Source organism: Pseudoduganella sp. jia 9 (assembly GCF_055502615.1).
Genome location: NZ_JBUPWE010000007.1, coordinates 1 through 356551, shown reverse-complemented (window position 1 = coordinate 356551; position 356551 = coordinate 1). Strand labels below are relative to the sequence as shown.

Sequence of the window (356551 nt, the reverse complement as noted above, 5' to 3'; positions counted from 1 at the left end):
TTTTTTCCGGCATGTCGATACAACAGGCAATGCGTCAGATGCCCGCGTCAGCGGGGCGGGAGGCCGTAGGTCAGGGTGAAGCCTTGGCTGCAACTTCCAGCGACGAAGCCTGTGGTCCGCGACATGTGTCAGGAAACGCAGGATCGGCGCTGCTGCAAGCAGCGCTGAGAAGGGAAAATCTGCTGCAGGCGTTCAAGCGTGTGCGTGCCAACAAGGGCGCAGCCGGGGTGGATGGTCGGGACATTGACGAAACCTCGCGCTATCTGGCCGTCGCCTGGCCGGAAATACGCGAACAACTGCTGGCAGGGACGTACCGGCCCCGCCCGGTACGAAGGGTGACGATCCCGAAGCCCGACGGTGGCGAGCGTGAGCTCGGCATCCCGACGGTGACGGATCGGCTGATCCAGCAAGCACTGCTCCAGGTGCTGCAACCGATTCTTGACCCCACTTTCAGCGAGCACAGCTACGGTTTTCGTCCCGGTCGGCGTGCGCAGGATGCGGTACTTGCCGCTCGGGCGTATGTCCAGTCGGGACGACGGATCGTAGTGGACGTGGACCTGTCGAAGTTCTTCGACCGGGTCAACCACGACATCCTGATCGACCGCCTACGGAAACGCATCAATGACGCTGGAGTAATCTGGCTGGTCCGCGCTTATCTGAACAGCGGCATCATGGACCATGGCGTGGTGCAGTCGCGGAACGAGGGGACGCCGCAAGGCGGGCCGCTGTCGCCGCTACTGGCCAACGTCCTGCTCGATGAAGTGGACAAGGAACTGGAACGTCGCGGCCATTGCTTTGCGCGCTATGCCGATGATGCGAACGTCTACGTGCGCAGCAAGCATGCTGGCGAGCGGGTGATGGCGTTGCTGCGCCGTCTCTATGACAAGTTGCACCTCGTGGTCAACGAAGGCAAGAGTGCGGTGGGTAGCGCCTTTGGTCGTAAATTCCTCGGTTACAGCCTCTGGGCTGATCGCAGTGGCGTCAAACTCAAGGTCGCGGATAAGCCGCTGGCAACATTCAAGCAGCGTATTCGGGAATTGACGTGGCGCTCTGGCGGCAAAAGCATGGCACAAGTCGTCGACAACCTGCGCCGCTACATGCTTGGCTGGAAAGGGTACTTCAAGCTGGCTCAAACGCCGAAGGTTTGGCGGAAACTCGATGAGTGGCTGCGCCACAGGCTGAGAGCGATCCAGCTCAAGCACTGGAAGCGTGGAAAAACCATGTATCGGGAATTGCGCAATCTAGGGGCGTCGGAAACGGTTGCGAAGCGGGTAGCCGCTAGCAGCCGATGCTGGTGGCGAAACGCTGATCGGTTGCTGAAAACAGTCCTCACGATCGCTTATTTCGACCGGCTTGGCGTACCACGCCTGTCCTGACCTCAACTACTCGAACCGCCCGGTGCGGACCCGCATGCCGGGTGGTGTGGCAGGGGCGCAGCTTACATTAGCTGCCCCCTATGCCGATTACCGGACCTGTCTGCGGAGCGACCTCTTCAAACGTCCCCGGACGCGCGCCAGCGCACAATCAGTTCAGATGCGGGCGAGGCATACTACGGCTTTCAACGTCTCACTTTCACATTCATGTCAAAGCATGCGCCGGAGTTCGATCATTTGCCACGCGATAGCGAGATGGTCGCGATGCTGCGTAGCAAGGACTGGTCGGCGACACCGCTCGGGCACCCGTCCACCTGGCCGGAGATGCTGCGTTTGCAGCTGAACATCTGCTTTGAATCGGCCTTTCCGATCGCCATCTGGTGGGGGCCCGATCTCATTCAGTTCTACAACGATGGCTATCGGCCGATCCTCGGTGCAACCAAGCACCCGCATGCATTCGGCACGCCGGCCAAGGACACGTGGCCCGACATCTGGCCGACGATCGGTCCCATGGTCGAACAGGTGGTGGAACAGGGAATCGCCGTCAAGGGAGAAGATATGCCGCTCATCCTCGAGCGCAATGGCTATCCCGAACTGTGCCACTTCACCTTTTCCTATAGTCCTATCCGTAACATCGAAGGCCGGATCGACGGCATGTTCACTGCCGCCGTCGAGACCAGCGAACGGGTACTTGCGGAGCGCCGGCAGGCCTTCCAGTTGCGTCTTGCGGATGCCCTGCGGGTGGTGAGCGATCCAGTCGAGATCGCCGAGCGGGCTGCGGTGATGCTGGGCGAACACGTCGAAGCGGGCCGTGCCGGGTACGGGATCGTGGATGCGCGCCTGCAGACGGTGAGCGTGGACGGCGGCTGGACCGACGGCTGCATGGGCAGCCTGTCCGGCGAAAGCCGTCCGCTCGACAGTTTCGGTCCCGCCATCATCGCCGAGCTGAGGGCAGGGCGAACCCTTCGGCTCGATGACATCGCTGCCGATCCACGATCGGCGCCTTACGCGCAAGGCTATGCCAGCATCGGTACGAAGAGCCTCATCGTCGTGCCACTGCTGAAGCATGACGAGTTGAAGGCAATCCTGTACCTGCATTGCGCGGAACAGCGGTGCTGGACTGCAGGCGATGTCGCGATCGCCGAGGACGTCGCCCACCGCACCTGGGATGCGATCGAGCGCGCCGATGCGGAACGCGAGCTGCGCTCAGAGCGGGCGCGTTTTCAAACCATCGTCGACACGATTCCTACCGGTCTCATCATGCTGGATGCGAGCGGTGCGATGGTGATGGAGAACGCCGAGTGGAGGCGTACCTGGGCCGGAAACGGCATCCTGGACCCGGGCGTGGATGATGCAGGCTACAAGGGTTTTCGACCGGACACGGGCGAGCGGATCTCCGCCGACGAGTGGCCGTGCACAATGTCGCTGAAGCAGGGCATCCAGACGCGGGACGTCATCCTCGACATCGAGCGCTTCGACGGCACACGCGGCACGATCGTGGTGTCGAGTTCGCCGATTCATGATGCGTCGGGAAGCATCACGGGCGCGGTCGCCGCCAATATGGATATTTCCGAACTGCGTGCCGCGCAAACGAAGCTGATCGAAGCAGACCGGCGAAAGGACGAGTTCCTGGCGATGCTGGCCCATGAACTGCGCAACCCGCTGGCGCCGATCCGCACTGCGGCGGAAATGCTCAGGATGGTGGCGCACGCGGACCCCATGGTCAGCAAGGCCAGTGTCGTGATCGCCCGCCAGACCAGTCACCTGACGGCGCTGATCAATGATCTCCTCGATGTATCGCGCGTCACCAGGGGGCTGGTGGAACTGGACAGGGAGATGGTCGAGCTGAACGCGGTCGTCGACAGCGCGGTGGAGCAATCGAAGCCGCTGCTCGATGCCAGGAGGCATACCCTGGCGGTCCAGGCCGGCGCGGCCCGCCCGCTGGTGATCGGCGACCGTAACCGGCTGGTCCAGGCTCTCGCCAACCTGCTGAACAACGCGGCCAAGTACACACCCGAGGGTGGCGATATCCGCATGTCGGTTCGGGCCGGCAACGGCAGGGTTGTTGTCGAGGTGGCGGACAGCGGGATCGGCATCGAACCGTCACTGCTGCCGCATATCTTCGAGCTCTTTACGCAGGCAGAGCGGACACCGGATCGCTCCCAGGGCGGCCTGGGCATCGGCCTGGCGCTCGTCAAGACCATCGTGAATCTGCATGGCGGCGAGGTTGCCGCGTACAGCGCGGGCTTCGCGCAGGGCAGCAAATTCACCGTTTCCCTGCCACTGGCCGCTGAGCGTGGATAGCTATAGTATCGTCACGCCTGAACGTCGGCCCAGGCGGCATGCCTGGGCCCCGGTCGATCAGTTCCAGCCGCCGGCATTCAGGCGGTAATCCAGCCGTGCAGGTTGAGCAATTTCGGCCTGCTTGCGCAGCGCGAGCATGGCGCGGGCCTGGGCTGCGGACAGCAGCGTGCGAACGGCGGCAGCGATGACTTGTTTCATGATGGACTCCCGGATAACGATTGCATGGGGGATCGCAACGCGACCCGATGCTACCGTTATATAGGCGGTCCACCCGGAATTCCAATTCTCAAATGCAATACCAGATATATCGATCGTGAATGCTAATCGAGCTGCCTCCCCAGCCAGCTGCGTATGCCGTCCAGCGAACGGAATTCCGTGACGGACCGGCAGGCGATATGCGGGTGGCGTGCCTGCAACATGCGCGACAGCGCGGCACCCGGACCCAGTTCCAGCGCGACGGTCGCGCCGGCTTCCTCGCAGGCGTCCATGCAGTCGTGCCAGCGGATCGGTTCGGCGATCTGGCGCGACAGGTCGCCCATCGCGCGTGCGGTGTCCCAGGCCGGTTCGGCGGAGATGCCGGACAGCACCGGGAAAGAGGGGGCAGTCCATTTCTGGCGAGCCAGCAATGCCGCGAACGGCGCGACGGCGCCGGCCAGCAGCGGCGTGTGCGACGCCACCTCCACCGGCAGCACGGTGGCCCGGCCGCCTGCCGCCACGGCAGCATCTGCCAACGCGTCCCGCTGCGCGGCGGGGCCGCCGGCGACCAGGGTGTCTTCGCCGGTGATGATGGCGCCATGGAAACCAAAGCGCTGCAGCAGGGCGGCGGCGCTGCCGTCGGGCATGGCGGAAAGTGCCACCATGGCCTGCGGCACGCCGTCCGCCACGCATGCATCCATCAGCATTGCCCGTTCGAGCGCCAGTTTCACGGTAGCGGTAGGCGCCAGCGCGCCCGCGACGGCGTGGGCCGACAGCTCGCCGATGCTGTAGCCGGCAACGAGCGCCGGCTGCGGCAGCGCATCGGTCAGCGCCGTCCACATGGCCAGCGTGGCGGCGACGATCGACGGCTGCGCGATGCGGTTGGCGAAAAGTGCCTTGCCGTCGACGGTCGCCTGCAGCGGTTCGGCCAGCAACGCGTCGCCGAACCATTCGTCGAGCAGGCCGCCCGCGCCCGGATCGCTGCGCGCCAGGTCGAACATGGCGGGATGCTGGGCACCCTGGCCGGGGCACAGCACGACTAACCGGGCCGCCATGTCAATCGTGCCCGCGGCGGGGCGGCCGCACGCCACCGGCTGCCTCGATCAGGCAGGCCGCCTGCACCAGGCAGACGGCACCGAGCAGGTCGGCCGCGCCGCCGGGCGACAGGCGCGCGGCAACGAAGCTGCGATGGCAGGCCAGTGCGCGCCCTTCCCAGTCCGGCGCGGCGGTGCCACCCCGGGCGACAAAGGCGCGTGCCTGGCGGCGCACCGCCAGTGCCCCTTCCGGACCGCCGCGATGGTAGACGTTGGTGTCGCTGACATGCGCCATCAGCGCAAACAGCGCATCGACCCGCGCGCACCGCGTGCCGCGGCCGGCCGCCAGCGTTTGCCGCAAGGCAGGCAGGCCGACGGCGAACACGGAAGGAAAACCGCGCGCGCCTTCCTCGCGGGCGCCGCTGGCTGCATAGCGCAGCAGTGCCGCCGTGCCATGCGAGGGCGTGGCCAGGTCGGCGCTGTGGGCGCCGAGGGCCGGCCCCCAGTGCCGCAGCAGCGCGCCCTGGATCGCCGCCGGCGCCAGCGCGGTGCCGTTTGCCCGGCAGCGCCCGATGGCGGCGCACAGCAGGCCGAGGCAGAAGATGGCGCCGCGGTGCGTGTTGATGCCGCCGGTGGCGCGCAGCATACGCGCCTCGGCCTCGATGCCCAGGCGTTTCAGTTCGTGGAAGGGCGCATCGGCCATGCCGGCTTCGGCGATGCGCAGGAAATAGCGGCGCAGCGCGAACAGGCTGCGCACGAAGGTGGCTGCCGTCATGTCGTCGTGGCTGCCGTTGTCGACCAGCGAGACCAGGCCGGGCTTCGGATACAGCGCCAGTTCCGCATACAGGCTGTGCACGGCCAGGCGCGCCACCCATTGGCAAAACGCGCGGTCCGCGGCAACGCCCGTGACTGGCGGCCTGCGGGCCGGAAGCAGCAGCGCCGGGTTCAGTTCAGGCATCGCGCATCCTCCAGCGTCGCCAGCAGATCTTCCGGTGCCGCCAGTGCCACTTGCTGCAGGCTTTTCGCCAGTACGCGCGTGCCGGGCATGGTATCGAGCACCATGCGCAGCTCCTTCCACGCCACTGCCCGTCCATCGGGAAACACCACTTCGCCATCGAGCGGCATCAGCGCCGCATGTCGGGCCAGCAGCGCCAGGCCGGCCGTCAGCTGTGCGCGGTCCGCAGGACGCAGCAGCAGGTCGATGTCGGAGGCCGGCGTCAGATAGCGCTGCCCCGTGATCGCGGCCAGCGCCACCGAGCCGTAGACTGCCAGCTCGAGTCCCGCGTCGCCGGCCTCGCGCGCCAGCGCCGCCAGCGCTGTACGCCAGTCGCCGGGCACCGCGTCGAGAGCAGCCGCGAGCGGCAGGGCAGGGGTGTGGCGGACGATATCGGCCACGCCGGCCCGGCTGCCGATGCGCAGCTTGCGGCCGTCGCCGGGCCGCGGGGGCAGGGCGAAGCCGATGGCCACTTCGCCGGCTTCCGCATCGCCCTCCGCGCGCCGCACCACGGCGGGCCAGCCGGCATCGCGCCAAACATCCAGCGCTGCTGTCAGCTCCTGCGCCGCGTCGGGCGCCACGCCGGCGCGCACCTGCCGCCAGCCCCGCTCCGTCAGCCACACAAGGTCATGCCGGGCGAACATGGCCACCCGTCCTGACTGCCTCGGCGACGGGCTGCGCCAGCAGGCGGCCGCCCCGTTCCAAGCCCAGCGCCATGCGGCCATCGGCCGGGTCGGTACCGGCCAGCGCCTCGACCAGCCGGTTGGCCAGGTCGTCCGTCCAGATGGCGTGCAGGCCTCCCATGCGCAGGTAGTTCTCCGGCCCGGGCGCGAACACGGGATTGTCCCGCGCCAGCTCGGTCAGCCGCTCTTCCGGCACCTTGGTGATGCGCGCCATTGCCGGCAGGCCCATCACGCGGATGGTGGCCTGCGGCAGGGCGTAGCAGGCGCTGGCGATCAGGCCGCTGGTGATGAAGCCGCCGGACAGGGCCTGGTCGTACACCAGGCCGATCACGGCATGGCCGCGGCGCCGCGCCAGGTCGACGCACTTGCCCAGGTGGGCCATGTAGCTGTTGATGCCCAACATTTCGTCGCGGTGGCGCAGGCGCTGGCCCTGCGTGTCGACCAGGATCAGGATCGGCCGGCCCGGATGCCGCTGCACCGTCTGCAGGATCGCCCGGGCCTGCGCCAGCGCGATCTCGATGCCGATCGGGACGTGCTCCGTGGTGCCGATCACGGCCACGGTCTGGCCGTCCACCTGGCCGGTGCCGGACAGGAAATTGTCGTGTTCGGCGATGTCGTGCGCGCCGGGGAACAGCTGGTTTGCCAGGGTCTGCCAGGTCATCGCTGTCCTCCCGCGCGGTGCGGTGCCGCCAGTTGCATGAAGGCGTCCGTGTCCAGCATCGGCACGCCGGCCGGATCGGGTACGCCGAGCTGCCGCCACACGTCGACCGGGTCGGCCAGGCCGGCGGTGTCGCGCAGGCGGCGCGCCAGCAGGTCCTGTTCTTCCAGCAGGCCTTCCAGGCTCAGGCTGGCGCTGCCGGCGCGGATCTCCGCGATGGCCTGCAGCGCGGCGGCGCGGAAGGCGGCGGTATCGTCCGGCACCAGCACCTGGCAGTCGCCCAGCAGGTAGCGGTGCTTGCCGCCGGTGGTGCGCCACACCAGCGCGCGGTCGCGCGAGTCGAATTCCTCGACGCCGCTGGCGGTCTCGATCACTTCGGGGCCGGACATCGCCAGCCGGCCTTCCTCCGACATGATCACCGTGTTGGCGCAGCGCGCCGAGATGCCCATGCCGCCGAAGCAGCCGTTGGCGCCGCCCACCAGTGCCACCACGGGAATGTTCGCGGCGCGCGCATCGAGCAAGGCGCGCATCACTTCCGACACCGCGATCAGCCCGGCATTGGCCTCGTGCAGGCGCACGCCGCCCGATTCGAGCAGCAGCAGCACCGCGTGGGCCTGCTCGTCGATGGCGCGGCGCAGCATGCCCACCAGCTTGGCGCCGTGCACCTCGCCGACCGAACCGCCCATGAAGCCGCCTTCCTGGGCCGCGCCGAACACCACGTGGCCGCCCAGCAGGCCGCGCCCGACCACGACGCCGTCGTCGAACGACACGGGGGCGTCGAGCTGCGCCAGGTGCGGGCTGACGATGCGCGCCGACGGCGGCAGGAATTCCTCGAAGCTGCCGGGATCGAACAGGGCGGGGATGCGCTGGCGCGCGGTCAGTTCCAGGTAGCTGCTCATGGCGTGCCTCCCGCCAGCGATTGCGCCGCCTGGTCCAGCCGCAGGCTGACCACGGCCGGCGTGGCGCCCATGTCGTTGATGCAGATGCGCGCGTCGGCCAGGCTCCAGCGTTCGTGGAAGTCCGTCATCACGGCCTGCCATGTCGCGCCGAAGCCGACGGCCGCCGTGCGCACCTCGATTTCGCAGGCGCCGGCCAGCGCCGCCGGCTCGATCAGCACTTCGAGATTGCCCGAGCCGACCACGCCGACCAGCTGTGCCGTGCCGGCCAGCGGGCGGGTGCCCTGCCCGAACCTGAATTGAAGGGTTTCCATGGATGTGTCCTTACCAGTTCCTGAAGCGTTTCGGCGGATCGTACAGCCCGCCCGACGCGCGCACCAGGTCTTTCATGTTCCTGGCCGCCAGCAGGTCGCGCGTTGCCAGGCGCTTGTCGATGCCCAGGTCTTCCGGGCGGCGGATGATGCCGCGGTCGCGCAGGTTCTCCACCATGCGCTTGTCGCGGCCCAGGCCCACTGGTGTGTAGCCGGCCACGCCGCGGATGGCCTGTTCGCGTTCCTCGTCGCCACGGCACAGCAGCAGGTTGGCGATGCCTTCCTCGGTCAGGATGTGCGTGACGTCGTCGCCGTAGATCATCACGGGCGGTATCGCCATGCCGGCCTGCTCGGCCAGCTGCCAGGCGTCGAGTCGTTCGACGAAGGCCGGGGCCATGTGCTCGCGGAAGGTCTCGACCATCTGCACCACCAGCTTCTGCCCGCGCGGGATCGTGTTGCGGCCGGCGCGGGCCTGTTCGCCCGCCTTCAGCCAGGCCGCGCTGGGATGGCGGCGTCCGCGCGCGTCGGCGCCCATGTTCGGCGCGCCGCCGAAACCGGCGATGCGGCCCTGCGTCGCCGTGGACGAGTTGCCCTGCAGGTCAATCTGCAGGGTGGAGCCGATGAACATGTCGCAGGCGTAATGGCCGGCGGCCTGCGAAAAGGCGCGATTGCTGCGCATCGAGCCGTCCGGCCCCGTGAAGAACACGTCGGGCCGGGCGCGGATATAGTCTTCCATGCCCAGTTCGGAGCCGAACGAATGCACCGATTCGACGAAGCCCGCCTCGATGGCCGGAATCAGCGCCGGGTGCGGGTTGAGTGCCCAGTGGCGGGCGATCCTGCCTTTCAGGCCCAGGCTGGCCGCATACGTCGGCAGCAGCAGCTCGATGGCGGCGGTGTCGAAGCCGATGCCGTGGTTCAGGCGCTCGACGTCGTATTCGGCATAGATGCCCTTGATGGCCATCATCGCCATCAGCACCTGGATTTCCGAAATCAGCGCCGGGTCGCGCGTAAAGAGCGGCTCGATGTAGTAGGGCGTGGGCGACTGCACCACGTAGCCGACCCAGTCCGCGGGAATGTCCACGCGCGGCAGCTTGTCGACGATGCGGTTGACCTGGGCGATCACGATGCCGCTCTTGAAGGCGGTGGCCTCGGCGATGGCCGGCGTGTCCTCGGTATTCGGCCCCGTGTACAGGTTGCCTTCGCGGTCGGCCATCTCGGCAGCCACCAGCGCCACGCGCGGGGTCAGGTCGACGAAGTAGCGCGCGAACAGCTCCAGGTAAGTGTGGATCGCACCGATATTGAGCTTGCCCGCCTGCGCCAGCCTGGCCAGGCGTGCAGCCTGCGGCCCCGAGAACGAGAAGTCCAGCCGCGCGCCGATACCCTTCTCGAACACGTCGAGATGCTCGGGCAGCGACAGCACCGACAGCAGCATGTGCAGGTTGTTGATGCGGCCCGGATCGAGCCTGGCCAGCGCCTTGCCGAGGAAATCGGCCTGCTTCTGGTTGTTCCCTTCCAGGCAGACCCGGTCGCCCGGTTCCAGCACCTGGTGCAGCAGCTCGGCGATATGCGATGCCGCGACGATCTTGCCGTCCAGCGCGTCGCCCAGGGCGGCGCGGGCGCGCGCCAGGCGGGCATCGCGGTTGCGTTGCTGGGAAGTCCAGCGGCCTTCAGGTGAATTCATGGATTATCCTAGAAAATGCGCTTGAGAATGTGGCGCTCACAGCACCACGAACAGCAGCCAGACCACGACCGGTGCGACCAGCGTGACGATACCGCCATAGATCATCAGCTGGCGCAGGAATACGTCGCGGTCGATGTGCTGGGCGCTGGCCAGCACCAGCGCGCCGTTGGTCGAGAACGGGCTGACATCGACGATGGTGGACGCCACCGCCATGGCGGCGATGAAGCCGATCGGATCGACGCCGGTGCCGGCCTGCAGGAACGGCACGGCCAGCGGGATCAGCGAGCCCAGCACGGCCGTCGACGACGCGAACGCCGACACAATGGCGCCGACGAACAGCAGCAGCAGCGCCACCACCAGCGGCGAGGTCAGGCTGGCGACGCTGTCGCCGACCCAGGTGATGGTGCCCATCTTCTGCATCACGCCGACATAGGTGCTGACGCCGACGATCAGCATGATCTCCGGCCACGACACCTGGCCGATGGCGCGTTTCTGCACCTGCGGCGACATCAGCGAGATCAGCAGGCCGATCGAGATGGCGACAAAGCCGATATCGAGCTTGTACAGCAGCGTCAGCACGGCCAGCGCGACCAGGCCGGCCACGGTGACCATCTGCTGGAAGGTCGCGCCTTCGTTCAGTGCCACGCCGGCGGCCGCGCCGGCACCCGTGCCGCCCGGCGTGCCGATGGCGCCGACGGCGGCGCTGGAGCGCTCCCGTGTCAGCCGTTCCCCGCTGGCCGCCTCGTTCTCGGCATCGCCGTAGATCTGCGGCCCCTGCGCCGCCACCGCGACGGTCGCGCCGAACGGCGCGATGGGGTCGCCGCGCCCGGCGGCCGTCTTTGGCACCTGCTGGCGCATCAGCTTCATGCCGCCGAACACGAAGAACAGCAGCAGCGAGACGGCGAAGTTGACGCCCAGGCTGACGAACGCGGTGGTCAGTTCCGAGATCGGCAGTCCGGCCTCGTTGACGACCTTGTTGGTGATGCCGCCGTAGATGCTGATCGGCGAGAAGCCGCCGCCCTGGGCGCCGTGGATCACCATCAGGCCCATCATCAGTGGATTGATGTGGTACTTGGCGGCAAAGCCCAGCGCGATCGGCGCAATGATGGCCACCGCCGCCGGACTGACGGCACCGACCGAGGTGAGCAGGGCCGTGACCGCGAACATCACCCAGGGAATGGCGGCGATGCGTCCGCCGACGGCGCGCACCGCCAGCCGCACCAGCCAGTCGATGGTGCCGTTGTTCTGGGCCTGGGCGAACAGGAACGTGATGCCGACGAGGGTCAGGAACAGTTCGGCCGGGAAGCCGGCCATGATGCCCTTGGCCTGCATGCCGGCGACCAGCGTACCGACAAGGAAGGCGCCGACAAAGGCGATGACGCCCATATTGATGGGCAGCGCGGTGGCGACGACGAACATCAGCGCCAGCACGCAAATGGCAATCAGGTGAGTGGACACGGCAGTGCTCCTGGGATTGCGGTACCGGCTGCGGCCGGACCGCGGGTGATACGTCTCCATGCATTCCCCGCCCGGACAGTGGCAGGGCGGACATGCTCTTTTTATATCGTGTAGTCCAAGGTAACGCGAAAAGGCGCCCGGATCAATTACTGCCGAAGGCCGACGTTTACTCTGAGCGGAAAGATCGGGTGGCACGTCGCGGTCGGGTCCGGCGGCATGCCGTGTAAAACGACAGCCGGCGGCAATGTGGCGGATTTTATTCTGCAATCATGTCAGAATACCCACATGGAAATCCCCCCTGCATTCGACTCCCTGTTCGCCGGCGAGGGCATCGTCCGCGCCCTGCTTCGCGCCCGCGACTGGCGCAGCTTCCCCTTCGGCCCCCCCGAAGCATGGCCCACGGAGATCCGCAGCACCATCGCCATGGTGCTCGACGCCGCCGCGCCGATCAGTTTCTACTGGGGGCCGGAGTGCCTGTACTTCTACAACGACGCCTATCTCCAGGTCCTCGGCGACAAGCATCCGGCCGCCCTGGCCAGTCCGTTCTGGGGCAGCTGGGAAGAACTGAGGGAGGGTTTTGCCCCCATCCTGGCCGAGGCGCTGGCCGGCAGGGCCTGCAACCTGAGCGACATACGGTTCACCGTGGTGCGCGATGGCGTGCCCGAGACGGCTTACTTCAGCTATGCGCTGTTTCCCGTCTTCGATACCGGGGGCAATGTCGCGGGCATCCTGAATCCGGCGGCCGACACGACCGCCACCGTGATCTCGAACCGCCGCCGCGAATTCCAGCTGCGGCTTGGCGACCTGCTTCGCGCGCTGAACGATCCCGCCGAAGTCGTCGCCGAAGCAAGCGCGCTGCTCGGCGAATACCTCGGGGTGGGGCGCGTGGCGTACGTGACGGTCGACGACGCAGGCGAGGCCGGCAGCGTCGGACGGGACTGGACCAACGGCAGCCTGCCATCGGTGGCCGGCATCACGGTAAACCTGGACGATTTCGGCGTCTTCGCGGCCGAGGGAGCGCGGGCGGGCCGGCCCCTGATCGTCGGCGATGCCGCGACCGACGTCCGTTGCGCACCTTACGCGCACGCCTACGCGACCCTCGGCGTACGCGCCGTGCTGGCGATACCGCTGCTGAAGAACGGCCGCCTGCGCGTCATCCTCAATGCCCACGACGCGGCGCCGCACCGCTGGACGAAGGCCCAGGTCGGCATGGCCGAGGACATGCTGGAGCGGACCTGGGCTGCGGTGGAGAGCATGTCCGCGCAGGCCGAGCTGCGCCGCGAGCGCGACCAGAGCGACTATATCTTCGACAACATGGCCGAAGGTTTTGCACTGCTCGACACCGAATGGCGCATCGTGCGGATGAATGCGGAAGGCCTGCGGCTGACGCACCAGACGACAGCCGGCGTCATCGGACGCAGCCACTGGGACCTGTGGCCGGACTTGCTGGGAACGCCGGTCGAAACGCTGTACCGGCAGGTCAGGGACGAACGCACATCGGGAACCATCGACATTCCCTATACGCTGCCGGGCGGCGACATCTGGATGGAAGTGCGTGCCTATCCCGCCCTCGAAGGCGGCCTGGCGCTGTTCTTTCGCGACGTTTCCGCACGCAAGAAGGCCGAGACACAGCTGCGCGAGGCGGACCGCCGCAAGGACGAGTTCCTGGCCATGTTGGCCCATGAGCTGCGCAACCCGCTGGCGCCCATCAGCGCCGCGGCCGACCTGCTGCAGCTGGGCGGTGTCGACGAGGCGCGGGTGCGGCAGACCAGCCAGATCATCGGCCGGCAGGTACGCCACATGACCAGCCTGGTGGACGACCTGCTCGATGTTTCGCGGGTCACGCGCGGCCTCGCCGAACTCGACATGCGGCGGCTGGACATGCACCGTATCGTCACCGACGCCATTGAACAGGTCACGCCGCTGATCCGCACGCGCAGCCACCACCTCGCGCTGGAACTCACACCGGCCGCGCCGCTGGTGATGGGCGACAGGAACCGGCTCGTGCAGGTGTTCGCCAACCTGCTCAACAATGCGGCCAAGTACACGCCCGAAGGCGGCCATATCGGCCTGCGCACCGAAGTGCGCCCCGGCCATGTGCTGTTCCACGTGAGCGACACCGGCATCGGCATGGCGCCCGAACTGGCGGCGCGGGCGTTCGACCTGTTCTCGCAGGCGGAGCGTTCGTCCGACCGCTCGCTGGGCGGTCTCGGGCTGGGGCTGGCGCTGGTGAAAAGCCTCGTGCACCTGCACGGCGGCACGGTCACCTGCGCCAGTCCCGGCCTGGGGCAGGGCAGCACGTTTACCGTCTGCCTGCCGCGCCTGGCCGCCCGGGAAGACGATGCCACCGGCGCGGCCCTGTCCGAGCCGCCCCGGCGCGACGGCAGCGGCCCGCTGCGCATCATGGTGGTCGACGATAACGTGGATGCGGCGTCGATCCTGGCACTGCTGCTGGAAACGGCGGGACACCAGGTGGTCGTGGAATACGACGCGCGCGACGCGCTCGCGCTGAGCGCCTCGGGAAGCTGGGACGCGTTCCTGCTCGATATCGGCCTGCCGGGCATGGACGGGAACGAGCTGGCGCAGCGCCTGCGCGCGCAAGCGGCGACCGCCGGCACGACCCTGGTAGCCGTCACCGGCTACGGCCAGGAGAGCGACCGCCTGCAGACGGCCGCCGCGGGTTTCGACCATCACCTCGTGAAGCCTGTCGATATCGATGAACTGTTCGCGATCCTGGCCCGGATCGGACAGCGCGGCGGATGAACGTCCACCCTCTGCAACATGCATTCACGACATGTTCCCCGGCGAACAAATAAAATTCTTTCACGTTGTGAATGGGCGTACACTGGAACGCAGCCATTACCGGCCACTGCGGGCAGCAAGCCCCGCAGCCGCCACCCCGCGGTCATGCCCGGCCCCGGCCCTGCTTCGAAGCCGCCCGCCGCTTTCCGCAATCGTCCGGTCCCGCCGTCATCGCCCGGCGGTTCTTTCATCCTATGGAGTACAGCATGCGTCGCAGTCATCTGGTGGATGGCGGGAGGGCGCCGTGAACAGGACCATGGCGGCATTGTTCGCCCTGGCAGCCGTGGTGGCGTGGTTCCTGTGGCCACAGAACGCCACGCCGGACCAGGCCTCGGCCGGCCGCACCGGGAATGTCGTCAAGGTCGCCGATACAGGGCGCCGATAAAGTCAGCTGAGGCAGGCCGCTGAGACAGGCCGCTGAGACAGGGAAGGGCTGCTGGCGGTCCGCCTGCCCGCGCCGCTCATGCGCATGCCGCCGGCCGCAGGAAAGCCGCTTCGAAAGCACCTGCTTCCAGTGCCTTGCCATAGTAATATCCCTGTCCCTGCGCGCAGCCTGCCAGGACCAGGAACCCCGCTTCCGGCGCGGTTTCGATGCCTTCCGCCACGGTGGGCAGTTGCAGGTTGCCGGCCAGCGCGATCACCGCGTGCAGCAAGGCCTGCCTGCGCGGTTCGGCATGGTCGATGCCGTGGACGAAGCTGCGGTCAACCTTCAGCACGTCGATCGGCAGCTCGGCAAGGTAGCCGAGGCTCGAATAGCCGGTGCCGAAATCGTCGATGGCAAGCGACAGGCCGAGATGCTTCAGGCGCCGCAGGATGCCGATCGAGCTGTCCATGTCCTGCATCAGCGTCGATTCCGTCAGTTCCAGCTGCAGGCAGGCCGGATCCAGCCGTGCCTCCGCGAGGTGCCGTTCGACGTGATCGGCGAAGCCGGCATGCCGCAGTTCCAGCGCCGAGACATTGATGGCGATCGCGCCGGAATCGAAGCCGCTGGCCTTCCATGCACCGGCCTGGCGAACCGCCTCGGCCAGCACCCACCTGCCCAGCGGCACGATCTGTCCGGATTCCTCGGCACTGCGGATGAACCGGTCCGGACTGACCCAGCCCCATTCGGGATGATGCCAGCGCAGCAGGGCCTCGCAGCCGCACAGGCCGCCATCGGCCAGGCGGATTTTCGGCTGGTAGAACAGTTCGAACTCGGCCGCGGCCAGCCCGGCTCGAACGCCGTCCTCCAGCTGCTTGCGCCGCACGGCCTTGGCCAGCATCTCCGGCACGAAGAAACGGTAGCCGTCGCGGCCCGCCATCTTTGCCCCATGCAGGGCGGTGTCGGCATGATGCATCAGCGCCTCGTCCGTGCTGCCGTCCTCGGGAAACATGGCAATCCCGATGCTGCAGCCGATGTGCGCGCTGGCCTCGTCGAGTTCGTAGGGCGGCGCGACCGCGGCAAGGATACGCTCGGCGGCGCGCGTGGCCTCCGCGCGGCCGGCGCCGGGAGCCATCAGCACCACGAACTCGTCGCCGCCCTGGCGGCTGACCAGGTCGTTGCTGCGGAAGCAGCCGCGCAGGCGCGCCGCGACGGCCACCAGCAATGCGTCCCCGGCGGCATGGCCCAGTGTGTCGTTGACCGACTTGAACCTGTCCAGGTCGAGGAACATGACCGCCAGCGGCACGGCACTGCCCTGGGCGTCGCACAGGATGCGTTTGAGGTGCCGCTGCGCCGCAAAGCGGTTCGGCAGGCCTGTCAGGAAATCGTGCCACGCCAGGTAGTCGACCTGGGCCTGCAGCTGGTGGGCATCCGTGATGTCGTGGAATACCATGACCGCGCCGCTGACCGCGCCGGCATCGTCGACGATCGGCGCGGTGGAGTCCTCGATGACGATTTCCGTACCGTCGCCGCGTACCAGGATCGCGCCCCTGGGCAGGCGCCTGATTTCCCCCGTGCGCAGCGTCTCCACCAGCGGATGGGCGATCGGCGCAAGCGAGCCCGCATCCAGCAGGCTCATCAGTTCAGTGATGTGCATGCCCAGCGCTCCCTGCCGGGGCAGCCGCATCAGCCGCAAGGCCGCGGCGTTCAGGTAGCGGACGTGGCCGGTGGTATCCGTGCTGATGACGGCGTCCGCGATGGCCTCGAGCATCGCGCCCCGCTCGCCGCTACCCATTGTGGCAAGCTGCATCCGGCGCGCCGCGATGACGATGCAGCGGAACATCTCGCACAAGAGGCGTGCCGGCGCATCATCCAGCACAATATGGGCAACGACGGGGGCAACGAGTGGAGCCACTACAGGGGCAACGACAGGAGCAACGACGGGCGCGGCAGCGGCGGCGGAATCGCCGGGAAGCCGGAGGTGCTCCAAGTCTGCCGAGTTCGCCTCGCACAGCAGGATCACCGGCGTCGCGCCGTAGTGCAGCGACATCGCTGTCGTCAGCGCGCCGTCGCCGCGGCTGCGCTGCCCCAGCAGGTTCAGGAGGATGAGGTCGGGGCCGGGCGGGCGTGCAACGCGCAGGGCGTCGGCAAGCGATGCCGCGTAGACGAAGGCCAGGCGGCCGCCCGGTCCATCTTCGCAGCCAAGCGGTGCGAGCTTCTCCCGGTCGCGCGGATCGGAAGTGACGACGAGAATCAGCATGTCCATCGAGCTTCCTTTCCACGGTGCGTGACACTTCACGCACCTGAGAGTACCTTAGCACATGCAAGCCGGCGCCGCCGTGGCCACGTACGGCAATCGTCCGCGCCCGGCGCCGCGATGGATCCGGTCATGATGGCCGGTGATTTCTCGCTAGCGCACGAGGCCAGCCTGGATAGTGCCGCTATCGACCGGAAGAGGCTACAGTGGCCGCATAGAAGGAGATGATGATGAAAGCAAAAACTGACCCGGCGGTTCCCTCGGTTCCATCGGTTCCAGCGGTGCCGGCGAAGCCGCATGCGGCACTGCCGGGCCGGCTGGCCGACGTGCTCGACGCCAGCTTTGCCGACGAGTCGGCCGATGTGGATTGCCTCGGCCGTCTGCAGGCCGATGCCGAGCGCTCGGCGCAGGTGGTCGACGACGGCATGAACGCCACCGAGGCCAGCGAAGAGCGGCACGCGGCGGCGGAAGCGAATGCGATGCGTTAGGGAAGCGGTTCCTGGTCCGGCAGGTAGGCGGCGATGGCGGGCACTGCCCGCTTCAGTTGCTGGCCCACCATCGCGCCGAACAGCGCCGCGCCTTTCGGTCCCAGGTGCGTCCAGTCGAACTTGCTCTTGACCTTCTTCCCGTCCGGGGAGGGCGGTGGCGCGGGCTCCTCGGCCAGCGTATCCGCCTCGGCCTGGCCCATCGCCTGCACGGCTGCCGCGCTGTCGGTATTCAGGTCGAGCACCGCGACGTTTTCCGCCGCGGCGGCCTTGCGCGTGGCCGCGGCCCACGGTGCCAGCGTGTCGCGCAGGTAGGCGCCCCTGAACGTGCGCCGCGTCAGCGGCGTCACCAGCACCGGCACGCCGCCCAGCGCCCGTACGTCGGCGGCGTAACGTGCCATGTTGGCCGGGAACTCGCCGACCAGGTCCGTCGCATGGCGCTTGCCCGGCTGGTCGTTATGGCCGAACTGCACCAGCACGTACTGGGCGGCGAATTTTCCACCATCGTTGCCGCCATCGCTGCCACCGCTCCCACCGCTGCTACCGCTGTTGCCACCGCCCCTGCCTCCATCCTGCAGCAGTTCCAGCACCTTGTCCCAGCGGCCCTCCGCGCGAAAACTCTTCGAGCTGCGCCCGTTCGCGCCCAGGTTCACGCAGGTGACTTCGGGCGTGAAGCGGGCGCACAGCGCGTCGCCATAGCCGTTCTTGCTGGCCACGGTGGAATCGCCGACCAGGATCACGCGGATCGGCGGCAGCGGCGCGGCCGCGGCGCCGGCCACGATCGCCAGCGCCGCCAGCGCAAATGCGGTGCGCAGCATCGTCACCCCGCCAGCTTGCGATTGACGACCTGGCCGCCGATCGTCACGTTCTTCAGCACGACATCCCTGGCGTTATGCAGGTACACCGGTTCCTTGCCGTTGCGCGGCGTACCGAAGTCGCAGTCGCTGATCGTCACGTTCGACACCGGCACGATGGGCGTGCCGGCCGGGCCGTTGAAGCTCGATGCTACCGGACCGAGGATCAGCACCGCCTGCCAGCACGAGAACGAACCGTCCGCCATCTTCGCGTTGCCGGCACGCAGCCTGGAGATGTGGATGTCCGACACCTGCGGCGGCCGGGTCCGCACGCCATCGTCGCCGGCGGCGTAGTTGCAGTCGATCGTGATGATGGCGCCGCTGCCCGTCGCCAGCCCCCTGAAGGCGTTGTTCGCATCCGGCGGCGCGGCCTTGCGGGCGCGCGCATCGACGCCGTTCGGCACGGTGACGTCGCGCACGTACAGGTGGCGCAGGAAGCCGCCGCGGTTCATGTTGGTTTTCAGGCGGATCGCACTGCGCAGCGGGTCGGTGGCCCAGTGCGCGTTGCGGAACTCGATGCGCTGCGCGTACACGTGCTCGATGCCGCCGGCCATCTCGCTGCCCAGCGTGACGCCGCCATGGCCGCTGTTCATCACGCAATCCTGGATCACCACGTTGCGCGTGGGGCCCAGCTGCGTATCGCGGTTCTTGCCCGACTTGATCGCGATGCAGTCGTCGCCCGTGTTGAAGGTGCTGTGCTCGACCAGCACGGTGTCGCAGGATTCCGGATCGAAGCCGTCGTTGTTCGGCCCGGTGCTTTCCATGTTCACCTTGCTGAAGCGCACGTTGCGGCAGTTCACCGGGTGGTGCAGCCAGAAAGGCGAGGCGATGACGTGATAGCCCTCCAGCAGCACATCCGAGCAGCCGATCAGTTCGATCATGCACGGGCGCAGGTAGTGGCCGATACCGAAGATGCGCTTCGCGACCGGCACGCCGGCCTCGGACAGCGCTGGCAGGTAGCGCGTGTCGCCGTTCCAGCGCGGGTGCGTGCCCTGGATCAGCGCGCGCTGTCCGGCCGGCAGGTCCGGCGCCACCGTCTCCAGCGGCAGGTTCAGCGGATTGACGCTGCCGGCATTGACTTTTCCTTCCTTGCGGTCGATCCAGTCCCACCACGGGCCGTCGCCGGCATCGACGTGCACGCCGGCCTGGCCATTGAGCACGCTGGTCCAGTCTTCGCCCGTCAGCGCGATATTGGACTGGTTGAAGGCGTACACCAGCGGACAGTAATTGAGTACGTCGTTGCCCTGCCAGCGCGACAGCACCAGCTTGCCGGCCTTGCCGCAATCGATGTCGCCGTACCGTGCATAGTCGGCCGGGTCGGCGCTGAAGTAGACCTGCGCATTGGCGGCCAGGTGCACGTGCACGTTCGAACGCAGCACGATCGGGCCCTTGCAGTACCAGCTGCCGGCCGGGATCAGTACGCGGCCACCGCCGGCCTTTGCGGCGGCGGCGATGGCGGCGGCGATGGCCGGGTAGCAGTCGGTCGCGCCCGGGGCGGGTGCCTTCACGTCCAGGATCTCGGTGCGCCAGACGGATTTCGCCGGTACCAGCGCGCAGCTCTTCGCGCCGAACGCGGTGATCGGGAAGTCTTCGTTGCGGAAGGCGAGGGGGCGCGAGCAGCGCTCGACGATGCCCTGTGCGCGCTGCCATGGATCGGCTGCAGCCGCCGCGCTGGCAGCAGCGGTGGCTGAAGCGGCCAGCGGCATGGCGCCTGTGGCCAGCAGCGCGCCAGCCGCGGAGGTGCCGCGCAGGAGGCGGCGGCGCGTGGTGTTCGGTGGATTGCTGCGAAATTCTGTCATCGGATCATCCAGTCAAGGCAGTTTGTTGAACCCTTCGGCTTTCACGACCCAGCTGCCGTCGGTCGGGAAGCCCGGCGTGGTGCGCGTCGCGCCATCCCAGCCGCCGGCCATCAGCGCCACCGCCGCCAGCAGCGAGCCGTTGCCGGGCAGGTAGACCGGCAGCCGCTTGTTCGGGTTGTGGCCGGCCTTCGTGTAGCCGTTGTTCGGCCCGTCCGACTTGAGCAGCACGCCCACCGCCAGTTCGGGCGCGTCGAGCCGGGCGGCCGTCATCGCGATCATCGGGTAATCCCAGCCCCAGATCTTGGTCTGCCAGTCCCAGCTGGCCAGTACCGCGTCGAGCGTGTTGCGCATGACCTTGTGGTCCACCCCATCGCCCGGCAACTGGCCCAGCGCCATCAGGAACGACGGGTGGTCGTGGCGGCTGTCGACATTGTCCCAGGTGTCCGGCGTGGATTCGATCGCCACGTACTTGCCGTCCTTCTGCGGCAGCTTCGACAGCTTCGTGCGGCGCTGCTCCCAGCCCGCGTCGCGGGGCATGCCGAGCCGTTCGCGCCACTGCTGGGCGATCTCCAGCCCGCGCGCCCAGTAGCTCAGCTCATAGGTCGGGTTCATGCTGGTGGCCTGGTCGTAGATCTCCTGCGCGATCCACATCGGCGGGCCGAGCACGTAGCGCTGGCCCTTGTCGTCCCAGTTGAGCATCGAGGCCATGCCGTCGGCCGTGTCGAACACCAGTTCGCGGTAGCGTTCCAGCGTTTCCTTCGTCGGGTTGGCGCGGTACAGCAGTTCGGCCAGGTGGATCGGGTGCGGCTGGTTCCAGATGATCAGCGGATTGCCGCCCGGGCTTTCGCGGCCGCCCGGTCCCGTCATCTTCATCCAGCGCGCGCCTTTCAGGCCGCGTTCCGCCGCCACGGCGCGGGCTACCGGCAAGGTGCGCTGGAACCACGTCAGCGTGCGCGCCGTGTATTCGGGCCGGCCCCACAGCGCGAAGTGCGCCGTGTGCCACCACACCATTTCCGTGTGGTGCTTGCCGTACCAGGTCGACGTCGTCAAGCCGCTTTCCGACGCCGGCATCTCGTCGCCCAGCTGGATCGCGGTGAGGTACTGCGACAGCACGACGCGCCGTTCCAGCTCGGCCGCGCGCGGATCGGTGCTGCCCTTGAAGTCGATGGCGGCGCCGCTGCGCCAGAAGCGGTCCCAGTGCGCGCTGCCGGCGGCGAACACGGTCGCCACATCCTGCGCCGGGGCGGTGCCGTCCCTGGCGAACGACACCGTCAGCTCCAGCGTCTCGCCCGATTGCGGGGCGATCTCGAACACGTGGGCAGACGGCTGCGTGATCGTCAGCGGCGCGCCGCTGGCCACCGTCATCGCATAGCGGGCAGCATCGCGCGTGTGCTCCACCACCAGCTTGCGGCCGCTGCGTTCCAGCACCTTCGACGTGTGCCCGTCCGGCTGCGACCAGTCGAGCGGTGGATTGTGATGGCCGCCCGGCTTGTAGCCGTAGGGCAGGGCGATGCGCACGGCCACGCGTTTATTGGCCAGCAGCGGCGAGCGGATGCGCAGCGCCAGCGTGTCGCTGTCCGGGCTGACGGCGCTGCTGACGCTGACCGGCTGGCCCAGCAACCGCACGCGGCTGTCCAGCCGGCCCTGCCACATGTCCAGCCGCTGGTCGACGTTCGTCACGTCGGCGGGGGCGAGGGCCCGCGCACCGGTGCCGGTCATGACAAAGCCGATCTGCGGCAGCGGGTGGATGTGCGGGTTCTCGCGCAGCCACTGGCCGGCCGGGGTCTTCGTGTTCATCGGGTAGCCCACGGTGCGGCCCCAGGCCGTGTACTCGCGGTTCACGTCGGACAATTTATAGCCGTTCGGATTGGCGTGCTCGTGCCACGACCAGCGAGCGCCCGTTTCGGTCGGCGTACCCTGGCTGTGGTAATGGTCGGGCAGCGTCTGCAGCCCGGTCACGTCGGCCGTGAAGGCAAACCGGCCGTTGCCCACGCTGAGCGGCGACATCGGATCGATGGCCGCCAGGTGCGGGTTGTGCCGCGCGACGACGGCCTGGCGGTCGATCGGCGCCGCGTGCGCGCCCGCCACGGCGGCCATGGCAGTCAGGCAGGCAAGGTAGTAGCGTTTCGTCATGCCGGTTCAACCTTCCTTTTTGACTGGATCGCGCACCACGAAGGTGCCCGCCGGCAGCCCGCTGACGCGGCTGTCCTTGCCCACTTCCACCGGCGCTTCGGCGGGCAGGGTCAGCTTCGTGCCGGTGAAGCGCCAGTCGCGCGCTTCGCGGATGTAGCCGCCGCTCTTCGCCTCGATGTCGATGCCGTCGAACACGAAGCGCTGCAGCGGCGCCTCGGCGATGCCGGCCACCTCGAACGCGCTCTTCGCGCCGGTGGCCTTGATGTTCCAGATCTTCACGTCGCGAAAGTGCGCCAGCCCCTTGTCCTTCGGCACCGGCGTGGCCATCACCTTCCAGTGCGGCGGCACGTTCTTCTCGCCAGGAGGAATGGCGGCGTAGCTGTAGTTCGGATTCCAGTTCATGTTGATGCGCATGACGATCGGCGTGCCCTTCATCGTGATGTCGTGCAGGCGCAGGTTCTCGCCGAAGCCGCCGCGCGTGTGGGCGGACTTGAACAGGATGCCGACCGGCGTGTTTTCGTCGAACGTCATGTTGTAGGCTTCGATGTTGCGGAAGCCGCCCGAGGTCTCGCTGCCGAACGTGATGCCGCCCTTCGAGGCGCGCACGATCACGTCGCGGATCACCACGTCCTCGGTCGGACGGTTGACGCGCAGGCCGTCGGCGTCGCGGCCGGCCTTCAGCACCACCGCGTCGTCGTTGACGGAGATGTCGGCATTCGCTACCAGCACCTTGCGCGACGAGTCGATGTCGATGCCGTCGGTCGACGGGCCCTTGCCGTCCTCGTTGTTGCGGATGGTCACGCCATCGACCGTCACGTCGGACGAGTAGCACACGTGCACCGTCCAGAAACCGGCGCGGCGCATCAGCAGCCCGCCGCCCACTCTCACGTCGGACGAATCGAATACCTGCACCAGGCGCGGCCGGCGCGCGTCGTAGTCCGAGGCCCAGCGCAGCCCGCGCGGCTGGTAATCCTTGCGCAGCGCCCAGTAGTAATCCCAGAACGGCTTGCCGTCGCCGTCGATGGTGCCTTCGCCGACGATGGCGGCCTTCTTCTGCCGGTAGATGTTGACCAGCGCCGCCGGCCATGTCATCTCGATGCCGGCGATCCGGGTCGGCATCATCGGGTAGTCGTCGATATTGCGGGAACCAAGCAGCGTTACGCCCTTGTCCAGCTTCAGCGTGACGCCGGTCTTCACGAAGACGGAGCCGGTGAGATAGGTTCCGGCCGGGAAGACCACCGTACCGGCTTCCTTCGCGGCCGCGTCGATGGTCTTCTGGATAGCGGCGGTGTTCATCGTCACGCCGTCGCCCTTGCCACCGTAGTCGCGCACGTTGAAGTCGGCCGCGAAGCCGCTGGCCGCGGCGAAGAAGAGGGAGGCGGCGAGAATGGTGAGTCGCATGGAGGTTCCTTGCTGTCCGTTTAGTAAAGTGGCGCCCTGCAGCGTAGTTCTTAATAAATAACGGACCTCAGTGTAGCGATGTTTTCCTGGTGCATGCTCGCAGCGCGTGCACTTGCTCACGAACGTGACCAATTCGCCTGAATGGAATGACGATCGCGCCCGCTCCGCTTTCCGGAAACATCGCAATTGAAACGTGTCTGAAAACGTTATCGCGCGCAAATACCGGGCTATAATTTATTGAATACCTTATCGAGACCACATGGCCCGTCCACCCCTCGTCTTCAAGCGCAGCACGAACGTGCTGCTCCAGCACATCGCCGACCACGTGGCGATCGGCGCACCGCTGCCGACCGAGCAGCACATGGCCGAACTGGTCGAGGGCAGCCGCACCGCGGTGCGCAGCGTGCTCGCGCACCTGCATGCACAGGGCCTGATCGGCGACCTGAAGGAGCGGCGCCTGTTGCGCAAGCCGAAGCGCAAGGATTATTTCGATATCGCCGAACTGCAGCCCGGCTCGGACCGCATCCGCGAAGTGCTGATGGAGCGCATCTACCGGCGCGACATGCCGCCCGGCGCGGAGTTTTCGGAAGCCGAGCTGGCACGCGCTTCCGGCACCGGCACGATCAGCGTGCGCGAATTCCTGATCGAGTTTTCCCGTTCCGGCCTGATCGAGAAGAAGCCGCGCGGCGGCTGGCGCCTGTGCGCGTTCGACCGCTCGTTCGCGATGGAACTGGCCGACGTGCGGCAGATGTTCGAGTTTGCCGCGATCGACCAGTTCGCGCAACTGGCGCCGGGCGATCCGGCCTTCGCGCAGCTGGACGACCTGGTCGTCCGGCACGAGCAGCTCGGTTCCGTGATGCCGGCCCGGCACAAGGATTTCCCCGCCCTCGACCGCGACTTCCACACCTTCCTCATCGGCCTGCTGCATAACCGTTTCGCCAAGAGCCTGTACGACGTGGTGTCGCTGGTGTTCCACTACCACTACCAGTGGGACAAGGACGAGGAACTGGCCCGCAACCAGTATGCGGTGCACGAGCACCTCGATATCCTGCAGGCGCTGGCGCGGCGCGACTTCTCGGGGGCGCGCGAGGCGATGCGTATCCACCTGAATTCCTCGCGCACCACGCTGCTGCAGGGCATACGGGCCAGGGAACAGAAGGCGCAGCCGGGCTAGGCGCGGCTAAAGTCGAGCTGGTATCAAAACAACACCGGGGAAACGGGACAGTCCCCCTGGGAGGGCGGTACGGCGATCCGGCAGTCCCCCGGTTTTTTACAACAGTTTTTAACGACAACGAGACAAGCCATCCATGACCGACATCGACCTGCGCCGCCGTACCCTCTGCATGCAACTTCTCGGCGGCATCGCCGGCGTCGCCCTCGGCGGCACCGCCTGGGCCCGGCCCTCGGTCGACGAAGCCGGCAAGGTGTTCCGGCTCGATGGCGCCGGCGTGACGTACGCCTTCGGTGTCAATCCCGATGGGCAGTTGCAGTCGCTGTACTGGGGCAGTGCGCTGGCGCCGGACGACAGGCTGGCGGCGCCGGTGCCGGTGCCGGAGAACTCCTCCAACGAAATGCCCGCGGTGCTCACGCCGTTCGAGTTCCCGGGCTTCGGCGGCGGGCTGACCGTGGAGCCGGCGCTGAAGGTGACGTTCCCCGACGGCGTGCGCGACCTGGTGCTGCGCTATGTCGACCACAAGGTGGATGGCGAGCGCCTGGTGATCCGGCTGAAGGACGTCGGCCGCGCGGTGCACGTCACGCTGACCTATGCGATGGATGCCGCGACCGGCATCCTGGCCCGCTCGGCGGTGGTGGAGAACCGCACGCCGGGCTGGATCCAGGTCGACCAGATGGCCGCGGCCAGCATCTGCCTGCCGTACGGCGACGACTACCGCATGTCCTACCTCACCGGACGCTGGGCAGGCGAATTCGCGTTGCAGGTGCGCCCGATCGTGCCTGGCTCGATCGTGATCGAGAGCCGCAAGGGCGTCACCTCGCACCAGGCCAATCCCTGGATCGCGATCAGCCGCGGCGCGACGGAAGAGGAATCCGGCCCCGTGTGGTTCGGCGCGCTGGGCTGGAGCGGCTCCTGGCGCATCCACGTCGACATGGATGCGCTGGGCGGCATCCGCACTACCGCGGGCTACAACCCTTTCGATTTCGCCTACCGTCTGAAACCGGGCGAAAGCCTGGCGTCGCCGGTCTACCATGCCGGTTTTTCCGATCAGGGCTTCGGCGGCGCATCGCGCGTGTTCCACCGTTACCAGCGCGAGAGAATCCTTCCGATCCCGCCCGGCGCATCGGCACCGCGCGTACGGCCAGTGCTCTACAACTCGTGGGAAGCCACGCTGTTCGCCGTCGACGAGGCGGGGCAGACGGCGCTGGCGGAAAAGGCGGCCAGCATCGGCGTGGAGCGCTTCGTGATGGACGATGGCTGGTTCGGCGCGCGCAGCAGCGACAAGGCGGGCCTGGGCGACTGGGTCGTCAACAGGAAGAAATTCCCCAATGGGCTGGCACCCCTCATCAAGCGCGTCAACGCGCTGGGCATGGAGTTCGGCCTGTGGGTGGAGCCGGAAATGGTCAATCCGGACAGCGACCTGTACCGCGCCCATCCGGATTGGGTGATCCACTTCCCGGGCCGGCCACGCTCGGAGGCGCGCACCCAGCTGGTGCTGAACCTGGCCCGCAAGGACGTCTACGACCACCTGCTGAAGATGCTGGACCGCCTGCTCGCCGACCACGATATCGCCTTCCTCAAGTGGGACCACAACCGCGCATGGTCGGAGCCCGGCTGGCCGGAAGTGGCGGCGGCCGACCAGCAGCGCCTGTACGTGGCCTACGTCGACAATCTGTATAAGCTGCTGGCCGAACTGCGCCGGCGCCATCCGAAGGTGGAGATCGAATCCTGCGCCAGCGGCGGCGGCCGCGTCGACCTGGGCATCATGGCGCTGACCGAGCAGGTGTGGACGTCCGATAACACCGACCCGTTCGACCGCCTGCTGATACAGGATGGCTTTACTCGCGCCTACACGCCGGCGATCATGATGGCCTGGGTGACCGATGCGCCGAACTTCGTCAACCGGCGCGTCACGTCGCTGGAATACCGCTTCCTGTCGGCCATGCAGGGCGGCCTGGGCATCGGCGCCAACCTGAATCACTGGAAGGACGCCGATTTCGCGACGGCGAAGCGACTGGTTGCGGAGTACAAGACTGTCCGCAAGACGGTCCAGCAGGGCAATCTGTACCGCCTCGTGTCGCCGCAGGGCGGTTCGAACCGCTCGGCCACGCTTTCCGTGGCGCAGGACGGCAGCCAGGCCGTGCTCTTCGCGTTCCTGCATTCGAGCGGCCTGCGCGAGGCCCAGCCGCGCATCCAGCTGCGCGGGCTCGATCCGAAGAAAGTGTATGCGTTGCGGGCGATCGCCGGCAGCGCGGCGCCGCACACGCCGCAGCGGGCCAGCGGCGCCTACTGGATGGGGCACGGCCTGCGCGTGGCGCTGCAGGGCGATTTCCAGGCGGCGGCGTTCGTGCTGGAGGCTTAGGACGCCTGCGCGCTCAGTCGAACAGCGTCAACTCGTCATAAGGCCTGGCGCGCAGCGATGCCAACCGCGATTCGAGGCTGCCGGCGTGGATCTCCAGCTTGTGGCCATCGGGATCGAGGAAGTACAACGAATCGCCTTCGCTCCCGTTTGCGCGTGATTCTCAATCGATTGATCGGCCGGCGGCAATCATGCCGGCTGTGAGCTGATAAAGTTCACGCAGTCCCAACGATGCTTCCCGCCTTCGCATGATAACAATCGCCGCCAGATCATTCGCCTTCGGCGTGTTCGCCGCCATCGCCTGCACCGCCGCCACTGCCCAGGACGACCGCGGCTACAAGGTGTATCAGTTCCCCGCCAACAAAATCCCCGTCATCGACGGCAAGGCCGACGACTGGCGCGATTTCCCCGATGCGTACGTCGTCGGCACCGGCGAGTTGCGCGACGATTCGGGCAAGGGCCGCAAGATCGATCCGAAAAGCCTCGACATCAAGGTCCGCGTGGCGTGGGTGGCGGGCCTGAACCGCCTGTACTTTCTCTACGAGGCCTGGGACGACCATTGGGACTTCGCCGATCCCGGCCTGCACAACGACACGTTCGAGATCGTCGTCGATGGCGATCTCTCGGGCGGGCCGCTGATCGACACCCTGCACCCGAACCAGTCGCTGCCCTGGCCGCAGCGCTATTTCGCGTATCACGGCGTGCATGCGCAGAACTATCACATCTTCACGCCGGCGGACGGCAAGGACTGGACGCTGCTGTGGGGGCCGCAGGCGTGGCTGAAGAAACTGCCGTACTCGAACATCGCGTATTCATACGATTTCAAGCCGGGCCAGCCCGGCAGGCTGACCGCCGAATTCTGGATCACGCCATTCGACTACGCCGGGGCGGACCCGGCCCGCGCCGTAGAATCGCAACTAACCGAAAACCGGAAGGTCGGGCTGACCTGGGCCGTGATCGACTATGACGGTGCCGATGAAGGCGCGCAGAAGGCGTTCTGGAATCTGTCGGAGCATCGCAAGATGTATGGCAACTCCAGCCTGGGCACCGTGTTCACGCTGATGCCCCTCGATGCAAGGTACCGCAAGCCGTTCGAGGCCCGCTGGTCGTTCGCCGTGACCGACATGGCGCGGCGCAGCGTGAGCTTCCGGGACGAGAGCGCGGGCCCTGTCACGCGGTGGCACTGGGATTTCGGCGATGGCGCCACGTCCGGCGAACAGCATCCGGTGCACCGCTACCGGGAGGCCGGCAAATATCTGGTGGTGCTGACGGTGGAGGGGCCGCAGGGGACCTCGAGGATGGCGAAGCTGTGGGACGTGGCGGTGGAGTGACATCGTGCGGGCACGCCCCGGAACGCTGCGGAACTTCCCGCTGCAGAGCTGGTCCAAGCATGGCATGTACGAGCCAACCTTCCCTGAAAGGACACACCGTGGATAGCGCCAATTACAGTGCCAGCGACAGTGCCAGCGACAGTGCCAGCGACAGTGCCACGCATTCGCCCGCCGCAGATCAACCCGAAGTCACGCCCCCGGCCAAGCCCGGAACCATGCACGGATTCAGGCTCCGGCCCAGGCCCATGTTCAAGCCCCGGCGAATTCCCAAGACCAGGCTGGCCTTCCAGCGCAAGTTGCGCGACTGCGGCGAAGCGGAACACCAGATGTGCAAGGCCATCGCCGCCCTCGGCACGCTGGCCGGCGTCGACGTCGGCATGGGGAGCGGCCCGGCGGATATGGACAAGCTGCTGGTCCTGGCCGCGCACCAGTGCAACTTCGACGATGCCGAATTCATGGATGGCCCATGCTGCTTCGACTTCGTGCGACATGTCGTCGACGCCGATATCCTCAAGCTGCAGGCCGATGCGGTGGCGCACGGGCTGGCCAGCTACATCCGCCGGCACGGCGACGACGCTTCGATCGCTGCCGCCGGCAGGCAGCTTGCCCTGATCGACGGCGCTTTCTCATGGTTGAGGAAATCGGTGGCGGGCAGGTGAGGCCGCGCGCCGCGCGGCGCGCGTCAGCCGCGCCGCGCGGCTTCGATCGTGGCGATATCGATCTTGCGCATTTCCATCATCGCCTGGAAGGCGCGCTGCGCCGCTGCCCGATCCGGATCGGTGAACGCCGCGATCAGCGCGCGCGGCGTGATCTGCCACGACAGTCCCCATTTATCCTTGCACCATCCGCACTGGCTCTCTTGGCCGCCGTTGCCGACAACCGCGTTCCACAGGCGGTCGGTTTCTTCCTGGTCGTCGGTGGCGATCTGGAAGGAGAATGCTTCGCTGTGCCTGAATTCCGGCCCGCCGTTGAGGCCGATGCAGGGGATGCCGGCCACCGTGAATTCGACGGTCAGCACGTCGCCTTCCTTGCCGGCAGGGTAGTCGCCCGGTGCCCGGTGCACCGCGCCCACCGCGCTGTCCGGGAAGGTCGCCGCATAGAACTGCGCGGCTTCCAGTGCCGTACCGTCGAACCAGAGACAGATGGTATTCTTTGCAACCATGGCGTTCCTCCAATTGTTTGGTGAGCGCCCAGCTTAGACCACGGCGGTTGCCGGGTCCACATCAATCGGGGCCAGGCGGTGGGAGAACGGCCTTAAAGGTGGTGTATTTCCAGGGGCGGCGTGTCCCAGTTGTCGTTCCTGCCGTCGAGGTAGGTGATGGGAGCATTGGCCAGCTCGTCGGCGGTCGCGTCGTCCAGGCACACGACATTCACGGCAACGAACTCGCCCCATCGCGGCGAACGGCCGTTGACGAAGGGCCGCACGCCGCAATGCCGGCAAAACAGGTGCTGGTCGCGCTTCGAAAGGAAGCGATATTCGGTGAGTTCCTCCGCGCCGGCGAGCAGCCTGAAGGAAGACGGTTGCACGATGGCCGGCCAGAAGCGCACCTTCGCGCAGATCGAACAGTTGCAGCGCAGCGTGCCCTGGGCCAGGTCGATGTCGGCCTCGAACCGGACCACGCCGCAATGGCAGCTGCCGTGGTAGGTCTTCATTGCCGGCACCGGTGCTTACCCTGCAGCCGGCGTTGCCGCGGCGCTTTTCTTCGCGAAGTGGTGCCTGAGCGGATCGGTGAACATCAGGTAGATGATGCAGGCGCACAGTGCGATTTCGACGATCGTCAGGTACCGCGCAGGTCCGGCAAGCGTGCTCCAGTCGGTGATCGGCGGGAGCCAGGCGATCATGCATACTGTGTAGAAGATGCGCGCCCAGTTACGGCCTTTCAGCAGCAGGAGGTTGATCCAGGCGGCGAATACGAACAGCAGCGCGGCGAATGCGACCACGATTTCCCACATCGGCGATTCCAGGCCGGAGACTTCCGGCGATGCCAGGACGTCGACGATGCTCAGCGCGAAGACTGCCCAGATCAAGAAGCGGAAGCGTGCGAAACTCGTCTCGAAGCGGGTCATATCGGTGTTCGTCATCTTGCGTCGTGATGGGCAGTGGAAATGCGGGGCAAAGGCGCCCGACCGCGCCGCACGCGTGTGCAAGGGGCGCGGTCAGGATTTCAGAGCATAGCAAATTGCATATATGCAAAATGCACACTTTGTCACGGCATGCGAATATTCCCCATCATGACGGCCTCGATGACCGTAAGCGACAAGACCCGTGCGCATACGGACGGGTCAGTGCCCGCACGGGCCGGCCCGCGGCCTAACGCGTGGTCATCGATCGCCAGGAACCGTTACAGTGTCGACTGTTACCTGTTGAGCGACCGGGAGTGACGTGAACGATATAACCGACATAACCGACAACCTCCAGCCGCGGCGCCTGCTGCTCGCCACGGACCTGACCGCGCGCTGCGACCGCGCGCTGGACCGCGCCAGGCAGCTGGCGCTCGAATGGCACGCCGAGCTCACCGTGCTGGTGGTGCAGCAGGGCCCCAGCACGCCCGAGGAAGTGTCGGCGTGGCTCGATGGCGGCAGTACCGGCCACGCGTTCGCGCCGGCCGCGCGCGCCGAACTGGCCGAGGAATTCGCCGGTACGGGCCTGGCACCGGCCCTGCAGGTGCTGGAAGGCGACGTGACCGACGGCATCCTCGACGCCGCGGCCACGTTCGCCGATGCGCTCGTCGTCATCGGCGCCTCGACGAACGCGCGCGTGCAGCAGCTCATCCTGGGGTCGACCGCGGCGCGCCTGGCGCAGGAGCTCGAACATCCGCTGCTGGTAGTGCGGCAGCGCAGCCGCGGCAGCTATGGCCGCATCCTGGTGGCGAACGATTTTTCGGAGGCTTCGCGCCGGGCGCTCGACACCGCCCTCAGGCTGTTTCCCGACCGCCCGGTCACGCTGCTGCACGTGCTGGAAGAGGGCGCGGAAGACCCCGCCGGCGCGCTGCGCGAAGCGGAAGCAGCATGCGAGCGCTTCCTGGAGGGCTGCGCGCTGGAGGGCGGGGTGCGGCAGCGCATCCGCGCGGTGGTGGGCCGCGGCCTGGTCACCGAAGCCATCGCCCGCCATGTCATCGAGGAGGCGGTAGGGCTGGTGGTGCTCGGCGTGCACCGGCAATCGGCCGTGGCGCGGGTGTTCATGGGCAGCACCAGCGAAGACCTGATGCAGCAGCTGCCATGCGATACGCTGCTGGTGCGCGCGCCGGAAGGCGGCGATGGCTGACCGTCCGGCGCCAGCGGGCAAACGCCGCCTACCCGGGAGCTGACGATGCTCCTGCTGCTGCTCCTGCTGCCGTTCGCCGCGGCCCTGGTCACCGCCTGCATGCCGGGCGGCTCGCGCGACCGCCCCGCCGCGGTGGCGGGTATCGCCAGCCTGGCCGCGCTGGTGCTTGCCGCCAGCCAGTTCGGCGCCATCGCCGACGGCGCCGTGCCGACGATGCGTTTCGCCTGGCTGCCCGCGTTCGGGCTCGAGATCGTCCTGCGCATGGATGGCCTGGCCTGGGTGTTCACCGTGCTGGTGCTGGGCATCGGCCTGCTGGTGCTGCTGTATGCGCGCTATTACCTGTCGCGGCGCGACCCGGCACACCGTTTCTATGCCTGCGTGATGGCCTTCATGGGCGCGATGCTGGGCGTGGTCCTGTCCGGCAACCTGATCCAGCTGGTGGTGTTCTGGGAACTGACGAGCGCCACCTCGTTCCTGCTGATCGGCTACTGGCAGGAGCGCAACGATGCGCGGCGCGGCGCGCGCATGGCCTTCACGGTCACCACCCTCGGCGGCCTGTGCCTGCTGGCCGGCGTACTGCTGCTCGGCCATATCGCCGGCAGCTATGACCTGGAAAAGGTATTGGCGGCGGGCGACACGATCCGCGCGCACGGGTGGTATGTGCCGGCGCTGGTGCTGGTCGCACTGGGCGCGCTGACGAAGAGCGCGCAGTTCCCCTTCCATTTCTGGCTGCCGCACGCCATGGCGGCACCGACGCCAGTGTCGAGCTACCTGCACTCGGCCACAATGGTCAAGGCCGGGATCTTCCTGCTGATCCGGCTGTGGCCCGCGCTGGCCGGAACCGAGGAGTGGATGTGGATCCTCGGCACCGCCGGCGTGTGCACGCTGCTGCTGGGTTCGTACTTTGCCATCTTCCAGTGGGACATGAAGGGCCTGCTGGCCTATTCCACCATCAGCCACCTCGGCCTGATCACCGTGCTGCTCAGCATCGGCACGCCGCTGTCGGTGGTTGCCGCCATCTTCCACACGATGAACCATGCGGTGTTCAAGGCCTCGCTGTTCATGGCGGTGGGCATTGTCGACCATGAAACCGGCACGCGCGACATGCGCCTGCTGCGCGGCCTGCGGCGGGCGATGCCGCATACCGCCGCGCTGGCGGTGGTGGCCAGCGCCGCCATGGCCGGGGTGCCGCTGATGAACGGCTTCCTGTCCAAGGAGATGTTCTTTGCCGAGACGATGATCGTGGGCGGCAGCGACAATTGGTGGATGTCATATGCCGCCGTGTTGATGGGATTGTTCAGCGTGGTGTATTCGCTGCGCTTCATCAGCGTGTTCTTCGGGCCGCTGGCGCACGGCCTGCCGTCCGAGCCGCACGAGCCGGCGCGCTGGATGCGCGCGCCGATCGAACTGCTGGTGCTGCTGTGCATCGCCGTCGGGGTGATGCCGGAGCGGGTGGTCGGCGACATCCTCGCGGTGGCGGCGCGCTCGGTGCTGGGGCCCACGGTGCCCGAATATGATCTCGCCATCTGGCATGGCGTCAACCTGCCGCTGCTGATGAGCTTTGTGGCATTGGGCGGCGGCGTGGCGGTCTACCTGCTGCTGCGCAAGCGCTTCGGGCTGGCCGAGCGTGACAGGGTGCCCGTGCTGCACCGCCTGAAGGGCGCGCAGTTCTATGAGAACGTGATGCTGGGGCTGTCGCAGGGCGCGGCGCGGCTGGTGGCCCTGGCCGGTACGCGCCGCCTGCAGCCCCAGTTGCGCGTGCTGATGGCTGCCTTCGTGGCCGCGCCGCTGCTGCTGGCCTGGCCCATCGATGACCTGCCGCTGCCTGCGCTCGGCACGGCCGATCCGCTGCTGGCACTGCTCTGGCTGATCGGTGCCGGCTGCGCGCTGGCCGCCGCCTGGCAGGCCAAGTATCACCGGCTGGCGGCGCTGGCGCTGGTGGGCGGCACCGGGATGGTGACCAGCGTGACGTTCCTGTGGCTGTCGGCGCCCGACCTGGCGCTGACCCAGCTGATGGTGGAGACCGTGACCACGGTGCTGATCCTGCTGGGCCTGCGCTGGCTGCCGCCGCGCCACCAGCCCGCGCACCTGACTGGCCGGGCCCCGCCGAAAACGCAGTTGCGGCGTGCGCGCGATGCCGCCATCGCGGTGGCCGGCGGCCTGGCGCTGGCCGCGGCCAGCTATGCGGTGCTGACCCGGCCGGGCGTGCCGAGCATCCGCGATTTCTTCGTGCTGCGCGCCTTGCCCGAGGGCGGCGGCGCCAATGTCGTCAACGTGCTGCTGGTCGATTTCCGCGGCTTCGACACGATGGGCGAGATCACCGTGCTGTCCGCGGTGGCGCTCACCGTGTATGCGCTGCTGCGCCGTTTCCGCCCGGCGCCGGAAAGCATCGCCATCCCGATGCAGCAGGCCAGCGACGTCGATCCGGCGATCGCCCAGCGGCCCGCGCAGCAGGCGCGCGACGGCTACCTGATGGTGCAGGCGGTCTACCTGCGGTTCCTGCTGCCGGTGATGGGCGTGATCGCCGTGTATTTCTTCATGCGCGGCCACAACCTGCCGGGCGGCGGCTTCGTGGCCGGCCTGATCTTCGCCACCACGCTGATCGTGCAATACATGGTGGCCGGCACCGACTGGGTGGAATCGAAGCTGCGGCTGCGGCCGCACCGCTGGATCGGCTGGGGCCTGGTGTGCGCCTGCGGTACCGGCATGGGCGCCTGGCTGTTCGGCTTCCCGTTCCTCACCAGCCATACCGCGCACGTGACGCTGCCGCTGCTGGGCGAGCTGCATGTACCATCGGCCTTCATGTTCGACCTGGGCGTGTTCCTCGTGGTGGTCGGCACCACGATGCTGATCCTGGTTGCGCTGGCCCACCAGTCGCTGCGCAGCCGACGCCCGCAGCCGGGGGTGGTGCGCAGCGCCGATATTGCCGCCGCGCCGGCCGCCATCCCGCCACCCAAGGAGATCCAGTAATGGAAACCGTACTCGCCCTCGGCATCGGCATCGTCTTCGGCGCGGGCATCTGGCTGGTGCTGCGGCCGCGCACCTTCCAGGTGCTGATCGGCCTGATGCTGATGTCATACGCCGTCAACCTGTTCATCTTCGCGATGGGGCGCCTGGCCGTCGACCGGCCGCCGCTGACGCCGGCCGGCAGCGCCGCCAGCGCGCTGCCCGATCCCGCGGCGCTGGCCGACCCGGTGCCGCAGGCGCTGGTGCTGACGGCGATCGTGATCGGCTTCGCCACCACGGCGCTGTACCTGGTGGTGATGATCGGCGCACGTGGCCTGGCCGGCACAGACCATGTCGACGGCGAGGAGCCTGGCGAATGAACCTGGCATGGACCCAGCACCTTGTCGTGTTGCCGATCGTGCTGCCGCTGCTGTGCGGCGCGGCGCTGGCACCGCTCACCCAGGGCTGGCACCGGCTGAAGTTCGCCGTCGCCTACGGCTGCGTGCTGGCGCTGCTGGCCAATGCGCTGGCACTGGCGGCGCTGGCCGACGGGAGCTGGCCAGGTGGCGGCTGGCCCGATGGCATCGGCGTCTACCTGGCCGCCAACTGGGCGGCGCCGTTCGGCATCTCGCTGGTGGCGGACCGGCTGTCCGCCGGCATGCTGGTGCTGACCGCGGTGCTGTCGCTGGCCGCGCTGCATTACGCGCAGCCGCGCTGGAGCCGCATCGGCGTGCATTTCCATTCGCTGTTCCAGTTCCTGCTGATGGGCATCAACGGTGCCTTCCTGACGCACGACCTGTTCAACCTGTTCGTGTTCTTCGAAGTGATGCTGGCCGCATCGTACGGGCTGGTGCTGCACGGGTACAACGTCGACCGGCTGCGCGCCAGCCTGCAGTACATCGCCGTCAACCTGGTCGCCGCGCTGTTCTTCCTGGTCGGCACGGCGCTGGTCTATGCCACGACCGGCACGCTGAACATGGCCGACATGGCCGGGCGCATCGCCGCGCTGCCGCCTGGGGAAGTCGGCCTGCTGCAGGCCGGCGCGGCGGTGCTGGCGCTGGCCTTCCTCGTCAAGGCGGCCATGTGGCCGATGGGCTTCTGGCTGCCTACCACGTATGCGGCGGCATCGCCGCCGGTGGCCGTGATGCTGGCGCTGATGACCAAGATCGGCGCCTACGTGATCCTGCGCATCTGGCTGCTCGCGTTCGGCGACGGCGCCGGCGCGGCGGCACGCTTCGGCTACGACGCGCTGCTGTGGGGCGGCATGGCGACGATCGTGTTCGGCGCGGCCGGCATGCTGGCCACCGACACGGCCGGGCGGCTGGCCGGGTATGCGGCGATCGTGTCGTCCGGCACGCTGCTGGCCGTGGTCGGCTACGGCCAGCCGTCGCTGGTCGCGGCCGGGATGTTCTACTTCATCGCGTCCACCATCGCCATCGCCGCCTTCGTGCTGCTGATCGAACTGGTCGACCGCATCCGCACGCCGGGCGCGGCCATGCTGGCACTGACGGCCGAAGCCTTCGCCGTCGAGGATACGCCCGCCGAGCCGAAGGGCAGGGGCGTGCCCGCGGCGATGGCCTTCCTGTCGCTGGCGTTCGCCGCCTGCGCGCTGACCATCGCCGGGCTGCCGCCACTGTCCGGCTTCGTCGCCAAGTTCGGCATGTTCCATGCGCTGATCAATCCCGGCGCGGCGGCGCCGGCGATCGGCGTTTCCGGCTGGACGCTGATGGCGCTGGTGTTCGTTTCCGGCCTGGCCGCCATCGTGTCGCTGATGCGCTTCGGCGTTCGCACGTTCTGGGCCACCGAAACGGCCGGGCCGCCCACTCTTCATGCGGCGGAGGTGGCGCCGGTGGCGGGCCTGCTGCTGGTATCGGTGCTGCTCACGGTGCAGGCGCAGCCCGTGTTCGATTACCTGGCGCGCGCCAGCGACGGCATCCACCAGCCCAGGCTGTACATCGACCGCGTACTGGGCACGCCGCCGGTACCTTCGCCGTCGGTTGCCCCGGCGCCTCCGCGTGCTCCCTCGCCTGCGACGGAGGGGCCATGAAGCGCTGGCTGCCGTATCCGGTCGTGTCGCTGGCGCTGTGGGCGCTGTGGCTGCTGCTCAACCAGGCGCTCGACCCGGCCAATGTGCTGTTCGGCGCGGTGCTCGGCATCACGGTGCCGCTGCTGACGCGGCGGCTGCTGCCGCTGGGCTACCCGCGGCTGCGCAAGCCGCTGGTGTTCGCGCAACTGATCGCGATGGCGACGGTGGAAATCGTCCGCTCGTGCTTCGGCGTGTGCCGCGTCATCCTGTTCAAGGACTACGCCAGCGTGAACTCGCAGTTCATCCGCGTGCCGCTGACGATGCGCGATCCCTACGGGCTGGCGATGCTGTCCTGCCTGATCAACATGACACCCGGCACCGTGTGGGTGGAAATCCTGCCGGAGCGGTACGAGCTGGCGCTGCACGTGTTCGACCTGAACGACGAGGCGTGGTGGGTCGACACGATCAGGACCCGCTACGAGCAGCCGCTGATGCTGATCTTTGAAACGGAGAAAGACGATGGAAACCCTGCTTGAACTGTCGATTGCCTATGCGGTGGTGTGCGTGCTGGTGGCGATGGGCTTGTGCGCCATCCGGCTGCTGATCGGCCCGGCCGCGCACGACCGTGTGCTGGCGCTCGACACGCTGTGGATGTGCGGCATGCTGCTGGCGATCGTGCTGGGCATCCGCTTCGGCACGCAGGTGTATTTCGAGGTGGCCATCCTGGTCGCGCTGGTGGGCTTCGTGTCGACCGTCGCGATGGCCAAGTTCCTGATGCGCGGGGAGATCATCGAATGAACGGCATCGAATACCTGCCCGGCTGGGCCGCGTTGCCGGTGGCGCTGCTGCTGGTGCTGGGCGCCACCATCATCCTGATCGGCGCGCTGGGCCTGCTGCGGCTGCGCACCTTCTACCAGCGCATGCACGGCCCGGCCATCACGGTCACGCTGGGCGCGGGCTGCCTGCTGCTGGCGTCGATGCTGTATTTCACGGTAGCGCAGTCGCGGCTGGTGATCCACGAGATCATCATCTCCGTGTTCATCCTGATGACGGCGCCCGTGGTGGCCATGACGGTCATGCGCGCCGCGGTCTACCGCGACCTGCGCGCGCGCAAGCGCGACTCGGGCGTGACGGCGGGGCAGGTGTACACCCTTCCCGACGGTGACACGGAAGGCCCGCCGGAGCCCCGCTAGCGCCCCCTGCCGCGCTGCCGCGGCGATGAGGCGTGGGCCCGGGTGCGGTGCGCTGGCGAGGCAACGTCCTACGCCAGCGCAGGCGTTCGGCGCTGCCATCCGGTACTGGTACACGGTAGAGTGTAAAAAAACATGCAGGAGACCCACCATCAACGACGGAGTCTTCAATGATTCAAATACAAACTCTATGTGAACAATGGACGCGCCTGGCGTTCCTGCCGTTGAACTTTCACGGTGCAACAAACGATGCAACGATTCAAGCTGATCCATCCGGTCAGCCACTCGCCGGGGCGGCGGCCGGCCTGCCGCCCGGGCCCCGCTTCCTCAGCAGGACCTTCGATTCTCCCCAGGGGTCGCTGGCTTACAAGCTCTACATTCCCGCCACCTTTACCGGCCACGAACCGGCCCTGGTCGTGATGCTGCACGGCTGCGGCCAGAGTGCCGACGATTTCGCCAACGGTACCGAGATGAACCGGCATGCCGAGGAAGCAGGCTGCCTGGTGATGTATCCCGAACAAACGCAGTTCGGCATGACGGGCGGCTGCTGGAACTGGTTCGACAAGGCACACCGGCAGCGCGACCACGGCGATGCCGCGCTGATCGCCGGGGCCACGCGTGAAGTCGCCGCGGAATACCTGGTGCCGGCTGGTAAAGTGTTCGTCGCCGGGCTGTCCGCCGGCGCGGCGATGGCCGTCGTGCTGGGGTGTACCTACCCCGACATCTATTCGGCGGTGGGCTGTCATTCCGGCTTGCCGCATGGCTGCGCCGCCGATACCGCCACCGCCTTGCAGGCGATGCGCAACGGCGCCACGATCGGGGATGCCGCCGCGCTCACGCAGGCGGCCGTGCCGGTGATCGTTTTCCATGGCGATAACGACCAGACCGTACACTTCGCCAATGGCCACACGGTCATCGAACATACGCTGAGCGCCCGCCCGGACAATGGGCCGGTTGCGGAGGTGGTGAAGGAAAGCGGCGTTGCCCGCGAGCGCGGCTACACCAGGGTGTTTCATCGCAGCGCCGACGGCGCCATCCTTGCCGAGCACTGGGTGATCCACGGGGCCGGCCACGCCTGGTCCGGCGGCAGCCTGCGCGGCAGCTATGCCGACGACAAGGGGCCGTCGGCCAGCGGGGAGATGCTGCGTTTCTTCCGCGACGTGCGGTACGCCGTGGCGGCCTGACCATCCGGTTGCCTCACGCGCCGCCGCTGTCGCGCTGTTCCGGCGCCGGCGCCGGCGTGGCGCACTGCACGGCGCGCTTGACGAACGGCCGGCAATCCACCGGAATGTCGATCGTGAAAGTGGTGCCGGTGTCCTCGGCACTGTCGACCGACACGCTGCCGCCGTGCGCCTCGGCCACGTCGCGCACGAAGGGCAGCCCGATGCCCCAGCCTACCGTGCCCGGACCGCCGTAGCGGAACAGGTAGCCGAAGATGCGTTCGCGCCGTTCCGCCGGAATGGCCGGCCCATGGTTGTGGACCGACAGCGACAGCCGGCCGCGGCCCGACGCGATGTCGATCCGCACCTCGCCGGCCGCGCCATATTTCACGGCGTTCGAGACGAGGTTTTCCAGCGCACGGCGCAGGGCCGGGGCGCACCAGTGGCCGGCGACGCTGTGGCCGGTGACCGTGAACGGGCCACCGCCATGCTCGCCGAACTGCCGGGCGACGTCCTGCGCCAGTTCGCACATGTCGAACGGCGACAGGACCAGCGGCGGCAGTTCCTCGCGCAACACCGTCAGCGCATCGAGCAGTTCACCCATCATTGATTCGAGCCGTGCGGCATGGCGCAGGATCTTGTCGGCGGAACGCTTCGCCACCTCGATGTCGTTGCTGTGCGCGATCAGCTGCGCCGCGGTGGCAATGACCGCCAGCGGGGCGCGCATGTCGTGCGACAGCGCGGCCGCCATGCGCCGGCGCAGCGCTTCGTGCGTGGCGGCGAACTCGCGCAGCGATTCGCAGGCGGCGATCTCGATGGACCGGCTGATCGCGGCCCAGACATCCGCCGTCCAGCGGATGCCGCGCGCCTGGGCCACTTCGCGGATGGCGTCGCGGAACAGCTGGTATTCGCGCAGCACCTCGTCGGGGCCGAAACAGGTCAGGCGTGCGCGCTCGCTGCCATGCGACATCGCCGCCGTGGTGTGCTGCGTGGCGGTCGCCCTGGCCAGGCCGGGGCTGATCGCCTCGGCCAGGTTGTCGTAGAGACTGGGCAGATTGTCCGTCAGTGCCGGGCCGAGCAGCTCGGCGGCGCCCTTGATGTTCGCCCGGACCGACGCTTCCCAGTGGTCGAACACGGCATCCCGGATCGACAGCAGTTCCATTGCCCCAGTGGACAAGCCATTGCCATTGCCTTCACCATCGACATCGCCATCGTCATCCCGGTCTGTAGCCAGATTCATCGCGCGCCCATGTTCGGCTGGTTGAGCCGTGATAGACCGGCGTTTTAGCCGGAAGGTTGGTAGCGAATATTAACCTGAAATCACCGCTGTGCGGCGCCCGGCCGCCGGCCGGCGGGGCCCGGTGTGGCGCCGGCGGGAAACTGCAGCGTGAAACGGGTGCGCGCCGCGTCCGCGTGCACCGCCGCCGTGCCGCCGTGCAGTGCCATGATCGCGCGCACGATCGAGAGGCCAAGGCCGGTCGACCCCTCGCCATGGCCGCGCGCCGCGTCGGCCCGGTAAAAACGCTCGAACAGGTGCGGCAGGTGTTCCGGCGCGATCGGCGTGCCGGTGTTTTCCACGCTCAGCACGGTCGATTCGCCGGCCGGTGCCGCCCGCAGCCAGACCGTGCTTCCGGGGGCGGCGTGCCGTACCGCGTTCGACAGCAGGTTGGCCAGCGCGCGCCGCAGCAGGGCGGGATCGGCCAGCACCATGCCGCCGCCGCCGCATTCCAGCCGCAGGCCGCGTTCCTCCGCCATGCCTTCGTAGAAGCCGGCCACCTTCGACAGTTCGTCCAGCGCCTGCAGCGGCCGGAGGTCGGGCGCCACGTCGTCCTGCTCCGCCCGGGCCAGGAACAGCATGCTTTCGATCATCCGCGCCAGCCGCTCCAGCTCTTCGATGTTCGATGCGATCAGGCCTTCGTATTCGGCGGCGCTGCGCGGGTGGGCCAGCATCACCTGGCTTTGCCCGAGCAGGTTGGCGACCGGGGTGCGGAATTCATGCGCGAGGTCGGCGGAAAAACCCGACAGCCGGGCATATCCTTCTTGCAGCCGCGCCAGCATGGCGTTCAGGGCGCCGACCAGGGGCCGCAGTTCGGAGGGGGCATCGCTGGCGTCGAGGCGCCGGTCCAGCGTACCGGGCCGCACCAGCGCCGCATGCTCGGCCACCACCCGCAGCGGGCGCAATCCGCGATGCAGCATCCATGCCGCGCACAGCGCCGCCGCCAGTGCGCTGATGGCCGCCGCGCCGGCGATGCGGTGGCGGTATTCGGCGAACAGGGCCGCGCGCCCGGCATAGGCGCGGGCGACGACGACCGTCACCGTGGCCGGGAGCGGGTCCGCGCCGCTGCCCAGCCGGGCGGTGCCGGCCACCACCCGGCCCGGGTCGCCGTGCCGGCTGGTCCAGCTGACGATCGCCGCGCGGTCCGGCGCTAGGGACGAGGAGGAGGCGGGCGGCACCGGATAGCGTTCGCCGCCGGCGTTGATGTCGGCCAGCACGGTACCGTCCGGCGCCAGGAAGCGCACCAGCGAATTCTCCTGGCCGCTCATGGTGTCGCGGAACAGGTCCGGCTGGGTGCTCAGCAGGCCCGCCGCGCCGGGACGGCCCAGCAGCAGCTGGACCTGCCGCAGCTTGCCCAGCAGCGCCATGTCGTCGCGGCGTTCGATTTCAGCCACGAACGACAGGTACAGCCAGGTGCCGAGCCCCGCTGCGGCGAGCGCGGCGACCAGCACGAACATGGCGCTCACGCGCCCCGCCAGCGAATCGCGCAGCCAGGCCGTCATGCGCAGCCACGCCGTCATGCGCCGGCCGCCGGTTCGACCTCGCAGACATAGCCCATGCCGCGCCGCGTATGGATCAGCTTTTCCGGGAACGGGTCGTCGATCTTGCGGCGCAGCCGCCGCACGGCCGCGTCGATCACGTTGGTGTCGCTGTCGAAGTTCATGTCCCAGACCTGCGAGGCGATCAGGGAGCGCGACAGCACCTGGCCCTCGCGCCGCGCCAGCAGGTGCAGCAGGGCGAATTCCTGGGCTGTCAGCACGACCGGCGTGCCGTCGCGCCGCACCCGGCGCCGGATCACGTCGATCTCCAGGCCGCCGATGCGGATCAGTTCTTCCTCCCGCACCGGGCCGCGCCGCAGCAGCGTGCGCAGGCGCGCCACCAGCTCGACGAAGGCAAACGGCTTGACCAGGTAGTCGTCGGCCCCCAGCTCCAGGCCGCGCACCCGGTCGTGTACTTCGTCGCGCGCGGTCAGGAACAGCACCGGGATCTGCTCGGTCGCCGGAGCGCCACGCAGCGCCGCGAGCACCTGCCAGCCGTCCATGCCGGGCAGCATCACGTCGAGCACCACCAGGTCGATGCCGCCTTCGCCGGCGATGGCCAGCCCGTCGCGCCCGTTGCGTGCGAGCCGCACGGCAAAGCCGGATTCGGCCAGGCCGCGCTGCAGGTAGTCGCCGGTCTTCGGCTCGTCTTCGATTACCAGGATGGTCATGGCGGTGGCGGGCAAAGCAGCCATTGTATGCCCGCGCCGGCCGGCGCTGGATGACGAAATTGTCATCTGGCGGTCACGCGGCCGTGGCCGGGCAGCCGCCACAATGACGCCTCGACTCGACCAAAAGGAATCCCACGGTGAAACCGATTGCCTCTCCGCATGCATTGCTTGCCCTGCTGGCCACGCTGGCCGCGCTGCCCGCCGCCGCCCAGGTGCGCCAGCAGACCGACCTGACGCTGGACACCGCCAACCGCCTGGTGGCTGGTGCCATCGATGCCTGCCGCCGCCAGGATCGCGCGATCGTGGCCACGGTGCTCGACCGCGGCGGCAACCTGCTGGCGCTGCAGCGCACCGAATCGGTCGGCCCGCACAATATCGAGGCGAGCCGGCGCAAGGCCTACACGGCGCTGTCGACCCGCAGCGCCACGCTGGACCTGGCCCGCGGCGCCGCCGCCAATCCTGACGCCCGCAACCTGGCCACGCTGCCCGAACTGCTGCTGCTCGGCGGCGGCGTGCCGGTCGCCGCGGCCGGGCAGGTGGTCGGCGCGCTCGGCGTTGCCGGCGGCGGCGGTGCCGCCAACGACCATGCCTGCGCGCTGGCGGCGATCCGCGCCGTACCGGGGCTCGACCAATCTCCCCAATGAACTTCAATCTTTACAAGGAAACCACCATGAATCCGATCAAGCATGCACTGCTTGCCTGCGCCCTTGCCGGCGCCACGACCTTCGCCGTGGCGGCGGCCAACCCGCTCAGCGTCCACGTGCTCGACCTGCAGAGCGGCCAGCCGACGGCCGGTGTCCGCGTCACGCTGGAGCAGCGCGCCGGAGAAGGATGGCGCGCGCTGGCCGCCGGCGTCACCAACGCGCAGGGCCGCATCGGCGCGCTGTATCCGGAAGACAAGCCGATGGCGGCCGGCGATTACCGCATCGTGTTTGAAACGGGCGAGCACTATGCGCGTCTGAAGCAGGACACCTTCTTCCCGCGCATCCCGGTGGAATTCCGCGTGACGGCGGCCGGCCAGCACTACCATGTGCCGTTGCTGCTGAGCCCTTTCGGTTATTCGACGTACCGCGGCAACTGAAGCGCCGCGCCGCCCGTGCGCCGGGCGATCCGAGGCTTTCCTATACTCGCCAGTTCCACGTGGATGCGTAACGAAATGTGAATGGAGCTGGCCGATGCTGAAATCGCCCTGGATGACATGGAGTATCGTGCTGGGGATCGCCCTGGGCGGCTTCTTCGACGGGATCCTGCTGCACCAGGTGCTGCAGTGGCATCATCTGCTGAGCCTGGTGCCCGGCATGGACGACCTGCGGCTGCAGGTCATGTGGGACGGCTATTTCCACGTGCTCATGTACGTGCTGGCGCTGGCCGGCCTGTGGGGGCTGTGGCGGGCCCGCCGCCGCGGCGTCCCGGCGCCTGGCAACACGGCGCTGGCGGGCGCCGTACTGCTGGGCTTCGGCGCCTGGAACCTGCTCGACATCGGGCTGGCGCACTGGCTGCTGCAGCTGCACCGCGTGCGGCTCGACACGCCCGATCCGCTGCTGTGGGACCTGCTGTGGCTGGCCGCGTTCGGGCTGGTGCCGATGGTGCTCGGGTTCCGGCTGCGCGGCCGGCCGTCCGGGCCCGGCAGCCCCACCGCGGCCCTGCTGGTGCTGGCGATCGGCACCGCGGTGGCCGGCGGCTGGGCCTTGCGCGAGCCGCCCGGGCAGCAATTCACGGCGGTCGTCTTCGCGCCGGGCACCACGCCGGCGCAGGTGTTCGACGCGCTCGATGCCAGCGATGCGCGCCTGGTCTGGACGGATCGCCCGATGGGCGTGGTGCTGGTGGCGGTGCCGAAGGAACGGCGCTGGCGCTTCTACCGGCACGGCGCGGTACTGGTCAGCGGCACCGGGCTGCCGGCGGGGTGCATCGGCTGGAGCAAGGTGTGACTGTCCCGGCGTTCAGGGCAGGCCCGGGCTCTGCCGTGCACCGGCCCACCTGGGCATCGTCACCGTAAACGTCGTGCCGTCGACCGCGTCGGAGCGCACGTCGATCCGTCCGCCATGCGCGTGGGCGATCTCGCGCGCGATGAACAGGCCGATGCCGAGGCTGGTGCGCTCGGTGTAGTCGGTGCCGGCGCTGGCGGCGATGCGTACCATTGGATCGAAGATGCTGGCGATCTTTTCGGGGGGGATCACCGGTCCCCGGTTGTTGACGACCACCGACACGCTGTCGCCGACGGTGATGCGGACATTGACCGGGCCGTCCGCGCTGCCGTGCTGCAGCGCATTTCCGATCAGGTTGGACAGCATCTGGGCAATGCGGCCGTCATCGAAGAAGGCATCGAGCGTACGCGGCTCGTTCAGTTCGATGTGCCGGTCCGGATGGCAGGTGCGCAACTCGTTGACCACCTGGCCGCAGACGGCCGCCAGGTCGCCATGCCTGGCGCGGATCGGGATTCCGGGACCCAGGTGCGTGCGCGTGAAGTCGATCAGGTCGCTGATCAGGCTGCTCATGCGCTTGGCGCTGTTGAACATGCGCGTGGCAACCAGCACATGCTTCGGCGGCATGTCGGCGGCCTGCATCAGGTAACTGGAGCCGGTGACGAGCGTGCCGAGCGGATTGCGCAAGTCATGGCCGAGGATGGCGAGGAACATGTTCTGCGATTGCTTGACCAGGCGTTCGTAACGGGCCACCGACTCGGCAAGGGCCTGGTCGACCGCCTCGTTGAAGCGGGTCATGTCGGCCATCGACGTGCCCTGGCAAGTATCCGTTTCCGCAGCCCACAGGGCCAGCACGCTGGCACGCAGCGCCCGGTACTCGGACACCAGCTGCACGACCGTATAGCCGGACAGCAGGCGCGCCTCGGCATGGACCTCGGCCGCCGTATCGCCATCGCCGCGCTTGCCCAGGCCGACGGCCTTCGCGGCGCTTTCCTCGTGCGACTGTTTCGTGTCGAGGTCGTCGGCAAACACGAGCAGCATCTGGCGCGCATGGTCGCGCAGGTCGATATCGCTCATGGTCAGCGCCGGCGGCTCGATGGTGCGGGCGAAATCTTCCCATGCCTGCAGGATCGATTCCATATTCCCGCGTATGAAACAGGCGAGCCGGGATTTTGTCATATTGGTGTTGCCTTGTTTTATTCCCGGCTCCGCAACAGCCGCATCGCTCGGGTTCCGATAATATCAGTTACCTGGCGATAAATATGGCGACCGTGCGAAAAAGGGGACGTCGAAAATAAATCCGAAATAATTAGGCTTTTCGCGGCATGTCCTGTATCTTTCGTCTGGCACTACATCAAGTCGTTGTTATTGTTGGTCTTTCTCTCCCGCCTTGCCATATGCCTCCGGGCCATCTGGCGGTCCTGTTTGATTTCCTCCGTTATCCCTCTTGGTCGACCGTGCACCCGGGCGTCTTGCCCATGCAATATTTAAAGGACTGAATAAATGACTACTCAAACCGGCACCGTAAAATGGTTCAACGATTCCAAGGGCTTCGGCTTCATTACGCCTGACGCAGGCGGCGGCGATCTGTTCGCCCATTTCCAGGATATTCAATCGGAAGGTTTCAAGAGCCTTTCCGAAAACCAGCGCGTGTCGTTCGAACGCTCGACCGGCCCTAAAGGCGAAAAAGCGGGCAATATCCGCGCGATCTGACCGGCCAGCATGCACGCCGGCGCGCACCACGCAGATAGCGTGGGCGCCGCCGCAGCGTGCACCACGCAAGACCGAAGCCCACCCGCAGCTTGCCTGCCGGTGGGCTTTTGCATGCACATCGCCGATTCACTGCATCGTCATGGCGGCGGTGGATTGCGCGGGCATCTGCATCAGCGCGTTCTTCATCTCCGCCGCTTCATGGGCAGGCGTGCGCCCGAAGAAGCGCTTGAATTCGCGGCTGAACTGCGAGCTGCTTTCGTAGCCCACGCGGTGGCAGGCCGTGGCCGCGGTCAGGCCGTCCTGCACCATCAGCAGCCGCGCCTTGTGCAGGCGCGTGGTCTTCAGGTACTGGATCGGCGTGGTCTGCGTGACCGCCTTGAAGTGCGCATGGAATGCCGCCACGCTCATGCCCGCCTCGCTGGCCAGCGTGCCGACATCGATCGGGCGGTCGTAGTTCGCATGGATGCGCCGCAGCGCCTTGCCGATCTTGCCGAAGTGGCTTTGCTGCGTCAGCGCGGCGTGGATGGCGCCGCCTTGCGGGCCGATCAGCGCCCGGTAGACCAGTTCGCGCACGATGGCCGGGCCGAGGATGGCGGTGTCGGTATCGGACTGCAGGGCCTCCAGCAGCCGCAGCAAGGTGTCGCTCATGGCATCGTCGAGCGGCGTCGACACGATGCCGACCGGCTGCGCGGCCCGTTGCCGGTGCTGTTGTTCCAGCGCCAGCACCAGTTCGGCCGCGACCTTCAGGTCGATCGGCACGGAGACCGCCAGCATCGGTTCCGCGGGACTGGCCTCCGTCTCGGATTCGAAGGGCAGCGGCACCGACAGCACCAGGTAATGGCTGGCATCGTAGACGTAGCCCTGGCCACCGGTGAAGCCGCGCTTGCGCCCCTGGCACACGATGACGATGCAGGGCTCGTACATCACCGGCGTGCGCGCAATGCTCTCGTTGGCACGCATGAATTTCAGGCCGGGCAGGGCCGTCAGGGTATAGCCTTCGTGCGGCGCCAGCCGCTCCAGCAGGCCGACGATACGGCGTTGGCGCGAGTCTTTTTCAGGTGGATTCACGGTGCATCCTGGGTCGAAGCGGGGATTGGAGAATCAGGCAACCGGCAAATATTAATGGATATTTCCCGGCCCGGTGCGAACGCCCATACTGCATCCATCGCAACCGACCACGGAGAACACCATGAACGCAGCAGAACGTAAAGTCGTCCTGATCACCGGTGCCAGCAGCGGCATCGGCGAAGCCACCGCCACCCACCTTGCCACGCGCGGCATGCACGTCATCCTCGGCGCGCGCCGCACCGAACGCCTCGAGGAACTGGCTGCCCGCATCACGGCCGAAGGCGGTTCGGCCGCGGTGCGCAGGCTTGACGTGACCAGCCTGGAAAGCATGCAGGGATTCGTCGATTTCGCGCTCGGCCTGCATGGCCGCGTGGACGTCATCGTCAACAATGCCGGCGTGATGCCGCTGTCGAAACTGGAGGCGCTCAAGATCGACGAGTGGAACCGCATGATCGACGTGAACGTGCGCGGCGTATTGCACGGCATTGCCGCCACGCTGCCGGTGATGCAGCGGCAGAAGAGCGGGCAGATCATCAACCTGGCATCGATCGGCGCCTATACCGTCAGCCCGACCGCCGCCGTGTACTGCGCCACCAAGTTCGCCGTCGCCGCGATCTCGGAAGGGCTGCGGCAGGAAGTGGGCGGCGACATCCGCGTCACCGTCGTCTCGCCCGGCGTGGTGGAGTCGGAACTGGCCGAATCGATCTCCGACCCGGGCGGCCGCGAGGAAATGCGCGGCTTCCGCAAGATCGCGATCAAGCCCGACGCAATCGCCCGTACGATCCACTTCGCGATCGAGCAGCCGGCCGACGTGGATGTCAGCGAGATCATCGTGCGGCCGACGGCCAGTCCGTACTGACGGAGCGGCACGGGGAAGGGCCGCCACGGAGCCGGCGGGGCGCGCTGAAGAGCAGCCTGCTATCCGCTACACTGCCGGTATCCGAGCCCACATGTGGATCCATCATGGCGAACCAGCAAGGCAATTCCCCGCAATTCCTGTCCGAAGCGAGCCGCGACGAGCAGGTGCCGGCCATCGCGGCGTCGATCGAACAGCGGCGCCACCAGATCTTCCCGGTGCTGACGGGGCACGAAATCAACCGGCTGCGCCGCTTCGGTACCGTGCGCACGTTCGACAACGGCGTGCGCATCCTGGAGGCGGGATTCACGCCGTTCGGCATGGTGCTGGTACTGGCCGGCCGCATGGCCGTGCACCGCTACGACGGGCTGGGCAACTCGGCCCTCGTCGTCGAACACGGCCCTGGCGAGTTCACGGCCGAGGTGTCGCAGCTGGCGGGCCGGCCGTCCCTCGTGAACGTGACGGCGGTCGGCCGCGTCGAAGCGCTGGTGATTCCCGCCGACCAGCTGCGCGCGCTGGTGATCGCCGAGGCCGAACTGGGCGAGCGCATCGTGCGGGCATTGATCCTGCGCCGCGTGAACCTGATCGATTCCGGTTCGGGCGGCCCGGTGCTGGTCGGCCCTGCGGGACACCCGAACGTGTTCCACCTGCAAAGCTTCCTGACGGCGAACGGCTATCCGCACACGCTGCTCGAACCGGGCGAGGACGATAACGCCAGGGCGCTGTGCGAGCATTACCGGCCCTCCGGAGACGACTGGCCGCTGGTGGTCTGCCCGGACGGCAGCGTGAAGACGAATCCATCCTTCGCCGACATGGGCCGCTGCCTGGGCATGCTGCCGGAGCTCCCGGCGGACAAGGTATGGGACGTGATCGTGGTCGGCGCCGGGCCCGCCGGGCTGGCGACCTCCGTGTATGCGGGCTCCGAGGGCCTGTCCGTGCTGGCGCTGGAGCAGCGCGCGTTCGGAGGCCAGGCCGCGGCCAGCGCGCGCATCGAGAACTACCTGGGCTTTCCCACCGGGATATCGGGCGGCGCGCTGGCCGGGCGTGCCTACGTGCAGGCAATGAAGTTCGGCGTCGAGGTGGCCATTCCGATGGCGGCGGCGCAGCTGGCCTGCGACGCGTCGCCGCTGGCGATCGAACTGGTCGACGGCCGGCGCGTGCTGGGCCGCACCGTCGTGCTCTCGTGCGGGGCCCGCTACAGGCGGCCATCGCTTGCCAACATCAAGCAGTTCGAAGGCCGCGGCATCTATTACTGGGCCTCGCGCATCGAAGCGAACCTGTGCGCCGGCGCCGAGGTGATCCTGGTCGGCGGCGGCAATTCGGCGGGTCAGGCGGCGGTGTTCCTGTCCGCCCATGCCGCGAAGGTCCACATGCTGGTGCGCGGCGACGGCCTGAAGGCCACCATGTCCACCTACCTGATCGAACGCATCCGCGCCACGCCGAATATCGTGCTGCATCCGCACACCGAGATCGTGGCGCTGGAAGGCGATGACGAAGGCTTGCATGCGGTGCGCTGGCGTAACCACCGCACGCTCGGCGAAAGCGAATGCAAGGTATGCCGGGTGTTCCTGTTCATCGGCGCCGAGCCGAATACGGACTGGCTGGGCGACTGCGGCGTGGAGGTCGATGCGCAGGGCTTCATCTGCACCGGCGACGCGGTCACGGCGCCTGCCGAAGGAGCGGCTGGAAACGCGCGGTTGTCGCTGGAGACCAGCGTACCCGGCGTGTTCGCGATCGGCGACGTGCGCGCCGGGTCGACCAAGCGGGTGGCTGCCGGGGTGGGCGAGGGCGCGCAGGTGGTGTCCCAGATCCATGCGTACCTGGCTGGCCTGCCGGCTGGCCGCTAGCGTACCGTCGGGCGTCGCGCCAGTTTGGCCAGGCAAACCCGGCATCGCCCACGGCGTTCGCGCCTTGCACTGCGCCTGCGCGCTACCCTGTTTCGGCGCGCGGTCTAGATCGATCTAAAATTATCCAGAACGGTCTAAAACGGTCGCGAATCAGCGATGTGCGCCGACCTTTAGACCGATATCGCCTTTTTCCGGCGGAGGGCGGACCGGATTGGACCGGCCGGCACGGGCATTCGAGATCGATCTAGACCGAGCCGTTTTTCCTTTAGACCGTTTTCGCGGCAGGTCGCTTGTCAGGTCAGCCGCTTGCCCGCCGCGCACGCCTGCATCAGCTGCTCCAGCCGCTTGCTGCGCGTCTCCTCCCGCTTCGCGTTCGTGATCCAGTGCAGGATGGTCTTGCGATAGCCGGGCGGCGCGGCCTGGAAGTAGTCCCACGCTGCCGCGTCCCGCTGGAAGCGTTCACGCTCGGCATCGGGCACTCAGGCACGTCGCTGCGCTCGTGCGCATAGATGCGTGTCAGGCCAGCTCATCGCCGGCAGCACCCATGGCCTGAGCGCGGCCGCCAGGATCCATTCGCGCCTGTTCTATGCGCACCTCGACATGGCGCCGGGATCGGTGGCCGAGATCCCGGGCGGCTACAAGGAACGCACAGTCAATGCCGCTCCTTGCCCGACGATACCCCGTGCAGCAGCCGAACGTCCGCTTCCGCTAGGGTGGAAGCGGAGCGGGAGCTCAGGTAACGCGCTTGAGCAGGCGTGCAAACTCGGTCTTCTCGACATTGCTCACGCCGTTCTCGTGAAAAAGCAGGATGTGCGGACCATGCTTGTGGTGCCGGTCGCGCGCCTCGGTGGACACCCATTCTTCCACGAACACGAAGTGACCCGGCGCGTCCTGGTCTTCGAACAGGTCGTAACGGATGTTGCCGTCTTCCTTGCGCGAGGGTGCGACCAGGCTGGCCAGGTCGCGGCGCAGTTCGTCCTCTTTGCCTTCTTTCGCCTTGAGCCCGACAACGATAAATAATTCGCTCATTCGCTTTTTCCCTTGATGTTCGATCACCGGCGGCCGCAAGCGCGGCCGCCATCGGGCATGCCCTTACTTCCTGGCCGCTTCGTGCATCGCCTTTTCGGCGTTGAAGCCGTCGTAATTCTCGAAGACGCCCATGAAACCCGGCACCGTCGCGGCGCGCGACCAGTCGCGCTGAAGCTCGCAGTACATCTGGACCCGGCTGATGAGTGTCACGCCGGCTTGCTCCATGCGGCGAAGCGCCGCCTCGTGCGCGGCAAGCGAGGTGCCTCCCACCGCATCGACCGGCACGTAGACCTCGTAGCCCTCCTGGATCGCGTCGAGCGCCGGGAAGGTCAGGCAGGCCTCGGTCCACAGCGCGGTCATGATCAGCTTGCGCCGGCCGAGCGCCTTGACCGCTTCCTTGAACTCGGTGTCCTCCCAGCTATTGATGGACGTACGGTCATAGGTCGGCAGGTGTCCAAGCACGCCCTGCAGCTCGGCGATCGGCGGCTTGTTGCGGCCGGTCGCGACATTGACGGTCGAGTGGATGATCGGGAGCTCGTAATTCAGGGCCGCCTTCGCGGTGCTCACGATGTTGAACACCAGTTCATCGCGTGGCATCGAGCGGATCGACGAGACCTGGACCGGCTGGTAATCGATGATGATCAGTGCCGCATTCTCGGGAGTCAGCAGATGATCGGTATGCGGATTGCGGATTTTTTCGGTGGTCATGATTCAACGTTCCTATACGGTGGTGGGATGAAGATCCGGGACAGGCTGGGCGAATACTGCATTGCCTGAACGGCTATTGTGCTGATCCTTACCACGTTGCGGTAGCGCCATCCGGCAGCAAGTTGCGTCGCGCGGCACGCAACGCCACCTGAAAACGCGGGCATCTCATCCGGCGTTCCCGGGAGCGCAACCCAGCTTGTCGTCTGCCGCTACTACCGTCAACGAACGGACGACAGCACAATCCTGGTTCCGGCAACACGCCGACGTGGCGCTACCCGGCAGATCTCAACGGAGAGCATATGAACCAGAACGGCAGGGTTGTTCTGAGGGACGGGGCTTCGGGACGCTTTGGCTTGCAAGTCGGGGAAGGCAGCTATCTGCTGGCCGAGCAACTGGATGCCCAGCCGATGGTGGTCGGCGGCACGCTATCCGGTCCGATGGATACGATCGGCATCGAAACGCTGACCGATACCGGCACCGGCATGGAGTACAGCGTCTTCATCCTGGCGTACGGCCTGTCGCGCGAAGCCGTGGAAGAGGAACTCCGTTAAGTGGCGCCTCGAATGGGCGCCCCCGCCGGGCGCAGGCAATCACCGCATAGCCGCCCCGTGCGCAGATGCCGAGCAGGCGGATCGCTTCCTCGTCGACAAAGGGCTGCGTTACAAGGAAGTCGACGGCGCAGTGGATGTCCTCGACACGCACGGCCGGATTTCGGCATCTCGCGGCAAACTGCCGCTATCGGGCGACGCGGAACGTTCTGCATGTCGGCCAATAAAAGACATGCAGGCCCTTCAAGTGGCCTGCGTCTTGTCGAAATACTCGATCAGCAGTTCGGTGAGGATGCGCACCTTCGGCGTTGTGCGCTGGCCGGGCGGACGCACTACGTAGGCGCCAGCCGGCGGCAGGGAGTGATTGGACAGGACCGGTACCAGTGACCCGGCATTCAGGTGTTCGCGAACCAGGTCCGTGGGAAGGCAAGCAATGCCCAGCCCGGCTAGCGTGGCAGCAAGGAGGGCGGTGCAGTTGTCAGCCTTGAAGCGCCCTTGCGGGCGCACTGCGACCCTGGTATCTCCATTCATGAGATACCACGCTTCCGTGCCCTGCATGAGGGCCTGATGGTGGTGGAGTTCTTCCAGTGTCTCCGGGGAACCGTGCTCGGCGATGTAGGCCGGGCTGGCCACAACCGTTCGATAGATCGGACCGACGCGTCGCGCGACCAGGGTTGAGTCTTGCAGGTAGCCGAGCCGAATCGCGCAATCGTAGCCTTCCCCGATGAGATCGACGACCTGATCATTGTATGAGGTATGGATGTTGAGCAGTGGATGTCGCCGCGCCATTTCAGCGATCACAGGTGCAAAATGCGTCGAGCCGAAGGACAGTGGTGCTGAGATACGCAGCCGTCCACGCAGCTCGCCCTCTGGATGCATAGCTTCTCGCGCAAGATCCATCTCTGCACAGGCCCGGGACGCATAGTGCATGAAGGTCAAGCCAGCTTCGGTCAGCGCAGCGCCACGCGAAGTGCGCGACAGTAGCTGCAGTCCCAACTCGTCTTCAAGACGGGCGAGACGGCGGCTAACGACCGATTTTGACAAGCTGAGCCGCGACGCCGCCGGCGAAATGCCGCCTGCGCCGGCAACCTCGACGAAGGTTTGCAGCACCTCGATATCCACTTTCATACTCCCGTTCCGTCCGCACCGCTGTGCCCGCTCGGATGAGGCAGGAGGGCAAGCTGCCCAAAGCGGCCGCTTTGCAGGTCGCTGAACGCCACCTGTATCTCCGCCTCGGTATTCATGACGAAAGGACCGTGGCCGGCAAGCGGCTCATCGATCGCCTCGCCGCTCAGGACCAGGATGCTGCAGTCCGTATTCGCTTCGATCCGCAGCATCGTACCGGTGTTGCCGGCCAGCGCCCACTGGGTCTTGCGGAGCACGTCGGTTTCGCCGAGCAGTGCGGTGCCGCGGATCATAACGAGCGAGGCCGTCCTTCCCGCCTTCAGAGGCAGGCTGACTGTCTTGCCTGCATCCAGGAGCAAGTCCCATACATCGATTTCCGTGAAGGTGCGTGCCGGTCCCTTGCGGCCGGCAAAATCGCCGGCGATGAGGCGCAGCCGGCCGGCTTCGAGGGGCAGGGGAAGGACGGGGATGTCCGCAGCGCGTATCGACTGGTAAGCGGGCGGCACCATCTTGTCGCGCCGCGGCAGGTTGACCCACAACTGCACCGCCTCCAGTATCCCTCCCGCGCGTGCGAATGCCTCGGAATGGAATTCCTCATGCAGGATGCCCGATCCGGCCGTCATCCATTGGACGTCGCCAGGACCGATCACGCCGCCCCCGCCGTTGGAATCGCGGTGCGCCAGTTCACCCTGGTAAACGATCGTGACGGTTTCGAAGCCCCGGTGCGGATGCTGGCCGACGCCGCGCGGCTGTGGCGATGGCGGAAACTCTGCCGGCCCCGCATGGTCGAGCAGCAGGAACGGGCTGATATGCCGCGCCATGTCGCGGTAGGAAAAAAGGGTGCGTACCGGGAAGCCGTTCCCGACCCAATGCGGACGCGGTGCGCTGAAGACGCCGACGATGGATTTCATTTGCTTCCCTCCTGGGTTGGAAATCCTATTAGTAAAGCCTGATGCGGATAGCATGCACAAATGGCATCAATGTCCCATATCGGGATTTATGACGGTATGAATAATTTTGTGAAGGCAATAAGGCTTCACGGCAACAGGCAAGGACCTGAGCATGCCGAAGTCAAAGCTGAGCCGACATATCAGGTCACGACGAGGAAGACAGAAAATTGGTCTGGAGCCAGAGGAACACTGGACAAAAGATGTTCGCCATCCTTTTCGTCATAGTGAAAAAGGCGACGTGATGTCGATCATGATCGGGCCGATTCATGTCGCGGGCGAAGGCCTGTCACTTGCCTTTCCCAACTTCGAATGCCGGGGCGCCCGGGTCGGTCTTCACGATCCAGCTGCCGCTTTGGCGGAATGACGCTGCGGACGCATAGGTGTCCTCCATGAACTGAAAATAATGAATCTTTCCGTTTTTTACTTTCGCAAGGATTGAGAATGGCGAACGGAACGATGTGCCGACGGCCACTGAACGGTACGTGAACGTCCCGAACACGGCAACGTTTTCACCGCTACCAAACATGTCGGTGACCTTGAAGTCTTCGATTTTCCAGTATTTGGCTACGCGGCTAAAGGTACTGCTGAATCCATCCGGGCCTTTCGACGTTCCCGCCCAAGGCTCGATCTTCTTCAGCTCTGGGTTGTCAAAGTTCAGCGAGACATAGGTTGCGTCGGAGGCGACCAGGCGCTTGGCCGCAGCGCCTACCTTGTCTGGTGCAGTGTTTTCGAGGAATTCCTTGACGACCGCGAGGGCTGTGCGCTCTTCCTGAGCAAGTGCAATAGATGGGGCGAACACGCCCGTGGCGCCAATTAGGATGCTACTGATCAAGCTCACAGGTGCCACGAATCCATGGCGAGCAGGGCTTGCGTCAGTAGTCATGATCAATGTATTCATTTTTCTCTTTCGTTACGAGTAAAAGTAGAGGGTAGTCTGGTCAAACCGGCTGCTTGTTCGACTCGTATGAACGTGTTTCCGTCAGCAATGCATCGGCCGGTTGTACATGCTCCGATAGCAACTGCCATGCCAGGGATATATGTGCTGCAATGCAGCATCACGTCTTCGATGAAAAATCCGCTTTCCGTGCGGAGAAATGCTGCATTGCAGCATTGATTTTGGGAAACCTGGTTTCATCAATTGATAAATTTTTTCGGTAGCGTATCCATAACGCTACGAAAAGATGCAATGTGTACGTAGAGGAGGTTCCGGGGAGTTGTTCGCGACTATGCCTGGTGTCTAGAAAGACTGATGCCGCCACTGCCTGGATCCGGCACGGTCCAGATGCATTACGGATAGCACAACGGCATTGCGTCAGCCGCTCCAAGGGCATCGCGTGCACCAGCTGTTCTACATGATCATGAAGGACGACCTTCAAGGCGAGCTGATCTAGGTTCTTACACGACAGGCGTTCCGCTTTTCGCAACACAGTGTGGTAATTGTCGGGGCTAGGAGTTCACATTCCAGGGCGTTACGATCCGCACTATAAGCATGACATTGACAGCGCATGCCTTGTGTAGTCCGACAACTGTAATATGGAGAGGTGGAATGATTGATCTGAAGGGAAAGCGTGCACTGGTGACCGGAGGTTCGCGCGGAATTGGCGCGGCGATCGCATTGGCACTGGCGGAAAACGGCGCCGACGTCGCGTTCACCTACCGCAATGCAGCCGGCAAAGCGCAAGGTATGGCCGCCTCCATCGAAGGGCTGGGCCGCCGGGCCATCGCGATCCAGGCCGACAGCGCCGACCCGGAAGCGATCGGGCGTTCGGTCGACCTGGCCGTCGATGCACTTGGCGGCCTCGATATCCTCGTCAACAGCGCAGCCGTCGGCCTCAACGGAATGATTGCCGACCTCGATATAGACGCTTACCAGGCGATGATGGATGTCAACGTGCGCGGGCCGCTCCTGTATGCCAAGGCGGTCATCCCGCACCTGGGCTCGGGGGGCCGCATTGTCTCGATCGGTTCGGGCCTGGGGGAGCGGGTGCCCTTTCCGGGCGTGACGGCGTATGCAATGTCCAAGGCGGCCTTGCTCTCGTTCACCCGCGGCCTGGCGCGTGAACTCGGCCCGCAGGGAATCACAGTGAATCTCGTGCAGCCCGGCTCCACCGACACCGATGCGAATCCGGCAGACGGCCCGGCTGCCGATTTCCAGCGCGGCATGACGGCCTTGGGGCGCTTCGGTGAGCCAAGGGAAGTCGCGAACGCGGTGGTGTTCCTGGCCAGCCCGGCTGCCAGCGTGATCACGGGGGCCATCCTTACCGCCGATGGTGGCGCGCTCGCCTGAGTGCAAAGGAAAGACGGACTTGGATATCGAAGAGCTTCAGTCTTTCGTCGAGGTCGCCGATGCAGGCGGCATCTCGTCCGCGGCGCATCGTCTGGGCGTGTCGAAATCCGTTGTCAGCCGCAGGCTGTCGAAGCTCGAAACCGAGCTCGGCGTCCAGCTGCTGGCGCGGACCACCCGGGGCGCCGCTCTTACGGAGGCCGGAACCGCGTTCCGGGAATACGCCGCCCGGATGCTGGCGGACTTCGATTCGGCGCGGGAGACCATCCTTCCCGCTGGCCCCTTGCGCGGCCGTTTCCGCGTCGCTGCACCCATTTTGTTCGGGCCGTCGCAAATCGGCCCTGTACTCGCGGACATGGCGCGCAGCCATCCGCTGCTGCGCATTCAGGCCAGCTACAGCGATCGCATCGTCGATCTCATCGGCGAAGGTTTCGATTGCGCAGTCCGGAGCGGCCATCTCCAGGATTCCAACCTGATGGCAAGACGTGTCGGTAGCATTCACGGCAAGCTGGTGGCAAGCCCCAGCTATATCGACGCCTTCGGCGCTCCCGAGACGCCGGACGAGCTGTCCCGTCACCGATCCCTCATGCAAGGGACAGAAAGCTGGCGCTTCCTGAACGGCGACCAGCCGATCGTGGCGCATCCGCAGGGAAGTTTCAAGGCCGATAACCCTGTCGCGCTGGTCGCGGCCGCAGTTGCGGGGCTTGGGCTGGCCTACCTTTCCGATTGCGTGATTGCCGAGCACCTGGCATCGGGCGCGCTGGTGCCGGTGATGGTTCGCTATCCTCCGCAACCGTCGGGTATCTACGTCGTCCGTCCACCGAGCCAGCATTCATCGCGCAAGGTCCGCGTCCTGACCGATATGCTGCTTGTGCGCTTCGGCAGCACGGCAGAAGATTAGGATCAAACCATGTGCTTATTTGCAGGGTTGAGAAGTTGGCAGTGAAATCGCTTTCCGATGCAATTGTCAAAACGGAGTTATGAAAGTTGAATATTGAAATTGCCCGACCAAGCGTTATCCAGACTCCCCCTTGTACCTTCATTCCCTAGCGCCGCCAGATTTTCGATGAGCCGGCATATTCCGCGTTGCCTGCACACTGCAGATCCTTCCTGCGCCTCAGCACGCTTGAGATCGTTCGCTGAGTTTCGAACGACCATGCGTGAAAAGGTGATAGTTGACGCGCTGTGAAAGCGACCAACCAAAATAGAGCATTGAGGAAGCGAACCTCGTGTTCACGCCTGCTTTGAATCAGCGCCAGCTTCCCGCCTCTGCCGTGCTTCACATTTCTGTGTCGTGGCGGTTGCGTGCGCGACCAGGTACATACACGTACAAATGCCATGCCAGTTCGTTAAGGCACACGCATTTTCATGGGATCAAGTTGACGAAATGGTTAAAATTAGTTATGGCACGATCTGCTTCCCTGTCCGTAGATCACATTAGGAAAAGAAATGATGAAATTCCCCGACGACTCGGACCTGCGAAGGCTCATCCGTTTTTCACCAGACGACGGGTCGATCTGGCTGGCAGAAAGCCGCATGCTGTTGATTCATACAGCGTCACTCGGCGGCTTGCGCGAAGAAATGATGAATTCAGTCGGTAAGGAATTCACACGGCGGATGTTCACCCGTATGGGATTTGCGTCCGGGAAGCGCGACGCCGAGCTGGCTCGCAAGATTCGTGGAAATCTGACGATCGAGGAAGCGTTTGCGACAGGGCCACAGGTGCACATGCTTGAGGGCTTGGTGCAGGTGATTCCTGTTCTTTACCACATGGACATCGACAAGGGTGAATTCGATGGAGAATTCATTTGGCGTAATTCTTGGGAAGCAGCTGTCCACGTCAATGCCTTTGGCCCGCAAAAGGATGCGGTGTGCTGGAGTCTGATCGGCTACGCTTCCGGCTATACGTCTGCCTTCATGGGGCGCTTTATCCTGTTCAAGGAAACGAAGTGCATGGGTTGTGCAGACGAAGAATGCAGGATCGTCGGCAAGCCTGTTGAGGAGTGGCCTGACGCGCAAGAGTTCATGCCTTACTTTGAAGCTGAATCTATCGTGTCTCAACTGCTGGAACTCTCGTCCCAGGTTGAAATGCTACGCAGTAGCCTGAAGAAATATCGTAGCCTCGAGGATATGGTCGGCGAGTCGCCAAGCTTTAAACTGGCCTATCGCCTCGTCGAGAAAGCTGCTGAAACCAACGTAACGGTACTGTTGTCAGGTGAGACCGGCGTCGGCAAGGAACGTTTCGCACGTGCTATTCATAACCGGAGCCGGCGTGCGAACAAGCCCTTCGTGACAATCAACTGCGCCGCCCTTCCTCACGACCTGATCGAAGCAGAGCTGTTCGGCGTAGAGAAGGGCGCTTTTACTGGAGCCACCAGCTCGCGTGCAGGCAAGTTCGAACGTGCCGACGGAGGGACGCTATTCCTCGACGAACTCGGCGAGCTGCCCCTGGCCTCGCAGGCAAAATTACTGCGCGCGCTGCAGGAAGGTGAAATCGAGCGGCTCGGGGACGACCGTGCGCGTAAAGTCGATGTGCGCATCGTGGCGGCAACCAACGTCGACCTGCCGGAGGCGGTCAAGGCTGGACGCTTCCGCGCCGATCTCTATTATCGATTAAGCGTCTACCCCATCCTCGTGCCCCCATTGCGGGAACGCCGCAGCGATATCCCGTCAATGGTTTCGATGATGGTCGAGAAGTTCTGTGCGTTGCACGAAAAGCGAGTTGCAGGTGTGACCGACCAGGCAATGCAGGCACTGGTTGCATACAGCTGGCCTGGTAACGTACGCGAACTCGGGAACATGATCGAGCGCGGAGTAATACTCGCCTCGCAAGGTGACTGGATCGAATGCCAGGACTTGTTTCCCAACTTCGTGCTTCCGAAGAAGGAGCGTGTTGCAGTCGACAAAGCAGGGGCACTTGCAAACCCTGGTCAAGAACGTGCGAGCACTTTATGTGACCAGATCCTGCATAGCGGAATGTCGCTTGAATCCATAGAGAACATGGTGTTGCGCGAAGCGGTTGCGCGCTGCAAGGGAAACCTGTCCGGCGCGGCGCGCTTGCTGGGCATCACCAGACCCCAGATTAGTTACCGGCTGAAACGTTCTTTGAGTGAAAATGCCGAAGCTCCAGGGGAAATCTGAGGTCGCTCAGCGAACGGAAAATTTATTTCTTGATCAATAATACGCAGCGCATGCGCTGCCTTGCCCCAGCGTTCTAGCCAGGCACCGGCAAGGCGAACCAGCGCCGGCATGAAAAAGTAAACCATCAAGCCCGAAATCCTCAACGCAGATAAGGAAGCGATTGCCACGTCGGGTAGAGACGGAACAGCCCGATGCGCCAATTTTCTGATTCGTTTTGGTACGAACACTTTCAATGGGAATACTGCAACGACGGATAGCATCCACTGCTTGCTGCGCTTGGGTCGAGGGTGTCCCATAGAGGGCTAAACCAGAAATCATTGTCTTGATGGACAGTGAACTTGTCTGGTTTCGCAAGCCAGGGTTGCGCAATCTTTAACAGATTCTGGTGAATGGGGGAAGATAGCCGATCCAGCGCGCGTCTTTCGTCAACGAAGCGAAGGATGATGACATACCGGGTTTTCCGCTCGACAGGTCAAGGGGGCAAATCATCACAAGATCGCCATGCCTGGCTAGCGCAGCACCTCGACCGCATGCATGGGATCAGTGTATTCCCGTACTTCAACGATTTCGCCATCACGGATTCGAAACAATATATGGTACTCATTCTCATAGTGTTTCCCACTTTTCGTTACTCCATCAGAGCGTGCCTCAACGGTCACAATGTCGCCTTCGCCAATCAAGCTCTTCAATTCCATTTTCAATCCATCGTCAAAGAAGGCGAAGAGCTGCTTAAGGGCGGGCAGCATTTCAGCTTTGGTTTTTGATCCGGCAAAAGCAAACAAGTGAGGTTTGCCATTGACCCACCATGTCGCCTCATCACTCATCATATCGAGCAGCTCGTTTATAGCGCCCTTTTCAAAGTGGCTGAGAAAACGTCCTACGAGATTCTTGTTTGCAGTGGTATTCATCAGTACTTGTCCCATTCAGTGTGCGAGCCCACCTTTTCAGGCTGGCCACGTTCCATCCATCACCCGGCGCACGAAGCAGGGATACTGCCGTTGTCACGAAGTTAGCCGCAACTGGATGGAAGCCGCCCATCTCTCGCTGATCGTGCGCGCTCTGCCTCTCTTGAGGGGGCAGACAAGTGGTTACCGCCGAATGTGCGATTAATTCACGTTCTCGTGCTTGGAATTCGAGACGTGTATCGACAGGCCGGTTTGCCCGGGGAGAATGTCGTCTCGCAAAGTAAGGGCTGGAATTTTATATTCGCCCTTATTTTGCGGACGAAACGCGATGGGATCTACGCTGAAGAAAGTATCGAGTCGTTGCCCGAGCTCCTCACAGATATCAGAAAACCTGCTCTTGTCCGTACTGCCAGCGCGATACACCACGAACGGCGGCATCACGTCGAAGCCGGGATAGAACAGGATACCGTGCTGGATAGGGTAGAGCATGTCGTGGATTGGGCCGTTGATGCCGCGCTGACCGTAGTGTGAATCCCAACCACCTGCTGTCACCATTAGCATAGCTCGCTTCCCGGCTAAAGTCCCCTCACCAAAACGATTACCCCAATGTGTGTCGGAATGCTCGCCAACGCCATAGGCGAAGCCGAATGCATATACTCGCTCTACCCACCCTTTGAGGATCGCTGGCATGGAGTACCACCACAGCGGGAACTGAAGAATTACCGCATCGGCCCACAGCAGCTTCTCCTGCTCGCGAGCAATATCCTCACTTTGAAATCCGTTTTCAAGAGCATGCTTGGATTCGAAAGCGACATCGAACCGTTTCCTGGACAAGCGTTGTGTGGTGTCTTCGGCATCGATAACCGCTTTCCATTGCATGGCGTACAAATCTGATACTTGCACCAGGTGTCCCGCGCTTTGCAAGCGCTGCACGGTGAAATCTTTGAGCGCTCCGTTCAAGGACTGGGGCTCTGGATGCGCATAGACAAGAAGGAAGTTCATAACTGATCTTTCAACATAAAGAGAAGCGGCAGGATAGGCCCGGGTCAGGTATATTGGAAATGAATTATCCACATACGACCTATTAAGATGCTTAATTTACGAACGATTGACCTGAATCTGCTGGTCACCCTCGACGTACTATTGGCTGAACGGAATGTAACCCGGGCAGCACGTCGGCTTAACTATTCACAGCCTTCGGTCAGCGTCCACCTTGCCAAGCTCAGGGAAATCTTTGGTGATCCTCTGTTGCTCCCTGGTCCGCGAGGAATGCAGCCCACTGCAAAAGCTGAGGCATTGCTTCAGCCTTTGCGCGACGCGCTTGAATCCTTGGAGCGCGCAGTGACGCCAGGCCGTCCGTTCGACCCGGCAGAGTCCAGACATACCTGGCGCGTTGCCGCTTCCGACTCCAGTGGGGCGACCATACTTTTACCTGCGATGGCCGCTATCCGGGCGGCGGCGCCGGCAACGCGGCTTGCAGTGCTGGATTTAGTACCGTCACATATTGCGAAACAAGCTGAACAGGGTGAAATAGACCTTGCCTTCCATACTGGCGAAGGCTCACCTCCTGGGCTGCGCCGTCGTACGCTTTTCGCCGAGCGTTATGTACTCGCTGGCAGATTGGATCATCCGCGTTTGCATCCGCAACTCACGCTAGCGGAATTCTGCGAACTGGAGCATGTCATGGTGTCGCCAGATCGCGGCGGTTTCTATGGAGTGACTGATGAGGTGCTTGCAAAAGCGGGATTGAAGCGCAAGGTGGTACTTTCCGTGCCACAGTTCTTATTCATGATGACGGTCCTGGCCAGTACGGACCTGGTGGCCATGTTGCCCTCGCGTCTAGTACAGAGTACTAAAGCGTTGCAAATCATAGAGCCACCAGTGGAAGTTCCTGGCTATGAAATGGTAATGCTCTGGCATGAGCGTTCCCATCGGGATCCGGCGCATCAGTGGCTGCGGGAGACGATAGTGAACTGTGTGTGAGGCCACCCCGGAACCTCGCCCAGCAGGTCTAGCTGTACCGTGTCGGCCGTAAGCCGGAATCGCGTCACACTGTACGATGTTATTGTTCTTCTGACAGGCTCGTCAGAACACGTACCGTAACCCAAAAGCGATGCTGCGGCCCCGCAACGGCGACTGGTTCTTCACGAAAGACGTATGGGCAAAGGCGAGTTCGTTGGTGAGGTTGGTGCCTCGCGCGTAGAACTCCACCGGCTTTCGCATGCCCAGGTCGAACCGGTATGCCAGCGTCGCGTTGACCATGTTGTAGCCTGCGGTCTCGGTTTCGTAGGAGGCGATGCGGCTCTGGCCGAATGTGCGGGAAACTTCGAGGTCAGCCGAGACAGGCCCCCAGCTTTGCTCGTAGCGGGCGCCGAGACGGCCGCGGGGAATCCGCGGCAGGTGATCGTTACCGCTTTTCATCCGGGCATGAACATGATCGCCGAACACCGTGATGCGCGAAGCGGGTGTGACCTGGTAGCTCAGCAGCCCATCGATGCCGGCGAAGCGCACATCGGCTGCCGTGTATGCCAGGAAGTTGTGTGGAATGCCGGTTTCGTTTTCCGTTTCGATCAGCCGCGCGAAAATATAATCGCTGACATCCTGGTAGAACACGCCGATGTCGACTTCGAACGGACCACCGGTCTTGCGAAATGTCAGGTCGACCGAGTCGGTGGACTCGAGCACATCGTCGACAGCGCGCCTGCTCTCCTTGAAGACCGGATTGTTCACCGCAAGCCCGAGTTCATAGCTGTTGGTCGCGAGATTGTTGCCACGGGCGTAGAGCTCCCGTACGTTCGGCGCGCGCTCGGTATGGCCGAACGAAAGCCCCACCGAGTACCCTTGGCCGATGTTCCAGATGCTTCCCACCGACGCCGAGAACGGATTGTGCTTCGTGGTGGGATTCTTCGCGTGAAAATCATCGACCGCCTCGGACTCGATGACCTGGCGCCAATCGCTCCCGTACCACTCCGTGAACATCGCTTCGTACTCGGGCGTCATGGTCGCAAGGAACCTGGGCGCCGGTGCGCGCATCTCGCGCCAGTCCTTGCGCACGGCGAGCTCGAGATCGACGGCGCCGAAGGAGCGGCGCTCGCTCAGGAACAGGCCGACATTTTTGGTGAGGTGATGGTAAGGCGGGACAAGTCCGTAGGCATTTTCCGGAAACGGCACGTGCAGATCCTCGACATTGATGCCGCTGAAGGTTCCGTCCGTGTACTGGGCTCCCAGCGTGCCGGTGAAGCCCAGCAAGGGCCGGTGTGTCAGCTCGAGGCGCCCATCCGAGACCTTGTTGGTATAGCGGGTGAACAGCATGGCGCCATCGATCTCGTCATGCGCATAATCGGTGTGGGACAGGCGCAGGCGGGTATGGGAAATCCCCGGCAGCAGGTCCTCGTAATCGGCGCGGATATCGAACCGGTCGCTGCGCAGCTTGATGAATGCGGTATGGCTGTCGGGGGAGCCGAATGGGTCGTCGAATCCGCCGTGTGCCGCGCAATGCAGGTCCAGGCCGTGCGTATGGCACACGCCGTTCAGGTGGCTGTGGCCCGGCAGTCCATAACTGCTTTTCATGCGTGTGAAGGCAGCACCGATGTAGCCTTTCGACGTGATCCACGACGTGCCGAAAGAATGGGTGGTGTTCTCGGCAAAGGAATCGCGCAACTCGTTCGCGCCATAGGCGCCCGGCACCTTGTAATTGTCGGCATGCCGGCGCACGCCCTCGGCGTGGATCGCCAGCCGGCCCATGCTGGCGGTGACGCGGCCAACGGCAGTCTTCTCGCTGTCGCCGGTGCCGTAGCGCAGTTCGGCCGCACCGGCCAGTCCACCGGCCGGTAGCCTGGTCGGTACTTTACTGTCGATCAGGTTGATCGCTCCATTGACGGCGTTCCCGCCGTAGCGGATAGCAGCCGGACCACGGATTATCTCGATGGCGTCGAGCAGGAGCGGGTCGGTCGTCACCGCGTGGTCCGGGGACACCGAGGAAACGTCGAACAGGGCCGCGCCATCGCTCAGGATCTCGACGCGCGGCAGGGTCTGTCCCCGGATGACGGGGCGCGACGCGCCGCCGCCAAAGCTGTCCAGGTGGACGCCCGGCAAACCGGCGAGCGTCTCGCCAAGCCCGCCTTGCCGGCGATGTACCAGCTCGGCGCCGGACAAGGTCTGCGACGGCGTGAACGCCGGCCGGACTTCCAGCTCCCGGCTTGCGACGATGGTGACCGTGCTGTCGATCTCGCGCGACGCCACTTGCGCATCGGTGTCCATCGCCTGGGCCCACAGGACAGTCGGCATCACTGCAAGGACCGCGGCGGCATCCCTGAGCGCGGGTCTGTTCTTCATAATTCTCCTCTTTTAATGATCGATGCTGTGGCCAACGCGCCTTTGTCCCGGTACCGGACCCGCGATATGCATTGGTCAACGTGATAATGAGATGGCATTATCAATAAAAGAAGTGAGGCTGGCAAGACATTGTTGTGTAACCGGCATGGGACATGGCATTGTCGCTGGACAGCCACGACGTTGATGGGCATTGCGCCGCGCTGGAGACCGATATCGCCTTATTCCGCGGAGGACGGACCGGATTAGACCGGCCGGCACGGCATTCGAGACCGTTCTAGACCGATCCGCTTTTCCCTTTAGCCCGTTTTTGCGGCAGATCGCGGTTCAAGCAAGCCGCTTGCCGGCCGCGCACGCCTGCATCAACTGCTCCAGCCGCCTGCTGCGCGTCTCCTCCCGCTTTGCGTTCGTGATCCAGTGCAGGATGGTCTTGCGGTAGCCGGGCGGCGCGGCCTGGAAGTAGTCCCACGCCGCCGCGTTCCGCTGGAAGCGCTCACGTTCGGCATCGGGCAATTCAGGCACGTCGCTGCGCTCGTGCGCATAGATGCCGGATTTCGCCTCGACGCGCAGCGCAAACGCGGCTTCTCCCGCCGGTGTCATCTTTCCCGCGACGCGCAGCTTGTCCATCTTGGCGATGTTCACCACGCTCCAGATCGAGGAGGCCTTGCGCGGCGTGAAGCGGATCGAGTATGTATCGTCGTCGATGCGCGTGCGGCGGCCGTCGATCCAGCCGAAGCACAGCGCTTCGTCGACCGATTCCGACCAGCGCATGCAGGGCTGGCCCGAGCCGACCTTGTGGAAGCCCACCAGCAACTCGGTGGCGCTGGCGGCGTGTGTTTCAAGCCAGGCGCGGAAGGCCTGGGGATCCGGGAAGAAGAGGGGAGTCATGGTGATAATTATGCGGCGAGCGCGATCGAAGCGCTATGGCAGTCCGGTATGGCCGCTTCCGCCCCAAAGCCGACCTTGCAATTTTAAATCAACTAGGGACCTGTCTTTCAAGAATCACCGTTTTCTTTGCGATGGTCGACCAAATTAACGAGTCCTCCGGCACATCAGACTTAGACCAAGCCTCATTATCAAAGCCGGGCAACAACTTCAAAGCATCGAGAATTGCGGTGCCATAGAGGATGTTTTCCTCAAGTCTGGCGTTACCGTCCAAGGACTTCACACGAAGTGTGCAAGCGGACTCGCCGCCGCCATCAATCATTGAACTTGCGACAATTTGATAAATCGATTTATACCTAATGAATTTCGTCCTTCGAAGCTGATGATGAAAGACAAATCCATCATCCTTCATTTCAACACCGTAGAGGAGGAATCGCTCGGGGAGCAAATGCAGAAAACCCAATGTCAGCATAAGTACCCCAAGTATCGAAGTACCCATTACCCCAACTGGCCCAAACCCTAACCGGTTGCCATCGATAAATAAACAGCTTAGTCCAAAAATAGATACGACAATGAATGTCCATGCCTCCTTACGAGGCAGTTTCATGCTCCGTATTAAAATGGTTTCTTTCCGCAATTCCAACTCCTAATGCATTCAATTTTCCCTAAATGTCTGCCTTTGGCCGATTCCCGCCGGTCGAGCTAGCATACCATGTTGCCAAGCTGAAAAACTTTGGAACTGTCACGACAGGCAGCTCCCGCCCCAAAGCAGACTGTCACGGGCCATGAGGGTTAAGCGGGTTTACTCGGAACTAGAACCGTCGAATAGGCGTTCGAGTTGCCAAAGCTTATAGTCAATGCCAGCACTGACAGCCCATTCTGGCGCGCCCTGCAATCCGCCCCGAAGCGGACACCGCTACCTATCTGTCGTGGCTAATCAAGCAGAGTTGCGATTGCTGCAATTCGATGTCGCCGCCCTCTTCAAGCTCGACTAGGAATCGGGGTTCTGTTCCGATAGCGAGTAACGACACCAGAGAACCGCCTTTACCTCGATGTGGCCCGTCAATTATCCGAACATAATCGTTATGCTGGTACTCAACACCGGGGACACTCTCGCGATTGAGGAATGCTTGGCATAGGTCGTTGTTGTTCATGGCTTACCCTTGTCGTTATCTGGCTGGTCAGTCTCGCTAAAGGTCCGCTTGTGGCCGAACTCGGCCGGTCGCCAAAGGATAGCAGGTTGCCGAACTCGAAAAGTCACTGACTGTCACGACAGGCGGCTGCCGAGCCGAAGCAGACGTTCACGGCCAAGAGGACGGGTACGCTTGCATGACGCTATCGATTAATGTGTTAAATCATTTAAACAGTATGCATACCAAGGTGTACTGCCCTTAGACACATGAATCTTGAATAGCTTCAGTTGCCGGGAACACGAGGATACTTTCGCCCGTTGAGGAACACACCCATAAAGGTTGACCGTACCAAGTAGTGATAGCTTGTGAAAAGCAGAACACTGGTGATCACAAGAACCATCGAAAGCTTTATTGACCAGTGCAACGGCCAACGCAACATCCACGCCTGCAACAGCAGGACGATGGGGAAATGGACCAGGTACATCCAGTACGATGCATCTGCGAGGTAGCGCCAACGTGCGCTCGGGGCCTGAAGGTAGCGCACAGCCAATCCAATGACAGCAAACATTCCGCACCATTGGGCGAACATGTACGCACCTGCATAGACTGCGCGCTCTACGCTGCTGAGTTCGACAATTCCGAACTTCGGCGTAATGCCGACAACATACAGGGCGACGGCGGTGCCTGCTACCGCCCCCAACGCATACAAATGCCAATCCGACGCAAGAATGCGCAAATTCTCCTGTTCGCGCTGCACAAACCACCCAACGAGAAATGCCGTGCCGTACGCAAGCAAACCAGGAAAGTTAGGCACGAGTCCCACGATCGGCGAGGGTACCCCGTTCCATTGCACCCACCACGGAGAAACGAACATCGATACAGCGACCGGCGCACCCAGCAATACCGGCGCAATACGGAGGCTGAACGCGCAGCCGAGCAGTCGGCTGACGGTGGAGCGAAGCGTACCGCCCGTATCGAGACGTATTACCAGTGCTCGCATCGCCACCACCAGCAAGCATATGAACAGCAACAGGTAAAGGAACCACAAATGAAACCAGGGTACCGGCGGGCCGATGACGGGTGGAAAAGCAGCATTCTTCCCGGCACCTGGTATACCGAGTTGCCGCATTCCCCAGATAAAAGCGATGAAAGCAAACGGAAGGACCAGAAAATAAAAGGCAATTAGTGGCAATCCGAGGCGCCTCAACCTGTTTTTTATCAGGCCTTTTGTCCCCAAACGTTGTTGAAGAAGGCGCGCGAAGAACCCGGCAATAAGAAAGAACAACGACATCCGAAAAAGATGGATGACGAAGTAAAGGACCCCCAACCCGGCATTCGTGGAATTGTCGGAAAGCGGCCAATTGGCTTCCCGAAAACCCGGCATGTAAGACATGAGCGCGTGCAGCAGAATGCCGCCAAGGAGCGCACAGGCACGAACTGCATCTAGGGAGTGGAAGCGATCTTCGTTTATGGAATTGGTTTTCATATGGACGATCAAAAAAAATTAATAGTTTTAGCGCCTGCTACCACCCATGCATGATTTTAATCCCGTTTGCATGCCAGCTCGACGAAGCCCTTAGAGATCGAACCGATGCGGAACAGGGTGCCCTCGGTGTCCGGCGGCGACGTCGGCCATGCGGAGGTCGCCCTGCCAGTCAACTTCACCGTTCCTGAAGACGGCGCCCCCTCGAAAATGCCTGTCCCGGAGGATTCTCTTGACGGCCCGCTTCACTTCGGCAGTCGATTTGGGCACGGGTTTGTCGGGTGCGGCGGCGTCGGCGAACTGGGCGTCGACCCCCAGCGAAGTTCCTAACGCAATGATCTTCAATGTCATTTTTTCCCTCCTTGTTCAGACCAAGGCATCTTAGGATGAGCGGAACCGGCGTCATACACAACAGCGTGGGGGAATTGTCACGCTTCTGTATCGGTGCGTACGGAAACGTCGCAGCCGTCAGCATTACGGAATTCGTGCGCTAGAATCCAAAGTAAATGCACAGGGGAAGACGATGTTTGATGTGATGCTGGTCGAAGACGATCCGCGGATAGCCGAGCTGGTGGGAGAATACATCGGCAGCTACGAATTCAAGGTAGAAGTGGTTACCCGCGGCGATATCGTGCTGGAGCGCTTCCGTGCATCGCAGCCCGACATCGTCATACTCGACCTGATGCTTCCGGGACTGGACGGCATGGTGGTATGCCGCCAGCTGCGCGAAGTGAGCGATGTGCCCATTCTGATCCTCACCGCGCGCGAAGATGCCTTCGATGAAGTGTCGGGCCTCGAGCAGGGCGCCGACGATTACGTGATCAAGCCGATTCCGCCGCGCATCCTGCTGGCGCGCCTGCGTACGCTGATGCGCCGGCGGCAGCCGGGAATCAAGATCGAAAACGGAACGCTGCTGTTCGGCTCGCTGACAATATCGAAAAAAGACCGCACCGTGGCGTGGAGAAATGCGCCGGTCGCCATGACCGGCTCGGAATTCAAGCTCTTGCTGATCCTAGCCGAATCCGCCGGGGATGTGCTGTCGCGCGACGACATCCTGCGCCGCATGCGCGGCATTGAATTCGACGGACTTGACCGCAGCATCGACAATGCCGTTTCCCGGCTGCGGCGCAAGTTCGACGATGCCGCCGCCGAGCGCATCAAGACGGTTCGCGGCGAAGGTTATCTCTTTAGCCCGTCGGCCTGGAAATAAGGCGCCGGCATGTTGCGCATCCTTTTTCGTATTTATTTCCTCACCGCGATCGCCTTGGTCGTGTTCGGCTACATCGTCGCTCATTCAGTGCGACAGCATTTTTCCTCCGAAATGGAACGCTATGCCCTGGACCGTGCGTCGGGTGAGATTTTCCTGCTCGGAAAATACCTTGACTCGGCACCGCCTTCGGAGTGGCTGGCCCGCTTCGATGATTACACGCGCCGGCACTTCATTCGTGTCTCCCTAATACCTATGAAAGAAGCGCAGGCGCATCTGTCGCAGGAAAAAATTGCGCGGCTGCAGCACGGCGAATGGGTCGCCAACAGCTCGCCCGAGGCATATTTCGGACCGGCCCACCGTCCGCCGGCGCCGGGCGAACCTATGACAGACGACGTGATCCGCTTCGATCCGGTGGGGCCGAAGCAAGTTCCGATGATGGTGACGATCGGCTATACGTCGCTGGCCTTGCTGATGATGCTTCCAATGGCCCTCTGGGCGCGCCACCTGTGGAAGGAACTCGATTCCCTGTCGAAGACGGCGCGGTCGTTCGGCGAGGGACAGCTTGCCGCCCGAGCGGCGATCGCGAAGCGCTCGCCGGTGTATCCGCTGGCGGAATGCATAAACGACATGGCGACGCGCATCGAAAGCCTGCTGCGCACCCAGAAGGAGCTAGTCCACTCGGTGTCGCACGAGCTTCGCACGCCGATCACACGGCTCGATTTCGGTTTCGAGATGCTGCTCAAGCAGACCGGCGGCGATGGAATTTCGTCGCGTATCCGATTGATGCAGGGCGACCTGGCGCAGCTTAACGAGCTCGTCAACGAATTGCTCCAGCTTGGCCGGCTCGATCAGCCCCAGGCCCTGATGCGAAGCCCGGTCGATCTCATCGCGCTGCTTTCCGATTGTGCTTCGGCAGCCCGGCATGAACTGGGTGCCAAGCAACTCGAGCTCGATTTGCCGCCCCTGCTGGCCGCCATTGAAGCGGACGCCAGGCTGATCGACCGCGCCGTCGGCAACGTTCTGCGCAACGCCGCCAAGTATGCGGAACGGCAGGTAAGGCTAAGCGCGGTGGAAGTCGGCGACGGAATCGACATCGTGATCGATGACGACGGCCCCGGCATTCCGGCGGCCGAACGCGACAGGATTTTCGAACCGTTCTACCGCCTGGATCGAAGTCGCGATCGCACGACCGGCGGTTTCGGGCTAGGCCTGGCCATTGCGGCCAAAGCGATGACCTTGCATGGCGGCACGATCGCCGCCAGCGATTCTCCGACGGGCGGTGCGCGTTTCGTCATGCATTTTCCTGTCTGACGCCCGTCGAAATGCCCCCCTGAACGGCAGCTCTTGGCCGATCTCGGCCGCTCATCTACGGCAGCATCTGCCATGGTCAGCAGCGAGCTTGCTGGGTCCTGTTCACGAACCTGAGTGCTGCGAGAATCTGCTCGACGCGGTCGCCACCGAGCATGCCGATTCGTGCTCCCAGCATTATCTTGCCGACGCATGAAATCTGTGATGCCAGCACGATACTGCGTCTGCTCAGGCCGCCCTCATGCTCGTCGAGCAGAACTGTGCCAGGCTCCGATATGCGCTTCATATTGGAGGTGATCCCGCATACGACCACGGTGTCGATTCGTGAAGCGTTGAACACATCGTCTTGAACAACGACGTAAGGGTGCGCGATTGGGGGAACAGCGCCGCGATCTTCTTCAGGCGCCACCCAATAGATTTCGCCACGCAGGATATCCCTGTCGCCGTGCAATGTAGAGTTGGCAGCCATGGCGCGATCATAGTACAAGTGCGATTCCGGCTGCTGTTCGCGCGGATCACCACGACCGTGCGATCGACTGTCGAAAGAGCACCTGTCCAGGTTAGTTGTCGTCGATGGAGTAGCAGTAGCGCACGCGGCTCTTGTACACCAGGTCGCCGCCCGGGCGCGGTTCATGCTCGCCCGGCAGGTCCCAGCTGTAGTCGGCCGACGCGGTGACCTTCCGCTTCGGCGAATACAGCAGGCGCCTGCCGCCCACGTCCTGGCCATCGAAGATGAAGCCTGACGGGTAGGCGGTGTCCGGGATCACGGCCATCGACAGGCCCAGTTGAAGCTGCGGCAGCGGGCGGGCATGCAGGTCGGCTTATGAAGCGGCTGATGAAGCGGCTGACGAAGCGGCTGACGAAGCGGCTTATGAAGCGGCTTATGAAGCGGCCGGTCCGGCCTGGCGTGCCGCCGCTTCCTTCAGCAGCGCGTCGATGCCGCCCAGGTCGACCGGCTTGGTGAGGTGCGCATCGAGGCCGGCGTCGCGCGAGCGCTGCCGGTCCTGTTCCGTGCCCCAGCCGGTCAGCGCCACCAGCTTTGCGCCGGCCATGCCATCGATGCGGCGCAGGTCCGGGGCGACCTCGTAGCCGCTGCGGTCGGGCAGGCCGATGTCGAGCAGCACGAGTTGCGGCCGCTCGCGCGCCGCGATGGCCAGTGCGTCCTTTCCGGTATGCGCCATCCACACGGCGTGGCCGCGCATTTCCACCAGCGCCGCCAGCATCTGCGCGGCATCCACGTTGTCGTCGACCACCAGCACGCGCAACGCGGCGCGCTTGCCGGCCGACGTGGCCGCATCGCCTGCCGGCGATTCGCCGGTGGAAGGCATGGCAGTGCCGCTGGCCGGCAGCGGCAGGGTCACCGTGAAGCGGCTGCCCTGGCCCGCGCCGGCGCTTTGCGCGGCCACCGTGCCGCCATGCAGTTCGACGAGGCGCCTGACGAGGTTCAGGCCGACGCCCAGTCCGCCCTGCGCGAGTTCGTGGTGCTGCTTCACCTGGGCATACATGTCGAACACGGCGGCCAGCATGGCGGCATCGATGCCGATGCCGTTGTCCGATACCGCGATGACGATGTCGCGCTCGCCAACCCGGGCGGCGACGTCGATATGGCCGCCCGGCGGCGTGTACTTGGCCGCGTTGTTGAGGAGATTGCTCAATACCTGGGCGATGCGGTGGCGGTCGACGAACAGCGTGACCGGCGCGGGCGGCAGGTCGAGCGTGAGGCGGTGGCGGCCGGCATCGACCAGCGGCGCGCTGATCTCCAGCGCATCGCCGACCAGCCGGTCGAGCAGCACCGCTTCGCGGCGCAGTTCCACCTTGCCTTCGGACAGGCGCGCCATGTCGAGCAGGTCGTCGACCAGCCGCACCATGTGCGTGACCTGGCGCCGCATCATGCCCTGCACCCGTTCGGTGTCCACCCCGGCGGGGCCTGCCCGCATCAGTTCCAGGCCGGTGCGGATCGGCGCCAGCGGATTGCGCAGTTCGTGCGCCAGCGTGAACAGGAATTCGCTCTGCATGTGGTTCTTGGCGGTCAGCTCGTCGGCCAGCCGCTGCAGTTCGCGCTCGGCATGGGCGCGGGCATCGACGTCGACGACGGTGCCAACGAAACCGTTCGGCACGCCCGCTTCGTCGAAGCGCGGCATGCCCGCGTCGATGAACCAGCGGTACGTGCCATCGTGGCGGCGCAGCCGGTAGTCGAACGAGAACGGCACGTGGTCGGCATTGGCCGCCAGGAAGATGTCGCGCGCGTGCGCGAGATCGTCGGGATGCACGTTCTCCAGCCAGCCCATGCCCAGGTCCTGCTCGGGCGAACGGCCGGTGTATTCGTACCAGCGCCGGCTCAGGTAGGTGCACTGGCCGTCCGGCGCGGTGGTCCACAGCATTACCGGCGCCATGTCGACCAGCGAGCGGAAATAGGTTTCGCGCTGGGCCATCTCGGCATGGCGTTCGCGCCGTTCGCGCGCCTGGTCCAGCTGGCGCTGCACGCGCGCCAGCAGCTCGCCGGCGGCGAACGGCTTGACCAGGTAGTCGTCGGCACCGGCCTGCAGGCCTTCCACCTTGGCTTCCTGGCCGGCCCGCGCCGACAGCAGGATCACCGGCAGGTGGCGCAGCGCCTCGCTGGCGCGGATGCGGGCCAGCAGGCCGAATCCGTCGAGCCGGGGCATCATCACATCGCTCAGCAGCAGGTCGGGCCGGTCGCGCAGCGCCAGCGCGAAGGCGGCTTCGCCATCGGCGCACACCGTGACTTCGGCATGGCATTCGAGCAGCGCCTTCAGGTAGGCGCGCATGTCGTTGTTGTCGTCGGCGATCAGGATGCGCGGCAGGGGCGCCGCGGACTGTTCCGGCGCGCCGGCGCCGGAAGCGCCGGCCAGCGGGCGCGGCGGCTCGGGCTCGTCCGGCAGCCAGCGCAACGCTTCTTCGACGAAGGAAGCGGCGCCCATGCGGCGCGCGTCGTCGCCGGCGCCGGGCAGGTCGGCCGCGGTTTCCTGGCCGCGGTGGTCGATGCGCTCTTCGGGCAGGTGCGCATGGCCGAACGGGATGTCGACGTCGAAGCGGGTGCCGTTGCCCGGCTCGCTGTGCACGGCGATCGTGCCGCCATGCAGGCGTACCAGTTCCTGGATCAGCGCCAGGCCGATGCCGGTGCCCTCGAAGGTGCGGCCCGCCGTGCCTTCGATGCGGTGGAAGCGTTCGAACACGCGCGGCAGTTCGGCTTCCGGAATGCCGCTGCCGGTGTCGCGCACGGACAGCCGCGCCATGCCGGCATGGCGGTACAGGCTGACGATGACCGCCCCCTGCAAGGTGAACTTGAAGGCGTTCGACAGCAGGTTGAAGACGATCTTTTCCCACATGTCGCGGTCGACGTAGACCGGCTGCCCCAGGTCCTCGATGTCGAGGTGGTATTGCAGCCCGCCTTTCTCCATTGCCGACTCGAACACGCCGGCCAGGTCGGTGGTCAGCCGCGCCAGGTCGAGCGGTGCGTAGGTGGCCAGTGCGCGGCCCGCTTCGATGCGCGAGAAATCCAGCAGCGAATTCACCAGTTTCAGCAGCCGCAGGGCATTGCGGTGCGTGACGTCGATGCGCTGGCGCTGCGCCGGCGGCAGCGGCTCGCGCTGGTCCGCCAGCGCATCGGCCAGCGGTCCCAGGATCAGCGTGAGCGGCGTTCGGAATTCATGCGAGACGTTGGAGAAGAATGCGGTCTTGGCACGGTCGATCTCGGCCAGTTCCTCGGCGCGGCGCTGCTCCTTTTCATAGGCGACGACATTGCCGACGGCCGTGTTGACCGTGGCGCCGAGCAGTTCGTAGAAGTGCAGGTAGTCCTCGTCGAGCGCGCGCGCGGCGCTGACGCCGGCCACCACGAAGCCGTACAGCTCGGCCTGGCCGGGCACCGTGACCGGCAGCACCAGCGCCGCATCCGGCGCGATTTCGTAGGGCCCGCACCGGCCGCCGGCGAACCGCGCGCGCAGGCCGTGCACCTGCTGCGGCGTGCGCGCCGCGGCTGCGCGGGCGAACGGCCACAGCGCATCGTCCGCCGCGGCGATGGGCGGTGCCATGTGGGCATGCCCGGCGGTGCCGGCCGCGCCGCGCAGCAGCAGCTTGCCGCTGTGCGCATCGATCTGGTACAGCAGCACGAACGGCAGGTCGAGCGCCATGCCCTGGTACTGCGCCTCGATGTCGTGGGCGATGTCGCCGATTGCCCGCGCATCGGCGATGGCGGCGTTCAGGTCGCGCAGGACGTGGGTGCGGCGCGCGTTCAGCACCGCCGGCGTGGCTTCCGAGATCGGGTGGAAGATGCCGCCCACGGCGCCCGTTTCATCGCGGATCGGCGAGAACGAAAACGTCATGAACGCTTCCTCGAGGTAGCCGACGCGGTCGAGGAACATGCGCTGGTCGCGGATGTACACACCCTCGCCGTGGTGGGCGCGCTCGAAGGCATCGCCGACCACGGGCAGGGCGCTGGCCCAGACCTCCTTGAACGCGCCACCCATCGCGCGCGGATGCAGGTCGCCGCAGATGGGACGGTAGGCGTCGTTGTAGATCTGGATATCGTCCGGCCCCCATGCCACCAGGATCGGGAAGGTGGACGACAGGCACAGGCTGACCGAGGTACGCAGGCTTTGCGGCCAGCTTTCCAGCGGCCCCAAAGGCGTTGTCGACCAGTCCATCGAGCGGATCAGGGCACCCATTTCGCCACCGCCGGAAAGCCAGCTCAGGTCATTGTAGATGGGTACGGGAGCGGCAGGGGCAGGGGGCATGGGACATGGGGCTTGGAGATTTACAGGTCTTGTTCGGCACGACCGTACTGGTCGTGAAAGTATTGTAAGTCACTTATCACAAGTTACCGGGTAATATTGTCCGTTCGATCATCGCAATCGCGCATCCGGCGGTGCAAGTCCGCCACGAACCATCGGGGAGATCCATGTCCGCTTCATCCGCTACCGTCGAACAGGGCATCCTGGCCGCTGGCGTCGGCAAGTTCCAGTACCGCCTGTTCGTCATTTTCGGGCTGGTCTGGATGGCCGACGCGATGCAGGTGCTGTCGATCGGTTTCAGTGCCCCGTCCATCGCGAAGACGTTCGGCATCGCCATGCCGCAGGCGCTGCAGACCGGCACCTTCTTCTTTGTCGGCATGCTGGTCGGCGCATTCGCGTTCGGCCGGCTGGCGGACCGTATCGGCCGCCGCCCGGTACTGATGGCGGCCGTCGTGATCGATGCGTGCTGCGGCGTGGCCTCGGCGTTCGCGCCGGATTTCACCTGGCTGCTGGCGCTGCGCTTCCTGACCGGCATCGGCGTGGGCGGCACGCTGCCGGTCGACTACACGATGATGGCCGAATTCCTGCCAAGCGACCGGCGCGGCCGCTGGCTGGTATGGCTCGAATCGTTCTGGGCGGTCGGCACGATCCTGCTCGCGGTCCTGGCGCTGTTCGCCGCGAGCTGGGGCAACGATGCATGGCGCGTGATCTTCCTCGTCACCGGCATTCCCGCCCTGGTCGGCGTGGTGCTGCGCCTGTACATTCCCGAATCGCCGATGTACCTGAACCGCAGCGGCCAGCCGGAAGCGGCGCGCAAGGTGCTCGAGCGCGTGGCCGCGGCGAACGGCCGTAGCGGCCCGATCCCGCCGCTGCTGCCGGAGGCGGCGGGCCGGCATCCGCTGTCCGCGCTGTTCTCCCCGCAGCTGCGCCGCCGCAGCATTGCGCTGTTCATCGCATGGGGACTCATCTCGATCGCGTATTACGGCGTGTTCGTCTATCTGCCGGTGAAGCTGGGCGCGCAGGGGTTCGGTTTCATGCGCGGCCAGGAATTCCTGATCCTGCTCGCGCTGGTGCAGCTGCCCGGTTTCGCGCTCGCGGCCTACGGCGTGGAACGCTGGGGACGCAAGCCCACGCTGGTGGGCTTCCTGGTGCTGTCCGCCATCGGCTGCATGGGCTACAGCGTGGGCAGTTCGATGCCGGTCGTGGTCGGCGCGACGCTGCTGATGAGTTTTGCGCTGCTGGGCACCTGGGGCGCGCTGTATGCGTTCACGCCCGAGGTCTATCCGACCGACCTGCGCGCCAGCGGCATGGGCACGGCCGGCGCCGTGGCCCGCTTCGGCGGCCTGTTCGCGCCGGCCATCGTGGCGCCGGTGATGACCACGCACTTCACGCTGGCGCTGGCGATGCTGGCGGGGTTCCTGCTGGCCGGCGCGGTGGCCATCCTGTGCGTGGATGCGGAGACGAGGAACCGGGTGCTGGAGTAGTGGTGCGGTGCGGATACACGGTACCCTTTTCGCCGGCCGGTCTAAATCGTCCTAAAACGAGCTTGAATGGTCTGATGGAGTCCAGAATCGGCGCTGCGCGTGAAACTTTAGACCAGAATCGGCTTTTTCCGGCGGTAATCGCACCGAAATAAACTGTCCAGCATGGGCATTCGAGGCCGTTTTAGACTGTTCCGATTCCTATTTAGACTGTTCTAGAGAGTGTCCATCAAAGCGTGCCCGGCAGTCGTCGGCCCGGATCCATGCTTCGCCGCCAGGAAAGCGTAGCCAGATGAAGCGCCATGCATTGCGTCCCTTCGCTCGGCGATTGGCGAAGAGCGATGGCGTCAACGTGCCGCCATCCTCCGAAACGATACGGTCGCCGCTCACCTTGGCGAACTCAACGTTTTCGCCGTGCGTGGTACGCAGGATCGTCCCATCCGGCAGGAACAGAGTTTTCCATTGGAAACCGCGCAATGCCGGGCCATCTATGTGCGATCCCTGGGGCGCGGTTTCCGCTGCCATCCAGCTTCTCAGCAATTCCCTCAGGAACGCTTCGGGCTCCACACCTGGGCGGGTATCGCCTAATAGGAGTTCCAGTTGTAGGAGATCGACGACGGGAAGGTACACCGGGCGTTTCGCTTCATATTCCATGATCCAGTCCTTTCTAAACGGGTATAAAAGATTGGACCGCCATGCTGCGAGTAGGTTGTTCTAGACTTCCCCTGGGTTGAGATAGATCGAAATAGACCTAGGCGGGGAAATTTTAGACACTATTCGATGCCGGGTTATCGGAACGAGAGCGAATTAGATGCTTTTCGATACGTTTAGATAGGTTTAGACCGGCCGTGAAAAGCGAGACCGCTCGGGTCATGCGCAAGCATCGAGCCCGCATCGTCCGGACACTGATACCGATACCGCCCGCCCGACACCTGCCGTATCTTCTCCCGTGACTTCGTTATAGGTGCCGACTAACGTTAATTGCATACAATTTATGTATGCAATTTATCGCATGATCGCGTGGACCGGCTGATGCTTGCTTGTCGGACCGCGCCATCCGCTGGCGGCCAGGCATCCCAAACGGAGCGGGGCAGCCCAGCACGATGATGGGTGGCCATCGCCACGCGGCGGGGCTACTACGGGTACACCGGTTCGTTGACGACGCCGCCCTGCAGCGAAGGCGTGCGCTGGCATATCCTGAAGCAGCCGGTGGAAGTCTCGCCCGTGCAGCTGGCGGCGTTTCGCAAGCTGTACCGGATGAACGCCCGTCCCGTGCAGCCGCTGAACGGCCGCGTGGTGGTGGTCAATCCCTGATCGCAGCTGCCGGCAGTGGCGGGCCGGGACAGGAGCGTCAGAACACCGCCCGCAGCGTCGCCGACGCCGTGCGCGGCTCGGCGTAATGCAGGCCGTTGTAGAAGCCCACGCGGTTGTAGTACGTCTTGTCGAACAGGTTGTTGACGTTGACGCTGGCGGTGAAATGATCGTTGATGCGGTAGCTGGCCATCAGGCTGGCCAGCCAGATCGAGCCCTGCGAGATGCGTGACGGGGCCGTGACGGGGGCGCCGTTGGCGTTGAACGCGCCGGTGGGGCGTGCCGCCGTGTTCCAGAGATTGCTCTGCCAGTTCACGCCGCCGCCCACCGTGTAGCGCCGCTCCGCGCCGAAGCGGTAGGTGGTGAATACCTTCAGCAGGTTGCGCGGCACCACGGTGTTGATCGGGTTGCCGCGCGCATCGCGCGAGCGGGTATGGCTGTAGCCGGCGGACAGGTTCCAGTCGCGCAGGACCTGGCCGGAGGCCTCGACCTCGAAGCCGTCGACCTTGTTGCCCTTGCCGGTCGAGCGGTAGGCCTGCACGGCGCCGGGCAGGGAGTTCGGCGGCACGCTGTCGTCGATTTCGCCCACGTTGTCCTTCTGGCTCTTGAAGACGGCGGCCGAGAAGTTCACGCGCCGGTCGAACAGTTCTGCCTTGATGCCGGCCTCGATGTTGTCGCCGTCGACCGGTTCGAGGAAGTCGTTGTTCCGGTCGCGCAGGTTCTGCGGCTGGAAGATGCTGGTGTACGCGGTGTACACGGTCCAGTCCCGGTTCAGGTCGTACAGCAGTCCCACGTACGGGGTGTTGATGGCGTTCAGCGAGTAGCCGGTGGTGCCGGTGCTGGCGCCCGCCGCGCTGAAGTTGCGCGTTGTCGTCGTGTAGTCGCCATGGCGCATGCCGACCACCGCTTTCAGTTCGTCCGTCAGGTTCAGGCGGGTAGCGATGAACGCTGCCTTCTGGTCGACGCTGCCGATGCTGTTGGGGACCGGTTCGATCGTGGCCGGGAACTGCGGCACGTTGCCGGTCCACGTCTGCCAGTTCGGGATCCTGTCATACCCGTCGGGCATTGCGCCGAGCGTGACGCGGCCGGAGACCGTCTCGCGATCCGCCTTGCCCCAGCCGAATACCACGTCGTGGCGGCGGCCGAACAGGTCGAACTTGCCGTCCACGTTCACTTCCAGCACGTCCATCGTTTCGTCGACGGGGAAGCGGTTATAGGCAACTGTGATGCCGCTGCCGTCGGCGCGCGGGTAGCCGCCGTAGCCGAAGTACAGGCTGCCGTCCTGCACGCGGTCGGCCTTCGTCCAGCCGGCGCGCACGCGCCAGTCGGCGTTGATGCGGTGTTCCAGCGTGGCGAAGGTTTTCTTTTCGTCCATGTTCCACGAGCTCCACGGCGTCGACAGGTTCAGGTCGGACGGCAGGTTGGCCAGCGAACCGTCGGCGTTCCAGTACGGCACGGTGCCCCAGGTGGAGCCGCGCGGATCGGATTTCTGCCGCTCGTAGCCTACCGCCACCGTGGTGGCCGGGCCCAGGTCCGCTTCGAGGATGCCGTACAGCGCACCGAGGTCCTGTTCGTACATGGGGCGGAACGATTCGGCTTTCTGCTTCGCGACGACGAAGCGGCCGCGCAGCCTGCCGTCGAACGCCAGCGGGCCGCCGACGTCGAGTTCGGCGCGGCGCAGGTCGTAGGTGCCGATGCGCAGCGCGGCATTGGCCTGGAACTCGCGGGTCGGCCGCTTGCGCACCTGGTTGATGGTGGCCGAAGGATCGCCGGCACCGGTGGTCAGCCCGGTGGCGCCGCGTACCACTTCGATGCGGTCGTACACCACGTTGTCGCCATTCGCCTTCAGCGAGCTGCCGAACAGGTTCAGCATGCCGTCCACCTGGAAGTTGTTGACCGCGTAGCCGCGCGCGTTGTAGTTCACGCGCTCGGTGTCGTTGTAGTTCACGTAGATGCCTGTCACCTGCTGCATCGTTTCGGCCAGCGTCTGCAGGCCCTGTTCCTCCATGCGTTCGCGCGTGACGACCGACAGCGACTGCGGCGTCTCGCGCGGCGTCAGGTCCAGGCGCGTGCCGCTGGCGACCGGCCCGGTCGTCGTGTAGGAGCCGCTGTGCTCCGTGGTCGCATCCTTGTCGGCCTTGACTTCGATTTCCGCCATGGTGGCCGGCGGTTCCTGCTGCGTGGTCTGTGCCTGCGCGTGCCAGGCGGGCAGGGCACCGAGGATGGCGGCGGCAGTGGCGCGCAGTGTAAGGTGGGCGAGGCGGCGGGCGGAAGCTGAAGAGTGGCTCATGTCGATATGGTTATTGGATGGGATGGTACGGTTTTGCAAGCGTCAACTGAAAATGATAACACGAATGATTATCATTTACGAGACACGTAATTGCTTGCCGTGCCATTTTTTTGATGCCAATATTGCATGGATTTGCGCCGGCACAAGCGCCGGCGCGCCTTCGATGCCTTCGCACCCGCACTGGCCGGCAGCCAGCAGGAGAAACAATCATGGCGAACCGTGTTTACCTGACAGGCCTGAACGAAAACTTCTTCGAGGATGACGACGTGGCGATGCACGCGCTGGTGGAGCGCAACTATGCGATCCCCTTGCTGTGGTTCGGCCTGTTCGAGCCGGAAGACCTGAAACTGTACAGCGACGTGCCGATCCTGCTGACGTCGCGCGACAGGGCGCTGGCCAGCCTGCGGCGCCGCGCGCCGGGCCTGAAGGCCTTCCTCGGCGATCTTGCCGCGCCGGTGGTGGATGACTGGATCACGTTCATCGAACAGAATGCGTATGCCAACTATCTGCTGAACACGCTGGAGCTGGCGCAGATGGAGGACGAGGAAGGCGAGTTCCGGCGCGACCTGGAACAGTACCAGGCCGAATTCGAGACCATCGCCGCGGGCACGTTCGCCAGCCGCGAACTGGGCGTGCTGCTGCAGGAAACCGACCAGCTGGCGCAGTTCCCGTACGCCGGTGCGCCGCTGCACCTGTGCGGCTACAGCTTCGACCTGGAATTGCCGTGGGAACGCAAGGCGGCGTGACATGGGCACTTACACGCACAGCCTGGTCGCCCGCGGCAAGGTGACACCGGCAGAGGCAAGGCACCTCGGCGAATGCATCGTGGCCTGGCTGGTCGAGCAGGAAATCATCGAGCACCGGCTGACCAATTGCTGCTATGTCGACCCGGGTTATCCACCCGGCCCGCATTACATGCGTGCCTGCGGCGGAATCGATGACGGCGAACGGGAACGCGACCATGCCGAATTTGCGCTGCACTCCCCCAACGGCGTGCAGGTCTACACGACGCGGCAGGCTTTCTACAATGCGCAGGGCAATTTCGGCCCGGCGCGCTGCCCGCACTGCGCGGCGGAGCGCGACATCGATGCCTACAACCAGGCTGGCGGCGAATGGTACAAGGGCGGCGCTGGCGAACTGCAGTGCGAGCAGTGCGGCCGCGCCGAGTGCGTGACGGAATGGGAGCATGACGACCTGCTGCTCGGCACCCTTGGCCTGGTGTTCTGGCAATGGCCCGACATGTCCGCCGGGTTCCTGGACGAGCTGGCGCGGCGCACCGGCCACCGCTGGACCCTTATCTTCGGCAAGCTGTAGGCGCAGGGACTGGGCCGGGGACCTCGCTGCAGTGGCACGCTTCATGCTGGACACGTAGAGGCAATGGCGCATGGCGCCGTTGCCCTTTACTTATCCAACACCGAAAGGACCGCTTCATGCAACGTACCGACGTCACCGAAATGATCATGACCGCCAAGATCCGCAAGGACATCAAATGGTGCGACGTCGCGGCCCGGGTCGGGCTGTCGAAGGAATGGGTGACGGCCGGCTGCCTGGGCCAGATGACGTTCGATGCGCGCCAGGCCGCCATCGTCGGCGAGGTATTCGGCCTGCCGGAAGAGGCGGTGCTGGTGCTGCAGCAGGTGCCGTACCGCGGCTCGCTGCCGACGGCGGTGCCGACCGACCCGCTGATCTACCGCTTTTATGAACTGGTCAGCGTGTACGGCACGACGTTCAAGGCGCTGATCCACGAGGAATTCGGCGACGGCATCATGTCGGCGATCGACTTCCGGATGGACATGCAGCGCGAACCGGATCCGGCCGGCGACCGCGTCAGCATCACGATGTCCGGCAAATTCCTGCCTTACAAGACGTACTGATTCCGCAATGCGGGCCGCGCACCAGTGTGGTGCGCGTGCCCGGTTGTGGCGCAGGCCGGCTCAGGCAGCGTCGCGCCGCTCCACGTCCTCGACCCGGTCCTCGGCGGCCACCGGTCGTCCGAACAGGTAGCCCTGGAAATGCGAACAGCCTTCCAGCTGCAGTTGCCGGAACTGCTCTTCGGTCTCCACGCCTTCGGCGGTGATCTCGATCAGCAGGCTGCTGGAGAGACCGGTGATGGCGCGGATGATCGCCATCGCTTCGCGGCTTTCGCCCATGTCGCGCACGAATGACTTGTCGATCTTGATCTTGTCGAACGGGAAGGAGCGCAGGTAGCTCAGCGACGAGTAGCCGGTGCCGAAGTCGTCCAGCGAAATGCGCACGCCCAGGTCCTTCAACGCCTGCAGCGTGCGGATATTGCCCTCGGTATTGGCAAGCAGCACGGATTCGGTGATTTCCAGCTCCAGCCGGTGCGGCGGCAGGCCCGCGTCCTCGAGCGCCAGCGCGACCGATTTCACCAGCTCGCTGTTCTTGAACTGCACCGGCGACAGGTTCACCGCGACGGTCGCGCCGTTCGTCCATGTTGCCGCTTCCTGGCAGGCCAGGTTCAGGGCACGCGCGCCCAGTTCGTGAATCAGCCCGGTTTCCTCGGCGATCGGGATGAACTCCATCGGCGGGATCGCGCCCTTGACGGGATGCTGCCAGCGGATCAGCGCCTCGTAGCCGCAAATGCGGCAGCCTTCTTTTTCAATGATCGGCTGGTAGTGCATCTGCAGTTCGCCGCGGTGCAGCGCGCGGCGCAGGTCGATTTCCACCTGCCGCCGCACGCGCGATGCCGCTTCGAGATCGGGGTGGAACAGTTCGTAGCGGTTGCGGCCATTGTGCTTGGCTTCGTACAGGGCCATGTCGCCGAAGCGCAGCAACTGCTCGGCGCTGCTGCCCTCCTGCGACGAGATCGCGATGCCGATCGACAGGCCCACCGTGAAACTGTGGCCGTCGATCGCGAAGGGCGGCGCCACCGCGTCGATCAGCCGCTGCGCCGCATGCTGCGCCTCGTCGACGCGGCCGACATGCGGCAGCACGACGGCGAATTCGTCGCCGCCCAGGCGCGCCAGCGTATCGTGCTCGCGCACGCATTTCTTCAGGCGGGAGGCCAGCATCAGCAGGATCTTGTCGCCGAAGCCATGGCCGAACGCATCGTTGATGTTCTTGAAATTGTCCAGGTCCAGGCACAGGATCGCCGCGTGGCTGCCGTCCTGCGCGCTGTCGCGGATCGCCGCTTCCAGGCGCTGGTGGAAGAAGGTGCGGTTGGGCAGGTTGGTCAGGCCGTCGTGCTGCGCCATGTGGTGGATCTGCGCATAGGCCGCCAGTTCGTCGGTAACGTCCTCGGTGATGACCAGCAGGTAGTCGCCCGTGCCATCGGGCCGGGCGCCCACCGCGGTACGGGTACGCAGCGTGCGCGAGCCGATCGGGGTTTGCACCAGGCTGTCGTCCGGCAGCGCCGCGCCGCTTGCCGATGCCGCCGCCAGGCCCTCGAGATAGTCGGCCACCTCGGCGCCCAGGCAGTCGCGCACGCGGCGGCCCTTGATGTCGGCGCCGCCGGGGGCGAACAGGCGTCGCGCCTGGCCATTGGCCAGCAGGATTTCGCCGGGTTCCGCTTGCGGGTGCGGGCTCACGTCCAGCGCCAGTACGCTGCCGGGGATATTGGTGATCACCGAATCGAGGAAATGCGACAGGGAAGCCATCTGCTGGCTGTACTGCTCGGCCAGCTCCTTGGCCTCGACCAGTTTCAGCTGCTGCTGGTGGCGTTCGGTGATGTCGCGCGTGATCTTGGCAAAGCCGACCAGCTTGCCGTCGTCGTCATGGATCGCATCGATCACCACGTTGGTCCAGAACCGCGTGCCATCCTTGCGCAGGCGCCAGCCTTCGGCCTCGAAGCGCGATTCGGCGCGGGCGGTGGCCAGCGCCTTCTGCGGCAGCCCCGCGGCGCGGTCCGCTTCGCTGTAGAACACCGCGAAATTGCGCCCGACGATTTCCTCCGCCCTGTAGCCCTTGGCGCGTTCGGCGCCGGCGTTCCAGTTGACGACATTGCCGTCGGTATCGAGCAGGTAGATCGCGTAGTCGACCACGCTCTGCACCAGCAGGCGGTAGATCAGATCGGAAGAGGGGGCAGTCATCGCTTGCACATGAGTGATATCGGGAAGGCGGGTCGATCCCGGGACGGCATTCGCCGCCCCGGTCCTGTCCAGCGCAGGAGGACTATACCTTAGTTGATGCCATCAGGAAACAGTGCATTGTCCTCGACAGTTGGTTTGTTGCGTGAATCCGTTGTCAACGAGAATGAGAATGCATTATCATTTTGGGAAAGTCATTTCCCTACCGAGAGGAAGATCGTTTGAACATCGCACCCATCCACGACGCGGCGGCACAGTGCGGCCACGTACTCGACGCCACGGCGGTCGTCGCCGGCTATGGCGGCAAGACCATCCTGCGGCGGCTCGACCTGCACATCCGCGCCGGCGAAATCTATGCGCTGCTGGGCGCCAACGGCGCCGGCAAGACCACGACACTGAGCCTGTTCCTGGGCTTCGTCACGCCGGGCGAAGGGCAAGTGCGGGTGAATGGCGTCGATCCCGTCGCGCAGCCGGACGAGGCGCGCCGCCATCTTGCTTACATCCCCGAGAACGTGGCGCTGTATGAACACCTGAGCGCGCGCGAGAACGTCGCCTACCTGCTCGACCTGGCGGGGCAGGGCGGCGACCCCGCCGCCATCGACGCGGCGCTGGCGGCCGCCGGCCTGGCCGCGGCGGCGTTCGACCGCCGCGTGGCCGGCTTTTCCAAGGGCATGCGGCAGAAGGTGGCGATCGCGCTGGCGCTCGCGCGCCGGGTGCCGGCGCTGCTGCTCGACGAACCGACTTCCGGCCTCGACCCGCAGGCCACGGCCGAGTTCAACCGTCTGCTCGGCGTGCTGCGCGAACAGGGCGTGGCCGTGCTGATGGTGACGCACGACCTGCTCAGCGCCGCCGACGTGGCCGACCGCATCGGTTTTCTCGATGCCGGCTGCCTGCTCGAGGAGGTGGCCGCCGCCGGCGCCGACCGCTTCGACGTGCGTGCCTTGCACCGCCGCTACGGCGGCCAGGCGGCATGAGCGCCGCCCGCGGCGGCGGTTACAACGGGGGTTACAGCATCATCGCTCGCATCGCGCGCGAAGAGTGGCGGGCGCTGTTGCGCGACCGGGCCGCGGTGGCCGGCATCGCGCTGCTGACGGTCCTGATGTTGGTGGCGGCACTCACCGCGTACGAGCACCGGCGCGCGGCCGATGCCGAGCGCACCCGTTACCAGGCCCAGGCAAACCATGAATTCGAGGCGCAGCCGGACCGGCATCCGCACCGCATGGTGCATTACGGGCATTTCCTGTTCCGGCCCCTGAACCCGCTCGCGGCGTTCGATCCCGGCATCGACGGTTTCACCGGCACTACGCTGTTCCTCGAAGGCCACCGGCAGAACAGCGCCAACTTCGGCGATGTGCGGCAAACCTCGCTGCTGCTGCGCTTCGGCCAGCTGACGCCGGCGTTCGTGCTGCAGGTGCTGGCGCCGCTGCTGCTGGTGTTCTTCGGCCATGCGGCCGTGGCGCGCGAACGCGAGTCCGGCACCTTGCGCGTGCTGCTGGCGCAGGGCGTGCGCAGCCGGCAGGTCGTGCTGGGCAAGCTGCTGTCGCTGGCAGGCTTCGCCGGCCTGGCGCTGCTGCCTGCTCTGGCGGCGCTGGCGTGGTTCGCACTGGACGGCCATGCATCCTGGCCGCTGGCCCTGGCGCTGGCCGCCGGCTACACGGGCTGGCTGATGCTGTGGGTGCTGGCGGTGGTGCTGGTATCGATGTGCGTGGCGCGCGGCCGCGATGCGCTGCTGGCGCTGCTGGCGGCATGGGCGCTGATCGTGATCCTGCTGCCGCGCTGGGTGCCCGACATGGCCAACACCGCGCTGGCACTGCCGACGCGCTTCGAGGATGCCATCCACGTGCAGCGCGAGTACCTGGCGCTGGGCGATTCACATGATCCGAACGATCCGAAATTTGCCGCCTTCCGCGACAAGCTGCTGAAGCAGTACGGCGTGGCGCGCGTGGAAGACCTGCCGGTCAACTTCAAGGGCCTGGTCGGCATGGAAGGCGAGCGCAAGTCCAGCGAGCTGTTCAACCGGTACGCCGCCGTTGCGTTCGATCGGCAGGAGCGGCAGGGCGCGATCATCGACGCCTTCGGCTGGGCCAGCCCGGCGCTGGCGCTGCGGCGCCTGTCGATGGCGGCCGCCGGTACCGACCTGGCCAGCTACCGCGGCTTCCTGGAGCAGGGCGAACGTTATCGCTACGCGCTGATCCAGGGCCTGAACCGCCTGCAGGCGGAACGCGTGGCCTACGCCGACGATATCGACCGCAGCAAGGAAAACCGCGTGTCGCGCGAGCACTGGCAGGGATTCCCGGAATTTTCATTCGAACCGCCGCCGCTGGCCGACACGCTGCGGCGCATGGCGCCGGCCGGCGCGATGCTGGCGCTGTGGCTGGCGGCACTGGCTGCATCGGCCTGGATACTGGCTGGCCGCCTGGGGAGGGTCGTGCGATGAACTGGCGGTCGTTCGAATTGCGCCTGGTGCTGCGTTCGCGGCTGTCCGCCGGTGCCTTGCTGCTGCTGTTGCTGCTGTCCGCGCTGGCCGTCTGGTCCGGCATGCATGAAGTGGAGCGCCAGCGGCAGACCATCGCCCGCCTGGCCCCGCTGCATGAAGGAGACGTGGCCGCGCTGGCGGCCCGCTACCCGGACAGCAAGGATGCCGGCAGTCCGGCCTACTACACCTTCTACAACACCTGGGATCCGCCGTCCGACGCGGCATTCCTGGCACTGGGGCTGCGCGACGTGGCGCCGTACGTGCTGCGCATCCGCGCGCTGGGGCTGCAGGCCCAGCTCTACGAAGGCGAAACGTTCAACCCGGAGGTGGCGCTGCCGGGCCGCTTCGACTACGCATTCGTGCTGATCTACCTGGCGCCGCTGTTCGCCATCGCGCTGCTGCACGACCTGGTATCGGGAGAACGGCAGTCGGGCCGCCTGCGGCTGGTGCTGGCGATGCCGGATGCACGGCGGCTGTGGTGGCGCCGCGTCGGGCTGCGTTATGCGCTGCTGCTCGTCTGCCTGGCCATGCCGGTGTGCGTGGGCGCGGCAATGTCCGCCACCGGTCTCGCGACATTGTTCATCGTGGTGGCGGTGACGGCGGCCTGCCTGGCCTTCTGGACCGGCCTTTCCCTGCTGGTCGCCATGCGCCACTGGCGCTCCGTCACGAACGCCACGGTGCTGATGGGCACCTGGGCCATGCTGACGCTCGTGCTGCCGGCGCTGGCCAACGTGGCGCTGACCCGGGCGATTCCCGTAAACCAGGGCGTCGACCTGATGCTGGCGCAGCGGCAGACCGTGCACGGCGCGTGGGAAGTGCCGCGTGACGAAACGATGCGCAAGTTCGTCGCCACCCATCCGGAATGGAAAGACCGTGCCGCCGTGCCGCCCGGCTTCCACTGGAAATGGTATTTCGCCTTCCACCAGGTGGGCGACGAAAGCGTGGCCGAGGATGTACGCACATATCGCGACGGGCTGCTGGCACGGCAGGCATGGACCGACCGGCTCGGCTGGCTGCTGCCGGGCGTGGGCGCGCAGGCCGTGCTGCACCGGCTGGCCGGCACCGACCTGCCCGCGCAACTGGCCTACCAGGACGCCATCGTGGCGTTCCACCGGCAGATCCGCGAGTTCTACTATCCGTACCTGTTCAACGACCGGCCGTTCGGCACCGCCGATTTCGCCAGGCGGCCGTCGTTCGCGCCGGGCGTGGCGGCTGGCATGCCGGGATGGGGCGCAATGGCCGCCGTGCTCCTGCTGGCGGGAGCGGTGCTGGCGGCGGGGCTGTGGCGGCTGGGCCGCCTGCGGATGACAAATTAGCCTCAACCCATGTAGAATCCGCCGCTTGATGTGAACGGTGCCCTCCCGCCTGCCGGCTGGAGGGTGAAACGGGAAGCCGGTGACGCGCGGGATCTCCATCCCCCGCCAGTCCGGCGCAGCCCCCGCTGCTGTGAGCCTGACGACCTCGTTCGACCCGCCACTGTGCCACGTGCACGGGAAGGCAGGAACGGGGAAGGAAGAAGGCAAGCCAGAAGACCGGCCGTTCGCGAAAAAAAGGTGCTTGGCCCGGGGTGTGGCCTTGCCTGTGGCGTTTCTATTTGTTTCAAGCCTTTTCCCTGGACCGGCGGCATGGCATCGCAGGGAAAATGCCGACCGTTCGGAAGACCATTGACTATCTCCCCACTCGTGCGCGCGCTGCTTGCGCTGCTGTGTTTCCTGGCCTGCGCGCGCGGCCATGCGGCCACGCTGTTCGCGATCGTCACCGAGCGCGCCGCGCCGGTGGCGATCGAGGCCGCGCACCGCCACCTCGCCCTGCATCCGAAGGACCGCATCGAACTGCGCACGCCGGCGCAATGGATGGCGCTGGACGAGCGCGAGGTGGCGCGGCTGGTCGGCGGGGCGGACACCATCCTGGCCGTGTCGCTGTTCGGCGATCCTGCCCACCGCCTGAAGACCGCGCTGGCGCGCCACGCGAAGCCGCGCGCGGCGGTGCTGGCATTCAACGGCGAGGCAGGGCTCAGCCTGATGAGCCGGGACGGTCACGGCGCGATGGCCGGGTTTTCACCCGACACGCTGCGCGACCTGTCGACCGAGAACCCGCCGCCGGCCGCGCTGCAGGCCGCCGAGGCGCATCCGGCCGCACCGCACTGGCTGGCGGCGCGCCGCGTGTGGCAGGCCGGCGGCGTCGACAACACCGCGGCGCTGCTGGCCCACCGGCTGCACCCGGCCACGCCGCTGGCCGGCCCGCAACCGGAACCGGTGCTGCGCGTGCGCGTCGGGCGGCGCGAACTGGCCGCTGATGCCGCCTGGGGCAACGGCGCGCGGCTGGGATTGACGGCACGGCCGGCCGTGGTGGTGCTGGACCTGTCGAACATGGATGCGGCCGTGCCAGCTGCCGTGTGCGCGCGCATCGAGGCCGGTGGCCAGCCGTGCGTGCAGGTGCTCACGCGCTGGGGCGGCGCCTCGCGCCAGGCGCTGGAACGGCTGCCGGAACTGGTGGCGCCGGCAAGGCCGGCGGCGCTGGTGGTGCTGCAGGATTTCGTGGTCGGCGCGGCCGAAGGGCGTGAAGCCGTCGCCGAAGCGCTCAAGCGCCTCGATGTCCCGGTATTCAAGGCCATCCGGCTGTCCGACCGCACCGCGCTGCAATGGCGCCTGTCGCCGGACGGCCTGCCGCCCGATTCGGTGCAGTACCGCGTGGCGCTGCCCGAACTGCAGGGGATCGGCCAGCCGATCGTGGTGGCGGCGCTGGGCCAGGCACAGCGCGACAGGGTGACCGGCATCGAGAACCGCCCGCCGGTCGTGCTGAATGCCGAAGCCGGCCGGCTGGCGGCGCGCGTCACCCGCTGGCTGGCATTGCGCGGCAAGCCCAACCGCGACAAGCGCGTGGCGCTGGTCTATTACAACCACCCGCCGGGCCGCCAGAACATCGGCGCCGACAACCTGGACGTGCCAGCCTCGCTGTTCGACATGCTCCATGCGCTGAAAAACGCCGGCTACACCGTCGGCGAGCTGCCGGCGTCGCCAGAGGCCCTGCTGGACCGGATCATGGCGCATGGCGTCAACCTGCCGGAAGACCGCGCCGGCCTGCGCGAGCTGGCCGGCACGGTCAATACGGTCAGTGCGGCCGACTATGCGACATGGTTCGGCACCCTGTCGCCGCGCGTGCAGCGCGAAATGACCGGCGGCCTGCTGGGCCGCCTGCATGCCGACGTGCTGGAAGCGGAGAAGGCCGGCGAATGGCTGCTGGGGCGCAAGCAGGTCGACGTGATCGTCAAGGAACTGCAGCATTTGGTCGAAGGCGCCGACCATCCCCGGCGCGAGGCGGCGATGCGCGGCCTGGCAGCGCTGGGTGACGGGTATCGCGCCTGCCTGGACGTGCGCGCGCCGCGCCGCTGCGCCACGCTGGAGCCGCTGAACCGCGAGCTGTCCGGCTACGGCATCGAAGGCCTGAAAGGGTGGGGCGCCGCGCCCGGCAGGATCATGGTCGACCAGGGCAGGATGCTGGTGCCGGGCCTCGTGTTCGGCAATGTGTTCATCGGCCCGCAGCCGCCGCGCGGCTGGGAGGTGGACGAGGAACTGCTGCACGCGAACACCAGCATCACGCCGCCGCACCAGTACCTGGGCTTCTATCACTGGGTGCGCGACCGCTTCGGGGCCGACGCGCTGGTGCACGTGGGGCGCCATTCCACCTACGAATTCCTGCCGGGCAAAGCGGTGGGCCTGGCCGCCGACGACTATCCGAGCCTGATCGCCGGCGACCTGCCGGGCATCTATCCGTACATCGTCGACGGTGTCGGCGAAGGCACGCAGGCCAAGCGGCGCGGGCTGGCGGTGATCGTCGATCACCTGACGCCGCCGCTGGCCAGCACGCCGCTGTACGACGACCTGCTCGCACTGCGCCAGGTGGTGGAAAGCTACGAGGCGGCCAGCTCGGAATCGCTGAAGACGCAGGCGGCCAGCCTGATGCGCGAACGGGTCGCCGCGCTGAACCTGAAGGCGGAACTGGAAGCATCGATGGCAGACGTGCTGGAAGTGCGCGGCATCGGCTACGACGCGGCCGACGACGACCTGCTGGCGCACGAGATCGGCCACTACCTGACCAAGCTGCAGGAAAAATTCATGCCGCACGGGCTGCACGTCTTCGGCCGGCAATGGAAACAGGAATCGATCGACCTGATGCTGGCGTCGATGAAGAAGGGCGGCGTCGAGGGACCGGAGGTGGCGGCGAAGCTGGCCGATTCGCCGCGCCTGGAGATGCGGGCGCTGCTGGCCGGGCTGGATGGCCGCTACATCGAACCGGGCAAGGGCAACGATCCGCTGCGTTCGCCCGAGGCACTGCCGACCGGGCGCAACTTCCACGCGGTCGATGGCGACATCCTGCCGACGAAGCTGGGCTACCGGCTGGGAGCGGACCTGGCGGACAAGGCCATCGCCCGCGCCAGGGGCGACGAAAAACCGGCGGCCGGCAGCGAGGGCATCATCCTGTGGGCCTCCGACGCGGTGCGCGACGAGGGCGTGATGGTGGCGTTCGCGCTGGCGATGATGGGCGCCGAGCCGGTATGGAATGCGCGCGGCATCGTTACCGGCGTGCGGCTCAAGCCGGAGGCGCCGCGCCGCGATGCGCTGGTGACGACGTCCGGCCTGTTCCGCGACCTGTATCCGAACCTGATCCGGCTGATCGACCGCGCCGGCCGGCTGGCGCTGGCGGCATCGGCCAATACGCTGGCGGCCACGGACCCCGCGCTGCGCGAGGCGCTGGAAGCGGCGCTGGCGCCGCTGGACGGTGCCGCCTGGGGCGACGAACCGGTGGCCGGCAACCGCGTCGCCGGCGAATGGCTGACCCGCCAGCGCGCCCTGGTGCGGGCCGGCCAGCCGGTGGCCGATGCCGGGCGGGGCGCCGCCCAGCGCGTGTTCGGCGACGCGCCGGGCGCCTACGGCACGGGCGTCAACCGCCTGACCGAGCGCTCCGGGTCGTGGCGCGAGCGCGACGAGATCGGCGCCGCCTACCGCAACCGGATGGGTCATGCGTATGGCCTCGATGGCAGCGGCGAGGCGCAGCACGCGGCATTCAACGCGGCGCTCGATGGCATCGCCCGCACCTACCATGGCCGCGCCAGCAACCTGTATGGCGTGCTCGATAACAACGACGCGTTCGACTACCTGGGCGGGCTTTCGCTGGCGGTCGAGGGGCGCACCGGCCGCGTGCCGGAGGCGATGATCCTGCAGCATGCGCAGCCGGGCCGCGCCGACGTCGAGCCGCTGGCCGCCGCGCTGCTGGGCGAGCTGCGCGGCCGCTTCCTGAATCCGGCGTGGCTGAAGCCGCTGATGGACCATGGCTATGCCGGCGCGCGCACGATGGGCCAGGAATTCCTGGAAAACCTGTGGGGCTGGCAGGTCACCCGGCCCGACCTGGTGAAGAACTGGGCGTGGGACGAAGTGAAATCGGTCTACTTCGACGACAAGCACGGGCTGGGCCTGCCGCAATTCCTCGGCCAGCGCCACAACGCGCACGTCAAGGCGCACATGCTGGCGATCTTCATGGTGGCCGCCGAGAAGGGTTTCTGGAAGACCGATCCCGCCACGGTCCGCCAGATGGGCGGCGAGCTGGCACGGCTGGTGGCCGCCAACGGCCTGCCCGGCAGCGGCCACGCTGCGCCCGACCACCCGATGTGGAACTGGCTGGCGCCGCAGCTCGATGGCGCGGACGCACGCGCGCTCGGCGTGACGCTGGCGAAAGCACGCGGCGACCTGCTGCCCGCCGCCGGCGATGCAGACGGCCGAGCCGGTGCCCCCATGGCTGGCAGTGCGCGCACAACACGAACTCAGCAGCAAGCTCGGCAGCAAGCACAAGCACAAGCGCAGGCGCAGGTGAAGGCCGGCGACGGCATCGTGGCCGCTGACGAACCCGCGCCGCGCGCCTATGAACTGCACCGGGAAGCCGCCGCGGCGCAGCCGCCCGGCATCACCGTCATCCGCCTGCTGGCCATGCTGGCCGCCGGTGTCGCGCTGTTCGCGGCGGGCCTCTGGCGCGGCCGCGCCGTCCCTGTCAATTCGCGCGGCCGCGCCGTACCTCAACCTTCAAGGAGTCATCAATGATCGATCCCCATTCCTTCGGCTGGCTGCACGACGCGGTCAGCTGGCTGCTGATGCCGTCGCTGGCGGCGCTGCTGGCCGCCTGCGCCATCGCGCTGGTGGAAGCCGGCATCGCCGCCGGCGAACGCTTCATGGCCTGCGCCGCCTGCGCGACGGCGGCAATGTCGCGCAGGTGCAGGCGATCGCCCGCCACCGGCTGGAACGTGCCGACCTGCTGGCGCGGATACCGCCGATGCTGGGCCTGATGGCCACCATCATTCCGCTGGGCCCGGGCCTGGCCGCGCTGGGCGCCGGCGATCCCGCGCAACTGGCCAGCGCCGTCACCGTGGCGTTCGATGCCACGGTGCTCGGGCTGGTGGCCGGCATCGGCGGCCTGGTGATCGGCAAGCTGCGCCGCCGCTGGTATGAGGAGACGCTGGAAGCGATGGAAGACGCGGCGGAGCAGGCCGCATGAGCGCGCAACCCGCACGCAAGCGCCTGCGCCTGTATGCGCACCTCGATGCGCGCTTCGACGGCGGCGACGAGGATCCGCGCGCCAGCCTGGTGAACCTGGTCGACGTGATGCTGGTCTTTGCCTGTGGCCTGATCGCCGCGATTGCCGGCAGCCAGGGCGCGTTCAAGGCGCCCCAGCCGGTGGAGAAGGGCAGGCAGATCGAACGTCCCGCCGCCGGCGTCACGCAGGCCGGCAGCGGCTACGACCGCGTCGGCGAAGTCTATCGCGATCCGAAGACGGGCAAGCTGGTACTGGTCGAGCCGGGGCGGCAACCCGGCAAGTGAGCGGGGCAGCCATGCTGGCCCGGCCGCGATGGCCCGGCAGGCGATTCTCGAGGACCGTTCGCTGCACTGCATCACGCCCCTGGCGGCGCCGCCCCCCGTCGCGTATTACCTGCAACCCTCCCACTTCGCTTGGTGAAGCCGCGCACAGTTCTCGGCTTCCTTGCACGGCATACTTGGAACCGTAGGGACTATCGAAGACAGGTCCGCCGGCAATCCTGGGCGGCACATATCCATGACTGATAACGGGGAGGCACACATGATCGGCGCAGAACTGTCGAAGTTGAAAACCGTGGAGTACAAGGGTTACGAAATCTGCATGGGCTCGGTCTACAAGGATGGCGAGCCGTTATTCCATTATTACGTGCCGCTCGGGATGAACGACGGCGGCGTCGAGCAGGGCAAGCGCATCATCGACCAGATCGGCCATGGCGATGACTGAACCACGGCCTCGCTGAGCCACTGCGGCTCGGCAGGCCGCCGGGCGCCGCCACCGCGGCGCCACCCATCCATTCCGCCCGCCTGTTCGTCCACCCATCTATTTGAAGACACCCTGGCGCACCCACTTGGTGGCCACCCATTTTTCGCCGCGCGTTACCGGCGCGCCGCCGTGCAGGCTCGCGTCGTCGAGCTGGCCGTCTTCGTTGACGTATTCGAAATACACGGCTGAACCCTTGCGCGGCACGATGGACAGGCCGAGCTTCGGGAACACGGTGTCGCCGGCTTCTTCCACGTCGTTCAGGTATACGATCAGCGTGGCCACGCGCTGGCCGCCGCGCCTGAGCGTGGCGGCAAAGCCGGGATTGGCCGGATCGAAGAAATCGTGATGCGGCTTGTACTCGGCGCCCACGCCGTAGTGCAGCACGTGCAGCGCTTCGCCATGGGCCACCGGCTGGTTCATGATCTCGGCGATGCGCCGGTTCAGGCGCTGCAGCACGGGCTGGTCGGCATCGTCGAGGAAGGCGCCCAGGCTGGTGCGGTGGTCCTTCACCTGGTTTTCGCCGGTGGTGGGGCTCAGCGTGGCGGAAGGCTGCAGCCGCGCACGCGCCAGCGCCACGACGGCATCGCATTCCTCTGCCGAGAATACGTCGTCCAGCACGGCCACCACCGGCTGTTCGATGCGCATCGATACGCGCACCGTGCGGTCGCTCGTGGCGATCACGTTGTTGCGGTGGCGGATCGTCGGCGTGCCATAGCGGTAGGGGCCCGCCGCCGCCTGCGCCGGCATCGGCCGGGCGCGCTGCGCCTGGCGTTCCTGCACGGCGCGTTCCGCATAGGCCGCATCGTAGTTCGCGGCCACCATCGCGGCCACGATATCTTGCGTGCGGCAACCCTTGTCGAGGCTGGCATCCAGCCAGCGGTCCCATTCGTCGGACATGCGTGTGTACTTGTTCATGGCCACGAAGTATACCTAATCCGGCTTCCTTTCCACAGTTGCCTGCGGTGCGGGGGGAGCGGCATCGGACGGCGCGGCGGGGCGTTCGGCGACCAGCACTTGCGGCACGCGCTGTACCTGGCGCTGCTGGACAACCTGGGTGGGCACGGCGCGGCGGGGCGGTTCCGGGCGGGGCGGTTTTGGAAACATGTTGTCCTCGAGAGAATTTATGCACAAGTGCGCGGGGCAAATGCGGGTCGTTGCCCATATTGCAAGGCCGATGTGCTACTGTGCGCGAGGGGATGCGTCGGCGTGCTTATAATTCTTGAAAACAATTCAACCTGCCTGACGCGGCTTATGAGACCAAACAGACACGGTTCGATGACACGTGGTCCCACCATACAGCGTCCATCCAGATTTCGTGCGCCGGCCGCGGCCGCCTGCCTTGCCGTGGTGACCGGATTCGCGGGTGCCGCGCCGCAGCAGGACGACATCGCCGAACTGTCGCTCGAGCAGTTGAGCGACATCGTCATCACGTCCGTCTCCCGGCAGGAAGAACGGCTGGGCAATGCGGCGGCGTCTATTTATATCGTTTCCGGCAACGAGATCCGCCGCAGCGGCGTGCGCACGCTGCCCGAAGCGCTGCGCCTGGCGCCGAACCTGCAGGTGGCGCGGGTGGATGCGCGCAACTACGCGATCACGGCGCGCGGCTTCAATGGCCAGCAGTCGAACAAGCTGCTGGTGCTGGTCGATGGCCGCACCCTCTATACGCCGCTGTTTTCCGGCGTGTCGTGGGATGCCCAGGACGTGCTGCTCGAGGACGTGGAACGGATCGAGGTGATCAGCGGTCCCGGTGCCACGATCTGGGGTGCCAATGCCGTCAATGGCGTGATCAACGTGATCACGCGCTCGGCCAAGGATACCCAGGGCAGCCTGCTGGCCGCCGCGGCCGGCAAGGACGACCGCGATGCCAGCGTGCGCCATGGCGGCGACCTGCCGGGCGGCGGCCATTACCGCGTGTATGCGCGCTACGCCGAAGCGGACGACGCCGTGCGCGATACCGGGCAGGCGGCCACCGGCTACCTGCGGCGCCAGGCCGGCTTTCGCGCCGACTGGGACCGTGCGCGCGGCGGCCTGACGCTGTCCGGCGATGCCTACGAAGCCGACCTGGCGCAACGCACTGCCGGCTCGACGCTGCTCTCCGGCGCGAACCTGGTGGCACGGCTGACGCGCCGCCTGGCGGACGATTCCAGCGTGCGCCTGCACCTCGTGCTCGATCACACCGAACGGAACCAGCCGAACACCATGTACGAACGGCTCAACACGATCGAGCTGGAGGCGCAGCACAGCGTGCGCCTGGCGGCGGACTCGGCGGTGCCGCACAACGTGACGTGGGGCGCCGGCTACCGCTATTCGCGCGACCGCATCGCCAACGGCCGCAACCAGGCCTACCTGCCGAACGACCTCTCGATGCACTGGGGCAGCCTGTTCGTGCAGGACGAGCTGGGGCTGCGCGACGACCTGCGGCTGAGCGGCGGGGTGAAGGTCGAGCATAATCACTACACGGGCGCGGAAGTGCTGCCCAGCGTGCGCCTGGCATGGACGCCGGACAGCCGCCAGCTGCTGTGGGGCAGCCTGTCGCGCACGGTGCGCGCGCCGTCGCGCATCGACCGCGATTTCTACCGGCCGGTCAGGCCGGTGATGGTGGGCGGCGTGCCGCGCTATATCTTCGGCGGCGGCCCCGACTTCCAGTCCGAGACGGCGAAGACGGCGGAGCTGGGCTATCGCATCCAGCCATCGCCGCGCTGGTCGTATTCGGTTACCGCGTTCCTCGCCAAGTACGACCGGCTGGGCACGCAGGAGCCCAATCCGGACGGCCCGGCCTACAGCGGGCTGACGGAATTTCGCAACATGGCCCACGGCCACACGCGCGGCATCGAGATGTGGGCACGCTGGGAACCGCTCGACGGCTGGCGCCTGAGCGGCGGCCTGGTGGTGCAGCGCATACGCACGGCACTGCATCCCGGCAGCCGCGACACGGCCGCCAGGGACGGTGTGGCCACGGCTGACCCGAGCCAGTACTGGCAGCTGCGCTCGTCGCACGACCTGCCGGGCGACATGCAGCTGGACTGGACGCTGCGCCGGGTCGGCGCGCTGCCGCGCCCGGCCGTGCCGTCGTATCACGAACTGGACCTGCAATGGTTATGGCGTGCCACGCGCAACCTCGACGTGGCGCTGATCGGCCAGAACCTGCTGCACCGGTCCCACGCCGAGTTCGGCACGGCGCCGAACCGCAGCGTGTTCGAGCGTACCGCCGTGCTCAGGCTCACCTACCGTTTCTGACATGACGTCACTTGCCCTCGCACCCACCCGGCCGATTCCGGCATCGACCAGCTGGCCCGGCTGGCCGGCCTGGCCGGGCTGGTGCTCCGCGCTGCTGGCGCTGGCCCTGCTGTGCGTCGCGCTGAACTGCCCGGCCGTGGGACAGCCGGCGGCGCCGGCCGTGCCGAACCTGGAGCGCAGCGTGAAGGCCGCCTACCTGTTCAAGTTCCTCGGCTACGTGGAATTCCTGACGCCGAAGGAAGGCGCGGAAGGCGGCAGTCCGCTGGCCGTCGGCGTGCTGGGCGCGGACGACGTGGCGGCGGAACTGGCGCGCATCACGGCCGGGCGCACGGTCAACGGCCGCCCGATCGCCGTGCGCAGCCTGCGCGAGGGCGAGCCGCTGGCGGGCCTGCAGATGGTGTTCGCCGGCACGGCCGACGACTTGCCGAAGATCCTGCGCAGCGCGGCGCAGAACGGCGCGCTCGGCGTGGCCGACGACGAGAACGGGCTGCAGCATGGCGCCGTCATCAACTTCCGCATCGTCGAGGAGCGCGTGCGCTTCGAGGTGTCGCTGCCCGCCGCGGAACGCAGCAGCCTGAAACTCAGTTCGCGCCTGCTGTCGGTGGCCTGGCACGTGCAGAAGGGGAACTAGTGCTGTCACGCCTGCGTCCAGAAACCGTGCGCGCGAAGCTGGTGGCGATGGCGCTTGCCACCACGTTCGCCGCGCTGGTCACCACCTCCGTCAGCATGCTGGTCTACGACCTGACGACGTTCCAGCAGAACTGGCTCGACGACCTGACCACGCAGGCGGAGATCGTGGCCACCGTGTCGGCTCCGGCGGTGGGCTTCAACGACCCCGCCGCGGCGCGCCAGAACCTGGCGCTGCTGCGGGTGCGGCCACAGATCCAGCAGGGCGCCATCTATGGCGCGGGCGGCGCCGTCTTTGCCGCCTACGCGCAGGCCGGGGCCGACGTGCCGCCGCTGCCGGCGCGCCCCGGCCGGCCCGGCCATGCGATCGAGGGCGGCCGGATGGTGGTCTACCACCCGATCGTCGAGAACGGCGAGCGGGTCGGCACCGTGTACCTGAGCGCGCGCTACCGCCTGCTGGACCGGCTGGCCAGCTATGCCATGATCCTCGGCGTGGTGATGCTGGCCAGCCTGCTGCTGGCAGCCCTGGTGGCAAGCCGCCTGCAGCAGGCGATCACGCGCCCGCTGCGCGCGGTGACGGACGTGGCGCGCGCGGTGATGCAGCGCCGCGATTTCTCGCTGCGGGTGGCCTACGATGACGAACATCACGGCAGGCACGCCGGCGAGATCGGCACGCTGGTCGATGCCTTCAACGACATGCTGGCCGAGATCGGCCGCCGCGCCAACGCGCTGCAGGAAGCGAACCTGACGCTGGAACGCGAGATGGCGGTGCGGCAGGGCGCCGAGCGGGCGCTGTTGCTGGCGGACCGCCGCAAGGACGAGTTCCTGGCAACCCTGGCGCACGAGCTGCGCAACCCGCTGGCGCCGCTGCGCACCGGGCTCGACATCATGCGGCTGAACGGCGGCGACCCGGCCGCCAGCCTGCGCGCGCGCGGCGTGATGGAGCGCCAGCTGAAGCAGATGGTGCGCCTGGTCGACGACCTGCTGGACGTTTCGCGCATCAATACGGGCAAGCTGACGATCCGGCGCGAAAGCCTGGAACTGCATGCGGTGGTGACCAATGCGCTGGAGATCGCCCGGCCGTTCGTCGATGCGCAGGGCCATGAGCTGGCGGTCGAACTGCCGCCCGGCCCCGTGCATGTGCTGGGCGACACGACCCGGCTGGCGCAGGTGCTGTCGAACCTGTTGAACAATGCGGCGCGCTACACGCCGCGCGGCGGCCACATCGCGTTGTCGGCCGAGGTGGGCGGCGACGGCCGGCTGCGCATCCGCGTGGCCGACGACGGCATCGGCATCGCGCCGGAGATGCTGGGCGCGATCTTCGAGATGTTCGTGCAGGCCGACGCCTCGCTGGAGCGCATCAACCAGGGGCTCGGCGTGGGCCTGTCGCTGGCGCGCCGGCTGGTCGAGCTGCACGACGGCTCGCTGGAGGCGGCCAGCGCCGGGCCGGGGCAGGGCAGCACCTTTACGGTCACGCTGCCGGTGCTGGCCGAAGTGCCGGCCCCCGTGGCACGGCCGACGCTGGGCCATGGCGGCGACCGCCAGTTCCGCATCCTGCTGGTGGACGACAACGAGGATTTCGTCAACGCCATCGGCGGCCTGCTGCGCACGATGGGGCATACGGTGCACGTGTGCCACGACGGCCCGCAGGCGCTGGCCGCTGCCGAAGGCTTCGCGCCCGATTTCGCCTTCCTCGACATCGGGCTGCCCGGCCTGAACGGCTATGACCTGGCGCGCGCGCTGCGCGCCCTGCCCGCGCTGGGCAACACGGTGATGGTCGCGGTGACCGGCTGGGGGCAGCAGAAGGACCGCGACCTGGCGTTCGAGGCCGGCTTCGAGCAGCACCTGGTGAAGCCGGTCAGTGTCGAACAGATTCTTGCCATCCTGGCGGGCAAGACGGATACCGCCGACGCGGCGTCGCGCGAGTAGACGGGTTTCCCGAAGACGCTAGCCTCCGTATCGCTCGGTACGCACCGTGCGCGAGGGGATGCCGGCCGCTACCAGAAGCTGGGCCGCCGTTTCCACGAACCCGTTGCTGCCGCACACGTAGCAGGTCGACGGCGCGCGTGCCAGGCGGGCCAGCGCTTCGTCGACCATCGCGCGGTCGATGCGGCGCGCATGGTCGGCGCCTTCCTGGCCGCCACGGGTGACGGTCGCCACATAGCCGAAGTTCGCATGCGCATCGGCGATCGCGCGCATGTCGTCGCGGTATGCCAGGCTGTCCCACGCGCGGGCCGAGTGCAGCAGCAGTGCCGGCACGGGCGCGCCGGCCTGCCGCCAAGCGCGCGCGATCGACACCAGCGGCACCACGCCGGAGCCGCCGGCCACCAGCAGGATGGGTCCCGGCTGTTCCGGGTGCCAGACAAAGTGGCCGCCGAGCGGGCCGCGCACATCGATCGTGTCGCCCGCCTGCGCCACGTCGTGAAACCAGGCGGAGACTTCGCCGTCATCGAGCAGTTCGATGGCCAGTTCGATGGCGTCGGTGCCGGGTGCGGAGGCGATCGAGTAGCTGCGGCGCGCCTGGTAGCCGTCCGGCGCGGTCAGGCGCACGTCGACATACTGGCCGGCCATGTGGCGCGCCAGCGGAGCCCGCAGGTAGAGGCTGCGCATCCGCGCGGTGCGCTGCTCGACGCGGGCGATGAATGCCTGTTGCCAGCCGGTGCGGTCGTCCTCGCTCACATCACCTCGCTCACATGCGCTCGCTCACATGCGCTCGCTCACATGCGCTTTCTCATTCGTCGTCGCCGTAGCGCTGCTCGCGCCATGGATCGCCGCGCATGTGGTAGCCGCGCAATTCCCAGAAGCCGGCTTCATCCCGTTCCGTAAACTTCAGGCCCCTGATCCACTTGGCGCTTTTCCAGAAATACAGGTGCGGTACCAGCAGCCGCGCCGGGCCGCCGTGCTCCGCCGTCAGCGGCGCGCCGTCGAAGTGCGTGGCGACCATCGCCCGGCCGCCCACCAGGTCGGCGACGGGGACATTGGTGTCATATTCGTCGTATGACTGCGCCAGCAGGAAGGCGGTGGGGGGCGCGATGCCGGCCGCGGCCAGCAGGTCGTCGATCGTCACGCCTTCCCATGCCGTATCGAACTTGCTCCAGGTGGTGACGCAGTGGATGTCGCCGCGCCAGGCGGTGCGGGGCAGGGCCAGGAACTGTTCCCAGTTCCAGCTGGCCAGCGGGCGCGCGCCGTGGCGCAGCGTGAAGCGCCAGTTCGCCAGGTCGATCGCCGGCGCGGGGCCGAGCGACAGCACGGGAAAATCGCCGGTTTCGTGCTGGCCGGGCGGCAGGCGGCGCGCCGCGTCGGCGCCGGGCCGGCGGCCGGTGAATCCTCGTGTGCTCATGGTTGTCTCCCCGGATAAGGTATCAGTGTAAACGTTGCACGCCTGTTGCCGGCTCTGCCATTGGGCACGGCTGGCCCGGCGCGGGCAGTAAAGCGGGGGAGGGTTCGGTTGGGGTGATCCGGGCGACGGGATTGCGCCAGTAGTGATAAGCTTTTTAGCAATATTTACTGAGGAGCATCATTATGAATGGAGACCTGGAGCGCCTGCCGACGCCGGCCCCGTTGTCGGCGCATATCACGCCCGATCCCGATACCCCGGCGCCGGAGCAGGACCCGCCGAGCCAGCCGCCCCCCACCGAAAAGCCCCCCACCGAGATTCCCCCGGTGGAAGAGCCGACGGCACCACCGCCGCCGATCCGGATGGATTGAACGGCGGGGCCCGCGCTACTTGCCTTCTTTCGGCGGCGCGGGCTGCTGTTGCGGGATCTGGCGGATCTGCTCGTCGGTTTCCCGCTCGCCCGGCGATTTCTCGCCGCTGCCGATATCCGGCTCGTTCATCATGTGGCCACCTTTTTCGGAGTCGTCCGCCGAATTGCCGTGTGAATGGTCCTGTTTCTCTGTTGCGCTCATCGCCTGCTCCTGTGAATGGGAAATGCGCCATCCTAGCGCGGGGACGTTTGCTGCGGCGCCATATTGACGAGAAGGACACAGCTGTTGTTGCTTTCATACAGGCTGTGGTTATTTGTGCCGGCTGTCACAGTCGTGTCACTGAAGTGTTTCTATAATTGAGTCAGGAATAAACGTTTCATCTGGAGACTGTCATGGGTAACTCTTTGCACAACAAAATCTATCTCGGCCGCCGCACCCGCACGGACCGCATCCGCCTGCTGCTGGCCGGCGTTGCCGCGGGTCTGGGCGTATTTCTGCTGGCATTCAGGAATTTCAAGTAAGCCTTGCTTGCGGGGGGCGTTCTGCCCGCGTACCATGACGGCCGCATCCGCCCTCATGGAACAGGTTCAATGAAAGACGAAAAACTCACCACCGACGAATACAACGCGCTGGACGAAGTGCGCCGCGGCGTCCAGGGCAGGCCCAGCGCCTGCGTGGCCCGCAATACCAAGCGCCTGTCCGGCCTGAAAATGTTGTCGTTCGCCCGCAATGGCCACCTGTCGCTGACCGACAAGGGCAAGGAAAAACTGTTCCTGCGCCGCTGCATTCTCGGCCTGCGCGCGCTGGCAGGCGACCCCGCCGCCAAGCTCGACGACGACGTGCTTGCCTTCCTCGGCAAGAAATCCCACATCGTGCCCGCCGACAACGGCTTCGCCGTCACCGACAAGGGACGCGAGACGCTGGCCGATATCGAGGCGCAGGGCATCTAGGAACGCCGGCGGAAGATCCGCGACCGTCGTGCCGGGCCGGGGCTTCCGCAAGTGTTGCCTCTTGCGGCACCTGGCCTGTCTGGAACAGGTTTGCATCGGGGGGGCGTCCGCACTCTGCCGAACAGCGCGCTCAAGGGTACGCTGTGCGCAATTTCACCCAGTCCTCCGCCAACGCCTTCAGTGCGAAATTGGCAAACTCGCGTACACGTGGCGTGAGATGCAAAGCATGCGGATACACCACATGCAGCGGTTCTGTCATCGCGCGATATGCGCGCATGATGTGCACCAGCCGCCCATCCATCAGATCGGCACCTACGTCCCAGATCGACTTGAAAAAAATCCCGGCGCCAGCCATCGCCAGCGCACTGGCGGCATCGCCGTCGTTGCAAATGAATGTGCCCTGGATTTCTGCCGCCACGTGCGCATCGTTGCCCTGGAATAGCCAGTGCCGCGAATTGCGCGCACCGTAGACGATGCATTGATGCCCGGCCAGTTGATCTGGATGTGTGGGTTCGCCATGTTGGCGCAAGTATTCCGGTGACGCGCAAAGCACGCGATAACTGGGCGCCACATGGCGCGCCGTCATCGTCGAATCCATCATGGCGCCAAAGCGCAACGCAACGTCAATCCCCGCTTCGACCATATCCACGATGTCGTCGGCCAGCACCAGTTCGATGCGCAAGCCGGGGTGGCGCGCCTGGAACGCCGCCACGAGCGGGGCCACGTAGCGCCGGCCGAAAGTACGTGGCGCGGTAATCCGGAGCAGCCCCGATACGGTCTCGCGGCTGCGGACCATTTCCTCTTCCGCAGTCTGCACCTCGGACAGGATCCGCACGCAATGGGCGTGGAAGCGCTCCCCTTCCTGCGTCAGGGACTGGCGCCGCGTGGTGCGATTCAGCAGGCGTATGCCAAGGCGCTCTTCCAGTGCCGCCAGGCGCTTGCTGACCACTGCCAGCGACAGGTCCAGCTCACTTGCCGCGCCGGTGAGGCTGCCGGCCGTGACGATGCGTGCGAACACCGTCAGATCTCCGATATTATCAATCATATTATTCTCAACGGTTCGGCAAGAATGAATCTGGTTTTGACCTGTATATCAACCTTCTGGCGATAAATATAATCGATGCACTTCACGCCACCAAGGAATTTCGATGTTTGCACGTACACTGATCGCCACCCTCATCTGCGCCGCCAGCCTTCCGGCTGCCAGCGCACAGACTGACCCCGTGCCGCGTATCGACAAGTTCCAGGCCGGTTATTACCACTTCAAGCTCGGCGATTTCGACGTCACCGCCTTGTCCGATGGCACGCTGCCCATTCCAGCCGACGTATTACTGACCGGCGCCAGGCCGGGCGAGGTTGCCGCGCGGCTGGCGGAAACCTACCAGACCACCGCGGTCGATGCCTCCATCAACTCCTATCTGATCAAGGCCGGCCACCGGCTGGTGCTGGTGGATGCCGGCACGGGCGAACTGTACGGCCCGACCCTGAACAAGCTCGCTGCCAGCCTCGGTGCCATCGGTTATCAACCGGAGCAGATCACCGACATCCTGATCACCCATATCCACACCGATCACACCGGTGGCCTGATGGACGGCCAGCGCATCGTCTTCCCCAACGCCACCGTGCATGTCGAAAAACGCGAACTCGATTACTGGATGAGTGCGGCCAACCGCGCCAAGGCACCGGACAGTGCCAAACAGTACTTCGATCAGGCGGCGGCCAAGATGAAGCCGTATGTCGACAGCGGACGGGTCAAGACCTTCAGCGGCGCCACTCAGCTCTTCCCTGGCATTCGCTCGATCCCGAGCCCTGGCCACACGCCCGGCCACAGCTTCTATGCGCTGGAAAGCAAGGGCGAAAAGCTGGTGTTCTGGGGCGACCTGCTGCATGTGGCGGAAGTCCAGTTACCGAATCCCGCCGTGACCATCGTGTTCGACGTCGACCCGGCCGCCGCGGCGGCACAGCGCAAGCAGGCATTTGCCGACGCCCTGCAAGGCCGTTACTGGGTGGCGGGCGACCACGTGGCATTTCCCGGCGTCGGCCACCTGCGTGCCGATGGCGATGCCTATCGCTGGGTACCGATGCCCTACGTGAACGACCACTACGTTCCAGCGTCGAAACAAGCGCCGGGAGGAAGACCATGAAGATCATTCAGTTCCTGGCCACGGCAGTGGCGTTAGCCTCGCTTGGCTGGCCGGCTGCAGCCGCCACGCCGGAAGAGTATGCCGCCGTCCTGCGCGAGCGCGCTCTTGCCGGCAGCGGCGCATACGAGATCGTGGAATCCCTGACGACGGAGGTCGGGGCACGCCCCGCTGGCTCAGCCGAAGACGCGAAAGCGGTGGCATGGGCCGTCGAGAAATTCAAGGCGCTCGGCTACGACAAGGTGTACACCGAAGCGGTGACGTTCCCGACGTGGCGCCGCATCGGCGAAAGCGCCGAAGTCACCAGCCCGGCCACGCATCGCCTGGCGATTTCCACGCTGGGTGGCAGTGTGGGAACCGATCCGGACGGCATCAAGGCCGCAGTGGTGGAATTTCCATCGTTGAACGCACTGGAGGCGGCGCAGGCCGATGCCGTGCGGGGCAGGATCGTGTTCATATCGCAGCGCATGGAGCGCAGGCAGGACGGCAGCGGCTACTTCGATGTGCTGCCGATTCGCAGCCGTGCCGCCAGCATCGCGGGCCAGAAAGGCGCAGCGGCGCTGCTGCTGCGGTCACTGGGCACGGCCAGCAACCGGCTGCCGCATACCGGCAGCGTCAACTACACCCCGGACATGCCGCGGATTCCGGCTGCCGCACTCTCGGCGCCGGATGCGGAGTTGCTGAGCCGCCTGCTGCGCCGGGGAGAACCCGTACGAATCGCGCTGCGCATCGCGGTGGACTCGCGCCCCGGCTTTGTCTCGCACAACGTGATCGGTGAAATTACCGGACGTGAACGGCCAGACGACTATGTGCTGATCGGCGCGCACCTCGATTCCTGGGACCTGGGTACCGGCGCCATCGATGACGGCTTCGGCATCGGCGTGACCATGGCTGCGGGCAAGCTGATTGGCGCATTGCCACAGCGCCCGCGCCGCACCCTGCGCGTCGTGCTGTTTGCCAACGAGGAGCAGGGATTCTACGGCGCCCGCCGGTACGCCGCCCGGGACGCCGCCGAGTTGTCGCGCCATCGCATGGCAGCGGAAAGTGACTGGGGCGGCGGCCGCATCATCGCAATCCGCTCGCCCCATCTGTCCCCCAGCCTGGCCGCCGCGCTGGATCGCACCTTGGCACCGCTCGGCGTGCGGACCGCCGCCGGCGGCACCCCCGGCCCCGACCTTGGCTTCCTGGCCAAGCAAGGCATGCCATGGGCGCAGCTCGAACAGGACGCCAGCGAACTGTTCGACCATCATCACAGCGCCAACGATACCTTCGACAAGGTCGATCGTGCCGCCATCGACCAGAACACCGCCGTGTATGCGGCGTTTGCCTATCTCGCCGCCGAGGCCGATTGAGACCGCCCAACAAAAAACCGCCCCAGCGCCAGCACCCGCCGGGTGGTGTCGAGGATGCCGCCCCCTCGCGATCCGCTACCCGCCGGGGTTCACTTCCCCGCCGGCTTGAACCCGTCGGCACTGATATCGAGTTCCGTCACCTCGCCGTACTTGGCGGCCACCTTGCGGATATCCTCGGCCTTGCCGACCAATACGATCTGCAGGTTGTTGCGCGGGAAGTGCCGGTCCACCAGCTGCTTGGCCCTGGCAGGCGTCAGCCCGTCGACATCGCGCATGAAGTTGTCGATCTGCGCCCGGTCGACGCCGAGCGCGTACATGTCGCCCAGCAGGCTGGCCAGCTGCTCGCCCGTTTCAAAGCGGGGCGGGAACTGGCCCTTCACGTAGGCCTTGGCCGAGTCGAGCGTGGGCTTGTCGATTCCCTTGTCCCATAAGCGGTTGTAGGTCTTCAATGCCAGGTCCAGTGCCGCTTCGGTCTTGGCCGACGCCGTGAAGCTCGACATCGTGAAGATGCCCGACTGCGCCAGCGGCGCGAAGGCGCTGTTGGCCCCGTAGGTGAGGCCGGAGTTGACGCGCAGTTCGTCGTTCAGCCAGGACGTGAAGCGCCCGCCCAGCACCGTGTTCAGTACCTGCAGCGGGACGTAGTCGGCATCGTTGCGGGCGATGCCGGGGCCGCCGATGATGAACGTCGTCTCGATCGCATCGGGCTTGTCGACGAGCCAGACGCGCGGCTTGTCCGCCACCGGCTTGCCGTAGTCGGCGCGCTGCGGCGGCGGGCCTTCGGCCTTCCATTGCCCGAACAGCGCCTCGATCTGCCGGCGCATCGCGGCCGGGTCGAAATCGCCGACCACGATCACGGCCGCGTTGTCCGGCCGGAAGTAGCGGCCGTGGAAGCCCCGCACGTCGGCGCGCTGCAGCGCGGACAGGCTGCCCACCGTGCCGGCGGCCGGGCTGGCATACGGCGCATCGCCGTACAGCATGCTGCGGTAGTACGTGCCGGCGACCTGGCGCGGGCTTTCCTTGGCCTGTTTCAGGCCGCTGACCTTGCGGTTCTTCAGCTTGTCCAGTTCGGCGGCCTCGAAGGACGGCTGCTGGACGATCTCGGCGAACAGCGGCAGCAGCGCGGCCGCGTCGGCCTTGGCGAAGTTGGCCTGCACGGTGGTCTGTTCGGTGGCGCTGCCGCCGGCCAGCTGCGCGCCGCGGAAATCGAAGGCTTCGTCGATCGCGGCCTTGGCGTGTTTTTCGCTGCCCAGCAGGATCGCATCGCCGGTCAGGTTGGCCAGGCCGGGCTGCGCGCCATCGTTGACGGCGCCGGCCTTGACGACGGCGCGCACCGCGATCAGCGGCACTTCGTGGCGTTCCATCAGCATCACGGTCAGGCCGTTGGGCAGGGTCGTGGTTTCGAACTGCGGCAGCCGGAATTCTGCAGACTGCGCGGCAGACTGCGCGGCCATGGCCGCGCCCAGCAGGGCGGTGGTGAATACCAGTTTCTTCATCATTCCTCCTTCGCGGCCAGCATGCCGATGGTGCGCTGCGATTTTTTCAGGTAGCGGGCGGCCACGGCCTGGATGTCGGCCGGTGTCAGCTTCTCGTACTCGGCGGGCGCGTCGAACAGTTCGCGCCAGTCGCCGAAGAACGTCTCGTAGTTGCCCAGCTGCTGGGCCTTGCCGTTGATGGTTTCCTGGGCGCGGTACAGGTTGACGAGCTTCTTGTTCTTCACGGCCTGCAGTTCCTGCGCACTGATGCCGTTCTTCACCACGTTGTCGATCTCGTCGAGCAGGGCCTTCTCCACCTTCGCGCCGTCGACGCCGCTGGCGGCCACCGCGAACACATACAGCAGGCCCGGATCGAAGCCGTCGGTGGCATCGGCGCCGACCGAGGTGGCCAGCTGCTTTTCCACCAGCGCCTTGTACAGGCGCGAGGTCTTGCCTTCGGTGAGCACGCTTTGCAGCACGTTCAGCGCGTAGTAATCGGGGCTGTCCGCGCGCGGCACCTTGTAGGCCACCATCAGGTTGGCCGACGTGGCCGAAGGCTTGGCCACGAACAGCCGCCGCTCGCCTTTCTGTTCCGGTTCCACGGTCTTCACGGCCGGCGGCATCGCGCGTTTGGGAATCGCGCCGAAGTACTTCGTCGCCAGCGTCTTCACCTGGTCGGCCTTCACGTCGCCGACGATCACCGACACCGCATTGTTCGGCGCGTAGTACGTGCGGAAGTAGTTGACGAGGTCCTGCTGCGTCCAGGCCTTGATGTCCGATTCGAAGCCGATCACCGGCCACGAATACGGGTGGGCGGAAAACGCCACGCTGTTCAGGTCTTCCATCAGCATGCGCACGTTGGAATTTTCCAGGCCCGTGCTCCGTTCCGACAGCACCACGCCGCGCTCGCTCTCGACCATCTTCGGGTCGATCGTCAGGTGCGCGATGCGGTCGCTTTCAAGCTTGAAGATCGTTTCCAGGGAACTGGCCGGGAACCAGTCCTGGTACACCGTCACGTCGCTGCTGGTGTAGGCATTGTTGCTGCCGCCGTTCGCTTCCATGGTGCGGTCGAACATCTTCGGCCCGTAGTTCTTCGAACCGTTGAACATCATGTGTTCGAAGAAGTGCGACAGGCCGGTGGTGCCGGGCGCCTCGTTGCGCGAGCCCACCTTCCAGAAGGTGTACATGTTCGCGTTCGGGATCGTGCTGCTTTCCAGGACGATGAACTTCATGCCGTTGGCGAGCGTGAACGACTTGACCTGGTCGGCCGTGAACGCGGCGTGGGCGGAGCTGGCAAGCACATGGCTGGCAAGAGCTGCCGCGATGGCGGCGGCGAATTTCCACTTCATGGGTGGGCCCCTTCGATGTCGAAAATTGATGATGCGCAAGCATACGACATTGCCGTTAGAATGTGTAGGACCCCTCATTTACCTGGAAAGCACGATGGAAAGCGCAATGCACTGGTCGGCCCACGAGCTGACGATGACCGTCCTGATGACACCCGACATGGCCAATTTCTCGGGCAACGTGCATGGCGGAACGATCCTCAAATTCCTCGACAGCGTGGCCTACGCCTGCGCCAGCCGCTACTCGGGCAGCTACGTCGTCACGCTGTCGGTGGACCAGGTGATGTTCCTGCAGCCGATCCACGTGGGCGAGCTGGTGACCTTCCTGGCATCGGTGAACTACACGGGCCGCACGTCGATGGAAGTGGGCATTCGCGTGGTGACGGAAAACATCCAGCAGCGGCTGGTGCGGCACGCGAACAGCTGCTACTTCACGATGGTGGCGGTGGACAAGGACAGGAAGCCGGTGGCCGTGCCGCCGCTGGTGCCGGAAACGCCGGAGCAGGTCGCCCGCTTCGAACAGGCCGAAGCGCGCAAGGCCGCGCGGCTGGCGCTGCACGGGGCCAAGCACAGGAAGAAAGGGCAGTAGCTCAGCGCCGCCGGCCGTACGATGGCGGCGTGACGGCGCGCCGCCGCTTCGGGTAGACCAGTGCGCGCACCGCCACCTCGACCGGCACGTGCATCGAGGCGAGGAATTCGGCCGACTTGCGGATGCCCACTTCGGGCAGGGCGGTCACGGCCTGGTCGACCACGTCGCGCATCCTGCGGTTGGTGCGCGCGTGCTGCGGCTTCAGCAGGAACTGTTTCTTGACTCGTGCATTCATTGTTGTGATCCCCGTCTTGATGCGTAGTTTTGTTTTTTGCGGCCGGTTCTATGCGGGCTGCGGCTCCTGTTCCACGATGGCCGGCTCCGCGAGCCCGTGGCCGCTCCCGATCATGCGCCCGAATTCCCCGGCCGGCACCGGCCGGCTGACGAGATAGCCCTGCATCTCGTCGCAGCCCTGGGCACGCAGGAATTCCAGCTGAGCAGGTGATTCTACCCCTTCGGCGATCACCCGCAACTTGAGGTTGTGGGCCAGCGCGATGATCGACACGACGATCGCCGCCTCGTCGGCATCGCTGGCGATGTCGGCCACGAAGGAGCGGTCGATCTTCAGCACGTCGATCGGGAACGTGCGCAGGTACGAGAAGCTCGAGTAGCCGGTGCCGAAATCGTCGATCGACAGCGCCACGCCCAGCGCCTTCAGCTGGTGCAGCAGGTCGACCGCCTGGGCCACGTCGTCCACGAACAGGCTTTCCGTCAGTTCCAGGTCCAGGCAGGCCGGCGGCAGGCCGGTATCGGCCAGCACCGCGGCGATCGACTCCACCAGGTCCGGCTGCGCGAACTGGCGCGCCGACAGGTTGACGGCCACGCGCAGCGGCGCCATCCCGCACGGTTCGCGCATGTCGTTCCATGCCTTCGCCTGCGCGCAGGCGGTGCGCAGCACCCACGCGCCGATCGGCACGATCAGGCCGGTCTCCTCGGCCAGCCCGATGAAGCGCTGCGGCGGCACCATGCCGAGCTCCGGATGCTGCCAGCGCAGCAGCGCCTCCATCCCGACGATGCATCCGCTCGCCAAATCCACCTGCGGCTGGTAATGCAGCACGAACTCGTTGCGCTCCAGCGCGCTGCGCAGCGCGCCCTCGATGCGCAGCCGTTCCTGCGTTTCCTCGGTCATTGCGCCATGGTAGAACTGCCAGCGGTTGCGGCCCTGCTTCTTGGCCGCGTACATCGCGATATCGGCATGCTCGATCAGGTGGGCTGCCGGCGTACCGTCCGCCGCGTAGGGGGCCACGCCGATGCTGCAGGTGACGCAGAATTCCTTGCCCTCCAGGGTTATCGGCTGCGCCAGCGCGGCCATGATGCGGTCGATCACGTCGTCGGCCAGCGGCGCATCGGCCTGCTCGGAAAGGATCGCCACGAATTCGTCGCCGGACAGCCGCGCCACCGTGTCCGCTTCCCGCACCGACGCGCGCAGGCGGCCGGCGATCGTGCGCAGCAGCTGATCGCCGGCCTTGTGGCCCAGCGTGTCGTTGACGAACTTGAAGCGGTCCAGGTCGATCAGCAGCACCCACATCCGGCGTCCGCCCCGGTTCGCGTGGGCGACCGCCTGCGCCAGCCGGTCCTGCAGCAGTACCCGGTTCGGCAGGCCGGTCAGCGCATCGTGGTGGGCGATGTGGCGGATGCGCTGTTCGGTCAGTTTGCGTTCGGTGATCTCGCCGCCGGTGCCGCGGTAGCCGCGGAACTCGCCCTGGGCGTCGTAGACCGGCTCGCCGTTGGCCTGGAACCAGCGCGTGATGCCGTCGTCGCCGGTGATCTCGTTCTCCAGGTTGGTGAATGGCTGGCGCGCCTGCAGTTGCGCCAGATGCTCGCGGCCCGCTTTCGTGTCGAGGAGATCGGGCCGGATCTGCCATCGCGTGCGGCCGATGTAATCCTTGCGCTGCGCATGCATCTTGTCGAAAAAGCCGTCGGCGATGTAAGTGAAGCAGAAATTCGCGTCCTGCTCCCAGTACCAGTCGGAGGACAGCGCGAGCAGCCGGCGGAAGCGGTGCTCGCTTTCCTGCAGCGCCCGCTCGGTACGCTTGCGCGCCGCCACGTCGTCGTTCAGCTGCGCGTTGCTGCGCCGCAGGTCGGCGGTACGTTCGTCGACCAGCCACTGCACGCGCCGCGAGCGCTGTTCCAGCGTGTGCACGAGGGCCGCGGCCAGCAGCGAGAACAGCAGGCCGCCCACCAGTGCGATCAGCGAGCCGGCGTGATCGGCCAGGAACGGGCGCGGCAAGGCATCCACGCGTACCTGCCAGCTCTGGCCGAGCAGGTCGAAACGCTGGGCCACGTGTTGCGGGTGATGGATGTCCAGCCAGGGCGGCGGCGTGAACCAGCGGCGGTCGTCCGCTTCGGCCTCGGCGCCGGTGGTGTACACGAGTTCGGCATCGTCGCCGGCGTACACCCGCAGCAGCAGCTGCGGGTCGTCCAGCAGGCCGCCGTATTGCAGGATCGCGTGCACCAGGTGCGGGGCGCGGACCAGCGCGGCGGTCTCCCCGATCCAAGCGGCGCGGCGCTGCCGCGGTGTTTCCACCGGCATGCCGGAGCGGTACAGCGGCATCAGCAGCACGAAGCTGTCGCGTTGCGCCGGCTGCATCACGCTGACCAGCGGGGTGGCGGCCGGCTTGCCGGTATGTAGCATCCGCCCCACCGTCGGCGGCGTGGCGGCCAGCGGCCAGACATCCAGGCCAAGGCTGCCGTTCTGCGTATTGAGGGGCGCGGACAGCGCCGCGACGAGGTAGCGCTCGCGCCGCGCGGCGGGAACGGCGCGGCCGGCGCGCAGCTCGGTGACGGTGAAGTCGGGGTGTTCGGGCGCCATGCGCGCCTCGAAGGCCAGCCGTTCGTCGTGCGTCATCCACGCCTGGTGGGTCAGCGACACCATGAAGGGATGGCGCTGCATCAGCGGCCGGGCGAAGTCGCTGAACTGCTCCTGCGTCACGCCGGGCATCGTGCGGAACAGCTGGTTGGTCACTGTCAGTACCTCGACGGCATCGTCGAGGCCGCGCTGGATCGCCGCCACGCGCAGGTTGGCGCGTTGCTGGAAGCCCTCGGACAACTTGCCGTACTCGAGCGCGCTGACGGCGAGGAACAGGGCGCCTGTCACGCACAGGCCGGCCGCGAGCGTGACTGCCGCCGCCAGCGATACCGGGGTAAACCTGCGTGCCATGGAACTCCTGTGTTTTCAACAATAACCGTCGGGCAAGGAACCCGGCCGCCAGTGTGGCACAAATCGCGACAGTTGCCGATGAGAATGTATTTTGATGTAACTAAGTGTTGTCCTGATGCACCATCTATGGGCTGCCCGCCGGCCTTTCCCGGGCCATTTCCCCCTCCTGGGCGGCGCGCTGCCGCAGCCGCAGGACGACCCAGTGCGCCAGCAGGCGGTTGAACGGTGCGAGGCCCGGCCACAGGGCGCCGCACAAGGCCACGCGCTGCACCAGGCGGTGTGCCCGCGTGGCGGCGCAGGCGTCCGCCGCACCGCCCGCCCGCAGCGCGAACAGGATGCGGTTGTTGCCGGCAATGCCGCGGAACTGGCACACGTTATCGCTGAACGCCTGGTGCAGGCGGTGCTGCATGGCGCCGTAGTGCGGGTCGTAGCTGAACATGTTCGCCACCAGCAGCCCGTCGGCCTTCAGCGCGCGGCGGCAGTCGGCATAGAAGCGGGCGCTGCCCAGCGCGGGCGGCAGGCCTGCGGCGTCGAAGCCATCGACCAGCAGCACGTCCACGCTGCCGGCCAGGCGCGGCATGTGGCGCGCGGCGTCGGCATGGATCACGCGGAAGCGTTCGCTGTCCGGCGGCACCGCGAAATGCTCACGCAGCGCGATCACCTCGGCCGACAGCTCCAGCACCGTGATGCGCGCCTCGGGCAGGTAGCGGTGGCAGAACTTGGCCAGCGAACCGCCGCCCAGGCCCACCATCACGATGTGCGCGGGACGCGGCTTGAACAGCACGAAGCACATCATGGCCCGCGCATAGGCCAGTACGAGGCGGTGCGGATCGGCCAGGTCCATCTGGCTCTGCACCTCGCCGGGCACGAATTCCAGCGTCAGGCGGCCCTTGCGGCGGCTGACGACGGGAGGGGTGGCCGGGTGGGCGGACGCGGGATCGACGGACTGGGACATGAGGCTGCTTGCATCGGTTGGTATGGCGAGCGCTTTCTGCTAAGCTCTCGGGCTCGCCAAAAGTGTACCCCGGCGGCCGGGTTTGCACGAAAATACCTGGATAACGGTTTATCGGCATGCCGGCACGGCCGGCTCTCGACGGAGAAAATATGTTCCTGGATCACCCGACCATTACCGCGACCAACAGCTTCACGGAGCCGGACCGCATCGAGCGCCTGAACCGCGTGTATGGTTACGCGGCTGCCCTGGCCGATGTGGCGGGGCGGCAGAACTTCATCGAGAAATGCAGCCAGCTGCATGACCACAAGGGCACCCTGATCGTCTTCTGGCACGACGCGCCCACCGAGGAGGAGAAGGAGTTCTTCACCCGGGCCTGGGCATCGAAGGTAGGCGACGGCACGACCAACGTCGAGCACGAGATCTGACGTGGACGTCAGGACGCTGGTCCTCACCCTGGCGCTCGGTAACCTGGCGCTGTGCGCGGCGCTTTTCTTCCATGATACGGATAACCGCCAGCGCGGCGCCCTGGCCAGCTTCGCGCTGGCCCGGCAATTCCAGGCGGTGGCCTGGCTGCTGCTATATTTCCGCGGCGTGATTCCCGAGCCGCTGGCCGGCCCGATCGCCAACGTGATGCTGTTTGCCGGCGTGGCATTCGATGCCGGCGCATTGTGGGAGCGCGCAGGGCGCCCGGGCTGGCGGCGCGTGGTGCTGCCGGCGCTGGCGGCCTGCGCCGCGGCCTGGCTGGCCTGCTACGTGGCGGGCGTGGATGCCGGCGTGCGGGTGGCGGCCGGGTCGGCCATCGTCGGCGCGTTCTATCTTGCCGGCGCGGCCGCCCTGCTGTCCGGCTGGGGCCAGGCCACGATGCTGCGGCGCTTCCTGGCGGTGGCGCTGTCCGTGCTGGGGCTGGCGATCGCCGGGCGCGGCATGCTGGCCATGGCGCTGTCGCTGTCGCTGTGGCAGGGCTGGCCCGGCGTCGAGCCGGTGCACCTGCAGGGCGTGGGTTACGTGGCCTTCTACCTGGCCATGCTGATCGGCAGCGCCGGCTACCTGCTGCTGGCGCGCGAGACGCTGCAGGGCGAACTGGCGCGGCTGGAAGTGGTCGACGCGCTGACGGACGTGCCGAACCGCCGCGGCTTCTATGGGGCGCTGGCGCCATGGCTGGCGCTGGCGCGCCGGCCCGGTACGCCGACCGCGCTGCTGATCCTGAACCTGGACGGCTTCAAGCGCGTCAACGACCATTACGGCCATGCCGTGGGCGACAAGGTGCTGAAGGCCATGGTGGACGCGTGCCGCCGCCAGCTGCGCGACAGCGACATGATGGGCCGCCTCGGCGGCGCCGAGTTCGCGATCCAGCTGCCGCGCACCACGCTGGCCGATGCCGTCCACGTGGCCGAGCGGATCCGCGCGTCGATCGAGGCGCAGCCGGTGAAGGCCGAGCGCGCCGTGATCTCGCTGACGGCCAGCCTGGGCGTGACGACGATGCGCGCCGACGACTCCGCCGTCAGCCTGTTCAAGCGCGCCGACGAGGCGCTGCAGGCCGCCAAGCTGCGCGGCCGCAACCAGGTCGTCGCCGCCGCGCCGCCGCAGGAAGGCGAAGGCACCGGCACCTGAACCGTTGGGGATTCATCCGCGGCATGCCCGCACGCGAGCCTGTCATCAAGACGTCATCTGGACGGTCTAATGTGATAGGATTTTCGGTATAAACAATATAAATGGATTCTCCGATGTATGCAGCGGTCGATCTCGGATCGAACAGTTTTCGCCTGTCGATAGGCAAACATGATGGCGACACGATTCGCGTGCTGAAGAGCATGCGCGAACCGATCCGGCTGGCCGCCGGGCTCGATGCCGCCGGCAACCTCACCGAAGCGGCCCAGCAGCGCGCCATCGCCTGCCTGCAGAACTTCGCCATCACGCTGTCGGCCTACCAGCTCGACGCGGTGCGGGTGGTGGCCACCTCCACCATGCGCCAGGCGCAGAATATCGCCACCTTCCTGCCGCAGTGCGAGGCGGCCATCGGATTTCCGATCGAGATCATTTCCGGCGAAGAAGAAGGCCGGCTGATCTACATGGGCGTGGCCAGCGCGCTGGCCCAGCCGAACGAGCGGCGCCTCGTCGTCGATATCGGTGGCGGCTCGACGGAACTGATCCTGGGCCGCGGCTACGACATCGAGCGGGTCGAATCGTTCAGCGTGGGCAGCGTGAAGCAGAGCCTGGCGTTCTTCGTCAACGGCTATGTCGACTCGCCGTCGTACGAGGCGGCGATCCTGTCGGCACGCAGCCATTTCGAGGACGGCGCGCCGCCCTACATGCCGCAGTTCTGGAAACGGGCCTACGGCTCGTCCGGCACGATCCGCTCGATCGCCGAGGTCATCGAAAAGAACGGCCTGGGCAAGGGCATCACGCCGGACAGCCTGGAGGCGCTGAAGCAGCGCTTCATCGCGCTGGGCCACGTCAACCGCATCGACCTGCCGGGCCTGCGCCCGGACCGGGCCTCGACGGTGGTGGGCGGCCTGGCGATCCTGATCGGCGTGATGCACGAACTCGATATCGACGAACTGGCGCCCATCGAGGCCGGCCTGCGCATGGGCGTGATGTGGGACCTGACGATGCGCGAGATGCGGCTCGACCGCCGCGAGCAGTCGGCGCGCGACTTCGCCCGCAAGTTCCACGTCGACGAAGCCCGCGCCGCGCGCGTGGCCGACGATGCCCTCGCGCTGCTGGAGCAGCTGAAGCCGTCCAGCGAGGCCACCGGCCGGATGCTCTACTGGGCCGCGCTGCTGCATGAAGTGGGGCAGGCCGTGTCGCAGACCGGCCACCACAAGCATGCCGCCTACCTGATCGAACATGCCGACCTGCCGGGCTTCACGGACCGCGAGCAGCGCACCATGAGCCGGCTGCTGATGGCGCAGAAAGGCAACCTGCGCAAGGTCGAGGAGTTCCTCGCCGACGCCGATTTCGCCCGCGCCGTGGTCGCGCTGCGGCTGGCGATCGTCTTCATGCATGCGCGCATCACCGTGGCCGAAGCACAGCCGAAATTGCGCATGAAGAACCGCATCGAACTGGAACTGCCGCGCGCACTGGTCAGCGGGCATCCGACCCTGTCGTACTGGATCGAGAAGGAGCAGGAGCACTGGGACGAGGTGGGCGTCGACCTGGGCCTGCGCACCGGGACCTGAAAAGCGTGGCGGCGGCCCCCCGGCCGTGCCGCGGCTCCCGTGAAGCTGTTTTCGGGAAATTGTGGCATTCTCGACGGGAACCGCTGTTCCTCCGCACACGGGGATACGGCAGCTCCGCGCATATGCGTCTCCGGCCCAAGGAATCGAAACTTGCAAACAGTCCCCGTTGCCGCGCCGGATTACCAGGCCCTGTTCGATGCCGCGCCAGCGCCTTACCTGGTCCTCACGGCAACGCTGCATATCGCGGCCGTCAACCAGGCCTATCTGCAGGCAACGAAAACGGTGCGCGACGAGATCATCGGCCGGTATCTGTTCGATGTGTTCCCGGACAATCCCGACGATCCGGCCGCCAGCGGCGTGACCAACCTGCGGGCCTCGCTGCAGCGTGTCCTGCAGAACAGGTGCGCCGACACGATGGCCGTGCAGAAATATGACATCCCCGTCGCGCTGCCGGATGGCACCGGCTTCGAGGAGCGCTACTGGAGTCCCGTCAATACGCCGGTGTTCGATGCCGCCGGCGGCATCAGCCATATCATCCATCGCGTGGAAGATGTGACCGGGTATGTGCAGGCCAAGGCACGCAGCGCCAGCATGGCATCGACGATCGACGCGCAGGCGCTTGAGATCGACATGGCCAACCGCCGGCTGAGCGAGGCCAACGATGAACTCGAACGCCGGGTTGCGGCGCGTACCGAGGCGCAGCGGCAGACCGAGGAAAAACTGCGCGACAGCGAATTGCGCTTCCGCCTGATGGCCGATTCGATCCCGCAGATCGTCTGGATGGTCGACGGCGCCGGGCAGGGCATCTATTTCAACCGGCAGTGGCTGGCCTATACCGGCGCGCAGCCGGATAGCGCCGCGCCGGAACAGATTTCCGCCAGGTTCGTGCATCCCGACGACCATCCGGGCACCATGCAGGCCTGGCAGCGTGCATTGCAGTCCAGGCAGAGCTTTCATGTCGAGCACAGGCTCCGCTCGGCCGCGGGCGACTACCGCTGGTTCCTGGTCCGCGCCGAGCCGTACCGCGATCCCCAGTCGGGAGAGGTGAGCCTGTGGTTCGGCACGTCGACCGACGTGCACGACCGGAAAACGGCGGAGGCGGCCCTGCGCAAAAGCGAAGAACGGTATCGCTCGCTGTTCGAGTCGATCGACGAAGGCTTTTGCATCATCCGCATGCTGTTCGACGAGCGCGGCCATCCGATCGACTACGTATTCTGCGACACCAATCCCAGCTTCCAGCACCAGACCGGCCTGGTCGGCGCCGTGGGCCAATCGATGCGCGAGCTGGCGCCAGGACATGAGGCGCATTGGTTCGACACCTATGGCCGGGTTGCCCGGACCGGTGACCCGGTGCGCTTCGTCAACCAGGCCAGGGCGCTCGACCGCTGGTTCGACGTGTTTGCCTTCAGGATCGAGGAAGACGACGGCCCGAAGGTGGCGGTGCTGTTCAAGGACATCAGCGAACGCATCAGGAGCGAGGATGCATTGCGCGACGCCGACCGGCGCAAGGATGAATTTCTCGCCATGCTGGCCCACGAATTGCGCAATCCGCTGGCGCCGATCGCCGCGGCGGCCGATCTGCTGGCCTTGGGCAAGGCGGACGAGGCCCGCAACCGGCAGACCAGCGGCATCATCTCGCGCCAGGTCAGGCATATGACGGGACTGGTCGACGACCTGCTGGACGTATCGCGCGTCACGCGCGGGCTGGTAACGCTGGACAAGACGCGGCTCGACGCAAATAGAGTCCTGGCCGACGCTGTCGAACAGGTGCGACCGCTGATCGAGGCGCGCCGCCACGCGCTGACCCTGCTGATGCCGCCGGACCCTGCCTTCGTGATGGGCGATGCCAAGCGGCTCGTCCAGGTCGTCTCCAACCTGCTCAACAATGCAGCAAAATATACGCCGGAGGGCGGCAATATCGCCCTTTCCATGGCGGTGGACGGCAGCCGGATCGAGATCGCCGTTGCCGACAGCGGCATCGGCCTGACGCCGGACTTCCAGGCGCGGGCATTCGAACTGTTCAGCCAGGCGGCACGCACCCCGGACCGTACGCAGGGCGGCCTGGGCATCGGTCTGGCGCTGGTGCGCAGCCTGGTGGAACTGCATGGCGGCCGCATCGCGGTGCACAGCGACGGTATCGGCACGGGCAGCCGCTTTGCCGTATGGCTGCCGCGCCTGGATGATGTCGCGGCCGGCGCCCGCGCGGAGCCGGATCCGGCGGCACTGCCCGGCGCAGGCAGGCAGCTGAAGGTCATGGTGGTGGACGACAATGCCGATGCAGCGCAGATGCTCGGCGTCGTGGTCGAAGCGCTGGGACACCAGGCCATCGTCCTGAATCACCCGCGCCTGGCGATCGAGCGCTCGCGCATCGACCTGCCGGACATCTACCTGCTCGATATCGGCTTGCCCGACATGGATGGGTATGCACTGGCGCGATGGCTCCGGGCGCAGCCCGAGACGGCGCGGGCGACCCTGATTGCGGTCACCGGCTATGGGCAGGAACAGGACCGGCTGGCGGCGCTGCATGCCGGCTTCGACCAGCACTTCGCCAAGCCGATCGACAGCGCCAGGCTGGCTGCGGTATTGATGGATTCGGCAACTTCCGCGTGAGCGGCGCGATTGCTTTTATCTCTTTGATAATATCGCTATACTATGGCCCCGCACGCCTTGGCAAACGCCAGGCAAGTCCGCATATTGGCGGTCATCGGCACACAACCACGAAAGAATCCCATGCACGGTGAAACGATTTCACAACGAATCCGCACGCTGGTCCGCTCGCTGCCGCGTACCGGCATCACGCTGAGTGAACTGATCCACCGTGTCGGCAACGATGGCCTGCTGCTGCTGACCGCGCTGCTGACGCTGGTGTTCCTGATCCCCGTGTCGATTCCCGGCGTCAGTACCGTGTTCGGCGGCGCGATCCTGCTGATCGGCCTGTCGCGCCTGTTCGGCCGCGAGCTGTGGATCCCGGCAAGAATGCGCGAGAAGGTGATCGGCACCAGGAAGCTGCGCCCGGTGCTGCGCAAGGCGCTGCCGTGGCTGCAGAAGATCGAGCGCGTCAGCCGGCCTAACCGGATCGGCTGGCTGGTCGCCGATGGCCCCGCAAACCGCATGAACGACTTGTCGATGATCCTTGGCGCGGTGCTGTTGATGATGCCGTTCGGGATGATCCCGTTCAGTAATACTTTCCCGGCCGTGGCGCTGCTGTTCTTCGCCATCGGCCTGTTGCAGCGCGATGGAGTGTGTGTGCTGCTGGGCTACATCGCCAACCTGGTCACGATCGCGTACTTCGGCGTGCTCGTCACCGGCGGCGGCCTGGCCGTCCGCGAGGCGTTCAACCGCCTCAGCGCCTGAGCAACGGCCGGCGCCGGCTGCCGGCTGCCTGGTCGTTCCGCTGTATTCGTTCCCTCCACTTCAGTCCGGCGCGGCCTTTCCCCCTGGGAGAGGTGCGCCGCGATCCCGTCGCCGATACTGCCGCCAGCGGTTGCAGCGCAAGGCGGGCATGGCGTCTTAAGTTTCCTCTCATCTTGCCTTAACCAAATATTAGCGGTGATTCCGCTAACGTTGCCGCTGCCGAACCGCGCGGTCATGGGGACCGCGCGTGCGCCGCTGTCATCTTCCTTCAACGAACGGATCATCCATGAAAAAGACTTTGCTTATGCTGGCAGCCGCACTGGCCGCCATCGGAAATGTCCACGCCGCGGACAAGGGCGCCGCGCACTGGGATTACAAGGGCAAGGCCGGCACGGCCCACTGGGGCGAACTGGAGCAGGATTTCTCCGCATGCAAGCTGGGCAAGGCGCAATCGCCGATCGACATCCGCCACGAGAAGGCCGGTGCGCCGGCGCCGATCGGGTTCGGCTATACGGCCAGCACCGGCGACATCGTCAACACCGGCCACACCGTACAGGTCAACCTGGCACAAGGCGGCGCGGCGCACCTGGCCAGTGGCGATTACAAGCTCGTGCAGGTGCACTTCCACACCCCGAGCGAAGAGAAGATCCACGGCAAGCGCTACCCGCTGGTGGCCCACCTGGTGCACAGGAACGATGCCGGCGAGCTCGCCGTGGTTGCCGTGCTGTTCAGGCAGGGCAAGGAGAACGCCACGCTGAAGCCGGTCTTCACCGGACTGCCGGCGCATGCGGGGGACCAGCATCCCGTTGCCGGCACGTTCGACGCGGGCGCGTTGCTGCCGGCGCAGCATGCCTACTATGCCTACATGGGTTCGCTGACGACGCCGCCGTGCAGCGAAGGCGTCCATTGGCAGGTCATGAAGCAGCCGGTGGAGATCTCGAAAGCGCAGCTGTCCGCCTTCCGCAAGCTGTACCCGATGAATGCGCGCCCGGTGCAGCCGCTGAACGGCCGCGTGGTCGAAGTGACCGGCTGAGCGAAGGGTACTTTGCTGGATGGCAAGCGAGGCGCTCCCTGCTGGCCCGGCACACGCGGCACCGCGTGTGAAATGCCTGGCCGGCGCCGCGGGTCCAGCACGCAGCCGTGTCAGCGGCAGCCTTGAACTGGAAATATTGTCAAAGAGAATGTACCCCTGCCTTGTAGTTTTGCTTACACTATAGGCTTGTGAGCATGGAGGCAGGAATGGTGAGCGCCTGGCGCAGGAAGCTGGTAGTGAACGTGCTGGGCATCGGCGCCGGGCTGCTTGCCGCGTCCGCGCATGCCACGCAGGTACCCGCGGCGCCCACCATCACGCTGTGCTACGAACGCGCCAACGTGCAGCCATGGCGCACCGAGGACGGCCGCGGCCTGAACTTCGAACTGCTGAAACTGGTCGGGCAACGCGAGAATATCCGCTTCGACTTCCAGAGCATGCCGTGGAAGCGCTGCCTGGCGCAGTTGCAGGCCAACGCTGTCGACGGCGCCTTCGCCGTCAGCTTCAAGACCGACCGCCGCGAGATCGGCGAATACCCGGGCGGTGCCTCGCCCGATTCGGCCAAGCGCATGCATGTCGACCGCTACATCCTGATTCGCCGCAAGGGCAGCAGCGTGGACTGGGATGGCAAGGCGCTGCACAACGTGGACGGCGCCATCGGCGCCCAGCTCGGCTATTCAGTCACCGACCTGCTGCGCAGCCTGAACGTGACGGTCGACGAAGGCAGCCAGCGCTCCGATGAACTGGTGCGCAAGCTGCTGGCCGGGCGGCTCGCCGCGGCTGCCGTCGGCGGCAGCGATGCCCGTACGCTGCTGGCCGGCCCGTTCGGCGCGCAGATCGAGGCGTTGCCGCGGCCGCTGGTCGAGAAGCCGTACTTCCTGCTGCTGTCGCACCGGCTGGTCGAGCGCCAGCCGCAGCTGGCACGGCGCATCTGGGATGCCGTGGAAGCGGTGCGCAACGGCGAGCAATACCGCAAGCTCGAGAAATCCGCAGTGCCGGCGGCCGGCAAGGGCCAGCAGCCTTGATACGACGGGCCTCGAGCGCACTGCGCAAACTGCGCGACACCTGGCGGCGCGACATCGTGCTGCGTCTCGCCGTGTCGATCTTCCTGGCCGTCGCGCTGTCCACTGCCGCCTATACCACCTATGCCGTGCGCACGCTGCACGCGGAGGCCGAACTGCAATTGCAGGAGCGCTCCGAGCGGCTCGTGACGGTGCTGTCGCAGGCATTGGCGCGCCCGCTGTTCGACATCAACGGCGCGGCCATCACCAGCGTGGTCGACGCGATGCGCGCCACGCCGGAAGTGCTGATGCTGCGCGTGCTGGCGCCGAATGGCACCGAGCTGGCCGGCTTCGGCAGCGGCAGGTACGATGCCGCCAGCGCGATCACCGTGCACCGCGACATCAGTTTCCAGGATGGCGCCCGCAACTACAAGGTCGGCGCGATCGATCTGACGTATTCGCGGCGCGAGACCGACCAGGCACTGCAACGGCAGCTGCTCAACGCGCTGATGGTCAACCTGCTGCTGGGGCTGACAATCGTCGGTTCGGTGTTCGTCGTCGCGCGCAAGACCGTGCGGCCGTTCGGCGACATCCAGAAATCGCTGGAAATGCTGGCCCAGGGCAAGACCGACATCCGCCTTTCCGGCATCGGCCGTGCCGACCAGGTGGGCCGCCTTTCCATCGCGGTGCGCAGCTTCCGCGACACGCTGACCCGGCTGCGCTATGCCGAAAGCGAGTTGCGCGAGCTGAACGGCGATCTGGAGCAGAAGATCGATACGCGTACCGAGGAACTGAAGCGCACCATCGCCGCCGCGCGCGACAGCGAACGGAAGCTGCGCGCGATCGTCGATACCGCGCTCGATGCCGTCGTCAACATGGACCGCCATGGCCGCGTGGTGGGCTGGAACCGGCAGGCCGAAACGATCTTCGGCCATGCTCGCGACGAAGCGCTGGGCCAGCAGCTCGACACGCTGATCATTCCGCCGCGCTATCGCGGCGACCACCGCAAGGGCATGGCGCGCTATCTGGCCGGCGACGGGCCGGGGGAAGTGCTGGACCGGCGCATCGAGGTCGAGGCGCTGCACGCGGACGGCACCGAGTTCCCCATCGAACTGTCGATCACGCGCATCGGCCTCGATGCCGGCGAGTTCGAGTTCTGCGGCTTCATCCGCGATATTTCCGAACGGCGCGAGCGGGAGCAGAAGCTGGTGGCGGCCAACGTGCGGGCCGAGGCGGCCAATATCGCCAAGTCCGAATTCCTTGCCAACATGAGCCACGAGATCCGCACGCCGATGAGCGCGATCATCGGCATGGCCTACCTGGCGCTGCGCACCGACCTGAACACCAAGCAGCACGATTACGTCAGCAAGATTCACCGCGCCGCGCTGGCGCTGCTGGGCATCATCAACGATATCCTGGATTTTTCAAAGATCGAGGCGGGCCGCCTGGAAGTCGAGCAGGTGCCTTTCTTCCTCGACGAAGTGCTGGCCAACGTGGCCAGCGTGACCAGCCAGCGGGCGGCGGAAAAGCAGCTCGAATACCTGTTCAACGTGCCGCCGTCGATCCCGCGCCACCTGGTGGGCGACCCGCTGCGGCTCGGGCAGGTGCTGATCAACCTGGTCAACAACGCCGTCAAGTTCACGCCGCAGGGCGAGCTGGAACTGTGCTGCACGCAGCTGCCGGCACCCGCGGCGGGGCGTGTCGCCTTGCGGTTCTCCGTGCGCGATACCGGCATCGGCATGCCGGAAGAGCAGATGGGCAAGCTGTTCCGCGCCTTCAACCAGGCCGACGGTTCCACTTCCCGCCAGTTCGGCGGCACGGGCCTGGGGCTGTCGATCTCGCAGCAGCTGGTACGGCTGATGGGCGGCACGATCCGGGTGGCGAGCGAACCGGGCCGGGGTTCGGTCTTTTCGTTCGACCTGGAATTCGGCCTGTCCGGCCAGCCGGAGCGCTCGCCCGTGGTGCCGGCCGCGCTGAACAACGCCCGCGTGCTGCTGGTGGACGACAGTCCGGTGGCGCTCGACGTGCTGGGCGAGGCGGCGCGCGCATTGCCGCTGCGCGTGCAGACCGCGTCGTCCGGCGCCGAGGCGCTGGCCGGCGTGGTGGCCGCCGACGCGGCCGCCGATCCGTATGCGCTGGTGCTGACCGACTGGCAGATGCCGGGCATGGACGGCATCGAACTGGCGCGCCGGGTAGCCGCCGCGCCGCTGGCGCGCAAGCCGGGCATGGTGCTGCTGACGGCATTCGGCCGCGAGGAAGTGCAGCGCGAGGCGGAAGATGCCGGCTTCATCGGCTACCTGTTCAAGCCGATCGGGCAATCCGTGCTGGTCGATACGCTGGTGGCGCTGTTTTCTCCGCCGCGCCGGCACGGCCTGCCGATGGACGCCGGCAAGCTCGATGTGACGGGCCGTGTGCTGCTGGTGGAGGACAATCCGGTCAACCAGCAGATTGCCGCCGAACTGATGGGCATACAGGGTATCGCGGTGGAGTTTTCCGGCAACGGCCGCGAGGCGCTGGACCGGCTGGCGCAGACGGGCGCCGGCTACTTCGACCTGCTGCTGATGGACCTGGAAATGCCGCTGCTGGACGGCCATGAAACCACGCTGGCACTGCGCCGCGACCGCCGCTTCGACGGCTTGCCGATCATTGCGATGACGGCCCACGCGCTGGCCGACGTGCGCGAACGCTGCCTGGCCGAGGGCATGCAGGATTACCTGACCAAGCCGATCGACCCGGACATGCTGTACGCCACGCTGGCGCGCTGGCTGGGCCGGGCGATGCCGCCGGTGGCGCCGCGGCCGCCGCGGCTGCCGGGGATATTGGGCGAGGATGGCTTGCCGCTGCTGCCGGGCATCGACACCGCGCGCGGCCTGCGCCACGTGGCCGGCAACGAGACGCTGTACCTGCAGTTGCTGGACCGCTTCCGCAACTCGCAGCGCGATGCGGCCGCCGAGGTGGCGACCGAACTGCTGCGCTGCGAACGCGACGCCGCCCGCAAGCGCGCGCACACGCTGCGCGGCGTGGCCGGCAACGTGGGCGCCAACGCCGTCGAGGCGGCGGCGCGCGCCATCGAGGAGCTGCTCGACCGGGATGAAGTGCCGGCCGCGGCGCTGATCGACGAACTGGGCGCCGCGCTGCGCACGGCCGTTGCCGGCCTCGATGCCCATTTCGCCACCGTGCGCGATGTCGCCGATGCCGCCGATGCCGGCAATACGGGCGAGACGGCTGAAGGAAACGGCGATGGCGCCGATGCCGCGCCGGCGGCCAGCGCCGCGGATGGGGCGGCGGCGCTGGTCCGCCTGCGCGAACTGCTGGGCTCCTACAGCGGCGACAGCAACGAGTACTATGCCGGCGTGCGCGCGACACTGGCCGCCGTGCTGCCGCCGGCGGTGCTGGAGCGGCTGGCCGCGCACATCGCCAGCTATGAATTCGACGCGGCGCGCGAAGTGCTCGACGGCGCCGCCCGGGAGACGCCATGAATGCCGACCGGCCCACCATCCTGATCGTCGACGACACGCCCGACAACATCATGCTGCTGGCAACGCTGCTGAAGGAAAAGTACCGGACGAAAGTCGCCACCAATGGCGCCACCGCCCTGCGGATCCTCGCTGCCGGCGGCGTCGACCTGGTACTGCTGGACGTGGTGATGCCGGACATGGACGGCCACGAGGCGTGCCGCTGCATCGTGCAGGATCCGTGCACGGCCGGCGTGCCGGTGATCCTGCTGACGGCGCAGAGCCAGCCGGAAGACGAGGCGCGCGGCCTGGCGGCGGGCGCGGTCGACTACATCACCCGGCCGATCAGCCCGCCCATCCTGTTCGCGCGCGTGGCCACCCACCTGGCCCTGCGGGCGGCGCGCCGCGACCTGGCAAGCCGTAACGCGGAACTCGAGGCATTGCTGGCACGCCGCGATAGCAGTACGCCAGGGGAACTTTGAAGTTACCTGGGGAATGCAGGGGCAGGTGCTCTTTTCGCGAATATGGTATATATTGTTTATATAGTTCAATTTTCCAGGAGCATTCATGAACGCAAAGACCGATGTGATCAAGACTTCCGCCGATACCGCCACTAAGACCGCTGCAGCCCCCGCCGCCACCGAAAAGCCGGCACCGAAGCGTGCAGCGCGCAAGCCCGCCGCCGCGAAGGATACCGCGGTGAACGAGGCTGCGACGAATGGGGCCGCGGTGAAGGAGACCGCTGTCGAAGCGCCGGCGGCCGTGGCTGTGAAGGCGAGGGCGCCGAAGGCGGCACCGAAGGCGGAAACGGCCGCCGCTACAAAGCCGGCGGCCGCGCCGAAAGCCGAGCCGAAAGCCGCGAAGGCCGCCAGGCCGGCCGCCAGCGCGGAAACGAGCCAGGCCGTTGCGCCTGCCGCCGCGAAGCCGGTGAAGGCCAAGGCGGCCAAGGCGGCACCGGCAGCCGCGCCGGCAGCCGCCAAGGCAGCGAAGCCCGCCAAGGCTGCCGCCAAGCCGGCCAAGGCTGCCAAGGCAGTTGCCAAGCCGGCCAAGCCGGTGGAGAAAGCGGCGGCACCGCGCAAGGAACGCCTGGTGCGCGACAGCTTCACGATGCCGGAAGCGGAATACGCGGTGCTCGGCGAGGTGAAGAAAGCCTGCCTGAAAGCCGGCTTCGAGATCAAGAAGAGCGAACTGCTGCGCGTTGGCGTGGCACTGATCAGCCAGATCGACATGGCCACGCTGCAGAACGTGCTTGCTTCGCTGCCGCAACTGAAGACGGGCCGTCCGAAGAAGGACTGAGCGCCCACGGCACCGGCGCGCCGGCTTCCGCCATGGAAGCTGATGCGCCGGCGCCACGGTCACCGAACCGACACGCCGCTGTCATGTTCCTGAAGTAATCCCTCGCTACGCTGTGCTTCGTCTCCACTTCACCGAGAGGACGAAGCATGCAGCAGACGACCATCGCCAGCAGCGCCCGCGCGCCGCGCCCCCGTCTCGTAACGAGCATTGCCACCAACGCCGAGGAGTTGCGCGAAGCGCAGCGCCTGCGCTACCGCGTCTTCATCGAAGGCATGGGCCTGACGGCGCTGGCGCGGCCGGACGCCCTCGATTGCGACGAGTTCGACGAACACTGCGACCACCTGCTGGTGCGCGACGCCGTTACGCTGGAGGTAGTGGGGACCTACCGCGTCCTGGCGCCTGCCGGCGCGCGCCGGCTCGGCCGTTTTTATTCCGAAGGCGAGTTCGACATGGGCCGCCTGAACCCCCTGCGCGGCCGCATCATCGAAGCCGGACGCGCCTGCATCCACCCGGACTATCGCGGCGGCAGCGTCATCATGCTGCTGTGGGCCGCGCTGGCGGAGTACATGGACCGGCAGGGCTGTGATTACCTGGCCGGCTGCGCCAGCATCAGCGTGGCGGACGGCGGCCATAATGCCGTCGCGGTGTTCCAGCAGTTGCGCGAAACGCGCATGGGCCCGGCCGAGTACCGCGTCACGCCGCACCTGCCGTTCCCGCACGCGAAGATCGCACCGGCCGCCACGGCCAGCGTGCCGCCGCTGCTGAAGGGCTACATGCGCTCGGGCGCATGGATCTGCGGCGAGCCGGCCTGGGACCCCGATTTCGACAGCGCCGACCTGTTCCTGCTGATGCCGCTGGCAAACCTCGACTCGCGGTATGCCAGGCACTATGGCGTTGACGGAACGGTGGAGATGGCGATCGCCGCGTGATTCACTCCCCGGCGGCGCCCAGCCCTGTATCCGCATGGTGCCGCTTGTGCGGCACGCCTGAGATGCGCAGCGCCAGCCCGCGCAGCAGCACGTAGAACAGCGGCGTGAGGAACAGTCCGAAGAAGGTCACGCCCAGCATGCCGGCGAACACGGCCACGCCCATCGCATGCCGCATCTCGGCGCCGGCGCCGCTGGAAAACACCAGCGGCAGCACGCCCATGATGAAGGCGATCGACGTCATCAGGATCGGCCGCAGCCGCAGCCGGCAGGCTTCCAGCGCGGCCTGCACCACGCTGCGGCCATGGTCTTCCAGCTCGCGGGCGAACTCCACGATCAGGATCGCATTCTTCGACGCCAGCCCCACCAGCACGAACAGGGCGATCTGCGTGAACACGTTGTTGTCGCCGCCGGTCAGCTTCACGCCGGCCAGCGCGCACAGGATCGACATGGGCACGATCAGGATCACGGCCAGCGGCAGGGTCCAGCTTTCATACTGCGCGGCCAGCACGAGAAACACCAGCAGCACGCACAGGGGGAACACGTACACCATCGTGTTGCCGGACAGGATTTCCTGGTACGTCAGTTCGGTCCATTCATAGGTGATGCCCTTGGGCAGCGTGTCGCGGGCCAGCGCCGTCATGGCTTCCTGGGCCTGGCCGGACGATACGCCGGGCGCGGGACCGCCGCTGATGTCGGCGGCCAGGTAGGCGTTGTAGCGGTTGACCATGTCCGGCCCGTAGGTGTCGCTGATGCGCATCAGCGACGACAGCGGAATCATCTCTCCCTTGTCGTTGCGCACCTTCAGCTGGGCGATCTGCTCGCGCTGCGAACGGAACGGCGCATCGGCCTGCACCACCACCTGGTAGGTCCTGCCGAACTGGTTGAAGTCGTTCACGTACAGCGAGCCGAGATTGATCTGCAAGGCCTGGTACACGGACTGCAGCGGCACGCCGAGCTGCTTGGCGCGGGTGCGGTCGACGTCGGCGAACAGTTGCGGCACGTTGATCTGGTAGCTGGAGAACACCCCGGCCAGCTGCGGCGTCTGCCAGGCCTTGGCCTGCAGCGCCTGCACCGCGCCGTACAGCGCGTCGTAGCCGAGATTGCCCCGGTCCTCGACCATCATCTTGAAGCCGCCGATCGAGCCCAGGCCGTTCACGGGCGGCGGCGGGAATACCATGATGAACGCATCCTCGATCGCGCCCAGCCGCTTGTTGACCTCCGCCGCGATGGCGTCCCCGGAGAGATTGCCCGACGTCCTTTCGCCGAACGGTTTCAGGCCGATGAACACGATACCCGTGTTCGGCGCGTTGATGAAACCGTTGATCGACAGGCCGGGGAAGGCCACCGCGTCCATCACCCCAGGCACATCCTTGGCGATGGTCGACATGCGGCGGATCACGGCATCGGTGCGGTCCAGCGCGGCCGCGTCGGGCAGTTGCGCGAAGCCGACCAGGTACTGTTTATCCTGCTGCGGCACGAAGCCGGACGGCACCGCGCGGAACACGAACACCGCCGCCACCGTCAGTACCAGGTAGACGCCGATGCCGAGGCTCTTGCGCGCCATCACGCCCTGCACGCCGCGGCCGTACGATTCGGAGGCGCGGCCGAAGAAGCGGTTGAACCAGCCGAAGAACGGGCCCAGCACCCGGTCCATGGCGCGCGTCAGGCGGTCCTTCGGCGCATCGTGCGCGCGCAGCAGGGCGGCCGACAGCGCCGGCGCCAGCGTCAGCGAGCACAGTGCCGAGATCACGGTGGAGATCGCGATGGTCAGCGCGAACTGGCGGTAGAACTGGCCCGTCAGCCCTGCCACGAACGCGATCGGCACGAACACGGCGCACAGCACCAGCGCGATCGCCACGATCGGGCCCGAGACTTCCTTCATCGCCTGGATCGTTGCGTCATGCGGCGTCAGCCCGGCGGCGATGTTGCGCTCGACGTTTTCCACCACGACGATGGCATCGTCGACCACGATGCCGATCGCCAGCACCAGGCCGAACAGCGACAGCGTATTGATCGAAAAGCCGAACATCAGCATCACGGCGAAAGTGCCGACGATCGATACGGGCACCGCCAGCAGCGGAATGATCGATGCGCGCCAGGTCTGCAGGAACACGATCACCACCAGCACCACCAGCGCCACCGCCTCGAGCAGCGTGTGGATGACGGCGCGGATCGACTCGCGCACGAACTGCGTGGGATCGTAGACGACCTGCCATTCCACGTCTTCGGGGAAGTCCGCTTCCAGCCGTTTCAGCGTGGCGCGCACGTCGTCGGACAATTGCAGCGCATTGGCGCCTGGCGCCTCGAAGATGCCGATCGCGGCCGCCGACTTGTTGTTCAGCAGCGAGCGCAGCGAATACGAGTTCGAGCCCAGCTCGACGCGGGCCACGTCGCGCAGCAGCGTGACGGCGCCATCGGCATTGGTGCGCACGATGATGGCGCCGAAATCCTCGACCGTCTTCAGGCGTCCGGTGGTGTTGACGGTGAGCTGGAACTGCGAGCCCTTGGTGGGCGAGGCGCCGATGACGCCGGCCGCCACCTGCACGTTCTGCTCGCGGATCGCATCGGTCACGTCGGATGCCGTCATGCCCCGCGCGGCCAGCTTCTGCGGGTCGATCCAGACGCGCATCGCGTAGTCGCCGGCGCCGAACAGGATCACTTCGCCCATGCCGGGAATGCGCGCCAGCTGGTCCTTCACGTTCAGCACCGCGTAGTTGCGCAGGTAGACGTCGTCGTAGCGGCCCTTCGGCGATACCAGGTGCGCCACCATCGTCAGGTTCGGCGACGACTTGGCCGTCGTCACGCCGATCTGCCGTACCTCCTCGGGCAGCCGGGGCAGCGCGCGCTGCACACGGTTCTGCACCTGCGTTTCGGCCTGCTCGACGTTGGTGCCCACCTTGAACGTGACGGTCAGCGCCAGCGCGCCGTCGGAGGTGGCCTTGGAATCCATGTACAGCATGTGCTCGACGCCGTTGATCTGTTCTTCCAGCGGCGCGGCCACCGTTTCGGCGATCACCTTCGGGTTGGCGCCGGGGTACTGGGCACGCACCACCACCGAGGGCGGCACCACTTCCGGGTATTCGGACACCGGCAGCGCGGCGATCGACATCAGGCCGGCCACGAAGATCAGGATCGACAGCACGGCCGCGAAGATCGGCTTGTCGACGAAGAAGCGGGGGAAGTTCATCGTCAACCCGCCTTCGGCTGCGTTGCCGCTTCGCTGCCGGCCCGGGCCGGCGCATCCGGATCGGCATTCATCGGCACCAGCCTGGGCTGCAGCGGCGCACCGGGGCGCACCCGCTGCAGCCCGCCGACGACGATCTGCTCGCCCGGCGCAAGGCCCTTGCGGACCACCCGCAAGCCATCCGCAACCGGGCCCAGCACCACCGGCCGGTACTCGGCCTTGCCATTCTTGACGACATAGACGAACTTGCGGTCCTGGTCGGTACTCACGGCGCGGTCGTGGATCAGCAGGGCGCGTGCGGCGCCCCCGTTGCCTTCGCCGTGCTTGCCCGCCGCGATCTGCACGCGGGCAAACAGGCCCGGCACCAGCGTGCCGTCCTCGTTGGCGAACGTCGCGCGCATGCGCACGCTGCCGGTGGCAGGGTCGAGGCGGTTGTCGACGAACTCGAGCCTGCCCGCGTGCGGGAAGCCCGCTTCGTTGGCCAGGCCGATGCGCACCACGACCGGGGCCTGCGGCGCGGTGCCGCGCCGGGATCGCACGCGCAGGTAGGTATCCTCGTCGCCGTCGAAGCTGGCGTAGATGCGCTGCGTCGACACCACGGACGTGAGGACGGCATTCTGGTCGACCAGGTTGCCGACCGTGATTTCAGCCTTGCTGGCGCGGCCGTCGATCGGCGACGTCACGCGCGTATAGCCGAGGTTCAGGCGCGCCGTTGCCGCTTCGGCCTGGGCCGATCGGGCGGCCGCATCGAGTTCCTTCTGCGCGGCGGCCCGTTCGTCGAACTCGCGGCTGGCGATGGCGCGGTCGGCCAGCAGCAGTCCGGCCCGTTCCAGTTCCACCTTGGCCAGGCCGGCACGTGCCCTGGCCGAATGGACATTGGCCTCGGCCCGTTCGAGTTCGGCCTGGTAGGGGCGCGGATCGATCGTAAACAGCGCCTGCCCCTTCTTCACCAGCGCGCCCGGCGTGAATTGCACGGCGGTGATGTAGCCCGGCACACGTGGGCGGATCTCCACGCGCTCCACCGCTTCCAGCCGGCCGGAGAATTCCTGCGTCTCGACGATGTCCTGTTCGATGACCGTGGCGGCGGAAACGGGGGTGGGTGGCGGTGCGGCGGCGGCAGCCTGGCCGCCGGCGCGGTCACAACCGATGAGCAGGAACAGGGGAGCGACCAGTGCAGCGGCCGCGGACAGCGAACGGCGCAAAGGCCGGCGGAACGGTTCGGACATCGCTTTACCCTCCGGAAACGGCAGGCATGCCGTGCACCAGTGTAGGGCGGGCAGGGGAGGGCGGCTTCTTCCTAAAGGAAGAAAATCAGGCTGGATAAAAACGGGAGCCGTGTACCGCGGCAGGTTTTATTGCGGGGAGAGTGCTGGCGGCTTGACGATGACTGCTTTGCCGCGGAAGAGAAAGAAGGGCGCCGGGGATGCGATGCCGGCGCCAGGCATTGCACCGTCAGTGCACGGACGCATTGGTCAGTTCTTTGAGTTCGCGGATGCTCAGTTCGGATTTTTCATGCATGCGCAGCAGGATCGTTGCACCAACGGCCAGCTTGCGGTGGCGGATCTTGCTGATGATCGGCGGCTGTACCTCGAGGACCCGGCATAGTTCCGCATCGTTCTTCAGGTTCATCCGTTCGATCAGCGTATCGAGTAGCTTGTTCGGCACGAAACTGGAAGGCTCCAGTGCCCGTGCCCGGTTCATTGCTTCGATGAGCTCCATTTTCTTTTGCCTTACGCTCATTTGCTCCTCCCTTGGTAAGAAATTGCGTGAAAAGGCGTCGCGGCTTGTTGGACTTATAAATATATTGATAACCAAGCAAGTTATCTAAATAATACTACGGCTGTAAAAAAAAGCGCGCTCTTATACAAAAAATATGACGTGTTAATGACCAAACGGCTTGACACCAGTAGCATCATGCAATCCGGCGCGTGTAAGGATGAGCGTACGATCGGCCATGGCCGCGGCTGCCTCGGAATGGGTGACCATGATCGTGCAGGCGCCGCTGGCGCGGATTTCGGTGCGCAGCACGGCCAGCACGGCATGAGCGGTTTCCGGGTCGAGATTGCCGGTAGGCTCGTCCGCCAGCACCAGCGCGGGGCGGTGCACCAGTGCGCGGGCAATCGCGACCCGCTGCATCTCGCCGCCGGACAGTTCATGCGGATAGCCGTGCTCGCGGCCCGCCAGCCCGACGGCGGCCAGCATCTCGGCGGCACGTGCTTGCGGCATGCCGTTGAGTAACAGCGGCAGCGCCACGTTCTGCAGCAGGGTCAGGTGGGGCAGCACATGGAATGCCTGGAAGATGAAGCCCATGCGCTGGCGGCGCAGGCGGGTGGCGGCATCGTCGTCGAGCGAGGCCATGGCAATGCCGTCGACGAGGATCGGCGCCTCGGCGCCGGGGTCGGGATGGTCCAGGCCGGCGATCAGGTTCAGCAGCGTTGATTTGCCGACGCCGGAATCGCCCATGATCGCCACGAATTCGCCGGCCTGGAAACGGTACGACAGTTTGGACAGCACCGGGCGGTTGCCGGCATACGATTTGCTCAGGTCGCGCAGTTCCAGCATCGTTTTCCCTGGAGTCGATGGTTTATGAATAAGTGCCGGCCAGGTAAATGCTTACCTGGTCAGCATGCGGCGCAGCCAGAAGCTGGCGCCATCGACCAGCGCCACCAGCAGCAGCATCGCCAGGATGACCGTGGCGGCCTTCTGCATCTGGAACAGCGACAGGTGATACTTCAGCATCTGGCCCAGGCCGCCGGCGCCGACCACGCCGAGGATGGCGGCGGCGCGGATATTGTTTTCCCAGCGGTACAGCGTATACGACAGCATCTGCGGCAGCGTCTGCGGCAGCGTGGCATAGAAAAACGCCGCCATCGGCGTGGCGCCGTTGGTGCGCAGGCTTTGCTCGGGCAGCGGCGTGGCGTTTTCCAGCGCGTCGGCAAACAGCCGGCCCAGCACGCCGGCCGTGTGCGCGCCCAGCGCCAGCGTGCCGGGGAACGGCCCCAGGCCCGCGGCGATCAGCAGCACCGAGGCCCACACCAGTTCCGGGATCGAGCGCAGCACGTTGAGCACCGCGCGCACGGCGCCGCGCAGCGGCCGGCCGAAGCGCCCGGCGGCCGGGATCGCCAGCAGTACGCCGGCCACCACGGCCAGCAGCGTGCCGACCGCCGACATGGCCAGCGTTTCGGCCGTGGCGACCGCCGTCTTGCGCAGGAAGCCGGCGCCCATTTCCGGCGGCGCGAAACCGCCGATGAACTCGGCCACGCTGGTCACCGCGTCGGCCGTGAAGAAGTCCGCGAAATGCAGCGGCAGGCTGGCGAAGCTGGCCACCACCAGCACGGCCAGCAGCAGCGCCATGACGGCGCCGGACCAGCGGCGTGGCGGTGGAGAAGGCATGCGTGGCGCGTTCATCCGAGGCGCTTCCTCAACTGTTTCGACACCAGGTCGGCGCAGGCCACCAGCAGCACGAAGACCAGCAGCATCGCCGACACTTCGCCGCCGGCCAGCATTTTCATCGATTCATCCATGCGCTGGCCCAGGCCGCCGGCCCCGACAAAGCCCATCACGACGGACCCGCGGATCGCGCATTCCCAGCGGTATACCGTATAGGAGACCAGTTCGGAAGCCGCTTCGGGCAGCGCGCCGTACAGCAGCGCGCCGAGGCGCGAGGCGCCGTTGGCCAGCAGCGTGTCGCTGGCATGGCGTTCCGACGATTCGAGGATTTCGGCATACACCTTGCCGAGCATGCCGCTATAGGTGAGGGCGATGGCCAGCACGCCGGCGGTGGGGCCGAGGCCGATGATGCGCACGAACAGCAGCGCCCACACCAGTTCCGGCACGCTGCGCAGCAGCACCAGCAGCCAGCGCACGGCCTGCCGCACGGCGCGCGGCGCCAGCGCCATGCGGCCGGTGCCGAGCCGCGAAATCGACAGGCGCTCGGTAATCACCAGCGTGGCCGGAATGGCGCCCAGCAGCGCCAGCGCGAGGCCGGCCGTGGCGATGGCCACCGTCTGCCAGGTTTCGCGCAGCAGCAACTGCAGGAATTCCGGAGAATGCGCCGGCGGCAGGAAGTCGGCCAGGAAGCGCAGCGTGGCGGACAGGCTGTCGCCATCGAACAGGATGGCCGGCTTGAACTCGCTGGCCACCAGCATCGGCCAGAGCACCAGCAGCGCCACGACCGTGTACGTGACGCGGCCGTGCCAGGCGGGATCGGGATGGCGGCCGGAATAGGGTGCGGCGGGGATACTCTGCATTGATTCGGTTGACTTGACTGGGCCTGGCTACAGGCAGGCGCCGACGGCCAGCTTTTCCGGCAGGCTGTCCGGGTGCGGCGTGTTCGCCGGCGGCTGTTCGTTCAGGTACAGCTCGTCGATCATCGCCTGCGTGACCTGTTCGCGCGGCAGGTCGAACACGATGCGGCCTTCCTTCAGCGCCACGATGCGGGGGAAATGGGCCAGTGCCAGTTCCACCTGGTGCAGGCTGCACACCAGGGCGGCATTGCGCGCCGCCGCTTCCTGCTGCAGCGTCGCCAGCGTCAGTTGCGACAGGGCCGGATCGAGCGCCGACAGCGGTTCGTCCACCAGCAAGGCCTGCGCCGACGACAGCAGCAGCCGCGCCAGGCCGCAGCGCTGGCGTTCGCCGCCGGACAGCCGGTCGACGCGCGCATACAGCTTGTCGCCCAGGTTGAAGCGGGACAGGGCGCGCCAGGCGGCTTCCGGATCGGCCGGCCTGACCAGCGACACCAGTGCCTGCCACAGGCTCCACTGCGGCAGCCGGGCGGCGAGGACGGCCGTGACGACACGCTGGCGCGGCGGCAGCGGCGGCGTTTGCGGCGCCAGGAACAGGCGCGCGCGCAGCTGGTGCCGCTCGCGGTCGGACAGGCGCCACGGATCGAGGCCGAACGCTTCGAACGTGCCGCCGTCCGGCGCATGGCCGACCGACAGCGTGGCCAGCAGCGTGGTCTTGCCGGCGCCGGAAGGGCCGATCAGCGCCAGCTGCTCGCCGGACCGTACCGACAGCGTGATGTCCTGCAGCGCATACGCCCGCGTGCCGCCCGCATGGCGGGCGGACAGGCCGTCAAGCCGGTACACCGGGGTATCGGCAGGCACATTGGCGCGATCGGATGCCGCCATTTACTTCTTCAGCAGGCCGGCGTTCTTGGCGGCCGCTTCGATGGCCACGTAGTTTTCCGCCTTGGTGGGAATGAATTTCGTGGCACGCTGCAGTGCGAGGATTTCCTTGCCTTCCGGCGTGGCGGGATCCAGGGCCAGGAAGGCGTCCGTGATCTTCTTCTTCAGGTCGGCCGGCATGTCGGCACGCACCGTCCAGTTGTAGTCGTAGTAGGCGGGCGTGGTGTAGAACACGCGCACCTTCGACGGGTCGACCTTCTTCTCGCCTACCAGCTTTTCCCATACCGAGATGTTCAGCGCGCCCGCATCGACCTTGCCGCCGGCGACCGCGGCCACGGTGGCGTCATGCGCGCCGGAGAAGGCGATGCGCTTCAGGTCGCTGTCCGGGTCGACCTGCGCGGCCAGCAGGAACGAACGGGGCATCAGGTGGCCGGAAGTCGACGATTCGGAACCGAACGACAGCGTCTTGCCCTTCAGGTCGGCCAGTTTGGTGATGGCCGGCGACGTGGTGATGAACACGGAGCGGAATTTTTCGTCTTCCACGCGCTGCACCAGCGGCACCACCTGGCCACGGCTGCGGTCCTTCGCCTGCACGAACGTGAAGCCGCCGAACCAGACCATGTCGAGCTTGTTGTTGACCAGGCCTTCCACCGATGCCGCGTAGTCGGTCACCGGCGTGAACTCGACCTTCAGGCCGGTTTTCTTCGACAGGTACTCGCCCAGCGGCTTGAACTTGCGCTGCAGTTCAGTCGGCGCCTCGTCCGGAATGGCGGACACGCGCAGCACTTGCTGGGCATGGGCGGACAGGGAGAGCAGGGTGCCGAGGGCGAGTGCGCCGAGCGCACGTTTGAAGGTAGGTTTCATGATTAGGAAATAAAATTGTTATTGAATGCGCTCGCTCGTGGACTCTCTGCCGTGCCGCTCTGCCATGGGTAATTGAGTATCATAGCAAAACTGCCTTCGCGGCCCTGACGTCACAAGATCAACCGAAAAGAACAGGAACAAGTGCCATGCCAGTGAACAGAACCGCCGCCGCGCTGCGCGCAACCCCAGTCAACCTGCTGTCCGATCTGCCAGCGGATTTCTCCGGCATTGCCGACGGGCCGCAAGGCGACCGTGCCACGATCGCCGACATCGGCGCCGGGCTGCTGTGCCCGCAGGCGCGCACTTCACCGAAGTACCTGTACGACAGTCTCGGATCGCGCCTGTTCGAAGCCATTTGCGAACTGCCCGAGTATTATCCCACACGGACTGAAGCGGCGATCTTTGCCGCGCACGGCGCCGATATCGCGCGCCGTGTAGGTACCGGCGGCACGCTGATCGACCTGGGTGCCGGCAACTGCGCGAAGGCGGCCAGCCTGTTTCCCTTGCTTCAGCCGCAACAATACGTGCCGATCGATATTTCGCGGGATTTCCTGAACGAGGCTGTCGGCCGCCTTCAGCAACGCTTTCCATCGATTGCGATGACGGCGCTGGCACTCGACCTGTCCGGCCCGTTCGCGCTGCCGCCGGCCGTGAGCGCGGCGCGCCGCACCTTCTTCTACCCGGGCTCGTCGATCGGCAACTTCGCGCCGCATGAAGCGATCGCCTTCCTGCGCCGGGTGCGCGAGAACGCGTCCGCCGATGGCGGCCTGCTGATCGGCGTCGACCTGGTCAAGGATGCCGCCGTGCTCGATGCCGCGTACGACGACGCGATCGGCGTGACTGCCGCGTTCAACCTGAACATGCTGCGCCACGTGAACTACCTGACCGGCGCCGATTTCGACGTGCGCCAATGGCGCCACGTGGCCTTCTTCAATGCCGAGGAAAGCCGCATCGAGATGCACCTGGAAGCGCGCACCGCGCTGACCGTGCGCTGGCACGGCGGCGAACGCCGTTTCGCCCGCGGCGAGCGCATCCATACCGAAGACAGCTACAAGTACACGCCGGACAGCTTCGCCGAACTGCTGGCGCAGGCCGGCTTCAGCGCGGACGCGGTGTGGACCGACGATGCCGGCTGGTTCGCCGTGATGCACGCGCGCGCGTCGGCCGCCTAGCGGCCAGGAGAACACCATGCAACTGATCGACCCGGCCGTGTGGACGGCCCGCTACCGCGCCGTGCGCGAACATTCGCTGGCGCTGGCGGCGCCGCTGTCCGACGAGGACTGCGGCGCCCAGTCGATGCCGGACGCCAGCCCGATCAAGTGGCACCTGGCGCACACCACGTGGTTCTTCGAGACGTTCATCCTCGAAGCGATGGAGCGCGATTTCCAGCCGTTCCACCCGGCGTTCCGCGTGCTGTTCAATTCCTATTACAACGGCGTGGGCCAGAAACACCCGCGTCCGCAGCGCGGCTTGCTGACGCGCCCGCCGATGGCGCAGGTGCGCGCCTACCGGGCCGATGTCGATGCCCGCATCGCCGCGCTGATCGGCAGCGGGCTCGATGCCGATGCGCGTTCCCGCCTGGCCGGCCTGCTGACCCTGGGCCTGCAGCACGAACAGCAGCACCAGGAACTGATGCTGACCGACGTGAAGCACCTGCTGGCGCAGAACGGCCTGCATCCCGAATACCTGGCCGAAGCGTTGCCGCGCGCCGAGCCGGCTGCGTCGCTGGCCTGGCTGCCGTTCGAGGGCGGCGTGACGGAAGCTGGCTACGACGGCGACGGCTTCTGCTTCGACAACGAGTTGCCGCGCCACCGCCAGTTCGTCGAACCGTTCGCGCTGGCATCGCGGCTGGTGACCAACGGCGAATACCTGGCGTTCATCGAGGCGGGCGGCTATCGCGATGCGGGGCTGTGGCTGGCCGAAGGCTGGGACTGGGTCTGCGCGCAGGGCCTGGACAAGCCGCTGTACTGGCACCGCGACGAGGGCGGTACCTGGCAGGAATTCACTTTGATGGGCTTGCAGCCGCTGGACCTGGAGCGGCCGCTGGCGCACGTCTCGCTGTTCGAGGCCGATGCCTATGCGCACTGGGCCGGCGCGCGGCTGCCGACCGAGGCGGAGTGGGAGCATGCCGCGCGCAAGGCTGGCGTGCTGCCGGGAACGCCGCCTGCCTTGCCGCATCCGGGCGCTGGCGCATCGTCCACTGCCCTGGGCGACATGTTCGATCATTGCTGGCAGTGGACCAGCAGCAGCTATGCGCCGTACCCGGGCTTCAGGCCGGCCGCGGGGGCGATCGGCGAATACAACGGCAAGTTCATGGTGAACCAGTATGTGCTGCGGGGCTCGTCGTGCGCCACGCCGGCGGGGCATGCGCGGGCCAGCTACCGGAATTTCTTCCCGGCGGGGGCGCGGTGGCAGTTTACGGGGATACGGCTGGCGCGGTGAGGCGGTAGGCGAAAAAAAAGCGCACCGGGGTGCGCTTTTTTACAGGCCAGGCCGATCAGGCCGCGGCGTCGCTCGCCGTTGCCGGCGCCGCTTCCTTCTGCCGCAACTGGCGGTTCACGGCCGACAGCACGGCCTTGAACGACGCCGTCACGATATTGCTGTCGATGCCGGCGCCGAACAGCGTCGGGCCATTATCGAGGCGCAGTTCGACGTAGCAGGCCGCCCTGGCGTTGGCGCCGTGGCCGATCGCGTGCTCGTGGTAGTCCATCAGCTTGATGTCCAGGCCCAGCGCGTCGACGAACGCGTCGATCGGGCCGTTGCCGCCGCCCTGCAGCGCCAGCGTGGCGCCGCGGTGCAGCAGGCCGATGTCGATCTGCACCGATTCGTCGGCGCTGCTGTCCTCGACCATCTTGTGCGACACGTAGGCATACGGCGACGTCTGCGCAAGGTATTCGCGCTCGAAGATCTCGTGGATGCCGTCGGAGGTGATTTCCAGGCCGGTCTGGTCGGCCACGGCCTGCACGGCGCGCGAGAATTCGATCTGCAGGCGGCGCGGCAGCACCAGGCCGTAGTCCTGTTCCAGCAGGTAGCTCATGCCGCCCTTGCCGGACTGGCTGTTGACGCGGATCACGGCGTCGTAGCTGCGGCCCAGGTCGGCCGGGTCGATCGGCAGGTAGGGGATTTCCCACTCCGCGCCCGGCTGCTGCTTGGCGAAACCTTTCTTGATCGCGTCCTGGTGCGAGCCGGAGAACGCGGTAAACACCAGGTCGCCCACGTAGGGGTGGCGCGGATGCACCGGCAACTGGTTGCATTCCTCGACGATCTTGCGGACCGAATCGATGTCCGAGAAGTCCAGCCCCGGATGGACACCCTGGGTGTACAGGTTCAGCGCCAGCGTGACCAGGTCGACATTGCCGGTGCGTTCGCCATTGCCGAACAGGCAGCCTTCGACGCGCTCCGCGCCGGCCAGCACGGCCATTTCGGCGGAGGCGACGGCGGTGCCGCGGTCGTTGTGAGGGTGCACGCTGATGATGACCGACTCGCGGCGCTCGATGTTACGGCACATCCATTCGATCTGGTCGGCGTACACGTTCGGCATGCTGCATTCCACCGTGGTGGGCAGGTTGACGATCATCTTCTTCTCCGGCGTGGGCTGCCAGATCGCGGTGACCGCGTCGACGATCTGCTTGGAGAAGTCCAGTTCCGTCGTCGAGAACGATTCCGGCGTGTATTCAAAGGTCCAGTTGGTTTCCGGATGCTGGGCCAGCAACTCCTTCACCAGCGTGGTGCCGGTGGTGGCGATATTCACGATCTCTTCGCGCGACATGTTGAATACCACCTTGCGGAACACCGGCGCCACCGAGTTGTACAGGTGGACGATGGCGTTCTTCGCGCCGGCTGCGGCGTCCACGGTACGGCGGATCAGTTCTTCGCGCGACTGGGTCAGCACGATGATGGTCACGTCGTCCGGAATGCGGTTCTCGTCGATCAGCTTGCGCACGAAGTCGAAATCGGTCTGCGATGCGGAAGGGAAGCCCACTTCGATTTCCTTCAGGCCCGTCTTGATCAGCAGGTCGAAGAAGCGCAGCTTCTTCTCCACGCTCATCGGCTCGATCAGCGCCTGGTTACCATCGCGCAGGTCGGTGCTCATCCAGATCGGCGGCGTGGCGATGGTCTTGTTCGGCCAGGTGCGGTCGGCGAGTTGAACGGGCGGGAAGGCGCGGTATTTCGCGGCGGGATTCTGCAACATCATGGTGTACTCCTGGGTTCTCGAATTTTGTCGGGCGGGCCGCTGTCGGTAGCGTTACATCGGTCACATGCATGTGGCGGAGGGCTGCCTGATGGGCCACGGGGCGCTAGACCAGGCAACCGGTCGCTAGCGATAGCGCCAGCGTCAGCGACGGCGCGCGTGCGATGTGTGCGACGGTGGGGCAATGGATGGCGGGCATCGGTGCATCTTTCCTGACTGGTGAAGCGGTGCGGCTTTTGGCCGGCTGGAGGTACGACGATTGTGCAGCGCGCACAGGGGTGAAACGAATCAGGCGCGTGCTAGCAGGTGCGTTGCCGGCGATAGCGCGGCAAGCGATAGCAGGAAAGCGGATAGTTGCGGATGCGTGAACATGGCATCAATGTAAGAGAAGGGCTTTGCTATTGTCAAGACAATTCGTCTTGTGCTGTGGTATGGCAAAACCGGTGCTTGACACGTTTTTCCGGCCCGTAGCCCGAAAAAGTGTCAGGCACCAGTGCACCTCAGGCGGCGACTTGCACGCGGGCGTCGCCGGCGGCCATTTCGCCGATGACGGCGGCGGCTTCGAAGCCGTTGTCGCGGAAGATGGCCAGTACGTCATCGACGGCGGCCGGATCGCACGAGACCAGCAGCCCGCCCGAGGTTTGCGGGTCGGTCAGCAGCGTGTGCTGGGCCGGCGTGATGTTCGGCGACAGGGTGACGTCCTTGCCGTAGGCATCCCAGTTGCGGCCGGAGGCGCCGGTGAAGTAGCCGTCGTGCGCCAGCTGCTCGACACCCGGCAGCAGGGGGATCTGCGACATCGTCAGTTTTGCCGTCAGTTGCGCGCCGCGCGCCAGTTCCAGCAGGTGGCCCAGCAGGCCGAAGCCGGTGACGTCGGTCAGCGCGTGCACGCCCGGCAGTTCGGACAGCGCCTTGCCCGGCTTGTTCAGCTTGGTGGTGTTGGCGATCATCGCCGCATACCCTTCCTCGCCCAGCACGTCCTTCTTCAGCGCGGCCGACAGCACGCCCACGCCCAGCGGCTTGCCCAGCACGAGCACGTCGCCGGCCCTGGCATCGGCATTGCGCTTGATCTTCGACGGATGCACCAGCCCCAGCACCACCAGGCCGTAGATCGGCTCGACCGAATCGATCGTGTGGCCGCCGGCGATCGGGATGCCCGCCTCGGCGCAGATCGATTCGCCGCCCTTGATGATCCGGCCGATCGTTTCGATCGGCAGCTTGTTGATCGGCATGCCCACCAGCGCCAGCGCCATGATCGGCGTGCCGCCCATCGCATACACGTCGGAGATGGCGTTGGTGGCGGCGATGCGGCCGAAGTCGAACGGATCGTCGACGATGGGCATGAAGAAATCGGTCGTGGCGATCAGCGCCTGTTCGTCGTTGAGCCGGTAGACGGCGGCGTCGTCGGCCGTTTCGATGCCGACCAGCAGTTCCTTCGGCACCGGGAAGCCACTGGAATTCTTCAGGATCTCGGACAGTACGCCGGGGGCGATCTTGCAGCCGCAGCCGCCGCCGTGGGAGAACGAAGTGAGTTTGATCGGTTCAGTTGTCATGTTGTTTTGCCAATTGGGTGTCGGGGTGTGGATGGAGCAGATTATCCACCAGTCGCAGCAATGCTGCCCGCTCGGCCTCGGGGGCGAACAGCGGCGCGCGGGCGGCGCACTGGGTGCGCAGGCCAGCCATGAAGGCATCGTCCTGCACGCTGCGGTCGATCAGGCGGGCCAGGGCGGCGGCATCGCCGGCCGGGAAGAAGCCCGCATAGTCGTCGCCGAGCATGCCGCGGTTGCCGCTGATGTCGCTGGCAAGCACCGGTACGCCGCTGGTGATGGCCTCGACGATGACGTTGGCGCCGCCTTCCATGGTCGAGCAGATCGCCAGCGCGTGGCTGCGGCGGATGCAGTCGCGGGCAGCTTCGCGCGACGTGCCGCCCGGCCATGCGTAATGGCCGACGGCGTCGCCCGTCCGTTCGGCCAGCCGTTCGAGATCCGCGTCGAGTGCCGCGCCGATCTGCAGCATGAAAACATCCGGCGCCGTCACCAGTGCGGCAGCGCGCATGAACGTGGCCGGGTCTTTCACGGCACGCAGGTGCCCGACCATCGTGATGTCTTTTCGGCCCGGTATGCCTGGCAGCGGCGCCAGCGCTTCGGCGGACTGGTAGATCACATGGGCCGCCGGCCGCACGCCGGCGGGCAGTTCATCCAGGGCCGCCGGCTGCAGCACCACCAGCGCATCGGCCAGCAGCAGCGCGCATTCGGCCTGGGCATCGTGGTGGATGTCATGGTAGACGTCGGTGCCCGTCAGCACGAGCACGGCCGGCCGGTCACCGTGGTGCAGCCTGAAATCGGCCAGCGAGGGCGCGGAGCGGCGCGCATGCAGGGCGATCAGCAGGTCCGGCGCAGGCCACCGTTCCGACCATGTTTCCTGGACGGCGACGTCGTAATCGTCGCGCAGGAAGCGCGCCCAGCGGTCGGCCGTGTGCCAGTTGCCGTTGTTGTCGCGCGCCGTGCCCGGACTCACGATACAGATCGATGGTTTGCCGGATGCTGCCATTGGTTACAATCCTTCAATGAATTCGATTACCGCCTCTTTTCGTACCGCGCGCACGCAGCAACTGGCCGAGGCCATGCAGGATGCGCGGCATTATACGCTCGCGCTGTTCGACTGCTTCGCCGCTGCCGGCATGGACGTGCCGCGCAACGTGCCGCAGATCCGCATCGTCAATCCGCCGTTGTGGGAGCTGGGTCATACGGCCTGGTTCGCCGAGTGGTTCATCCTGCGCGAGGCCCTGTCGAGCCACCCGGCCGATGCGCACTTCGCCTCGCTGCTGACCAAGGGCGACGACTGGTTCGACTCGGCCAACGTGCCGCACCGCAGCCGCTGGACGCTGGACCTGCCCACCGCCGGCGGCGTGAAGACCTACTGCCACGAAGTGCTGGACCGCGTGCTCGACAAGCTGTCGCGCGAGGCCAATACCGACGAGGCGCTGTACCCGTACCGCCTGGCGCTGGCCCACGAGGACATGCACGGCGAAGCGTTCCTTTACACGCTGCAGACGCTCGGCCTGCAGGCGCCGGCGCACCTGGCACACGACGAACCTTCGCCGGCTGCCGGTGGGAGCCTTCGTTTCCCCGGGGGAACCCTGCAGCTGGGCTGCGCGGCGGATACCGCCGGCTTCGTGTTCGACAATGAAAAGATCGCGCACCCGCTCTACGTGGCGCCCTTCCACCTGGATGCGGGGCTCGTCACCAATGCGCAGTATATGGACTTCATCGCCGATGGCGGCTACGACAACCGGCAGTTCTGGAGCACCGGCGGCGCGGGCTGGCTGATGCGGCAGGAGCGCTCCGCGCCGCGCTACTGGGAACGCGACGGCGGCGGCTGGCGCACCGTGCGGTTCGGCCGCCCCGCCACGCTGAACCCGGACGAACCGGTGCGGCACGTGAGCCTGTACGAAGCACAGGCTTACTGCGCCTGGGCCGGGCGGCGGCTGCCCACGGAAGCGGAGTGGGAATACGCCGCGCTGCATGGCCATCCGGCGTTTCGCTGGGGCCAGTTGTGGGAATGGACGGCCTCGCCGTTCGAGCCTTACCCCGGCTTCACCGCGGACCGGTACCGCGAATATTCGGAGCCATGGTTCGCCACGCACCAGGTGCTGCGCGGCGCGTCGTTCGCCACGCCGTCGCGCTTCGGCGCCGCGAAGTTCCGTAATTTCTACATGCCCGAGCGGGACGATATCTTCTGCGGGTTCCGGACGTGCGCCGGCGAGTAGGTGGCAACTGCACTAAGTAGTTTTCCGAATATGTAACAAACGCCCTCGCATCCTAAGATTCGTCACCCTTTTCGGGGCCTCGTCTTTTCAATGGACGCCAGAGCGATCGCATGCCTGCCTGCACGACGGACAGGCGTGCCGTCGTCTGCTGCCTGCCTCGGTCACCGCTCCGCGATGCCGCATGCCCTGCGCGTCGTGCTGCCCGTTCTTCGTGGCCGCACGCTCTTTCCGGAATTTTTTTGGCCGGCCCGCCGGGACTGCCGGAAATATTTCGCAAGGAACCATTGGAGTTTTTGCAACCAGATGTCGGCACATGCAGCATCGCCACCATCGTTCAGGTAATACCAATCATGCGTAAGTCGCTTGTAGTCCTGTTGTCTTGCTTTATCCTTTCCTCCTGCACGAAATCGCCGCCTCCCTCGGCCGATCAACCGGTCGACGTGGTACTGGTCGGCGCGGGCGTCATGAGCGCCACCCTGGGCACCATGCTCCACGAGCTGCAGCCCGGCATGACCATGCAGATGTTCGAGCGGCTCGATTCGGTGTCGGCCGAGAGTTCCGACGCGATGAACAACGCCGGCACCGGCCACTCCGGTTTCGCCGAACTGAACTACACGCCGGAAACGCCGGATGGCGGCATCGATACGAAGAAGGCCGTCAACATCAACGAGCAGTTCGAAGTGTCCAAGCAGTTCTGGGCCTACCAGGTGCAGAAGGGCTACCTGGGCGATCCGCGCACCTTCATCAACAACGTGCCGCACATGTCGTTCGTGTGGGGCGATGAAAACATCGCCTTCCTGAAGAAGCGCTACGCCGCCCTGCAAAAGGAAAACCTGTTCAAGGGCATGGTCTACACCGAAGATCAGGAGCAGCTGCGCCAGTGGATTCCGCTGGTCATGAACGGCCGCGACAAGAACCAGAAAGTGGCGGCGACGCGGATGGAAATCGGCACCGACGTCAACTACGGCACGCTCACCCGCAGCATGGTGAAGCACCTGACGGAGAAGGGCGGCATGACGCTGTCGCTGCGCCACCAGGTCGAAGACATCAAGCGCGGCACGGACGGCAACTGGAACGTGACGGTCAGGAACCTGGCCGACGATTCGGTGAAGACGGTGCGCGCGAAGTTCGTCTTCATCGGCGCCGGCGGCGGCTCGCTGCCGCTGCTGGAAAAGAGCGGCATTCCCGAAGCAAAGGGCTTCGGCGGCGTGCCGGTCGGCGGCCAGTGGCTGGTCACGAACAATCCCGAACTGATCAAGCAGCACTACGCGAAGGTGTACGGCAAGGCATCCGTGGGTTCGCCGCCGATGTCGGTGCCGCACCTGGATACGCGCATCATCGACGGCAAGCAGGCGCTGTTGTTCGGCCCGTTCGCCACGTTCTCGACGAAGTTCCTGAAGAACGGTTCGTGGATCGACCTGCCGGCGTCCGTCGGCAGCGACAACGTCAGGCCGATGATGCAGGCCGGCTATGACAACATCCCGCTGACGAAGTACCTGGTCGAGCAGGTGATGCAATCGCCGGAAGACCGCCTGGCCACGCTGCGCGACTACCTGCCCGAAGCGAAACTGGAAGACTGGACGCTGGTCAACGCCGGCCAGCGCGTGCAGATCGTCAAGGACGATCCGGAGAAGGGCGGCCTGCTGCAGTTCGGTACCGAAGTGGTCAGTTCCGCGGACGGCACCATGAGCGCGCTGCTGGGCGCCTCGCCCGGCGCCTCGACCGCCGCGCCGATCATGCTGAAGGTGATCGAGAAGTCCTCGTTCAAGACCCGGCTGGCGACGCCGGAATGGCAGGCCAAGCTGAAGGAAATGGTGCCCTCGTATGGCCGCAAGCTCAATCCCGATGCGGCGTATGCGAACCAGATCCGCCAGCAAAGCAGTGCCGTGCTGGGCCTGAAGGCCGTCACGCTGGACGTGCCGGCCCCGGCCCCGGTGCAGCAGCAGGCAGCGAAATAATCCCTTCCCGGGCCTCGGCCCGGACATGCAAAAAAAACCCCTTCCGGGCCTGGCACGGAAGGGGTTTTTTACATGGCGGAGGGCTGTCGCATCGGGCAGTCCTCAGTCTTCGTACAGCTCCAGCGGCAGGCCATCGGGGTCGGCGAAGAACGTGAAGCGCTTGCCGGTGTATTCATCGATGCGGACCGGCTCGACGGCCACGCCCTGCCGTTCCAGATGCGCCTTGCATTCCTCGACATCGTCGACCGCGAAGGCCAGGTGGCGCAAGCCGCGCGCTTCCGGGTACGAAGGGCGTTCGGGCGCCTGGGGGAAGGAAAACAGTTCGACCTGGGAGCCGTCCGGCAGTCGCAGGTCCAGCTTGAAGGATTGCCGCGCCTCGCGGTAGTTCTCGGCAACGACGGACAAGCCCAGCACCCCCGTGTAGAAATGCCTGGAGCGCGCATAGTCGGAGCAGATGATGGCGGCGTGGTGGATTCTCTTGAGCATCGGCGTCCTTGTCGGCGTGGGTTGAACCGGCCGGACGGCGGCTGCCGTCCGGCCCGGGATGTCACTTCTTCAGGTGTTCATCGAGCCAGCCGATCACCGTGTGGTGCCACTGGATCGAATTGGCCGGCTTCAGCACCCAGTGGTTCTCGTCCGGGAACACCAGCAGTTTCGACTTGATGCCTTGCCGCTGCAGCGCGGTGAAGGTGCCGAGCGCCTGGGCGGTGGGGATGCGGAAGTCCAGGTCGCCCTGGATTACCAGCATCGGCGTCTTCCACTTCGCCACGTGGTGCACCGGATTGAACTTCTCGTAGCCTTCCGGGTTCGCGTACGGCGTGCCGCCGTTTTCCCATTCGGTGAACCACAGTTCTTCGGTCGAGTAACCCATGCCGCGCTGGTCGAACACGCCGTCGTGGTTGACGATGCACTTGAAGCCGTCGCTCCAGTTGCCCTCGATCCAGTTCATCATGTAGCCGCCATACGAAGCGCCCAGCGCGCAGGCGTTCGCCGTGTCGAGCCATGGATACTTCTGGCCGGCGGCGGCGAGGCCTTTCTTCAGGTCTTCGAGCGGCTTGCCGCCCCAGTCGCCGCTGATCGAATCCGTGAACGCCTGGCCGTAGCCGGTGGAGCCGTGGAAGTCGATGAACACGGTCGCATAGCCGGCGCCGGCATACACCTGCGGATTCCAGCGGTAGCTCCACGAGTTGCCGAAGCTGCCCTGCGGGCCGCCGTGCACCAGGAAGGCCACCGGGTATTTCCTGCCCGGTTCAGCGTTCCACGGCTTCATCACGTAGCCGTACACCGTCGCGCCATTGGCGCCGGCGAACGAGAACTGTTCATACTCGCCCATCTTCACGCCGGCCAGGCGCTCGCGGTTCGCCTGCGTCAGCTGGGTGGCTTTCGTGCCGGCCAGCTTGAACAGCTGGGCGCCATCGTGCAGGCTGTTCTGCGCCATGACGACGGTATCGCGCTTCGCATCGAATTCGGCGACATAACCCTTGTCCGTCAGCGCAGAGACCTTGCCGCTGGCGACGTCGAGCGAGAACAGGCGGTGGTTGCCGATGTCGTCGGCATTGGCCAGCAGCGCCTTGCCGTCCGGGCGCCAGCGGTAGTCGGCGATCGAGCGGTCCCAGCTCTCGGCCAGCACGCGCTTCCTGCCGGTGGCAACGTCCTGCAGGATCATGTGGAAGCGGTCGGCCTCGAAGCCGGGGCGCTTCATCGCCAGCCAGGCGAGGGTCTTGCCGTCCGGGGAGAACTGCGGCTTGGTATCCCAGGCGGGATTGTCGGCCGTCAGGTTGCGCGGTGCGGCGCCGCCGGCGGCCGGCACGTCATACAGGTCGAAGTTGGTCGACCAGGCTTCGCCCTTGCCCGCCACGCGCACCGAGAAAACGATGCGCTGGCCGTCCGGGCTGAACGTGTATTCGCCGCGGTCGCCGAACGGCTTGCTGGTGATGTCGCCGTCGAGCGTGCCGGACAGGCTGACCGCGCTGGCGGCAGGGGAGGAGCCCAGGGGCACCGAGTACAGCACGTTGCGCTTGCCGTCCGCCCACGTATCCCAGTGGCGCACGAACATCTGGTCGTACAGCTTGCCCGTGGCCTTGTTGGCGGCCTGCTCGTCGTTGCGCTTCTTCGTGCAGGCCAGGTCGGCGCAGTCGCGGAACACGGCCATCGTCACCGCCAGGCGGTCGCCCTTCGGCGAGACGTGGAAGCTGTCGACGTCGAGCGGCAGGTTGGTGACCCGGACGGCTTCGCCGCCGCCGGCCGGCAGGCGCCACACCTGCGCGGAGCCGGAGCGGCTGGACAGGAAGTAGACCGCGTCGCCGCCGGCCGACCATTCGGGGTCGAAGCTGCTGGCATCGTGCGACGTCAGCTGCTGCGGCACGGGCTTCGCGGCGCGCAGGTCGATCATCCACAGCTGGGTGGTGCCGCGGTTCTTTTCCAGGCTGGTGCTGCGCACGGTGTAGACGACGCGCGAGGCGTCGGGCGACAGCACGGGGCTGCCGACGCGCTCCATGCTTGCCAGGTCTTCGATGGTCAGGCCGCGTGGCGCCGCCATCGCAAGGGGGGCGGCCGATAGGGCAACCGCCGCGAGAGCGGCGCTGGTTGCCAGCAGGCGTAGGGTCATCCGGTTTCTCCGATCTTCAAAAGGGGAGGCCGGCGCGCGCCGGCCAAGGCGCGCATGATAGCAAATGGAAATTCGAATCGATGCAGATGCGCCCCTCTGCCGCGCAGGCAGCCGGTGTCCAGTGCATCGGCGGCGCCGGCTTCTTCAGTGCGCCGTGTGATCGAAGGGCAGCCCGTCCAGCGACACGGGTTCGACGATCGGCGCGCCGCGCCGCCGGGCGCGCAGTTTCGACGACATCTCATAGGCTGCCTTGCGCACGCGATTGATGGAACCCAGCGGCCGGTGCGCAGCCAGGCCGTGCCAGACCGAGAAGCTCATGCCGTCGTCGATTGCCTCGGAGAGCGCTTCGCTCCAGCCGATCTGCGGCGGCGCCACGATGCGTGCCACGGTCACGTACGGGCTCAGTGCTTCCGGCCATTCGGCCGACGCATCCTCGACCGGCATCTCTTCGATATTCGTGCAGAGCTGCACGCGCAGGTCCCACTCGCCGCCCTGCTGGGCAAAGTACTCGGCGACGACCTGGCGCAGCACGTCCGCGCCGGCCGAATAGTCGACCGGCGCATCCTTCAGGCGGGTCAGCCCCACCGCTGTCGGCACCAGCGCCCATTTCGCCATGTACGGGCCGAACAGGAACGGCACCTGGCTGTAATAGGTCTCGCCGAGGGGGTGCGTGGCCGGGTGGCCGCCCAAGCCCTTGAGTTGGGCGCTTTCCCCGCCGGCCTTTTCGACAGCCTTCTCCACCTGCCTGAGCGCGGCCGACAGCATCTTCTTCAGTGCCGGCGCCTTGTCGGTGGTCGCGGCGAGCATCGTCAGGCCGCCGAGAAAGGCCTTCGGGCCGGCGTTCAGGAAGGTAGTGCCGTTGACGAGCACGAAGTCCTGCGTGACATCGTTTTCACTGCCGGGCAGGCGCGGTCCCTGTGCGCCGATCACTTTCAGGGCCATGCCGCGCGGGGTGGAAACGCTGTCTTCCAGGACGTCGCCCGGCGTGGTCGACAGCCGCATTACCAGCGGATAACTGCCGGGTGCGGCGAACAGGCCCTGCGCCAGCACGGACGGCAGGTCCGGCAGCACGCGCAGCTCGGCGCGCAGCAGGCCGTGGCTCTTGGCATGGACGCTGCGCAGCGGCCGGCCGGTATCGGTGAAGGTCGTGTCCGCAATGGAATGCAGCACGTCGAGCAGGTCGGCCTGCGTGTCGGCCTCGCCATCCTCCGGCACTTCGTAGCGCGGGTCGTATTCGATCGGTGGGCGCATGGCTGTTCCTTGTTGTTGGTCTTGAACACTTGCCATTCTGGCGCGCCGCGGGGCGTCCTGTCTGTGAGGCAGCAAACAAATACTGGGGGTTGCCCGGCGGCCGCTACCGGCGCGCAAAGAAAAAGGCGCTGCCTCGCGGCAGCGCCTTCTGCTGTCTCCCCCGTTTCTCTCGCGGAATTGTCGGGACTCTTTGCTACATCAAACCATTACGGATACAGGCCGCGTACCTCGCGCGCCTGCAGCACGCGGGTGCAGGCCAGGATGAAGGTGGCCGTGCGCAGCGACACCTTCTTGTCCTGTGCGACGTCCCACACGGCGCTGAACGCGTCCTGCATGATGCGGGTCAGGCGGGCATTGATCTCGTCCTCGCTCCAGAAGAAGCTGGAGAAATCCTGCACCCATTCGAAATAGGAGACGGTCACGCCGCCGGCATTGGCCAGCACGTCCGGCACGATGAGGATGTCCTTGTCGTTGAGGATGTCGTCGGCTTCCGGGGTGGTCGGGCCGTTGGCGCCTTCCAGGATGATCTTCGTGCGGATGCGCGGTGCGTTCGCGGCGGTGATCTGCTGTTCGAGCGCGGCCGGGATCAGGATGTCGGAAGCCACGTCCCAGAACGCGTCGCGGTCCAGGAACGCATCGGCGCCGGGGAAGCCGTTCACGCCGCCGGTCTCGGCCACGTATCGATGCAGTTGCGCGGTGTCGAGGCCGCCTTCGTTGACGATCGTGCCGGTATGGTCCTGCACGGCGACGATCTTCGCGCCGGCCTCGGCAAACATCGTGGCGGCCACGCCGCCCACGTTGCCGAAGCCCTGTACGGCAATGCGCGCACCGGCGATCGCCACGCCGCGCTGGCGTGCCGCCTCGCGGCCGACCACGAACACGCCGCGGCCGGTGGCTTCGCGCCGGCCCAGCGAACCGCCCAGCGAGATCGGCTTGCCGGTCACCACGCCGGTCGACAGGTTACCTTCGATCATCGCGTAGGAATCCATCATCCACGCCATCACCTGCTCGTTGGTGTTCACGTCCGGCGCCGGGATGTCCTTGGTCGGGCCGATGATGAGGCTGATCTCGCTGGTGTAGCGGCGCGTCAGGCGCTGCAGTTCGCCCTTCGACAGCGTCTTCGGATCGACGCGGATACCGCCCTTGGCACCGCCGTAAGGCACGTTGACGGCGGCGTTCTTCACCGTCATCCATGCGGAAAGGGCCATCACTTCGGAGAGGGTCACGTCCTGGTGGAAGCGCACGCCGCCCTTGCCCGGACCGCGCGACATGTTGTGCTGCACGCGGTAGCCCTCGAAGTGGGCGATGGAGCCATCGTCGCGCTCGATCGGCACGTCGACGGTGAGGATGCGCTTCGGACGCTTCAGCGTTTCGACCCAGCGCGACAGCGCACCCAGGTGGGGCGTGACGCGGTCGATCTGCTGCAGGTACTGGCCCCATGGTCCGAGATCGTCGGCATTGAGGTAGGAAGGCAAGGCATGGCTGATCATGGTGATGACTCCTGATGTTGGGTCGGCGGCTCGTTACCGCCAGCGAGGCGAATCATAGGATGGCCGCCTCTTTCCCTGCCAATGCCGCTTGCGCATCCGGCTATGCAAAAAATGCATAACGCGGTTTTCTGCACATGGCGCCGTTCGATCGGCTGCGCGCCGGCCGCTAGCGCTCCGACGCGCGCACGCGCCGCTTCGCGGCAGGCGGCTGCATCTGCTCCTCGAGGAAGTCCCACAGCTCGGCAACCAGCGGCTTGCCCGGCCGCGCCGGCGAAGGGCGCTCGCGGTACAGCCGGATATCCATCTCGATTTCCCAGCTGCCGCCCGCATCGGCCGGCGCCAGCAGCTTCTGCTTCACTTCGCGGGTGACGGCCGATTCGGGAAGGAAGGCAATGCCGCGCCCTTCCAGCGCCATCATCTTGAGGCCTTCGGCCATGTCGGTTTCGTAGCGCTTGTCGAGGTGCAGCGCGGGCTTGGCGTCGGCCAGGATCAGGTCGACCATCCGTCCCAGGTAGGCATTCGTCGTGTACGACAGGAAGGGCAGCGGTGCCGCCTTGCGGCCGGGCAGGGTGAACATCGGCTGTCTCGCCTTGTCGCTGCGCGCATAGGCACGCAGCGCTTCGCGGCCCATCACCAGCATGTCGTAGCGGCTGGGATCGAGCTGCACCGGCTGGCGCGGATGGTGGTAGCACAGCAGCAGGTCGCAGCCGCCTTCCACCAGCTGCAGCACGGCGTCGTGGACATTCAATGCCATCAGGCGGCTGTGCAGCGGGCCAAGTTCGGGGCCGAAGTCTTCTTCCAGTTTCGTGATCCACTTCGGCACGAACGTCAGCGACAGCGTGTGCGGCACGGCGAGGTCGATCGTGGTCTGCGCGGCCACGCGCTTGTGCCGCAGCAGTTCGCGCACGCCGTTGATCTGGCCCAGCATCTCCAGCGCCTGCTCGTAGAACACGTGGCCGGCCGGCGTGAGCCGGGTGGGGAACGTGGTGCGGTCGATCAGGTCGGTGCCGAGCCAGTTTTCCAGCGACTGGATGCGGCGCGAGAACGCCGGCTGCGTCACGTGCCGCAGCTGCGCCGAACGGCTGAAGTTATTGGTCTCGACCAGCGAGATGAAGTCTTCCAGCCATTTGGTTTCCATCGTGCGTATCCAATCACATTGCGTGCATGCCTCGAAGCCGGCATTGTAGCGGCGCCACGACCGCGCGCGCTCAGGCGCCCGGCCCCAGGATGTTGCCGAGCACGGCCGTCAGCGCGTCCAGCTGGTCCTGCGGGGCGTGCCTGAGGAGTTCGGCGCAGGTTTCACGCGCGGTCAGCAGGGCATTGTCGAGCAGGTGATGGCCGGCCGGCGTGATCGCCGCGAAGCCGACGCGGGCATCGCGCTCGTCCGCCATGCGTGCCACCAGGCCGGTTTTCTCCATCGGCAGCAGGGTGCGGGTGACCCCCGATGCCGTCAGGCCCTGCCGCTCGGCCAGGTCGACGCGGCGCAGGCGCCCGCCCGGCGCTTTCGACAGGTGATGCAGCAGCATGAAGTCGCCGAAGGAAAGGCCGTGGTGCCCTCCCAGCACGGCATCGAGGCGGCGCACCACGGTGGCGTGCACGCGCGCGAGACGCAGGCAAAAGTCGAGGGCGACAGCGCCACGGTCATTATTGGAGTGGTTATCCATGATAGATCCTTGAAATATACTTGAGTACGCAAGTATATGGCAAAGAGTTGCGCCGCGCCATAGAAACAGCGATCAGGGAACAGGAGTATGATTCAGGGATGAATAATCGCAGATCATTTCTCCAGAAATCGGTAGCCGTCGCGTCCGCATTGAGCATGCCCGCGCTGGCCCGTGCCGCGGTAGCGGCTCCGCATGAACGCATCCTGCGCTTCCACAACACGCACACGGGCGAATCGCTCAAGAGCGTGTTCTGGGCCGAAGGGCAGTTCATTCCCGATGCGCTGCAGGACATCAACAAGCTGCTGCGCGATCACCGCAGCAACACGATTGCGACGATCGATCCGGCGCTGCTGCTGCTGGTCGAGAAGGTCTCCGCCCAGTTCGGCAGCAACAACGTGGTGCACATCATCTCCGGTTACCGCTCGCCGGAGACCAACCGCAAGCTGGCTGCCGCCAGCGGTGGCGTGGCCAGGCACAGCATGCACCTGGAAGGCAAGGCAATCGACTTGCGCATTCCGGGCAAGGACTTGCGGCAGGTGCACAAGGCGGCGCTGGCGCTGAAATCCGGCGGCGTCGGCTATTACCACAGTTCGCAGTTCGTGCACATGGACACGGGGCGCGTGCGGCACTGGTAGCAGTGCCGGCACGGGATTCAGGCTACCTGGCGGCCGTGAAATACGGATACGGGTTCACCGGCGTGCCTTCCCACCATTTCTTGTCCGCGCCCAGTTCGAAGATCGCGAAGTGCAGATGCGGAGCGTTCGGGTCGGAGTTGCCTGTCACGCCCACGTAGCCGATCATCTGGCCGCGGCGGATCGTGCTGCCTTCCTTGAGTTCCGGTGCATAGCTGTCCAGGTGGGCATAGTAATACGCGTACTTTTCCGAGGGATCGAACTGGTAGACCGTCAGGCCGCCCGGCTTGCTGGTGAACAGCTTCACGATCCTGCCATCCGCCACCGCGAGAACCGGCGTGCCTTTCGGTGCGAGGATGTCCAGCGCCTGGTGCTGCCGCTCCGTGCCGCGCGGCTGGTTGAACGTGTCAGTCAGTTCGCGCGCGCCGACGCCGGCGACGGGCAGCAGCAAGGGGCCGGTCGATGGCTTGACGTCGATGTCGAAACTGGTGGTTGCCGGATCGACCGGGGCAGGTGGCTGCACACCGGGCAGGTCCTTGGCCGCCAAAGGCACGCCGGCGGGGGGATTGCCCGGTGCCCCGGCGGCTGCCGCCGGCGCTGACACCGGCGCTGGTGCCGCGGCGGGCTGTACGGCCGGGGTGGGCGCCGGCGTCACTGCCGGGCCCGCGGGGACTGTCGGCGGCACGTCACGGCCCAGCCACAACACCGTTCCCACCACGCCGAGCACGGCGCCCAGCAGCAAGGTCAGCAGCCATTTCATGGTTCGCCTCCGTTGTATTTGTCTTTTGTTAATCCTGCAGGATCACTTCGAAGCCCGCCGAAACCACGTTCGCCACCTTGGCGGCGTCCCAGTTCGTCAGGCGGATGCAGCCGTGCGATTCCGTCTTGCCGATCTTGGAGGGCACCGGCGTGCCGTGGATGCCGTAATGATCCTTCGACAGGTCGATCCACACCACGCCCACCGGATTGTTCGGGCCCGGCTTGATCAGCGCCTTGCCTTCGCCGGGCTTGGCATCCCAGAACAGTTTCGGGTTGTAGCGGTAGTCGGGATTGCGGCCGACGCCATTGATCTTCCAGGTGCCGACAGGCAGCGGATCGTGTTCGCTGCCGGTACTGGCGGGGAACTGGGCGATGACCTTGCCGCTGTCGTCCAGCAATGACAGGGTGCGGTCCGAGTCGTCGACGACCAGCCTTGCCGCCGCCGGCAACGGGCCGGCCGCGCCGGTATTGGGTACGAGGATCTTTTCGCCCGGCTGCATGAAATTCTTGCCGGGGTTCATCTGCTTGAGCAGGTCGGGGCTGGCATGGAAGCGTTCGCCCAGTGCTTCCTCGATCGTTTCATAGTGCAGCGATGCCAGCTTTGCCTTGTCCGCCATCGATTCCGGTACCGGGCCGTAGGGTCCCTGGACGTCGGCATCGGTGATGGCATAGGTGCCAAGGAGGGGCTTGCCGTCTTCCAGCGCGTTCCAGGTTGCCTGGTCCATCGCGCCCGTGACCTGCAGGCCGCGTGCCTTCTGGAAGCCGGCGATCGCCTGGCGCATATTGCTGCCGACCTTGCCGTCAATCTCGCCGGGCGAGAAGTGGGCGCGGTCCAGCAGGATCTGTGCGCGCAGGTCGGGTGGGACCTGGTCCGGCGTGATGGGCAACTGGGCCGATGGCTGGGCGGGTTGCGTGGATTGCGCGGGCTGGGCCGGCTGGGTCGGCGCCGTGTTCTGGGCATGCGCCAGCGGCGCGGCGAGGAGCAGGGTGATGGCGAGCTTTTTCATGTCCCCAGTGTGCCGCGCGGCAGAGCCACGTTCTGTACGGCAGCGTACATGTGCGCTGCTGAGCAGTCGGACAGCGCAAAAAAAAACCGCCGGGCGAACCCGGCGGTTTTTATCCTAGTGCTTCGCGCTGGCGATCAGCGCTCGCCCCACGGACGGCGCGGTGCGTCGGAACGCGGTGCGCTGTCGCGGCGGAAGCCGCCGCCTTCCTTGCGTGCCGGCGCGCCTTCGCGGCGGAAGCCGCCTTCAGGACGCGGTGCACCGTCGGCGCGGAAGGGCGTGCCTTCGCTGCGGTAGTGGCTGCTGTCGCGGGCGAAACCGCCTTCACGCGGTGCGCCGCCTTCGCGCGGGTAGGCAGGCTTCGAGAAGCTGCGCTGGCCCGGCTTGCCGCCACGGCCTTCGCCCGGCTTCCAGCCCGGACGTGCGGCGGAACGCGGTGCCGCGGCCTTCTTCGGTTCGAAACCTTCCACCACGTTGACCGGGATCGACTGCTTCGTGAAGCGTTCGATACGGCGCACGTTCATGTTTTCCGAGTGGTTCACCAGGGAGATCGCCAGGCCGTTGCGGCCGGCGCGGCCGGTACGGCCGATACGGTGCACGTAGTCTTCGGCGAACTTCGGCAGGTCGTAGTTGAACACGTGAGTGATCGTCGGCACGTCGATGCCGCGCGCGGCGACGTCGGTGGCAACCAGCACCTTCACGGTACCGCGGCGCATGCTGTCCAGCGTGCGGTTACGGGCACCCTGGTGCATGTCGCCATGCAGTGCGGCGGCCGAGAAACCGGCGATGTTCAGGCGGTCGGCGATCGTGTCGGCATCGCGCTTGGTGGCCGTGAACACCACGGCCTGGTCCAGCGTTTCGTCGCGCAGCAGGTGGTCCAGCAGGCGGTTCTTGTGCGACAGGTCGTCGACGAAGTGCACGCGCTGCGTGATGTTCTCGTGGCGGTTGGCGGCCTGCTTGATCTCGATCGTCAGCGGATCCTTGGTGATGCGGCGGGCCATGTTGCCGACCGTGCCTTCCAGCGTGGCCGAGAACAGCATCGTCTGGCGCGTGGCCGGGGTGGCGGCGACGATCTTTTCGATGTCGTCGATGAAGCCCATGTCCAGCATGCGGTCGGCTTCGTCCAGTACCAGGATTTCCAGCTGGGAGAAGTCGATCTTGCCCGATTCCATGTGGTCGATCAGGCGGCCCGGCGTTGCCACGATGATTTCAGGATTGCGCGACAGCAGTTGCATCTGTTTCGGGTAAGGCATGCCGCCCAGGATCGCCACGGCTTTCAGGCGGCGCAGGTTGACGGCATATTTGTCGGTATTGGTGGTGACCTGCAAAGCCAGTTCGCGGGTCGGGGTCAGCACCAGCATCTTCGGCTGGGCTGCCTTGAAACGGGGACGCTCGCCGCGCGCCTGCGCAGCCTGCTTCTCCTGGTTCGGGGTGCGGCCGGTCGATTCCGCAGGGGCCATTTCGGCCAGGCGGTGCAGCGACGGCAGCATGAAGGCCGCGGTCTTGCCGGAGCCCGTTTGCGAGGAAACCAGCAGATCCTTCCCGGCCATTGCGGCGGGCAAAGCTTGTTCCTGGACCGGGGTTGGCGTGGTGTAGCCGGAATCCGTCAGGGCTTTCAGGATGGATGCGTGGAGACCTAGTGCTTCAAAACTCATGTATATCTTTCGTAAAATTGCGCGTTCCTGCACAAACGCAGAACGCAACATAGCTACGCCAACCGAACGAAATGACTCTATACAACATGAATAGAAATTTCGGCACAAAAGCTTTGCGCCGGGACGGTGTCATACTGCGGGGTTACGCAGCGACACGCTGAGGCGGGGGGCTTTTTATAAGCGCCATCCGGACAATGCACTGGCTGCATGTAACATGCGGCACGGGCAGGGAAACCGGGATGCGCGAAGGCTTGCGAAGCTGATTAAGGAGCTAAATAATTCTTGTGTTCTTCTTCTTTGTACGCCGTCTGTTGCAGCGCACAAAGAACATCATACCCGATTTCTTTCATTCCTGCACGGGTTTCTGAACCGTGCGGGCATGTCGGGCGGGATGCCGGCACCCGCGCTGCGGGGTGCCGTTCAGGGAAGCGATGGCGTTACTGGTAATCGGTGGCGTTCAGGCCCATCACGTGGGAGAAGCCGCCGTCCACGTAGATGATGTCGCCGGTGATGCCGGACGACAGGGGCGACAGCAGGAACGCCGCCGTATTGCCCACTTCCTCGATCGTCACATTGCGGCGCAGCGGGGCATGGTTGGCGGCAAAGCCCAGCAGTTTCGAGAAATCCTTGATGCCGGAGGCGGCCAGCGTCTTGATCGGGCCGGCGGAGATGCCGTTCGAACGGATGCCGTGCTGGCCCAGGTTTTCCGCCAGGTAGCGCACGGAAGCTTCCAGCGACGCCTTGGCCAGGCCCATCGTGTTGTAGTAAGGGATCGCGCGCATCGCGCCCAGGTAGGACAGCGTCAGCACCGACGAGCCTTCCTTCAGCATCGGCAGCGCGGCCTTCACCATGGCCGGGAAGCTGTACGCGGAGATGTCATGGGCAATCCGGAAGTTCTCGCGCGACAAGCCATCCAGGAACTCGCCGGCGATCGCCTCGCGCGGCGCGAAACCGATCGCGTGCACGAAGCCGTCGAGGCTGTCCCAGCTCTGGCCCAGGTCGCGGAACAGCGCTTCGATCTGCTCATCGCTGGCCACGTCGCAATCGAACACCAGCTTGCTGCCGAACTCGGCTGCGAAGTCGGTGATGCGGTCCTTGAAGCGTTCGCCCACGTAGGTGAAGGCCAGCTCGGCGCCTTCGCGGTGGCAGGCCTGCGCGATGCCGTAGGCGATCGAGCGGTTGGACAGCAAGCCGGTGATAAGGATTTTTTTGCCTTGCAAGAAAGCCATGATTACTCCAATTGCCTGTTGCGCGCATTCGGCGCAAGCATGGGTTGTTGTTCTAGTTGGTGACGGACCAATCGATGACGGGTACGCATTACCGCAGGATCGAGATTGTATGGCTTGGGGACGGCGGCTGCAAGCTTGGCGAAATGCTACCGGGCGGCCGCCCGGCCATGGCATGGCCCATGCCGTAAACGAGAAAGGCCGCGGGGCGATTGGCCGCGCAGCCTCGATGTACGACAGGTGGGTTCAGCGCAGCCGACCGTTCCGTCGGATTAGTTCCTGCGCTTCTTGCCGGCCTTTTCACGCGATACGCGCGCCTTGACCAGCTTGATCGGCGACTTCTTCTTGCCGCTGGATGCCTTCGCCTTGCGGTAGTTGCTGCGCTTGGCAACCGGTTCGTCGGCCACGTTGACGGTGGCGTTATCGGCGATCTCGACAGGAATATCGAAATGGGCACTGGTGGAGATCTTCGGCACCAGGATCGTCGAGCCGGCCGTCAGCACGCCGCGCGACGGCAGGTTGTTGGCCTTGCGGATCACGTCCGGCGTGGTGCGGAACTTCGAGGCCAGCGAGGCGATGCTTTCGCGCGCGCTGCTGACGCGGTGCGTGGTCCAGGTCGACAGGGCCTGGCCCCACTGCGCCAGGTTCAGGTGGAATTTCTCGGCGTTTTCCTTCGGCAGCAGGATCTGCGTCTGTTCGCCGCCCGTGATCACCGGGCGCTTGAATTGCGGGTTCAGTGCCTTGAACTCGTCCACCGACAGCTCGGCCAGCTGGGCGGCGATCGCCAGGTCGATGTCGCTGGTCTTGTCGACGGCGGTGAAATACGGCTCGTTGCGGATCAGCGGCAGCGACAGGCCGAAGCGGGCCGGGTTGGCCACGATGTTCTTCACGGCTTGCAGCTTGGGGACGTAATTGCGCGTTTCGGCCGGCATCAGGTGCGCCAGGCTGTCGAAATCGGTCGGCTTGCCAGCGGCGCGGTTCTTCGCGATCGCCTTCTGCACCGAACCTTCGCCCCAGTTGTACGCGGCCAGCGCCAGCTGCCAGTCGCCGAACATGTCGTACAGCTTTTGCAGGTAGGTCAGCGCGGCGTCGGTGGATGCCAGCACGGAGCGGCGGTCATCCTTGAAGGCATTCTGCTTCAGGTTGAAGTCGCGGCCGGTGCCGGGCATGAACTGCCACATGCCGCCGGCATTGGCGCTCGACACGGCCACCGGGTTGAATGCCGATTCGATGAACGGCAGCAGTGCCAGTTCGGTCGGCATGTTGCGCTTCTCCAGTTCCGTGACCACGTGGAACAGGTACAGCGAAGCGCGCGCGGACGTGCGGGCCATGTGATCCGGACGCTCGGCGTACCAGTTGGCATGCTTCGCCACCAGGGAATTGTTCAGGTCGGGAATCGAAAAGCCGGTGCGGATGCGGTTCCAGACATCCGTTTCGCGGAACGGATCTTCGGAAGGGGCTTTGACAGTCTGGGGAAGGAGGGCGAGGTTCGGTGCAGGAGCCTTGGCGGCGGCGGACAAGGGCATCAGCGGGAGCGTGTCGGCAGTCTCGACTGCCTGGCTGACTGCCGGTGCCGCGGCGAAAATCGCCGCCAGCAGGGAAATGTACTTAATTCGCATAGCGTTCCATTGTGTTGTCGTCAGGTTAACCGGGGCAAGCCCAGGGGCGGGACGGACTACCAATTTAAAGGCCGAGTTTAAGGAGGTTGTCTATGCGCCGTCAAGCAATATGTCGGCTCGGTTACAAAAAACTTGAGCTAGGGCATCTGCAAAAATCACTGCAAGATCCGCGTGGATCGAAGCAGAATGACAGGAAATGGCGTAAACGTCATCCGATGCGTACAATGGCGGACCAGCATGTCCAGATCAGGAAGTTAATCATGAGTAATAGTATCAGCAGTGGTGCGGTGGATCACGCGGGCGCCATCGCCGCGACCGAGGAATGGCTGGAAAAGGCCGTGATCGGCCTGAACCTGTGCCCGTTCGCCAAGGCTGTCCACGTCAGGAAGCAGATTCGCTACGTCGTCTCCGATGCCGCCACGCCCGAGGCATTGCTGGAAACCCTGATGGACGAATTGCAGGCCTTGTCCGACACGCCCGCCGAGGAAGTCGACACCACGCTCATCATCCATCCCCATGTATTGAATGACTTCGAGGATTACAACGAGTTCCTCGACGTGGCCGATGCGGCGCTCGAGGACATGGGCCTGACCGGCGAACTGCAGGTGGCAAGCTTCCACCCGGACTATCAGTTCGCCGACACCGACCGGAACGACATCGGCAACTATACCAACCGTTCGCCATACCCCACGCTGCACCTGCTGCGCGAGGACAGTGTCGAGCGGGCCGTCGAGGCCTTCCCCGAAGCGGAAGCCATCTTCGAGAAAAACATCGAGACGATGGAAAACCTGGGGCACGAGGGCTGGGACAAGCTGTTCCCGCGCAAGCCGCAATGACGGACGAGAAACTTCCCGAGCGTCCGGACACGCCCTGCGTCGCCGTCTGCTCGACCACGTTCGACGATGTCTGCCGCGGCTGCGGCCGCACCTATATCGAAGTGGCGCACTGGGTCTCGATGTCGGCCGAGGAAAAGGAAAAAGTCTGGCAGCGCATCCTGGCGCAGGGCTACCCGCGCCGGAGCGGCTGAAAACTGGGGACGTACCCCTGTTGTCGGGAAAGATTTCCCCGAAACAGGGGTACGTCCCCGGTTTTTATTGCGGGATCGTGCCGATGAAATCCTTCTTGCCGATCTCGACGCCGTTGTGCCGCAGGATGTCGTAGGCGGTGGTGGCGTGGAAGAAGAAGTGCGGCAGGGCGTAGTGCAGCAGGTAGGCCTGGCCGGTGAAGTGCCGCGTCTTCTCGCCGCTGCCGGTGGTGATCGGGCGGTCGGCGCTGTGTTCGATTTCCTGGCGCGGCAGGCTGTCCAGGAAGGCCAGCGTTTTCTTGATGCGCAGTTTCAGCTCGGCGAAGCTCTTTTCCGAGTCTTCGTAGGACGGCACATCCTGCCCGGCCAGCCGGGCCCCGGCGCCCTTGGCGAAATCGGCAGCGATCTGGATCTGGCGCGTGAACGGCAGCATGTCCGGGAACAGGCGGTATTGCAGCAGGGCGTTCGGATCGATCCGCGCGGCCTCGACGTGCCGGTCGGCCTTGTCGAGGATCTCGAGCAGGCTGTTCAGGATTTGTTGGAATACGGGTACCGAGGCGGAATACATCGAAAAGTTCATGGCGGCTCCTGTCAAAGAGTGGGCATCATAGCAAGTTCGGCGCCATGGCGATGCCTGGCGTTGTCGGTATGCTTCGTTACATAAAGGCATTCGTGACTTGCGTATCGCTTTGCAGCATAATTGCACCACGATAATTTTGTGCCATGCAAGATGCTCCTGAAATCCAAGCCGGCCTTACCTGCATGACCACGCCGCCAACCAGCGGCCTGCGTGCCCGGCTGGGCGCGCTGTATGGCCAGTCGATCTATGCTTCCCTGCTGCTCGTCGTCCTCGGCGGGCTGATCGTGCCAGCCATCGTCGGCAGCTACCTGATGGTGGGGGTGCGCGAACAGCAATCCACCCGCACGGCACTGAACGAGGCACTGCAGCGCAATGCCGACATCCTGGCGCTCGGCTTGCAGGAATCGCTGTGGAACATGAACGCCGAATCGGCGCAGTCGCTGGTGCAGTCGGTCATGCGCGACCGCTCGGTGGTGCAGGTGCAGGTCACCGGCCAGGCCGAGGCCCAGTTCATCCACGAAAAGGCGCCGGCGCGGCCGCTGGGCAACGTGGTCCGCGCCGAGCGCGACGTGACGGTGCGGGGCGAGCGGATCGGCCAGGTCATGGTGGAGATGGACGACGCGCGCAGCCGCCAGGAACTGAACGACAAGCGCCGCTCCTACATCTTCGTGCTGGCCGCGCAGCTGACCGTGTCGCTGCTGCTGATCATCCTGCTCCTGAACAGGCGCGTGATCGTGCCGCTGCGCCGCCTGATGCGCGTTTCCGACCGGCTGGCGCAGGGCGACTTCGACACGCCGCTGGAGATCCGCGGCAACGACGAACTGGGCCGCCTTGGCGCGCGCCTCGAGCAGACCCGCGAGGCGCTGCGCCGGCTGTTCGAGGACGTGCGCCAGCGCGAGGAACGCTTCCGCACGATCGTCACGCAGGTGCCCGGCGCCGTGTTCCGCTACCGGCCGGACGGGCCGATCGAATTCGTCAGCGATGCCATCGAGGCCATCTCCGGCTATACCGCCGCCCAGCTGATGCGTGGTACCACGCACTCCTGGGTCAACCTGATCACGCCCGAAGACCGCCGTGCGCAACGCCGCGCCGTCAAGCGCGCGGTCGAGGAGGGGCGCGCATATGAAACCGAGTACCGCATCGTCGATGCCAGCGGCACCGAGCGCTGGGTGCTGGAGACCGGCCAGCCGCAGGTGCCGCCGGGCGGCGGCGAACCATGGGTCGACGGCATCCTGTCCGATATCAGCGAACGCAAGGACAACGAGATGCGCATCGAAGCGCTGCTGGCCGAGCAGGGCGCGATCCTCGACAACGTGATGTTCGGCGTGATGTTCGTGCGCCACCGTACCATCATGTCGGTCAACCGCCGCTGCGAGGAACTGTTCGGTTACGAAGGGGGCGAGATGGTCGGCAAGTCGACTTCCATCGTATTCCCGACGTCGTTTGATTTCGAGGTGGCCGGCGTGCGCCAGTATCCCGCGCTGGGCCAGGGCGAGTACTTCAGTGAGGAGCGCAGTTACCGCCGGCGCGACGGCTCGCTGTTCTGGTGCATGGTCAGCGGCTGCGCGATCGACCAGAACCGTCCGAACGACGGCAGCATCTGGGTCTACGCCGACATCACGCCGCGCAAGGAGGCCGAAGACAAGCTGCGTCTGTCGGCCACCGTGCTCGAACATATTGCCGACGGCGTGCTGGTGGTCGACCGCGATGGCCGCATCGTGGCCGTCAATCCGGCATTCACGCAGATCACCGGCTTCTCCGAAGCCGAGGCGCTGGGCCGCGACATGGGCCTGACCCGTTCGGAGCGCCACGACGCGGCGTTCCACCAGCAACTGTGGGCGGAGCTGGTCGACACCGGCGGCTGGCAGGGCGAGCTGTGGGCGCTGCGCAAGAGCGGCGAACAGTTCCTGCAGGCGCTGACGCTCACGGCGGTGCGCGATTCGCAGGGCGTCACCACTCATTACGCCGGCGTGTTCAGCGACATTACCCTGGTCAAGGAAAACGAGAAGAAGCTCGACCACCTGGCGCACCACGATTCGCTGACCGGATTGCCGAACCGGCTGCTGTTCAACGACCGGCTGCAGCACGCGCTCGACCGCGCGCAACGCTCGCAGGAGCAGCTGGCGCTGCTGTTCATCGACCTGGACCGGTTCAAGAACGTCAACGACACGCTGGGCCACCATATCGGCGACGAGCTGCTGAAACAGGTGGCGGAGGCGCTGTCGGTCAGGCTGCGCGAAGGCGACACGCTGGCACGGCTGGGCGGCGACGAATTCGTGGTGCTGCTGGAAGGAATCGGCGGCGAATATTCCGCCAACCTGGTATGCGAAAAGCTGGTGGCGATGTTCGACCAGCCCTTCATCGTGGCCGGTCACGAGCTGTTCGTGACGTGCAGTATCGGCGTCAGCCTGTATCCGCACGACGGCGCCGACCTGAACATGCTGATCCGGAACGCCGACGTGGCGATGTACCAGGCCAAGGCGCGCGGCCGCAACGGCTATCAGTTCTATGCGCTGTCGATGACGGGTGAAGGCGTGGAGCGCCTGCGGCTGGAAACCTGGCTGCGCCGCTCGCTCGAGAAGGGCGAGATGTTCCTGAACTACCAGCCGCAGGTGGAAATCGACACCGGCCGGCTGATCGGCGTGGAAGCGCTGGTGCGCTGGAACCACCCGGAACTGGGCCTGGTCTCGCCGGCCCGCTTCATCCCGCTGGCCGAGGACTCGGGCTACATCAGCCAGCTGGGCGAGTGGGTGCTGGCCCAGGCGTGCCGGCAGATGGTGCGCTGGCAGGAAGCCGGCCTGGTGGTGCCGAAGATCGCCGTCAACCTGTCGGTGCGCCAGTTCGAGCGGGGCACGATCGTGCACACCGTCGGCAGCATCCTGCGCGAAACGGGGCTGGAGCCGCACCGGCTGCAGCTGGAAGTGACGGAATCGCTGATCATGAACACGGGGGCCGCGCTGCAGTACATCAATGGCCTGCATGAACTGGGGGTCAGCCTGGCGATCGACGATTTCGGCACCGGCTACTCGTCGCTGGCCTACCTGAAGCAGATGCCGGTGCAGACGCTGAAGATCGACCGCTCGTTCATCAAGGATATCCACGCGGATGCCAACGACGCGGCCATTGCGATCGCCATCATCCAGCTCGGCAAGAGCATGAACCTGGCGGTGATCGCCGAAGGCGTGGAGACGGACGAGCAGGCCGCCTTCCTGCTGCGCCACGGCTGCAACCAGGCGCAGGGCTATTTCTACAGCCGCCCCGTGATGCCGGACGACCTGCTGCGCCGCTGGCGGCCGTAGGCGGGGCGGGTCGCATGACGCGCCGCCGCTTCCTGCTGGCCGGTGCCGCGGCGGCCGGCACGCTCGTCGTCGGCTGGGGCGCGCTGCCGCCGCGCCAGCGGCTGCACGCGGCGCAGCCGCTGGTGTTCGACGGCGGCGCGGTGGCGCTGAACGGCTGGGTCGCGCTGGCGGCGGACAACACCGCGACCGTCATCGTGCCGCGTGCCGAGATGGGCCAGGGCGTGCATACCGCGCTGCCGATGCTGGTGGCGGAAGAGCTGGACATGCCGCTGGCCCGGGTGCGCATCGCCACCGCGCCGCCGGACAAGATCTACGCCAATATCGCGGCCATTCGCGATGCGCTGCCATTCCATCCCGACGATACCGGCAACACGCAGGCATTCGCGCGCTGGACGCTGGCCAAGGTGGCGCGCGAACTGGGCATCAGCCTCACGGGCGGCTCGACCTCGGTCAAGGATGCATGGCTGCCGATGCGCGAGGCGGGCGCCGCCGCGCGCGGCATGCTGGTCGCGGCGGCCGCGCGGGCCTGGGGCGTGGCGCCGGACGGCATCCGCACCGCCGACGGCGAACTGTTCCACGATGCCAGCGGGCGCCGCGCCACGTATGGCAGTTTCGCCGCGGCCGCGGCGAGCGAACACCCGGGCGACGTGACGCTGAAGGAAACGCACGCGTTCCGGCTGATCGGGCGCCCGGTGCCGCGGCGCGAGGCACGCGCCAAGGTCGACGGCACTGCCCGCTTCGGCATCGATGCGCGGCCGGAGGGCATGGTGTACGCCGCATTGCGGATGGCGCCGGCGCTTGGCGCCACGATTGCCGGCATCAATCCGGCCGACGTGCTGCGCCTGCCGGGCGTGCTGAGCGTGATCGACATCAGCAACGCGTTCAACCGGGGGCTGGGCGGGCCGGCGGGCGCCCCGGCCGGCGTGGCAGTTGTCGCGCGAACGTTCTGGCAGGCGAAGACGGCCGCCGAGGCGCTGGCGATCCGCTGGGATGCCGGGCCGCACGCGATGCTGTCGAGCGAGCGGATCGTTGACGAATTGCGCGGCGAACTGCATGCCGCGCCCGATGGCGCGGAGCCCCATGTGTATTTCAGCCGGGGCGATGTGGCGGAGGCGCAGGCCCAGGGCCGCGTGATCGGCGCCGAATACAGCGTGCCGTTCCTGGCGCACGCGGCGATGGAACCCGTCAACTGCACGGCGCAGGTGGCCGGGGGCAAGGTGCGGCTGTGGCTGTCGACGCAGGCGCCGTCGATCGCGATCGACATTGCCGCGGCCGTCGCCGGGGTGGAACGCGGGCAGGTCGAGCTGCACGAACACCTGCTGGGCGGCGGCTTCGGCCGCCGGCTCGAGGGCGACATGGTGGCGCAGGCGGTCGCCATTGCCCGCGAATGCCGGGGCCTGCCGGTGCAGATGATCTGGACGCGCGAGCAGGATATCCGCCACGACGTCTACCGGCCGGCGGCGCTGGCGCGCCTGGCCGCGACGCTCGACGCCTCGGGCACGATCAAGAGCTGGGATTTCATCGGCGCGGGCGGTGCGCTGACGGGCCAGTACACGCGGCGCAATCTCGGTTTGCCGGGAGCGGGGCCGGACAAGACCACCGTCGAAGGCGCCTACGACATGCAGTACGCGATCCCGCACCAGCGCATCGCCCACGTCGCCGTGGACAGCGCGGTCCCGCTGGGCAACTGGCGCTCGGTGGGACATTCCTTCAACGCGTTCTTCAAGGAGAGCTTCATCGACGAGGTGGCGCACGCTGCCGGCAAGGACCCGGTGGCGTTCCGCCGTGCCTTGCTGCTCGGGCATCCGCGTCATACTGCGGTGCTCGATGCGGCGGTGCGCGCCGCCGGCACGCCGCCCGCCGGCCGGGCGCACGGCGTGGCGCTGCACCAGAGCTTCGGCACGATCGTGGCGCAGGTTGCCGAGGTCTCGGTGCGGGACGGTGCGATCCGCGTGCACCGTGTGGTGTGCGCGATCGATTGCGGGCTGGCCGTCAACCCGGGCCATATCGCCCAGCAGATGGAGTCGGCGGTGGCGTTCGGCCTGTCGGCAGCGCTGGAGGGCGCGATCACGGTCGAAGGCGGCGCCGTGCAGCAGTCGAATTTCGGCGATTATCCGGTGCTGCGGATGGGCCAGGTGCCGCACGTGGACACGGTGATCGTGCTGTCCGGCGCGCCGCCGGAAGGCGTGGGCGAGCCCGGCGTGCCGCCGGTGGCGCCCGCAGTGGCCAATGCCGTGTTCAGGCTGACCGGCCAGCGGCTGCGCAGCCTGCCGCTGCGGCTGACCTGAGGGAGGTGGCGGGGCGCCTCAGCCGGCTGCGCGGCACGTGGCAGGCTGGCGTGCGCAGACGTGCCAGTACAGCAGCGCCGCGATGCTGACGCCGGCGCCGAGCAGGCACACCAGCGGCCAGCCGCCGGCGGCATGGGCGGCCGTGGCAGCCAGTGCGCCGGCACCGCTGCCGGCGGCATAGAACAGCATGTAGCAGCCGACCATCCGGCCGGGCGCCGCGCCGCCGCGCAGGATCAGGCTCTGGTTGGTCACGTGCAGCGCCTGTACCGCCAGGTCGAGTGCAACGATGCCCGCGGCAAGTGCCAGCAGCGACGCCGGGGTAAAGGCCAGCGGCAGCCAGGCAAGGCACAGCAGCACGAGCGCCGCGCCGGTGAGCCGCTCGCCATGGCCGCGATCGGCCAGGCGGCCGGCGCGCATGGCGCCCAGCGCGCCGACCAGCCCGACCAGGCCGAACGCGCCGATCGCCGTGTGCGGCAAGGCATGGGGCGGCGCAGCCAGCTCCAGCGCGAGCGCGCTCCAGAAGATGTTGAACACCGCGAACATCAGCAGCGCGATGATGCCGCGCTCGCGCAACGTCCGGTCGCTGCGCAGCAGCGCCGCCATCGATCCGACCAGCTGCCGGTACGGCAGCGGCCGCGCCGGCGCCGGCAAGGCGGGCAATGCGTGCCACAGCAGGCCGGCGATCGCGACCGTCGACACGGCCGATATCGCATAGACGGCGCGCCAGCCGGCCAGGTCGGCGATCGCCCCGGCCGCCGCGCGGGCGCCCAGCAAGCCGAGTACCACGCCACCCTGCACGGCGCCGACGACGCGGCCCCGCTCGCCCTCGTCCGCGCTGGCCGCCACGCTGGCGATCAAGCCCTGCGTCATCGCGGTGCCCAGCAGGCCTGCCAGCAGCATCGCACCCAGCAGCGGCGCGGTGCGTTCGGCCGCCCAGATGCCGGCCAGCGCAAGTGCCAGGGCGGCAAGTTGCGCGAGCAGCAGGCGGCGCCGGTCGAACCGGTCGCCCAGCGGTACCAGGAACAGCAGGGCGAGCACGCTGCCTACCTGCGTGGCCGTGACGATGCCGCCGGCCGCCGCGTGCTCCAGCGCCAGGTCGGCCGCGATCAGGTCGAGCAGCGGCTGCGCGTAGTACACATTGGCGACGCACAGTGCGGCCGAGCCCGCTAGCAGAGCGAGGCGGGTGGTCGAGAAATGCATGGCTTCTCCAAACTGGTTGCAAATAAAAACTAGTTGAAGCGTACTGCTTGTAGTTTTAAAATGCAACTACTTATGCGGGAGGCAGGCAATGGCAGTCAGGAAGAGCAAGCGGGACGAACCTTGCCCGGTGGCGCGGGGCGTGGACCTGGTCGGCGAGCGCTGGGCGCTGCTGATCGTGCGGGATGCGTTCGATGGCGTGCGGCGGTTCGGCGATTTCCAGCGCAGCCTCGGCGTGGCGCGCAATATCCTGGCCGACCGGCTGCGCCTTCTGGTGGAGGACGGAATTCTCGCCTGCCAGCCCGCGTCGGACGGCTCGGCCTACCAGGAATATGTGCTGACCGCGAAAGGGCAGGATCTGTTTCCGCTGATCGTCGCGTTGCGCCGCTGGGGGGAGCTGCACCTGTTCGCGCCCGGCGAAGCGCACTCGGTGCTGGTGCGGCGGGATAACGGGGAAACGCTGGGCGCGCGGGAGCTGGCGCTGCGCACCGCCGACGGGCGGGAACTGTCGGCGGCCGAGCTGCAGGTACGCAAAGTGCCCGGGTACGCGCCGCGATGATTCAGGCGGTGCCCATCAGCTGCCGCAAATTGCATTGCCGTTGCCACTGGCGGCGTTCGGCGGTGCTGCCGGCCTGGCGGTCGAGCTCCTCGTCGCCGGTGGCGGCGATCGTGTCGATCAGCCGGCTGGCCACTTTCGGGTCGGGCAGCATCGTGCCGAAGAACGCCACGGTTTCATGCCGCTGGATCAGCAGCGTGGGGAAGTTTTCCACGTCGAGGTCGCCCACCAGGTCGGCATGGTCCTCGATATCGACCCACAGGAAATATTTTTCCGGATGGCGCGCGGCGAGTTCCTCGAAGGCGGTGCGGTAGCTGGAACAGGTGCCGCACCATGCGGCGCACAGGCACGCCACGACCAGGCGGTCCTGCGCCAGCGCGGCGGCCACTTCGGCGCGGTTGTCGGCGAGTAGGGTTGTGCTGTGCATGGGCAGCATTGTACAGCGTCGCCCGCGTCGCTGCCGTGTCCGCGATGGCTGGGCCGGGGCCGTCGCGCAAGGTAAAATACGGCTTATGTCTACGTCTTCCCCCACCATCCTTGCCCTTGAAACATCCTCTGAACTGGCCTCCTGCGCGCTGCTGCACGGTGGCCGCCTGAGCTCGCGCAGCGCCGATGGCGTGCGCACGCACTCGGCCTCGCTGTTGCCGATGGTGCAGGAATTGCTGGCCGAGGCAGGCCTTGCACTGGCCGATTGCGACGCGATCGCCTATGGGGCCGGGCCCGGGTCGTTTACCGGCGTGCGCACCGCCTGCGGCATCGCCCAGGGGCTGGGTTTCGGCGCCGGCCTGCCGCTGGTGCCGGTGGTGACGCTCGACGCCATGGCGCTGGCCTGCCGCGAGCGGCATGGCGCCGCCGATGTGCTGGCCGTGCTCGATGCGCGCATGAACGAGGTGTACTGGGCGCAGTACCGTTTTGACAGCGATGCGGACGATGCCGCCACCGGGGCGCCGGCGCACTTGCCGATACCGGTGCTGCCGGCGGCGCTGTCGGCGCCGGCCGGCGTGGCCCCGCTGGGCGCGCCGCTGGCCTGCGGCAACGGCTTCAAGGCCTACCCGGAAGCCTTCGCGGACCGGCCGTTCGCCGCCGGCGCCGATACGGCCGTGCTGCCGCATGCCGAACAGGTGGCCCGCCTGGGCGCGGCGGCATTCACGGCCGGGCAGGGCGTGCCGGCCGCCGCGGCGCAGCCGCTCTACCTGCGCAACAAGGTGGCGTACACGAAGGCCGAGCGGACCGCGATGAACGAGGCGCCGGCCGCGCAGCAGTCCGGAGGCAAGGCATGACGCAGCGGCCCACCTGGGACCTGGCGCGCCTGGTCTACGAGCCGATGCAGCAGGGCGACCTGGACGAAGTGGTGGCCGTCGAGCATGACGTGTACCCGCATCCGTGGACGCGTACCAATTTCTCCGATTCGCTGAAGAACGGCTATCACGGCTGGGTGCTGCGCGATCCGTTGCGCGAGCTGATCGGCTACTTCCTCGTGATGGCCGTCGTCGACGAGGCACACCTGCTGAACGTGGCGGTGGCGGCGCGCTGGCAAGGGAAGGGCCTCGGGCGCTTGCTGCTGAACCAGTCCGCGGCCTGCGCGCGCGGCCTCGGCATGGAATCGATGCTGCTGGAAGTACGGCCCTCGAACGTGCGCGCGCTCGACATCTACCGCCGCTACGGCTTCACCGAGATCGGCCGCCGCAAGGGGTATTATCCGGCCGCCGACGGCAAGCGCGAGGATGCCATCGTGATGCGGATTGCCTTATGACTGACCGTATCATGCGCCTGACGCAGCGCAGCAGCGCAGTCCTGCAGGAGATGGGGCTCGGCCCGCGCTGGCTGTTGCGCGGCCGTGCCGGCCACGAAGAGCAGTCCGGGACGGCTGCCGGCGCAGCACCTGCAGCCGTCATGCAGGCGGCGGCCGAACCTGCCGTGCCTGAACCGGCCGTACCGGCTCCGCCGCCGCCTGTCCGCGCTGGCGCTGCCGCAGCGGCCCCAGCTCCAGCGGCACCAGCTCCAGCTTCGGTCCCAGCCCCAGCCCCAGCCCCAGCCCCGGTTGCGGCCCCATCCCCGGCTGCTTCGGCCGAGGATACCGCCTGGTTCGACGATGCCCCGGCACCGCCGCCAAAACCGCCCACGCTGAAACAGGCGGCACCGCCGCGTGCCAAAGCCGAGGCGGCGCAAGCCGCGGAAGACACATCGTGGTTCGACGCCGTGCCGGCCGCGCCGGTGCAGCGCACGCCCGAACGCGGCGCCGCCACCGACGCGGAGATCGCGGCGATGGACTGGCCGGAACTGCAGGCCGCCGTGCGCAGCTGCACGCGCTGCAGGCTGTGCGAAACGCGCCGCGCCGCCGTGCCGGGCAGCGGCGACGAGCATGCGCGCTGGCTCGTGCTCGGCCTCGCGCCTTCGCCCGCCGACGAAAAGGCCGAACAGCCTTTCGCCGGGCCGCCCGGCCAGCTGCTGCAGAACATGCTGCGCGCGGTGGACCTGTCGACGGAGCGGGGCGCGTATGTCACCACGCTGGTGAAATGCCGGCCGGCGGCGGACGACGGCGCCGACCGCCTGCCCGCTGCCGACGAACTGGCGGCATGCCGGCCCTATCTGCAGCGCGAACTGGCGCTGACGGGGGCCGCCCTGGGCTTGACCCTCGGGGGTGTCAGCGCCAAGGGCCTGCTCGGCATGGCGGCACGCGGCAAGGTTCTGCGCTTCGATCACCCGGGTGGCGAACTGCCCGTCGTTGCCACGTTCCATCCGGCCGACCTGCTGAAAAAGCCGGAGGACAAGGCCAGGGCCTGGGCCGACCTGTGCCTGGCGCGCTCCGCCCATGCCGGCCGGCGCTGATACCGGCATCGATGCCACGTTCCAGACGCGCTTCGAGCGACGCTGGCGGCACCTGACGCGCCCGCACGTGCGGGCGCTGGCGTGGCTGCTCGACGCACCCGGACTGCTCGACGCGGACACGCCTTGCTGGCAGGGCCGCATCGCGTCGACGGAGCCGGTCGCGCCGGATGTCGCCGCATGGCTGGCGGCACTCGAGGCCGACCCGGCACCGCTCGATGCCGCGCTGGGCGGCCGCTTCTATTCGCGCCTCGGCCTGTATGCCGAAAAGCTGATGGCCTTTTACTTTGCCCAACGGGGCCTGCTTGCCGCGCACGGCTTGCAGGTGCGTGCCGCGCACCGGGGCAACAAGGGTGGCCAGGAGACCGTGGGCGAATTCGACTTCCTGCTCGACGAGCCGGATGGCGGCCTGCGCCACATCGAATTCGCCACCAAGTTCTACCTGCTGGACAGCGGCGCCGCCACCAGCGATTACGATTTGCTGGTGGGGCCGAACCTGGGCGACACGCTGGGCCGCAAGATGCGCAAGATCTTCGAGCAGCAGCTGGCGCTGGCGGAACATCCGGCCGCGCTCGATGTGCTGCCGCGACCGGTGACCGCGGCGCAGGCGCTCGTCAAGGGCTGGCTGTTTTATCCGGCCGCCGAAGTGGCCGATCCGGTGGCCGATCCGGTGACCGCCGAGGCGGACGCTGACGTGGAAAATCCAGTGCCGGTCATCCCCGGCGTCACGCCGGATCACTGCCGGGGGCGGTGGCTCACGCTGGCCGGCTTCGCCGGTGAAGCGGCGGGAACGGGCGAGCGCTTCGTGGTCATGCCGCGCCTGCAGTGGCTGGCACCGTTGAAGGTGCCGGCCGACGCCGGGCCGCAGCCGTCGGGCCGTGCCGGCCTTGCGGCCGTGCTGGCGGAGAAGTTCGCGGCCGATCCGTCACCGGTGATGGTGGCTTCGGTGCGCGAAGAAGACGGCTGGCTGCTGGAGCAGGCGCGCGCCTTCATCGTGCGCGACGACTGGCCGGCGCGGGCGGCGCTCAGGAGAGTGACCGGGGAAAAGCCGGCGGCGTAGACAGCGCCGGACGCCTGTTCCGCCAGGCGGAACAGGTGCCGATAGCGGTTTCTAGTGCTTGTGCTCGCCGATCAGCGCCAGCGAATCGTGCTCGCGCTGGTTGGCCATGTGCAGCCGCTTGATGGCGATCATCGTGCCGGACAGGAACAGGCCGAACAGCACGATGATCGTGTTCAGGGCCAGGTCCATGCGCAGCATCAGCGAATACATGGCCAGCATCGTCAGGATCGACAGGTTCTCGTTGAAGTTCTGCACGGCGATCGAGTGGCCAGCGCTCATCAGGACATGGCCGCGGTGCTGCAGCAGGGCGTTCATCGGCACCACGAAGAAACCGGCCAGCGCGCCGATCACGATCAGCATCGGGTAGGCGATCATCGGGGTGTGGATGAAGGCCATCGTCATCACCATGAAGCCCATCGCGATGCCGAGCGGGATCACGGAAAGCGACTTGCGCAGCGTGATCATCCTGGCCGACATGATGGCGCCCACGGTCACGCCCAGGCCCACCAGGCCCACCATGGTGGTGGCCTTTTCATAGCTCATGCCCATGGCCTGCTTGGCCCATTCCAGCACGATGAACTGCAGGGTGGCGCCGGTGCCCCAGAACAGCGTGGTGACGGCCAGCGAGATCTGGCCCAGCTTGTCGCGCCACAGGATCATGCAGCAATTGGCGAAGTCCTCGATCAGGCGCACCGGATTGCGCTCCTGGTGCGGATACACGCAGCCGGTCAGCGGAATGCGCAGGTTGAACAGCGCGGCGCAGATATACAGTACGCCGACGATCATCAGTGCGCCGTAGGCGGGATTGTCGATGCCGATATTCCAGCCCAGCATGATCGTTTCGGCGCGGTCGCTGACCAGGGCGCCGCCCATCACGGTGCCGAGAATGATCGAGGAAATGGTCAGGCCTTCGATCCAGCCGTTCGCGGCCACCAGTTTTTCCGGTGGCAGCAGTTCGGTCAGGATGCCGTACTTGGCCGGCGAATAGATGGCCGCGCCGATGCCCACGATCGCATAGGCGGCAAGCGGATGCACTTCATAGAACAGCAATGCGCAACCGAAGATCTTGACCAGGTTCGCGATGAACATGACGCGGCCCTTGGGCAGCGCGTCGGCAAAGGCCCCCACGAATGCGGCCAGCAGCACATAGAACAGCACGAAGAGGAATTTCAGCAGCGGCGTGATCCATGCCGGCGACTTCATCGTGATCAGCAGGTCGATCGCGACGAACAGCAATGCATTGTCCGCCAGCGACGAAAAGAACTGCGCCGCCATGATGGTGTAGAAACCACGATTCATTGTGGAAGGGCCTTAAAACCGATATCGGCTTGCTTTATACCATGAAAGATATGCTTTCCAAAGAAAACGGCTGGGCAATCTGAATGGTCGTTCGATTGACCGGAAGCCGTGCAGGCGCCGGCCTTCGCGGCTGCCGCACACGCTCCCTTAAGCTCCGCCTAAGGGAGCGTGTGCGGTAAAATGCCCGCTTCACATTTCAGGCGTATTTTCGTCCGCTCCCGCCATGCCCAGGCCGATCGTTGCCACCATCCACGTCGCTGCAATGCAGCATAACCTGGCCCGCGCGCGCGCCTGCGCGCCGGGCGCGAAGGCCTGGGCCGTGGTCAAGGCCAATGCCTATGGCCATGGCCTGCAGCGCGCGCTGCGCGGCTTTGCCGATGCCGACGGCCTGGCGCTGATCGAATTCGACAATGCGGTGCGCCTGCGCGAGATGGGCTGGAGCAAGCCGATCCTGCTGCTGGAAGGCTGGTTCGACGCGGCCGACCTGCATGCGATGGCGCAGCACGGCCTGGACGGCACGGCCCATTGCCTGGAGCAGATCGCGCTGCTGGAGCGCACGCCGCTGGCCCGGCCGGTCGACGTGCACCTGAAAATGAATACGGGCATGAACCGTCTCGGCTTCCAGCCCGCCGAGTACGCCGCCGCTCATGCGCGGCTGCGCGCCATCCCGCATGTAGGACGGATCACCCTGATGACGCATTTCGCCAATGCCGACGAGGCGGCGCACGAGTGCCTGCCGATCCGCGAGCAGATCCGCCGCTTCGATGCCGGCGCGGCGGGGCTGGATGCGCCGCGCAGCCTGGCCAATTCGGCCGGCGTGCTGCGCATGCAGGAACTGGGCGCGGAACTGGTCAGCGACTGGATCCGTCCCGGCATCATGCTGTATGGCGGCACGCCGGGCGGCGGCAGCGCCGCGGACTTCGGGCTGCGGCCGGCGATGACGCTGGAAAGTGAACTGATCGGCATCCAGCAGATCGAAGCCGGCGATTTCGTCGGCTACGGCAGCCGCTTCGAAGCCGACCGCGCGATGCGCATCGGCACGGTGGCGTGCGGTTATGCCGATGGCTACCCGCGCCACGCGCCGACCGGCACGCCGGTGGTGGTGGATGGCTGTCGCACCCGCACCGTGGGCCGCGTATCGATGGACATGATGGCGGTGGACCTGACCGGCATCGATGCGCGCGTGGGCAGCCGGGTGGTGCTGTGGGGCGAAGACCTGCCGATCGACGACGTGGCCGCGGCCGCCGACACGATCGGCTATGAACTGATGTGCGCGGTGGCGCAGCGCGTGCAGGTGAGGGAAGACTGATGGCCAAGGCGAAGACGCAGTACGTGTGCAGCGAATGCGGCGGCACCAGCAGCAAGTGGACCGGCCAGTGCCCGGCCTGCCGGCAGTGGAACACGATGGTGGAATCGGTGATCGAGACGGGCGGCGTGAACCGCATGTCGCAGTCGCACCAGGCACTGGCGCAGACCGCGCCGGTACTGTCGCTGAGCGAGATCGAGGCGCTCGACGTGCCGCGCTTCGGCACCGGCATCGAGGAATTCGACCGCGTGCTGGGCGGCGGCCTGGTGGCCGGCGGCGTGGTGCTGATCGGCGGCGATCCCGGCATCGGCAAGTCGACATTGCTGCTGCAGGCACTGGCCAACCTGTCGCTGTTGAAGAGCGTGCTGTATGTATCGGGCGAGGAATCCGGCGCGCAGATCGCCTTGCGCGCCAAGCGGCTGGCGATCGACGCGAAGGACTTCAAGCTGCAGGCCGAGATCCAGCTGGAAAAGATCCTGCAGACGCTGGACACCGTCAAGCCGCAGGTGGCCGTGATCGACTCGATCCAGACGCTGTATTCGGACGCGCTCACGTCCGCCCCCGGATCGGTGGCGCAGGTGCGCGAATGCGCGGCGCAGCTGACGCGGGTGGCCAAGCAGACCGGCGTGACGATCATCCTTGTGGGGCACGTGACCAAGGAAGGCGCGCTGGCCGGGCCGCGCGTGCTCGAACACATCGTCGATTCGGTGCTGTACTTCGAAGGCGACACGCATTCCAGCTTCCGCCTGGTGCGGGCGATCAAGAATCGCTTCGGCGCCGTCAACGAGCTGGGCGTATTCGCGATGACGGAAAAGGGCCTGAAAGGCGTATCGAATCCCTCCGCTCTGTTCCTGTCGCAGCACGACAACCAGGTGCCCGGTTCGTGCGTGATGGTGACGCAGGAAGGCACGCGCCCGCTGCTGGTGGAAATCCAGGCGCTGGTCGATGCCAGCCACTTGCCCAATGCACGCCGCCTGTCCGTGGGCCTGGAACAGAACCGCCTGGCCATGCTGCTGGCGGTGCTGCACCGGCATGCCGGCATCGCCGCCTTCGACCAGGACGTGTTCATCAATGCAGTGGGCGGCGTCAAGATCACCGAACCGGCGGCCGACCTGGCCGTGCTGCTGGCGATTAATTCGTCGATGCGCAACAAGCCGCTGCCGCGTGGCTTTGTGGTGTTCGGCGAAGTGGGCCTGGCCGGCGAGATCCGGCCGGCGCCGCGCGGCCAGGAGCGGCTGCGCGAAGCGGCCAAGCTGGGCTTCTCGATCGCCATGATCCCCAAGGCCAACGCGCCGAAGCAGCCGATCGAAGGCATGACCATCATCGGCGTGGACCGCATCGACGATGCCTTCACGCGCCTGCGCGAATTGCAGTGACGCTGGCCCGGGCTGCGCGGTGACAGCCCTGCAAGATTGGTCTTTGCACAGTAAAATAGACGGCCGGCCTTGCCGGCCGTCGTCATTGTCAACGAGGATTCATAAGTGTTAGTCGATCAAAGGCAGGGGGCGCGCAAGATCTTGCGCGTGAGAGCAATGGTGGTCATCGATGGCGCCGCGCCGGCGCCGGCGCGTACCTTCGATCTCGGCCTGGCCGGCATGTCCGTCACGAGCGGCACGAAAGTCGAGCCGGGCCAGGCGGGGCAGGTAGTCTTCGAGATGCTCGTCGATGGCAAGCCGCAGATCATCACCTGCCGCGCCAAGGTCAGTCACTGCATTTTCTCCGGCGACGAATTCAAGGTGGGCTTCGTGTTCCTGCCGCTGAACGCCGAAGCCACGGCCGCGATCACCAAGTTCATGCGCTGATGGCTTAACCGGAAGACAACGGGGCATGTCCCGTTCTGTTCGCCGCTTTTGATTCCTCGCGCCGATGGGATCATAATAGTCCGACATCGGAGGTCACCCATGGTTACAAACGCCAGCGCCATCCTTGCCGCGCAATACGGAACCAATCCGTTCACCACGCTGTACGGCATCAGTTCGCCCGGCACCGTCACCGGCCTGCAGACCAGCGGCGCCACGCTGTCGCCCACCGTGGCGGCGCGCGTCCAGCAGGCGCTGGCGGGCCAGCGCGGCAATATCGACCTGCTCAATGCCAGCCTGGCGAGCACGCAAACCCGCCTGTCCGGGCTGGGCCAGCTGCAGAGCGCCCTCGATGTGTTCGAGACGCTGGCCGAAAGCCTGGCCGGCGCCGGGCTGTCGACTTCCGCTTCGACGTCCGTCAGCGGCGTGCTGACCGCCACCACGAATGCCGCCGCGAAGCCGGGCAGCTATGAAGTCGATGTGCGCCAGCTGGCCCAGGGCCAGGTGCTCAACAGCGGCGTGCAGGCGACGGCGGGCGCCACGGTCGGCAGCGGCACGGCGGCCAGCGTCAAGCTCGAGTGGGGCAGCGTGGGCAAGGATGGCTTCCAGGCCACGGCCGGCAGCGCGCGTACCGTCACGATCGACAGCAGCAACAATACGCTCGAAGGCATCGCCGCCGCATTGAAGGATGCCGGCGTGAACGCCACCGTGGTGCGCTCCGGTGGCGGCTACGCGCTGCAGGTCAACGGCAAGGAGGGCGCCACGCAGACGCTGTCGATCAGCGTCACCGGCGATGCGGCGTTGAAGGCGGCGATCGGCTTCGATCCCGAGAAGCCGGGCGCCGGCGGCATGACGCAGGCGCAGGCCGCGCAGGATGCGCTCGTGACCGTGGCCGGCAATGAAATCCGCAGCAGCACCAATACGCTCGCCGATGCGATCGAGGGCGTGACGCTGACGCTGACCGGCAAGGGCCAGACCAGGCTGGCGATCAGCCAGGACAGCAGCCAGATCGCCAGGAACGTGGCCGCCTTCGTGCAAGGCTATAACACGCTGTCCGACTCGCTGGGGGTATTGCAGGACGGCGCGCTGCGCGGCGATAACGCCCTGTCGCGCGTCTCCGCGCAACTGACAGGGCTGATGCGGATCGGCGGCGCCGGTTCCGCGTCCCGTGCCCTGGCGGACGCCGGGCTGTCGCTCGATGCCGGCGGCAAGCTGGTGCTGGACGAGGTGAAGCTGAAAGCGGCGATCGCCGACGATCCCGAAGCCATCGCCCGGCTGTTCACCAACGAAGGCGGCGGCCTCGCCGACCGCATCGACCAGCGGCTGGGCACGCTGACGGCCGAGAGCGGCCTGATCCGTCGCGCCCAGGACCGCACCACGCGCGACCTCGACGTGCTGAACGACCGGCGCGACCGGATGGCGCAGTCGCTGACCGCGCAGGCGCAGGCGCTGGCGCAGCTCTATACGATGCAGGAGCAGATGGGCGGGACAGGAACGCTGCTGGATTTGCTGGGCTAAAAACTGGGGACGTACCCCTGTTTCCGGGAAACAGAGCTCGATCCAGCGCTCAAGCCAGCTCGCCAGTCTCCGGTAAGTTGCCTGAAAACCAGGGTACGTCCCCAGTTTTTCTGACCGTATTGCGGAAATGACAAAGGCCCCGGCCGCAGACCGTATCGCTACGGGCTGCCACGGGGCCTTGCTTGCTTGAAAAGCAGCGTACGCTATTCGTCGTGATAGCGGTCAGTCAGTTTGCCGTTGCCACCACGGCTTTCCGAAATGATTTCATAGGCGATCAGCCCCATGGTGGCCAGAAAGATGCCGATCGTCAGCAGTGTGGGCATGATAAATCAGCCACCCTTTCAGACGGCTGCTCCCTTGTTGAACTACTACCTCTATAAGATACCCGGGTCCTACACTTAAAATGTAGCAGACGATTCGTGCTTTACAAGGCGCCTTTCGGTGGCTTTATTTGACCGCCAGGTCGGCACCCATCACCGCCTTCAGGTACAGGCTGGCAGGATCTTCCGGGTCGCGTTGCACGAACCACCAGGCCGCCGCTTTCTTCATTTCGAACTCCAGCGGTTCGCCTGTCAGCAGCAGCGCGGCGACCTGGCCCAGCGTCGGCTGGTGGCCGACGATCACCACGGTTTCCTTTGCCGCCGGCCAGTTGGCCGCCTGCAGGATCGCTTCCGGCGCCGCACCGGGCACCAGTTCGGCGTTGGTCTTGTATTTGCGGCCCAGGCCTTCGGCGGTCTGCACCGTTCGCACGGCCGGGCTGGCCAGGATGCGGCAATTCTCCGGCAACTGCGAATCGAGCCATTTGCCCATGCGCCGGGCCTGCTTCACGCCCTTCGGCGTCAGTGCGCGCTCCAGGTCGGGCAAGCCTTCATGGCCCGGTTCGGCCTCGGCGTGACGCCACAAGATCAGATCCATCGGTTCTCCGTCCTCTCTGCCAGCTGTCCGGCGCGTATATATACGTGTATTCGTCGATACGTGTTCGGCCACCGTCACTCGGCGGAGGTGCCGAGGGTTTTCATCAGGTATTGCTGGGCGCCGAACGGGGCCTGCTTGCCGCGCGGCTTGCGGCGCTGGTAGTGGCCGTCCGGTTCCAGTTCCCAGGCGTTGGTATTATCCTTCAGGTAAGGATTCAGGCCTTCCGCCATCACGCGCCGCTTCAGCGCGCGGTCGAGCACGGGGAATGCCACTTCGATGCGGCGGAACAGGTTGCGGCTCATCCAGTCGGCACTGGCAAGATAAACGTCGTGCGCAAGGTCGTTGCGGAAGTAGTAGATGCGGCTGTGCTCGAGGAAGCGGCCGATGATCGAGCGTACCTTGATGTTCTCCGACAGTCCGGGCACGCCCGGGCGCAAGGTGCAGGCACCGCGCACGATCAGGTCGATCTTCACGCCATCCTGCGAGGCCGCGTACAGCGCGCGAATCACCGACTCGTCCACCATCGCGTTGACTTTCACGATGATGCGGCCCGGCTTGCCGGACTTGGCGATCTTGGCTTCGTTGCGGATCGCCTTGATGATTTCGCTCTGCAGCGCGAACGGCGCCAGCCATATATGGTGCAGTTTGTGGGGCTTGGCCAGGCTGGTCAGGTGCATGAACACTTCGTTCACGTCGCGGCCCAGGTTCGGTTCGCAGGTGAGCACGCCGAAGTCGGTGTAGAACTTTGTGGTGGTCGGGTGATAGTTGCCGGTGCCCAGGTGGGCGTAGTAGCGCAGCTCGGCATTGTCGGCCGTGCCTTCGCGGCGGATCACCAGGGCGATCTTGGCGTGCGTCTTCAGGCCGACGACGCCATACACGACCTGGGCCCCGGCCTGTTCCAGTTTATCCGCCCAGTTGATATTGGCTTCCTCGTCGAAGCGCGCCATCAGTTCCACGATGACCGTTACTTCCTTGCCGAGCCGGGCAGCCAGGATCAGCGCTTCCATCAGGTCGGAATTCATGCCGGTCCGGTACACGGTCTGCTTGATCGCCACCACGCAGGGATCGGTCGCGGCCTGCCGGATGAAATCGATCACGGTCTGGAACGACTGGAACGGATGGTGCAGCAGGATATCCTGCTTGCGCAGCGAGGCGAAGATGTCGCCGCCAGTCGGATGTACGCCCGGCACGAATGGCGTGAAGCGCAGTTCGGGCATCTTCGTGTGCTCGATCATCTCGTTCAGGCGCACCATGTTGACCGGGCCGTCCACCTGGTACAGGCGCGAGCGGTCCAGGTCGAACTGGTCCAGCAGGAACTGGGAAAGTTCCGGCGGGCAGTTCTTGGCCACCTCGAGGCGCACCGAGCGGCCGAACTGGCGGCCCTGCAGCTCGCCCTTCAGCGCCTGGCGCAGGTTCTTCACCTCGTCCTCGTCCACCCAGAGGTCGGAATCGCGGGTCACGCGGAACTGCGAATAGGCCATGACTTCGCGTCCGGCGAACAGCTCGGAAATATGCGCGTGGATGATCGATGACAGCAGGCAATAGCAGGTACCCGGCTTGTCCGACAGTTCGTCCGGCAGCTTGATCACGCGCGGCAGCACGCGCGGCGCCTTGATGATGGCGATCGCCGTGCCGCGGCCGAAGGCATCCTTGCCGGACAGCGCGACGATGAAATTGAGGCTCTTGTTGACGACCTGGGGGAACGGGTGGGCCGGATCGAGGCCGATCGGCGTCAGCAGCGGGCGCACTTCGCGCTCGAAATAGTCCTTGATCCAGGCGCGCTGGGCTTCGGTGCGCTCGGTATTGCGCAGCAGGTGCACGCCGTGCTCTTTCAGCAGCGGCAGGATCTGGCTGTTGAGGATGTCATATTGCCGCGCCACCAGCGCGTGGCACTCGGCCGATACGCGGTTCAGGTTGGCGGTGAGGGCAGGGTGTTCGGACAACTTGCCGTCGACGGTGGCGGCGGCCAGCAGGCTGGCGACGCGCACTTCGAAGAACTCGTCGAGGTTGCTGGAAGTAATGCACAGGTAACGCAGCCGCTCCAGCACGGGAATCGATGCATCCTCGGCCTGCGCCATCACGCGGCGGTTGAAAGCAAGTTGAGAAAGTTCACGGTCCAGGAACTGGCTGTGACGCGTCACTTCCGCGCGGATCTCGGGTTTCATGGTTTTATCGATTTTTCTATTCATTATTGCAAGATTTTAGCGCTCCCCATGGCGACGCTGGCGCTTGTGAACAGTGTAGATAGGAAATATGACAGCAACATGACATGGAAAAGTACCTTGCAGAGAATTATGACAAAGCATTATTTCCTGTATTTTCAATGACTTGCGAGGTTTATGACAAGGCGTCCGGCGGCTTGTGACAAGGTTTGCAAGCGAATATTTCAACCTCCGTCAAATATGTCATAAAGCCGTCATATTCGATCACTACACTGCGCAGCATTCAACACCCCAACCCCGAAAGAGGAACTTTGATATGCGTATGAAACAGTTGATGGCCTCCCTCATCGTAGGCGCTTCCGCAGCAGTGGCCTTCACTACCGCCGCCGCAGCGGACATGACCGGCGCTGGTGCTACCTTCCCGTATCCGATCTATGCCAAGTGGGCCGAGCAGTACAAGGCATCCACCGGCAACGGCCTGAACTACGCTTCCGTCGGTTCCGGTGCAGGTATCAAGCAAATCAAGGCAAAGACGGTCGATTTCGGCGCGTCGGACATGCCGCTGAAGGCGGAAGACCTGAACGAATCCGGCCTGATGCAGTTCCCCGCCATCATGGGCGGCGTGGTCACCGTGGTGAACCTGCCCGGCATCACCCCGGGCCAGCTGAAGCTGACCGGCCAGGTCGTCGGCGACATCTTCCTGGGCAAGATCACCAAGTGGAACGATCCTGCGATCGCCACGCTGAACGCCGGCGTCAAGCTGCCGGCCGAAGACATCACCGTGGTGCACCGCGCCGACAGCTCGGGTACCTCGTTCCTGTTCACGGACTTCCTGTCGAAGACGAACGAAGAGTTCAAGACCAAGGTCGGTGCCAACAGCGCCGTGAAATGGCCGACCGGCGTGGGTGGCAAGGGTAACGAAGGCGTGGCCGCCAACGTGCAGCGTATCAAGGGCGCGATCGGCTACGTGGAGTGGGCCTACGCGAAGAAAAGCAAGATGCAGCACACCCAGCTGCGCAACAAGGACGGCGTGTTCCTGCAGCCGGACGACGAGGCTTTCAAGGCCGCCGCAGCCAATGCCGAATGGACCAAGACCCCGGGCTTCGGCGTGGTGCTGACCGACCAGGCCGGCAAGCAGTCGTGGCCGATCACCGGCGTGTCGTTCATCCTGATGTACAAGCAGCAGGCTGACGCGGCCAAGGGCAAGGAAGTCATCAAGTTCTTCGACTGGGCCTTCGCCAACGGCGGCAAGGCTGCCACCGAACTGGACTACGTGCCGCTGCCGGAATCGGTGGTCAAGCAAGTCCAGGCCGCCTGGAAACAGAACCTGAAGGACGCTTCCGGCAAGGCGCTGTACTGATAGAACGATCCTGCTCCCTCGGCTGACCCCGAGGGGGTTATCCGGGGGAGCTCGGCTGGTAAAACAGCGGGATCTCCCGGTTAGCCAATTCCAGAAAAACATCCAAAACTATGTCCATGAGTGCTGAAATGACTTCCGTCCCCGGGGCGGAGACGCAGGCGGTATCGACCGTGTCGCAGGCGGCAATGCAATCGGTGATGCGCCGGCAGCGGATCCAGGACTGGATCTTCCACAAGGTCACGATGACGTTTGCCTTGTCCGTGCTGTTCGTGCTGGTCGGCATCATCATCTCGCTGGCCATGGGGGCGTGGCCGGCGCTGAAGGAATTCGGTCCCGGTTTCGTTACCCGTGTCGAGTGGGATCCGATCAACGACCAGTACGGCGCGCTGATCGCCATCGTCGGCACGCTGTCGACGGCCGGCATCGCGCTGCTGATCGCGTTCCCCGTCAGCTTCGGCATCGCCCTGTTCCTGACCGAGATCTGCCCGGTGTGGCTGAAGCGTCCGCTGGGGACGGCGATCGAACTGCTGGCCGGCGTGCCGTCGATCATCTACGGCATGTGGGGCCTGTTCGTGTTCGTGCCGCTGTTCGGCGACTATGTCCAGCCGTTCCTGAAGGCCACGCTGGGCCAGATTCCGTTCATCGGCGTGCTGTTCTCCGGCCCGACGATGGGCATCGGCATCCTGACCGCCGCGCTGATCCTGGCGATCATGATCATTCCCTTCATCTCTTCCGTGATGCGCGACGTGTTCGAGATCGTGCCGGCCGTGCTGAAGGAATCGGCATACGGCCTGGGTTGCACGCGCTGGGAAGTGGTGCGCAAGATCGTGCTGCCGTACACCAAGACCGGCGTCGTCGGCGGCGTGATGCTGGGCCTGGGCCGCGCGCTGGGCGAAACGATGGCCGTGACCTTCGTGATCGGTAACGCCAACAAGCTGTCCGCGTCGCTGTTCGCACCTGGCAACAGTATCGCTTCCACGCTGGCCAACGAATTCGGCGAAGCCGCCACGACGCTGCACGTATCGTCGCTGTTCGCGCTGGCGCTGATCCTGTTCGTGATCACGTTCATCGTCCTGTCCGCCGCCAAGCTGATGCTGGCCGGCATGTCCCGCAAAGAAGGTGTCAAATGATGCAAACCGCCGCAATGAATCCCGTCTACCGCCGGCGCCTGTGGACGCACCGGATCGGCATCGCCATGTCGGTCGCCGCCATGTCGGTCGGCGTCATCGTGCTGCTGTGGATCCTGGCCACGCTGCTGATCAACGGGCTCGCCGCGCTGACGCCGGCGCTGTTTACCGAGACCACGCCCGCGCCCGGCAGTGAAGGTGGCGGCCTGATGAACGCCATCGTCGGCAGCCTGCTGATGGTGGGCCTGTCGACGCTGGTATCGACGCCGATCGGCATCCTGGCCGGCATTTACCTGGCCGAGTACGGCGAGGAAAACAAGGTGGCCGCCGTGACCCGCTTCGTCACCGACATCATGCTGTCGGCACCGTCGATCGTGATCGGCCTGTTCGTCTACGCACTGTATGTGGCCAACGTGAACCACTTCTCCGGTTATGCCGGTTCGCTGGCGCTGACGCTGATCGCCGTGCCGGTGGTCGTGCGCACCACCGACAACATGCTGCGCCTGGTGCCGAACAGCCTGCTCGAAGCGGCCTTCGCGCTGGGTGCGCCGCGCTGGAAAGTGGCCACGCTGGTGCGCCTGCGCGCCGTAAAGGCCGGCGTCGTCACCGGCGTGCTGCTGGCCGTGGCCCGCGTGACCGGCGAGACGGCGCCGCTGCTGTTCACCGCGCTGTCGAACCAGTTCTTCAATGCCGACATGAACAAGCCGATGGCCAACCTGCCGTATGTGATCTACCAGTTCGCGATGAGCCCGTATGACAACTGGCGTGACCTGGCCTGGGCCGGCGCATTGCTGGTCACGTTCAGCGTGCTGGCATTGAACATCCTGTCGCGCACTGTCTTCTCGCAGAAGATCCCGAATTAAACCTTGTAATGATTACCACTCCAAGAGCTGACCATATGAACGCGCAAGCGACCGCATCCGCGAAGCAGGCATCGAAGATCATCGAGATCAAGAACCTTAACTTTTTCTACGGCAAGACCCGCAGCCTGCACAACGTCAACCTGGACATCCATGAGCGCCAGGTGACGGCCTTCATCGGCCCCTCGGGCTGCGGCAAGTCGACCCTGCTGCGCACGCTGAACCGCATGTACGACCTGTATCCCGGCCAGCGCGCGGAAGGCACTATCGCTTATCGCGGTACCAACATCCTCGAAGGCAGCCAGGACGTGAACATGCTGCGCGCCAAGGTCGGTATGGTGTTCCAGAAGCCGACGCCGTTCCCGATGTCGATCTACGACAACATCGCCTTCGGCGTGCGCCTGTACGAGAACCTGTCGAAAGGCGAGATGGACGAGCGCGTGGAGTGGGCGCTGAAGAAGGCCGCGCTGTGGACCGAAGTCAAGGACAAGCTGGGCAAGAGCGGCCTGTCGCTGTCCGGCGGCCAGCAGCAGCGCCTGTGCATCGCCCGCGGCGTGGCCGTGAAACCGGACGTGCTGCTGCTCGATGAACCGACCTCCGCACTGGACCCGATCTCCACGTCGAAGGTGGAAGAACTGATCAGCGAGCTGAAGCAGGACTACACGATCGCCATCGTCACCCACAACATGCAGCAGGCCGCCCGCTGCTCCGACTACACCGCCTACATGTACCTGGGCGAGCTGGTCGAGTTCGGCGAAACGGACCAGATCTTCATGAACCCGGCCCGCAAGGAAACCCAGGATTACATCACCGGCCGCTTCGGCTGACCAGAAAGGCACCACCACCATGATGGGTGAACATTCCTCCAAGGCTTACGACCACGACCTGGAAGCGATCCGCTCGAAGGTGCTGCTGATGGGCGGCATGGTCGAGACGCAATTCCTCGATGCGATGACCTGTTTCCGCATCGGCAACCAGGAGCGCGCCGAGCGCGTGATCCGCGAAGACGACGCCGTCAACCAGCTCGAAGTGCAGCTGGACGACCAGTGCAGCCACCTGATCGTGCGCCGCCAGCCGGCCGCCAACGACCTGCGCACGATCATGGCGACGATCAAGGTGATCACGGACCTGGAGCGTATCGGCGACGAGTCCACCAAGATCGCGCGCACCGCCAAGAGCCTGCACAGCCGCGGCGCCGTGACGGTCAACCATTACGAGATGGTACGCAATATCGCCACCGCCACCAGCGACATGCTGCACGACGCGCTGGACGCGTTCGCCCGCAACGACCAGGCCCAGGCAGCGGAGCTGATCGCCCAGGACGCGGTGATCGATCACGAGTTCCGCACCATCATGCGCAACCTGATTACGTTCATGATGGAAGATCCGCGTACAATTTCGGCTGCACTGGACACGATGTGGGTCGCCAAGGCGATCGAGCGCATCGGCGACCATGCGAAGAACATTGCCGAATACGTCATCTACGTGGTGGAAGGCGTCGACATCCGTCATAGCCGCGCCGTTGCGGTGGGCGAAGGAATCAAGGAAGACTGAACTACAGATGGCAGCGGATAAAACGACAGTACTGATTGTTGAAGATGAACCGGCGATTGTCGAACTGGTCACGTTCTCGCTGCGCGAGTCGGGCTGGAACGTGTGTTCGGTGCAGAGCACGCAGGAGGCGTGGGATTTCATTCACGAGCGCAAGCCGCAACTGATCCTGCTGGACTGGATGCTGCCGGACCAGACCGGCCTGCGCCTGCTGGCCCGCATCCGCGGCGACCGGCACTTTGCCGACATCCCCATCATCATGCTCACGGCGAAGAGCATGGAAGAAGACAAGCTGGCGGGCCTGAACAACGGCGCCGACGACTACATCACGAAGCCGTTTTCGCCGCGCGAACTGCTGGCCCGCTCGCGGGCGCTGCTGCGCCGCAAGAGCCCGGAACATGCCGATACGGCCATGCGCGCCGGTCCGATCACGCTGGACCCGATCAGCTGCACCGTGTCGCTGGGCCAGGGCAAGATCGATATCGGCCATGCCGAATATAAACTGCTGAAGTTCTTCCTTGCGCATCCGGAGCGCGTGTTTTCGCGCAGCCAGCTGCTCGACAAGGTGTGGGGCGACCATGTGGTGATCGAGGAGCGCACAGTAGACGTGCACGTGCTGCGCCTGCGCAAGGCGCTGAAGGAAGCGGAACACCTGATCAAGACGGTGCGCAGCGTCGGCTACATGCTGTCCGAAAAGACATGAATCCGAAGTTCGTGTTCTGGGTGCCGGTCGCCATCCAGATGACTGCCGGCGCGTTCTGCATCGGCCTGTTGTGGTGGTGGTTCGGCATGCTGCCGGCGTTGCTGACCGCGCTGGCCGCCCTGGGCACGATGGTGCTGGTGCAGCTGCATTACCTGTACCAGCTGTCCGGCTGGCTCGACGAGCCGAACAGTGCCAAGCTGCCCGACGGCTGGGGTGAATGGACGCCGGTGTTTTCCCGGCTGTACCGGCTGCGCCGCGACGACGAGAAAAACCAGGCCGAGCTGACCGAATGGCTGGCCCGCTTCCGCCAGGCGATGCACCTGCTGCCGGACGGCGTGGTGATCATGGACGACGTGCTGTTCCTCGAATGGTGCAACCCGGCCGCCGAAGAGCACCTGGGGCTGCGGCACGACCGCGACAAGGGCATGCGCGTGACGAACCTGGTGCGCAGTCCCGACTTCATGGATTACCTGATCCTGGGCCGCTACGACCAGCCGCTGGTGCTGTCGTTCCGCGGGCGCAAGCTGATCACGCACATCATTCCGTTCGAGAACCGCCGGCAGATCCTCGTCACGCACGACGTCACGGAAAGCGAGCGCACCGACATGATGCGCCGCGATTTCGTCGCCAATGCCTCGCACGAACTGCGCACGCCGCTCACGGTGGTGCTGGGCTTCCTGGAAATCGCCGCCGCCGAGCAGCTCGACGAGGGCACGCGCCAGGCTCACCTGAAGCTGATGATGGACCAGGCCTACCGGATGCAGCACCTGATCGAGGACATGCTGACCCTGTCGCGCCTGGAGTCGATCGACCACCCGGTGCGCGCCGAGCAGGTCGATATCCAGAAGCTGCTGGCCAAGGTGCGGCGCGATGCGCAGGCGCTTTCCGCCGGCAAGCACGAGATCGTGCTGGAGATGCGCGGCGGCGACGTGATGGGCAGCGTGGATGAGCTGTACAGCGCCTTCGGCAACCTGGCCGCGAACGCGGTGCGCTATACGCCGGCCGGGGGTACCGTGTCGATGACGTGGGAAGACACGGCGACCGGGGTGCGCTTCACGGTGCGCGACACCGGCATCGGCATCAGCCCCGAGCACATTTCCAGGCTCACCGAGCGCTTCTACCGGGTCGACAAGAGCCGTTCGCGGGAAACCCAGGGTACCGGCCTGGGCCTGGCAATCGTCAAGCACGTGCTGCTGCGCCACAACGGCACGCTGTCGATCAGTTCGGAGCCGGGCAAGGGCAGCACGTTCACCGTGAACCTGCCGAAGTCGCTTTCCGCCGCGCCGCAGCCGGCGGCCGCGCTGGCCATGAACTGATACAATCTGCCGTTTGACCGCGTGCCGTCCCGCGCGCGCCCCAACCGAAGCAGATGACCTCGATCTTCCTGAAACGACTGACCGCGTGCGCGCTGGCCGCGGCATTCCTGGCCGGCTGCGGCAGCGCCCCCGTCGCCGTGCCGCCTGCCGGGCCGGCCGTGCTGCCGCCGATGGCCGGTGCGACGCCGGGAACGCCTGGTGCGCTGCCGCCGGTGATTCCGCCCGCGCTCGGCGATTCGACCCCCACTCTCCATGTGCCCGCCGCGCCGCCGCAACGCAAGGTGAAGATCGGCCTGGCGCTGGGCGGCGGCGCCGCGCGCGGCTTCGCGCACATCGGCGTGATCAAGGCGCTGGAGGCCAACGGCATCATGGCCGACGTCGTCGTCGGCACCAGCGCCGGCAGCGTGGTCGGCGCGCTGTATGCGGCAGGCAACAATGCCGGCGCGCTGCAAAAGATGGCGTATGCGATGGACGAAGCGTCCATCTCGGACTGGGCGCTGCCGCTGTTCGGCACCAAGTCCGGCGTATTGAAGGGCGTGGCGCTGCAAAGCTATGTCAACAAGGCGGTCAACAATCGCCCCATCGAAAAGCTCAAGCTGCCGTTCGGCGCCGTGGCGTCCGACCTGAAGACGGGCCAGCCGATCCTGTTTACGCGCGGGAACACGGGGCAGGCGGTACGTGCCAGCTCGGCCGTGCCGGGCGTGTTCCAGCCGGTGACCATTGGCCAGCGCACCTACGTGGACGGCGGCCTGGTGGCGCCGGTGCCGGTGCGCTATACCCGGGAAATGGGCGCCGAGTTCATCATTGCCGTCAACATCAGCACGCAGACCGAGGCGCAGGCCGCCGTGTCGTCGCTCGAAGTGATCATGCAGACGTTCTCGATCATGGGCCAGCGCATCAACCAGTACGAGCTGCGCGATGCCGACGTGGTGATCCAGCCGCCGCTGGGCAATATGGCCAGCAACGACTTCGCCAGCCGCGCGCGCGCCATGCAGGCCGGCGAGAAGGCCACGCTGGCGCTGATGGCCCAGATCAAGCAGAAACTGAAGGCGCGCCGGGAATCGCCCGCCGTGGCCGCGAAGTGATCGACCCAGCAGTTTTATCCGCAGCACATTCATCAACCGAAGGAAGAACCAAATGCAAAGCAAGCCTTACCTGACACTCGCCGATGTGAAGAAGATCGCTGCCGCCGCCGAAGCCGAAGCGCTGGCCAATGACTGGGCGGTGTCGATCGCGATCGTCGACGACGGCGGCCACCTGCTGTGGCAGCAGCGCCTGGATGGCGCCGCGCCGCTGACCGCGCACATCGCCCCGGCCAAGGCCAAGACGTCGGCGCTGGGTCGCCGCGAAACGAAGATCTACGAAGACGTGATCAACAACGGCCGCTACGCATTCCTGACGGCGCCGGAAGTGGAAGGCCTGCTGGAAGGCGGCGTCAACATCGTCGTCGATGGCCACTCGATCGGCGCCGTTGGCGTTTCGGGCGTGAAGTCCGACCAGGATGCGCAGATCGCCAGGGCCGGCATCGCCGCGCTGGGCTGATATCTTTCCACCTCCGTCTGGACTCTTTGGCCGCGGCTGCTAATCTGTAAGCCGGCACAGCCGAAGCGGCGGCGCCCGCCGCCAACTTTATCTCTCGACGGAGGTATCAATGAAACATGCATTGGCCGGGCTCATGCTCGGCGTGTTGTTGTGCATCCCCGTTCGCGCCGCCACCAGCATCGACACGGCGGCATTCACCATCACCTACATCGACGGGCCGGCACCGGAAGACTGGAGCATCACCCAGGTGGACCTGTTTCCCGGAACGTACAGCTTTTCGCTCGATACGCTGAACCAGCACCTGGCCGGGGTCGAGGCGCACGATATGGCCGGCGCCGGCGCGTCGACGGACCAGGCGTTCTGGAGTGCGCTGCAGCTCGACATCAATGCCGGTTACCGTGTGTCGCGCGTGATGCTCACCGGCGTGGCCTTCGGCCAGCTGTCGCCGGGGCAGTTGCCCGATTTCCCTCCAGGCATCGTCCACAATGAAGCCAACGCTCATCTCACCGTGTCGTCGACGATGACGTGGAGCTCGCTGAACGGCGACATCGGGGCGGAAAACACCATCGACGTGTCGTCGCCGGCGCTGAACCTGACAGGCTTGGCCGACGTCGGCATCTCCGGCACGCTGCTGGCACAGGCCTGGGGTGTCGAAGGCGGCGGGGCGTTTGCCGAATCGATGGCATCGGCATCGTTGCGCGACCTGGTGCTGCACGTGGAAGTGTCGGCGGTGCCCGAACCGGCCACTTATGGGATGCTGCTTGCCGGCTTCGTCCTGCTCGGCGCGGCGGCGCGCCGCCATCATTGAGCCTCACTTATTGAGCCTCACTTTGCCGGCAGGGCTTGCTTTGCCGGGCACGGTTCGGCGCGGCCGGCCGGTGGTGGACAGGGCAAGCAGGTGAATGGCAGGCGTTACAATTTTGTACATGTTTTGAGATACTTCCCCAGCAGATTTGCCGTAGCTCAGCAATTAGACTGCGTGGCTTCAACGACAACATTGGAGAAGCCATGCAGTTCCTCACACGCACCCTGTGCGCCGCCATCCTGTTTCACTCAGCAGCCGCCTGTGCGAGCATCTACCCCATCTACGAAGGCGCCGCATTCACGCTCGACAGGAACGATGTCGAGCCGGAGGTACCCATCTGGCTTGCGTCGGAAACCGCCACCTCGGTGACGTTCTCGCTGTGGGGCATCGAGGATGGGCTGAACACCGCCACGGATTCGTCGTACATGCCTCACAGTTGGGACCGCAAGACCACGGAGAACGGCCTGGAGATCTCCGTCAAGGACGGCTACCGGATCACCAGCATCCAGGTCACCGGCAAGTTCAAGGGGGCATTGCATCCGGTGCCCTACACGATGCCGGGCGATGCCAGCAATCACGTGGGCTTCGCCCTGCATGTGGCAGGCATGGAGATGACATCCGCCGGTGCCGACGACGTGGAAGGCACGCAGGCATTCGCGCTGTCCACCGGCCCCATCGGGCGGGAAGGCGAGTTCGGGCTGGCGCTGCATGGCAACAGCGAGTCGACCGCGGAAAGTGTCTGGTACTACGACGACGTGTGGGGCGACCAGTACTGGCTGGGTGCGCAGTCGTCGGCCGGCATTTCCGATCTTCGCCTGACCATCAACGTATCGCCGGTGCCGGAGCCGGGAACCTGCGCCATGCTGCTGGCCGGGCTGGCCGTCACCGGCCTGGCCGCGCGCCGGCGCCGGAGGTAGCCACGGCAGTGCGGATGGCTGCGCCATCGGCTGGCGTTTCAAGGCAGAATAGCTTGGCCTGCGCCGTTCCGGCATTGCCGGAACGGCTCCTTTGAGTTACAATTCAAAGGTTTAGCCAATACTTATCTACCGTAGCGCCTACCACATCATCCCATTCTCATCTGACCCGCAGCCAGGCCTAGCCCGGCTAATTTTTTATGCGGGTCGCTGACGTGGCGCGGCTACGGTAACTTTACAGGAGTTGCCCTTGCCGCCATTTTTTTCTGGCCCATCCGTTCCAGCCATCCTGGCTCTTGCCGATGGTACCGTCTTCAAAGGTTATTCGATCGGCGCCGCCGGTCACACCACGGGTGAAGTCGTCTTCAACACCTCGATCACCGGGTATCAGGAAATCCTGACCGACCCCAGCTATTCGCGCCAGATCGTCACGCTGACGTATCCGCACATTGGCAACTACGGCATCAACACCGAGGACGTCGAGGCATCGAAAGTCCACGCCGCCGGCCTGATCATCCGTGACCTGCCGCTGCTGGCGTCGAATTTCCGCTCCACCCAGTCGCTGGCCGACTACCTGAAGGCCGAGAACGTGGTCGCCATTGCCGGCATCGATACCCGCAAGCTGACGCGCCTGCTGCGCGAAAAAGGCGCGCAGGCCGGTGCCATCCTGACGGGTACGCAAGGCAACGAACCTTCCGTGGCGCAGGCCGTCGAGCTGGCCCGCTCGTTCCCGGGCCTGGCCGGCATGGACCTGGCCAAGGTCGTGACCACCCAGGCCGCCTACGAATTCACCGAGACCGAATGGACGCTGGGCGAAGGCTACGGCAAGGTGGAGAACCCGCGCTTCCACGTGGTGGCGTTCGACTATGGCGTGAAGCGCAACATCCTGCGCATGCTGGCCCAGCGCGGCTGCAAGGTCACCGTGCTGCCGGCGCAATCGACCGCGGCCGATGCGCTGGCGCTGAACCCGGACGGCATCTTCCTGGCCAACGGCCCCGGCGATCCTGAACCGTGCGACTACGCGATCCGCGCCACGCGCGAACTGATGGAAAAGAAGATCCCCACGTTCGGCATCTGCCTGGGCCACCAGATCATGGCGCTGGCCTCCGGCGCGAAGACGCTGAAGATGAAGTTCGGCCACCACGGCGCCAACCACCCGGTGCAGGACCTGGATTCGAAGCAGGTGCTGATCACGTCGCAGAACCACGGTTTCGCCGTGGATGCCGCGACCCTGCCCGATAACTGCCGCGTCACCCACGTGTCGCTGTTCGACGGTTCGCTGCAGGGCTTTGCCCGCACCGACACCCCCGCGTTCTGCTTCCAGGGCCACCCCGAAGCATCGCCTGGCCCCACCGACGTATCGTACCTGTTTGACCGCTTCATCTCGATGATGGAAGCAGCGGAGAAGAAATAAAAATGCCAAAACGTTCAGACATCAAAAGCATCCTGATTATCGGCTCCGGCCCGATCGTGATCGGCCAGGCCTGCGAATTCGACTACTCCGGCGCGCAAGCCTGCAAGGCGCTGCGCGAAGAGGGCTATAAAGTCATCCTGGTGAACAGCAACCCGGCGACGATCATGACCGACCCGGAAATGGCCGACGTCACCTACATCGAGCCGATCACCTGGCAGGTGGTGGAGCGCATCCTGGCGAAGGAACGCCCGGACGCGATCCTGCCGACGATGGGCGGCCAGACCGCGCTGAACTGCGCGCTGGACCTGCACAACAACGGCGTGCTGGCCAAGTACAACGTGGAGCTGATCGGCGCGACGCCGGAAGCGATCGACAAGGCCGAGGACCGTTCCAAGTTCAAGGACGCGATGACCAAGATCGGCCTGGGTTCGGCACGCTCGGGCGTGGCGCACTCGATGGACGAGGCGTGGGCGGTGCAGCGCGAAGTGGGCTTCCCGACCATCATCCGGCCGTCGTTCACGATGGGCGGCAGCGGCGGCGGCATCGCCTACAACGAGGAGGAGTTCGAGCAGATCTGCAAGCGCGGCCTGGAAGCTTCGCCGACCAACGAGCTGCTGATCGAAGAATCGCTGCTGGGCTGGAAAGAGTACGAGATGGAAGTGGTGCGCGACAAGGCGGACAACTGCATCATCATCTGCTCGATCGAGAACCTGGACCCGATGGGCGTGCACACCGGCGACTCGATCACCGTGGCACCGGCGCAGACGCTGACCGACAAGGAATACCAGATCATGCGCAACGCCAGTCTGGCGGTGCTGCGCGAGATCGGCGTGGATACGGGCGGTTCGAACGTGCAGTTCTCGATCAACCCGAAGGACGGCCGCATGATCGTCATCGAGATGAACCCGCGCGTGTCGCGTTCTTCCGCGCTGGCATCGAAGGCCACCGGCTTCCCGATCGCCAAGGTGGCGGCGAAGCTGGCCGTGGGCTTCACGCTCGACGAGCTGCGCAACGAGATCACCGGCGGCGCGACCCCGGCCTCGTTCGAGCCGTCGATCGACTACGTGGTCACGAAGATCCCCCGCTTTGCATTTGAAAAATTCCCGACCGCCGACGACCATCTCACCACGCAGATGAAATCGGTGGGCGAAGTGATGGCGATGGGCCGCACCTTCCAGGAATCGTTCCAGAAGGCGCTGCGCGGCCTGGAAGTGGGCGTCGACGGCATGAACCAGATGACGGTCGACCGCGAGAAGATCGAAGAGGAACTGGGCGAGCCGGGTCCGGAGCGCATCTGGTACGTGGGCGATGCGTTCGCCCAGGGCTTCACGATGGAAGAAGTGCACAACCTGACCAAGATCGATCCGTGGTTCCTCGTGCAGATCAAGGAAATCGTCGACCTGGAACTGTGGCTGGACACGCAGAAGCTCGAGAACCTGGACAAGAACACGCTGTACCGCCTGAAGCAGAAGGGCTTCTCGGACCGCCGCCTGGCCTACCTGCTGCAGACCACCGATACCGCCGTGCGCGAACAGCGCCGCGCGCTGGGCATCCGCCCGGTGTACAAGCGCGTCGACACCTGCGCCGCCGAATTCGCCACCAACACCGCGTACATGTACTCCACGTACGACGAGGAATGCGAATCGAACCCGACCGACAAGAAGAAGATCATGGTGCTGGGCGGCGGCCCGAACCGGATCGGCCAGGGCATCGAGTTCGACTACTGCTGCGTGCACGCGGCGCTGGCGATGCGCGAGGACGGCTACGAGACCATCATGGTCAACTGCAACCCGGAAACCGTGTCGACCGACTACGACACGTCGGACCGCCTGTACTTCGAATCGCTGACGCTGGAAGACGTGCTGGAAATCGTCGACCTGGAAAAACCGGTCGGCGTGATCGTGCAGTACGGCGGCCAGACGCCGCTGAAGCTGGCCCTCGACCTGGAACGGAACGGTGTGCCGATCGTCGGCACCTCGCCTGACATGATCGATGCGGCCGAAGACCGCGAGCGCTTCCAGAAGCTGCTGCAGGACCTGGAACTGCGCCAGCCGCCGAACCGCACGGCGCGCACCGAAGAAGAGGCCCTCAAGCTGGCCCAGGAAATCGGCTACCCGCTGGTGGTGCGTCCATCGTACGTGCTGGGCGGCCGCGCGATGGAAATCGTGCACGAGCAGCGCGACCTGGAGCGCTACATGCGCGAAGCGGTGAAGGTGTCGAACGATTCGCCGGTGCTGCTGGACCGCTTCCTGAACGACGCGATCGAGTGCGATGTGGATTGCATCTCCGATGGCGAGACCACCTTCATCGGCGGCGTGATGGAACACATCGAACAGGCCGGCGTGCACTCGGGCGACTCGGCCTGCTCGCTGCCGCCGTACTCGCTGTCGCAGGACACCATCGACGAACTGAAGCGCCAGACCGCGCTGATGGCCAAGGGCCTGAACGTGGTCGGCCTGATGAACGTGCAGTTCGCGATCCAGAAGCAGGAGATCGATGGCGTCGAGAAGGATGTCGTGTTCGTCCTGGAAGTGAACCCGCGTGCGTCGCGCACGGTGCCGTTCGTGTCGAAGGCCACCGGCCTGCAGCTGGCGAAGATCGCCGCGCGCTGCATGGTGGGCCAGACGCTGTCGGCGCAGGGCATCACGCAGGAAGTCGTGCCGCCTTACTACAGCGTCAAGGAAGCCGTGTTCCCGTTCGTGAAATTCCCGGGCGTGGACACCATCCTCGGTCCTGAAATGAAGTCGACCGGTGAAGTGATGGGCGTGGGCCAGACATTCGCGGAAGCGTTCGTGAAGTCGCAGCTGGGCGCCGGCGTGAAACTGCCGAAGTCCGGCAAGGTGTTCCTGTCCGTGAAGGCATCGGACAAGCCGCGCGCCGTGAAAGTGGCGCGCGACCTGGTCGAGGCCGGCTTCTCGCTGGTGGCGACGAAGGGCACGGCGGCCGTGATCTCGGCGGCGGGCATTCCCGTCACGCCGGTCAACAAGGTGGTCGAAGGCCGTCCGCACGTGGTCGACATGATCAAGAACCACGAGATTGCGCTTGTCATCAACACGGTCGAGGAAAAGCGCAGCGCCATCGTCGACTCGCGGGCGATCCGCACGTCGGCACTGCAGTCGCGCGTGACGACGTACACGACGATCGCGGGCGCCGAGGCCGCGGTGGCCGGTATCCGCCACCTGGACGAGTTGCAGGTGTACGATTTACAAGGGCTGCATAAGTCTTTACACTAAGCCTCATTGCGGGTCGTGACAGGCCCGCTGACAAGTTGCTGGTACGCTCTGGTTTGCTGTGCCTGGACGCATTCCGCCCAGGCCCGGCCAGACCAGATGCGAGACCAAATGACAGAGCCCGCGCCGAAGCATGGCGCGGGCTCTGTGCTTTTTCATTTACCCAAGAGACGACACATGAATTCTGTTCCCCTCACCAAATACGGCGCCGAGCTCCTGAAGGAAGAACTGCACCAGCTGAAAACGAAGGAACGCCGTATCGTCATCGATGCGATCGCCGAAGCGCGCTCGCACGGCGATCTGTCCGAAAACGCCGAATACGATGCCGCGAAAGAGCGCCAGGCGTTCGTCGAAGGCCGCATCGCCGAGCTCGAAGGCAAGCTGTCGAGCGCGCAGATCATCGACCCGGCCACGCTGGATGCGGAAGGCCGCGTGGTCTTCGGCGCCACCGTCGACCTGGAAGACCTGGAATCGGGCCAGAAGGTCAGCTACCAGATCGTTGGCACCGACGAGGCCGACATCAAGGTCAACAAGGTTTCCGTGACCTCGCCGATCGCCCGCGCGCTGATCGGCAAGTCGGCTGGCGACGTGGTCGAAGTGCAGGCCCCGAGCGGCCCGCGCGAATACGAAATCCTCGAAGTGCACTACGTGTGATGCCGGCGAAAGCGGGGCTGCTCGGCAAGGTTCGCTTGCTCGTGGCCGTACTGTGGGCCGGCAGCCTGTGGACCATCGGCTACCTCGTGGCGCCGACGCTGTTCGCGACGCTGTCCGATCGCGTGCTGGCCGGCACGATCGCCGGCGCGATGTTCCATGCCGAGGCGATGCTGTCGCTCGGCTGCGCACTGGCGCTGCTGGTGCTGCTGAAGTTCGCGACGCCGGACTGGACGCCGGCGCGCCGCCGCATCGTGCTGGCGCTGGTGGCCGCGATGGCGCTGTGCACCGTCGTCAGCCACTTCGGCCTGCAGCCGATGATGGCCGAACTGCGCGCCGCGGCCGGGCCGGGCGGCGTGATGGAATCGGCGGCGAAGTCGCGTTTCGGCATGCTGCACGGAATTTCCAGCGTGATCTACCTGGTGCAGAGTTTCCTGGCCGGCTGGCTGATCCTGAAGCAATAGTTACTGTAGAAATGGGGACGTACCCCATTTTTCGAGCAATAAAAAAGCGGGCAGTGCCCGCTTTCCTGGTCAATCTGGCAGTTAGCCCGCGACGTTCTTCTTGGTGCTGGACTGGCGCTTCTTGGCACGCTTGATGGTGCCGCCTTCGGTGACGCGTTCATTGCCCTTCAGCATGACCTTGCTGACGGTCGGCTTCTTGTTGCCGCTGGCGCTGGGCTTGACGATGGTGACCATGCGCATGCCCTTGCCGGTTTTCGCGGTACGGGCTTTCTCGGCTTCCTTCTTCGGCCGGTACAGTACCAGCAGCTTGCCGATGTGCTGGACGGGAGCGGCTTCCAGTTGCGCGCAGATGGTTTCGTACATCTCGATGCGCGCTTCGCGGTCGTCGCCGAACACGCGGACCTTGATCAGGCCGTGGGAATCCAGTCCCAGTTCGATTTCCTTCATCACGGCCTCGGTCAGGCCGGCTTCCCCAATGAGGACGATGGGCTTGAGCGCGTGGGCTTCTGCGCGCAGGGCGCTGCGCTCAACAGGGGTCAGATTCAACATAATGATTTATAGGTAGTTCTCTTAAAGGCAGTATTCTACGCGAATGGCAAAGAACAAATTAAACAAAAACTGGTTGCACGACCATATTAACGACCCCTACGTGAAGGCTGCACAGAAGGACGGCTACCGGGCCCGGGCGGCTTACAAGCTCAAGGAGATCGACGAAGACGAGAAACTGGTCCGCTCGGGCCAGGTGATCGTCGACCTGGGGTGCACGCCCGGCAGCTGGGGCCAGTACGTGCGGCGCAAGCTGGCGGGCAAGGAGGGGGGCGGCATCAACGGCACGATCATCGGCCTCGATATCCTGCCGATGGAACCGATCGCCGACATGCACTTCATCCAGGGCGATTTCCGCGAACAGGAGAGCGTCGACCAGCTGGCCGCGCTGCTGCAGGGACGCAAGGTCGACCTGGTGCTGTCGGACATGGCGCCGAATCTCTCCGGCATCGCCACGGCAGATGCGGCCAGGATGGAAGACCTGATCGACCTGGCGATCGAATTTTCGCAATTGCACCTGAAACCGGGCGGCGCCTTGCTGGTGAAATGTTTCAAGGACATGGGTTTTTCGCAGATCGTGGAGAAATTCCGCCATGAGTTCAAGACCGTCGCGCAGAAAAAACCAAAGGCCAGCCGCGATAAATCGTCGGAAATCTTCCTGCTGGGGCGCGGCCTGAAGCAACCAGCCGAAAACTGACATGCCGGCATTTCACCGCGTGCCGCCGCAGCAGGTGCCCGGAAAAGCCGGAAATATTGCGCGGCGGGCTTGTAATTCTCGCGGAAAGCCGCACATCGAGCGCGTGCAGCTTGTTTTGCATGCGGTCCGCGCCGGTTTGCGGTACCGGATTTGAAGTTTAGTTACGTGCGCGGCTCCATTCGCGCACCTTTAGGCCGCTTTGTAGCACGCTTTGGCCTAATGCGGGTAAAATCGAATTTCTGCTACAGGTAACAGGTGCGCGAGCATCCAAGGAGTTTTCGTGAATAACATGTTTTCCAAATCCGCCATCTGGGTTGTCGTAGCCCTGTTGTTGTTCATGCTGTTCAAGCAATTCGACAACCACAGCATCTCCGGCGGCAGCAAGACCATCGCGTATTCCGACCTGCTGGATGAGATCAAGGCGAAGCGCATCAAGGACCTCGTCATCGAGGGCAGCACCATCACCGCGACGAAAACGGACGATACGCGCGTGCGCACCACGTCCACCTACCTGGATCGCGGCCTGATCGGCGACCTGCGCGACAATGGTGTGCGCTTCGACGTGCGTCCGCCGGAAGAGCCATCGTTCCTGCAGCAGGTCTTCGTGTCGTGGTTCCCGATGCTGCTGCTGATCGGTGTGTGGATCTTCTTCATGCGCCAGATGCAGGGCGGCGGCAAGGGCGGGGCATTCTCGTTCGGCAAGTCGAAAGCCCGCATGCTGGATGAAACCAACAATACCGTCACGTTCTCCGACGTGGCCGGTTGCGACGAAGCCAAGGAAGAAGTGACGGAAATCGTCGACTTCCTGCGCGATCCGACCAAGTTCCAGAAACTGGGTGGCCGCATTCCCCGCGGCGTGCTGATGGTGGGGCCGCCGGGTACCGGTAAAACCCTGCTGGCCCGTGCGATCGCCGGCGAAGCGAAAGTACCGTTCTTCTCGATTTCCGGTTCCGACTTCGTTGAAATGTTCGTCGGCGTGGGTGCGTCCCGCGTGCGCGACATGTTTGAAAACGCCAAGAAGCATTCGCCGTGCATCATCTTCATCGACGAGATCGACGCCGTTGGCCGTCACCGCGGTGCCGGCATGGGCGGCGGCAACGACGAACGCGAGCAGACGCTGAACCAGCTGCTCGTCGAGATGGACGGCTTCGAGGCATCCTCCGGTGTCATCGTGATCGCCGCAACCAACCGCGCCGACGTGCTCGACAAGGCGCTGCTGCGTCCGGGCCGCTTCGACCGCCAGGTATCGGTGGGCTTGCCGGATATCCGCGGCCGCGAGCAGATCCTGAACGTGCACATGCGCAAGGTGCCAATCAGCACCGACGTGAAGGCCGACATCCTGGCCCGCGGCACGCCGGGCTTCTCCGGCGCCGACCTGGCCAACCTGGTCAACGAGGCCGCTCTGTTTGCCGCGCGCCGCAGCAAGCGCCTGGTCGACATGCAGGATTTCGAGGATGCCAAGGACAAGATCTTCATGGGCCCGGAACGCAAGTCGATGGTGATCCGCGAAGAGGAACGCCGCAACACGGCGTACCACGAGTCCGGCCACGCCGTCGTCGCGAAGCTGCTGCCGAAGGCCGATCCGGTGCACAAGGTCACGATCATGCCGCGCGGCTGGGCACTGGGCCTGACCTGGCAGTTGCCCGAGCACGACCGGATTTCGGGCTACAAGGACAAGATGCTGGAAGAGATCTCGATCCTGTTCGGCGGCCGTATTGCCGAGGAACTGTTCGTCGGCCAGATGTCCACCGGCGCCTCGAACGACTTCCAGCGCGCCACCAAGCTGGCCCGCTCGATGGTCACGAAATTCGGCATGTCCGACTCGCTGGGCGTGATGGTGTACGAGGATGAGGCAAACGAAGGCTTCCTGGGCGGCAGCAACAAGACCATTTCGGAAGCCACGCAGCAGAAAGTGGATGCCGAGATCCGCGCGATCCTCGACATGCAGTATGCCTTGGCACGCAAGCTGCTAGACGAAAACCGCGACAAGGTCGAAATGATGACGAAGGCACTGCTCGACTGGGAAACCATCGACGCCGACCAGATCAACGACATCATGGCCGGCCATGAACCGCGTCCGCCGAAGGCCGGCGTGACGCTGCGCAAGCAGCCGAACGGCGACGGTCCGTCGTCCGCTTCGCCGAACGCCACCGCGCCGGCGTAATACCGCCGCCGATGTTGTATCAAAAAGGGTGAGGAGCGATCCTCGCCCTTTTCATTTGTAGAAATCATGTCCCAGATCCCCTTCGGCCGCCATGCATTGCCGGCCAACCGTGCCCTCGTGATGGGCATCCTGAACGTCACCCCCGATTCGTTTTCCGATGGCGGCAAGTTTGCCGCGCTGGACTACGCCCTGTCCCATGCCGAGCAGATGATCCGCGATGGCGTCGACATCATCGATGTCGGCGGCGAATCCACGCGGCCCGGCGCGCCGCTGGTACCGGCCGAGGAAGAGCTGCGCCGCGTGCTGCCGGTGCTGTACGCGCTGCGCGAATGCGGAACGCCGGTGTCGCTCGATACCTACAAGCCGGCACTGATGAAGGAAGCGGTGCTGGCCGGCGTCGACATGATCAACGATATCAATGCCTTCCGCGCACCCGGCGCCATCGAGGCCGTGCGCGACAGCGACTGTGCGCTCTGCATCATGCACATGCTTGACAAACCTGCAACAATGCAGGATAAACCTGCCTATGACGATGTCGTACTGGAAGTGACGGCATTCCTGCGCGAACGAATCGACACGCTGACGGCTGCCGGCATTGACCGGCGTCGGCTGTGGATCGATCCGGGGTTTGGTTTCGGCAAGACCGTCGAGCATAATTATGCTTTGCTGAAGGCCGGCAGGCGCATGGTCGACGAGCTTGGCGTCCCGCTGCTGGCGGGACTGTCCCGCAAGTCGATGATCGGCGCCGTCACCGGCAAGCCCGTCGAAGCGCGGCTGGCCGGCAGCATCGGCGGCGCGCTGGCCGCCGTTGCCCACGGTGCAGGCATCGTTCGCGTGCACGACGTGGCCGAGACGGTCGACGCCTTGAAGGTATGGTACGCAGCGACTGGCAACCAAGTAAACACTAACTGAAGAGAACAACATGGCACGTAAATATTTCGGAACCGATGGTATCCGTGGACTGGTCGGTGAAGCACCGATCACACCGGATTTCGTGATGCGCCTGGGTTACGCCGCCGGCAAGGTGCTGGCGCGCACGGTCACGGCGGGCGCGGTCCGTCCCACCGTCCTGATCGGCAAGGACACGCGGATTTCCGGTTATATGCTGGAAGCTGCCCTGGAAGCAGGCTTCGCGGCCGCGGGCGTCGACGTGATGCTGGCCGGCCCGATGCCGACGCCCGCCATCGCTTACCTGACGCGCGCACTGCGGCTGTCGGCCGGCGTCGTGATTTCGGCTTCGCACAACCCGTTCCAGGATAACGGCATCAAGTTCTTTTCCGAGCAGGGCACGAAGCTGCCCGATTCCGTCGAACTGGCCATCGAGGCGCAGATCGACCAGCCGATGGCATGTGTGTCGTCCGAGAAACTGGGTCGCGCCAAGCGCCTCGAGGATGCCCAGGGCCGCTACATCGAATTCTGCAAGAGCACGTTCCCGAACGAGCTGGACCTGCGCGGCCTGAAGATCGTCGTCGACAGTGCGCATGGTGCCGCCTACAACATCGCGCCGCACGTTTTCCATGAACTGGGCGCCGAAGTGATTTCGATCGGCAACAAGCCGGACGGTTTCAACATCAACGAAGGCCATGGCGCCACCGCGCCGAAGGCCATGGCCGCCGCGGTGCTGGCCCACGATGCCGACTTGGGCATCGCGCTGGACGGCGATGCGGATCGCCTGATCATGTGCGATGCGAACGGCCGCCTGTACAACGGCGACGAACTGCTGTACGTGATGGTGATGGACCGCCTGGCGACCGGCGAGGTGAAAGGCGCTGTCGGCACGCTGATGACGAACATGGCGCTCGAAGTGACGTTCAAGCAAAAAGGCATCGGCTTTGCGCGCGCCAAGGTGGGCGACCGCTACGTGCTCGAAGTGATGAAGGAAAACGGCTGGATCCTGGGCGGCGAGGGCAGCGGCCACCTGCTGGCACTGGACAAGCACACCACCGGCGACGGCATCATCTCGGCGCTGCAGGTCTTGTCCGCACTGAAGCGCAGCGGCCAGACGCTGGCGCAGATCGCCGGCCAGCTCGAACTGTTCCCGCAAACGCTGATCAATGTGCGCGTACCGGCCGGCTTCGACTGGCAGAACAATCCCGCGATGGTGGCCGAGAAGGAAGCCGTCGAGCGCGAACTGGGCGACAGCGGCCGCGTGCTGATCCGCGCATCCGGCACCGAACCGCTGATCCGCGTGATGGTCGAGGCGCGCGACGAGGCCCTGGCGCAGAAGTGTGCCCGCCGCATCGCCGACAAGGTCGAAGTGCCGCAGGCGAACGCGGCCTGATAAACGGCACTGGGGCGTCGATTGACGCTGCCGGTGCCGAGCGGTTATCATTTTGCTCCGACAGCGGGATGCTGCCCGCTTTCCTCGACAGCGCGCGCCAGTGCGTTTCCCAAAGATCGGTACGGTTGCCGGTCTATCTTCCGGAATCCCCGCGGAATAGCTGTTTTTTCTGCCCATAGCTCAGCTGGATAGAGCAACGGCCTTCTAAGCCGTAGGTCGCTGGTTCGAACCCAGCTGGGCAGGCCAGTCCCTCATCGCTTGTGTTGCAGTATCCCTCCGCAGCGCCTGGGTCCATTTTTTTTGTCGTCCCATGGATGCCCTGCGCCGTTATTGATGTCGTGTCCGCCTTGTTTTTCCGACCGACTGTTCACATTTGCTTACCATCGAAACATCGCCGTTGCGCGCACGAAGCACGCCCGGCGCTATGCTGAACTTGCCGGCGCATGCCGGCCCCCGGCGAGGTAACCCATGCACGATGACCACACGACTTCCGACCAGACATTGCGCAGCGATGCGGCCACTGCCGCCATCATCGAGGAAGCGTTGCGCGTCTGCGCCAGCGAAGGCATCGACGGCGCGATCCGCTACATGGAACAGCGAGAGCTCGACCGCAAGATGATCCTGCGCGTGCTCTGTTCACCGAAATTCCATCGCTGATCCAGTGTCGGTATAACAACAATCTTTACCCGGAAATAGTTGTCGTCGTTATAATGGCACGCTTCTGATTCGGAGAGTGCCATGTCGGAGATCCGGTTTTCCAGCAATTACCAGGACCTGAGCCAGTCGACCGGCGTCGATGCCGGTTTCCAGTTCGAGTTCTATTGCGAGCGGTGCCGCGACCGCTGGCGCACGCATTACAAGGCATATCGCAGCGGCCAGGCCTCCGGCTGGATCCAGAAGGGCGCAGGCATCTTTGGCGGCCTGCTGGGCAATGCCAGCACGGTGCTGAGCGGGATGGCCCAGGCAGGCTGGCACAGTGCCCGCGACGATGCCTTCAAGGAAGCGATCGCCGACGCCAAGGAGCACTTCAACCGTTGCGGCAACTGCCATGATTACGTCTGCGAGCCGTGCTTCGACGGCGCCAATGGCCTGTGCTTCAATTGCGCGCCGAATGTACAGGTGGCGATCACCAAGGCCCGCGCCCAGAGCGAAGTGCGCAGCGCGGCCGATCGCGCGGCAACGGAAGGCGAGAGCCGCGGCACGCGCCACGACGTCCGGCAGGACATGCAGCTCGTCTGTCCTCAATGCCGGGCCGAAACGCACGGTGCCAAGTTCTGCCCGGAATGCGGGGTCAAGATGGCGCAGCAGGTAGCCTGCACTGCGTGCTCGACGCTGCTGCAACCGGGAACCAGGTTCTGCACCGAATGCGGCCATCGGCAAGGCTGAGCCGTCAACGCAGGGCCGCCGCATGGCATCGCTATAGCGCCGCCAGGCCATCGGCCACCAGGCCGGCGGCCAGCAGCAGCATCACGGCGCCGGTCACCGCTTCGATGCACTTCCATGCCGCCGGCCGCGCCAGTACCCCGGCAAAACGGGCGGCGCCAAAGCCCAGCAGGCTGAACCAGAGCAGCGACGCCGTCATGGCACCCGCCGAGAACACGGTGCGGTCGGGCGCAGCGTAGCGCCCGCCGATCGAGCCCAGCAGCACAACGGTATCCAGGTAGACATGGGGATTGAGCAGCGATAAGGCCAGCACGCTGGCCAGTGCCGCAGCGGCGGAACGTGGCGCGGCGGCGCCAGCGACATCCAGCCGGCCCGGTGCCAGCATTGCCCGCCAGCTGCGCAGGCCATACCAGGCCAGGAATGCCGCACCGCCCCAGCGCGCCAGCGCCATCAGCAGCGGCGACCGTTCGATCAGCGCACCCGCGCCGGCCACGCCGGCCCCGATCAATACCACATCGATCACGATGCAGGCCGCGACCGTCAGCGCAACATGGCTGCGTTGTACGCCCATGCGCAGCACATGCGCGTTCTGCGCGCCGATCGCCATGATCAGGCTGGCCCCCAGTCCCAGGCCGCTCAAGAAAACCTGTGTCGTCATCGTGCTCTCCGTGAAAAACGTATTGTCACGAAAACGCCCGTGTAAATGAAGCTCACTTAATATAATTCATGTTTCGTTAGAATTACTAAGGAAGCGATGGACACACGGCATTGCGAGGCTTTCCTGGCCGCTGCGGAAACCGGCAGCTTCGAATCGGCGGCGGCCGAACTGAACGTCACGCCTTCCGCCGTCTCGCAACGCATTGCTGCGCTGGAGACAACGCTCGGGTCGCCGCTGCTGATCCGCAGCCGGCCGTGCCGCACCACGGCGGCCGGGCAGCGCCTGCTGGTGCATCTGCGCCGCAGCAGGCTGCTGGAAGAAGAGTTTTTTGCCGGCCTGCACGATCAGTCCGCGCTGCCACTGCGCATTGCGCTCGCCGTCAACAACGATACGCTGGCAACCTGGCTATTGCCGGGAATCGCCGACTTCCTGCAGCGCGAGCACATGACGCTCGATATCGTGCTGGATGAGCAGAATTACACGTATGCACTGCTGGAACAGGGCGCCGCGGTCGCCGGTGTTTCCAGCGAACCGAACGCCATGCGCGGGTGCATGGTGCAGCCGCTCGGCACCATCCGCTACCGGATGCTGGCTTCCCCGGCGTTCGCCGCGCGCTGGTTTCCCAATGGGTTCGAACGGGAAGCGGGACGGCACGCTCCTGTCGTGGTTTTCTCGCGCAAGGACCGCCTGCAGGCCGATTTCATCCAGGCGGAACTGGGGCTGATGCCGGGCAGCTATCCGGTGCACTACGTGCCGGCAAGCGCCCCGTTCATGGATGCCGTCAGGCTGGGCCTCGGCTATGGCATGCTGCCGTCCCAGCAATATGGCGACGCCGTGGAAACGGGAGAACTGATCGATCTCGCGCCCGGCAACTACACCGACGTGCCGTTATATTGGCACGCCTGGCGTGTCCAGTCGCCGGCCCTCGAACGCCTGGGCCAGGCGGTGGTGGCGGCGGCGCGTGCCACGCTCCACCAGCCGTCAGCTCAATAGGTGTAGAACATGCGCTGGATTTCCGCTGTATTGCTGGTCTTCGTCAGCGCGAGCATCAGCAGGATGCGCGCCTTTTGCGGATTGAGCGTATCGGCGGCAATGAAGTCGAGTTCGTCATCGTTCGCTTCGCCGTTCCTTGCCAGGATGCCCTGGCCAACGCGGCTGGCGCGTACGATGACGGTTCCCTTCTTGCGTGCGGCGACCAGGGCGGGCTTGACCCGCGCGGCCAGGCTGCCATCGCCGACACCGGCGTGGATGATCCCTTTCGCGCCCGCGGCAACGAAGGCATCCAGCGCCACCGGATTCATGTTGGCATAGCCGTACACGATATCGACCTGGGGCAGGGCGGCAACGCCGGAAATGTCGAACTCGGTGTCGGCGGTATGCTTGCGCGTGGAGGTGCGATAGAAGAACGCCTTGCCGCCCTGCAGGTAGCCGATCAGGCCCAGTTCCGGCGTCTTGAAACTGTCGGGGGTCGAGGTATTCGTCTTGGTCACGTCGCGCGCCGAATGGATCTGGTCGTTCAGCGCCACCAGCACGCCTTTGCCGACCGCGTCCCGGCTGCCGGCCACGAGCACCGCGTTGTACAGGTTCAGTGGCCCATCGGCCGACAGCGCCGTCGAAGGCCGCATCGCGCCGACCAGCACGACCGGCTTGCGGCTCTTGACGACCAGGTCGAGGAAGTAGGCGGTTTCCTCCAGCGTATCGGTACCGTGCGTGATGACGATGCCATCCACGTCGGCTTGGGCGAGCAGTGCGTTGACGCGCTTGCCCAGCGTCAGCCAATGCTCGTTGGTCATGCTTTCGCTGGCGATCTGGAAGACCTGTTCGCCCTTCACGTTGGCCACTTTCGCCAACTCCGGCACGGCGGCGATCAATTGCTGCACGCCGACGGTGGCGGCGGTGTAGCCGACCGTCGTGGTGCTGGTGGCGCCGGTGCCGGCGATGGTGCCGCCGGTCGCCAGGATCATGACGTTCGGCCGTGTCTGCGCATGGACACCGGTCAGGACGAACAGCAGCGCGGCCAGCGCAAGGAACAGTTGTGAACCGTGCGCGATCTTCAGTCTCGACATGCGGATTCCTTTCAGGACTTGTTAAGTTAGGCGCATCATAGCAAGCCAATCGGCCAACTCAAATGCACAGGCCGGACGAGGCTCCAGGATGACCGCGCCGGACGAGGAATCCGGTCGACCCGGCCGGACGCACAGGGCGGCACTGCGATGCCAGGCAGGCGCCGCGGGCGCAAAAAAACCCGCCGCGGCGGGTTTTTCTTTACCAGGTCGCAGCCTTGCTCAACCCAGCTTGTCTTCGGTCTTGCGGCGCGCAGTGAGGGCCAGGAGGCCGATGCCGACAGCCAGCATCGTGTAAGTGGTGGGTTCCGGCACCGGGGCCAGGTTCAATGTACCTGCGTAGGCCCCGCCCATGTTCATGGCCAGCGTGTTACCGGTGACAGTGAAACCGTACGAGCCGGATGCCAGCGTGTCGACCGGGTAGAACTCGATGCCCCCTTGGGAGGTAAAGACAGTGTCCAGGTCCATGCGGCTTCCATCCTCGGCTTGCCAGAAGAACTGTATGTCGGTGATGGCGTAGTTCGCCTGGCGGGCGCCATTGATCACCGTGCGTCCCACGACGGCAGTGCCGGACGCCACGGAAGCCAGGTCGAGGTCGAACAGGTAGGTGTCGATATTGGTGGCACCGGACCATGCATGCAATGCAGCGAAGTCCGCGTTGCCGTCGGCGTTGAAGGTGAGAGTGGTTTGAGCGGACGCAGCGCCAGAGGCAAGCAGACCTGCGGAGAGCAGCAGGGAACCTGCCACTTTGCTGAATAAGGCTTTCTTCATTTAGATATACCCCTTGACTCGTTTGTTGTTACGAAGTGATAGCGCTTAGCCGGCAGCCCTGTGAACTCCTCATCGCTGAAAAAAGAATAAGCTTACAAGGTTGCCAACATTGTTAATATAATCCCATGAGTCGTCCTATCACTTCATTTATGAAATGTGCAGGTTCCGTCAGCGCGGGCCCGCGTGTTAGCGTCAAGGGGGAGCTGAAGCCCTACCAAAGGTCAAGGAGAATTTTTTATTGCCCAGTTGTTTCGCCGGCATGGCTGCCGCGCCGGCGCCGATCCGGATCATTCCCATATAATTCCCCGATGGACATCAATTCGGACGACCTGCTGACCTTCGTGACCGTCGTCGACAGCGGCTCCCTGAGCGCCGCCGCGGGTCACCTGGGACAGACGACGTCCGGCGTCAGCCGTGCGCTGGCGCGGCTCGAGGACAAGCTGCAGACCTCGCTTCTGACGCGCACCACGCGCCGCATGGAGCTGACCGAGGAAGGCCAGTTGTTCCTCGAGCGCGCGCGCCGCATCCTGGCGTCGATCGAGGAGGTGGAAGAGTGCATCCGCATGCGTCGCCAGCAGCCGGCCGGGCGCCTGTGCGTCGATGCGGCGTCGCCATTCATGCTGCACTGTATCGTGCCGCACGTCGCCGAATTCCGCGTGCTGTACCCGGAAATCAGGCTGGAACTCACGTCGAACGACCGCATTGCCGACCTGATCGAGCATCGCACGGACATCGCCATCCGCATCGGCACGCTGAACGATTCCACGCTGCATGCGCGGCCGCTGACAGCCAGCCCGCTGCACGTGCTTGCCAGCCCCGGCTATCTGGCCCGGCATGGCACCCCGGCGACGCCCGCCGATCTCGCGCACCATGCGCTGCTCGGCTTCGTGCAATACGAGCAGGGGAATGTCTGGCCCCTGCGGCATGACGCCGGCGACAGCCTGGCGATCGCTCCGGCGCTGGCTGCATCGTCCGGCGAGACATTGCGCCACCTCGCGCTGGCCGGCGAAGGCATCGCTTGCCTGGCCGACTTCATGACGCGCGCGGACATCATTGGCGGCCGCCTCGTGCCAGTGCTGGCGGCATGCAACACCGGCTATCGCCAGCAGATTCACGCCGTGTATTACCGCAACACGCAGCTGGCCCAGCGCATCAGCTGCTTCCTCGAATTCCTCCAGCAAAAATTGTAGGCAAACAGCGCCATGCCGAGGCTGTAGGCGCGCTCCCACATCGACACGCGCGAAAGCGCCGGCGGAATTGTTCGCTGGCGCACGGTCGTTCCAAAGGTGCCTTAATAATATGGAGTTGCGTGACTAAGTTACGTGACCAAGTCGTGTAACAGAGCGCGATGCAACGAACAGGATAACGAAGCAGGCCGCTCGTCCGCAGGCAAGCCGGTCGCCTCAAGCGCCGGCACCAGAATTTCGAACCAGGCAGCGACGCAACCCGCCATCAGCGAACAGGGCCGCGAACGCGAACATATAGGAGGTCATCATGATGACGACGCAGACCAGTCACCCCTCGAAGGAAGCGGTGCGTGAATACCTGGAACGCAGGTCCAGTGACGTGGAACCACCGCCGACGCCGGAAGAAATCCGGCGCCAGCTGGGCTGGGGCCTGGTGATGTACGACCAGAAGTTCGATGGCAGATCTTGAAAACTTGAGAAAAAAAGGAGAACACATGACGCACCGTATCGGCAACAAGGACATCGCGCAAATGCGCGGCAAGGAAGAAAAGAAGCGTACGCGCGCCTTCAACAAGGCAATGGAAGCCGAGAAGCAGGCCATCGCCCGCGCGAAATACCGTAACCAGGTCAAAGGCCAGGCGGCAAGCGCCGCCTGAGCGGCCCCAGTCGGACAGATTCCTCACCCCCACCCACGGCATGCCGTGGGTTTTTTTCAGGCCGCGGCGTTCGCCCGCCGCCGCAGCGCAATGCTCGTCGGCGGCTCCCCGCATGGCTCCCCCCAGCGTCTTCCCGTAGTTCCGATCATTCACCGATTTTTCCGTCATTCACCGGCAGCCAGCCGCCATTCGCCGAAAAGCGGTTTCGCCCGCGGCCGGTGCGGCGTATCGTTCCGTCATCGATCCGATGGAGGAACCCATGCAAACCGTTGTGGACAGGGCGCGGCTGAAACTGCGCCGGCAAGTGATCTGGGGCCTGGCACTGGTGGCGTTCGGCGTGGCCTACCTGGCCAACCGGGACGACCACGAAGCCGTAATGGACCTGTGGACTTACTGGCCGCTGGTGCTGATCGCCTTTGGCATCGGCAACATGCTGCCGCCCGTGGATGGCCGGCGTTTCGTCGACGGCCTGTCGCAGGTGCTGTTCGGCGCCTGGTTCTACGCGACGTATGAAGGCCTGTGGGGCCTGACCTTCCGTAACAGCTGGCCATTGCTTATCATCGTGGCCGGCGCGGGCATGGTGCTGCAGCCGCTGGCGGCACGTTACTTCGATAGAAAACCGGGAGAGGAAGCATGAGCACGGGACGACAACACAATCCGGCCGCGCAGGTCGTGGTCGGCCTCGCCGTCATCGCGGTGGGGCTGCTTTTCCTGCTCGATAACCTGGGCTGGCTGGAACTGGACATGAGTGTGCAATTCTGGCCGGTGGTGCTGATCGTGGCCGGCGTATTGAAGATCATGGGTGCGCGCTCTGCCAACGGCAGCATCATCGGCGGCGCGCTGCTGCTGTTCGGCCTGGTACTGCTGCTCAAGGGAATCGGCCTGCTGTCGGTCGGCTGGAACGTGCTGGCGCCGGTGGCGATGATCGCCGTGGGGCTGATCGTGGTGGGCCGGTCGGCGATGCAGCGGCGCGCCGTCAACACGTCCGCCGTGCCGCTGAAGGGCGGTGACGAAGACGCCGTCTTCGCCACCGCCATCCTCGGCGCCTACAAGCGCCGCGTCACGTCGCAGCAGTTCGCCGGCGGCGAGATCACCGCGATCATGGGCGGTTGCGAACTCGACCTGCGTGAAGCCTCGCTGGCCGGCGACGCGGTCGTGAACATCTTCGCGCTGATGGGCGGGATCACGATCCAGGTACCGGTCGACTGGGCCGTGCAGCTGGAAGGCGCGCCGATCCTGGGCGGCTTCGAGGAATCGACGCTGCGGCCGAAAGACGGTTCGAAGCGCCTGGTCGTGCGCGGCTACGCCATCATGGGCGGCGTGGAAATCCGCAACTGATGGCTGTACCGCTGTGAGCTGGCTGACCCGGGCGCGGCGCGGTGCGCTGCTGTATTTGATGGCGTGGCTGATCGTTGGCGCGGTGCTGGGCGGCGTGTGCGCCGTGCTGGCGCCGGCACCGCCCGTCAACGCGCTGCTGTTCGCCATTCCCGGCACCCTGGTGTACGGCGTGGCGGCCGGCTTTTCGGCGTACTACCTGTGCCGCGCCAATCCGCTTGGCGCGCGCTCCCCTGCGCTGGTGGTGCTGATGCTGTGCACGGCGGCCGTGGCGGCCGCATTCATGTGGCTCGCGGTACTGGGCGGCTGGAATGAGCTGTGCCTCGCGGCCGGCGTGCGCTGGGCCGGCATCGCGCAGACGCCGCTGCTGTCGGCCTTCCTGTTCGCGCTGGGGGCGCTGTTGTACGGGCTGCTGGCAACGCTCAATTATCTGGCGATCGAATCGGGCCGCGCCCGCAACGCGGAACGGCGCGAGCTGCAATCGAAGCTGATGGCGCAGGATGCGGAATTGCGGATGCTGCGCACGCAGGTCGACCCGCACTTCCTGTTCAACAGCCTGAACTCGGTCAGCGCGCTGACTTCGCGCGATCCGAAGGGGGCGCGCGAGATGACGCTGCGGCTGGCCGGCTTCTTCCGCCGCAGCCAGGGCATGGCCGGCCATCCGCGCATCACGCTGGCGCAGGAAATGGACCTGGTGCGCGACTTCCTCGCGATCGAAAAAGTGCGCTTCGGCGAGCGGCTGGTGTCCGAGGAAGCGCTGGAGAAGGGCGCGCTCGATTGCCTGGTGCCGCCGATGATCATCCAGCCGCTGGTGGAGAACGCGATCAAGCACGGCATCGGCCAGCTGACCGAAGGCGGCCTGGTGCTGGTGGCGGCCTGGCGCGACGGCGACCGGCTGTCGATCACCGTCAGCAATGCGGTCGATCCGGAGATGCCGCATACCCGGCTGGAATCACGGCGCGGCGGCATCGGCCTGGCCAATGTGCGGCAGCGGCTGGCCTGCGCCTATCCTCACCAGTCGGCACTCGAATGGAAGCGGGAAGGGGACACCTTCACCGTCGAAATCCGCTTGCCGGCGCAGACTTCCGACACGCACGGCAGCGATGCCGCAACATGAACCGGCACATACGGCACATACGGGACAAACAAGGCATGAATACCATGCGGCTGATTCTGGTGGATGACGAACCCCTCGCGCGCGGCGTCGCGCGCGAGTACCTGGCCGCGCATGCGGACATCGAGATCGTGGCCGAATGCGCCAACGGCTTCGAGGCCGTGAAGGCGATCACGGAACTGGCGCCGGACCTGGTGCTGCTGGACATCCAGATGCCGAAACTCGATGGCTTCGAAGTGGCTGAACTGGTCGGCAACCGGACCCGCTTCATCTTCGCCACCGCGTTCGACCAGTACGCCATCCGCGCCTTCGAGATCCATGCGCTCGATTACCTGCTCAAGCCGTTCAGCCAGGAGCGCTTCGACAGGGCGCTGGCGCATGCCCGGGCCAGCCTGGCCAGCGCCCTGCCGCGTCAGGAGGCGGCCGTGCGCGAAGCCGCCACGGCGCGCGACAGGCCGCTCGGCCGCGTGCTGATACGCGACGGTGCGAAGGTGCACATCATCGCCACCGAAAAAATCGCCTGGATCGAAGCGCAGGACGACTACGTCCAGGTCCACGCCGGCGGCAAGGCTTACCTGAAGAACGGCACCCTGGGCGAACTGGAAGCACAGCTGGAGGCCGGCCGCTTCCTGCGCATCCACCGCTCCTATCTGGTCAATGTCGAACACGTGGCGCGCATCGAACCATCCGGCAGGGACAGCCACGCCGCCATCCTGGCCGACGGCACGAGCCTGCCCATCAGCCGCAGCGGCTACCAGAAGATCCGCGCGGTCATGGAGTAAACCCCGCCGGCTTATCCCGGCACGTGCCACCATGCCGGCAGCAGGGAACGGATCTCGGGCCGGGCGAAGCGGTCGTCGATCAGGTGCACGGTGCCGGTGTCGCTGGTGGTGCGGATCACGCGGCCGGCCGCCTGCACCACCTTCTGCAGGCCGGGGTACAGGTAAGTGTAGTCGTAGCCGGCGCCGAAGATGGCCTGCATCCGTTCGCGGATCCGTTCGTTGACGGGATTGAGCTGCGGCAGCCCCAGCGTGGCGATGAAGGCGCCGATCAGCCGCGCGCCGGGCAGGTCGATGCCTTCGCCGAAAGCGCCGCCCAGCACGGCAAAGCCGATGCCCTGGCCCGTTTCGGTGAAGCGGGCCAGGAAGGCATCGCGCTCGGCTTCGCCCATCCGCCGCGGCTGGCGCCACACGGTCACGTGCGGGTGCTCGCGTTCGAACAGGGCGGCAGCCTTGTCGAGATAGTCGAAGCTGCTGAAGAAGGCCAGGTAGTTGCCGGGCTGGCGCCCGTACTGCTCGCCCATCAGCGCGGCGATCGGCGCCAGCGAGCGGTCGCGGTGCTGGTAGCGCGTCGAAATGTGGCCGGCGATGTGCACCGTCAGCTGCGCGGCCTGGAACGGCGAGGCCACGTCGACCCACGCGGTGCCGGCCGGCATGCCCAAGGTGTCGCTGAAATAGTTCCAGGGGCTGAGCGTGGCCGAGAACAGCGCCGTGGTGCGGGCCGCGGCAAAGCGCGGCTGCAGGAACGGCGCCGGCACGATGTTGCGCAGGCACAGCACGGAATCGGCGCGCGTGCCGCCGCCGGCGCCGCGGTTCGCGATCGTGACATCGAATACCGAGTGATCGCCGAAGCTCTCGGCCAGGCGCGTGAAATGCAGCACCGAGAAATAGAAGTCGAGGATGTCGGCATCGAACCATGCGGGATTTTCCGCCATGTAGTCGCCGATGTCGGTGGCGGCGGTCTGCAATGCGTTGACGAGTTTTTCCGGCAGGGCGTCGTAGGCGCGATAGTCGTCCTGCTGTTCTTTTTCCAGCGCCGACCATTGCCGGTGCACGCGGTCGAGCGCCTTCTTCAGCGCCGCCGGCGCGGTCTTGCGCAGCAGCCGCAGGCCGGCATGTTCCAGCTCCGCCGAATACATCTTGCGGGCGCGCGACACCATGTTGTGCGCCTCGTCGGCCAGCACGGCGATGCGCCAGTCGTTCATCACGGTCAGCGAATGCAGCATCGCCGTCACGTCGAAATAATAGTTGTAGTCGCCGACCACCACGTCGGCCCAGCGTACCAGTTCGCTTTGCAGGTAGTACGGGCACACATCGTGAGCCAGCGCCACCTCGCGCACGCCGGCGCGGTCGAGCATCGGCTGGCGCACCGCCGCGGCGCGGGCCGCCGGCAGCCGGTCATAGAAGCCCTTCGCCAGCGGACAGGATTCGCCGTGGCAGGCCTTGTCCGGATGTTCGCAGGCCGTGTTGCGGGCCGCCAGTTCCAGCGTGCGCAGCGGCAGCAGCGGTGCGCCGGCCTTGATGTTTTCCACCGCATCGAGCGCCATGCGGCGGCCGGATGTTTTCGCGGCCAGGAAGAAGATCTTGTCGTGGCCATGCGCGGCGGCCGCCTTCAGCAGCGGAAACAGGCTGCCCACGCTCTTGCCGATGCCGGTCGGTGCCTGCGCCAGCAGCGCGCACGAGCGGGCGCTGGCCTTGTACATCGCCTCGGCCAGTTCGCGCTGGCCGGGCCGGAAATCGGCATGGGGAAAACGCAGTGCCCGCAACTGCTCGTCGCGTGCGGCGCGGTGCGCCAGCTCGCCCTCGGCCCAGGCCAGGAACAGGCCGCACTGCGCTTCGAAGTACGCCTGCAGCGATGCCGCAGTGTGTTCCTCGACGAGATGGGTTTCCTTTTGCGAGCCGATATCGTAGTAGACCAGCGCCAGGCGCAGCGACGGCAGGGCGCGCGCCGCGCACAGCAGGTGGCCATACACCTTGACTTGCGCCCAGTGCAGCGCGCGATGGTTGCCGGGCATGCGCTCCAGCTCGCCCCTGAAGGTCTTGATTTCCTCGAGCTGGTTGCGCTTCGGGTCGTAGCCGTCGGCGCGGCCGCGCACGCGCAGCGGGCCGAATTCGCCGGCCAGGGCGATCTCGCGTTCGTAGTCGTCGTCGCGCCGCGACGTGACCACGCCATGCCCGGCGATGCCTTCCTGCGCGGTGGGGGAGGGCGTGAAGCGCAGGTCCAGGTCGCCCGCCTTGGCGGTGAACTCGCACAGCGCACGCACCGCGACGGTGTAGCCCGGCCCTTGCGTCATTGCGGCGCCCATTGCAGGTAGCAGACCGTGACCGGCATGCGGTGCTGCGCGCAGTAGTCGATCCAGCGCAGCTGGTTGTCCTGCAGGCGGTCGCCAGGGCCCTTCACTTCGATCATGTTGTAGCGGCGCTCGGCCGGCCAGAACTGGATCAGGTCGGGAAAGCCCGTGCGGTTGGCCTTGACGTCCTGCAGGATGCGCAGGAACGCCTGCTTCAGGTGGGCGGGCGGAATGCAGTGCAGCGCCAGGTCGAGCAGCGTGTCGTCGAGCGCGCCCCAGAACACGAAGGGCGACGAGATGCCGCGCTTGGCCTCCAGGTTGCGCCGGATCGTGGCGTGATAGCCGCCGTCGTCCAGCTGCGCCAGGCAGGCATTGAAGTGGGCGGCGCGGCGGCGGTGGAAGTCGGCGCTGTGCAGGTCCGCCGGACCGTGGTGGAACGGGTGGAAGAACGCGCCGGGAATCGCGGCGAATACCGCCTCCCAGCACAACAGCCCGAACAGCGAATTGATCAGCGCGTTCTCGACATAGAACACCGGCGCCTCGGCGTGGTTCAGGTGGTCGCGTACCACCCCTTCGACCCACCACTGGCCATCGGGCCGGGGCAGCGCGAGGTCCAGCCGCGCCGGCGGCACGGGCCTGGCGGCCGCGCCGCGCGGGTGGCCGAGGCGGCGCGCCAGCCGCGGCGCCATGCGCAGCAGGTGCTGGCGTTCCGCCTCGTTTTCCGGCGCGGCCATCGCCGCCTGCAGCCGTTCCCAGGCGGCGCCGAACTGTTCATCCTTTTCCAGTACCCGAATGGCCCGCGCGCGCGCGCCCGGATAGGCGCAATCGCCGTAGACGGCGCAGGCGCCGGCCCAGTCGCGCAGCTTTTCCAGTTGCTGGCCCATCTGGAACAGCAGCTTGTGGCGGCGGCTGGCCAGCCATTCGTTGTCCGTGCCGGGCGGCGGCACGTCGCGCAGCACGTCCAGCGGCGCCTCGCCGTTGCCGAAGCGTTCGCGGCATGCGTGCAGCTGCAGGTAGTCGTCGATGTCCCGGCGCGTGCGGAATCCCCGCGCGGCTTCCGAAATCTCCACCCGTTCGAAGCGGAATACGCCGAGGTCGGACAGCACGAATTCCGTCCAGTCCTGGTGGTAATTACCGAAGAAGATCAGCCGCAGCCGGTCGCACAGCGGTTTGGCGACGATACGGTAGGCTTCCTCCCGTGCCTCGATGTTCTGCCACCAGGCGGAAAACGGGCGCTCGCCGGCGTGATCGGCACGCAGCGCCTCCAATTGCGCTTCCTTGCGCGCCGAGCGCAGCGCGCCGGCCAGCCCGAATGCCCGGCACAGCTCCGGCTTCTGCAGCAGGTCGAACAGTTCGTCGAGCGACACGGCGGGATCGACGACGATCCAGCCCGCATCGGCCAGCGGCCCGGCGGCCGCACGGGCGCAGCCGATCTCCTCATAGACGAGCTTCGACGCGCGGAACAGTTGGCCCTTGCGCATCACCATGCGCACGAACAGCGCGCGGGAAGCACGGGGCAGGGCGGGGAAGCGTTCGATGAACTCGCGTTCCTCGCCGTCGAGCAGGTCGGCGTAGCGTTCGCCGATCCATTCCAGCACGCGGTGGAAATTATCCAGGTAATAAAAAAGGTTTTCCAGGACGGGTTTCATGCGAACAGCGGGAGGACGGAGAAGATAAGGGAAACGGAAGCGGAAACAGAAACGGAAACAGCAACGGAAACTGGGAAAAGCGGTGGGGCTTTTGCGTTGCTTCCAAAAAAAACGGCGGGAGAGACAATGAACTGTATTTATATACAGTCTATCGCTTCTCCCGCCGCTTGCACAGCGTTTTATCGCATGCCGGCAACCTGCCGGCAATTTGCCCTCAGTGCTTGGTCTGGCCGGCGCCCTGCTGTTCGGCGATCGCGGCCGCTTTCGCCAGTTGTTCCTCGAACGTCGTCACTGCCTGGCGGGTCGCCTTGGTGACCTGCTCGTAGCCGGCAAAGGCGTTGTCGATCGCCGTCTTGACGATTTGCACCGCGTTCTCGGAGCCGGGCCGCACGTTTTTCGTCACATCGTGGATCAGGGCCGTCAGGTTGCTGCGCGCTTCGGCCAGGTGGGCTTCGGCGGCAGTGGTGAATTCGCCATGGATTTCGGCCAGGATCTGGCCGAGCTGGTGGTTGTATTCGGCGACGTTGGTAAGGTTCTGCATCCGGGCGCTGGCTGCGGCCATGGCCGCCTTCGGATCGGGCGCCTGGCTCATTTCGCGACCGGCCGCAAGATTCTTCTCGACGCCGCTCCTGGCCGTATCGATATTGAGCTGCAGTACCTGCTCGAGGCCTTGCACCGCCTTGCTGGTCAGCGTATTGAAGGTTTCGAGCTGGAACTCGAACAGGGTTTTCGTCGCTTGGGCGAACTGCTCGGGATTCTGAAACATGTCTCCTCCGTCGGTGTGAAAAAATCTTGTCGGGCCATTATTGAACACGAATTAACTTCTCGCAACGAGAATCCTTGTAGGGGCCAAGCAATTTTCGCCAGCCGGGGCCGAGCGGCGTTTGCGAACACACCTTGGCGCCGCTGTCGGTCACGCTTTCCCACAGCCACCAGGGCGCGGGCGCGGCGGCGGCGGCCACGGCGAGCAGCAGCGCGGCGCCAGGCAGGGATCGTTTGAGAAGGGCAGGGAGTGAAGTCATCGGGCTGGCAGGTCAGGTCGGGTGCAGATTCGGCAGGTCCGCGGTTCCAGGAGGGGCGCAGGTTCAGCGCGGTGCCATGGCGGGCAGCGTCATCGTGAAGACGGTGCCGGAACCCGGCGTACTGCGTACGGCGATCCGGCCGCCCAGCACGCCGGTGACGATATTGTGCGTGATGTGCAGGCCGAGGCCGGAACCGCCGGCGCCGGGCCTGGTGGTAAAGAAGGGATCATACACCCGCGAAAGAATGCCGGGCGCGATGCCGGCGCCGTTATCGGCCAGCGACAACGCAATCATGCCGTCTTCCAGCGCATGTGCGCACAGCGTGACGACGCCGTCGCCGCGCCCGTCCAGCCCGTGGACGACGGCGTTCTCGAACAGCGCCGACACGGCTTGCCCGAGCGGGCCCGGGTAACTGTCCATCGCCAGCCCCGGGGCGATTTCCTGCACCACGCGAGGGCGGGGGGGCGCGGTGGCGGCCGTCAGCGGCAGCACCAGTTCGGCAATGAACTCGTCCAGCCGGAACTGGCGGCGCTGCGAGCTGGCGGTATCGACGGCCACCTGCCGGAAACTGGCGATCAGCGCGGCGGCCCGGCGCAGGTTGCGCACCACCAGGTCGTCCGCCTCGCCGGCCTGGGCCAGGTATTGTTCCAGGTCGGAGCGGCGCAGGCCGCTTGCCAGGCTGTCGCGCAGCGCGCCCAGGCGCTCGCTCATCGCGCTGGCGATCGTCAGCGAATTGCCGATCGGCGTGTTCAGCTCATGGGCGACGCCGGCCACCAGGGCGCCCAGCGCGGCCAGCTTGTCCCGGCGTACCAGCTCGTCCTGGGTCTTGCGCAGGTCGTCCAGCGCGGCGGCCAGTCCGGCGCTGGCCTGTTCGGCGCGCTCCTTCGCGCTGCGCAGTTCGGCGGTACGGGCCGCCACCAGGTCTTCCAGGTGGTCGCGGTGCCGCGCCAGCTCCACCTCGCGCCGGGTGCGCTCGATGGCGATGCCGGCCAGGTGCACGGCCACCGCGATCAGCCGCTCGTCGTCCGCGCGGGGCAGGCGCACATCGCGGTAATAGATCGCGAACGAGCCCAGCACCGTCTGCCGGTCGGTCATGATCGGCATTGCCCAGCATGCGTGCAGGCCATACCGCGCAGCCAGTTCATGCCAGCCGTTCCAGCGCGCGTCGTGGCGGATGTCCGCCACCACCACGGGTTCGCGGCGGAACATCGCGCTGCCGCACGAGCCCACGTCCGGACCGATCTGCAGCCCGTCGAACGCACGCAGGAATTCTGGCGGCATGCTGGGCGCGGCGCCGCCACGCACGGTGACACCGTCCTCTTCGAGCAGCAGCACGGTGCAGACCAGGCCCGGCGCCTGGCCTTCGATCAGGCGCAGCAGGCTGGCCAGGATGTCGGGCAGCGGCGCGCCGCGTGCGATCATTTCCAGCAGCCGGTTCTGCCCGGTGCGCAGCGCCTCGGCGATGCGCTGGCCCGTCACGTCCGCCACGCGCATGTGCAGCAGCTGCAAGCCGTTCTTCTGCAGCACGACGAGGCGCAGTTCGCCGTCGATCTGGCGCCCGCTGCTGTGCTGGAATGTCAGCGGGAAAATGCGGATGTCGCCGGACAGGCCGCGGGCCACAAGGGCATCGACTGCATCGGCCGTTGGCGCGCCGTCAGGCTGCACGGGCGGGCACAGGTCCGCCAGCCGCATGCGCATCAGTTCCGTACCGCTGCGCCCGAACATGCGCTCGGCGTTGCGGTTGACGTCCACCGGCAGCCCAAGCGCCGTGTCGAACAGGATGATCGCATCCGGCGAGCCGGCCAGCAGTGCGTGGTAGTTGACTTCGAGGGTGCCGGTATCGAGCGGGCCACCCACCGGCAGCCAGGCCTGGCGCGCCGTGAGTTCGACCGCGATCTTCTCGACCACGTCCTCGGCCGCGCAGGGCAGGCGGATATAGCCCGCGGCGCCGGCCCGCAGCGCCTGCTGCTGTTCCTCGTCGGTTGGCACAGCCGACATCACCAGCACCGGTACGGTACCGGCCAGCCGCGTGCACAGTTCCATCCGGGCACTGCCCGCCAGGGCGGCATCGAGCAGCACGAGCGCCACGTGGTCGGCGGGTGAAGCCGCGCGCATCGCCGCCAGCGCCGTGTCGCCGCGGTTGACGACGCCCACCTGGAAACCGGCGCGCTCCAGCGCTCGTTCCAGCGCGGGAAAGCCGGCGGCGCTGGCGATCAGGATCGTGTTCGGCGTATCGGTTGGGAGCATGCTGGACATGGGCAGAGTGTAGTCCATGTGATGAAGGATGGTGGCCAAAAGAAAACGCCGCCGATTCTCGCGAATCGGCGGCGTCTCGGGGTTTTTTCAAACCCGGCATCCGGTAGAGTGGTGCCCACGGAGGGACTCGAACCCCCACACCTTGCGGCACATGGACCTGAACCATGCGCGTCTACCAATTCCGCCACGTGGGCACTGGTGCTTCTCAGCGTTACTTCTCAATGTATCGAAAACAGGACTTGGTGCCCACGGAGGGACTCGAACCCCCACACCTTGCGGCACATGGACCTGAACCATGCGCGTCTACCAATTCCGCCACGTGGGCCCTGTTTTCTTTACTTCGTTGCGGTGTTCAGCAACAGAAGGCACGCATCTTAAAGGCCGCCACCGGATCCGTCAACCATCATTTTTGTTTTTACGAAATATTTTTCGACTTCCGGGCGGCTTTGCGCGCGCGGCCACCCAGCAGCAGCAGGCCGGCGCCCAGCATTGCGTAAGTCGACGGTTCCGGAACCGGCGACACGTTCCAGCCGATCACGTCCATCGCCAGCAGATCCTGCTGCGAGATGCCCAGCGCCTCGCCGCGGCCGGCGGTAGGGTCCATCAGGCCGATATACAGGTCGTCTTTCCAGTGGCTGGCCTGGCGGCCGTCGCCATGTTCGACGCCGTTGGAGAACAGCGCGATTTCCGTGGCGCCACCGTCGATCGAGAAATACTTCTCGCGGTTGTCGGCGGTCCAGTCGGTCACGCCCAGTGCCGCGCTTTCGTCGGAATAGCGGAACATGTCCAGGCCGGAGACGAAGGTGAACGCCTGGTCGGGGAATACCTGGGGCGGCGTGGAATTGAAGTCGAGGATGTCGACGCCGCTGATGAAGCCCAGCGTATGGCCGATCTCGTGCGCCGCCACGCCGACGAAATCGTAGGCATTCGCGCTGACGCCATCGTTCGGGTTGAAGTCGAACGCGAACTGGCTGTTGAACTGGATGAAGCCGTCGCAGGTGCCGATGCAGCCGGTCAGCGTCTGCTGCTGCGTCGACAGGCCGATCGCCTTGGCCTCGGCCGTGGTGATGCGCACCTGTGTATTGTTGGCGTCGCCATCGTTGTCGAGGTAGGGCGTGGCGCTGGCCGAGCCGTTCGGATTGTTCGCGGTGCGGTTCAACAGCATGCCGAAGGAGTTGCCGGTGGCGAGGCTGGCAGTGGCCGTGGCATCGAAACCGGACGAGATATCGTTGACCAGTCCCTGGCGGAACGTCGAATACGAGTATGTCTGCTGGGCCGATTGCGCCTGCCCGAGGATGTTCGATCCCAGCGGGTTGAAGCCGACCGTGAGGTTGATCGTCACGTCGTCGGCAAGCAGGTTGGACCAGAGCGAGGCGGCGCTGATGAAACCTTGCTGCGCCTGCAGCGAAGTACCGGCGGTGAACTGGAAATTGAACACCGGCGCGGCCGCGGCGGACCCGGCGGCAAAGACGGCACTGGCCAGCGCAATACCGGTCAATAAAGTTTTCATGAAATGCTCCCTGTAGTTATTGGACAAAACTTCATAGGCAAAAAGCGTGCGGAGGTTTCTGCCGGACGGGAAAAGCCTCCGCGAAGAGCGCGGCCGCGCCGGGGCGTAAAAAGATCCGACGCGGATAATAAAAGAGCCGCAGACCTGCGATCCACGGCTCCTTCAATATCCAGCAGTGCCCACCGATTGGCGCATTCCGGCACGGCCCGGCTGCGAGCCGTGCGTGCCGGCCGGTTTCGCCACCCCTGGACACGATAATCCACTGCATCGTACTGCTCGGCAGTATGGCAACAATGATATCGGCCGAAAATGAACTCAGCAATAAAAATGTTGGCTTTTTATAATTATATTTAGTTGCGGAACGCGGCGAGTGCCGATTCGCTTCCCCGCACCATGGCACCATGGCAAAAAAGCCGTGAATCTCGCGATTCACGGCTTTTTCTGTATCCGGTAGAGTGGTGCCCACGGAGGGACTCGAACCCCCACACCTTGCGGCACATGGACCTGAACCATGCGCGTCTACCAATTCCGCCACGTGGGCACTGAACTGCTGTACTTCATTTCGCTGCGATGCTCTGCAACGAGGCACGCATCATAGCGGCGAAATGCGAACTCGGCAATAGCGATCCGTGTTTTAACGTAAATTTTCCCGACTGTGGGGAACGCCGGCGGTATCGGAGGTAAAGGCAGGGTAATAAGGCGGCAGGCAGGACGGTGCGGGATTGGCGCATGAACGGATGAGCCGGGGAAAAGCCAGCCCCAAAGAGCCAGCCCAAAAGAGCCAGCCCCAAAGCAAAAAGCCGTGAATCTCGCGATTCACGGCTTTTTCGTATTCGGTAGAGTGGTGCCCACGGAGGGACTCGAACCCCCACACCTTGCGGCACATGGACCTGAACCATGCGCGTCTACCAATTCCGCCACGTGGGCACTGCATTACAAGCGCCGGGTCTGCTTACTGATCTGCTTATTCAGTCCATGGATTGCAACCGAATTTCAACGACGTTCCCGACTCCTGTTATGATATCGCCTTGGAGAGTTTTGCGCCAGATGAACTTGCATTCCACACTGCACATCAACCCTTTACAACGCCTTGCCGCGATTTGCATCGCTGCGAGAGCCAGAATTATAGAGCAATCTTTTCGAATGTCAAAGGCCCTCAGGAAAGTCTCCCGGGAGCACGCTCCGATTGGCGCGTGTTAGGCAAACCGGCGCACCTCCGGTACACTATGTTGCCATCTTTCCTCACGATCATCCCCTAATTCATCCTAATAAGACCAAAGAACAGTTTTGAACCAGACGATCCACACCATTCCCAGCCGCGAGGAAATCCTCGGCATTTTCCGCAGCGCCAATGCGCCGCTCGACCTGCGCACGCTGTCCATGTCGCTCGGGGTGAAGACTGAATCCCAGGCCGTGCTGACGCGGCGCCTGAACGCGATGGAGCGCGATGGCCAGATCCGTTCGGACGGCAGCGGCTTCTATGTGTTGGCCGATCATTCGGAATTCGTTTCCGGGCGAGTCAGCGCGCACCGCGACGGCTTCGGCTTCGTGATTCCCGATGAACCGGGCGACGACCTGTTCCTGTCCGAACGCGAAATGCAGAAAGTACTGCATGGCGACAAGGTAATGGCCAAGGTGACCGGTTTCGACCGCCGTGGCCGCCCGGAAGGCACCATCGTCGAAGTCGTCGAACGGGGCAATACGCACATCATCGGCCGCCTGCTGAAGGATAACGGCGTGTGGATCGTGGCCCCGGAAGACAAGCGCATCGGCCAGGACATCCTGCTGACCGGCGCGACCGGCAAGGCCAAGAGCGGCCAGATCGTCAGCGTCGAACTGACCGAGCAGCCGGGCCGCTTCAAGCAGCCGGTCGGCAGGATCGTCGAAGTGCTGGGCGACATGGACGACCCCGGCATGGAAATCGAGATCGCCGTGCGCAAGTTCGGCGTGCCGCATGTGTTTTCCGCTGCCGCCCTGAAGCAGGCCGCCAGGCTGCCCGACGTGGTCCATGAAAAGGACAGGGGCGAACGGGTCGACCTGCGCGACGTGCCGCTGGTGACGATCGACGGCGAGGATGCGCGCGACTTCGACGACGCCGTGTACTGCGAGCCGGTGAAAGTAGGCCGCGCCAACGCCTTCCGCCTGATCGTGGCCATCGCCGACGTGTCCCATTACGTGAAGCCGAACGATGCGCTCGATAACGATGCGATCGAACGCAGCACGTCGGTGTATTTCCCGCGCCGGGTGATCCCGATGCTGCCGGAAAAGCTGTCGAACGGCCTGTGCTCGCTGAACCCGGCCGTCGACCGCCTGACCCTGGTCTGCGACGCGGTCGTTACCGCGCAGGGTGAGATCAAGGCCTACCAGTTCTACCCGGCCGTGATCCACTCGGCGGCGCGTTTCACGTACACCGAAGTGGCGGCGATCCTGTCGAACACGAAGGGGCCGGAAGCGGCCAAGCGGGCGCAACTGGTGCCACACCTGCAGAACCTGTATGCCGTCTACCATGCGCTGCTGAAGGCGCGCATGGAGCGGGGCGCGATCGATTTCGAAACCACCGAAACCTATATCGTCTGCAACCCGGCCGGCAAGATCGAGAAGATCATTCCGCGCACCCGCAACGATGCGCACAAGCTGATCGAGGAATGCATGCTGGCCGCCAACGTGTGCGCGGCCGATTTGCTGCTTCGCCACAAGCATCCCGGCACCTACCGGATCCACGCCGCGCCGACCAAGGAAAAACTGACGCAGGTGCGCGAATTCCTCAAGCAGGTGGGCCTGTCGCTGGGCGGCGGCGATACGCCGGTGGCCGGCGACTACGCCGAGCTGATGCGCAAGATCAAGGAACGGCCGGATGCCAACCTGCTGCAGACCATGCTGCTGCGCTCGATGCAGCAAGCCGTCTACAGTCCGGAAAACATCGGCCACTTCGGCCTGGCCTATGAAGCGTATGCGCACTTCACCAGCCCGATCCGCCGCTACCCGGACCTGCTCACGCACCGCTCGATCAAGGCCATCCTGCAAGGCAAGAAATATGAGCCGAAGGTGGAAGACAAGAGCGTGCTGAACACCACGGTATCGAACGCGACGCGCCGCCAGCAGGTGAAGGACAAGGCCGCCGGCAAGGAACCGAAAGCGGCGCGCGACCTCACCGTGTGGGATGCGCTGGGCGTGCACTGCTCGGCCAACGAGCGCCGCGCCGACGAGGCATCGCGCGATGTCGAAGCCTGGCTGAAGTGCTACTTCATGCAGGACAAGCTGGGCGAGGAGTTCAGCGGCATCATCACCGGCGTGACCACTTTCGGCATCTTCGTGCAGCTCGACCAGCTGTTCGTCGAGGGCCTGGTGCACGTGACCGACCTGGGCGCCGATTACTTCCAGTACGACGATGCGCGCCACGAACTGCGCGGCGAACGCACCGGCAAGCGCTTCCAGCTGACCGACCGCGTGACCGTGCAGGTGGTGCGCGTGGACCTTGAATCGCGCAAGATCGACCTGCGCCTGGCGCCGAGCGAGACCGAGGGCATGGCACCGCCATCGCCGCGCGGCGGCCGCAAGGGTGCCGCATTCCATGACGACGGCTTCGGCGACGAAGAAGTCAAGCCGCGCCGCGGCGGCTCGCGCGGTGCCGGTGGCCGCAACGGCTCGGCCGGCAAGGGCGCCGGCAGGTCGGAGCCTGGCACGGAAAAGGCTGGCGCGGCGCGCAACGATGCCGACGAAGGCATCGCGCCACGCAAGGGTGCGGCCAAGCGCCGCGGCGGTGCGGACGAAACCGCATCGGCCGGCCCGGCACCGTCGATCACGCTGTTGCCGCAGTTCGACCCTGCGCCGAAGGCCAGGGACGGCAGCAGGGGCGCCGCGCCGGCCAAGCGCGGCAAGACCCAGACTGCCGCGGGATCGGCTGCCAAAGCGGCCGCCAAACCTGGCGGAAAGACCCGCAAGAAGCGTTAACAGTTACAGTCAAGCAAGCGCCGATTGATACCCGCGCCGCGGCACCCGCCGCGGCGCATCCCCGGCGAATCCGTTCGCCACACCAGAACTACGTACCATGTCCAAGAACAAAATGATTTTCGGCTTTCACGCCGTCACCTCGCGCCTGCGCCACGAAGCCTCGTCGGTCGAAGAAATCTTCGTCGATGCCGGGCGCGACGACCGCCGCATGAAGGACCTGATCGCCAACGCGAAAGCGGCCGGCGTGCGCGTGATGCCGGTCGATTCCGCCCGCCTCGACAAGATCGTCGGCACCCGCCGCCACCAGGGCGTGATCGCCTTTGCATCGCAGCTGGCGCTGGCGCGCAACCTCGACGAACTGCTCGACGCGATCGAGGGCCCGCCGTTGCTGCTGATCCTGGATGGCATTACCGACCCGCACAACCTGGGCGCCTGCCTGCGCGTGGCCGATGGCGTCGGCGCGCACGCCGTGATCGTCCCGAAAGACCGCGCGGTGGGCCTGAACGCCACCGCCGCCAAGGTGGCCAGCGGTGCTGCCGAGACCGTGCCTTACATCACCGTCACGAACCTGGCGCGCACGATGCGCGAACTGAAGGAGCGTGACATCTGGCTGATCGGCACATCGGACGATGGCGAGAAGAGCCTGTACGAAGCCGACTTCACCGGCCCGACCGCGCTGGTGATGGGCTCCGAAGGGGAGGGCATGCGCCGCCTGACGCGCGAAACCTGCGACGTACTGGTCAACATTCCCATGTTCGGCTCGGTCGAGAGCCTGAACGTGTCGGTCGCCTCCGGCGTTTGCCTGTACGAAGCGCGGCGCCAGCGCATCGCAAAGGAAGGCTAGAGCTTCGGGCCGGCAGGACGGCCGGCTTTGCCTGTTGTCCTCCGTCTGCCCCGGCCGCGCAAGCCGGTTGGGGAATCCGGAGGCCAGCCCATCCGCTGCGCCTTCGGTTGCGATGCGCTACCATCGTATTTCGACCCTCCTGCCTTGCTATCCATGTTCCGCCACCTGCGCCAAGACATCCGCAGCATCATCGAACGCGATCCGGCAGCCCGCAACGGCTGGGAAGTGCTGACGTGCTACCCCGGCCTGCACGCGATCATGGCGCACCGCCTGGCTCATTGGTGCTGGACTCATGGCCTGAAATGGCCGGGACGTTTCATCAGCGCGCTGGCGCGCATCGCCACCGGCATCGAAATCCATCCCGGCGCCCGGATCGGGCGGCGCGTCTTCATCGATCACGGCTTCGGCGTGGTAGTGGGCGAAACGGCGGAGATCGGCGACGACTGCACGATCTACCAGGGCGTGACGCTGGGCGGCACCTCGCTGTCGCCAGGCAAGAAGCGCCATCCCACGCTGGAGCGCGGCGTGATCGTCGGTGCCGGGGCCCAGGTGCTGGGCAGCTTCACGGTCGGCGAGTACGCCAAGGTGGGCTCGAATGCCGTACTGCTGAAAGCGGTGCCGCCGGGTGCGACGGCGGTCGGCAATCCCGCCACCATCGTGCAGAAGCACGAGCCCGGCGCGCGGCACCCTGCGCAGCACCTGTTCGCGGCCTACGGCGTCACGCCGAACGGCGACGATCCGATGTCGAAAGCGCTGCATGGCCTGGTCAACCATGCGGCGGCGCAGGAACTGCAGATCCAGCGCATCATCGCGCTGCTGAAGGAGAGTGGTTTGCAATGCGGGGATATCGAGGCCGTCGGCAAGCCCGATCCCGCTCAACTGAACAAGCTGGTCGATTGAGGAACAGAAATGACAGATGCAGGAAATACCCCCGCAGCGGATACCCCCGAAACAACGAAAACCTCGACCGATACGCTGGACCCGTTCGAGATCCGCGTGCTGGCCGTGCTGGCCGAAAAGGAAGCGCTGACGCCGGATAACTACCCGATGTCGCTCAATGCGCTCACCAATGGCTGCAACCAGAAGACCAGCCGCGATCCCGTGATGCAGATATCGGAAGACACGGTGACCGACGTGCTGGCCCGGCTGACCGAGCGCCGCCTCGTCAACGCCGTGGCGGCGGCCGGCGCCCGCGTCACCAAGTACGAACACCGCATGCGCATCAAATGGTCGCTCGAGCAGGACAAGCTGGCCGTGCTGACGGTGCTGATGCTGAGCGGCCACCAGACGGCCGGCGAGATCCGCACCCGCACCGGGCGCCTGCATGAATTCAGGACGGTGGGCGATGTGGAGCAGGCGCTGCAATTCCTGATCGACAAATACCCGCCGGTGGTGGCCAAGCTGGCACTGGCGCCGGGCACGAAGGAACCGCGTTACGGGCAATTGCTGGGCGGGGAAATCCAGCTGGCGCGGGAAGAGGCGGGGTATGGCACGGCGGCGGTGGCGCCGGGCGGCGCATCGCGGGCCGACCGCGTGGCCCAGCTGGAACTGGAAGTGCAGCAGCTGCGCGCCGACTACTCGGCGCTGGCCGAGCAGTTCGAGCAGTTCAAGCGGCAATTCGAATAGACGGCTGCGACGGCGCACCGGCCGCGGCGATGCCGCGCAGCTCGGCCAGCCCGTCGGCCAGCGGAAAGTCCTCGCCGGCGAGCAGTGCGGCCACCAGGCCGGTCGCCAGCTTCAGCGCGGCATTGGCCACGGTGCCGCAGCGGAACGGCAGGATCAGCCGGTAGCGCCCCGGCATCTTCGGCACGCGACCGACAAAACCCATCATCACCTCGTCGCCGGTCAGGCGGTGCAGTTCGATCGCCACGCTCTGGATCAGGCGCGCCAGTTGCAGGCCGCGGCCCGGCGCATCCACGTCATCGCCCACCACGCCGATCAGGCTGCGGCCCTGGCGCAGGCCGGGCAGCGCCGTCTTCAGGCGTGCACGCAACTGCTGCATGTCGCTGGCCGAATAGGGGGCAGGGTGGCCGAGATCGAGAATGCTCAGCAGGCAAGGCTCGGTGCAGTAGCGGTTGGCGCCGTCGAGATAGCGCTGGTCGATAATTTTCATGGTGGAACCATCCTTTAAAACAACAGCCAACGCGAGACCGGGAGGTCTGGCGCTGGCGGAATGGTTGCCATTATCTCAACCGCGACCCGCGTCCGGCATCGGTGCGGGTCTGGTAGTGCTGTAAGACAGGACTTACAGCTGAGCAGATGCCGTCAGCCTTCCTCGCGCCGGCGGCGCAGCCAGATGGCGGCGGCGATCATGGCGGCACCCGCAACGGCGCCCCCGATCATCTCCGGCGTTGCCACGGCGGTCCAGGACGACCGGTAGATCATGTCGAACGCGGCGACGGGACCCTGGCGGCTGGTGACGATGTCCATATTGCTGGCGTGCTCGGCCACGCCACCGGCCATCAGCCAGGTACCCGGCATCACGCCGGTCAGCAGCCGGGAAATGAATTTTTCGACCAGCCAGGCGGCGTTGAGGGGCAGGTTCAGGTTCTTCTCGGCCCAGAACAGCAGCATGGTCGCCAGTCCCGGCACGCCGATGGCCCACAGGAAGACCTTGGAGCGGGCCCAGGCGGAAACCAGCAGCAGCCAGCCGACGGTCGGCAATGCCCACAGCGCATAGACCGGCAGCAATGACGGCACCTTCACCAGTCCCAGCCAGAACTGCGGATGCGCCAGTACCGGGCCCATCAGGTTGACGCCCTTGCTGGCCGCCATGGCCAGCACGATCGCGAGCATCACCAGCGAGGTCGCCAGCTCCACCACGATGACCAGCAGCGGTATGCCGAGCAGGGCGAAGGCTGCCTTCGACAGCACGGTGGCCGTGTCCGACACCGGCAGCGACTTCCAGAACAGGATGCTGCGGTCGCGCCGCTCATCGTAGAGTGCGCCCAGGCTGTAGAAGAACACCATGAACGCCAGCGATGCGTACAGCACCATGGCGAGGGCGGGATAAGCGGTGGCGGCCGCTTCGGTGGCGGCCAGTTTCTGCCGTTCGCCGAGCTGTATCGTCACCTCCTTGCCGCCGATTTCTGCGCCGTCGATGTGGATCGTGCCGCCATGCCCCATCACGGCGGCGATCAGGACGAAGGCGATCAGCAGTGCCGATATCGCCAGCGGCACCCACACCAGCATGCCCTTGTTTTCCCAGATTTCGCGGCGGATCAGCCAGGGCATCGTCCTGCGCAGCGTGGCGCGCAGCCGCTGCGGCGCGGCGTCCGGCACGGCATCGGGCATCGTCTCCGGCATCGTGTTTCGCATCGTACTCATTGCTGGCCCCCTTTCATGCTGGCGACGAACAGGTCCGCCACGCTGGGCGTGCGCAGTTCGCCAAGATGTTCGAGCTGCTGCTTCGGCACGCCGTCGAACAGCATCACGCTCCTGCCGAACACGGTGCGCTGTGTCAGCGGCTGCAGTGCCGCGGCCGCGGCGGTATGCTGCGGATGCACCATCACTTCCGTGTAGCGCTCGCCGATTTCTTCCATCGAGGCGGACAGCGTGATCCGGCCCTCCCGGATGAACAGCACGTCCGACAGGATGTGCTCCACTTCCTCGATCTGGTGGGTGGTGATGACGATCGTCTTGTGCTCGTCGAAATAGTCTTCCAGCAGGTTCTGGTAGAAGTCCTTGCGGTACAGGATGTCCAGGCCCAATGTCGGCTCGTCCAGCACCAGCAGCCTGGCGTCGATCGCCATCACCAGCGCCAGGTGCAGCTGCACGATCATGCCCTTCGACATGGCCTTCACGCGCATGTCCGGCGCCAGCTTGGTGCCGGCGATGTAGCGCTCGGCCTTGGCGCGGTCGAAGCGCGGGTGCACCCCCGCCACGAAATCGATCGCGTCCTTCACCTTCAGCCAGCGCGGCAGGATCGCCACGTCGGCGATGAAGCAGATGTCGTTCATCAGTTCGTCGCGGTGCGTGCGCGGGTCCATGCCCAGCACGGCCAGTTCGCCGTCGAACTGGCACAGGCCGAGGGCGGCCTTCAGCGTGGTGGTCTTGCCGGAACCGTTCGGGCCGATCAGGCCAACAATGCGGCCGGGCTGCACGTCGAAGCTGACGCCGTCGAGTGCCGTGTGCTTGCCATAGCGCTTGACCAGGTTGCGGGCGGAAATGACGGCGCTCATGACGCGCTCCCCGGTTGCGCTGCAAGCAGCAGCTGGTCCAGGTCCAGGCCGAGCCGGCGGATGCGCTCCATCATCGCCGGCCATTCTTCGCGCAGGAAGCGCTCGCGTTCGGATGCCAGAAGTTTCTGTACCGCGCCTTCGGTGACATACATACCCAACCCCCTTCTTTTTTCGACCAAGGTTTCATCGACCAGCTCCTGGTACGCCCGCGACACGGTGATCGGGTTCAGTTGATAGTCGGCCGCCACCTGCCGTACCGAGGGCAGGGCGTCGCCGGGCTTGAGCAGGCCATCGAGCATCATGCCGATCACCCGCGCCTTCAGCTGGCGGTAGATCGGCGCATTGTCATTCCACATACATGGTTCCTCCAGTGGTGTTTTGTTGAACTGGTGTTGTAGTGAACTATAACACTAAGCTGAACTTGCGCAAGGCTTTTGTAAAAATGCCACGCATCGACCGGGCGCAGTCGTCCGCCGCCGCCGGCGCGAAGCGGCAGGCGGCAGGCGGCCATCTGCCGGGCGGCGCAATCCATGAAACATCTTTATTCGGTCATTCCGCTGATATGCGTCTGAGGAATATCGGATATCTTCAATGATTATTACCTGCTCAAAGCCGCATTTTCACTGGCGTCGATATTTCTACGATTACAATAAGAATATCCTCATAAAAAATATAACTTTGAGGAAATACGTAGTTATACGGAGGCGGATAAACTGGCAATTGCGCAGTGCAAAAAACGCGTGTTATATTGTTTCGACAAATGAGGCATCGTTGACATTTCCCGATCATTTAAAGGGAGATGCTGCTGCTTCGCTATTCATTGCCGGTGCAGTCACTCCGTCAGTCGGGAGTACTGCCGCCCACGATTAATTAATCGACGTTTCTGACGACACGTGGGATGAGGGGCTGGCGCGTACGACTGATAATCGAATCAAACGCGTATCGCCATGAATATCAATCACCTCAAGCAAGATATCCCGGCAGGGATCGTCGTATTTCTTGTCGCCCTGCCTTTATGCCTCGGCATTGCACTGGCCTCCGGTGCGCCCTTATTCTCGGGGATTATCTCGGGCATCATCGGAGGCATTATCGTCGGGCTGCTCAGCGGTTCGCATACCAGCGTCAGCGGCCCTGCGGCAGGTCTCGCCGCCGTCGTGCTGGCGTCCATCACGAAGCTGGGCGCATTTGAAATCCTGCTGGCGTCGGTCGTGATCGCCGGCTTCCTGCAACTGGCGATGGGCATTTTTCGCGCCGGGTTCATCGCCAACTACGTTCCGTCCAACGTGATCAAGGGCTTGCTGGCGGCGATCGGCATCCTGCTGATCCTGAAGCAGATCCCGCATGCGCTCGGTTACGACGCCAATAACGCCGACGAGTATGCATTCTTCCAGGCCAACGGCGAAACCACGTTCTCCGCGCTGGCGAGCGCGCTGGGCAGCATCACCCCCGGCGCGGTGGTCATTGCCGGGCTGTCGATGCTGGTGCTGCTGTTCTGGGACCGCACGCCGTTCAGGAACGTCAAGCTGCTGCCGGCGCCCCTGTTCGTGGTGGTGCTGGGCGTCGCGCTGCACGCACTGTTCAGCCGCCATGTGCCGGGCCTCAGCCTGTCGCAGGCCCACCTGGTGGATATCCCGCCGGTGGACGTGGGCAACCTGGGTGCCTACCTGAATTTCCCGGAGCTGCGGCATTTCGCCAACCCCGACGTGTGGTTCGTCGGTGCCACGATCGCCATCGTTGCCTCCCTGGAGACGCTGCTGAACGTGGAAGCGGTGGACAAGCTGGACCCGCACAAGCGCGAATCGCCGCCGAACCGCGAGCTGGTGGCGCAGGGCGTCGGCAATATCTGCGCCGGCCTGCTGGGCGGCCTGCCGGTCACCTCCGTCATCGTGCGCAGCTCGGTGAATATCCAGACCGGCAACGCCACCAAGGCATCGGCAGTGTTCCACGGCTTGCTGCTGCTGGCCGCCGTGCTGGTGCTGAGCCCGGTCCTGAACCAGATTCCACTGGCCGCGCTGGCGGCGATCCTGATCGTGACGGGCTACAAGCTGGCCAAGGTCGCGCTGTTCCGCGACATGTACGGGAAGGGCGCCACGCAGTTCGTGCCGTTCGTGATCACCGTCACCGCCATCGTGCTGACGGACCTGCTGATGGGCGTGCTGATCGGCCTGGCCGCCAGCCTGTTCTATTTGCTGCGCAGCAATTTCCGTAACCCGTTCGCGATCGAGCAGTACCGCCTGCATATCGGCGAGGTGATCAAGATGGAATTGCCGAACCAGGTATCGTTCCTGAACAAGGCCACCATCAAGACCGCACTGTGGGACGTGCCGCCCGGTTCGAAAGTACTGATCGATGCCACCAACGCCGACTACATCGACAGCGACGTGCTGGAAACGATCGACGATTACCGCGTCGCGGCGGCCGAGCGCGACGTGCAGCTGAACGTGATCGGCCTGCGCGACGAATACAGCCTGGCCGACCCGATCCAGTTCGTTCCGGCGCTGGACAAGGAAACGCAGACCAGGCTGCAGCCGGCCGATGTGCTGCAGCTGCTGAAAGACGGCAACGAGCGCTTCCAGGCCGGGCGCTGGATCAAGAAATATTACCTGCACCAGGTGGATGCCACCGCCGGCGGCCAGCATCCGATGGCCGTGGTGGTCAATTGCATCGACTCGCGCACGTCGCCGGAAATCATCTTCGACGCCGGGCTCGGCGATCTGCTGACGATCCGTATCGCCGGCAACGTGATCAGCGACGAAATCATCGGCAGCCTGGAAATCGCCCACAAGCTGGGGGCCAAGCTGATCGTCGTGAAAGGCCACTCCAGTTGCGGCGCGATCGGCCTGGCGCTGAAGAACGAGCACGCGCACAGCATCGGCACGATCACGGGCAAGATCCAGACGTCGATCTGGCAGTGCCAGTGCGCCACGCAGGGCGGCCCGGCGCCATCCGCCAAGGAGCTGCTGGAAAAGGTCACGCGCCAGAACATCGAGAATTCGCTGGCCGAAATCATCAACGGCAGCGCATACCTGCGTGGCTGCATCGAACGGGGCGAGATGGGGCTGATCGGCGCCTATCACGACATCGCCACCAGGGTCGTGCATTTCGGCGACCTGGTGACGCCGGACCGGTTCGACCGCTATCGCTCCGGCGATTCCGGACTGGCCGCCTGACCGGGCGGCGCCGGCAATCCCAGCATCTCCAGCGCGTTCGCCGTGGCGGCCCCGCTCGCGGTGTTGTCGAGGATGCACCACGATGCGGGGTGCCGCGCCAGCCAGGCACGCACTTCGTGCATCCGTTCGAGCGTGTAGCGCGAGTAATAGATGCGCGGATTGCCGTGCAGCCGCACATAGGCCGGCTCCGCCGTCGGCTCGAACGGCCCCGTATGGCCGACCACCGGATCGGCCAGCACGCGCGTCACGCCGGCCTGCCGCAGCAGCTCCGTCGCGCCGGCAGTGAACCAGCTGGCATGGCGCGCTTCGCAGGCGATCATGCAGCCGAGCCGTTCGTGCAGCGCATCGAACAGCGCACCGGCGGCCGGCGCCTCCAGTGCCAGGCTGGGCGGTAGTTGTACCAGCACGGCGCCCAGCTTGCCGCCGAGTGCTCCCGCTTCGGCGGCGAAGCGCGCCAGCAGTTCGTCGATCCCGTGCAGTCTGGCCTCATGCGTGATGGTGCGCGGCAGCTTCACCGCGAAACGGAACTGCGCCGGCGTGGAGGCGGCCCAGCGTTCATAGGTCCTGGGCTGATGCGGGCGGTAGAAGCTGGAGTTGATCTCGACCGCGCCGAACACGGCGGCGTAGCGCGCCAAGTGGGTGCCCTCCAGCGGAAAGGCATCCCAGGTCTCGCGCGGCAGGCTCCAGCCGGCCGTGCCGATGTAAGCCGGAAAGTCAGCGGAAAGCGGTTGCATGGCGCAACGTTACGCGGCCGGCGGGCACGCGACCGTTCGCTTCCGCACACCGGAACACTGTTACATTTATTGACACACATGGCGGGCCGATCGGCTATCATCCGCACTCTTTTCCATGAGGGTGACTATGCAGACGATGTCCATGCCGCGGCGCAAATTGATGCTGGTGCCGCTGGCCGCGGCGGCGTTGCTGGCGGGCTGTGCCAGCCTGACCGGGCCGCGCGAAGTCGAGGTGCCGCTGGAGCGCCTGCAGCGCGGCCTGGATGAACGCTTCCCCCTGCAGCAGCGCGCCCTCGGTGTGTTCGAGCTGCAACTGTCGCGGCCCCAACTGGCGCTATTGCGCGATAACGACCGGCTGGCACTGTCCGCCGATGTGTCGGTCACGTCGCCGCTGTTGCGGCCGGCGTTGCAGGGCAGCGTGGCGCTGTCCGGTCGCTTGCTGGTGGACAATGTCCGCAATGCCGTGGTGCTCAGCGATGCCCGCATCGAGCGCTTCTCGGTCGGCGGCACCGATGCGCGCACGCAGGGCCAACTCACGGCCGCCGCCAACGTCGTCGTTGAACGCCTGGTGCGCGACGTGCCGGTCTATTATTTCCGCCCCGACGAACTGCGCTACCTCGGCGTGCAATACGTGCCGACGACGATCCATACCACGCGCGACGGCCTCAATGTGCGCTTTGAGCCGGTCAAGTAAGTACCCGGCAGGCAGCTATAGGGACTGTCAACATGCTGTCAAACGGCAAGGAATTGCCTTGCAGGTCATAAGTTGTACAGAAGAATCGAAATCCCTACAATGACCGCTCGGTGAACCGGTGGAGAGCGTGATGTTGATCTTTGTAATCGGGCTGCACGTGCTGATCGCGGTCTTTTTCGCCGCCCATGCGATCCGCAGCCGCCAGCAGGCGCCCTGGCTGTTGATCCTGTTCGTCATACCGCTGCTGGGCGCCCTGTTGTACTACGTCGGCGTTTACCTGCCGAGTTCGCGGCGCGAACGGCGCGACCGCAAGGCTGCCGCGGGTGCCGCGCAGGCGTTCGACCCGGTGCGTGCTTTGCGCGACGCGCAGGCCGCATTCGATTTCGCCCCCAGCGCGCATCATCAGGTGCGCCTGGCAAATGCCCAGTTGCAGGCGGGCGATGCCGAGGCCGCCGCCGTGACGTATGGCGCTTCGCTGCAGGGCCCGTTTGCCAACGATCCGGACATCCGGCTTGGCGCCGCGCGCGCCAGCCTTGCATGCGGGCGGCATGCCGAAGCGATCGGGTACCTGGAGCGGTTGCGGCACACCGATCCGGATTTTCGTCCCGAGCAGGCAAGCCTGCTGCTGGCGCACGCGCTTGCCGGCGCGGGCCGCGCCAGCGAGGCGCGCGCCGAGTTCGAGGCGGCGGTGAAACGCCACGGCAGTTTCGAGGCAAAGGCCGAGTTCGCGATCTGGGCCGCGGGCGCCGGCGAGTTTCAGCTGGCGCACCGCCTGCAGAATGAACTGCAGTCGACGATGGACCGGTGGAACCGGCATACACATGCCATGAACCTGCCGCTGATCCACCGTATCGAGGCGGCGTTCGCCGAGGTGCCGCGGCAGCATTAGCACGGTCGGCGAAGCAGGCGGCAGCGGTCAGGCAAGGCTGCTGCGCAGCAATTTGTAGACGGCCAGCCGTTCCTTCATGCCCACGGTGCCGCCATTGATGCGGCGCGTAATTTCCACGAAATCCTCGAGATCGTCGTCCGGCTTGTCGTGGTCGGCCAGCGCATTCAGGCCGCGACTGTCCCAGAACCAGGCCGCCGACAGTGCCGCCACTTCCTTCGACACCAGCTTTTCCGGTGCTCCCACCAGGTCGATGCCGAGCGCTTCGCCGGCCTGATGGTAATTGCTGCGGCCGGTCAGCTGGATCAGGCCGCGGCCGCGGAAGCGAAAACCGTCGCCGCTGGCTTCGTCGCCATTGCCCATCCGCCGCGCATAGACGAAGTTCGCCAGGCGTTCCGGATTCCGCACGAACGGGGTGGCGCTGGCCACGTCCGGAAAACGCCTCGGCCACACGGCCATCAGCCGCGCCGGAGTGCGGTAGAACAACGATTCCTCGAGCCGGTTGAAGTGGCCCGACTCATGGCTCGTTTGCGCAAGAAACGCGCAGACGCGGTCGCGGGTGGTGATGTGAAACCGGCTCAGCGCGCCGTCGAGCGCGGTGGCCCAGTCGTCCGCGTCGCTGCAGTCGGGGAAGACCCGCCGCAGGGTGTCTCCATTCAGCATGATGGCTCCTCGGGACTACGCCCCTGTTCGTTTAGACTCCCAACTTCCAGCTTATTTCACGGCTGGCAATTTTCAAGTCGCCTCGCGATCTTTTCACAAGGAGTGCAACATGCCGCCCGATCCGCTGTCGCGGTACCTGCTGGCCCAGGCTCGCAACAATGCCTGGGCCGATCACCGCCTGCTGCGCGCATGCAGCGCGCTGTCGCAAGCCGAGTTCGAGGATGCGACACGCACCAGTTTCTTTCCCAGCATCCGCTACACGCTGAACCATAATCTGACCACGCAGCGCTTCTACCTGGATGCGCTGTGGCGCGACCGGCACGGCGAGCCGCCGCACCCTGACTACCGGCAGTTTTTCGCGCCGGAGGAGCCCTGCGCCACCTGTGCAACGTTATGGCAGGCGCAGCGGGAAAGCAACGATTCGCTGATCGCCTACTGCGCCGAACTGGTCGACGGCGAGCTCGACGTCATCGTCACCATCGATCGCGGCGACCAGTTGCAGCGCGACACCCGCCAGCGCCTGCTGGCGCACCTGTTCCAGCACCAGGTCCACCACCGCGGGCAGGTGCATGCGATGCTGGCCGGCACCTCGGTCGAGCCGCCGCAGCTGGATGAGTTTTATTCGTCGGGAGAGGCGGACCTGCGCGCGCAGGACTTTGCCGAGCTGGGCTGGACCGAAGACGCCGTATGGCCATAAGGCAAAACTGGGGACGTACCCCTGTTTCCAGGAAATCTTCCGGGCAGCAAACGCCGCCGGCCATGCACGAACCGCAGAGCACTGGCGCTTTGACGAGACTGCCGTCATTCGCGCCGCCCCGCATTTCCTGAAAAACAGGGTCCGTCCCCAGTTTTTCTCAGTGCAGGATGATGCCGTCCAGCGCATGCCGCGTGATCGCGCCATCGTCGCCGATCGCGATCCAGCCGCCGCGCGGTGGTGAGGCCTCCGGTTCCCAGTCCGGCAGCACGTAGCGTAGCCGGTCGCCGTGCGCGTGCAGGGCAGGGCGGTGCGTGTGGCCGTGGATCATCACGTCGGCGTTCGTCTGCACGAAGACGTCGTCGATCGCCTGCGGCGTCACATCCATGATCTCGTAGGATTTTTCGCCCTGGTCCTTGCGGCTGTTGTCGCGCAGGCCGGCGATGATCGCCTTGCGCTGCGCCAGCGGCATGGCGAGGAACTGCTGCTGCCAGCCGGGCTGGCGCACCTGGGCGCGGAAGGCCATGTACTTGACGTCGTCGGTGCATTGCGCATCGCCGTGCACGAGCACGATGCGGCGGCCGTGGTCTTCGATGACCCAGGTCTCGGGGAGCAGGGTGAGCCCCGCGGCGCTGGCAAAACGTTCGCCGACGAGGAAATCGCGATTGCCGGCAATCCAGAAGACCTCGACGCCGCTATCGGCCAGCGCGCGCAGCGCGGCGGCAATGCGGGTGTGGAACGCGTCGTCCAGGTCGTCGTCGCCGGCCCAGTATTCGAATAGGTCACCCAGCAGGTAGAGCTGCCGGGCGGAGCGGGCCCGCTCGTCGACGAAGCGCAGGAAGGCTTCGGTCAGGGCGGGCCGGTCGACCTGCAGGTGCAGGTCGGAAATGAACAGGATCAAGGCAGGATCGAGAGCGAAAGCTTATGCCGCTTCGACCTTCTCGATGATCACGTCTTCCACCGGCACGTCGGCAAACATGCCGCTGCGCGTGGTTTTCACTTTGCGGATTTCGTCGACGACTTCCTTGCCTTCGGTAACCACGCCGAACACGGCATAGCCCCAGCCATCCTGGCCCGGGTAGTCGAGGAAGCTGTTGTTCTTCACGTTGATGAAGAACTGCGCCGACGCCGAATGCGGGGCCGACGTGCGGGCCATCGCCAGCGTGTACGGTTCGTTCTTCAGGCCGTTCTTGGCTTCGTTTTCCACGGTCTGGTCGGCGGCTTTTTGCTTCATGCCCGGCTCGAAACCACCGCCCTGGATCATGAAGCCATCGATCACGCGGTGGAAGATCGTGTTGTCGTAGTGGCCGGCCTTGGCGTAGTTCAGGAAGTTCTCGACGGTCTTCGGCGCTTTCTCGGCGTCCAGCTCGGCAACGATCTTGCCCTTGTTCGTGGTGATGGTAATGGTGGTCATGGTCTTTCCCGTTGAATTTGGAAGAGTGTTCAGAAGAGGGCCGCGATATTACCGCAGCCGATGGCAAAACGCTATTTTACTGTGCTGGCGCGGCCGGTGCTTCGGCGGGCGTTTCTAACTGGACCTGCGGCTGTGCTTCCGGCTGCGCCGCGGCAGCCGGTTCGGCCTGGGCCGGCGCCTGGCCCGGCGGCTGCTTCGGCTCGATCGGCTTCTTCAGCACGGTGGCCGACGTGATGACGATCGGCGTCACGGGCACGTTCTGGAAGGCGAAACTCTTGTCGTCGACCAGCACGCCCTTGATCTTGTCGACCACTTCATAGCCGGAAATCACGCGGCCGAACACGGTATAGCCGACGCCGTCGAAGTTCGGATAGTCGAGTGCCATGTTGTCGGCCACGTTGATGAAGAATTGCGAATTGGCCGAGTTCGGGCTATCCATGCGCGCCATCGCCACCGAGTACGCCACGTTGTTCAGGCCATTCTTCGATTCGCTGGGAATCGGCGGGCGGGTCGGCTTGCCCTTCAGGTCTTTCGTGTAGCCGCCGCCCTGGATCATGAAGCCGTCGATCACGCGGTGGAAGATCGTATCCTTGTAGAAGCCGCTCTTGACATAGGCGAGGAAATTGGCCGTGGACTTCGGCGCCTTTTCCTGGTTCAGCTCCAGCACGATCTCGCCGGCGGTGGTCTTCAGCGCTACCTGCGGGTTGGCGGCAAACACGGCTCCGGACAGCAGCAATCCGGCAATCATCGTTCCGTAGTAGAGCTTATTCGTGTACATGTTCTCGTCTTTCTGTTGCGGGTGGATATTGAGCCCAGGGCATTTTATCAATGCTATACTTGGCGACGGCTTCCATTCTAGACCGTCACGAGTGGAACCAGAACATGAGAACAAACAGAACGAAGAACTAGCCTAGAGCTACTGCGGGTCTGTCCGGCTTCCCAGCCAATCGAGAAAACCCGGTGCGGCAAGTAACGCCAGCGCCCGGTTTTCTCTTTGTGCGTTGAAGGGGCGGGCGCCGAAGAAAACAAGAGTCCGATGAGCAACTTAAAGATCTATAACACGCTGGCGCGCGACAAGCAGACGTTCACTCCGATGGAAGCGGGCAAGGTCCGCATGTATGTCTGCGGTATCACGGTCTATGACTACTGCCACGTGGGCCATGCGCGCATGATGATGGCGTTCGACGTGATCTACCGCTGGCTGACGGCATCGGGCTACGACGTGCAATACGTGCGCAACGTCACGGACATCGAGGACAAGATCATCCGCCGCGCGGTCGACAACAACGAGTCGATCCACTCGCTCACATCCCGTTTCGAACGCTACATGGACGAGGACGCCGAGGCGCTCGGCATCCTGCCGCCAACCGACGTGCCGCACGCCACCGAGTACGTGCCGCAGATGCTGTCGATCATCGAGCAGCTCGAGGCGAAGGGCCTGGCCTACCAGGGCGAGGACGGCGACGTGAACTATGCCGTGCGCGGCTTCGACGGCTACGGCAAGCTGTCCGGCAAGTCGCTCGACGACCTGCGCGCCGGCGAGCGCGTGGACGTCAACACCGGCAAGCGCGACCCGCTCGATTTCGTGCTGTGGAAAGCCTCGAAGGAAAGCGAACCGGCCGAAGTGAAATGGGAGTCGAAGTGGGGCAGCGGCCGGCCGGGCTGGCACATCGAGTGCTCGGCGATGTCCTGCGCGCTGCTCGGCGAACAGTTCGACATCCATGGCGGTGGCCAGGACCTGCAGTTCCCGCACCACGAGAACGAGATCGCGCAGTCCGAAGGCGCCTTCGGCAAGCCGCTGGCGAACTACTGGATCCATAACGGCTTCGTGCGCGTCGACAACGAGAAGATGTCCAAGTCGCTCGGCAACTTCTTCACGATCCGCGACGTACTGAAAAAGTTCGACGCCGAAGTGGTGCGTTTCTTCATCGTGCGCGCCCACTACCGCAGCCCGCTGAATTATTCGGACGTGCACATCGAGGATGCGCGCGGCGCGCTGACCCGCCTGTACACGGCGCTCGATGGCGCGGCAGGCGATGGTGCCGAACTGGACTGGAACGAAGCCCACGCGAAGCGGTTCGCCGAAGCGATGGACGACGACTTCAATACGCCGATCGCGGTGGCCGTGCTGTTCGACCTGGCCTCGGAAGTCAATCGGTCGAAGTCGCCCGAGGCCGTGCGCCAGCTGAAAGGCCTGGCCGGCGTGCTGGGCCTGCTGCAGCGCAGCCCGCAGGAGTTCCTGCAGGCCGGCGTGGCCGACGCCTTCGGCGAAGTGGCCATCGTGGAAGCGATCGCGGCCCGCGCGGCGGCGAAGAAGGCACGCGACTTCGCGCAGGCGGACAAGATCCGCGCCGACCTGCTGGCCGCCGGCGTCGTCCTCGAAGACAAGCCAGACGGTACGACGAACTGGCGCCGCGCATAATGGTTCTCCAGTCCAGGGATAAATCGGGCGGCGCGGGCCGCCAGGTGGCCTTGCCGCCGTACTGGGAAGAGGCCAAGGCCGAGCTGATGCGGCGCGACCGCATCATGAACAAGCTCATTCCCCAGTTCGGCGACCTGCACCTGGTGGGGCACGACGATCCGTTTACCACCCTGGCGCGCTCGATCGTCAACCAGCAGGTGACGCCCAAGGCCGCCAACGCCGCCTGGCAGAAGCTGCTGGTGGCCCTCCCCAAATTCACGCCGGCGCTCGTCATGAAGGCGGGCGCGGAAGAGCTGGCCGGGTGCGGCCTGTCCAAGCGCAAGACGGAATACATCCTCGATCTGGCCGACAACTTCAAGGCCAAGAAGGTGCATGCCGGCGAGTGGCACCAGATGGAGGACGAGGCCGTCATTGCGGAGCTGGTCCAGATCCGCGGCATCACGCGCTGGACCGCGGAGATGTTCCTGATCTTTAACCTGCTGCGGCCGAACGTGCTGCCGCTGGACGACCCGCGCCTGATCGCGGGCATCAGCCACAACTATTTTTCCGGCGAGCCCGTCTCGCGCAGCGATGCGCGCGAAGTGGCGGCCAATTGGGAACCGTATCGCACCGTTGCTACCTGGTATTTATGGCGTAGCCTCGATCCTGTTCCGGTAGAATAGCCAAAAATTTTGAAGCCTCGGCCGCTCGCGCTCCCGCCTGCGCGAGCGCGCCCTGGGTTCATACTCTCGGAGGACCAATGACCAAAACTACTTTCCTCAATTTTGAACAGCCCATCGCGGAGCTCGATTCCAAGATTGAAGAGCTGCGCTTCGTGCAGGACGATTCGGCCGTCGACATCTCGGAAGAGATCGACCGCCTGGCCAAGAAAAGCCAGCAACTGACCAAGGACATCTACGCCAAGCTGACGCCATGGCAGGTGTCGCAGATCGCCCGCCATCCGCAGCGGCCATACACGATGGATTACGTGAACGAGATCTTCACCGACTTCCACGAACTGCACGGCGACCGCACGTATGCCGACGACCAGTCGATCGTTGGCGGCCTGGCCCGCTTCAACGGCCAGCCCTGCATGGTGATCGGCCACCAGAAGGGCCGCGACACGAAGGAACGCGCACTGCGCAACTTCGGCATGCCGAAGCCGGAAGGCTACCGCAAGGCGATGCGCCTGATGAAAGTGGCGGAGAAATTCAACCTGCCGATCTTCACGTTCGTCGACACGCCCGGCGCCTTCCCCGGCATCGACGCCGAAGAGCGCGGCCAGTCCGAAGCGATCGGCCACAACCTCTACGTGATGGCCGAACTGAAAGTGCCGCTGATCGCCACGATCATCGGCGAAGGCGGCTCCGGCGGCGCGCTGGCGATCGCCGTCGGCGACTCCGTGCTGATGCTGCAATACGCCACGTATTCTGTGATTTCGCCGGAAGGCTGCGCATCGATCCTGTGGAAGACGGCCGAGCGCGCGTCTGACGCCGCCGAGGCGCTGGGCCTGACCGCACACCGCCTGAAGGCGATGGGCCTGGTCGACAAGATCGTCAGCGAGCCGCTGGGCGGCGCCCACCGCGACCCGAAGGAAATGGCCCGCCTGCTGAAGCGCGCGCTGGCCGACTCGCTGCGCCAGTTCCAGGGCGTCAAGACCAAAGACCTGCTCGAACAGCGCCACCAGAAACTGATGAGCTACGGCAAGTTCAAGGAAACCACGTCGCCGGAGTAATTCCTCCACCAACAAATTGGGGACGGACCCTGTTTTTCAGGAAATATCCTGAAAAACAGGGTCCGTCCCTATTTTTTTATTCTTCGACATGAAATCGCGTCATTCCGACCTCGCAACCGTTTTTTCCTCGGCGCTCGCCGCGCTGCCGCGCCAGGCAGGCCAGCCCGTCGCCATCGCCTATAGCGGCGGCCTCGACTCCTCGGTGCTGCTGCACCTGGCCCATGCGGCAGCCGGAGAGGCGCCGCTGCTTGCCTTCCACATCCACCATGGCCTGAGCCAGAACGCCGATGCCTGGGAAGCCCACTGCGCGGCCGAATGCGACAAGCTCGGCATCGCGTTCGCGTCGCGCCGGGTCACGCTGGCGGATCGCAAGGCCGGCACGGAAGCCTCGGCCCGCCAGGCGCGCTATCAGGCAATTGGCGAGCTGTGCCGCGAGCATGGCGTGCCGCTGCTGCTGACGGCCCACCACCTCGACGACCAGGCCGAAACCATCCTGCTGCAACTGGCGCGCGGCGCGGGCCCGGCCGGCCTGTCCGGCATGGATGCGTTCAACACGGCGCCCGGCCTGCTGGGCAGCGCCGACATCGTGCTGGCCCGCCCGTTGCTGCAAGCCTCGCGCGCCCAGCTGGAGGCGTACCGGGGCGAACATGCCGTCGCCCACATCGACGATGAGTCGAACGACGATACCCGCTATGCCCGCAACGCGCTGCGCCATATGGTGATGCCGGCGCTGGCGGCCGCATTCCCCGGTTACCAGGAGCGCTTCGCCCGCAGCGCCGTGCACGCACGCTCCGCCCAGCGCCTGCTGACGGAGCTGGCCGAGCAGGACCTGCAGGCGGGCCTGGCCGACGACAGCGTTTCCGTCGATCACCTGCGCGCGCTGGGCGAAGACCGCCGCAACAACCTGCTGCGCCACTGGTTCGGCGTGCGCGGCATCCGCATTCCTTCGGCCGCGTGGCTGGCCGAAATGGTCGCGCAACTGCTGGAAGCGCGCGACGGTGCCGAGCTGCTCGTCACGCACCCCGATTGCGAAGTGCGTCGCCATCGCGGCCGCGTGTACCTGGTGCCGAAGCCGAAAGAACTGGCCGGTGCCGAAGAGGACGAATACGACGAACGCCCGGTCCAGCATTTCCGCTGGAATGGCGAATCATCGATCGCCTTCCCGGATTACGGCGGCACGCTGCATTTCGACGCGGCGGAGCAGGGCGTTTCAGCCGACTGGCTGCGCGAGCAACTGCTGACGATTTCGTTCCGCCGCGGTGGCGAGCGCCTCAGGCTGGCGCCGAACCGTCCCACGCGCGGCCTGAAGCAGCACCACCAGAGCCTGGGGACGCCGGCCTGGCAGCGCTCCCGGCTGCCAGTGGTCGGTATTCCCGGCCGACTGTTGTATGCGGCGGGCATCGGCATGGATTGCCATTATGTTGCCGCCGACGCGAATTTCCGCATAGCACTACGTTGGGAAGACGAATAAAGTTTTGTCACCCATGGCTATTCTTATGAGCTTATGCTCTAAGTGTATGACTTCATTACTTTTTTGACTTGTCGTTTTGCATTGCAGCAGGTAGAGTAAAGGGCTCCCTTACTTCAACCGATTGAAAAACGCAATGGCTTTAATCGTTCATAAATACGGCGGGACGTCGATGGGTTCGACGGACCGTATCAAGAACGTCGCGCGCCGTGTCGCCAAATGGCACGATGCGGGACACCAGGTGGTGGTGGTGCCGTCGGCAATGTCCGGCGAGACCAACCGCCTGATCGCGCTGGCCAAGGAAATCCAGAATCCGCCCGACCCGCGCGAACTGGACATGATCGCCTCCACCGGCGAACAGGTCTCCGTCGGCCTGCTGTCGATGGCCCTGCAGGCGATCGGCAAGGCTGCCGTGTCGTACGCCGGCTGGCAGGTCGGCATCAAGACCGACTCCGCGTTCACCAAGGCGCGCATCCAGTCGATCGACGACAAGCGCGTGCGTGCCGACCTGGACCAGAACAAGATCGTGATCATCACGGGCTTCCAGGGCGTCGACGAGAACAGCAACATCGCCACGCTGGGCCGCGGCGGTTCCGACACTTCGGCCGTGGCGATCGCCGCCGCGCTGAAAGCGGACGAATGCCTGATCTACACCGATGTGGACGGCGTGTACACGACCGATCCGCGCGTGGTATCGGAAGCGCGCCGCCTGAAGAACATCACCTTCGAAGAGATGCTGGAAATGGCATCGCTGGGCTCGAAAGTGCTGCAGACGCGCTCGGTGGAATTCGCCGGCAACTACCGCGTGCCGACGCGCGTGCTGTCGTCGCTGACCGACCCGCTGATGGACCTGGCCGAGGAAGCCAAGTCCGGTACCCTGATTTCGTTTGAGGAAGACAATATGGAACAAGCAGTCATCTCCGGCATCGCCTTCAACCGCGATGAAGCCAAAATCACCGTGATGGGCGTGCCCGACCGTCCTGGCGTGGCTTACCACATCCTGGGCCCGGTGGCCGACGCCAATATCGAAGTGGACATGATCATCCAGAACCAGTCCGTCGAAGGCAAGACCGACTTCACGTTCACCGTCTCCCGCAACGACTACAACAAGGCGCTGGAGGTCCTGAACGGCGAGAAGGAAGAACTCGGCTTTGCCTCGCTGGTTGGCGATGCGAAAGTGTCGAAGATCTCGGTGGTCGGCGTGGGCATGCGCAGCCACGTCGGCGTGGCCTCGCAGATGTTCCGCACGCTGGCTGACGAAAGCATCAACATCATGATGATCTCCACCTCCGAGATCAAGATTTCCGTGTTGATCGACGAGAAATACATGGAGCTGGCGGTGCGCGCGCTGCACAAGGCTTTTGAACTCGAAAAAGAGTGAATATTTCAGAAAAAAACCGCCGATTGCCTTGACCAAACAGGTCGTGGCAATTACTATGGCGGGCATCTGATCTGACGCAGAAATGTTGCAGAAAAGATGATAGGTGAGTAATCATCTAGGAGACGTGGCCGAGTGGCCGAAGGCACTTCCCTGCTAAGGAAGCATATGGCTTATACCCGTATCGTGGGTTCGAATCCCACCGTCTCCGCCAAGCGTTCTGAAGAAGAGCCCCACGATGTGGGGCTTTTTTTCGTCTGTCATAGGGAAAACCGCGCATTCCACTGTCCAGCATCGTCCGGCTGAATCCGCCACTATCCACGCATGAAAGGTGGGTAGAAAGGTGGGTAGGATTGGCAGCCTGAAAGGTGGGTAGAAGTGCCTTATAACGGTGACGGTCCCTATGCCCGGTGCGTAGCACATGTCCCGCCGGGTTGCCCAAGCTCTGGTCCAATCGTCCCTACCTTCATTGCTTTTGCCCGCGCCATGCCGGGACATGCTAACGCCTTCCACCCGGCGACATTTTCGACGCTTCCATCCCTGGCTTTGATCGGCTTGCGTTTCATGGTCGGGCGTCGATCAGCGATTCGCACAGGATGATTTCGCGGCTGGCCACCAGCGCCGCCTCGTTCCATACACCCTTGAGCGGGCGTGGCAGATACATGTGGCGCGGCTGGTCAGCCGGGATCTTGCTGTTCGGCGCGATGCGCCTGCCGTACAGCTGCATGATCTTCCCGGCCTGCTCGGGCATGGCGCCATCCTCCATCCCGATCACCGGCACTACGATGCAGCCGTTCAGATGCTCATGGCCGCTGCTGCGGTACACGCCCAGTGTCTGCAGGTGGGTGCGGATCTCCCGGCCGGCCACGTTCTGCCCCGGCGGCAGCCGGTACGTCAGCGTGCGGTCGGCGTAGCCCAGCTTGAACACGTCGATCATTTCGGCGCTCACCAGGCCCCGGCTTTGCAGGTAGGCCAGCGCGTCGGGCGACTGCTTCAACGCCGAATGGTAGTAGTCCGTCACCTGCACCAGCAGCGCCTGGTCATCGGCCGTGTCGGCAACTAAGGGAGGAAGGTGCCGCTGGTGGCTGCGCTTGATGCCGACCTTCTCGCCGGCCTGACCACCTTCCAGCGGCGCCCCGTTACGCATTAACTGCACGGCATGCGGCAGCGAGACACCCTGCGTCTTCATCACCCAGTCGATCACGCTGCCGGCCGCGTTGCAGCCGAAGCAGTGGTACAGGTTCTTGCTGTCGGTGACGACCAGGCTGGCCGTGGCATCCTCGTGGAACACGCAGCGCATCACCCAATCCTTGCCGCGCTTGGTCAGCGTGTGCCCCTGGCTCTCGATCAGGCGCACCAGCGACACTTCATTTTTTTAGCCGCTCGATGTCAGCTTCCGGGATACGTGCCATTTTTCGTGCTCAGCTCAAAACCTCTCAAGGGGGTAAAAATAAAAATAACCGCCTTAATACTTACTCTAGTTCAGAGTAGTGTCAACTCTGTTTCTAAAAACAGGAGGTATCTTATGGGTCACACACGCACCTTTGGATGGATGCAATGGCCTCAAACGACAAGCCGTTCTTCGTAGAACTGGGCAAGCGCATCGCCCAGCTGCGCCACGAACATGGCATGACGCAGCAACAACTGGCCGAAGTGCTCGGCATCGCGCAGCAGACGCTCGCCCACTACGAGGTGGCGCGACTGCGCGTGCCGGCGTCGATGCTGCCGACCCTGGCTGAGACTTTTAAGGTACAGGTGGATGTGCTGCTGGGCCGGGCGGCGGCCGCTACGCCGCGCGCAGGCAAGCGCGGGCCTGCCTCGCAGCTGGAGCGCAGCATCGAGCGCATCAGCGAACTGCCCAAGCAGAAGCAGCGCTTTGTGATGGAGATGCTGGAAATGGTGCTGGCTCAGGCCAACGCCTAGCGCTCTTTCTTAGCAGCTAAAAAAGAAGCCGTACCCGGACCCCGCGCGAACAGCAGCGGGTTGGGGACGGCTTTTTTAATTTAAAAGACATGGCAGCGGCAGACCGCGTTTAACACGGACCGCCTGCAACGACGGGCGCTATGGGCGATTTCCGCGCCAAGCGTTAAACGTAGAATGCGGTAGCGCTAAACGCGCAAAGCCCGCAACGGCGGGCTTTGCGCCAACCCGAAGGGTTGCGTGATGTGTGAGAGATCGGCAGGGGCGGCGGGGACTCCCCGCACACCCTACCCATGACCGTTTCCTGCTGGGGTTTTCGTACCAGGGCGGTTTTTCAGCCGCCCGGATGGGATACGGTTAGACTACGAATGGCCTACGATAAGATACCCACAGGATACGAACAGGATATGGCCGACGCCAATTTACGGTAACGCGGCCACTTGCTCTACTGCTTCGTCCGTGACTGATTGTCAGTACACTGACCAGTGCCGCTTTCACCTCCTCATTCCAACTTCCCTGCAATCCGCCGTAAGCCTTCCCGTGCCTTTTTCATTACGTCCGCATCCTCGCCATATATCAGGTAATGCTTATTACTTATTGGGCAGACTAGCCCCGAAATGTGACCGGTTCCGGGCGCAATACCGGCCGGAATGGAGTCTAGTAAGGCGTCACAAACTGGACAACTTAAATGTTGCCCACCTTCAAAAAAACGAAGTGCTTGTACTGCCGATACCTCGCCACCCTTTACATTAATCGGCTTCATGGTTTCCCCCCTCCAAACGTTGGCAATTTCCCGCTTGGCAAGTGCGGATATAAAGGCTTCACTACATCGTTAATGATCTGCTGACGTTCCATAAGCGTCGGCCGCCTAGCGTTCTGGAAAAGAAATTCGTTCCTGAAAGCTAAATATTCCTCAAATTGTGTTCCTGGAGCGACGCCACTCCGGAAAAATCTATTCTGGTGCAGCGCTTCATGAACAACGGTTGAACCTGCTTCTCTAACCGACGAATGCCTGAGCATGTTCACAGTAACCTCATTCGAGTAAGGATCAAATAGTCCCATCTCACGCATGTTCGGATCGTTTACAAATTTCACATCAGTCCCTTGACGTTGAAGTCGTGCATACGATGCCCTCGCGACGGGGTCCCTTGCTAGCATCTCGCCGGTCTGAACGCTCCAAGCCCTGTCGACTGTATTTAATGATGAATCAAATGTTAGTTTCGCACCTGAGCTATTTGCCCCTGCTAGCGCAGTAGCTCTTGTGGCAACGCCTTGGCGCAATACTCCCACAGATCCAAGGCTGAGCAAGGTTGACCCCAATTCGCCAACCGCAGCCGCACCATGAATTACAGAGATGCCGTAATTACCAGCCTCCCAGTTTGTCTTTGCAGCACTTGCACTATGTAGCCCCAGCATGCCTTTCCCAAAATCCGCAACTGCGGCAGCCTGGCGACCAAGTACTTCACCGCTCGGTGCTGGCCCTTGCAATACGCTTCGGTGCGTACTGTCGAAGCCTCGGCTAAAATCATTGCCAAACTGTCCAGGTGCACTTGCGGGAACGCGTAAATCATAGGCCAGCTTCTCTTCAAACGTCATCTTTGCATGCGGAACAAAGATTGTTGGAATAGACGAATCGATATCCCAAGGAGCGCGTGACATCGTGTTTCCCGCAAAAGCGCTGTTGTTTTGCTTGAGGTTTCGGACGTCGTTGGCTTCCAGTTGTTCCAGGTAATTTGTACTTTGATCTCCACCGTCGAAGGCGTAGCTATTTCTGGTTGGGCCTTCAAACGGATTGTCTCGCCAAGCCTTGACGTTATCGCCGAAAATTTGATCCGCTGAGGTGTGCGTCGTTGTGCTTATACGGTCAGCCAGGCTACTCCCCAGCGCATTGCCGAACGCATCTGTGGCAATCCGCGCAACCTCGATTTTACCGCCACGCGCAACCGCCGTGCTCATACCGGCAGCGAAGCCACTAGCGGTTGCCTTTGCGACGCCATTACCGCCGAACAGTTGAGATCCGACACCCGGTTCGTTCAGGTACTCCGCTGTACGGGCACCCACTGCCGCGCCGATGCCTGAGGCAGCGACACTACGCCAGTTGAATCCATCCTGCAGTCCAGTAGCGACACCGACCCCCTGCGATGCGACGTTGCCCAGGACGGCGCGGGCCGCTGCTTCCTGCGAACCCTTCGCTGTGAACGTGCTACCAAGATTTCCAGCGCCTGCCGCAATGCCAGCGCCAATGCCGCTGCCGATGGCGGATAGTGCAACACCTTTCCAGCTGAAGCCTTCTTGGGCACCAATGGCGATACCGACTGCCTGGCTGGCGATCGAACCCACGGCGCCGCCAATGGCGGCGGCCGTCATTGCCCCTCCAAGGGTCAATGTGGAGGCGCCGGTGAATACGCTGACACCAGCGGCCATCGTGGCCGAGAGACCGGTAGCGGCTGTCGTTCCCGCAGTGGCGAGCAGGCCCGATGCAGCGCCCGCCGTATAGATCGTCGCCACGACCGCCACGACAATCATCACCAACTGGCCAACACCACCGCAACCACCACCGCCACTGCTAGGCGGCGGCATGGCCGGCGCGGTGCTACCGATCTGCTCGCTTGGATCGTAGGGCTTGTAGGTGTTGTAGTCGTTGTGCACCGTATTGGCGCGCGCCGGGATGCGCAGCGTCTGGCCCACTTCGAGCTTTGCATCGCTGGACAGCCCGTTCGCATCAGCGATCAGGTACCACAAGTTGGCATCACCCCATACGCTCTTGGCGATATCGCGCAGCGTTTCGGAGCTGCTCTGCACGCTGTACAGGCTCGGCGCGGCCGACAGGGAAGGGCTGTTCACCGGCATGTAGGTCGAGCCCAGGATATTGTCCGTGGTCTGGGTTTCCTCGCCGAGCACATTGCCGTTAACGATCAGGTTGAACCGTTCTTCCTTGCCGTTTGCCTGATAGGACTGGATATGGCCCTCCGCGTCGTACCAAAGTCGATTCAGAACTTGGCCGGTGCCACCTTCAACCACCAGTTTGCGATTGCCATTGGCATCGTAGACGCTGTAGTTGGATCCCGTAGCGCCTCCAACGCTCGAGGTGTCGTTCGTATAGTGGGGCCAGGTTCCAGTTTTCCAGATGCCTGTCTGCGCTTCCTTGTACGTGTCGAACAGCGCATAGGACACCACATAGCGCACGTTGTCTTCACGCTTGACGCCTTGCCGGGCGACGGTGTATCCCAGCAGGTTGCCCATGGCGTCGTACCCGCCATAAGGGTTGCCATAAGGGAGATCGAATCCATCCTTGACGAAGAAGATATCCTGGCTCTTGGTCAGCTGGATCGTCAGCTCGCGCTGGCGTGTAATGTGGCCACTGGCATCGTAGCTGTAGATATGGCCAGCAGAGTTGATGCCGAGAGCCTTCAGCACATTATCGACGCTGCTCGTACTGCTGGCGCGGAGGCCAGACTGCGCGACGCGACCGGCGGCGTCATAGCGGCGGTAGTCGATCTCCAGGCGATACGCTTAAGATCGACAGGTCGTTTGTTCAGGCGCTGGTCGTTTCAGAGAGGGCATCGGCGGTTATCCGAGGCATCGTCGGTCTCGCGAGGTCCTTGGGCATGAAAACAGTCGCGGAAGGGTCGAGAGCGAACTCCAGGCGGCGGAGCTGAGGAACGCCGGATGTGATGTTATCCAAGGATATCTGATCAGCCGCCCACTGAAATCGGATTCCGTCGCTGAATACATGCTTCGCCTCTGAGAGTGTCAAGCGGGACTTATGTTCGCGCACAGCGGGCGGTAAGCCTCGGCAAGTATATTTATCTGAACCTTGCCGACTATGGAAAATTGGCATTCAATTAATTGTGATGTCGAAGATTCTTATAGAAAACTTTTATTACTTAAAGTGCCACGACCTTGACGCTCGCCCAGCTTTTGGACCCACATGGCCGCTAATGGGTAAGCGTCGGCTGTGCGCCGTCTTGAGTCGGTTGGCAGGAAGCGAGATGATGCTTACCACACCGCTGGGAAGCGGAGTTTAGCCGGCCAATTTGGCGGCACAGTTCCAGGGCAGGAAATCGTCGACGCGGTTCACAGTTGATCGGCGATATGCGTCAGCACGTGACGCAACCAGGCTTCCGGGTCGACTCCGTTCAGCCTGGCCGTTCCGATCAGCCCATACATGGCGGCAGCGCGTTCGCCACCGCTGTCGGCACCGGCAAAGTGGTAATTGCGCCGGCCCAGCGCGACGCCGCGCAACGCGCGTTCGGCGGCTGAGTTGTCGATCTCGATGCGACCGTCGTCGGCATAGCGAGTCAGTGCTAGCCACAGCTTGAGGGCATACAGGATCGCCGCTGCCGTATCGGATTTGCGCGACAGCGTGGAGAGCGTGGCGTGCAGCCAGCGCTCCAGGTCGTCGAGCAGCGGCTTCGCTTGCAGCTGACGTGCAGCACGCCGTTCGTCAGGCGGCTTGCCGCGGATAGATTCCTCGATGGCATACAGCTCGCCGATGCGGCGTAGTGCTTCCGTCGTCAGCGGTGTCGGGCGTTCTGCATACAGGTCGTAAAACTTGCGGCGTGCGTGCGCCCAGCAAGCTGCTTCGACGATGCGGCCGGTTTCGTAGATGGCATTGAAACCGGCGTAGGCATCGGCTTGCAGCACGCCGTTGAAACTGACCAGGTGCGCCCGCGGATGCTCGCCCTTGCGGTCTGGCGAATAGGCAAACCACACTGCTGGTGGCGTGTCGTCACCGCTGGCGCGGTCGTCACGCACATAAGTCCACAGGCGTGCCGTGCGAGTCTTGCCATTGCCCGGTGCTAGCACCGGTACTGGCGTATCGTCGGCGTGCAGCTTGGTGCCGGCAAAAACATGGCGGCGTAGCGCATCGATCAGAGGCCATAGCAGCATGCTGGCGGCGCCGACCCAGCTGGCCAGTAGGCTGCGCTCCAGCTCCACACCTTCGCGTGCGTAGATCACGCTTTGGCGGTACAGCGGCAGGTGGTCGGCATACTTCGCCACCAGCGCATCGGCGAGCAGACCAGGGCCTGCAAGGCCACGTGCGGTCGGCCGGCTTGCCGCCGGCGCCTGCACGATGGTATCGCAGCAAGCGCACGCCAGTTTGGGGCGTACGTGGCGGACCACGCGGAAGCTGGCCGGCACGTACTCCAGCTGTTCCGAAACGTCTTCGCCGAGATATTTCAGTTTGCCGCCGCAGTCCGGGCACGCATCGCCCAGTGGCATCTGCACGCGCTCGTCACGCGGTAGATGCGGTGGCAGCGGCTTACGTTCGGCTTTCTTGCGGGGCGCCACCTCTGCAGGTGCATGGGCTTCGGCGACAGCTTCTTCCGCTTCCAGGTCTTCCAGCTGGAGTTCCAGTTGCTCGATCCGCTGGTCCAGCTTTTCTGAGCTGCGGCCAAACTGCATGCGCCGCAGCTTGGCCAATACCAGCTTCAGGTGCTCGATCTCGGCGGTGCGTGTCGACACCTCAGCGGCAAGATGCGTTGCACGCGCTTCGCTTGCCAGCAGCATGGCCTTCAAGGCAGCGATATCGTCGGGCAGGTCGGCGGCGTTAAGCATGCGGCCAAGTCTACGCGGACCATAGCAAGTTTACAAGGCCGACTCTGGTCGCCAGGTGCGCTCTGGCCGGCGCCAGTCGATCCCTTCGAGCAGCATAGAAAGCTGCGCGTGCGTCAGTGTAACCGTGCCGCTGGTGGCCTGCGGCCAGATGAGAGACCGCGCTCCAGGCGCTTACATAGCAGGCACAGGCCATCGCCGGTCCACCACAACACTTTGATCAGATCACCGCGGCGTCCCCGGAAAACAAACACATGGCCGCTGTACGGATCATCCTCCAGGGCCGTCTGCACTTTCGACGCCAGGCCGTTGAAACCCGAGCGCATGTCGGTGACGCCCGCCGCGAGCCAGATGCGTGTTCCTGCGGGCAGACCGATCATTGGCGCAGTCCTGCCAGCACCACTGCCAGTGTTGCAGGATCGGGGCGGCCTTCGATGCGCACCGTGACTTTGCCCAGGCCGATTTCGATCACGCCGTTGCAGCACTGATCGCTCACACCAGCTTGTGACGACGCTGTTGGCGTCAATGTCACCGCGACCAGCCCTCGTTGATCTAACATGCCAGCGCGCAACTGGCGCCGCCATTTGAACACCATATTCGTGTTCAGATCGTGCTGTAGGACCAGCTGTGCGACTGATACTCCTGGTTCGCATGCTTGCTGTGCCAGCTTGCGCTTGAACTCTAGCGGGTAGTTCGCGCTGCGCCGGCGCCTGCCGTGTTCAATTCCAGTCTCCAATAGTCCCCACCAATTTTAGTGGGGACTATCTTGGAGACTGGGGCTATTTGATGTCTAGACGGTGCAAGCTCTACGCTTACTTTCAACCATGCCGCAACAAAGCCTCTTCAAGAGTTGTCAGATGGTCGGCGCCTTCTGTTCAGAGGCGTCCTGCACGGAGCTGACACCAACCTTAGCGCTGGTTGTTCTTCGCATCCGGCCCAGTAGTGCTCTCATCCCATGCTCGGCGTCATCGATGTACGAGAACACTACTGGAATGACCAGCAGGCTCAATAGGGTGGAAGTAATCAGGCCTCCGATGACCGTGATCGCCATGGGCGAACGGAAGCTCGGATCCGCTCCCCAGCCCATCGCAAGCGGAAACATACCTGCGGCCATGGCGATGGTTGTCATAACGATCGGCCGGCTGCGCTTATGGCATGCATCGACCAAGGCGTCGAAACGCGACACTCCCTGTTGGCGTGCAATGATCGCGTAGTCCACCAGCAGGATCGAGTTTTTGGTGACGATGCCCATCAACATGATCAGGCCGATCAGCGATGGCAGCGATAAGGCGCTATTCGTCAGCAGCAGCCCGACAAATGCACCTCCGATAGAAAGGGGGAGAGCGGCAAGAATCGTCAGCGGCTGAAGAAAGTCTTTGAACAGTAATACCAGCACACCGTAGATGCACAGAACGCCAATTGCCATCGCGACGCCAAAGCTTTCGAACAGTGCTGCCATCTCTCGAGTGTCTCCCAGGTCGCCGTGCGTCACGCTTGCCGGCATTGCCTGCATCGAAGGAAGCGCCTTTACCTGCGTGTCCAGCTCGCCAAGCGATCTGGTACCCAGTTCAACTTCCAGCGTCACGCTGCGTCGGCGGTCGAGGCGCGCGATCTGCGCCGGTCCGCTGTCCATGGTCAGGCCGGCGACATGCGCCAACATGACAGGCCCGTCCCGACCTGGAACCGTGAGGCGCGACAGCTCGCCAATGTCAGATCTGGCCGTGTCGGGAAACCGTACACGGATGGGTACCTGACGCTCCGGCAGATTGAGCTTTGCCAGGTTGATGTCATAGTCGCCCGCGGTCGCAATTCTGACGGTATTGGCGATTGACGTCACCGTCACTCCTTTTTCTGCGGCACGCGCGAGATCCGGACGTATCACGATTTCAGGGCGCACCAAAGCGGCGCTGGAGCTGACGCCGCCGATGCCTTGCAAGGTCCGCAGCTCTCGCTCGACCGTGCGCGCCACATGGGTCAGTGCCGGGATATCGTCGCTGAGAAGCACTACCTGCAGCTTGGCCCCGGTGGCCGCCTGACCCACGCTGACGCGTACCCCTGACAGCTTTGCTAGGCGCTGGCGCACGGCAGCCTCGATCTCGCCCATGGTTTCCTCGCGCAGCGAGCGATGGGACACTGTGATCATGAGCGCGGCGCGGCGGACTTCCGCGGCCGTCCCACCACCTCCGGAGAAAGGGTCGCCGCTAGCGCCGCCACCTATCGAGCTGAATAAGCTAATCACACCGGGCACTCGCATCGCCGCCAGCCGTGCCAGTTCGGCAGTCCGGTCAGTTTCCGCCAGCGTGGCGCCGGGAGGAAGTTCGAGACTGATCCGCGTCTGCGCCCGGTCTGCCACCGGGACAAAGCCGGTTGGCAGCAGCGGTACTAACATCAGCGAACCAACGAAAAATAGTGTTGCAGTAGCGGCAGTAGTGCCGCGATGGTGCAGGCACCAGCGCATCATGGTCATGTAGGCGCGCATGACCGCGCTGTCCGGTGGCTCGACATGCGGTGTCGGTTTGAGGATGAAAGCGGCCATCATCGGGGTCAGCAAGCGCGCGACCATCAGCGAGGCCAAGATCGCCAGCACCGCCGTCCAGCCGAACTGCTTAAAGAACCGCCCCGCGATACCGCCCATGAATGCGGTCGGCAGAAACACGGCAACGAGCGCGAGGGTGGTCGCAATGACCGCCATGCCGATCTCGTTGGCGGCTTCCATCGCCGCCTCGAATGGTGTCTTGCCCATCTGCAGATGGCGCATGATATTCTCGATTTCTACAATCGCGTCGTCAACCAGCACGCCAATCACCAGCGCCAACGAAAGCAGTGTGACCGTATTGAGCGTGAAGCCGAAATAGGCCATGCCAAGAAATGCCGGTATGACCGACAACGGCAACGCGGAGGCGGCGACCACAGTCGCTCTCCAGTCGCGCAAGAACCATCAAACGACGAGAACGGCCAGGATGGCTCCTTCGTACAGCAGCGTCATCGAACCGTCGAAATTCTCTTCGACCGCGGTCACATTGTCGATCACGATGTCCAGGCGGATCCCTGGGTGAGCTGCCTGCAGTTGCTTTACCGCCGCTCTGGCCCCCCGTGCTACATCGACTTCGCTGGCGCCTCTCGTCCGGTACACTTCGAATCCAATCACTCGCTCGCCGTTATGACGGGCCAGCGCACGCTGCTCGGCGACCGTGTCGCTGATTTTGGCGATTTGATCCAACTGTACGTGGCGGCCGCCGCGCAGCGGAATATCGAGACGGCCAAGGTCCATTGCGCTGCCAGCGGTTGCGATCGCACGGATCGACTGCTCGGCGCCGCCGATATCGCCGCGCCCCCCGGGCGCTTCGGCCTGTGCCACACGCAGTTGGGTCGACACTTCTTCCGCTGTCACGCCCAGCGCAGCCATGCGCACGGGATCCAGTTCGATGCGGACCTCGCGACTGACACCGCCGATGCGGCTGACTGCACCAACGCCAGGAACACTGAGGAGGTCGCGCATGACTGTATTGTCGACAAACCAGCTGATGGCCTGTTCATCCATCTCGCCGTTCCGGGCGCTTGTCACGCTGAAGGTCAGGACCGACTGGCCGGCGGTGGAGCGCTTCGTGATGATAGGGTCGAGCAAATCGCGCGGCAGGTCGGCACGCACACGCATCACCGCGTCACGCACTTCGACCACGGCCACGTCCAGCACCTTGTCGACGTTGAATTCAACAGTGCTGTTCGCCGTTCCGTCCAGAATCTGTGTGCTGATGCTCTTCACGCCCTCGAGGGTGGCGATCGAATTCTCAATTTTTCGGGCAACCTCGGTTTCGAGCTGGGCGGGCGCCGCGCCTGGCAAGTTCGCGCTGACCGTGACGAATGGCACTTCGATGTCGGGATTGTCCTGGATCGGAGTGGCGCGAAAGGCCAACAGGCCCGCCAAGGTCAGCAGGGCGAACAGCATGATTGCCGGTACCGGGTTTTTGATCGAATACGCAGACAGGTTCATGGATATTCCTTCGCAATCGCGAGCGTCGCAGCGGCTTTGGCATCGTGGCGCACTAGGTCGCCGTCGTTCAAGAACGCTCCTCCCTGTAAAACGATGGGAACTCCAGGCTTTAGTCCGTCGACGATTTCCACGCGGTCACCAGTGCGGCGCCCGACTGTCACGCGCGTTTGCGCGACATGGCCGTCGGGCCGCAGGCGAAATACATAGTTGAAGCCATCACGCAGGACGACGGCCTGCTGATGCACCGTAAGGGCCTTGGTGTGCCCCAAATTGAACTCCCCGCGAGCATAAATGCCTGGTCGCAGTGTGCCAGCTGAGCCCAGCCGGTCGAGGTCGACGTAGACCAGTGCGTTGCGGCTCGCACTGTCGACGATGGCTCCGAAAGCGCGAATTCGTCCGCGCAGGCGGCTGCCCTCCGGACCGATGACATCTGCCCCCATGCCGTGCCTAAGTTTGCCCAGTTCCGACCCTGGCACCTCCGCGCGCCACTCAAGGCGGCCCTGGCGAACCATTCGAAACAGCTCGGTGCCCTGTGCGGGCACAGCGCCCACGGTTGCGTCGCGCGCCGAAATGATGCCGGCGTCCGGCGCGCGCAGCGTTGTGTACTTCAGTTGTAATTTGCGCGAGGCAAGCATTGCCTGCGCCGACTCGACGCGGGCAATGGCCGTATGCTCTGCAGTGAGGATTTGGCTGACTTGTTGCTCGGACATTGCACCGCTTGGGCGTAGCGCGCGAGCCCGCCCGGCATTGCCGGCCGCTTCGATCGATAGTGCCTTCGCTTCGGACAAGGCCGCTTCCGCTACCGCGATATCCGCTTTCGCGGCGTCAGAAGCGAAGGTCGCCAATACCTGGCCGGCATTGACGTGATCGCCTACCGCGGCAAGCACACGTTCCAGCCGCATCCCGCTTGTTTCGGCGCCGATAACCGCCTCCTGCCATGCTCCAATTTCGCCATGCGCGGCCAGGACGGTATCCATTTCTTGGATGACCGGCGTCTCGACCGTGACGCTGAGCACCGGCAGCCGAGCTTGCGATGCGCCTGAGGCGGCCTTTGGTGCGGAAGTAATCGGAGCACGGTTGACCACAATGGCGATGGCAATCAGGACGATTACAAAAAAGGCCGTGACGGCCAAAACGGTTTTGCGTTTGAAGGGAAGCTGCATAATGTCGGAATCAGAGACGCGCAAAGTAGGAACGACCGGCAGGGAAGCGCTGGGAGGTCTGAGGTCGTGGGGATGAAAGCCGCGCCACTCGGCACGGCTCACTTCAAGGGGCGGTGTCGCCCGATGAATTGCAGCAGCAACAGGTTGATGGCGATTGTGGCTAATGACGGACTTCAGCACCTGGTAGCGGATCGACGATGTCGACCCGAACGCCAGCGTCACGCAGCATGCTGCAGGCATCGGTTGGGATGTAGCAGTCCGTGATTACCCGGCTGACCTTGTTCAGACCGCACAAAATCAATCCGCCGATGCTATTGAATTTCGAGCTGTCAGCTAGGACAATCAGCTCTTCCGCCTGGGAACGCAGCCGTAGCTGGGCGCGGATCAGCATGTGATCGGTCTCGATCAAGCCGGATGCGGCAATACCGCCTATGCCTGTGAACATCTTCGTTGCACGGGCATAGGGTGGTTCGCCCTCATCGAAGGGACAGAAGATAATGTTCTGGTCACGGTACACGGAGCCGCCAGGCACGGTCACATCATGTTCGCCAGAGTGAAGCAAATGGTTAGCCATAGCGAACGAATTGGTCAAGATTTGCAAACGCTTTTCGCCCAAATACTCCGCCATCATGTACGTCGTAGTCCCTGCGCCGATCACAATGCTCTCGCCAGCGTTGCACAGGGCCGCTGCCTGGCGTGCGATGGCGCGTTTGCTGGCTACCTGGCATCGCAGGTTCTCGACGAAAGACGCTGCGCGTAGCGGGCGCAAGGTAGAGCACGGGGCCTGTGTCGCGCCGCCACGGACTCGCCGCAGCAATTGATGCCTTGCTAGCCAGGCAATGTCGCGCCGAACAGTGGCAGGCGACGCGCCGAGCCACGCTCCCAACTCCTGGACTGTCGCACTTTGATGCCGGTCGAGCAGAGAAAGCATCTCGTTGCGCCTTTTTGACTCCGTCATTTTTGTCTCCTTCGCTGGTAACCCAGACACATGGCTGCGGCACTGAATGCGCGGCTGCGCTTGCTCGGCAAGCACTACCACGACCGGCTTGCGATGGCCCAGGCGGCCCTCGGCGACCTGGATGACCAGATCCGTGCCTACAATTTCGCCGCCGCGAAGGCCGCCAAAGAAAGCTTGGAGAGAGATTTCGACCTTGCCTCGATGCCGGAAGTGAATTTCGCAGCGCAGATGTCGTTTGGCAGGCTCCACCTTCTCAATAGCGAGTATGAGCGCACGCTGGCGCATTACGAAGCAGGGCGGGCACTGGCGGGCCGTCTGGCGCACCCGGCCGCTGCACGGGCGGAGGCGCTGATGAACCTCGGGCAGCTGTACAACGCATCGAAGGATCCCGTCCAGGCATTGCGCCACGTGGACGAGGCGGCGCCCTACGCCAATGCGTTGCGCCCACGCATGCGCAGCCATCTTCACTTCACACGGGCCCAGGTGCTGGTCAACCTCGGCCGGCTCCCCGATGCGCATGCGGCATTCCAGCGTGCACTGGAAATCGCCCGGGCTGGCGGCATCGATGTGATGGAAACGCATGTACTGGGCAACATGGCCGACCTGGCGCTGCGCCGCCACCGCTGGCGCGAGGCCGAGCAACTGGCCCGCGATGCGCTGGCCGTCGCGTCGCGCAGCCACGACGAGTCCGCCCAGTTGATGGCGCGGGCAAATCTCGGCTTCGCGCTGGGCGGGCAAGGAGACATTGCCGCCGCAAGACCGCTGGTGGACGGCGCGATCGCCAAGTTCCGCGAGGATGGCAACCTGCAGGCGCTTTCCGGCATGCTCGACGAAAAGGCCAGCCTGCTCGAGCGCGTTGGACTCTACAGGGAAGGCATGGCGGTGCTGCGCGAACAGCAGGCGCTGGAGCGCAGGCAGTTTACGATCGACCGCGCCAATGCGGTGGCCGCGCTACAGGACAGGATCGCGCAAGCCGAGAACCACCGCCGCATTCAGCAATTGCAAGAGGAAAACCTGCTGAAGGACGCCGACATCCGCAATCGTGAACTGAAACAGTTGGCCCTGGCACTGGTGGCACTGCTGCTGCTCGCGGTAGGAGGATTCGTGTTCGTGCTGTACCGCCGCGCCGGCGAATCGAACAGTCAGTTGCGCGAACTGAACACCAGGCTCGAGTACCACGCCGAGCGCGATGCGCTGACCGGCTTGTACAACCGCCGCTCCTTTGTCGAGAAAATGCGTGCCGACCTTGCGGCGGTTCCCTTGGAGCGCCGCCGCGCCGATGCGCCGGCGAGCGACATCTACATGATCCTCGATATCGACCACTTCAAGCGGGTCAACGATACGCACGGCCACGGCGCCGGCGATCAGGTGCTGGTAGAGGTGGCGCGGCGCCTGCAACAGGCCGTGCGCGACGGTGATACCGTGCTGCGCTGGGGCGGCGAGGAATTCGTGATCCATTTCCGCGGGAAGCAGGGCGCCCCGGCCGCCATGCTGGGCGCGCGCATCCTGGCAGCGATCGGCAGCGCGCCGATCCAGGCCGGCAGCGTCGAGCTGGACATCACAGCCAGTGCGGGATTGATCGAACTGCCGCTGGCTGGCGTGCCCCCACCCACCCTGGATTGGGAACGCGCCATTGCCCTGGCCGATATGGCGCTGTATCGCCCCAAGGCGGCGGGACGCAACCAATGCTGCCACGTTATCGGGCTGGCAGGCGATGCGGATGCCCGTCGGCTCGCGGAACTGGAACCAAAGCAGGCCCTGATGCTGCTGGAAACCAGGACCATTGCCGGTCCGATGCGGCCGGCGTGACGCCCCTCCGCGTCAGCAGGCCTGCGTGTCCAACGTGCCCGCCGCAAGGCCGACCGCCTCGACGTGCCGGCATCGCTGCCAAGCGGGAGCGCATCACCCGGCTTTGACCGGGGGCGATCTTCGATGTCTTGCTGCTGGATCGCCAGGTTACCAGCAGCATCCACTTCGCCGCTCAGCACCCGGGTACATACTAGGGCTGGCTCTGGCTTGCCGTTGGCACCGGTCAAGGCAACGAAGCCGTGCCGGAGAGCGGCCTCACCCAGACATTCCTGAAGCTGACCGCATCGCCATGATCCTGCAGCTTGATCGGCGCGGGACCATGTTTGCGATAAGACGGCTTGCCGGCATATACCGACTCTCCCTGGAGCGCGACATGGTTCTGCACCAGTACACCATTGTGCAGGGCGGTGACATACGCGGGTGACAGCAATGCGCCATCGTTGGCAAAACGCGGTGCGGTCCAGATGACGTCGTAGGTCTGCCATTCTCCGGCAGCGGCGCACGCATTGACCAGCGGGATGTGCTGTTTGTAGATGCTGGCTGCCTGCCCATTGGCATATGTCCTGTTATCTGCGCAGTCGAGAATCTGGATCTCGTAACCGCTGTCGATGCCGGTCGAGGCCAGGAACAGGCCGCTGTTTCCCTTGCCTTGACCGCTTCCCGTCGCCGATGCCGGCACGCGCCACTCCAGGTGAATCTGGTAGTCCGTGAACAGCCGCCTGGTCTGGATGTTGCCGCTGCCGGAGCGCACGGTGAACACGCCGTCCCTGACGATCCAGTTGGCCGGCTTGTCGGGCGATGTGGTCGAAACCCATTCGCGAAGATCCTGTCCGCCGAACAGTACGATCGCATCCGAGGGCGCACTGGTCGAGGAGCCCGGAACGACGCGCCCGGGTTCCGCTGCCCATACTTCCGTAGCTTTCGGATCAGGCTGTGAAGGGGAGCGGTCCTGAGCGGTGGCGGAAAACATCGTTGAAAATCCGATCATTACCACAACGGTCTTTGCAATCATCATTCATCCTGCATGAAGGCGTGACAAGCGCACGCCCGGGTTAGCGATTCATCGGTGCCGAGCAAGTGTTTCGGGAAGGTCAATCGAGCCCGCACCCATCACTCGCAAGCCCGGCCAGCCTCGATTATGCGATACGCGACGCAGGTCGGCTACGACGGCGGGATGCAGCGCGAAACGGCCCTCCATACGACCAGCGCCACGACCAGCAAAGGAAGCTTGCTGGCCACCCGGACGATCAGTTGGCCACTCCGGAGCATGCAAGGTTTCCAGCGCCAAGCTCGTCGGCGATCAGCTTGTCGAGTACGCGCCGCGCGCGGATCGCACCGGCATCGCCTGCCAGCAGAACTGGCTTCATCGACCAGAAATCGCGGTCGCCGATCGCTGCCTGCTGGGCTTCGAGCATCGGCAGGTCCTCTTGCTCGAATGGCTGCCTGGCGCCCGCCACAATGCTCTCCACGACGGCTTCGCCGTGCGGGCCGGCGGAGCGCGCCATCGTTGTCGCGTACCAGTAATGCGTCGAGCTTTCGGTTTCAGGGCTGAACAGGTGGGGGAACATTGGCGCGCCCGGATCGTGCTGGCGCGGTTCCCCGGTTGGGGTTGCCCCGGCGTCGAGCAGCATGCAGGCCGGCGCATTCCAGCGTACGTCGAACCACCGGTCCACCGCGATGCCCTGCGGCAGTCCCATCGCGTCGTAGAGGAAGGGCGACATGTGGTCGTTGACCGTGCTCCGGTAGATGGTGACCTGGTTGCCTTGTTGCTCGACCCGCGTGATCGCGTCCTTGACTCCCGGGCTGCCCAAGGTACCGGGATGCAGGAATTCGATGTGGGACAGGTCGAGGATGTTGTCGGTCTCCAGCACGTAATTGGCGCGCGCATGCAGGTAGCGCTTGCCAACATGGTTGGTTGCCGGATCCATGCAGGAAAAGTCGGGGATCAGCGCTGGATCGGCCTTCCCGGTGTCGCCCATCCACACCCAGATCACGCTGTAGCGCTCGATGGTCGGATACGCCCGAACGACAGCCGCCTTCGGAATGACGCCATTGCCGTGCGGGTTGTGGACGCAGGCGCCGGTGGCATCGAACTCGAGCCCATGATAAGGGCATTTCACGCAGTCGCCCTTGTGGGTACCTTTCGACAGAGGGGCGAAGCGGTGCGGGCAGCGGTCGAGCAGGGCATGCGGCACGCCGGCCGTATCGCGAAAGAACATCAACGGTTCGCTCAGCAGCGTGCGACGGAACAGATCGTCCTTGCCCACCTCGTGATCCCACGCTGCCACATACCAGCAATTTCTCAAGAAGGCCATGCAGATTCTCCATGCTGAGTCAAGATGGAGCCGAGTGTAATCCGCGAGCTTTCGGTGAAACAGCCACTATTATCCATATGACGCATTCATATTTTGGATTGGCGATTCGCCGTTTTTCGTGACTCAATTCACATCGGGGTGTGTCTGGCGTTGGTCCGGTATCGGCTGAAGGTAGAAGACCGCGTCAGCCTGATGGCCTGCGACCGGCATGGCCAGCTGCTCTACGCGGTGGCCCCGGAAGGCACTGTTCGTCACCAGCGTCTCGACGCCGCCAATCGCATGGTTCAAGCGTCGATCCGTTGGGCTACGTGCAGAACTACACCTACGATGCGCTGGGCAACGTCACCAGCCAGACCCGCTACGTCACATCGATCTTCGCCGGCGGATCCTTCAGCGAGCACACCGACGCCGGGCTGGACGCCCGCGTCGTCGTGAATGCGCACGACGCGACCGGGCAGTTCCGCCATAACGCCATGGGCCGGATCATCTGGCACCTGGATGCGACTGGCAACACGGAAAGCACGCGCTACGACAGTGTGGGCTGGACAATCGGCCGCACCGACAAGGGTGGCGGCGAGTGGATTTACCGCTGCCGCGTGCCCCAGGAAGCGCCGGCCTCGTGGCAGGCCAGGCCATCCCCATCATTCAGGAATTCGGTATCCAGGAACAGTGCTTCCACTTGTGTGCGTGCCCATGGCGTGCGGCGCAGGAACTTCAGGCTGGACTTCACGCTCGGCTCGCTCCGAAAGCAATTGATGTCGATGCGGCGGCCCAGCTCGTGCCAGCCATAGTGCTCGACCAGGCGGGTAAGCAAGGATTCCAGGGTAATGCCGTTCAGGGATTGCACACGCATGTCAGGGTGGGGTGGGGTGGGAAGGACAGGCAGCCAGTATACCCGCCAGCATCCACCAGCGTACGTGCTGACTATGCCCCCAAGCGGGCTGACGATGTTGTTCACTTAAAAAGAGATCGACGAAAGTTGTTGTTTCACGCGCAGCGACGCCAGAAACAATTTGCCTCACTGCAACTTTCATTCTATAGTCGCATCTTCCTCCGTCGCTCTCATCCCAAAGCCTGACATGAAGCTCAATCGTATTGGCATCATTCTGATCGCCTGCGCGCTCGCTGCGATCACACTCGTGGTCACGCTGCTGGTTGTGCGCCAGCAGGACAGTCAGGCGGCACAGGTGAGGGTGAAGGGCGTTGCACTGGCAAAGTCATTGAGCGGCATCCCCGTGACGCAGCTCGATGACGGCAGGACCACGGGCCTGCTGAATGCGCTGCTGGCCTACCACGACGATGGCAATTTCGCGTATGCCGCGATCGCTGGCGCCGACGGCCGTACGCTGGCCGAAGTGGCGAGCCGCGGCACCATGACGCCGCATGCACCGCTGCCTGCCGATGCGGTGGCGGGATTCGCCGAGCGCGAGATTCCCGCTTCCCCGGCTGGTCCAGCGCTGCGCGAGTTCTATGGCCCGATGGCCGACCGTAGCAACGGCACGGTTTTCGTGCGCGTGGGCTTTCATCAGCCGCGTTTTGCCGTGCTGGCGCGCGACGTATCGTTCCTGGCCTTGCTGGCATTGATGATGTTCCTTGTCGTACCGGTGATCTACCTGTTGATCAAGCGTGAAATGGCGCCGCTGGCAGGCCTGCACGACCAGTTGCGCCAGCTTGCCGCGCCGGAGCAGCCTGCCGTGAAGGCGGAAGACGTGCGCGAACTGGTGACGGGCATGCAGGGTTACCTGGCCCAGGCAGGCGAACGCATCGCCCGGCTAGAACTGGGCGAACGCAATTCGACGGCCGACAACCGCCTGCTGCAATATGGCAGCAAGAAGCTCAATGCCGCGCTGCACTCGCTGCCGGACGGCCTCCTGATGCTCGACCCGGGCGGCGACGTCACCTTCGTTTCCGGCAAGGTTGAGCCGCTGCTGGGCATGTCCGCCGATGCACTGCTGGGCCAGCCGGTCGATGCCTGGTGCCGCGATCCGGCGTTGCGCGCCCTGCTGGCCCGCTACAGCGGCGCCTCGCGCGATGGCGCCCGCCCGCAAAGCGTGGAATTCGCGTCGGCCAGCGTGGAAGGCCGGCAACTGTGCGCCACCGCTCAGCCGCTGAGCGGTGGCCAGGGTGCCATGGTGTTCGGTACGCTGGTGGTGCTGCGCGACGTCACCCGCGAACACCTCGCGCGCCAGGCCGGCAACGACTTCGTGGCGCACGTGTCGCACGAGCTGAAATCCCCGCTTAACGTGATCGGCATGTATGCCGAAATGCTGGCCGACAGCGACGAGGAAAGCCTGCGGGTGGAATCGCTGAACGTGATCCAGGATGAAATCGAACGCATGAATGCGCTGGTGGGGAACCTGCTCAACGTCAGCAAGCTCGATGCCGGCAGCATGGCACCGGAACGCAACCGCGTGCGGCTCGACGACCTGCTGCGCGACGCCTACGACCAGGCGATGCCGCGCGCCCAGGGCAAGGGCCTGAGCGTGATCCTCGACATGCCACGCGAGCTGGACGCGGTCACCATCGACAAGGACCTGTTCCGCATCGCGCTGAACAACCTGCTGACCAACGCGATCAAATACAACCGGCCGGACGGCAGCGTCACGCTGGCAGCCCGCAATGACGGCCACGAGATCGTGATCAGCGTGCGCGATACCGGCATCGGCATCGCCGCGCCGGACCGCGACCGCATCTTTGAAAAGTTCTACCGTGTCAGTGAAAGCGGCACGCCGGCCGCCCGCGGCGGCCATGGTCTGGGGCTGTACCTGGCTGCGCAGATCGTCGAACTGCACCATGGCCGGATTGTCGTCGACAGCGAACTGGGCATCGGCAGCACGTTCTCCATTTACCTGAAAAGCGCGCCTGTCGCAAGCGGCGCGCCTGTCCTATGACCCAATATCACATCCTGCTCGTGGACGACGAGCCGCACGTGCTGCGTGTGCTGCGGCTGGCACTGGAACGCGAAGGCTACAGCGTGGCCACTGCCAGCGACGGCCATGCCGCGCTGGCGGCGATGGCCCAGCGCCTGCCCGATGTACTGATCAGCGATATCCAGATGGATGGCATGGATGGCCGCACGCTGTGCCCGCTGGCGCGCAGCACGTACCCGGACCATTCGTTCCTGATCCTCGTGATGACATCGATGACGGCGCTCGACGAGCGTGCCTGGGCGCGCGAACTGCCCCATACCGAATTTCTTGAAAAACCCCTCAGTCCGCGCCAGCTGGTGGCGCGGCTGGGGCGCCACTTCGCTGCCCGTGAGGCAGAGAGCAACCCGTTGGAGTCCAGCCATGCCGCGTAGTTTCCTGTCCAGTCTCGATCATTCCCGCCACGCCCGCTGGCTGCAGCGCATCACCGGCGCCGACCAGGCGCTGGCAATCTGCGACGCTGCCGGCGTGCCCTGCTGGACTGCGCCGGAGCACGCCGACCTGGAGCACTGGCTGCTGCACCTGAACCCGCAAGGGTTCGCATGGCAGGCAGATGGCGACGGCATGCAGCGGCACGATACGCCCGATGCCACGCTGCTGTACCAGCCGGTCAGGTCGAAAGGCCGCACGCTCGGCTGGCTCGCCGTGCGCGTTGCCCGCGTCGACGGAACGGCGGCGGCCCCATTCGAGTGGGATGCGCTGGCCGAGGCGCTGGAAGACATCGCCGCGACGATCGGTGACGACTTCGTCACGCACGGCGAACTGAACGCAATGGCCGGCGAACTGTCCGACCGCTACGAAGAACTGCACCTGGTCTACGCGATCGATCGCCAGGTCCAGGAAATGACGAGTGGCGAGGACGTGTTCGGCGGCCTGCTGGAAAGCTGGGCCGAACACATGAACGCCGACGTGGCTGCCTTCATCAAGCCGGGCGACAACCTGTGCGTCTCGGCCACCAATCTCTCGGCGCCGATCCACAACCTCGACCTGGTGCTGGTGGAGATGCGCGGCGACCTCTATCGCTTTACGCACTCCTCGCGCCAGCCGATCGTGATGAACGATGCGACCGATCCGCGCCGCGCCTATATCTTCACCGACATGCCATTCAAGATCCTGTGCTGCCCGGTGTTCCAGGACAAATCCGTGGTGGCGATCCTGGTGCTGCTGAACCACGCGGAGAAGGCCGACTTCACGAACAGCGACCGCAAGCTGGGCGAAGTGCTGGCCAACCATTTGTCGAGCCTGTCGCGCATGCACAGCATGCTGGCCGAAACGAGCAAATTCAACCAGCAGATGGCGGCCGCGCTGATCGAGGCGGTAGAGGCCAAGGACCCTTACACCCGCGGCCATTCCGAGCGCGTGCACCATATCTCGATGGAGATCGGCAGGGCGCTGCGCCTGCCTCCGCGCGAGCTGGACAACCTGTTCTGGGGTTCACTGCTGCACGACGTGGGCAAGATCGGCATACCCGACGCGGTGCTGTGCAAGCCGGGCCGCCTGACGCGCGACGAGTTCACCTTCATCATGGTGCACCCGGAACGCAGCTACGAGATCCTGCGCCACATCGACCGGCTGAAGGGCGCGGTGCCGGGCGCCCGGCACCACCAGGAAAAGTACGATGGCACCGGCTACCCGCATGGCCTGGAGGGCAACGACATTCCCTATAACGCGCGCATCATCGCGGTGGCCGACACGTACGACTCCATTACCAGCTCCCGTGCCTACCGCGCCGGCCGCAGCCATGAGGTGGCGATGGCCGAGATCGCGCGGGTGGCCGGCATGCAGCTTGACCCGGGTGTCGTCGATGCCTTCGCCCAGCTGTGCCGCGCCGAGCCGGAGTGGATCGCCGCGTTCGGCATCGCCCGCGACACCAGGCCGGAGACCGCGGCCGCATGACGACCGGGCTTGCCGGCGGGGAGACGATCACCCGCAGCCGAATCGGCGCGATGACGTATCTCGCGCCGGTGACCGCGCTCGTGGCCGACGAGGCCGTGCGCGCGCTCGAGGCGGCGCTGAACGAATGCATCGGCCAGCACCAGGTGTCGATCGTCATCGACCTTGGCAAGGTGCCGCTGCTGTCCGGCCGCGCTCTGGGCATGATGGCCGACATGGCCGGCCGGCTGGCGGGCCTGGGCGGGTGGCTCAAGCTGGCTTACCCGAATCCGCTGCTGCAGGAGATCCTGGCCGCCACCGGCTTGCAGGAGGAGCTGCCGCCGTTCGATACCCGGGCGGCGGCGGCGCGGCACCCGCGCGAGTCCGGCAGCAAGCTGGGCGACATCCTCGTCGAGCGGGGCGCCGCCACCGCCGAACAGGTCGCCGAGGCGGCGCGCCTGCAGGAACAGACCGGCAAGCGCATGGGCCTGATCATGGTCGAGCGCAAGTGGATATCCGAGGCGGCGCTGTACGGCGCGCTGGCCGACCAGCTCGGCCTGCCTTACGTCAACCTGCGCGCCGGGCTGTATGACCCGGCCGCGCTGGCCATCCTGGACAAGGACACCGCGCGCCGCCTGAACGTGCTCCCGCTGTTCCAGGTGCGCGACACGCTGACGGTGGCCAGCGCCGATCCCCAGGCGATCCACCATATCGACGAGCTGCGCAGCCGCACGGGCTGCCGCATCCGCATTGCCATCGCGCCGCCGGCCGATATCCGCCGCGTGGCCGACGATGCCTATGGCGGCGTGCTGCCCGAGTTCGTGCACACGGAGGCCAGCGACCTCGAACTGATCGAGTCGACGATCCCCGACGACTATACGCAGATCGACGAGATGGCCGGCGCCAGCCCGGTGATCAACATGGTCAACGCGGTGATCCAGCGGGCCATCCGCGACAGCGCCAGCGACATCCACATCGAGATCTCGCGCAATCGCGCACGCATCCGCCTGCGCATCGACGGCATCCTGTACGAAGTGATGGCGCCGAAAGCGGACCAGCACCCGGCCATCGTGTCGCGCCTGAAGGTAATGGCCAACCTGGACATCGCCGAGCGCCGGCTGCCGCAGGACGGCCGCATCCAGGTAGCGACGCAGGGCCGCACCGTCGACCTGCGCTTTTCGTCGCTGCCCGGCATCTACGGCGAAAAGGTGGTGCTGCGCGTGCTCGACAAGAACCAGTCGATCCTCGACGTGGACAAGCTGGGCATGAACGACGGCGCGGTCACGGCGTTCAAGCGCCTGCTGGGGCGCAGTCACGGCCTGATCCTGGTCACCGGGCCCACCGGCAGCGGCAAGACCACCAGCCTGTACGCGGCGATCAGCCACTTGAAGAGCATCGAGAAGAACATCGTCACGATCGAGGATCCGGTCGAATACCAGCTCGACATCATCAACCAGAACCAGGTCAACGATGCGATCGGGCTGACCTTCCCGAAGATCCTCAAGCACGTGCTTCGGCAGGATCCCGACATCATCATGATCGGCGAGATCCGCGACCGCCAGACCGCCGAGATCGCGGTGCAGGCCGCGCTGACGGGGCACCTGGTGCTGACTACGCTGCACACCAACGATACGCTGGGCGCCGTGTCGCGCCTGGTCGAGATGGGCGTGGAACCGTACTTGCTGTCGTCGGCGCTGATCGGCGTGATGGCGCAGCGCCTGGTGCGCCGCGTGTGCCAGGGCTGCCGCACCAGCTACCTGGCCACGCCGGAAGCGGCGGCCGCGTACCGCTGGCGCGGCAAGGGCGATCTGCGCCTGGTGCGCGGCCGCGGCTGCCCGGCGTGCTACGACTCCGGCTACAAGGGACGCATGGGCATCTATGAGCTGCTGGAGGTGAACACCGACCTGCAGCGCATGATCGTGGCGAACGCCAGCAAGGACCAGATGGCGGCCCATGTGAATGCCACCGGTCACCACGACCTGTACGCCGATGGCATGTCTCGCGCCTTCGACGGCTACACGACCCCGGAAGAAATCGCCCGCGCGGTGCACAGCCTGTAACACAGATCCCCACATGCCGATCGAACTCGACCCGCCAGAGTCCGCCGCTGCGCCGCGCGCGGCGCTGAAGCTCAGCTTCGGCGAACGGCCGCCCGGCGTGCGCGAGCGCGTCATGTTCACGGAGCGCCTTGCTCTGCTGCTGGAAACCGGCGTGCCACTGCACGCCGCGCTGCAGTCGCTGCTCCAGCAGAGCGACCAGCCCCAGCTGCGGCAGATGATCGCCACGGTGTCGGACGATATCCTGGCCGGCGCACGCTTTTCGGAGGCGCTGGCGAAGCACTCGCTGTTCCCGGTTACGTACGTGAACCTGGTGGCGGCCAGCGAGGCCGGCGGCTTCCTCGGCCAGGTGTTGGTCCAGCTGGTGGAGATGGATGAAAACGAGGAAAGGCTGCGCGCCACGCTGGTCTCGGCGCTCTCGTATCCGCTGTTCCTGATGGCGTTTTCCGGCGCCGTGGTGCTGTTCATCCTGGTGTCGGTGTTTCCGAAATTTTCCCCGCTGTTCGCGTCGATCCATGAACAGCTGCCATGGACCACGCGCGTGCTGCTCGCGCTCTCCAATGTGCTGACGCAGCACGGCGCGCTCGTCGCGGGCGCCGTTGCAATGCTCTGCGGTGGTGGCTGGCTGTTGACCCGCAGGCCGGACGTGCAGGCCGGCATCGACCGCATGAAGCTGCGCGCGCCCCTGGTCCGCGACATCTTCGCCAAGATCTACATGACCCGCTTGCTGCGCGTGATGGGCATTTCCCTGGAGCGGGGCGTTACCATCCTGGCAACGCTGGAAGCCTGCCGCGCCGTGGTGCCCAACGCCGACATCCAGCAATTCATCCTCGCGCTGGAAGCCGACGTCACGGAGGGCAAGGGGATCGCCGCGGGTTTCGAGGATACTCCGTTCGTCCCCGTCGCCGTGCGGCAGATGATCGCCACCGGGGAAGCGACCGGCACGCTGGGCCGGGTGATGGCCCGCATCGCCGACTCCTACGACCGCGAGCTGACGCGCCAGCTCGCGCGGCTGTCGAAACTGGCCGAACCGGTGATGCTGCTGGTCATGGGCGTCATGGTGGGCACGATCGTCAGTTCCCTGATTCTGCCTATTTTCAAATTGTCACGTGCGGTGCACTGACGTGTTACAGATGTGCGACAAATAGAGCACACAATTGAAAGTTCGCGCCGGTAATAGCATGGGTTCATGTTACCCTACGGAATTAGATATTTCTATAAATAAATCCAACAAAGTTGTTTTTTTATCCACAGAGAACATGATGCGAATGACCTTCAAGCGCGCGGCCGCGGCCGGCTTTACCCTGATCGAACTGCTCATCGTGGTGATCATCCTCGCGATCCTGGCGGCGATCGCGATTCCGCAGTTTTCGGCCTCTGCGGGTGACGCGCAACGCGCTGCGCTCGATGCCAACCTGTCTGCCGTGCGCAGCGCGATTGAGCAATACCGCGCGCAGCACGCCAATTTTGTCTTCCCGGGTGCGACAGCATCGAGCGGTGACGCGGAGTGCCCGAATGGCGGCGTGGCTGGCACCGGCGAACCCGGCTCGGTCCTGGCGTTCCAGGAGCAGATGCGGTTGCCGTCGAACCGTGAGGGCCAGACCTGTACCGTAGCGGGCGGCCAATTCCGCTACGGCCCTTACCTGCGCCAGGGCATCCCGACTGAGCCGATCAACAACTCCACGGCGATCGTCGTGCAGAGCACCGGCGTGCCGATTGTTGCCACGGCCGCCGGCGGCTGGGCCTACGACACCGTTTCGGGCCAGTTCATCATGAACAGCACGGCGGAGGATCCTGACGAACGCGCGTACTCGCTGCGCTGATTTTTTTCCCGAAGCGATGCGCTGGCGACCGACCGGCTACACGCTGGCTGAAATGCTGGCCGTCTGCGCGGTGCTGTCGATCGCTGCTGCGGCGGCTATTCCCTCTGCCGCGCCGGTGGCCGAATTCCGGGCTGATGCCGCCGCGGGCGAAGTCGCGCTCGCGCTGCGTTTTGCCCGCAACGAAGCGCTGCGCACCGGCGAGTTGCGGAAAGTCCGCTGCGAACAGCACCTGAACCGGTTGCGCGTGGTCGGTGGGGTGCCGTTGGGTCCGATCGTGTTCGACTCGACGGTACGGCATCCGGGCAACCGGCAGCCGTACTCGGTGCCGCTGGCCACGACGCCGGCGGGCAGCAACGCGACCCTGGCCGGATGCAGCTTCGCGTTTGCCGGAGGCGCCTCGGCAGCGGAGGTGGCCTTCGATGCCAATGGCATGCCGGTGCGGGGCAGTGGTGATGCGGAGACCCGCACCCAGGCGCTGACAACCGGCGCCATCGTCGTCCGCATCGGCAATACCGTGCGTACGGTCACCGTTGGCGTGACTGGCCGCGTCACAACTTCCTGACAATATGTCCCATTCGCCTCATTCCTGCCCCCCGCGGCGGGCGGCCGCCGGCATGACGCTGGTGGAAGCCGTGATCGCGCTGCTGCTGCTGTCTGTCTGCCTGGTACCGGCAGCGAACGCGCTGCGTGGCGCCATCGCCGCCCCCGGCAACACCGCGCAGGCCGACCGCGACCTGGACTGCGTGAGCGCGCGGATGGAAACGGTACTGGGCGAACCCTACGCACGCTTGCTGGCGGCCGCCGGCAGCATGACGGCACGTTCCGCATATTCGACCGCGGCGGGCGAGGCCTGCCCCGCGATCAATGTGTTCATTGCACGCTACGGCAACGACGATACGGTCCGGCTGGGCACCGTTGGCGCCGGCGACAACCTGCTGTATGTGGGCGTGCGCCTGGCCGATACCGGGGCCGGCAATGCTTTCCCTTTGGTAACTCTGGTGACGCGATGAGCCGGCGCCGCGCACAGGCCGGGTTCACGCTGGCCGAACTGCTGGGCGGCCTCGCCATCGCCGCCATCCTGGTATTGCCGCTGGCGGACCTGCTGCGCACCGGCGCCGACAGCGCGCGCAGCGCACGCACGGCGCTGGACCTGAATGGCGATGCGCGCTTTGCGCTGGGCCGCATCGTTGCACGCGCCGCCGAAGTCGAAAAAGAAAAGGCATTTCCAGCGGGGGCAAGCGTGCCAGCGGCCTCCTGGCTGGCGCCGGTCCGCTATGCGCTGGCCGGCACCGACCTGGTCGAAACGGATCCCCGCGCATCCCCGACACGCATCAGCACCATCGCCACCAACGTGACGGCGTTCCGGCTCACTGCGCCGGAAGTGGTCGACGGCCGGCCCCTGCTGGGCATCGAACTGACGCTGAGCGCCGACGGCAGCACCGTGACGCGCACGCGCATGGTGCGCCTGGGAAAACTGTCGTCGGAAGGGCTGCCATGATGCGCGGGGTGCCATGCCGCCGCCAGGGCGGCGCACTGCTGTTGATGGTGGCGCTGCTCCTGGCCACGCTGGCCGCGCTGGCGTTCGGCATGAACCGGGCGGCCGGCATGGATGCCGCATCCGTGAAAAGCGACTATGACAGCCGCGCCGCCGGGTATCTTGCCGAAGCGGCGGCGGCGGCGGCCATCTGGAGCAACGGGGCGGCCGGCTGCACCCATGCGTCGGTGCCGCTCACCTCTTTCGGACCGGGGAAGTTCCGCGCGGACGTCAACCGGGTGGGCTCGAAGAACCTGGACATCGTGGCGCGTGGCGAGACCGGCGATGGCACGGAACGCACGATCGAACGCAGGAATGCCACCCTGGTCGATTTCAGCAAGAAGTCCACGTCCGTCGATCTCGGCGGCGCCGCGATCGACACCACGATCGCCGCCAGCATTGTCCAGCCTGACAGCAACAATGCGCGGCTGTCGCTGGCGCCGGACGCGTCGCACGCGCTGCTGTTCTGGCCCGCCAGCGAGATCAACAGGGAGACGAGGGTACTGTCCGCCACCCTGACCGTCACCCGCAGCGGCGCCATCGCCACCGGGCACCACGTTGCCGTGCACCGGGTGAAGACGCAGTGGGATGGCACGGCGACCTGGCGCTATGCCCGGCTCTACCTTGCCGGCTGGACCGGCGGCGACTTTGGCGACACGCCGGTCGTCACCGCGGCCGTCGCGGGTACCAGCGGCACCACGGTCTCGTTCGACGTGACGGGCCTGGTGGACGGCTGGGTCAGCGGCCGCCTTGCCAACTACGGCATGCTGCTGCGCATGGCGACCGCCGGCCCGTCGGCCGTGTTCCACAGCCGCGACGCGACCGCCAGCCAGCGCCCCGTGCTTCGGGTGACTACCGCCAAAGCCTGCTAGCAGGTCAACCTATGAGATCCATCATGCCATTTTTCGCCGCCCCGCCTCCGCTGCGAACGCTAGCGGACGCCTTGCCAGCCCTGTGGTCCTCCACGGGCTTCGCCCCGCAGGAACTCGCTGACTACGCCACCCCGCACATCGAGCGCGATACCCGCCAGGGCGTCGCATTGCTCGCCGCGGCTGCCCTGCTGTTCCTGGCACAGGCCGGCGCTTTCGCCGCCTGGTTCGACCTCGGCCGCGCCTACACGCACACTTACCTGCTGCTTGCCGCGCTGGCACTGCACATCCGCTTTTCCGCGGCACGGGTGCGCGACGTCCAGGCCCTGAACCTGCTGGCAATGGCGCTGCTGGTCATCTGCGCAGCCGCCCTGGTGCTGCTGGCGCGCGAATCGGGCCGGCTGCACGTGATGGTGCTGCTCAGCGTGGCCACGCTGCACATGCTGATCCCGCTCATGCCGTGGGGCATGCGCGAAGCCGCGCTCACCAGCCTGGCGATCTACGCGATGTTTACCTCGCTGACGTTCTTCACGCGGCTGCGCTTCGGCGACGTGGAACCCTGGGCGCTGCAATTCACCATGGTGACGGCATCGCTGCTGTCGCTGGCGCTGGTGGCGCGCACGCTGAGCCTGCGCAAGCGCGACCTGGCGGCACGTTTCGGCCTGGAACGCGCGAGCGCCGACATGGCCAGCCTGGCCGAGCGCGATCACCTGACCGGCGCATGGAACCGGCGCTACCTGGAGCGCCGTTTTGCGGACATCGTTGTCGCGCATGCGCAGTCCGGCACCCCGGCCTGCTTCGGCCTGCTCGACATCGACCAGTTCAAGCCCTTGAACGATACGTTCGGCCATCGCCATGGTGACCAGGTACTGCAGTCGCTTGCCGCGGCCTTTGCGGATCTGGACGGAGATCTGGAATGCCTGGTGCGCCTCGGCGGCGACGAGTTCGCCTTCATCCTGGCGGGCAGGCCGGCTCCGCTGGCCCGGCTGGAAGGCATGCTGGCCGACGCCGCCGTGCGCGCGGTCGCTGGCGCGCCGCCGGGTACGCCGCTTCCCACGATCAGCGCCGGCATGATCGCGCTCGATGCGGCCGGCGCCTGCACGCTCGATGTCGCCTACGCCCAGGCAGATGAATTGCTGTACGCTGCCAAGCGGGCTGGCGGTGCGCACGTGCGGCTTGGCGCCGCGCAGGTGACGGCATGAAATTCAGGCGCGATCTGCTGGCCGGCTTGCGCACCTCGGGCATGCGAACGGCGGTGCGCCCGATCGGTGCCGACTTCGCCGCCAACCGGCTGAACCTGGTGCAGGCCGACGTGCACGATGGACGCTGGCGCCTGCGCGCGGCAGCCTCGGTCCGCTACCCGGTGCCGCGCGCGGAACTGTTCGCTGCGCCGAGACAGCTGGCCCGCTTTGTCGATGCCGCGCTGGCCTCGGCACCGTTCGCGGGCCGCCGCGTAGTGTCGGCCCTGCCACCGGCGGACGTGCGCATCCTGCCGCTCACGGTGAACGTGGCGGCAGGGCAGCCGGAAGCGCAGGCCGTGGCCAGGGCGGCCGCCGAGCAGCTGGGCAACGGCGCCGCCGACCACGTGCTCGACTATTACCAGGTACGCGGCGCCGATGCCGATGGTACGGAGCGGCAGGTATTGGTCGCCGCCGCACCCCGGTCGCGCGTGCTGGATTACCTGGCCAGGCTGGAAGCCGCCCGCCTCGAACCAGTGGCGCTGGATATCGGCCCCACCGCGATCGGCCGGTTGCTGGCGACGATGCATGGCAACGAGGTCGGCCAATCGGTGGCGCTGCTCAATTTCGGCACCGCCAGGAGCTACCTGACGGTGATCTGGGGGCGCCGCCTGATGCTCGACCGCGAGATCGATTTCGGCGAAAGCCGCCTTGCGCGCAGCCTCGCGGCGGCGCTCGACCTGCCGCCAGACACGGCCACCCACCTGATGCGCGAACATGGCATAGGCGGCCGCGGCAACGCGCATGACGAGCTAGCCCGGGCAATTCGCGAAATCCTGCATGCTGATTGCCGGGCGCTGGCCGACGAACTGGCGCACACGCAGGTCTATGTTGCGTCGCGTACGCGCGGCAGCTCGATCTGCCGCCTGTACCTGAACGGCAGCCTGGCGCGCTATCCCGATATCCGCGATCGTATCGGCGAACTGATCGACGTACCAGTCCACCTGCTCGATCCGCTGGGCGCTTTCGACCATGCACTGCCAGCAGGGCAGGCTGTGGAACTGTCCACCCCGGTCGCGCTGGCGGCCGGGCTGGCGCTGCGCGGAGGCCTCGATGGCTGACATCGACATGATCCCGCGCAGCTACCGCACCGGCATCCGCGTGCGCCGTGTACTGCGCCGCACGGGCCTGGCACTTGCCATCGTGGTGCTTGCCGGCGCGCTGGCCGGCGGGTGGCTGCGCTGGCGGACGGTGGTTTTCGAACGCGAGGCGGCGAGACTGCGCGCGGCGGCAATGCAGGCGCAGACCGACCAGGCGCGCGAGGCCAGCGCCCGGAGCGACATGCAACAGCGTTCGGAGCGCGATGCGCTGCTGAGGGCGCTGCGGCGCGAGGGCGAGCTGGCAGCCCTGGCGCAAGCCATCGACGTGGCCCTGCCACGCGGCGCCTGGCTGACAAACATGATGCTGCGCCGCGGTTCCCCGCTTGCGGAGGGTGCTCCCATCGGATCGGGCAAGGCCGCCGCCATGCCGGTCAAGGTGCCGGCGTCGGCCAGCATCGTCGAACTGTCCGGCCAGGCGCTGGACTATGCCGCCGTCACTGCGTTCCTGGAGCAGCTCGGCCGCGCGCCCGGCGTGGGCAGCGTGCAGTTGCGCTCGAGCGGTGCCGCCGGCGACACGGATGAAATCGCCTTCGATGCCATTGTCACGCTGGCCTGGGAGGATCGGCCATGAGCGCGCGCCTTCGGACCGCGCTGGGCATGCTGCCGGCGCGGCAGCTGAACCTGCTTTGCATCGGCATCGTGGCAATTGCTGCGATGCTCGCCTGGAGCGCCGGCGTGCGCGCGCCGCTGGCCGCCTGGCGCCAGCAGCGCGCGGCGTTGACGGCCTTGCAGGCAGCTGCTGCTGCCATTCCCGCCGTGCGCACCGGCCCCGTGCCGCCCGCCGCCGTCGGCCGGCCGATCTTGCCACCCACCCCGCTCGTGCTGATCGGCGCGGCAAGCGAGGCCGCGCGGCTGAACGGGGTCGCCGTGTCCTCGGCGGCACAGGGCGCCGAGCAGTCCGTGGCGGGCCTGCGCCAGCAGACTGTCGACATCGCCGCGATCGGCACCTACCAGGCCATCCAGGCCTGGATAACCGAACTCGAACGCAGCCAGCCCACGGTCGGCATCGTGCGACTGGCCATGCAACCCGGCCAGGCCGGCGCCCAGCGCAAGGTCATGCTGCAACTGGCCATCTACGGCCCGCCATCCGCACCATGAGATACCTGCTCGTCATTTTGCTGCTGTCCACCGCGCTCCCCAGCTCCGCAGCGGAGCTGCGCGACCCCTTCGCGCGGCCCGCGCCGGCCGCACCGCCTCCCGTTGCAGCGGCCAAGGTGCCGCCGGAACCGCTGCGCTTGCGTGCGCTGATCCTGAACGGCACCCGTTCGCTGGCCGACATCGACGGCGGGATAGTGGCGGTCGGCGACCGTGGCCCTGGCTACACCGTGCTGCGCATCGACGAACGCGGTGTACTGGTGGCGCGCGGCGGCCGGCAACAACTGCTCGTGATGGGCGACCCTGGGCAGGATCGCCCGCATGACAAGGAAACCGAATGAAGCTCCGGCACCAACCGACCTTACTGGCCCTGCTGTGCGCATTGCAGCTGGGTGCCTCCGCGCCGGCGATGCCGGCAGAACCCGCCAGGCCTGCTGCTCCCGAGCCGGCCACGGTGATGTCTTATACCTTCCGCGATACCCCGATCGCCGACCTGTTCAACATGATCTCGCGCACGGCCCGCATCAACGTCGTGCTGGGTCGTGGCGTGGCCGGCAATGTGTCGATCAACCTGTACGACCTGACGGTACGCGAAGCGATCCACGCCATTGCCGAGGCAGGTGGCTATACGGTCATCGAACGGGCCGGCGGCTTCCTGATCTCGGATCCGAAGACCGGCGCGAAGGAGGCTGCCGGTGTCCAGGTGGCGTCGCTGAAGGTACGCTACGCCGACGTGAAGAAGGTCGGCGAGATCCTGGCCCGCCAGGTGGGTGCGCTCGGCACCGTAACGGTACTGGAACAGACCCGCAGCGTGGTGATCGAATCGACCGAAGCGGGTATCGCCCGCGCCACGCAGGCGCTGCGCGCCATCGACGTGGCGCCGCAGCAGATCCTGATCGAGGCGAAAATCCTGGAGATCACGCTCGACCAGGCCGAGAACTTCGGCATCGACTGGTCGCGCGTGTTCAACGGCAACGGACCCGACGTGGTCGGCGCAACCGGTTTCGCCAACCGCACGGGGCCGCGCTTTTACTTCAGTCTCGTCAACAACAGCATCGATGCATACCTGAGTGCCCTCAGCAACAAGGGGCGGGTGCACACGCTGGCCACGCCACGCCTGCTGGCGCTGGAGGACCAGGAAGCCACCACCAACGTGGGCGATCGGCTCGGTTACAGGCTGACGACAACGATCAACAACGTCACGTCCGAGTCGATCGAGTTCCTGGATACGGGCGTGATCCTGCGCGTGACACCCTCGGTCGATGCCGACGGCCGCATTCTGCTGAAGGTGCGGCCGGAAGTGAGCTCGGGCAGCATATCGGCGGGCATTCCTTCGAAGAAGACCACGGAAGTCAATACGCAGCTGGTGGCGAACGATGGCCAAGGGGTACTGATCGGTGGCCTGATCAAGAACAGCCGCACCTATCGCCGCCAGGGCCTGCCGTTCCTTTCCGACCTGCCCGTGGTGGGCAAGGCGTTTTCCAGCACGGACGATGGCGGCCTCACGACCGAAACCATCGTCGTCATCACGCCACGCATCGTGCCCCCGGGTGGCATCGCCATCGACGATGCAAGCATACGCAAGCTCCACCAGGCCGAACATGGCATGGAGCAGCGCTCCAATGCGCTTGACCGCAAACTGGAACGCATCGCTCCGTCGCGCTGACGCTTCGATACGGCTGCCGGCGGCCGACGAACGGCGAACGTTCGCGGTGCCTGCCGTGTGCGAGTCGCGCGAACGCCGGCAGGGCATCGGATGGGAACTGGTGATGCCCGAAGAGTCTTTCGGGGCCAGCCCGTTCACGCAGGCACTGCAGGAACGTCGCTTCTTCTAGCGTGGCGGCTCGGCGGCGTCCACCAGGTCCAGCGTGACCGTAAAGGTGCTCCCGGTGCCGGCACCGTTGCTGCGGGCGCTGACTGTGCCCCCGTGCAAGGTGACGATGTTGCGCACCAGCGCGAGGCCGACGCCCAGGCCGCCCTGGGTCCGGTCGGGCGAACGTTCCCCTTGCGTGAACAGCTCGAACACATGGGGCAGCAGGTCGGCATCCAGGCCAATGCCGTTGTCGGCCACATCGATGCCGACAGTGCCGCCCTGGCGCGCCACCGTGAGCGCGATACGGCCGCCGCGCGGGGTGTACTTGGCGGCATTGTTGAGCAGGTTGACGAAGACCTGCACCAGCCTGTTGTAGTCGCCCAGTACCCGGGCATCCCGCACCGCGCCATCCACGGCCAGCGCATGGCCGCGGGCATCGATCAAGGGCATCGACTGCTCGACGGCGCTGCCGAGAACGGCCATGATATCCACCGGTTCGCGAGCGAGTTCGATCAGGCCGCGGGTGACGCGCGACACGTCGAGCAGGTCGTCCACCAGCGACCTCATGTGCCGCACCTGGCGGCTGATGACCTCGCTCGCGCGGCGCACCCGTTCCTCGCTGGCGCCGCCCAGGCGCAGCATGTCCGCGGCGGACGAGATCGGTGACAGCGGGTTGCGCAGCTCGTGCGCCAGCATGGCCAGGAATTCGTCCTTGCGCCGGTCCTGCTCCTGCAGCGAGCCGTACAGGCGCGCGTTCTCGAAGCCGTTGGCTGCCAGCGAGGCCAACTGCATCAGGATCGATTCGTCCTCGGCCGTGAATTCTCCATCGGCCTTGTCCGATGCCTGGATCAGGCCGATATTACGGCCTGTCCGGTCGACCAGCGGCACGGCCAGCCAGCCGCGCATTGGCGGGTGCTCGCCAGCGTGGCTGCCGAACCCTTTCCACGCCGGATGCGCCGCCAGTTCCGCCTGCGTCAGCCGCATCACCTGATTGGTTCGGCACACCTCGGCATAGATGCCGGTGCCTTCCGTGCTGGCTGCATAGTCCCGGTAGCGCGCGTATTTGTCCGACAACGACACTGCATTGATCGCCTGCAGCCAGCTGTCGCCTTCGGTCAGCGACACCACGGCTTGATGCACTTGCAGGATGTCGCGCACCTTCACCACCAGGGCCTGGGCGATTTCCTTGCTCGACAGCGCCGTGTGCAGGCTGCGCGAAGCCTGCGCCACCTTGGCGAGCAGGGCCGAATTGCGCTTCTCCCGCTCCAGGCGCTGGGCCAGTTCGTTCTCGGCCATCACGCGCTCATGGATATCGGTGTTGGCGCCGATCCACTCGCGAACGCCGCCATGGGCATCCACGATCGGCAGGCCCTTGACGGCCATCCAGCGGTACTGGCCATCGGCCTTGCGCAGGCGGTAGCGCGTTTCAAACACAGTCTGGCTGGCGACGCAGCTGGTCCACAAGGCGATGGCGCCGGCGCGGTCCTCCGGATGCAGCGCATCGAGCCAGCCGAACTCGCGCCATTGTTCGTAGGTCTGGCCTGTGAAGGCGCGCCACGACGGCGAATCCTCCAGCACGCGCCCGTCCGGCGTATTGGTCCAGACGATCTGCGACGTCGCCATCACGAGCAGGCGAAAGCGTTCTTCGCGAACGCGCAGGGCCGTCTCGGCCTCGATCCGGTCGGTAATATCCTCGTGCATCAGCACGACTTCGAGCAGGGTGCCATCGCTGGCCTTGATCGGGTGGGCGCGCGCCGTCACCCAGCGCGCCGGGCCGCCTTGCCCCAGCGCCGTGACGTCGTAACGAATGGCGGGGATCTCGACTGATTCGCCGGCGAACGCCCGCGCCAGGTAGGGCGTAATACCGCCGGCCAGCAACTGCGCGTCGGTCAGCACGTTATAGCCGGCGCTCAGCACATGGGCCATCAACGAGGTGCCGCGGCGGATCTGCCACAGGTCTTCCCACGCCTGGTTGACGCGCAAGGTGCGGCCGTCGGCCGCGAGGACCTGGATGCTGACGGGCGCCTGCTCGAACAGCGCCTCGAAACGGGCTTCGGAACTCGCGCGGTCGGCGAGCCTGGCGGATGAAATCATGGGATGAGGCAAGGACTGTTCAATGAGTGGCAACGGCTGAGGCCACGCATGATCCCACAGTTTCCGGGGCGATGCCGGACTATTGGCGGTCCGGCAGGAGGACTGTTGCAGGCTTGATCCTGGTGTCCGAGGTGGCGCGCATGCTGTGAACGCACCCGGCCCCGGGCAAGATGCGTGCCGCCAGCACGCCGTTCGGGTGCCCCTCCGGCACAAGCTGCAACAGATTGCTGGTATCCATGAAAATCATTGGTGTGGCCCTCGGCCGAGGTCTAGTATTGACTCAGGTCCCTGCGCGAGCCTGCGGAGGACGATAAAAAATATCGGAGACGGTCATGACACTACTTGCACTTACCCTGTCCGGCATCGCCATCGTGGCGGGAGCCTCCGCCGTGGTCCTGCAACGCGACAGCGCGCCGCAACAGGAGGCCAGTCCGGCCCAGGCCGCGCAGCCCGCCTTCCACCCGCCGGCCATCGACCTGGGGCGCCTGGCCCAGGCGTGCGGCCGGCTGGGCTGAAACGCGGCCAGGCCGGCCTTGCTGGTCGGAACCGGCGAGGCCAATCCGCATCCCGGCTCAGGAATGTGAAAGCACCGCCCGGTCCGCCCGGCCCGGCAGGAAGCAGACCGCCGCGCAGGCGGCGATCCCGGCCGCGGCCAGCCCGAGACTCGCATAGCCCGACAGCTTCACCACCGTGCCGCCGAGGATGGGGCCGATCGCCGCGCCGGTCATCAGCATGGCCGGTGTCGCACCCACCGCGCGGCCGCTTGGATCGAGTGCGGCCAGCAGCCCGAACGCAAAGGTGTGGGTGAAGATCATCACGGCGGCGAAGCACGCCGCACCGGCCGCATAAGGCAGGAAGGTCTGGCTTTGCGTCATCAGCAAGGCCAGCACCGCCTGGACCACGGGACCGCACACCAGCACCGCGCGCGGATTGACCCGTTTTTGCAGGAACGCGGCAAGCGGTGCCGGAAGCAGATTGACGAAGCCAAGCGCGATCAGCACGCCCGCGATGGCAGCCGCGGCGAAATTGCGCTCGGCGCCGATGCGCTCGACAAAGGCGAAGATCATTGCCTGGACGAGGGCCATGCAACTGACGCCGAGCGCCGCCAGCCAGACCGCGCGCGGCAATTTGCCGGCAATGCGCTGCGCCCCCGTGCTGGCGGTGCGCGGCGTGGGAAAGCCCAGCGCGGCAACGCAGGCTGCAACGGCCATGATGCCGCAGAAGCTCCAGAACAGCGCCGGCGCGCCCAGCGCGGACACGAGCTTCGGCACGCCGCCCATGAACAGGATGCCGAACACGCCCAGTGCAAAGCCGACGATGGCAAACAGCCGGTGCGGGTTGCCGCTGCCGCCGATGGTGGCATGCGTGACGCTCAATGCCGTTGCTGCGGCCAGTCCGGCCACCACGTGCAGCACCGCCATCGCCGCATAATCACTAACGAGCCCGACAGCGCCGAATGCCAGCGCCGCGACGGCAAAGCCGCCGGCCGCCGTGGCTCGGGCCGGCAGGCGGGCCGAGCGGGGGGCGACGAACAGGCTTGCGCATACGGCGCCGATGAGGAACAGCGTGGCCAGCCCGCCCGCCTGCTGCGGGTCCAGGCCGTAGCCGCTGATCAGCACACCCACCCAGACCGGCAGCGCGACCAGGTCGACCATCCCGGCACAATGTGCCACCATCAGGCTGGCGCGGCCAGCCAGGCTTTCGCTTGTCGTTTTCATGCTTGTCTCCTTGATTTTTTGGCCGTTCGCGCACATGGCCGGAAGCCATGTGGCGATGCGCCGGCTGCCCGCTGCGATCAGGCGACCGTTTACGCGGCAATGGGGCGCCGCCAGGACGAGTGCCCTGTTGTTCTTCTATTCGTAACGGCTTTGCGAATGTATCGGCGGCACGTCATCGCCACAAGTCGGACCTTTCGATTGCAGGTATCCGCCAGGGCGATGGATCGGCACACGCCTCGCTGCCGCCGGCCGGGATTGACCTGTCCGGCGTGTAGAGAGAGTCTTCCCCTTTGCCTATGCTGCGGGAGATTGCAGGATGACTTCCACCCGATCGCGTCCGCCCGACTTGGCGAGGTACAGGGCAGCGTCGGCGCGCTTGATCGCTTCGCCGAAGTCCTCGCGGGGCGCCAGTGCGGTGACGCCGGACGAGGCGGTCACCTTCAGGCCGCATGGCCAGTCATGCCTGGACATGGCCAGGCGAAGCTTCTCCGCAATCCCCGCGGCCAGCTCCGCACTCGTGGCGGGACAGACGATCAGGAACTCCTCGCCGCCCCAGCGCACCAGTTTATCGCTGGAGCGGATGGCCTTCGTGACCACCTCGGCAAAGGTGCGCAGCACGTCATCGCCGGCTGCATGGCCAAACGTATCGTTGATCGACTTGAAGTGGTCCAGGTCCATGAAGACGATCGACACGCCCTGCGTCATGTCTCCGGACCTGTTCCATTGTTTCAGAAGAAGTTCGCGAAGGCCCTGCCGGTTCAGGGCGCCAGTCAGCGGATCCAGGAAAGCCTGGCCGGCCAGCTCGCGTGTTTCCAGTTGCAGGGTTTCGTTCAACGCACTCAGTGCCGCCAGCCGGGCCTCCCTGTTTCGCAATGTCGAGCGCAAGTGCAGGGCACCGAGCAGGGGCCAGACGATGCCGCAGCAAAACCATGCGGCGGTCAATCCCATCAACAAATGATTCTGGCTGATCCACTTGCCATGGAACCTGATTGAACGAAATTCGATTGCGTGCTGGCCGATCTCATTGGCCACGCCGCTCGACAGCTCGACGGTCGTGACGTTATCCAGCCGTACCCGCGATTCCTGCAGCGAGCGGTTCTGCAGCTTGACCCACCAGGTGGCGGTATGTAGAAGATCGTATGGAACAGTCAGCTCGCCCTGGTCCGGGACGTCGAATTCAATCTCGTTGACTTTCTGCGAATTGAGTTCGGTGAGGTTGGAAATGCCCTTCTCGAAATTGCGCAGGTACAGGCGAAGCCGGTGCAGGCCCGGCCCCCGGTGCGAGACGTCGAGGCTGATGCTGTCGAAATCCGACATGTCCATCCCGTCGGGTGCGTTCCCCAGGGTGAAACGGATACTGCAGTAAGGCCACTCGAACTTGCGCACCAGCGTGCAGTGCATCTTGATCACATTGCCTTCCACGACATGAGAAACGATGCTCGCGCCGTGATCCTTTGAATCGTCGAGAACCTGGTAGCTGAAATCACCGTTGGCGGAAAGTTCCACGACCCGCTCCATGCCATAGTGCTGCCATGCCAGCAGGCCGATCGTCAAACAGGTGAGCACGCCGACGACGTAGTGCATGCATTTCAAGGCGCGGGCTGACAGTTCCATCTTTGTTCCATTGTTGTGCTGCACTTCCAGGCCAGGCTCGGCGTGGCAAGGCATTGGCTCCTCACAGGCATGTCGTGCGTGATGCCCTGGGATTGCTTAAGGGCAATAGTTTGCCTCAGGCTGTGCTGCGAGTAAATCGATTCCCGGCGTTTATGGCCACGCAACAACGAAATCGGCCCGGGCATGGCCAACGAATCCTCTTCCAGAAGCGGGAGCCTCCGGTATCCAGATGAGAATGATTCGTATTATGTCGCGGCGGTTTATAATGGCGGATCCCATTTTTACTGCCCGAACATGTCCAAGCCCGCCTTGCCCCTGACTTCCTTCACCCCCATCGCCTGCGCCGCGGCACTGCTCGCCGCCGGTGCCGCGCATGGACAGGAAAGCGCATCGCCAGCGCCGCAAACGATGCAGACCGTCGTCATCAGCGCCTCGGCCGATGCCTCGGCCGAGGGCCTGACAAAGGCTTATTCGGGCGGCCAGGTGGCCAGGGGAGGGCGCGTCGGCCTGCTCGGCAACGTGGACATGATGGATACGCCGTTCAACGCTACCAGCTACACCCGGCAACTGCTGCAGGACCAGCAGACCCACAGCGTTGCCGACGTGCTGCAGAACGACCCTGGCGTGCGTGTCACGCGCGGCTTCGGCAACTACCAGGAGATGTACGTGATCCGCGGTTTCGCCGCCAATTCCGACGACCTGGCCTACAACGGCCTGTACGGCATCCTGCCGCGCCAGTACGTGGCAACCGAACTGCTGGAACGGGTGGAGGTCTTCCGCGGCGCCAGCGCCTTCCTGAATGGTGCCGCACCTGGTGGCGGCGGCATCGGCGGATCGATCAACCTGCTGCCGAAGCGTGCCGGCAACGAGGCGCTGACATCCGTGACGGCCGGTGTCGAATCCGGCGGCCAGGGCTATGCCGCGGCCGACATCGGGCGGCGGTTCGGCCCCGGCGATCGCGCCGGCATCCGCATCAATGTCGTGCGCCGCGATGGCGACACCGCGGTGGACCGGGAGCAGCGCGAACTGTCGCTGGCCTCGGTGGGGCTGGACTGGAACGGCGGAAACTACCGCCTGTCAGCCGACGTCGGTTACCAGGATCACCAGCTGACGGCTGCCCGCCCCAGCGTCAATGTCAGCGCCGGCGTGCCGGTCCCCGCGGTGCCGGATGGCAGCAGCAACTATGCCCAGCCGTGGACTCATTCGAACGAGCGCGACACGTTCGGCACCCTGCGCGGCGAACTCGATCTGGCGAAGGACACGGTGGCCTGGGCGGCGTTCGGCGCGCGCTCCGGGCGCGAGTCGAATATCCTGGCCGCGCCCCGTGGCGTCGCCACCGACGGCTCGGCGGCGATGTACCGCTTCGACAATGAACGCAAGGACACGGTGCGCACCGGCGAAGTGGGCGCGCGCACCAGGCTGCGCACCGGCTCGGTCGGCCACGCCATCAGCGCGACGGCAACCGGCTTCTGGAACGATTCGCGCAACGCGTATGCGATGAGCAATTCCACCAGCGCCGGCATGTTCCGCACCAACCTGTACGCGCCGGTGGACGCCATCGCGCCGGCGGCCACCTACATCGTCGGCGGCAGGCTGGACGCGCCACTGACCACCAGCAAGACGATCCTGTCGAGCTATGCGATCGCCGACACCCTGTCCATGCTGGACGAGAGCCTGCTCGTCACCGTGGGCCTGCGCCATCAGCGCATCAGGGATTACAGCTACAACTACAACACGGGGGCGGAAACGTCCGCCTATGACGAGAGCCGCAACACGCCGGTGGCCGCGGTGGTGTTCAAGCCCTCGAAGAACGTCTCGGTCTATGCGAACTACATCGAAGGCCTGCAGAAGGGCATGACGGCATCCGGCACCGGCGTGATCAACCTGGGCGAGACCTTCGCGCCGACGGTGTCGCGGCAAAAGGAAGTCGGCGCCAAGTACGACGCCGGCACGATCGGCTTCTCGGCTGCCGCATTCGTCACGGCGCAGCCGCAGGCCTACGTGGTCGACAATGTGTACGGGCTCAATGGCGAGCAGCGCAACCGCGGCGTGGAGATGACCGTCTTCGGCCAGCCGGTGCGCGGCCTGCGCCTGCTGGGCGGGGTGACGTTCATCGATGCGCAGCAGCGCCGCACCAACGGCGGCCTGCGCGACGGCAACGACGCGGTCGGCGTCCCGGACCGGCAGTTCAACCTGAACGCCGACTGGGACGTGCCCGGCGTGCGGGGCCTTGCGCTCAATGGCCGCTTGGCTTACACGTCGAAGCAGTACCTGGACGGCGCCAATCTCCAGCAGGTGCCATCGTGGGCCCGCACAGACGTGGGTGTGCGCTACCTGACCACGCTGGGAGAGCGGACGCTGACCGTGCGCGCGCGCATCGACAATTTGTTCGACCGCGACTACTGGGCTTCCGCCGGTGGCGCGTCCGGTGCGGGCTATCTCGTGCAGGGTACGCCCCGCACGGTGGCGGTGTCGGCCACGCTCGAATTCTAAAGGCGATCAGGATGCCGGATGAGTTTTGCCGGGATGCCTAGTGTTCGGAGCGCGGCGCGGGAAAGCGCAGCTCGATCGTGCTGCCCGATGGAAGTCCCGGCGCGCGTTCCCCGAGCACGAGCGTGGCGCCCAGGTGGGCCGAGATGCGCTGGACGATGCCGAGGCCGAGACCGGTGCCGGACGACCCACGCGCATCGGCGGGAATTGCCTCGTTGCGCAACCGTGCGCGGGCAGCTGGCGGCAGGCCCGGGCCGGTATCCTCGACGATCACGGCGCGGCCTTCCAGCCGCACCTCGACGTACCCCTGCTGCGTATACTGGCAGGCGTTGCGTACCAGGTTGCCGATGGCCGCCAGCAGCAGTTCGCGCACCCCGTGAACGAGGAAATCGTCACCGCCGCCGTAGCGCAACTGCACCGGCCGGCCGGCCACCAGGGCCTGGCAGCGCGCCACTTCTTCCAGCGCCAGTGCCTGGGCCGGCATCAGCGTCCATTCCAGCCGCTCCGGCGAGCGTGCCAGCCGCAGCAGCATCGACGTGACGTCGCTGGCATCGCGCGCTGCCCGGTAGATGCGCTCGGCCGGCGCATGCAGCACGGGATCGTGTTCCGTTCGCGCCAGCAGCACCTCGGCCGCGCCGGCGATCACCGTCAACGGGGTGCGCAGTTCGTGGCTGACGTCGCCGGTAAAAAAGCGTTCGCGGTCCAGGAACTGCTGCAATTCGGCCGTATGCCCGGCGATCATGCGCGACAAGACGCCCAGCTCGTCGTTGCGTTCCCGCAGTGGCAGGCTGGCCGCGCGCGCATCGACCGCGTCGGCCAGTTCGACGATCGGATCGACGATGCGGTTGCCCAGGAAGCGCCCGAGCACCACGGCGAAGCCCATGAAGCCCAGGAAAGCCACGGCGAACATCGAGTACACCACCAGCTCGATCTGCTCGTAGGCGCTGGCGTGATCGACCACCGCGTACCGGCCCTCGGCATTGCGTCCCTTCAGCACGTGCAGGTCGATACCGTCGACGGTTACTTCATGCACGCCGTCCGGCAGGGCGCGCAGCGAGCGCGGGATATCCTCGTCGAGGTGGAAGCTGAGCCCGGCCGGCATTTCCACCGGCAGCCCGCCCGCATGGCGCGGTCCCGCCCATGCGGCCACTTCCTCGAGGCGCTCGTCGACCAGGCGCACTTCGATGCCCTCGACGGCCAGCGCGGCGATCACGGCGAAAAACACCGACGACACGGTGGCGAACGTGAGGTACGCCACCGTGATGCGGCGGCGCAGCGATGTTCCTTCCCGCGGCGGAGCTTCCTTACTCATCGGCTGCAACCAGCTTGTAGCCGATTTTCGAGATCGTGTGCAGCAGCGGATGCGGGAACGGCTTGTCCAGCGCCTGCCGCAATGCATGGATGTGCACCCGCAGCGCATCGGTATCGGGAGGGTTGTCGCCCCACACCTCATGCAGGATCTGCTCGCGCGATACCACTTTCGGCGCCTCGCGCATCAGCAGCCGCAGGATCGTGTAGCCGGTCTTCGTCAGGACCAGCGGCCGGCCGGCGCGCCTGGCCTCGAACGTGCCGGTATTGAAGGTCACGTCGGCGAACGCCAGCACGTCATTGGCGGCATGGGTTCCCTGCGCGCGCCGCACCAGCGCCTTCAGCCGCACCTCCAGTTCGACCAGCGAGAACGGCTTGACCAGGTAATCGTCGGCACCACTGTCGAAACCGGCGACCTTGTCTTCCAGCGTATCGCGCGCGGTCAGCATCAGTACCGGCGTGGCCATGCGCAGTTCGCCGCGCAGCTTCTGGCACAGTTCCAGCCCGTTCAGGCCGGGCAGCATCACATCGAGCACCACGGCGTCGTAATCGTGCTGCGCGGCCAGGGCCAGCCCGCCGTAGCCGTTTGCCGCCGAATCAAGCACGTAGCCCTTCGGCTCGAAAAAGCCATACAGGTTGGCGACGATGTCGGGGTTGTCTTCAATGATCAGGATGCGCATTGGCTCATTATAAGAGAGCCATGGAAGCGCCGTTTCCTCGAAGGCGTTCTTTCTCTTGCCATTAACCCCGCCTTAACCGCTGCTTGACGTGAACTTTACTTGCGCTTCAGTATCTTGGGGGCTTCGAATCCGGAGTCCCGTCTGTGAAAATTTGTCTCCCGCGTATCGGTGCACCTGTCCTGACACTGGCGGCATCCTCTTTTCTGGTGCTGGCTTATAACACCAGTTTCTGGAAGTCGCTCCTGTCGGCCACCGGTGGCTTGCGTTATGGCAATCTGCCAGTTCATGCGGGGGTTTTCCTTGCCCTGGTGCTGTTGTTCAATGCATTGCTGACACTGGTCAATTTCAGGCAGGTCATCAAGCCGGTCCTGATCGTCCTGTTCATGGCGGCGTCGTTGGCTTCCTTCTTCATTACCCATTACGGCATCGTCATCGACTCGTCGATGATCCAGAATGTTGTCGAAACGGACACGCGAGAGGCCCACGAGCTGCTGAGCTGGCAATTGCTGCAGACCGTCACGGTAATGGGTTTGCTTCCTTCCGTACTGGTATGGCGCCTGCCGCTGCGCTTTCCGCCGGTCCGGCGCGATTTGCTGGCCAAGCTGGCCACGGTAGCCTTCTCGCTGCTGGCGATCGCCGGATTATTGATGGTGCTGTTCAAGACGCTGGCACCGGCTGTCCGCGAGCATCGCGAACTGCGCTTCCTGCTGACGCCGACCAATGTATTCCAGGCCACGCATGGCTACCTGAGACGCAGGTGGGCGACGCCGGCCGTCCTCGCGCCATTGGGCACGGATGCCGCGAAAGGCAGCAAGTGGGCCGGCGCCCCCGGCGGGAGAACCGTCACCGTTCTCGTTGTCGGAGAGACCGCGCGCGCGATGAGTTTTTCGCTGAACGGCTATGGCCGCCAGACCAATCCCTTGCTGTCGCAGCAGCGCGGCCTGATCAACTTCCGCAATGTCAGCTCCTGCGGGACCGCGACAGCGATCTCGGTGCCATGCATCTTTTCCGGCCTGGGCCGGGACGATTATTCGGCGGACAAGGCGAACAGCCGGGAAGGCTTGCTGGATGTGCTGAAGCATGCGGGCTTCGACGTGCTCTGGCGGGACAATAATTCCGGCTGCAAGGGCGCCTGCGACCGCATACGGTATGAGGACCTGTCGCAGCCGGTGGCTGGTGATCCGCTTTGCAATGCCGAAGAGTGCTACGACGAGCGGCTGTTGCGGGATCTGCCGCACATGATCCGAAATGCCAGGAAGGACCTGGTGATCGTGCTGCACCAGAAAGGCAGCCATGGACCGGCTTACTGGAAGCGGTACCCGGCGGAATTCGGAAAATTCGGGCCGGTATGCACGACGAACGAACTGGAACAATGTTCTCGCGAGGAGATCGTCGCGGCGTACGACAACACGATCCTTTATACCGACTATTTCCTGAGCAGGGTCATCGACTTGCTGCGCGAAGCCGCCGCCGAAGCCGACGTCGCCACCGCGATGCTGTACTTCTCCGATCACGGCGAATCGCTGGGCGAGAAAAACATGTACCTGCACGGAGCACCCTACATCATTTCGCCAGCCGAGCAGCGCAGCGTACCGATGATGCTGTGGCTGTCCGATCACTTCCGTTCGCGATTCGCTATCGACCAGAAATGCCTGGCGGCGCGCGCCGGCCAGGAGTTTTCGCACGATAACGTTTTTCATACCGTGCTGGGAATGCTGAACGTCAGTACTGCCATCCATAACCCCAAACTGGACCTGGTCCACGCCTGCAGCCGTGCAAACTGAATCGATTCGTCCGCGCGCCATGCTGGTGGCCTGCAGTATCCTCGTGTCGTCCGCTGTCCTGATCCTGTGGCTCGGCAACTTTACCAATATCGATATCGTGTTGGCCGACACGGCGTTCGATCCGGCATCCCGGACGTTTCCGATGCGGCATGCGTGGATTGCGGAAACGTTCAACCACGCGATACTGAAAACGCTGCTGTCCATCCTGGGTGCTTTTGCTGTCGTGTGCGCCTTTTGGGACGCGCTGCATCCCCATCGCACGGGTGCACATGCCACGCGCATCGGCTTGCGCGTCGTCGCGCTCTCCGCAGTGTGCGTGCCCTTGGCGATCAGCCTGCTGAAGCGCGCCAGCACGTCGCATTGTCCCTGGGATCTGCAGCGCTACGGCGGAACGGCACCCTATGTCCGACTGCTCGAATGGATGCCTGCCGGGATCGCACCGGGACATTGCCTGCCGGGCGGGCACGCATCCAGCGCCCTCTGGCTGATGTCCGTGGCCGCATTCTGGTGGCCCCATGACCGGGGCAGGGCGATTGCCATCGGCATCGCCATGCTGGCGTTTGGCTGCCTGGTGGGATGGGGGCAGCAATTGCGGGGCGCGCATTTCCTGACCCATACGCTGTGGTCGGCCTGGCTTGCATGCGCGCTGGTCCTGTCGATCTACCGGCTCGTTGCAAGGCTGCCGCTCCAGTCGGGCAGGCTGGCTTCGGGTTCGATCCCGCCGCAGGGTAAGGAAACCTCGATCGCGATAGCCGTCCCTGAAAGGCTGAGCGGCCCGGAAATCTGCACGGGGACGCAACGTTTAACGTCTATTTAACGCGACCCTAACGCGCGGCTAATGCCGCTTTCCCTACAGTGAGTGCATGCGCGGGCTTCGTCGGCATGCCGCGTCGCGGCTGATCGGCCGAGGTGCCCGCTTCACCCGCTTCATGACACGACCGACATGACTCACCCAGCATCTGCCGCAAGAAATTACCTGCATCGCCTTGGCCACACGCTCTCGCGCAAGTTGCACTGGACCGGACCGTTTTCCAACCTGGCCTTGCTGCTCGTTGCGGGGCTGGCGGTGCTGTCGCTGTCGCGGCTGGCGCTGGTTGCCTGGCAATTCCAGCGCGTCGATGCGGCGGACATCACGGCCGAGCTGTTCCTGCAGGGCGTGCGCGCGGACCTGATCCTGCTTGGCTACTTCATTGCCATCCCGGTCGCGCTGTCGCCCTTGCTTGCACACCGGCGGATGGCGCGCTGGTGGCGATACGGCACCGCGCTGTGGGTCGGGTGCGCCTTGCTGGTCATCGTCTTCATGGAACTGGCGTCGCCCCAGTTCATCATGCAATACGATGTGCGGCCAAACCGGCTGTTCGTCGAATACCTGGCCTACCCGGCGGAAGTATTCTCGACCCTGTGGAAAGGCTATCGCGCGGCCGTGGTCCTGACAGTGGGCTGTACCATTGCGCTGGCGGCCGGGATGAGCGTGCTGCTGAAATCGGCATCGGACCAGATGACCATGTGGCCGGCAAGGAAGCTGCTGCTGGCCTGGCCTGTGCTGATGCTGCTGGTGGTGGTGCAGATCAGGTCTACCACCGCGCATCGCCCGGCGAATCCGGCATTGTTCGCGCTGACCGGCGATGCGATGGTGAATTCACTGATCATCAATTCCACCTGGTCGGTTCTCGATGCCATCAATTCGATGGGCAAGGAAGCGCATTCCTCGGAAATTTACGGCAAGTTCCCCCGGGCGAAAGTGCTTGACGAGGTGCGCTCGGCACCCTGGCTGCGCGATTACCGGTTCGACTCCGGCGCCTTGCCGACCCTGCATTTCCAGCAGGCGGTGTACCAGCGGGAAAAGCCGTTGAACCTCGTGATCGTGCTCGAAGAAAGTCTTGGCGCAACCTTCGTCGAGTCGCTGGGGGGCTTGCCCGTGACGCCCGAGCTGGAGAAACTGAAGGGGGAGGGCTGGTGGTTCGAGCAGCTGTATGCCACGGGCACGCGGTCCGTGCGCGGTATCGAGGCCGTGGTGGCGGGGTATCCGCCGACGCCGGCGCGCAGCGTCGTCAAGCTGTCGCTGGCGCAGCAGAATTTCTATACTCTTGCGCTTGGTTTGAGCAAACAGGGCTTTCATACCGAATTCGTGTACGGCGGCGAAGCCCATTTCGATAATATGCGCGGTTTCTTTACCGGAAACGGTTTCCAGAATGTCGTCGACCGGCGCGACATGCAGCCGCGCTTCGAAGGCAGCTGGGGAGCGTCGGATGAAGACCTGTTCGATAAGTCCCTGGAACGCCTGAAAAAACTGCATGCCGATGGCAAGCCGTTTTTCAGCCTGATTTTCAGCTCGTCGAACCACGAGCCGTTCGAATTCCCGGATGGGAAAATCGAACTTCATGAACCCACCAAACAGACCGTCAACAATGCCGTCAAGTATGCCGACTTCGCGCTGGGACGCTTCATCCGCGAAGCGAAGAAACAGCCGTACTGGAAGGACACGGTCTTTCTCATCGTCGCCGATCACGATAATCGGGTGTATGGCGACAGCCTCGTGCCGGTCAAGAAATTCCACATTCCCGGCCTGATCCTGGGTGCCGACATCGCGCCGCGCCGCATCGGAACCATGGCCAGCCAGATCGATCTCGGCCCCACATTGCTGTCGCTGATGGGAATCTCCAGCGAACACCCGATGATCGGACGCGACCTGGCAAGGGACAGCGAATCGCCCGGCCGCGCGATGCTGCAGTTCGATAATTACTTTGCGTGGCTGGAAGGCAGCGATGCGACGATCCTGCGGCCGGACCAGCCGCCGCTGGCCGGTCGCTACGATGCCGCCAGCGGTGAACTGGCCCTGGGCAGTCAGCCACCCGCGCCCGCCGCCGTGGACCGGGCCATGGCGCATGTCATCCTGCCGTCGTTGCTGTACCGGGAGCAGCGCTACCGGCTGGCGAAATAGCCCGCCAGCCCACCGATCCCGCTAGCCCACGGGCTTCGCGGCGCGCAGCGTGATCAGCGTGATATCGGAAGGGCGCCCCAGCCGGATCGGGAAGCCTGGCCAGAGTCCCGCCCCATTGCTGACATACAGCGTCGCAGCACCGACCGCGTAGCGGCCGGACACGAAGCCCTGGTTGAAGCGCGCGACGATCCAGTCGAGGCCGCGGGCATGCCCGCCATGGGTGTGTCCGGAGAGCTGCAGGTCGACGCCGGACGTGTGATTGCGGAGAATGTTCCCCGGGCGGTGATCCAGCAGCACCACGGGAAGGCCGTCCGGCCTGCCCGCCAGGGCACGGCCGATATCGGGCGTGCACTGCCCGTGCCGGGCGCTGACTGTGTCGGGAACGCCGGCCAGGACGAAACCCTGACGCACGACCACGTGCCGGTTTTCCAGCATGTCGATGCCAAGCTCGTCGAACTTGCGCATCCATGCCGCATAGTCGGCATAGTATTCATGGTTGCCCGCCACCGCGAATACGCCATCCTTCGCCGACAGCGCCGCCAGCGGCGCGACATCGCCGCTGCGGGCCGCCGTCGTGCCGTCGACCAGGTCGCCGGAGATGACGATCAGGTCAGGGGCGAGCGCATTGGTTGCCGCCACCAGCGCCGTTGCCCAGGGCGCTTGCAGCAGGCGGCTCAGGTGCAGGTCGGTCAGGTGCACCATCTGGTAGCCGTCGAGTTCCGCGGGCAGTCCCGCCAGGTGGAACTCGAGCGGCTTGACCGCCGGCACCCTGATCGCCTGTGCCACGCCGACGCTCGCCATGACGACGCCGGCCGCAAGAAACACGTGCGGCGCCGTCCTGTTGCGCAGGATCTTCCGGCCCGTGGCGCGGGAAGGAATCCACGCGGCCAGGCCGGCCAGGTCCGCCAGCAGGAGCAGTACCGCCGTCACGAGCAGCGTTCCATACGCCACGCTCACGCCGATCAGCGCGGCCCGCGGGATTTCCGGCGACGCGATGGGCGTGCCGAAGATGCGGCTGACGAGCCAGTGGTGTTCGATCAGCGCCATCAGCAGGGCGGCCAGCGCGACCTTGCCGACGGGCCTGATGTCGAACCTCCACAGATAGCGCCACACTAGATACAGACCCAGGAAGAGGTTGACGACTGGTAGCACCGATAAATCCTTTCAGTTGTTCGATGGCCACCGGCAGCGCGTCGAGCCGCGGCCGATGAGTAGTAGTTGCAAGGCACCATGCAACGGCGTGGACTATACCTTGCCGTGACCACAACCGTTATGGAGGCGCGCTGTACAAGGCAGATCCGCCGGTTGTGCGGCGCAATATCCCGTACCGCTGAATGACGTTTCATAATACAAAATAGAGCGTTGAGTTTCGCCGAACACGGGCTCTCGTTCCGCAAAATTATGTTTCATAAAGTGGAATTGGATAGATAAGTCGTTGATGTGTAAGGATAAAAATGTTGCTGCATATGTCTTATATAAGACATGAGACTTGAGCTTCCTCCAGTATGATTATCTCAAACGACCCGGCAATACAGCGCCTGTCGAAGACGTTGTCCCGGGAACGCAAATGTTTCGATACCAGTCCAAGGAGCTCATCATGTCTCAATACCAGAACGATATCCAATCCCTCACCAGCCTGAGGGAGCGCGAAGGCAGCGCCTGGAATGCCATCAATCCCGAATCGGCCGCCCGCATGCGCGCGCAGAACCGCTTCAAGACCGGTCTCGACATTGCCCGCTACACGGCCGGCATCATGCGCCGCGACATGGCTGCCTACGATGCCGACCCGGCCAAGTACACGCAGTCGCTCGGCTGCTGGCACGGCTTCATCGGCCAGCAGAAAATGATTTCCATCAAAAAGCACTTCAACAGCACGGACCGTCGCTACCTGTACCTGTCGGGCTGGATGATCGCCGCGCTGCGTTCCGAATTCGGCCCTCTGCCCGACCAGTCGATGCATGAGAAGACCGCGGTTGCCGCGCTGATCCGCGAGCTGTACACCTTCCTGCGCCAGGCCGATGCGCGCGAGCTGGGCGGCCTGTTCCGCCAGCTCGACGCGGCCGAAGGCCCGGCGCGCGCCGCCATCCAGGACAAGATCGACAATTTCGTGACCCACGTGGTGCCGATCATTGCCGACATCGATGCCGGCTTCGGCAACGCCGAGGCGACCTACCTGATGGCCAAGCAGATGATCGAGGCGGGCGCCTGCTGCATCCAGCTCGAGAACCAGGTGTCCGACGAGAAGCAGTGCGGCCACCAGGATGGCAAGGTGACCGTGCCGCACGAGGACTTCCTGGCCAAGATCCGTGCCGTGCGCTATGCGTTCCTGGAGCTGGGCGTGGATGACGGCATCATCGTGGCGCGTACCGATTCGCTCGGTGCCGGCCTGACAAAGCAGATCGCCTACACCCGCGAGCCGGGCGACCTGGGCGACCAGTACAACAGCTTCCTCGACGCCGAGGAAATCGCCGCCGACGAACTGGCCAACGGCGACGTGGTGATCAAGCGCGAAGGCAAGCTGCTGCGCCCGAAACGCCTGCCGAGCAACCTGTTCCAGTTCCGCGAAGGTACCGGCGAAGCACGCTGCGTGCTCGACTGCATCACCTCGCTGCAGAACGGCGCCGACCTGCTGTGGATCGAAACCGAGAAGCCGCACATCGCGCAGATCGGCGGCATGGTGAACGAAATCCGCAAGGTCATTCCAAATGCCAAGCTGGTGTACAACAACAGCCCGTCGTTCAACTGGACCCTGAATTTCCGTCAGCAGGTGTTCGACAGCATGAAGGAACGCGGTGCCGACGTGTCGGCCTACGAACGCTCGCAGCTGATGAGCGTGGAGTATGACGGTTCGGAACTGGCGCGCGAAGCCGACGAGCGCATCCGCACCTTCCAGGCCGATGCCGCGCGCGAGGCAGGCATCTTCCACCACCTGATCACGCTGCCGACCTACCATACCGCCGCGCTGTCGACCGATAACCTGGCCAGGGAATACTTCGGCGAGCAGGGCATGCTGGGCTACGTCGCCGGCGTGCAGCGCAAGGAAATCCGAGAGGGTATCGCGTGCGTCAAGCACCAGAACATGTCGGGCTCCGACCTGGGCGACGATCACAAGGAGTACTTCAGCGGCGAAGCCGCGCTGAAAGCGTCAGGCAAGCACAATACGATGAACCAGTTCTGACGGGCTAGCAGCCTGTCGGACTTGGGGAGTCAGAGCGGCTGACGATCCCATGTCCGACAGGCTGCCAGGTAACACGGTTCCGTACGATCCGCGGCGTCCGTAACATTCCTCTACGGACGCTGCGTCACATCAGCCTGGCCGGGCATATCCGCGACGTGGGGTCGCCGGATGCGCACCGCGGGCACTGCGCGCGGCAGATGCCGCGCGCTCTCGGGCGCTGTTTCCGCTGCTGCGGAGACAGCGCCTTTTTTCCTTGCATGGTGTGCTAAAAGTTCCAGCGCATCCGGTCCGGCGCCTGGCACGCGGCAGCGATGAAGTTCGCTGCCGAAGCCCGGTTACGTCGCGCCGGCCGGCGCGACCAGGACCTCGACATCGAGCCCGTCGAGCGTCTCCATCAGCATGGCGGGCAGCGCCCGGTCCGTGACCAGCACGTCGATCGCCTCGAAGGCGCACAGGCGATGCATGAATCCCTTGCCGAACTTGGCGGCGTCCGCCACCACGATCACCTGGCTAGCCTGGCGCAGCATGGCCTGCTTGAGCGAAGCCTCGTCGTCCGAAGGGCAGGTGAGGCCTTGCGGATCGATGGCGCAGGCGCCGAGGATCAGCTTGTCGAAGCGGAATTGCCCGAGGCCCAGCCGGGCCTGCGCACCTTCCAGGCTGCGCTGCCATGGATTGAAGCGGCCGCCCGTCAGGTGCAGCTCCACGCCATCGCGCCCGCCCAGCACTTCGGCGATGTCGATCGAATTGGTCACGGCGTGCAGCGGCGCCGCCGCCAGCGCACGCGCCACTTCCACCACGGTGGTGGAGGTATCGAACAGGACCCGGTCGCCCTCCCGGATCAGCGTCGCCGCGGCGGCACCGATCGCCTGCTTGGCCGCCGATGCGCCGGCGCGCTCGGCGTACTGCCGCACCTGCCGGCCTTGCGGCGGCAGCACGGCGCCGCCGCGCACGCGCAGTACGCGGCCTTCCGCATCCAGCCGCACCACGTCGCGGCGGGCGGTATCGCGCGTCACGCCGAACAGCCGGCAGATATCCTCGACGCCGATGCGGTAGTGCTGGCCCAGGTAGTCGCAGATCGCGTCCAGCCGCCTCGATTGCGGCAGCACGCCTTCGCTCATTGCACCGTGTCCAGGTAGTCGCGCAGCACGGCGGTCAGCAGGTCGTGGTCTTCCTTCTGCGGCAGGCCGGACACGGTGATCGTGCCGACCATGCCGGTGCCGCGCAGGATGAGCGGGAACGCGCCGCCATGCGCGGCGAAGTCCGCGGCGGGGGTGTTGCTGTCCGCCTCGAAGGTCTTGCCCTTGCTTCGGTATTGCGTGCCCACGTGCCAGGAACTGCGGCCGTAGCGCTGCACCACATTGTTCTTGCGGCGGATCCAGTCGGCATTGTCCGGCGAGGTGCCGTCCATGGCGTGATGGAACAGCTGGTGCCCGTTGCGGGTGATGTCGATCGTCACGGCCTTGCCCGTCTCGCGCGCCCGCTCGACAAGCGCCAGGCCGAGCCGGAGGGCGTCGTGGTTCGAGAACGCGGCAAACTGCAGTTGCCGCTCCTCCAGCGCAAGCGCCTGCAACAGGCTGGCATAGTCTTCCTGCATGGTGTTCTCCTCAGGTGAAATCGATGGTGCGGCGTTCCTGGTGGCTGCGCAGGGCCAGTTCGATCACCCGTATCACGGCCACCGCCTCCCGTGCCGGTACGGGAACCGGCCCGTCTTCCGCCATGGCCTGCCAGACGCCGTGGTAGAACGATTCATAGGAGCCGGGAATGGTCTCGACGGCGCGGCGCGATCCGTCTGCCAGCGTGATGGTGGCGTAGCCGGCCGGCGCGTCGCGGCCCCAGCCCGCATCGCCTGGCCGCATGCCCGCCTTCAGGGCGTCTTCCTGCGGATCGATGCCGGACTTGACGAAGCTGCCCAGCGTGCCGTGTACCTGGTAGCGCGGACCGGGCGCGCGCACCAGCGCCCCGGCGTGCAGGATCGACTTCGTGGCGCCGTGATCCAGCACCAGCTCGAACGCATCCTCGACCTGCGCGCCCTCGCGCTGCAGCGACAGGTGCGCCGTGACCGAACGCGGCGTGCCGAACAGCTGCAGCGCCTGGTCGATCAGGTGCGAGCCCAGGTCCCACAGCACCCCTGCGCCCGGCTGCGCCTGTTCCTTCCAGCGCACCTTCACCTGCGGCGCATAGCGGTCGAAATGCACGCGGCAGGTGTGCACGGTGCCCAGTTCGCCCGATGCTACCGCGCCGCGCAAGGTGAGGAAATCGCCGTCCCAGCGGCGGTTCTGATAAACGCTGAGTTTCAGGCCTTTTTCCTCCGCCAGGTCGGCCAGTTCGGCTCCCTCGGCGGACGACAGCACGAACGGCTTGTCCACCACCACGTGCTTGCCGGCCAGCAGTGCCGCCTTCGCCAGGCCGTAATGGCTGGCATTCGGCGTGCACACCACCACCAGGTCGATGGACGGATCGTCCAGCATGGCCTGCGGCGTATCGTCCCGCTGCACGCCCGGATATGGCTGCAATGCTTCCGGCGTGGCGTTGCGGCTGGCGATGCGGGCCAGCCTGAGACCCGGCACGGCGGCAATCATCGGTGCATGGAAGACGGCGCCACCCAGGCCAAATCCGATCAGTCCTACGGCATATCGCTGCATGGTTCACCCTTGATAAGTCAATTCGATTACGCATTCTAAGCGATTCGAATGATCGAGGGTATGCTTGAGGCGTCGATTGAACGGGACCGGACCGAGCCGTCATTTGCCGGCGCTCATCTGAGACCGCTCATCTGCGACCGCTTATCTTCAGCCTTTCGACGGCTTCCAGCGCGGTGCGCAGGTGCGCACTCTCGGCTTCGGCCATGCCGGCGACGTATCCACGGGCAAAGCCGGCTTCGGGCAACGGTTTTTTCGCATCGAGCTCGCCCAGCAGCCGGTCGGCCACGGCAAGGTCGTTCAGGCGGCCCAGCTTGTCCTGCAGGCCGGACAGGGTCTTGACGTACTGCCTGACACCCTTGGCCGGCAGCAGGTCGCGGAAGAACTCCGCGGCGTAGCGGGCTTTCTTTGCCGCGATGCGCACGCGGTGGCGCTGCGCAGGGTCGCGGTCGTCCAGCGTATCGATGCGTTTGCGCAGGCGGCGTTGCGCCTTGCGCAGCAGGGGCGCCATGGCGTCGCGCGCGCGGGATGCAAGCGCGGAGCGTTCCGGCAGCGCGCCGTCCTGGCGCCACTGTCGGCCGTGGAACCAGCCGTTCAGTTGCAGGATCAATTGCGTGTAGCGCGGATCGTGCAGCGTCTTCAGCATGTCGCGGTGCAGGTCGCTGGCCCGCTGTGCGGCGATGGCGCGCAAGGTACCCAGCTCCGCGCCCTTGATGTCGGGAATCGTCGAACCGGCCAGCACATCCCAGTCGCGCGTTGCGCCCAGTTCGCCCGACAGCCACTCCACGCCGTCGCGGATCGGCGCCGGCAGCGGCGCCAGCTTGTCGAACATGTCCAGCAGCGCCCGCAGGCGGCGCAAGCCGACCCGCATCTGATGCAGGCTTTCCACGCTTTGCCGCAGCACGCCGGGGACATTCGCTTCCAGTTGCCGCAGGCAGTTCAGGCCCATGCGCTGCAGTGCGTCCTCCAGGCGCATCTTGCGGGTCAGGTGCACCGGCACCGCCTTGACGGGGGCCGGCGGCGCCGTGTCGAGCAGGGCATAGCCGCGCGCGGCCTTGCTGTCGTTGGCGATCTCGAACGGGATATCCGCGTGCAGCGCCAGGGCGAACGCGAACAGCGGCGCCGGGTCGCCGCGCTTCAGTTCGAGCTCGAGTTCGCCGATCGGTGCGTTGCGCCCGCCGGCGTGGATGTCGCCGGCGTCGAGCGCGCATTCCACCTGCTGGCCGTTGGCCAGCGTCACCTGCCAGACGGTACGCCGCGTGGTGTTCTTGAACACGGGCCGCAACTGGTTGACGATGCCGGGCGAGCGGAGCAGTTCGGCGATGGGCTTCGACTTGATCTGGCGCGCCAGTTCCGCCGGCGCCGGCGCCGGCCCGTCAAGCGCGCATTCCCATTCGCCACGCTGGTGCAGTGCCGTGTGCCCGGGCGCGGCCGTCTTGACGGTCTGGATCCAGGCGTCGCCGTCGCCGCGCACCCGCAGCGTCACGCCGTTGCGCCACAGATCGAGTTTCGGCGTATCGAAGTAGGTGTCGTGCAGTTCGTGATCGACGGGTTTTGCTTCCGCCTGGTCGAGCAGCAGGCGATGTTCGCGCAGGCGTACCAGGTCCGCCTGCGCCACCTTCAGTTTCAGTTCCGTTTCCAAGTGATTCTCCAAGGTCATGAGCGGCATGGCGAAATCGCACGCCTGCGTGTTTCATACTGTACCGGCAAACGTTTCCAGGATCTGTTGGCGGTCTATCAGAACAGTTGTATCGCCGCTGTGGATATTGACCGGAAAAATCGGCGAGACTTTCTCGTGTTGGATAGGTCTTCTTCGCCTGTCAGTGGCCTGCCGGCGAAACCATGCCCGCGTTGGGGCACGGAAGCCGGGTGCACACCTGACGGCAGTTGCTGGCCTCGAAAGCATAGTGCCATTCGGGCCTGCACGCGGCCACCTCGCGAATCCACGTGCGGCTACAAGCGGTGCCGGTCAGGCATTGCTGGTTGCCGCCACGGCGCCGGAATAGGGCAACGACAGGGTAATCGTCGTACCGGCGCCGACTGTGGAACGAATCCGCAGCGCGCCCGCCGCCGCAGCTGCCCGCTCGCGCATGCCGGCAATACCCCAATGGCCGGCACGTCCGACCTTCAGCGTGTCCTGGTCGATGCCCCGGCCGTTGTCAGCGACGGTGAGTTCGATCCCCTCGGCGCCATAGGCAAGCCGCACGCTGATATCGCTGGCGTCGGCATGCCGGCACGCATTGCGTACAGCTTCCAGCGCGATGCTCATGCACACATGCGCCATCTCCGGGGACAGCGCCCGTGGAATGCCCGAATGAGTAAAAGCGCAGCATGACGCGTTTTGTTCTTCGCAGACCTGGGCCAGGGCAGCGGCCAGCTCCATCGGCAAAGCACTGGCGCCCGGTGCTGGACTGCGCAGGCCCTGGACACGATCGCGGGCTTCGGCCAATACCGCGTCCGCCCGTTCCAGCGTTGCCGCCAGGGCTGCGCGCAGCGGATCCGTTGCCGGCATGCGCTCGGCGGTGGCATGCACGCGCAGCACCAGGCCCTGAACGCCCTGCAGCAGCGTATCGTGCAGCTCGCGCGCGATGCGCTCGCGTTCGGCGTTCCGGGTACGCTCCATGGCGACGAGCCGGCGAGCTTCCAGCCGCAGGCGGTAGCGGTACAAACCCCACAGCCCCGCCAGGACCATCGCGCCACAGGCCATCTTGAACCAGGCTGTCTGGACTACCGTTGGCGGAACGTGCACTGCCAATGCCGCGCTGGCAGGGCTGGCAACACCGGCGCCGTTGACCGCTTGAACCACGAAACGGAAATCCCCCGGAGGCAGGCCGGTATAGGCCACGTCGGTGGCGCGACCGGCCTGCTGCCAGGTCCGATCGTATCCTTCCAGCCGGTACCGGTAGCGGATGCGCGATGCCATGTCGGTGGAAGGTGTCGCGAACTGGAACGACACCCTGTCCGGGTTAGGCGGCAAGTGCACGGGTAGCGCTGCGTCGTACGTGCTCCCGTCGGCGACCGCATGCAGCAGCGTTGGCGTCGATGGCACCGGCTCCGGCCGCACGGTGGCGGGATCCAGCCAGAACACGCGCCGTTTCGTCGAGACCCAGATTCGGCCATCCGCCGCGCGCACAATCGAATTGTTGAACAATGGACGTGCCCTGCCGGCGATGCCTTCGGCTTCGTCGAACACGCGGACGGACACCGGGCCTGCTCCCTGCAACGCGGCCGCTGGCAGCAGGACCAGGCCGGCGGCGCCGTTCAACCACAGCCCTTCGGGCGCGCCGACGCCCCCCGCCAGGCCGGTGACGGCATCGGACGGCGATGTTTGCAAGGGCACGAAGCGGGCACCGTCGAGGCGTGCCAGTCCTTCGGTGCCGCCGGCCCATATCGACCCCCCATATTCGAGCAGCACGCTTACCCGGCCGGCCGTCAGTCCTTGCGCGGAACCATACAGGGTGACGCTCCGGCCTTCGACCAACGCAACCTGGTTGTCCTCGTAGCCGATCCACACGCGCTTCCGGCTATCTTCCAGGACGGCGATCGGCGTCTTGCGCCCGCCATCGGGGAGTGCGGGGTTGCGCTGCCACGCCCCGTCTGCGTAGCGCAGTACGCCACGGCCGCTGGCAACGATCCACACGGCGCCGCCACGCTCGACGGCGATGGAGCGGATATTGTCTGCTGGCGCCACATCCGGCGGGTAGGGTATTTCGGCAAGTTGCCGGCTCCCGTCGGACGCCAGGTGGCGCAGTGCGCTCCTTGTCGCCAGCCAGATGGTGCCGTCCGGCGCTGCGCCCAGCGCCATCGCGTCGGCCCCGAAGGGCAGGGCGTGCAGCTTGCCGTCGCGTTCGATACGCCATGAGCCATTGCCGTCACTGAGGAAGACAGTGCCGGCAGCTCCTGACAGCAGGCGCGCCCGGTACGGCGTCGGCAACCGGGCTTCGACCGCGTTGGCGGCGCGGAAGCGATCCAGTCCGCCGCTTGTCGCCACCCAGATATTGCCCTGCGCGTCTTCCATCAGGCAGTGCACCACATTGCCCGTCAGGCCCTGGGCCACGGTGAACAGTTCGGCACCGGGCGCATAGCCGCCACCGGGACGGTCGTTCGCATCCGATGGCGCGGTATGGCGCAGCAGGCCCGCCTGGTCGTCTAACCATAGCGCGCCGCGACTGTCGGCCAGCATGCTGCCGCTGACGGGGCCACGCTGCCGATAGACCCAGCGGGCGGCACGCCCATAACCCTCCAGGCTGTCGAGGGCGCGGATGCCCCTCTGTTCGAGGAACCACACCGGGCCGCGACCGTACTGGGACGGAGGCTGGCGTGTCGACGGGCCGGGAATGGCCGCCTCGAAATGGGCCTTGCCCCGGTGGCGCAGGAACAGGCCCTGTTCCGTGAATGCGGCCACCGTACCGTCGGCGTGGACAAAGACCGAAGCGACTTTGCGCGCGGTAAAGCGCTGCTCCGGCCCCATGCGCTGCCAACGGCCACCGTCGAAGTAGGCCAGGCCGCCGATGCCTGCCGCCCACAGGCCCTTGCCGTCTGCGGCGAACGACCAGATGGCGCCGGCCGGCAACCCGTCGGCAACACCCCAGTTGCGAACCTTGCCGGCAAGGTAGTGGCTGACGCCGCCAAACATCCAGCCGATCCAGAGTCCTCCAGCGTCATCTGCCCGCAGCGTGTAAACCGCCTGGTCGGGAAAGCGCTCCGCTCCCTTGGGTGCAACGCTGGTAAAGCGCAGGCCATCGAAACGCCACAGCCCTTCCGATGTGCCAAGCCACATCCAGCCATCGGTGCTTTGCGCCATCGCGGTGATGTTATCGGGAACGCCGTCGCGCGGCGTCCACGCCACGTGTTCGAGCTGGTCAAGCGTACGAACCGGCGCAGCCGGCAAACCCGGCGCAACCAGGCAGCACAGTACAACCAGGCAAGCGGGGAATCGGTGAGGACCATGCGGAACTTTCCGGCAGCTGTCGAACGGCATGGCAAGACTCACGAAGGAAATTGACGGCGCAAAGTATAGCGGCCCATGGATGAGGCGGCCAGCATCGGCTGGAACATCTGGCGCCAACGCACTGGCGCGAGCAGCGTACTGCCAGTGGACGCGAAGCTCCTGCTAGGTGCCGCCGGCCCCCTCCAGCGTGGCACCTCGATACGCCACCATGGCGAACAGGCACCGAAACCGGCAGTGCAGTAGCATGCAGGCTGGTAGCTACCATATGCCCCCGAAGAGTTTTCCGTACAGCAAGGGCCTTGCCATGCAGAGAATCCATCCATTCGGCACGCTGAAAGCACGGATGACAGTCATTGTCTGCGCGCTGGTCTTCCTGTCCGGGATACTGCTCGCCATTTACGCGATCAATATCGTCGAGCGGGACATGGCCCGGCTGGTCGGCGATCGCGAATACGCGCTGCTGTCGAGCGCGGCGGCGCACATGGAGCAGGACCTGCAGTCGAAGCGCGCGGTGCTGCGCGTGACGGCGGAGGGCATCCAGGCGGCCGGCGCGTTCCAGCCCGCGGCGGTGCGCCGGTATCTGCAGGGAGTGCCATCCCTGGGCCAGCAGTTTTTCAATACCGTGGCCTTCGATGCCAACGGCGTGCTCCTGACCAGCCTGGCTGAAGGTGCGGCCGCCGGCCAGGCCACGGTGGCGGCACGCGATTACTTCCAGCACACGGTGGCCACCCGCCAGGGCTTGCTGTCGCGGCCGCTGCGCAGTGCGCTGTCCGGCAAGCCCATCGTGCTGCTGACCGAGCCCGTGTTCGGCGCCACGGGTTCCCTGCAATTCGTGCTGGCTGCCTCCATCGACCTGTCGCGGGCGGATTTCTTCCGTCACCTGGACCGCCTCAAGCCGGGACGGCACGGCTACCTGTTCGTCGTGACGGCGGACGGCGTCATCCTGCATCACCCGGATGCGCGCCGCCTGCTGCGCAATGTCGCCGAGGAGGAGGGCGGCATCGTGCCGTCGACGCGGCAGGCGCTGGACGGGAAGGATGGCTGGGTGCTGGCGAAAAACAAGGCGGGCGTGAATTCGCTGATCGGCTACCGGCGGCTGGCGACCGCCAACTGGATCGTGGGCATCGTCTACCCCACGGCCGAGGCGTTCGCGCCGCTGGTGGCGATGCGCCAGCGGGCGCTGCTCCGCACCGGCATTGCCGCAGCCGTCGCCGGCTTGCTGGGGCTGCTTGCCATCGCGATACTGCTGCGCCCCCTGGAGACACTGCGCAGGCAGGTGGCGAGCATCCGCCGTGGCGATGCCGGCATCGACAGCATCGACCTGACGCGGCGCGACGAGATCGGTGCGCTGAGCCGGGCCATTCACGCGCTCACGGAGGAGCGGGCGAAGGCCGAGGCCGAATCGGCAAGGCTGGCACGCACCGATTCGCTGACCGGACTGTGCAACCGGCGCATGATGGAAAGCGAGCTGGACAGGGTATTGATGCGCCAGCGCCGGAGCCATGCCGGTATCGGCCTGGCTTTTCTCGACATCGACCATTTCAAGCGGATCAACGACAGCCATGGGCATGCCACCGGCGATGCGGTGCTGGTCGAATTCGCCACACGCCTCAGGCTGTCCGTGCGCGGCACCGATATCGTGGCGCGCTATGCGGGGGATGAATTCGTCGTCGTGTTCGAGAGCTTGTCCGGCGCCGATGAATTGCCGGCGCTTGCCGCGAAAATCGTCGAGGCAATGCGCGTACCGTTCGATGTCATCGCCGGCGGCCTCCACGTCACCACCAGTATCGGCCTGGCTTTCGGCAGCGCCGACAGCACCCGGGAGAGCCTGCTGAAATGCGCGGACGAGGCCCTGTACGCCGCCAAGGCCGCGGGCAGGGATGGCTACATCGTCGACGGGGTCGTCGCCAGGACATGCGGCGCGGCCAGCATGGGGGCCTGACGTGCGACCCCATGGGCGTGTGGCCGCGGCGTTATTCCGGTGCGCCAGGCAGGCTGGCGCCCGGGCCTATGGCGCGTCCGGCTGGCTTTCCGGCCGCGCGTCGGCGAACGCGGGCAACGCCTCGCAGCGGGCCGCGATCGCGCCCAGTACCGGATAGGCCGACAGGTCGCAGTCGAAGCGGCGCGCGTTGTACAGCTGCGGCACCAGGCAGCAGTCGGCCATCGTCGGCGTGTCGCCATGGCAGAACAGGCCGGCCCCGCCGTCGCGCCCGAGCTGGCGCTCCAGTGCTTCCAGCCCCAGCGCGACCCAATGGCGGTACCAGCCGGTCTTCTGTTCCGGCGAAACGCCCAGCGTGTCGCTGAGGTATTTCAGGACCCGCAGGTTGTCGATCGGGTGGATGTCGCAGGCGATCGCCTGTGCCAGCGCGCGCACCCGTGCCCGCCCGCGCGCATCGGCAGGCAGCAGTGCCGGCTGAGGATGGGTCTCGTCGAGGTATTCGATGATCGCCAGCGACTGGGGCAGCAGCAGGCCGCCGTCCTCTAGCAGCGGTACCAGGTGCTGCGGGTTTTTCTCGTCATAGGCGGCACCGAACTGTTCTCCGCCATCCCTGAGCAGGTGCACCGGCACCTGCTCGGCCGCGATGCCTTTCAGGTTCAGGGCGATGCGCACGCGGTAGGCGGCCGAGCTGCGAAAGTAGGTGTAGAGCTTCATGGTCGGCGGTTGTATCGATAATAAAGCGCTCAGCGGGCAGCCAGCAGCGTGCCGGAGGCTTCGCCGAAGCCGATGCGCGGCAGGCCGGGACGCCGGGCGCGGCCGCGCAGCACGATGCGGTCGCCGTCTTCGAGGAAGACGCGTTGTTCGCCGTTCGGCAGCGCCAGCGGCTGCTTGCCGCCCGCGCTCAGTTCCAGCAGCGAACCGGCTTGCGCCGCTTCCGGACCGGACTGCGTGCCCGAGCCCAGCAGGTCGCCGGGGCGCAGTACGCAGCCGTTGACGGTGTGGTGCGCCAGCAGTTGCGCCACGGTCCAGTAGGAGTGCCGGAAGTTCGAGGTCGCCAGCGACGCCGGCGCCTGGCCGCCGCGGCGCATGCTTTCCGTCTGCAGCAGCACTTCCAGTTCGATATCGAAGCCGCCGCTGCCGCGCAGCGCCGGATAGTCGAGGTAAGGCAGCGGCTGGGGATCGGCGGCGTCGCGCTGCCAGGCCGAGCGGTAGGGGGCAAGCGCCTCGGCGGTCACGATCCACGGCGAGATCGTGGTGGCGAAGTTCTTCGCCAGGAACGGGCCCAGCGGCTGGTATTCCCAGGCTTGCAGGTCGCGTGCCGACCAGTCGTTCAGCAGGCACAGGCCGAACACATGCGCTTCAGCGTCGGCGACCGGGATCGGCTCGCCCTGGGCATTGCCGGCGCCCACGAAGATGCCGACTTCGAGCTCGAAATCCATGCGCCTGCTGGGGCCGAACGCGGGTTCGGCGTCGCTGGCGCCGCGTGTCTGGCCAAGCGGACGATGGAAGGCCTGGCCCGATACGCCGATCGTCGACGAACGGCCGTGGTAGCCGATCGGCACCCACTTGTAGTTCGGCAGCAGGGGGTTATCGGGCCGGAACAGCTTGCCGACCGCCGTGGCGTGGTGGATCGATGTATAGAAGTCGGTATAGTCGCCGATGTTCGCCGGCACGGTGAACTCGGCATCGGCCTGGGCAACCAGCAGTGCGGGGCGGGCCGGCGCATCGCTGCGCAGCAGCCTGGACAATGCAAGGCGCAAGGCCGACCAGGCCTGCGGGCCCGCCGCCATCAGCGCGTTCAGGCTGTCGCGCGAAGCCAGCGCCGCGGCAGCGCGCGCTTGCGGCGCCGCGCCGTCGAGCGCATCGCCCAGCGCGGCCAGGTCGACGATCCGGTCGCCGATGGCAACGCCGCCGCGGAACGCTTCGCCGCTGCCGGCACGGCGGAATACCGCGAATGGCAGGTTCTGGATGGGGAAGTCCGAGTCCGGCAGGTTGGCCGAGGCGACCCAGCTGGTCAGCGCGGCATCATGGGTTTCGTTGAGTGGTCGGCTCATGGGCGTGGATCCTTGAAATGCTTGTTGAAGCCCTGCCAGCAGCGGTAATAGTCCGGCTGCAACTGGGGCGAGGCGAGGGCGGCGGCGGTGGGGCGGATCACGTCGCGCGTCTCGAACATGAAGGCCATCGTGGCATCGACCTTGTGCGGCCGGGCCGTGTCGGCCACGCTGGCTTTCTCGAAGGTGGGCGCATCCGGGCCGTGGCCGCTCATGCAATTGTGCAGGCTGGCGCCGCCCGGGCTGAAACCTTCGGACTTGGCGTCGTACTGGCCATGGATCAGCCCCATGAACTCGCTGGCCACGTTGCGGTGGAACCAGGGCGGCCGGAACGTGTCTTCCGCGGCCAGCCAGCGCGGCGGGAAGATCACGAAGTCCAGCGTGTCCACGCCCGGCGTGTCGCTGGGCGACTGCAGCACCAGGAAAATCGACGGGTCGGGGTGGTCGTAGCTGATGGAGCCGATCGTGTTGAAGTGGCGCAGGTCGTATTTATAGGGCGCGTAGTTGCCGTGCCAGGCCACCACGTCGAGCGGCGAATGGCCGATCGCTGCGCGCCACAGGTTCCCGGCAAACTTGGCCACCAGTTCGAAGTCGCCCTCGCGGTCCTCGAAAGCGGCCTGCGGTGTCAGGAAGTCGCGCGGGTTGGCCAGGCCGTTCGAGCCGATCACGCCCAGGTCGGGCAGCCGCAGCAGGGCGCCGAAGTTCTCGCAGACGTAGCCGCGCGCCTGGCCGTCCGGCAGCGTGACCTGGAAGCGCACGCCGCGCGGGATCACGGCGATTTCCTGCGGTTCCACGTCGACGATGCCCAGTTCGGTGGCGATGTGCAGCCGGCCTTGCTGCGGCACGATCAGCAGTTCGCCGTCGGCATCGTAGAAATAGCGGCCCGCCATCGGCTGGTTCGCGGCATACAGGTGGATGCCCACGGCCGCGTTGCCGGCCATCGTGACCCACCCGTCGATGAAGTCGGTGGGCGCGTCCGGCATCGGCAGCGGGTCCCAGCGCAGCTGGTTCGGCGGCGCCTCCAGCGCGCCGAAGTCGCCGGCGATGCGGCCATTGTCCAGCCGGGTGAACGGCTGGTGCATCGCGCCGGGACGGATGCGGTACAGCCAGCTGCGCCGGTTGTGTGCGCGCGGCGCGGTGAAGGCCGTGCCGGACAGCTGCTCGGCATACAGGCCATAGGGCGCCCGCTGTGGCGAATTCCGGTGCGCCGGCAGGGCGCCGGGCAATGCCTCGGTGGCGAATTCGTTGCCGAAGCCGGACAGGTAGCGCGGGCTCGGATCGGTCTTGTCCACGTGGTCTCCTGGTGTGGAAGTTCTTGCATCACACTGTAGACCATTGGTGCCATGAATGAGAAAATGTGAAGTATTTACGTTTGAAATAGAGGGCCGAATGGAGCTGCGTGACCTGGACCTGAACCTGCTGCTGGTGTTCCAGGAAGTCTTCCGCGAGCGGCAGATCTCCGCCGCGGCACGCCGCCTGCGCCTGACGCAATCGGCAGTCAGCAACGCGCTGGCGCGCCTGCGCCGCGCGACGGGCGATGAACTGTTCGTGCGCGTCGCCGCCGGCATGCAGCCGACACCTTACGCCGAGCGCATGGCCGAGCCGGTGGCGGCCGCGCTGGCGCACCTGGAGCAGGCGCTGGCGCCGGCACAGGCGTTCGACCCGGCAGCGAGCCGCCGGCGCTTCACGCTCGCCATGACCGACGTGGGCGAGGTGTACTTCATGCCGCGCCTGGTCGAGCTGTGCGGCGCGGCGGCGCCCGGCGTGGCGATCGCCTCGGTGCGCGCCGGTTCCGCCAGCCTGCGGGCGGAGATGGAGGCGGGCCGCATCGATCTCGCCATCGCCGCGTTCGACGATGCGCCCGATGCGCTGTACCACCGCCGCCTGTTCCGGCAGGATCACGTCTGCCTGTTCCGCGCCGGGCACCCGCTGGCGAGCGGGCCGCTGACGATGGAGCGCCTGGCCGGCGCACGGCACTTGGTGGTAGCCGCGCTGGAAAGCCCGTACGACGCCATCAACACGGCATTGCAGAAGGCCGGCATCCTTGCCGCCGCCAGCTTTTCGGTGCCGCATTTCTCGGCCGCGCCATACATTGTCGGCACCACCGACCTGGTGGTGACGGTGCCGCGCAAGCTGGCCGAGCGGGTTGCCGCGCCGTTCGGCCTGGCCTACGCGGCATCGCCGCTGCCGCTTGCGGCCCTGCAGACCAACGTGTTCTGGCACCGGCGATACAACCAGGACGAGGGCAACCGCTGGCTGCGCACGCTGGTGGTGGAGGCGTTCGCCGAATAGCGCCGCGCCGGCCGGAAATATGTGGCTTTGCGGCAGCTATATTTGCATTTGATGACAGCCCGGTGCAGGCGCTGGGCTACAATGCCTGCGCTACCGCATGTGATCGCTGCCGCCTCTTTCGCCCCTTTTGCGCCGGTTCGGTCCGATCAGGAACTTTTTCCGACATGTGCCGCCACGACGCGGCAGTGCTTTCCTGGCCCCGAATCCGCATTTCTCGACCATCGTATTAGCTGGCTGGCGCCGCGCGTTGCAGCATCGACGCTCGTCCCGTGCAGGCGGAGTTGACATGACCGACCGACATGACCCGTTGCGGGCGATCGCCGTGCTGGCGGACAAACCGATGCCGAGCGTCCTTCGGACGCTGCGGGCGTTTTCGCTGGCGCAGCCCGGCTGGCCTGGATGACCGGTCGCATCGAAGCGCCCCGCGCCGGCGTGCTGCGGGTCTTGCCGCGGACGCTGAAGTTCCGCATTGCCCTGGTCGTCAGCATGGTGGCGCTGGCGGCCGCCGTGCTGGCATCGTTCGCGGTGCTGCTGCCGATGCGGCAGCAGATGCAGGGAATTGTCGGCAACCACGAGGCCACGCTGCTGGCCAGTGCCGCCGCGGCGCTGGACCAGGAAATCTCCGCCAGGCGTGTCCTGCTGCGCTCGATCGCCGAAGCGGCCGGCCAACCCCGGCCCCATGACGGCGCGGCCGCCCAGGCGCTGCTCGAGCAGCACGGCGTGCTGCGCGAGGAATTCGACAACGTGGTGGTCTTCGATCCGGCCGGCCAGGTGATCGCCAACCTGGCCGACCGGCGCGCGGTCGGCGACCGCTCCGCAGCGGGCGGCAGGACGCTGCTCGATACGCTGGCGCAGCGGGAAGGAACGATCTCGCCGCCGTTTCGCAGCCCGCTGACCGGCAAGCCCGCCGTCATGCTGGTCGAACCCGTCATCGGTGCCGACGGCAGCGTGGCGGCGATCCTCGGCGGCGGGCTCAGCCTGCTCAATGCGCGGTTCATGGGCCATCTGCAATCGCTGCGTCCGGCCCGTTCGTCGTATTTCTTCCTGCTGGACGAACGCGGCACCATCATGTATCACCCGCACGCCGCCCGCGTACTGAAAAATGTCTGGCAGGAAGAGGGCGGGGCGACGGACATCACCCGGCGTGCCATGGCAGGCTTCGAAGGCTGGACCGAAGGCATGACCAAGGAGGGACAGCGCGCGCTGGTGGCGACGACCCGCCTGCGCAGGTCGGGCTGGATACTCGGCGTCGTCTACCCGGTCGCGGAGGCCTATGCGCCGCTGCGGCGCGGCGAGCAGGCGGCCTGGGTGTCGATGGGCGTCGTGACCGTGCTGGCCGCGGCGATCGGCCTGTGGCTGACCGTGGTACTGCTCAAGCCATTGCAGCGCCTGCAGGGGCGCGTGGAACGGCTGTCGGCGGGTGCCGTCGACATCGGGGTGCTGGACTCGCCGCGCGCCGACGAGATCGGCAGTCTCAGCCGCGCATTCTTTGCATTGTCGCAACAGCGGCAGGATGCCGAAAGCAGGCTGGCGCTGCTGACCCGCACCGATACCCTGACAGGCCTGAACAACCGGCGCATGTTCGAGGCCGAGCTGCCGGCCGCGCTGGCGCGGGCGCGGCGGGTCGAGCGCGGGCTGGCGCTGGCATTCTTCGACGTCGATTATTTCAAGCAGATCAATGATACGCATGGCCACGCCATCGGCGACCAGGTGCTGTGCGAGTTTGCGCAGCGGCTGCGGTCGACGCTGCGCAAGGTCGATACGGTAGCGCGCCTGTCGGGGGACGAGTTCGTCATCGTGCTGGAACTGGTCGATACGCCGGCAGCCGTCGAGCCGCTGATCCTGAAGCTGCTGTATGCGATACGGCAGCCATTCAGCTGCGGCGGACTGCACCTCGCCGTGACCGCCACGGTGGGGGTGGCGCACGGCACCGGCAGGATCCCGGCGGAGCGCATGCTGAAGGTTGCCGACGAAGCCCTGTATGCGGCCAAGGCCGCCGGCAGGAATACCTGGGAGTTGCGCGAGGCGCTTCCCTGAGGCGGCTGGCTGGTGGCCGTCGCCGTCACCGGCACGGGCACCGCCGGAATGTGGCCCCGGCATGCGGCTATCACTTCCGGCATGGCTGCACGCCGCGCCGGGCGGACTAGAATGAGCATTCCCGATACCGGAGGAGGCCCCATGACGACCACCCGACAATCCCCGCCGGCGGACCGCCCGGTTCCCGCCAGCACGGCGGAGCACGAATCCGACCAGCTCGACGAGGCCCTCGACGAGTCCTTTCCCGCCAGTGATCCGGTGGCGGTGAGCATTACCGCCATCGAGCCGCGGACCAGCGCGCCGGCGGCGGCGCGCTGACGGGCTGGCGGCGTTCCCGCCTGGCCGGCGACGCCCCGGCCGCCATGAATGGCGGTGCCGCGGCGCGCGGAGCGGGAGCTTTCAGGGCGGGCGCTTTCAAGCGGCAGCTTACAAGGCACGGGGGATCAGCCGGTCTCCACGGCAGATGCGGCAGGCTGCCGGCCGCGGCCGAGCAGGAAGACGGCATAGCCGGCGCCCATCAGGCCGAGGTAGGCGCAGAAGATCAGGAAGTTGTAGTACACCATCGTCACCAGGCAGACGCCCGCCGCGGCCACGGCGAAGGCCGGCACCCACGGATAACCCGGCGCACGCCACGGCCGCATCATGCCGGGCTCGGTACGGCGCAGCCTGAACAGGCTGAGCATGCTGACGATGTACATCGTGATGGCGCCGAACACCGACATGGTGACGATATTGGCGGTCAGCGTCTGCCCGCCGAAGCTCACCAGCCGGTCGCTGAAGATGGCGATCATGCCCACCGCGCCGCCGGCCAGCACGGCCAGGTGCGGGGTGCGGAAGCGCGGGTGGATGCGCGCCAGGCCGCGCGGCAGGAACCCTTCGCGTGCCAGGGCGAAGATCTGGCGCGAGTAGCCCAGGATGATGGCGTGGAACGACGCGACCAGGCCGAACAGGCCGAGCCAGACCAGCATGTGCAGCCAGCCGCTGTCCGCCCCGACGACGGCCTTCATTGCCTGCGGCAGCGGACGTTGATGTTGGCCAGCTTCGTCCAGTCGCCCACGCCGCCGGCGAACACCATCACGCCGATCGCCAGTGCCACGAGGGTGAGGATGCCGGCGACATAGGCGACGGGAATCGAGCGGCGCGGGTTCCTTGCTTCCTCGGCCGCCATGGCCACGCCCTCGATCGCCAGGAAGAACCAGATCGCGAACGGGATCGCCGCCAGCATGCCGGGAATCGCGGCCATGCTGAAATCTTCCTGCCCGGCCCAGCCTCCGCGCATGAAGCTGGCCAGCGAGAAGCCGGGCGAGACGACGCCCATGAAGACCAGCAGTTCGCCGATGGCCAGCACGGTGATCAGCAGTTCGAATGTCGCGGCAAGCTGCACGCCGGCGATATTGAGCGTCATGAACAGCAGGTAGGCGCCCACGGCGACCCACTTCGGATCGAGCCCGGGGAACTGCACGTTCAGGTAGGAGCCGATCGCCAGCGCGATGGCCGGCGGCGCGAACACGAATTCGATCAGCGTCGCCGCGCCCGCGATATACCCGCCGGTCGCGCCGAACGCCCGCTTGCTGTAGGCGAAGGGCCCGCCCGCCTGCGGGATCGCGGTGGTCAGTTCCGTGAAGCTGAAGATGAAGCAGGTGTACATCAGCGCGACGAAGATGGCCGTCACCGCGAAGCCCAGCGTGCCCGCCGAAGCCCATCCATAGCTCCAGCCGAAATACTCGCCCGAGATCACCAGGCCGACGGCGATCCCCCATAGCTGGACCGTGCCGAGTGTCTGCCTGAGTGCCGGGGCGCCCTGCGTGCCTGCCGCGTTCATGGTCTTCTCCTGGTCGAGGTACAGCGCGCCGGACATCCGCCTGCAGCCGAAGCATGCAAGCCAGCTCATGCAATGCCTGTCATGCGGGGCATGCCGGTTGCGGATCGCGTGCACGCCTGAAGCAGGCAAGAATCATGCAAGGCCGCGGCAAGTGTGCAAGGCCGGGGCGCCACGCCCGGAGGCCGTGCCATTGCCCCACGGTGCAGCGATTCTGCACCATGCTGCAGCGCTAGCGAAAGTCCTCCGCCACCAGGCCGTACTTCTGCATCTTGTGGTACATGGTCTGCTTGGGCAGGCTCAGCGTGGCGCACGCGGCAGCCACGTTGCCGCCCGCACTGCGCAGCGCCGCTTCGACGAGGGCCCGCTCGAAGGCTCCGACCTGGTCCGCCAGCGAAGCCGGCAACGCGCCGGCAGGCTCGTCGCCGGCGGCAACCCCGGGCAGGGCGCCATGCAGGCCCAGCACGTAGCGGTCGGCCGCGTTGCGCAGTTCGCGCACATTGCCCGGCCAGTCGTGCCGCATCAGCGCCTGCATGTGCGCGGCGGGCACGGCGGGAACGGCGCGCCGGTAGCGGCCGGCGGCATCGAGCATGAAGTGCTCGAACAGCAGCGGAATGTCCTCGCGCCGTTCGCGCAGCGGCGGGATGCGCAGCACGATCAGGTTCAGGCGGTAATACAGGTCGGCGCGGAACTGGCCCGTCTTCACCAGTTCCTGCAGGTCCGCCTTGGACGCGGCGATCACGCGCACGTCCACCGGCAGCAGCTGTACCGAGCCCAGGCGTTCGACATGGCGCTCCTGCAGCACGCGCAGCAGCTTCACCTGCATCGCCAGCGGCAGGCTCTCGATCTCGTCGAGGAACAGCGTGCCTTTCGACGCGTGCTCGATCTTGCCGGTCTGGCGCTTGGCCGCGCCGGTGAACGCGCCGGCTTCATGGCCGAACAGTTCGCTCTCGAAAATCGTTTCCGGTATCGCGCCGCAATTGATGGCCACGTAATGGTGGGCGGCCCTTTCGCTGAACTCGTGCAGGCAGCGCGCCACCAGTTCCTTGCCGGTGCCGGTCTCGCCATAGACCAGCACGTCGGCCGGCTGGCTTGCCACGTCCAGTATCAGGCGGCGCAGCTCGTGCATGGCCGGCGCGTTGCCGAGCAGCGCGGCGTCGATGCCCTGGCTGTGCGCCAGCCGCTGGCGCAGGCCATGCACTTCCAGCTGCAGGCGGCGCTTGTCGGCCGCGCGCCGGACCACGGCGGCCAGTTGCGCCGACGAGTAGGGCTTCTCGATGAAATCGTAGGCGCCGTCGTGCATTGCCTGCACCGCCATGGCGATGTCGCCGTGGCCGGTGACCAGGATCACGGGCAGGTCGGGATCGGCGGCGCGCACGGCCGCCAGCAACTCCAGCCCGCTCATGCCGGGCAGCCGCACGTCGCTCACCAGCACGGCGCGGCAGTGCGCATGCAGCAGGCCGCGCGCCGCCTCGGCATTGTCGAACGCACGCACGCTGAAACCCGCCAGGTCGAGCGCCTGGGCGCTGCCCTCGCGCACGGCGGCGTCGTCCTCGACCAGTATGACTTCGATGTCGTCCATCATGGCTCCATGGGTGCCGCCCGCAGTTCGATGACGAAGCAGGCACCGGTAACGGTGGGCTCGGCGCGCAGGCTGCCGCCGAAGTCGCGGATGATCTGCTCCGAGATGGCCAGGCCCAGCCCGAGGCCCTCGCCCTGCGGCTTGGTGGTGAAGAATGGCTCGAACAGGCGGCCGCGCGCTTCGTCCGACAGGCCGGGTCCATTGTCGGACACGCGGATCAGCACCGGGCCGGCCGGCCGCGTGACGCTGACCGACAGCGCGCGGGGCACGCCGCGTTCCAGCGTGGCCAGCGCGTCGAGCGCATTCGTCATCAGATTCAGCAGCACCTGTTCCAGCAGATTGCTGTCGCACAGCGCGTAAACGTCGGCCTCGCCGATATCGAGGCTGAAGGCTACCTGGTCCAGCTGCAGGCGGCGCTCCACCAGCACCAGCGCATTCGCGACGGCGGTGTGGATCGAAGCGGGGGCCAGCCCGGCATTGGACTTGCGCGCGAAAGCTTTCAGCTTGCCCGTGATGCCGCCCATGCGCGCCACGATCTGCGAGATCTTCGCCAGGTTTTCCCGCGCTTCCGCCATGCGGCCACGCTCGAACAGCAGCACGGCATTGTCGGCCATGGTGCGCAGCGCCGTCAGCGGCTGGTTCAGCTCATGCGTGATGCTGGCCGACATCTGGCCCAGCACGGCCATCTTGCCGGCCTGGTACAACTCGTTCTGGGTGCGGTGCAATTGCTGCTCGGCCTGGCGCCGCACGTCCATCTCGCCGATCAGGCTGTGCGTGGTGCGTTCCAGCCGGGCGGTGCGTTCGGCCACCATCCGTTCCAGCTCATCGTAGGCATCCTGCAACTGCGCCCTGGCCCGCAGGCGCTGCCGCACATGCAGGAACAGCAGCAGCAGGAAGCCGTACGCCAGGCAGGCGAACAGCGTGGCCGCGCGGGCGCTGGCGCGCGCCTGGCCGAGGTCCGACAGGTAGATGAACGTCCACTGGCGCGGCGCCAGCGAGCGCGTCTGCATCAGCAGCGGAGGCGTGCCGGCGTTCCCGGCGCCGCTGCCCGCGGGCGGCCCGATGGCCACCACGCGCGTGCCGCCGGCGCGTGGCTCGTCGCGGCCGATGGGTAACGGCGGCAGCGGCAGGCGGTGGTACTGGCGCGTCTGTTCGAGGCGGGCGCGCACGCTGCCGGGCAGGGGGCGCAGCGTGTGGTATTTGAACGCCGGCGCGGACGACAGGAACAGCACGCCGTTGGCGTCGGCCAGCATGACCTTGTCGGCGCCCTGCACCCAGCCCCGCTCCAGTGCTTCGATGTTCACCTTGACGACGGCGACGCCCAGCATGCGGCCATCGCGGTGGACGCCCCGCGCATAGAAATAGCCAGGCTCGCCGCTGGTGGTGCCCACGCCGTAGAAGCCGCTCGGCCGGCCGCGCAGCGCATCCTGCAGGTAGGGCCGGAAGCCGATGTCGTCGCCGACGAAGCTGTTTTTCTGGCGCCAGTTGCTCGCCGCCAGCGTGCGGCCTTGCAGATCGACGATATAGATGATGCGCGAGCCGGCCTGCCTGCTCAGGCGTTCCAGGTAGCCGTTCATTTCCCGCCGGCGCGCGCCGTCGTCCGGATGCGCCAGCAGGGCTTGCACGTCCTTGTCCAGCTCCAGCATGTGCGGCAGGAAGTCATACTTGTCGAGCAGGTTCTGCAAGCTGGCCGCGTACACCTCGAGCCGCTGCGCGCCCGCCGCGCGCAGCCTTTCCGTGCTCGATTCCACGGTCCATCCATGGACGGCCCAGGCCAGTACCAGGCCGCCCGCCAGCGCGGCGCACCAGCCCATCAGCGCGCGGCGCGACCAGCGCCGGCGCGGCACGGGCGGCCGCGGGCTGGCCGCCTCATGGGCCGCCTCATTGGCCACCTCGGCAGCAGCCTCATTGACCATCTCGGCAGGGTTATCGGACGGGACTGGCATCCTGACGACTATAGCAAATACCCGCTCCCGTACCGTCAGAACACGTGCCTGAAACCGAGATTGAAGGCGGCGTTGCCGCTGCCGTCGTCGGTGGCATTGCCGACCCGGAACGCGGCGCCGCGATCGTTGTCGATATGGCCGTAGGCCGCATACACGTCGCTGCGGCGCGACAGCGCGTACAGGTAGGCGGCGCCGGCCTGCAGCGCGTCGCGCCGGGCCGCGGTGCGGTCGTCATGCCGGATCACCGAGAAGATCACGCGGTGCGGGCCGGCCGTGTAGCCCACGCCGAGCAGGGCGTCGCGGCTTCTGTCGCCGCCGAGGCCGCGGGCACGCACCAGGGCCGCGTGCGCGGTGACGGCGCCCGCCGTGTAGCGCGCCGCAAGCAGCGAATTGCCGGTGTGGTCCGGCAGCAGCGCGTCCTCGCGCCGATGGTGGGCCAGCGAGACGGCCAGCGGTCCGCGCGAGTAGCCCAGCGCAGCGCTGATGACGCGCTTGCGGCTGCCGTTGACGGCCGCCTGGTCCGCCACCTCGCCCGCGCCGTACGCCACGTCGGCCTGCCAGCCGGCCACCCGGGGCGTGGCATACGCCACCGAGTTGTCGATGCGCCGGTAGCCCGCGATGATGTTCATCGCCTGCCCGGCCAGGCCATCGCAGAAGGGATCGGCCACGTCGCGCAGTACCTTGTAGTACGGCGACAGCTGGCGGCCCGCGCTGATGCTGCCGAATGCGCCGGACAGGCCGACCCAGGCCTGGCGGCCGAACAGCACGCCGCCCTGGCCGGATGTGCCGGTATCGATGTTGATGCCGCTTTCCAGCACGAAGTTGGCGGCCAGCCCGCCGCCCAGGTCTTCGCTGCCCTTGACGCCCAGGCGGGAGCCGGAAGCGACGCCGCCGGTGATGCCGGTGCGCGTGCCTGCCGGTCCGCCGTATTCGGCCACCAGGCCGGCGTCCATCACGCCGTAGACCTTGACCTGCGATTGGCAGTGCGCGGCGGCGCAGGCCAGTGCCAGCGCGGCGGTGACTGCATGTTTCATGGGGTCTCCCTGTTATTGTGTGATTCAAGCGGCGTGGACGTGGCCGTGCCGGTCGGCGTTTTCCGCCTGTCCCGGCGTGGGGTCTTCCAGCGCGCCCTCCCACTTGGCCACCACGGCGGTGGCCACCGCATTGCCCACGGCGTTCGTGGCGGAGCGGCCCATGTCGAGGAACTGGTCGACACCCATCAGCAGCAGCAGTCCCGCTTCGGGGATGTTGAACTGGGTCAGCGTCGCGGCGATCACCACCAGCGATGCGCGCGGTACGCCGGCCATGCCCTTGGAGGTCAGCATCAGCAGCAGCAGCATGGTGATCTGCGTGCCGACCGACAGGTCGATGCCGTAGGCCTGGGCGATGAACAGCACGGCGAAGGTGCAGTACATCATCGAGCCGTCCAGGTTGAACGAATAACCCATCGGCAGCACGAAGCTGGAGATGCGGCGCTGCACGCCGAACTTGTCGAGCGCCACCAGCAGCTTGGGGTACGCGGCTTCCGAACTGGCGGTGGAGAAGGCCAGCAGGAACGGCTCGCGGATCAGGCCGACGAGGCGGAACACGCGCGGCCCCAGCGCCAGGAAACCGGCGCCGATCAGCAGCAGCCACAGGCAGAACAGGCCCAGGTAGAAGCCGCCCATGAACTTGGCGAAGGTGAGCAGGATGCCCAGGCCGTTGGTGGTGACGACCGACGCCATCGCGGCGAACACGGCCAGTGGCGCCAGGTTCATGATGGTGCCGGTAATACGCAGCATCACCTGCGCCAGTTCGTCGACCACGCCCACCAGGCGCTTGCCCGATTCGCCCAGCGCGCCGAGCGCGGAACCGAAGAAGATCGAGAACACCAGCACCTGCAGGATCTCGTTGTTGGCCATCGCCTCGATCGGCGACTTGGGCACCACGTGGGAAATGAAGTCCTTCAGCGTGAAGGCCGCGGTCTTCAGGCCGGTGCTGGCATCGGCGGCGGGCAGCGGCAAGCCGAGGTTGGTGCCGAGCTGGAGCAGGTTGGACAAGCCCATGCCCAGCGCCAGCGACACCAGTGAGGCCAGCATGAACCAGCCGAACGCCTTGGCGCCGATGCGGCCGGCGGCCTTGCCGTCCGCCAGGTTGGCGATACCGATCGTCAGCGTGGAGAACACCAGCAGCGCGATGATCATCTTGATCAGGCGCAGGAAGATGTCCGTCACCAGCGAGATGTGCGAGGAAATGTCGCTCGTCACCGCCTTGTCGGGGAATACCGTGTGGCAGGCATGGCCGACCGCGATGCCGAGCAGCATCGCGAGCAGGATATACAGGGTGAGTGGGCGCTTCGTTTGCATTGCAGTCTCCGTTTTTTAGGGACCGCGGTGAGCCACCGCGGGGGTGGCTCGTAGATAGCAAGCGCCATGCCATTCTGGTTTGAATGGCTAAGTTATTGTTTCTACTTGATTAACCTGTACGGGGAGGGTGGAAATGTCCAAAAAATTGGACTGGACCGGGTGGCCCGGTCCCGGATCTTGGAGTAGTGCCGGCCCGCGGAACGCGGCCGTGACCGGGCTGCCTGCCGTCAGGACGCTTCCCGCGGCGCGCGGAATGCCTTGCTGTAGTAGCCCGACGGGTCGAAGCAGCACACGCGTTTTTTGCCGGAGGCCAGCATGTCGCACGCCCCGGCGATGCGGCTCAGGCGCGTTTTTTCCTGCCTGGCGGAGCCGATCCAGTGGATCCAGTCGATGCGGGCAATCGTCGTGGTGCTGTCCCATGCCGCCCTGGCTGGCGGCGACGCCGCGAGTGCCGCCAGCAATTCCGGCGGTACCTGGGGTTCCAGTTCGTCCGCCAGCGGCTGCAGCGCGAGCGTCACCCGGCTTCCCGCCCCGGCACCCGACCGTTCGAGCAGCGCCGCGGGGATCTTCAGCCAGTGGCTCAGCTGCCCGTCCGGCTCGAGAACGGCCTGGAACGGATGGCCATCGAGCCAGCCTTCCACGCTGGTCCGTCCGCGGCGCGGGAACCTGTCGCTTTCCGCCTTGGGCAGGATGACGAACGCCCAGGGGGCCTCGCCCTGATAGTCCGCCGGGCGCAGCAGCCGGGCTTCAAAGCATGCATCGGTGGGGATCGTGTTCATCGGGCCTCTTTCGGTGGTTGCGGGGTCGACAGTATGAACCGGATCGGGGTGCGAGTCAGGTACCCCGCAATGCTTGAGGCCGGTGGCGATACGGACACGCCGGCGGTGCATCGCGTGGTCTGTCTGCTGCTGAATTCAATCGCGACTGATCTCAATCGTGACGGTGATCCTGTTCGTCATCGGCGATAATACCGCCTCAAGGCCATCCAGGCCGGGGCGGTCGCCATGGGACCACCCTTCATCGCCCTCATGCTGCTGCTCATCGCCGGCTTCGTCAAAGCCATCGCGAAAGAGCCGCGCTGACCGCGCGTCCGGGACGGAAGTACCGTTTTCCGCGACAGCCATCGGGACATCAACTTTCGAGAGGACCGGCGCCCGCGGGCGCCGGGGAGAAACATCATGATCAGCATTCAAGTCAGGCGCGCAGGCGCCGCCGTGCTGGGCGCCGCCGTGCTGGCGGGCGGCCCGGCCCATGCGGACGAGCCGGCATCGCCGCTCACGATCGGTGGCGCGATCCGCTTCAATTACGTGCACAAGGGCTGGCAGGCGGAAAAGCCGCGCGGCTTCGTCGGCCTCGACACCGTGCGCCTGGAAGTCAAGTATGACGACGGCACGCGCATCGCCTCGGCCCAGTACCGCTACAACCGCTATCCGGAAGGGCAGGGCGGCTACTGGCAGCATTTCCTGCATCACGGCTGGGTTGGCCTGCGCTTCGCCGACCGCAGCACCGTGCGCGTCGGGCTGGACAAGGTGCCGTTCGGGCTGCTGCCGTTCGCCTCCAACAATTTCTACGAGTCGATCGCCTTCTATACCGGTTTCGAAGACAAGTACGACGCCGGCATCACCTACGCCAGCGCCCCGGGCAAGCTGGAGTGGCAGCTTGCCTTCTTCCCCCGCGACGGCGGTTCCTACGGCGGCGGCGACAACACCGCGCCGGCCTCAAACCGCTATTCCTACAACATCGTGCGCGACGACGACGAACAGGGCTACGGCACGGGCCAGCGCGACAGCGAGCGCAACACGCTGGTCGCACGCGTGGCCTGGCACGCCGATACCGCGATCAAGCAGGAATTCGGCGCCTCGCTACTGGGCGGCGACATCCGCAACGGCGCCGGCCAGGACACCCGCCGCAATGCCTTCGCCGTCCACTACCGCGCCACGCCGGGGCCGGTCACCGTGATGCTGCAGGCGATGCGCTACCGCTACAAGACCAGCCACGCGCCCACCCAGACCTATGGCGGCCTGGACGCCAACAGCTTCGTGATGGTCGGCGGCTTCGGCTATCCGTACCCGGTCGCAACGAAAGGCGACATCGTCATCGCCAACGTCAGCTACGACATCCCGGGCAGGATCGGCCCGTTCGGCGGCTTCAAGGTCTACAACGACTACAGCGCGCTGCACAAGCGGGTCGCCAGCTATGGGCCCTCGAAGCAGAACGTCACGGGGGTTTCCTTCTCGGCCGGCAAATGGTTCTTCTATGCCGACCTGATGATGGGCAAGCACCACCCGTACATTTCGCCGGACTTCGGCGGGCTGGCCTCGACAGCGGGCCAGCATGACCGGTGGGCGCGGCGGATCAACCTGCAGGCGGGCTACTACTTCTGACGCCAGGCAGGCCAGATGTTTTTCTCTCCGGGATACCGGTTCGGGTGCCTGTAGTGTTCCGGTAACAAACCGGATTTACCATGGACGATCGGCAGGGCGCACCGCAGGCGGCCCGCCGGCAGTCCTGCGGACGGACGCCGTCGCACGGCCGCAGGCGGTAACGCTGCCGCTACCGCGGGAGCGCTGGCTGCGCCAGGCCGAATGGCGCTCACCCGACAACCACGGAGGATGCATGCCCCGTCTTTCCCGCCGCCGCTTCCTGGGCGCCACGGCCGCGGCCGGCGCGCTCGGCGCGATGTCGCCGCTGCTGCGCGAGGCGCTGGCCGTGCCGGCGCGCCGTGCCACCGGCACGCTGGCCGATGTGCGCCACGTCGTCATCCTCATGCAGGAAAACCGTTCGTTCGACCATTATTTCGGCACGCTGGCCGGCGTGCGCGGCTTCGGCGACCGCATGGCGATCCCGCTGCGCGACGGCCGCACCGTCTGGCAGCAGCACAACGGCCGCCGCATCGTGATGCCGTACCGGCTCGATGCCCGGGCCGGCAATGCCCAGCCGGCGCTCGACCTGCCGCATACCTGGCCGGATGCGCAGGCCGCGTGGGACAGTGGCCGCCTGGATGCCTGGCCGCGCGCCAAGACCGACGCGTCGATGGCACATTACACGCGCGCCGAGCTGCCGATCCAGTTCGCGCTTGCCGAAGCGTTCACGCTGTGCGATGCCTATCACTGCTCGCTGCAGGGCGGCACGAACCCGAACCGGCTGTTCCTGATGACCGGCACCAACGATCCGTCCGGGCGGCACGGCGGTCCGGCGATCGACAACCGCATGGAAGGTTTCGGCGCGCCCGAACAGGCCTTCACGTGGACCACTTACCCCGAGCGGCTGGAGGCGGCCGGCGTCAGCTGGAAGGTCTACACGGACATGGCCGACAACTACGACTGCAATATGCTGACGACGTTCCGCACCTTCCGCGAGGCCCATGCCGGACGTCACGATCCTGCACGGCCGAACGCCCTGGCGGACAAGGGCGTCAGCAGCACGCTGGGCAACGCCACGCTGGACGGCCTGCGCGACGATGTCGTGAACGGCCGCCTGCCGCAGGTGAGCTGGGTAATTTCGCCGCGCCTGTATTCGGAGCATCCCGGGCCGTCGACGCCGGTGCAGGGCGGTGCCTACACGCTGCAGGTGCTGGAAGCGCTGCTGGCTGATCCCGAGGTGTGGAGCGGCACCGTGTTCCTGCAGATGTACGACGAGAACGATGCCTTCTTCGACCACGTGCCGCCGCCGGCGCCGCCGGCGCTGCTGCGCGACGGCACGCGCGCCGGCAGGTCGACCGTGGCCTTCGGCGACGAATGCCACGGCGACGGCCTGCTGTATGGCCTGGGCCCGCGTGTGCCGATGGTGGTGATGTCGCCGTGGAGCAAGGGTGGCTGGGTCAATTCGGAAGTGTTCGACCACACCTCCGTGCTGCGCTTCCTGGAACGCCGCTTCGGCGTGGCCGAACCGAACATCGGCGCGTGGCGCCGCGCCGTGTGCGGCGACCTGACGAGCTGCTTCGATTTCGCTTCGCCCGATGCCGCGACGCCGCGCCTGCCGGCATTCGGCACGGCGCAGGCCGATGCGGAACGGGCGCGCCAGCGTGCCACGCCCGCCATCGCGGTGCCGGTGGAAGGCGCGCAGGCGGCGCCCCGGCAGGAGCCGGGCACGCGGCCATCGCGCGCGCTGCCGTATCGGCTCGAGGCGCGGCTCGAGGCGCGGCTGGACGTGTCGCCGGAAGCACGGCAGGAAGCGCGGCAGGAAGCGCGGCAGGAAGCGCGGCAGGAAGCGCGGCAGGAAGCACGGCAGGAAGCGCCGGGCGAACCGGACGCCGGCGGCGTGCTGCTCACCTTCGTCAATACCGGCACGGCCGGCGCCGTGTTCCACGTCTACGACCGGTTGCGGCTCGACCAGGCGCCGCGCCGCTACACGGTGGAAGCGGGCAGGGAGCTGGCCGACCGGTGGACCGCGCCCGAAGAGGGAAGCGCGGTCGCGCGGGGTGACTATGACCTGTGGATCCTCGGCCCCAACGGCTTTCATCGCGCGCTGCGCGGCAGCGGGCCGCCGGACGTCGCCGTGCGCGCCGTGCGCGAGGGTGACCGCATCGTGCTGGAAGTCCAAAACGGCGGCACCGCGCCGCGCGATGCGACAGTGACCATGCTGGCCTATGCCGACCCGGCACCGCGCACGGTCACCGTGGCGCCGGGCGGTGCCGAACGCATCGCGCTGCCCGGCCTCTGGTACGACGCGCAGGTGGCGAGCGGCGCTGCGATATGGCGCTTCGCCGGCCGCGTCGAGACGGGGTTCGACGGCACCAGCGACCCGGCCATGGATACCGGCCAGGGGGATGGCAGGTGATGCGTATTCCGGCCCTGCCGTCCACGGCCGCCGAAGCGGCGCCAGCCAGCGCTCAGGGCATCATGCCGGCGCCGTACCGACGAAACCCTGTACCAGCCGGCTGAACGCCGCCGCATGCGTGGCAACCATGCCATGCGAGGCGCCGGCGATGGTGCGCTTCTCCGCATCCGTGCACCATTCGAGCAGCTGCGCGACATTGTCGCGGTACATGCGCGGGCTTTTCTCGCCTTCGACGAGCAGCACCTTGCAGCGCAGGCCGGCGGCGGCGGCCTGCGTATAGGCCGGCAGCGGATCGCGGAACTGCTTCGGCAGCGTGGACGCGTTATCGATCGCCATGCGCCGGAAGCCCGGTGGGCTCTTGCGCCAGGCCCCGGGCATGCTGACCGAATCGACGAACATTTCAAGCCCGGCATCGATGGCGCCAGCCTCGATCAGCTCGGCCACGTTCGCCCGAAGAGCCAGCGTTTCCGCCGGCAGCTGTGCCTCTTGCATGCCATCGACCTGCAGCGGTCCGCCCGGATCGGCCAGCGTCAGCGATTTCACCAGGTGCGGATATTCGCGCGCCAGGTGGAAGGCCACGCAGCCGCCGCGCGAATGACCGACCACGTGCACCGGCCCCATGCCCATCATGGCGATGAAGTCGGCCAGTTCCTCGACGTGGGTACGCCAGCCGAATTCGCCCGGCATGCGGTCCTGGTCGTCCGGCCAGTAGTGGCTCAGGCTGACCGACATGCAGAAGAACTGCTTCGACAGCACGCTGGCCTGGGCGTTCCAGTAGCGGTAGTCGCACAGGGAACCATGGATGAACAGCAGCGGCTCGCCATAGCCGGTCGCCACGTAGGGCACCCGGGTTCCGGATGGCAGCGTGGCGAAGTACACCTCGGGGACGGCAAGTTTCGACAGGTCGGTTCGTGCGTTCATGGTCAAGCTCCTTTGACGCCACTATGCATCACGCACATGATCAAGAAAATCGCATAATATTGAAGGTGACTATCAGCTTTTCTGATGCGGACTCGACTAACCATCGACTATTGAAAGCAATGCATTGCAATGAAAGCACTCGACCTCGATGTCCTGACGATGATCGTCGCCGTGGCCGATACCGGCAATATCAGCCGCGCGGCGGAAGTCGTGCATCGCTCGCAGTCCGCGGTCAGCATGCAGATCAAGACGCTCGAAGCGGCGCTCGGCAAGGCGCTGTTCGTGCGCAAGCCGCGCAGCGTCACGCCCACGCAGGACGGCGAAGTGCTGCTGACCTATGCGCGGCGCATGCTGGCGCTGCGCGAGGAAGCGTGGGCCGCCGTGGTGCGGCCCGACATCACCGGCCGCGTCGTCATCGGCGTGCCGGACGACTATGCCTCGTCGCTGCTGCCGGCGATCCTGAAGAAGTTTTCCGCCACGTATCCGAAGGTGGAGATCCAGGTGGTCGGCCTGCCCAGCGTGGCGCTGGCGCCGATGGTGAAGGACGGCTCGGTCGACCTGGTCTGCGCGACGCGGGTCAAGGGCCTGTCGGGGGAATTCATCCGTTTCGAACCAATGGTCTGGGCGGCCTCGCCCGGGGCGAACGAGATCTGGCGCGAGAGGCCGCTGCCGATCGCGGTGTTCCTGCCCGGCAGCGTCGCCCGGGAAAACGCCATCCGCAGCCTGGAGCGGGCGAAGATCACGTATCGGACCTCGTTTGAAAGCCCCAGCCTGATGGGGCTGCTCAGCATGGTCGAAGCCGGGCTGGCGGTGGCGCCGCTGGCGCAGTGCGCGGTGCCCCGGCACCTGAGCCTGCTCGGCCAGGCGCAGGGCCTGCCGGAGATCGACGCGCTGGAAGTCATCCTGGCACGCAGTGCCAAATCGCGGCGGCCGCCATGCGACTTCCTGGCCGAGCGCATCATGGCGGAGCTGCGGCGCTGAGCATGGCGGCCCTCGTTCCGCCGGTCCCGGAACCGGGGAACGAGGGCATGCCGGCATCCCTGGCCGGGCTGCCGGAGCGCTGTCGCTACAACGCCGCCAGCCTCACCGCCGCGGCGGCACCGGGCAGTTCATGCCACGTGCCGGTACTCCAGTCGAGCCGGCATGGTGCGAAGCCGCCCGGGCGGGCCCGGTCACTGAGAACCCAAACGGTACCGTCCCCGGCGGCGGCGACCTGCCGCGCCTTGACGCCCGGGTAGTCCTGGTGGGTGCCATCCTGGCGGTACAGCCGTACGTCGCCATGGCTGTCGACCGTCATCGCGCCGCCGTTCGGCAGCACGGCAACGGCCACCGCCGCGGCGGGCGCCGGCAGGGTATGCCAGACATGGTCGAAGGAAGTCCCCACGTACCAGGACAGGGCATATCCGCCTGCCCGTTCCTCGCCGCCGGCGATCCACACCGTGGCGAGCCGGTTGAACGAGAAGGCCCGCGCCGTGTGACCCGTCGCATAAGGCGTGGCGGTGCCGTCCCTCTTCACCAGGTACATGGCGCCGCCGGCATCGCCGACCAGAGCGCCGTCGATGTTCGGCCGGCCGGCCAGGTGCACTGCCGCTACCGGGCTGGCGACATCGTGCCAGGCGTTCTCGCCGCGGGCCCGCCAGGAGAGCGTCTTGCCGTCCCTGCTCAGCACCCACAACGTCGCATCGGGATTGAGACCCACGTCCAGCGCCCCGTGTGCCGTTTCAACCAGTTCGCCATCGGGCAGGGAAAATACCTTTCCTTCGTCGTTGACGGCAAACAGCGTCTTGCCCTGCAGGGTGGCGCCGATCCAGCCGGCCAGGCCGGCATCGATGTCGATGTGCTGCAGGTTCCTGAACAGGGGGAACGTATAGCTGTCGAGCCACGTGCCGCCGCGCTTCGGGCTGTCGTACAGCGCGTAGACGCTGGTGCGCAGCGCGGCATTGTCGTAGGGGTCCAGGTCGTCCATGCCCAGCGCGCTGATGACGGGAATGAAGCACGTTGCGCCGATCTTGACGGTGGCGTTTTCGCCGGCGTCCTTCAGTGCCTGGGCAATGCCGTCATAGGCGGGCGACAGGCCGCCCGGCGCCGACTCCTGGCTGGGCAGCAGTCCGCCGGCGGCGTAGAAATACTGCCAGCGGGTCTCCTTGTACGCCATCCGTGCCAGCAGGCGCCGGTCGTCCTCGGCGCCGCCCGGCGCCGTATAGAGATCGGCGCCCGCGCACGCCTGCGACCAGTACAGCGCCTGCGCGCCGTCCATGTCGGGGTTGGCGAATCCGAACGCGCTGCCATCGGCCACGGCATGCTTCGCCGGCTGCTTCGGATACCATCCGGCCGCCTTCAGCTGCGCGTTGAACGCCGCGCGTTTCGGGCCGGCGCTGCACGTCTTGTTGTCCGGTGTAAGCCAGAGCAGCAGCAACTGCTGCGATGCGCTGCTCTGCAACAGGTCCTGCACCTTTTTCACGTTGCTGTTGTAGGGTGCCAGGTAATTGGCGAAGATCTGGGCCGATACCGGGACGAAGGCGCCATTGTGCGGGGAATCGATGGAAAAGTACTTCGACGTATGGTGCGGCAGCTTGTTCGCTTCCATGTACGCCAGCGCATAGCGCGCCACGACACCGCCCATGCTGGCGCCGCCGACGATCAGCGAAGGCGTTTTCCCGTGCGCCGTCATCTCCTGCGCGCATTGCCCGATCGCGTCGATGACCACCCCCGCGTTGGCGTCCATGTAGAAGGTGCCCTGCTTGAAGCCGATGATCACGAGATCCTTGCCGCCCGCAAGCAGGTCGGATGCAAGGTTTTGCTGGTTCAGCTTTTCCCAGAGGAAGTCGAGCGAATAGCCGCCCGGGAAACCTTCGGCGACCAGCACCGGTGCCGTCAGCGACGCGTTCCCCGTGCCATAGAAGACGAACGCCTGGCCGGTCGGCGTGACGCCGTCTCTCGGCGGCAGCGTGGATTTCAGCGACAGCGTCCGGTTCGGCGTCGGTGCCGCGACAGCGCCGACCTCGAGTTCGAACGACGCGAGCATCGTCCGCCCGTCCGCCAGCGCGCGAATCCAGACCTGGCGGCGGCCCTCCGTCGCATAGACCGTTGCCAGCTCGGCGTCGAGCGCGCTCTTGCGCCAGCCCTGGCCGTCGTCCAGGTCGACCTCGAATGCCGCCGGCGGCGTGCCGGTACTCCACAGGAAGCAGTCCGACGCAAGCTTGAAGCGCACCGCCAGGCCGTAGTGTTTCGGCGTCACGGGCGCGAAGCCGAGGAATTCCTGCTTCAGCAGCGGCGCGGCCAGGAAGGCCTGCCGGTGCTCGACCGCCTCGTGCAGCTGCTCTGGCGTCGGCGCTCCGGCCGGCACGTCGAACGGCACGCCATCCTTTGCATGCCGCACCACCGCGGCGACGTAGCGGCGCCGCGCGGTCGTGTAGCGCTGCTCGACCAGCGCGATCGGCACCACGCCACCTTCCCGGTGCCTGGCCGCATGGGCCTCCAGTGCTTCGAGGGCCGGCAGCGCGCGCGCCGACGGCAGCACGCCCCGGACCAGCTCGTCGTAGAGGTCGCCGAACAGTTGCTGCCGGAGCGGCGGCGCGGCGTCGGAACCATCGAATTTGGCGATGGCATAAGGCTGCAAGGGGGACCAGTGGAAGATTCCCGTCGGCGCCACCCGTTCGTCGACCTTCTGCAGCAACTGCTGGCTCAGTTCCGCCAGCCGTGCGGTGGTCTCGTCAGGGCCTGTCGTGGATGTGATCTGGATGTCGGTGTTCATCGAAGCTCCTCTCGCGTTATGGATAGACCGGAACATCAGCAAAACCGCGCGCCTCGCCGTGGGGCGAAGGCGGGATCAGGTTGTCACAACGCCATCGTGGAAATCTCTCCAATTCTCATTCCGGCAAAATAAGCCTGGAAACCGCACACATCCTTGGGGGGGCGCATCCGCATCCGCATCCGCGGCGGCGAGACGGCGTGCCGGCAAGGCAGGGCCGGGGGCGTTGGCACGCAACAACAAGGCGCTGGCTTGTTGTTGCAACAACATGCTAGATTGAAATCCCTTCCGGCGCGGTGCCATGCCGCGTGCGCCGACCTCGACCCTCTCACCCTGGAGAGCCGCAATGCCACTCGTCCCGCTGAACCCGGCCCGCCTCGCAATCGCCTTCTTCGCATGCCTGCTGCTGGCACCTGCGGGCGCGGACACTATCCCCGCCCAGCAGCGCCAGCTCATCAACAGCACGCTGTGGCAGCAGCACGCGGCCGAATATGCGCTGATCAGCCGCGGCACCTTCGCGGCAGCCACTGCGGCGCTGGATGCCGCGCTGGAGGCGCCCGGCTCGGCGGCGCTCGAACAGCCCGACGGCGGCGCGGGGAAGAAGCCGGCGGTCATCGTCGACATCGACGAGACGATGCTCGACAATTCGCCCTACCAGGCTTGGCTGGCCCGGCGCGGCGTTCCCTTCTCCCCCGCCACGTGGGACGAATGGATCGCATTGAAACAGGCCCGGCCCGTGCCGGGCGCACTCGAATTTGCCAGGGCCGTCGATGGCCGCAAGGTCGCGCTCTTCTACGTCAGCAACCGGGAATGCCAGGTGGCGGAGAAGTGCCCGAACCGCACCCACACGATGGCGAACATGGAGGAATTCCCCGGCTCGGGAGACGAAAGCCGGTTCCTGTTCAGGGTCCCCGGCGATCCGCGCCGCGACAAGGTCACGCGCCGCAAGAAGATCGCCGAGAACTATCGCATCGTCATGCTGGTCGGCGACGACATGCGCGACTTCCTGCCGGAGGAAGATGTCGGCCATCTCGCCGATGAAGCATCGGCTATCGCCGTGCGGGCGCGCAGGGAGGTCGGCAAGCGCTGGTTCGTGCTGCCCAACGCGATGTACGGCGGCTGGCTCGACCGGCTGGGCAGGTCGGCCGACGCGCAGTTCGCCCACCTGCGGGCCGCGCCGCTGTCCGCCGCCGATTCGCCCGTGCTGGCAAGCTGGAACCTTGCCTGGCTGCTGACGCCGGCAACCTATGACGAACTGTTGCCCGCCTGCCGCAAGGGCGGGCAGATCCGCAGCGACGAACGCGCCATTCCGTGCACGCCCGGCCGGGATCCGATCCCGCAACGCCAGGCGGCCGATTTCGATGCGCTGGCCGCTGTCGCCGGCCAGCTGCATGCGGACGTGGTCGCGCTGCAGGAGGTCGACGGACCGGAAGCGGCGGCGCTGGTGTTCCGGCAGGGCTGGAAGGTGGACTGCTTCGTGTCGCGCGCCCATGTCCAGAAGGTCGGCTTTGCCATCCGCGAGGGCATTCCCTATCAGTGCAATCCCGAGTTCGCCGCGCTCGACGTCGACGGCGCGTCGCGTGCCGGCGCCGACCTGACGCTGTATCCGGGCACGCCGCAAGCGGTGCGCCTGCTGGGCGTGCACCTGAAAAGCGGCTGCGTCGACGGTTCGCTGAAGACCAGCACCAGCGAACCCTGCAAGTCGCTGCGCCGCCAGGTTCCCGTGGTGGAGCAGTGGGTCGATGCGCGCGCCGCGGAAGGCGGGCGCTTCGCCGTGCTGGGCGACTTCAATCGCGCCCTCGACCAGGATGCAAAGTACAGCGCCGGCCCGGACGAAGCGGCACCGGCATCGGTGTTCCGCGCCCTCAGCGACGGCAAGCCGGCCGGCGCCGTGCTGCGGCGCGCCACGGAGCGATCCTGCTTCGATGGCGATCCCCACGATGGTCCGCCGATCGACAATATCCTGGTCAGCCAGTCGCTGGCCGCGGGCCGCACCCTCGACGGCACGCACCTGCGCTACGACAAGGCGCTGGCGGGCCGCATCCTGTCCGATCACTGCCCGATCCTGCTGCGCCTTCAGTAGAACCGTCGCCCGCGCGGTAGCGTCCTGGCAACACGCCAGCCGGTTCATAGTTGCCAAACCGGCCTGACCAATCTAGAATGGGCCTGACCGGATGTACTGTCTTTTTGGTAACCTCCGGCAGTCGCACCGCAGCATTGACCGTCTTCGAGCAAGGCCTGGTTTGACACGCGTCCCGGCCGCCCCCGAAGCGGCGCGGGACACGCGAGGTGTCCCACGGCGACCGCTCCCCGCGGCGCTTCCGACATCACAATAACCAGATCGGAGACACGTTTGAACACCCAAGACCTTTTCAAGGCCCTGGCGCTTGCCGCCATGGGCACCGCCCTCAGTGCAAGTCCCGCACACGCGTCCGTCCTGCCGCTGCAGACCGCCATCGTCACGGCCACCTACAACGGCGCAGCCGCCGGCATGCTCGGTCTCGACCACGATTTCGCCAGCGAACCGGGCTCGAACACCACTGCGCTCGATCCCACCGGTGCGGGCGTCGAATTCCTGACCGCCGATTTCCTGTTCGGGATCGATATTTCGGCCGATGGCGGCCTGACGGTAATCGCCAACAGCGCGATTCCCACCGGCGCCTACAGCATGCGCTTCGACTTCGGCACCAGTCTGGCCGCGCCGATCGATGCCTTCACCTTCGCCGGCGCGGATGGCGCCAGTGGCGTACCGGGCCTGTCGATCGTCGATGCGCACACCATCGCGCTCGACCTCGGCGGCGTCGAATGGAACGAGTTCGGCTCGATCACGGCGCAAATCGGTGTCGCCGCGGCGGTGCCCGAGCCGGCCAGCTACGCGCTGCTGATCGCCGGGCTGGGCTGCATGGCCGCCGTTCAGCGCGTGCGAAGGGGCCGCCAGCCCGGCCGCTGATCGGCACACCGGAAGGGCGCCTTGCGACCGCAGGGCGAGCCCTCACGCCAATTCGTTCCTCCCACAGGAGAATCACATGCGACTACTTGCATTCAAGGCGGCGCTGTGCGCCGCATTCCTGCTCGGCGCAATGCCGGGCCATGGCGCTGGCGCCGTCGACCCGGCACGCCAGGCCGCCCCGCTCGACGGCTGGGCCAGCCAGGGCGGCGGCACGCAGGGCGGTTCTGCCGCCCCGGCCGAGCAGATATATACCGTGAACAACCGCGCGCAATTGCTGGCGGCGATCCATAACGGCGGCACCGATGCCAAGATCATCAAGCTGGCCGGCACCATCGACATGACCGAAGGCCAGCCGTTCGCCAGCAGCGCCGACCAGGCCGCGCGCGGCGCCATCCGCCTCAAGAGCAATACCACGCTGATCGGCGGGGCCCCGAACGCCGGCATCGTCAACGGGCACATCATCGTGTCGAACGTCTCGCAGATCATCATCCGCAACCTGAAGCTGGTCAATCCCTGCGACGTGGGGCCGGTGTGGGATCCCAGCGACGGCTCGACCGGCAACTGGAATTCGGCCTTCGACGCCATCGGCATCTCCGGTTCGGACCATGTTTGGGTCGACCACGTCAGCTTCACTGATGCGCCGGTCACCGACGACCTGCTGCCGGTCGAGAACGGCCACGTCAAACAGTGCCACGACGGCGCGCTCGACATCACCAACGGCTCCGACTATGTGACGGTGTCGTACAACCTGTTCGAGCAGCACAACAAGAACAACCTGGTCGGCGGCAGCGACGGCGCCACCGGCGACGAGGGCAAGCTGCGCGTCACCTTCAGCAACAACGTGTTCCGCGACGTGGCCAGCCGCGCACCGCGCGTGCGCTTCGGCCAGGTCCACCTGTTCAATAATTACTACGTTGGCGCGAAGTCGCATGCCGTGTACCCGGTGAGCTACGCTGTCGGCGTCGGCACCGCGGCGAAGATCCTGTCGCACAACAACGTGTTCGACGTGGCCGGCGCACGGTCCTGCAACGATGTGGTGAAGGATTTTTCCGGCGCCATCGCCGGCGCGTTCCAGGACAGCGGCTCGCGGCTGAACGGGGCGGCGCTGGGTGCCTGCGGCGTGCCCGCCAGCGCCGGCTGGACCCCGCCGTATGCGTACAGCGTGCGCCCGGTTGCGCTGGTGAAGGCCAATGCGCTGGCGCAATCCGGCGGCGGCAAGCTGACGACGAATGTCACCGGCACCGGCAGCACGACGATCGACACCGGTCCGAGCCTGGTCTGCCCGGCCTCGGGCCTGTACTTCTGCGACGACTTCCAGGATGGCGGCGCGGCGAAATGGGACCTGCTGCCGGTCGCCGGCCCGAACGGCAGCTTCCGCGTGCAGGATGAAGTGGCTGGCAGCGCCAACAAGGTGCTGCAGTACACGGCCGCATCCACCGGTGGCGTGCTGGCGCTGGTCAAGCCGGGCGCGCTGGACAAGGTGCCATCGGGCGACTACTTCGTCGAAGCGCGCATCCGCCCGATGACCAACGGCACCACCGGCAACAAGCACCTGTACCTGGTGACGCGCTACGTCGACGAAGGCAACTGGTACGGCGGCGGCCTGAACGTGCAGAACAGCACCGCCAGCACGCGGGTCGAGATCGCGAAGATGTTCGCCGGTTCGCTGAGCCGGCCGAAGCAGGCGAGCAAGCCGATCGCGATGGATGGCCCGTTCTACACGGTGCGCTTCGAGATGACCGGCAGCACGCTGACGGTCTACCTCGATGGCGAAAACCTCGGTTCGGTCACCGACAGCGCCTTCGCCGCGCGCGGCCTGGTCGGCCTGTACACGGCCAACAAGTCGTTCCAGATCGACGACGTGCGGATCGGCAACCCGGCCCTGAAGCCCGCGCAGATGACGCTCGATCCCGCGGTGACGACCTACGCCGCCGAAGTGGGCGACACGCCGCTGCAGGTCAGGATCAATGCCCGCGCGCCCGATGGCACGGCGGACAGCTACACCGCGGTATCGAGCAACCCGGCGGTGGCCTCGGTCGCCGTGGACGGCGACGTCGCCACGATCGCCGCGGTCGGCGGCGGCACGGCGAAGATCGTCTTCACGTCCGGCTCGGACCCGCTGCTGACGCGCACGATCGACGCCACCATCGCGCCGCGGTTCGCGCAGCCCACGCAGACCTACCCGCTCGACAATGCCACGTATCCGGCGGCGCACGCCGATGCCGAACCGGTCGACATGCCGCTCAAGCTGGTGTTCGACAGACCGCCCGTGCTGGGCAGCGGCGGCAGCATCCGCGTGTTCCGCAAGGCCGACGATGCGCTGGTCGACGTGGTGCGGCTCAGCGGCGAAACCGACATCATCGGCCATGCCGGCCAGGGCCAGGTGCGCAAGGTGAATACGACGCCGATCAGGATCGACGGCAATACGGTGACGATCAAGCTGCACAGCAACAAGCTCGACTACGGCACCGAATACTACGTGGCGATTTCGGATGGCGTGTTCACCGGCACCACGCTGGGCGGCGTACCGTTCGCCGGCATCGGCAGGCTGGGAGACTGGTCGTTTACCACCAGGGCCAGTTTGCCGGCGGGTGACGCCGTCACGGTCGACGTCGATGGCGCGGCGGATTTCCGCACGGTGCAGGGCGCGCTCAACTACGCAATGCAGCATTTCGCCAAGGGCGATCCGGTCGCCATCCGCGTGAAGAACGGCACCTACGAGGAGCTGCTTTACCTGCGCGACAAGGACAACGTGACCATCGCCGGCGAGAGCCGCGACGGCGTGGTGATCCGCTACACCAACAACGATTCGCTGAATCCGGGCACCGGCGCAAGCCAGGGCGCCAGCACCAGCGGATTCCGGGGCGGGCGGGCGATCATGCTGGTCGAAGCGGCCGACATGCTCAGCCTCGATTCGCTCACCTTCAACAACACGACGCTGCGTTCGCCGGCCATTTCGGCGCAGGCCGAAACGCTGTACTTCAACAGCGACGGCGGCCGCCTGGTGGCCAGGAACGCGGCCTTCCACAGCGAGCAGGACACGCTGAACCTGAAGGGCTGGTCGTGGTTCTACCGCTCGCTGGTGGCGGGCAATGTCGACTTCATCTGGGGCAGCAGCCGCGCGGCCCTGTTCGAGGAAAGCGAGATCCGTTCGGTGGGCGACACCACCAGCACGACCGGCGGCGGCTACGTGCTGCAGGCGCGCGTGCCGACCGCCACCGACAAGGGCTTTGTCTTCCTCAACAGCACGCTGACCCACGGCCCCGGCCCGGGTCCGTTGCATGGCGACGTGCCCGACGGCGCCACCTACCTGGCACGCAGCCCGGGCGGCACGTCGAGCTGGGACAATATCGCCTTCATCAACTGCCGCATGGACCGGCACGTCGCCACGGTGGGCTGGGCCGGCCTCGGCGTGAACAACCAGCCGGCGCCGAATCCGGTCCAGCCGGACGCCGCTTCCGGCTGGCGCGAATACGGCACCACCGACCTGGCCGGCACGCCGCTCGACCTGGCGGCCCGGGTGGGCGGCTTCCAGCTGAGCGCCAGCGACGTGGAGGCGGGCTTCGCGACCCGCGCGAAAGTGTTTGCCGGGTTCGGCAATGGCGCGGGGTGGGATCCGCAGCCCTGATGTTCACGTGCGTGCGCGGCGCCATGGCGGGAGTACGCCACGGCGGCCGCGCCGGCCGCATGCCGCTATCGGCAACGTCCGATCAATAAGTATTCTTTTGATAACCCGGTCGAAAACAGGCATACACTCGATCGGGGTTTCCTCTCGCGCCGTGCGTCCTGCCGGGGACGCGACCGGTTCGCCGAACCGCGCCACGCGGCATCCATCCGCCAGTTTCCGGCTTTCTCTTCCAGCAGTCTCTTTCCGATGTCCCGGGGCCCTCCGCGCCCCTCACCGTCCAGGAGCAGAGCAGCCAATGAAAACCACCCATATCAGCCAGCCGGCGTTCAGTGCCTGGCGGCCCGGCGATCCCATGCTGGAACGGGTTCGCAGCGAGCTTGCCCCGCTTGCCGAACCTCCGCTGCAGACGTTCCATGGCGGCGGGGCAGACGAGGAGGGCGGCATCCTCGATTTCGTCAAGCCGGAGAAGGACGATTTCAAGAGCCTGAGCAAGACGCTGCAATTCCTCAAGTTCAAGCCATCCGAGCAGGAAGTGCTGTTCAACGTGATCGGGTCTGGCATCAACATCGCCGCCGGCATCGTCTCGATCGTCGGCGCCGTCGGGGCGGCGGTCGACCTGATGAACAAACTGGGCATCCTTTCTCCGGCCGAGGATCCGGTGCAGGCCGCGCTGAAACAGATCGGCCAGCGTGTCGAGCAGATCTACGGCTACCTGGCCGCGCAGGAACGGCGCGGGCTGTACAACCAGGCACTCGTCTGGCGTACCCACGGCGACGATGCCCGCAACGCCGTCATGAACGTCAAGACCTCGCGCTCGCCCGCCAACCTGCTGCAGCTGGCCAACCGGGCGAGCGAGCTGAACCAGTCGATCCTGCAGATGCTCGGCGCCGGCCGGATCGCCTTCCTGCGCTCGGTGTACGGCTACCCCTGGTGGGTTCCCTACGCGCAGACGCCCTACATGAAGACCGCCGGCGGTGCGCCCATCAATTACCGCGACCCCGGGCAGGAGCTGCAGGCGGAGATCTGGGACCCGGGGCACTATCTCGACGTGCTGGTCCGGTCGGTCCAGGACCGCATCGCCGTTGCCATGACGCTGGAACCGGCGTTCCGGTCGACCGGCCACGACCGCGCCGTCTTGCGCCAGATCGCCGATGGACTGATGGATTTCGCGCATGCCTGGCGTGCTTCGATCCTGGTTGCCGATCCCGTCTTTGCGCTGAATGCGGGCGGCACCATGCGCAGTCCCGAGTTGGGCGCACCGCCGGGCGTCCCGATCGGCGCGGTCGATCCGGTGACGGGGCTGTCGTCGTTCCTGCCGCAGTGGTCGGGGTTTTCCGTCGAGTTCAAGCGCAGCTATTTTCCGGGCGAAGCCTGGGGCGGCGTCTGGGATGAATCGCGGGCAAGCGATCCGGCCGCCGCCCTCGCGGCGATCACCGCCGTGCATACGGCGGCGGTCGACAGCGTGGTCCGTGCCTGCGGGGTGGAGAAAATGCTGCGGCTGTCGCAGCGCATGCGCGAGCTGGCGAGCACCCCGCCGGGCTCGGATTTCGTCAGGCTGCCGGACGCGAAATTCCGCCGGCCGCTGCTCGGCCTGGAGAATTGGGGCATGGTGAACGGCAGCAGCGCCGGCGAAGGAACGCCGGTGGTGGTGGACCTGGGGCGCCTGCGGCTGTTCTCGCCGGCGCCCGAGCGCACTTACACGGGAATGCGCTTCAGGCTGCGCGGCACGAAGGAGTTCAGCTTCAGCATGCCGCGACGGGCCGACCAGTCCGGCATCCGGCTGGGCTACAGGCTGCGGGTCGGCGGCGCGGAGATCGGACTGATGACGTTCGCCACCGCCGCCGACCGCTCCGGCGGCGATTTTCCGGGCGGCGCGATCGAGACCGACTGCGAGATCCAGGGCCGGGTCTACGACTGTGTCCAGAGCGCGCATGTCAGCGCCGCCGGAGAAGACCAGTTCGAGCGTAACGGACGTATCGCCGGCGTCGAGCGGCTGTTCCTCAACGAACGCGTCGGCCAGGCGAAATTCCGGGTCGAGGTCAGCTTCGTTCCCTTCAAGGGCGGCGATCCGTCGGCGTATGCCGGCGAAGTGAAAGTGGCCATTTCGGCGCTGGAGCCCGACACGTTTCCCGACGCGGTGATCCTGAGCGTGATGGTGCTTGAAACGCGGGTCGGAGCCGATTTCGCGCCGGAAGAAGTCGTCGCCGATTCGATGACAGTGCATCTTGTTCCCACCTACGTCGTCCTGGGCGCGGACTTCTTCGCCGACTATCGCGCCGCCGTCGCGCAAATGGCGAGGACCGTGAAAGAGCTCGACCGCAAGTCGATCCCGCAACGCGAGATACCCCACGGCCCGCCCGATCCCGATCCGGCGTGGCAGGTGCGGGCGCGCGCCATCGAGGTGGAGCGCGGACTCGACCGGGTGCAGGACTCGCTCTCCCAGCAAAACCCCCTTGCGCAAGAGATCGTGGCGGCGAACATCGTGCCCGTGGCGACGGGCCGCGGCGAGGTACCGGGCCCTGGCTAGCCGCTGAAACGCCCCGGCGTGCGCGGGGTCCGAACGCAAACCGTGGCACAGCCAACGGCGCCCGCAAGCCGGGAGCGGCTGCGCGCCGGCACGGCGACCGCAGCTTTCATTACGCCGGGCGCAACGATGAATTGACTGCTGCACCGTTTCGCCGTGTCCGGCCCCGGCCTACCATTGACTTGCCGTTTCAGTAGTGCCCCTCTCGCCGACAAGTCAAGGAGAATTCCATGCCAGTTCCCGTCCTTCCCCGTTCCGTGGCCCACATCGCCGCCGCCATCGCGCTGGGGCTTGCGCTCGCGGCACCCGCCGCACAGGCCGCCACCGCCGCGCCGTCCGCCACGGCAATCCATCCCGTAAACTACCGCACCGTCAATATCGATGGCGTCAACGTGTTCTACCGGGAAGCCGGCCCGGCGAACGCGCCTACGCTGCTGCTGCTGCACGGCTTTCCCACCTCGTCGCAGATGTTCCGCAACCTGATCCCGCAACTGGCCGACCGCTACCGCGTGATCGCCCCCGACTATCCCGGCTATGGCCAGAGCGACATGCCGCCGGTGAGCGACTTCACCTACAGCTTCGACAACATGGCGAAGGTGATCGACAAATTCACCGTGGCGGTGGGCGCGCCGCGCTATGCGCTGTACGTGCAGGATTACGGCGCGCCGATCGGCTTCCGCCTGGCGGCCGCCCACCCGGAACGGGTTACGGCCATCGTGGTTCAGAACGGCAACGCCTACGACGAAGGCCTCGACAACGAATTCTGGAAACCGGTCAAGGCATGGTGGGCGGACAAGTCGGAAGAGAACACCGCGAAGCAACGACCGATCCTTGAACTGGCGGCCACCAAGTGGCAGTACACGGAAGGGGTGCGCGACGTGCGGCGCATCAGCCCCGACGCGTGGACCATCGACCAGGCCTACCTGGACCGGCCCGGCAACAAGGAGATCCAGCTGGCGATGCTTCACAACTACGGTTCCAATCCGCCCCACTACCCGGCATGGCAGGCGTACTTCCGCAAGCACCAGCCGCCGATGCTGATCGTGTGGGGCAAGGGCGACAAGATCTTCCCGGCCGAGGGCGCGCATCCGTACAAGCGCGACCTGCCGAAAGCGGAACTGCACCTGCTCGACACGGGGCATTTCGCACTCGAGGAAGAGGGCGCCACGATCGCCGCGCTGATGCGCGACTTCCTGGGCCGTACGCTGAAGACAGGCAAGTAGACAGAGCGCGCGCGCGGCTGTCCGCCTGCCCGGGTGGCTTATGTAATATACTAAGTTACATGAGATCGGCATGGCGCGGGCCATGCCGGCCACCACCACTTCCAGGCGAGGCCCCATGGACGCAAACCAACTGAAAACCCTGTTCGACCAGCAGGCGCCGCACTACGACCAGCAATGGGCCAGCCTTGCTCCGATCCGCGACGGCCTGCACTTCCTGCTCGAATCGGCCCTGAGCGGATTGCCGCCAGATGCCCGCATCGTGTGCGTCGGCGCAGGAAGCGGCGCGGAGATTTCCCACCTGGCCAGCCGGTTTCCCGGCTGGCGCTTCACGGCCGTGGAGCCGTCCGGCGCGATGCTGCTGCAGTGCCGCGAACGGGCCGCGCGGGAGGGTTACCTGGAACGCTGCGCCTTCCACGAAGGCTACGTCGAGTCGCTGCCGGCCGGGGCGCGATTCGACGCCGCCACATGCTTCCTGGTGTCGCATTTTTTCACCGACCGGGACGAGCGGATCGGCTTCTTCCGGGCGATCGCCAGCCGCCTGCGCCAGGGCGGCCTGCTGGCCAGCTCCGACCTGACGGCCGACCGCGCCTCGCCGGAATATGAAGTGCAGCTGGCGCACTGGTTCCGCATGATGGCCGGCGCCGGCATCGCGCCGGACAATATCGAGCGCATGCGCGCCGCCTACGCCGGCGACGTGGCGCTGGTTCCCGCCGCCGAACTGGAATCGATCGTGAAGGAGGCGGGCTTCGTGTTGCCGGTGCCGTTCCACCAGGCCGGGTTGATCCGGGCCTGGCTGTCGCGCCGGGCCTGACGGGGCAAGGCCGCCGGCACGCGGCCGGCGCTCATGGCTCCTGCACGTGGCCGGCTCATGGCTCCCGCAGGCGCCGGCTCCAGTCTTCGATGCGGCCGGTATCGAGGCGCTTCGCGAACGCGGTTCGCCAGTTCTGCGACAACGGTTCCAGCATCGCGGCCAGCGCCCATTCCGCGCGCAGGCCGGCCATCGCCGCGCCGGTCGGCACCAGCGGCGGGAACAATGCCCGCACCAGCCGTCCCAGCGGCCAGCCGGGGCAGGGGCGTTCGACCAGTTCGAAGCGCTCGCCGCTGGCGATCGCGCCTTCCTCCAGCACGCGGTAGTACCAGCCGGTGCGGCCCGAGCCCTGCAGCGCGGCGGCCGCATCGTCCCGGCCGAAACGGCGGTTCAGCTTCCAGCACGGCTGACGCCCCTGCGATACCTGCAGCAGCGCGGTGCCCAGCCGGTACACGTCGCCGATGTGCACCTCCCGTTCCGTCATGCCGAATGTCGCCACGTTTTCGCCGAACGCGCCCGGCACCAGTGGCACCGGGCTGTCCGGCCAGCGCGCCGCCCACATGGCGTAGTGCTCGGCGGCGTAGTGGTGCACGGCCTTTTCGGGACCGCCATGGTAGACGCGGTCGCCCTGTTCGTCGCCTTCCAGCCCGCCGAACGACAGTTGCACCGGTGCGGGCCGCGCCGACTTGGCGATGCCGCTGGCGACGTCCGGACGGCCGGCCCGTGCCAGCGGCCGCGCAGGGCCGGTAAACAGCGCGGCAAGGGGAATCGATGACGGCATGGCGTTCTCCCGTTCAGGCCAGGCTTGCGGCGGAAAGGCCGGCCAGCCAGTCGCGCAGCATGGCCTGGCCGGCCTGCTCCAGCGCGGCCATGGCGTGCCGTGTCGCGGCGCAGCGCCACCAGGTCGACGCCGGCGCGCGCCAGTTCCACCGCGTGGCCCGCCAGCCATTCCTCCAGCGCGTGCTGGGCGAACTCGGCGTGAAATTGCAGGCCCAGCGCATGGCGCCCGGCGCTGAACGCCTGGTACGGCGTGCCCGGCGTGGCGGCCAGCGCGGCGATGCCCGGCGGCGGCACGATATTGTCGCCATGCCAGTGCAGCACGGGGACGCCGCGCAGCGCAGCCAGCGGGCCCGCGGCCGACGGCATGTCGAGCGGCGCCCAGCCGATCTCCATGGCGGGCGCACCGTACGCACCGCTACGCCGCTCGATGTGTCCGCCGAGAGCGGCAGCCATCAGCTGCGCGCCCAGGCAGATGCCCAGCGTCGGACGACCCAGCGCCAGCCGCTCGCGCAGGCCGTGTATTTCCGCCGCCAGCCACGGGTAATCCGCGACGTCGCCGACGCCGAGCGGGCCGCCGAGCACGACGATCAGTGCGGTGTCGCGCCATTCGCCGGGCGACAGCGGCGTCGCGCCGGCATGGCAGTACTCGACCTGGTAGCCGGCGCGTTCGAGGGGCTCGGCGAAGCTGCCGAGATCCTCGAAGCGCACGTGGTACAGCGCGATGCATTTCCGGTTCGAATCCCGGCTTGTTGCTGGCATGGTCGCTCCTTTCAGGTCACGCTGGACAGCGGAATGCGGCAGCCGCCATCGTCGCATTGCGGGGCACCGGCATCCTCGTCTTCATGCTCATGCACCAGGCCGGCCACCAGGGCACCCGCCTGCATGTCGTCGGCCATGCCGAAGACCTGGTGGCGCAGCATGCCCCGGCGGTCGATCAGCAGCAGCGTGGGCGTGCCGCGCATCCGGTACTTCGCCATCGTGCGCGGTACCGGGCCGCTGTCGGACGGCATGTCGATACCGACCGGGAAATCGATCCGGTATTCGTGGATGAAGGCTTGCAGCGCTTCCTTGCCCATCACCGCATGATGCTCGAACACCGTATGCAGGCCAAGTACTTCGACGTCGCCGCGATCGAACGTGGCGGCGATCTTCTTCGCCTGGGGAATGCCGTGCGATACGCAGCCGGGGCACAGCATCTGGAACGCGTAGACCGCCACCACCTTGCCGCGCAGGGCGGCAAGGTTCACGGGGCCGTGGGCGTTCAGCCAGGCCGCCACCTCGAATTCGGGTGCGGCGCTGAAACTCGTCACGGTCCCGGCGCTCATTTTGCGCGCAGCTTCACTTGCGGGAAATCGACCGGCACGGCGAGCGCCACGTTCACGTAGTTCGTGAACAGGTTCAGCGCCACGTGGGCGACGATTTCCACGATCTGTCCATCGTCGAAGCCGGCTTCGCGCAGTGCGTCGACATCGCCGGCGGCGACCCTGGCACGGTTGCGCACAACGCTGGTGGCGAATTTCAGCGCGGCGGCGGTGCGCGGATCGTTAGACTGGCCGGCCTGGGCGGCCGTCATCTCGTCGCCGCTGGCGCCGGCCTTGCGGCCCAGTGCCGTGTGCGCGGCCAGGCAGTACTCGCAGTCGTTGATGTCGGCGATCGCCACGGCGATCTGCTCGCCCAGCTTCGCGCCCAGCGTGCCGTTGCCGAGGGCGCCGAAGCCGCCCCACATGCTGGCCAGCGCGGCGGGGGAGTTGGCGACGGCCCTGAACATGTTCGGCGTGGCGCCGAAGGCGCCGTGCACCTGTTCGAGCAGTTGTTGCGAAGCGCCGGTTGCGGTGTCGCGCGTGAGCAGGGCAACGCGGGCGGTGTTGGCATTCTGGGACATGATGCTTCCTTTCGTAGTGGCCGGTTCGGGAAATGAAGGGCTGGCCGGGCCACTTTCATCAGGAGTCCTAAATATATGGTTCAAGCAAACTGCAGGACGGGTTTGGCTTGATGTGCTTGCCGCGCCGTCCATGGAAAACATCTTAGCACGGCAAAAAATATTTATGTAGGAATCCTAACTAAAATATTCCTATTGCCGGCTTAGCCTGGCGCTATGGCATCATCGGCACGCGGCGGCGCGTGGCGCTGTCCGTCTCCATCCATCTGCCCATCACCCGACATGCGACCAGAGAAGCCGACCAAGACCAAGCCCCGTCATTTCATCCTCCCCCTGTTCTGCGCCCTCGGCCTCGCGGCCATGCCGGCGCCCGGCGCGGAACTCACCATCGACAACGGCGTATTCTGGAAGGACACTTCCGGAACACCGATCTATTCGCAAGGCGGCGGCATCCTGAAGGTGGCCGATACGTATTACTGGTACGGCGCAAAGTACGATGAAGCCGTCAGCTATGCCAGGGATCCCTCCGGGTTCACGACGCAGCCGCATTTCAATGCGGTCACGGCCTATTCGTCGAAAGACCTGGTGAACTGGAAGTTCGAAGGCAACGTGGTCAGCGCCGCCGCTCCCGGCAAGATCTTCGAGCGCGATGCCTGGCTGGGCCGCATGGGCGTGGTGTACAACCGGCAGACCCGCAAGTTCGTGCTGATCACGCAATACGCCAGCAAGCGTGCCGGCGCCGGGGTGCTGTTCGCCACCAGCGACAGCCCGTCCGGGCCGTTCGTCTACGCGCACCTGCAGGCGCGCATCGACAACGTTGCCTCGCCGACGTCCGGCGACCAGACCGTGTTCGTCGACGATGACGGCCAGCCCTACCTCGTCTTCAGCAACAACGGCAATCGGCGGCACCTGTACGTGGCACCGCTGCGGGCGGCCGATTACCTGCAGGTGGAACCTGCCACCGAGATCTACCGGGCGCCAGCGGGTGGTCGCGAAGGCAATGCGATGTTCAAGCACAACGGCCTGTATTACTTCTGCTCGTCCGACCTGCATGGCTGGAATGCTTCACGCAGCTTCTACATGACGGCAACGAAGATCACCGGCCCGTACTCGGCCGAGAAGCTGATTGCCGGCACGGATGCCGATTTCTCGCACGTGTCCCAGAACGGCTTCTTCATTCCCGTGCAGGGCAGCGCGGGCACCACCGTGCTGTATGCGGGCGACCGCTGGAGCAACTTCGCCGGCAATGGCCTGGGCTACAACATCTGGACGCCGCTGTCGTTCGACGGCAAGGCGCCCGTGTTCAATTCGCTGAGCCAGTTCGGGCTCGATGCCGCGCAGGGCACCTGGAGCGTGGGGCCGGCCAACAACTACGTGCTCAATCCCGGCTTCGAAGCGGATCGCGTCGAGCAGACGGGCGTCACCGGCTGGGTCACCAGCTGGACCAGCCTGAAAGGCGCGAGCCCGATCGTCAATGCGCGCGAAGGCCGCACGGGCCGCTGGGCGCTGCGGCTGGCGCACGACGGCCAGACGATGGGCAGCGCGATCCAGAATGTCGCGCTGCCGAACGGCACATACACGCTGCGCGCGTGGGTGAAGAGCAGCGGCGGCCAGGGCGTGGCGAAACTGTACGCGCTGCCCGATGGCGGCAGCGAAACCGCGCACGAGGTGAAGGCCGCCAGCCGGTGGACCCAGGTCACGCTGCCGGGCATCGCCGTGGCCGGCGGCAGGGTGCAGGTCGGCGCCTATTCGGAAGGGCAGGAGGGCCAGTGGCTCGCCATCGACGATGTGAGCCTGGTGCGGGAGTAAGAACCCGCGAATGAGGGGAGCCGCCCGGCGGCCGCAAGCAAGGCGGCTGCAACCCGGGCGCGCGGATCAGCGCCGCGCCGGCACGCGGCGCAGCACGTCGTCGTAGGCGGCCAGGTCCAGGAAGGCGGTGGCTTCGACAGCGCGGCCGCCGCGCATCCGGAAGATCCACACATAGCTGTTGCGGTAGGGCTGGCCGTCGCCGGCGGTTGCCTCGCCGTTCCAGCGCACGATGACATGGTCGCCGTCGGCCCAGACCTGCCTCGACACGGGCTTGATCGGGGTCGCCAGGCGCGCGACGAATGGCGCGACCGCGCGCTCGACGAACGCCTGCCGGCCGCGGTAGGTGCCGGCGGACGGGCCGCTTCCAACGATCGTCCAGACCACGTCGTCGTGCAGCACCTCGTCGAAGAAGCCGCTGCCCCCGGTCGCCCAGCGCTGGAACGCCGCATCGACCAGCTGGCGGTTGCCGGCGGTTTCGGCGGGCATGCCGGCCGCGGCGGCGCAGGCGCTGGCAGCGGCCAGCACGGCAATGGCGAAACCGCGCCGGGCGCGCAGCCCCGGTCTTGCTGGTGCGGTGCCGGCGGGGCAGTGGCCGCCGGGCAGGATCGTGTTCGACATGCTGAGGTCCTCCATGGGGTGAAGTGGGGACGCCCATCATGCCGCCGCGCGCCTGCCGGCGGATAGACCGAAAAATGTGCATTGCTTGCCCGATCCTCTGGCGAGGCAGGCAGGCGGTGGCCCGGCACTACGCCAGCAAATCCGGGCCGCCGCAAGGGGCGTTATACCTTGGCTTCCACCCCGGGCGTGGCCGAACGCACGAGGAAGGCCTGCGTCAGTTGCGGCAGGTGCTCGAGCAGCCAGGCCGCCATGGCTTTTTCCTGCACGATGATGCGCTCGCAGGCGGCTTGCGTGGTGGCATCGCCGGCCTGCTGGGCGGCGGCGATCAGCGCGGTGTAGCTGGCGATTTCCAGGTTCTCGAACACATAGCCGGCCATCGCGCCCTTGACCACTTCGTCGCTGACGGTCATGCCGCCGACGGCCTGGCCGAACGCCATCAGCTTGCCGCCGAGGTCCTTCAGCACGGAATTGCTGACGCCACGGCGCGTCATGCATTCGTCGAGCAGCGCCTGCTGGCCGCGCGTTTCCTCGATGTGCTGGACGATGCGCGCCTTCAGCTCGGGATAGTGTTCCAGGCGGTCGGCCTGTGCGTTCAGCATCTGTTCCGCCTGCTGTTCCATCGCGTGCGCGTCGCGCAGCCAGTCGTTCAGGTTGTCGTTCACGTCGGTCGTCATGCGTTCCTCCATCGGCAGTTGGTGGGTGGCGATGGGTTGGCCATCGCCGCTGGAAAACGCATGGTAGCCGCCCTCCGGGTGCCGATCTGTCAGGGCAGGACTTCGTGTGATGTAGGAATCGGCCGCACGCTTTCGCGCCCCGCAGTGCTGGCCCAGCCGCTCAGCGGCCGCGCACCACCTGCAGCTTGACCTTCTTCCCTTGCCGGTAGGTGAACAGCGTCATTGCCGCGTCGCGCAGGTCGCCCCTGGCGTCGAACGCGATCGAGCCGGTGATGCCGTCATGCCGCGCTTTCGCCAGCGCAGGCAGGAACCCGGCCGGTGCGGTGGTCTGCGCGGCCTGCATCGCGGCGGCAAGTACCATCACGGCGTCGTAGGCATAGGGTGCATAGGTTTCCACCGGCAAGTCGAAGCGCTCGCGGTAGCGTTCCGTGAAGGCCGCGTTGCTGGCTTCCTGCGGCCCGTCGATCCCGCCGGCCACCACGCAGAACACCTTGTCGTCGCCCAGCGCGTCGCCGGCCAGCAGCGGCAGGCGTTCGGAACAGATGCCGTCACCGGACACCAGCCTGGCGCCGATGCCCAGCGTCTTCATCTGCTTGAGCATCGGCCCGGCCACCGCATCCATGCCGCCGTAGAAGATCACGTCCGGCTTCTTGGCGCGGATCTGCGTCAGGATGGCGCTGAAGTCCACTGCCTTGTCGCTGGTGAACTGCCGGCTGACGATCGCCGCGTTGCCCGCGATGGCGCGGACGCCCTTGGCGAACTCGTCGGCCAGGCCCTGGCCGAAGGCGGTGCGGTCGTCGATGATGGCGATCCTTTTCGCTTTCAGCCCTTTCACCGAATAGGTGGCGAGCGTGCGGCCGATCAGCGTGTCGCTGGCCACCACGCGGAATGCGGTCTTGAAGCCCTGCCGCGTGTAGACCGGCGTGGTCGCCGCCGGCGAGATCTGCGGGATTCCCGCGGCGGCATAGATCTTCGACGCCGGCACGGTGGTCCCCGAGTTCAGGTGGCCGACCACGCCGGCCACCCGTGCATCGACGAGTTTCTGCGCAACGGCCGTGCCGGACTTCGGGTCGCTGGCGTCGTCTTCCGCCAGCAGTTCCCATTGCAGCTTCCTGCCGCCGATGACGATGCCCTTTGCATTCAGGTCGTCGATCGCCATGCGCGCGCCGTTCTCGATATCCTTGCCCTGGTGCGCACCGGGGCCGGACAGTGGCGAAGCGGTGCCGATCCTGACGACGGTCTGGGCGGAGGCGGTGGCGGCGGCGAGCAGGGCGGCGGCGGCGAGGAGGCGGATCGGCATGGCGGCTTTCAGGAGGATATGCCAGGATTGTACGGTCGGGCTGCCTGGCGGCGCGCGCGCCTGCGCCGGCAGTTGGCACGGCGGCGCCCGCCCTGTATGCTGCGGCGTCGTTACGGATAACCATCACGAAAGAAGAATTTTATGAAACAGCTGCTTTCCTCCTGCGCCCTCGGCCTCGGCCTGGTCTTCACGTTCACGCTGGCCGGCTGCGACCGGGCCAAGGAACCGCCCGCGGCCGCGGCTGCCCCTGTCGCGTTCCAGAAGATCGATCACCCGGCAGGTACCGGCAAGGAAGCGGTGGCGGGAAGCACGGCCGTCGTCAACTACACCGGATGGCTGCACGTGCCGGGCGCTCCGGAACAGCGTGGCGAACAGTTCGATTCCTCGGCCGGGCGCGACCCCTTCAGCTTCCGGCTCGGCGCCGGCCAGGTCATCCAGGGTTGGGACGAAGGCGTGCAGGGCATGAAGGTGGGCGGCAAGCGCACGCTGATCATACCGTCCAGCATGGGCTACGGCGAAGGCGGCGCGGGACCGATCCCGCCGAACGCCAACCTGATCTTCGAGGTCGAACTGCTGGACGTGCGCTGACAGTTATTGATCAGCGCGCTGCGGGATCGCCGGCCTGACTACCGCGTACCTGGTTGCGCCCCCGCTGCTTGGCATCGTACAGATGCCGGTCCGCCCTTTCGATGAGTTCTCCCGCGGTGGCGTTGCCGCTGGTCTCCGGGACCAGCGTGGCCACGCCGAGGCTGGCCGTGACGACGCGCGATGGCGAGGGCTGGTGCGGGATGCGCAGTGCCAGCAGGCCGGAACGGATCCGTTCCGCCAGCGCGATGGCGCCGTCCTCGCCGGTGTTCGGCATGATCACGGCGAACTCCTCGCCGCCATAGCGCGCCGCCAGGTCGCCGGCCCGGGTGACCTGGGCGGACAGTACCGACGCCGCCCGCTGCAGGCAGATGTCGCCGGCCAGGTGGCCGTAGCGGTCGTTGAACTGCTTGAAGTAGTCCAGGTCCATCATGATCAGCGACAGCGGCGTGCGGCCGCGCTGCGCGCGCTTCAGTTCCGCCTCGAGCACTTCGTCGAAGCGGCGCCGGTTTGCCAGTTGCGTGAGCTTGTCCGTATGCGCCAGTTCGCGCAGGCCGACATTGTGCCGTTCCAGTCCCTCGGAATACATGCGCAGCTTGCGGTCCAGCCTGTCCTGCGCCGCGATCCGGCGGATCAGTTTCGTGGCGAAAGCGGCCAGCATCGCACCGATGAGCAGCACCGCCACGCCGATCAGCATGCTCGAACGCTGCCAGTCGCCCAGCAATTCGTCCTTGGTTCGCCCCACCGCCACGAGGAAGGGGAAGTCGTGAAGGCGCCGGTAACTGTACAGCCGTTCCACGTTGTCGACCTTGGCGAGGAGGAAGCTGGAGCCGATCGAGCGGTGCCGCAATGCGTTGTAGATGTTCCCGTGCGACAGGTCGGTTCCGATCAGTTTCTCGTCGAACGGACGGCGATAGACCACCGTGCCGTTCGATAGCATCAGCACGACGGTGCCGGTGCGGCCGATATCGAGCTCGTCATAGATGCGTTCGAAAAAATTCAGCCGCAGCGTGACGAGCGCCACGCCCTGGAAGCTGCCGTCGGCGCTGTAGATGCCGCGCGATACCGGGATGATCCAGATGCCTGTCGAGCGGCTCTTGACGGGCGCGCCGACATGGATGCCCTGGCCGGTATGCGAGCGGTGGTACTGGAAATAGGCGCGGTCGGCATTGTTGCCGGGCACGTGGCGCCCCAGCGACGTCGCCAGCCAGTCGCCATCGGCGCCGTACAGGAACATGCCGTGCAGTTCGGGAGTGACCTTGGCCAGTTCGGCAAGGTGGATTCTCATCCGTTCGCGCGCGCCCGGACCGCTGCCATCGTGCCTGGCGCGCTCCGCCATGTCCGTCAGCGCCATGCTGGCCGTTTTCATCGCCGATTCCACCTGGGCGCCGACCATGCGGGCGACATTCGATGTCGCCACCGCGGTCTGCTCGATCTGCGCCTGGCGGGTGGACCAGATGAACCACGCGGCAAAGCCGGCCAGCGCCAGGCAGGACAGGGCCGTCGCCAGGATCACCAGGCGAATGGCGGGATGGCGCAGCCAGCGCGGCGCGCTGCCGGGGCTATCCAGGTCGACTGGCAAGGTGGGGTGATCGAAGTTCTGTTTCAAGCAAGGCGTCCGTCAGTGCAGGGAAAGCTGCTTCGACAGCATTGTGCCACTGCGCGGACAGGACTGTCGCAGCGAGCGGAAACGACAGCGCCCGGCAGGCCGGGCGCGAAGTGCCTGCCGCCGGAACCGGCGGCAGGCGTAGTGCGGAGGGAAGGGCAGGCCTCCGGCTCAGATGGCGCGGCGCACCATCAGTTCCTTGATCTTGCCGATCGCCTTGTTCGGGTTCAGGCCCTTCGGGCAAACGTCCACGCAGTTCATGATCGAGTGGCAGCGGAACAGGCGGTACGGGTCTTCCAGGTTGTCCAGGCGCTGGCCGGTGGCTTCGTCGCGCGAGTCGGCGATGAAGCGATAAGCCTGCAGCAGGCCGGCCGGGCCGACGAACTTGTCCGGATTCCACCAGAACGACGGGCACGACGTCGAACAGCACGCGCACAGGATGCATTCGTACAGGCCGTCGAGTTCCTCGCGCTCGGCCGGCGTCTGCAGGCGTTCCTTCTCCGGCGGGATCGAATCGTTGATCAGGAACGGCTTGATCGATTCATACTGCTTGAAGAACTGCGTCATGTCGACGATCAGGTCGCGGATCACCGGCAGGCCCGGCAGTGGGCGCAGGATGATCGGTTCGCTCAGTTCGTTCAGGTTCGTCGTGCACGCCAGGCGGTTCTTGCCGTTGACGTTCATCGCGTCCGAACCGCACACGCCTTCGCGGCACGAGCGGCGCAGGGCCAGCGAATCGTCCACGTCGGACTTGATGCGCTGCAGCGCGTCCAGCAGCATCTTGTCGGTGTCCTTCAGCTCGACCGTCAGGTCCTGCATGTAAGGCTTGGCATCCTTGTCCGGATCGTAGCGGTAAATCTTGAATTTGAGAGTACGTGCCATGTTCTTGCTACCTTAGAAAGTGCGTGCTTTGGGCTTGAAGGTTTCCACCGTCAGCGGCTTGGTGACGACAGGCTTGTACTCCAGGCGGTTGCCTTCGGAGAACCACAGCGTGTGCTTCATCCAGTTGTCGTCGTCGCGGTTCGGGAAATCGCTGTGCGCGTGCGCGCCGCGCGATTCCTTGCGGGCGACGGCCGACGTGATGGTTGCCTTGGCCGTCTCGATCAGGTTGTCCAGTTCCAGCGCTTCGACGCGGGCGGTGTTGAACACCTTCGACTTGTCCTTGAACGACACATGCTTGCGGCGCTCGTCGAGCTTCATGATCTCGTCGAAGCCGGCCTTCAGCAGGTCGTCGGTACGGAACACGCCGCAGTACTTCTGCATCGTGGCGCGGATGTCGTTGGCCACGCCCTGCACCTTTTCCGAACCGGTCGAGGTTTCCAGGCGGTTCAGGCGGTCCATCGCGTAGTCCGACGCGTCCTTCGGCAGGTCCTTGTGTTCCTTCTGCTTCAGGTTCGATGCCACCACGTGGTTGCCGGCCGCGCGGCCGAACACCACCAGGTCGAGCAGCGAGTTCGTGCCCAGGCGGTTCGCGCCGTGCACGGAGACGCAGGCGCATTCGCCGATCGCGTACAGGCCGTTCACGATCTTCTGGCCGCCATCGGCCGACGGTGCCACGACCTGGCCGTGGATGTTGGTCGGGATGCCGCCCATCTGGTAGTGGATCGTCGGCACCACCGGGATCGGCTCTTTCGTTGCATCGACGTTGGCGAACTTGTGGCCGATCTCCAGGATCGACGGCAGGCGCTTCTCGATGGTTTCCTTGCCGATGTGGCGCAGGTCGAGCAGCACGTGGTCCTTGTTCGGGCCCACGCCGCGGCCTTCCTTGATTTCCTGGTCCATCGAGCGCGACACGAAGTCGCGCGGCGCCAGGTCTTTCAGCGTCGGCGCATAGCGCTCCATGAAGCGCTCGCCCTGCGAGTTGATCAGGATGCCGCCTTCGCCGCGCACGCCTTCGGTGATCAGGACGCCCGCGCCGGCCACGCCGGTCGGGTGGAACTGCCAGAACTCCATGTCCTGCAGCGGCAGGCCGGCGCGTGCCGCCATGCCCATGCCGTCGCCGGTGTTGATGAACGCGTTGGTCGATGCGGCGAAGATGCGGCCGGCACCGCCGGTGGCGAAGATCGTCGTCTTCGCCTGCAGGATCATCACGTCGCCGGTTTCCATTTCCAGCGCCACGACGCCGATCACGTCGCCTTCGGCGTCGCGGATCAGGTCCAGCGCCATCCATTCGACGAAGAAGTGGGTGCGGGCGCGCACATTGCGCTGGTACAGCGTGTGCAGCAGCGCGTGGCCGGTACGGTCGGCCGCGGCGCAGGCGCGCTGCACGGCCTTCTCGCCGAAATTGGCCGTGTGGCCGCCGAACGGACGCTGGTAGATCGTGCCGTCCGGATTGCGGTCGAACGGCATGCCGAAGTGTTCGAGTTCATACACGACCTTCGGTGCTTCGCGGCACATGAATTCGATCGCGTCCTGGTCGCCCAGGTAGTCGCCGCCCTTGACGGTGTCGAACATGTGCCAGAACCAGCTGTCTTCGGCCATGTTGCCCAGCGAGGCGCCGATGCCGCCCTGTGCGGCGACGGTGTGCGAACGGGTCGGGAAGACCTTCGACAGCACGGCCACGTTCAGGCCCGCTTCGGCCAGTTGCAGGGAAGCGCGCATGCCGGAGCCGCCGGCGCCGACGATCACCGCGTCGAAGCGGCGTACGGGAATGGAGGATTTGATTGCTGCCACGATTTACACACTCCAGAGTATCTGCACCGACCACACGGCGCACGCGATCAGCCACATGGCCGACGCGGTTTGAATGAGGAAGCGAACACCGACGTTCTTGATGTAGTCCTGGTAGACGCTGACGACGCCGACCCAGGCGTGATAGAACAGGCCGATCAGGGTGGCCAGCGTGAACAGCTTGAACCAGGTCTGGGCGAACAGGCCGGCCCAGCCTTCATAGGAGAAATTGCTGCCGGTGAGGAAAGCCAGCAACAGGACGACGGTGTACACCACCATCACGATCGCGGTGGCGCGCTGCGCCAGGAACTCGCCCAGGCCGTAGTGGGCGCCCACGACGAGGCGCTTCGGTCCGATATTGTTTTTCATGGCTTAGAACACTCCGAACAGTTTCAGGGCAACCAGGAAGGTCACGGCCAGGCTGATGACCAGCACGGCGACCGACGTCTTGCGGGCCGAATCCTTGTCCAGGCCAACGTGGGTGTCCATCACCAGGTGGCGGATGCCGGCGCAGAAGTGGTGCATGTAGCCCCACACCAGGGCCAGGATGACCAGCTTGCTGAACGGATGCGAGGCGATGCCCTGGAAGTGGGCAAACGAGATCTCGGAGCGGATGCTTTCCTGCAGCAGGTACAGGATGAACGGCAGCAGCACGAACAGCAGCATGCCGCTGATACGGTGCAGGATCGACACGATGGCCGACAGCGGCATGCGGTA

Annotated in this window: 309 protein-coding genes, 6 tRNA genes, 6 pseudogenes and 1 riboswitch; of the genes and pseudogenes, 167 read left to right on the top strand and 154 right to left on the bottom strand. The window is 65.8% G+C overall.

The genetic code is table 11. The features are described 5' to 3' along the window. The first annotated feature begins 11 nt into the window (after nucleotides 1-11). Together ltrA and ACY34H_RS11280 are read left to right on the top strand one after the other, a co-directional pair. Nucleotides 12-1376: a group II intron reverse transcriptase/maturase gene (gene ltrA, locus ACY34H_RS11285; RefSeq protein WP_464977593.1), complete on the top strand. Its 1365-nt coding sequence runs from the start codon at nucleotides 12-14 to the stop codon at nucleotides 1374-1376. 252 nt (nucleotides 1377-1628) lie between these two features. Further along, nucleotides 1629-3677, top strand: coding sequence for a GAF domain-containing sensor histidine kinase (locus ACY34H_RS11280; RefSeq protein WP_464977585.1), 2049 nt, complete (start codon nucleotides 1629-1631; stop codon nucleotides 3675-3677). 57 nt (nucleotides 3678-3734) lie between these two features. On the opposite strand, the gene ACY34H_RS11275 is transcribed toward ACY34H_RS11280, so the two are convergent. The 9 genes from ACY34H_RS11275 to ACY34H_RS11235 form a co-directional block, all read right to left on the bottom strand. Continuing rightward, entirely contained in the window at nucleotides 3735-3875 is a 141-nt protein-coding gene (locus ACY34H_RS11275) for a hypothetical protein (RefSeq protein WP_464977584.1), read from the bottom strand. A 122-nt stretch (nucleotides 3876-3997) separates the two neighbouring features. After that, nucleotides 3998-4927, bottom strand: a complete 930-nt coding sequence (locus ACY34H_RS11270; RefSeq protein ID WP_464977583.1) for an ACP S-malonyltransferase — start codon at nucleotides 4925-4927, stop codon at nucleotides 3998-4000. A 1-nt stretch (nucleotide 4928) separates the two neighbouring features. After that, nucleotides 4929-5864 (bottom strand): triphosphoribosyl-dephospho-CoA synthase MdcB, encoded by a 936-nt coding sequence (gene mdcB / locus ACY34H_RS11265; protein WP_464977582.1) that lies wholly within the window; start codon nucleotides 5862-5864, stop codon nucleotides 4929-4931. Continuing rightward, nucleotides 5852-6544, bottom strand: coding sequence for a malonate decarboxylase holo-[acyl-carrier-protein] synthase (gene mdcG, locus ACY34H_RS11260; RefSeq protein WP_464977581.1), 693 nt, complete (start codon nucleotides 6542-6544; stop codon nucleotides 5852-5854). The genes mdcB and mdcG overlap by 13 nt, the downstream gene beginning before the upstream one ends. Then, the gene (gene mdcE, locus ACY34H_RS11255) at nucleotides 6528-7244 is read right to left on the bottom strand and encodes a biotin-independent malonate decarboxylase subunit gamma (protein WP_464977580.1); all 717 of its coding nucleotides are present in this window, start codon (nucleotides 7242-7244) and stop codon (nucleotides 6528-6530) included. Before mdcE ends, mdcG begins: the two co-directional genes overlap by 17 nt. Then, nucleotides 7241-8140, bottom strand: coding sequence for a biotin-independent malonate decarboxylase subunit beta (locus ACY34H_RS11250; protein ID WP_464977579.1), 900 nt, complete (start codon nucleotides 8138-8140; stop codon nucleotides 7241-7243). The genes mdcE and ACY34H_RS11250 overlap by 4 nt, the downstream gene beginning before the upstream one ends. Beyond that, the gene (gene mdcC / locus ACY34H_RS11245; protein WP_464977578.1) at nucleotides 8137-8451 is read right to left on the bottom strand and encodes a malonate decarboxylase acyl carrier protein; all 315 of its coding nucleotides are present in this window, start codon (nucleotides 8449-8451) and stop codon (nucleotides 8137-8139) included. The genes ACY34H_RS11250 and mdcC overlap by 4 nt, the downstream gene beginning before the upstream one ends. 10 nt (nucleotides 8452-8461) lie before the next feature. Next, entirely contained in the window at nucleotides 8462-10129 is a 1668-nt protein-coding gene (gene mdcA / locus ACY34H_RS11240) for a malonate decarboxylase subunit alpha (RefSeq protein ID WP_464977577.1), read from the bottom strand. A 36-nt stretch (nucleotides 10130-10165) separates the two neighbouring features. Then, nucleotides 10166-11587 (bottom strand): SLC13 family permease, encoded by a 1422-nt coding sequence (locus tag ACY34H_RS11235; RefSeq protein ID WP_464977576.1) that lies wholly within the window; start codon nucleotides 11585-11587, stop codon nucleotides 10166-10168. A 285-nt stretch (nucleotides 11588-11872) separates the two neighbouring features. On the opposite strand from ACY34H_RS11235, the gene ACY34H_RS11230 reads away from it, so the two are divergent. Together ACY34H_RS11230 and ACY34H_RS11225 are read left to right on the top strand one after the other, a co-directional pair. Continuing rightward, nucleotides 11873-14350 (top strand): hybrid sensor histidine kinase/response regulator, encoded by a 2478-nt coding sequence (locus tag ACY34H_RS11230; protein ID WP_464977575.1) that lies wholly within the window; start codon nucleotides 11873-11875, stop codon nucleotides 14348-14350. 283 nt (nucleotides 14351-14633) lie between these two features. Beyond that, a complete protein-coding gene (locus ACY34H_RS11225; RefSeq protein ID WP_464977574.1) occupies nucleotides 14634-14774 on the top strand; it encodes a hypothetical protein in 141 nt (46 codons plus the stop codon). Nucleotides 14775-14850: 76 nt separating this feature from the next. On the opposite strand, the gene ACY34H_RS11220 is transcribed toward ACY34H_RS11225, so the two are convergent. After that, nucleotides 14851-17016, bottom strand: a complete 2166-nt coding sequence (locus ACY34H_RS11220) for a putative bifunctional diguanylate cyclase/phosphodiesterase (protein WP_464977573.1) — start codon at nucleotides 17014-17016, stop codon at nucleotides 14851-14853. Between the two features lie 221 nt (nucleotides 17017-17237). Between ACY34H_RS11220 and ACY34H_RS11215 the strand changes: the two genes are divergently transcribed. Further along, nucleotides 17238-17495: a hypothetical protein gene (locus tag ACY34H_RS11215; RefSeq protein WP_464977572.1), complete on the top strand. Its 258-nt coding sequence runs from the start codon at nucleotides 17238-17240 to the stop codon at nucleotides 17493-17495. Here ACY34H_RS11215 and ACY34H_RS11210 read toward each other — a convergent pair. Genes ACY34H_RS11210 through ACY34H_RS11195 form a run of 4 tightly spaced genes read right to left on the bottom strand, consistent with a single transcriptional unit; the run spans nucleotide 17492 to nucleotide 23679 of the window. After that, nucleotides 17492-18310 carry a rhamnogalacturonan acetylesterase gene (locus ACY34H_RS11210; RefSeq protein WP_464977571.1) on the bottom strand — a complete coding sequence of 273 codons (819 nt, stop codon included), beginning with the start codon at nucleotides 18308-18310 and terminating at the stop codon, nucleotides 17492-17494. The genes ACY34H_RS11215 and ACY34H_RS11210 overlap by 4 nt on opposite strands. A gap of 2 nt (nucleotides 18311-18312) precedes the next feature. Continuing rightward, nucleotides 18313-20145 (bottom strand): glycoside hydrolase family 28 protein, encoded by a 1833-nt coding sequence (locus tag ACY34H_RS11205; protein WP_464977570.1) that lies wholly within the window; start codon nucleotides 20143-20145, stop codon nucleotides 18313-18315. 12 nt (nucleotides 20146-20157) lie between these two features. After that, a complete protein-coding gene (locus ACY34H_RS11200; protein WP_464977569.1) occupies nucleotides 20158-22278 on the bottom strand; it encodes a hypothetical protein in 2121 nt (706 codons plus the stop codon). Between the two features lie 6 nt (nucleotides 22279-22284). After that, nucleotides 22285-23679 (bottom strand): glycoside hydrolase family 28 protein, encoded by a 1395-nt coding sequence (locus tag ACY34H_RS11195; protein WP_464977568.1) that lies wholly within the window; start codon nucleotides 23677-23679, stop codon nucleotides 22285-22287. Between the two features lie 259 nt (nucleotides 23680-23938). Here ACY34H_RS11195 and ACY34H_RS11190 point away from each other — a divergent pair, with 259 nt between their 5' ends. Both ACY34H_RS11190 and ACY34H_RS11185 read left to right on the top strand, forming a co-directional pair. Further along, a complete protein-coding gene (locus tag ACY34H_RS11190) occupies nucleotides 23939-24853 on the top strand; it encodes a GntR family transcriptional regulator (protein WP_464977567.1) in 915 nt (304 codons plus the stop codon). 133 nt (nucleotides 24854-24986) lie between these two features. Continuing rightward, on the top strand, nucleotides 24987-27215 hold the full coding sequence (locus ACY34H_RS11185; protein ID WP_464977566.1) for an alpha-galactosidase: 2229 nt from the start codon (nucleotides 24987-24989) through the stop codon (nucleotides 27213-27215). A 13-nt stretch (nucleotides 27216-27228) separates the two neighbouring features. Here ACY34H_RS11185 and ACY34H_RS11180 read toward each other — a convergent pair. Further along, a pseudogene (locus ACY34H_RS11180) lies at nucleotides 27229-27369 on the bottom strand (glutathione transferase); the annotation flags it as partial. A gap of 91 nt (nucleotides 27370-27460) precedes the next feature. Here ACY34H_RS11180 and ACY34H_RS11175 point away from each other — a divergent pair. Together ACY34H_RS11175 and ACY34H_RS11170 are read left to right on the top strand one after the other, a co-directional pair. Further along, the gene (locus ACY34H_RS11175) at nucleotides 27461-28543 is read left to right on the top strand and encodes a PKD domain-containing protein (RefSeq protein ID WP_464977565.1); all 1083 of its coding nucleotides are present in this window, start codon (nucleotides 27461-27463) and stop codon (nucleotides 28541-28543) included. 245 nt (nucleotides 28544-28788) lie between these two features. Beyond that, on the top strand, nucleotides 28789-29202 hold the full coding sequence (locus tag ACY34H_RS11170) for a hypothetical protein (protein WP_464977564.1): 414 nt from the start codon (nucleotides 28789-28791) through the stop codon (nucleotides 29200-29202). Nucleotides 29203-29225: 23 nt separating this feature from the next. Here the strand turns inward: ACY34H_RS11170 and ACY34H_RS11165 are convergent, their stop codons facing one another. From ACY34H_RS11165 to ACY34H_RS11155, 3 genes are all read right to left on the bottom strand, one after another. After that, entirely contained in the window at nucleotides 29226-29705 is a 480-nt protein-coding gene (locus tag ACY34H_RS11165; protein WP_464977563.1) for a VOC family protein, read from the bottom strand. Between the two features lie 92 nt (nucleotides 29706-29797). Next, nucleotides 29798-30196: a GFA family protein gene (locus ACY34H_RS11160; RefSeq protein WP_464977562.1), complete on the bottom strand. Its 399-nt coding sequence runs from the start codon at nucleotides 30194-30196 to the stop codon at nucleotides 29798-29800. 15 nt (nucleotides 30197-30211) lie between these two features. Then, nucleotides 30212-30625, bottom strand: coding sequence for a hypothetical protein (locus tag ACY34H_RS11155; RefSeq protein ID WP_464977561.1), 414 nt, complete (start codon nucleotides 30623-30625; stop codon nucleotides 30212-30214). Nucleotides 30626-30926: 301 nt separating this feature from the next. Between ACY34H_RS11155 and ACY34H_RS11150 the strand changes: the two genes are divergently transcribed. From ACY34H_RS11150 to ACY34H_RS11115, 8 genes are all read left to right on the top strand, one after another. Then, entirely contained in the window at nucleotides 30927-31808 is an 882-nt protein-coding gene (locus ACY34H_RS11150) for a universal stress protein (RefSeq protein ID WP_464977560.1), read from the top strand. A gap of 45 nt (nucleotides 31809-31853) precedes the next feature. Beyond that, nucleotides 31854-34778, top strand: a complete 2925-nt coding sequence (locus ACY34H_RS11145) for a monovalent cation/H+ antiporter subunit A (RefSeq protein ID WP_464977559.1) — start codon at nucleotides 31854-31856, stop codon at nucleotides 34776-34778. Then, nucleotides 34778-35134 carry a Na+/H+ antiporter subunit C gene (locus ACY34H_RS11140; protein ID WP_464977558.1) on the top strand — a complete coding sequence of 119 codons (357 nt, stop codon included), beginning with the start codon at nucleotides 34778-34780 and terminating at the stop codon, nucleotides 35132-35134. Before ACY34H_RS11145 ends, ACY34H_RS11140 begins: the two co-directional genes overlap by 1 nt. Continuing rightward, nucleotides 35131-36801 (top strand): monovalent cation/H+ antiporter subunit D, encoded by a 1671-nt coding sequence (locus tag ACY34H_RS11135; protein WP_464977557.1) that lies wholly within the window; start codon nucleotides 35131-35133, stop codon nucleotides 36799-36801. Before ACY34H_RS11140 ends, ACY34H_RS11135 begins: the two co-directional genes overlap by 4 nt. Beyond that, nucleotides 36798-37316 carry a Na+/H+ antiporter subunit E gene (locus ACY34H_RS11130; RefSeq protein ID WP_464977556.1) on the top strand — a complete coding sequence of 173 codons (519 nt, stop codon included), beginning with the start codon at nucleotides 36798-36800 and terminating at the stop codon, nucleotides 37314-37316. The genes ACY34H_RS11135 and ACY34H_RS11130 overlap by 4 nt, the downstream gene beginning before the upstream one ends. Further along, entirely contained in the window at nucleotides 37300-37578 is a 279-nt protein-coding gene (locus ACY34H_RS11125; protein ID WP_464977555.1) for a K+/H+ antiporter subunit F, read from the top strand. The genes ACY34H_RS11130 and ACY34H_RS11125 overlap by 17 nt, the downstream gene beginning before the upstream one ends. After that, nucleotides 37575-37973 carry a monovalent cation/H(+) antiporter subunit G gene (gene mnhG, locus ACY34H_RS11120; protein WP_464977554.1) on the top strand — a complete coding sequence of 133 codons (399 nt, stop codon included), beginning with the start codon at nucleotides 37575-37577 and terminating at the stop codon, nucleotides 37971-37973. The genes ACY34H_RS11125 and mnhG overlap by 4 nt, the downstream gene beginning before the upstream one ends. Nucleotides 37974-38194: 221 nt before the next feature. Then, nucleotides 38195-39154, top strand: coding sequence for an extracellular catalytic domain type 1 short-chain-length polyhydroxyalkanoate depolymerase (locus ACY34H_RS11115; protein WP_464977553.1), 960 nt, complete (start codon nucleotides 38195-38197; stop codon nucleotides 39152-39154). A gap of 13 nt (nucleotides 39155-39167) precedes the next feature. Here ACY34H_RS11115 and ACY34H_RS11110 read toward each other — a convergent pair whose 3' ends face one another. From ACY34H_RS11110 to ACY34H_RS11100, 3 genes are all read right to left on the bottom strand, one after another. Beyond that, complete coding sequence (locus ACY34H_RS11110; RefSeq protein WP_464977552.1) at nucleotides 39168-40370, bottom strand: sensor histidine kinase; 1203 nt, start codon at nucleotides 40368-40370, stop codon at nucleotides 39168-39170. Between the two features lie 80 nt (nucleotides 40371-40450). Beyond that, entirely contained in the window at nucleotides 40451-41926 is a 1476-nt protein-coding gene (locus tag ACY34H_RS11105; RefSeq protein ID WP_464977551.1) for a heavy metal sensor histidine kinase, read from the bottom strand. Beyond that, nucleotides 41923-42615: a heavy metal response regulator transcription factor gene (locus tag ACY34H_RS11100; RefSeq protein WP_464977550.1), complete on the bottom strand. Its 693-nt coding sequence runs from the start codon at nucleotides 42613-42615 to the stop codon at nucleotides 41923-41925. The genes ACY34H_RS11105 and ACY34H_RS11100 overlap by 4 nt, the downstream gene beginning before the upstream one ends. A gap of 137 nt (nucleotides 42616-42752) precedes the next feature. Between ACY34H_RS11100 and ACY34H_RS11095 the strand changes: the two genes are divergently transcribed. The 3 genes from ACY34H_RS11095 to ACY34H_RS11085 all read left to right on the top strand — a co-directional run bounded on the left by ACY34H_RS11095 (nucleotide 42753) and on the right by ACY34H_RS11085 (nucleotide 44543). Then, nucleotides 42753-43259, top strand: coding sequence for a GlcG/HbpS family heme-binding protein (locus ACY34H_RS11095; RefSeq protein ID WP_464977549.1), 507 nt, complete (start codon nucleotides 42753-42755; stop codon nucleotides 43257-43259). A 26-nt stretch (nucleotides 43260-43285) separates the two neighbouring features. Continuing rightward, nucleotides 43286-43696, top strand: a complete 411-nt coding sequence (gene uraH / locus ACY34H_RS11090; RefSeq protein WP_464977548.1) for a hydroxyisourate hydrolase — start codon at nucleotides 43286-43288, stop codon at nucleotides 43694-43696. A 94-nt stretch (nucleotides 43697-43790) separates the two neighbouring features. After that, nucleotides 43791-44543 (top strand): DUF2243 domain-containing protein, encoded by a 753-nt coding sequence (locus ACY34H_RS11085; protein ID WP_464977547.1) that lies wholly within the window; start codon nucleotides 43791-43793, stop codon nucleotides 44541-44543. Nucleotides 44544-44555: 12 nt separating this feature from the next. On the opposite strand, the gene ACY34H_RS11080 is transcribed toward ACY34H_RS11085, so the two are convergent. Beyond that, entirely contained in the window at nucleotides 44556-45677 is a 1122-nt protein-coding gene (locus tag ACY34H_RS11080) for a sensor histidine kinase (protein WP_464977546.1), read from the bottom strand. Between the two features lie 363 nt (nucleotides 45678-46040). On the opposite strand from ACY34H_RS11080, the gene ACY34H_RS11075 reads away from it, so the two are divergent. Then, nucleotides 46041-46250 (top strand): cold-shock protein, encoded by a 210-nt coding sequence (locus tag ACY34H_RS11075; RefSeq protein WP_130185255.1) that lies wholly within the window; start codon nucleotides 46041-46043, stop codon nucleotides 46248-46250. Nucleotides 46251-46376: 126 nt separating this feature from the next. Here the strand turns inward: ACY34H_RS11075 and ACY34H_RS11070 are convergent, their stop codons facing one another. Next, the gene (locus ACY34H_RS11070) at nucleotides 46377-47318 is read right to left on the bottom strand and encodes an AraC family transcriptional regulator (protein ID WP_464977545.1); all 942 of its coding nucleotides are present in this window, start codon (nucleotides 47316-47318) and stop codon (nucleotides 46377-46379) included. 121 nt (nucleotides 47319-47439) lie between these two features. On the opposite strand from ACY34H_RS11070, the gene ACY34H_RS11065 reads away from it, so the two are divergent. Then, nucleotides 47440-48177, top strand: a complete 738-nt coding sequence (locus tag ACY34H_RS11065; RefSeq protein ID WP_464977544.1) for an SDR family oxidoreductase — start codon at nucleotides 47440-47442, stop codon at nucleotides 48175-48177. A 104-nt stretch (nucleotides 48178-48281) separates the two neighbouring features. After that, nucleotides 48282-50021: an FAD-dependent oxidoreductase gene (locus ACY34H_RS11060; protein ID WP_464977543.1), complete on the top strand. Its 1740-nt coding sequence runs from the start codon at nucleotides 48282-48284 to the stop codon at nucleotides 50019-50021. 293 nt (nucleotides 50022-50314) lie between these two features. Here ACY34H_RS11060 and ACY34H_RS11055 read toward each other — a convergent pair whose 3' ends face one another. The 3 genes from ACY34H_RS11055 to ACY34H_RS11045 form a co-directional block, all read right to left on the bottom strand. After that, the gene (locus ACY34H_RS11055; RefSeq protein WP_464977542.1) at nucleotides 50315-50500 is read right to left on the bottom strand and encodes a YdeI/OmpD-associated family protein; all 186 of its coding nucleotides are present in this window, start codon (nucleotides 50498-50500) and stop codon (nucleotides 50315-50317) included. 253 nt (nucleotides 50501-50753) lie between these two features. Continuing rightward, on the bottom strand, nucleotides 50754-51050 hold the full coding sequence (locus tag ACY34H_RS11050) for a putative quinol monooxygenase (RefSeq protein ID WP_464977541.1): 297 nt from the start codon (nucleotides 51048-51050) through the stop codon (nucleotides 50754-50756). Between the two features lie 63 nt (nucleotides 51051-51113). Further along, a complete protein-coding gene (locus ACY34H_RS11045; protein ID WP_464977540.1) occupies nucleotides 51114-51758 on the bottom strand; it encodes a hydrolase in 645 nt (214 codons plus the stop codon). Between the two features lie 299 nt (nucleotides 51759-52057). On the opposite strand from ACY34H_RS11045, the gene ACY34H_RS11040 reads away from it, so the two are divergent. Beyond that, nucleotides 52058-52309: a hypothetical protein gene (locus ACY34H_RS11040; RefSeq protein WP_464977539.1), complete on the top strand. Its 252-nt coding sequence runs from the start codon at nucleotides 52058-52060 to the stop codon at nucleotides 52307-52309. Here ACY34H_RS11040 and ACY34H_RS11035 read toward each other — a convergent pair. The 4 genes from ACY34H_RS11035 to ACY34H_RS11020 all read right to left on the bottom strand — a co-directional run bounded on the left by ACY34H_RS11035 (nucleotide 52257) and on the right by ACY34H_RS11020 (nucleotide 55279). After that, entirely contained in the window at nucleotides 52257-52460 is a 204-nt protein-coding gene (locus tag ACY34H_RS11035) for a hypothetical protein (RefSeq protein ID WP_464977538.1), read from the bottom strand. The genes ACY34H_RS11040 and ACY34H_RS11035 overlap by 53 nt on opposite strands. An 89-nt stretch (nucleotides 52461-52549) precedes the next feature. After that, a complete protein-coding gene (locus ACY34H_RS11030) occupies nucleotides 52550-53434 on the bottom strand; it encodes a LysR family transcriptional regulator (RefSeq protein ID WP_464977537.1) in 885 nt (294 codons plus the stop codon). Next, entirely contained in the window at nucleotides 53431-54342 is a 912-nt protein-coding gene (locus ACY34H_RS11025) for a pirin family protein (protein WP_464977536.1), read from the bottom strand. Before ACY34H_RS11025 ends, ACY34H_RS11030 begins: the two co-directional genes overlap by 4 nt. A 325-nt stretch (nucleotides 54343-54667) precedes the next feature. Continuing rightward, the gene (locus tag ACY34H_RS11020) at nucleotides 54668-55279 is read right to left on the bottom strand and encodes a nuclear transport factor 2 family protein (RefSeq protein ID WP_464977535.1); all 612 of its coding nucleotides are present in this window, start codon (nucleotides 55277-55279) and stop codon (nucleotides 54668-54670) included. A gap of 648 nt (nucleotides 55280-55927) precedes the next feature. On the opposite strand from ACY34H_RS11020, the gene ACY34H_RS11015 reads away from it, so the two are divergent. From ACY34H_RS11015 to ACY34H_RS11005, 3 genes are all read left to right on the top strand, one after another. After that, on the top strand, nucleotides 55928-56668 hold the full coding sequence (locus ACY34H_RS11015; protein ID WP_464977534.1) for an SDR family NAD(P)-dependent oxidoreductase: 741 nt from the start codon (nucleotides 55928-55930) through the stop codon (nucleotides 56666-56668). Between the two features lie 19 nt (nucleotides 56669-56687). After that, nucleotides 56688-57566 carry a LysR family transcriptional regulator gene (locus tag ACY34H_RS11010; RefSeq protein ID WP_464977533.1) on the top strand — a complete coding sequence of 293 codons (879 nt, stop codon included), beginning with the start codon at nucleotides 56688-56690 and terminating at the stop codon, nucleotides 57564-57566. A 548-nt stretch (nucleotides 57567-58114) separates the two neighbouring features. Continuing rightward, complete coding sequence (locus tag ACY34H_RS11005) at nucleotides 58115-59806, top strand: sigma 54-interacting transcriptional regulator (RefSeq protein ID WP_464977532.1); 1692 nt, start codon at nucleotides 58115-58117, stop codon at nucleotides 59804-59806. Nucleotides 59807-60315: 509 nt separating this feature from the next. Here ACY34H_RS11005 and ACY34H_RS11000 read toward each other — a convergent pair. Next, entirely contained in the window at nucleotides 60316-60714 is a 399-nt protein-coding gene (locus tag ACY34H_RS11000; RefSeq protein WP_464977531.1) for a nuclear transport factor 2 family protein, read from the bottom strand. A gap of 198 nt (nucleotides 60715-60912) precedes the next feature. After that, nucleotides 60913-61713, bottom strand: a complete 801-nt coding sequence (locus ACY34H_RS10995; RefSeq protein ID WP_464977530.1) for an NAD(P)H-dependent oxidoreductase — start codon at nucleotides 61711-61713, stop codon at nucleotides 60913-60915. 87 nt (nucleotides 61714-61800) lie between these two features. On the opposite strand from ACY34H_RS10995, the gene ACY34H_RS10990 reads away from it, so the two are divergent. Continuing rightward, nucleotides 61801-62694: a LysR family transcriptional regulator gene (locus ACY34H_RS10990; RefSeq protein WP_464977529.1), complete on the top strand. Its 894-nt coding sequence runs from the start codon at nucleotides 61801-61803 to the stop codon at nucleotides 62692-62694. Nucleotides 62695-62796: 102 nt separating this feature from the next. Here ACY34H_RS10990 and ACY34H_RS10985 read toward each other — a convergent pair whose 3' ends face one another. The 5 genes from ACY34H_RS10985 to ACY34H_RS10965 all read right to left on the bottom strand — a co-directional run bounded on the left by ACY34H_RS10985 (nucleotide 62797) and on the right by ACY34H_RS10965 (nucleotide 68895). After that, a complete protein-coding gene (locus tag ACY34H_RS10985) occupies nucleotides 62797-65046 on the bottom strand; it encodes a TonB-dependent receptor domain-containing protein (RefSeq protein WP_464977528.1) in 2250 nt (749 codons plus the stop codon). A gap of 324 nt (nucleotides 65047-65370) precedes the next feature. After that, a complete protein-coding gene (locus tag ACY34H_RS10980; protein WP_464977527.1) occupies nucleotides 65371-65931 on the bottom strand; it encodes a YdeI/OmpD-associated family protein in 561 nt (186 codons plus the stop codon). An 88-nt stretch (nucleotides 65932-66019) separates the two neighbouring features. Continuing rightward, on the bottom strand, nucleotides 66020-66535 hold the full coding sequence (locus ACY34H_RS10975; protein ID WP_464977526.1) for a hypothetical protein: 516 nt from the start codon (nucleotides 66533-66535) through the stop codon (nucleotides 66020-66022). Between the two features lie 809 nt (nucleotides 66536-67344). Beyond that, nucleotides 67345-68547 carry an acyltransferase family protein gene (locus ACY34H_RS10970; protein ID WP_464977525.1) on the bottom strand — a complete coding sequence of 401 codons (1203 nt, stop codon included), beginning with the start codon at nucleotides 68545-68547 and terminating at the stop codon, nucleotides 67345-67347. Between the two features lie 90 nt (nucleotides 68548-68637). Beyond that, nucleotides 68638-68895 (bottom strand): hypothetical protein, encoded by a 258-nt coding sequence (locus ACY34H_RS10965; protein ID WP_464977524.1) that lies wholly within the window; start codon nucleotides 68893-68895, stop codon nucleotides 68638-68640. A gap of 172 nt (nucleotides 68896-69067) precedes the next feature. Here ACY34H_RS10965 and ACY34H_RS10960 point away from each other — a divergent pair, with 172 nt between their 5' ends. Together ACY34H_RS10960 and ACY34H_RS10955 are read left to right on the top strand one after the other, a co-directional pair. Next, complete coding sequence (locus ACY34H_RS10960) at nucleotides 69068-69754, top strand: response regulator (RefSeq protein WP_464977523.1); 687 nt, start codon at nucleotides 69068-69070, stop codon at nucleotides 69752-69754. A 9-nt stretch (nucleotides 69755-69763) separates the two neighbouring features. Beyond that, the gene (locus tag ACY34H_RS10955) at nucleotides 69764-71065 is read left to right on the top strand and encodes an ATP-binding protein (protein ID WP_464977522.1); all 1302 of its coding nucleotides are present in this window, start codon (nucleotides 69764-69766) and stop codon (nucleotides 71063-71065) included. A 76-nt stretch (nucleotides 71066-71141) separates the two neighbouring features. Here the strand turns inward: ACY34H_RS10955 and ACY34H_RS10950 are convergent, their stop codons facing one another. The 3 genes from ACY34H_RS10950 to ACY34H_RS10940 all read right to left on the bottom strand — a co-directional run bounded on the left by ACY34H_RS10950 (nucleotide 71142) and on the right by ACY34H_RS10940 (nucleotide 75744). Continuing rightward, nucleotides 71142-71531, bottom strand: a complete 390-nt coding sequence (locus tag ACY34H_RS10950; RefSeq protein WP_464977521.1) for a type II toxin-antitoxin system PemK/MazF family toxin — start codon at nucleotides 71529-71531, stop codon at nucleotides 71142-71144. Between the two features lie 91 nt (nucleotides 71532-71622). After that, nucleotides 71623-71835, bottom strand: coding sequence for a hypothetical protein (locus ACY34H_RS10945; protein ID WP_464977520.1), 213 nt, complete (start codon nucleotides 71833-71835; stop codon nucleotides 71623-71625). 108 nt (nucleotides 71836-71943) lie between these two features. Beyond that, on the bottom strand, nucleotides 71944-75744 hold the full coding sequence (locus tag ACY34H_RS10940) for an ATP-binding protein (protein WP_464977519.1): 3801 nt from the start codon (nucleotides 75742-75744) through the stop codon (nucleotides 71944-71946). Between the two features lie 233 nt (nucleotides 75745-75977). On the opposite strand from ACY34H_RS10940, the gene ACY34H_RS10935 reads away from it, so the two are divergent. Then, nucleotides 75978-77294 carry an MFS transporter gene (locus ACY34H_RS10935; RefSeq protein WP_464977518.1) on the top strand — a complete coding sequence of 439 codons (1317 nt, stop codon included), beginning with the start codon at nucleotides 75978-75980 and terminating at the stop codon, nucleotides 77292-77294. Between the two features lie 198 nt (nucleotides 77295-77492). On the opposite strand, the gene ACY34H_RS10930 is transcribed toward ACY34H_RS10935, so the two are convergent. Then, the gene (locus tag ACY34H_RS10930) at nucleotides 77493-77945 is read right to left on the bottom strand and encodes a hypothetical protein (protein WP_464977517.1); all 453 of its coding nucleotides are present in this window, start codon (nucleotides 77943-77945) and stop codon (nucleotides 77493-77495) included. 486 nt (nucleotides 77946-78431) lie between these two features. Here ACY34H_RS10930 and ACY34H_RS10925 point away from each other — a divergent pair. Then, a pseudogene (locus ACY34H_RS10925) lies at nucleotides 78432-78605 on the top strand (carbonic anhydrase family protein); the annotation flags it as partial. Between the two features lie 37 nt (nucleotides 78606-78642). On the opposite strand, the gene ACY34H_RS10920 reads toward ACY34H_RS10925, so the two are convergent. Next, nucleotides 78643-80892: a TonB-dependent siderophore receptor gene (locus ACY34H_RS10920; RefSeq protein ID WP_464977516.1), complete on the bottom strand. Its 2250-nt coding sequence runs from the start codon at nucleotides 80890-80892 to the stop codon at nucleotides 78643-78645. 209 nt (nucleotides 80893-81101) lie between these two features. On the opposite strand from ACY34H_RS10920, the gene ACY34H_RS10915 reads away from it, so the two are divergent. From ACY34H_RS10915 to cynS, 3 genes are all read left to right on the top strand, one after another. Beyond that, complete coding sequence (locus tag ACY34H_RS10915) at nucleotides 81102-81638, top strand: hypothetical protein (protein ID WP_464977515.1); 537 nt, start codon at nucleotides 81102-81104, stop codon at nucleotides 81636-81638. A 1-nt stretch (nucleotide 81639) separates the two neighbouring features. Further along, nucleotides 81640-82206 (top strand): hypothetical protein, encoded by a 567-nt coding sequence (locus ACY34H_RS10910; protein WP_464977514.1) that lies wholly within the window; start codon nucleotides 81640-81642, stop codon nucleotides 82204-82206. Nucleotides 82207-82322: 116 nt separating this feature from the next. Next, nucleotides 82323-82766 carry a cyanase gene (cynS, locus tag ACY34H_RS10905; protein WP_464977513.1) on the top strand — a complete coding sequence of 148 codons (444 nt, stop codon included), beginning with the start codon at nucleotides 82323-82325 and terminating at the stop codon, nucleotides 82764-82766. A 60-nt stretch (nucleotides 82767-82826) separates the two neighbouring features. Here cynS and ACY34H_RS10900 read toward each other — a convergent pair whose 3' ends face one another. Continuing rightward, nucleotides 82827-84941 (bottom strand): sensor domain-containing protein, encoded by a 2115-nt coding sequence (locus tag ACY34H_RS10900; RefSeq protein ID WP_464977512.1) that lies wholly within the window; start codon nucleotides 84939-84941, stop codon nucleotides 82827-82829. Between the two features lie 224 nt (nucleotides 84942-85165). Between ACY34H_RS10900 and ACY34H_RS10895 the strand changes: the two genes are divergently transcribed. The 8 genes from ACY34H_RS10895 (at nucleotide 85166) to ACY34H_RS10860 (ending at nucleotide 94719) form a co-directional block, all read left to right on the top strand. Further along, the gene (locus ACY34H_RS10895) at nucleotides 85166-85912 is read left to right on the top strand and encodes an ABC transporter ATP-binding protein (RefSeq protein ID WP_464977592.1); all 747 of its coding nucleotides are present in this window, start codon (nucleotides 85166-85168) and stop codon (nucleotides 85910-85912) included. Continuing rightward, nucleotides 85909-87375: an ABC transporter permease gene (locus tag ACY34H_RS10890; protein ID WP_464977511.1), complete on the top strand. Its 1467-nt coding sequence runs from the start codon at nucleotides 85909-85911 to the stop codon at nucleotides 87373-87375. The genes ACY34H_RS10895 and ACY34H_RS10890 overlap by 4 nt, the downstream gene beginning before the upstream one ends. Beyond that, a complete protein-coding gene (locus tag ACY34H_RS10885; RefSeq protein WP_464977510.1) occupies nucleotides 87372-88730 on the top strand; it encodes a DUF3526 domain-containing protein in 1359 nt (452 codons plus the stop codon). The genes ACY34H_RS10890 and ACY34H_RS10885 overlap by 4 nt, the downstream gene beginning before the upstream one ends. An 18-nt stretch (nucleotides 88731-88748) precedes the next feature. Then, nucleotides 88749-88969: riboswitch (cobalamin riboswitch) on the top strand. A 109-nt stretch (nucleotides 88970-89078) separates the two neighbouring features. After that, the gene (locus tag ACY34H_RS10880) at nucleotides 89079-93506 is read left to right on the top strand and encodes a cobaltochelatase subunit CobN (RefSeq protein ID WP_464977509.1); all 4428 of its coding nucleotides are present in this window, start codon (nucleotides 89079-89081) and stop codon (nucleotides 93504-93506) included. Beyond that, on the top strand, nucleotides 93503-93748 hold the full coding sequence (locus ACY34H_RS10875) for a hypothetical protein (protein WP_464977508.1): 246 nt from the start codon (nucleotides 93503-93505) through the stop codon (nucleotides 93746-93748). Before ACY34H_RS10880 ends, ACY34H_RS10875 begins: the two co-directional genes overlap by 4 nt. Then, complete coding sequence (locus ACY34H_RS10870) at nucleotides 93736-93957, top strand: MotA/TolQ/ExbB proton channel family protein (protein ID WP_464977507.1); 222 nt, start codon at nucleotides 93736-93738, stop codon at nucleotides 93955-93957. Before ACY34H_RS10875 ends, ACY34H_RS10870 begins: the two co-directional genes overlap by 13 nt. Continuing rightward, complete coding sequence (locus tag ACY34H_RS10865) at nucleotides 93954-94280, top strand: DUF2149 domain-containing protein (RefSeq protein WP_464977506.1); 327 nt, start codon at nucleotides 93954-93956, stop codon at nucleotides 94278-94280. Before ACY34H_RS10870 ends, ACY34H_RS10865 begins: the two co-directional genes overlap by 4 nt. 256 nt (nucleotides 94281-94536) lie before the next feature. Continuing rightward, complete coding sequence (locus tag ACY34H_RS10860) at nucleotides 94537-94719, top strand: hypothetical protein (protein WP_464977505.1); 183 nt, start codon at nucleotides 94537-94539, stop codon at nucleotides 94717-94719. Nucleotides 94720-94815: 96 nt separating this feature from the next. On the opposite strand, the gene ACY34H_RS10855 is transcribed toward ACY34H_RS10860, so the two are convergent. Next, entirely contained in the window at nucleotides 94816-95655 is an 840-nt protein-coding gene (locus ACY34H_RS10855) for a prolyl hydroxylase family protein (RefSeq protein ID WP_464977504.1), read from the bottom strand. A gap of 33 nt (nucleotides 95656-95688) precedes the next feature. Next, nucleotides 95689-95862 (bottom strand): hypothetical protein, encoded by a 174-nt coding sequence (locus ACY34H_RS10850; RefSeq protein WP_464977503.1) that lies wholly within the window; start codon nucleotides 95860-95862, stop codon nucleotides 95689-95691. A 243-nt stretch (nucleotides 95863-96105) separates the two neighbouring features. On the opposite strand from ACY34H_RS10850, the gene ACY34H_RS10845 reads away from it, so the two are divergent. From ACY34H_RS10845 to ACY34H_RS10835, 3 genes are read left to right on the top strand one after another with little or no spacing between them, the layout of a single operon-like run. Beyond that, on the top strand, nucleotides 96106-97995 hold the full coding sequence (locus ACY34H_RS10845; protein ID WP_464977502.1) for a TOL_0244 family TonB-dependent receptor: 1890 nt from the start codon (nucleotides 96106-96108) through the stop codon (nucleotides 97993-97995). 1 nt (nucleotide 97996) lies between these two features. Further along, on the top strand, nucleotides 97997-98626 hold the full coding sequence (locus ACY34H_RS10840) for a TOL_0243 family YfiR-like periplasmic protein (protein WP_464977501.1): 630 nt from the start codon (nucleotides 97997-97999) through the stop codon (nucleotides 98624-98626). After that, a complete protein-coding gene (locus ACY34H_RS10835; RefSeq protein WP_464977500.1) occupies nucleotides 98626-100551 on the top strand; it encodes a sensor histidine kinase, YfiR-like protein-associated in 1926 nt (641 codons plus the stop codon). Before ACY34H_RS10840 ends, ACY34H_RS10835 begins: the two co-directional genes overlap by 1 nt. A gap of 18 nt (nucleotides 100552-100569) precedes the next feature. On the opposite strand, the gene ACY34H_RS10830 is transcribed toward ACY34H_RS10835, so the two are convergent. Beyond that, entirely contained in the window at nucleotides 100570-101301 is a 732-nt protein-coding gene (locus tag ACY34H_RS10830) for an FAD-binding oxidoreductase (protein WP_464977499.1), read from the bottom strand. A gap of 52 nt (nucleotides 101302-101353) precedes the next feature. After that, a complete protein-coding gene (locus ACY34H_RS10825) occupies nucleotides 101354-101962 on the bottom strand; it encodes a sulfite oxidase-like oxidoreductase (RefSeq protein ID WP_464977498.1) in 609 nt (202 codons plus the stop codon). 182 nt (nucleotides 101963-102144) lie between these two features. Here ACY34H_RS10825 and ACY34H_RS10820 point away from each other — a divergent pair, with 182 nt between their 5' ends. Beyond that, entirely contained in the window at nucleotides 102145-102330 is a 186-nt protein-coding gene (locus ACY34H_RS10820; protein WP_464977497.1) for a hypothetical protein, read from the top strand. Nucleotides 102331-102345: 15 nt separating this feature from the next. Here the strand turns inward: ACY34H_RS10820 and ACY34H_RS10815 are convergent, their stop codons facing one another. Continuing rightward, the gene (locus ACY34H_RS10815; RefSeq protein ID WP_464977496.1) at nucleotides 102346-102531 is read right to left on the bottom strand and encodes a hypothetical protein; all 186 of its coding nucleotides are present in this window, start codon (nucleotides 102529-102531) and stop codon (nucleotides 102346-102348) included. 191 nt (nucleotides 102532-102722) lie between these two features. On the opposite strand from ACY34H_RS10815, the gene ACY34H_RS10810 reads away from it, so the two are divergent. Continuing rightward, nucleotides 102723-102851, top strand: coding sequence for a hypothetical protein (locus tag ACY34H_RS10810; RefSeq protein WP_464977495.1), 129 nt, complete (start codon nucleotides 102723-102725; stop codon nucleotides 102849-102851). A gap of 69 nt (nucleotides 102852-102920) precedes the next feature. Then, nucleotides 102921-103280 (top strand): hypothetical protein, encoded by a 360-nt coding sequence (locus tag ACY34H_RS10805; RefSeq protein ID WP_464977494.1) that lies wholly within the window; start codon nucleotides 102921-102923, stop codon nucleotides 103278-103280. A 130-nt stretch (nucleotides 103281-103410) separates the two neighbouring features. On the opposite strand, the gene ACY34H_RS10800 is transcribed toward ACY34H_RS10805, so the two are convergent. Continuing rightward, nucleotides 103411-104325: a LysR family transcriptional regulator gene (locus tag ACY34H_RS10800; protein ID WP_464977493.1), complete on the bottom strand. Its 915-nt coding sequence runs from the start codon at nucleotides 104323-104325 to the stop codon at nucleotides 103411-103413. 103 nt (nucleotides 104326-104428) lie between these two features. Here ACY34H_RS10800 and ACY34H_RS10795 point away from each other — a divergent pair, with 103 nt between their 5' ends. Further along, nucleotides 104429-105424, top strand: a complete 996-nt coding sequence (locus ACY34H_RS10795; RefSeq protein WP_464977492.1) for an MBL fold metallo-hydrolase — start codon at nucleotides 104429-104431, stop codon at nucleotides 105422-105424. After that, nucleotides 105421-106773 carry a M28 family peptidase gene (locus tag ACY34H_RS10790; RefSeq protein ID WP_464977491.1) on the top strand — a complete coding sequence of 451 codons (1353 nt, stop codon included), beginning with the start codon at nucleotides 105421-105423 and terminating at the stop codon, nucleotides 106771-106773. Before ACY34H_RS10795 ends, ACY34H_RS10790 begins: the two co-directional genes overlap by 4 nt. A gap of 89 nt (nucleotides 106774-106862) precedes the next feature. Here ACY34H_RS10790 and ACY34H_RS10785 read toward each other — a convergent pair whose 3' ends face one another. Next, nucleotides 106863-108266 (bottom strand): M16 family metallopeptidase, encoded by a 1404-nt coding sequence (locus tag ACY34H_RS10785; protein WP_464977490.1) that lies wholly within the window; start codon nucleotides 108264-108266, stop codon nucleotides 106863-106865. Beyond that, entirely contained in the window at nucleotides 108266-109594 is a 1329-nt protein-coding gene (locus tag ACY34H_RS10780; protein ID WP_464977489.1) for a M16 family metallopeptidase, read from the bottom strand. The genes ACY34H_RS10785 and ACY34H_RS10780 overlap by 1 nt, the downstream gene beginning before the upstream one ends. Nucleotides 109595-109688: 94 nt before the next feature. Here ACY34H_RS10780 and ACY34H_RS10775 point away from each other — a divergent pair, with 94 nt between their 5' ends. Beyond that, a complete protein-coding gene (locus tag ACY34H_RS10775; RefSeq protein WP_464977488.1) occupies nucleotides 109689-110180 on the top strand; it encodes an acyl-CoA thioesterase in 492 nt (163 codons plus the stop codon). Nucleotide 110181: 1 nt separating this feature from the next. Here ACY34H_RS10775 and ACY34H_RS10770 read toward each other — a convergent pair whose 3' ends face one another. The 3 genes from ACY34H_RS10770 to ACY34H_RS10760 form a co-directional block, all read right to left on the bottom strand. After that, entirely contained in the window at nucleotides 110182-110415 is a 234-nt protein-coding gene (locus ACY34H_RS10770; protein ID WP_464977487.1) for a hypothetical protein, read from the bottom strand. 48 nt (nucleotides 110416-110463) lie between these two features. Beyond that, the gene (locus ACY34H_RS10765) at nucleotides 110464-113340 is read right to left on the bottom strand and encodes a bifunctional diguanylate cyclase/phosphodiesterase (protein WP_464977486.1); all 2877 of its coding nucleotides are present in this window, start codon (nucleotides 113338-113340) and stop codon (nucleotides 110464-110466) included. A 124-nt stretch (nucleotides 113341-113464) separates the two neighbouring features. After that, nucleotides 113465-114295, bottom strand: coding sequence for a spermine/spermidine synthase domain-containing protein (locus ACY34H_RS10760; RefSeq protein WP_464977485.1), 831 nt, complete (start codon nucleotides 114293-114295; stop codon nucleotides 113465-113467). A 149-nt stretch (nucleotides 114296-114444) separates the two neighbouring features. On the opposite strand from ACY34H_RS10760, the gene ACY34H_RS10755 reads away from it, so the two are divergent. From ACY34H_RS10755 to ACY34H_RS10705, 11 genes are all read left to right on the top strand, one after another. After that, a complete protein-coding gene (locus ACY34H_RS10755) occupies nucleotides 114445-114720 on the top strand; it encodes a hypothetical protein (RefSeq protein WP_464977484.1) in 276 nt (91 codons plus the stop codon). Nucleotide 114721: 1 nt separating this feature from the next. Further along, nucleotides 114722-115906, top strand: a complete 1185-nt coding sequence (locus tag ACY34H_RS10750) for a GGDEF domain-containing protein (RefSeq protein WP_464977483.1) — start codon at nucleotides 114722-114724, stop codon at nucleotides 115904-115906. 113 nt (nucleotides 115907-116019) lie between these two features. After that, nucleotides 116020-117474, top strand: coding sequence for a Ppx/GppA phosphatase family protein (locus ACY34H_RS10745; RefSeq protein WP_464977591.1), 1455 nt, complete (start codon nucleotides 116020-116022; stop codon nucleotides 117472-117474). Nucleotides 117475-117624: 150 nt separating this feature from the next. After that, on the top strand, nucleotides 117625-120084 hold the full coding sequence (locus ACY34H_RS10740) for a PAS domain-containing hybrid sensor histidine kinase/response regulator (RefSeq protein WP_464977482.1): 2460 nt from the start codon (nucleotides 117625-117627) through the stop codon (nucleotides 120082-120084). 120 nt (nucleotides 120085-120204) lie between these two features. Beyond that, complete coding sequence (locus tag ACY34H_RS10735; protein ID WP_464977481.1) at nucleotides 120205-120828, top strand: exopolysaccharide biosynthesis protein; 624 nt, start codon at nucleotides 120205-120207, stop codon at nucleotides 120826-120828. A 286-nt stretch (nucleotides 120829-121114) separates the two neighbouring features. Continuing rightward, a complete protein-coding gene (locus ACY34H_RS10730) occupies nucleotides 121115-121861 on the top strand; it encodes a carbonic anhydrase (protein ID WP_464977480.1) in 747 nt (248 codons plus the stop codon). Nucleotides 121862-122055: 194 nt separating this feature from the next. Continuing rightward, on the top strand, nucleotides 122056-122883 hold the full coding sequence (locus ACY34H_RS10725) for a substrate-binding periplasmic protein (protein ID WP_464977479.1): 828 nt from the start codon (nucleotides 122056-122058) through the stop codon (nucleotides 122881-122883). Then, nucleotides 122880-126338, top strand: a complete 3459-nt coding sequence (locus ACY34H_RS10720; RefSeq protein ID WP_464977478.1) for a response regulator — start codon at nucleotides 122880-122882, stop codon at nucleotides 126336-126338. The genes ACY34H_RS10725 and ACY34H_RS10720 overlap by 4 nt, the downstream gene beginning before the upstream one ends. Next, nucleotides 126335-126796 (top strand): response regulator, encoded by a 462-nt coding sequence (locus tag ACY34H_RS10715; RefSeq protein ID WP_464977477.1) that lies wholly within the window; start codon nucleotides 126335-126337, stop codon nucleotides 126794-126796. The genes ACY34H_RS10720 and ACY34H_RS10715 overlap by 4 nt, the downstream gene beginning before the upstream one ends. Before the next feature lie 85 nt (nucleotides 126797-126881). After that, the gene (locus tag ACY34H_RS10710; protein WP_464977476.1) at nucleotides 126882-127610 is read left to right on the top strand and encodes a hypothetical protein; all 729 of its coding nucleotides are present in this window, start codon (nucleotides 126882-126884) and stop codon (nucleotides 127608-127610) included. Nucleotides 127611-127756: 146 nt separating this feature from the next. Continuing rightward, on the top strand, nucleotides 127757-128539 hold the full coding sequence (locus ACY34H_RS10705; RefSeq protein WP_464977475.1) for a GNAT family N-acetyltransferase: 783 nt from the start codon (nucleotides 127757-127759) through the stop codon (nucleotides 128537-128539). A 1-nt stretch (nucleotide 128540) separates the two neighbouring features. Here ACY34H_RS10705 and ACY34H_RS10700 read toward each other — a convergent pair whose 3' ends face one another. From ACY34H_RS10700 to ACY34H_RS10665, 8 genes are all read right to left on the bottom strand, one after another. Then, the gene (locus ACY34H_RS10700) at nucleotides 128541-131726 is read right to left on the bottom strand and encodes an efflux RND transporter permease subunit (RefSeq protein ID WP_464977474.1); all 3186 of its coding nucleotides are present in this window, start codon (nucleotides 131724-131726) and stop codon (nucleotides 128541-128543) included. 2 nt (nucleotides 131727-131728) lie between these two features. Continuing rightward, entirely contained in the window at nucleotides 131729-132949 is a 1221-nt protein-coding gene (locus ACY34H_RS10695; protein WP_464977473.1) for an efflux RND transporter periplasmic adaptor subunit, read from the bottom strand. A 226-nt stretch (nucleotides 132950-133175) separates the two neighbouring features. After that, on the bottom strand, nucleotides 133176-133463 hold the full coding sequence (locus ACY34H_RS10690; protein ID WP_131146637.1) for a hypothetical protein: 288 nt from the start codon (nucleotides 133461-133463) through the stop codon (nucleotides 133176-133178). 141 nt (nucleotides 133464-133604) lie between these two features. Then, nucleotides 133605-134285, bottom strand: a complete 681-nt coding sequence (locus ACY34H_RS10685) for an ABC transporter ATP-binding protein (RefSeq protein WP_464977472.1) — start codon at nucleotides 134283-134285, stop codon at nucleotides 133605-133607. Between the two features lie 51 nt (nucleotides 134286-134336). Beyond that, nucleotides 134337-135131 (bottom strand): phosphonate ABC transporter, permease protein PhnE, encoded by a 795-nt coding sequence (gene phnE / locus ACY34H_RS10680; RefSeq protein WP_464977471.1) that lies wholly within the window; start codon nucleotides 135129-135131, stop codon nucleotides 134337-134339. Then, complete coding sequence (locus ACY34H_RS10675; RefSeq protein WP_464977470.1) at nucleotides 135128-135973, bottom strand: PhnE/PtxC family ABC transporter permease; 846 nt, start codon at nucleotides 135971-135973, stop codon at nucleotides 135128-135130. The genes phnE and ACY34H_RS10675 overlap by 4 nt, the downstream gene beginning before the upstream one ends. 27 nt (nucleotides 135974-136000) lie before the next feature. Further along, nucleotides 136001-136852, bottom strand: coding sequence for a phosphonate ABC transporter ATP-binding protein (locus tag ACY34H_RS10670; RefSeq protein ID WP_464977469.1), 852 nt, complete (start codon nucleotides 136850-136852; stop codon nucleotides 136001-136003). Then, nucleotides 136853-137713, bottom strand: a complete 861-nt coding sequence (locus ACY34H_RS10665) for a putative selenate ABC transporter substrate-binding protein (RefSeq protein WP_464977468.1) — start codon at nucleotides 137711-137713, stop codon at nucleotides 136853-136855. Between the two features lie 146 nt (nucleotides 137714-137859). Here ACY34H_RS10665 and egtD point away from each other — a divergent pair, with 146 nt between their 5' ends. Beyond that, complete coding sequence (gene egtD / locus ACY34H_RS10660) at nucleotides 137860-138885, top strand: L-histidine N(alpha)-methyltransferase (RefSeq protein ID WP_464977467.1); 1026 nt, start codon at nucleotides 137860-137862, stop codon at nucleotides 138883-138885. A 16-nt stretch (nucleotides 138886-138901) separates the two neighbouring features. Next, nucleotides 138902-140155: an ergothioneine biosynthesis protein EgtB gene (gene egtB, locus ACY34H_RS10655; protein ID WP_464977466.1), complete on the top strand. Its 1254-nt coding sequence runs from the start codon at nucleotides 138902-138904 to the stop codon at nucleotides 140153-140155. Nucleotides 140156-140210: 55 nt separating this feature from the next. Here the strand turns inward: egtB and leuA are convergent, their stop codons facing one another. From leuA to senB, 3 genes are all read right to left on the bottom strand, one after another. After that, the gene (gene leuA, locus ACY34H_RS10650) at nucleotides 140211-141908 is read right to left on the bottom strand and encodes a 2-isopropylmalate synthase (protein WP_464977465.1); all 1698 of its coding nucleotides are present in this window, start codon (nucleotides 141906-141908) and stop codon (nucleotides 140211-140213) included. A gap of 497 nt (nucleotides 141909-142405) precedes the next feature. Continuing rightward, nucleotides 142406-143455: a selenide, water dikinase SelD gene (gene selD / locus ACY34H_RS10645; RefSeq protein WP_464977464.1), complete on the bottom strand. Its 1050-nt coding sequence runs from the start codon at nucleotides 143453-143455 to the stop codon at nucleotides 142406-142408. Further along, entirely contained in the window at nucleotides 143445-144452 is a 1008-nt protein-coding gene (gene senB / locus ACY34H_RS10640; RefSeq protein WP_464977463.1) for a selenoneine biosynthesis selenosugar synthase SenB, read from the bottom strand. The genes selD and senB overlap by 11 nt, the downstream gene beginning before the upstream one ends. A 16-nt stretch (nucleotides 144453-144468) precedes the next feature. Here senB and senA point away from each other — a divergent pair, with 16 nt between their 5' ends. Both senA and mqo read left to right on the top strand, forming a co-directional pair. Continuing rightward, nucleotides 144469-145671: a selenoneine synthase SenA gene (gene senA / locus ACY34H_RS10635; protein WP_464977462.1), complete on the top strand. Its 1203-nt coding sequence runs from the start codon at nucleotides 144469-144471 to the stop codon at nucleotides 145669-145671. A 350-nt stretch (nucleotides 145672-146021) separates the two neighbouring features. Then, nucleotides 146022-147629, top strand: a complete 1608-nt coding sequence (gene mqo / locus ACY34H_RS10630; protein WP_464977461.1) for a malate dehydrogenase (quinone) — start codon at nucleotides 146022-146024, stop codon at nucleotides 147627-147629. Between the two features lie 102 nt (nucleotides 147630-147731). Here the strand turns inward: mqo and gloA2 are convergent, their stop codons facing one another. The 6 genes from gloA2 to ACY34H_RS10600 all read right to left on the bottom strand — a co-directional run bounded on the left by gloA2 (nucleotide 147732) and on the right by ACY34H_RS10600 (nucleotide 154642). Continuing rightward, nucleotides 147732-148115 (bottom strand): SMU1112c/YaeR family gloxylase I-like metalloprotein, encoded by a 384-nt coding sequence (gene gloA2 / locus ACY34H_RS10625; RefSeq protein WP_464977460.1) that lies wholly within the window; start codon nucleotides 148113-148115, stop codon nucleotides 147732-147734. A 61-nt stretch (nucleotides 148116-148176) separates the two neighbouring features. After that, nucleotides 148177-150237, bottom strand: coding sequence for a S9 family peptidase (locus ACY34H_RS10620; RefSeq protein ID WP_464977459.1), 2061 nt, complete (start codon nucleotides 150235-150237; stop codon nucleotides 148177-148179). Nucleotides 150238-150381: 144 nt separating this feature from the next. Then, a complete protein-coding gene (locus tag ACY34H_RS10615) occupies nucleotides 150382-151488 on the bottom strand; it encodes a catalase family protein (RefSeq protein ID WP_464977458.1) in 1107 nt (368 codons plus the stop codon). A gap of 206 nt (nucleotides 151489-151694) precedes the next feature. Next, the gene (locus ACY34H_RS10610) at nucleotides 151695-152978 is read right to left on the bottom strand and encodes a Glu/Leu/Phe/Val family dehydrogenase (RefSeq protein ID WP_464977457.1); all 1284 of its coding nucleotides are present in this window, start codon (nucleotides 152976-152978) and stop codon (nucleotides 151695-151697) included. A 166-nt stretch (nucleotides 152979-153144) separates the two neighbouring features. After that, nucleotides 153145-154116 carry a LysR family transcriptional regulator gene (locus ACY34H_RS10605; protein WP_464977456.1) on the bottom strand — a complete coding sequence of 324 codons (972 nt, stop codon included), beginning with the start codon at nucleotides 154114-154116 and terminating at the stop codon, nucleotides 153145-153147. A gap of 70 nt (nucleotides 154117-154186) precedes the next feature. Next, nucleotides 154187-154642, bottom strand: a complete 456-nt coding sequence (locus ACY34H_RS10600) for a MarR family winged helix-turn-helix transcriptional regulator (protein ID WP_464977455.1) — start codon at nucleotides 154640-154642, stop codon at nucleotides 154187-154189. 98 nt (nucleotides 154643-154740) lie between these two features. Between ACY34H_RS10600 and ACY34H_RS10595 the strand changes: the two genes are divergently transcribed. Next, nucleotides 154741-155277 (top strand): YcbK family protein, encoded by a 537-nt coding sequence (locus ACY34H_RS10595; RefSeq protein ID WP_464977454.1) that lies wholly within the window; start codon nucleotides 154741-154743, stop codon nucleotides 155275-155277. Between the two features lie 22 nt (nucleotides 155278-155299). On the opposite strand, the gene ACY34H_RS10590 is transcribed toward ACY34H_RS10595, so the two are convergent. From ACY34H_RS10590 to ACY34H_RS10570, 5 genes are all read right to left on the bottom strand, one after another. After that, the gene (locus ACY34H_RS10590; protein WP_464977453.1) at nucleotides 155300-156034 is read right to left on the bottom strand and encodes a M23 family metallopeptidase; all 735 of its coding nucleotides are present in this window, start codon (nucleotides 156032-156034) and stop codon (nucleotides 155300-155302) included. A 28-nt stretch (nucleotides 156035-156062) separates the two neighbouring features. Continuing rightward, the gene (locus ACY34H_RS10585; RefSeq protein ID WP_464977452.1) at nucleotides 156063-157040 is read right to left on the bottom strand and encodes a L,D-transpeptidase family protein; all 978 of its coding nucleotides are present in this window, start codon (nucleotides 157038-157040) and stop codon (nucleotides 156063-156065) included. Nucleotides 157041-157174: 134 nt separating this feature from the next. Beyond that, complete coding sequence (locus ACY34H_RS10580; protein ID WP_464977451.1) at nucleotides 157175-158692, bottom strand: DEAD/DEAH box helicase; 1518 nt, start codon at nucleotides 158690-158692, stop codon at nucleotides 157175-157177. A 437-nt stretch (nucleotides 158693-159129) separates the two neighbouring features. Beyond that, nucleotides 159130-159921 carry an enoyl-ACP reductase FabI gene (gene fabI / locus ACY34H_RS10575; protein ID WP_464977450.1) on the bottom strand — a complete coding sequence of 264 codons (792 nt, stop codon included), beginning with the start codon at nucleotides 159919-159921 and terminating at the stop codon, nucleotides 159130-159132. A 269-nt stretch (nucleotides 159922-160190) separates the two neighbouring features. After that, nucleotides 160191-161537: a transglycosylase SLT domain-containing protein gene (locus tag ACY34H_RS10570; protein ID WP_464977449.1), complete on the bottom strand. Its 1347-nt coding sequence runs from the start codon at nucleotides 161535-161537 to the stop codon at nucleotides 160191-160193. A 260-nt stretch (nucleotides 161538-161797) separates the two neighbouring features. Here ACY34H_RS10570 and ACY34H_RS10565 point away from each other — a divergent pair, with 260 nt between their 5' ends. After that, nucleotides 161798-162373: a DUF1415 domain-containing protein gene (locus ACY34H_RS10565; RefSeq protein WP_464977448.1), complete on the top strand. Its 576-nt coding sequence runs from the start codon at nucleotides 161798-161800 to the stop codon at nucleotides 162371-162373. Further along, nucleotides 162370-162564 carry a DUF1289 domain-containing protein gene (locus ACY34H_RS10560; RefSeq protein ID WP_464977447.1) on the top strand — a complete coding sequence of 65 codons (195 nt, stop codon included), beginning with the start codon at nucleotides 162370-162372 and terminating at the stop codon, nucleotides 162562-162564. Before ACY34H_RS10565 ends, ACY34H_RS10560 begins: the two co-directional genes overlap by 4 nt. A gap of 64 nt (nucleotides 162565-162628) precedes the next feature. Here the strand turns inward: ACY34H_RS10560 and ACY34H_RS10555 are convergent, their stop codons facing one another. After that, on the bottom strand, nucleotides 162629-163141 hold the full coding sequence (locus ACY34H_RS10555) for a DUF1993 domain-containing protein (protein ID WP_464977446.1): 513 nt from the start codon (nucleotides 163139-163141) through the stop codon (nucleotides 162629-162631). Nucleotides 163142-163323: 182 nt separating this feature from the next. Here ACY34H_RS10555 and ACY34H_RS10550 point away from each other — a divergent pair, with 182 nt between their 5' ends. Then, on the top strand, nucleotides 163324-166440 hold the full coding sequence (locus tag ACY34H_RS10550; protein WP_464977445.1) for a bifunctional diguanylate cyclase/phosphodiesterase: 3117 nt from the start codon (nucleotides 163324-163326) through the stop codon (nucleotides 166438-166440). Nucleotides 166441-166454: 14 nt separating this feature from the next. Continuing rightward, nucleotides 166455-168728, top strand: coding sequence for a xanthine dehydrogenase family protein molybdopterin-binding subunit (locus ACY34H_RS10545; protein WP_464977444.1), 2274 nt, complete (start codon nucleotides 166455-166457; stop codon nucleotides 168726-168728). Between the two features lie 18 nt (nucleotides 168729-168746). On the opposite strand, the gene ACY34H_RS10540 is transcribed toward ACY34H_RS10545, so the two are convergent. Continuing rightward, nucleotides 168747-169928 carry an MFS transporter gene (locus ACY34H_RS10540; protein WP_464977443.1) on the bottom strand — a complete coding sequence of 394 codons (1182 nt, stop codon included), beginning with the start codon at nucleotides 169926-169928 and terminating at the stop codon, nucleotides 168747-168749. A gap of 88 nt (nucleotides 169929-170016) precedes the next feature. Here ACY34H_RS10540 and ACY34H_RS10535 point away from each other — a divergent pair, with 88 nt between their 5' ends. After that, entirely contained in the window at nucleotides 170017-170484 is a 468-nt protein-coding gene (locus tag ACY34H_RS10535) for a winged helix-turn-helix transcriptional regulator (protein WP_464977442.1), read from the top strand. A 1-nt stretch (nucleotide 170485) separates the two neighbouring features. Here ACY34H_RS10535 and ACY34H_RS10530 read toward each other — a convergent pair whose 3' ends face one another. Then, a complete protein-coding gene (locus tag ACY34H_RS10530; protein WP_464977441.1) occupies nucleotides 170486-170908 on the bottom strand; it encodes a thioredoxin family protein in 423 nt (140 codons plus the stop codon). A gap of 85 nt (nucleotides 170909-170993) precedes the next feature. Between ACY34H_RS10530 and tsaB the strand changes: the two genes are divergently transcribed. Genes tsaB through ACY34H_RS10510 form a run of 4 tightly spaced genes read left to right on the top strand, consistent with a single transcriptional unit; the run spans nucleotide 170994 to nucleotide 174367 of the window. Continuing rightward, the gene (gene tsaB, locus ACY34H_RS10525; protein ID WP_464977440.1) at nucleotides 170994-171761 is read left to right on the top strand and encodes a tRNA (adenosine(37)-N6)-threonylcarbamoyltransferase complex dimerization subunit type 1 TsaB; all 768 of its coding nucleotides are present in this window, start codon (nucleotides 170994-170996) and stop codon (nucleotides 171759-171761) included. Next, nucleotides 171758-172234 (top strand): ribosomal protein S18-alanine N-acetyltransferase, encoded by a 477-nt coding sequence (gene rimI, locus ACY34H_RS10520; RefSeq protein WP_464977439.1) that lies wholly within the window; start codon nucleotides 171758-171760, stop codon nucleotides 172232-172234. Before tsaB ends, rimI begins: the two co-directional genes overlap by 4 nt. Next, nucleotides 172231-173310 carry a uracil-DNA glycosylase gene (locus ACY34H_RS10515; protein WP_464977438.1) on the top strand — a complete coding sequence of 360 codons (1080 nt, stop codon included), beginning with the start codon at nucleotides 172231-172233 and terminating at the stop codon, nucleotides 173308-173310. Before rimI ends, ACY34H_RS10515 begins: the two co-directional genes overlap by 4 nt. Then, nucleotides 173294-174367: a DUF1853 family protein gene (locus ACY34H_RS10510; RefSeq protein ID WP_464977437.1), complete on the top strand. Its 1074-nt coding sequence runs from the start codon at nucleotides 173294-173296 to the stop codon at nucleotides 174365-174367. The genes ACY34H_RS10515 and ACY34H_RS10510 overlap by 17 nt, the downstream gene beginning before the upstream one ends. Before the next feature lie 51 nt (nucleotides 174368-174418). Here ACY34H_RS10510 and lplT read toward each other — a convergent pair whose 3' ends face one another. After that, nucleotides 174419-175666, bottom strand: coding sequence for a lysophospholipid transporter LplT (lplT, locus tag ACY34H_RS10505; protein ID WP_464977436.1), 1248 nt, complete (start codon nucleotides 175664-175666; stop codon nucleotides 174419-174421). A 223-nt stretch (nucleotides 175667-175889) separates the two neighbouring features. Between lplT and alr the strand changes: the two genes are divergently transcribed. From alr to fliD, 4 genes are all read left to right on the top strand, one after another. Continuing rightward, complete coding sequence (gene alr / locus ACY34H_RS10500; protein WP_464977435.1) at nucleotides 175890-176975, top strand: alanine racemase; 1086 nt, start codon at nucleotides 175890-175892, stop codon at nucleotides 176973-176975. After that, nucleotides 176975-178348: a DNA repair protein RadA gene (gene radA / locus ACY34H_RS10495; RefSeq protein WP_137311886.1), complete on the top strand. Its 1374-nt coding sequence runs from the start codon at nucleotides 176975-176977 to the stop codon at nucleotides 178346-178348. The genes alr and radA overlap by 1 nt, the downstream gene beginning before the upstream one ends. Before the next feature lie 105 nt (nucleotides 178349-178453). Beyond that, nucleotides 178454-178774 carry a PilZ domain-containing protein gene (locus ACY34H_RS10490; protein ID WP_464977434.1) on the top strand — a complete coding sequence of 107 codons (321 nt, stop codon included), beginning with the start codon at nucleotides 178454-178456 and terminating at the stop codon, nucleotides 178772-178774. Between the two features lie 99 nt (nucleotides 178775-178873). Continuing rightward, the gene (gene fliD, locus ACY34H_RS10485; protein ID WP_464977433.1) at nucleotides 178874-180289 is read left to right on the top strand and encodes a flagellar filament capping protein FliD; all 1416 of its coding nucleotides are present in this window, start codon (nucleotides 178874-178876) and stop codon (nucleotides 180287-180289) included. Nucleotides 180290-180736: 447 nt separating this feature from the next. Here the strand turns inward: fliD and sixA are convergent, their stop codons facing one another. Together sixA and ppk1 are read right to left on the bottom strand one after the other, a co-directional pair. Further along, nucleotides 180737-181204 (bottom strand): phosphohistidine phosphatase SixA, encoded by a 468-nt coding sequence (gene sixA / locus ACY34H_RS10480; RefSeq protein WP_464977432.1) that lies wholly within the window; start codon nucleotides 181202-181204, stop codon nucleotides 180737-180739. Nucleotides 181205-181278: 74 nt separating this feature from the next. Continuing rightward, nucleotides 181279-183369 (bottom strand): polyphosphate kinase 1, encoded by a 2091-nt coding sequence (gene ppk1, locus ACY34H_RS10475; RefSeq protein WP_464977431.1) that lies wholly within the window; start codon nucleotides 183367-183369, stop codon nucleotides 181279-181281. 313 nt (nucleotides 183370-183682) lie between these two features. Here ppk1 and pstS point away from each other — a divergent pair, with 313 nt between their 5' ends. The 15 genes from pstS (at nucleotide 183683) to ACY34H_RS10400 (ending at nucleotide 199303) form a co-directional block, all read left to right on the top strand. Beyond that, on the top strand, nucleotides 183683-184726 hold the full coding sequence (gene pstS, locus ACY34H_RS10470) for a phosphate ABC transporter substrate-binding protein PstS (protein WP_464977430.1): 1044 nt from the start codon (nucleotides 183683-183685) through the stop codon (nucleotides 184724-184726). A 185-nt stretch (nucleotides 184727-184911) separates the two neighbouring features. Next, nucleotides 184912-185856, top strand: a complete 945-nt coding sequence (pstC, locus tag ACY34H_RS10465; RefSeq protein ID WP_464977590.1) for a phosphate ABC transporter permease subunit PstC — start codon at nucleotides 184912-184914, stop codon at nucleotides 185854-185856. Continuing rightward, nucleotides 185856-186716 (top strand): phosphate ABC transporter permease PstA, encoded by an 861-nt coding sequence (gene pstA / locus ACY34H_RS10460; RefSeq protein WP_464977589.1) that lies wholly within the window; start codon nucleotides 185856-185858, stop codon nucleotides 186714-186716. The genes pstC and pstA overlap by 1 nt, the downstream gene beginning before the upstream one ends. 35 nt (nucleotides 186717-186751) lie before the next feature. Then, nucleotides 186752-187540 carry a phosphate ABC transporter ATP-binding protein PstB gene (pstB, locus tag ACY34H_RS10455; RefSeq protein ID WP_464977429.1) on the top strand — a complete coding sequence of 263 codons (789 nt, stop codon included), beginning with the start codon at nucleotides 186752-186754 and terminating at the stop codon, nucleotides 187538-187540. 19 nt (nucleotides 187541-187559) lie between these two features. Next, nucleotides 187560-188267, top strand: coding sequence for a phosphate signaling complex protein PhoU (phoU, locus tag ACY34H_RS10450; RefSeq protein ID WP_464977428.1), 708 nt, complete (start codon nucleotides 187560-187562; stop codon nucleotides 188265-188267). 7 nt (nucleotides 188268-188274) lie between these two features. Beyond that, complete coding sequence (locus tag ACY34H_RS10445; RefSeq protein ID WP_464977427.1) at nucleotides 188275-188967, top strand: response regulator; 693 nt, start codon at nucleotides 188275-188277, stop codon at nucleotides 188965-188967. After that, nucleotides 188964-190283, top strand: coding sequence for a phosphate regulon sensor histidine kinase PhoR (gene phoR, locus ACY34H_RS10440; RefSeq protein WP_464977426.1), 1320 nt, complete (start codon nucleotides 188964-188966; stop codon nucleotides 190281-190283). The genes ACY34H_RS10445 and phoR overlap by 4 nt, the downstream gene beginning before the upstream one ends. Nucleotides 190284-190336: 53 nt before the next feature. After that, on the top strand, nucleotides 190337-191368 hold the full coding sequence (locus tag ACY34H_RS10435; RefSeq protein WP_464977425.1) for a patatin-like phospholipase family protein: 1032 nt from the start codon (nucleotides 190337-190339) through the stop codon (nucleotides 191366-191368). A gap of 52 nt (nucleotides 191369-191420) precedes the next feature. Continuing rightward, the gene (locus ACY34H_RS10430; protein ID WP_464977424.1) at nucleotides 191421-191825 is read left to right on the top strand and encodes a GlcG/HbpS family heme-binding protein; all 405 of its coding nucleotides are present in this window, start codon (nucleotides 191421-191423) and stop codon (nucleotides 191823-191825) included. A gap of 109 nt (nucleotides 191826-191934) precedes the next feature. Then, complete coding sequence (locus tag ACY34H_RS10425) at nucleotides 191935-192633, top strand: PEP-CTERM sorting domain-containing protein (RefSeq protein WP_464977423.1); 699 nt, start codon at nucleotides 191935-191937, stop codon at nucleotides 192631-192633. A gap of 200 nt (nucleotides 192634-192833) precedes the next feature. Next, nucleotides 192834-193547, top strand: coding sequence for a PEP-CTERM sorting domain-containing protein (locus ACY34H_RS10420; RefSeq protein WP_464977422.1), 714 nt, complete (start codon nucleotides 192834-192836; stop codon nucleotides 193545-193547). Between the two features lie 247 nt (nucleotides 193548-193794). Next, complete coding sequence (carA, locus tag ACY34H_RS10415) at nucleotides 193795-194958, top strand: glutamine-hydrolyzing carbamoyl-phosphate synthase small subunit (protein WP_464977421.1); 1164 nt, start codon at nucleotides 193795-193797, stop codon at nucleotides 194956-194958. Between the two features lie 2 nt (nucleotides 194959-194960). After that, complete coding sequence (carB, locus tag ACY34H_RS10410; protein WP_464977420.1) at nucleotides 194961-198191, top strand: carbamoyl-phosphate synthase large subunit; 3231 nt, start codon at nucleotides 194961-194963, stop codon at nucleotides 198189-198191. 174 nt (nucleotides 198192-198365) lie between these two features. Beyond that, nucleotides 198366-198842, top strand: coding sequence for a transcription elongation factor GreA (gene greA, locus ACY34H_RS10405; RefSeq protein WP_130185134.1), 477 nt, complete (start codon nucleotides 198366-198368; stop codon nucleotides 198840-198842). Further along, nucleotides 198842-199303 carry a DUF4149 domain-containing protein gene (locus ACY34H_RS10400; RefSeq protein WP_464977419.1) on the top strand — a complete coding sequence of 154 codons (462 nt, stop codon included), beginning with the start codon at nucleotides 198842-198844 and terminating at the stop codon, nucleotides 199301-199303. Before greA ends, ACY34H_RS10400 begins: the two co-directional genes overlap by 1 nt. Nucleotides 199304-199384: 81 nt before the next feature. On the opposite strand, the gene yhbY is transcribed toward ACY34H_RS10400, so the two are convergent. Further along, nucleotides 199385-199852 carry a ribosome assembly RNA-binding protein YhbY gene (gene yhbY / locus ACY34H_RS10395; protein WP_464977418.1) on the bottom strand — a complete coding sequence of 156 codons (468 nt, stop codon included), beginning with the start codon at nucleotides 199850-199852 and terminating at the stop codon, nucleotides 199385-199387. Nucleotides 199853-199895: 43 nt separating this feature from the next. Here yhbY and ACY34H_RS10390 point away from each other — a divergent pair, with 43 nt between their 5' ends. The 7 genes from ACY34H_RS10390 to ACY34H_RS10360 all read left to right on the top strand — a co-directional run bounded on the left by ACY34H_RS10390 (nucleotide 199896) and on the right by ACY34H_RS10360 (nucleotide 206377). After that, nucleotides 199896-200546 (top strand): RlmE family RNA methyltransferase, encoded by a 651-nt coding sequence (locus ACY34H_RS10390; RefSeq protein ID WP_464977417.1) that lies wholly within the window; start codon nucleotides 199896-199898, stop codon nucleotides 200544-200546. Between the two features lie 280 nt (nucleotides 200547-200826). Then, on the top strand, nucleotides 200827-202710 hold the full coding sequence (ftsH, locus tag ACY34H_RS10385) for an ATP-dependent zinc metalloprotease FtsH (protein ID WP_464977416.1): 1884 nt from the start codon (nucleotides 200827-200829) through the stop codon (nucleotides 202708-202710). Between the two features lie 66 nt (nucleotides 202711-202776). After that, nucleotides 202777-203622 carry a dihydropteroate synthase gene (gene folP, locus ACY34H_RS10380; RefSeq protein ID WP_464977415.1) on the top strand — a complete coding sequence of 282 codons (846 nt, stop codon included), beginning with the start codon at nucleotides 202777-202779 and terminating at the stop codon, nucleotides 203620-203622. Nucleotides 203623-203632: 10 nt separating this feature from the next. Then, a complete protein-coding gene (gene glmM, locus ACY34H_RS10375; RefSeq protein ID WP_464977414.1) occupies nucleotides 203633-204991 on the top strand; it encodes a phosphoglucosamine mutase in 1359 nt (452 codons plus the stop codon). A gap of 169 nt (nucleotides 204992-205160) precedes the next feature. Next, nucleotides 205161-205237: transfer RNA gene (locus ACY34H_RS10370), tRNA-Arg, on the top strand. 222 nt (nucleotides 205238-205459) lie between these two features. Beyond that, complete coding sequence (locus ACY34H_RS10365) at nucleotides 205460-205648, top strand: hypothetical protein (RefSeq protein WP_464977413.1); 189 nt, start codon at nucleotides 205460-205462, stop codon at nucleotides 205646-205648. A gap of 81 nt (nucleotides 205649-205729) precedes the next feature. Further along, nucleotides 205730-206377, top strand: a complete 648-nt coding sequence (locus tag ACY34H_RS10360) for a zinc ribbon domain-containing protein (RefSeq protein ID WP_464977412.1) — start codon at nucleotides 205730-205732, stop codon at nucleotides 206375-206377. A gap of 31 nt (nucleotides 206378-206408) precedes the next feature. Here ACY34H_RS10360 and ACY34H_RS10355 read toward each other — a convergent pair whose 3' ends face one another. Continuing rightward, a complete protein-coding gene (locus ACY34H_RS10355; protein WP_464977411.1) occupies nucleotides 206409-207032 on the bottom strand; it encodes a LysE/ArgO family amino acid transporter in 624 nt (207 codons plus the stop codon). A gap of 96 nt (nucleotides 207033-207128) precedes the next feature. On the opposite strand from ACY34H_RS10355, the gene ACY34H_RS10350 reads away from it, so the two are divergent. After that, complete coding sequence (locus tag ACY34H_RS10350) at nucleotides 207129-208025, top strand: LysR family transcriptional regulator ArgP (RefSeq protein WP_464977410.1); 897 nt, start codon at nucleotides 207129-207131, stop codon at nucleotides 208023-208025. Here ACY34H_RS10350 and ACY34H_RS10345 read toward each other — a convergent pair. Beyond that, the gene (locus ACY34H_RS10345) at nucleotides 208019-209098 is read right to left on the bottom strand and encodes a type II asparaginase (RefSeq protein WP_464977409.1); all 1080 of its coding nucleotides are present in this window, start codon (nucleotides 209096-209098) and stop codon (nucleotides 208019-208021) included. The two genes, ACY34H_RS10350 and ACY34H_RS10345, sit on opposite strands and share 7 nt — an antisense overlap. 219 nt (nucleotides 209099-209317) lie before the next feature. Continuing rightward, entirely contained in the window at nucleotides 209318-209866 is a 549-nt protein-coding gene (locus tag ACY34H_RS10340; protein WP_464977408.1) for an FxDxF family PEP-CTERM protein, read from the bottom strand. Between the two features lie 308 nt (nucleotides 209867-210174). Here ACY34H_RS10340 and ACY34H_RS10335 point away from each other — a divergent pair, with 308 nt between their 5' ends. From ACY34H_RS10335 to ACY34H_RS10305, 7 genes are all read left to right on the top strand, one after another. Then, a complete protein-coding gene (locus tag ACY34H_RS10335) occupies nucleotides 210175-211056 on the top strand; it encodes a LysR substrate-binding domain-containing protein (RefSeq protein WP_464977407.1) in 882 nt (293 codons plus the stop codon). A 304-nt stretch (nucleotides 211057-211360) separates the two neighbouring features. Next, nucleotides 211361-211522 (top strand): hypothetical protein, encoded by a 162-nt coding sequence (locus ACY34H_RS10330; protein ID WP_464977406.1) that lies wholly within the window; start codon nucleotides 211361-211363, stop codon nucleotides 211520-211522. A 25-nt stretch (nucleotides 211523-211547) separates the two neighbouring features. Continuing rightward, complete coding sequence (locus tag ACY34H_RS10325) at nucleotides 211548-211709, top strand: hypothetical protein (protein WP_464977405.1); 162 nt, start codon at nucleotides 211548-211550, stop codon at nucleotides 211707-211709. 259 nt (nucleotides 211710-211968) lie between these two features. Next, nucleotides 211969-212346 carry a LiaF transmembrane domain-containing protein gene (locus ACY34H_RS10320; RefSeq protein ID WP_464977404.1) on the top strand — a complete coding sequence of 126 codons (378 nt, stop codon included), beginning with the start codon at nucleotides 211969-211971 and terminating at the stop codon, nucleotides 212344-212346. Further along, nucleotides 212343-213047: a LiaF transmembrane domain-containing protein gene (locus tag ACY34H_RS10315; protein ID WP_464977403.1), complete on the top strand. Its 705-nt coding sequence runs from the start codon at nucleotides 212343-212345 to the stop codon at nucleotides 213045-213047. Before ACY34H_RS10320 ends, ACY34H_RS10315 begins: the two co-directional genes overlap by 4 nt. Nucleotides 213048-213060: 13 nt before the next feature. Beyond that, nucleotides 213061-214161, top strand: coding sequence for a sensor histidine kinase (locus tag ACY34H_RS10310; protein ID WP_464977402.1), 1101 nt, complete (start codon nucleotides 213061-213063; stop codon nucleotides 214159-214161). A 44-nt stretch (nucleotides 214162-214205) separates the two neighbouring features. Next, the gene (locus ACY34H_RS10305; protein ID WP_464977588.1) at nucleotides 214206-214940 is read left to right on the top strand and encodes a LytR/AlgR family response regulator transcription factor; all 735 of its coding nucleotides are present in this window, start codon (nucleotides 214206-214208) and stop codon (nucleotides 214938-214940) included. 11 nt (nucleotides 214941-214951) lie between these two features. On the opposite strand, the gene ACY34H_RS10300 is transcribed toward ACY34H_RS10305, so the two are convergent. From ACY34H_RS10300 to ACY34H_RS10250, 11 genes are all read right to left on the bottom strand, one after another. Then, the gene (locus ACY34H_RS10300; RefSeq protein WP_464977401.1) at nucleotides 214952-217231 is read right to left on the bottom strand and encodes an ATP-dependent DNA helicase; all 2280 of its coding nucleotides are present in this window, start codon (nucleotides 217229-217231) and stop codon (nucleotides 214952-214954) included. Next, nucleotides 217228-218877 carry a VRR-NUC domain-containing protein gene (locus ACY34H_RS10295; protein ID WP_464977400.1) on the bottom strand — a complete coding sequence of 550 codons (1650 nt, stop codon included), beginning with the start codon at nucleotides 218875-218877 and terminating at the stop codon, nucleotides 217228-217230. The genes ACY34H_RS10300 and ACY34H_RS10295 overlap by 4 nt, the downstream gene beginning before the upstream one ends. 214 nt (nucleotides 218878-219091) lie before the next feature. Then, the gene (locus tag ACY34H_RS10290; RefSeq protein ID WP_464977399.1) at nucleotides 219092-219643 is read right to left on the bottom strand and encodes a phasin family protein; all 552 of its coding nucleotides are present in this window, start codon (nucleotides 219641-219643) and stop codon (nucleotides 219092-219094) included. 37 nt (nucleotides 219644-219680) lie between these two features. Next, complete coding sequence (locus ACY34H_RS10285; protein ID WP_464977398.1) at nucleotides 219681-219899, bottom strand: hypothetical protein; 219 nt, start codon at nucleotides 219897-219899, stop codon at nucleotides 219681-219683. 63 nt (nucleotides 219900-219962) lie between these two features. Then, nucleotides 219963-222155, bottom strand: coding sequence for an ATP-binding protein (locus ACY34H_RS10280; protein ID WP_464977397.1), 2193 nt, complete (start codon nucleotides 222153-222155; stop codon nucleotides 219963-219965). 109 nt (nucleotides 222156-222264) lie between these two features. Next, nucleotides 222265-222349 (bottom strand) — tRNA-Leu (locus ACY34H_RS10275). Between the two features lie 46 nt (nucleotides 222350-222395). Then, nucleotides 222396-222480: transfer RNA gene (locus ACY34H_RS10270), tRNA-Leu, on the bottom strand. A 90-nt stretch (nucleotides 222481-222570) separates the two neighbouring features. Continuing rightward, nucleotides 222571-223665 carry an NF038122 family metalloprotease gene (locus ACY34H_RS10265; protein ID WP_464977396.1) on the bottom strand — a complete coding sequence of 365 codons (1095 nt, stop codon included), beginning with the start codon at nucleotides 223663-223665 and terminating at the stop codon, nucleotides 222571-222573. Between the two features lie 31 nt (nucleotides 223666-223696). Beyond that, on the bottom strand, nucleotides 223697-224131 hold the full coding sequence (locus ACY34H_RS10260) for a hypothetical protein (protein ID WP_464977395.1): 435 nt from the start codon (nucleotides 224129-224131) through the stop codon (nucleotides 223697-223699). After that, nucleotides 224122-224206: transfer RNA gene (locus ACY34H_RS10255), tRNA-Leu, on the bottom strand. The genes ACY34H_RS10260 and ACY34H_RS10255 overlap by 10 nt, the downstream gene beginning before the upstream one ends. A gap of 301 nt (nucleotides 224207-224507) precedes the next feature. After that, a tRNA-Leu gene (locus tag ACY34H_RS10250) sits at nucleotides 224508-224592 on the bottom strand. A gap of 360 nt (nucleotides 224593-224952) precedes the next feature. Between ACY34H_RS10250 and rnr the strand changes: the two genes are divergently transcribed. The 4 genes from rnr to ACY34H_RS10230 all read left to right on the top strand — a co-directional run bounded on the left by rnr (nucleotide 224953) and on the right by ACY34H_RS10230 (nucleotide 230086). Further along, nucleotides 224953-227616 (top strand): ribonuclease R, encoded by a 2664-nt coding sequence (gene rnr / locus ACY34H_RS10245; protein WP_464977394.1) that lies wholly within the window; start codon nucleotides 224953-224955, stop codon nucleotides 227614-227616. A gap of 97 nt (nucleotides 227617-227713) precedes the next feature. Then, nucleotides 227714-228460, top strand: a complete 747-nt coding sequence (rlmB, locus tag ACY34H_RS10240) for a 23S rRNA (guanosine(2251)-2'-O)-methyltransferase RlmB (RefSeq protein WP_464977393.1) — start codon at nucleotides 227714-227716, stop codon at nucleotides 228458-228460. A 153-nt stretch (nucleotides 228461-228613) separates the two neighbouring features. Continuing rightward, nucleotides 228614-229360, top strand: coding sequence for a serine O-acetyltransferase (gene cysE, locus ACY34H_RS10235; protein WP_464977392.1), 747 nt, complete (start codon nucleotides 228614-228616; stop codon nucleotides 229358-229360). 9 nt (nucleotides 229361-229369) lie between these two features. Further along, a complete protein-coding gene (locus ACY34H_RS10230) occupies nucleotides 229370-230086 on the top strand; it encodes a YceH family protein (RefSeq protein ID WP_464977391.1) in 717 nt (238 codons plus the stop codon). On the opposite strand, the gene ACY34H_RS10225 is transcribed toward ACY34H_RS10230, so the two are convergent. The 4 genes from ACY34H_RS10225 to ACY34H_RS10210 all read right to left on the bottom strand — a co-directional run bounded on the left by ACY34H_RS10225 (nucleotide 230067) and on the right by ACY34H_RS10210 (nucleotide 232997). Beyond that, nucleotides 230067-230573: a cyanophycin synthetase family protein gene (locus tag ACY34H_RS10225; protein WP_464977390.1), complete on the bottom strand. Its 507-nt coding sequence runs from the start codon at nucleotides 230571-230573 to the stop codon at nucleotides 230067-230069. The two genes, ACY34H_RS10230 and ACY34H_RS10225, sit on opposite strands and share 20 nt — an antisense overlap. Nucleotides 230574-230725: 152 nt before the next feature. After that, nucleotides 230726-231787, bottom strand: coding sequence for a hypothetical protein (locus ACY34H_RS10220; RefSeq protein ID WP_464977389.1), 1062 nt, complete (start codon nucleotides 231785-231787; stop codon nucleotides 230726-230728). Continuing rightward, nucleotides 231784-232641, bottom strand: a complete 858-nt coding sequence (locus tag ACY34H_RS10215) for an ABC transporter ATP-binding protein (protein ID WP_464977388.1) — start codon at nucleotides 232639-232641, stop codon at nucleotides 231784-231786. Before ACY34H_RS10215 ends, ACY34H_RS10220 begins: the two co-directional genes overlap by 4 nt. Next, nucleotides 232638-232997 (bottom strand): GntR family transcriptional regulator, encoded by a 360-nt coding sequence (locus tag ACY34H_RS10210; protein ID WP_464977387.1) that lies wholly within the window; start codon nucleotides 232995-232997, stop codon nucleotides 232638-232640. Before ACY34H_RS10210 ends, ACY34H_RS10215 begins: the two co-directional genes overlap by 4 nt. Before the next feature lie 41 nt (nucleotides 232998-233038). On the opposite strand from ACY34H_RS10210, the gene ACY34H_RS10205 reads away from it, so the two are divergent. Both ACY34H_RS10205 and ACY34H_RS10200 read left to right on the top strand, forming a co-directional pair. Continuing rightward, nucleotides 233039-233236, top strand: a complete 198-nt coding sequence (locus ACY34H_RS10205) for a hypothetical protein (protein ID WP_464977386.1) — start codon at nucleotides 233039-233041, stop codon at nucleotides 233234-233236. Nucleotides 233237-233588: 352 nt separating this feature from the next. Then, nucleotides 233589-235811: a bifunctional SulP family inorganic anion transporter/carbonic anhydrase gene (locus tag ACY34H_RS10200; protein ID WP_464977385.1), complete on the top strand. Its 2223-nt coding sequence runs from the start codon at nucleotides 233589-233591 to the stop codon at nucleotides 235809-235811. Here ACY34H_RS10200 and ACY34H_RS10195 read toward each other — a convergent pair. Beyond that, nucleotides 235778-236545 carry a DUF72 domain-containing protein gene (locus ACY34H_RS10195; protein ID WP_464977384.1) on the bottom strand — a complete coding sequence of 256 codons (768 nt, stop codon included), beginning with the start codon at nucleotides 236543-236545 and terminating at the stop codon, nucleotides 235778-235780. The genes ACY34H_RS10200 and ACY34H_RS10195 overlap by 34 nt on opposite strands. A 127-nt stretch (nucleotides 236546-236672) precedes the next feature. Here ACY34H_RS10195 and ACY34H_RS10190 point away from each other — a divergent pair, with 127 nt between their 5' ends. Further along, nucleotides 236673-237239, top strand: a complete 567-nt coding sequence (locus ACY34H_RS10190; RefSeq protein ID WP_464977383.1) for a DUF1439 domain-containing protein — start codon at nucleotides 236673-236675, stop codon at nucleotides 237237-237239. A 130-nt stretch (nucleotides 237240-237369) separates the two neighbouring features. Continuing rightward, entirely contained in the window at nucleotides 237370-238128 is a 759-nt protein-coding gene (locus ACY34H_RS10185) for a tetratricopeptide repeat protein (protein ID WP_464977382.1), read from the top strand. Between the two features lie 27 nt (nucleotides 238129-238155). Here ACY34H_RS10185 and ACY34H_RS10180 read toward each other — a convergent pair whose 3' ends face one another. Then, nucleotides 238156-238788: a glycoside hydrolase family 19 protein gene (locus ACY34H_RS10180; protein ID WP_464977381.1), complete on the bottom strand. Its 633-nt coding sequence runs from the start codon at nucleotides 238786-238788 to the stop codon at nucleotides 238156-238158. A gap of 109 nt (nucleotides 238789-238897) precedes the next feature. On the opposite strand from ACY34H_RS10180, the gene ACY34H_RS10175 reads away from it, so the two are divergent. After that, the gene (locus ACY34H_RS10175) at nucleotides 238898-239485 is read left to right on the top strand and encodes a DinB family protein (protein ID WP_464977380.1); all 588 of its coding nucleotides are present in this window, start codon (nucleotides 238898-238900) and stop codon (nucleotides 239483-239485) included. Nucleotides 239486-239642: 157 nt separating this feature from the next. Here the strand turns inward: ACY34H_RS10175 and ACY34H_RS10170 are convergent, their stop codons facing one another. The 3 genes and pseudogenes from ACY34H_RS10170 to ACY34H_RS10160 all read right to left on the bottom strand — a co-directional run. Continuing rightward, a complete protein-coding gene (locus tag ACY34H_RS10170) occupies nucleotides 239643-240383 on the bottom strand; it encodes a UDP-2,3-diacylglucosamine diphosphatase (protein WP_464977379.1) in 741 nt (246 codons plus the stop codon). 21 nt (nucleotides 240384-240404) lie between these two features. Beyond that, entirely contained in the window at nucleotides 240405-240896 is a 492-nt protein-coding gene (locus ACY34H_RS10165) for a peptidylprolyl isomerase (protein WP_464977378.1), read from the bottom strand. Nucleotides 240897-241104: 208 nt separating this feature from the next. Beyond that, nucleotides 241105-241674 (bottom strand): annotated as a pseudogene (locus ACY34H_RS10160) (peptidylprolyl isomerase); the annotation flags it as partial. A gap of 258 nt (nucleotides 241675-241932) precedes the next feature. Here ACY34H_RS10160 and cysS point away from each other — a divergent pair. The 6 genes from cysS (at nucleotide 241933) to ACY34H_RS10130 (ending at nucleotide 248092) form a co-directional block, all read left to right on the top strand. Beyond that, nucleotides 241933-243318 carry a cysteine--tRNA ligase gene (gene cysS, locus ACY34H_RS10155; RefSeq protein WP_464977377.1) on the top strand — a complete coding sequence of 462 codons (1386 nt, stop codon included), beginning with the start codon at nucleotides 241933-241935 and terminating at the stop codon, nucleotides 243316-243318. After that, on the top strand, nucleotides 243318-243980 hold the full coding sequence (locus ACY34H_RS10150) for a DNA-3-methyladenine glycosylase family protein (RefSeq protein ID WP_464977376.1): 663 nt from the start codon (nucleotides 243318-243320) through the stop codon (nucleotides 243978-243980). Before cysS ends, ACY34H_RS10150 begins: the two co-directional genes overlap by 1 nt. 77 nt (nucleotides 243981-244057) lie before the next feature. Continuing rightward, the gene (locus ACY34H_RS10145) at nucleotides 244058-245032 is read left to right on the top strand and encodes an acetyl-CoA carboxylase carboxyltransferase subunit alpha (RefSeq protein ID WP_464977375.1); all 975 of its coding nucleotides are present in this window, start codon (nucleotides 244058-244060) and stop codon (nucleotides 245030-245032) included. 88 nt (nucleotides 245033-245120) lie between these two features. After that, nucleotides 245121-246503 (top strand): tRNA lysidine(34) synthetase TilS, encoded by a 1383-nt coding sequence (gene tilS / locus ACY34H_RS10140; RefSeq protein ID WP_464977374.1) that lies wholly within the window; start codon nucleotides 245121-245123, stop codon nucleotides 246501-246503. A gap of 133 nt (nucleotides 246504-246636) precedes the next feature. Next, nucleotides 246637-247881, top strand: a complete 1245-nt coding sequence (locus tag ACY34H_RS10135) for an aspartate kinase (RefSeq protein WP_464977373.1) — start codon at nucleotides 246637-246639, stop codon at nucleotides 247879-247881. A 118-nt stretch (nucleotides 247882-247999) separates the two neighbouring features. Beyond that, nucleotides 248000-248092: transfer RNA gene (locus tag ACY34H_RS10130), tRNA-Ser, on the top strand. A 348-nt stretch (nucleotides 248093-248440) separates the two neighbouring features. On the opposite strand, the gene ACY34H_RS10125 is transcribed toward ACY34H_RS10130, so the two are convergent. Then, nucleotides 248441-249244 carry a CHC2 zinc finger domain-containing protein gene (locus tag ACY34H_RS10125; protein ID WP_464977372.1) on the bottom strand — a complete coding sequence of 268 codons (804 nt, stop codon included), beginning with the start codon at nucleotides 249242-249244 and terminating at the stop codon, nucleotides 248441-248443. Nucleotides 249245-249435: 191 nt separating this feature from the next. On the opposite strand from ACY34H_RS10125, the gene ACY34H_RS10120 reads away from it, so the two are divergent. Continuing rightward, a complete protein-coding gene (locus ACY34H_RS10120; protein WP_464977371.1) occupies nucleotides 249436-249801 on the top strand; it encodes a helix-turn-helix domain-containing protein in 366 nt (121 codons plus the stop codon). A 756-nt stretch (nucleotides 249802-250557) separates the two neighbouring features. Here ACY34H_RS10120 and ACY34H_RS10115 read toward each other — a convergent pair. Beyond that, nucleotides 250558-253215, bottom strand: coding sequence for a LysM peptidoglycan-binding domain-containing protein (locus ACY34H_RS10115; protein ID WP_464977370.1), 2658 nt, complete (start codon nucleotides 253213-253215; stop codon nucleotides 250558-250560). 101 nt (nucleotides 253216-253316) lie between these two features. Here ACY34H_RS10115 and ACY34H_RS10110 point away from each other — a divergent pair, with 101 nt between their 5' ends. Continuing rightward, nucleotides 253317-253457 (top strand): hypothetical protein, encoded by a 141-nt coding sequence (locus ACY34H_RS10110; RefSeq protein WP_464977587.1) that lies wholly within the window; start codon nucleotides 253317-253319, stop codon nucleotides 253455-253457. Nucleotides 253458-253822: 365 nt separating this feature from the next. Here ACY34H_RS10110 and tnpC read toward each other — a convergent pair. The 7 genes and pseudogenes from tnpC to ACY34H_RS10075 all read right to left on the bottom strand — a co-directional run bounded on the left by tnpC (nucleotide 253823) and on the right by ACY34H_RS10075 (nucleotide 261469). Continuing rightward, a pseudogene (tnpC, locus tag ACY34H_RS10105) lies at nucleotides 253823-255360 on the bottom strand (IS66 family transposase). A 30-nt stretch (nucleotides 255361-255390) separates the two neighbouring features. Beyond that, the gene (locus ACY34H_RS10100) at nucleotides 255391-255477 is read right to left on the bottom strand and encodes a hypothetical protein (protein WP_464977586.1); all 87 of its coding nucleotides are present in this window, start codon (nucleotides 255475-255477) and stop codon (nucleotides 255391-255393) included. After that, the gene (gene tnpB, locus ACY34H_RS10095) at nucleotides 255474-255737 is read right to left on the bottom strand and encodes an IS66 family insertion sequence element accessory protein TnpB (protein WP_464977369.1); all 264 of its coding nucleotides are present in this window, start codon (nucleotides 255735-255737) and stop codon (nucleotides 255474-255476) included. The genes ACY34H_RS10100 and tnpB overlap by 4 nt, the downstream gene beginning before the upstream one ends. Then, the gene (tnpA, locus tag ACY34H_RS10090) at nucleotides 255734-256093 is read right to left on the bottom strand and encodes an IS66-like element accessory protein TnpA (protein WP_464977368.1); all 360 of its coding nucleotides are present in this window, start codon (nucleotides 256091-256093) and stop codon (nucleotides 255734-255736) included. The genes tnpB and tnpA overlap by 4 nt, the downstream gene beginning before the upstream one ends. 117 nt (nucleotides 256094-256210) lie before the next feature. Then, nucleotides 256211-259348: pseudogene (locus ACY34H_RS10085) on the bottom strand (efflux RND transporter permease subunit). Beyond that, nucleotides 259345-260733 carry an efflux RND transporter periplasmic adaptor subunit gene (locus tag ACY34H_RS10080; protein WP_464977367.1) on the bottom strand — a complete coding sequence of 463 codons (1389 nt, stop codon included), beginning with the start codon at nucleotides 260731-260733 and terminating at the stop codon, nucleotides 259345-259347. Before ACY34H_RS10080 ends, ACY34H_RS10085 begins: the two are co-directional and overlap by 4 nt. Continuing rightward, nucleotides 260672-261469, bottom strand: coding sequence for a DeoR/GlpR family DNA-binding transcription regulator (locus tag ACY34H_RS10075; protein ID WP_464977366.1), 798 nt, complete (start codon nucleotides 261467-261469; stop codon nucleotides 260672-260674). Before ACY34H_RS10075 ends, ACY34H_RS10080 begins: the two co-directional genes overlap by 62 nt. A 30-nt stretch (nucleotides 261470-261499) precedes the next feature. Here ACY34H_RS10075 and ACY34H_RS10070 point away from each other — a divergent pair, with 30 nt between their 5' ends. After that, on the top strand, nucleotides 261500-263278 hold the full coding sequence (locus ACY34H_RS10070) for a GGDEF domain-containing protein (RefSeq protein ID WP_464977365.1): 1779 nt from the start codon (nucleotides 261500-261502) through the stop codon (nucleotides 263276-263278). Between the two features lie 223 nt (nucleotides 263279-263501). Here ACY34H_RS10070 and ACY34H_RS10065 read toward each other — a convergent pair whose 3' ends face one another. The 4 genes from ACY34H_RS10065 to ACY34H_RS10050 form a co-directional block, all read right to left on the bottom strand. Next, nucleotides 263502-264293 carry a 3-keto-disaccharide hydrolase gene (locus ACY34H_RS10065; RefSeq protein WP_464977364.1) on the bottom strand — a complete coding sequence of 264 codons (792 nt, stop codon included), beginning with the start codon at nucleotides 264291-264293 and terminating at the stop codon, nucleotides 263502-263504. A 232-nt stretch (nucleotides 264294-264525) separates the two neighbouring features. After that, nucleotides 264526-265593 carry a Rieske 2Fe-2S domain-containing protein gene (locus ACY34H_RS10060; protein ID WP_464977363.1) on the bottom strand — a complete coding sequence of 356 codons (1068 nt, stop codon included), beginning with the start codon at nucleotides 265591-265593 and terminating at the stop codon, nucleotides 264526-264528. 123 nt (nucleotides 265594-265716) lie between these two features. Next, nucleotides 265717-265881 (bottom strand): hypothetical protein, encoded by a 165-nt coding sequence (locus ACY34H_RS10055; RefSeq protein ID WP_464977362.1) that lies wholly within the window; start codon nucleotides 265879-265881, stop codon nucleotides 265717-265719. A 295-nt stretch (nucleotides 265882-266176) separates the two neighbouring features. Beyond that, nucleotides 266177-266446 (bottom strand): VF530 family protein, encoded by a 270-nt coding sequence (locus ACY34H_RS10050; protein ID WP_464977361.1) that lies wholly within the window; start codon nucleotides 266444-266446, stop codon nucleotides 266177-266179. 226 nt (nucleotides 266447-266672) lie between these two features. On the opposite strand from ACY34H_RS10050, the gene ACY34H_RS10045 reads away from it, so the two are divergent. The 17 genes from ACY34H_RS10045 (at nucleotide 266673) to ACY34H_RS09965 (ending at nucleotide 281943) form a co-directional block, all read left to right on the top strand. Beyond that, nucleotides 266673-268484 (top strand): PAS domain-containing sensor histidine kinase, encoded by a 1812-nt coding sequence (locus ACY34H_RS10045; RefSeq protein ID WP_464977360.1) that lies wholly within the window; start codon nucleotides 266673-266675, stop codon nucleotides 268482-268484. Then, nucleotides 268481-268894 (top strand): response regulator, encoded by a 414-nt coding sequence (locus tag ACY34H_RS10040; protein ID WP_464977359.1) that lies wholly within the window; start codon nucleotides 268481-268483, stop codon nucleotides 268892-268894. The genes ACY34H_RS10045 and ACY34H_RS10040 overlap by 4 nt, the downstream gene beginning before the upstream one ends. Further along, the gene (locus tag ACY34H_RS10035) at nucleotides 268884-270416 is read left to right on the top strand and encodes an HD domain-containing phosphohydrolase (RefSeq protein WP_464977358.1); all 1533 of its coding nucleotides are present in this window, start codon (nucleotides 268884-268886) and stop codon (nucleotides 270414-270416) included. Before ACY34H_RS10040 ends, ACY34H_RS10035 begins: the two co-directional genes overlap by 11 nt. Further along, the gene (locus ACY34H_RS10030) at nucleotides 270413-272452 is read left to right on the top strand and encodes an ATPase, T2SS/T4P/T4SS family (protein WP_464977357.1); all 2040 of its coding nucleotides are present in this window, start codon (nucleotides 270413-270415) and stop codon (nucleotides 272450-272452) included. The genes ACY34H_RS10035 and ACY34H_RS10030 overlap by 4 nt, the downstream gene beginning before the upstream one ends. A gap of 13 nt (nucleotides 272453-272465) precedes the next feature. Continuing rightward, on the top strand, nucleotides 272466-273572 hold the full coding sequence (locus ACY34H_RS10025) for a type II secretion system F family protein (protein ID WP_464977356.1): 1107 nt from the start codon (nucleotides 272466-272468) through the stop codon (nucleotides 273570-273572). A gap of 136 nt (nucleotides 273573-273708) precedes the next feature. Then, entirely contained in the window at nucleotides 273709-274272 is a 564-nt protein-coding gene (locus ACY34H_RS10020) for a type II secretion system protein (RefSeq protein WP_464977355.1), read from the top strand. A 16-nt stretch (nucleotides 274273-274288) separates the two neighbouring features. Beyond that, nucleotides 274289-274834: a prepilin-type N-terminal cleavage/methylation domain-containing protein gene (locus tag ACY34H_RS10015; RefSeq protein WP_464977354.1), complete on the top strand. Its 546-nt coding sequence runs from the start codon at nucleotides 274289-274291 to the stop codon at nucleotides 274832-274834. A 4-nt stretch (nucleotides 274835-274838) separates the two neighbouring features. Beyond that, nucleotides 274839-275282 (top strand): prepilin-type N-terminal cleavage/methylation domain-containing protein, encoded by a 444-nt coding sequence (locus ACY34H_RS10010; RefSeq protein WP_464977353.1) that lies wholly within the window; start codon nucleotides 274839-274841, stop codon nucleotides 275280-275282. Beyond that, complete coding sequence (locus ACY34H_RS10005) at nucleotides 275279-275770, top strand: PilW family protein (RefSeq protein WP_464977352.1); 492 nt, start codon at nucleotides 275279-275281, stop codon at nucleotides 275768-275770. The genes ACY34H_RS10010 and ACY34H_RS10005 overlap by 4 nt, the downstream gene beginning before the upstream one ends. Next, entirely contained in the window at nucleotides 275767-276678 is a 912-nt protein-coding gene (locus tag ACY34H_RS10000) for a DNRLRE domain-containing protein (protein WP_464977351.1), read from the top strand. The genes ACY34H_RS10005 and ACY34H_RS10000 overlap by 4 nt, the downstream gene beginning before the upstream one ends. 23 nt (nucleotides 276679-276701) lie before the next feature. Further along, entirely contained in the window at nucleotides 276702-277877 is a 1176-nt protein-coding gene (locus ACY34H_RS09995) for a GGDEF domain-containing protein (RefSeq protein ID WP_464977350.1), read from the top strand. Beyond that, nucleotides 277874-278974 carry a pilus assembly protein PilM gene (gene pilM, locus ACY34H_RS09990; RefSeq protein WP_464977349.1) on the top strand — a complete coding sequence of 367 codons (1101 nt, stop codon included), beginning with the start codon at nucleotides 277874-277876 and terminating at the stop codon, nucleotides 278972-278974. The genes ACY34H_RS09995 and pilM overlap by 4 nt, the downstream gene beginning before the upstream one ends. After that, nucleotides 278967-279584, top strand: a complete 618-nt coding sequence (locus ACY34H_RS09985) for a PilN domain-containing protein (RefSeq protein WP_464977348.1) — start codon at nucleotides 278967-278969, stop codon at nucleotides 279582-279584. Before pilM ends, ACY34H_RS09985 begins: the two co-directional genes overlap by 8 nt. Beyond that, nucleotides 279581-280111, top strand: coding sequence for a GspMb/PilO family protein (locus tag ACY34H_RS09980; protein WP_464977347.1), 531 nt, complete (start codon nucleotides 279581-279583; stop codon nucleotides 280109-280111). Before ACY34H_RS09985 ends, ACY34H_RS09980 begins: the two co-directional genes overlap by 4 nt. Then, nucleotides 280108-280449, top strand: coding sequence for a hypothetical protein (locus tag ACY34H_RS09975; RefSeq protein WP_464977346.1), 342 nt, complete (start codon nucleotides 280108-280110; stop codon nucleotides 280447-280449). The genes ACY34H_RS09980 and ACY34H_RS09975 overlap by 4 nt, the downstream gene beginning before the upstream one ends. Continuing rightward, a complete protein-coding gene (locus tag ACY34H_RS09970) occupies nucleotides 280446-281774 on the top strand; it encodes a type II secretion system protein GspD (RefSeq protein WP_464977345.1) in 1329 nt (442 codons plus the stop codon). Before ACY34H_RS09975 ends, ACY34H_RS09970 begins: the two co-directional genes overlap by 4 nt. Next, complete coding sequence (locus ACY34H_RS09965; protein WP_464977344.1) at nucleotides 281731-281943, top strand: hypothetical protein; 213 nt, start codon at nucleotides 281731-281733, stop codon at nucleotides 281941-281943. The genes ACY34H_RS09970 and ACY34H_RS09965 overlap by 44 nt, the downstream gene beginning before the upstream one ends. Here ACY34H_RS09965 and ACY34H_RS09960 read toward each other — a convergent pair. Further along, entirely contained in the window at nucleotides 281940-284015 is a 2076-nt protein-coding gene (locus ACY34H_RS09960) for a PAS domain-containing sensor histidine kinase (RefSeq protein ID WP_464977343.1), read from the bottom strand. The genes ACY34H_RS09965 and ACY34H_RS09960 overlap by 4 nt on opposite strands. 332 nt (nucleotides 284016-284347) lie before the next feature. Here ACY34H_RS09960 and ACY34H_RS09955 point away from each other — a divergent pair, with 332 nt between their 5' ends. Further along, nucleotides 284348-284530, top strand: coding sequence for a hypothetical protein (locus ACY34H_RS09955; RefSeq protein WP_464977342.1), 183 nt, complete (start codon nucleotides 284348-284350; stop codon nucleotides 284528-284530). Nucleotides 284531-284587: 57 nt separating this feature from the next. Here the strand turns inward: ACY34H_RS09955 and ACY34H_RS09950 are convergent, their stop codons facing one another. Then, nucleotides 284588-285733, bottom strand: coding sequence for an MFS transporter (locus tag ACY34H_RS09950; RefSeq protein ID WP_464977341.1), 1146 nt, complete (start codon nucleotides 285731-285733; stop codon nucleotides 284588-284590). Nucleotides 285734-286027: 294 nt separating this feature from the next. Further along, a complete protein-coding gene (locus tag ACY34H_RS09945) occupies nucleotides 286028-287347 on the bottom strand; it encodes a GGDEF domain-containing protein (protein WP_464977340.1) in 1320 nt (439 codons plus the stop codon). Between the two features lie 309 nt (nucleotides 287348-287656). Between ACY34H_RS09945 and ACY34H_RS09940 the strand changes: the two genes are divergently transcribed. Continuing rightward, complete coding sequence (locus tag ACY34H_RS09940; RefSeq protein WP_464977339.1) at nucleotides 287657-289840, top strand: TonB-dependent receptor; 2184 nt, start codon at nucleotides 287657-287659, stop codon at nucleotides 289838-289840. Nucleotides 289841-289877: 37 nt separating this feature from the next. Here the strand turns inward: ACY34H_RS09940 and ACY34H_RS09935 are convergent, their stop codons facing one another. Together ACY34H_RS09935 and ACY34H_RS09930 are read right to left on the bottom strand one after the other, a co-directional pair. After that, on the bottom strand, nucleotides 289878-291149 hold the full coding sequence (locus ACY34H_RS09935; RefSeq protein ID WP_464977338.1) for a sensor histidine kinase: 1272 nt from the start codon (nucleotides 291147-291149) through the stop codon (nucleotides 289878-289880). Continuing rightward, entirely contained in the window at nucleotides 291142-291825 is a 684-nt protein-coding gene (locus tag ACY34H_RS09930) for a response regulator transcription factor (protein ID WP_464977337.1), read from the bottom strand. The genes ACY34H_RS09935 and ACY34H_RS09930 overlap by 8 nt, the downstream gene beginning before the upstream one ends. A gap of 143 nt (nucleotides 291826-291968) precedes the next feature. On the opposite strand from ACY34H_RS09930, the gene ACY34H_RS09925 reads away from it, so the two are divergent. The 3 genes from ACY34H_RS09925 (at nucleotide 291969) to ACY34H_RS09915 (ending at nucleotide 296550) form a co-directional block, all read left to right on the top strand. Continuing rightward, nucleotides 291969-293609 carry a phosphoethanolamine transferase gene (locus ACY34H_RS09925; RefSeq protein ID WP_464977336.1) on the top strand — a complete coding sequence of 547 codons (1641 nt, stop codon included), beginning with the start codon at nucleotides 291969-291971 and terminating at the stop codon, nucleotides 293607-293609. After that, entirely contained in the window at nucleotides 293599-294426 is an 828-nt protein-coding gene (locus tag ACY34H_RS09920; RefSeq protein WP_464977335.1) for a phosphatase PAP2 family protein, read from the top strand. Before ACY34H_RS09925 ends, ACY34H_RS09920 begins: the two co-directional genes overlap by 11 nt. A gap of 126 nt (nucleotides 294427-294552) precedes the next feature. Further along, nucleotides 294553-296550, top strand: a complete 1998-nt coding sequence (locus tag ACY34H_RS09915; protein WP_464977334.1) for an LTA synthase family protein — start codon at nucleotides 294553-294555, stop codon at nucleotides 296548-296550. 21 nt (nucleotides 296551-296571) lie between these two features. Here ACY34H_RS09915 and ACY34H_RS09910 read toward each other — a convergent pair whose 3' ends face one another. After that, nucleotides 296572-297702: a metallophosphoesterase gene (locus ACY34H_RS09910; protein ID WP_464977333.1), complete on the bottom strand. Its 1131-nt coding sequence runs from the start codon at nucleotides 297700-297702 to the stop codon at nucleotides 296572-296574. 445 nt (nucleotides 297703-298147) lie between these two features. Between ACY34H_RS09910 and ACY34H_RS09905 the strand changes: the two genes are divergently transcribed. After that, nucleotides 298148-299728: an isocitrate lyase gene (locus tag ACY34H_RS09905; RefSeq protein ID WP_464977332.1), complete on the top strand. Its 1581-nt coding sequence runs from the start codon at nucleotides 298148-298150 to the stop codon at nucleotides 299726-299728. A gap of 335 nt (nucleotides 299729-300063) precedes the next feature. Here the strand turns inward: ACY34H_RS09905 and ACY34H_RS09900 are convergent, their stop codons facing one another. From ACY34H_RS09900 to ACY34H_RS09880, 5 genes are all read right to left on the bottom strand, one after another. After that, nucleotides 300064-300846 carry a DeoR/GlpR family DNA-binding transcription regulator gene (locus ACY34H_RS09900; protein ID WP_464977331.1) on the bottom strand — a complete coding sequence of 261 codons (783 nt, stop codon included), beginning with the start codon at nucleotides 300844-300846 and terminating at the stop codon, nucleotides 300064-300066. Beyond that, nucleotides 300843-301322 carry a heme-degrading domain-containing protein gene (locus tag ACY34H_RS09895; RefSeq protein WP_464977330.1) on the bottom strand — a complete coding sequence of 160 codons (480 nt, stop codon included), beginning with the start codon at nucleotides 301320-301322 and terminating at the stop codon, nucleotides 300843-300845. The genes ACY34H_RS09900 and ACY34H_RS09895 overlap by 4 nt, the downstream gene beginning before the upstream one ends. 10 nt (nucleotides 301323-301332) lie before the next feature. Continuing rightward, nucleotides 301333-302370 (bottom strand): oxidoreductase, encoded by a 1038-nt coding sequence (locus ACY34H_RS09890; RefSeq protein ID WP_464977329.1) that lies wholly within the window; start codon nucleotides 302368-302370, stop codon nucleotides 301333-301335. A 127-nt stretch (nucleotides 302371-302497) separates the two neighbouring features. Next, nucleotides 302498-304009 carry a CYTH and CHAD domain-containing protein gene (locus tag ACY34H_RS09885; RefSeq protein WP_464977328.1) on the bottom strand — a complete coding sequence of 504 codons (1512 nt, stop codon included), beginning with the start codon at nucleotides 304007-304009 and terminating at the stop codon, nucleotides 302498-302500. Between the two features lie 327 nt (nucleotides 304010-304336). Then, complete coding sequence (locus ACY34H_RS09880; protein WP_464977327.1) at nucleotides 304337-307258, bottom strand: sensor histidine kinase; 2922 nt, start codon at nucleotides 307256-307258, stop codon at nucleotides 304337-304339. Between the two features lie 364 nt (nucleotides 307259-307622). Between ACY34H_RS09880 and ACY34H_RS09875 the strand changes: the two genes are divergently transcribed. Beyond that, nucleotides 307623-309260 (top strand): diguanylate cyclase domain-containing protein, encoded by a 1638-nt coding sequence (locus tag ACY34H_RS09875; protein WP_464977326.1) that lies wholly within the window; start codon nucleotides 307623-307625, stop codon nucleotides 309258-309260. A 66-nt stretch (nucleotides 309261-309326) separates the two neighbouring features. On the opposite strand, the gene maiA is transcribed toward ACY34H_RS09875, so the two are convergent. From maiA to hmgA, 3 genes are read right to left on the bottom strand one after another with little or no spacing between them, the layout of a single operon-like run. Beyond that, nucleotides 309327-309971, bottom strand: a complete 645-nt coding sequence (maiA, locus tag ACY34H_RS09870) for a maleylacetoacetate isomerase (RefSeq protein WP_464977325.1) — start codon at nucleotides 309969-309971, stop codon at nucleotides 309327-309329. A gap of 29 nt (nucleotides 309972-310000) precedes the next feature. Next, nucleotides 310001-311311 (bottom strand): fumarylacetoacetase, encoded by a 1311-nt coding sequence (gene fahA, locus ACY34H_RS09865; protein WP_464977324.1) that lies wholly within the window; start codon nucleotides 311309-311311, stop codon nucleotides 310001-310003. Then, entirely contained in the window at nucleotides 311308-312600 is a 1293-nt protein-coding gene (hmgA, locus tag ACY34H_RS09860; protein ID WP_464977323.1) for a homogentisate 1,2-dioxygenase, read from the bottom strand. Before hmgA ends, fahA begins: the two co-directional genes overlap by 4 nt. A gap of 97 nt (nucleotides 312601-312697) precedes the next feature. On the opposite strand from hmgA, the gene ACY34H_RS09855 reads away from it, so the two are divergent. The 3 genes from ACY34H_RS09855 (at nucleotide 312698) to ACY34H_RS09845 (ending at nucleotide 315955) form a co-directional block, all read left to right on the top strand. Continuing rightward, a complete protein-coding gene (locus ACY34H_RS09855; protein WP_464977322.1) occupies nucleotides 312698-313600 on the top strand; it encodes a LysR family transcriptional regulator in 903 nt (300 codons plus the stop codon). Nucleotides 313601-313999: 399 nt separating this feature from the next. Then, on the top strand, nucleotides 314000-315637 hold the full coding sequence (locus ACY34H_RS09850; RefSeq protein WP_464977321.1) for a diguanylate cyclase domain-containing protein: 1638 nt from the start codon (nucleotides 314000-314002) through the stop codon (nucleotides 315635-315637). Nucleotides 315638-315778: 141 nt separating this feature from the next. After that, nucleotides 315779-315955, top strand: a complete 177-nt coding sequence (locus ACY34H_RS09845) for a hypothetical protein (protein ID WP_464977320.1) — start codon at nucleotides 315779-315781, stop codon at nucleotides 315953-315955. 125 nt (nucleotides 315956-316080) lie between these two features. Here the strand turns inward: ACY34H_RS09845 and eat are convergent. The 7 genes and pseudogenes from eat to ACY34H_RS09810 form a co-directional block, all read right to left on the bottom strand. After that, a pseudogene (eat, locus tag ACY34H_RS09840) lies at nucleotides 316081-317459 on the bottom strand (ethanolamine permease). A gap of 229 nt (nucleotides 317460-317688) precedes the next feature. Beyond that, nucleotides 317689-319041, bottom strand: a complete 1353-nt coding sequence (locus tag ACY34H_RS09835; protein ID WP_464977319.1) for a sigma-54-dependent transcriptional regulator — start codon at nucleotides 319039-319041, stop codon at nucleotides 317689-317691. Then, nucleotides 319038-320984, bottom strand: a complete 1947-nt coding sequence (locus tag ACY34H_RS09830) for a sensor histidine kinase (RefSeq protein ID WP_464977318.1) — start codon at nucleotides 320982-320984, stop codon at nucleotides 319038-319040. The genes ACY34H_RS09835 and ACY34H_RS09830 overlap by 4 nt, the downstream gene beginning before the upstream one ends. Before the next feature lie 35 nt (nucleotides 320985-321019). Further along, nucleotides 321020-322018, bottom strand: a complete 999-nt coding sequence (locus ACY34H_RS09825) for a porin (protein ID WP_464977317.1) — start codon at nucleotides 322016-322018, stop codon at nucleotides 321020-321022. A gap of 24 nt (nucleotides 322019-322042) precedes the next feature. Then, nucleotides 322043-323329, bottom strand: coding sequence for a dicarboxylate/amino acid:cation symporter (locus ACY34H_RS09820; protein ID WP_464977316.1), 1287 nt, complete (start codon nucleotides 323327-323329; stop codon nucleotides 322043-322045). A gap of 227 nt (nucleotides 323330-323556) precedes the next feature. Then, nucleotides 323557-324108, bottom strand: coding sequence for a YdeI/OmpD-associated family protein (locus ACY34H_RS09815; RefSeq protein ID WP_464977315.1), 552 nt, complete (start codon nucleotides 324106-324108; stop codon nucleotides 323557-323559). Nucleotides 324109-324243: 135 nt separating this feature from the next. Then, nucleotides 324244-324453 (bottom strand): hypothetical protein, encoded by a 210-nt coding sequence (locus ACY34H_RS09810; protein WP_464977314.1) that lies wholly within the window; start codon nucleotides 324451-324453, stop codon nucleotides 324244-324246. A gap of 54 nt (nucleotides 324454-324507) precedes the next feature. On the opposite strand from ACY34H_RS09810, the gene ACY34H_RS09805 reads away from it, so the two are divergent. Together ACY34H_RS09805 and ACY34H_RS09800 are read left to right on the top strand one after the other, a co-directional pair. Next, nucleotides 324508-325713 (top strand): hypothetical protein, encoded by a 1206-nt coding sequence (locus ACY34H_RS09805; protein WP_464977313.1) that lies wholly within the window; start codon nucleotides 324508-324510, stop codon nucleotides 325711-325713. A 232-nt stretch (nucleotides 325714-325945) separates the two neighbouring features. Then, nucleotides 325946-328108, top strand: coding sequence for a phosphocholine-specific phospholipase C (locus ACY34H_RS09800; RefSeq protein ID WP_464977312.1), 2163 nt, complete (start codon nucleotides 325946-325948; stop codon nucleotides 328106-328108). Nucleotides 328109-328168: 60 nt separating this feature from the next. Here ACY34H_RS09800 and ACY34H_RS09795 read toward each other — a convergent pair whose 3' ends face one another. Beyond that, on the bottom strand, nucleotides 328169-329029 hold the full coding sequence (locus ACY34H_RS09795) for an alpha/beta fold hydrolase (protein ID WP_464977311.1): 861 nt from the start codon (nucleotides 329027-329029) through the stop codon (nucleotides 328169-328171). Between the two features lie 129 nt (nucleotides 329030-329158). Between ACY34H_RS09795 and ACY34H_RS09790 the strand changes: the two genes are divergently transcribed. Beyond that, on the top strand, nucleotides 329159-330010 hold the full coding sequence (locus ACY34H_RS09790; protein ID WP_464977310.1) for a LysR substrate-binding domain-containing protein: 852 nt from the start codon (nucleotides 329159-329161) through the stop codon (nucleotides 330008-330010). Nucleotides 330011-330095: 85 nt separating this feature from the next. Here the strand turns inward: ACY34H_RS09790 and ACY34H_RS09785 are convergent, their stop codons facing one another. Further along, nucleotides 330096-332783, bottom strand: a complete 2688-nt coding sequence (locus ACY34H_RS09785; protein WP_464977309.1) for a PGAP1-like alpha/beta domain-containing protein — start codon at nucleotides 332781-332783, stop codon at nucleotides 330096-330098. Nucleotides 332784-333126: 343 nt separating this feature from the next. Here ACY34H_RS09785 and ACY34H_RS09780 point away from each other — a divergent pair, with 343 nt between their 5' ends. From ACY34H_RS09780 to ACY34H_RS09755, 6 genes are all read left to right on the top strand, one after another. Next, nucleotides 333127-334863, top strand: coding sequence for an HAD family acid phosphatase (locus ACY34H_RS09780; RefSeq protein ID WP_464977308.1), 1737 nt, complete (start codon nucleotides 333127-333129; stop codon nucleotides 334861-334863). A gap of 270 nt (nucleotides 334864-335133) precedes the next feature. Continuing rightward, nucleotides 335134-335730, top strand: a complete 597-nt coding sequence (locus ACY34H_RS09775; protein ID WP_464977307.1) for a PEP-CTERM sorting domain-containing protein — start codon at nucleotides 335134-335136, stop codon at nucleotides 335728-335730. 76 nt (nucleotides 335731-335806) lie between these two features. Continuing rightward, nucleotides 335807-339358 (top strand): pectinesterase family protein, encoded by a 3552-nt coding sequence (locus ACY34H_RS09770; RefSeq protein WP_464977306.1) that lies wholly within the window; start codon nucleotides 335807-335809, stop codon nucleotides 339356-339358. Nucleotides 339359-339653: 295 nt separating this feature from the next. Next, entirely contained in the window at nucleotides 339654-341885 is a 2232-nt protein-coding gene (locus ACY34H_RS09765) for a hypothetical protein (RefSeq protein WP_464977305.1), read from the top strand. Between the two features lie 227 nt (nucleotides 341886-342112). Next, entirely contained in the window at nucleotides 342113-343105 is a 993-nt protein-coding gene (locus ACY34H_RS09760) for an alpha/beta fold hydrolase (RefSeq protein ID WP_464977304.1), read from the top strand. Nucleotides 343106-343220: 115 nt separating this feature from the next. Next, a complete protein-coding gene (locus tag ACY34H_RS09755) occupies nucleotides 343221-343916 on the top strand; it encodes a class I SAM-dependent methyltransferase (protein WP_464977303.1) in 696 nt (231 codons plus the stop codon). Between the two features lie 55 nt (nucleotides 343917-343971). Here the strand turns inward: ACY34H_RS09755 and ACY34H_RS09750 are convergent, their stop codons facing one another. The 4 genes from ACY34H_RS09750 to ACY34H_RS09735 are packed head-to-tail and all read right to left on the bottom strand — an operon-like array spanning nucleotide 343972 to nucleotide 346575. Continuing rightward, a complete protein-coding gene (locus tag ACY34H_RS09750) occupies nucleotides 343972-344505 on the bottom strand; it encodes an MOSC domain-containing protein (RefSeq protein WP_464977302.1) in 534 nt (177 codons plus the stop codon). Further along, entirely contained in the window at nucleotides 344394-345452 is a 1059-nt protein-coding gene (locus ACY34H_RS09745; RefSeq protein WP_464977301.1) for a glutamine amidotransferase-related protein, read from the bottom strand. The genes ACY34H_RS09750 and ACY34H_RS09745 overlap by 112 nt, the downstream gene beginning before the upstream one ends. Nucleotides 345453-345463: 11 nt before the next feature. Continuing rightward, entirely contained in the window at nucleotides 345464-346018 is a 555-nt protein-coding gene (locus ACY34H_RS09740; protein ID WP_464977300.1) for a peroxiredoxin family protein, read from the bottom strand. Further along, nucleotides 346015-346575 carry a carboxymuconolactone decarboxylase family protein gene (locus tag ACY34H_RS09735; protein WP_464977299.1) on the bottom strand — a complete coding sequence of 187 codons (561 nt, stop codon included), beginning with the start codon at nucleotides 346573-346575 and terminating at the stop codon, nucleotides 346015-346017. The genes ACY34H_RS09740 and ACY34H_RS09735 overlap by 4 nt, the downstream gene beginning before the upstream one ends. A gap of 279 nt (nucleotides 346576-346854) precedes the next feature. On the opposite strand from ACY34H_RS09735, the gene ACY34H_RS09730 reads away from it, so the two are divergent. Continuing rightward, nucleotides 346855-348381, top strand: a complete 1527-nt coding sequence (locus tag ACY34H_RS09730) for a family 43 glycosylhydrolase (RefSeq protein ID WP_464977298.1) — start codon at nucleotides 346855-346857, stop codon at nucleotides 348379-348381. Between the two features lie 66 nt (nucleotides 348382-348447). Here ACY34H_RS09730 and ACY34H_RS09725 read toward each other — a convergent pair whose 3' ends face one another. The 3 genes from ACY34H_RS09725 to ACY34H_RS09715 all read right to left on the bottom strand — a co-directional run bounded on the left by ACY34H_RS09725 (nucleotide 348448) and on the right by ACY34H_RS09715 (nucleotide 350973). Then, nucleotides 348448-348999, bottom strand: a complete 552-nt coding sequence (locus ACY34H_RS09725) for a nuclear transport factor 2 family protein (RefSeq protein ID WP_464977297.1) — start codon at nucleotides 348997-348999, stop codon at nucleotides 348448-348450. Nucleotides 349000-349160: 161 nt separating this feature from the next. Further along, entirely contained in the window at nucleotides 349161-349673 is a 513-nt protein-coding gene (locus ACY34H_RS09720; RefSeq protein WP_464977296.1) for a ferritin-like domain-containing protein, read from the bottom strand. A gap of 160 nt (nucleotides 349674-349833) precedes the next feature. Beyond that, on the bottom strand, nucleotides 349834-350973 hold the full coding sequence (locus tag ACY34H_RS09715) for a branched-chain amino acid ABC transporter substrate-binding protein (protein WP_464977295.1): 1140 nt from the start codon (nucleotides 350971-350973) through the stop codon (nucleotides 349834-349836). A gap of 141 nt (nucleotides 350974-351114) precedes the next feature. Between ACY34H_RS09715 and ACY34H_RS09710 the strand changes: the two genes are divergently transcribed. Next, nucleotides 351115-351561: an FKBP-type peptidyl-prolyl cis-trans isomerase gene (locus ACY34H_RS09710; RefSeq protein ID WP_464977294.1), complete on the top strand. Its 447-nt coding sequence runs from the start codon at nucleotides 351115-351117 to the stop codon at nucleotides 351559-351561. 10 nt (nucleotides 351562-351571) lie between these two features. Here the strand turns inward: ACY34H_RS09710 and ACY34H_RS09705 are convergent, their stop codons facing one another. From ACY34H_RS09705 to sdhC, 5 genes are all read right to left on the bottom strand, one after another. Beyond that, a complete protein-coding gene (locus ACY34H_RS09705) occupies nucleotides 351572-353167 on the bottom strand; it encodes a GGDEF domain-containing protein (protein WP_464977293.1) in 1596 nt (531 codons plus the stop codon). 168 nt (nucleotides 353168-353335) lie between these two features. Then, nucleotides 353336-354046, bottom strand: coding sequence for a succinate dehydrogenase iron-sulfur subunit (locus ACY34H_RS09700; RefSeq protein ID WP_130184894.1), 711 nt, complete (start codon nucleotides 354044-354046; stop codon nucleotides 353336-353338). A 12-nt stretch (nucleotides 354047-354058) separates the two neighbouring features. After that, nucleotides 354059-355837, bottom strand: coding sequence for a succinate dehydrogenase flavoprotein subunit (gene sdhA, locus ACY34H_RS09695; RefSeq protein ID WP_464977292.1), 1779 nt, complete (start codon nucleotides 355835-355837; stop codon nucleotides 354059-354061). Nucleotides 355838-355840: 3 nt separating this feature from the next. Beyond that, nucleotides 355841-356203: a succinate dehydrogenase, hydrophobic membrane anchor protein gene (gene sdhD, locus ACY34H_RS09690; RefSeq protein WP_464977291.1), complete on the bottom strand. Its 363-nt coding sequence runs from the start codon at nucleotides 356201-356203 to the stop codon at nucleotides 355841-355843. Between the two features lie 3 nt (nucleotides 356204-356206). Then, nucleotides 356207-356551 (bottom strand): succinate dehydrogenase, cytochrome b556 subunit (gene sdhC / locus ACY34H_RS09685; RefSeq protein ID WP_464977290.1); only part of this gene is annotated, 345 nt, incomplete at its 5' end.

What these genes read in the sequence shown, in the direction of transcription:
- ltrA (WP_464977593.1), top strand. Translation starts at nt 12, where the DNA reads ATGTCGATACAACAGGCAATGCGTCAGATGCCCGCGTCAGCGGGGCGG.
- ACY34H_RS11280 (WP_464977585.1), top strand. Translation starts at nt 1,629, where the DNA reads ATGGTCGCGATGCTGCGTAGCAAGGACTGGTCGGCGACACCGCTCGGG.
- ACY34H_RS11275 (WP_464977584.1), bottom strand. Translation starts at nt 3,875, where the DNA reads ATGAAACAAGTCATCGCTGCCGCCGTTCGCACGCTGCTGTCCGCAGCC.
- ACY34H_RS11270 (WP_464977583.1), bottom strand. Translation starts at nt 4,927, where the DNA reads ATGGCGGCCCGGTTAGTCGTGCTGTGCCCCGGCCAGGGTGCCCAGCAT.
- mdcB (WP_464977582.1), bottom strand. Translation starts at nt 5,864, where the DNA reads ATGCCTGAACTGAACCCGGCGCTGCTGCTTCCGGCCCGCAGGCCGCCA.
- mdcG (WP_464977581.1), bottom strand. Translation starts at nt 6,544, where the DNA reads ATGTTCGCCCGGCATGACCTTGTGTGGCTGACGGAGCGGGGCTGGCGG.
- mdcE (WP_464977580.1), bottom strand. Translation starts at nt 7,244, where the DNA reads ATGACCTGGCAGACCCTGGCAAACCAGCTGTTCCCCGGCGCGCACGAC.
- ACY34H_RS11250 (WP_464977579.1), bottom strand. Translation starts at nt 8,140, where the DNA reads ATGAGCAGCTACCTGGAACTGACCGCGCGCCAGCGCATCCCCGCCCTG.
- mdcC (WP_464977578.1), bottom strand. Translation starts at nt 8,451, where the DNA reads ATGGAAACCCTTCAATTCAGGTTCGGGCAGGGCACCCGCCCGCTGGCC.
- mdcA (WP_464977577.1), bottom strand. Translation starts at nt 10,129, where the DNA reads ATGAATTCACCTGAAGGCCGCTGGACTTCCCAGCAACGCAACCGCGAT.
- ACY34H_RS11230 (WP_464977575.1), top strand. Translation starts at nt 11,873, where the DNA reads ATGGAAATCCCCCCTGCATTCGACTCCCTGTTCGCCGGCGAGGGCATC.
- ACY34H_RS11220 (WP_464977573.1), bottom strand. Translation starts at nt 17,016, where the DNA reads ATGGACATGCTGATTCTCGTCGTCACTTCCGATCCGCGCGACCGGGAG.
- ACY34H_RS11215 (WP_464977572.1), top strand. Translation starts at nt 17,238, where the DNA reads ATGAAAGCAAAAACTGACCCGGCGGTTCCCTCGGTTCCATCGGTTCCA.
- ACY34H_RS11210 (WP_464977571.1), bottom strand. Translation starts at nt 18,310, where the DNA reads ATGCTGCGCACCGCATTTGCGCTGGCGGCGCTGGCGATCGTGGCCGGC.
- ACY34H_RS11205 (WP_464977570.1), bottom strand. Translation starts at nt 20,145, where the DNA reads ATGACAGAATTTCGCAGCAATCCACCGAACACCACGCGCCGCCGCCTC.
- ACY34H_RS11200 (WP_464977569.1), bottom strand. Translation starts at nt 22,278, where the DNA reads ATGACGAAACGCTACTACCTTGCCTGCCTGACTGCCATGGCCGCCGTG.
- ACY34H_RS11195 (WP_464977568.1), bottom strand. Translation starts at nt 23,679, where the DNA reads ATGCGACTCACCATTCTCGCCGCCTCCCTCTTCTTCGCCGCGGCCAGC.
- ACY34H_RS11190 (WP_464977567.1), top strand. Translation starts at nt 23,939, where the DNA reads ATGGCCCGTCCACCCCTCGTCTTCAAGCGCAGCACGAACGTGCTGCTC.
- ACY34H_RS11185 (WP_464977566.1), top strand. Translation starts at nt 24,987, where the DNA reads ATGACCGACATCGACCTGCGCCGCCGTACCCTCTGCATGCAACTTCTC.
- ACY34H_RS11175 (WP_464977565.1), top strand. Translation starts at nt 27,461, where the DNA reads ATGATAACAATCGCCGCCAGATCATTCGCCTTCGGCGTGTTCGCCGCC.
- ACY34H_RS11170 (WP_464977564.1), top strand. Translation starts at nt 28,789, where the DNA reads ATGTTCAAGCCCCGGCGAATTCCCAAGACCAGGCTGGCCTTCCAGCGC.
- ACY34H_RS11165 (WP_464977563.1), bottom strand. Translation starts at nt 29,705, where the DNA reads ATGGTTGCAAAGAATACCATCTGTCTCTGGTTCGACGGTACGGCACTG.
- ACY34H_RS11160 (WP_464977562.1), bottom strand. Translation starts at nt 30,196, where the DNA reads ATGAAGACCTACCACGGCAGCTGCCATTGCGGCGTGGTCCGGTTCGAG.
- ACY34H_RS11155 (WP_464977561.1), bottom strand. Translation starts at nt 30,625, where the DNA reads ATGACGAACACCGATATGACCCGCTTCGAGACGAGTTTCGCACGCTTC.
- ACY34H_RS11145 (WP_464977559.1), top strand. Translation starts at nt 31,854, where the DNA reads ATGCTCCTGCTGCTGCTCCTGCTGCCGTTCGCCGCGGCCCTGGTCACC.
- ACY34H_RS11140 (WP_464977558.1), top strand. Translation starts at nt 34,778, where the DNA reads ATGGAAACCGTACTCGCCCTCGGCATCGGCATCGTCTTCGGCGCGGGC.
- ACY34H_RS11135 (WP_464977557.1), top strand. Translation starts at nt 35,131, where the DNA reads ATGAACCTGGCATGGACCCAGCACCTTGTCGTGTTGCCGATCGTGCTG.
- ACY34H_RS11130 (WP_464977556.1), top strand. Translation starts at nt 36,798, where the DNA reads ATGAAGCGCTGGCTGCCGTATCCGGTCGTGTCGCTGGCGCTGTGGGCG.
- ACY34H_RS11125 (WP_464977555.1), top strand. Translation starts at nt 37,300, where the DNA reads ATGGAAACCCTGCTTGAACTGTCGATTGCCTATGCGGTGGTGTGCGTG.
- mnhG (WP_464977554.1), top strand. Translation starts at nt 37,575, where the DNA reads ATGAACGGCATCGAATACCTGCCCGGCTGGGCCGCGTTGCCGGTGGCG.
- ACY34H_RS11110 (WP_464977552.1), bottom strand. Translation starts at nt 40,370, where the DNA reads ATGAATCTGGCTACAGACCGGGATGACGATGGCGATGTCGATGGTGAA.
- ACY34H_RS11105 (WP_464977551.1), bottom strand. Translation starts at nt 41,926, where the DNA reads ATGACGGCGTGGCTGCGCATGACGGCCTGGCTGCGCGATTCGCTGGCG.
- ACY34H_RS11100 (WP_464977550.1), bottom strand. Translation starts at nt 42,615, where the DNA reads ATGACCATCCTGGTAATCGAAGACGAGCCGAAGACCGGCGACTACCTG.
- uraH (WP_464977548.1), top strand. Translation starts at nt 43,286, where the DNA reads ATGAATCCGATCAAGCATGCACTGCTTGCCTGCGCCCTTGCCGGCGCC.
- ACY34H_RS11085 (WP_464977547.1), top strand. Translation starts at nt 43,791, where the DNA reads ATGCTGAAATCGCCCTGGATGACATGGAGTATCGTGCTGGGGATCGCC.
- ACY34H_RS11080 (WP_464977546.1), bottom strand. Translation starts at nt 45,677, where the DNA reads ATGGAATCGATCCTGCAGGCATGGGAAGATTTCGCCCGCACCATCGAG.
- ACY34H_RS11075 (WP_130185255.1), top strand. Translation starts at nt 46,041, where the DNA reads ATGACTACTCAAACCGGCACCGTAAAATGGTTCAACGATTCCAAGGGC.
- ACY34H_RS11065 (WP_464977544.1), top strand. Translation starts at nt 47,440, where the DNA reads ATGAACGCAGCAGAACGTAAAGTCGTCCTGATCACCGGTGCCAGCAGC.
- ACY34H_RS11060 (WP_464977543.1), top strand. Translation starts at nt 48,282, where the DNA reads ATGGCGAACCAGCAAGGCAATTCCCCGCAATTCCTGTCCGAAGCGAGC.
- ACY34H_RS11050 (WP_464977541.1), bottom strand. Translation starts at nt 51,050, where the DNA reads ATGAGCGAATTATTTATCGTTGTCGGGCTCAAGGCGAAAGAAGGCAAA.
- ACY34H_RS11045 (WP_464977540.1), bottom strand. Translation starts at nt 51,758, where the DNA reads ATGACCACCGAAAAAATCCGCAATCCGCATACCGATCATCTGCTGACT.
- ACY34H_RS11040 (WP_464977539.1), top strand. Translation starts at nt 52,058, where the DNA reads ATGAACCAGAACGGCAGGGTTGTTCTGAGGGACGGGGCTTCGGGACGC.
- ACY34H_RS11030 (WP_464977537.1), bottom strand. Translation starts at nt 53,434, where the DNA reads ATGAAAGTGGATATCGAGGTGCTGCAAACCTTCGTCGAGGTTGCCGGC.
- ACY34H_RS11025 (WP_464977536.1), bottom strand. Translation starts at nt 54,342, where the DNA reads ATGAAATCCATCGTCGGCGTCTTCAGCGCACCGCGTCCGCATTGGGTC.
- ACY34H_RS11020 (WP_464977535.1), bottom strand. Translation starts at nt 55,279, where the DNA reads ATGAATACATTGATCATGACTACTGACGCAAGCCCTGCTCGCCATGGA.
- ACY34H_RS11015 (WP_464977534.1), top strand. Translation starts at nt 55,928, where the DNA reads ATGATTGATCTGAAGGGAAAGCGTGCACTGGTGACCGGAGGTTCGCGC.
- ACY34H_RS11005 (WP_464977532.1), top strand. Translation starts at nt 58,115, where the DNA reads ATGATGAAATTCCCCGACGACTCGGACCTGCGAAGGCTCATCCGTTTT.
- ACY34H_RS11000 (WP_464977531.1), bottom strand. Translation starts at nt 60,714, where the DNA reads ATGAATACCACTGCAAACAAGAATCTCGTAGGACGTTTTCTCAGCCAC.
- ACY34H_RS10995 (WP_464977530.1), bottom strand. Translation starts at nt 61,713, where the DNA reads ATGAACTTCCTTCTTGTCTATGCGCATCCAGAGCCCCAGTCCTTGAAC.
- ACY34H_RS10990 (WP_464977529.1), top strand. Translation starts at nt 61,801, where the DNA reads ATGCTTAATTTACGAACGATTGACCTGAATCTGCTGGTCACCCTCGAC.
- ACY34H_RS10985 (WP_464977528.1), bottom strand. Translation starts at nt 65,046, where the DNA reads ATGAAGAACAGACCCGCGCTCAGGGATGCCGCCGCGGTCCTTGCAGTG.
- ACY34H_RS10980 (WP_464977527.1), bottom strand. Translation starts at nt 65,931, where the DNA reads ATGACTCCCCTCTTCTTCCCGGATCCCCAGGCCTTCCGCGCCTGGCTT.
- ACY34H_RS10975 (WP_464977526.1), bottom strand. Translation starts at nt 66,535, where the DNA reads ATGAAACTGCCTCGTAAGGAGGCATGGACATTCATTGTCGTATCTATT.
- ACY34H_RS10970 (WP_464977525.1), bottom strand. Translation starts at nt 68,547, where the DNA reads ATGAAAACCAATTCCATAAACGAAGATCGCTTCCACTCCCTAGATGCA.
- ACY34H_RS10965 (WP_464977524.1), bottom strand. Translation starts at nt 68,895, where the DNA reads ATGACATTGAAGATCATTGCGTTAGGAACTTCGCTGGGGGTCGACGCC.
- ACY34H_RS10960 (WP_464977523.1), top strand. Translation starts at nt 69,068, where the DNA reads ATGTTTGATGTGATGCTGGTCGAAGACGATCCGCGGATAGCCGAGCTG.
- ACY34H_RS10955 (WP_464977522.1), top strand. Translation starts at nt 69,764, where the DNA reads ATGTTGCGCATCCTTTTTCGTATTTATTTCCTCACCGCGATCGCCTTG.
- ACY34H_RS10950 (WP_464977521.1), bottom strand. Translation starts at nt 71,531, where the DNA reads ATGGCTGCCAACTCTACATTGCACGGCGACAGGGATATCCTGCGTGGC.
- ACY34H_RS10945 (WP_464977520.1), bottom strand. Translation starts at nt 71,835, where the DNA reads ATGGCCGTGATCCCGGACACCGCCTACCCGTCAGGCTTCATCTTCGAT.
- ACY34H_RS10940 (WP_464977519.1), bottom strand. Translation starts at nt 75,744, where the DNA reads ATGGGTGCCCTGATCCGCTCGATGGACTGGTCGACAACGCCTTTGGGG.
- ACY34H_RS10935 (WP_464977518.1), top strand. Translation starts at nt 75,978, where the DNA reads ATGTCCGCTTCATCCGCTACCGTCGAACAGGGCATCCTGGCCGCTGGC.
- ACY34H_RS10930 (WP_464977517.1), bottom strand. Translation starts at nt 77,945, where the DNA reads ATGGAATATGAAGCGAAACGCCCGGTGTACCTTCCCGTCGTCGATCTC.
- ACY34H_RS10920 (WP_464977516.1), bottom strand. Translation starts at nt 80,892, where the DNA reads ATGAGCCACTCTTCAGCTTCCGCCCGCCGCCTCGCCCACCTTACACTG.
- ACY34H_RS10915 (WP_464977515.1), top strand. Translation starts at nt 81,102, where the DNA reads ATGGCGAACCGTGTTTACCTGACAGGCCTGAACGAAAACTTCTTCGAG.
- ACY34H_RS10910 (WP_464977514.1), top strand. Translation starts at nt 81,640, where the DNA reads ATGGGCACTTACACGCACAGCCTGGTCGCCCGCGGCAAGGTGACACCG.
- cynS (WP_464977513.1), top strand. Translation starts at nt 82,323, where the DNA reads ATGCAACGTACCGACGTCACCGAAATGATCATGACCGCCAAGATCCGC.
- ACY34H_RS10900 (WP_464977512.1), bottom strand. Translation starts at nt 84,941, where the DNA reads ATGACTGCCCCCTCTTCCGATCTGATCTACCGCCTGCTGGTGCAGAGC.
- ACY34H_RS10890 (WP_464977511.1), top strand. Translation starts at nt 85,909, where the DNA reads ATGAGCGCCGCCCGCGGCGGCGGTTACAACGGGGGTTACAGCATCATC.
- ACY34H_RS10885 (WP_464977510.1), top strand. Translation starts at nt 87,372, where the DNA reads ATGAACTGGCGGTCGTTCGAATTGCGCCTGGTGCTGCGTTCGCGGCTG.
- ACY34H_RS10875 (WP_464977508.1), top strand. Translation starts at nt 93,503, where the DNA reads ATGATCGATCCCCATTCCTTCGGCTGGCTGCACGACGCGGTCAGCTGG.
- ACY34H_RS10870 (WP_464977507.1), top strand. Translation starts at nt 93,736, where the DNA reads ATGCTGGGCCTGATGGCCACCATCATTCCGCTGGGCCCGGGCCTGGCC.
- ACY34H_RS10865 (WP_464977506.1), top strand. Translation starts at nt 93,954, where the DNA reads ATGAGCGCGCAACCCGCACGCAAGCGCCTGCGCCTGTATGCGCACCTC.
- ACY34H_RS10860 (WP_464977505.1), top strand. Translation starts at nt 94,537, where the DNA reads ATGATCGGCGCAGAACTGTCGAAGTTGAAAACCGTGGAGTACAAGGGT.
- ACY34H_RS10855 (WP_464977504.1), bottom strand. Translation starts at nt 95,655, where the DNA reads ATGTCCGACGAATGGGACCGCTGGCTGGATGCCAGCCTCGACAAGGGT.
- ACY34H_RS10850 (WP_464977503.1), bottom strand. Translation starts at nt 95,862, where the DNA reads ATGTTTCCAAAACCGCCCCGCCCGGAACCGCCCCGCCGCGCCGTGCCC.
- ACY34H_RS10840 (WP_464977501.1), top strand. Translation starts at nt 97,997, where the DNA reads ATGACGTCACTTGCCCTCGCACCCACCCGGCCGATTCCGGCATCGACC.
- ACY34H_RS10825 (WP_464977498.1), bottom strand. Translation starts at nt 101,962, where the DNA reads ATGAGCACACGAGGATTCACCGGCCGCCGGCCCGGCGCCGACGCGGCG.
- ACY34H_RS10820 (WP_464977497.1), top strand. Translation starts at nt 102,145, where the DNA reads ATGAATGGAGACCTGGAGCGCCTGCCGACGCCGGCCCCGTTGTCGGCG.
- ACY34H_RS10815 (WP_464977496.1), bottom strand. Translation starts at nt 102,531, where the DNA reads ATGAGCGCAACAGAGAAACAGGACCATTCACACGGCAATTCGGCGGAC.
- ACY34H_RS10810 (WP_464977495.1), top strand. Translation starts at nt 102,723, where the DNA reads ATGGGTAACTCTTTGCACAACAAAATCTATCTCGGCCGCCGCACCCGC.
- ACY34H_RS10805 (WP_464977494.1), top strand. Translation starts at nt 102,921, where the DNA reads ATGAAAGACGAAAAACTCACCACCGACGAATACAACGCGCTGGACGAA.
- ACY34H_RS10800 (WP_464977493.1), bottom strand. Translation starts at nt 104,325, where the DNA reads ATGATTGATAATATCGGAGATCTGACGGTGTTCGCACGCATCGTCACG.
- ACY34H_RS10795 (WP_464977492.1), top strand. Translation starts at nt 104,429, where the DNA reads ATGTTTGCACGTACACTGATCGCCACCCTCATCTGCGCCGCCAGCCTT.
- ACY34H_RS10790 (WP_464977491.1), top strand. Translation starts at nt 105,421, where the DNA reads ATGAAGATCATTCAGTTCCTGGCCACGGCAGTGGCGTTAGCCTCGCTT.
- ACY34H_RS10785 (WP_464977490.1), bottom strand. Translation starts at nt 108,266, where the DNA reads ATGAAGAAACTGGTATTCACCACCGCCCTGCTGGGCGCGGCCATGGCC.
- ACY34H_RS10780 (WP_464977489.1), bottom strand. Translation starts at nt 109,594, where the DNA reads ATGAAGTGGAAATTCGCCGCCGCCATCGCGGCAGCTCTTGCCAGCCAT.
- ACY34H_RS10775 (WP_464977488.1), top strand. Translation starts at nt 109,689, where the DNA reads ATGGAAAGCGCAATGCACTGGTCGGCCCACGAGCTGACGATGACCGTC.
- ACY34H_RS10770 (WP_464977487.1), bottom strand. Translation starts at nt 110,415, where the DNA reads ATGAATGCACGAGTCAAGAAACAGTTCCTGCTGAAGCCGCAGCACGCG.
- ACY34H_RS10765 (WP_464977486.1), bottom strand. Translation starts at nt 113,340, where the DNA reads ATGGCACGCAGGTTTACCCCGGTATCGCTGGCGGCGGCAGTCACGCTC.
- ACY34H_RS10760 (WP_464977485.1), bottom strand. Translation starts at nt 114,295, where the DNA reads ATGTCCCAGTCCGTCGATCCCGCGTCCGCCCACCCGGCCACCCCTCCC.
- ACY34H_RS10755 (WP_464977484.1), top strand. Translation starts at nt 114,445, where the DNA reads ATGTTCCTGGATCACCCGACCATTACCGCGACCAACAGCTTCACGGAG.
- ACY34H_RS10745 (WP_464977591.1), top strand. Translation starts at nt 116,020, where the DNA reads ATGTATGCAGCGGTCGATCTCGGATCGAACAGTTTTCGCCTGTCGATA.
- ACY34H_RS10735 (WP_464977481.1), top strand. Translation starts at nt 120,205, where the DNA reads ATGCACGGTGAAACGATTTCACAACGAATCCGCACGCTGGTCCGCTCG.
- ACY34H_RS10730 (WP_464977480.1), top strand. Translation starts at nt 121,115, where the DNA reads ATGAAAAAGACTTTGCTTATGCTGGCAGCCGCACTGGCCGCCATCGGA.
- ACY34H_RS10725 (WP_464977479.1), top strand. Translation starts at nt 122,056, where the DNA reads ATGGAGGCAGGAATGGTGAGCGCCTGGCGCAGGAAGCTGGTAGTGAAC.
- ACY34H_RS10715 (WP_464977477.1), top strand. Translation starts at nt 126,335, where the DNA reads ATGAATGCCGACCGGCCCACCATCCTGATCGTCGACGACACGCCCGAC.
- ACY34H_RS10710 (WP_464977476.1), top strand. Translation starts at nt 126,882, where the DNA reads ATGAACGCAAAGACCGATGTGATCAAGACTTCCGCCGATACCGCCACT.
- ACY34H_RS10705 (WP_464977475.1), top strand. Translation starts at nt 127,757, where the DNA reads ATGCAGCAGACGACCATCGCCAGCAGCGCCCGCGCGCCGCGCCCCCGT.
- ACY34H_RS10700 (WP_464977474.1), bottom strand. Translation starts at nt 131,726, where the DNA reads ATGAACTTCCCCCGCTTCTTCGTCGACAAGCCGATCTTCGCGGCCGTG.
- ACY34H_RS10695 (WP_464977473.1), bottom strand. Translation starts at nt 132,949, where the DNA reads ATGTCCGAACCGTTCCGCCGGCCTTTGCGCCGTTCGCTGTCCGCGGCC.
- ACY34H_RS10690 (WP_131146637.1), bottom strand. Translation starts at nt 133,463, where the DNA reads ATGAGCGTAAGGCAAAAGAAAATGGAGCTCATCGAAGCAATGAACCGG.
- ACY34H_RS10685 (WP_464977472.1), bottom strand. Translation starts at nt 134,285, where the DNA reads ATGCTGGAACTGCGCGACCTGAGCAAATCGTATGCCGGCAACCGCCCG.
- phnE (WP_464977471.1), bottom strand. Translation starts at nt 135,131, where the DNA reads ATGAACGCGCCACGCATGCCTTCTCCACCGCCACGCCGCTGGTCCGGC.
- ACY34H_RS10675 (WP_464977470.1), bottom strand. Translation starts at nt 135,973, where the DNA reads ATGCAGAGTATCCCCGCCGCACCCTATTCCGGCCGCCATCCCGATCCC.
- ACY34H_RS10670 (WP_464977469.1), bottom strand. Translation starts at nt 136,852, where the DNA reads ATGGCGGCATCCGATCGCGCCAATGTGCCTGCCGATACCCCGGTGTAC.
- ACY34H_RS10665 (WP_464977468.1), bottom strand. Translation starts at nt 137,713, where the DNA reads ATGAAACCTACCTTCAAACGTGCGCTCGGCGCACTCGCCCTCGGCACC.
- egtD (WP_464977467.1), top strand. Translation starts at nt 137,860, where the DNA reads ATGCCAGTGAACAGAACCGCCGCCGCGCTGCGCGCAACCCCAGTCAAC.
- egtB (WP_464977466.1), top strand. Translation starts at nt 138,902, where the DNA reads ATGCAACTGATCGACCCGGCCGTGTGGACGGCCCGCTACCGCGCCGTG.
- leuA (WP_464977465.1), bottom strand. Translation starts at nt 141,908, where the DNA reads ATGATGTTGCAGAATCCCGCCGCGAAATACCGCGCCTTCCCGCCCGTT.
- selD (WP_464977464.1), bottom strand. Translation starts at nt 143,455, where the DNA reads ATGACAACTGAACCGATCAAACTCACTTCGTTCTCCCACGGCGGCGGC.
- senB (WP_464977463.1), bottom strand. Translation starts at nt 144,452, where the DNA reads ATGGCAGCATCCGGCAAACCATCGATCTGTATCGTGAGTCCGGGCACG.
- senA (WP_464977462.1), top strand. Translation starts at nt 144,469, where the DNA reads ATGAATTCGATTACCGCCTCTTTTCGTACCGCGCGCACGCAGCAACTG.
- mqo (WP_464977461.1), top strand. Translation starts at nt 146,022, where the DNA reads ATGCGTAAGTCGCTTGTAGTCCTGTTGTCTTGCTTTATCCTTTCCTCC.
- gloA2 (WP_464977460.1), bottom strand. Translation starts at nt 148,115, where the DNA reads ATGCTCAAGAGAATCCACCACGCCGCCATCATCTGCTCCGACTATGCG.
- ACY34H_RS10620 (WP_464977459.1), bottom strand. Translation starts at nt 150,237, where the DNA reads ATGACCCTACGCCTGCTGGCAACCAGCGCCGCTCTCGCGGCGGTTGCC.
- ACY34H_RS10615 (WP_464977458.1), bottom strand. Translation starts at nt 151,488, where the DNA reads ATGCGCCCACCGATCGAATACGACCCGCGCTACGAAGTGCCGGAGGAT.
- ACY34H_RS10610 (WP_464977457.1), bottom strand. Translation starts at nt 152,978, where the DNA reads ATGATCAGCCATGCCTTGCCTTCCTACCTCAATGCCGACGATCTCGGA.
- ACY34H_RS10605 (WP_464977456.1), bottom strand. Translation starts at nt 154,116, where the DNA reads ATGGAAACCAAATGGCTGGAAGACTTCATCTCGCTGGTCGAGACCAAT.
- ACY34H_RS10600 (WP_464977455.1), bottom strand. Translation starts at nt 154,642, where the DNA reads ATGGATAACCACTCCAATAATGACCGTGGCGCTGTCGCCCTCGACTTT.
- ACY34H_RS10595 (WP_464977454.1), top strand. Translation starts at nt 154,741, where the DNA reads ATGAATAATCGCAGATCATTTCTCCAGAAATCGGTAGCCGTCGCGTCC.
- ACY34H_RS10590 (WP_464977453.1), bottom strand. Translation starts at nt 156,034, where the DNA reads ATGAAATGGCTGCTGACCTTGCTGCTGGGCGCCGTGCTCGGCGTGGTG.
- ACY34H_RS10585 (WP_464977452.1), bottom strand. Translation starts at nt 157,040, where the DNA reads ATGAAAAAGCTCGCCATCACCCTGCTCCTCGCCGCGCCGCTGGCGCAT.
- ACY34H_RS10580 (WP_464977451.1), bottom strand. Translation starts at nt 158,692, where the DNA reads ATGAGTTTTGAAGCACTAGGTCTCCACGCATCCATCCTGAAAGCCCTG.
- fabI (WP_464977450.1), bottom strand. Translation starts at nt 159,921, where the DNA reads ATGGCTTTCTTGCAAGGCAAAAAAATCCTTATCACCGGCTTGCTGTCC.
- ACY34H_RS10570 (WP_464977449.1), bottom strand. Translation starts at nt 161,537, where the DNA reads ATGCGAATTAAGTACATTTCCCTGCTGGCGGCGATTTTCGCCGCGGCA.
- ACY34H_RS10565 (WP_464977448.1), top strand. Translation starts at nt 161,798, where the DNA reads ATGAGTAATAGTATCAGCAGTGGTGCGGTGGATCACGCGGGCGCCATC.
- ACY34H_RS10560 (WP_464977447.1), top strand. Translation starts at nt 162,370, where the DNA reads ATGACGGACGAGAAACTTCCCGAGCGTCCGGACACGCCCTGCGTCGCC.
- ACY34H_RS10555 (WP_464977446.1), bottom strand. Translation starts at nt 163,141, where the DNA reads ATGAACTTTTCGATGTATTCCGCCTCGGTACCCGTATTCCAACAAATC.
- ACY34H_RS10550 (WP_464977445.1), top strand. Translation starts at nt 163,324, where the DNA reads ATGACCACGCCGCCAACCAGCGGCCTGCGTGCCCGGCTGGGCGCGCTG.
- ACY34H_RS10545 (WP_464977444.1), top strand. Translation starts at nt 166,455, where the DNA reads ATGACGCGCCGCCGCTTCCTGCTGGCCGGTGCCGCGGCGGCCGGCACG.
- ACY34H_RS10540 (WP_464977443.1), bottom strand. Translation starts at nt 169,928, where the DNA reads ATGCATTTCTCGACCACCCGCCTCGCTCTGCTAGCGGGCTCGGCCGCA.
- ACY34H_RS10535 (WP_464977442.1), top strand. Translation starts at nt 170,017, where the DNA reads ATGGCAGTCAGGAAGAGCAAGCGGGACGAACCTTGCCCGGTGGCGCGG.
- ACY34H_RS10530 (WP_464977441.1), bottom strand. Translation starts at nt 170,908, where the DNA reads ATGCACAGCACAACCCTACTCGCCGACAACCGCGCCGAAGTGGCCGCC.
- tsaB (WP_464977440.1), top strand. Translation starts at nt 170,994, where the DNA reads ATGTCTACGTCTTCCCCCACCATCCTTGCCCTTGAAACATCCTCTGAA.
- rimI (WP_464977439.1), top strand. Translation starts at nt 171,758, where the DNA reads ATGACGCAGCGGCCCACCTGGGACCTGGCGCGCCTGGTCTACGAGCCG.
- ACY34H_RS10515 (WP_464977438.1), top strand. Translation starts at nt 172,231, where the DNA reads ATGACTGACCGTATCATGCGCCTGACGCAGCGCAGCAGCGCAGTCCTG.
- ACY34H_RS10510 (WP_464977437.1), top strand. Translation starts at nt 173,294, where the DNA reads ATGCCGGCCGGCGCTGATACCGGCATCGATGCCACGTTCCAGACGCGC.
- lplT (WP_464977436.1), bottom strand. Translation starts at nt 175,666, where the DNA reads ATGAATCGTGGTTTCTACACCATCATGGCGGCGCAGTTCTTTTCGTCG.
- alr (WP_464977435.1), top strand. Translation starts at nt 175,890, where the DNA reads ATGCCCAGGCCGATCGTTGCCACCATCCACGTCGCTGCAATGCAGCAT.
- radA (WP_137311886.1), top strand. Translation starts at nt 176,975, where the DNA reads ATGGCCAAGGCGAAGACGCAGTACGTGTGCAGCGAATGCGGCGGCACC.
- fliD (WP_464977433.1), top strand. Translation starts at nt 178,874, where the DNA reads ATGGTTACAAACGCCAGCGCCATCCTTGCCGCGCAATACGGAACCAAT.
- sixA (WP_464977432.1), bottom strand. Translation starts at nt 181,204, where the DNA reads ATGGATCTGATCTTGTGGCGTCACGCCGAGGCCGAACCGGGCCATGAA.
- ppk1 (WP_464977431.1), bottom strand. Translation starts at nt 183,369, where the DNA reads ATGAAACCCGAGATCCGCGCGGAAGTGACGCGTCACAGCCAGTTCCTG.
- pstS (WP_464977430.1), top strand. Translation starts at nt 183,683, where the DNA reads ATGCGTATGAAACAGTTGATGGCCTCCCTCATCGTAGGCGCTTCCGCA.
- pstC (WP_464977590.1), top strand. Translation starts at nt 184,912, where the DNA reads ATGCAATCGGTGATGCGCCGGCAGCGGATCCAGGACTGGATCTTCCAC.
- pstA (WP_464977589.1), top strand. Translation starts at nt 185,856, where the DNA reads ATGCAAACCGCCGCAATGAATCCCGTCTACCGCCGGCGCCTGTGGACG.
- pstB (WP_464977429.1), top strand. Translation starts at nt 186,752, where the DNA reads ATGAACGCGCAAGCGACCGCATCCGCGAAGCAGGCATCGAAGATCATC.
- phoU (WP_464977428.1), top strand. Translation starts at nt 187,560, where the DNA reads ATGATGGGTGAACATTCCTCCAAGGCTTACGACCACGACCTGGAAGCG.
- ACY34H_RS10445 (WP_464977427.1), top strand. Translation starts at nt 188,275, where the DNA reads ATGGCAGCGGATAAAACGACAGTACTGATTGTTGAAGATGAACCGGCG.
- phoR (WP_464977426.1), top strand. Translation starts at nt 188,964, where the DNA reads ATGAATCCGAAGTTCGTGTTCTGGGTGCCGGTCGCCATCCAGATGACT.
- ACY34H_RS10435 (WP_464977425.1), top strand. Translation starts at nt 190,337, where the DNA reads ATGACCTCGATCTTCCTGAAACGACTGACCGCGTGCGCGCTGGCCGCG.
- ACY34H_RS10430 (WP_464977424.1), top strand. Translation starts at nt 191,421, where the DNA reads ATGCAAAGCAAGCCTTACCTGACACTCGCCGATGTGAAGAAGATCGCT.
- ACY34H_RS10425 (WP_464977423.1), top strand. Translation starts at nt 191,935, where the DNA reads ATGAAACATGCATTGGCCGGGCTCATGCTCGGCGTGTTGTTGTGCATC.
- ACY34H_RS10420 (WP_464977422.1), top strand. Translation starts at nt 192,834, where the DNA reads ATGCAGTTCCTCACACGCACCCTGTGCGCCGCCATCCTGTTTCACTCA.
- carB (WP_464977420.1), top strand. Translation starts at nt 194,961, where the DNA reads ATGCCAAAACGTTCAGACATCAAAAGCATCCTGATTATCGGCTCCGGC.
- greA (WP_130185134.1), top strand. Translation starts at nt 198,366, where the DNA reads ATGAATTCTGTTCCCCTCACCAAATACGGCGCCGAGCTCCTGAAGGAA.
- ACY34H_RS10400 (WP_464977419.1), top strand. Translation starts at nt 198,842, where the DNA reads ATGCCGGCGAAAGCGGGGCTGCTCGGCAAGGTTCGCTTGCTCGTGGCC.
- yhbY (WP_464977418.1), bottom strand. Translation starts at nt 199,852, where the DNA reads ATGTTGAATCTGACCCCTGTTGAGCGCAGCGCCCTGCGCGCAGAAGCC.
- ACY34H_RS10390 (WP_464977417.1), top strand. Translation starts at nt 199,896, where the DNA reads ATGGCAAAGAACAAATTAAACAAAAACTGGTTGCACGACCATATTAAC.
- folP (WP_464977415.1), top strand. Translation starts at nt 202,777, where the DNA reads ATGTCCCAGATCCCCTTCGGCCGCCATGCATTGCCGGCCAACCGTGCC.
- glmM (WP_464977414.1), top strand. Translation starts at nt 203,633, where the DNA reads ATGGCACGTAAATATTTCGGAACCGATGGTATCCGTGGACTGGTCGGT.
- ACY34H_RS10365 (WP_464977413.1), top strand. Translation starts at nt 205,460, where the DNA reads ATGCACGATGACCACACGACTTCCGACCAGACATTGCGCAGCGATGCG.
- ACY34H_RS10360 (WP_464977412.1), top strand. Translation starts at nt 205,730, where the DNA reads ATGTCGGAGATCCGGTTTTCCAGCAATTACCAGGACCTGAGCCAGTCG.
- ACY34H_RS10355 (WP_464977411.1), bottom strand. Translation starts at nt 207,032, where the DNA reads ATGACGACACAGGTTTTCTTGAGCGGCCTGGGACTGGGGGCCAGCCTG.
- ACY34H_RS10350 (WP_464977410.1), top strand. Translation starts at nt 207,129, where the DNA reads ATGGACACACGGCATTGCGAGGCTTTCCTGGCCGCTGCGGAAACCGGC.
- ACY34H_RS10345 (WP_464977409.1), bottom strand. Translation starts at nt 209,098, where the DNA reads ATGTCGAGACTGAAGATCGCGCACGGTTCACAACTGTTCCTTGCGCTG.
- ACY34H_RS10340 (WP_464977408.1), bottom strand. Translation starts at nt 209,866, where the DNA reads ATGAAGAAAGCCTTATTCAGCAAAGTGGCAGGTTCCCTGCTGCTCTCC.
- ACY34H_RS10335 (WP_464977407.1), top strand. Translation starts at nt 210,175, where the DNA reads ATGGACATCAATTCGGACGACCTGCTGACCTTCGTGACCGTCGTCGAC.
- ACY34H_RS10330 (WP_464977406.1), top strand. Translation starts at nt 211,361, where the DNA reads ATGATGACGACGCAGACCAGTCACCCCTCGAAGGAAGCGGTGCGTGAA.
- ACY34H_RS10325 (WP_464977405.1), top strand. Translation starts at nt 211,548, where the DNA reads ATGACGCACCGTATCGGCAACAAGGACATCGCGCAAATGCGCGGCAAG.
- ACY34H_RS10320 (WP_464977404.1), top strand. Translation starts at nt 211,969, where the DNA reads ATGCAAACCGTTGTGGACAGGGCGCGGCTGAAACTGCGCCGGCAAGTG.
- ACY34H_RS10315 (WP_464977403.1), top strand. Translation starts at nt 212,343, where the DNA reads ATGAGCACGGGACGACAACACAATCCGGCCGCGCAGGTCGTGGTCGGC.
- ACY34H_RS10305 (WP_464977588.1), top strand. Translation starts at nt 214,206, where the DNA reads ATGCGGCTGATTCTGGTGGATGACGAACCCCTCGCGCGCGGCGTCGCG.
- ACY34H_RS10300 (WP_464977401.1), bottom strand. Translation starts at nt 217,231, where the DNA reads ATGACGCAAGGGCCGGGCTACACCGTCGCGGTGCGTGCGCTGTGCGAG.
- ACY34H_RS10295 (WP_464977400.1), bottom strand. Translation starts at nt 218,877, where the DNA reads ATGAAACCCGTCCTGGAAAACCTTTTTTATTACCTGGATAATTTCCAC.
- ACY34H_RS10290 (WP_464977399.1), bottom strand. Translation starts at nt 219,643, where the DNA reads ATGTTTCAGAATCCCGAGCAGTTCGCCCAAGCGACGAAAACCCTGTTC.
- ACY34H_RS10285 (WP_464977398.1), bottom strand. Translation starts at nt 219,899, where the DNA reads ATGACTTCACTCCCTGCCCTTCTCAAACGATCCCTGCCTGGCGCCGCG.
- ACY34H_RS10280 (WP_464977397.1), bottom strand. Translation starts at nt 222,155, where the DNA reads ATGTCCAGCATGCTCCCAACCGATACGCCGAACACGATCCTGATCGCC.
- ACY34H_RS10265 (WP_464977396.1), bottom strand. Translation starts at nt 223,665, where the DNA reads ATGAAAACTTTATTGACCGGTATTGCGCTGGCCAGTGCCGTCTTTGCC.
- rlmB (WP_464977393.1), top strand. Translation starts at nt 227,714, where the DNA reads ATGTCCAAGAACAAAATGATTTTCGGCTTTCACGCCGTCACCTCGCGC.
- cysE (WP_464977392.1), top strand. Translation starts at nt 228,614, where the DNA reads ATGTTCCGCCACCTGCGCCAAGACATCCGCAGCATCATCGAACGCGAT.
- ACY34H_RS10230 (WP_464977391.1), top strand. Translation starts at nt 229,370, where the DNA reads ATGACAGATGCAGGAAATACCCCCGCAGCGGATACCCCCGAAACAACG.
- ACY34H_RS10225 (WP_464977390.1), bottom strand. Translation starts at nt 230,573, where the DNA reads ATGAAAATTATCGACCAGCGCTATCTCGACGGCGCCAACCGCTACTGC.
- ACY34H_RS10220 (WP_464977389.1), bottom strand. Translation starts at nt 231,787, where the DNA reads ATGAGTACGATGCGAAACACGATGCCGGAGACGATGCCCGATGCCGTG.
- ACY34H_RS10215 (WP_464977388.1), bottom strand. Translation starts at nt 232,641, where the DNA reads ATGAGCGCCGTCATTTCCGCCCGCAACCTGGTCAAGCGCTATGGCAAG.
- ACY34H_RS10210 (WP_464977387.1), bottom strand. Translation starts at nt 232,997, where the DNA reads ATGTGGAATGACAATGCGCCGATCTACCGCCAGCTGAAGGCGCGGGTG.
- ACY34H_RS10200 (WP_464977385.1), top strand. Translation starts at nt 233,589, where the DNA reads ATGAATATCAATCACCTCAAGCAAGATATCCCGGCAGGGATCGTCGTA.
- ACY34H_RS10195 (WP_464977384.1), bottom strand. Translation starts at nt 236,545, where the DNA reads ATGCAACCGCTTTCCGCTGACTTTCCGGCTTACATCGGCACGGCCGGC.
- ACY34H_RS10190 (WP_464977383.1), top strand. Translation starts at nt 236,673, where the DNA reads ATGCAGACGATGTCCATGCCGCGGCGCAAATTGATGCTGGTGCCGCTG.
- ACY34H_RS10185 (WP_464977382.1), top strand. Translation starts at nt 237,370, where the DNA reads ATGTTGATCTTTGTAATCGGGCTGCACGTGCTGATCGCGGTCTTTTTC.
- ACY34H_RS10180 (WP_464977381.1), bottom strand. Translation starts at nt 238,788, where the DNA reads ATGCTGAATGGAGACACCCTGCGGCGGGTCTTCCCCGACTGCAGCGAC.
- ACY34H_RS10175 (WP_464977380.1), top strand. Translation starts at nt 238,898, where the DNA reads ATGCCGCCCGATCCGCTGTCGCGGTACCTGCTGGCCCAGGCTCGCAAC.
- ACY34H_RS10165 (WP_464977378.1), bottom strand. Translation starts at nt 240,896, where the DNA reads ATGACCACCATTACCATCACCACGAACAAGGGCAAGATCGTTGCCGAG.
- cysS (WP_464977377.1), top strand. Translation starts at nt 241,933, where the DNA reads ATGAGCAACTTAAAGATCTATAACACGCTGGCGCGCGACAAGCAGACG.
- ACY34H_RS10150 (WP_464977376.1), top strand. Translation starts at nt 243,318, where the DNA reads ATGGTTCTCCAGTCCAGGGATAAATCGGGCGGCGCGGGCCGCCAGGTG.
- ACY34H_RS10145 (WP_464977375.1), top strand. Translation starts at nt 244,058, where the DNA reads ATGACCAAAACTACTTTCCTCAATTTTGAACAGCCCATCGCGGAGCTC.
- tilS (WP_464977374.1), top strand. Translation starts at nt 245,121, where the DNA reads ATGAAATCGCGTCATTCCGACCTCGCAACCGTTTTTTCCTCGGCGCTC.
- ACY34H_RS10135 (WP_464977373.1), top strand. Translation starts at nt 246,637, where the DNA reads ATGGCTTTAATCGTTCATAAATACGGCGGGACGTCGATGGGTTCGACG.
- ACY34H_RS10120 (WP_464977371.1), top strand. Translation starts at nt 249,436, where the DNA reads ATGGCCTCAAACGACAAGCCGTTCTTCGTAGAACTGGGCAAGCGCATC.
- tnpB (WP_464977369.1), bottom strand. Translation starts at nt 255,737, where the DNA reads ATGATCGGTCTGCCCGCAGGAACACGCATCTGGCTCGCGGCGGGCGTC.
- ACY34H_RS10075 (WP_464977366.1), bottom strand. Translation starts at nt 261,469, where the DNA reads ATGACGGAGTCAAAAAGGCGCAACGAGATGCTTTCTCTGCTCGACCGG.
- ACY34H_RS10070 (WP_464977365.1), top strand. Translation starts at nt 261,500, where the DNA reads ATGGCTGCGGCACTGAATGCGCGGCTGCGCTTGCTCGGCAAGCACTAC.
- ACY34H_RS10065 (WP_464977364.1), bottom strand. Translation starts at nt 264,293, where the DNA reads ATGATGATTGCAAAGACCGTTGTGGTAATGATCGGATTTTCAACGATG.
- ACY34H_RS10060 (WP_464977363.1), bottom strand. Translation starts at nt 265,593, where the DNA reads ATGGCCTTCTTGAGAAATTGCTGGTATGTGGCAGCGTGGGATCACGAG.
- ACY34H_RS10050 (WP_464977361.1), bottom strand. Translation starts at nt 266,446, where the DNA reads ATGCGTGTGCAATCCCTGAACGGCATTACCCTGGAATCCTTGCTTACC.
- ACY34H_RS10045 (WP_464977360.1), top strand. Translation starts at nt 266,673, where the DNA reads ATGAAGCTCAATCGTATTGGCATCATTCTGATCGCCTGCGCGCTCGCT.
- ACY34H_RS10040 (WP_464977359.1), top strand. Translation starts at nt 268,481, where the DNA reads ATGACCCAATATCACATCCTGCTCGTGGACGACGAGCCGCACGTGCTG.
- ACY34H_RS10035 (WP_464977358.1), top strand. Translation starts at nt 268,884, where the DNA reads ATGCCGCGTAGTTTCCTGTCCAGTCTCGATCATTCCCGCCACGCCCGC.
- ACY34H_RS10030 (WP_464977357.1), top strand. Translation starts at nt 270,413, where the DNA reads ATGACGACCGGGCTTGCCGGCGGGGAGACGATCACCCGCAGCCGAATC.
- ACY34H_RS10025 (WP_464977356.1), top strand. Translation starts at nt 272,466, where the DNA reads ATGCCGATCGAACTCGACCCGCCAGAGTCCGCCGCTGCGCCGCGCGCG.
- ACY34H_RS10020 (WP_464977355.1), top strand. Translation starts at nt 273,709, where the DNA reads ATGATGCGAATGACCTTCAAGCGCGCGGCCGCGGCCGGCTTTACCCTG.
- ACY34H_RS10015 (WP_464977354.1), top strand. Translation starts at nt 274,289, where the DNA reads ATGCGCTGGCGACCGACCGGCTACACGCTGGCTGAAATGCTGGCCGTC.
- ACY34H_RS10010 (WP_464977353.1), top strand. Translation starts at nt 274,839, where the DNA reads ATGTCCCATTCGCCTCATTCCTGCCCCCCGCGGCGGGCGGCCGCCGGC.
- ACY34H_RS10005 (WP_464977352.1), top strand. Translation starts at nt 275,279, where the DNA reads ATGAGCCGGCGCCGCGCACAGGCCGGGTTCACGCTGGCCGAACTGCTG.
- ACY34H_RS10000 (WP_464977351.1), top strand. Translation starts at nt 275,767, where the DNA reads ATGATGCGCGGGGTGCCATGCCGCCGCCAGGGCGGCGCACTGCTGTTG.
- ACY34H_RS09995 (WP_464977350.1), top strand. Translation starts at nt 276,702, where the DNA reads ATGCCATTTTTCGCCGCCCCGCCTCCGCTGCGAACGCTAGCGGACGCC.
- pilM (WP_464977349.1), top strand. Translation starts at nt 277,874, where the DNA reads ATGAAATTCAGGCGCGATCTGCTGGCCGGCTTGCGCACCTCGGGCATG.
- ACY34H_RS09985 (WP_464977348.1), top strand. Translation starts at nt 278,967, where the DNA reads ATGGCTGACATCGACATGATCCCGCGCAGCTACCGCACCGGCATCCGC.
- ACY34H_RS09980 (WP_464977347.1), top strand. Translation starts at nt 279,581, where the DNA reads ATGAGCGCGCGCCTTCGGACCGCGCTGGGCATGCTGCCGGCGCGGCAG.
- ACY34H_RS09975 (WP_464977346.1), top strand. Translation starts at nt 280,108, where the DNA reads ATGAGATACCTGCTCGTCATTTTGCTGCTGTCCACCGCGCTCCCCAGC.
- ACY34H_RS09970 (WP_464977345.1), top strand. Translation starts at nt 280,446, where the DNA reads ATGAAGCTCCGGCACCAACCGACCTTACTGGCCCTGCTGTGCGCATTG.
- ACY34H_RS09965 (WP_464977344.1), top strand. Translation starts at nt 281,731, where the DNA reads ATGCGCTTGACCGCAAACTGGAACGCATCGCTCCGTCGCGCTGACGCT.
- ACY34H_RS09960 (WP_464977343.1), bottom strand. Translation starts at nt 284,015, where the DNA reads ATGATTTCATCCGCCAGGCTCGCCGACCGCGCGAGTTCCGAAGCCCGT.
- ACY34H_RS09955 (WP_464977342.1), top strand. Translation starts at nt 284,348, where the DNA reads ATGACACTACTTGCACTTACCCTGTCCGGCATCGCCATCGTGGCGGGA.
- ACY34H_RS09950 (WP_464977341.1), bottom strand. Translation starts at nt 285,733, where the DNA reads ATGAAAACGACAAGCGAAAGCCTGGCTGGCCGCGCCAGCCTGATGGTG.
- ACY34H_RS09945 (WP_464977340.1), bottom strand. Translation starts at nt 287,347, where the DNA reads ATGGAACTGTCAGCCCGCGCCTTGAAATGCATGCACTACGTCGTCGGC.
- ACY34H_RS09935 (WP_464977338.1), bottom strand. Translation starts at nt 291,149, where the DNA reads ATGAGTAAGGAAGCTCCGCCGCGGGAAGGAACATCGCTGCGCCGCCGC.
- ACY34H_RS09930 (WP_464977337.1), bottom strand. Translation starts at nt 291,825, where the DNA reads ATGCGCATCCTGATCATTGAAGACAACCCCGACATCGTCGCCAACCTG.
- ACY34H_RS09915 (WP_464977334.1), top strand. Translation starts at nt 294,553, where the DNA reads ATGACTCACCCAGCATCTGCCGCAAGAAATTACCTGCATCGCCTTGGC.
- ACY34H_RS09905 (WP_464977332.1), top strand. Translation starts at nt 298,148, where the DNA reads ATGTCTCAATACCAGAACGATATCCAATCCCTCACCAGCCTGAGGGAG.
- ACY34H_RS09900 (WP_464977331.1), bottom strand. Translation starts at nt 300,846, where the DNA reads ATGAGCGAAGGCGTGCTGCCGCAATCGAGGCGGCTGGACGCGATCTGC.
- ACY34H_RS09895 (WP_464977330.1), bottom strand. Translation starts at nt 301,322, where the DNA reads ATGCAGGAAGACTATGCCAGCCTGTTGCAGGCGCTTGCGCTGGAGGAG.
- ACY34H_RS09890 (WP_464977329.1), bottom strand. Translation starts at nt 302,370, where the DNA reads ATGCAGCGATATGCCGTAGGACTGATCGGATTTGGCCTGGGTGGCGCC.
- ACY34H_RS09875 (WP_464977326.1), top strand. Translation starts at nt 307,623, where the DNA reads ATGCAGAGAATCCATCCATTCGGCACGCTGAAAGCACGGATGACAGTC.
- maiA (WP_464977325.1), bottom strand. Translation starts at nt 309,971, where the DNA reads ATGAAGCTCTACACCTACTTTCGCAGCTCGGCCGCCTACCGCGTGCGC.
- fahA (WP_464977324.1), bottom strand. Translation starts at nt 311,311, where the DNA reads ATGAGCCGACCACTCAACGAAACCCATGATGCCGCGCTGACCAGCTGG.
- ACY34H_RS09855 (WP_464977322.1), top strand. Translation starts at nt 312,698, where the DNA reads ATGGAGCTGCGTGACCTGGACCTGAACCTGCTGCTGGTGTTCCAGGAA.
- ACY34H_RS09850 (WP_464977321.1), top strand. Translation starts at nt 314,000, where the DNA reads ATGACCGGTCGCATCGAAGCGCCCCGCGCCGGCGTGCTGCGGGTCTTG.
- ACY34H_RS09845 (WP_464977320.1), top strand. Translation starts at nt 315,779, where the DNA reads ATGACGACCACCCGACAATCCCCGCCGGCGGACCGCCCGGTTCCCGCC.
- ACY34H_RS09835 (WP_464977319.1), bottom strand. Translation starts at nt 319,041, where the DNA reads ATGATGGACGACATCGAAGTCATACTGGTCGAGGACGACGCCGCCGTG.
- ACY34H_RS09830 (WP_464977318.1), bottom strand. Translation starts at nt 320,984, where the DNA reads ATGCCAGTCCCGTCCGATAACCCTGCCGAGATGGTCAATGAGGCTGCT.
- ACY34H_RS09825 (WP_464977317.1), bottom strand. Translation starts at nt 322,018, where the DNA reads ATGAAACATGCAGTCACCGCCGCGCTGGCACTGGCCTGCGCCGCCGCG.
- ACY34H_RS09820 (WP_464977316.1), bottom strand. Translation starts at nt 323,329, where the DNA reads ATGCAAACGAAGCGCCCACTCACCCTGTATATCCTGCTCGCGATGCTG.
- ACY34H_RS09815 (WP_464977315.1), bottom strand. Translation starts at nt 324,108, where the DNA reads ATGAACACGATCCCCACCGATGCATGCTTTGAAGCCCGGCTGCTGCGC.
- ACY34H_RS09810 (WP_464977314.1), bottom strand. Translation starts at nt 324,453, where the DNA reads ATGGCTGTCGCGGAAAACGGTACTTCCGTCCCGGACGCGCGGTCAGCG.
- ACY34H_RS09805 (WP_464977313.1), top strand. Translation starts at nt 324,508, where the DNA reads ATGATCAGCATTCAAGTCAGGCGCGCAGGCGCCGCCGTGCTGGGCGCC.
- ACY34H_RS09800 (WP_464977312.1), top strand. Translation starts at nt 325,946, where the DNA reads ATGCCCCGTCTTTCCCGCCGCCGCTTCCTGGGCGCCACGGCCGCGGCC.
- ACY34H_RS09795 (WP_464977311.1), bottom strand. Translation starts at nt 329,029, where the DNA reads ATGAACGCACGAACCGACCTGTCGAAACTTGCCGTCCCCGAGGTGTAC.
- ACY34H_RS09790 (WP_464977310.1), top strand. Translation starts at nt 329,159, where the DNA reads ATGAAAGCACTCGACCTCGATGTCCTGACGATGATCGTCGCCGTGGCC.
- ACY34H_RS09785 (WP_464977309.1), bottom strand. Translation starts at nt 332,783, where the DNA reads ATGAACACCGACATCCAGATCACATCCACGACAGGCCCTGACGAGACC.
- ACY34H_RS09780 (WP_464977308.1), top strand. Translation starts at nt 333,127, where the DNA reads ATGCCACTCGTCCCGCTGAACCCGGCCCGCCTCGCAATCGCCTTCTTC.
- ACY34H_RS09770 (WP_464977306.1), top strand. Translation starts at nt 335,807, where the DNA reads ATGCGACTACTTGCATTCAAGGCGGCGCTGTGCGCCGCATTCCTGCTC.
- ACY34H_RS09765 (WP_464977305.1), top strand. Translation starts at nt 339,654, where the DNA reads ATGAAAACCACCCATATCAGCCAGCCGGCGTTCAGTGCCTGGCGGCCC.
- ACY34H_RS09760 (WP_464977304.1), top strand. Translation starts at nt 342,113, where the DNA reads ATGCCAGTTCCCGTCCTTCCCCGTTCCGTGGCCCACATCGCCGCCGCC.
- ACY34H_RS09755 (WP_464977303.1), top strand. Translation starts at nt 343,221, where the DNA reads ATGGACGCAAACCAACTGAAAACCCTGTTCGACCAGCAGGCGCCGCAC.
- ACY34H_RS09745 (WP_464977301.1), bottom strand. Translation starts at nt 345,452, where the DNA reads ATGCCAGCAACAAGCCGGGATTCGAACCGGAAATGCATCGCGCTGTAC.
- ACY34H_RS09740 (WP_464977300.1), bottom strand. Translation starts at nt 346,018, where the DNA reads ATGAGCGCCGGGACCGTGACGAGTTTCAGCGCCGCACCCGAATTCGAG.
- ACY34H_RS09735 (WP_464977299.1), bottom strand. Translation starts at nt 346,575, where the DNA reads ATGTCCCAGAATGCCAACACCGCCCGCGTTGCCCTGCTCACGCGCGAC.
- ACY34H_RS09730 (WP_464977298.1), top strand. Translation starts at nt 346,855, where the DNA reads ATGCGACCAGAGAAGCCGACCAAGACCAAGCCCCGTCATTTCATCCTC.
- ACY34H_RS09725 (WP_464977297.1), bottom strand. Translation starts at nt 348,999, where the DNA reads ATGTCGAACACGATCCTGCCCGGCGGCCACTGCCCCGCCGGCACCGCA.
- ACY34H_RS09720 (WP_464977296.1), bottom strand. Translation starts at nt 349,673, where the DNA reads ATGACGACCGACGTGAACGACAACCTGAACGACTGGCTGCGCGACGCG.
- ACY34H_RS09715 (WP_464977295.1), bottom strand. Translation starts at nt 350,973, where the DNA reads ATGCCGATCCGCCTCCTCGCCGCCGCCGCCCTGCTCGCCGCCGCCACC.
- ACY34H_RS09710 (WP_464977294.1), top strand. Translation starts at nt 351,115, where the DNA reads ATGAAACAGCTGCTTTCCTCCTGCGCCCTCGGCCTCGGCCTGGTCTTC.
- ACY34H_RS09700 (WP_130184894.1), bottom strand. Translation starts at nt 354,046, where the DNA reads ATGGCACGTACTCTCAAATTCAAGATTTACCGCTACGATCCGGACAAG.
- sdhD (WP_464977291.1), bottom strand. Translation starts at nt 356,203, where the DNA reads ATGAAAAACAATATCGGACCGAAGCGCCTCGTCGTGGGCGCCCACTAC.